The organism is uncultured Stenotrophomonas sp. (assembly GCF_945952405.1).
Lineage (GTDB): Bacteria > Pseudomonadota > Gammaproteobacteria > Xanthomonadales > Xanthomonadaceae > Stenotrophomonas.
The window spans coordinates 165786-501930 of sequence record NZ_CAMFIA010000001.1 but is presented as its reverse complement, the minus strand read 5'-3'; the positions used below and the strand labels follow the sequence as shown (position 1 = coordinate 501930).

Below are 336145 nucleotides of genomic sequence, written 5' to 3'. Positions count from 1 at the left end.
TGCCGTCCACGCAGGGCGTGGATCTACTGCCGTCCACGCAGGGCGTGGATCTACTGCCGTCCACGCAGGGCGTGGATCTACTCCGGTTGCGCTTCTGGTGGGTGCCGACCGTGGGTCGGCACGCTCTGGCCGGGCCAGCTGCCCATCCACGCGTGGCGTGGATCTACTGCCATCCACGCGTGGCGTGGATCTACTGCCATCCATGCAGGGCGTGGATCTACTCCGTGCCGACCGTGGGTCGGCATTGCCGGTCCCCGGCATGGAGGATCAACCGATGCTGGTACGGTCCCGCCCGTCGCTCTTGGCGCGGTACAGCGCGCGGTCGGCACGCTGGTACAGCAGCGCCGGGGTGCGGTCGTCGGCGTCCAGTTCGACCAGGCCAGCGCTGAAGGTCACCCGCAGGCCGTCCACGTCGGCCCAGTCGGGATGGTCATGGAACAACCCACGCAGGCGCGCGCACAGCTGCGCGGCTTCCTCCAGCCGGGTGTCGTTGAGCAGCAGCGCAAATTCTTCGCCGCCGGTTCGCGCCGGCAGGTCCGAGTCGCGGCACGCTGCGGCGATCAGCCTCGCCACCTGCACCAGCACCGCATCGCCGATGCTGTGGCTGTGACGGTCGTTGACGTCCTTGAAGTGGTCGATGTCCAGCACCACCAGGCACAGCGGATGGCCGCTGCGCTGCGAACGGGCGAAGTCGCGGGCCAGGGTTTCGTCGAAGCCACGACGGTTGGCCAGCCCGGTCAGCGCATCTTCGCGTGCCTGCCGCTCGAACGCCTCGGCCTGCCGCGCCAGGCGTTCGGCCAGCTCGGTCTTCTCCTGGTTCAGCGCCTGCAGGTGCACGGTCTTGGCCTGCAGGTCGAACGTCGCTTCGTCCACGCGCCGCGCCAGGCGCAGGTTGCTGGCCTTGAGCTGCTGCAGCAGCAGGCGGTACAGCGCCACCAGCCCGGCCAGCAGCAACAGGCCGCCAAGTACCTGCACGCTGCGGCGTTGCCACCAGAACGGCTGCACGGTGAAGCTCCACACCGCCTCCTGCTGGCCCCACGCGCCGCCGGGATGTGCCGCCGCCACATGCAGGGTGTAGTCACCCGGCGGCAGGCCGACGAACTCGACGCTGCGCTGCGGGCCACGCTCGACCCAGCCGGCGTCCAGGCCCTCCAGCCGCGTGCGGTAGCGGATCCGGTCGGACATCAGGTAGCTCAGGCCGACATAGCTCACCGCCAGCCGGCGGCCACCCGGAATGTAGTTGCGTTCCGGGCCTTCCCAGTGCACCGGCGCACCGTCCACCTGCACGCTCTCGATCGCGGCTGGCGGCGACGGGCGTTCGCGGAAGCGCTGCAGGCGCTGCGGGTCCACCGTGCTCAGGCCGCCGGCGGTCACCACCCAGAACGTGCCATCCTGGCGCAGGATCGCTGACGGCCCCGAGCTGCCATTGGCCTGCGCGTTGGCCATGCCGTCGATTTCGTTGTAGCGCTCCACCACCACCCGCGGCGCGCGGCCATCGGCCACGGCGTTGAGGGTGGCCATGTCGGTACGCAGCACGCCACGGTTGCTGCTGATCCACACATTGCCGAGCCGGTCCGGGACCAGCTGGAACACCGCATCCACCGGCATGCCCTGCTCCAGCCCCACCCGCGCCAGCCGGCCGTCACGCCAGCGGTACAGCCCACGGTCGCTGCTGATCCACATCGCGTCGCCGAGCTGGTGGAAGCCGAATACGCTGCGGCCACCGCCCATCGGCGCCAGGTCGATCGACTGCACGTGCTCGCCGCGCAACACGCGGATGCCTTCGATGGTGCCGATCCACAGGTTGCCCTGGTGGTCATGCTCGAGCGCCGTGATCAATCCGCCAGGCATGCCGGCCACGTTCGACACCTGCACGTGGTCGCCATCAATGCGCACCACGCCCTTCTGCGTGCCGGCCCAGACCACGCCCTGCGGGTCGACGCTGATCGCGCGGATGTTGCCGCCAGGCATGCCATCGGCGGCGGCATAGTTGTGGCGCAGGCTGCCATCGCGGCCGAGGCGGTAGACGCCATCACCGAAGGTGCCCACCCACAGGTCACCCTCCGGCCCCTGCGCCAGGCTCAGCACCGAGGGCGCCTTGCCGCCGCGGTTGTGCAGCGGCACCGCGCGGAAACGGCCGTCGGCGGTCTGCAGATCCAGGCCACTGGCGCTGCCAACCCAGAGCTGACGATCACGGTCCTCGAACACGGTGCGCACGTAGTCGCCACTGAGGCCATCGCGCTCGGTGTAGCTGCTGAACAGCGTCTCGCGCAGGCGGTACAGGCCGCCGTTGGCCCCCACCCAGATGCTGCCTTCGGCGTCCTCGCGCAGGCTGACCACGCGCCCGCCCGGCAGGTTCAGCCCGGCCGGCAGCCGCTCCAGCCCATGCGTGGAAATGCGCAGCAGGCCCTGGTTCTCGGTGCCCAGCCACAGGTCGCCATGCCGGTCCTGCAGCATCGCGGTCATGTGCAGCTGGCCGGGCAGCCGGTGCACCAGCACCAGCTGGTCGTCCTCCACCCGGTACAGGCGCTCGCCGGCGACAATCCACAGCGCGCCATCCGGCGCCCGGTACGGCCACGACAGGCCACTGCCGGCACCCAGCCCCCACGCCGCGGGTGCGCGCTTGAGCACGCCGTCGTTGTCGCGCAGCACCAGCCCGTCAAGCGTGCCGATCCAGACCCGGTCCTGCGCGTCGACCACCAGCTTGGTGAAGCTCATCGCCATCGGCAGGTCGGCCGCCGGCGGCTGGTAGACGATGCCCTTGTCCGGCACCAGGTAGCCGATGCCCTTGCCTTCGTACAGCAGCCACAGGCGGCCCTGGCTGTCCATCTGCATCGACTGGATCAGCACCTGCGGGGTACCGGCCTGGTGTTCCCAGACCCGCCACTGGCCGTCATTGCCCCGATGGCTGACATTGCCGCGCGAATCACTGATCCACAGCCCGCCCTGGCGATCGACCAGCAGCGCGCCGATGCCGTTGTCGCGCAGGCCGGGGCGGGTACTGCGGTCGAACACGGTGAAATCCAGCCCGTTGTAGCGCACCAGGCCTTCCCAGGTGGCGAACCACAGATGGCCTTCGGGCGTCTGTGCGATGTCGCGCAGCGAGTTGTGCGGCAGGCCGTTGCGCGAGGTCCAGACATCGATGGCGTAGTCGCGCAGCGGCGGTGCACCTTCCTGCGCGGCCAGCGGCAGCGCCAGCACCAGCACCAGCAGCAGCCCCAGCAGGCCCCGTTGCAGTGCCTGCCTGATGTTCGATACGCAGCGCCGCATCCGGCGGCCGTTGTCCCCCGTCCCGCCCATCAGCGCAGCGGCAGTGGCCAGCGGGGGCGGCAGGGCGTGGTCGCGTGCGGGAACGGCCGGTCAACGCGGGACGGCGTGCCGGCAGGAACAGGCTGGCTCATCGGGGAGAGGCTGGGGAGATGCGCAGATGATAGGGCAAACCCTGCCCCGGGCGTCACCGCCACCGTCCACGCGCGCTCAGCCGGCGCGGCCCGGCGGCACCACCTGGGCACTGGCCGGCCACTGCACCACCGCCTCCAGCCCGCCTTCGGCACGGTTGCGCAGCCACAGGCGCGCGCCGTCCTTTTCAGCCAGCGCCCGGGCGATGGTCAGGCCCAGCCCGGCACCGCCGGTTTCGCGCGAACGCGAGGTTTCCACCCGCACGAACGGGTCGAACACCGCTTCCAGCTGTTCCTCTGCCAGGCCGGGGCCGTCGTCGGCCACCCTTACGGTGATCGCGCCACCACTGCGCTCGACCCGCACCCGCACGCGGTGCGCGTACATCACCGCGTTGTCCACCAGGTTGGAGAACAGGCGATGCATGGCCAGCGGGCGCAGCATCAGCACCGCCCCGGTTCCGCCCTCGAAGACGACATCGGCACCGCCTTCGGCCGCGTCCTCGACGATGCTCTCCAGTAGTGAATCCAGATCCAGCGCGGCACGCTGTTCGGCACTCTCGGCGCTGCGTGCCAGTTCCAGGCCCTCGCGGACCAGGGCCTGCATCGCCGCCAGGTCACCGATCAGGCGCTCGCGCAGGGCCTCGTCGGTGACGTTCTCCAGGCGCAGGCGCAGGCGGGTCAGCGGCGTCTGCAGGTCATGGGTGATCGCCGCCAGCATCTGCGTGCGCTCGGCCAGATGGCGCTGCAGGCGATGCTGCATGGCGTTGAAGGCTTCGGCGGCGCGCTGCACTTCGCGCGGCCCGCGCAACGGCAGGGGATCGCGCTGCAGGTCATCGCCCAGGTCTTCGGCGGCCGCTGCCAGTTCCTGCAGCGGTGCGCTGGCCATGCGCGCGACGATGTAGGCCAGCACCGCGATCGCCAGCACCAGCAGGGTCAGGAACCACGGATCCACGGCGAGGATGCCGTTGTGCGCCACCGCCGGCGAATCCAGCGCCAGTTTCAGCAGCGTGCCATCGTTGAGGGTCACGTCGACCGCGCGGCACTTGGGCGGGATGAACGCCGGATCGCGCTCGCGCGGGTGGCGGCGGTGCCCGGGCGGTGGCGGCGGCAGCAGATCCTGCAGCTTCGGGATGCAGGAACGGAACGAGGTGAAGTGCACATGCGCGCGCGCCACCGGGCCGGGGCGGTCATCCAGCACTTCCATCAGCGCGGTATCGACCCGGCCCAGGCGCGCGCCGGGCTGCAGCGCGCGCACGCTGGGCCCGCCGATCTCGAGCAGGCGCTCGCGCAGTTCCGGGTTGCCGTCCAGCAGGTTGACGTAGCCCTGCAGGCGGTCGGCGATGCGGTTCAGGTTCTGCCGCTCGAACTCCTGCTGGCGCTTGGAGGTGGCCAGCATGGTCGCGCCGATCGCAGCCACGCTCATGCCCAGCAGCAGGATCACGAACAACCGCCCGACCATCGAGGACAGGAAATGGCGCAGGCGCTTCATCGCGGTTTACTCCAGGGTCACCGACGAGGCCAGCACGTAGCCTTCGTTGCGCACGGTCTTGATCAGGCCATCGGGACCACCGTCATCCCCCAGCTTGTTGCGCAGCCGGCTGACCTGCAGGTCGATCGCGCGGTCCTGCGCCTCGTAGTTGCGGCCACTGCTGAGCGCCACCAGCTGCTCGCGCGACAGCACCTTGTTGGCATGCGCGATGAATACCCGCAGCAGGCGGAATTCGGCGCCGGACAGCACCACCACGCGGTCGTCCGGGTCCACCAGGTGGCGATGCTCCAGGTCGAACACCCAGCGCGAGAAGCGCGCACGGCGCACCGCCAGCGGCTCCAGGTTGGCCGGCAGCGCCTCGGTCCGGCGCAGCACGTTGCGGATGCGCGCCAGCAGCTCGCGCGGCTCGAACGGCTTGGCCAGGTAATCGTCGGCGCCCATTTCCAGGCCCAGCACGCGGTCGATCGGCTCGGCGCGCGCGGTCAGCATGATCACCGGCGTGTTCGAGCGCGCACGCAGGTCACGGCACAGGGTCAGCCCGTCCTCGCGCGGCAGGTTGAGATCAAGCACGATCAGGTCCACATGCTCGCGGTCCAGCAGCTGGCGCATCGCAGTGCCGTCGGCGGCCGTGCTCACCTGGTAACCGGCGCGGCCGAGCTGTTCGGCCAGCAGGGTGCGGATGTCGTTGTCGTCGTCGACGATCAGCAGTCGATGCATCGGGTTTTCAGTCTCCATGTCGCGATCATCCCGTGTCGGCAGCTGAACCGCATCCGGGGCAATGCGTACCAGTGTATCCAGCCGGGGACGGGATACCTGTGGTTACGCGTATTCACCGACAGTGTTACATAGAGACATACCCCGAGGATTGAGCCCGCTGTCGCCCGATCTTCACAATGCCCACCAACGCCGCCCGCGCGGCCCCGAGAGTGAAGCCACGACGTGAAGTTCCGCCTGCTGCCCGCGACCCGGCGGGGTCGCCTGATACTGATCGCCCTGCTTGCCCTGATCGTTGCCGTGGCCGCCTGGTGGCTGCTGCGCAAGCCCGCCGCCCCTGCGGTGGCAACCACCCCGGTCAGCCGCGGCGACATCGAGCAGACGGTGGAGGCCACCGGCGTGATCGACGCCTACAAGCTGGTCAGCGTTGGCGCGCAGGCCTCGGGCCAGATCAAGTCGCTGAAGGTGCAGCTGGGCGACACGGTGAAGGAAGGCGACCTGATCGCCGAGATCGATGCGACCACCCAGCAGAACCAGGTGCTCAACGCACAGGCCTCGCTGGACCAGGTCACCGCCCAGCGCGCCGTGCAGCAGGCCACCCTGCGCCAGGCCGAGCTGGAATTCGCCCGCCAGCAGCAGATGCTGGCGGCCGAGGCCACCTCGCGCCAGGAATACGATGCGGCCGAGGCACAGCTGAAGACCGCCCGGGCCCAGCTGCAGTCCTACGAGGCGCAGATCAAGGGCCGCCAGACCGAGCTGGGCACCGCGCGCGCCAACCTGGCCTACACCCGGATCACCGCGCCGATGGACGGCACCGTGGTGGCGGTGGTGGCCGAGGAAGGCCGCACCGTGAACGCCAACCAGACCGCTCCGACCATCGTCATGCTGGCACGGCTGGACGTGGTCACGGTCAATGCCGAGATCTCCGAGGCCGACGTGGTCAAGATCAAGGCCGGCATGCCGGTGTACTTCACCACGCTGGGCGACCCGGACCGCAAGTACCACGCCCAGCTGCGCCAGATCAATCCGGCGCCGGCCTCGATCGTCAATGAGAACTCGTCCAGTTCCAGCAGTTCGTCCAGCTCCAGTTCCAGCAGCGCGGTCTACTACAACGCGCTGTTCGACGTGGAGAACCCGGACGGCACGCTGCGCATCGACATGACCGCGCAGGTCTCGGTACTGCTCAAACAGGCCAAGGGCGTGCTGATGGTGCCGGCGGTGTCGCTGGGGCCGAAGCGCCGTGGCGACGAGCGCATGGTGCGGGTGCTGGACGGGAACGGCCAGCCGCAGCCGCGCAAGGTCACCGTGGGCATCAACAATGGCGCCTCGGCCGAGATCCTGTCCGGGCTGAAGGAAGGCGAGCGCGTGGTGGTCGGCGAAGCCAGTGCGGCCGCGGCCGGTGCCGGCAGCGGCAACCGCGGCGGCATGCAGATGCGGGTCGGTGGCCCCGGCATGGGGCGCCGATGAGCACGACGGCGCCGCTGCTGCGCCTGCGTGACCTGCGACGCGAATTCCCGGCCGGCGACGATGTGATCGCCGTGCTGCGCGACGTCAACCTCGACATCCACGCCGGTGAGATGGTGGCCATCGTCGGCCAGTCCGGTTCCGGCAAGTCGACGCTGATGAACATCCTCGGCTGCCTCGACCGCCCGACCCGCGGCAGCTACCAGGTGGCCGGCCGCGAAACCGGGAAGATGGAACCGGACGAGCTGGCCGAACTGCGCCGCGAGCATTTCGGCTTCATCTTCCAGCGCTACCACCTGCTCGGTGACCTGGATGCACGTGGCAACGTGGAAGTGCCGGCGGTGTACGCCGGCAGCCCGGGGCCGGTGCGCAACGCACGTGCCGAGCAGCTGCTGCAACGGCTGGGCCTGGCTGACCGCATGCACCACAAGCCGGGCCAGCTGTCCGGCGGCCAGCAGCAACGCGTGTCCATCGCACGCGCACTGATGAACGGTGGCGAAGTGATCCTGGCCGATGAACCGACCGGCGCGCTCGACACCCGCTCCGGCGAGGAAGTGATGGCCATCCTCGGCGAGCTGCATGCCGAAGGCCACACCATCATCATCGTCACCCACGACATGAGCGTGGCCGAGCACGCGCAGCGCATCATCGAGATCCGCGATGGCGAGATCATCGCCGACCGCGCCAACCCGAACGCACCGACCTACCGTGCGCAGCGCGAGGCCAGCACCGGAGTGGCCCGCGGCAACAGCTGGCGGGCCGCCCGCGACCGCTTCACCGAAGCGTTCCGCATGGCCCTGCTGGCGATGAACGCGCATCGGCTGCGCACCTTCCTGACCATGCTCGGCATCATCATCGGCATCGCCTCGGTGGTCTCGGTGGTAGCGCTGGGCAACGGCTCGCAGCAGCAGATCCTGCAGAACATCAGCGCACTGGGCACCAACACCATCGATGTCTATCCCGGCCGTGGCTTCGGCGACATGCGCTCGGCACGCGTGCAGACGCTCAAGGCCAGCGATGCCGATGCACTGGCCAGCCAGAGCTATGTGGACAGCGCCACCCCCAGCGTGTCCAGCTCGGTCACCGCGCGCTACCGCAACCAGTCCTCCACCGCCCAGGTCAGCGGCGTTGGCGAGCAGTTCTTCCGGGTCAAGGGCGTGACCCTGCTCAGCGGCAGCTTCTTCGACCGCGATGCGGTGAAGGGACTGGGCCAGGTGGCGGTGATCGACGAGAACACCCAGGCCCAGTTCTTCCCCGATGTCGACCCGGTCGGCCAGGTCATCCTGCTCGGCAACGTGCCGGCACGCGTGGTCGGCGTGGCCAAGCGCCAGAGCTTCGGCTTCGGCGGCAGTACCAGCCTCAGCGTGTGGGTGCCGTACACCACGGTGATGTCGCGCATGCTTGGCCAGAGCCACGTGTCCAGCATCACCGTGCGCGTGGACGATGACACGCCGATGGATGCCGCGCAGGAGGCGATCACCCGCCTGCTGACCCTGCGTCACGGAACCGAGGATTTCTTCCTCAGCAACAGCGCCGAGATCCGCCAGACCATCGAGCAGACCACGCGCACGATGACCCTGCTGATCGGTGCGATCGCCGCCATTGCGCTGCTGGTCGGCGGCATCGGCGTGATGAACATCATGCTGGTGTCGGTGACCGAACGCACCCGTGAGATCGGCGTGCGCATGGCCGTGGGTGCACGGCAGAGTGATATCCGCCAGCAGTTCCTGATCGAAGCGGTGCTGGTGTGCCTGCTTGGCGGCGTGCTCGGCATCGGCCTGGCCTTGCTGCTGGGCTCGATGATCGGCCGCTTCGCCAGCGACTTCCAGGTGCTGTTCTCCACCGCCTCGATCGTCGCCGCCTTCGCCTGCTCGACCCTGATCGGCGTGGCATTCGGCTTCCTGCCCGCGCGCAACGCCGCGCAGCTCGATCCAGTGGAGGCCCTGGCCCGCGAATGAAGAAGATGACCCGACTGCCCTTCCCCACTCCCGTGCGCCTGCTGCTGGCGGGCGCCGTAGTACTCGCCCTGTCCGGCTGCGCGTCGGTCGGCCGCTATCCGGTACAGGACCCCAGCGTCGCCGCCACCTATGGGCGCGGCGACGCCGTGCTCAATGCACCGGCCGACGACCCGCGCAGCAGCCTGGATACGCCGGGCCGCGACATCCGCCAGGACACCTGGTGGACCGGCTTCGGCGATGAACGACTGGACCGGCTGGTGGCGCAGGCGCTGGTCGCCAACAGCGACCTGGCCGCCGCCGGGCTGGCCGTGCAGCGCTCGCGCCTGCAGGCCGGCATGGCCAGCAATGCGCTGTGGCCGCAGCCTTCGTCCTCCGGCGTAAGCGGCAGCGCCAGCCGCGCCACCGACCAGGCCGACGCTTGGCGGCGCAGTTATTCCACCGGCATCTCGCTGGGCTGGGAAGTGGACCTGTGGGGCCGCCTGCGGACGCAGCGCGACATCGCCCGCTGGGAAGCCGAGGCCAGCGAGGAAGACCGGCAGAACACCGCCCTGCTGGTGATCGGCGACACCATCACCCAGTACTGGACGCTGGCCTACCTCAACCAGTCGATCGCCACCGGCCAGGCCAACCTGGAACGGCTGGAGCGCACCCGTGAACTGGTGCAGGCGCGCTTCGATGCCGGTGCGGTATCGCGCCTGGAAGTCCGCCAGGCACTGCAGAACCTGCAGTCGCAGCGCTCATCGCAGAGCGCGCTGGAACAGCAGCGGGTGGAGGTGCGCAATGCGCTGACCGTGCTGCTGGACGGCACGCCCTGGCCGCAGCAGGACGAACCGCAGGATCTGCTGGGCGCACGCAGTCCCGCCATCGCCGAGGGCCTGCCGACCGACCTGCTCGGCCGTCGTCCCGACCTGCGCGCGGCCGAGCTGCGCCTGCGCAACAGCCTGAAGAACATCAAGGTCACCGCCACCCAGTACTATCCGGCGCTGAGCCTGACCGGCAGCCTGGGCTCCAGTGCAGGCTCGCTGGGCGATGTGCTGCGCAATCCGGTGGCCACGTTGGGCGCTGGCCTGTCACTGCCGTTCCTCAACCTGCAGCGCGCGCAGCTGGATACCGATATCGCCGGTACCGCCTACCAGATCGCAGCCACCAACTTCCGCAAGACGCTGTATACCGCGCTGTCCGAGGTGGACAACGCGCTGTCCGCACGCGAGCAGCTGGCCCGCCAGGTGGCGGCATCGCAGGCGTCCTACGACGAAGCGGTGGAAGTGGAGCGGGCGCAGGAGGTGCGTTACCGCGTCGGTGCTACCGATCTGCGGACCTGGCTGGAAGCGCAGCAGACCCGGCGCGATGCCGAGCTGTCGCTGGCGCGCGTGCGCCAGGGCCAGCTGAACAACGACGTCACCCTGTTCAAGGCCCTGGGCGGCAGCGCGGGGTAACGTCTTCTGTAGAGCCGAGCCCATGCTCGGCTCTACACGCAAAAAAAAGGGGGCAGATCCCTCCCCCTCGGGAAAAGGGATCTGACCCCGATCACGTCGTAACGGCCGATCAACCGCGCTGGCGCACGGCCTCGAACAGGCTGACGCCGGCAGCGACGGAGACGTTCAGGCTCTCGATCTCACCCGGCATCGGGATCTTGACCAGGCCATCGCAGTTCTCGCGGGTCAAGCGGCGCAGGCCATCGGCCTCACCGCCCAGCACCAGGGCGATGTTGCCCTTCAGGTCCAGGTCGTACAGCGACGCGGTGGCTTCACCGGCCAGGCCGTAGATCCACACGCCCTGCTTCTGCAGGTCCTTCAGGCAACGCGACAGGTTGGTCACCGCCACCACCGGAATGCGGTCGGCGGCACCGGCCGAGGTCTTGCGCACCGTGGCATTCACCGTGGCCGACTTGTCCTTGGGGATGATCACCGCGGTAGCGCCGGCCGCAGCTGCCGAGCGCAGGCAGGCGCCCAGATTGTGCGGATCCTGCACCTCGTCCAGTACCAGCAGCAGGGCCTTGCCCTCGGCCGCAGTGACCAGGCCTTCCAGCTCGTTCTCGCTGTAGGTACGGGCCGCGGCATAGCGCGCGGCCACGCCCTGGTGGCGTACCGCACCACCGACACCGTCCAGCGCCTGGGCGGTCACCCGGCGCACGTCGATGCCCTTGCGGCGGGCGTTTTCCTCGATTTCGGTCAGGCGCGGATTCTTCGCACCGGCCTCGACCAGCACTTCGCGGACGTTCTCGGCGTCGTTCTCGATGGAGGAGGCGACGGCGTTGACGCCGACGATCCACTGGCTGTTCTTGCTCATGCGGGCGGGGACCGGAAAGGGGGTGGCTATGGTAGAGCATCGGCGGGCCGGGTGCTGCGGCCTCTCTGCAGCGCCGGGCCCATGCGCGGCGGGCCCGACCCTGCGGACAGGCAGCCGAGCGTGGGCTCGGCGCTACAGATCGGTCAGCGGCTGCGCGGCGGCCAATGGGGCGTGTCGTGGTCCGGGTGCTGGTGCGACACGATCGTGGCCAGGAATTCCAGCGCCGCGACGTCTTCTTCGGTGCGCCGGGCCGGCAGGCTTGCCAGCGCGTCGACGAACGGCAGCTTGCGCTCGACGCCGTACTGGATCGTCGGCGGCAGCCGTTCAGGTTCATCGAAGGCACCGGCGGCGATCGCCACCCCGTCAGGCGCCTCGTAGGTCAGCGGCGTGCCGCAGTCGGCACAGAAGCCGCGGCGTACCACGTTGGACGACTGGAAATAGCGCGGCTGGCCACGGGTCCAGCTGAACTGCGCGTCGCGTACCGACACCAGCGGTGCGTAATAACCGCCGAAGGCCTTCTGGCACATCCGGCAATGGCAGATCGAGCTGTCGGTCAGCGCTCCGCGTGCCTGGAAGCGGATCGCGCCGCATTGGCAGCCGCCGCTGTATTCGGGTTGGCCCTGCATGGTGGGTTCCTCCGAAACGTCGTGCCAACCCACGGTTGGCACCTATCGGGTGAGGTGGGTGCCGACCGTGGGTCGGCACGCCTTTCAATATTGCTTCTTGGCGCGCTTGGCCGGCTTGCCACGTTCGGGCAGCGGCGGCAGGCCCTCGCCTTCCTCCTCGCCCTTGTGCTCGACCAGGCGGAAGTCGATCTTGCGCTCTTCCATGCTGGCCTTCAGCACCAGGATCCGCACGCGGTCGCCCAGCCGGTAGCTGCTGCCACGGCGTTCGCCGGTCAGCGTCTTGCGGGTGGCGTCGAACTTGTAATAGTCCTGCGGCAGCTGGGTTACGTGGACCAGGCCCTGCACCTTGGACTCGTCCAGTTCAACGAACAGGCCGAAGCTGGTCACGCCGCTGATCACGCCGCCGAACTGGCCGCCGACGTGCTTTTCCATCCACGCCGCACGGTAACGCTCGTCAACCTCGCGCTCGGCCTCATCGGCACGGCGCTCGCGCTCGGAGCACTGCAGCGCCAGCGCGGCCATCTCGCGCGCGTTGTAGGTGAACTTGTCCAGCGGCTTGCCGGACAACGCGTGCTTGATCGCACGATGCACCAGCAGGTCGGGGTAACGACGGATCGGCGAAGTGAAGTGCGCGTACGCCTCAAGCGCCAAACCGAAATGGCCGTTGTTGTCCGGGCTGTACACCGCCAGGCTCTGGCTGCGCAGCAGCACCGATTCCAGCAGCGTGGCATCGGGCCGATCGCGGATCTTCTTCAACAGCTTGGTGTAGTCACCCGGGCGCACCTTCGACCACGGCGGCAGGCTCAGCTTGAACTCCTTGAGGAATTCCAGCAGGTCAGCGTACTTGGTCTCCGGCGGCTTCTCATGCACGCGGTACGGGGCCGGCACATGGCGCGACAACAGGTACTTCGCCGCCTCCACGTTGGCCGCGATCATGCATTCCTCGATCAGCTTGTGCGCGTCGTTGCGCACCAGCATGCCGGCCTGGGTGACTTCGCCGCGATTGTCCAGCACGAAACGCACTTCGCTGCTTTCGAATTCAATCGCACCGCGCTTGGCACGCGCCTTGGCCAGCACCTTGTACAGCTGGTGCAGGCGCTGCACCTGCGGCAGCAGCGGGCCGATCACCGACTTCGCCTCGGCATCATCCTCACCCACCGCCTTCCACACCTGGGTGTAGGTCAGGCGCGCGTGCGAGTTCATCACCGCTTCGTAGAAGCGCGAGTGGGTGACCTGGCCGTCGCGGTCGATCTGCATGTCGCAGACGAAGCACATGCGGTCGACCTTCGGCATCAGCGAGCAGATGCCGTTGGACAGCGTCTCCGGCAGCATCGGCACCACGAAACCCGGGAAGTACACCGAGGTGGCGCGCTTCTGCGCTTCCTCGTCCAGCGGCGTGCCCGGGCGCACATAATTGGACACGTCGGCGATGGCCACCACCAGGCGGAAGCCCTCGGCGTTCGGCTCGCAGTACACCGCGTCGTCGAAGTCCTTGGCGTCTTCGCCATCGATGGTGACCAGCGGCGTGCTGCGCAGATCGACGCGGTCGCCGATCATCGCCGGCTCGACCACCAGCGGCACCGAAGCGGCCTCGTCCAGCACGTCCTGCGGGAACTCGAACGGCAGCTCGTGGCCGTGGATGGCGGTCTCCACCACCAGCGACGCGGTCAGCTTGTCGCCGAGCACGGCGATGATGCGGCCGATCGGCGGGCGGCGGCTGTCCGGCGCCTGGGTCAGTTCACAGACCACCAGCTGGCCATCACGCGCGCCACCGGTCTGGTCCGGCGGCACCTGCACGTTGCGCTGCACGCGCTTGTCGTCGGGCACCACATAGTTGATGCCCATCTCGATGCTGAAGCGGCCGATCAGGCGGGTCATGCCGCGTTCGAGCACGCGGGCGATGCTGCCCTCGCGACGGCCGCGATGATCGATGCCGGTGACGCGGGCCAGCACCTTGTCGCCGTGCATCACCTTGCGCATTTCATACGGCGGCAGGAACAGGTCGTCACCGCCCTCGACCGGGCGCAGGAAGCCGAACCCTTCCGGGTTGGCGATCACCACGCCGGTGACCAGGTTCAGGGTCTGGATCGGGGCGAAGCCGCCGCGCCGGTTCTGCACCAGCTGGCCGTCACGGACCATGGCACCAAGCCGGCGCGACAGCGCCTCGGCCCGATCCGGAGCGGTCAGGCCCAGGCGCGCACCGAGTTCCTCGGCGGTCTGCGGACCTTCGCAGCGCTCCAGCAGGGCCAGGATGGCCTCGCGGCTGGCAATCGGCTGCTCGTACTTTTCGGCTTCGCGGGCGGCATAGGGATCGTCGATCACCTTGCCGGTCGGCGGCAGCCGGCGGCCCGGTGCCGGGCCCGGCGCCTCAGCGGCGCGGCTCTTGCGGCCACGCGGCGGTGCGCCACCTTCATTCAATTCGGGGAACCAGCCCGGCAACGGCTTGCCCGGCTTGGTGGTGCGGGCTGCGCCCGCCTTGGCGCCCTTCTTCGGGGCCTGGCTGCGGGACTTGCTCCCGCCCTTGCTTGGTTTTTTGGTAGTCATCGCCCTACATGGTAGCCGCTGCAGGCGTGCAGAACGGGTCAGCGACGGCCTTGAAGGCAGTGCGTGAAAAAAATCCAGGAAGTCGTTGACAGCCTGCAGATTCATCTTCACAATTGCGCCTCTGGAACGCCCAGGTGGCGGAATTGGTAGACGCACTAGTTTCAGGTACTAGCGGGTAAAACCGTGGAGGTTCGAGTCCTCTCCTGGGCACCAACGAAAAAACTCCTCGCTTCGGCGGGGATTTTTTTTGCCTGCAATCCGGCACCGGGGACGAATCCCTTTCCGCCAGCAAGGGCCGCTGCCCCTGCAGCGCACGCGAAGCCGCACCCGGGCCGGACGCTGATGCAAAAGGTGTTGACACCCCCGTAACATCACCCCATAATCTCGCTCCTCGACGCCCAGGTGGCGGAATTGGTAGACGCACTAGTTTCAGGTACTAGCGGGTAAAACCGTGGAGGTTCGAGTCCTCTCCTGGGCACCACGTCGAGAATGAGAAAAACCCGCGAAAGCGGGTTTTTTCATGCCCGCACTCCGGGCATCAGAACAACGGCCGCAGCACCAGCTCCAACCCGAGCAGCAGCAGGAATCCCAGGAAGCAGGCGCGGAACACGCGCGCACTGATCCGCTGCCGGATCACCTGCCCCAGCCACATGCCCAGCAGTGCCGGCACCACCGCCAGTGCGCTCAACCCCAGCTGCTGGATGCCGAATGCCCCATGCAGCACCAGGCCGGTGGTCAGCGAAATCGTCGACACGGTGAACGCCAGGCCAAGCGCCTGTACCAGCTCTTCGCGCTGCAGCCCCAATGACTGCAGGTACGGCACCGCCGGCATCACGAACACCCCGGTGGCGCCGGTCACCACGCCGGACAGCGCACCCACCAGCGGACCCAGCCAGCGCTCGCGCTGCTGCGGCACGCGGAACACCGGTGCAAGCAATGCGTAGGCTGCGTAGACCACCAGCGCTACGCCCAGCGCGCTGCGCGACCAGCTGCGATCAACCCGCACCAGCAGCGCCGCTGCCGCCAGCGTGGCAACCACCACGGCCAGCATCATCGGCCACAGCCGGCGCACGATGTGGCCCAGCGATGGGCCGGACAGCAGCTGCCATGCATTGGTGACAAAGGTGGGAATGAACAGCATCGAGGCCGCCGCCACCGGCGACAGCGTGCTGCCCAGCAGGCCCATCGCCACCGTCGGCAGACCCATGCCGGTCACCCCTTTGACCACCCCGGCCAGTACGAACACCACCACCAGCAGGGCATAGAAATAGGTCGTTTCGTTCATGCCTGCATTGGATCGGGCAGGCCGCAGGCGCACAATGCGGTCTTACCGGCTCCGCCTTCGGCTGACCCGAAGGCTCTGGCCCCGCGAAGAGGGCATCACATGCGGATGGACATCGCCGACCTGCGCCTGTTCCTGGCGATTGCCGAGGCCGGCAGCATCACGGCTGGCGCGGCCCAGGCCAACCTGGCACTGGGCTCGGCCAGCGAGCGCCTGCGCACCATCGAAGCCGATGCCGGCACCACGCTGCTGAACCGCCATCCCCGCGGCGTCAGCCTGACCGAAGCCGGCGCCGCCCTCGCCCACCATGCACGGTTGATCCTGCAGCAGCAGGCGCAGCTGCGCGGCGAACTGCAGGCCTTCGCCCACGGCGCGCGCGGCACCCTGCACCTGTATGCCAACACCGCGGCACTGACCAGCTACCTGCCCCCACGGCTCGCACCCTGGCTGGCCGAACGGCCCCGCCTGCATGTCGAACTGCTGGAACGCACCAGCCCCGAAGTCGTGCGCGCGATCGGCGCCGGACAGGCCGAAGCCGGCATCATCAGCGATGCCGTTGACGCCGCCGGCCTGCAGCAACACGTGGTTGCCGAAGATCCACTGGTGATGCTGCTGCCCGCCGGCCACCGCCTCGCGTCCCAGCGCACGCTCACGTTCGCAGACATGGCGGGCGATACCTTCGTTGCCCTGGCCGATGGCAATGCACTGCAGACCTACATCGAAGACCAGGCCAGCGACATCGGTCGCCGCCTGGACGTGCGCATCCGCATGAAAACCTTCGAAGGTGTCTGCATCATGGTCGGCCACGGCATCGGTGTCGGCATCGTGCCGCGCAGCATCGCCCGCCAGCATCGGCGCAGCACGCATACGGTTGCCGTGCCGCTGGCCGATGCCTGGGCGCAACGTCGCCTGTGCGCCTGTTTCGCCGACTGGACCCGGCTGTCACCCGCCATGCGCAGCCTGCTGCGCCACCTGGGTGTCGATGCAGGAAAAAACACGTGAAATGTTGTTGACACATCCGCGATCGTCCTCCACAATTCATCTCCTGAGTCGCCCAGGTGGCGGAATTGGTAGACGCACTAGTTTCAGGTACTAGCGGGTAAAACCGTGGAGGTTCGAGTCCTCTCCTGGGCACCACGACTCAAGATGATCAAACCCGCGAAAGCGGGTTTTTTCGTTTCCGGGGTCTGCACCGCCAACCCAATGGCGACGCTCATCCACGCATGCCGTGGATGCAATCCGCGGGCATCGCACCGCAAACAAAAACAAAAACCCCGCCTTGCGGCGGGGTGAAGAACAGCACAGTGTTTCCAGGGAGTTTTCAGTGCCCGCCGCCGGCGGCGGCGCCTGCGCCTGCACCGAACGGCGGCTTGGCCAGCCACAGGAACGCGATGATCGCCAGGAAGATCCAGCCCAGCAGGAAGAAGATGTCGTTGAAGCCCATCTGCGACGCCTGGTGGTTGATCATGTTGTTCAGTACCGCCGCGCCATGTTGCAGGTCGCCCTGCCCCATCGCCGTGACCTGCTCCTGCATGCCCGGCTGGTAGGCCGAAACATGCTCGGTCAGGTCGGCGTGATGCACCTGGGTGCGCCGCGCCCACAGCCACGTGGTCAGCGACGCTGCGAAGCTGCCACCCAGCGTGCGCAGGAACGTGGCCAGGCCGGAGCCCGCCGCGATCTCGCGGCCATCCAGGTCCGAGAGCAGGATCTGCAGCACCGGCATGAAGAACAGCGCGACGCCGATGCCCATGATCAGCTGGACGCCGGCCACGTGCATGTAGTCCACCTGCAGGTTGAAGTTCGAACGCAGGAAGCTGGTCATCGACAATACGATGAAGGCCACCGTGGCCAGCATGCGCATGTCGAAGCGCGATGCGTACTTGCCCACGAACGGCGTCATGATCACCGGCAGGATGCCGATCGGCGCCGTCGCCAGGCCCGCCCAGATCGCGGTGTAGCCCATGTCGCGCTGCAGCCACTGCGGGATCAGCAGGGCCACGCTGAAGAACGCCGCATAGGCCACCACCATCGCCAACGTACCGGCACGGAAGTTGCGGTGACGGAACAGCTTCAGGTCGACGATCGGATCCTTGTCGGTCAGCTCCCAGATCAGGAACACGGTCAGCGTCACCACCGCGACGCAGGCCAGCACCACGATCTTCATCGACGAGAACCAGTCCTCGTCATTGCCGAGGTCGAGCACCAGCTGCAGTGCACCGACGCCGATCACCAGGGTGATCAGGCCGACGTAGTCCATCTTCGGCTTCTCGATCTGCTCCGGGCGCCCCTTCAACTGGTTGCCCACCACCAGCGCGGCGAAGATGCCCAGCGGCACGTTGATCAGGAAGATCCATTCCCAGCTGTAGTTGTCGGTGATCCAGCCACCCAGGATCGGGCCGCAGATCGGCGCCACCACGGTGATCATCGCCAGCAGTGCCAGCGCCTGCCCGCGTTTCTCGCGGGGATAGATCGAGACCAGCAGCGACTGCGTGATCGGGTACATCGGGCCGGCCACGAAGCCCTGCAGCGCACGCGACAGCACCAGCATGCCCATGCTCTGCGCCAGCCCGCACAGCAGCGAGGTGATGACGAAGGCCAGCGTGGCCCAGACGAACAGCTTGCGTTCACCGAAGCGACGGCTGAGCCAGCCGGTCAGCGGCAGCGCGATGGCCGTGCTGACCGCGAACGAGGTGATGACCCAGGTGGCCTGCTGCGAACTGGCACCGAGGTTGCCGGCGATGGTCGGCAGCGAAACGTTGGCGATGGTGGTGTCGAGCACCTGCATGAACGACGCCATCGCCAGGCCCACGGTGCACAGGGCGACGCTGGGCGGCAGGAACCCGGAGGCCGCACCCGGCGCCGCCGGTGCGCCCGGAGCGCCGGGCGCGGCTGGAGCTTGTGCGGACATGGCGACCTCAGCCCACCTTCGACTGCTGCGGCAGGTTGCCCTGGATGATCGTGTGGATCACCTCGTCGGCATCATGCAGCTGCTTGGCATACACGTCGGTGTCGAACACCGTGCCCTTGGCCGGCGCGCTCGGCAGCACTTCGCCCTTCTGGTCGCGCAGGCTCACTTCGGCCTTCATCGACAGGCCGATGCGCAGCGGGTGCTCGGCCAGCTGCTTGGCATCGATGGCGATGCGCACCGGCACGCGCTGCACGATCTTGATCCAGTTGCCGCTGGCGTTCTGCGCCGGCAGCAGCGAGAACGCCGAGCCGGTACCCAGACCCAGGCTCTGGATACGGCCCTTGTACTTCACGTCACCGGCGTACAGGTCCGACTTCAGTTCCACTTCCTGGCCCAGGCGCATGTGCCGCAGCTGGGTTTCCTTGAAGTTGGCCTCGACCCACATCTGCTCGGTCGGCACCACCGCCATCAGGGCATTGCCCGGCTGCACGCGCTGGCCGACCTGCACCGAACGGCGGGCGACGTAGCCGGCGACCGGCGCGACGATGCCGGCACGGGCGTTGTTGAGGAAGGCCTGGCGCAGCTGCGCCGCGGCGGCCTGCACGTCCGGCTGGGTGGCGATCACGGTGTCGTCGACCAGCGCGCGGTTGCGCTCGACGGTTTCGCGCGAACCGGCCACGGCCGCTTCGGCTGCCGCCAGCTCATCACGGGCGTGGGCCAGTTCTTCGTTGGAGATGGCGCCGGTGGCGGCCAGGTCCTTGCGGCGGGCGAAGTCTTCGCGCACGCGCTTCAGGGTCACCTGGCGGGCGTTCAGGTCAGCCTGCGCGCCTTCCACGCTGCGGTACAGGCCGCGGGTCTGGCGCACGGTCTTGGCCAGGTTGGCCTCGGCCTGCTGCAGCGCCACCGAAGTGTCGGACGGGTCCAGCTGCACCAGCAGCTGGCCGCGCTCCACGCGCATGCCGTCATCGGCATTGATGGCGACCACGGTACCGGCCACCAGCGGGGTGATCTGCACCTGGTTGCCCTGCACGTAGGCATCGTCGGTCTCTTCGAACCAACGGCCGAACATGAAGTACCACAGCGCCAGTGCGGCAAGCAGCAGCACGACGATCACGAACAGGCCGCGCAGCAGGTTGCCGCGGCGGTTGGGGGCGGCCGGGGCCGCGGTGTCTTGGGTCTGGCTCATGGCGGGGGTCTTCAGGAATGCGAGGAATCGGAAGGGGAGGCGATCGGTGCGCGGTCGGCGTCATTGGGCTGGAAACCACCGCCCAGCGCCTTGCTCAGGCGCACCGAGGTCTGCACCTGCTGCGACTGCAGGCCGGCCAGCTGCTGCTGCGACTGCAACAGGGTGGACTGCGCGGTCAGCACATCCAGGTAGCTGCCGATGCCGGCGCGGTAGCGCTGCTGGGCCAGGTCGAAGGCGGAACGTGCGGTGTCCACTGCCTGCTGCTGCGAGTGCGCCTGCTGCGCCAACGAGCGCACCGCGTTGACCTGGTCGGCAACGTCGCGCAGCGCGTCGAGCACGGCCTGGTTGTAGGTGGCCACCGCCAGGTCGTACTGCGCGTCGGTGTTGGCCAGGTTGGCGCGCAGCTTGCCGCCTTCAAAGATCGGCAGGCTCAGCGCCGGGCCGATGTAGGCGAAGGTGGAGCTGCTCTTCAGCAGGTCGCCCACGTTCGGTGCAACCACGCCGGCCAGCGCGGTCAGGTTGAAGCTCGGGTAGAACCTGGTCTTGGCGACCTTGATCTGCTTGCCGGCTGCTTCCACGCGCCAGCGCGCGGCCACGATGTCCGGGCGGCGGCCCAGCAGCTCGCTGGGCAGCACGCCCGGCAGCTGCAGTGCCATCGGGTTCAACGGCTGCGGGCGCTGGATCGACAGGCCACGGTCCGGGCCCTTGCCGACCAGTGCCGCCAGCGCGGTGCGGGCGGCATCGATGCGCTGCTGCGCGGCCTGCACCTGCTGCTGTGCGGCCGGCACCCGCGCTTCGGACTGGCGCACCTGCAGATCGCTGTCGATACCGGCGCGGCGGCGCTGGCGGGTCAGCTCCAGCGACTTCTGCGAGCGCGCCAGCTCTTCCTCGGCCACGTCATTGAGCTGCCACGCATAGGCCAGGTCGGCGTAGGCCTGGGTGATGCCGGTGGACAGGTTCAGGCGTGCGGCCTGGGCCTCGACGGTGGCGGCATGTGCGCCATCCACCGCGGCTTCCCAGGCGGCGCGCTTGCCGCCCCACAGGTCCACGCCGTAGCTGAAATCGAACGCGACCTGGCTGCTGCCGCCATAGCGGCCGCCCATCTCACTGCCGACCATTGATTCGGGCAGGCGCAGGCCGGTGTAGCCCCCGGACACCGACAGGCTGGGCAGCTCGTCGGCGCGCGCGGTACCGACCTGGGCCTGGGCCTGGCGCAACCGCGCATCGGCGGCATCCAGGCTCGGGTGACCGGCCAGCCCTTCGGCGACCAGCGCGTCCAGCTGCGTATCCCCCAGCGCCTTCCACCAATCCTGCGCCGGGAAGCCGGTGGCACTCAGGTCGGTATCGGCCAGGGTGCGTTCGCTGTGCAGGCTGTCCACGTCGAGCAGCTGGCCCTGCGGGTTGAGGCCGCGACTGCTGGCGCAGGCAGCCAGGGCCAGGGCCAGCGCTGACACCAGCAGCGCGCGCCCGGACCGGCGGAAAGTGGAATGCGGGATCGGGTTCATGGGGTCGTCAGGGAATCGCGGATTCGGGTAAGGAGGGACAGCAGCAGCGTGCGCTCGTCGGCGGAAAGATCACGTAGTGCGTAATCCATCACCGCGTCGCCACGCAGCTTCAGCCGCGCCCACAACGCGCGGCCTTCATCGGTCAGTACGATCTGCAGTGCACGGCGGTCCTGCGCATGCGGTTCGCGGCGCACGCACCCCAGCGCTTCCAGCTTGTCCAGCAGGCGGGTCACCGCGCTCGGCACCTGGTCGATGGCCTGGGCCAGCTCGTTGGCGGTGCATGGCGCCATGCTGGAAAGCACCTTCAGCCCGATGTAATGGGTGAAGCCGATACCCAGGTCTTCTTCGGCCATGGACGCGTCGAGTTGGCGGACCAGGCCGTCGCGCACCTGGCGCAGCAGCAGGCCGAAGCTGGGGGGAGTGGTTGCAGGACAGATCATGGGGGAGCATTCTCTTCCAAAAAAAATATTTCTCAATGGAAATATTCGATCTGGCATCGAATGCTGTGTTGCAGCAGCGGGCTCGATCAGTGAAGGCGCCTACCTTAATGATCTGGTCAGGTGGCCCGGTAGTACAATCCAGCCAATGGATGACACATTTCAGCCAGTGGATATGATGAACAAGGCAGAAATTCCGGTTCCCAAGCGACTGCTCAGGGATGAAGCACTGGACTGGTTCGAGCGCAACGATGGCCCGCCGGTCGTCGCCTTCCGCTTCGACAGCCCGTTGGGGCTGGTCCGTGAAGTGGACTGGCATCACCACCAGCGCGCGCAGCTGATCTGCGTGGAGCGCGGCCTGCTGACCACCCGCACCTCGCATGGCACCTGGTCGCTGGCACCGGGGTCGGCCGGCTGGATGCCACCGCTGGAGCCGCATACGGTCACCCTCGATGGGCCGCTGCGTGGCTGGGGCATGGCGCTGGCCGCACCGGACTGCACCACCCTGCCCTCCGACCCCTGCGTGCTGGGCCTGTCCAAGCTGGCGCAGGCGCTGGCCGACCGCATCTGCGAGTGGCCGTTGGGCTACGACACCACGCCCGAGCGCCAGCACATCATCGAAGTGCTGCTGGACGAGATCCGCACCGCACCGCGACAGCGCATGCACCTGCCGATGCCGCACGATCGGCGCCTGCTGAAGATCGCCTCGCAGCTGCTGGCCGACCCCTCCGACGAGCGCAGCCTGGCCGAATGGGCGCACTGGGCCGGACTGTCGCCGCGCAGCCTGACCCGCCACTTCCGCGACGAGACCACCCTCAGCTTCGCCCAGTGGCGGCAGCAGGCCCGCCTGTCCGAGGCCCTGCGCCAGCTGACCGACGGCCGCAGCGTGGCCGATATCGCCCATGCGCTGGGCTTCAGCAGCGCCAGCGCCTTCGTCACCGTGTTCCGCCGCCACTTCGGGTTGCCGCCGGGGCGCTACCTGGCGCGCGCCGGCCACGGCCTGGAAACCGCGCTCGACCCCGCGCGCGGCTTGGCATCCCCGGCCGCATCCGGATAATCACAGGATTGCGAGCGGCGACCGCCGTCGCCGCCTCCCGACATAGGTAACAACGCCGCATGACCGAACTTGCCCGCCCCGTGTTCCACGGATTCGAACAACTGCCGCTGCGCGAGTATGCCGAACGCGCGTACCTGGACTACTCGATGTACGTGGTCCTGGATCGTGCCCTGCCGTTCATCGGCGACGGCCTGAAGCCGGTGCAGCGCCGCATCATCTATTCGATGAGCGAGCTGGGCCTGAATGCCGCCTCCAAGCCGAAGAAGTCCGCGCGTACCGTCGGCGACGTCATCGGCAAGTACCACCCGCACGGCGACAGCGCGTGCTACGAGGCGCTGGTGCTGATGGCGCAGCCGTTCTCGTACCGCTATCCGCTGATCGAGGGCCAGGGCAACTTCGGCTCCAGCGATGATCCGAAGTCGTTCGCGGCGATGCGTTACACCGAATCCAAGCTGACCCCGATCGCCGAAGTGCTGCTGGGCGAACTGGGCCAGGGCACCACCGACTGGGCGCCGAACTTCGACGGCACCCTGCAGGAACCGACCTGGATGCCGGCGCGCCTGCCGCACCTGCTGCTCAACGGCACCACCGGCATCGCCGTGGGCATGGCCACCGACGTGCCGCCGCACAATCTCAACGAGATCGTCAGCGCGCTGCTGCACCTGCTGGACAATCCCGAAGCCAGCGTGCGCGACCTGTGCGAGCACGTGCAGGGCCCGGACTACCCGTCCAGCGCCGAGATCATCACCGCGGCCAGCGATCTGCGGAACATGTACGAGACCGGCAACGGCAGCGTGCGTGCGCGTGCGACCTTCACCAAGGAAGCCAACAACATCGTGGTCACCGCGCTGCCGTTCCAGGTGTCGCCGTCGAAGGTGATCGAGCAGATCGCCGCGCAGATGCGTGCCAAGAAGCTGCCGTGGCTGGAAGACGTCCGCGATGAATCCGACCACGCCAACCCGGTGCGCGTGGTGCTGGTGCCGCGCTCCAACCGCGTCGACGCCGAGCAGCTGATGGGCCACCTGTTCGCGACCACGGACATGGAGCGCAGCTACCGCGTCAACCTCAACGTGATCGGGCTGGACGGCCGTCCGCAGGTGAAGAACCTGAAGATGCTGCTCAGCGAATGGCTGACCTTCCGCAGCAACACCGTCACCCGCCGCCTGCAGCACCGCCTGCAGAAGGTCGAGCGCCGCCTGCACCTGCTGGAAGGCCTGCTGGTCGCCTTCCTCAACCTGGACGAGGTGATCGACATCATCCGTACCGAGGACGAACCGAAGGCCGCGCTGATCGCGCGCTTCGGCCTGTCCGAAGAGCAGGCCGACTACATCCTGGAAACCAAGCTGAAGCAGCTGGCGCGCCTGGAAGAGATGAAGATCCGCGGCGAGCAGGACGAACTGGCCAAGGAGCGCGAGAAGATCCTCGGCATCCTCGACAGCAAGGCCAAGCTGAAGAAGCTGATCCGCGACGAACTGACCGCCGATGCCAAGAAGTTCGGCGACGCCCGCCGTTCGCCGCTGGTGCAGCGCCAGGCCGCGCAGGCCATCGACGAGACCGAGCTGGTGCCCAGCGAGCCGATGACCGTGGTGTTGTCGGAGAAGGGCTGGATCCGCGCCGCCAAGGGCCACGACGTCGATGCCTCCGCCCTGTCCTACCGCGATGGCGACGCACTGCAGGGCGCGGTGCGCGCACGCAGCACCCAGCAGGTGGCGTTCCTCGACAGCGAAGGCCGCGCCTATTCGACGCCGGTGCACACCCTGCCGTCGGCGCGCGGCAACGGTGAGCCGCTCACCGGCCGCTTCTCGCCGGCGCCGGGCACCAGCTTCGTGACCCTGGCCAGTGCCGAACCGGAGACCCGCTTCGTGCTGGCCTCCAGCCACGGCTACGGCTTCGTGACCCGCTTCGAGAACCTGATCGGCCGCAACAAGGCCGGCAAGGCGATGCTGAACCTGTCGGCCGGCTCGTCGGTGCTGACCCCGTCGGTGGTCGCCAACGTGGCCACCGACCGCATCGTGGCGGTGACCAGTTCGGGCAACCTGCTGGCGATCGCCGCCAACGACCTGCCGGAACTGGACAAGGGCAAGGGCAACAAGATCATCGAGATCCCGAAGGCCAAGCTCGCCACCGAGCGCGTGGTCGCCATCGTGGCGATCAGCCCGGGACAGACCCTGCAGGTCCGCGCCGGCCAGCGCACCATGGGCCTGAAGTTCAACGAGCTGGACACCTACCTTGGCGCCCGCGCCACCCGCGGCCACCTGCTGCCGCGCGGCTGGCAGAAGGTGGAAGGGTTGTCGGTGGAATGACCCGGCGTGCCGGTCGCTGGCCGGCACCTGCGGACACGAAAAAGCCGGGGCATGCCCCGGCTTTTTCGTTGTCGGCTGGCGGGCGGTGGAGCAGCTGGCGGGCGAAGGCTGGCTGGCGGTGCTCCGGTGCTGGCTGGCGACGTGACGCTGTGCTTCTGGTAGCGCCGACCGTTGGTCGGTTGCTTCCTGTTTCTGGTAGCGCCGACCGTTGGTCGGCTGCCTTTAGAAGAGCAGCCGACCAACGGTCAGCCCTACCGAAGGCCGCCGCCCGGTCAGTGCGCCGGAGCGCCGTTGCCGTCGATCTTGCTCAGCTGGTACAGCTCCAGGCCGATGCGCTTGATCAGGCCCAGCTGCTGCTCCAGCCACCAGGCATGGTCTTCCTCGGTGTCCTTCAGCTGCGCGAGCAGGATGTCGCGGCTCACGTAGTCACCCTGCTCCTCGCACAGCTTCATGCCGGCGGCGAGATTGTTCCGGACCGCGTATTCAGTATCCAGGTCCTTCTGCAGCATCTCTTCCACGGTCTTGCCCGGCTCGGTGGCGTGCGGGCGCATGTCCGGGTCGCCGCCCAGGAACAGGATCCGGCGCAGCAGCGCATCGGCGTGCTGGGTTTCCTCTTCCATCTCGTGGTTCAGGCGTTCGTACAGCGCGAACAGGCCCTGGTCCTCGTAACGGCGGGAGTGGATGAAGTACTGGTCGCGGGCAGCAAGCTCGCCGCGCAGCAGTTCCTTCAGGCAGGCGATGACGTCCGGGTTGCCTTTCATGGGGGGGCTCCTGTGAATCGATGCTGCATAGGGTGACGCATTTCCGGCGACGGTGATCTAATCGGAATCAGTCGCAGTTGCGCCTGCGGCTACAATTCCCCCACGAGTGTGGAAAGGACGTGCGATGCGACGTACATGGCGTTGGGTACTGGGCGTGCTGATCGCCATCGTGCTGGTCACCACACTGGTGCTGTGGCTGCTGCTGCGCGGCAGCCTCGCCGATCTGGACGGCACGCATGCGCTGCCGGGGCTGGCCGGGCCGGTCACCGTCGAGCGTGACGCGCTGGGCGTGGTCACCATCACCGCCGGCAGCCAGGCCGACGCGATGCGGGCGCTGGGCCGGGTGCATGCGCAGGAACGCTATTTCGAGATGGACCTGATGCGCCGCAGCGCCGCCGGCGAGCTTTCCGCGCTGTTCGGGCCAAAGGCCATCGACGCCGACAAGCGCATGCGCGTGCACCGCCTGCGCGCACGTACCGAGGCGCACCTGGATAGCGCGCTGGGCGACAACGGCGATGCCGTGCGTGCGTATGTGGACGGCGTCAACCAGGGCCTGTCCGATCTCGCGGTGCGGCCGTGGGCGTATCTGCTGCTGCGGCAATCGCCGCGCCCCTGGCAGGCCAGCGACAGCGTGCTGACCGGCCTGGCCATGTATGCCGACCTGCAGGATCCGGGCAACCAGACCGAACTGGCCCTGAGCCGCATCCGTGCAGTGGTGCCTCCGGCGCTGTTCGCGCTGCTGGCACATGACGGCACCGAATGGGACGCACCGCTGTTCGGCGAACCCACCGGCAACGCCGCCCTGCCCGATGCCAGCCAGCTCGATCTGCGCAGCTTGAAGGGAAAGCCCGGCACCGAGCAGGAGGAGCCCGACGTCATCGGCAGCAACAACTTCGCGGTGGCCGGTGCGCTCACCGCCGACGGCCGCGCCATCGTCGCCGACGACATGCATCTGGGCCTGCGTGCCCCCGGCCTGTGGTTCCGCGTGCGCCTGCGCTATCCCGACCCGCAGGCCGCGGGCGGCCAGGTCGATGTCAGCGGCTTCTCGCTGCCCGGCCTGCCGGCGGTGATCGTCGGCAGCAACGGCCACGTTGCCTGGGGCTTCACCAACAGCTACATCGATACCGCCGACTTCCGCACTGAACCGGCTGACGCCGCCGTGACCGTGCACGAAGAACGCATCGCAGTCGCCGGCCACGCCGACGTGCTGTTCCCGGTACGCGAGACCGCCTGGGGACCGATCCTGCACCGCCACGCAGATGGCAGCGGCGATGCGCTGCGCTGGGTGGCACACCTGCCCGGCGCGGTGCGCCTGGACTTCGCGGACCTGGCCCGCGCCGGTGATCTGGACGGTGCACTGCGCTTCGCCGATCACGCGGGCATTCCTGCACAGAACCTGGTGGTCGGTGACCGCAGCGGGCGCATTGCCTGGCGCCTGATCGGCGCGCGTCCGGACCGCGGCCCCGGTTGTGCAGCGGCCGGTTTCAATGCCGCCAGCAACCAGCAGTGCGCGCCCTGGCCGATCCGCAGCGACGCGTCACCGGCCCTGATCGATCCGCCCGACCATCGCCTGTGGACCGCCAACGGCCGCGTCCTCGATGGCCCGGCCCTGGCCACCGCCGGCAACGGCGGCTATGACCTGGGCGCCCGTGCACGCCAGATCCGCGACCTGCTGGCGATCCAGGAACGCTTCGACGAGCGCGACCTGCTGGCGATCCAGCTTGATGATCGCGCGGTGTTCCTGCAGCGCTGGTGGGCGCTGCTGCACGATGTACTGGAACACAGCAACGACCCGGCGCTGAAGCGGCTGGAGGCGGCCAGCCACCAGTGGGGCGGGCGCGCGGCGGCCAGCTCGGTGAGCTACCGGGTGGTGCGCGAGTTCCGCTCGCAGGTGATGGACACCCTGTCCGATGCCCTGCTGGCCCCCGCCAACGCGCAACTGGGCGATGACTACCTGGACCCGCGCCTGGCGCAGCTGGAAGGCGTGGCCTGGCCGATGCTGCAACAGCGCCCGGCCAACCTGCTGCCGCCGGCCTTCGACAGCTGGGACGCCCTGCTGACCGACGCCGCGCGCCGCACCGAGCGCGAACTGTCCAGGCAGGGTCCGCTGGACAAGCGTACCTGGGGCGAACGCAACACCGCGGCGATCTGCCACCCCATCGCACGGGCGCTGCCGGATCTCGCCCAGCGCTGGCTGTGCATGCCCGCCGATCGCCTGCCCGGCGACCGCGACATGCCGCGGGTGCAGACGCCGAACTTCGGCGCCTCCGAGCGCATGGTGGTGTCGCCCGGCCACGAGGCCGACGGCATCGTGCACATGCCGGGTGGCCAGAGCGGGCATCCGTTGTCCCCGTACTGGGGTGCTGGCCACGAAGACTGGGTACAGGGTCGACCGACCCCGTTCCTGCCCGGCAAGGCCCAGCATGTGATGACGCTGGAACCTGCACGTTGACGACCGGGGTCAGATCCCTTTCCAACGGGAAAGGGCTCTGACCCCATCACTGCTGCATCAGGCCAGCGCCTGCTCGTGCACGCCGGCGATCGCGCGGCCGGACGGATCGGCCGCGGCCGCGAAACTGGCGTCCCAGGCGATCGCTGCCGGCGACGAACAGGCGATCGACTTGCCACCCGGCACGGTCTCCGCCGCCGCACGACTCGGGAAGAACTGCTCGAACAGGTGGCGGTAGTAGTACGCCTCCTTGGTCTGCGGCGGGTTGTGCGGGAACCGCTTGTCGGCGGCAGCCAGCACGCGATCACTGACCTGCGCCTCGGCGTGTGCCTTCAGACCATCGATCCAGCCATAGCCGACGCCATCGCTGAACTGCTCCTTCTGCCGCCACAGGATGCTGTCCGGCAGGTAGCCATCGAACGCCTCGCGCAGCACCGCCTTCTCGATGCGGCGGCCACCGAATCCGGCGCCGACCATCTTGTGCGCGGCATCGAAACGCATCGCCACATCAAGGAACTCGCGGTCGAGGAACGGCACGCGCGGCTCCACGCCCCAGGCCATCATCGACTTGTTGGCACGCAGGCAGTCGTAGTTGTGCAGGGCGTCGAGCTTGCGTACCAGCTCCTCATGGAACTCGCGCGCATCCGGCGCCTTGTGGAAGTACAGGTAGCCGCCGAAGATCTCGTCGCTGCCTTCGCCGGACAGCACCATCTTCACCCCCATTGCCTTGATCCGGCGCGCCAGCAGGAACATAGGCGTGGAGGCACGGATGGTGGTGACGTCATAGGTTTCGATATGGCGGATCACTTCCGGCAGCGCGTCCAGGCCCTCCTCGAAGGTGTACTCGAAGCCGTGGTGCACGGTGCCCAACGCTTCGGCGGCGATTGCCGCGGCGGCGAGATCGGGCGAACCCTTCAAGCCGATCGCGAACGAATGCAGGCGTGGCCACCAGGCTTCGGTCTGGCCACCGTCCTCGATGCGGCGACGCGCGTAGCGCGCGGCCACCGCGGCCACCAGTGACGAATCCAGGCCACCGGACAACAGCACGCCGTAAGGCACGTCACTCATCAGCTGGCGTTCCACCGCATGCTCGAAGGCCTGCCGCAGTTCGGCCAGGTCGGCCTGGCGGCCCTGCACGTCGGCGTAGTCGCGCCACGGCTGCTGGTAGTAGCGCACCAGCTCGCCGCTGGCGCTGTCGAAGTAGTGCCCCGGCGGGAACTGCGCGACGTCGGCACAGCTGTCCACCAGCGCCTTCATTTCCGACGCCACGCGCAGGCGTCCCTGGGCATCATGGCCCCAGTACAGCGGCACCACGCCGACCGGATCGCGGGCCACCAGCACGCGTCCGCTGTCACGGTCCCACAACGCGAAGGCGAAGATGCCGTTGAGCTGTTCCAGCCACTGCGCCGGCGATCCGCCCTGGCGATACAGCGCATTGATCACCTCGCAGTCCGAGCCGGTCTGGAAGTCGTAGGCGCTGCTCAGCGCGGCTTTCAGCGCCTGGTGGTTGTAGATCTCGCCGTTGACCGCGAGCGCCAGCTGGCCATCGGCCGACAACAACGGCTGCGAGCCACCGGCGGGATCGACGATGGCCAGGCGCTCATGGACCAGCAGGGCGCCTTCGTCGAGGTACACGCCGCTCCAGTCCGGGCCACGGTGGCGCTGGCGCTGCGACAGTTCCAGCGCGTGGCGGCGCAGGCCGGGAAGATCGTCACCGGCCTGCAGGCCGAAGATTCCGAAGATCGAACACATGGGGGAGCTCCTGTTGTGGGGATTTCACGGGTGGGAAGCGGTTCGACCGGCCATCCTGGCCCGGGTGGGGCTGCGCCCGGGCACAAAAAAACCCGCATCGACCGATGCGGGTTTTCTGGTGTCCGGGTGTGTGTTGCTGTCTATCTACCCAGGGCGCAGTCCCGCATCGGCCGCGCACGATTATTCGCGCGCAGATTATTGCGGTTGTTGTTGTTGACGGCGGTGGCCAGGCGGATCGACATGGCCACGACCCTACCCCGGTTCCGGGCACTGCGCAACAGTTGCGTCGGCAACCACGCGTGGACGGCATAATGGCCCGCCCTGAACCGTGTAACAGGAATGCAACACCGCACTGGACGCACCTGGGCACTGGCCGCCCTGCTCTGCCTTGGCCTGGCCGCATGCCAGAGCCTGCCCCGTCCCTCCACGCTGCCCGCCACGCTGCCCGCCGCCCAGCAGCAGGCCCTCGAACAACGCGGAAGCGACGGCAGCTTCGAGGGTGCCTGGAATACCGCGCACACCTTCGAACGCTTCAACGATCCACGCGCCATCCACTACTACGAGCGCGCCGCGGCGATCACACCGTGGACTTTCCACAACACCCAGGCCGAGCAGGCGTTGGGAAGGATCTGGGCCACCGGCACGCTGCAGCATGCCGATGGCCCTCACATCGATCCCGCACCGGTACTCCGCGCGTCCTGGCGCCGTGGCGAACGCGGCTACCTCGCCGCCGCCAACCACGGCAATCCCTATGCGTTCTTCGAGCTGGCCACGGCCTATCGCCAGCGTGGCGACGCGCAGCAGGCACTGCGTTGGGACCTGCGCGGAATGATCTACAAGCGCCATCCGAGTTCCGCCTCACGGCTGCCGGATGCGCTGGCCGCACAGGGCGGCAGCGTGCACCCGCTGGTGGCGCATATCCAGCGCCGTGCGGCGCGCGGCGATGCCGAAGCACAAGTGGACCTGGGTGCGCTGCTGGAAAAGGGCGTCGGCCTGCCGAGCGACCCGGCAGCGGCCCTGCTGCTGTACCAGCGCGCTGCAGAACAGGGCAATGTGTTCGGCCAGTACTTTGCCGGACTGCTGCTGGGGCGGAGTGCAGAGGGCGTGCCGAAGGACACCGATGCGGCAGCCCGCTGGTTCGCCCGGGCCGAAGCGCAGCGCTTCTACATGGCGGCGCCCAGCTACTGGGAAAAGGCGGTCAAGCCGCCGTTCTTCATTTTCTCGGAGTAGCGCCGGACGCTTCTGTAGAGCCGAGCCATGCTCGGCTGCCTCCACAATCAGCCGAGCATGGCTCGGCTCTACAGGGAAGCCGGAGCGGCCCCCGGCGGAGGGCGTGCCGACCAACGGTCGGCACCCACCACCACTCTCCGCCCGCGCGGGATCACGCTGGAATCACGCCAGCAGCCGTTCCAGCAAGCGCTGGTACAACCCGGGCAGCGCTTCCAGTTCGTCCACCCGCACGTTCTCATCCACCTGGTGGATGCTGGCGTTGACCGGCCCCACCTCGATGCACTGCGCTCCCAGCGGCGCGATGAAGCGTGCATCGGAGGTTCCACCGCCGGTGCTTTCTTCCGGCGCACGGCCGATGTGCTCGGCCAGCACCGCGCGCGCGGTGGCGCGCAGCGTGCCTTCCGGCGTGTAGAACGGCTCTCCGCTGCGGTGCCACTTCAGCGTGTACTGCAGGCCGTGCCGGTCCAGCAGCGCGGTGATCTCCGCTTCCAGCTTCGGCGCATTCCAGTGCGGGTTGTAGCGGAGGTTGAAATCCACCTCCAGTTCGCCGGGAATCACGTTGTTGGCGCCGGTGCCGGCGTGGATGTTGGAGATCTGCAGACTGGTCGCCGGGAAGCTCTCGTAGCCTTCATCCCAGCGCCGCGCGCTCAGCTCCGCCAACGCCGCGGCGGCCTGGTGGATCGGGTTGCGCGCCTTCTCCGGATACGCCACGTGGCCCTGCACACCCTGTACGCGCAGCTTGGCCGACAGGCTGCCACGACGCCCGACGCGCAGCAGGTCACCCAGCGTCGCGGTCGACGAGGGTTCGCCGGTGATGCACCAGTCGATGCGCTGGCCACGCGCTTCGAACAAGCGTGCGACATGGCGCACGCCATCGATGGCATCGCCCTCCTCGTCGCTGGTCAACAGCACCGCCAACGTGCCGGGATGATCCGGATGCGCGGCGACGAACTGCTCGGCGGCGACCACGAACGCGGCCACGCTGCCCTTCATGTCGGCGCTCCCCCGGCCGTACAGCACGCCGTCACGGATCTGCGGCGTGAACGGATCGCTGGTCCAGGCCTCGCGCGGGCCGGTCGGCACCACATCGGTGTGGCCGAGCAGGACCAGCACCGGTGCTCCCTGGCCGTGGGTCGCCCACAGGTTGTCGACCTCGCCCAGGCGCAGGTGATCACAATGGAACCCGGCCCGCTTCAGCCGCGCCGCCAGCAGCGCCTGGCAGCCGGCATCATCCGGCGTCACCGACGGGCGCGCGATCAGCTCGCAGGCCAGGTCGAGGACGGCACTCATGCGCCGCCCACGCCGAAGCGTGCCTTGAAGCCGTTGTCGCTGAAGCCCTGGCTGACCGCGCCGTCGGCGCTGACCACCAGCGGGCGCTTGATCAGCTGCGGGTACTCGCGCAGCAGCAGCTTCCACTCGGCGTCCGAAGCGGCGGCCTTGCGGCTGTCCGGCAGTTGCCGCCAGGTGGTGGAGGACTTGTTGACCATCGCCGCCAGGCCGCCCAGCTGCGCTGCCCAGGCCAGCAGGGTTTCCGGGCTGGGGGGAGTGTCGCGATAGTCGACGAAGGTATACGGCACGCCGAAGCGGTCCAGCCACTTGGTCGCCTTCTTGCAGGTGTCGCAGTTCTTCAAACCGTAGACGGTGGTGCTCATGGCCATCTGTAATGCTGGAAAACAGAGGGCCAGAATCTCACAACAGGCGCTCGGACACGACCCGGAACGACACCCGTGGCAGGCGGAAGGCCAGGCCGTCCTGCAGCGTCACGCCCATCGCCTGCAAGCGCGGGCAATGCAGTTCCCCCCGCAGCCGCAGGGGCTGCAGGCTGGCAACGTCCACCGGCAACGCGATCCGGGTCGCGGCCCAGCGCTGGTCGCAGGTGCGGGCGATCGCCTCGTCCTGGCAGGTCAGGAACCGCAGCAGGGCCGCAGGCTCGCCGGCCGCGGCCGGCCACGCCAGCGCCGTCCAGTCCGCGGCGCGCCGCCACTGCAGGCGCAGCACCGGTGCACTGCCCTGCCCACTGTCGATCCACGTGTGGCCGTCGCCGTCGGCATCCAGCACGTGCGCGAACCGCGCGGACAGATGCGGCTGCATGGCATCGCTGAAGGCACGCGCGCCGGCCACGAAGGCCAGCTGGTCCATCACGTTGCGGTCGAACAGCACCACCGGCGTCGCCTGCGGATCGTCGTCGCGACGCAGGTACCAGCGCCAGTTGCTCTGCCGCGGCGAGGGCATCAGCGCGCGCAGTGGCCCGGCCAGGCGCGGTCCGAAGTGGCCATGACGGTAGCTGAGGATGGTGTACGGGGTGCGCCCGGCGTGGACCACGTAGTGATGGCCCGGCGGCGGCGGCGGTGCGCAGCGCACGTCGACCCACCAGCTCACGTACACCACGTCGCGCACATCGCTGACCAGTGCCGGCATCGGCCAGCGCCGCGACAGTGCGCGGCGCAGCCGGGTCCATTGCGGGGCGTGCAGCAGGCGCGGCAGCATCCGCCCGAACAGGTGGTCGGACGGATGCCGGTAGATCGCGGACTGCGCCAGGTCCTCCGGCGCAGCCATCTTCAGTCGGCCAGGCCGCGCAGCAGGTCGTTGACGCTGGTCTTGCTGCGGGTCTTGGCGTCGACCTGCTTGACGATGACCGCGCAATACAGCGAGTGGGTCCCGTCCTTGCTCGGCAGCGAACCGGACACCACCACGCTGTACGGCGGAATGTAGCCGTAGCTGATCTCGCCGGTGGCACGGTTGTAGATGCGGGTGCTCTGGCTGAGGAACACGCCCATGCCGATCACGCTGTGGTGGCCGACCACCACGCCTTCCACCACTTCCGAACGCGCACCGATGAAGCAGTGGTCTTCGATGATGGTCGGGCTGGCCTGCAGCGGTTCCAGCACGCCGCCAATGCCGGCGCCGCCGGACAGGTGGCAGTGCTGGCCGATCTGCGCGCAGGAGCCGACGGTGGCCCAGGTGTCGACCATGGTGCCTTCGCCGACGTAGGCACCGATGTTGGTGAAGCTCGGCATCAGCACCACGTCCTTGCCGAAGTAGGTGCCGCGACGGGCGATCGCACCCGGCACCACGCGCACGCCGGCGCGGCGGAACCGGGCCTCGTCATAACCGGCAAAGCGCGATTCGACCTTGTCCCAGAACGGCGCCGGACGGGCGTCGACCACCGCCATGTCGTTGACCCGGAAATACAGCAGCACGGCCTTCTTCAGCCACTCGTTGACCTTCCAGCCACCGTGGCCATCCGGTTCAGCGACGCGGAATTCGCCACTCTCCAGGCCATCGATCACGCGATTGACCAGCGGCTTGGTCGACCCTTCCAGTTCATGCAGGGTCAGCGTGGCGCGGCGTTCGAAGGCGCTCTCGATGCCGAACTTCAGCTCCTCCACGCCCGGCGTGGCCGGCTTGCGCAGCGACTTGCGGGCGATGGTTTCGGCGCGGGCGGCTTCGGCGCTCTTGGTCGGGGCCTTCTTCACCGCAGCCACTTTCTTCGCCGGGGCCTTCACCGCAGCGGCCTTGTTCGGCGCGGTGGCTTTCTTCGCGGCCGGCGCGGCAGCGGTTTTCCTGGCCGCTGCGCTCTTGGTGGTCGCGGCGGTCTTCTTGGCGGGCTTGGTGGCCATCAGGCGGGGTCTCCGGCGTTTCGATCAGGGTCCAGGCAGGCCAGCATCGCGTCATGCAGCTGCTGCCGGGCAGGTTCAGTCAGGGGGAGGTCGTGTTCGTCACTGATCACGAAGGTGTCTTCGGCGCGTTCGCCAAAGGTGGCAATGCGCGCATCATGCACGCGCAGGCCCTGGTTGCGCAGCACGAACGCCACATCGGCCAGCAGGCCGGGGCGGTCGGGGGCGACCAGGGCGAAACGGGTCGCACCGGGTTCATCGCGGAACTCGATGCGTGGGGCGAAGCGGAAATGGCGCAGCTGGCGTGGCACCACCCGGCGCGACGGCCGCAGGCGGGTCAGGTCGCCGCTGAGGGCTTCGCGCAGCGCCGCCTCCAGGTTGGCGCTGCTGCCATCGGCGAAGGTATCGGCCGGGTTCACTTCGAAGGTATCGAAGATGGTATCGGCCGGGCCGTCGAGTACGCGCGCGCGGTGGATGCCATAGCCCTTGCGGTCCAGGGTCATCACGATCGCAGCGAACAGGCCGTCACGGTCCGGCGAATGCACGAACACTTCCAGCGCAGGATCATCGACGCTGATGCGGCGCACCTTCACCAGCGCCTGGCCCTGCTTGACCGGCACCAGCGCGGCAGCCTGCCAGGCCAGCTGCTCCGGGCGCAGCCGGATGAAGCCTTCGTCCGGCATCACCGCGAACTGGCGGTCGATGGTGGCATCGTCGTAGCCCTGCTCGCGTACCAGCGCGCGCACGCTGTCACGCGCCTCGGCCACGCGCTCGGCGGCCGGCACCGGATGCTCGAGCCCTTCGCGCAAGCCACGCCGGGTGGCGAAATACAGGTCGGCCAGCAGGCGGTCCTTCCATGCATTCCACAGCTTCGGGCTGGTCCCGGCGATGTCGGCGCAGGTCAGCAGGTACAGGTAATCCAGGCGGTCGCGGCTGCCGACCAGGGTGGCGAAGCGATGGATCACCGCCGGGTCGGCGATGTCCTGCTTCTGCGCGGTCACCGACATGCGCAGGTGCTGCTCGACCAGCCATGCCACCAGATCGGTATCGGAGCTGCTCAGCGCATGCGCCTGGCAGAACGCCCGCGCATCCACCGCGCCCAGTTCCGAATGGTCACCACCACGGCCCTTGGCGATGTCGTGGAACAGGCCGGCCAGCAACAGCAGCTCCGGCTTGCGCAGGCGCGGCCACACTTCGTGCGCGATCGAGAAACGCTCGTCGGCGCGGCTGCTGGCGAACTGCCCGATGTTGCGCAGGACCATCAGCGTGTGCTGATCGACGGTGTAGACATGGAACAGGTCGAACTGCATGCGCCCGCTGACCTGGGCGAAGGCGGGAATCCACTGCCCAAGCACGCCCAGCCGCGCCATGCGCGAGAGGGTGTCGACCGGGCGCTGGCCGCGCAGCAGGGCCAGGAACTGTTCGCGTGCATCGGTGTCGGCGCGGTCGTAGGCCGGCAGCAGCGGCAACGACTCGGCCAGCGCGCGCGCGGTCAGCGAATGCAGGCCGCGCACCTGCGGATTGTTGGCCCAGCTGGCAAACAATGCGAACACCTGGCCGATGTCACCGCGTGGCCAGTCGGCATCATTGGCCGCCAGGTACCCCCGGCGCAGCGAGAAGCCGACGGTCAGCGGCTCCGGCTGGGCCTCGCCGTCGAACTGTTCCTCGAAACGCTGCAGCAGGCGGTCGCTGATCCGGCGCACCACCAGGGCGGCGCGGTAGAAGCCCTGCATCATCTTCTCGACGCCGAGGTTCTCGGCATCGTCTTCGAAGCCCAGGCGTGCGGCCAGGGTCTTCTGGTAATCGAAACGCAGCCGCTCTTCCGGGCGCCGCGCCACCAGGTGCAGGCCGAAACGCAGCCGCGCCAGCACCGCGCGTTCGCGCTTCAGCGCGGCCGCTTCGTCGGCACCCAGGTGGCCGAGCCCGACCAGCGCCTCCAGGTCGCGCACGCCGAACGCGCGCAGCGCCATCCAGCCCAGCGTGTTGAGATCGCGCAGGCCGCCGGGGCCGTCCTTCAGGTCCGGCTCCAGGTTGTCGGCGGTATCGCCGAAGCGCTGGTGGCGGTTGCGCAGCTCCTCCAGCTTGGCCAGGAAGAAGGTGCGCGCCGGCCACAGTTCGCGATCGTCAATCGCCTCGCGCAGCGCGCGGCGGGCCGCATCCTCGGCCAGGATCGGGCGCGCCTCGATCAGCGCGGTCAGCACGGTCTGGTCGGCGGCGGCTTCGCGGCACTGCGCCGCAGAACGCACCGCATGGCTGACCGCCAGCCCACAATCCCAGAGCAGCGCGAACAGGCGCGCCAGCTCCGCCTCGTGGGCCAGCTGCGCAGCAGGTTCACCGAACACGAGCAGGTCGATGTCCGAACGCGGGAACAGCTCGCCGCGGCCGTAGCCTCCCACTGCGAACAGGGACAGGCCGCTGTCGGCGGCCAGGCAGCGCTGCCAGGCCAGGCGGATCAGGTGGTCGGCGGCGCGCGCGCGCAGCGCCAGCAGGCGCTCGATGTTGTCGCCCTGGTCGAAGCGGCGGTACAGGCGCGCGTCGGCCTGCTGCAGCGCCTGGCGCGCGGCAGCAGCCCAGTCCGGGTCGTTGAGCGACGCGGCCGGCGTGTCCAGCAGCGAACTCGCCGGCAGCATGCTCAGGAGACCTGCGACTCGCCCGGCGACAGGGTCAGCACGTCAACGCCGGTCTCGGTGACCGCGATCATGTGCTCCCACTGCGCCGACAGCTTGCGGTCCTTGGTCACCACGGTCCAGCCGTCCGGCAGCACCTTGTTGTAGCGGGTGCCCTCGTTGATCATCGGCTCGATGGTGAAGGTCATGCCCGGCTGCAGCACCAGGCCCTGGCCCGGGCGGCCGTAATGCACCACCTGCGGCTCGTCGTGGTAGACCTTGCCGATGCCGTGGCCGCAGTACTCGCGCACCACGCTGAAGCGCTCGCCTTCAGCATAGCTCTGGATGGCATGGCCGATGTCGCCGAGGGTCGCCCCCGGACGCACCGCGCGGATGCCGCGCCACATGGCTTCATAGGTGGCTTCCACCAGGCGCCGCGCCATCACCGACGGCGTGCCGACGAAGTACATCCGGCTGGTGTCACCGTGCCAGCCGTCCTTGATCACGGTGACGTCGATATTGATGATGTCGCCATCCTTGAGCACCTTCCCTTCGCTGGGGATGCCGTGGCAGATGACGTTGTTGACCGAGGTGCACACGGTCTTGGGGAAGCCGCGGTAGCCGACGTTGGCCGGAATGGCGCCCTGCACGTTCACGATGTGGTCGTGGCAGATGCGGTCCAGTTCCTCGGTGGTGACACCGGGCTTGACGTGGGGGGTGACGATGTCGAGCACCTCGCTGGCCAGACGGCCGGCGACACGCATCATCTCGATTTCCTGCGGGGTTTTCAGATTCACGCTCATGGCCCCCATTATCGCCGATCCGGCCGCAATCTGAACGAACGCCACCCAACTGGCGATCCGGGGCATGCGCGGTTCCGGCAAGGAAAGTGAAAGCGTGACGCCACTCACCCTTTCGAATCCCTGTTTATCACGGATTACAGACACTTGCGCCGCCTAAGCTGGCGCCGACCGTCGTCAAAGCGGCCGTGAACGTGCCGCCTTCGCCTTGTTCAACGGACCTTCGGGTCAGGGAGGTTGTCCATGCGATCCCCGCTTCGTTCCCCGCACGCATGGGGCCTGCTGGCGCTGCTGCTGGCCGCGCCGCTGGCCCAGGCCGCCGATACCACCACCTTCAACGTCACCCTGGTGGTCACCAAGGCCTGCACGATCACGGCTGCTGCGGCGACCAACGTCGATTTCGGCACCGCCGCCTCAACCACCGCCACGCCCACCCTGGGCCAGGGTACGGTCACCGCGCAGTGCTCGGCGCTGACCCCGTACACGATCTCGCTGAATGCGGGCGCCAATGCCAGCACCGCCAATGACGTCACCACCCGCCGGATGAAGAACACCAATGCCGCGGTGACCGCCAACAACTTTGTCGGCTACCAGCTCTACCAGGACGCCGCACACACCCTGGTCTGGGGCTCGACCTCCGGCACCAACACCCAGGCCGGCATCGGTACCGGCCTGGCCGTGCCCTACATCGTCTACGGCCAGATCCTGAACCTGAGCACCAACAACCCGGCCACCGGCAACTACCTGGATACGGTCACCGCCACGATCACCTATTGATGGAGCACGCCCGCATGGCCGGACCCCGCCCGTGGCGCGCCACCGGCGTGGCGCTGCTCGCCCTGTACCTGCTGGCGACCTCTGCGGCAGGCGCCACCAGCCTGCAGGTCGCCCCCACCAGCCTGCAGCTGGAAGCCCGCCAGCGCGCTGGCGAGCTGTGGCTGACCAACAGCGGTACCTCGCCAGTGAAACTGCAGGTCCGCGTATTCCGCTGGGTCCAGCAGGACGGCCAGGAACAGCTGCTGCCCACCGACCAGCTGATGGCCACCCCGCCGATGCAGGAGCTGGCCGCCGGCCAGCAGCAGCTGGTGCGGGTGATGCGACCGGACAAGGAGCCGCCGCCGGCGCAGCAGCACTATCGGCTGATCGTCGACGAGGTACCCGACCTGGCCACCCGCGCCGACGGCATGCAGTTCGTGTTGCGCTATTCGATCCCGGTGTTCGTGCAGCCGGCCTCCACCCGCCTGGCACCGCAGCTGCAGGCCCGCCTGCTGACGCTGGCCGATGGCCGCAACGGCGTCGAGGTTGCCAATGCCGGCAACAGCTACGCGCAGATCGCCGACCTGGCCCTGGGCAGCGCCCAGCGCCCGCGCATCGTCCACCCCGGGCTGCTGGGCTACGTGCTGCCCGGCCAGGTGATGCGCTGGCCGATCGAACGCACAGCGATCGACCGCGACAACGACCAGATCACGGCCAAGCTCAATGGCGAGTCGGAACAGACGCCGCTATCGCCACCACCGGCTCGCTGAGGCGTTGATGGGCGCGCTGCTCGCTGCCCTGGCTCCTGCGGCGTCCGCGGCCGCCCATGGGTCCGCCCTGGCGGCGACCGGGGGCGCCGATGCATCAGGCATCTCCGCGGACGCCATCCTGCCGCCGCCCACTCCGCTGACCGCCAGCCAGACGCTGTACCTGGACGTCTCGCTCAACAGCACCCCGCGCGGCCTGCTGCCGTTCACCGAGAACCGCGGGCGCCTGCAGGCCAGTCCCGAGGTACTGCGCCAGCTTGGCTTCAATGCCAGCGGCGACGCACCGGTGTACCTGGACCAGATCAGCGGCGCGGTGGTGCGCTATGACGCGCACATGCAGACCCTGGCGCTGGACGTACCGCTGGACCAGCTGACCCTGCCCACCACCGTGCTCAGCCGGCCGCAGACGCGCGCGCCGGTCGGCAACGCCTCGCCCGGCGTACTGCTCAACTACGATGTATACGGCAGCCGGGTGGATACGCTCGGCAACCTCAGCCTGAGTTCGGAGCTGCGGGTGTTCGGCATCGGTAACGGCACCTTCGAGAACACCGCGATCAGCCGCCGCTACCAGCAGTCCGGCGACCGCCGCTGGCGCAGCGAGAGCGTGCGCCTGGATACGCGCTGGAGCCTGGATTTCCCCGACCAGGCGATGACCCTGGAGGTCGGCGATTTCTACAGCGGTTTCGTCGACTGGACCCGGCCGGTGCGCCTGGGCGGCCTGCAGATTGGCCGCAACTACGGCCTGCAGCCCTATCGCGTGCTCACCCCCACGCCCAGCTTCCTTGGCCAGGCGGTGGTGCCGTCCACGGTCGAGCTGTATGTCGATGGCCTGCGCCAGTACAGCGGCCAGGTCCCGGTGGGCCCGTTCCAGCTGGCCGCGCAACCGGGGATCAGCGGCACCGGCAGCGCGCAGGTGGTGGTGACCGATGCGTTCGGCCGCATGCAGACCCTGGATTTCAGCTTCTATGGCACCCAGCAACTGCTGGCCAAGGGCCTGTCGGACTGGTCGGCCGGCGTCGGCCGGTTGCGCGAGGACTTCGGCCAACGTTCCTTCGCCTACGATGATCGCACCGTCGCCAGTGCCAGCTGGCGCGGGGGCCTCAGCGACACCTTCACCGGCGAGGCCCATGCCGAAGGCGGCGGCGGCCTGACCCAGGCCGGCATCGGCGGCTGGTGGCTGCTCGGCGGGGCCGGCGTGTTCAACGCAGCCTATGCGCACAGCAACTACCACGGCCTGCAGGGCGGCCAGTGGGCGCTGGGCTACAGCTGGAACAACCGCCGGCTCAATTTCAACCTGCGCAGCGTGCGCAGCCACGGCGACTACCGCGACCTGGGCGCGCTGCAGGGCAACCTGCCGCCCAGCATCAGCGAACAGGCCACCGTCGGCATGGACCTGCTGCGGCTGGGCACGCTCAGTGCCAGCTACCTGCGCCTGCGCTACCCGGATGGCGAGGACAACCGCTATGCCAGCCTGTTCTGGTCGCGGACCTGGAGCCAGCGCTGGTCGGCCTACCTGTCGGTGAACCAGAACCTGGACCAGAGTGACGACCGCAGCATCTACCTGTCGGTGACCGCCAGCCTCGGCAACAACCGCCAGGCCAGCCTGTCCAGCCAGCGCAACGGCGACAGCCAGAGCTGGGTGGCCGATGTCACCCAGCCGGTGCCCGGCGACGGCAGTGCCGGAGGGGTCGGCTGGCGCGCGCAGCTGCGCCACGGCGAGGACGGCAATGGCGGCCTGGCCGAGGTCGGCATCCTCAACGACATCGGGCGCTATTCGTTCGGGGCCTCGCGCCAGGGCGGACTCAACTACGCCTACGCCAGTGCCAGCGGCAGCCTGGTGTGGATGGGTGGGCATGCCTTCGCCACCCGCGAGGTCTCCGACGCGTTCGCGGTGATCAGCACCAACGGCGTCGGCGGCGTGCCGGTGCGGCTGGAAAACCGCCTGATCGGGGTCACCGACGATCGCGGCCTGCTGCTGGTCAGCCCACTGCTGTCCTGGCAACGCAACCGGGTCTCGATCGACACCCTCGACCTGCCCGAGGACATGCGCGCCGACCGCATCGAGGACTGGGTGACGCCACGCCAGCGCGCAGGCACCCGGGTAACGTTCCAGCTGCGCTCGCGGCCCTCGCTGAGCCTGACCCTGCTCGGCATGGATGGGCAGCCATTGGAGGTCGGCAGCGAGGTGCAGCTGCCCGATGGCCGCCAGGCCACGGTCGGCTATGACGGCCTGCTGTACCTGGAGGACGTGGCCGCCGGCAGCGTGCTGTACATCACCACCAGCCGCGGCCAGTGCCGGGTGAAGGTGCCGGACCTGCCGAAGGTGGTGGCACAGGGCGCGCGGCCGAAGCCGGCACCGCTGCAGTGCATTCCCGAGGTGGCGCCATGAAGGCGCTGCTGCTCGGCGTGTTGCTGATGCTGGGCCTGCTGGCAGGCGCGCCGGCCCACGCCACGGCCGTCTGCACTGCGGTCGCCGACCCGACCCTGCCGTTCGGCAACATCAACAGCAATGCCCCCGGCCCCAGCACGGCCAACCTGAACATCACGATCACCTGCACCACCGCCGCGCTGAGCCTGCTGGCCACCACCGGGGTAAGGGTCTGCGTGGGCATCGGTGCCGGCACCGGCGGTGGCAGCGCCACGACCACCCGGACCATGGCCACCGGCAGTGGCGACACCATGAACTTCCAGCTCTACAACAACGCCAGCTTCGGCCAGGTCACCGGCCTGCTGCCGCGCGGCACGCCACCGGCGCAGGAACTGTCGATGAGCTACAACGTGCCACTGCTCGGTGGCGGCAGTGGCGCACAGGCCGTGCAGCTGTTCGCGCAGATCCCGGCCAACCAGGTGCTGGCCTCGGGCAGCTACAGCAGCACGTTCAGTGGCGCGAGCGTAGTGCTGACGTGGGCCTGGAACGAAGTCCTGCTCGGCACCGCCACCGTGCCGGCCACCTGCAATGGCGGCGCCACCGGCACCAACAGCGCCAGCGCCGCCTTCAGTTTCACCGCCACCGCCAACGTGCTGCCGCAGTGTGGCAGCTACGTCACCACCAACATGAACTTCGGCAATGTCACCGGCGGCATTCCGGCCAACATCGACCAGACCGCCACGCTGACACTCACCTGCCTGAAGAACACCGCCTTCCAGGTCGGCCTCAACAACGGCCAGAACAATCCCACGGCCACCACCACCCGGCGCATGGCCACCACCATCACGCCCAACACCTATTACCTCAACTACGAGCTGTACCGCGATTCGGCGCGGACCCAGCGCTGGGGCAATGCGCTGACCGTGGATACCGTCAGCGGCATCGGCACCGGCAGCGCGCAGCAGCTGGTCATCTACGGCCGGGTGCCACCGGTCACCGGCCAGCCGCCGGCGGGTACCTACAACGATCTGGTGCAGGTGACGATCACTTATTGAAGCGCGTGCCGACCCACGGTCGGCACCCACCAGAGCAGGGTTCGCGTGCCGACCAACGGTCGGCCCCCACCAGGGCGGGGTCGCATGCAGGGACAGCTTCGCGCTACAGATCCGGTGGATCCTGCCGATACCGCGCAGCGAGTCCTACAGCACGGTGGTCGGCAGGTGGTTCGCGTATTTCTGATCGGGGCGATGCTGGTCGCCAGTACGCCCGCGTGGGCCGACCCCAGCAGCAGCAACCTGCAGATCCGGCTGACCGTGGTCGAAGCCTGCAGCGACGACACCACCCGCATGCACTGCCTGGCCCCCCATCAGCGCAGCGATGCACCGCAACTGCCACCGCAGATCCGCGACCTTGCCCCGCCGGCCGGCGACGAAGATGCGGCGCCCGCGGTAACCGTCATCTACTGATGCGCATGCTGCTGACCCTGCTGGCACTGCTGCTGGCGCTGCCCGCGGCGGCACTGGACCTGTTGCCGACCACCCTGCAGCTGCCCGCCGAAGGTGGCCGCAGCGAGCTGTGGCTGTACAACCCTGGCCCCGGCCGCTGGCAGGGGCAGGTGCGGATCCTGGCCTGGGAGCAGCAGGCGGACGCCGAAATCCTCCGCCCCAGCGACCGGATCGTGGCCAGCCCCACCCGCCTGGACCTCCCGCCCGGCACCCGCCAGCGCGTCTGGCTGCTGCCGCGCCAGCCAACCGCAGTGGCCGGCGAGCAGGCCTACCGGATCGTGCTCGCCCCCGCCACGCCCGACCTGCCACGCTACTCACTGCCGCTGTTCCGGGGCCAGTCCGCCCCCTCGGCGCAGCCGCGCCTGCAGGCCGGGATAGAGCGGAATCCGTCGCAGCCCTACCTGCGACTGAGCAATACCGGTAGCTTGCACGCACGCCTGCACGACCTCGCGTTCATCGCCAGCGATGGCCGCCGCACCCTCCTGCTGCCCGGGCTGGCCGGCTACCTGCTGGCCGGCCACGAACGCCGATGGGCCCTGCCCGCGCAGGCCGACGGCTACGCCAGCGGCCATTTCCAGGCACGCCTGCAGGACGGCCGCGTGGTCGAGCTGGCCTCGCCTGACCCGGCAATTGCGGCGAGCGCGGCGAGCGGGCTATAATCGACCGGATTCCTGCCGCCAGCGTGCGCGGGAACCCGTCCACACCGGACGTCACCGGTGAATCCACACCTGCTGCCCCCATCCGTGCCGGGGTGCTCCGCAAGGAGTTCGGCCACGGAGGCAACAGGGAAGCCCAACCCCGGAACCGATCGCGCTTCCACGCGTCCCGCACACCTATCCCGCGGGCGGAATCGCTGGTTCCCCATCAGGAGTATTGCAATGCCCCAGGTCACCATGCGTCAGATGCTGGAAGCCGGCGTCCACTTCGGCCACCAGACCCGCTACTGGAACCCGAAGATGGCTCCGTACATCTTCGGCGCCCGCGGCAAGATCCACATCATCAACCTGGAAAAGACCGTCCCGCTGTTCAACGACGCGATGAACTTCATCTCGTCGGTTGCCCAGAAGCGCGGCACCGTCCTGTTCCTGGGCACCAAGCGCAGCGCCCGCGAAACCATCAAGGAAGAAGCCGAGCGTTGCGGCATGCCGTTCATGAACCAGCGTTGGCTGGGCGGCACCCTGACCAACTTCCGTACCGTCAAGCAGTCGGTTGCCCGCCTGAAGGAACTGGAAGCCGGTGAAACCGACGGCACCTTCGAGAAGCTGGTCAAGCACGAAGTGCTGGGCCTGCGTCGCGAGCGCGACAAGCTGGAAGCCTCGCTGGGCGGCATCAAGGACATGAACCGTCTGCCGGACGCCATCTTCGTGATCGACATCGGCCACGAAGACATCGCGATCAAGGAAGCCAAGAAGCTGGGCATCCCGGTCATCGCCGTGGTCGACACCAACTACAACCCGGAACTGGTTGATTACGCCATCCCGGGCAACGACGACGCCATCCGCGCTGTGCAGCTGTACGCCCGCGCCGCTGCCGACGCCGTGCTGGAAGGCAAGGCTGCTGCTCCGCACGCCGCTTCGGTGCGTGAGGAAGAGTTCGCTGAAGCCGCTGCTGAAGGCGAAGACAAGCCGGCCCGCCGCGCTCCGGCCAAGAAGGCTGCCAAGAAGGGCGACGACGCCCAGGCCTGATCCAGGCCCCGGGGTGGACGCCCGGCATCCACCCTCCCTGCGCGCAGCCTTTGGCGCGTGACAGGACTGTGTCATACGGGCCGGCCACCATGCCGGCCCAACCCCTTTCTTTCGTGAGGTAATCCCGTGGAAATCACTGCTTCCCTGGTCAAGGAACTGCGCGAGCGCACCGGCGCCGGCATGATGGAATGCAAGAAGGCTCTCACCGAAGCCAACGGCGACATCGACGCTGCTGCTGAAGCCATGCGCAAGTCCGGCGCTGCCAAGGCCGACAAGAAGGCTGACCGCGTGGCCGCCGAAGGCCGTCTGGGCCTGGCCCAGGACGGCGGCAAGGCCGTGCTGGTCGAAGTCAACTCGGAAACCGACTTCGTCGCCAACGACGACAACTTCAAGTCCTTCGTCAACGCTGTCGCCGCTGCCGCCCTGGCATCGGGCGCCACCGACGTCGAAGCCGTGAAGGCTGCCAAGCTGGCCGATGGCCGCACCGTTGAAGAAGCCCGCGCCACCGCCGTGCAGACCCTGGGTGAGAACATCCAGATCCGTCGCATGGTCAAGGTTGACGGCAACAACACCGTCGGCGCCTACGTCCACACCAACGGCAAGGTTGGCGTGCTGGTCGACCTGGTCGGCGGCGACGTCGAGCTGGCCCGTGGCCTGGCCATGCACGTGGCTGCCCTGAAGCCGCCGCACAACAAGGCTGCGGACGTTCCGGCCGACTTCGTCGAGAAGGAAAAGGAAATCGAGCTGGCCAAGATGTCCGAAAAGGACAAGGCCAAGCCGGCCGAGATCCTGGAAAAGATCATCAGCGGCAAGATCAACAAGATCGTCAGCGACGTGACCCTGTACGGCCAGACCTATGTGCTGGGCGACACCACCGTCGAGCAGGTGGTCAAGGCCGCTGGCGCCGACGTGGCGGGCTTCCAGCTGCTGATCGTCGGCGAAGGCATCGAGAAGGTGGTGGAAGACTACGCCGCCGAAGTTGCCAAGGCGATGCAGGTCTGATTCCAGCCTTCCGGCTGTGAAGCAAACCCAGGGAGCCGCGGGAAACCGCGGCTCTTTTTTTATGCCGGTGGACCGGCGGTTTTTATGCCGGTGGGCCTGTGGGCTTCATGCCGGCGGGCCTGTGGGTGCGCACCGTTGGTGCGCACAGCCTCCGCAGCTGCGCACACCGACACCTTTGCGTTGCGCGCGAATCAAGCCGATACTCAGCCCAGGGAATACACAGTCATCTAGCAGGAACGAAAATCGCGGACTGTGATGCATTCCTAGGTATTCTTGTCCTAATGGAATTGAACGACCCGACATGCCTCCCGAGCTGACAGCTGCCCTGGCGCTCTGCCGCAACCTGCCTTCGCCACCCGGTATTGCCCTGCGCATCATCGAACTGGCCCAGGACCCGGAAGCGGATATCGCCACCGCCGCCGACATCATCGCCATCGACATGGCGTTGAGCGCTCGCATGCTGCGCATCGCCAATTCACCGCTGTACGCCAGCCGCCGCCGGATCGAGAACCTCGGCCAGGCGCTGACCATGCTCGGCCTGAACGCCACCATCAGCCTCGCCCTCGGCTTCACCGTCACCCAGGGCCTGACCGGTGGCGGCGGCGAAGGTCACGACCTGCGCCAGCGCGCCTGGAAGCGCAGCATCCTCAGTGCACTGGCCGCCAGCCAGCTGGGCCAGGCGCGCGGCCTGCGCCGGCTGGAGGAACTGATGCTGGCCGGCCTGCTGCAGGACCTGGGCGTGCTGTGCCTGGCGCAGGCCGAATCGGAACGCTACCTGCCGCTGCTGCGCGAAGCGCGCGACAACACCGACCTGGTCGCGCGCGAGCGCGACGAGCTGGGCTGCAGCCACGCCGAGGTCGGCGCCTGGGTGGCCGAGCAGTGGGGCCTGCCGCGCTACCTGGTGGAAAGCATCAGCCACAGCGAAGACCAGGACGCCGCGGAATCCCCGTTCCAGGCCTGCGTGCAGCTGTCCGGCGCGGTTGCCGACATCTGGCTCGACGGCGATGCCGACAGCGCACGCGAGCGCGCCCTGCAGCAGGTGCATGACCGCCTTGAACTGGACAGCGCCCGTTTCGACCAGGTGCTGGCCCGCATCAGCGAAGCCCTGCCGGACATCGCCAGCCTGTTCGAGGCCGGCCTGAACTCGCCGATGCGGGTGCGCGAGCTGATCGACCATGCGCAGGAGCTGGCGACCCTGCGCAACCTGCGCGAACTGCAGGATGCCGACCAGGCCCGCCGCCGCGCCGACGAATTCGAAGCCCGGGCCAAGCGCCTGGCCGACCAGGCCCATCGCGACGCGCTGACCGGCGTGCTCAACCGCCGCCAGCTGGAGGCGGTGCTGGAGCAGGAGTTCCTGCGCGCCGGCCGCCAGGGCTGGCCGCTGTCGGTGGCCTTCATCGACCTGGACGATTTCAAGAAGATCAACGACGCCCACGGCCACCTGACCGGCGACGAGGTGCTGCGCGCCTTCGCCGGCAAGCTGCAGGGCCAGCTGCGCAACAGCGACACCGTCGCCCGCTTCGGCGGCGAGGAGTTCGTCGCACTGCTGCCCAACACCAGCGAATCGGTGGCACTGGACGTGATCCGCCGGGTCCTCGCCAATATCGTGGCCACCCCGATGGCCGAACTGGAAGGCGGCCCGCTGTTCGTCACCTTCTCCGCCGGCGTGGCCACCCAGGGCGGCTATGAACGCTTCGCCGACGTACAGGACCTGCTGCGCGCCGCCGACGACGTGCTGTACCGATCCAAGAATCTCGGTCGCAACCGGGTGATCGCCCGCTCGCCCGGCGCGCTGGGCCACGACGAACTGTCGGCGACTGCTGGCGCCGAGCTGGGCTGAACGCGAGACCCCGGCCTGCCGGGGCCCACAGCGGATTTTTGCGCCGCAGTGCACAAAACACTTTGGCACGACGCCGCATGCGCGTAGAATCCCCCGCGATTTCCACGCACCCGAGGTCCCTATGTCCAAGCTCGCCTATCGCCGCATCCTTCTGAAACTGTCCGGGGAGGCGCTGATGGGAGATGAGGACTACGGCATCGACCCGAAGATCATCAACCGCCTGGCCCGTGAGGTCATCGAGGCCCAGCAGGCCGGCGCCGAAGTGGCCCTGGTCATCGGCGGCGGCAACATCTTCCGCGGCGCCGGCCTGGCCGCTGGCGGCATGGACCGGGTGACCGGCGACCAGATGGGCATGCTGGCCACGGTGATCAACGCCCTGGCGATGCAGGATGCCCTTGAGAAGCTGGGCGCCAAGGCCCGCGTGATGAGCGCGATCAAGATCAACGACGTGTGCGAGGACTACATCCGCCGCCGCGCCATCCGCCACCTGGAAAAGGGTCGCCTGGTGATCTTCGCCGCTGGCGTCGGCAGCCCGTTCTTCACCACCGACTCCGGCGCCGCCCTGCGTGCGATCGAGATCGGTGCCGATCTGCTGCTGAAGGCCACCAAGGTCGACGGTGTGTACGACAAGGACCCGAACAAGCACAGCGACGCGGTCCGTTTCGACAGCCTGAGCTACGACGAGGTGATCCGTCGCGGCCTGGAAGTGATGGATACCGCCGCCTTCGCGCTGGCCCGCGACAGCGACCTGCCGATGCGCGTGTTCGACATGGGCCAGCCGGGCGAGCTGCTGAAGATCCTCGGCGGCGAGAACATCGGCACCCTGGTCCAGGGCCGCGACCCGGCCTGAGCCTGAGCGCGAGGCGACAACCGGGCCGATTCAGGCCCGGCAGCGTCCCGTATTCGCCTATAATCGCCCGATTCCAGATACATCCAGGACCGGGCGATGCTCAACGACATCAAGAACAACGCGCAGACGCGCATGGCCAAGAGCATCGACGCTCTGAAGCACACCCTCACCTCCATCCGGACCGGGCGTGCCACGCCGGCCCTGCTGGACCGCGTGACGGTCAATGCCTACGGCAACGCCAGCACCCCGCTGAACCAGGTTGCGTCGATCTCCAACGCCGACGCGCACTCGCTGCTGGTCACCCCGTTCGACAAGAGCATGATCAAGGAGATCGAAAAGGGTCTCTACAACGCCGAGTTCACCCCGAACACGCTGGGCACCGCGATCCGCATCAACATGCCGCCGCCGACCGAGGAGCGCCGCAAGGAGCTGGCCAAGCAGGTGCAGAAGGAAGGTGAAGGCGCCAAGATCGCGATCCGCAACATCCGTCAGGACGCGAACAAGGAAATCGCCAAGCTGGTCAAGGACAAGGCGATCAGCGAAGACGAGAAGAAGCGCGGCGAAGACGACATCCAGAAGCTGACCGACGCCAACATCAAGGACGTCGACAAGGTCGTCGCCGACAAGGAAAAAGAACTGCTGTCGGTCTGAAGTCGATGCCTTCAGTCCCGCCTCCGTTGCCGGCCGCCCTGCCCCGCCACGTTGCCATCATCATGGATGGCAACGGGCGCTGGGCGCAGCAGCGCCGTCGCCCGCGCGTGATCGGCCATCGTGCCGGCGCGCGCGCGGTCAACCGCACCATCGAGCGTTGCCTTGAACTGGGCATTCCGGCGCTGACCCTGTTCGCGTTTTCCAGCGAGAACTGGGGTCGCCCGCAGGAAGAAGTCGATGCGTTGATGAAGCTGTTCCTCGGCGCGCTCGACCGCGAAGTGGACGAGCTGCACCGGCGTGGCGTGCGCGTGCGCTTCATCGGCGAACGCGAGCGCTTCGGCGCCGGCCTGGTCAGCCGCATGCAGCTGGCCGAACAGCGCACCGCCGACAACACCACCCTGACCCTGTCGATCGCCGCAAGTTACGGTGGCCGCCAGGATATCGCCCGCGCCGCACGTGCCCTGGCCGCTGAAGTCGCCGCCGGACGCCTGCTGCCCGAGCAGATCGACGAATCGCTGCTGGGCAGCCAGGTCGCCCTGGCCGACCTGCCGCCACCGGACCTGTTCATCCGCACCGGTGGCGACACCCGCATCAGCAACTTCCTGCTGTGGCAGCTGGCATACACCGAGCTGTGGTTCACCGAGGCCCTGTGGCCGGACTTCGATGCCGATCTGCTGCAGCAGGCGCTGGACGCCTATGGCAGCCGCGAGCGTCGTTTCGGCCTGACCAGCGCCCAGATCGCCGCACTGGCCACCGAGACCTCCAGCCCATGACCAAGACCCGAGTCCTCGCCGCGCTGATCATGGCGCCGGTCGCCATTGCCGCGATCCTGCTGCTGCCGACGCAGTGGCTGGCGGCTGCCGCCGCCGCCGTGCTGCTGATCGGCCTGTGGGAGTGGCTGAAGCTGGCAGGCATCGAAGACACCCTCGCGCGCACCGTGTTGCTGGTGCTGAACCTGCTGCTGATGGTGCTGCTGGTGTGGGCCGATGGCAGCACCCTGGTGCTGTTCCAGATCACCACCCTGGCCGGCGTTGCCTGGTGGCTGGCCGCGCTGGTCTGGCTGCGGTTCTTCAACTTCGGTGCGCAGCCCACGGCCCCCTCGCGGATCGTGAAGATGCTGGCCGGCACCCTGGCCATCGTCCCGGCCTGGGCCGCGCTGGTACTGATCCATGCCGGCGGCGATCCGCCGGGCAAGCAGGGCCACCTGTGGCTGCTGGCTGCGCTGGCCCTGGTCTGGGCCGCTGATTCGGGCGCCTATTTCGCCGGCCGTCACTTCGGCAAGCACAAGCTGGCGCCGCGGATCAGCCCCAACAAGACCTGGGAAGGCCTGTTCGGTGGCCTGCTGGCCGGCGTCGCCGTGGCCCTCGGACTGGGCTGGCTGGCCGGCATCGACATCGGCCACCTGCCTGGCCTGCTGATCACCTCGGTGGTCGCGGTATTCGCCTCGGTGCTGGGTGATCTGTTCGAAAGCCTGATCAAGCGCCACGCCGGTGCCAAGGACTCGGGCCACCTGATCCCGGGCCATGGCGGCGTGCTCGACCGTGTCGACGGCGTCCTGGCCGCGGTCCCGGTGTTCGCGCTGGGCAAGGAAATCTTCGGGTTCTGACCATGAATGCTGTCGCAGACCTGCGCCGGGTCGCCGTGTTCGGCGCCACCGGCTCGATTGGCGCCTCCACGCTGGACGTGATCGCCCGGCACCCGCAGCGCTACCAGGCCACCGTACTGGCGGCCGGCCGCCAGGTGCAGGCGCTGCTGGCGCTGTGCCGCCAGCACCGGCCGGCCCATGCGGTGATCGCCGACGAATCGCTGTTCACCGAACTGCGCGACGGCCTGCGCGAGGCGGGACTGTCCACCGAGGCCCACGCCGGCCATGCCGCACTGGACCAGCTGGCCGCCAGCGATGCCTGCGACACCGTGGTCGCGGCGATCGTCGGCGCCGCCGGGCTGTCCTCGACCCTGGCCGCCGCCGCCGCCGGCAAGCGCATCCTGCTGGCCAACAAGGAATCGCTGGTCCTGGCCGGCGAACTGCTGACCCGCACCGCCGAGGCGGCCGGCGCCGAGATCATCCCGATCGACAGCGAACACAGCGCGATCTTCCAGTGCCTGCGCTCGCGCGACGCCAGTACTGACGGCGCCGGCGTGCGCCGGATCCTGCTGACCGCTTCCGGCGGCCCGTTCCGCGGCCGCAGCCGCGCCGAACTGGCAGGGGTCACCCCGGCCCAGGCCGTCGCCCACCCGAAATGGTCGATGGGCCCGAAGATCTCCGTCGATTCGGCGACGTTGATGAACAAGGGCCTGGAAGTGATCGAGGCCCACCACCTGTTCGCCGTACCCGGCGAGCGCATCGAAGTGCTGGTGCACCCGCAGAGCCTGGTGCATTCGCTGGTCGAGTTCGTCGACGGCTCGACCCTGGCGCAGATGGGCCTGCCGGACATGCGCACCACCCTCGCGGTCGGCCTCGGCTGGCCGCAGCGGATCGAATCAGGCGTGGCCGGGCTGGACCTGCTGGCCCAGGGCCGGCTGGACTTCGAGGCGCCCGACACCGACGCCTTCCCCTGCCTGGCGCTGGCCTGGCAGGCGATGCAGGCCGGTGGCACCGCGCCGGCGGTGCTCAACGCCGCCAATGAAGAGGCCGTTTCAGCGTTTCTTCAGGGCCGGATCGGTTTCCTGACCATCCCGGAACTGGTTGCTAACGCTCTTTCAACACTGCCGACCCAAGCAGCCGATACACTGGAGGTCCTGTTGTCCGCCGACCAGCGGGCACGCCAGTTGACCCTGAACGCCATCGACGCCGCCTGAACGACCGCCTCGCCCAGCATGACGACGCCGCCCCTGCCCGCCAATGTGAGCCTGCATGACTGACTTCATCGGATCGGTCTGGTGGATGATTGTCAGCCTCGGGCTGCTGGTCACGTTCCACGAATTCGGGCACTACTGGGTCGGTCGCCTCTGCGGGGTCAAGATCCTGCGCTTCTCGGTCGGCTTCGGCCGTCCGCTGTGGTCACGCCGCGACAAGCACGGCACCGAGTTCGCCATCGCCGCCATCCCGCTCGGCGGCTACGTCAAGTTCCTCGACGAGCGCGAGGTCGAGGTCCACCCGCACGAGCGCGGCCAGGCCTTCAACCACAAGACCGTCTGGCAGCGCATCGCCATCGTCGCGGCCGGGCCGATCGCCAACCTGCTGCTGTGCATCCTGCTGCTGTGGGCGATGTTCGTGATCGGCAAGCAGGATTATTCGCCGACCATCGGCCGGGTCGACGGCATTGCCGCCAGCGCCGGCCTGGCCAGCGGTGACCGCGTGCTGCGCGTGGATGACCGCCAGGTCGCCACCCTCGGCGAGGCCAGCATGGCGCTGACCGCCGCCGCGATGGACCGCCGCGACGTCAAGCTGGAAGTGCTCGACCGCGCCGACCAGGTGCGCCTGCGCAGCCTGCCGCTGTCGCAGCTGCCGGCCGGCTTCGATGAACGGCGGGTGCCGATCCTGGCCGGCCTTTACTGGCAGTCCTGGCTGCAGCCGGCGCTGGTCGACTCGTTGACCGCCGACTCGGTGGTAGCCGGGCAGCTGCAGCCGGGCGACCTGATCGTGGCGATCGACGGCCAGCGCATCGACAGCGTTGACCAGGTGATCGGCGAGATCCAGGCGCTTGGCCGTGCCGGTGGCCCGGGCATGATCGAGGTCCTGCGGGGCGGCGAACGCCTTGCGCTGGAAGTGACACCCCGCCAGGGCAAGGACGGCAGGGGCAACCCGGTCTGGCAGATCGGCGTGGGCTTCCCCACCTCCTACAGCCCGGCCTACGACACCCTGCTGCGCTACGGCCCGCTGGACGCGGTGACCGTGGCGGTGCGCGAAACCGGCCGCCTGGCCGCCGATTCCCTCGGCATGATGGGCCGCATCGTCACCGGCAAGGCCTCGCTGCAGAACGTTTCCGGGCCGGTCACCATCGCCCGCGTCGCCAATGTTTCGGCCAAACGCGGCCTCGACTGGTTCCTGCAGTTCCTTGCCTTGCTGTCACTCAGCCTGTGCATCATCAACCTGCTGCCGATCCCGATCTTGGACGGCGGCCACCTGCTGTATTACCTTATCGAGTTGGTCAAGGGCAGCCCGCTGAGCGAGCGTGCCATCGCCGCCGGCCAATACATCGGCCTGGCGTTGCTGGCCGGGCTGATGGGGTTGGCGTTCTACAACGACATCCTCGGCCTGGTCCCGCGATGAACTTTTCCACGTTGTTGCCGTCTACAGCGTCGGCATCCCGCACCAATGAAATCGACCTTCCTACCGGACGTGACATGACGCGACTCCCCAATCGCCGCCTGCTGGCCCTCGCCCTCGCCGCCGTCACCGGCGCTCCCGCCCTGGCCCAGGCAGCCGAGCCCTTCACTGTCAGCGACATCCGCGTCGATGGCCTGCAGCGCATCAGCTCGGGCACGGTGTTCACCTACCTGCCGGTGGAACGTGGCGAGACCATCACCGACAACAAGGTCGGCGAAACCATCCGCGCCCTGTACAAGACCGGCTTCTTCGAAGACGTGCAGCTGGACCGCCAGGGCAACATCCTGGTGGTGACCGTCAAGGAACGCCCGGCGATCAACAAGCTGACCGTGACCGGCAACAAGGACATCAAGTCCGAGCAGCTGCTCAAGGGCCTGTCCGACATCGGCCTGACCGAGGGCGGCACCTTCGACCGCCTGAGCCTGGACCGCGTGACCCAGGAACTGCGCCGCCAGTACAACGACCGCGGCAAGTACACCGTCGAGATCACCCCGACCGTGAGCCCGCTGGACCGCAACCGCGTGGACATCGCGATCGCGATCAAGGAAGGCAAGGCGGCCAAGATCCGCCACGTCAACCTGGTCGGCACCGAGAAGTTCGCCAGCAAGGACATCCTGGAGACCTGGGAGTCCAAGGAGCACAACTGGGCGTCGTGGTACCGCCGTGACGACCAGTACTCCAAGGAAAAGCTGTCCGGCGACCTGGAAAAGCTCAACTCCTGGTACCTGGACCGCGGCTACGTCGACTTCAGCATCGATTCCACCCAGGTCTCGATCAGCCCCGACAAGCGCGACATGTTCCTCACCGCGGGCGTGACCGAGGGTGCGCAGTACAAGATCTCCGAGATCAAGGTCAGCGGCGACACCATCCTCCCGCAGGAGGACGTCGAGCGCATGGTGATCCAGAAGGCCGGCGACACGTTCTCGCGTGCGCTGCTGGAGTTCAGCTCGGACACCATCACCAACTCGCTGTCCAACATCGGCTACGCGTTCGCCAAGGTGAACCCGATCCCGACCACCAACCGCCCCGACCAGACCGTGGCGATCAACATGCAGGTCGTTCCGGGCCCGCGCGTGTCGGTGCGCCGGATCCTGTTCCGCGGCAACACCCGCACCTCCGACGAAGTGATGCGTCGCGAAATGCGCCAGTTCGAGAACAGCTGGTACTCGCAGGCCGCGATCGACCGCTCCAAGATCCGCCTGCAGCGCCTGGGCTACTTCGAGTCGGTGGACGTTGAGACCCCGGCGGTCAGCGGCAGCAACGACCAGGTCGACGTTGTCTACAACGTCAAGGAAACCACCTCCGGCAGCTTCGTGTTCGGCCTGGGCTACTCGCAGTCCTACGGCATGACCACCTCGGTGCAGCTGTCGCAGAACAACTTCCTCGGCGGCGGCAACCGCGTGTCGGTCGAAGCCTCGCGCAGCAGCTACCTGCAGCGCTACGGCTTCAGCTACACCAACCCGTACTTCACCGATGACGGCGTGTCGCTGGGCTACAACCTGTCCTGGCGCGAACTGGACTACTCCGACTTCAACACCGCGCAGTACAACAGCACCAACGGTTCGGCGCAGGTGGTGTTCGGCGTGCCGCTCACCGAGACCGATACCGTCTCGCTGATGTTCGGCATCGACAGCAACCAGATCACCACCTACCGCGGCTCGACCCCGGCATCGATCATCGATTACATCGATGCGGTCGGCTCGCGTACGTTCCATGCCTGGCGCACGGAGCTGGGCTGGGCGCGCGACTCGCGCAACGACTACTTCATGCCGACCCGCGGTACCTACCAGCGCATCGGCCTGGAAACCACGCTGCCGGGCTCGACCATCGAGTACTACAAGCTGAACTACCAGATCAGCAAGTACTGGCCGATCATGCCGTCGCTGGTGATCAACACCCGCGCCGAAGTCGGCTACGGCGACGCGTACGGCAAGGACTACACCCGCGTCATCACCGATGCCGACGGCAAGACCCGTACCGTCACCGCCAGCGGCCTGCCGTTCTTCGAGAACTTCTACGCCGGTGGTACCAACTCGGTGCGCGGCTTCGAAGACAACACCCTCGGCCCGCGCGAAGTGACCCAGGGCTATCCGGAGGGCCAGCCGCTGGGTGGTTCGCTGAAGACCGTCGGTTCGGTCGAAGCCTACTTCCCGCGCCTGTTCGACAGCCCGTCGGCGCGTGTTTCGGCCTTCGTCGACTTCGGCAACGTCTACAACGGCACCAAGAACTTCAAGGCCAACGAACTGCGCGTGTCTTCCGGTGTCGCCCTGCTGTGGCGCGCCCCGGTCGGCCCGATCTCGATCAGCTATGCCTTCCCGCTGAAGAAGGAAGACGGCGACAAGATCGAACGGCTGCAATTCACGTTCGGTGGCCAGTTCTGAGGAACATTGTTCCTCAGAACTGATCCACCTCCGGTGAATTGCCCGCGCATTTCACCTATCCCCCGCGCCAATGGCGCGCCCCCCTTAACAAAGGGGGGCTCTCCACCAGACGGGGTGCGAAGCGCCGGGCAGTGCCCGGCGTTTCCATGTGTAGAGCCGAGCCCATGCTCGGCTGCTGCTCAAGGCGTGTCCGGCGCGGACAACAACTTGAACTCACGGGTCGCTACGCGGGCCATCGAGGCCATCGCCTGCAAAGACGCCTCTGGATCGGTCGAGGTCGTCAGCACGAACATGACGCCGTTGGGTGATCCCGGAGCATTCACGCCCCAGGAGCGGGTTCGCGTGCCGTTACGGTTGGGGCCGCCGCTTTCCAGTTCGGCCACCTGTACCGGCGCCGGTATGTGCTTCAACAGTCGTTCGAACTCGGCGGTGACGGCCTCCGCCTGGGCCTGACGGGCAAACACCGAACAAAGGCCCTCATCGGTCTGCGCGACCGCATAGTTCGCTTCCCCCAGCACGATGGCCCAGGCCTTGCCTGAGTTGCCACGCAGGAAATTCCGGGCAATTCCGTCAGGCAGCGCTGCCAAGCCCCTCGCTTCCATGAATGCCTCGACCTTGCCGGGGTCGTTGAAAGCGGCCAGGCAGGTATCGGTAAACAGCCCGCCGAACACGGTGGCTGCATCGGCAGCCCTGGCCAGCCCGGCAGGGGCGAGCATGGCGAGGACAACCGCAGAGCAGAGCAGATGGCGCATCAAGGTTCCTTGTTCATGGCTCGCGCCTGCTGCGCGGGCCCCGGTCAGAGCAACTACCGTAGTCGGCACCCAGCAGGAATTACCAGATCTGGAAGCCGATGCGCCCCCACCCCCCGCCCCCCCGCATGACCGGAATGGCGCCACACGTTAAACTCCCGCCGTGAATACTCCCACCTACACCGCCCAGCAACTCGCCGAGCAGTTCGGCCTGCAGGTCCATGGCAACCCGGACACCGCCATTCATGGCGTGGCCGCCCTCGTCCATGCCGGTCCTGGCCAGCTGACCTTCCTTGCCAACCCGCGCTACCGCACCCAGCTGGCCGACAGCCAGGCCTCGCTGGTGGTCCTGCGTGCCGATGACGTCGAGGCCGCCCCCGGCGCCGCGCTGGTAAGCAAGGATCCGTACACCACGTTCGCCAAGATCGCCGCGCTGTTCGAGATCGCGCCGACGCGCCCGCCGGGCATCCATCCCAGTGCCGTCATCGATCCCAGTGCCCAGGTCGCGGCCAGCGCCCATATCGGCCCGTTCGTGTCGATCGGCGCGCGCAGCGTGGTCGGCGAGAACTGCATCATCGGCGCCGGCAGCGTGATCGGCGAAGACTGCAGCCTCGACACCGGCTGCGAGCTGATCGCGCGGGTCACCCTGGTCACTCGCGTCAGGCTCGGCAAGCGCGTGCGCGTGCATCCCGGTGCCGTGCTCGGCGCCGATGGCTTCGGCCTGGCGATGGACGCCGGCAAGTGGATCAAGGTGCCGCAGCTCGGTGGCGTGCGCATCGGCGACGATTGCGAGATCGGCGCCAATACCTGCGTTGACCGTGGTGCGCTGGACGACACCGTGCTGGACGAGGATGTGCGCCTGGACAACCTGGTGCAGATCGCACACAACGTGCAGATCGGCGCGCACTCGGCCATCGCCGGCTGCACCGGCATCGCCGGCAGCGCCAGGATCGGCCGCTACTGCCTGCTCGGCGGCCACGTCGGCGTGGTCGGCCACCTCGAGATCTGCGACAAGGTCGTGATCACCGGCAAGTCGGTGGTCCGCAACTCCATCCATGAGCCGGGCGAGTATTCGTCCGGCACCCCGTTGACCGACAACCGCACGTGGCGCAAGAACGCCGCGCGCTTCAAGCAGCTGGACGCATTGGCTCGCCGCGTCCTGGCCGCTGGCAAGGAGAAAGAATGAACGACACGCTGCAGCTTCCTATCGACGTCTGCCATATCCAGGAACTGCTCCCGCACCGTTACCCGTTCCTGCTGGTGGACCGGGTGCTTGAGCTCGACATCGAGGCCAAGCGCATCCTCGCGCAGAAGAACGTCAGCATCAACGAGCCGTTCTTCCAGGGCCATTTCCCGGGCCGCCCGATCATGCCCGGCGTGCTGATCATCGAAGCGCTGGCGCAGGCCGGTGGCGTGATGACCCAGCTCACCCTGGGCCGTGATGCGCAGTCCAAGCTGTTCTACATGGTCAAGGTGGAAAACGCGCGCTTCAACAAGCAGGTCGTCCCCGGCGACGTGCTGATGCTGGACGTGCAGATGAAGCGCCTGATCCGCAACATGGGCTGGTACTACGGCGAAGCCAAGGTCAACGGCGAAGTCGTTGCCTCGGCCGAAGTCATGTGCGCCGGCGCCAAGGGCTGATCCACTGGAGGCAGGAATGACAGACAACGCACCGCGGATCCACCCGACCGCCGTCATCGATCCGGCCGCGCGCCTGGCCGATGACGTCCAGGTGGGCGCCTTCACCCTGATCGGTGCCGATGTGGAAATCGGTGCCGGCACGGTGGTCGGCCCCCATTGCAGCATCCATGGCCCGACCCGGATCGGCCGCGACAACCGCTTCATCGGCCACGCGGCGATCGGCGGCGAGCCGCAGGACAAGAAGTACGCGGGTGAGCGCACCGAACTGGTGATCGGCGACCGCAACGTGTTCCGCGAGTTCGTCACCCTGAATCGCGGCACTGGCGGCGGCGGCGGCGTCACCACCATCGGCAACGACAACTGGATGCTGGCCTACACGCATGTGGCGCACGACTGCCATGTCGGTAACGCCTGCGTGTTCTCCAACAACACCACCCTGGCCGGGCACGTGACCGTGGGCGACTACGTGATCATCAGCGGCTTCGCCGGTGCCCACCAGTTCTGCCGCATCGGCGCGCATGCCTTCCTTGGCATGGGCGCGCTGACCAATGGCGACGTGCCTCCGTTCACCATGGTCGGTACCGATTCGCTGGGCCGCCCGCGCGGCATCAACAGCGAGGGCCTGAAGCGCCGGGGCTTCGATGCCGAGCGCATCTCCGCGATCAAGCGGGCCTACCGCACTCTGTACGTGGCAGGCCTGCCGCTGGCCGAAGCCAAGCAGCAGCTGACCGAACAGGCCCGCGACAGCGACGACGTGAAGGCCATGCTGGACTTCATCGAGCATGCCGAGAGGCCCCTGCTGCGATGAGCAGCAACATCGGCCAGGCGCCGGCCGGCGCCGCCGTCATCCCGCTGGCCTCGATGGCCGGCAGCGTCCCCGCGCAGCGCGTGCTCAGCGAGCGCCCGCTGCGGATCGCGCTGGTGGCCGGCGAGGCCTCCGGCGATCAGCTCGGGGCCGGCCTGATCCGCGAACTGAAGGCACGCTTCCCGAATGCCGAATTCGCCGGCATCGGCGGTGATGCCATGCGCAGCGCCGGCTGCCAGACCTGGCACGATGCCAGCGAACTGGCGGTGATGGGCCTGACCGAAGTGCTGCGCCACCTGCCACGCCTGCTGAAGCTGCGTTCGGCATTCCGCCAGCGTGCGCTGGAATGGCAGCCGGACGTGTTCATCGGCATCGATGCACCCGACTTCAACCTCGGCATCGAGCGCTGGCTGAAGCAGCGTGGTGTACGTACCGTGCACTACGTCAGCCCCTCGGTCTGGGCATGGCGCGAGAAGCGCGCCGAGAAGATCGGCAGCAGTGCCGACCTGGTGCTGTGCCTGTTCCCGATGGAACCACCGATCTACGCCCGGCATGGCATCGACGCGCGTTTTGTCGGCCACCCGATGGCCGATGACATTCCGCTGCAGGGCAATCGCGAGGAAGCGCGTGCCGCACTGGGCCTGCCGACCTCGGCCAAGGTGCTGGCGGTGCTGCCAGGCAGCCGCCTGGGCGAGATCTCGCGCCTGGGCGAACCGTTCTTCGAGGCGGCCTGGCAGGTCTCCGAACGAATTCCCGGCCTGCATGTGGTGGTGCCTGCCGCCAACCCGGCATGCAAGCGCCTGATTGAAGAACAGCTGTCACGATCGGCGCTGCCGGTGGCCTTCTCGCACGTGCTCGACGGCCAGGCACGCACCGCGATGATCGCCGCCGACGTGGTGGTGCTGGCGTCCGGCACCGCGACCCTGGAAGCGATGCTGGTCAAGCGACCGATGGTGGTCGGCTACCGGGTCAACGAACTGACCTACCGCCTGGTCAAGGCGCTGGGCCTGATCAAGGTCGACCGTTACGCCCTGCCCAACATCCTCGCCGGCCAGGACCTGGCGCCGGAACTGATGCAGCACGACTGCACCCCGGACAAGCTGGCCGCGGCGATCCAGCAGTGGTTCGACCACCCGCAGCGGATGACCGACCTGCAGGACATCTACGCCCGCCTGCATGAGCGCCTGCGGCGCAACGCCTCGGCCCGCGCCGCCGACGCGGTTGGCGAGCTGCTGGTGCGCGACCTGGCCCAGGCATGAGCCGCCGTCATGCCGCAGCCGCCAGCCTGGCCCTGTTCGACGGCGCCGCCGTGGTCGAACCGGAACGCCTGGTCGCCGGTGTCGACGAAGCCGGCCGTGGCCCGCTGGCCGGACCGGTGGCGGTGGCGGCAGTGGTGTTCGATCCGTCGCGGCCGCGCATCAACGGCCTGGACGACTCCAAGCAGCTCACCGCCGCACGCCGCGAGCAGCTGCACGACCGCATCATCGAGCGGGCCCTGGCCTGGCATGTCGTGCTGGTGGACGTGGACACCATCGACCGCCTGAACATCTACCAGGCAACCCTGCAGGGCATGCGCGACGTGGTTGCCGCAGTCGCCCATGTGGCCGGTTTCGCCCGCATCGATGGCAACGTGGTCCCCAAGGGCCTGGTGCTGCCAGCGCAGGCGCTGGTCGGCGGTGATGGCATCGACCGCGCGATCATGGCCGCATCGATCCTGGCCAAGGTCTCGCGCGACCGCTACATGCAGGAGGTGCACCTGCGCCATCCGCAGTACGGTTTCGAGCAGCACAAGGGCTATGGCACGCCCGCCCACCTGGCCGCCCTGCGCGAGCACGGTCCCTGCCAGGAACACCGGCGCAGCTTCGCCCCGGTACGTGAATGCCTGGACGCCGCGCAGGCCGTAGCCGTCGGCTGAACCCCGCTTCGCGTACAGCCCCCCGCTGTAGAGCCGAGCCCGCGCTCGGCTCCATGGGCAGCCCCCTGAGTCAGGGGGCGCGCCCCCGGCGCGGGGGTATGGATGCAAGGTAAGACGGGGCCCGCGGTTCGTACGCGAACCGTGGGGAGCGATAGCGCGCATGCGATATCGCATCCCGTCAAGAGCTTGTCGCCTCCCCCCGCCCTCGCTACCCTGACCGGGCACTCCAGCGCTTCCCGACCCCGGCGACGATTCCCCCGTCGGCACCCGGGGCCCGCGCGCTCCAACCTGGTCCGGCATGTCCAACTCCCGCTTCGTACATCTCCACGTCCACACCGAGTTCTCGCTGGCGGACTCCACCATCCGTGTGCCGGCCAAGCCGGACCAGGCGGACCCGAAGAAGGCCAAGCAGGCCAACCTGCTGTCGCGCTCGGTCGAGCTCGGCCTGCCCGCGCTGGCGGTAACCGACCTCAACAACCTGTTTGCCCTGGTCAAGTTCTACAAGGCCGCCGAAGGCGTGGGCATCAAGCCGATCGCCGGTGCCGATGTACTGATCGCCGAGGAAGGCCAGGACCCGTGGCGGATGACCCTGCTGTGCCGCGACCGCGAAGGCTACCTGAGCCTGTCACGGCTGCTGACCCGGGCCTGGATGGAAGGCCACCGCCCGGAAGGCGGCGTGGCCGTGCATCCGGACTGGCTGAAGGCGGGCAATGCCAACCTGTTCGCGCTGGCCGGGCGGCAGAGCCTGGCCGGGCGCCTGGCGCTGGACGGCAAGCACGAACTGGCCGAGCAGCAGCTGGCCGACTGGCAGCGCGTGTTCGGCGATGGCCTGCACCTGGAACTGACCCGTACCGGCCGCGAGGGCGAGGAAACCTTCAACCAGTTCGCGCTGATGGCCGCCGGCCAGCGTGGCCTGCCGGTGGTGGCCAGCAATGACGTGCGCTTCCTGTCGCCGTCGGATTTCAGCGCGCACGAAGCGCGTGTGTGCATTTCCACCGGCCGCGTGCTGGACGACCCCAAGCGCCCGCGTGAATACAGCGACCAGCAGTACCTGAAGTCGGCCGAGGAGATGTGCGCGCTGTTCGCCGACATCCCCGATGCGATCGACAATACGCTGGCCCTGGCCGAGCGCTGCAACATCGAGATGCGGTTGGGTACCTACTTCCTGCCCAACTATCCGGTGCCCGACGACGAGACCCTGGACACCTGGATCCAGAAAATGTCGCGTGATGGCCTGGAAGAGCGCTTGGAGAAGAATCCGCTGGCGCCGGGCAAGACCCGCGAGGAGTACTTCGAGCGCCTGGAATTCGAGCTCAACACCATCATCAAGATGGGCTTCCCCGGCTACTTCCTGATCGTGGCCGACTTCATCCAGTGGGGCAAGAACCAGGGCATTCCGATCGGCCCCGGCCGTGGTTCGGGTGCCGGTTCCCTGGTGGCCTGGGCGCTGAAGATCACCGATCTGGACCCGCTGCCGTACAACCTGCTGTTCGAGCGCTTCCTGAACCCGGAACGCGTGTCGATGCCCGACTTCGACATCGACTTCTGCATGGACCGCCGTGACGAAGTGATCGACTACGTCGCGCGCAAGTACGGGCGCGAACGGGTCAGCCAGATCATCACCTACGGCACCATGGCCGCCAAGGCGGTGGTGCGCGACTCCGGCCGCGTGCTGGGTTTCCCGTACGGCCTGGTCGACGGTGTTTCCAAGCTGATCCCGAACATCCTCGGTATCCACCTGAAGGATGCGCTGGGCAAGGGCAAGGAAGGCCCGGGCTCGGAAATGGCCTCGGCCGAACTGATCCAGCGCTACGAGAGCGAGGACGATGTCCGCGACCTGATCGACCTGGCGCTGCAGCTGGAGGACCTGACCCGCAACGCCGGCAAGCACGCCGGTGGCGTGGTGATCGGCCCCGAGCCGCTGAGCGAGTTCTGCCCGCTGTACGCCGAACACGACGAGAACGGCCTCGGCAAGAACCCGGTCACCCAGTTCGACAAGAACGACGTCGAAGAAGTGGGCCTGGTGAAGTTCGACTTCCTCGGCCTGCGCACGCTGACCATCATCGACTGGGCGGTGAAGGCGATCAACAAGCGCCACGAGCGCGCTGGCATTCCGCCGGTGGACATCGCTGCGATCCCGCTGGACGACACGCCCACCTACAAGGACATCTTCGCCAACGGCAATACCGGTGCGGTGTTCCAGTTCGAATCCTCGGGCATGCGGCGCCTGCTGAAGGACGCCCGGCCCGACCGTTTCGAAGACCTGATCGCGCTGGTATCGCTGTACCGCCCCGGCCCGATGGACCTGATTCCATCCTTCAACGCGCGAAAGCACGGCCAGGAAGAAATCATCTATCCCGATCCGCGCACCGAAGCCATCCTCAAGGACACCTACGGCATCATGGTGTACCAGGAGCAGGTGATGCAGATGGCGCAGATCGTCGGCGGCTACTCGCTGGGCGGCGCCGACCTGCTGCGCCGTGCGATGGGCAAGAAGGTGCCGGCGGAAATGGCCAAGCACCGCGAGATCTTCCGCGAAGGTGCGGCCAAGGACGGCGTGGATGAAGCCAAGGCCGATGCGATCTTCGACCTGATGGAGAAGTTCGCCGGCTACGGTTTCAACAAGTCGCACGCCGCCGCCTACGCGCTGGTCAGCTACCAGACCGCGTGGCTGAAGCGCCATTACCCGGCCGAATTCATGGCGGCCACGCTGTCTTCGGACATGGACAACACCGACAAGGTGGTCGGCTTCCTCGACGAGGTGCGCAACCTCGGCCTGACCGTGCTGCCGCCGAAGGTCAACCAGTCCGCCTTCATGTTCGAAGCGGCGACCCCGGACACCATCCAGTATGGCCTGGGTGCGATCAAGGGCGTCGGCCAGGGCGCATGCGAGGCCGTGGTCGATGAGCGCCTGAAGGGCGGCCCGTACAAGGACCTGCTCGACTTCTGCACCCGCATCGGCTCGGCCAAGCTCAACCGGCGCACGCTGGAAGCGATGATCAACTGCGGCGCGCTGGACGAGCTCGGCCACAACCGCGCCTCGCTGATGCTGCAGCTGCCGGAAGTGATCAAGGCCACCGACCAGATGGCACGCGAGCGCGCCTCCGGCCAGAACTCACTGTTCGGCGGCCCCGACCCGAGCGCGACCAGCATCCAGCTGGACCTGCCCGAAGCCGAGGAATGGCCGCTGCTGCAGCGCCTGAACGGCGAGCGCGACACCCTCGGCTTCTACCTCAGCGGGCATCCGTTCGACCCCTGGCGCGACGACGTGCGCGACCTGGTTGGCAACGACCTCGGCTCGGTCGAGAAGATCTGGAGCGCCAACAGCGGCGGTGGCGGCGGTGGCGAAAAGCGCTGGCGCCCGGAAGTACAGACGGTGCTGGCCGGCCAGGTGGTCGGGGTGCGCCGCAAGGGCGAGAGCCAGATCTTCATCCAGCTCGAGGACGGCCGCGGCCGCGTCGAGTGCAGCGCGTTCTCCGACGCGATGGCCGAGTTCGGCCACCTGATGACCAAGGACCGCATCCTGGTGGTCAAGGGCGGCCTGCGCGAGGATGAATTCAACGGCGGCTTCGCGCTGCGCATCCGCCAGTGCTGGGACTTCGACGAAGTCTGCGCCAACTACGCCACGCGGCTGTCGCTGCGCCTGGACCTGCGCCAGCAGCGCCCGGTCTGGGAACGCATCGATGCCCTGCTCGACCGCCATCGCCCGGGCCGCACCCCGCTGCGCCTGGACGTGCTGCTGAAGGGGCCGCACGGCGGCGTCGCCGGCATGCTTGATGTCTCCGGCCAGAGCGCGGTGCGCATCGATTCGAAACTGATGGAGGCGCTGCGCGCCGACCCGGCGGTGCGCACCTTGAAGGTGCGCTACAGCCCACCGTGGGCCAGCTGAGGCGCCCCCCCCGTTTGCCCTGCCTGCCCTGTTCTCCCGTTCCATGTATCAAGGACGATTGCCGATGAAGACCCTGCTGTTCCCGTTCGCCGCCGCCCTGGCCCTGGCCGCCTGTTCCCCGTCGAAGATCGAGTTCCAGATCGACAACCCGACCGACACGCCGCTGGCGCTGAGCATCGATGGCCAGGAGCTGCCGGTGGCCGCACAGGGCTCGCGCCCGATCGCCCTGGCCGTGGGTGAGCACCGCCTGCACACCGACACGCTCGGCGACGTCCGCTTCATCGTCTACATCGATGGCCGCGGCGGCCTGATCAATCCGACCCTGAGCGAGTACGTGATCGCCCGCGAGGTCTATGTCACCGACGAGAGCAAGCTGAAGAACTTCGGCGTCGGCAACCACGGAATCGAGCTGGGCGGGGTCAACTTCGAAGGCCCGTTCGAGAAGAGCCACGCGCTGTTCATCGACAAGACCTGGACCTACGGCGTGCGCGAACCGTTCCCCAAGGAAAAGGTGGTTGCCCACGTCGATGCCAGCGGCGGCCAGATCGTGGCCAAGGTCTTCACCGCGCCCGACTTCATCAGCTATGTGGAAGACGGCATGGGCGAGCCCGGCGCATTCAAGCGCGAACAGCCGGCCGGCTACGTGCCGCCGGTGTTCAGCCTGGAGCCGGCCCCGGCCAGCCTGCCGGCACTGGTACCGGCCTTCGAGGCGCATGCCGCGCCGCTGCGCGAGGTCTATGCCCGTTGGCTGAAGGCCACCACCGCCGATGAACAGAAGGCGCTGCGCAAGCAGGACTTCGCTGCGCAGATGGCCTTCACCTCGGCCACCGCCACCCTGGGCGCCAACCTGGGCCGGGACGCCAACGAGGCCTACAACGATTTCGTCTCCCAGCGCAGCCAGCTGATGGGCCGCAGCGCCCTGGTGCTGCCCTGAGCTGACTGGCGTGCCCTGCCCGGCTGCGCTACCGTCGCCTTCCAGACGAGGGCGTACGGGTGGTTTGCACGCATTCGGCTAGAATTCCCCCCTTCTTTACACGATGGCTTCCGATGAATCCGAACTACCTCGACTTCGAGCAACCCATCGCCGACCTGGAAGCCAAGATCCAGGAACTGCGCAACGCCAGTGCCGGGCCGGCGGTCAATGTCGAGGCGGAAGTGAACGCGCTGCAGGACAAGCTGCGCATGCGCACCGCGCAGATCTTCCGCAATCTGACCTCGTGGCAGGTGCTGCAGCTGGCGCGTCATCCTTCGCGCCCGTACACCGCCGACTACATCCGCATCATCTGCGATGAATTCCAGGAGCTGGCCGGCGACCGCGCCTTCGCCGACGACAAGGCCATCATGGGTGGCCTGGCCCGTATCAACGGCCGTTCGGTGATGGTGATCGGCCACCAGAAGGGCCGTGACACCAAGGAGAAGATCAAGCGCAACTTCGGCATGCCCAAGCCGGAGGGCTACCGCAAGGCGCTGCGCCTGATGAAGATGGCCGAGCGCTTCGGCCTGCCGGTGCTGACCCTGATCGACACCGCCGGCGCCTGGCCGGGCATCGACGCCGAATCGCGCGGCCAGTCCGAAGCGATCGCGCGCAACCTGATCGAGATGGCCGAACTGAAGGTGCCGATCCTGTGCACGGTGATCGGTGAAGGCGGCTCCGGCGGCGCACTGGCGCTGGGCGTGGGCGACCGCACCGTGATGCTGGAGTACTCGGTGTACTCGACCATCACCCCCGAAGGTTGCGCCTCGATCCTGTGGAAGGACGCCGGCAAGGCCAAGGATGCCGCCGAACAGCTGGGCCTGACCGCACCGCGCCTGAAGAACCTGGGCCTGGTCGACAAGGTGGTGCGCGAGCCCACCGGGGGTGCCCACCGCAACCCGACGCAGATGGCCAAGCGCCTCAAGGCCGTGCTGCTGAACGAACTGGATGCGCTGGAAAAGCTGTCCACCGAGCAGCTGCTGGAGCAGCGCTACACCCGCCTGCGCAGCTACGGCACCTACGAAGCTGCATGAGGGAGTGCCGGCCGCTGGCCGGCAACCGCCGGACGATTGCAGGAACAGGAGAGCCGGGCAGATGCCCGGCTCTTGTCGTTTGTGGCCCGCGTCGCATCCACACATGGCGTGGATCTACTGTAGAGCCGAGCCATGCTCGGCATGCATCTGCGCAAGAGCAGCCGAGCATGGGCTCGGCTCTCCAGGGGGCGGTGGCTCAGAACGGCTTGGCCAGCACCAGCCACACGATCGGAATGAAGGCCAGCAACGGAATCTCGTTGATCCAGCGCAGCGCGCGCGAGGACGGTAGCGACCGGCCCTTGGCCACCCCCTTCAGCAGCCGCCCGATCCAGATGAAATACGCCAGCAGCAGCACCACCAGCCCGAGCTTGGCATGCAGCCAACCGGCGCCGCCGGGCGCGACCATGGTCGGGAAATCCGGAATGACCTTGTAGCCCAGCCACAGCACCAGACCCAGCAGGAAGGCCAGGCCAAACATCGAGTGACCGAAGCGGTACAGGCGCAGGCCCATCAGCTGCAGGCGCTCGGTCACCGCCGGCTGGCCCGCGGTCTCGGCCAGGTTGACCAGGATGCGCGGCAGGTAGAACACCGTCGCCATCCATGCCACCACGAACACGATGTGGAAGGTTTTCACCCAGTAATAGCTCTGCATGCGCTCGCTCCGGCGGCTGGCGTAGGTTGGCCGTCATTCTCGCATGACGTGAACGGGCCACCCCACGCGCCAGCGCCGCGACACATCGACGCATGGCGCGCCGCAACACCGTACGATAGGCACCGCTTTCCCGATCCTGACCGCACGCCGCCCATGGACAAGACCTACGACGCCGCCTATTTCCAGCGCTGGTACCGCCGCGCCGACATCGGCGGCAGCGCCCGCCTGGCACGCAAGGTGGCGTTGGCCGTGGCCAGCGCCGAGTACTACCTGGAGCGACCGATCCGCAGCGTGCTGGATATCGGCTGTGGCGAAGGCGCCTGGCGCGCGCCGCTGTTGAAGCTGCGTCCGAAGGTCGAATACCTCGGCTTCGACAGCAGCGAGTACGCTGTGCGCCGCTACGGCCGCACCCGCAACCTGCACCTGGCCCGCTTCGGCGACTTCGCCTGGCTGCGGCCCTGCGCCCCGGTCGACCTGCTGGTGTGTTCGGACGTGATGCACTACGTGCCCGACCGTGAGCTGCGTGCCGGACTGGCCGGCGTGGCGGAGCTGACCGGCGGCGTGGCCTTCCTGGAGACCTTCGCCGCCGAGGACGCGTTCGAGGGCGACCACGACGGCTTCCAGGCCCGCCCGGCGCGCTGGTACCGGCGCACGCTGGCCCGGCACGGCCTGCAGCCGGTAGGGTCGCATTGCTGGCTCGGCCCCGCCCTGGCAGGCGATACGGCCGCGCTGGAGAGGATGTGAATCCGGATTCACTATTTTCAGCCAACTTAACCTGCGGGACACCCGGATGGGATATGCTGCGCGGCAACATATGACCATACATATTCGGTCGTCATGCTCTATCAACTGCACGAACTGACCCGCAACCTGCTCGCCCCCTGGGTGCATCAGGCCCAGGCCAACGCCAAGTTCTTCGCCAACCCGGGCCACTGGTGGTCGCAGATGCCGGGTGCCGATCGCCTGGCGGCGGTCAACGAGCTGTTCCATCGCATCGGCAAGGATTACGAGAAGCCCGAGTGGGGCATCAGCGAAATCGACGTCGATGGCGAACGCGTGCCGATCGTCGTGCACGAAGAAGTGAACAAGCCGTTCTGCAAGCTGCTGCGCTTCAAGCGCCACAGCAATGAAGCCGACCAGCTGCACACCATGCTCAACCAGCCGTTCGTGCTGGTGGTGGCACCGCTGTCCGGCCACCACGCCACGCTGCTGCGCGACACCGTGCGCACCCTGCTGCGCGACCACCGCGTGTACGTCACCGACTGGGTCGATGCGCGCATGGTGCCGGCCAGCGAAGGCGAGTTCGGCCTGGACGACTACATCGCCTACATCCAGGAGTTCATCCGCCATCTCGGCGTGGAGCGCCTGCACGTGGTCAGCGTCTGCCAGCCGACCGTACCGGTGCTGGCGGCGGTTTCGCTGATGGCCAGCCGTGGCGAGCCCACGCCGCGCACGCTGGTGATGATGGGTGGACCGATCGATGCACGCTGCAGCCCCACCGCAGTGAACAACCTGGCCACGCAGAACCCGCTGTCGTGGTTCGAGAACAACGTCATCCACACGGTGCCGGCCAGCTATCCCGGCGCCGGTCGCCGCGTGTACCCGGGCTTCCTGCAGCACGCCGGGTTCCTGTCGATGAACCCGAGCCGCCACTTCAGCTCGCACTGGGATTTCTACACCGACCTGGTCAAGGGCGACCTGGAAGACGCTGACGCGCACCGCCGTTTCTACGATGAGTACAACGCGGTGCTGGACATGCCGGCCAGGTACTACCTGGATACGATCCGCGTGGTGTTCCAGGACTTCCTGCTGCCGCGTGGCGAGTGGTGGGTCAATGGCGAGAAGGTCGACCCGTCGGCGATCCGCGATACCGCACTGCTGAGCATCGAAGGCGAGCTGGACGACATCGCCGGCCTCGGCCAGACCGAAGCGGCGCAGGCGCTGTGCACCGGCATCGGCGCCGACCGCCGCGAGCATTTCATCGTGGAGGGTGCCGGTCACTACGGCATCTTCAGCGGCCGCCGCTGGCGCGAAGTGGTGTACCCGAAGGTGCGCGATTTCTTCGCCGCGCATGCCGAAGCACCGGCGGCGAAGGCCACGAAGAAGAAGAGCAACGTCACTCCGCTGCGGCGCAAGGCGGGGTAACGCCTTGCCGGGGTCGGATCCCTTTCCCGCGGAAAGGGCTCTGACCCCAGCACGAGCGGATCCTGGGTCAGAGCCCTGTTCTGCGAACAGGGATCCGACCCCTTCCCGCTTACAACCGCACCAGCAGGTTCTTGGCGATCAGTCCATGCAGCTTGCCGATGCCGCGTGCCAGGTGCAGGGTCAGGATCAGCAGCAGCGCTCCCAGCGCGGCCACCGCGATCGCCACCAGCGGCGAGGCCGCCATCGGCAACACGTTCACGCCGTCGACATAGACGCCCGGAATGTCGCCACTGAAGATCGCCGCCACCGGTGCCCAGATCAACCCCAGCGACAGCGACAGCAGGGTCACCGCGATCGTGAAATAGACGATGCCCAGCGGCAGCATCAACACGAAGTACAGCAGGGTCAGCCAGGTGCGGCCATCGGTGAACATGTCGCCGATCCGCTGCAGCCAGGTACGGTTGCGATCGGTGTAGCGGGGCCGGCGCGGCATGCGCTCGCCCAGCAGCGCTTCCACCAGCCGCCCTTCCAGCAACGCCAGCCCGCGCACCGAGCCGAAGAACAGCACGGTCAGCGGAATGCCGATGATCACGATCAGCAAACCCAGCGACAGCGACAGGCCGGTCACCACCCAGCTGAAGAAGAACACACCGGTGGCCAGCGACAGCAGCATGTAGAACAACGCGCCGTAGGTATGCGGATCGGCCACCACGCCGAAGAAGCGCGCCAGCAGCGAACGCGGTACCGGTGCCGGCGGCGGTGCGGCCGGTTCGACACCGCTGGCTTCCGCCGCCGCACGCAGCACCGGCGCGGTATCCGCGCGCGGCGTGCGCAGCGCGCGGTTCACCGTCACTTCGGTTTCGCGGTAGATCTCGGCCACCTCGTCCGGGGCGCCGTAGCTGCCGGCGACGTCGGCAATCACCTCGGCTTCGCTGCGGCCCGGCTGCGCCGCCAGCTCCGAGCGCAGGTATTCCTCGGCGTCGTACAGCGCGTCCTGCACCATCGCCGGGTCGGCACCGTCCAGCGCCGCGCGCAGCTGCGCCAGGTACTGCGGAATGGTGGTCGGCAGGGCACGGCCTGCCAGGCTCGGGTCGTTCATTGCGGTACCCCCTCCAACACGGAATCGACGGAATCGCGGGTGGCCTGCCAGGCCTGGCGCCATTGCGCCAGCACCTCGCGGCCGCGTTCATTGATGCGGTAGTAGCGCCGAGGCGGCCCACTGCTGGACGGCTCCACGTGGCTTTCCAGCAGCCCCGCGCCCTCCAGGTTGCGCAGTACCGGGTACAGCGCGCTCTGCTTGCCGCTCAGCACGCCCTCGCCCACGCGCTCCAGCTCCTTGGCGATCAGGTAGCCGTACAGCGGCTCTCCGGCCCGGGCCAGCACCGCCAGCAGGGCCAGCGACACGGTTCCGGCGCTCAGCTCCTTCTGGAACTTCTTCAGGTGGACGTCGTCCTCGGACATGACCAGCCCTCCACTACGTTGAAGTCCACAGTAGTGCGAACTTCGGTATAGCGAATGTGTCGTTAGTCATCGTGACGGTCGGGGTCGCCTGTTCAGGTCTTGCGCAGGAGGGCGAGTACCTGGGTCGCCGCCGGGAGCGGCAAGTGATGCCGGCCTTGCTCAAGCGTGTCCAGCAGCGACTGCCGCCGCGAGGTGAACAGGGGCACGTAACCCAGGCTGGCCTGGAGCCAGTTGTCAGCCAGACGCTGCAGCCAGGCCCGCTCATCCGCCCCCTGCGGTACCGCAGCGAGCAGCAGCTCCAGGTGCTGCCAGCGCGGCAGTACCGGCAGCAGCCTGAGCAAACCGGCCTGCGCCACCGGCGACGGGCCGTCGTGGCAGAACGACATCAAACGCTCGGCATCCAGCTCGCCGGCCCAATGCGGCCGCGCGGTTGCGAGCAGCCGGTCCAACGCGTGCCCCTGCGATTCCAGCGCCACACGCAGCAGCGCCAGACTCGCGCCGCCCTCGCCACGCATCCAGCCGCGCACGCAGTTGCGCTGATGCCGCGCGCTCACCTCGGCATGCAATGTCCGCAGGCCCGCCACGTCTTCCGCTTCGGCGTGGTCTGCGAGCGCTTCAAGTGCCTGGCGCCACCGACCCGGCGCGCGTTGCGCCAACGCCGTGCGCCACAGTTCAATGGCTGGCGTGGCCTGGCGCTGCCGCAGCAGATAGGCGGCCAGGCGACGAACGGCGCGTGCGCGGTCGAAGGCGGCATTCTCTATCAATGCGCCGACATCGCCCGGCTCCCGTGCCACCAGCGCGCGCAGGGCCATCGTACGCACCCGCCCGGAGCATGCGGTCAGTGCCAACCTGCACTGTGCCTCCACATCGGCGTCATCGCCTCGTTCCACAAGAGACTGGAAGCCGATGCGCGCGATGCGTGGATCGCTGTCCCGCAACGCACGCGCGCGGATCTCCACGCGATCGGGGTGGGTCGCCAACGCGACTTCATATGCACCCAGGCGCAGGCGCGCGTCATCATGGTCCAGCATGGCATCCAGAATCCCCTGCTGTGCAGGTGCTGACAGCCATCCGCAGAACGTGTCCCTGAGCCACTGCGCATCGACACGCTTCGCATTGCCCAGTCGCACTACCAATGGCCAGGCGGCCAGCACCTCTGCGCTGCTGCAGCGTGGCAGCAATGATTCCGCCACACGCTGGGCCACAAGGCGCACCCGTGCGACCCAGTCATTGCAGCGAAGCAAGGCACTGACCAGCGTCAGATAGCCTGGCAAGGCCGGCATCCGCTCAAGGGCCCATTCGCGGTTATGACCATTTCCGTCTGCACCGGCAAAGAACAACGCCGCCCTCTGCACAGCCTCCGGCAATTGCCCACTGCCGCCCAGGCAGTCCAGCAGCTCATTCTGCGCAGGCGCCTGCCAGCTGCGCTTGTAGGCATCGAGGTCGACAAGGACAGCGATGCCCTGCGCATGCATCCAGCGCACACCGTTCTCACCAGGATGAAGACGACCGGTGAGATGCTTGTCGATCATCGATCGCAGCGTGGCTTCGGCCATCCGGGAATCCAGCGTCGGCATTTCATGCTTCCCAGCAAAGGGCCCCATCCTGCCCCACGCCCATGGCCTTCGCCAACCGTCCGGATTGGCGCTGCAGCGAAGACTCGCGCAGAATCGAAGCCTTGTTCATGTTCCGGGGATCCCATGCCGCACCGCCGCCTTGCCCTGACCACCCTCGCCCTGGCCTGCCTGCTGCCCGCGCTGGCCAGCGCAGCCTCGCCCTACCGCAACCCGCAGCAGATCCTCGACGCTGCGCCGAGCAGCGACTGGCGCACCCCGGACCCGGCCAACCTGCTGTACATGGACCTGCCGGCCGGCCGGGTGATCATCGAGCTGGCGCCGCAGTTTGCCCCGCGCCATGTCGCCAACATCCGCACCTTCGCCCACGAACACTTCTGGGACGGCACCAGCATCTACCGCTCGCAGGACAATTTCGTGGTGCAGTTCGGCGATGCCGACGCCGATGACGCGGCCAAAGCCAAACCGTTCGGCAGCGCCGAGCGCAAGCTGCCGGCCGAGTTCGAACGCGCCAGCACCGGACTGAAGGTGAGCGTGCTGCCGGACCGCGATGGCTGGGCGGCGCAGACCGGATTCGTCGACGGTTTCCCGGTCGGCCAGGACCCGCAGGCCGGCAAGGCCTGGCTGGCGCATTGCTACGGCATGCTCGGTGCCGGTCGCAGCAACGAGGAAGACAGCAGCATCGGCGCCGAGCTGTACGTGGTGACCGGTCAGTCGCCGCGCCAGCTGGACCGCAACATCACCCTGGTCGGTCGCGTGTTGAAGGGCATGGAACTGCTCAGTGCGATCCCGCGCGGCCCGGCGCCGATGGGCTTCTACACCGACCCGAAGCTGCGCACCCCGATCGTGTCGATCCGCCGGGCCAGCGACGTGCCCGCCGCCGAACGCACGCCGATCCAGGTGCTGCGCACCGATTCGAAGACCTTTGCCGAGACGGTGGAGGCGCGCCGCAATCGCGTGGATGATTTCTACAAGCGCCCGGCGGGTCATATCGACCTGTGCAATATTCCGGTGCCGGTGCGGTGATGGTTTCCGCACGTTACGCGTGCTGAAGGCGCTTCACCCTTCATGGGCGTTACTTTTCTTTGTACGCAAAGAAAAGTAACCAAAAGAAACGTTCCGCCAGCCGCGAGCCGATGCTGCGCATCGGTGCCCTGTGCTCCTCGGCTCGCTCAAGGCGGACTGGAAGGTCAAGATCAACCGCAAAGGCATCCACGCATGGCGTGGATCTACTGGGTGCAGCTGTGGCCTTTGATCTGGGTCCGCCTTGAGCGAGCCGAGCATCGCAGGGGAATCAGGGGCGAAGAGGTGCCGATGTCCTGTAGAGCCGACTGCTAGTCGGCTGACTTCTGTGCACCGTCCCCTGATTCACCGAGAAGCGCAGGGGACCGACATGCGAAGCACGGCGGCTCGCGACCTGGCGGCGCGTTTCTCTGGTTGCCTTCTTTGCACAAGCAAAGAAAGCGACACCTCTCCGCAGGCGTGGAAAAGACCTGCCGGGCAGCGCCCGGCACTACCAGCGCTTCGGCGCGCTCAACCCTTCTGGCTCACCGCCACGCTGCCCAGGATCAATGCGCCGGCAATCAGCATCTGCAGCGTCACCGGTTCGCCCAGGAACAACCACGCGAAGGCCGCACCGAACAACGGGATCAGGTAGGTCACCGTGGATGCACGCGACGGGCCGATACGCCCGATCAGGCGGTAGAACATCAGGAACGCCAGGCCGGTACAGGCCACACCCAGGGCAATCGCCGCGCCCCAGGCCTTGGCCGGAATCGCCGCCTGCGGCCAGTGGCTGACCGCCATCGGCAGCATCCACAGCGAAGCGCAGGACAGCGTCGCCGCAGCCGCGGCAGCCGATGGCAGGCCGGTCATATGCCGCTTCACCAGGTTCACGCCCAGCCCGTACAGCAGCGAAGCGGCCGCACCGGCCAGCACCGCGGTGCCGATGCTCAGGCCCGAGACCTTGGCCGTGGCCAGCACCACCACGCCGGCGAAGCCGACCAGCAATGCACCGGCACGGCGCATGCCGATCTTCTCGCCGAAGAACAGGAAGGCGATCAGCGCGGCGAACAGCACGGTCATCGCATTGCAGATGGCACCGATCGCGGCCGGCGCCTGCTCGGCCGCATAGGCGAACAGCACGAACGGCAGCGCCGAGTTGATCAGGCCGATCGGCGCCAGCCAGAGCCAGCGCCGCGGCGGGAACTGCGCCCGCGCGCGCCACAGGAACGGCAGCAGCACCAGTGCGCCCAGCAGCAGCCGCACCTCGACCAGCGCGAAGGGGCCGAACGACGGCACCGCCACCCGCATGAACAGGAACGAGCAACCCCAGATGGCGCCCAGCAGGGTCAGTTCCAGCGGCGTGCGCCAGTCGCGCTCGGCCACCTGTGGGACCGCATTCATGCCCTGCCTCCGTCCATCATCGAATCCTCGCCAAGGCAGAAAGGATCAGGCCAGGACGCCCGCCGCACAAGCGCGTAGTATCACGGCCAGCCACAAATATGGTTTGAGGCTGGACATGCAGCTACGCCCCTCCCTGCTCCCTGCGCTGGCCGTGTTCGCGGTGGCCGCGCGCCACCAGAACTTCGCCCAGGCCGCGCAGGAACTGCACCTGACCGCCAGCGCGGTCAGCCATCACGTGCGCCGCCTGGAGGACGTGCTGGAGACCCGGCTGTTCCTGCGCCATGCGCGCGGCGTGCGCCTGACCGCCGAGGGCCGGCAGCTGGCCGATGCGGCCAGCGCAGCCTTCACCGATGTCGCCGCCGTGGCCCACCACCTGCACCCGGATGCAGACAGCGTGCCGCTACGCATCACCACGCTGCGCTCGCTCTCGTACTGCTGGCTGCTGCCACGCCTGCCGCGCTTCACCCAGGCCTACCCGCACATCCGCATCGAACTGCACACCGGCAGCGGACTGGACCGCTACGACGACAGCGGACCGGAAGTCGGCATCCGCTATGGCCTGGGCCAATGGCCGGGCCTGCGCGCGCAGCACCTGATGGATGACTTCCTGTTCCCGGTGGCGTCGCCTGCACTGGCCGGCGTCGAATCGCTGGTCGATCCGGCGCGCATCGCCGAGCTGCCGTTGCTGACCGATCTGTCGCCGCAGGGCTGGCGTGACTGGTTCCGCCACGCCGGCGTGCGGCCACCGTCGCCGCTGCCGCCGATGCACACTTTCGCCGACAGCACCGATGCGATGCGCGCGGCGGTGTACGGCATGGGCGCGGTCCTGGCACGCACCCACATCGCGCAGCCCTACCTGCAACGCTACGAGGTGATCCGCCTGCCCGGCCCGGCGCTGAAGGCGCGCTACGCCTATCACGTCGTGCATGCCGAAGGTCAGCCGCCCAGCCATGCTGCACGCCTGTTCATCGACTGGTTGCTGGAGCAGGCGCAGGACGAGCGCACGCCGATTCCCGCGCTGCCGGAGAGCCTGCTCGGACGCCCGGCCACGCGCGACTGACCGCACCCTCACCCGTTCTTTGCTTCGCGCTGGCTAGGCTGCAGGCGAACCCTTCCACGTGCCCCAGACATGAGCCTGCTGCGACTGCGCATCACCGGAACCGAAGACGACGCCCGTGCCATCAGTGACCTGCTGCTCGGCCTGGAAGGCATCGAGCATGTCGAGGAGACCGACGACCTGATGCCGCACATGGATGACGACGACTCCAGCTCCGCCGGGCTGTCCGATGACATCGGCCCGGGCATTCACGAACTGGAAGTGGAAGTCGGCAACGAAAGCACCGCGCAGAAGGTGCGCGATGCGGTGCAGGAACTGGCACTGGAGCTGGACGTGTTCGTCGAGTACGAGACCGACGAGGGCTGATGCCGGCCCGGGCCGGCACCGGCCTTGCCATCAGGGGTTCGGCGGCAGCCTGCGACGGCGACGACGCCACAGCGCACGCACGCCCCAGGCCACGATCACGGCCAACACGCCCACCGGCAGCAACGCCGCGGCGGCACGGATCAGGAACGCGATGCTGGTGCTGAGGATGCTGCCCGACTCGCTCAGCGCCTCACCGATCTCGCTGCGGCTGCGCTGCCCGGAGGTGGTGTCGAAGTGGATCGTCAGCAACTGGGTGTCGATGCGCCGGCGCTGTTGTGCGGCCTCCTTGCTGGCCTGCTCGACGCCAGCCTCGATTTCCGACAGGCGCGTGGTGATCGCCATCAGGTCCTCGATCTTCAGGTCCTTGCGGTCCTGGTAGGACAGCAGCCGGGCATGCTCCTTCTCCAGCCGTGCCCTGGTCAGCGCGGTGTCGGCCACCTGCTGCGCCAGGTCCTCGGCGCGGGTGTTGCGTGACTGCAGCGTGCCGCCTGCGCCGGCCATCGCGATCAATGGCTCGGTGCCCTTCGGCGCGATGCGTACCTTGACCTCGCCACTGGGCTGATCGCCGCTGCTGCGCTGATCGACCTGCAGCACGGCACAGTCGCCGAACTTCGCGCTCTGGCAGGCCTGTGCAACCTGCTGGATGCGAGGTGCGATCTGCGCTGCTTCCAGCTGCACCTGCACGTCGTGCTCGTAGGCCAGGAACGCCCCCTCCGGCGAGGCCACCGCCGCTTCGGCGCTGCCCCCCGCATCGGCCGCACTGTCACCGTGCCTGGCGCAGGCCGCCAGCGCCAGCAGCAACACCGGCAGCGCCGCCGCGCGGGTCCACCTGGGCAGCGGCCTCACAGCGCCGCCCCGTCATAGGACATCACCGCCAGCGTGGCCAGGTCCACCTGCGGTACGCAGCGCACGTTCACCGCCACCATCGGCGTGCCGGTACGCGGATCCACCGCTTCGCTGTAGGGTGCCACCCCGCATTCGCGGCAGTGGTGGTGATCGATATGGCCCTTGTTGAAGTGGTAGGTGGCCACGTCCGCCGGATCGGTGGCCAGCTGGAACGCCTCGCGCGGGGCGAACCACAGCAGGCTGCCGCGACGGCGGCACATCGAGCAGTTGCAGTCGATGACGTCGCTGATCGGTGCTTCGGCCTCTACGCTGAATGCGATCCTGCCGCAATGGCAGCTTCCCTGGTATTGCATGTCCTGCGCTCCGCTGGAGGGTCCTTGTCGCCGCCCATGGTAATCCTATGGCACGGGGACAAAGCAGCCACAGGGCCCTATGCTCGGGGTTTGACCCTGTACAGGAACGCCGATGCGCCCGCATCTTCTTGCCCTCGCCCTGGTCGCCGCCCTGGCCGGTTGCCAGCCGGCCGACGCCCCGACCAACGCTTCCACCCCGGCCACCCGCCAGCAGGCCGGTGACGCGGCGGTCGATGCCGCCTTTGCCGATCTGTCCAAGCGCGCCCTGGATACCTGGATGCAGCTGTCGCCGGTCAGCGCCACCCAGATCGGCGACCACCGCTACGACAGCGAGCTCGACGACCTCAGCGCCGCCGGCCAGCAGAAGACCGTGGCCGCCTACAAGGCGCTGCTGGGCGAGCTGGACAAGATCGAGGTGGCCAAGCTGGGCCGCGAGAACCAGGTGGATGCGGCGATCCTGCGCAACCAGCTGCAATCGGAGATCTGGAATGCCGAAGTGCTGCAGTCCGGCAAGTGGGACCCGCAGCTGTACAACGGCATCGCCGGCAGTGCCATCTACGGCCTGATGGCGCGTGAGTTCGCGCCGCTGCCGGACCGCCTGAAGTCGGCCACCGCGCGCATGGAGAAGCTGCCGGCGATCTTCGCCCAGGCCCGCGAGAACCTGGATCCGGCACGCGTGCCGAAGATCCATGCCGAGACGGTGGCCAAGCAGAACAAGGGCATCCTCAGCATCGTCGATACCTTCATCACCCCGCACATCGGTGAGCTGCCGCAGGCCGACCAGCAGCGCCTGCAGGCTGCCATCGACGGCCTGAAGAAGGCGGTGGACGAGCAGCAGACCTGGCTGGACAAGACCCTGGTGCCGAACGCCAAGGGCGACTTCCGTATCGGCGCGGAAAAATACGACCAGAAGCTGAAGTTCGCACTCAGCTCCTCGCTGTCGCGCCAGGAGATCGGCGAGCGTGCGCGTGCCGAACTCAAGCGCGTGCGCCAGGACATGTACGGCATCGCGCAGACCGTGCTGAAGGACAAGCCGGGCGCGCCGGAAATGCCGGCCCAGCCGACCGACGAGCAGCAGCAGAAGGCGATCGAGGCCGCGCTGGAACTGGCCTACGCCGACAAGCCGGCGCGCGACAAGGTGGTTGACGATGCCAAGGCCGCGCTGGAGCAGTCCACCGCATTCGTGCGCGAGCACGACCTGGTGACCCTGCCCGACGCGCCGGTGGACATCATCCTGATGCCGGAGTTCCAGCGTGGCGTGGCGGTGGCCTACTGCGATTCGCCGGGCCCGCTCGACAAGAACCTGAAGACCTTCTACGCCGTGTCGCCGATTCCGGACGACTGGAGCGAGAAGCAGGTCGATTCGTTCCTGCGTGAATACAACTCGCGCATGATCCACCTGCTGAGCATCCACGAGGGTACGCCGGGCCACTACCTGGAAGGCTGGCACTCGGCCAAGTTCCCGTCCACCCTGCGTGCGGTGCTGCGTTCGGGCCTGTTCGCCGAAGGCTGGGCGGTCTATACCGAGCGCATGATGCAGGAGCAGGGTTACCTCAACAACGACCCGCTGTTCCATCTGGTGCAGCTGAAGTTCTACCTGCGCACCATCTCCAACGCGATCCTCGACCAGGGCGTGCACGTGGACAACTGGGATCGCGAAAAGGCGATGCACCTGATGACCCACGACGCCTTCCAGCAGGAAAGCGAAGCCGCAGGCAAGTGGGTGCGCGCACAGCTGACCTCGGCGCAGCTGCCGACCTACTTCGTCGGCGCGCAGGAGCACTTCGACACCCGCAAGGCCGTGCAGGAAAAGCTGGGCGACAAGTTCAACCTGAAGGCCTACCACGACCAGGTGCTGTCCTACGGCGCGCCGCCGGTGCGCTTCGCACGCCAGCTGATGCTGGACCAGCCGATCGAATGATCGGGCAGGCATGAAGTGCCGCAGAACGGCCCGGGCAGACCCGGGCCGTTCTGTTTTCCGTGCCTGCGTCGCATCACGTACCGGCAACATGCCTGGGCGCATCGTTCGGCAGCCTTCCGCTTCCGTCGATGTCCATGCCACTGCCCCTGCTTCGCCTCACCCTGCTGCCGCTGCTGCTGGCCAGCGCCTGCGCCAGTGCCGGCTGCCCTGCACCACCGGCGGGACAGCCCGACATCCGCGCCCTGGGCTACTACATCGACAAGGCCGGCTCGGTGATCGACCCGGCGCTGCACCAGCAGAACCATGACGCCACCGCAGCACTGGACCGCTATGCCGCCGACGTGGCGCGCATGAGTGATGACTACCTGCGCAACGGCGATGCAGCGGACGCGCAATGCACCTTGGCCTGGCTGGCGGCGTGGGCCGACGACGGGGCGATGCTGGGCCAGATGATCCGGGTCAACAACGACCAGTCGTTCTACATGCGGCAATGGATGCTCGATGCGGTGGCCCTGGCCTACCTGAAGGTACGTGACCAGGCCGATGCGCAGCAGCGCACGCGCATCGCCCCGTGGCTGCAGAAACTGGCGCGCGCCAACCTGGCGTACTGGGACAACCCGAAACGTCGCCGCAACAACCACTACTACTGGGGAGGGCTGGGCATACTGGCCACTGGCCTGGCCACCGATGACGATGCGCTGTGGCAGGCCGGCCATGCCGCCTTCCAGAAGGGCATCGATGACATCCAGGACGATGGCAGCCTGCCCCTGGAAATGGCACGTGGGCAACGGGCCCTGCACTACCACGACTATGCACTGGCGCCGCTGGTGATGATGGCCGAACTGGCGCGGCTGCGCGGGCAGGACTGGTATGCCAGCCGCGGCCACGCGATCGATCGCCTCGCGCGCCGGGTCATCGAAGGCAGCAAGGATCCCGCGTGGTTCAGCGCGCAGACCGGGGTGGCGCAGCTGCCACTGCAGGCCAGTGGCTGGGTGGAGTTCTACCGCCTGCGCTTTCCGGATGGCGGCCTGTTCGACGCCGCGCACGCGCGCGGCCCGTTCCATTCACCGCGGCTGGGCGGCGACCTGACCCTGATGGCCACGCAGGGCATCGTGCGCACGCCGCTGCGCTGAGCGCCGGCCTCAGTGCCGGGCGCGCTGCAGCAGCTGCTGGAACTGCGCAGGGCTGCAGCCCTGCTGCGCGCACCCCGGCAGTGGCAACGCGACCCGTCCCGGCGGCTGGGTGTCGGTCAACGGCAGCGCATCGCGCAGCTGTGCCAGGGTCGGGTAGACGTAGGCCAGTCGGATCCGCTCCTGGCCACTGCGGCGGTCGTGCCAGCGCTCGAACTGCAGCAGGCCGCCGATCGGTGTCTTTTCAAGCTGGCCCGGCAGGGTGTAGTCGTTGATGGCCAGCGCGGCCAGCACCGAACCGATGTTGGAATCGTGGCCGACCAGCAGGGTCACTCGCGCTGACGCCCGGTCCTCGAACAACGCCGCCACCCTGGCCAGCAGCGGTCCCGCGACATCCCGGGCCACCTCCGGTGTTCCGAACAGGATGTCCTGGTAGCGGTTGCGCAGCTGCGCCAGCGCCAGCCACTGGGCTTCACTGTTCAGCCGCCCCCAGCCTTCGCGGGGCAGTCCGCTGCCCTGGTAGTGCTCCATCAGCAGGGCATCGACCAGCCCGCTGGACAGCGCCAGCGATCCGGAAGCCCGCGGCTCCTTGCCCGGCTCCGCGCTGAAGGTGGTCGGCGACGCCGCCAGGTGGCAGTCGCGGTTTCCCGCGCATGCCGCCGACTGCGGATAGCGGGTGATCTGCTCCAGCACCGACAGTGCCGGGGCCAGGTCGGATGCGGCGTGCGCCCGTTGCATCGCCAACACCGCACGTGCGCGGAAGGCCGCGTTGCTGTTGTGGATCACCGGATTGAACAGTGGATCCATGCTGCCCAGCGGCATGCGCTGCTCGACCGTGACGTGGCAGCCCGGGAATGCACCGGCAACGAAGAACTGTGCGGTGGCCTGGGTACGCTGCAGGCTGTTGGCATGGGCATGGAAGTCATCCGGCTGCGGGCAGCCCGACACCGGCAGCACCTGTTGCTGGCGCAACCACTGGCCGATGTAGCGGCCCATGTAGACCTCGAGCACGCCGCCCTTGGTGGTCAGCTCGCCGGCGCCCACGTCCCAGGCTGGCCAGCGTTCCGGGGTAGCGCTGGCCAGCGCACCGGAGGCCACCACCGGCGCGCGCAGGTTGTGGCGACTGAGCAGGACCACCTGCCGTAGCTGTTCGTCCGCATCGGTTGAAGTGGCCGCACGGGCAGCCTGCAGGGGAGCGATGAAGACCAGCGCCAGGGCCAGCGCGCGCAAAGCAGGAATGAGCATGGACTGTCCAAGGATCGGGATCGGCGCCCTTTCCTGCGGAAAGGGATCCGACCCCGGGGGGTTCACTGGTCGGCAGCCACGAAGCCGCCGGTCTGCCGTGCCCACAGCCGCGCATACAGCCCACCGGCGGCGATCAGCTCGGCATGGGTGCCGGTTTCGACGATGCGCCCCTGGTCCATCACCACCAGCCGGTCCATGCGCGCGATGGTCGACAGCCGGTGCGCGATCGCGATCACCGTCTTGCCCCCCATCAGTTCATCCAGGCTGTCCTGGATCGCCGCTTCCACTTCCGAGTCCAGCGCGGAGGTGGCCTCGTCCAGCACCAGGATCGGCGCATCCTTCAGCAGCACGCGGGCAATCGCGATGCGCTGGCGCTGGCCACCGGACAGCTTCACGCCGCGCTCGCCGACATGCGCGTCGTAGCCACGACGGCCCTGCCCGTCCACCAGCGTGTCGATGAAGGCCTCCGCACGCGCCTTGGCCACCGCCGCACGCAACTGCTCGTCGCTGGCATCGGGCCGGCCGTACAGCAGGTTGTCGCGGATCGAGCGATGCAGCAGCGAGGTGTCCTGGGTGACCACGCCGATCTGCTGGCGCAGGCTTTCCTGGGTGACATGGGCAATGTCCTGATCGTCGATCAGGATGCGGCCGCTCTCCAGGTCGTACAGGCGCAGCAGCACATTGACCAGGGTCGACTTGCCGGCCCCGGAAGGACCGACCAGGCCGATCTTCTCGCCCGGCTTCACCACCAGGTCCAGGCCGGCGATCACCCCACCCTTCTTGCCATAGTGGAAATGGATGTCCTGGAAGTGCACGCCGCCCCTGCTCACCCGCAGCGGCACCGCATCCTCCCGGTCCTGCACGGTCAACGGCTGGGCGATGGTGGTGATGCCATCCTGCACCGTGCCGATGTCCTCGAAGATGCCGTTGATGGTCCACATGATCCAGCCGGACATGTTGTGGATGCGGATCACCAGGCCGGTGGCCAGCGTGATCGCACCCACGGTGATGTGGCCGCCATTCCACAACCACAGCGCCAGGCCACAGGTACCGGCAATCAGGAAGCCGTTGACGATGGCGATGGTCAGGTCCATGCCGGTGGTCACCCGGGTCTGCGCGCGATGCTTGACCGCCAGTTCCTGGATCGACTCGGCCACGTACGCCTGCTCGCGTCCACCGTGCGCGAACAGCTTCAGCGTGGGGATGTTGGTATAGCCATCGACGATGCGGCCCATCGCCTTGGAGCGCGCTTCCGAGGCGATCCAGGCACGCTCCTTCGCGCGTGGCACGAAGTAGGCCAGGATCACCGCATAGGCCAGCAGCCACAGGATCAGCGGCACCATCAGCCGCCAGTCCGCCTGCGCGAACAGGTACAGCGCGGTGCCGGTGTAGACCACGATGTACCAGAGTGAATCGACCATCTGCACGGCCGATTCGCGCAGCGAAGTGCCGGTCTGCATCACCCGGTTGGCGACGCTGCCGGCGAAGTCGTTCTGGAAGAAGCTCAGGCTCTGCCGCACCACGTAGTTGTGCATCAGCCAGCGCGAGCGGTTGCTCAGCCCCGGCACGATGGCCTGGTTGACCAGCAGGTTGTGCAGGCCGACCAGGATCGGCCGGGCAATGACCGTGATGAACAGCATCCAGCCCAGTTCATTGGCATGGCGGCTGAAGAAACCGGCACCGGGCTGCTCGGCGACCATGTCGACGATGCGGCCCAGGTAATCGAACATCGCCACTTCCACCAGGGCCAGCAGCAGGCCGGCGATCAGGGTCGCCAGCAGCACCGGCCACACCGGGCGCAGGTAATGCAGGTAGAACGGCAGCACCTTGCGCGGTGGCATCCGCCCATCCACAGGCGGGAACACCGGAATCAGGGATTCAAACCAACGGAACATCGCATTCCCTCGCCACTTGCAACCGGCGGAGTATCCCACGCCGGATGTGTACGCCAGCCGACGACCGCCACCCGGCGGTTGCCGGCCAAACGTCGCAGGGTTGCCGGCCAGCGGCCGGCACGACCGTCATTTCACCGGGGTGAACAACAGGTCCTGGAAATCGAAACTGAAATCGGTCAGGTCGGAGATCGACTGCATGCGGACTTCGCGCACCTTGCCATCCGGATCCAGGCTGAAATTCACGAACGCATCGGCGTTGAGCGAACGATCATCCCAGCGCACGATGAAGGTGTCGTGCTGCCAATGCTCAAGCCGCCCGCTCAGCTGCGCGGTCTTCATGAAGCGCAGGCGCAGGCCCTTGCCTTCGCTGCTGACCTGCATGTCGCCATACCAGCGGTCGCGGAAACTGCCGGTGTAGCCGGCCAGTGGCAGCGACGGCCGGCTGCCCTTGTCACGGGCGCCCTGGTGCTTGGCCCAGGCCTCGTCGGCCTTGTCCTGGCCCTTGGCCACGGCCTTGGCATAGGCATCCACCCAATCGTGTTTCTCACCGCCCAGGTAGGCATCAAGCACGCTCAGGGTGATCGCATTGAACGCGGCGCCCACTTCCTGGTTGGTCAGCACCACCACGCCCAGCTTCTCGCCCGGCACCAGGGTCAGCCGCGAGACCATGCCCGGCCAGCCACCGGTATGCCATACCAGCTTCTGCCCACGGTAGTCGCTCAGGCTCCAGCCTTCGCCATAGCCGGCGAAGTTGGCCCGTGCCGGTGCCAGCTCAGGCACGCTCGGTGCCGCGATCGACTGCGGCGTGATCATCCGCCACATCTGCTGCTGGCTCTTGCCGCTGAACAGCGCGGTGCCGTCGGCCAGCGTGCCCTCGGCCAGCTGCACCTGCATCCAGCGCGCCATGTCGTGTGCGCTGGAATAAATGCCACCGGCACCGGCATTGTTCGACCAGGTCAGCGGCGCAACGGTGCGCAGGTCCTTGAAATCGTACTTGGCGTGGCCGACCGCCGCCTTGTCACCCGGCTTGAGGTGGTCGGCGTTGTAGCGGGTTCCGGCCATGCCCACCTTGTCGAAGATGCGGGTCTGCAGGAACTGCTGGTAGCTCATGCCGGAGACGTGCTCGATCACCTGCTGGGCGACCGCGTACAGGATGTTGTCGTAGGCATAGCCCTCGCGGAATCCGCCCTTCAGCGGTACCCGGCCCAGCCGCTCCACCACCTCGGCGTTGCTGTAGGACGTGGTCGGCCAGAACAGCAGGTCGCCCGCACCCAGGCTCAGGCCACTGCGGTGCGACAGCAGGTCACGGATCGTCATCTGCCCGGTCACGAACGGATCGGACATGCGGAACGACGGCAGGTGATCGATCACCTTGTCGTCCATCTTCAGCTTGCCGTCTTCGGCCAGCAGGTTCAGCGAGGTGGCGGTGAACGCCTTGGTGTTGGAGGCGATCGCGAACAGCGTGTCGGCCTGCACCGGCTCCGGCTTGCCCTGTTCGCGCACGCCCCAGCCGCGTTCCAGCACCACCTGGCCATCCTTGACCACGGCTACCGCGATGCCAGGCACGTCGAACTGCATACGCACGCGCTCGACGGTCGCATCCAGGTCCTGCAGCTGCGCCGGGGTCGCCGCGCTCGCCATGGTCGTGCATGCCAGCAGCACGGCTCCTCCAATCCAGGTTTTCATCCAGCACGATCTCCGAACAGGGGTGGCGGCCGTGTGCAGGCCGTCACCGGGGTTTCGCAGGATGGTAACGGTCGCCGGCGCAGGCTGCCCTGTGCCATAGGAGGGGTGTCATGGGCGGGAACGGCCATCCAAGCAACGGCTCCACCATCATTCCGTGCCTGCGCTACCGCGATGCGCAGGCCGCCATCGACTGGCTGCAGCGCGCGTTCGGCTTTCACGCGCAGGCCGTGTACGCCGAAGGCGATACGGTATTCCATGCACAGCTGACCTTCGGCCAGGGCATGATCATGCTCGGTTCGGCCGACAAGCAGAGCGAGTGGAACCAGCATGCAGCCCTGCCTGACGAGGTCGGCGGGCGCCAGACCCAGAGCGCCTGCGTGATCGTCACCGACGCCGATGCGCATTACGCGCGGGCCAAGGCCGCCGGGGCCCGCATCGTCATCGACATCGCCGACCAGGATTACGGTGGCCGGGGCTATGCCTGTGCCGATCCGGAAGGCTACCTGTGGTGGTTCGGCAGCTACGACCCCTGGCGCGTGGACCACGGCCAGTGAAGGCCGCGCCGCGCCAGGCGGCGGCGATCCGCTGCGGTATCGGTGGCTGGGTATTTCCCGAATGGCGCGGCGGCATGTTCTATCCCGTGGGCCTGCCGCAGCGCGAGGAACTGGCGCATGCCAGCCGTGCGCTGCGCTGCATCGAGATCAACGGCACCTTCTATCGCACCCCTGGCGCGGCGCAGTGCGCGCAATGGGCCGCGCAGACGCCGGACGGCTTCCGTTTTGCGATGAAGGCACCGCGCCATCTGGTCCAGCGCCGCGACCTGTCCGGCATGGTGGAGGCGGCCACGCCCTTCCTGCAGGCTGCGCTGGCACTCGGCGACCGGCTCGGCCCGCTGCTGTGGCAGTTCGATCCACGCCATCCCGCCGATGCCGACGCACTCGCGATGCTGATGGCGCAACTGCCGGCGCAGCTGGACGGCATGCCGCTGCAGCACGCGCTGGAGGTTCGCAATGACGACGCGCATGGGCCGACGCTGGTCGCTGCCGCACGCCGCCACAACGTGGCGCTGGTGATCGAAGACAGTGACGAGGCGCTGCTGCACGGCGACGTCAGTGCCGGTTTCGTCTACGCACGGATCAAGCGCAGCCAGGCCCGCCTGCAGCAGGGCCTGCCGGCACCGCTGCTGCAGCGCTGGGCCGCGCGCGCGCAGCACTGGGCACGCGGCGAGCCGGTGCACGACCTGCCGTGCCTGGCCGCCCCTGCCGAGCCGATGCCCCGCGAGGTCTACCTGCTGTGCATCGGCGCAGGCAAGGCGCGCAACCCGGCGGCCGCCATGGCCCTGCAGCGCCGGGTCGATGACGGCGACGATCACGCATCCCGGTAGCGCCGCGGCCATCGCCTTGCCCCACAATAGGCGGATGAGCACACCCGATACCCGCAAAGCACTCTGGCAGATCCACTTCTGTGTCCTGCTATGGGGCGTCACCGCCATCCTCGGCAAGCTGATCACCCTGCCCGCGCTGCCGCTGGTGTGGTGGCGGATGCTGCTGGTGACGGCCATGCTGGCCCTGCTGCCGCGGGTCTGGCGCGGGTTGCGCACCCTGCCCCTGCGGCTGGTGGCCGGCTACGCCGGCATCGGCGCGCTGGTCGCCCTGCACTGGCTGACCTTCTATGGCGCGGTGAAGCTGGCCAATGCCTCGGTGGCGGCGACCTGCATCGCGCTGGCCCCGGTATTCACTTCGATCATCGAACCGTGGGTGGCCAAGCGACCGTTCCAGCTGCGGGAACTGGCTTTCGGGCTGGCCGTGCTGCCGGGCGTGGCGCTGGTGGTCGGTGGCGTACCCGACGGCATGCGCCTGGGCGTGCTGATCGGCGCGATCTCGGCGTTGCTGGTGGCGGTGTTCGGATCGCTCAACAAGCGCATGGTCAGCCATGCCGACCCGCTCACGGTCACGGCGCTGGAACTGGGCGCCGGCACCCTCACGCTGACCCTGCTCGCGCCGCTGCTGCCCTACCTGCTGCCGGCGCTGGCCAGCCCGTTGTGGATCGTGCCGGACCTGCACGACGGCATCCTGCTGCTGGTGCTGGCCGGCTTCTGCACACTGCTGCCGTTCGCCCTGGCGCTGGTCGCGCTGCGCCACCTCAGCGCCTACACCGTGCAGCTGGTGACCAACCTGGAGCCGGTCTACGCCGTGCTGCTGGCGGTGGTGCTGCTGCGCGAGCAGCACGAGGTCACTGCATGGTTCTACCTGGGCGTGGCGATCATCGTCGGCGCGGTGTTCCTGCACCCGCTGCTGAACCGGCGCAGGCCGGTACAGCACCCCGAGATTCTGGGTACCGCCGAGGCCCGCAACATCGCCGATTGAGCGTATCGCTGCCGGGCCAGCTGCGTATCAGCGCTGTGGCCAGTGCCAGGCGGGTGCATCCAGCAGGCCCTGCCCGCTGAGCAGGGTGCGGCCCTGTTCCTTGTACAGGTGCAGCGAATGGCACCCCGGCGCCTGTTCCAGCGCTGCGATCAGGCGGCTGGCATGCGAGACCACCCACACCTGGCTGCGTGCAGACGCAGCGATGATCAGCCGTGCCAGCGCCGGCAGCTGATCGGGATGCAGGCTGGTTTCCGGCTCGTTGAGTACCAGCAGCGGCGGCGGCCGCGGCGTGTGCAGCGCAGCGGCCAGCAGCAGGAAACGCAGGGTGCCATCGGACAACTCGGCCATCGACAACGGCCGCAGCAGGCCGGGCTGCCGGAAGCGCAGGCCCAGGCGCCCGTCGCGTTCCTCGAAGTCCACCGTGGCCCCGGGAAAGGCATCGTCCACGCTGCGCGCCAGCGCCACCGGGTCACCGATCTCGACGATGGTCACCCAGGCTGCCGCCAGGTCGCGCCCGTCGTGATGCAGCACCGGCGTGCGCGTGGCCATCGTCGGCTGCCGCGCCGGAGCATCGGCATCACTGCGGAAGTGGTCGTAGAAGCGCCAGCGGCGGATGTACTCGCGCAGCGCGATGGTCTCCGGCATGCGCTGTGGATCGCCGACCTGGGTGAACAGGCTGTCGAACAGCGACAGCCGGTCATCGACCTGGTCCCAGCCATGCCGGTGGCGCTGCCGCACCAGCGCACCGCGCCGATCGACCAGCAGGTTGGCACTGCGCAGGAACGGTCCCGCCCAGATCGCCTCGGCCTTGATCTGCGGGTCCAGTGCGAACGCCGAGCGGCTGGGAGGCGGATAGCCAAGGTCGATGGCATACCCGAATTCATCGGTGGCAAACCCCAGCTTCAAGCCCACCGATTGCTGCCGCGGCCCCCCTTGCAGGGGCATCTCACCCGCCATCACCCGGCGATCGATCTGCTCCGGCCCGGCCCACAGCGCCGAACCCAGGCCACCTTCGCGCGCAAGCACCGCCGCCACGCCTCCCTGCGCGGTCTCGGCCAGCAGCCGCAACGCGCGGTACAGGCTGGACTTGCCGCTGCCGTTGTCGCCGGTGACCACGTTCAACGGCTGCAGCGGCAGCACCAGCCCATGCAGCGAACGGTAGTGGGCGATGGCCAGGGTCTGCAGCATGGTCGCGTCCGCGGTAACAGGATCGCCATGCTGGCGGGTGCGGATCGCAGGAGCTGCGACGCGGCGGCATCCAGATCGGCGAACGCAGCCCCGCATGCGCATCCACGCAGGCTGCAACCACGCTGCCCCGCGCGCAGGGCGCGGGCGGCAGGCGTGTCAGTCTGCCAGTTCCACCCGGTTGCGGCCGTTCGCCTTGGCCCGGTACAGCGCCTTGTCGGCACGGGCCAGCATGTCATCCACGCTCTCGCCGGTACGGTGCCCGGCAACGCCAATGCTGATCGTGACCGGGAACCCGAGCGGCAGCGCGGCCACCGCCAGGCGCAGGAACTCGCATTGCAGTTCGGCGGTGTGCAGGTCGGTTCCCGGCAGCACCGCGACGAATTCCTCGCCGCCGTAGCGCGCGGCCAGGCCACGGCCGGCGAAGTGCGAGCGCAGCAGCACACCCAGCTCGGCCAGTACCCGGTCGCCGGTCGCATGGCCCTGGAAGTCGTTGATGTGCTTGAAATGGTCGATGTCCAGCAGCGCCACGCAGGCGCCGCCAGACGGGCCGTCGGCCGCTACCGCTTCCTGCAACGCCGCCGCCATCGCGCGGCGGTTGGGCAGGCCGGTCAGCGCATCGGTACGGCTCTGTTCGGTCAGGTCGGCGTTCTGTGCCAGCAACAGGTCCTGGTACTCCGACAGCAGGCGCTCGTAATCGTCGCGTTCCAGCATGTGCTTCTGGATATCGAGGGCGAAGCGGCGCAGCTCCATCACCAGCATCACCTGGCGAGACAGCGCCGACAGCGCCTCGGCCTTGTCGCTGGCCAGGTGCTGCGGATGCGCGTCGAACACGCACAACGTTCCCAGCGGCAGGCCATCGGAACTGATCAGCGGCGCGCCGGCATAGAAGCGGATATGCGGGTCGCCCGCCACCACCGGATTGTCATGGAAGCGGATGTCATGCAGCGCGTCCTCGACCACCATGATTTCCTGCGGCTGCAGGATGGCGTGGCCGCACATCGATTCGCTGCGCAGGTTCTCGGCCGCATCGATGCCCTGGATCGACTTGAACCACTGGCGCTCCACGTCGATCAGGGTCACCGCCGCCATCGACGTGCCGCAGACCGCCTTGGCGATCACCACCAGGTCGTCGAAGGATTTCTCACGTTCCGAATCCAGGATGCGGTAGCGGTACAGCGCCTCAAGCCGAAGGGCTTCATTGGCAGGCTTGTCGGGCTTGATCATGCAGCGTCACGTTCCGGCAGGTCACCGCGAAGTCTAGCCGATGTGGATGCACAAACCGTGTGCCGGTAATGCCGGCCACTGGCCGGCATCGCGCGCATCCCGAGCACCGGTAGTGCCGGCCGCTGGCCGGCATCCGTGCCCATTCCGCGTATCGGGTAGTGCCGGCCGCTGGCCGGCATCCGTGCTCATCCCGCGTACCAGGTAGTGCCGGCCGCTGGCCGGCATCGCGCGCATCCCGCGTACCAGGTAGTGCCGGCCGCTGGCCGGCATCGCGCGCATCCCGCATACCAGGTAGTGCCGGCCGCTGGCCGGCATCCGTGCTCATCCCGCGTACCAGGTAGTGCCGGCCGCTGGCCGGCATCCGCGCTCATCCCGCATACCAGGTAGTGCCGGCCGCTGGCCGGCATCCGCGCGCGTTACCAGTCCAGCTGCTTCGGCAGCAGGCCCTGCAGTTCCTGCCCGGTCAGGTTGCGCCACTGGCCCGGCTTCAACGCGCCGATCTTGATGTTGTCGATGCGCACGCGGCGCAGCTGGGTCACCCGATAGCCGAATTCAGCGGCCATCAGCCGGATCTGCCGGTTCAGGCCCTGCTCCAGGGTGATGCGGAAACCGAACTTGGCGATGCGCGAGGTCTTGCACGGCAGAGTCATCTGGTCGTGGATGCGCACGCCGCGGGCCATGCCACGCAGGAACTCATCGGTGACCGGCTTGTTCACCGCCACCAGGTACTCCTTCTGGTGACCGTTCTCGGCGCGCAGGATCTGGTTGACGATGTCGCCGTTGCTGGTCATCAGGATCAGCCCCTCCGACTCCTTGTCCAGGCGGCCGATCGGGAAGATGCGCTGCTGGTGGCCAACGAAGTCGACGATGTTGCCCTTCACCGAGGTTTCGGTGGTGCAGGTCACGCCCACCGGCTTGTTCAGCGCGATGTAGACGTGGCGGCGGGTGCCGGGCTTGCGGGCGACACGGGCGCGCAGCGGCTGGCCGTCGACCAGCACCTGGTCTTCCTCACCCACCACCGCGCCGGTGCCGGCCGGATGGCCGTTGACGGTGACGCGGCGGGCGGCGATCAGGCGATCGGCCTCGCGGCGGGAGCAGAAGCCGGTGTCGGCGATATGTTTGTTGAGTCGGGTGGTCATCGCCCTATTATCCGGCATCGCCGCCCGCAGCGCTTCATTCCGGGACCGGCGGATCGAGCTCTTCGCCATCAAACACCCGGTTGCGGCCCGCGCGCTTGGCCACGTACATGGCGTGGTCGGCACGCCGCAGCAGGCCGGCCAGGTCGTCCTCGCCCGGCCGCCACTGCGCCAGGCCGATGCTGGCGGTGACCTCCAGGCCCGGCACCTGCAGCACCCGGCAGGCCTCGGTGATGCGCTGGCGCAGGCGATCCAGCCGCGCCGATGCCGCCTCGCGCGGCATGCCCGGCATCAGCAGCAGGAACTCTTCACCGCCCATCCGCACGACCTGATCCTGGCTGCGCACCGCCGTACGCAGGGCCCGCGCCACCGCCACCAGCACCTGGTCGCCCACGGCATGGCCGTGGCGGTCGTTGATGTCCTTGAACAGGTCGATGTCGAGGAAGCCGATCACCAGCGGGCCGCGCTCGCGGTCCACCCGTTCCAGATGGCGTGCCAGCTGCTGCAGGCCGGCACGCCGGTTGGGCAGCCCGGTCAGGCCATCGGTCTCGGCCAGGTGGCGCAGTTCATCGCGCTGCTGGCGCAGGCGGCCCAGGCGCTGGTTCAGGGCATAGGCGGCCATCATCAACAGCCAGGTCACCGCCAGCTGCAGCGCCTCCACCCGATACTCCATCAACCACGCCGCGCTGCAGGCATCGGCAACGATCAGCACCAGCATCGGTGCCAGCGCCGCCAGGCCGGCCTGCGCCCAGCGGTCGCCTCGCCAGCGCGCCCACACGCCGGCCAGCAGCGCCAGCCCACAGCCCAGCAGATAGGACACCTGCAGGCCCTGTGCAACCCAGGCCAGCTGCTCCCAGCGCAACCAGGGCACCAGCGCGGCCAGCGCCAGCAGGCCCCACAGCACGACCTGCTGCAGCCGCCGTGAACGCGGCAGCAGACGGTCGCCGCCATTCAGCCGCCACAACGCTGGCAGTACCAGCGCCTGGGTGGCTGCGGTCAGTGACAGCAGCCACCAGGCCCCGCGCTCGCCCACCGGCAGCCACGGTTCCGGATAGCCACTGAGGCCGCCGAGAATGGCCTGCCACAGCACCAGTACCGCGGTTCCGGCGATGTAGGCCAGGAAGCTGCGGTCGCGCGTGGTCAGGAACGCCATCAAGGCCGACAGCGCCAGCGCGAGCGCCACCGCGATGCAGGCGGCGCGCACCAGCAGGCGGGCCGTGTCGTTCTGCTGGACCGGGCTGGGCGCACCCAGCCGCAGGGTCGGTACCCAGCGTGCCTTCAGCGGGGTCTGCCACGAGACCAGGAACGGTTCGTGGCTGCCGGCCGGCGGCACCGCCACCAGGCCGATACCTGCGCGGAAGCGCGAATCACGGGTGCGGGCATCGTGCATGTCGCCGCAGATCTCGCGGTCGCCATGCTGGACACGGACTTCGCCGGCAAAGACATTGAATACATCCAGCGCCTGCGGTTGCCCCGACCAGCCTGCCGGAGGCGCCGCTACCTGCGCCTGCTGGCGGGCGCCGGACAGCATCTGCGGCGTGCAGGCACGATGCGGGGTCGGCGCATCGGTGGCGCCGCCCACCAGCAGGTAATCGCGGCCCGACACGGCCGTAGCGGCCTGAAGCGGCCACGGCATCGCCAACCACACCAGCAGGACGGCCAGCACCGCTCCTGTTCCATACCGCCACTGCCTGCCGCCCACGCCACGTCCTGTTCCTGCTTACGTCCGCGCCCACTGCGCGTCGCCCCTGGCGCGCATTATCGCAGTCGTGCGCGGCCCGCATGTGTAGACCAAAGTCGCCGCCTTCCGTTCAGCCAGCGCCGGGGGGCCCCTTCACCGCCACCAGCCGGAACGGCCTCAGGTCGGTCAGGGTCATCCGCTCCAGCGGCTGCGGCCGCTCGATCGCGAAGCCCTGCAGGCCCTGGACGCCGAGTCGAGTCAGCGCGCCGGCCACCTCGGCGGTCTCCACCCATTCGGCCACCACTTCCATCTGCAACTCGCGCCCCAGTTCGCTGATCGCACGCACGGTGGCGTGGCTGACCGGGTCGGTGTCCATGTCGCGCACGAAGGCACCGTCGATCTTCAGGATGTCGGCCGGCAGCTGCCGCAGGTAGCCGAACGAAGACAGGCCGGAGCCGAAATCGTCCAGCGCCATCCGGCAGCCGCGCGCTTTCACGGCGTCGATGAAGGCGCGGGCCTGGGTCAGGTTGCTGATCGCCGCGGTTTCGGTGATCTCGAAGCACAGCTTGGAGGCCAGGGTGCGGTTGCGCTCGAGCAGGTCGCAGACGAAGGCGAGGAAGCCCGGTTCGGCGATCGACTGCGCGGACACGTTGACGTTGCACAGGCCGAGCTGGCGCACGTGCGCCGGGCAGACCTGCAGGTGGCGGAACAACAGCCCAAGCACGTGGCGATCGAGCGCCACCGCCATCCCGTAGCGCTCCACCGCCGGCATGAACTGGCCGGGCAGATGCAGGCTGCCATCGGTGCCGCGCATGCGAACGAGCACTTCATAGTGCAGGTAGGACGGATCACCGACACGGGCGATGCGCTGCGCGTACAGCAGCATGCGGTTCTCGGCCATCGCCAGGCTGACCCCCTGCAGGCGTTCCGCCTCCTGCCGGCGTTCCTCCAGCGCCATCCGGTTTTCGTTGAAGCAGTGAACGCGGTTGCGGCCGGCCTGCTTGGCGGCATAGCAGGCGCTGTCGGCCGCGCTCATCAGCCAGTTCACATCCGGCGCGTCGGCACTGACTTCGACCACGCCGATGCTGCAGCTCAGCTGCGGGCTGCCTTCGCTGATCGGGAAGGTGGCCTGGCCGAGATTGCGGATCACCCGCTGCAGCACGTGCTTGGCCTCGTCCTGGCCGGCATGGGCGAGGAACACCGCGAACTCGTCGGCACCGAGCCGGCCGACCCAGTCGCCATCACGCACCGCCGCCACCAGGTAGTCGGCGAAACTGCGCAGCATCTGGTCGCCGGCGGCGTGGCCGAAGCTGTCATTGACCAGCTTGAAATGATCCAGGTTGATATAGCACAGTGAATGCGTTCCGCCCTCGCTGCGCACCTGCAGCAGCGCGCGTTCCAGCAGCCGCTCGATCTCGCGGCGGTTGATCAGTCCGGTCAGCGGATCGTGGCTGGCGTGGTGTTCGATCTCGCGTGCCAGCGCGTGGTTCTGGCTGACGTCCTCGATGATCGCGAACACCGACAGTCCACCGTCCGAACTGTGCACGGCGGTCCCGCTCCAGCGTCCCCAGACCAGGCTGCCGTCGCGCCGGCAGAAGCGCAGCTCGCTCGGCCGCAGCTGCCGGTCCCAGTCGATCCGGCCGACCCCATCGATGACCAGCTCGCCTTCCATCAGCAGATCGTGCAATGACATCTGCAGCAGCACGTCACGCCGGTAATCGAGGATGTCGGCCATTGCCTGGTTGGCTTCGATCACCTTGCCCTCGGTGTCGAGCTTGAGCATGCCGACGTTGGCCTGGTAGAACGCCGCGCGGAAACGGCTCTCGTGTTCGGTCAGGTCCTTGCCGACGCGGCGCGCCAGCAGCACCGCCATCAGGCTGATCGCCAGCACCGACAGCCCTCCGACCATCAGCGTCGCGACCCGCACCAGCGTCGCCATCCGCAGCAGCGCCTGCGAGAACGCCTGCGCCTGCACCTGCAGGCGACGATCGAGGTCACGCAGCTGCTGCAGGTAGCGATCACGGACGGGAGGCGGCAGGGCGCCCTGGTCGTGCCGCAGCTGCAGCTCGTCGACCAGGCGCTGCACCGCCATCAGGTCGCCATCGGTCTGCCGCCACAACGCGGTCGCTTCGCGGAAGGCGCCGATGTCACGCGCATAGCGGAAGGAGAACACCAGACGTGGAATATCGGCGCGCGCGTTGCCACCCTGCAGGAATCCCTGCCGGGCTTTGCTTTCATCCGGCTCGGCCTGTTCCAGTGCCAGCCTGGCCTGCAGATCGCCCAGCGGCACCTGCAGGGCCTGGCGCGCGTCGTCCAGGTCCTGGGCTTCACCGCGCGCCAGATAACGACTGAGCGCGGCGGTGGCATCCTGTTGGCCACGCGACCAGTAACCCTGACCGGCAATCCAGGCGGTGGAGGCCGCCTGCAGTTCCTGGATCAAGGCGGACAGCGCGACCAATCCGATCGCCATGCCCGTCAGCAACGCAAATCGCAGTCCCAGGCCGCGGGTCATTGGTATCCGCCGGCTCTGCTGGTCCGTGCCACTCCTACCCATCCCGGATCCCCCCGAATGTGATGCGGTGACAACCTCCTTTGGAACCGGCTCAGCCTAGGACCGGGAATGTGTTGGCCATGCGAAAAAAAGGGGACGGAGGGGATTAAGTCGTTTCTGGCATAAGCGCGCGGCTTGCCAGAAACGACTTAATCCCCTCCGTCCCCTTTTTTGAACGCCAGCCCGGGGCTGGCGTTGCTGTGGACGGCTGTGCGGCTTAGTAGCTGCGCGGGCCGCGCGGCTTGAAGCCGTCACGACGCGGCGGGCGGCTGTCGCGGTCACCGCCGCGATCGCCACCGTGACCACCCGGACCACCCGGACCGCCACGACGCGGGCCACCCGGGCCGCCCGGACCGCGCTTGTCGAAGCGCGGCTTGAACGGACGCGGGGCCGGATTGATCTCTTCACCGGCCGCCAGCGGGCGCATCTGCAGCTGCTGGCCGGACACCCACACCTTCTGCAGGTGGGTCAGCACGTCCTGCGGCATCTGTGCCGGCAGGTCCAGCAGCGAGAAGTCGTCGTGGATGTCGATGCGGCCGATGTAGCGGCTTTCCAGGCCGGCTTCGTTGGCGATGGCGCCGACGATGTTGGCCGGCTTCACGCCATGCTGGTGGCCCACCGAGATGCGGTAGGTCTCCATGCCCTGCTCCGGCGCACCACGCGGCGGAACCTCGCGGCGCGGACGCTGCTCGAAGCCACCCTCGGCGTCGTCACGACGCGGGCCACGCTCGAAACGCGGACCCCGCTCGTTGCGGTCGAAACGATCGCCGCGCTCCGGGCGGTCGCCACGGTCGAAGCGCTCACGCGGCGCGCGCTCTTCACGCGGCGCACGCACCGGCGGCTGCAGCAGGAACGGCGTGTCACCCTGCAGCATCTTCGCCAGCGCCGCGGCGACTTCAATGGCCGGCACGTTCTGCTCGTTCTCGAAGCGTTCCAGCAGCTGGCGATAGAAGTCCAGGCCACCGGCACCCAGCGTTTCGCTGATGCGCGAAGTGAACTTGCTGATGCGCGTGTCGTTGACCGCTTCCACGCTCGGCAGCTGCATTTCCTCGATCGGCTGGCGGGTGGCGCGCTCGATCTGGCGCAGCATGCCCTTCTCGCGCGGGGTGGCGAACAGGATCGCCTCACCGCTGCGGCCAGCACGGCCGGTACGGCCAATGCGGTGCACGTAGCTTTCGGTGTCGTACGGGATGTCGTAGTTCAGCACGTGGCTGATGCGCTCCACGTCCAGGCCGCGGGCAGCCACGTCGGTGGCCACCAGGATGTCCAGCTTGCCTTCCTTCAGCATGGCGATGGTGCGCTCACGCTGGGCCTGCTGCATGTCACCGTTGATCGCCGCCGCCGCCAGGCCACGCGCCTGCAGCTTGCTGGCCAGTTCTTCGGTGCCGGCCTTGGTACGCGCGAAGATGATCATCGCGTCGAACGGCTCCACTTCCAGGATGCGGGTCAGCGCATCCAGCTTGTGCATGCCGCTCACCCACCAGTAGCGCTGGCGGATGTTGGCCGAGGTGGTGGTCTTGGCCGCGATGGTCACTTCCACCGGATCCTGCAGGTAGGTCTGCGCGATACGGCGGATCTGCGGCGGCATGGTGGCCGAGAACAGCGCCACCTGGCGCTGCTCCGGCAGCTTCTTCAGCACGGCTTCGACATCGTCGATGAAGCCCATGCGCAGCATTTCGTCGGCTTCGTCCAGCACCAGCGTCTTCAGCTCGGACAGGTCCAGGGTGCTGCGGTCCAGGTGGTCGATCACGCGGCCGGGGGTACCGACCACGATGTGCACGCCGCGGCGCAGGGCCGACAGCTGCTGGCCATACGGCTGGCCGCCGTACACCGGCAGCACGCGGAAGCCCGGAATCTTCGACGAATAGGACTGGAACGCCTCGGCGACCTGGATGGCCAGTTCGCGGGTCGGTGCCAGGATCAGGGCCTGGGGCTTGATCTGCTGCAGGTCGATGTTGGACAGTACCGGCAGTGCGAACGCGGCGGTCTTGCCGGTGCCGGTCTGGGCCTGGCCCAGCACGTCGCGGCCTTCCAGCATCGCCGGAATGGTGGCGGCCTGGATCGGCGACGGGGTTTCGTAGCCGATGGCGGTAACCGCCTGCATCACGGGCTCGGACAGGCCGAGCTGCGCAAACTGCAGCGGCGCTTGGGAATCTTGGGACATGGGGAACTCCGAAGGCACTGCCGTCTTCCTGGCAGTGCGATAAAAAAGGGATGGTCCGCGCTTTGGGCGCCCTTCTTATCGCGTGCCCTGGCGCTGCTCGGTCGGAGGAGATTTCACTCGCTCAGAGCGGAATGATACCGCATCGTTCCTGAACAAGGCGTACAGCTTGTCGTGCGCGTGCCGTCATGCCCGCGCTGGCGCACAATACGCGCCCTCTTCCCCGGCCCGGCCGCTGGCCCGCGCCCTTTCCCAGGAAACCCGTTCCATGCAGATTCTCGAATTCGACCTCGACGGCGACTACGTCGAACTCAAGCAGCTGCTCAAGCTGGCCGACCTGGTCACCAGCGGCGGCGAAGCCAAGATGGTCATCAGCGAAGGCCAGGTCCTGGTCGATGGCGAGGTCGAACTGCGCAAGGCCTGCAAGATCCGCGCAGGCCAGGTGGTCGAATTCGCCGACAGCCAGATCCGGGTCCTGGCTGCCGGCTGACCTGAACGGACTGATCTGAACCGGTTCAGGCCACGCGCTGGGTCAGGTGCGAGGCGATCAGCTGCCGGAACGGTGCCACGCCCTGCGCCACGCGCAGCCCGGCCGCACGCAGCAGGCGCGCCGGGCGGCGGTCGTCGGTGTACAGGCTGGCGATCGCATTGGTGGCCTCGTACAACGGCCGCGACGCCAGCCGATGGCCGCGCTGGTAGCTGGCCAGCATCGCGTCGGCGGCAATGTCGGCACCGCGGCGCTGCTGCGCGACGATGCCCTGCGCCAACCGCTGCGCGCTGGCCAGGCCCAGGTTGAAGCCATGCGCAGTGACCGGGTGCATGCCCACCGCCGCATCACCGACCAGCGCCGCACGCTCGCCGGCGAAACGGTGCGCGTACACCCCTACCAAGGGATACGCCTGCGGCGTGGCCACCGGCTGCATCCGTCCCAGGCGGTGTTCGAAGAAGCCGCTGATGGCCTCGCCGAAAACCACCTCGTCCATTGCCAGCAGTTCCTCGATCTGCCGCGGCGGCAGCGTGATCACCGCCGATGCCTGGCCCTCGTTGAGCGGCAGCAGCGCCATGGTGCGGCCGTAACCGAACCACTCCCACGCGGTGTGGTGGTGGTCGCGCTCGACCTGCATGCGGCACACCAGCATCGACTTGCCGAAGTCGCGCATCTGCGCACCGATGCCGAGCATGCGCCGGGTCGCGGAGAAGCGGCTGTCGGCCGCCACCAGCAGCCGTGCGTGCAACGTGCTGCCGTCATCCAGCGTCACCGCATGGCCCTGCGCGTCCGCCTGCACGCCCAGTACCTTGCGTCCATCGAACAGTTCCAGACCCTCCTGACCCTGCACAGCCTCCCATGCGGCGCGGCGGATCAGGTGATTCGGTACCAGCCAGCCCAGCGGTTGGCCATCGCGCTGGCTGCTGGCGAACGTCAACGCGAACGGCGAGCCGCCGTTCATCACCCTGGCATCGCGCAGCTCGGCCACTTCGGCCTGCGCCAGGCGCTGCCACAGGCCAAGGTGTTCCAGGCTCTGCCGCGAGGCATGGGTCAGCGCGATCTCACGGCCATCGAACGCGGCCTCGGCCAGGGCCTGGCGCGGCTGCACGTCCACCAGCCCGACCTGCAGACCACTGCCGGCCAGCGCGCGCGCAAAGCACAGGCCCGCCGGTCCGGCGCCGACCACCAGCACGTCCATCCTGCGCATGCGCGCCTCCTGCCGTTGATTCAGTCCGGGCCAGCATAGCGCTGCGCAACTGACTGGCCTTGATCTGGATCAGGCGCGGATCACAACAGGGCGAACACCAGCGCCAGGATCGACAGCAGCGACACCGCCCAGACCAGGCTGCGCACGTAGGGCACGCCTGCTGCATACAACGGCAGGTAGACCACGCGTGCCCAGAAATAGGCCTGCGCGGCCAGCGCGGTGGTGTCGTTGCTGCGCCCGGCCAGCACCACCGCAATCGCGGCGGCGGCGAAGAACGGGAAGGTCTCCAGGAAGTTGGCCTGGGCCCGCTGCAGGCGGCCCGCCAGCGGGCTCAGCGGCCGCGCTTCGCCATCGCGCGCCGAGGCGTTCCACTTCAGGCCACGCTCACGGGTAACCACGGTGGAGGTCGCGAAGATCGAGACGAAGCCCAGCAGCACCGACCAGGCCAGCATCGTCAGTTCAGTCGCCATCGCGGCTCTCCTCAGGGCGCCGATGCGCGCAGGCTGTAGCCGGCCAGGCGCCACACCTGGTCCTCGTCGAAACGGAACGAGACCAGTTCGCGCACCGGCTGCGCGCTGTTGGCGAAACGGGTCGGGAAGCTGACGTTGATGTACAGCCCTTCCGGCACGGCGGCACCCGCAGCGTACTTGACCCGGGTGATGGTCGGTTGGCCTCTGCCGGCCAGTGCGCCCAGGCGTCCACGTTCACTGGTCAGCTGGCTGACGAAGGCCGCCTTCGGTACGGCACGGCGCGCGACCGCCGAGGCGCCCTCCCACAGTTCACCGGCGCGGTTGGCATCGACCAGCTGCGCCACTTTCGCTGCGGCGGCGCCCATTTCCGCATCCTGTTTCTGCACCTGCGCCTGCTGCGCGGCGCTCAATGCCGGTGCGGCGGCCGTGGCCGGCTTCGCAGCCGCCGGCGAAGCCGGCGCCGGACGCGCCGGCGCCGGTGCGGGCGTGGCGGGCACAGGAACCTGCGCCAGCACGGTCAGGGGCATCAGGGACAGCAGCAGGAGCACGCGCTTCATGGACACCGCCGGTTCTCGGAAAGAACCGCAGTCTACGCCAGCTCGGTGAGCCATCCGTCAGCGTGCGTGGGCGCTGCCTTCCACTGTCGCCGCATCGGCCTGCGCGGCAGGCCTGGCGGCGTCTGCCGGCGCCTGCTCGGCCACCGGCGGCGGCGCGGACGGCGCCGGCGGCAGCGTCGCCACATCGATCTCCGACAGCGGGCTTTCTTCCGGGCACACCGCATCCGGGAAGCCGAAGCGCTGTTTCAGCGCCTGCCCGCAGCTGTTGATCGATTCCATGTCGGCGCCTTCGCGCTTGCACTGCTGATCGAAGGCGATCAGGAAGGCGTCCTTGCGCTGCACGAAATCATCGCCACAGGCGCGCATCTGCTTGATCCGCTCCAGGTCATCCTGCACCGCATTGGTACCATCCAGGCCGTACTGGCGCAGCTCGTCCGGTGTCAGCAGGCGCAGGCTGCGGTTGGGCACGGTCATCATCAGGTCGGCCACCCCCACCGCCACGCCGTTGCGCTGAAGGTAGTCCTTCACGTTGTCATAGACCTCGTGCAGCTCCCGGTTGAGCTCGGCGCGCGACGTGGCCTTGGAGCTGATCCGCATCATGCGGTGGATGCCGACCTTGCCCGACAGCAGCCGGTTGTCACCGGCGGCAAGCACGAACACGCAGGCACTGTGACAGATCGAGCCCTCGCGCACCCAGATGGTCCAGCCCGACTCACCGATGCTGTCACCGGCGACGATTGCCGACTCGACCTGGCCACCGCTGGAATCCAGATCGAGGATGCGCTTGTGGATCTTCTGTTCGTCGGCCACCACTGCCAGCCGCCACATCATTTCGGCGAAGCCCGGATTGATCTTGCCGGAATAGCGCACACGCATCAGGCCGCGCTCGGCACACGGTGCCAGCGCCTGCGTGACCTGTTCGCGCTGCAGGCCTTCCAGCTCGACGCCATCGCCGGCATCGCCGGCATATTCGGTACTGCAGCTGACCCACGCGCGGCCGTTCTCCAGCTGCGCCTGCGGCCACGGCCGATCGGCACGACTGTGCGGCGGCGCCGGCGGCGGGGGCGCATCGGCGGCATTGATCGACACCATGTTCTCGCCATCGCTGGCCGGCGCCCGTGCGGCCTTGTCGGCGGCGGTCACGTTGCCCGGGTTCTCCAGCTGACTGCAGCCCGCCAGGGCCAGGCACAACACGGGCAACCAGCGGAATTTGGCGGACATCGGGCAACCGGGATTCATGGGAGCAAGGGCCACAGTCTACCCGTCCGCGACCCGCATTCAGCGCGTGGCACTGAACCCCCTCTGACCCTGGAGAATGCGTGTCGACCGAGCTCGACGGCTATCCGTCGCCCACCACCCCAGCCACGCAGGGCGTGGATCTACCGCGTCGACCCAGGTCGACAGCCACCAACAGCAGCGCAGGCGCAGCCCTGCCGAACCCCCTTCAGCATCCATGTCCGAATCCGGCGAGTATTGCCCCCGGCAGAGGCCTAGACTGGCGCCATGGACACCGCCCTTGCCCTCGACACCGCCGCCTGCGACCGCGCCCGCCTGGCCCGCGACGCACGCTTCGACGGCGTGTTCTTCACCGCCGTGCGCAGCACCGGCATCTACTGCCGCCCGGTGTGCCCGGCACCGCCGCCGAAACCACGCAACATCACCTACTACCCGACCGCCGCTGCGGCCGCCGCGGCCGGTTACCGGCCCTGCCTGCGCTGCCGCCCCGAACTGGCACCGCAGGCGCAGCAGGCCCTCGCCGGGCAGGCCGTGCAACGCGCCCTGGCACTGATCCAGGGCGGCTTCCTGCAGGAACAAGCGGTTGCGGAGCTGGCGCAGAAGATCGGACTCAGCGCGCGCCAGCTGCAACGGCTGTTCGTCGAGCATCTGGGCGCGACGCCAGGGCAGATCCATGCCACCCACCGCCTGCTGCTGGCCAAGCAACTGCTGACCGAGACCACGCTGCCGGTAACCGACGTCGCACTGGCCGCCGGCTACAACAGCCTGCGTCGTTTCAACACGGCTTTCCTGCAGGGCTGCGGCATGGCGCCCACCGCGCTGCGCCGCCAGCATCAGCCACTGGCCGCCGACGAGGGCTGCCTGGTGCTGCGCCTGGCGTACCGACCGCCGCTGGATTTCCCGCGCATGCTGGCCTTCCTGCGCAAGCGCAGCCTGCCCGGCATCGAACTGGTCGGCGAAGACAGTTACCAGCGCGTGCTCGGTACGCCCGAACGGCCGACCCTGCTGCGGGTCACCGCCGATCCGAAGCGACCGGAGCTGCGCCTGCAGCTGGGCGCGGTCGATCCACGCCTGATCCCGGACATCGTGCGCCGCGTCCGCCGCGTGTTCGACCTGGACGCCGACCTGCAGCAGGTGCACGCGGCGCTGGGCGAAGAACCGCTGCTCGCGCGCGCTATCGCCGAGCGCCCCGGCCTGCGCGTCCCCGGTGGCTGGGATGGCTTCGAAGTGGGCGTGCGCGCGGTGCTTGGCCAGCAGGTCAGCGTCGCTGCGGCCACCACCTTCGCGCGGCGACTGGTGGATGCGCATGGCGCGCACCTGACCGGCATGCCGCCGGAATTCAATCGCCAGTTCCCGGCGCCCGAGGTGCTGGCCGAGGCACCACTGGAATCGATCGGCCTGCCGCGCAGCCGTGCCGCCACCGTACGTGCGCTGGCGGCAGCCTGCGCCAGCGGCCAGCTCGACTTCGGGCCCGGCCAGGCGCTGGAGGACTTCGTTGCCCGCTGCGTGGCGCTGCCGGGCATCGGCCCATGGACCGCGCAGTACATCGCCCTGCGCGGGCTCGGCCAGCCCGACGCCTTCCCGGCCGGCGACCTGGTGCTGCAGCAGGTGCTCGGCCATGCGCAGGGCCAACGCCTGAGCGAACGCGCGACCGAAGCGCGCTCGCAACCGTGGCGTCCGTGGCGCGCCTATGCCGTGCTGCACCTGTGGCACCTGTCCGGCACCTTCGTTGGAGAACCGACATGACGCTGTTGTTCGACCGTTTCGACAGCCCGATCGGCGTGCTGACCATCGCCGGTGACGAGCGCGGCCTGGCACATGTGCTGTTTCCGGAGAACCGCCATCCGGCACGCGGTCGCGACGACTGGCACCATGCGCCGGACGCACTGCCGGAAGCACGCGAACAGCTGCTGCAGTTCCTGCACGGCGAGCGCAGCCGGTTCGACCTTGTGCTGGCCCCCCGCGGCACGCCATTCCAGCTGCGCGTCTGGCAGGCGCTGGCGCTGATTCCGTTCGGCCAGACCTGGAGTTACCTGCAGCTGGCGCAGCATCTGGGCCAGCCCAGTGCAACCCGTGCGGTCGGCGCGGCCAATGGCCGCAATCCGCTGCCGATCATCCTGCCCTGCCATCGCGTGATCGGCAGCAATGGGGCGCTGACCGGCTTCGGTGGCGGCCTGGAAACCAAGGCCGCGCTGTTGCGCCTGGAACAGCGCCAGGCCCCGCTGTTCGCCTGAGCCGCAGCCCGACGGAGACCGGGGTCAGATCCCTTTTCCCGGGAAAAAGGATCCGACCCCACGACGGGAGGCACGGCACGCGATAGCGCACCGTGTCTTTGGTACGTCATTGCTCCGGCTTATCATGCGCGGATGACTTCCGTACGCCTGACCTGCGCGCTGGCGCTGCTGCTGCCGTTGGCTGCCTGCACCACCGCGCCCGCCCCCTTCGCCTCCGTGGCCACGCCGGTCGCTGCGGCCACGCCGCCGAAGCTGCTGCTCATTTCCATCGACGGCCTGCGCGCCGACGCACTGGACCGCGGCCTGACCCCGAACCTGCAGCGGCTGATCGACGGGGGCGTGCGCGCACGCTGGATGACACCCTCGTATCCATCGCTGACCTTCCCCAACCACTACACCCTCGTCACCGGCCTGCGTCCGGACCACCACGGCATCGTCAACAACAGCATGGACGATGCGGCGCTGGGGCGTTTCGAACTCAGCAACCGCGACGCGGTCACCAACAGTGGCTGGTGGGGCGGCGAACCGATCTGGGTAGGCGCCGAAAACGTCGGCGTGCGCACGGCGACCACGTCGTGGCCGGGCAGCGAGTCGGAGATCCGCGGTGTGCGCCCAAGCCAATGGCGCATGTATGACGGCAAGGAGCCGCTGGAGCAGCGCGCCGGCATCGTCCTCGACTGGCTGGCGCAGACCGATGCCGATGCGCCACGCCTGACCACCCTGTACATGGAGCACGTGGACAAGGCGGGACACCACTACGGTCCCGCCTCGCAGCAGTACGCGGACGCCATCGTGCGCGCCGACCAGATCATCGGCCAGGTGCTCGATGGCCTGCAGCAGCGCGGCCTGGCCGCGACCACCAATGTGATCGTGGTCTCCGACCATGGCATGGCCGCGGTCGCCGACGGCCACGTGATCGCGACCGAGTCGATGGTCGATCCGGCCATCGCGCGCAATGTCAGCCAGGGCCAATCGGTGGGTTTCGTGCCGGTAGCGGGCCGCGAAGCCGAGGCCGAACGCGCCCTGCTCGGCCGCCACCCGCATTACCAGTGCTGGAAGAAGGCGGACCTGCCGCCGCGCTGGCACTACGGCACGCATCCGCGGGTTCCGGCCATCGTCTGTGCCATGGATGAGGGCTGGGACGCGCTGCACCGGGACAGGATCGCCACTCGTTCCAAGCAGGACCGTGGCTCGCATGGCTACGACAACGCCCTGCCCTCCATGCGTGCGGTGTTCGTGGCCCGTGGCCCGTCATTCCGGCAGGGTCTGGTGATCGATGGCTTCGACAACGTCGATGTCTATCCGCTGCTGGCCCATCTGCTGCAGGTACCGGCAGCGCCGAACGACGGCAATCCGGAAACGTTGAAGAAAGCCCTGCGCTGATCCGGCTGTAGCGCCGGGCCTGCGCTCGGCTGCATCAGGCCGGGCGCGCATCGGCTCGGCGCTACAAGGACGCACGCCGGCCTGCGGACAGGCACAAAAAAAACGCGGCGCCAGGCGCCGCGTTTTTCTTTGGACCGGTCGGTCGGCCGGATCAGGCCTTGGCGACGGCCTTCTTCGCCACAGCCTTCTTCGCCGGAGCCTTGGCCACGGTCTTCTTGGCAACCGGGGCGGCGGCGCCTACGGCGACCTTGCTCGCGGTGTGCGAACGGGCGTTGCCGTAGCTGGCGTTGTAGCGCTTGCCCTTGGCGGTCTTGCGGTCACCCTTACCCATGTCTTCAACTCCTCAAGTGTGAAATCTGGTTACCCCGTACTGACACGGGTTCGGCGGGGCCGCCTTGCTGGGCGCCCCCGCGCACGATCGAAAATCCTATCACGGAGCGCCTAGTGCGCGCAGCTGGCGTCGTGCACGTGGCCGTGGTTGAGGCGCAGGTTGACCAGATGGGCGACACCCACCAGCAGGCCACCGACGGTCATCACCACCGCATGCGGCACCGCGTTGTGGTGCAGCGGGTCGTACAGCACGCCGGCCCACAGCGCGACCAGGCCGGGGATCAGGAAGCCCAGCGCACGCAGCGCACCGTGCCGGCGGTAGCCCCAGACCAGGCTGAACAGCCCGAGCAGGGTCACGAACACCACCAGCGCCTGCTCCACGCCATCGCTCAGCCAGAACGACAGGCCCAGCGAGGGTGCCGCCGCCAGCAGCACGGGGATCACCGCGCAATGCACCGCGCACAGCATCGAACCAGTGGCGCCGAAACGGTCGAGCAGGTGGCGCAGGCGTGAGGACAGGGACATGACTTCCAGCAGGGTCGGCGAATCGTTATGGAATAATATAACATCAGTTCCCGACCCGCACGGTTTCCCTCCCCCTGTCGCACCGACGGGATGCGTGCGCCCAGCGATTGATACATTGTAACAAAGGACCTGCCCATGCCCGCCCCAACCCCGCGGTTCAAGCCGCATTCCCTGGCCCTGGCCCTCGCCGCCCTGCTGCCCTCGGCCGCGTTCGCGGCCGCCGCCGACGACTCGCACCGTGACCGCCACCTGACCGAGTTGTCGTCGGTGCAGGTCACCGCCTCGCCGCTGCAGGGCGATGCCGAATCGCTGGCGCGCCCGGTGGACGTACTGGCCGGTGAGCGCCTGGACGAACAGAAGGCCGGCACCCTCGGTGACACCGTGGCCAAGCTGCCGGGCGTGCAGAGCACGTTCTTCGGCCCCGGCGTCGGCCGCCCGATCATCCGCGGCCAGGAAGGCCCGCGCGTGGCCGTGCTCTCCAACGGCATGGGCAACATGGACGCTTCCACCGTCAGCGCCGACCACGCCACCAGCATCGAGCCGTTCCTGGCCGACCAGATCGAAGTGCTGAAGGGGCCGGCCACGCTGCTGTTCGGCAGCGGCGCCATCGGTGGCGCGGTCAACGTGGTGGATGGCCGCATCGCCCGCGAGCTGCCGGAGCGTCCGCTCAGCGGCCGCGCCGAACTGCGCGGCAATTCGGTGAACAACGAGCGCAGCGGCATGTTCCGCCTGGATGGCGTCAGCGGCGATGTCGTGCTGCACGTGGACGGCCTGGTGCGCAATGGCGACGACTACCGCATTCCCGGCTACGCGGTGATCGACCGCCTTGAAGACCACCATGACCACGATCATGACCATGATGCGGCCGAAGGCGAGGAACCGCGCCGTGGCCGCCTGGACAACAGCTCGATCCGGACCCGCGCTGGCGGTGTCGGCGCAACCTGGCTGGGTGAAGGCGGCTACTTCGGCGTCTCGGCCAGCACCTACCGCACCAACTATGGCATTCCCAATGGCGCGCACGTGCACGCCGACGGCGATGATCATGGCCATGACCACGGTCACGACCATGGTGACGAAGAGGAAGGCGGTGACGAGCACGACGTGCGCATCGACATGGTGCAGAACCGCTTCGAGACCAAGGCCGGCATCTACAACCCGGTGTCGTTCCTGAAGAACATCAATGCACGCGTGGCCTACACCGACTACGAGCATGTGGAACTGGAAGCCGGCACGCCGTCCACCCGCTTCACCAACCGCGGCATCGAAGCACGCCTGGAAGCGGTACAGCAGCAGATCGGCGGCTGGGACGGCGCCTTCGGCCTGCAGTTCGGCAACAGCGATTTCGGTGCCAAGGGCGAAGAGGCCTTCGTTCCGGATACCGGCACCCGCAACATCGGCGTGTTCGTGCTGCAGGAAAAGCAGTTCGGCCCGTTCAAGCTGGAACTGGGTGGCCGCCACGACCAGGTCAAGCTGGATCCCAGCGGTGACTACCGCCGCCGCACCTTCGGCGCCACCAACCTGTCTGCCGCCGGTATCTGGAAGCTCAACGATGCGGTGGACCTGCGCATCGGCGTGGACAGCTCCGAGCGTGCGCCGACCAATGAAGAGCTGTATGCCGCTGGCGCGCACATCGCCACCCGTTCGCTGGAAATCGGCGATGCCAACCTGAAGACCGAGCGCGGCCAGCGCATCGAACTGGGCATCCACACCCACGGCGAACGCCTGGACTTCTCCGCCTCGGTCTACCAGACCAGGTTCAAGAACTTCATCTATCTAGCCGACACCGGGGTTACCGAAGGGCTGCCGGTGCGTGCCTGGACGCAGCAGGATGCAGTCTTCCGCGGTGCCGAAGCCGAAGCCCTGGTGCACCTGTTCGAAGGCGGCGCCGGTGACTGGGACCTGCGCCTGTTCGGTGACTACGTGAAGGCCAAGCTGGATGGCAGCGGCAGCCGCAACCTGGACATCGCCGTGCCGCATGGCGACCACAACCACAACTACTCGGTGGTGCTGGCCAACACCGGCTACCTGCCGCGCATCGCCCCGGCCCGCGTCGGCGCCGACCTGCGCTGGTCGAAGGACGGCTGGCGCGCCTCGGTCGGCGCGGTGCGCTACAGCCGGCAGAAGGATGTCGCCCAGAACGAAGCGCCGAGCGACGGCTACACCCTGGTCGATGCGCACCTGGCCTACCGCTGGGATCGCAACGCCAGCAACAGCTACGAGGTGTTCCTGGATGGCAGCAACCTGACCAACCGCGAAGTGCGCCCGCACACCTCGTTGCTGCGTGACTACTCGCCGCTGCCGGGCCGTGGCGTGGCGTTCGGCATCCGCGCGTTCTTCTGACCGCGCAACGGGGTCGGGACCCATTCCAGCGGAATGGGCTCTGCCCCCTCCCATCCACGCCGGGCGTGGATCCACTGACCATTTCGCGGGGGGCCTTCGGGCCCCCTTTTTTATTGCGACACCCATCACACGAACGTCACAAAGATGTGCGTACGACAACAAACGGACAATCCCGTCACTCAACGTCTCGCCAACCGGACATTAATGTCCGAAAATAAACCCATGACCGCTCAACGTGCCGATGCTGCTGCCCGCCGTGCCCTCATCCTCGACGCCGCCGATCATGTCTTCGGCCAACACGGCGTCACCGCCCCGCTGGACCTGGTGGTCGAACGTGCCCAGGTCGGCCGCGCCACCCTGTACCGCAACTTCCCCGATCGCACCGCGCTGATCCAGGCCCTGCTGCAACGGACCGTGGACCGCATCCGGCGCCAGGTCGAACAGCTTGGCGACCGCGACGACGCCCTGTTCGAGGTCTTCGACGGCATGGCCCAACGCATCATCGATTCGCCAGCGCTGGCCGATTACTGGCGCGCGGTCGATCCGGAAGTGCCGGCCATGCGCAGCGCGCGCGAGACCGTGCGCGACCTGCTGGAAGCACCGATTGCGCGGGCCAAGGCCGCCGGCCTGTGCCGTGCCGACCTGGAGAAGACGGATATTTCGCTGATCTCGGGCATGCTGGGGGCCGCCCTGCGCGGCAAGACCCGCGACGAGCGCGCCCAACTCGCCGGGCGCGCCCTGCAGCTGCTGCGCGGGGGTCTCCAGGGAGCAGCCAGCGAGGCCCGCTGATGGTCCAGCCGTATCTGAAGCCGGTTCCGGATTGGGAGGAGCACGAAAAGCCGACCATGCCCGGGTCGGCCTCGATGCCCTGGCATCCGCCCTATCGGCGCGTGGCCTACGCGCTGGTATCGCTGCTGGTGGCGATCACCGGCGGCCTCGGCAATGCGCTGGTCACTGCCAACCTGCCGTTCCTGCAGGGCCAGCTGGCGCTGACCCCGACCCAGGGCAGCTGGCTGGTGGCGGCCTACGCGATGGTCAACGTCACCGCCAACCTGCTGGCGTTCAAGTTCCGCCAGCAGTACGGCATCCGCCTGTTCGCCGAGATCGGCCTGGGCCTGTACGCGGCGCTGGCGGTGCTGCACCTGTTCGTCGGCAGCTTCGAGACCACCCTGCTGACGCGCGCCGCCAGCGGATTCGCCGGTGCCGCGTGTTCGACGCTGGGTACGCTGTACATGCTGCAGGCCCTGCCGCGGCGCTTCACCGGCAACCTGCTGGTGGTCGGCGTGGGCCTCTCGCAGCTGGCGGTGCCGATTGCCTGGATCGTCTCGCCGGGGCTGGTCGATACCGGCCAGTGGCACCAGTTGTACTCGTTCGAAGCCGGCCTCGCACTGTGTGCCTTTGCCGCGGTGGTGGTGCTGAAACTGCCGCCGGGCATCCAGGTGAAGGCGTTCGAACCGCTGGATTTCCTCACCTTCGCCCTGCTCGCGCCGGCCGTCGCCCTGCTGGTGGTGGTGCTGGCGCAGGGCTATACGCGCTGGTGGCTCGACACGCCGTGGCTGGGCTGGTCGCTGGTCGCTTCCATCGCGCTGTCCACCACCGCCTTCATCATCGAACACTACCGGCGTAATCCTCTTCTGCAGACGCGTTGGCTGGCCAGCCTGCCGGTACTGCACTTCATCGTCGGCGCGTTCCTGATCCGCTTCCTGACCACCGAGCAGTCCTACGGCGTGGTCAACCTGATGCGCACGCTGGGCATGGGCCCGGACCAGCTGCGTCCGCTGTTCGTGGTGATCCTGGCCGGCGTGGTCACCGGCATCGCGGCAGCATCGCTCACCTTCGGCCCGAAGCGGCTGATCGCGCAGCTGCTGATGGCGATCCTGCTGCTCGGTGCAGCCGCGTTCTTCGACCAGCACCGCACCAGCCTGGACCGGCCACACGACTTCTATGTCAGCCAGTTCCTGGCCTCGGTCGGTGCCGGCATGTTCATGGGCCCGCTGATCATGCTCGGCATTTCCGCCGCGCTGAAACAGGGCGTGGACCACATGATCACGTTCCTGGTGACGCTGTCGATCACCCAGACCCTGGGCGGCCTGGCCGGCTCGGCAGTACTCGGTACCTTCCAGCTGCATCGCGAACAGCTGTACTCCAGCGCGCTGACCAGCCAGCTCGACCCGGCCGACCCAGTGGTTGCGCAGCGCCTGCGCATCCAGCAGCAGCTGTACGCCGCGCAGGTCACCGACCCCGTGCTGCGCAGTGCACAGGGCAGCGCGCAGCTGGCGCAGACCACGCGCCGCGAAGCCAATGTGCGTGGCTTCAATGATGTGTTCACCCTGAGCGGCTGGCTGGCGATCGGCTTCCTGTGCTGGTTGCTGCTGCTGTCGCTGCGCACCGCCGTGCTCAAGCAATGGCGCAAGCGCCACCCCGCCTCCCCCGCTGCGGCCTCACCGGCCGCGCCCCGCTGAGTCCACCACCATGCCTCCCGTCCCGCCCCGCCCCGACGACACCGACGCCGACAACGTCACCCCGCCGCCGCCCACCGATGCGGCGCCGGCCGCCACTACGGCCGCACCGGCCGCCGCGCCCAAGTACCTCAAGCCCAGCGCACGCAGCGTGGTGGTGATGGTGGTCGTGGCACTGCTCGGCATCGCGCTGATCCTGCGCGCCTGGCACCTGTGGCCGTTCACCAGCAGTGTGATGGTCACTGACAACGCCTATGTGCGCGGCCAGATCACGGTGATGGCGCCGCAGGTGAATGGCTACGTCACCGAGGTGCTGGTGAAGGACTTCCAGCACGTGAAGAAGGGCGAACCGCTGCTGCGCATCGACGACCGCATCTACGCGCAACGCGTGTCGCAGGCACAGGCGACGCTGGACAGCGCCCGCGCCGCACTGGCCAACTCGGACCAGTCACAGGCGCAGAACCGTGCGCAGATCGCCTCGGCACACGCCACGCTGTCAGCCGGCCAGGCCGAGCTGCAGCGCTCGCGCAACGAGGCCCGGCGCTACGAGGAACTGGCCGCACAGCAGCTGGTCTCGGTCAACGACCGCGACAAGTTCCGCACCAGCCAGGCCTCGGCGCAGGCCAGCGTTCAACAGTCGCAGGCGCAGATCCGCATCGCCGAGGAAACGCTGGTCTCGACCCAGGTCGCGCGCAAGAGCCTCGAAGCACAGGTGGAAAGCGCGCAGGCACAGCTGGAGCTGGCCCGCATCGATCTGGCCAATACGGTGATCCATGCACCGCGCGATGGCCAGATCAGCGAAGCCAGCGTGCGCGTGGGCCAGTACGTGGCGGCCGGCTCGCAGCTGCTGTTCCTGGTACCGGACGCGCTGTGGGTAGTGGCCAACTACAAGGAAGGCCAGACCTGGCAGATGCGCATCGGGCAGCCGGCCACTTTCGCGGTGGATGCGTTCCAGGGCCAGGTGCTGCGCGGCCACGTGGAGCAGATCGCACCGGCCACCGGCTCCGAGTTCAGCGTGCTGCGCCCGGACAATGCCAGCGGCAACTTCACCAAGGTGGTGCAGCGGCTGCCGATCCGGATCTCGATCGATCCGGACCAGCCGCTGGCTGCGCGGCTGCGCCCGGGTATGTCGGTGATTGCGCGGGTGGATACCGCGGTGGAGCCGGCAGCGGCCCGGTAAGGTCAACGGGGTCAGATCCCTTTGCCCGTGGCAAACGGATCTGACCCCATTCCCGCCCGTTACTTCAGCCGGCGCAGCGGGCGCAGAGCCCGTGCACTTCCAGGGTCTGTGCCTGCGGCTGGAAGCCGAGTTCCTTGGCGCGCTTTTCCAGCTGGGTGACGATCTCGCGGTCTTCCAGCTCCACAGCACTGTGGCAGCTGTTGCAGATCAGGAACGGCACCGAATGCGCGGCGCTGCTGGGGTGATGGCAGGCCACGAAGGCATTCACCGATTCCAGCTTGTGCACGAAGCCGTTGGCCATCAGGAAGTCGAGCGCGCGGTACACGGTGGGCGGGGCATCAGCGCCCACGCCCTTGCCGTTGCGCACCCACTCCAGCAGCTCGTAGGCCTTGACCGGCTTGCCGGCCTCGGCGATCAGCTTCAGCACATTGGCGCGGATCGGGGTCAGGCGCAGCCCGCGTTCGCGCGAGACACGCTCGACCACCGCCACGAAATCCGATGCATCGTGGACGTGGTGGTGCGGGGCGGTGCAAGCAGTGGCGGTCTTGGCGGGCATGCGTGTTCTCCGGTTCGGGCCTGGCAAGGATGCCTCAGGCCGCTGCTACCTTGGTGATGGCCACATCAATGCGTTTCAAGGCCTGCTCACGGCCGGCCAGGTACACGGTGTGGGAAATGTCAGGGCTGACCTGGGTGCCGGTGATCGCCACGCGCAGCGGCTGGGCGACCTTGCCCATGCCGATCTCCAGCGCCGCGGCGGTATCGTGCAGGGCCACGCCGACGGCTTCCGCGGTCCATTCCGGCAGCGCCGCCAGCAGCTCACGGGCCTTGCCCAGCGCCACCTCGGCACCGGCCTTGAAGTGCTTGGCAACCGCCGCTTCGTCGTACTCGTTCAGCGGCTGGTACCAGACCACGGCCTTCTCGGCCATTTCCTTCAGAGTCTGCACGCGCTCGCGCAGGGCAATCACCACGTCCTCCGGGGCCGGGCCGGCGGCCAGGTCCAGGCCCAGCTTCTGCAGCTGGTAGACCAGGTGCGGCACGATGGCCGCCAGTTCCTCGGTCTTCAGGAAGTGCTGGTTGACCCAGCCCAGCTTGGCCATGTCCAGGCGCGAGGCCTTGGAATTGCAGTCCTTCACGTCGAACAGCTCGATCAGTTCCTGGCGGCTGAACAGCTCCTGGTCGCCGTGCGACCAGCCCAGGCGGGCCAGGTAGCTCAGCAGCGCGTCGGGCAGGTAGCCGGCGTCCTTGTACTGCATCACGTCGGCCGCGCCGGTGCGCTTGGACAGCTTCGCACCCTGCTCGTCCAGGATCATCGGCATGTGGCCGAACTTCGGCACCGGCGCGCCGATGCCCTCGTACAGGTTGATCTGGCGCGGGGTGTTGTTGATGTGGTCGTCACCGCGGATGACCTCGGTGATGCCCATGTCCCAGTCGTCCACCACCACCGCGAAGTTGTAGGTGGGGTAGCCATCCGGGCGGAAGATGACCATGTCATCCAGCTCGCTGTTGGCGATCTCGATGCGGCCCTTGATCAGGTCGTCGAACACCACCGTGCCCTGCAGCGGGTTCTTGAAGCGGATGACGCGGTTCGGGTCTTCCCGGTACGGCAGGCCCAGGTCGCGCGCAGCGCCGTTGTAGCGCGGCTTTTCCTGCTTGGCCATGGCGGCCTCGCGCATCGCGTCCAGTTCTTCGCGGGTCTCGTAGGCGTAGTACGCCTTGCCGTCGGCGATCAGCTGCTCGGCCACTTCGCGGTAACGGGCCACGCGCTCGGTCTGGTAGATCGGGCCTTCGTCGTAATCCAGGCCCAGCCAGTCCATCGCCTCCAGGATGGCGTCGATCGCCCCCTGGGTACTGCGCTCACGGTCGGTGTCCTCGATGCGCAGCACGAACTCGCCGCCACGGTGGCGGGCCTCCAGCCAGCAGTACAGCGCGGTGCGGGCACCACCGATGTGCAGGTAGCCGGTGGGACTGGGGGCGAAGCGGGTGCGGCAGGTCATGGAGGGCTCGAGGAACGGGAATCCCCCGATTTTACCAGCCCACCGCCCCCCACGGAAAAAGGGGACGGAGGGGATTAAGTCGCGATTGCCCCACCCGCGGGCCAGCGGGGGTCACGGAGGGGGAAAACGACTTAATCCCCTCCGTCCCCTTTTTCAGGGTTCGGGCTTGCGCGGGAAGGGTTGCTCGCGCATTGCGGCGTTGTAGGCGAACGCGGCGACGATCGCGGCGGCCTGCTTCAGGTCTTCCGGTTCGGCGTGGTCCCAGGTGTCCAGATGGCTGTGATGGACATTGGTGAAATAGTCCAGCCGGTCCTGGATGAACTGGAAGCCCGGCAGGCCGATGCGGTCGAAGCTGATGTGGTCGGTGCTGCCGGTGTTGCGCGTGGCCACGGTGGTCGCGCCGACGTCGTGGAACGGCGCCAGCCAGGCTTCGAAGATCGGCATCGCCGCCAGGTTTTCCTGCGCATAGATGCCACGGAAACGGCCGGAGCCATTGTCCATGTTGAAGTAGACCTGGAACTTGCTGTAATCGCGGGTCTTCTGCAGCGCACCGGTGGGCTCGCGCAACGATGCCGGCAGCGCCTTCTGCGCCGCGTCGGCAGGTTCCGGGAACTGGCCGAAATGCTTGGCCACATAGGCCTGTGAGCCAATCAGCCCCTGCTCTTCGCCACTCCACAGCGCCACGCGGATGGTGCGCCGCGGCTTGGCGCCGGTCGCCTTGAGGATGCGCATCGCCTCCATCATCACCGCCACGCCCGCGGCGTTGTCGGCCGCGCCGGTGCCGCTATGCCAGGAATCCAGGTGCGCGCCGATCATCACCACTTCGTCCGGCCGGCTGCTGCCGCGGATCTCGGCCAGCGTGTTGTAGCCGGGCTGGTTGGCCTCGTCGGTGAAGCGGGCGGCCACGTCCACGCGCAGGCGCACGCTCTGCTTGGCCTTCAGCGCACGCACCAGCGGATTGAAGTGCTCGCTGATCATCGCCAGTTCGGGGATGCCGACCGGTTCACCGGCCTTGCGCGAGCCGCCGCCGGCAACGCGGATGATGCCGTTGTCCCAGCTGCTGATGCTGATCGAAGCCAGTGCGCCTTCTTCGACGAAGAAGGCGTTGACCTTGGTCGCCAGCACCTGGCGCTCCTGGTACTCCTTGACCCGCTTGGCGCGCTCGGCGGCCGCATCCTGGTCCTTGGGCAGGGTGAACGCCTGCAGGCCTTCCAGCGAGGTCGCGTCATGCCGGTGCGAATCCGGCTCGGTGCCCCGCTTGTACTCGCGCGCCTCGCCCAGCAGCAGGATCTTGCCGCGCAGCTTGCCGCGATACTTCTCGATGTCTTCCGGCTTCTTGATCTCGACCTGCACCAGCTCGCCTTCGACCGGCCCCTGCGTACCCGGTGTCCACGCCTTCGGCAGCGCATGCAGCGGCTGGATGCGGTCCCCCAGCATTTCCACGCTGGCCGAAGTGAACTCCCAGCCACGGCCGAAGTCATCGAAGGCCTCGTCGTGGACGTTGTCCAGCTTCCATTCGTTGAACTTGCCGCGGGTCCACGCGTTGGCGCGCCCCATTGCCGGCGAGTTGGTCAGGCGCGGCCCGATGCGTTCGGTGAGGTAGCTGAAGGTGTCCATCACCTGCGAACGGTGGAAGGCCTCCTGGCGGATCCGGCTGACCATGTCCAGGTCCACCGTCTCGCGCTGCTGCGCGCCTGCATTGCCACCCATCGCCAGCGCTACCGCCAGCACGCCCCACTTCAGCACATCGCACCCCTGCCCTTCGGCTCGTTCATCCAGCCAACGAGTCTAGCCAGCAGGGGCGCTGCGATACCGTCCCATCGGTCATGGGCGCAGGAGCGTGATGGGTTCGCACCTGCCAGGCCACCTCACCCGCTCCAGCCCAGCCACAGCTGCGCCCGTTCCGGCAGCAGCAGCAACCAGTGCCGACGGTCGATGCTGCTGCAGCCGTACACCGCCGCATGCGCCGGCCAGTCATCCGGCAGCCCGGCGATGCCGATCTCGGCCAGCGCCTCGGCACCGGCCCTCCACCGTCGGTAGCGCGGCACCGTGCCGGCCAGCGCGCCGCGTCCCTGCCGCGCACCCTGCAACCAGGCCAGGCCCTGGCCGCGCAACCCCTCGCAGGTCACCGCGGCCAGCTGGAAGCGGACCAGGCCGGGGGCGATCCGTGCCCCCGGCAGGGCCGCCAGCACGCCATGTGCCTGCAGCAGTGCATCCACTTCCAGCAGGGCCGGAATGCCCTGCCGTGCCCGTTGCTGCAATCCCTGGCGCCAGCCCATGTCGTGCTCCTTACTTCAGGTCCGCGCCAAGCGCGTACCAGTCGACCCGGCGGGTCACCCACATCGCCAGCGCCAGGATCACGAACAGCAGCAGCGATCCCATCAGCAATGCGTTGTTCTCCGACACCAGCAGGCCATACAGCGCGCCATACAGCACGGTCAGCAGCGCGGCAAAGCCAAGGCCACGCTTCCAGTGCCCCAGCACGTTGGCCAGATACACCGCCTGCAGGCCGATGCAGGCCAGCGCCGAAACCAGATAGGCCTTCCAGAATGCGATGTGCTCGGACAGGCTGATCAGCAGCAGGAAGAAGATCGCCAGCGCCAGGCCCACCATCAGGTACTGCAGCGGATGGATGCGCAGCGACTTGATCAGCTCGAACAGGATGAAGCCGACGAAGGTGAGCAGTACGAACAGCACGCCGTACTTCGAAGCACGATCCGCCTGGGTGTAGGCATCAACCGGATCGACCAGCGACACCGTCACCGCCTGCGAATCGATGGCACCGTCGGCGCGCAGCTGGCGCTGGGCATCGGAGGCCAGCGAAGACACCGCCCAGCGTGCATCGAAGCCCTGCGCATCAACGCGACGCTCATTCGGCAGGAACGCGCCGCTGAACGAGGGGTGCGGCCAGCTCGAACGCAGCGCGATGTGGGTGTCATCGCCCACCGGCACTACCGACAGCATGCGGCTGCCGTCAAGGCGCAGCTCCAGCTCCACGGTGCTGGCGGCCAGGGCACCGCCGTGGTCCTCGGCGAAACCGGCCACCGGCGCATGCAGGCCACGGCCGACCTCGCTGGCCGCGCCCACGCCCGGCAGCAATCGCAGCTGCTTGCCATCCACGCGCAGGTTCGGGGTGCCGACCAGCCCGCGCACATCGGAAACGCCCAGCGCCACATACGGCTGGCCGTAGCTGCGGCCGGCCTTCACGGGATAGTCGTCCGCGGCGAAGGTCGCCTTCAGCTGGCCGTTCCAGCTGTATACCGGCACCTTGAACAGGCCGACCTCGCGCTGGCTCGGCAGCATCTCGCCGCCCACGTCCAGCGTTGCCGGCATCTGCAGCCAGTGGCCCTCGCTGACCTGCACCTCGGTCTTCTTGTTGCCCTTGGCGTCGACCACCTCGACCTGCTGGCGCTCCACCCAGGGCACCACCCGCACCGGACCGACCAGGCGCTGCGAGCCCGCACGGCTGTCGGCAACCCGCGAGAACGCCTCGTCGCGGTACGCACTGCGTTCGTTGATAACCCCGCGGATCATCGTCAACGGCACCAGCAGCAGCAGGATCAGCCCGCCGACAATGGCGAACCGCAGCAGCATCTTCAGGGATTTCATGGTCCATCCTCGTTGGAGAGGGCCGCAGGATGGACCGCTGCGGTGAGCAGGGTTTGTGGCGAATTTGAAGCGAGTGTGAAGTCAGCGCCGCGGGCGCTGGCCCGGCGTGCCCAGCGGCAGCCACAGACGGGCCACGGTGCCGCCTCCGTCGCGCGCTTCGACACTGGCCCGGCCATCATGCAGGCGCGCTACTTCCTGCACGAACGGCAGGCCCAACCCGGAGCTGCGCCGCCCGCTGCCCGGCCGGGCCAGGGAATAGAAGCGTTCGAATACCCGCTCGCGGGCGTAGTCCGGGATACCCGCACCGCGATCGGCGACCTGCAGGCACACGCCCTGCCCGTCGACCTCGGCCTGCAGCGCGATCTCCGCAGCGGCGGGCGAGAAGGCGATCGCATTGTCGATCAGGTTGTGCAGCGCCTGCCGCAACAGGTAGGCATCGCCCTGCACCGCCAGGTCCGGTACCGGGCCGATGCGGACCTGCACGCCGGCCGCCTGTGCACGCACCTGTGCGGCCGCCGCGGCATCGGCCAGCAGCACCGGCAGCGCGATCGGGTCGCGGGTCTGCAGCCAGCCGTGCTGTTCCACTTCGGCCAGCGCCAGCAGCTTGTCGATGGTCTCGGTCAGCCGTTCCTGCTGGTCGACGATGCTGCGCGCGAAATGCACGCGGTCGGCCTCGGGCAACGGTTCCTGCAGCAGCTCGGCGGCACCGCGGATGGCGGCCAGCGGGCTCTTCATCTCATGCGTCAGCGACTGCACGTACCGCTCGACGTAGGCCTTGCCTTCCAGCTTGCGGCGCATGGTTTCCAGCGCCTGGCCGAGATCGCCGATCTCGTCGCGGCGGCGCCGCGGCGGCGGCACCGGCTCACCGGCGGTGACCGCGCGTGCATAGCGGCTGAGCTGGCCAAGGCCGGTGGTCAGCCACATCGTCACCAGCACGCCGACCAGCGCCGACAGCCCGATCAGCCAGGCGCCGCGCTCGATGATGGCGCGCTGGCTGGCCGCGATGAACGGATCGATGCTGCGGTTGGGCTGGGCCAGGCTGAGCACGCCGATCAGGGTGCGACCATCGGCCGGGTCGTACACCGGTGCGGCCACGTGCATCACCGTGTCGCCTTCCTCACCCGGTATCTCCGGGCTGGAGCGTGCGCCGTACTGCCCGCGCAGGGTCCGGTAGACGTCGTTCCAGCGCGAGTTGTCGCGCCCCAGGTCGCGGCCCAGCGAATCGTAGATGACGATGCCCTTGGCATCGGTGATGGTCACCCGGTAGTCCAGCGAACGCTTCGGGAAGCGCCACACCATCGCCTTCAGGTCGCGCTGGCGCGCCTTGGCCAGGTTGCGGGTGAAACCGCCGCTGCCGATGGTGCCGGCCTTGACGTCGGCGGCGGCCATCTCGGCCAGCACATTGGCGGCATCGACCAGGGTCGACTCCATCGCCTGGCGCACGCCGGGCTTCACTTCGTTGACGAACACCCGCATCACGAAGAAGGCCGCGATGCCGGTGATCAGGAAGAAGCCGAGGAACAGCTTCAGCACCAGGCGCATCGGCTAGACCTCCAGCGCGTAGCCGAGGCCACGGTGGGTACGGATCGGGTCGTCGCTGGCACCGGCCGCACGCAGCTTGGCGCGCAGGGTCTTTACATGGGTGTCGACGGTACGGTCGGCACTGTCGGCGCTGCTGTCCCAGCCACGGTCCATCAGCTGGGCTCGGCTGAGGATCGCGCCCGGGCGCTGCAGCAGTGCTTCCAGCAGGGCGTACTCGTAGCGGGTCAGGTCCAGCATCTGGCCGCGGAAGCGGATGCGGCGGCCGTCACGGTCGATGGCGAAGGCACCGTGCTCGCGCCAGCCCGCGTCCGCGCCGGGCACCGTCACCGCCGGCAGCGCGCGGCGCAGGCGCGCACGCACCCGGGCCACCAGCTCGCGCGGCGAGAACGGCTTGGTCATGTAATCGTCGGCGCCCAGCTCCAGGCCGAGCACGCGATCCACCTCGTCGTTGCGGGCGGTCAGGAAGATGACCGGCAGCTGCGCCGTCGGGCCGGGCTGCGCCCGCAACCGCCGGCAGACCTCGAAGCCGCCCAGGTCGGGCAGGCCCACGTCCAGCACCACCACGTCGATATCCCCGGCCTGCAGGCGCTGCAGCGCCTCGCCGCCCAGCAGGCAGTGGCTGGCCGCGTAGCCTTCGCTGCGCAGCGCATAGAGTACGGTTTCGGCAATGGCGGCTTCGTCCTCGACCACCAGGACATGGGCAACGGGCGCTGTCATGGCGCGCAGCATAGCCGCTGCGGCCGCCGCCCCGTACACTGCCGCCCATGAACTATCGCCACGCCTTCCATGCCGGCAACCACGCCGATGTGCTCAAGCACATCGTGCAGCTGGCCCTGATCGACAGCTTCAAGCGCAAGGACAGCCCGTTCTTCGTGCTCGACACCCACGGCGGTGCCGGCCGCTACCTGCTGGCCAGCGAAGAGAGCCGCAAGACCCTGGAGGCCGAATCCGGGATCATGCGGCTGATGGCCCAGCCCAAGCTGCCGGAGGTGGTCGAGCGCTACCTGAAGGCAGTGCAGGCCGACAACCCGGTGGGCGCGATGACCACCTACCCGGGCTCGCCGCTGCTGAGCGCGCAGGCGATGCGCGCGCAGGACCGCATGGCCGTCTGCGAGCTGCAGGAAGCCGAAACGGCCACGCTGAAGGCCTTGTTCGCGCATGACAGCCGCGTAGGCGTGCATCCGGGCGATGGTTATGCGCTGCTGCGCTCGCTGCTGCCGCCAAAGTTCAACGGCAGCAAGATCGGCCGTGGCCTGGTGCTGATCGACCCACCGTACGAGGCCCAGGACGCCGAGTACCAGAACGTCCTGGCCGCGCTGGCCGAGACCCTGGCGCGCTGGCCGCAGGCGACCTGCGCGGTCTGGTTCCCGATCAAGCAGCGCCGCACCATCCTGCATTTCCTGCGCAAGGCCACCGCGCTGCCAGTGAAATCGGCGATGACGATCGAGTTCCTGGTACGCCCGGACGACTCGCCGCTGCGCCTCAACGGCAGCGGCATGCTGCTGCTCAACCCACCCTGGCAGTTCGACCGGGTGGTCGGCCCGGCCCTGCCGGCGCTGCGCCAGCACCTGGGCGAAGCCGGTGCCAGCACCCGCCTGGATTGGCTGAAAGCCCCCGAATAGCGGCCTTCACGAGGCTGTATCGCCGTGAGCCTTTCGTTCACGGAATGCAGCCCCGGTGATGCCACAATCGATGGACCACCAAGGAATCACCCGGTATGGCCACTCGCAACCGCATGCCGCCCTGGCATGAGATCTTCAAGGCTCCCAGCGGCCACGAGCTGCTGATCCGCCCCATCCGCCCGGAAGATGGCGCACCGCTGCAAGCGGCGTTCAGCCTGTTCGGGCCGGAAGAAATCCGTGATCGTTTCCTGCAGGCGGTGACCGAGCTTTCGCCGGAAACCACCCAGCGCCTGACCCATCCGAATCCGAAGACCGAGATCACCCTGGTCGCGGCCGAATCCCTCCCCGCCGGCGAGGCCGTGGTCGGCGCGGTCGCTCGCGCCTCGATCATCCCCGGTACCCGTGAAGCCGAGTACGCGATCCTGATCAGCCGCTTCCTGATCGGCCAGGGCCTTGGCCGCCAGCTGATGCGCAAGCTGGTGAAGTGGGGCCGCGGCAAGTACCTGGACCGCCTGTACGGCGATGTCGCCGCCGAGAACGAGCCGATGAAGCAGCTGGCCGCCTCGCTGGGCTTCAAGCCGGTCCCGCACCCCACCGGCGCCGAAGGCCTGGTGCGGATGGTGCTGGAACTGGACAACTGAAGGTAGCGCCGGCCACTGGCCGGCCTTCCGCTACCGCAACGGCGCATCAGGCTGCCGGCCGCCGGCCGGCGCGGTGCACCGGGCTTCAATCGGGCTTCTGCTAAAATCCGCGGTCCATGTCGCGTACTCCATACCCCGCCCCGCCGCTGCCGCGTGCCGGCCAGCTCCGCGCCTGGTGGCGCGCCCCCGCATCGCCGACCGCCCTGGCCTGGTATCTGGCCCAGGCCGCCCGCGCGCAGGATGCGCCGCTGCTGGTGATCACCCGTGACAACCACGGCGCCAACCAGCTCGAAGCCGACCTGCAGACCCTGCTCGGCGGCGACCCGGCCCTGCCGGTGGTCGCCTTCCCAGACTGGGAGACCCTGCCCTACGACCGCTTCAGCCCGCATCCGGACATCATCTCGCAGCGCCTGTCCGCCCTGCACCGCCTGCCCACGCTGAAGCGCGGCCTGGTGATCGTGCCGGTGCAGACCCTGCTCCAGCAGTTGGCCCCGCGCAGCTACGTGATCGGTGGCAGCTTCGACCTGAAGGTCGGCCAGCGCCTGGACCTGGAGGCCGAGAAGCGCCGCCTGGAAAGCGCCGGCTACCGCAACGTGCCGCAGGTGATGGACCCGGGTGATTTCGCCGTGCGCGGCGGCCTGCTCGACGTGTTCCCGATGGGCGCCGACGAGCCGCTGCGGGTTGAGCTGCTGGATGAGGACATCGATTCGATCCGCGCCTTCGACCCGGAAAGCCAGCGCTCGCTGGACAAGGTCGAGGCGGTGCACATGCTGCCGGGCCGCGAAGTGCCGATGGACGAGGCCAGCATCGCCCGCGTGCTGGCCACGCTGCGCGAGCGCTTCGACGTCGATACCCGGCGCAGTTCGCTGTACCAGGACCTGAAGTCCGGGCTGGCCCCGGCCGGCGTCGAGTATTACCTGCCACTGTTCTTCGAGCGCACCGCGACCCTGTTCGATTACCTGCCCAACGGCAGCCTGCCGGTGGTCTGTGCCGGTGCCGGCGAAGCCGCCGAGGCGTTCTGGACGCAGACCGGCGAACGCTACGAACAGCGCCGCCATGACGTGGAACGGCCGCTGCTGCCGCCGTCGGCGCTGTACCTGTCGCCGGAACTGCTGCGCGAACGCCTGAACGATACCGCGCGCATCGAGGTGTGGGCCGCCGACCATGCACGCATCGCCGATGCGCACGCGCTGGGCGACCAGCCGCTGCCGCCGTTGCCGGTGGCCGCACGTGAAGCGCCGGCCGGCGATGCCCTGAAATCCTTCCTCGGCCACTATCCGGGCCGGGTGCTGATCGCCGCCGATTCGCCTGGCCGCCGCGAGGCCCTGCTGGAAGTGCTGCAGGCGGCTGAGCTGAAGCCGCCGGTGGTAGCCGACCTGCCCTCCTTCCTCGCCAGCGATGTGCGCTTTGCCATCGCGGTGGCGCCGCTGGAGGATGGCTTCGCGCTGGATGAGCCGCGCATCGCGGTGCTGACCGAGCGCCAGCTGTTCCCCGAGCGCGCCGGCAACGCCCGCCGCACGCGCCGTGCCGGTCGCGAGCCGGAAGCGATCATCCGCGACCTCGGCGAACTGACCGAGGGCGCGCCGATCGTGCACGAGGACCACGGCGTCGGCCGATACCGTGGGCTGATCGCGATGGATGTCGGCGGCATGCCCGGCGAATTCCTCGAGATCGAATATGCCAAGGGCGACCGACTGTATGTCCCGGTCGCCCAGCTGCACCTGATCAGCCGCTACTCCGGTGCCTCGGCTGAAACCGCGCCGCTGCATTCGCTGGGTGGCGAGCAGTGGAGCAAGGCCAAGCGCAAGGCGGCCGAGAAGGTGCGCGACGTGGCCGCCGAGCTGCTGGAGATCCAGGCCCGCCGCCAGGCGCGTGCCGGCCTGGCGCTGCAGGTGGACCGCGCGATGTACGAGCCGTTCGCGGCCGGTTTTCCGTTCGAGGAAACCCCCGACCAGCTGGCCGCGATCGACGCCACCCTGCGCGACCTGGCCAGCAGCCAGCCGATGGACCGCGTGGTCTGCGGCGACGTCGGCTTCGGCAAGACGGAAGTGGCCGTGCGCGCCGCCTTCGCCGCGGCCAGTGCCGGCAAGCAGGTGGCGGTGCTGGTGCCGACCACGCTGCTGGCCGAGCAGCACTACCGCAACTTCCGCGACCGCTTCGCCGATTACCCGCTGAAGGTCGAGGTGCTGTCGCGCTTCAAGACCAGCAAGGAGATCAAGGCCGAACTGGAGAAGGTTGCCGCCGGCACCATCGACGTCATCGTCGGTACTCACCGCCTGCTGCAGCCGGACGTGAAGTTCAAGGATCTGGGCATGGTCATCGTCGACGAGGAGCAGCGCTTCGGCGTGCGTCAGAAGGAAGCACTGAAGGCGCTGCGCGCCAACGTGCACCTGCTGACCCTGACTGCCACGCCGATCCCGCGCACGCTCAACATGGCCATGGCCGGCCTGCGCGACCTGTCGATCATCGCCACGCCGCCGCCGAACCGGCTGGCGGTGCAGACCTTCATCACCCAGTGGGACAACGCCCTGCTGCGCGAAGCCTTCCAGCGCGAGCTCGCGCGCGGTGGCCAGCTGTACTTCCTGCACAACGACGTGGAGAGCATCGGCCGCATGCAGCGCGAGCTGTCCGAGCTGGTGCCCGAAGCACGCATCGGCATCGCCCACGGGCAGATGCCGGAACGCGAGCTGGAAAAGGTGATGCTGGACTTCCAGAAGCAGCGCTTCAACGTGCTGCTGTCGACCACGATCATCGAATCGGGCATCGACATCCCCAACGCCAACACCATCATCATCAACCGCGCCGACCGCTTCGGCCTGGCCCAGCTGCACCAGCTGCGTGGCCGTGTCGGCCGCTCGCACCACCGTGCCTACGCCTACCTGGTCGCCCCCGACCGCCGCTCGATCACGCCGGATGCGGAAAAGCGCCTGGAGGCGATCGCCTCGATGGACGAGCTGGGCGCCGGCTTCACCCTGGCCACCCACGATCTGGAGATCCGCGGTGCCGGTGAACTGCTGGGCGAAGACCAGAGCGGGCAGATGGCCGAGGTCGGCTTCAGCCTGTACACCGAACTGCTCGAGCGCGCGGTACGCAGCATCAAGCAGGGCAAGTTGCCCGACCTGGACGCCGGCGAGGAAATCCGCGGCGCCGAAGTCGAGCTGCATGTGCCGGCGCTGATTCCGGAAGACTACCTGCCCGACGTGCACACCCGCCTGACCCTGTACAAGCGCATTTCCAGCGCACGCGACAGCGACGCGCTGCGCGAACTGCAGGTGGAGATGATCGATCGCTTCGGCCTGCTGCCGGATCCGGCCAAGCATCTGTTCGCCATCGCCGAGCTGAAGCTGAAGGCCAACACGCTGGGGATCCGCAAGCTGGACCTGGGCGAGAACGGTGGCCGCATCGCGTTCGAGTCCAAGCCGAACATCGACCCGATGGCGGTGATCCAGCTGATCCAGAAGCAACCCAACCTGTACGCCATGGAAGGACCGGACAAGCTGCGCATCAAGCACCCTCTGCCGTTGCCGGAAGACCGCTTCAATGCGGCCCGCGCCCTTCTGACCACCCTCGCCCCGGGTTGATCGCCCCCGCACACCCCGCACCGGTCCCCACCCGGTGCGGGCGGATGACCATGTTTCCAGACGCCGTACCCGCCCCCGACCTGCTGCACGCGCAGGCCTGCCTGATCGATGTCCTCTCGATGTCGCTGCAGATGCGCGATGCCTATACCCGCTACCACTGCGACCGCGTCGGCCTGCTTGCGCAGCGCCTGGCCGCGCACTGCGACCTCGACGACGATGCCTGCGCGCAGATCGGCCTGGCCGCGCGCTTCCACGACATCGGCAAGATCGGCATCCCCGACGATGTGCTGCTCAGCCCGCGTCGGCATACCGACCAGGATCGCGCAATCATGCGCGAGCATCCCGCACGCGGTGAGCACATTTTCCTGGCTACCGGCCGCAGCGATGCCGCACCGGTGGCACGCTTGATCCGCGCCCATCACGAAGCGTTCGACGGCAGTGGTTATCCCGATGGCCTGCACGGCGAAGACATTCCGCTGGGCGCACGCATCGTCACCATTGCCGATGCCTACGACGCGATGACCAGCGTGCGTCCCTATCGCGCCGCGATGGAACGCGAGGCGGCCCTGCGCATCATCGACGAGCAGTCTGGCGGGCTGGTCGATCCTTACGTGCTGCAGCGCTTCCATCGCCTGCTGGCGCAGGAGCCGGCGCTGGCCATGTAGCGCCGGTTGATGGTCGAGCAACGGTCGACCCTACCGGTTTGCATCACCGGTTTGCATTCGGCGGATGGCGCCAGCGCCAACCCGCCAAGCAAAAGGCCCGGCATTCGCCGGGCCTTCTGCATCACGCATCAGCGGCGATCGATTACCAGATCACCACGCGCTTGTCGTCGGCACGCACCATCGCGTCGCCGGCCTTGCACTGGAAGGCCGCCGCGAACGACGGCATGTTCGACGGCGCACCGTTGGCACGGAAGTTGGCCGGCGCGTGCGGGTCGGTGTTCAGGCGGACGCGCAGCTCACCATCGGTGAAGTTGCGGCGCCACACGGTGGCCCAGTTCATGAAGAAGCGCTGGTCCTGGCTGTGGCCATCGACTTCGACATTCGCCTTCGGGTCTTCCTTCAGCGCCATCTGCAGCGCATCGTAAGCCACGGTCAGGCCGCCCAGGTCACCGATGTTCTCGCCCAGGGTCAGCTTGCCCTTCACGAACACGCCCGGCACCGATTCATAGCCGTCGAACTGCGCGACCAGCTGGTCGGTACGCTGGGTGAAGGCCTTGCGGTCGGCGTCGGTCCACCAGTTGTCGAAGTTGCCGTTGGCGGCGAACTGGCTGCCCGAGTCATCGTAGCCGTGCATCATCTCGTGGCCGATGACCGCGCCGATGCCGCCGTAGTTCAGTGCCGGATCGGCCTTGGCGTCGAAGAACGGTGCCTGCAGGATCGCCGCCGGGAACACGATCTCGTTCTTGGTGGCGTTGTAGTAGGCATTGACGGTCTGCGGGGTCATGCCCCACTCGGTCTTGTCCACCGGCTTGCCGATCTTGTCCAGCATGTAGCGGTAGTTGAACGCACGTGCCGCCTGCATGTTGCCCAGGTAGCTGTCGCCGTTGGTCTGCAGGCCCGCCCAGTCACGCCACTTGTCGGGGTAGCCGATCTTCGGGGTGAAGCTGGCCCACTTCTCCAGCGCCTTCTTCCTGGTTTCTTCGCCCATCCACGGCAGCTGCTCCAGGCGTGCCTTCAGGGCCTGCGACAGGTTTTCCACCAGGTGCTGCATGGCCACCTTGGACTCGGCCGGGAACACGGCGTCGACGTACAGCTGGCCCAGGGCTTCACCCATGCCGCCGTTGACCGACTCCAGCACGCGCTTCCAGCGCGGCTGCATTTCCTTCTGGCCACGCAGGGTGCTGCCATAGAACTCGAAGTTGGCCTTCTCGAACTGGCTGCTCAGGTACGGCGAGGCGTCGTCGATGGTGTGGAAGCGCAGGTAGGCCTGCCAGGTGCTGGCCGGCACGTCGGCCAGCATCTTGTCCATTTCACCGAAGAAGCCCGGCTGGGCCAGCGAGAACTTCTGCGCGGCCGGCACCTTCAGGGTGTCGAACAGCGCGGTCCAGCTGAAGTTCGGGGTCAGCTTGTCGGCGTCGGCCGCGCTGAGCGGGTTGTAGCGCTTGGCCGGGTCACGCATTTCGATGCGCGACATCGAGGCCTTGGCCAGGCGGGTTTCGAAGGCCATCACCGCCTTGGCCTGTTCGGCGGCCTGTGCGGCGTCCACGCCGGACAGGGTCAGCACCTGCGCGATGTAGGCCACGTAGGCGTCGCGGATCTTGGCCTGTGCATCGTCGAAGTAGTAGCCCTTCTCCGGCAGGCCGAGGCCGCCCTGGCCGACGTAGGCGATGACGTTGCCCGAATCCTTGTAGTCGGCGTTGGCGAACAGCGAGAACAGCACGCCCTTGCCCTCGGCCTGGCTGTCGCGCAGGTACTGGGTGATGGCGGCGGTGTCGTTCAGTGCGGTGATCTTGTCCAGCTGCGGCTGCAGCGGTGCCAGGCCGGCGGCTTCGATCTTCGCTTCGTCGTTGCCGGTCTTCCAGATGTCACCGATCTTGGCCTCCACCGAGCCGGCCTTGGCCTGGCTGGCGGCGGCCTGCTGCACCAGTGCGTGCTGCACTTCCAGCGAGCGCTCGCGCAGGATCTCGAAGCTGCCCCAGGTGGTCTGGTCGCCCGGCACCGGGTTGGCCTTCAGCCACTTGCTGTTGACGAAGCCATTGAGGTCGGTACAGGCCGAGATCGACGGGTCCAGATCGGCGCTGTTGAGCGAGATCAGCGGCGTCTTGATCTGCGACAGATCGAAGGCCGGCTTGGCGTCGGCACTGGCAGCCGGCGCGGTTTCATTCTTGCCACAGGCGGCCAGCGAGGCGGCAATGGCAAGGGTCAGGCCCAGCGGGGCCAGGTTGCGGAAGTTCATGAGGCGCTCCTGCGGGTAATTCCACAGGGTAGCCGGGCCGGCCCGCGACCGGGACCGCCAAAGGTCACAGGGGAAACGTTCATGGTCGAAACCGGGTGGGTGCAGACCGTTGGTCCGCACACACCCAGCAGAGGAATACCCACCAACGGTGGGTATCTACCGCGCTTTGCCCTGGTTGGCCACGGCTTCGGCCGCCTTGCGCGCCGCTTCCGGATCACCCAGGTAGCGGAACGACTTCACGGTGAGGTCGTCGTTCAACTCGAACAGCAGCGGGATGCCGGTCGGGATGTTCAGCTCGAGGATTTCCTCGCGCGAGACGTTGTTGAGGTACTTGTACAGCGCGCGCAGCGAGTTGCCGTGGGCGGTGACCAGCACGGTCTTGCCGTCCTTCAGCTGCGGCGCGATGGCGTCGTGCCAGTACGGCAGCACGCGGTCCAGGGTGGTGGCCAGCGATTCGGTACCCGGCAGCGCGTTGCGGTCCAGCCCGGCGTAGCGACGGTCATGGATCGGATGGCCCGGATCTTCCAGCTCCATCGGCGGCGGCGGGATGTCGTACGAACGGCGCCACACCTTGACCTGCTCCTCGCCGTGCTTGGCGGCAGTCTCGGCCTTGTCCAGGCCCTGCAGGCCACCGTAGTGGCGCTCGTTGAGGCGCCACGACTTGCTCACCGGCAGCCAGTCCTGCCCCAGCTCGGCCAGTGCGCCCTGCAGGGTGTGGATGGCGCGCTTGAGCACGGAGGTGTGGGCGACATCGAACTGCAGGCCTTCCTCGCGCATCAGCCGACCGGCGGTGGCCGCTTCCCGGCGCCCCTGCTCGGTCAGGTCGACATCGACCCAGCCGGTGAAGCGGTTGTCCAGGTTCCACTGGCTCTGGCCATGGCGCAACAGTACGAGTTTACGGGTCACTGCAGGGTCTCCAACGCGAGGAAAGGCAGGCCGCCATTGTAGCCCCGGGCGCCGCTCACCGGGCCGTGCCGCCGCGCATGCGATGCTGTGGCCAATGAACACGGTGATCGACCCCGGGCGCTGGGAAGGCAGCGTCGCCGCGGCTCGCGGGCAGCAGCTCGCGCTGGCCGCCCGCGTGGAGCGCCAGGACCGGCTGCCGCGCAGCGTGCGCTGGCTGGCCGGGCTGGATGTCGGCTTCGAGGACAACGGCGCCACCACCCGCGCGGCGGCGGTGCTGCTGGATGCCAGGACCTTGCAGCCGCTGGCACAGGAGGTCGCGCGCATTCCCACGGTGATGCCCTACATCCCCGGCCTGCTCAGCTTCCGCGAGCTGCCGGCACTGCTGGCGGCACTGGCGCGGCTGCCGCGCACGCCGGACCTGGTGTTCGTCGACGGCCATGGCATCAGCCATCCACGCCGGCTGGGCGTGGCTGCGCACCTGGGCGTGGTCACCGACCTGCCGAGCATCGGTGTCGCCAAGTCGAGACTGGTGGGCCGGTTCGTTGAACCAGGCGCCGATGCCGGCGCATGTACGCCGCTGCTGGACGGCAATGAGCAGCTGGGCTGGGTGCTGCGCAGCAAGCTGCGCTGCAAGCCGCTGTTCGTGGCCGGTGGCCATCGGGTCAGCGCCGATACCGCGCGGGACTGGGTGCTGCGCACGCTGCGCGGATACCGCTTGCCGGAGCCGACCCGGTTGGCGGATCGGCTGGCATCGCGCCGGGACGGATAACGGCTCCGGCGTCGGCGCGCCTCCCGATCAACGATGCACGTGGCCGCGATGGCCCTGGGCATCCTCGCCGTGGTCGTGGCCTTCATGGCCCTCGTGCTCACCGCCCTTGGCCGGCGCGGGTTCACCGCAGGCCTCGCCGCAATGGTCCGCCTCGATCTGCAGGGTCACGTGCTCGATGCCGAAGTCATCATGCAGGCGGCCACCCAGTTCGCGGCGCAGCGCATCGGCATCGGTGCCATCCCGCATCACGATGTGCGCGGTCAGCGCCGGAGTGCTGGAGGCCAGCGCCCACACATGCAGGTCATGCACGTCCAGCACCGCGGCATGGCCGGACAGGCTGTCGCGTACCTTGGCCACGTCCATGCCCTTGGGCACGCCTTCCAGCAGCACGTTGATCGCCTCGCGCATCAACACGTAGGTGCGCGGCAGCACCCACAGCCCGATCAGGACCGCCAGGATCGGGTCGATCGGCTTCCAGCCGGTCCACTGGATCAGCAACGCACCCGCAATCACGGCCACCGAGCCGAGCATGTCGGCCCACACTTCCAGGTAGGCGCCCTTCACGTTGAGGCTCTCGCCGCTGCCGGCCTGCAGCAGGCGCATCGAGATCAGGTTGATGACCAGGCCGGTCGCGGCGATCACCAGCATGCCGGTGGACGCGATCTCCTGTGGCTGGCGGAAGCGACCGACCGCCTCCCACAGGATGTAGGCCGCCACCACGAACAGCATGGCGCCGTTGATCATCGCGCCCAGTGCTTCCAGCCGTGCATAGCCGTAGGTACGGCGGGCATCCGGCGGGCGCCGGCTCAGCCGCACCGCAACCAGCGCGATCATCAGCGCCAGCGCGTCGGTGGCCATGTGCGCGGCATCGGACAGCAGCGCCAGGCTGTTGGTCCAGAACGCGCCCACCACTTCGACGACGAGGAAGGTGGAGGTCAGGCCGAGCGCCCACCACAGCGGCTTCTCGTGGCGGATCTCGGATGGCAGGTGATCGTGGTCGTGGCCCATGGCAACAGCTCCTTTGCGATGGACGCAGGCTACGCCGGTGGCCGTGGGGAAACTATCACGGTGTTTATAACATTGCAGGCCGAACTGGCCTCAGCAGCACCGGGCATGGCCGGCGCTGCACGGTAGCGCCAGGCCATGCCCGCAAGTGGCAGCGCAACACCCGCCTGCGATCAGAATCCGAAGCGCAGGCTGGCCCAGTACGCACGGCCCGGTTCGTTGTAGGTCGCCGCGCCGGCATCGCTGCTGTTGGCTTCGCGGAACAGGCGCTTGTCGGCCAGGTTGTTGACGCCGAAGCCGAAGCTGACCGTCTCGGTCACCCTGTAGCGCGCGCTCACGCCCCAGATGTTGTACGCACCACGGTCCTGCAGCGCCAGCGACGGATCACAGCTGCCGGTGCAGCGCGGATCGTTGTTGATGTTGGTGGTGGCCGGCTTCTGCTTGCCATAGAAGGTACCGGTGAGCAGCAGCGACAGCTTGTCGGTGGCCTGCCAGTCCAGCATCGTGTTGATCGTGTACTTGGGAATCACCGACAGCGGCTGGCCGGTGCTCTTGTTCTCGTTCTCCACCATGTAGGTGAAGTTGTTGCTCCACTTCAGGCGGTTGCCCTGCTCGCCCAGCAGCGGAACCACCAGGTTGCCTTCAAGCCCCTGCACGATCGCCTTCGGTGCGTTCTCCCAGCGGAAGATGCGGCCGCGGCCGTCGGCGGTCAGGCCGATCTGGTTGTAGCCGGCCTGGATCTTGTCCTTGTAATCGTTGTGGAAGTACGTCAACGACGCCTGCCAACCACTCTGCGGTGCCCACTCGATGCCCAGCTCCTTGTTCAGGCTGGTTTCGGCCTTCAGGTCCGCATTGCCGCGCATGTAGCAGCCGGCACCCAGGCTCGGCAGCGCATTCGGGCATCCATTGCCACGGGTGTAGTACAGGTAGTCCGGGTTGGACTGATACAGGTTCGGCGCCTTGAATGCGCGGGCGATGCCGCCCTTCACCACCCAGTCACCGTTGATCCGGAACTGCGCATTGAGGCTGGGGCTGGTGTTGTTGCCGAACTGGCTGTGGTGGTCGAAACGCACGCCGGGGGTAATGATCCAGCGCTCGCCCAGATAGATGTTGTCCTCGACGAACACCGCCGTGGTCTGCGCATCGGCCTTGCCGCGCGCACGCTCGGCCGAGAGGCCCGGCAGGCCGCCGCCACTGCTGCTGGACTGGCTCATCGAATAGGGATCGGTCAGGCGGCTGTCCAGGTACTCGAAGCCCAGCGTCCAGATGTTCTCGGCACCACCCAGCGTGGTCGGGAAGCTCACTTCGCCATCCAGCTGGTAGTTGCGCAGGCGCGAGGTCGACCAGTCGGTGCCATTGAAGCTGCCCTCCGGGCCGCCGGCCAGGCCTTCGTTGATGCGAGAATTGTTGACCGCCTCCACCGCTGCGGTCACCCGCGAGGTGACATCGCCCCAACGGCCGCGATGGGTGATCGCGCCGGTATTGCGGTACATGCGGTTGGTCTCCGCATGCCCGTCGGCCAGTTCGGCCAGGTCGATACCGGTCGAAGTGCCGGTGGTGCTGACCGCACGGTCGCCAGCATAGATGTTGCCCTGGCGGCTGGTGCCGGCTTCGAACTCGACCACCTGGCTGGCGGTCACGTCCCAGCGCAGCAGCGCGTTGACATCGCGGTTCTTGACGCCCTCACGGCCCGCCGGCGGCACCGCGTTCGGAGTGCTGACGTACTGGCGGTTGAGATCCAGTGAGTCGGCGTCGGTCTTGTTGAGGTTGCCGTACAGGCGGAACGACAGCGTATCGGTCATCGGGCCACTCAGCTGCAGGCCAACGCGCTCACTGCCACCTTCGGCGCTGTGCTCCGGCACCAGGCCGTACAGGTCCACCGCACCGGCCAGATCACCGGTCGGGCGCTTGGTGATGATGTTGACCACACCGCCGGAGGCACCGGAGCCATAACGGGCCGCGGCCGGACCGCGCAGGACTTCGATGCGCTCGATCATCTCGGCCGGCACCCAGTTGGTGTCGCCACGGGTATTGCGCTCACCGCTGCGGCCCATGCGCACCGCGTCGCGCGCGCCGATGCGCTTGCCATCGACCAGGATCAGGGTGTTCTCCGGCCCCATGCCACGCAGGTCGATCTGGCGATTGTTGCCGTACTGGCCCGAGGCGCTGTTGCCGGTCAGGTTGACGCCGGGCATGGTCCGCAGCAGCTCGGCGATGTCGTTGGCCGGCGGGCGCCTGGCGATGTCCTCGGCGGTGATGGTCGAGGTGCCCAGGGCCTGACGCGCGATCTGCGAGGCGGTGACATGCACCGTGTCGATATCGGTGGCGTCGGTCTCAGCCTGGGCGGTCAGGGCGCTGCCCGCCAGCAGGGCGGCAACGGCGAGCGCCAGCGGGCGCGGCGAAAGGACAACGGCAGGGGACATGATCTGGACCTTCTGGCAGGGCAACGGGGCCTCTGGCAAAGGGCTTGAGGCAGCGACGAGGGGGAGGCGGAGCGTTGCCGCAGGCGTCTGCAGCCCGATCCGTGCGCGCATTCTCCCATCAATGCGAGTGATTCTCAAATGCGTTCACTCATTGCCGCAGCGGCGACGATGTGCTTTGCGCACCGTGCAACCCTGCATCGCGCTTAAACTGGCCGGCTCACCCGCCATCAATCGCGCGCCGCCGCGGCCGATACCCGTGGTTTGCCGCACGCAGTCAGAGATCGACGTGGAAACACCCCAACTGGACGATGCCAGCCAGCCGCTGGCCGAAGCCTGGCAGCAGTGCCTGCAACAGGCCGGCTCCGCCGCCACCGCGCTGCTGCACGCCGCCGCCGCCGATGCCCCTCCGGCGCTGGCCCAGCGCTTCTATGAAGTGCTGCTGCAGGATGGACGCGCACGTCGCTTCCTGTCCCACGAGCAGGTCAAGCAACGCCTGCAACCGGCCATGCAACGCTGGCTGGTGCAGCTGCTGACCACCGGCGCCGATGGCATCGCCACCACCGTCGCCTCGCAGCGGGTGATCGGCGACGTGCATGCGCGGGTCGGCATTCCCGTGGACCTGGTGACCCGTGGCGCGCGCGTGCTCAAGCACGAACTGTTCATGCGCCTGCGCGACGATGCGCCGGACAGTGCGACCGCGTTCGCCGCGATCGACTGCCTCAGCGCCATCATGGACATCGCCATGGAAGGCATGACCCTGGCCTACACCCACGCGCGCGAGCGCTCCACCCGTGCCGATGCGGCCTACCGGCTGTTCTCGCTGGTGCAGAACGTCAGCACCGAACGCGAGCGCCAGCGCGCGCTGCTGCTGGACTGGGAAAACGCCCTGCTCTACGCGCTGGCCGGCCACGTGCAGGGCAGCGACAGTGCCAGCCTTGCCACCTCGGAGTTCGGCCTGTGGTTCACCCACAAGGGCATTCCCAGCTTCGGCGAGAGCAGCGAGACCCAGCAGGTCGGCCAGCTGATGGCGCGCATCGACGGCTGCCTGCAGCGCGCCACCGCCGACGCACCGGCACAGCGCCTGGCCGCGCTGCCTTCGATCCGCGAAGACCTGGCCAGCATCCGCACCCTGATGACGCTGCTGTTCGAGCGCATCGGCGAACTGGATGCCGGCAGCGACGCCCTGACCAACCTGCTCAACCGCCGCTTCCTGCCCACCGTGCTGCGCCGGGAGATCGAGCTGGCCACGCGCAACCGCACGCCGTTCTCGCTGCTGCTGCTCGACCTGGATCATTTCAAGGCGATCAACGACGGTCACGGCCACGATGCCGGCGACCGCGCGCTGCAGCATGTGGCCGGCCTGCTCGGCCAGCTCACCCGTGGCAGCGATTATCTGTTCCGCTATGGCGGCGAAGAGTTCGTGGTGGTGCTGGTGGCAGCCAGCGAATCACAGGCTGAAGTGATCGCCGAAAGCCTGCGCCGGCAGATCGCGCAATCGCCGGTGGCACTGGCCAACGGACAGGTGCTGGGGCTGACCGCCAGCATCGGCGTGGCCGGCCATGACGGCCACCCGGACTATGAGCGGCTGATGGCACGTGCCGACGCCGCGATGTACGAGGCCAAGCGCAGTGGACGCAACCGCGTGGTGGTGGCCAGCGACGCGCTGCAGGACGCTCCCGGGCGACGTGCCCTGCAGAGGTAACGCTGTGGGAACCGGGCGGGTGCTTTTCCGCATCGTGCAGGAAAGCAGTCGACTGACAGTCGACTCTACCGAGCGCGGGGCGACTCTACCGACCAGGGTTCGACTCTACCGACAGCCGGCGCTGCCGCCGGCGCATCCGCGGGCGGTCGCTGTCAGCGCCGCCCTTCGCCACGCTGCCCACCACAGCACGGCCAGCAACGCGATGCCGGCGCCGAGCAGGCAGACCGCAGGCCAGCCGTGGCGCGCCTGCATCCAGGGCCCCGCTGCCGCGCCAGCGCCACTGCCCACCGCGTAGAACAGCATGTACAGCGCCACCAGCCGTCCGTGCTGCTCGGCCGGCGCACCCAGCAGCAGGGCCTGGTTCGACACATGCAGTGCCTGCCCGCCGAGGTCGAGTACCACCACCCCGAGCAGCAGCAACGCCAGCGAGTGCGGCAGCCCCAGCAGCGGCGCCCAGGCGACCAGCATCAACAGCAGCGCCGCGAGGCTGACCCGGTTGGCGAAGCCACGGTCCATCCAGAGCCCGACCCGCGCCGCCAGCACTGCGCCGACCACACCGGCCATCCCCAGCGCACCGATGGCCGCGGTTGACCAGCCCATCGGCGGCGCCGACAACGGCAGCGGTACCGCCGCCCAGAACACATTGAGGCCGGCAAACAGCAGCAGCGCCAATGGCCCGCGCTCGCGCAACGTCCGGTTTCCGCGCAGCATGCCCCACATCGACCCCAGCAGTTCGCGCCAGCGCGGCGGCACTGCCGGTACCGGCACCGCGGGCAGGCGCCGCCACAGCAGCGCTGCCAACGCCGCCATCAGCAGCGCGGACAGCAGATAGACCGCACGCCAGCCGAAGGTCGCCGCCACCGCGCCTGACACCACGCGCGCCGACAGCAGCCCGATGAACACCCCGCCCTGCACGGCGCCCACCACGCGGCCGCGCTGCTCGGGCGGCGCCAGCGTCGCCGTGTACGCGATCAGGCCCTGGGTCAGTGCGGTTCCCAGCAGGCCGGCCAGCAGCATGCCCGACAGCAGCCAGGGGGCGCTGCGTGCCGCCGCCAGCCACAGCAGGGCCAGCATCAGGACCAGCAACTGCAGCCGCAGCAGGCGTCGCCGGTCTCCCCGGTCGGCCAGCGGCAACAGCCCCAGCAGGGCCAGCACGCTGCCGGCCTGGGTGGCCGCCAACACCGCACCGGCCGCCGCCCGGTCCAGTGCGAACGCCTGGGCAAGCTGGTCCAGCAGCGGCTGCGCGTAATAGACATTGGCGACGCTGGCGCCGGCGGCGCCGGCGAGCAGGACCCGCAGCGAACGGGGAATGGGTACGGCGCTCATTATGTAGTTGCACTTTGAAACTGGATGCAGGGTAACGACATTGGTTTTAAACTGCAACCACACTGGAGAACGCCACCATGCACGCTGACAGCCCCTGCCCCGTTGCCCGCAGCGCCGACCTGCTCGGCGATCGCTGGGCCCTGCTGGTCATCCGCGATGCGTTCGACGGCATCACCCGCTTCGGTGACTTCCAGCGCAGCCTCGGCGCTGCGCGCAACATCCTCAGCGATCGACTGCGCCGGCTGCTCGACGCCGGCATCCTGCAGCTGCAACCCGCCTCCGATGGCTCGGCCTACCAGGAGTACGTGCTCACCCGTGCCGGCCTGGAACTGTTTCCGCTGCTGGTCGCGTTGCGCCAATGGGGCGAACGCCACCGCTTCGCGGCCGGCGAAGCCCATTCGCAGCTGATCGAATCAGCCACGCGGCGACCACTGCCCTACATGCAGCCGCGCGGGCGCGACGGCCAACCGCTGCCGGCCGCCGCGACCCGTGTGCGCAAGCTCGGGGAGGACGCGCGCAGCGCCTGACCCGCCCGTTCGCGCACACCGGGACGCGGCCGCGCCGGTTAGCATCGGAGGTTTCCGCTGCTGGATGCTGCCGATGTCGCGCTATCGCCGTTCCCTGCTGACCGCCCTGCTGCTGCCGCTGCTGGCCTGCGCCGCAGGCGCCGCACAGGCCCGCGAGGTCGCTGCTCCGGCCGCCCATGTGGACGCCGATGGCCCGTACGTGTTCCGCCAGGGCGGCCAGCTGCAGGCCCGATGGATCTGCGCCGACAAGGTCGAATCGCGCACGTTCGCCGCCCATGCGGGTGGTACTGACATCGCCCCCCGCTGCGGCTACCCGCACACCGTGCATGTCGGCGCCGCGGCTGCACCTTCGGTGGCGGTACTGCCGGCCGTGCCGCGCATCGTTGCGCTGTCCGACATCCACGGACAGTACGGGCTGCTGGTACGCCTGCTGCGCGCCCACCAGATCATCGATGCACAGGACCGCTGGGCACTGGGCCGGGACACCCTGGTCGTCGCCGGCGACGTGTTCGATCGCGGCCCGCAGGTGACCGAAGCGTTCTGGCTGCTGTACGGCCTGCAGCAGCAGGCGGCCGCCGCCGGTGGCGCGGTGCATTTCGTGCTCGGCAACCACGAAACCATGGTGCTGTACGACGACCTGCGCTACGTCAATCCGAAGTACCTGCGCAGCGCCCAGCTGCTCGGCCGCAGCTACCCGCAGCTGTATGGTCCCGATTCGGTGATCGGGCAGTGGCTGCGCACCCGGCCGGTGCTGCTGAAGATCGGCGACACCCTGTTCCTGCATGGCGGCATCTCGCCCGAGGCGGTGGAGCTGGCGCTGGACCCGGTACGCACCAATGCGGCCTACCAGGCTTCGCTGGGCCTGCCCAAGGCCGAAGTGAAGGCCGACCCGGCCACCGCACCGCTGTATGACGGCAAGACCAGCCCGATCTGGTACCGCGGCTACTTCGACGGTCGCCTCGACAGCGCCGGCGTGCAGTCGGTGCTGGACCGCCTGCAGCTCAAGCGCATCGTGGTCGGCCACACCTCGATGCCGCATGTCAGCAGCTTCCATGGCGAGCGCGTGATCGCGATCGACAGCAGCATCAAGAACGGTGAGAACGGCGAGCTGTTGTTCATCGAGAACGGCGCGCTCAGCCGCGGCCTGCTGGATGGTTCGCGGGTGCCGCTGGCGCAGGGCGAGCCCGGCCTGCAGGACTGAATGAACGGACAGCGCGACCGCGACCGGCCACGCCGCCGCGCTCCACCTTCACCCGGTTTGCCGCTACCCTCGGCAGCCGAGAGGCCCCTCCCACTCCATCCGGCGGGCCAGACCGTTACAGGAGCCCCCGCGCATGCGCGTTCTGATAGCTGAAGACGACCCGGACATCGCCTCCGGCCTGTGCGCCTCGTTGCGCCGGCAAGGGCATGTGGTCGACCACGTCGACAACGGCGCGCACGCAGATGCCGCGCTGGGCTCGACCCAGTACGCGCTGCTGGTGCTGGACCTGGGCCTGCCGCAGCTGGATGGCCGTGACGTACTGCAGCGACTGCGCCAGCGCGGTGATGGGCTGGCGGTGCTGGTGGTGACCGCGCGCGATGGGCTGGCCGAGCGTGTGCGCGTGCTCGACCTTGGCGCCGACGACTACCTGGTCAAGCCGTTCGCGCTGGACGAATTCGAAGCGCGCGTGCGCGCACAGCTGCGCCGGGTAACCAGCAACGGCACCCCGGACCTGCGCATCGGCCGCCTGCGCCTGGACCTGGCCGGGCACCGCGTGTGGATCGACGACCAGTCGCTGGAACTGACCGCGCGCGAGTTCGGCCTGCTGTCGGCGCTGGCGGTACGCGCCGAACGCATCGTGTCACGCGCGCAGCTGGTGGAAGCACTGTGCGACTGGGGCCAGGACCTGACCGACAACGGCCTGGACATCGCCCTGCATCGCCTGCGCCGCAAGCTGCAACCCGGCGGCATGGGCATCCGCACCGTGCGCGGGCTGGGCTACATGCTGGAAGACTCCCAGGACGACAGCGCCTCGTGATCAGTGGACCGCCCAGCCTGCGCCGGCGCCTGCTCGCCTTCCTGGCGCTGCCGATGCTGGGCCTGCTTACCTTCAACACGATCCTGGCCTATTACGTTGCGCTGGACTATTCCAACCGCATCCACGATCGCAACCTGATCGACGACACGCATTCGTTCGCGCAGATGCTGAGCACCATGCCGGTGACCAGCGACCTGTCTCCGCAGGCGCGTTTCCTGATCGAGTACGACCCTGACGGCCACCGCTACTTCAACGTCGACAGCAGCCGCAAGGGTACCCTCAGCGGCAACGCCGACTTCAGCCCGTACGCGCCCTCGCAGGACTGCACCGGCGTGCATCCGGCCCTGTACGACGGCCATCTCAATGGCCAGCAGGTGCGCATGGCCACCGTCTGCACGCAGGCCATGAACGACCCGCAGGACCAGCTGGCGGTGACCGTGGCCGAGAGCATGGCCGACCGCCGCCAGCGCGCGCGCGAGATCCTGATGATCATCATCCCGCTGATGACCATGCTGGCGCTGGGCACCGCCGCGCTGGTCTGGTTCGGCGTGACCTACGGCCTGCGCATCCTGACCCCGTTGACCACCCGCCTGGCACAGCGCCGTGGCGAACTGGCACCGATCTCCGATGCCGACGTACCGGAAGAGATCCAGCCGCTGATCAGCACCATCGACGGCCTGTTCGCCCGCCAGGCGGAAATGATCACCCTGCAGAACCGCTTCATCGCCGACGCCGCCCACCAGCTGCGCTCGCCGTTGGCGGGTATGGCCCTGCACGTCGACCAGGCGCTGGCGCATGGCGATCCGGACACCGTGCGCGAAGCCCTGCAGCACATCCGCCGGCTCAACCAGCGTACCGCGCGGGTCAGTACCCAGCTGCTGGCGCTGAGCCGGGCGCAGACCGTGCCGGATACCGTGGAAGCCCTGGACCTGTGCGAGCGGGTCCCGCAGTGGGTCGGGATGCGCGTGCCGGAGGCGATCCGCGATGGCATCGACCTCGGCTACCGTGGCGCCAGCCAGCCGCTGCGCGTGCTCGGCAACGGCGCCATGCTGCAGGAGGCGCTGGACAACCTGATCGACAATGCGCTGCGCTACACCGGCCGCGGTGCCACCGTCACGGTGGGTGTGCACGCACTGGACGACAATGATCTGGAGCTGTACGTGGAGGACAACGGCCCAGGGGTGCCGGAGGACGTGATGCCGCGGCTGGGCGAGCGTTTCTTCCGCGCCCCCGGCACCAGCGCCAGTGGCACCGGGCTGGGCCTGGCCATCGCCCACGAGGCGGTGGAGCACTTCGGCGGGCGCCTGAGCTTCCTCAACCGTCCCGGCGGCGGGCTGAAGGTGGCCATCACGCTGCCGCTGCTGAAGGCGCCCTGACCCGGCCCCGGGCGCTGAAAGGCTGGTGAAAATCGCGCTTGCGATCCTGCCATCCCCACTGCCGTCCCGGAGCCGCCAGGTGACCGAATCGCACGACTTCTTCCTCCCCGGTGGCCCGCAGGGCGTGCTGCTGGTCCACGGCCTGACCGGCACCCCGGCGGAAATGCGCATGCTGGGCAAGGGGCTGAACAACGCCGGCTTCACGGTCCACGGCGTGCAGCTGCCCGGCCACTGCGGCACCGTGGACGACCTGCTGGCGACCACCTGGGAACAGTGGTACCAGGGCGTGGAAGACGCGGCAGCGGCACTGCGCGGCAAGGTGGACCAGCTGTTCGTCGGCGGCCTGTCGATGGGTGCGGTACTGTCGCTGGCACTGGCCGCGCGCCGCCCGGAATGGGTCTCCGGCGTCGGCGTGTACGGCGCCACCTTCCGCTACGACGGCTGGAACATCCCCGCCGTAGCCCGCCTGTCGTTCCTGCTGCCGTGGTTCAAGCGCTTCAACATCGGCCGCGACCGCATGTTCATGGAAGAACCGCCCTATGGCCTACGTGACGAGCGCCTGCGCGCGCAGGTCAGCGCTGCCATGCTGTCCGGCGACAGCGCCGCCGCCGGCCTGCCGGGCAACCCCTGGCACGCCCTGGCCGAAATGCGTGCGCTGAGCATCTGGACCCGCCGCCACCTGCACCAGGTCACCGCCCCCTGCCTGGTGATGCACGCCCGCGAAGACGACGTGGCCAGCATGGGCAACGCCGAGCTGGTGATGTCGCGGGTCAGTGGCCCGAAGGAACTGGTGGTGCTGGAAGACAGCTACCACATGATCACCATCGACCGCGAACGCCGCGACGTCATCCGCCGCAGCGCGCGCTTCTTCACCGAGATCGGTGAGCGCACCGGCGTGCTCAAGGCGGTGGCCTGAGATGGGGGCACTCGCCACGCTGCTGTGGCTGACCAACGTGATACTCGATACCGGTGGCCAGCTGGCATTCAAGGCGGCTGCCAGCGACCCGCAGCAGGGCGAAGGCCTGCAGCGCTGGAAGCACATGCTCAGCCGCCCCTGGCTGTGGATCGGCATCGCCTGCTACGTGCTTGAGTTCGTTGCCTGGATCGCGTTCCTGTCACTGGTGCCACTGTCCAAGGGCGTGCTGCTGGGCTCGATCAACATCGTCGCGCTGATGATCGCCGGCCGTATCCTGTTCCGCGAGAAGCTGACGCCGCTGCGGGTGACCGGCATGCTGCTGGTCACTGCCGGCGTGGCCGTGGTGGGGGCCGGCTCATGAGGCGCCTGTATGTGATCGGCTTCCCGCTGCTGATGGCCTTCGATACGCTGGCCCAGCTGTGCTTCAAGTACGCCGGCGATGCCGCACTGCCGGTGGAGGCCAACAGCGCCTGGCTGCTGCGCGTGCTGTCGCAGCCGTGGGTGTACGGCGCCATCCTCGGTTATGTTGGTGCGTTCTTCACCTGGATGAGCCTGCTGCGCCATGCGCCGATCGGCCCGGCGTTCGCCGCCTCGCACCTGGAAGTGATCAGCGTGCTGCTACTGTCGGCGTGGCTGTTGAACGAGCCGCTGACCCTGCACCACCTGGTCGGCGCGGTGCTGATCGTGGCCGGCATCGTCTGCCTCGGCCGCGCCGAAGCGGACGACCCGCACAGCCCCGCCGAAAGCACCTCGTGAGCGCGTTGCGATGAGCCTGTTCGCGCGCGAACTGCCACCCACTGCCGGCCTGCCGATGCAGGCCAGCGACTTCCTTCCCGGTGGCGGTGACCTGCGCGAGATCCTGGCCAGCCAGCTCGGCACGCCGCCGCTGCAGCTGACCTGCTCCGGCACCCATGCCCTGCTGATCGCCCTGCGCACCCTGCGCAAGCGGGCGCCCAGGCGCGACACCGTGATCATGCCGGCCTACACCTGCCCGCTGGTCCCGATCGCGGTGCACAGCCTGGGCCTGCGGGTGCAGCTGTGCGATACCCGTCACGGCCACTTCGACTTCGACCCCGGCCAGCTCAAGCGGCTGGCCGATACGCGTACGCTGGCGATCCTGCCGACCCACCTGGGCGGCCGCATCGCCGACGTCGAACTGGCCTGCGAGGTCGCCCGTGGCGCGGGTGCCTGGGTGATCGAGGATGCCGCGCAGGCGCTGGGCGCACGGGTCGGCAACAGCAGCGTCGGCCTGCGCGGCGACATCGGCTTCTTCAGCCTGGCCGCCGGCAAGGGGCTGAGCCTGCACGAAGGTGGCCTGCTGCTCAGCCGCGATGACGAACTGCGCGCGGCACTGGCCGAGCATGCCGCCGAACAGGTGCGTTTCAGCCTGCGCTGGGAGCTGCTGCGCAGCCTTCAGCTGCTCGGCCTGGCCGCCTGCTACCGCCCTTCGCTGCTGTCACTGGTCTATGGCAATCCGCTGCGCAGCGCACTGCAGCGCGGCGATCTGGAAGAAGCGGTCGGTGACATCTTCCCGCTGGACATCCCGCAGCACCGGGTCAGCCACTGGCGGCAGAACATCGGCGCCAACGCCGCGCGCCGGTTACCCGCCTTCCTGCAGGCTGGGCGCCTGCGTGCGCTGCAGCTGCGTGTGCAGCTGGCACAGCTGCCGGCGGTGGAGGTGGTCGATGGGCTGGCCGGCACCGGCGGCACCTGGCCGATGCTGATGCTGCTGCTGCCCAGCCAGCGCGCCCGCGATGCCGCCTTGAACGCCCTGTGGCCGGCGGGCCTCGGCGCCAGCCGCATGTTCATCCACGCCCTGCCCGACTATGCCTACCTGCGTGGCATCGTGCCGGCCGGCGACATGCCCAACGCGCGCGACTTCGCCGCCCGCATGCTGACCCTGGGCAACAGCGCCTGGCAGACCCGCGAAGAGACAGCGCGGATCCTGCAGGCGCTGGCTGATGCCCAGCCCTGACCCGGAATTCCACGGGCGCCCCGCCCATTCAGGATCGTCCTTTCCTGAACACTTTCGGTGCCTGCACATGCAGGCTTTCAGCAGGAAAGGAACGAGAAAGGCTGCCTGCCTACATTGAGCCTGCCCCGGCATCGTGCCGGACGTTCCTTTCATCGACGGACCTGCCCATGCACTGGAGCATCCTGTGTGACTTCGACGGCACCATCAGCCTCGAAGATGTCATCGACTCGCTGCTGGAGAAGTACGGCCAGCCGGGCTGGCAGGAACTGGAAGAGCAGTGGAAGGCGGGCAGGATCGGCTCGCGCGAGTGCATGCAGGGCCAGGTCCGTCTGCTGAAGCTGGATCCGGCCACGCTCGATGCGCACCTGGACCAGGTGCAGATCGATCCGGGCTTCGCCGCCTTCGTGACCCGCGCCGCGCAACTGGGCCTGCCGCTGCGCATCGTCAGCGACGGCCTGGACTATGCGATCCACCGCATCCTCGCCAACCACGGCCTGCCGCCGCTGCCGGTGGTGGCCAACCACCTGCGCTGGTGCGAAGACCACTGGGAACTGGAATCGCCCTACCAGGCCGAAGGTTGCCGCAGCGGTACCTGCAAGTGCACCTGCGCCGCGCAGGCGCGCGCCAACGAAGCACCGCGCGTGCTGATGATCGGCGACGGCAGCTCGGACTTCTGCGTCTCCGAAGACGCCGACTTCGTGTTCGCCAAGCGCCGCCTGATCACCCATTGCACGAAGGCCGGCATCGAGCATGCCGCCATCGATACCTTCCACGATGCAATCGCACTGTTGCCGCGCTTGCTCGATGGCAGCCTGCTGCAGCCACGTCGCCTCGACGCAGGCCCGCAGCCCGCCGCACTGCCGCTGCTGCTGGCCACCGCCTGAGCACGCTCCCCCTGTTGCCCCCTTTCGAACGTCCTTCACGGAACCGAACTGCATGAACATTTTTGACAAGAACGCCGATTCGGCTGCCTCCGACGCGCAGCTGCTGGCCGACGAAGCCCGCTACAGCTCCTTCGGCGACACCGTCCACTACGTCGACCCGCCGAAGATCTTCCAGCGCGGCGAAGGCAGCTACATGTTCGATGGTGCGGGCGTGCCCTACCTCGATCTGCAGATGTGGTACTCGGCCTGCAACTTCGGCTACAGCAACAAGCGCCTGAACGACGCGCTGAAGGACCAGATCGACACCCTGCCGCAGGTCGCCAGCCAGTACCTGCACCCGACCCGCGTGCAGCTGGCCAAGACCATTGCCGTCGACATGCACGAGAAGTTCGGCCTCGACGGTCGCGTGCATTTCAACGTCGGCGGCGCGCAGGCCATCGAAGACTCGCTGAAGATCGTGCGCAACGCGCGCGGCGGCAAGAGCCTGATGTTCGCCTTTGAAGGCGGCTACCACGGCCGTACCCTGGGCGCATCGTCAATCACCTCCAGCTACCGCTACCGCCGCCGCTACGGCCACTTCGGCGAGCGCGCGATGTTCATCCCGTTCCCGTACCCGTTCCGTCGCCCGAAGGGCATGACCCCGGACGAGTATTCCGACCACTGCGTGTGGCAGTTCGAGCGCCTGTTCGAAAGCGAATACAACGGCGTGTGGGATCCCAAGGTCGGCCAGGCCGAATACGCCGCGTTCTACGTCGAGCCGATCCAGGGCACCGGCGGCTACGTCATCCCGCCGCGCAACTTCTTCACCGGCCTCAAGCGCGTGCTGGACAAGTACGGCATCCTGATGGTCGTCGATGAAATCCAGATGGGCTTCTGGCGCACCGGCAAGCTGTGGTCGATCGAGCACTTCGGCGTGACCCCGGACGTTCTGGTGTTCGGCAAGGCGCTGACCAACGGCCTGAACCCGCTGTCGGGCCTGTGGGCGCGCGAAGAATTGATCAACCCGACCGTGTTCCCGCCGGGCTCCACCCACTCCACCTTCAACTCCAACCCGCTGGGCACCCGCCTGGGCCTGGAAGTGCTGAAGCTGGGCAAGGAAATGGATTACGAGCGCACCGTTCCGGAAAAGGGCGCGTACTTCCTCGATGGCCTGCGTGGCCTGCAGAAGCGCCACCCGGAAATCGGCGACGTCGACGGCCTGGGCCTGGCCCTGCGTGCCGAGATCTGCCAGACCGATGGCTACACCCCGAACAAGGAACTGCTGGACCGCATGGTGGACATCGGCCTGGCCGGTGACCTGCTGCACGACGGCAAGCGCATGGGCCTCGTGCTCGACGTGGGTGGCTGGTACAAGAACGTGATCACCTTCGCGCCGTCGCTGGACATCAGCTACGAAGAGATCGACCTGGCGATCACCCTGCTCGACCAGGCACTGACCAAGGCCAAGGGCTGAGGTCGGATGCGCTGCCGGTTCCCGTGCCGATGGAGATGACGTCACGCGCCTCCAGCACCGCGCTGGAACCGGCCGCGCTGCTGGAGGGCTTCCTGGCCCACCCGCCGCTCGGCTTCGAGGCGGGCCGCCTGCCCAGCGGCCTGCCGACCTTCCGTGCGCCGCTGGACCTGACCACCACGATGGACGACGAACTGCGCGGCAGGCTGCTCGGGCTGCCGCTGTCGCGCCTGTGGCGGCCGTGGATCACCTGGCGGACCCGCTTTGTGGGCGCCACCAGCACCGAGTACACGCCGCTGCCGGCGCACGTTGCGGCCGAGGCGCTGGCCGAGGACGTGACGCGTCACGCGATCGGCGATACGCGCCTGCTGGTGGTCAAGGATCTGGCGATCGATTCCCCCCTGCTGGATGACGCGGCCAACGCGCACAGCGCGGCCTTCCTGCAGGCGTTGCGGGCGCGCGGCTTCGTCGAACTGGAGGGCATGCCGCTGGCCTGGGTCGCGATCGATTTCGATTCGCTCGACGGCTATCTCGGCCGCCTGTCGTCCTCGCGCCGCAAGAACATCCGGCGCAAGCTGCGCTCGCGCGACGACCTGCAGATCGACTGTATCGCCACCGGCGATCCGGCCCTGGCCGACCCGCAGCTGCAGGCCGAACTGTATGCACTCTACCTGGCTGTGTACGCGCAGAGCGCGGTGCATTTCGACCAGCTCGGCCTGCCCTACCTGCAGCACCTGCTGGCCGACAGCCAGGGCCAGGGACGGATGTTCCTGTATCGCCACCAGGGCCAGCTGATCGGCTGGAACCTGTGCTATGTGCATGCCGGAAAGCTGGTGGACAAGTACATCGGTCTGGCCTACCCGCAGTCACGCGAGCACAACCTGTATGCGGTCAGCTGGATGCACAACCTCGAATACGCGCTGCAGCATGGCCTGAGCCACTACGTGGCGGGCTGGACCGATTCGCGGATCAAGGCCGAACTGGGTGCCCGCTTCACCTCCACCCGGCACGCGATCCACGCCCGTTCCCCGCTGCTGCGCGCCGCCCTGCGCAGACTGGCCCCGTACCTGCAGGGCGAACCTGATGGAGGCGGCTGAACGATGCCGTTGCGTTCCCCGTTGATCCTGGACCTGGACGGCGGCGTACTGCCGCTGCCCCAGGCGCAGACCGTCGCCTTGCCGGCATGGCACGATCCGCTGCGCTTCGCCTGCAGCAATGCCACCCTCGACCGTTTCGCCGCTGAAGTGCTGGCCCCGCTGCCGGCCCAGCTCGGCACGGTGATGCTCGGCAGTGGTGACTTCCATCATCTCAGCCTGCCGCTGCTGCGCCGCATGCGCGCGCAGGAGCCGTTCCAGCTGGTGGTGCTGGACAACCATCCGGACAACATGCGCTTCCCGTTCGGCATGCACTGCGGGTCGTGGGTGAACGCTGCCAGCAAGCTGCCGCAGATTTCCCACATCCACGTGCTCGGCATCACTTCCAGCGACATCGGCCTCGGCCATGCCTGGGAAAACCACTGGCGCCCGCTGCTGGGCGGCCGCCTGACGTACTGGTGCATGGACGTGGATGTCAGCTGGGGCCATCGCCTTGGCATGGGCCACGCGTTCCGCCGTTTCGAGCACCCCGAGGCGCTGGTGGCCGCCTTCGCCGCCGAGCAGGCCAAGTCACCACAGCCGACCTACCTGTCGATCGACAAGGACGTGTTCGCCGAGGACGTGGCCCGCAGCAACTGGGACCAGGGCCGCTTCCAGCTGGAGCATGCCCTGGTGGTGATCGAGGCGTTGCGCGCCGGCGGGCTGGTGGGCAGTGACATCACCGGCGAAGTGTCGCTGGCCAACTACCAGAGCCGTTTCAAGCGCTGGCTGTCGTCGCTGGATGGCCAGCCCGACATCAGTGCCGATGACCTGCCGGTGTGGCAGGCACGGCACCAGCAGGTGAACCGCGAGCTGCTGGCCGCCATGGCCGCGCTGCCAACCGCCTGCTGACCGCCGACCTGTAGCGCCGAGCCCATGGTCGGCTATCGCATTGCGACCTGTAGAGCCGAGCCCATGCTCGGCTGACCGGCTGTGGCCAACGGCAGCCCAGCATGGGCTCGGCTCTACAGCGTTGCTGCGGCACCCTTGAATTGAATATACGAAACATATACGCTTCGTATACCCCTTTTCCCAGGATTCCCCATGGGCATCGTCAACATCGATGACACCCTGCACGACCAGCTGCGCCGTGCCTGCACCGTTTCCAGCCGCTCGATCAACGCCCAGGCCAACTTCTGGATCCGGGTCGGCATGCTCTGTGAGATGAACCCCACGTTGAGCTTCCAGGACATCGTCGCCAGCGAACTGCGCGCCGCCGGGGTGCACCCGCAGGCGCTGGCGCCCGGGCAGGCCTGACATGGCGATCATCAAGCGGCCGGACGAAATCGAACGCATGGCCGAATCCGGGCGCCTGCTGGCGCAGGTGTTCGCCGCGCTCGACCGCTTGCCACTGCCAGGCCGCAGCACGATGGAGATCAACGATTTCGTTGAGCGCATGATCGTCGATGAGCTGCAGGCGCGGCCGGCCAGCAAGGGCCAGTATGGTTTCCCGTACGTCCTCAATACCTCGATCGACAACGTGATCTGTCACGGCGTTCCCAGCACCGCAGACGTGCTGTGCAGCGGCCAGATCGTCAACCTCGACATCACCCTGGAGAAGAACGGCTACATCGCCGATTCCAGCACCACCTACCTGGTTGGCGAGGTCGATTACGCCGCGCGCCGGCTGGTGCAGACCGCCTACCAGGCAATGTGGAAAGGCATCGCTGCGGTACGCCCCGGCGCGCGCCTGGGCGACATCGGCCATGCCATCGCCCGCCATGCGCGCAGCCACGGCTACAGCGTGGTGAAGGAGTACTGCGGGCATGGCATCGGCCAGGAGATGCACGAGGACCCGCAGATCCTGCACTACGGCCATCCCGGCACCGGCATGACGCTGGAGGAAGGCATGGTGTTCACCATCGAGCCGATGCTCAACCAGGGCAAGCCGGCCATTCGCCAGCAGCCGGACCAATGGCCGGTGTATACCCGTGATGGAAAGCTGTCGGCGCAGTTCGAGCACACCGTGGCGGTCACCGGCAGTGGCGTGCGCGTGCTCACCCTGCGCCCCGGCGAAACGCCGCTGTGCGCGGTACAGGCCGCCTAGAGCGGGCGCACCAGCAGCAACGCCGCAAGGCAGAACATGAAAAGCGCCACGCAGGCGTCCAGCAGCCGCCAGGCCGCCGGCCTGCGGAACACCGGCTGCAGCAGGCGCGCGCCATAGCCCAGCGTGCAGAACCAGGCCACGCTGGCGATGCAGGCGCCAGCGGCAAACGCCCAGCGCAGATCACCCGGGTAGCGCGTGGACAGGCTGCCGAGCAGCACTACCGTATCCAGGTACACGTGCGGATTGAGCAGGGTGAAGGCCAGGCAGGTCAGCAGCACCTGCCGCCCGCTGCCGCCGTGCGTCGCCGCCGCAGCCAGCGCACTGCCACCACGCCACGCGCGCAGCCCGGCCTGCAGGCCGTACCAGAGCAGGAATGCCGCGCCGCCGAAGCGCAGCACCTGCAGCAGCTGCGGCCACTCCAGCACCAGCGCGCCCATGCCACCGACGCCGGCCAGGATCAGCGCGATGTCCGCGCCGGCGCAGGCCAGCACCACCTTTCCGACATGGCGCAGCTGCAGGCCCTGGCGCAGCACGAAGGCGTTCTGCGCACCGATGGCGATGATCAGGCCGGCACCTGCGAACAGGCCGGCGGCGGTAGCGGCAATCCACATCGGAACGCGGCAGGCAGCGAGGGGACGCGCAGGGTGCGGCCAATCGCCCCGTTAAGACAATCTGTTTTTTCTTTATCCTGTGCAGAAAAACTGAAGAGGCGCCTGCATGGACCTGGTACATCCGCAACTGGCCGCGTTTGCCGCGGTACTGGAGGAAGGCAGCTTCGAGGCCGCCGCGCGCCGGCTGTCGATCAGCCCCTCGGCACTGTCGCAGCGGATCAAGGCACTGGAAGACCGGCTCGGCCAGGTCCTGCTGGTGCGCCAGGCACCGTGCCGCCCCACCACCGCCGGTGAAGCACTGCTGCGCCGGGTACGGCCAATGCAGGCCCTGGAGGTCGAGGCATTGGCCGAACTGCTGCCCGAACAAGGCAGCGGCAGCGCACGCACGCCGATCCCGCTGGCGGTCAACGACGATTCCCTGGATACCTGGTTCGTGCCGGCCATCGCCGACCTGCATCAGCGCCACGGCTACCTGTTCGACCTGCGCATGGACGACCAGGACCACACCTTGCACCTGCTGCGCGATGGCAGCGTGCTCGGCGCGGTCACCGCCGAAAGCCAGCCCGTGAAGGGCTGCAACGTGCATCCGCTCGGCGCCATGCGCTACCACGCCATCGCCGCCCCCGGGTTCGCGCAGCGCTACTTCAGCGACGGCATGCAGGCCGCTGCATTGGCGCGCGCGCCGATGCTGGTGTTCAACCGCAAAGATGAACTGCAATGGCGCTTCGTGCGACGCTTGACCCGCGCACGCCTGCAGCCACCGCTACACTACCTCCCCTCTTCCACCGGGTTTGTCGAAGCCGCCGCGTGCGGACTCGGCTGGGGCATGGCCCCGGAAACCCTGGTCGCACCGGCCGTACGTGCCGGCCGCGTGGTGGTACTGGAACCCCGCCGCTGGCTCGATGTGCCCCTGTACTGGCAGCATGCTGCCGTGCGCTCAAGCACGCTGCAGCACATCACCCAGGCGCTGCGCACTGCCGCCAGCGGCACGCTACGTTGAGGACGAGACGATGACCGCAGACCCCGGCTTCACACGCCGACCACTACCGTTTTCCCACTTCTTCACTACAGGAACGGCATGCGCGTGAGCCGCCGACGGACAAGGATGCGCAGCTCGGTGAGCGTCGCCGGCATGGCCCTGGCGGCCTGCCTGCCGTTCGCGGCGATGGCGCAGAGTACCGCCGATGCACCGGCGCTGGACTGGGAACAGGCGCGGCAACGGCTGGAGCAGGTCTCCGATGCGCTGGCCGCCGCCGATGCCGCCGTGCGCAACAAGCAGGACCTGCAGGAGGCGACCCGCCTGCTGCGCCTGCCGGAGATCACCGGTGAAGTGCGCCGCCTGCAGTTCCAGAAGACCCTCACCCTGCCGCTGGGTTCGCTGGCGCCGGTGGCCGAAGCGTTTGGCATCGACTCGCCGCTGTCATTCACCGAGCGCGATTGGCGTACGCGCCCGGTGGTGACCGCAGTGCTGCCGCTGTACACCGGCGGGGTGATTCCGGCCGCGCAACGTGCCGCCAGCGCCGCCCATGAACAGGCCAGCGCCGAGCGCGAAGCACAGCGCCAGTCACTGACCGTGCAGTTGGCGCAGGCCTATTTCGGCCAGCGCCTGGCCGAGCAGGCCGTGGACGTGCGCCGCGATGTACGCGACGGCCTCAACCGCCACCTGTCCGACGCGGAAAAGCTCGAGCGCGAGGGCTTCGCCACCCGCGCCCAGCGCCTGCAGGCCACCGTGGCCCGCGACAAGGCCGAGCGCGAATACCAGAAGACGGTCAACGACCTGGCCACGCTGAAGGCCGCGCTGGCTACGCTGCTGCGCAGCGGCGGCGAGGTGCAGCCGGTATCGCCGCTGTTCGTGCAGCGTGCGCCGCTGCAACCGGTCGCCAGCTTCGAGCGTACCGCGCAGGCGCGGCAACCGCAGATCGCGCGCCTGCGGGCGATGGTGGCGCAGGCCGAACAGGGTGTGCGCGTGCAGCAGGCCAAGCTGAAGCCGCAGATCTTCGCCTTCGGCCAGTACGACTTCCGCCGCCGCGATGAAATGCTGACCGATCCGGACTGGGCCTTCGGCATCGGCCTGAAGTACACCTTCCTGTCGCCGAACTCGCGACCGGCGCAGATCAGCGCCGCGCGTGCGCAGCAGGAGCAGGCCGAGGCCGGCCTGCGCGAAGCCGAGAACCAGGTGGCACTGGGCGTGCGCAAGGCCTGGAACGAACTGGAAAGCGCGCGCCAGCAGTTCGTGCTGCTCGACAGCAGCATCGCCCAGGCCCAGGAAAACCTGCGCCTGCAGGAACTGGCGTTCCGCGAAGGCCAGGCCACCTCGCTGGATGTGATCGACGCACGGCTCGGCCTCGGCGGTGCCCGCGTCGAGCGCGCGCAGGCCGCCTACCAATACGATGTTGCGCTGGCACAGTTGCTGGAGGTCAGTGGACAGATGGACCGTTTCGAAGAGTTCCGGCGGCGTGCGGATGAGGTGATCGACCATGAGTGATGTGCTGCACGACGAAGCGACAACGCCCCCCGGCAAGCGTCGGCTGGGACCGATCCTGGTGGTGGTCCTGCTGACCGTGGTGGTGCTGGGCCTGTGGCTGGCCTGGCGCAGCCCGGCTGACCAGATCCAGGGCATGGCCGATGCGGACACGATCAATGTGGCCGCCAAGATCACCGCACGCGTGGCCGAACTGAAGGTCCGCGAGGGCGATCGCGTACAGCCCGGACAGGTGCTGTTCCTGCTCGACAGCCCCGAGGTTGCCGCCAAGGAACAGCAGGCCCATGGCGCGCTGGCTGCGGCGCAGGCCGTCGCGGACAAGGCCGACGAAGGCGCGCGCAGCGAGGACATCCGCGCCGCCGAAGCCAACTGGAAGCGCGCCGAAGCCGGTGCAACGCTGGCCGAAGCCACCTACCAGCGCGTGCAGAACCTGTTCAACGAAGGCGTGATGACCCGGCAGAAGCGCGATGAAGCGCTGGCCCAGGCCACCAGTTCGCGCGAGCTGGCGCGGGCTGCGCGCGCGCAATACGACATGGCGTTGGCCGGCGCACGCGAGCAGGACAAGCGTGCCGCGCAGGGCCAGGTGCAGCAGGCGCAGGGCGCAGTGGCCGAGGTCAATGCCGCGCGCGCCGAGGTGGAAGGCCGCGCGCCGGTCGCCGGCGAGATCAACAAGCGCATGGCCGACCCGGGTGAACTGGTGCCGGCCGGCTACCCGGTGTTCACCCTGGTCGACATCGACCGCATGTGGGTGGCGATGAACCTGCGCGAATCGCAGATGCAGGGCCTGAAGGTCGGCAGCAAGCTCACGGGCAGCGTGCCGGCACTCGGCCAGGACGCCGAGTTCGAGGTCTACTTCATCAATCCGGCCGGTGACTACGCGACCTGGCGTACCACCCGCCAATCGTCCGGCTACGACGTCCGCAGCTTCGAGGTGCGGGTGCGCCCGGTACGCCGCATCGAGGGCTTCCGCCCCGGCATGAGCGTGCTGTTCGCATGGCCCCAGCACTGAACCCCGACCGCGGCGGCTTCGCCGCTTCGTGGCGGCGCGAGCTGGGCGCGCTGTGCAGCAACCGTGCCGACCTGATGCTGGTCAGCGTGCTGCCGCTGCTGATGCTGGGGGTGATGGCGTGGATGTTCACCCCTTCGGTGATGCGCGATATCCCGATCGCGGTGGTCGACCTCGACCACAGCAGCGACAGCCGACTGCTGCTGCGCATGCTCGATGCGAGCCCGGGCGTGCGCATCGCCCGGCAACCGGCCGACCTCGAGGAAGCGCGCTCGCAGCTGCGTAGCCTGGAGGTGTTCGCCATCGTGCTGGTGCCGCGCGACGTCACCCGGCAGGCATTGCGCGGCCGCCAGGGCACGGTGTTTGCCTATTACAACGCCACCTACATGACCACCGGCCAGTCCGCCGCGCGCGATATCGGTGATGCGGTCTCGGCCTGGAACGCGCGGCTGCTGCGCGAGCGCATCGGCCTGCAGGTCGGGCCGGCCAAGCTGCGTGCGGCGCCGATCGCGGTGCAGTCGGACATCCTCTACAACCCTGCGCGCAGCTACGAACTGTTCCTGCTGCCGCTGATCTTCCCGGCGGTACTGTCGCTGGTGCTGGCACTGGCGGTGGCCGGCAGCCTCGGCCGCGAAATCCGCGACGGCACCCTGCCCGCGTGGCTGGGCCGCACGCCGTGGGCCGCCATCGCCGGCAAGATCGCGCCGTACGTGCTGCTGTTCTCGCTGTACGGTGCGCTCGGCCTCGGCTACCTGGCCTGGCTGCGCGGTGATGGCGTGGCCGGCAGCGTACTCCTGCTGCTGCTTGCGCAGCCGCTGTTCTACCTCGCCACCGCCGCCTATGCCCTGTTCTTCGTCGGGGTGACCCGCGACATGGGTACCGCCCTGTCCGCGGTCGGCCTGAGCATCGGCACCGCGCTGGCGTTCTCCAGCGCCACCTTCCCGGTACTGGACGGCCCCCTGTTCACCCGCGTCTGGCATCAGCTGCTGCCGCTCAGCGCCTACATCAAGCTGCAGACCCAGCAGCAGTTCATCGGTTCGCCGCTGCTGGTCTCGTTGTGGCCGATGGGCACGCTGCTGCTGATGTCACTGCTGGCCGGCGGCATCGGTGGCCTGCGCCTGATCGCCTTCGCGCGCACGCCCGCGGCCGCGCAGCCCGCGGGAGCCGACGCATGAGCGCACTCTGGCGCAGCCTGCGGCAGACCCTGATGGCGGTGCTGTGCGACCGCTATGCGATCGTGGTGATGGTCGGCGCGGTGATCCTGTACTCGTTCTTCTACCCGGCCGCCTACCGCCACCAGGTGGCCGGCAACCTGCCGGTGCTGGTGGTGGATGAAGACCACAGCGCGACCAGCCGCGAACTGCTGCGAAAGCTTGATGCCCTCCGGGTTGCACGCGTGGTCGGGCAACCGGCGGACATCGACAGCGCGCGCCAGCAGCTGGAAGCCGGCCATGCCGAAGGTATCGTGCTGATCCCGGCAAACCTGGAGCGCGACATCCTGCGCGGTCATCCAGCCAAGCTGGTGCTGCTCGGCAACGGCGCCTACCTGGGCCGCGCCAGCTGGGTACTGGGCAGCGTGGCCGACGCGCTGGGTGCGTTCGGGCGCGAGGCGGTGGTCGGCCAGGCCGCTTTCATGGGCGCGCCGCAGGCACCGCCGGTCACCCTGGTGCAGCGTCCTCTGTACAACACCCAGGAAGGCTATGGCAGCGCGATCGTGCCTGGCGTGGCCGAGCTGATCGTGCACCAGACCCTGCTGATGGGCATCGGCGTCCTGCTCGGTGGCCGTCGCCTGGCTCTGGGCCGGCGCCTGCGCTTCGATCTGCCCACCCTTGCCGGCATGGCCCTGGGGTTCGGCCTGATCGGCCTGTTCGGCCTGTTCTATTACGCCGGGTTCACCGCCTGGGTGCAGGACTATCCGCGCGGCGGCAACCCACTGGGGCAGCTGCTGGGTGGCACCTTGTTCATTGCCGCTACGGTGGCGTTCGGCCTGTTCATCGGCAGCTTCTTCCGCACCCGCGAACGTGCCTTCCAGTACATCATCGCCACCTCCATCCCGCTGTTCTTCCTGGCCAACCTGTCGTGGCCGGCGGTGATGACCCCGCGTCCGCTGGTGTGGCTGGCGCAGCTGCTGCCGACCACCTCCGGCATCAACCTGATGGTGCGCCTGAACCAGATGGACGCCCGCCTGACCGAAGTCAGCCACGAACTGATCACCCTCACCGCCCTGCTGCTGCTCTACGGCAGCCTCGCCACCTGGCGCCTCCTCACTAAAAAGGGGACGGAGGGGATTAAGTCGTAAGCGGCCGTATTGGGGGATTGCGACTTAATCCCCTCCGTCCCCTTTTTTACACAACGACGAACGCCGGCATTGAGCCGGCGTTCGAGGTACTGCGATGCGGAAGGGGATTACGCGGGTGGCATCAGCTGTCAGCGATACACGCGCTCGCAACGGCGCTCGACCACGCGATCACCGTTCTTCTGCTGCTGGTTGCCCTGGATGTGTCGGCCCGCTGCACCGCCGGCCACGGCGCCCGCCACGGTCGCCAGCTTCTTGCCGTTGCCGCCGCCGACCTGGTTGCCGAGCAGGCCGCCAATCACCGCACCGGTAGCGGTACCGGCAATACGGTTGGGGTCGCGTGAGTTGCGCTGCACTTCCACGTTCTTGCAGACCACGCGGCTGCCGTCGTTGAACCTGCGTCCTTCATCACGCGGCCCATAGTTCTGCGCGCCTGCGACGGACGAGGCCGCCAGCAGCGTGCCCAGCACAATCAATCGGGTCGAGGTCTTCATGGCCATCTCCTAGGGTCCGGTATGGCACCAGTGTCCGCCCCCGGTTGGCAACCGGAAGTGAAATAGGCGTCGACGCAGCGGTATCGGCCATCGCCCGTTCAGGAAGAAAATCCGCGCCCATCGCGATGGGCGCCGTCTCCCTGCCGGCGTACTCGCTTGCTAGAACTCTTCCCAGCCACCGGCGTTGGCCGCCAGTGTCGGTTCGATGCGCGGCGACAGTGCTGCGGGCCGGCGCACCGGCGTGACCGTCGAGGCGACCGCTGCCAACGCCGGGCGCACCACCGCCGCAGCGGTGGCCGCTCCGGTACGGAACACCGAAACCGCCTCGGCCAGCAGGTTGGCCTGCTCTTCCATCGAACGTGCCGCAGCACTGGCCTCTTCCACCAGCGCCGCATTCTGCTGGGTGGTCTCGTCCATCTGCACCACCGCCTGGTTGACCTGCTCGATCCCCGAGCTCTGCTCCTGCGAGGCGGCGGAGATGTCGGCCATGATGTCGGTCACCCGCTGCACCGAAGCCACGATCTCGCCCATCGTGGTGCCTGCCTGGCGTACCAGCGCCGATCCGTCGGCAACCTTGCCAACCGAATCCTCGATCAGGCCCTTGATCTCCTTGGCCGCCCCCGCTGAACGCTGCGCCAGCGTGCGCACCTCGCTGGCCACCACCGCAAAGCCCCTGCCCTGCTCGCCGGCACGCGCGGCTTCCACCGCTGCGTTCAACGCCAGGATGTTGGTCTGGAAGGCGATGCCGTCGATGACCGAGATGATCTCGGCGATCTTCTTTGACGACGCCTCGATCCCCGACATCGTGGTCACCACCTGGCCGACCACTTCGCCGCCCTGTGAGGCGACCCCATGCGCGCCGATGGCGAGCTGGTTGGCTTGGCGGGCATGTTCGGCATTCTGCTTCACCGTGGAGGTCAGCTCCTCCATCGAGGCGGCGGTCTCTTCCAGGTTCGCCGCCTGCTGCTCGGTACGCCGCGACAGGTCGGTATTGCCCGAGGCGATCTCGCCCGCCGCCAGGTTGATGCTGGAGGCGCTGGCCTGGATACGACCGACGATCTGCTTGAGCTGGTCGACGGTGGCATTGCAGTCGTCGCGCATGCGGGCGAATACCCCGTGGAAATCACCGTGCATGCGTACCGTCAGGTCACCGCGCGAGATCGCCTGCAGCAGCGTCGATACCTGCACCAGATTGCCGTCGGTGGTCTGCATCAGGCCGTTGAGCCCGGCCACCATGTCGCGGAAATCGTTGGCGAAGCGATCTTCGTCGCCGCGCAGGCTGAAGTCACCCGCTGCCGCCGCCGTGGCCAGGCGGCGGATCTCGCTGTTGATCGCTGACAGGCTGGCCTTGGTCTCGTCCATGGCCTGGGTAATCGCCGCCTTCTCGCCGGGCAGCGGATCCATGTCCACCGACAGGTCGCCGCGGGCGTAGTGTTTCATCACCTCGATCAACCGGTTCTGCACCTGCACGTGCGAGCCGACCAGCGCATTCGTCTCATGCACCATGCGCCCGTAGTCGCCAGGGAAGGCGCTTTCATCCATGCGGTAACTGAGGCTGCCGGCGTCATGCTGGCGGGCCAGTTCGCCCTGCGCCGCCATCACCGACTGCAGCTGCGCCTGCATGCGTTGCATCGACCTGAGCAGCTGGGTCACCTCGTCATTGCCGGAGGCGTCGATGGCGCTGTCCAGGCGGCCACTGGCAATGCCGTCGGCCAGCTTCACCGCACCTTCCAGCGGACGGGTCAGGCTGCGGGTGATCGCCCACGCCGCCAGCGAGCCGAGCAGCAGGCTCATCACACCAAACACGATCGACAGGGTGCCGGTCCAGGATTCGGTCGATCGGTACTCTTCCCGGCTACGTGCGGTCAGCTCTTCCTGATGCCGCAGCAGGCTCGAGATCGCCTCATTCCATGCGGTGGCCAGGCCGTGTTCGGCCAGCAGCTCCTTGGCGGCACCATCGAAATCGCCCGCCTTCATCCGCTCATGCAGGTGCTGGGTGGATGCGTCGGTGGCCTTGCGTGCCGCCTCGATCCGCGCCACCAGGGTATCGCCGGTGGCATCGCGCGGAATCTTGATGTACTTGGCCCAGATACCGTCGTAGGTCTGCGACAGCTGCTGCGCCTTCTGATAATCCTTGTCGAAATCCTCGCCGCGCTTGATCACCATCAACCGCCGGTGCATCAGCACCGCATTATTGGTATCGAGCATGTCGTTCAACAGCCGCATCTTCACCATGTTGACGTCCACCACTTTCTCGAACTGGGCGGACTTCAGGTGGTTTCCGTACAGCACCAGGCCGACGATGGCCATGATGAAAAGCAGCAGCAGACCAAACCCGGCACCCAGCCGGGATCCCACTCGGAGGTTGCGTAAGGCGAGCATCTCAATTCCCTTGATCGTGGCCGTACGATCGGTGGCGGCGCGCGCCAGGGAAACTTTATGGACGGATATTATTATATCGATCCAAAAATATGGAACTGTGCATACAGGCGTGAAATACACCCGCAACAGGAAGCGCTATATCTTTCCGACATATCGATAAAGCGTAGAACCGGCGATTATCATCACATGCAGTTCACGAATCTGGCTGCGCGATCCGGACCCCGACGGGTGACCAGAAAGCGCATGCGTCAGCACTCACAGGATGGCTGGTGAAGCCTGCACCGAAGAGTTTCCAACGATCAGCCACAGAAACAATCAACCTCCGGCATTCAATACCGATCACGAGCGCGCCTGGAAAGCGGCAGCGACGTCAGGCATCTCAGGTCCAGACGTCGCCTTCAGGTGTCATCCACACCAACCCAAACGGCGCATCGGCAAGGAACCAGAATCCGTACTCATCGAGATCTGCCTGTTCTCTCACGGCCGGCCAGGCCCGGCGAAGCACACCCAACTGCGTATCGACATCCCCATCAGCAAAGACCCCTTGCGCAGCCAGCTTCACCTTGCCGTCCATCATCAGCATCTTCAGCATCGAAAAGAACCCTTCCGTCTGCAGCTCGAAGCTGATGTCACACCCCTCCAGCTCAACATTCATGTTGATCCACAGTGCTCCCATGGAATAGCCATAGGAGTAATGAAGAACATTCCTGATCACCTCAGACAGCACTCCATCACGTCTTTCCACGACGTCATCCCCATCAACAACCGGTTTCTTGCTATCAGCGGTTCGCAGCACACCTGCTGGCGCGGCGCCAAGGCGTTGCAGTGTGTTCGCTCTCGGCGTTCAGCCCAGCGCACGCAATGGGTCAACCGAATGGCGCAGCTATGGACTGAAGTGGCCACCGCCCTCCAGTCTCCAGACAAAGCCGCCGGGAACCCAGCCGTATCCCGGCTTGGCAATCCAGAACATATCCGGATCCCAGTCCGTCTCAGGCGGCCAAGCCGCCATGAACCGCTCAACCTGCTCATCTACAGCACCGGACCAGAGGCCATCAGCATCTTCGAGCCTGACCTCGCCGTCCTGCAGAACCGTGCTCAACCCTACATGAAAGAACTGCTTCCTTTCCTCGAACGAGAGATGGGGAAGATAGTCAAAGCTGTTCCACCAGATCACATCCACATCAAGGAGCCGGACCCTCTCAACGAAATCCCGGGCATCCGAACTATCCAACCAGGCATCAAGCATTGTTCACCATCACTTCCGAAAGCAACCCAATGATCTTCACATCGCGCATGCCCATCACCCGCTGCGCACATCCATTCAGTACTGACTCCGGAACTGATTCGAAAACCCTTCATTGCTCTTCTTCAGATACTTCTTGACCTGGCTCGAAAGGACGACGTTTCCTGTTTGGGAAACACCCAAGCAACCAGCACAAACCAGAGCCATCGCAGCGCTCCGGCTCTGGACAAGCGCACGTTCTGCCTACCTTTTTCAGATCAGGCACTGAAGCCGTCCTCGAGCCTTGCGACATCGCCGCCCGCATCCGCGAAGCGACGGATTGCATCGTCGCCCTCGGCCTCGAACTCGAACTCGAACGGCGCCGGCGGACGTTCCCTCCTCCGCGGATTGACACTTCGGAAAGACGCGTACAGGTCCAGAACGCTGACAATCTGCGTTTTGTTCAACAGAGCAACGTTGTTCCTGTTCCACCTGGAGAACACCAGGAACAGGTCTCGTACGCGGAGGACGACATGCCCTTCGCCAAAGTGGACGCAGCTCCCTCCTTTGGCATCAGACGCCACGGCGTCGAATGATCCTCGGGTGCGCTGCTCACTGCCTCTTCCAAGACAGCCAAAATCACCGTCCAACCAGGCGGCGATCTCCCCAGCACCGGATCCCTGACCGTATGCCACGGAGCCCGAATCGGCAACCCGCTCATCACATGAGACAACGTACCTGTCACCGTCCCAGCATGGAAAGAAGACCGCACTCATGACCATGCCATTCAACCCCGAAAAGAAAACAACCTCAACACTTCCGCTGCAAGCATCCAGTTCAAGCAGATCCAGAACAACTGCGCAGACTGCGACAATCAACAGCGGCGCAATCGCTCGAGAACGTCCTCCCGGGAAGGAAGACGTGAAATGTACTCGCCATCAATCTCATGAAGCCCATTACACCAGAGGAAAGCCCTATTGCCCGGACTAAGAACCGACACGAGACGGGCTAACAGAATTTCGTCAAGTTCACCGCCCCCCTCATCCATCTCGGCGATGAGCAAGACCCCACCCATCCCGGCCATCCATGCCAGGCCATGGGTCGCAAGCCATTCTGCAACCCGCGCCTCCCTCACTATCTCAATCCTGATCCACAGCTCGCCGTCCGGGTTCCGGCTCCACTCGGCATTGATCTCCCATTTGTTGACCTTCAGGTCAAGAAATTCGCTTTCAGCCATGCTTTCGTGGCCCTGAAAGTACGAGAACGGAACATCACCCCAGGCCTGATGGACCAGGGAATTCCTCTCGGGAATCGTCTCACCAGCGTTCAGCACGACCACATATCCAGTTCCCATTACACGCCTCCTGTTCTTTGAAGGCATCGCAGTCATTGCTGTCGCCTTGCACAGCCTGCTCGGACCCCATTGCGGCGATTCCCTGCCACTCGCCTGATGACTCTCCATTCAATTCAGCGCCGAGGCGACGTCAATCAGGGCCAAGATTCCGAGGAATAGTTGAAGAAGGACACATTGAGAAAAAGCCCAGCATCAAGCGTCAGCGCCGAAATAGAACAGCACGCACTTCCCTTCATCCTGCCCAACCAGGCTTATGGGCCGAACGGTATCACCGCCATCAACGGAGATCTCCACCTGCATGTCCAGATCATCGAAGGTCATGAGCTCATCAATCAAACCTCTGATCGTCTTGCCACGAACCACCCAGGAAGGCTCACTCAACATCCATCCCCCTCACTGTCAGATTCAGATCAAACACACCAGGCCGGGCATTCCGACTATCCAGCAGGTCAACGTTGGGAAATCGCGGCGCGCAGAACGCAAAGGATCGATCATTCAAAGAACTCAATAGCCCCCTCCACTTCATACCCAAATCTCAAACTCCCGTCCGGATAGCAGACAGCAAAGCGCCCCTCCAGATCAGGAGCATTACTGAAGTGATCCCCGACCAGAACCCCTGACTCGAACTTCGGCGCCATCCGAATGGCCAGACGCCCGAGCTCCTCATCGCTTAGATTCAAGCCGCTATAGGCATTGACGATGGTCTTGAACGGGCCGTCATCATGCATGACCCATATCCCCACCGCCCCCTCAATCTGCGCGTGATCCCAATACGCATCAGAATCGAACACAATTGATTGCGGCACACCCAGCGACTCCGACAGCACCGCGCGCACATCATCAACGCTCAGAAAGCGCTCAATCGAAAACTGGAAGGAATCCACATATCACCCAAATCCGTTTATCGGAGCCACGCGAGTCGCCCGCCGAAGTGCCCACTCCTGCTTGAGGTGAGCCTCAAGCACTTCACCTTGCTCACAACGTGGACAGATCAGCCAACACCCCACCGCGCAGGATCCGCACATAATACGATTTCCATGCGTAGCCCCATGCCATGGTCAAGCGCTTCCGGCCCACTCCCGGTCCTGATTGCTTCAATGACGGTCAGCAGACTGCCGCCGGCACCGCTACAGTGGGCGCATGACACTCATCCTGCAGATCGAAGGCAGCGCCATCCATGACATCCCCAGCCTGTACGCGGAGATCAACCGCGTGTTCATGGCCGGCGAGGACTGGCAGCTCGGACCGAGCCTGGACGCACTGGATGACCTGCTGCATGGCGCATATGGCGTGCTGAACGGCCACGCCCAGGCCACGGTGGTCTGGCGTGGCATCGCGCACAGCCGCAGCGCCTTGGGCACCGATGCCACCCGTCGCTGGCTGCAGGCCAAACTGCAGGCGCCCGCCGGCTTCAACCCGCAGGCCATTGCCCGCCAGCTGGACGCCCTGCAACGGGGCGAGGGCCAGACCTACTTCGAGATCGTGATGGAGATCTTCGCCAGCCACCGGCAGATCACCCTGGTCCCGGCCTGACGGCGCTCCCCGCGCCGGCGCCGTGCGCCTGGGGCTGCGGCGGCACACGGCCCCAGCAGTTACCATGGACGGCCCTGTACCTGCTCCGCTGCCGCTGCCTTCCGGCGCGGCCGGATGCCCTGATCCACGAGTGCCATGTCCAAAGACAAGTCCGCCGAACACACGCCGCTGATGAAGCAGTTCTTCGCAGCCAAGTCCGAGTATCCGGACCTGCTGCTGTTCTTCCGCATGGGCGACTTCTACGAGCTGTTCTACGACGATGCGCGCAAGGCCGCACGCCTGCTCGACATCACCCTGACCCAGCGCGGCAGTTCCGGCGGTGCGCCGATCCCGATGGCCGGCGTGCCGGTGCATGCCTACGAGGGCTACCTGGCGCGATTGGTCGCCCTGGGTGAATCGGTGGCGATCTGCGAGCAGATCGGCGACCCGGCACTGGCCAAGGGCCTGGTCGAACGCAAGGTGGTGCGCATTGTCACCCCCGGCACCGTCACCGATGAGGCGCTGCTGGACGAGCGCCGCGACACCCTGTTGATGGCGCTGTCGCGCAGCAAGCAGGGCTACGGCCTGGCCTGGGCCGACCTGGCCGGTGGCCGCTTCCTGGTCAACGAAGTGGAAACCGACGACGCACTGGAAGCCGAGCTGGCACGGCTGGAACCGGCCGAGCTGCTGGTCCCCGACGAGGAGAACTGGCCCGACTTCCTGCGCCAGCGCACCGGCGTGCGCCGCCGGGCGCCGTGGCTGTTCGACGCCGACAGCGGCCGCCGCCAGCTGCTGAACTTCTTCAAGCTGCATGACCTGAGCGGCTTCGGCATCGACGACAAGCCGCGCGCCACCGCTGCGGCCGGCGCCCTGCTCGGCTATGTCGAGGAAACCCAGAAGCAGCGCCTGCCGCACCTGACCTCGATCGCGATGGAAACCGCCGGCGAGGCCATCGCGATGAACGCCGCCACCCGCCGCCACCTGGAACTGGATACGCGCGTCGACGGCGATACCCGCAACACCCTGCTGGGCGTGCTCGACAGCACGGTGACGCCGATGGGCGGCCGCCTGCTGCGGCGCTGGCTGCACCGTCCCCTGCGCCTGCGCGAGGTGCTGGTGCAGCGTCACCATGCCGTGGAAACCCTGATCGACCGCGGCAGCGATGCCGACATCCGCGAGCAGTTCCGCCGCCTCGGCGACCTGGAACGCATCCTTACCCGCGTCGCGCTGCGCTCGGCGCGACCGCGTGATTTCTCGACCCTGCGCGATGGCCTGGGCCTGCTGCCAGCCGTGCGCGAGGTGCTGGCGCCGCTGGATTCGCCGCGCCTGCAGGCGCTGCATGCTGCGCTGGGTGAACATGACGCATGCGCGCAGCTGCTGGCCAGCGCAATCGCCGAGATGCCGCCACTGAAGCTGAGCGATGGCGGCGTGCTGGCCGACGGCTTCGATGAAGAGCTGGACGAACTGCGCCGCCTGTCCACCCACGCCGACCAGTTCCTGGTCGATCTGGAACTGCGCGAGCGCGAGAGCAGCGGCATTCCCACCCTGAAGGTGGGCTACAACCGCGTGCACGGCTACTACATCGAGATCAGCAAGGGCCAGTCCGACCGCGCACCGGTGCACTACACCCGCCGGCAGACGCTGACCAATGCCGAGCGCTACATCACCGAAGAACTGAAGGCATTCGAGGACAAGGTACTGTCCGCGCGCGACCGCTCGCTGTCGCGTGAGAAGTACCTCTACGAGCAACTGCTGGATACCCTCGGCGCGCAGCTGGAACCGCTGAAGCAGTGCGCCGCCGCGCTGAGCGAACTGGACGTGCTGGCGGCCTTCGCCGAACGCGCACAGGCGCTGGACTGGGCACGCCCGGAGCTGCAGGCCGAGCCCTGCCTGAAGATCGAGCGCGGCCGCCACCCGGTGGTCGAGGCGGTGCGCGAGCAGCCGTTCGAACCGAACGACCTGGACCTGCATCCGGACCGTCGCATGCTGGTCATCACCGGCCCGAACATGGGCGGCAAGTCGACCTACATGCGGCAGAACGCGCTGATCGTGCTGCTGGCCCACATCGGCAGCTTCGTGCCGGCCAGCCGTGCGCTGATCGGCCCGATCGACCGCATCCTGACCCGTATCGGCGCCGGCGACGACCTCGCCCGCGGGCAGTCGACCTTCATGGTCGAGATGGCCGAGACCAGCTACATCCTGCATCACGCCACCGCCCATTCGCTGGTGCTGATGGACGAGATCGGCCGCGGCACCTCCACCTATGACGGCCTGGCCCTGGCCGACGCGGTGGCGCGCCACCTTGCCTACCAGAACCGCTGCTACACGCTGTTCGCCACCCACTACTTCGAACTGACCGCGCTGGCCGACGAGCAGCACGAAGGCGGCCGCAGCGGCATCGCCAACGTGCACCTGGACGCGGTCGAGCATGGCGAAGCGCTGGTGTTCATGCACGCAGTGAAGGACGGGCCGGCCAACCGCAGCTTCGGCCTGCAGGTGGCTGCATTGGCCGGCCTGCCGCGCGCCACCGTGGCGCAGGCGCGCCGCCGCCTGGCCGAACTGGAACAGCGCGGCGGTGAAAGCCACGCCGCCGAGCTGGCGCCGCAGGCACTGGATGCGCCGCAGCAGTTCGGCCTGTTCAGTGCCCCCGCCAGCAAGGCACAGGAAGCGCTGGCGGCCATCGAGCCCGACGAGCTGACGCCGAAACAGGCGCTGGAAGCGCTGTACCGGCTGAAGGCGCTGCTGTAGGACCGCGCCCGGTGGGCCTCCCGACGCCCTGCAGGAGGCCCTGGCTGTCGGTTGCAGCGCCGCGCCAATCGAAAGGCCAGGCGAATGCGATCACGCCTTTCGATAGGCCCAAACTATCAACCTGAACGGATCATTCGATTATTCATTTCATCTGGCCATAGCTAAAGTCGAGTGAAGATGTTTCCCACGTCTTCACCGCCACCAGGAGCCAGCCAATGAGCCAGTCCGACAACAACAACGCCAAGTGCCCGTATCACAGCGCACCGTCGCCTGAGCAGGGCGCACAGCAGCAGCGCGAGCTCAGCACCACGCCGAAGCAGAAGCACGGCGACGATCCGGTCACGCCGATGACCACGGCCTTCGGCGCGCCGGTGGTGGACAACCAGAACAGCAAGACCGCCGGGCCGCGCGGCCCGCTGCTGATGGAAGATGTCTGGCTGCTGGAAAAGCTGGCCAACCTCAACCGCGAGATCATTCCCGAGCGCCGCATGCACGCCAAGGGCTCGGGCGCGTTCGGTACCTTCACCGTCACCCACGACATCAGCAAGTACACCCGTGCCAAGCTGTTCGAGAAGGTCGGCAAGCAGACCGAGATGTTCGCCCGCTTCACCACCGTGGCGGGTGAGCGTGGCGCCGCCGATGCCGAGCGTGACATCCGCGGCTTCGCGCTGAAGTTCTACACCGAAGAAGGCAACTGGGACCTGGTCGGCAACAACACGCCGGTGTTCTTCCTGCGCGACCCGCGCAAGTTCGCCGACCTCAACAAGGCGGTCAAGCGCGACCCGCATACCAACCTGCGCAGCGCGCGCAACAACTGGGACTTCTGGACCCTGCTGCCCGAGGCCCTGCTGCAGGTCACCGTGGTGATGAGCGACCGCGGCATCCCGCGCAGCTTCCGCCACATGCACGGCTTCGGCTCGCATACCTACAGCTTCACCAATGCCGATGGCGAACGCTTCTGGGTCAAGTTCCATTTCGTCAGCCAGCAGGGCATCGAATCGCTCACCGACGCACAGGCGCAGATCCTGGTCGGCCATGACCGCGAGAGCCACGGCCGCGATCTGTTCGCCGCGATCGAAAAGGGCGACTTCCCGAAGTGGAAGCTGTTCATCCAGGTCATGCCGGAACTGGACGCGGAAACCTACCGCGTGCATCCGTTCGACCTGACCAAGGTGTGGCCGAAGAGCGACTACCCGCTGATCGAAGTGGGCCAGTTCGAACTGAACCGCAACCCGGTCAACTGGTACCAGGACGTGGAGCAGTCGGCGTTCGCACCGAGCAACCTGGTGCCGGGTATCGGCCCGTCGCCGGACAAGATGCTGCAGGCACGCCTGTTCGCCTACTCCGATGCGCAGCGCTACCGCCTGGGCGTGAACCACCACCAGATTCCGGTCAACGCGGCGCGCTGCCCGGTGCACAGCAACCACCGCGATGGTGCGATGCGCGTGGATGGCAACTACGGCGGCCTGCCGCACTACGAGCCGAACAGCTACGGCCAGTGGCAGGAGCAGCCGGAGTACCGCGAACCGCCGATGAAGATCCGCGGCGATGCCGACTTCTGGAACTTCCGCGAGGATGACGCCGACTACTTCAGCCAGCCCGGCGCGCTGTTCCGCAGCTACAACCAGGCCCAGAAGGATCGCCTGTTCGCCAACACCGCCCGCGCCCTCGGCGACGCGCCGGACTTCATCAAGCAGCGCCACATCGACAACTGCAGCAAGGCCGACCCGGCCTACGGCGCCGGCGTCGCTGCCGCGCTGAAGGCACTGGCCAGCCAGCCGTCGGACCCGTTCAAGCCGGCACAGCCGGAAGCGGACTTCCCCACCGCAACCCCGGGCGCCGAAGACATCGAGCTCTGATCGCCCTCCCCCGTGTACGGCACGCCGCCTCCTGGTGAGGCGGCGTCGCCGTTTTAACGGCCGCCGTCGTACCTTCTGCACGCCCAACTCCAATCGAGGATTCCCCTGATGAGCCTGACCGATGAACTTCTCGCCAAGCTGCAAGGCGCCCCGCTGCAGCAGGTCTCGCAGCAGCTCGGCATCAGCGACACCCAGGCCTCCGGTGCGATCAGCGCCGCGCTGCCGGTACTGATGGGCGCGCTGGGCAACAACGCGTCGCAGCCGCAGGGCGCGCAGGCCCTGCTGGGTGCTCTGCAGACCAACCACAGCGGACTGGACCTGGGCAGCGTGCTCGGCTCGGTGCTGGGCGGCGGTGGCGGCGGTGCCGCCAGCGATGGCGCCGGCATCCTCGGCCATATCTTTGGTGGCAGCCAGCAGAAGGTGGAAACCGGCCTGGCGCAGGCCACCCAGCTCGACAGCGGCCGCACCAGCCAGTTGCTGCAGATCCTCGCGCCGATCGTGATGGCCTTCCTCGCCCAGCGCCTCGGCGGCGGCCAGGCCGATGCCGGCGCGCTCAGCCAGGCGCTCGGCCAGGAAAAGCAGCAGGTGCAGCAGCAGGGCGGCATTGCCGGCGGCCTGCTCGGCAGCGTGCTGGACCAGGACGGCGACGGCCAGTTCGGCATGAGCGACCTGCTCAAGCTGGGTGGCAACCTGCTGGGCAGCAAGCGCTGATCAAGCAGGCGGTCGCCGGGCCTGGTCCGGCGACCGGTTACAACGCGTCGATATCACCCAACGCGCGGATCAACCGCCGCGCGCGTTTGTCCGGCTTGTGCTCCGGCGGCTGGAAGCCATCGCGTGCGGCAATGCGCAGCGCCCTCTGTTCGGCACGGCGCGCCTTGGAAGCCTCGCTTTCGGCATACAGCTGCTGCGCTGCCGGTGCAGGCCCGCGCTGATCGCTCAGGCCCAGCACCTGGATCTCGAAATGCTCCTCGCCGCGGTCGACCTGCAGCTGCTCGCCGACGCGCACCGCGCGCGAGGATTTCGGACGCTGGCCGGCGACGCTGACCTTGCCGGTCTCGATGGCCTGCTTGGCCAGGCTGCGGGTCTTGAAGAAACGGGCCGCCCACAGCCAGATGTCCAGGCGGACACTGGGCGACAGCGCGGAAAGCTCGTGCATCGGGGCGTACTACTCCGTTGGCTTGTTCAGGGGGCGCGGGTGGTCGGGGTCGGTGCGGCAACCGCTGCCCCCGATCAGGGTCGGTACGCCGGCGGACAGGTCCTTGCGCTGACTGCCGACCAGGCACTCCGGACGGTCGGTCGGCCGCACCTGGGTATCGCCCAGCCGGTCACCCGTCGAACATGCGGCCAACAGGGCGCCGATCAAGGCCAGCGCCAGGTTCCGCTTCACCTGCAGTGGTTGATGCATTGCCACATCCTGCAAACCGGCTTGGTGCTAGTGTGCGCCTCCCGGGATTCGATCACCACTCCATGGCCAAAGCGCCGCTTGACCTGACCGCCGGCCCGATCGGCCGCAATCTCCTGCTGTTTTCCCTGCCGATCCTGGCCGGCAACATCGCGCAGTCGCTGAACGGTTCGGTGAATGCGGTATGGGTGGGGCGCTTCCTCGGCGAGGCGGCCCTGACCGCCACCGCGAACGCCAACAACATCATGTTCTTCCTGATCGGCTCGGTGTTCGGCTTCGGCATGGCCTCGACCATCCTGATCGGCCAGGCCATCGGCGCGCGCGACATCGCGCAGGCGCGGCGGGTGGTCGGCACCAGTGCCACCTTCTTCATCGGGCTGTCGGTGATCATCGCCATCGCCGGCTGGTTCATGGCGCATCCGCTGCTGGCGGCGATGGGTACGCCCGCGGCCTCGCTGCCGCTGGCCGAGGCCTATCTTCAGATCATCTTCCTGGCGATGCCGACGCTGTATGCCTTCGCCTTCCTCACCGCTGCGCTGCGCGGTGCCGGTGATTCGCGCACGCCCTTCCGTTTCCTGATGGTGTCGGTGGCACTGGATATCGTGCTGAACCCGGTGCTGATCTTCGGCATGGGGCCGTTCCCCGCGCTGCGCATCGCCGGTTCGGCCTGGGCCACACTCATCGCGCAGACACTGTCGCTGGCCGGCCTGCTGCTGTACATGCGGCACAAGCGCCACACGCTGTGGCTGGGCCGCGCCGACATGCGCCTGTTCAAGCTCGACTTCGCCATCCTCAAGGCGCTGGTGGTCAAGGGCGTGCCGATGGGCCTGCAGATGGTGCTGATCTCGCTGTCGGTGATCCTGCTGATGACCATGGTCAACCAGTACGGCACCGCTACCGGTGCCGGTTACGGTGCCGCGCTGCAGCTGTGGAACTACCTGCAGATGCCGGCGATGGCGATCGGTGCCGCATGCTCGTCGATGGCTGCGCAGAACGTCGGCGCGCAGCGCTGGGACCGCGTGCGCGGCACCGCCCGCCAGGGCGTGCTGTTCAACTTCCTGCTGACCGGCGCGCTGATCCTGCCGCTGGTGGTGTTCGATCGCCAGCTGCTGGCGCTGTTCCTGCCACCGGCCAGCCAGGCGCTGGATATTGCCCGCCACCTCAACCACGTGGTGATCGGCTCGTTCCTCTTCTTCGGCGTCAGCTTCGTGATCTCCGGCGTGGTGCGCTCCACCGGTGCGGTGATTCCGCCGCTGCTGATCCTGGCCGGCTCGCTGTGGGGCGTGCGCGTACCGTTCGCCGAACTGCTGCAGCCGTACTGGGGCGCCGATGCGATCTGGTGGAGTTTCCCGGTCAGCTCGCTGGTGTCGATGCTGCTGTCGCTGGCGTACTACCGCTGGGGCGGCTGGCGCAAGGCGAAGATGATGGACAAGCCTTCGCACGCCGAGGAACTGGCTACGCCCTCGGAGATTCCGGCGTGCCCGCCATCACCGGTCGCCGACCCGGATGCCGCGTTGGATACATCGCGGCCAGGGTGAACCTGCGGGTGGGTTCAGCCGAGCGTGTCTCGGCGCTACGGGAGAGGTGGTCAGCGCTTTTTTCTTGCCGCGTTGAACTTCGCGGCCTCGCGCAGCAATGCCTTGAATGCCGCAGCATTGGGCATCGTGCCCTCATGGATGTCGATCGCGCGCCGGGTGTTGCCTTCCAGGCTGGCATTGAACAACCCCTTCGGGTCAGGCAAAGCCGCGCCCTGGGCGAAGGTCAGCTTCACCGCCTGCCTGTAGGCCTCGCCGGTGCACAGGATGCCGTTGTGCTCCCACACCGGCGTACCGCGCCATTTCCAGGTTTCCTGCACGTCCGGCAGCGCGGCATGGATCAGTGCGCGCACCTGCGCGAGCGCTTCCCCACGCCAGTCCCCCAGCTCGACGATGCGTGCATCGATCAGTTCCGCTGCCGACGTTACGGCATCAGCAGGATTCGGCGCATGGCGGGTCATTACAAGCCCTCGTCAGAAAGAAACAGGAATGCCGGATTACATGATTAACTACATGCGTTCACCAGGCAGTGCCGCCGCCTGGCGCACCCAATCGAGGAACTGCCCCTCATCCAGCCCACCATCCTCATGGATGTGCAGGTAGCGCGTGTCAGCACTTTTGGACGGCTCCGGCGGTGTCGGCTTCAGCGCCGCGCCGCGGAAGAAGGCCACCTTGATGTAGCGGGTGAAGCAATGGAAGCTGAGGAACCAGCCTTTGCCCGGCGCGACTGCATACATCGGCGAGTTCCACTTCACCGCCTTGTGCACGCCCGGCACGGCCTGCCCGATCAGCGCATCCAGGCGTGCACCGAGTGGCCGCTTCCAGCCCGGCATCGCTGCGATATAGGCCTGCACCGTGGCGTCGCCCTCGCCCTTGGCGATCTGCGGGTTGCCGCCCGCCAGCAGCCGCGGCGCGGCGGAAGGTGCGGTTCGCTTGGCAGGCATCGCACGGCACCTCCATCGGCAGGAACGCGCAGCCTAGCGCGGCGCCCGGGGCCGGTCACGGCGCAGTGCGCCATCGACTCATCGCACCTGCCCGGCCAGGAACTGCTTCCAGTCCGGCAATCGGCGGTGGCGGCGCAGCGAGCGCATCAGGGCTGCCATCACGACGCCAAACAGGGCGCCGGCCAGCAGCCCGGCGACCAGCAGCAGGAACAGCGGGCGCTGACTGCCCTGCCACAGCATCAGCCACATCAGGCCGGTCCAGAACAGTCCGAACAGCAGGCCCTGCACCAGCGCATTGATGCCGAAGCCGGCCAGGATCGGTGGTGGCAGGGCGATGCCCATGCGCCACAGCAGGCGGTGCAGCAACGGCGCCGACTGCACGCGCGCCAGCCCCCTGCCATCGAGGAAGCGCAGCGCCGCCTGGATCTCGGCGGGATAGCGCGGATGGATGTCATTCATTGCCGAATCGTGGCCGATGCAATGACTGAAACGCAAACGGCCACCCGAAGGTGGCCGTCGCGGCAACAACCGAAGTTGTTTATCAGGCCTTTTCGGCCAGACGGGCAGCCTTGGCCTGCGCAGCGGCAGCCAGGTCTTCCTTGATGCGGGCAGCCTTGCCTTCCAGGCCACGCAGGTAGTACAGCTTGCCGGCGCGGACCTTACCGCGGCGCTTCACTTCGACCGAGTCGATGATGGCGCTGTGGGTCTGGAAAACGCGCTCGACGCCGTAGCCGTGCGAGATCTTGCGGACGGTGAACGAGGAGTTCAGGCCGGCATTCTTGGTGCCGATCACAACGCCTTCGTAGGCCTGCACGCGCTCACGGTTGCCTTCCTTCACCTTCACGTTGACGACAACGGTGTCGCCCTGGCTGAACTTCGGCAGTTCGCGGGTGATCTGGGCGGATTCGAATTCCGCGACGATGGACTTGTTCAGCTTGCTCATGGGTTACACCGATTCTTGTTCGGGTGGGCGTGTCGTTTCGACAACGTAGGCTCATGCAGTCACCGGACTGTGCTGCACGTTTGTTTTGGGTACTGCGCGCGCCGGCCGGAGCTGGCGGGAATTGGCCATGATAGCCGATAAAGCCAGCCCTGCGCTAGGGGCTGGCCTTCTGTGTGCGGGCCTGGCGGGCCAGGTCCAGCAAGGTGCGGTCGGCCTTGCCCAGCGCCTGTTCATCCAGCAGGTCCGGGCGCCGCTGCGCGGTACGCAGCAGCGACTGCTGGCGGCGCCAGGCGGCGATGGCCGCATGATTGCCTGAACGCAGCACGTCCGGCACGTCGCCCAGCGGGTGCTGGGCCGGCTGGCTGTAATGCGGGCAGTCGAGCAGGCCGAGGTCCCCTTCGAAGCTGTCCTGCGCTGCCGATTCAGCATCGTTCAGGGCACCGTCCTGCAGGCGGGCCACGGCGTCGATGATCACCGCCGCGCCCAGTTCACCACCGGACAGCACGTAATCGCCGAGCGAGATCTCCTCGTCCACATTGGCTTCCAGGAAGCGCTCGTCGATGCCCTCGTAGCGACCGCAGAGCAGGACCATGCGCGGCAGCGCCGCCAGTTCCCGCACCTTGGCCTGGGTCAACGGCGCGCCCTGCGGGCTGAGATAGGTCACCCGCGCCGGGGTCGGATCAGCATCGCGGATCGCCTGCAGGCAGGCCTGCAGTGGCTCGATCAGCATCACCATGCCCGGGCCGCCGCCAAACGGACGGTCGTCGACCCGGCGGTAGTTGCCCTCGGCGTAGTCACGGGGATTCCAGCCGTGCAGGCTGAACAACCCCTTCTCCTGCGCACGCCCGACCACGCCCAATCCAGCGGACTGGGCGAGGAACTCGGGGAACAGGGTGATGACGTCGAAACGCATGCTCACACTCAGAACTCGGGATCCCAGTCGACCACGACCAGGTTGGCCTCGAAATCGACGGACACCACGAAGTCCGGCTGCACGAACGGAATCATCCGCTCGCGGTCACCACGCACCACCACCACATCATTGGCGCCGGTGCTGAACAGGTGCGAGACCTGGCCCAGGGCAACGCCCTCGGTGGTCTTCACCTCCAGGCCTTCCAGGTCCACCCAGTAGTATTCGTCGGGTTTCGGCGGCGGCAGCGCGCTGCGGGCAACGTAGATCTCGGTGCCACGCATCGCCTCGACCGCATCGCGGTCTTCGACGCCGGGGAACCGGGCCACCAGGTGCTTGCCGCTGTCGCGGCCACGGACACCTTCAAGCGTGGTTTCCACGCCGGACGGGCTGCGCACGATCCACGGCTGGTAACGGAAAATGGCGGAACGTGGCTCGGTCCAGGACTCGAGCTTGATCTCGCCGCGCACACCAAAAGCGCCGACAACCCTGCCCAGCAGGATGCGGCGCTCGATATCTTTCATCTGCTTCAACCAAGAGGGCCACGCCGAAGCGTGGCCCGTCAGGATCAGGCCGCAGCGGCCTGGGACTTGGTCGCTTCCTTGATCAGGTTGCGGACCTTGTCGGTCGGCTGGGCGCCGTTCTTGACCCAATGGTCAACGCGGGCCAGGTCCAGCTCGATGCGCTTCTCGGCGCCCTGGGCGACCGGGTTGTAGAAGCCAACGCGCTCGATGTTGCGGCCGTCGCGCGCGCTGCGCACGTCGGTGACGATGATGTGGTAGAACGGACGCTTCTTGGCGCCGCCGCGGGTCAGTCGAATCTTGACCATGGTGTTTTTCCTATTGCCCAGTCGCCAGGATGGCGAGGTAAGCGGGCGATTATAGCGGCACAGTCCCGTCGAGCCAACCCCAGCGGCTCGCCCGGGGTCAGATCCCTCTTGCGGTACTAAGGGGATCCGCCTCCAATCCCTGCCAGGCCGCCGCCGCCAGCACCGCCCTGCCCTGTTCAGCCAATGCCTGCGAACCCGGCAGGACGTTCCCATCGATGGCGTCCAGCGCCCACAGGCCGCTGGCGTTGCAGGCAAAGGCCGCCTTCACACCGGCCAGTTCAGCCAGCGCCAGCGGCCGGGTCAGCTGCGGGCCGGGCCAGTGCTGCTTCAGCAGGGCCTCGGCGGTCCCGCGCAGGGCCGGCGCCTGCGGCCAGAGCAGCCGTTCACCATCGTGTACGGCCAGGTTCCAGGTACTGCCCTCGCTGACTTCGCCGCCTGTGGTCACAAACAGCACATCGTCGAACCCCGCTGCCAGCGCCGCGCGGCGTTCGGCAAACAGGCCGAACGTGCCCACATGCTTGATCTGCGGCAGTTCGCGCTGCCAGGCCACGCTGCGTACGCGTTTCGGCGCGCTCAGCGCCACCGGTGCGCTCAGCGCCACCAGCACATCCACCGGCACTGCCGCCAGCGGATTGCGGAAATCGAAGCGACGCGAGTACACCGTCACCCGCAGGGAAGCATCGGCCTGCCCGGCCTGCTGCAGGGCCTGCGCCATCCACGCCTGTACCTGCGCGACATCCAGCGCGCTGCCGAACAGTTCCTGCGTCGCCAGGGACAGCCGCTGCAGGTGCAATGACAGCCCCTGCACGGCGCCGCCGCGCACCTGCAGCGAAGTGAAATGGCCATAGTTGACCAGCGCCGGCAGCAGATCCTCGACCTGTGCCGGCCGGCCGTTGCAGGTGACCGTCATCGCAGCAGGGCCTGCGCCTGGCTCCACATGTCGCGCAGCAGGTCGGCGGCCGGTCGTGCCTGCGCCATCCAGGCCGACTGCCCGGCCCAGGCCTGCATCGCAGCCAGGCGGTTTTCCTGCACGGCCTGCCTGCGCATCGGCGCGGTCAAGCCACGCTGCACCGGGTACGGGCGCGGCAGCGGCGCACTTTCGGCCGCGGCGGCCCGCACATACGCGGTCGCCAGCCCACGGCCCAGGCGGCCACTGAAGGCCCGCGTCGGCCAGGTGTCTTCCGGTTCGCTGGCGGCCAGCCCATCGGCCCATGCCGAGGCGATCGCCGCTTCGGGGGTGCGCAGGAACGCGGTGCCAACCTGCACCGCGCTGGCGCCCAGGGTCAGTGCGGCGGCGATGCCACGGCCATCGGCGATTGCGCCTGCGGCAATGACCGGAATCCGCAGGTGGTCGGCCAGGCGTGGCAGCAGCGCGAACAGGCCGACCAGCTGGCGCTCGGCCATGGCCGGATCGAACGCGCCGCGATGCCCGCCGGCCTCCATGCCCTGCGCTACCACCGCGTCGGCACCGGCGTCCTGTGCCGCGCGGGCTTCGGACAGCGTGGTCGCACAGGCGATCCAGGCAATGCCGGCGTCCTTCAGTTGCTGCACGTGGCGCGGCAGCAGCACGCCCATGATGGTCGAGGCCACCGCCGGGCGCGCGGCCAGCAACGCGGCGAACTGTTCTTCGAAATCCGCCGGCGTGGCGTCGGCGGCGCTGGCCGGCACCTCCGGGCCCCACTGCGCCAGGAAGGTCCGGCTGGCGGCCTCGGCGGCAACATCGCGGGTCGGGACCGGGTCCGGCACCCAGAGGTTGACCTGCGCCGGACCGCTGCTGGCAGCGCGGAAATCCTGCATCCAGTGGCCGATGTCGGCCGACGACGACAGCACCGCGCCCATTGCCCCCATGCTGCCGGCATTGGCCAGTGCGGCCGACAACGGCACCGGGCAGGCACCGGCCATCGGCGCCAGCAGGATCGGAACGGAAACGTCAAAGCGCCGGCAGAACGCCTCGACGCGGGAAGTTACAGCGGAACTCTGCATGACGGCCCATCGTTGCGGACAGGCCCCCATGGTGCGCGCAGGACGGGTCTGGCGTCGAGCTTGCCCGGGCATGGGTCCGGGTGCCCGCAGAAGCCGAGCCCAGGCTCGGCCGATCGCATCAACGGAACGGCATGCCGCGGCCGCCCATCGCGCCCATCATGCCCTTCATGCTGCGCAACATGCCCTTCATGCCACCGCCGGCCATCTTGCTCATCATCTTTTCCATCTGCATGTACTGCTTCATCAGCTTGTTGACGTCGGCCGGGGTCACGCCCGAGCCCTTGGCGATGCGGGCGCGGCGCGAGCCGTTGAGCAGGTTCGGGTTGCGCCGTTCCTTCTTGGTCATCGAGCTGATGATGGCGATCATGCGCGGCACTTCCTTGCCCTGGCTGACCTGCTGCTTCAGATGGTCCGGGATGTTGCCCAGGCCCGGCAGCTTGTCCATCAGGCCGCCGATGCCGCCCATGTTCTGCATCTGCTCGAGCTGGTCACGCATGTCGTTCAGGTCGAACTTCTTGCCCTTGGCAACCTTCTCGGCCAGTTTGGCGGCCTTGTCCTTGTCGACCTGCTGCTCGACCTGCTCGACCAGCGACAGCACGTCGCCCATGTCGAGGATGCGGCTGGCGATACGGTCCGGGTGGAACACATCCAGGCCGTCCGGCTTTTCGCTGACACCGACGAACTTGATCGGCTTGCCGGTGATGTAGCGCACGCTCAGCGCGGCGCCGCCACGGGCGTCACCGTCGGTCTTGGTCAGCACCACGCCGGTCAGCGGCAGCGCGTCACCGAAGGCCTTGGCGGTGTTGGCCGCGTCCTGGCCGGTCATGGCGTCGACCACGAACAGCGTTTCGGCCGGGTTGACCGCCGCGTGCAGGGCCTTGATCTCGGCCATCATCGCTTCGTCGATGGCCAGGCGGCCGGCGGTATCGACCAGCAGCACGTCAACGAACGACTTGCGCGCATCGTCAATGGCGGCGCGGACGATGGCCTCCGGCTTCTGGTCGGCGCTGGACGGGAAGAACAGCACCCCGACCTGCTCGGCCAGGGTCTTCAGCTGCTCGATCGCGGCCGGACGGTAGACGTCGGCCGAGACCACCATCACCTTCTTCTTGCGCTTTTCCTTCAGGTGCTTGGCCAGCTTGCCCACGGTGGTGGTCTTGCCGGCGCCCTGCAGGCCCGCCATCAGGATGATCGCCGGGGCCGGAACGTTGAGGTTCAGGTCGCTGGCTTCGGCGCCCATCACCGCGGTCAGCTCGTCGCGTACGACCTTGATCAGGGCCTGGCCCGGGGTCAGCGACTTCAGCACTTCCTGGCCGACCGCGCGCACCTTGATGCGCTCGATCAGGGCCTGCACGACCGGCAGCGCGACGTCGGCCTCGAGCAGCGCGATGCGGACCTCACGGGTCGCCTCGCGGATGTTCTCCTCGGTCAGGCGGCCGCGGCCACGCAGGCGCTCGATGGTGCCGGAAAGGCGCTGGGTCAGGGACTCGAACATGCGGTACGACCTGTCTGAAATCGGGGGACAATAAGGCAGACAGTATAGCGGGTCCGTCCCGCCTGCCGGGCTGCGACGCTGCGGCCGTCGCCACCACCGCAGGGGTATGCGAAACTGCAACGATGACAATCGTTCTCATCGCCGTCCTGCTCTACCTGGCTGCCAGTGCCCTGCTGGTGCGCGCGCTCGGCCGCGATGAACCCATCGGCTCCCCCACCTGGCTGTGGCCGGCCCTGCCGGCGATGCTGCTGCACGGCGGCTATCACGTGATGGTGGCGATGCGCACCAACGGTGGGCCGGACATGCATTTCTTCGCCGCACTGTCGCTGGTCGGCCTGGGCATGGCCTGGCTGACCTCGCTGGTCGGCGCGCGCGGGCGCATGTCGGCGCTGGGCGTGGTGGTGTTCCCGCTGGCCGCCGTGCTGCTGCTGGCCTACCACGGCTACGGCCATGAACCGAGCAAGGTGCTGGGCTGGCGCCTGGCCAGCCATGCCTGGCTGGCGCTGCTGGCCTACGCCACGCTGAGCATCGCCGCACTGCTGGCGATCATGCTGTGGCTGCAGGAGCGCGCCCTGCGCCGCCGCGAGTTCCGGCCATGGCTGCGCGCGTTGCCGCCGCTGGCCGACCTCGAATCCCTGCTGTTCCGGGTCATTACCGTCGGCTTCGCACTGCTGACCCTGACCCTGGTCACCGGCGTGTTGTTCGTCGACGACCTGCTGGCGCAGAAGCTGGTGCACAAGACCGTGCTGAGCGTGCTGTCGTGGATCGTGTTCGGCGTGCTGCTGTTCGGCCGCCGCCGCTATGGCTGGCGCGGGGTCAAGGCGGTGCACTGGACGCTGACCGCGATGCTGTTGCTGCTGCTGGCGTTCTTCGGCAGCCAGTTCGTGATCGAGCTGGTGTTCGGGCATTCGCGCTAGCGGCGGTCGCCCCCCGGTAGTGCCGGCCGCTGGCCGGCAATCAGGACCCACCCGCTCGCCGGCATCAGGACCCGGCCGCCGCCGTCACCGCGTTCACGGCACCGGCTGGGCAAGGATCTTCCGCACCGAGCGACCACGGTGGGTGAGGATGTCGTCGACCTGCCAGCAGCCCTGGCCCTGGCGCACCATCGGCACGCGGGTCAGGCGGGCTTCGCCCCACACTGTGTAGTACATCTCGACCTGGCCCGCGGTCGCAGAGGCCTGCTTCCACTGGTAGCGCACCGCACTGTCGATATCGCCATCCTGGCCGTCCAGCCAGGGATCGGAATCGATCGTGCAGATACCCTCCTCGCGCACCTGGCAGGCACGCTCGCCACGCAGCGCCTTGCCGAAGGCCGCGCTGACCAGCGCCGGCGGCGGTTGCAGCAGGTCACCCTTGCCGGTACTTGCCTCGAAGAAGGCCCGCGCCACGTCAGCCGGTTCCTGGCAGGCAGGGGCCGCCTGCACGATGGGAGCCAGCAGCAGCCCGGCGATCACCCACATCCCTGTCTTTCTCATGTCCGCGTTCCTCAATGGTAGTGCCGGCCGCTGGCCGGCAACACAGGATCCCATGAAGTTGCCGGCCAGCGGCCGGCACAACCCGGTATCCATCAGAACAGTCGCTTACAGCCCGTAGCGCTCGATCACCGCCAGGTGCGGCTCGCGGTCCTGCTCGCAGGCCTCGGCCAGGCGCAGCCAGCATTGCGGATGCGGCCACTTCGCCGTCTCCTGCTGCAGGAAGCGGTGCAACGCCAGCGGCGCATGCTCGCGCGGCTGGGCGACGGTGAACAGCACGCCCGGCAGGGTTCCCTGCGCCACCTCCGGATCGGTCACGGTGTAGTCCGCGCGGCCGTGCGACCACACCCGCCAGCCCTGCGCCTCGGCCGCTTCGAGGAAGGCATTCCACGCGTCTTCGCCCGGGTGTGCGCCATCGACCAGCCAGCTGCCGGCAAAGCCCCCCCGCTCCAGCACATGCACCTGCGCATAGGTCGGAATGAACTGCTCACGCGCCTCCTCGTCCTCCGGCGCCGGATGCACCAGTGCTGCATCGAACACCACCCAGTCACCCACCCGCTGCTCGCGATTGGCCGCTGCGTTCTCGACGATGCGCGCCGTCACCGGGCCGCTGCGGCGGGCGTAGTACTCCATCGGCTCGCCGTGCTCTTCGCTGCGGATGATCATCCAGCCCCACGGCTCCTCGACCACGCCGTCCTGGCTGGACAGCTGCAGGCCGATCGCCGCCGCCGAACGCCGCACCGCATCCCAGTCGCGCGCCGCACTGGCCGCACTCATGTGGTCCCAGTGCGCGGCGCCCGGGTCGTCCAGTCGCTCCGCCAGCTCCGCATAACAGGCCTGTGCTTCGCTGAAGCGCCCGGTTTCCATGTACATCCGCGCCAGCGTGCTGCGCGCCCCGTGCGAGGCCGGCGACGCCACCAGCAATGCCTTCGCGGCCAGTTCCAGCGCCGGCCAGTCGGGCACGCTGCACCTCGCACCAGTGCGCGAATACCGGCACGCTGTGTCGATAGAGATCGGCCAGCTGGCGCAGGCCGTCCTGGTCGCCCTGCTCGGTCAGCCAACGCAGCAACGTGTTCGCGGCCGGCCCCTCGTCCTGCGCGTGGCTGCGCACGAACTGCCACAGCAGCGCCTGCGCCTCGGCGTGCGCAGCACAGGCCGCCAACGCGGAGGCCGCCATCTCGGCCAGGGCTTCGTCATCGGGCCGTTGCGCCTGCGCCTGCAGCAGCCACTGCGCCTCACGCTCGGGGTCGCGCGGCGGGCTCTGCTCGCCCTGCTCGCCCTGCGCGCTCAGCCACGCCAGCAGCGCGTCGGCCGGCACCGGCAACGGCGCCACGTCGGGCGCGGCATCGATGCGTGCCGCCAGCCCAGCCACCCGCGCCGCCGCGCCACGATCCTGGCGCAGCTGCGGCAGGTGGGACTGCGCCAGTTCCAGCTGGCGCTGCGCCACCCAGCGTGCGCCGCGCTGCAGTGCCAGTTCCACGCTCAGTGCCGCCACTTCGATCAGCAGGCGGTGCGAGCCTACCCGGGCGAAGTGTTCGATGATGGTGCTGTAGCGCGCGCCCAGATCCCAGGTGTTGCGCGAAGGATCACGCTGGCACAGCGCGGCGACGGCATTGGCCCACAACCGCCAGTAGGTGGGGGCCAGTTCGCGCCACGGCACCAGTTCCTGCAGCGCCTCCTCCTCGCGGCCCAGCTGGGCCAGCGCCCAGGCCTTGGACAGGCGACGCGGTACCGTACAGTTGGCCGGTTCGTACTCGCCGGACGCCGCCACTTCGGCCTCGCGCCGTTCGATCAGCGCCAGCGCCTGCTCGGCATTGCCCATGCCCAGCTGGATCTTGACCTGCATCTCCGGGAAGCTGTCGAAGACCTCCTTGCCGCAGCCCTCGATCGCATCGGACTGCACCTGCAGGTAATCCAGTGCCTCCTGGCCACGACCATCATCAAGCAGCGCGTCGGCCTTCTCGCAGCTCAGGCACTGGAAACAGGCCCAGCTCGGATCGATCCGCGCCAGCGTCTCGTCGCATACCTCGATGCGCTCGGGCACCCAGCCCGGGCCATCGATGTTGCCATAGCAGGCAGCCAGGTCCTGGGTCACGCAGATCGACTGCGGGCACTCCAGGGTGTCGTCGCGGTGCGCGCGCTCGAACAGCGTCACCGCATCGCCCAACGCACTTTCGCCCTCCACCAGGTTGCCGACGCGGTTGCGCAGCGCCCAGTGGCCGACATAGACATCAACCCATGGATTTTCCAGCGCCTTGCCCAGCGCACGCGCTTCGGGCAACAGCGCGTCGACGCGGTCGGTGCGCAGTTCACTCACCTCATCGGCGAGTCGGTTCAGCAGATGCGCGTTCTGCGCCTGGCCGGCCTGGCGCAGGTCGCCCTGCAGTTTTTCAACCCAGTTCCAGATGTCCATGAGGTACGTATTCCTGTCTAGCGAAGGCTGGAGGAGAGGCTGCGGTGCTCAGCGCAGCATCTGCTGCAGGGCACCGGCAATATCGGCGAAGGCACCGTTCAGATCCGGCCCCGGGGTGGCATTGGTGCGGGCCAGCGGGCGGCCCTGTGCGGCGACGATGATCTTCAGCGAGCGCAGCAGGCGGGCCGCGGCTTCAGCCTGTGGATGGCCATCGCGCTGGGCACGCAGCAGGGCCTGCACTGCCGGGTTGTCGAGGTTGAGGTACAGCCGCGACGGCGCGCGCGATTCGATGCGTGCGGTGAACTGCCGGGCCAGGCGCAGCGCCGCCATCGAGACACGCTTGTCGTTCTCGTCGTCTTCCAGCCGCTGCTTCAGCTCGGCTTCGCGGTCGGGCACCACCACCACCGGCAGCGATTCCGGGCTGAAGCGCGCCGGCAGCAGCTGCTCGCCGTCGCCCAGCCGTTCGCGCAGCCATGCCAGCTGCGCCTCGTCCAGGCTATCGTCGCTGCGGAACAGCGCGCGGTTGCCCTGCTCGGTGCCCAGCTCCACCAGGCGCAGGCCCTTGGCCTGGGCCCAGCGTCGCAGGAACGGCACCACCGCATAGCGATGGCCATGCGCGACCGGCACCCCCATCGCGCGGAACAGCATTTCCTCGAAGCCACCGCCATTGTCGAGAATGACGTGCACGGCACCGCGGGCCGGCAGCGCGCTGGCCGGCAGGTCACCCTGCGAGGTCGGCACGCGCACATGCTCCAGCAGCAGATCGAACAGGCGCTCATCGCACAGGGCGGCGCCCAACAGCGCCTCGTTGTGGCGCGACAGCACCCGTCGCCAGGCTTCCGGCTGCTGTCGCGCGACGTCGGCCAGGCCGTCGATCAGTGCTTCCAGCAGCGCATGCTGCACGGCACGGTACTGGTCATCGCGCTGCAGGTCCTCGCGGCTGGCGGTGGGCGTGAGCCGCGACGACTCGATCACCCCGCCGATGAAACCGGCCCACGGCGGCAGCAGGTCGCGCGCATCATCGTCCAGCAGCATGCCGCGCACGAACACTGACAGGTTGCGGTTGTCGCTGGTGCCATAGGTGGCACCGTCCTGCACCCACAGCAGGCCGGTCGCGTCACTGCTGCCATCGGCACGCAACGGCAGGGTGACGATCGGCTCGAAATCATGCTCGAAGCGCGCGGCGAACTGCAGCGCCTGGCGGCGTGCCTGCACCGGATGCAGGGCCACATCGCCCTGCCCGCGCCACGGCGGCGGCTCGGGATTCAGCGCGGTGGCCGACGCGCCGATGAAGATCGGCTCGGACAGCAACGCGCAGTAGCGGCCGAGCACCTCATGCAGGCGCGCCTCGCTGGCCAGCGGCAGGAACTCCGGATGCAGCTCCAGTTCCACCTCGGTACCGATCGCACGCGCCGGCACTTCACTGACGGTGTACTGCTCGGCGTTGCTGGACACGTACAGGTGGCCCAGCGCCGGCGCCTGGTAGGAGGTGGTGCGCACGCTGACCCGGCGCGCCAGCACGAATGCCGACAGGAAGCCGAGACCGAACATGCCGATCAGGCCATCCTGGTCCTCGCTGCCCTGGCGCAGGCCACGGGTGTAGCCGACGCCGACGGTGGCCAGGTAGTCATGGATCTCCTGGCGGGTCAGGCCGGCACCGCTATCGACAATACGCAGCACGCCGGCGGCGGCATCGACCTGTACCTGGATCTGCGAGGGCACTTCGACGCCGGGTTGTTCGATGCGGCGGCGGATGATCGAGTCGTGCGCGTTCTGCACCAGCTCACGCAGGGCCACCATCGGGGTGGAATACAGGTGCTTGCCCAGCACCGTCATCAGTCCGTTGAGATCGACCCCGGCGCGACGGATTTCGGCGTTGGGGATGGTGGGGGCTGTGTCCTGCATGTGATCGGTGACTCCTTGCCACGGAAAGGCGTCGGGGGGCGCCTTCGTCGAGCGGGAAAAACTAGCACAGGCGGGCCGTGGTGGGCGGCCGGTCGCTATGGAGCCGAGCATGGGCTCGGCGCTACACAGGGCCATGGCAGCCGGGCGTGGGTGATGCCGCTACCTGTGCCTCTGCATCATGCTGCGTCGATGGCCTCGGAGAGGCGCTCCACCGCGATCACTTCCATGCCCTTCACCGAACCGCCCTTGGGCGCGTTGGCCTTGGGCACGATGGCGCGCTTGAAGCCGTGGGTGGCGGCCTCGCGCAGGCGGTCCTCGCCATTGGGCACCGGGCGGATCTCGCCGGACAGGCCGACTTCGCCGAAGGCGATGGTCTTCTCCGCCAGCGGACGGTCCTGCAGCGAGGACAGCACTGCCAGCAGCACCGGCAGGTCGGCGGCGGTCTCCTGCACGCGGATGCCTCCGACCACGTTGACGAACACGTCCTGGTCACCCACCAGCACGCCGCCGTGCCGATGCAGGACCGCCAACAACATGGCCAGGCGGTTCTGCTCCAGGCCGACTGCGACACGACGGGGGTTCGACAGCGGCGATGCATCGACCAGCGCCTGCACCTCCACCAGCAACGGCCGGGTTCCCTCGCGGGTAACCATCACGCAGCTGCCCGGCTGGTGGGTACTGCCACCGGACAGGAAGATCGCCGACGGGTTGGAGACTTCCTTCAGGCCCTTGTCGCCCATCGCGAACACGCCCAGCTCGTTGACCGCGCCAAAGCGGTTCTTGAACGCACGCAGCAGGCGGAAACGGCTGCCACTCTCGCCCTCGAAGTACAGCACGGCATCGACCATGTGCTCGAGCACGCGCGGGCCGGCGATACCGCCTTCCTTGGTCACGTGACCGACCAGGAACACGGCGGTGCCGGTCTCCTTGGCGAAGCGCACCAGCCGTGCGGCACTCTCGCGCACCTGGCTGACCGAACCCGGTGCGGCGGTCAGGCTCTCGGTCCACAGGGTCTGCACCGAATCAGCGACGATCAGCCGCGGGCCGGCGCGCGAGGCATGCTGAAGGATCGATTCGACCCCGGTCTCGGCCAGCGCATTGACACCGTCCAGCGGCAGCTCCAGCCGATGCGCACGACCGGCCACCTGGGCCAGCGATTCCTCGCCGGTGACGTACAGCACCGGCAGTTCAGCCGCCATCTTCGCCACCGCCTGCAGCAGCAGGGTCGACTTGCCGATGCCCGGATCGCCACCGACCAGCACCACCGCGCCCTCGACCAGGCCGCCGCCCAGCACGCGGTCGAACTCGCCGATACCGGTACTGACCCGGCGATGCTCGGTCTGTTCCACGTCTTTCAGCGCGGTGATCTTCGGCGGGTCGATCTTGCCGGCCCAGCCTGCGCGGCGCGAGGCCGGCGCCTTGGCCGCCGCGGCACTCTCCAGCACGATTTCCGACAGCGAATTCCAGGCGTTGCACTCGGTGCACTGGCCCTGCCATTTGCTGAATTCGGCGCCGCATTCATTGCAGACGTAGGCGGTGCGGGCTTTTGCCATCGGATGATTTCCTGCAACGGGAATGGGCGTGGCAGGATAGCCGAGCTGGGTCGCAGCTGCTGCGACCGCTCAAGTCCCGCCGATCCGCGCCGATAGGGGTCGCGGGCGTGCGCCTTGCGGGCGCCCCTCCCTTCCCCACTGGATTCGACATGACTGGCAGTTACAGTCAGAGCCTGGTCGCCATCTCGCTGCTGGTGGCCATTCTTGCTTCGTACACGGCGCTGGACATGGCCGGCCGTCTGGCCACGGCCGAGGGCCGCGTTGCCCGCTGGTGGCTGGCCGGTGGCGCGGCGGCGATGGGCCTGGGCATCTGGTCGATGCACTTCATCGGCATGCTTGCCTTCGACCTGCCGATCCCGATCGGCTATGACCTCGGCATCACCCTGTACTCGCTGGCGGTCTCGATCGGCGCCTCGGCCTACGCGCTGTGGCTGGTGTCGCGGCCCAGCCTGCCGTGGCGACGGCTGCTGGCCGGCGCGGTGCTGATGGGGCTGGGCATCGCCACCATGCACTACCTGGGCATGGCCGCCATGCGCATGCAGCCGGGCATCGACTATCACCCGGGCTGGTTCGCCGCCTCCATCGCGGTCGCCATCGGCGCCGCCGGCGCGGCGCTGTGGATCGCCTTCCGGCTGCGTACCGAACAACGCAACACCCTGCGCCTGCGCGCACTGGCCTCACTGGTGATGGGCCTGGCCATCGTCGGCATGCACTACACCGGGATGGCCGCGGCACGTTTCCCGGAAGGCAGCATCTGCGGTGCGGTCGGCAGCGGCGGCATCGATACCCGCTGGCTGGCGGTGCTGGTGATCGTCACCACCGTGGCCACGCTGGGCATCGCCCTGGTCGCTTCGCTGTTCGACCGCCAGATGCGCGTGCGCACCGGGCTGCTGGCCGACTCGCTGGCGCACGCCAACGACAAGCTGATCCAGGCCGCGCTGCACGACCCACTGACCCAGCTGCCCAACCGCATGCTGCTGCAGGACCGCATCGAGCAGGCCATCGAGAAGGCGCGCCGGCGTGGTCGCGCGGTGGCGGTGATGTTCTGCGACCTGGATGGCTTCAAGGCCGTCAACGATGCCTATGGCCACCAGCTGGGCGATCGCCTGCTGGTCGCAGTGGCCGAGCGCATCGGCGGCCTGCTGCGCCCGCAGGACACCTTCGCGCGGCTGGGCGGCGACGAGTTCGTGATCGTGCTGGCCATCGATGCCCCGGACGACGCCGTGGTGGTGGCCGAGCGCATCATCGCCGCCGCCGGCGAACCGTTCACGCTGGACGCGGCCGAGCTGCAGGTGAGTGCCAGCCTCGGCATCGCGCTGTATCCGGACGATGCCAGCAACGAGCGCGAGCTGATGGCGCACGCCGACGCCGCGATGTACCACACCAAGGAAACCGGCCGTAACGGCTATACCTTCTTCACCGCATCGATGCAGCTGAGCGCCAACCGCCAGCTGCGCCTGCTGCAGGACCTGCGCAAGGCGATCGCGCGCGACGAGCTGGTGCTGCATTACCAGCCCAAGTTCCCGGCCACCGGCGCCCCCGCCACCGGCGCCGAGGCACTGCTGCGCTGGCAGCACCCGGAACTGGGGTTGCTGGCACCGGATGTGTTCATTCCCATCGCCGAACGCAGCGGCCTGATCCTGCCGATTGGCGACTGGGTGCTGGACCGCGCCTGTGCGCAGCTGCGCGCCTGGCACGATGCCGGCCACGCCGAATGGTCGATGGCGGTGAACCTGTCACCGCTGCAGTTCGCCTCGCCGGCGCTGCTGGACAGCGTGCGCGAGGTACTGCGGCGGCATCGGATCGAACCGGCGCGGCTGACCCTGGAGATCACCGAGACCACCGCGATGAAGGACGTCGACGCCAGCCTGGCGATCCTCAACGACCTGACCGCGATGGGCGTGCACATCGCCATCGATGATTTCGGCACCGGCTATTCCAGCCTGCTGTACCTCAAGCGCATGCCCGCCACCGAACTGAAGATCGACCGCGCGTTCGTGCACGACCTGGAATGCAATGCGGAGGACGCCGCGATCGTCTCCTCGATCATCGCACTGGGCCGCACCCTGCAGCTGCAGGTGGTGGCCGAGGGCGTGGAAACGCAGTCGCAGCGGGAATACCTGAGCGAACTGGGCTGTGACCAGCTGCAGGGCTACCACCTGGGGCGGCCGATGGAAGCCGAGGAATTCCTGCGCCGGGTCGGTTGAGGCGGCGGTTTCGGGGTCAGATCCATTGCCGCGGGCAAGAGCTCTGACCCCATCCACGCAACCCCATCCCCGCGGCCTGGATCTACCGGGCCCCGGGGTCAGAGCCCTGGCCTGCGGCCAGGGATCCGACCCGATTCGCAGGCAAACAAAAAGGCCGCCCTGGGGCGGCCTTTCTGCGTGGCAACGTCGCGGGGACGTCAGTGCATCATGTGCACGTTCATGTTGTGCATGACCCACAGGGTGCCGACAACGATGATGCCGATCACCACGACGGTGAAGGCCGCCGCATTGACGTTCCAGCGGCTTTCCGAAGAGCGGTCCAGGTGCAGGAAGAACACCAGGTGGACCAGCATCTGCAGCACCGCGGTGACCGCGATCACCACACCGTTGACGGTGCGGGAGAAATCACCCGACATCACCATCCAGAACGGGATGACGGTCAGCACCACCGCCAGCACGAAGCCGATCAGGTACGACTTCACGCTGCCGTGGCTTTCGCCGCCGGTGCCGTGGTCGTGTGCGTGGTTGTCATGTGCCATTACAGCGCTCCATTGAGGTAGACGACGGAGAACACGCCGATCCAGATCAGGTCCAGGAAGTGCCAGAACAGGCTCAGGCACGCCATGCGGGTCTTGTTGGTCGGGGTCAGGCCGTACTTCTTCAGCTGCACGAACATCACCAGCAGCCACAGCAGGCCGGCGCTGACGTGCAGGCCGTGGGTACCGACCAGGGCGAAGAACGCCGACAGGAAGGCACTGCGGTCCGGACCGTAGCCCTGATGGATCAGGTGCTGGAATTCATAGACTTCCATGCACATGAAGCCGAAGCCCAGCAGCCAGGTGACGGCCAGCCACAGGAACATCTGGCCGACCTGCTTGCGGTGCATGGCGATCATGCCCAGGCCGAAGGTCAGCGACGAGGTCAGCAGCAGCGCGGTTTCCCACGCCACGAACGGCAGCTCGAACAGATCCTTCGCGCCGGGGCCGCCATCGGTACCGCCGGACAGCACCACGTAGGTGGCAAACAGCGAGGCGAAGATGAGGCAGTCGCTCATCAGGTACACCCAGAAACCGAAGACGGTGTTGCCGCCGGTGTCGTGGTGCTCGTGGTCGTCATGGCCATGGGCCGCCGCATGCGCGGCGTGCCCGTGGCTCAGGGTCGAGATATTGGTGCTCATGCCTTCAGCTCCGACTTCACCAGGCCCTGGGATTCCAGGTGCTTGCGGTGTTCGTTCTCGATGCGTTCCACCTCGGCGGCCGGGACCCAGTAGTCCACGTCCTGGTCGAAGGTGCGGTAGATGAACGTGGCGATCATGCCGACGAAGCCAACGATGGCCAGCCACCAGATGTGCCAGATCATCGCGAAGCCGAACACCAGGCTGAAGGCACCGATGACAACGCCCGTGCCGGTGTTGCGCGGCATGTGGATGTCGGAGTACTTCGCCGGCTTCGGCCAGGCCTCACCGCGCTGCTTGCGCTCCCAGAAATCGTCCAGCTCGGTGACTTCCGGCAGCGTACCGAAGTTGTAGAAGGCCGGCGGCGAAGAGGTTTCCCACTCCAGCGTACGGGCATCCCACGGATCGCCGGTCAGGTCGGCGGTCTTCTTGCGGTCGCGGATCGACACGGCCACCTGGATGATCTGGCACAGGATGCCGGCGCCCACGATGAAGGCACCCGCAGCGGCGATCAGCAGCAGCGGCTCGTAGGCCGGGTTGACGGTGCTCTGCAGGCGACGGGTCATGCCCATGAAGCCCAGCACGTACATCGGCATGAAGGTCACGTAGAAGCCGATGAACCAGCACCAGAACGCGCACTTGCCCCAGAACTCGTTGAGGCGGAAGCCGAACATCTTCGGCCACCAGTAGGTGATGCCGGCGAACATGCCGAACACCACGCCGCCGATGATGACGTTGTGGAAGTGGGCGATCAGGAACAGGCTGTTGTGCAGCACGAAGTCGATGGCCGGGATCGCCAGCATCACGCCGGTCATGCCGCCGATGGTGAAGGTGACCATGAAGCCGATGGTCCACAGCACGGGCGTGGTGAACTGCACGCGACCGCGGAACATGGTGAACAGCCAGTTGAAGATCTTCACGCCGGTCGGGATCGAGATGATCATCGTCGTGATGCCGAAGAAGGCATTGACGTTGGCACCCGAGCCCATGGTGAAGAAGTGGTGCAGCCACACGATGAACGACAGCACGCCGATGCAGGCGGTGGCGTAGACCATGCCCTTGTAGCCGAACAGCGCCTTGCGCGAGAAGGTCGCGATGACTTCGGAGAACACACCGAACGCCGGCAGGACCAGGATGTACACCTCCGGGTGACCCCAGATCCAGATCAGGTTGATGTACAGCATGGCGTTGCCGCCACCGTCATTGGTGAAGAAGTGCGTACCCAGGTAACGGTCCAGGGTCAGCAGCACCAGGGTGATGGTCAGCACCGGGAAGGCAGCGACGATCAGCACGTTGGTCACCAGGGCAGTCCAGGTGAACACCGGCATCTGCATCAGCTTCATGCTCGGGGTGCGCATCTTGAGGATGGTGATGAAGAAGTTGATACCACTGAGCGTGGTACCCAGGCCCGCCACCTGTAGACCCCAGATGTAGTAGTCCATGCCTACGCTTGGACTGTATTGGATGCCCGACAGCGGCGGGAAGGCCAGCCAGCCGGTGGCAGCGAACTCACCGATCCACAGCGACAGCATGATCAGCACCGCGCCGGACACGAACAGCCAGAAGCTGAGCGAGTTGACGAACGGGAACGCGACGTCGCGCGCACCGATCTGCAGCGGCACGGCCAGGTTCATCAGGCCGGTGATCAGCGGCATCGCCACGAAGAAGATCATGATCACGCCGTGGGCGGTGAAGATCTGGTCGTAGTGGTGCGGCGGCAGGTAACCCTCGGAGCCACCGACAGCGATGGCCTGCTGGGTACGCATCATGATGGCGTCGGAGAAACCGCGCAGCAGCATGACGAAGGCGACGATGAGGTACATCACGCCGATCTTCTTGTGATCCACCGAGGTGAACCACTCCTTCCACAGATAGCCCCACAGCTTGAACTTGGTGATCAGGGCCATCACGCCCAGGCCACCCAGTACGGCGCCGATCAACGTCGTCAGGACGATCGGATCGTGGGGGATCGACTCAAGAGAGAGTTTTCCCAACATGTTCATTCTCCCGAACCCGCGTGGCCGGCGTGACCGGCGGCGGCGTGTTCGTCAGCAGTGTGTCCGGCGTGCTCGGCCGGAGCGGCAGCGGCATCAGCGTGGCCTTCGTGGCCCTCGTGACCCGCATGGGCGTCGTGGCCTTCGGCAGCGGCGCCATCGGCCGGGGCCTTGTGCTCGTGCTTCATGCCGTAATGCTTGTTGTCGCCCATGTGCTTGGCGATGACCCAGTTGAACAGGCCTTCTTCGGTCTTGCCGAAGTAGGTGACCGGGTACCACTCGGCATTGCGCGCTTCACCCAGGGCCTTGAACGATGCCTTGTCCAGGGTCTGCTCGCCGGCACGGACCTGGTCCAGCCACTGGCGGTATTCGGCATCGGTGACCGAGTAGGCGGTGAAGTGCATCTTGGCGAAGCCCGCGCCGCTGTAGTGCGAGGACATGCCCGGGAATTCACCGGTCTCGTTGGCGATCAGGTGGAGCTTGGTCTCCATCGCAGCCATCGAGTAGATCATGCTGCCCAGGTGCGGGATGAAGAACGCATTCATCACCGAATCGGACGTGATCTTGAAGTTCAGCGGCGTGTTGACCGGGAACTTGATTTCGTTGACGACCGCCACCTTCTCTTCCGGATAGATGAACAGCCACTTCCAGTCCAGCGAGATCGCCTCGATGGTGACCGGCTTGACGTCCGAATCCAGCGGACGGTACGGGTCCAGCGCGTGCGACGAGCGCCAGGTCAGGACCGCCAGCACCAGCACGATCATGCAGGGGATGGACCACACCACCACCTCGATCGCCGTCGAGTGGGACCACTTCGGCTCGTAACGGGCCTTGGTGTTGGAGGCGCGATACTTCCACGCGAAGGTCAGGGTCATGATGATGACCGGGATGACGACCAGCAGCATGAGCACGGTCGCCGTGATCAGCAGGGTCTTCTCATCCTGGCCGATCTGGCCCTTCGGACTGAGGATGGCCACGGCATCGCAGCCGGTGAGCATCACCAGCAACGACAGCAGCAGGCCCGGGCGCAACCAGCGCCCAAGGGTTTTCAACGGAATCATCGGTCGATCCAATTGCGAGGGAATGCCGTTCCCCGTCCTGCCTGTTCCGGCCAAAGCCGGTCCCACCGGTCCGGAGACAGGCAGGGAGGTGGGGTCGAGTCAGCCTTTCAATTTTAGGCCGTCACCCACCATTTAAGAAAGGCATTGACAATGATCGAGCGCAGCAAAGGCCCGTTTCTGGCTGCGACACGTTGTCGCACCGCGCAGGCAAAGCGGGCAGGACGCCCGGGGCTCGCTTCCTGGCATTGGCGATGATGACGGCTCCGCCCCCTGTTCGGCAAAGTCTCCTGAACGCATTCAGGTGAGCACCCGCGACCGGCGACGTGGGATGCTCGGCGCCGGAGGGAGGCACATGGACAGGATCGACTTCAAGAAGCGCGACCGGGCACTGTACCAGCCACCGGCAGGCCGGTTCGTTCCGGTGCAGGTGCCGCCCCTGCCCTACCTGATGATCGATGGCCGCGGCGACCCGAACAGCGCGCCGGCCTACACGCAGGCGGTGCAGTGGCTGTATGCGGCCAGCTATGCGCTGAAGTTCGCGTGCAAGGCCGAGGGCCAGGACTACGTGGTGCCGCCGCTGGAAGCGCTGTGGACCGCCGACGACCCCACCAGCTTCGTGGCACGGCGCAAGCATGAGTGGGTGTGGACGCTGATGATCCGCACCCCCGCGGACATCCCCACTGCGCAGGTGCAGGCCGCCTTCGCCAAGGCCGGCCGCAGGCTGGGCGACGCCCCGGCCAGCCTGCGACACCAGATTCTTGAGGAAGGCCTGTGCCTGCAGGCCCTGCATGTAGGCGCCTATGACGACGAGGGCCCGCTGTTGGCCCACCTGCACGGGGAACTGATGCCGGCACTGGGTTATACCTTTGCCGGCCCCCACCATGAGATCTACCTGAGCGACCCGCGCAGGACCGCTGCGGCGCGCCTGAAGACCGTAGTGCGGCAACCCGTGCGGGGGCTCGAGACCGATACCCCTTCCCGCTCCTGACACAAGGAACAGCATGCGCCTGGTCAACCGACTGCTGCACTGGACCACCCTGCCCGCCGGGCGCCGCGTGCTGGCGCTGCTCGGCACCCTGCTGGTGATCGTGCTGGCCTGCAATCCGGAGATGGTGCCATTGCTGACGATGGTCGATGCGCTGGGCCTGGATGTGCTGGCGCTGCTGCTGGGCGCCCAGCTGGTGGCCCTGCTGCCCTGGCTCCGGGAGCGCGGAAGGCAGACGGCGCGGATCCTGGGGCGGCTGCTTGCGGGCGGACTGGCCGGTGCGGCCGGAGGCTATCTGCGGCAGCTCGCACGCTGGTCACGCAGCACGCGATGAGGCCGGGCGGAGGAATCGCTGCCATCAGCGAGGCCGTAGACCTGCGATTACCCCGATGTGGAAACGGAAGGCCCCGCCCCAGGCCGGGGCGTTGCATTGCAGCGGGCATCGGGGAAAGCCGTCAGACCTGGCACCTGCGCAGCGGGCATCCCGCCCATAACACCTAGAATGCAGTCGGGCTGACCTGGATGACACCGTCATGGGCCAGCGCCAGGCGGATACGGGTCTGGCCACCCGCTGTAACCACCTGCGAAATTTCGCGCCGGTGCCCGGATTCATCGCCCCAGGAACAGCCCCCCTTGCCGGCAAAGGTCGCACTGACAATCCGATTCCCGGCGGGAACGGACAAGGTCACCGTCTCGCCCCTTCGCAGATGGGCTGCCAACGTACCGTCGATATACAGTGCCAACGGACACGCCCCGCCGACTGCACCGATGTCACGTGTCACGACCACCTGGCCGGTGCTGCTGTCACCCGCGCCATTGAAGGCGAACACGCGCTCGGACGGCACGGGCTATCGGCCGGCCTGGGAGTCGCGTCAGGAATGCACTCCGCAGCATCAGCGACTTGTTCAAGCATACCGGCCATAGCAAGCGTGCCTACACTAACCTTGCCCCAGAAAGCATGTCCTCTCACGCCCTCTGTCTGGTAATGCGGAAGCCACTTCCTTCCACCATCCGATTCATGGCCGACTTGCGACCCGCCCTCAGTCCGCGACCACGTTCTACTGCACCCATACCCGAATCATCCCGGCACGGATCCTTTAGCGTCATTGACAGCAGAAGACTGCACCTCGCTCGTGGAGCCAGCCCTGGCTCCCAGGGATGGATTCAACCTTATCGACTCAGTGCCAGTTACGCACCCGGATCTAAATCCCCCATCATCGAAACAGTGTAGATTCCCGAATATACTTCCGAGCTACCTTAGTTCCGCCACGACAAATCTCATCCAACCACCCCCTCCATTTTAGATTTAAGACTCCTAAATTCGGCCACACACTCCGGAACACCCTCCGACAGGTCGTCAAAGAAGAATTCCCTATGAAATAAATCGGGCCACATGAATACCCCATCGAACCGCTTCTCGATGCGCCATTCTTTCGGCATAGCTCCATCAACAACATCAAATATGTCGATTGGTGCAGAAATTAGATTCCCATAGTCATCGACCACCTTACAGACGAGCGTCCCGCCCCTGTAAATGCTCGACTCCCTATGGAGACTAAGTCCGTAGACCGTGTACTCATTCCCAGCACCCAGGAACAGCGTCAACTTCACCCTTCCTTCCGCGCCAAGGCCGGCAAGAATAGCAACCCAGTCGCTGACGACTCTTACTCGCATCAGTCTATTTCCCTTCTTCAATCAACTTTGTTTTTGGCTCAACGACTTGTCCGGTCGCCTGATTCTGATATGCATGGGTAGAGAACTGCTGCCCATCTGGCGCCTTGTGCGACGAGCTTGATACCTTGACCCAATCAGAGGCATCTCCTCCATGAACAGCACTGAGGCGGGGCGAATCCCGCAGAAGAACTCCACTCTGCCCGCCAGCGATGACCTCCCCCTTCCCTGACATCAGCTCGCCAAGCTGCTGCTCGCTACCAAGCTTTTTACTCAGGTTCACGCCACTTGCAGCTCGGTCAACTCCTTTTATCAGCTTTGCGGCGCCATCACCAAGCGGACCGGCCACGCCCAACGTAGCGGCCCCGATACTGACAAGCGAGGGATTATTATAGGCATCAACAAAACCCTTCGCATCGCCAAATATCGGCATAAAGTCAACCATCACTCCCACTTGCTTCTCAGTAAGAGCTGTGCCACTGGTCTTCATCCCATACTTCAGCTCGGCCCGGTACATTGCCGAGTAGGCTGCACCACTCTCTCGCCCATCCGGATCCGTGAACTTGTAAGGATTCCCGTTCGCATACCGGTAGCGATTGAACTGCCCTATAGGCTGCTCATACGCCGTCACCGGATCCACCGACAGAAACACACCCAGCTGCGGATCCATGTACCGCTGCTGCATGTAGCTCAGCCCGGTATCACCGTCCATCTTGTGCCCGGTGTAGCCGACACCATCCACCGTTCGATTGATCGGCTTGCCGTAGGGCTCGTAGTGCGTCCGCTCCAGCAGTTGCCCGGCGCTGCCGCTGCTGGCAACCGGACTGCCCAGTGCATCGGTGTGCAGATACCTGACGGTGGTGGTACCTGACGCCGTTTCCAACTGCGCAACAGCCCTGCTTTCCAGGTACAGGGTTTCAGTCTGCAGCCCGGAAGTGCGGTTGAACTGGTAGGCAAGCGGTCCACCACGCCGGTAGAAGGACTCTTCTACCGAGCCGTCATTCTTGGCGGCAAGGACGCGCAACCCATTTGCGTCATATCGATAGCTGGCCTTGCCCACGGCTTCCCGCAGGCGATTGCCGTAATCAAACCGATAGGCCTGGCCGTTCTTGTTCGCCAGATTCCCCTGCACGTCGTAGGCCAACCCAACCGTCGTTGCGCCGCTGTCGTTGCGGATATTGGTCAGTCGATTGCGGTCGTCATACCAGTATTGATCGGCCTTTATCCCATCAAGCGACCAGCTGCGGATATTGTCCAGGGCGTCATACCGGAAGCGGTGCCAACCCTCACCGCCGAATATCGGACTGCCCGCTGCAATCAGCCGGTCGCGATCGTCGTACTGCATCTGGCGACTGTAGTTGGCACCCAGCTGCAGATCTGCGATGGCAGTGACGTTGCCATTGGGATCAAACGACGTTTCCAGGGCAATGAGGTTGCTGTCCGCAATGCGCGCGGGAAGGCGTCGTGCGTTCTGGGTGGTCGTGTGAACCACCCCATTCCCATACGTGAACTGCTTGATTCCGCCGTTGGGGTAATAGCTGACGCTCGTTGCATAGTCACCAACGCGCGTCGCTTGCCCCATGGCATTCGGCGCATAGTCGACCTGGCGACCGCCCGGGTAGGCATGGCCCGCGAGATGACCGTTGGCGCTGTAGATGTACCCCAGGCTCCTGGGCACCGCGCCGGACTGCACAAGGGTCTCACTTACCAGCAGGCGTCGCTTGTTGTACTGGTACTGGGTGGTCGCCGTGGCATTGCCGCCATCGTTATAGGCGATCGCCTGCAGGATCAATCCATCGGGCGCATAGCTGTAGTCAACATCACCATTGCGATCCGGGAAACGCAGCGTGGCCAGTCGATTGCGTGCGTCGTAGCTGCGACGCACAACACGACCACTGGCTTCGGCAGCCGCCAGATCGCAGTTCGTGGCATTGGGCAGATCGAGGCCAGCCGCACTCCATGACAGATTGCCTGCGGCGTCGTAGCCCATCACCGTTGATCCGGTTTCAGGCTCGATGATCTTGCACAGGCGCTGCTGGCCGTCGTAGACATAGCGGCGCGTCAGCGTCACGCCAGGCACCGTGGATACAATGAAACTGACGGGCGCTGAACTGGTGGAAGTACCACGCGTATCAGTCGCAACTGCCACCACGCTGTGTGCCCCAGGCGCCAGGGTGGCAATACGGGTCGCGTACGGTGGCGATTGCAGTGTCGCAATGGTGTTGCCGTCCACCTTGAGCTCGACCCGGCTTATGCCATCATCGCTGTCGCTGGCGGACACACTGATGGGGACACTCGCCCCAGCCGGAAACATCGCGCCAGCGACAGGCGAGGCCACGCTCACCACCGGAGGCAGATTGATGGTCGGAACCCCCCGAGCTTCGGTCGTCCCGAACGTCGCCGAGCCGTTCTTCAGATGGAACCGCTGCCCCGCCGCAGTGACCCATCCTGTGACGGTTCCGGACTGCCCCTGGCCGATCACCTGCATGCCACTGTTGTCCAGCGCGGACATCAGCACGCGCGCGGCCGGGGCATTGGAGTTCCAGGTGATCGTCACCGGGCAGCTGGCCTGCCCCCACGGAATGGTGCAGGTTCCAGAGGACGTACTGATACCGCCATTTCCCGCAACGACCGTGATGGTCAATGTTGGAATCGGAGTAATCGCCTTGTAGCGCTCATTGCCGTTGAGCGGATCGTGATACATGGCACGACCTTCGAAGGTGTACTTGTACACGCCGGCAGGCAACTCGCCCTCGGAGTAAATCTGCGTAGGCAGCGCTTCCTCGAAATCGATACGAACGCCATTGCGCTTGAGCCAGTAGAACTCCACCACCTCCATGGTCTTTCCATTGCCACCGCTTCTGGCTTCGAGCTTGAGATCAAAGCCAGACGGTGCGGTGAAAGTGGTTCCACCGGGTGAAGTCAGGCGCAATGAAGCCTGCGCGCCGACGTCCCCGACCACCAGCAGCATCGCTGACAGTGCAAGGAGGAGGGAGAACCAGGTGGTGTGCCACCCTCTCAGCATCCACATGTGCCTCATTGGACACCTCCGCTGCGCGAAATTTCCATCGGTTTGCCGTAGACATCCCTCTCGATGGTCGTGATCACGCCACCCGGCTCCTCAACATGGACCGGCAGATCGGCTTCGGGTTGCTCCATCGCCATGTAGCGGAACAGGGTCTTCTGGCCCTTCGGTGAGGTCACTCGGGTCTGGAAGCCTGCGAGGTACTCGTTGTAGGTGCTCAACACCCCGAGTTCCGAGTCCTGCCTTACCGCAAGCGGACGTCCAAGCAGGTCGTAGGTGGTATGGACGCCCTGCAGACCGGCATCGGCGTAGTCCGCCCCGCCTTCCAGATAGGTATTCCGCGGGTAAGAGGTGAACGATGTCCGCCCCATCTCGTCATAGCGGGTTGCCACCCAGCGCTGAGTCGCCTGGGGGTTGCCGATGTCCTCTTCGATCGTCACCACCGGCCGCCACAGGGCATCGTGGAAGACCTGGCGACGCTGGTTTCCGGTTTGGCTTGTGGTACGCCAGTGTCCCGCAGGCAGGCCATACTCCGGGTACGGAATGGCTTCGAACACCGAGGACGTCGGATTCCATGCCACGCTGTCCCCTGTCGGCAGCTCCGTTCGTTTCAGGCGACCAAGGGGATCATAGGCGTAGTTCCGCGCATAGCCGTTGGCATCGGCATGCTGCACGATCCAGCCCTGATCATTGACTGTAGCCACCTCCACCGCACCGTCACCGTAGTGGACGGACTGGGGAATGCCGCGCTTCCAGTCAAGCAGTGACATGCGGGTATCAACGCCTTGGCCATTGCGGCCATCGGCGACCGTGGCGATGCTGCCATTGGGGTGATACGTCAAGGTCTGCCGAAGTGCCCCGAACTCCCGGAACTGAACGGGCACGGCGGTGCTGGCATCAAATGTGACCTGGGACATGACCTGCCCTGCACAACTGGCTGGTGCGAGGCAGGTGACGCTTTCCCGCTGCCCCATGACCCAGCGCGCGGGGTTGTCATGATAGTTGTGGCCTTCGGTCCTGCCGAAGCCAAGCGTGCTGAATTTCGCGACGCGGTGCGGACGCGCAAAGTAGTCAAGCTCACTGAGAACCGTCGAGAAGATCGCGCCCTGCTGTGCGATGTGCGTCTCCAACTGCGGGCGATGGTATTCGCCGGCCCAGCCCTCCCCAGAGAACTGCACGCTGGTTCCATATCGCGCCGGATAGTTCTGGCCAGTGGAAAGCAGGTCGTACCGGTAGGTTGTCGCACGTTTGATATCGGACGGGCCGGTACCCACCTCCACCGAGAGCAGCTTGCCTTCGTTGTAACGGTAGGTATTGCCATGTCGATAGCGGATCCATTCTCCCCCGGGTCCGCTCACGGTCGTGATACTGGATTGCGCGCAATCCTCGCTGGTACACGGCGGCGCGGCACAGGCGGTGGCACTCCCATATGGGCACACCTGATTTCCAGCCGGTTGCCCCGGGTATCGGTAGATGCTGATGTTCGGGGTGTAGTCGTACGTCCAACGCAGCACAGGGAGCCCCGGGCCGCTGATGGCCTTCTCGGTCAACGTGAAACTGAAGCCGGAGATCGCGTAGGTATTGATGTCGTCATTGGGGTTGTTGCCGAAGCCCGGGACATAATCGACACCGCGGCAATTGAGCGGCACATGGCTACGGCCATGCTCCAGCGACGTGACCGTGAACTGTCCGCTGGCGCCAGAGGGATGCACCATCCTGCCTGTAATGAATTCCGCAGGATATGCAATGGGGATCTCGTTCTCGATGCAGTTCCGGAACATTTCCCCGGGCTCGGGCGACATCACCTCGGCATACCGCAGTGCTGCGCGGGTGAAGTCTTCGAAGCTGATCGACCACTGGCTTCCGTCCGGGAGAAGAACGGCGGAGAGACCCCGGCGTGACGGTGTGCTGTTGTACTGGTACTGCCACTGTCGCGAACCGTCACTGACGCTGCTGACGTTGTTGCCCTGATAGGAAAGCGTAATCTGACGACCATCGCTGGCGGTAATGGCCGTCAGCCTGGGTGCCTCGTTCCAGGCATTGGCGTAGGTGTACTGAACGGTATTGCCGAATCTGTCCTGCACCCTGGTCGCAAGCAGCATGTTCTTGCGACGCTGCAGGAATCGCCAAGGCTGGGGCTTGGGCAACGACCCGTCGTCATAGAAATACTGGTACTTCTTGAGCGTCGGCTCGAAGGTCTGCGCCAACCAATCGAACCAGTAGCGGGTCCCGTCGGGCGTGATCGCGAGGAATCCTTCCCCACCTGCGTTCTGTATGGTCGGCAGGCAGGAGAAGAATATCTGGCCGGAGGTTGTCCAAGGGTATGTCGAACCATCCTGGGGCTGGCTCACGCCAGCAGCAGTGCGCAGGAGTTCTCCACCACCTCCCGGAATCTCAACCGAGAGGCCTCGCCAGAAATCGCGGGTACTGAAATGCGTGGCTTCGGGTGGCAACCAGCTCGATGAGCAGCGTCCTGGCGAACCGGCATCGGTTCCGGCGCCCCAATCGGGAGCGTAGCTGCCATTGATGTTGGGAACCTTGATCTGCCAGTCCGCCAGCATTGCTTCGGGAAAGTAGACTTTGCGGCTGACAACGTCGTACGTCCGCGTCAGCTTCACTTCCAGCGCATTGTTGCCCGGAAGGTCCACGTCGGTGATCTCGAAGCCGAGCTCGCCATTGGCCAAGCCGACCTTGTCACCAAACAGGTCCGGGCCCAGTGCAGAAACCTTCTCTGCCTTGGCGATGCGGTCGGGAAACTCTTCCCACACGAAGTTCCCGGTTGTGTTCTGCGCGCCTGCCGTGGTCGCCATGACCGGCAACAGCAGCGCTGCGACTACTCCGGTTCGACCTGCGGCTGTCCAACGCGTCCACTGCTGATCCTTGGAATTCTGCACTGCGCGGTTCCATTGCTGCTGCAGTTGATTTTCAATGGGCGCGACAAGCCGCCAGGCAGAACCCGCCTGTTGCACGAACTTGTTCTGACCCAGCCCGGTATTCCCCTACCGCGTTGCCCGCCTGCTTCGATACATTGCATATCGCACCCAAGGGCAACGGCTACAGCCTATACCAACCATGAACGCGTTTGGAATATGCCGCTGGCGGGAATGACGCCGGCGTTGAGTTCGCGCCTGCGAGCACAGGGCAGTGTCGTTGCCCGGCTTCGCGCCCAACCCCTCTGCGCCGCCGGCCAGCGACCGGCACTACCGGTGGGCGGGCTACGGAAACAAAAAAGCCCCGACCAGGGCCGGGGCTTTTCTACAACTGGTGCCGGAAACAGGAGTCGAACCTGCGACCTACGCATTACGAATGCGCCGCTCTACCAACTGAGCTATTCCGGCGGAGCCCGCGATTTTACGGGCTGGGCGCCCCGGCGGTCAATCCACCCGGCTCAGCCCGCCTGTACCTGGTTGGCGCAGGGCCGGCCGGCGGCGAAGTCCTGCAGGTTGCCCAGCGTGATCGCCGAGATCTCCTGCAGCGCCTCCACCGTGAAGAAGCCCTGGTGGCCGGTCACCAGCACGTTGGGGAAGGTCATCAGGCGCTGGAAGGCCTCGTCGTCGATGATCTCGCCGGACAGGTCCTGGAAGAACAGCGCGCTCTCCTGCTCGTAGACGTCGATGGCCAGATGGCCGAGCCGGCGCGACTTCAGCGCGCGGATCACGGCATGGGTATCGACCAGCGCACCACGCGAGGTATTGACCAGCATCGCGCCCGGCTTCATCCGCGCCAGTGAGGCGTCGTTGATCAGGTGCTGGGTTTCGGGCGTCAGCGGGCAATGCAGCGAAACGATGTCGGCACGCGCCAGCAGTTCGTCCAGCGCGGCCGCCTCACCCACCTGCGCAAACGCAGCCGAGGGATACGGGTCATGCCCCAGCACGGTGCAGCCCATGCCCTTGAAGATGCGGGCGGTGGCCAGGCCGATCTTGCCGGTGCCGACGATGCCGACCGTGCGCCCATGCAGGGTCCGGCCGAGCAGGCCATCCAGCGTGAAGTTGCCTTCGCGCACGCGGTTGTAGGCGCGATGGGTCTGCCGGTTGAGTGTCATCACCAGCGCCAGCGCATGCTCGGCCACGGCTTCCGGTGAATAGGCCGGAACGCGGGCGACGAACAGGCCCAGCGCCTTCGCCGCCACCCGGTCGACGTTGTTGAAGCCGGCGCAGCGCAGCAGCACGGCGCGCACGCCAAGCGCATGCAGCGCCTGCAGCACCGGTGCATCGAGCCGGTCGTTGACGAATACGCAGACGGCGGCGCAGTCCTGCGCCAGCGCGGCCGTGTGCACATCCAGCGCGGCATCGAAGTAGACGAACGCAAAGCCCTGGGCGGCGGCATCGCGCTGGTTGGCTTCCTCGAGGAAACGGCGGTCGTAGGGACGGGCGCTGAAGACGGCGATCTGCATGGAAGAGCCTGGATGGAATGCCATGCCGACCATACCGCAGCCACGCACCGGTGGGGATGGCAGCGGCGATGCAGGCATCGCCGCTGCCCTCTGCCACTCACTTAGAACCGGTAGCCCAGGCCCAGCATCACGCCATTCTGGATCTGCCCGTCGCGGCGCTCGCCCACATAGTCGGCCATGATCGACAGGCGCTCGCTGGCACGGCTGGTCACGCCCAGGCTCCAGGCCAGCACCTGCTCACCGACGGCCTGGCTGCTGGCGCCGAACACCAGGTCCGGGGCGGCGGCAAAACCGGTGCTGTAGCGGGCCTGCGAATCGCCCAGCTCCTTCTGCCAGACCACGCGCGCGCGCGGGGTGATGCGCTCGCCGTTGTTGCCCTCGAAGGTCCTGAACAGCTGCAGGCCCGCACCGACGCGGATGCTTTCCAGGTTTCCGCTGCGGCCCACCAGTGCCCCGGCGCCCTGCCCTTCGTTGAAGCGGGTGGCCGAGGTACGTGCATAGTCCACCACCGGCAGCAGCGGCTGGATCACCAGGCCCTTGCCAGTGGTGAACGAAAACGCGTGCTCGACCCGTGCGGAGATCGCATCATTGCTGTACCTGGCGCGCAACGGCTGCTGCAGGCCCTCGATGCCGCTGATGCTGCGGCGGGTGTCATGGCGCAGGTCGGTATAGCGCACCGCAGCCGACAGGTAGCCACGCGAATAGGTCGCGTCCAGGTAGCCGCCAACGTCCAGCGCGCGCACGTCGCCGCTGAAGTCGGAACCGTCGCTGGCTTTGCTCGACATGTCGGCCGCCGCCACGCTCACGCCGAGGGTGACGCGGTCATCCGCCACGCGGGTATCGGCACCGATCACGATGCCGCCCACGGTATGGCTCAGGCCGGCGACGCCGTCGTCGGCTTCGATGCGACCGTGGCTGGCAAAGCCACGCGCCCACAGGCCACGGTTGCGTCCAGCGTCACCGCTGCCAGCACCAGCGCCCGCCGGCTCGACCAGATGCAGGGCCAGCTGGTTGAACAGGCTGCCGTGGCGCATGCCCGGCTGCACCGACACCGACTGCGCGGCCTGCGAGGCCAGGCCATCGGCATCTCCACCACTGCGCAGGGCGGCCTGGTGCTGCTGCACCACGTTGCCGATGCTGCCGACCAGGGCGTTGTCGGCCAGGCGCAGGCTGGCGTGCGCGTCACCGCGCAGGGCACCGGCCTGCTGTGCGATCACGTCGCGGTCGGCGAACTGCAGTGCGCCCAGCAGCGATTTCAGGCCGCTGTCCTGGCGACCGGAAGCGCTGGCCAGCGCGCGACCGAGGCCATCACCCGAACTGCCGTTGGCGAACAGTCCCAGTTGGTCGAAGCCGGGGTTCGCGGTCAGCCACACGCCGTCCGCGGTCTGCTTGACGTTGAAGCTCAGCAGCGAATTGTGGCGTGGACGGAACACGTCACCGCCGGTGATGCTCGCGCTGTAGCCGGTGTCACCCAGGCGCACCGCCTGTTCGAAACCACCCTGGTAGATCGGGCCCTGCACCAGGTCACGGCGGAAATCCTGCGCGTAGTACCCCTGTGCGACATTCAGTTCAAGCAAGGCGCCCTTGGAGATCACCAATGCGCCGTCGGTCTGCTTGCTGTCGAAGAAGCTGCCCACGCGCAGGCGGCCGCCGGCGATCCCGCCGCTCTCGGTCACGTCGAACAGCAGCTTGCCGCCCGGCATGATGTTGACGTAGCCATGGGTCACCAGATCGCCGCCGCGCGGCATCAGCGTGCCGAACACGCGCAGGCGGTTGAAGCCATCCTCGCGCCACGACGGCCGGGTGCCGCTGGCCAGTGCGCTGAGATCCATCGCGGTACCGGCCACGTCACCATGGCCAACCAGCGTGGCCGTAGCCAGCACGCGCACTTCCGAGCTACGCAGCGCGCCGCCTTCCAGCGCAATGGTGCCGTTGTCCACCAGCATGAAATCGGCACCGGTGGTGGCGGAGGTGCGCCAGGTTGCGCCGTTGCTCACGCGGATCACGCCCATGGCGTTGTCCAGTGTGGACACATCCAGGTCGGACAGGCGCAGCTTGGACAGCAGCAGGGCCTGGATGCCCGGGTCCTTGAGATAGTCCTGCACCGAATCCGGACCAATGCCCTGCGGGCCGTTGCCCGAGAGATTGTAGATGCGCTGCGCCAGGTTGATGTAGGTGGTCGATGCGCTGGTGTTCCAGCGCGCGAAATCATCGTCGACGAAGGTCTGCAGCTGGCGCCCGGTGCGCAGGTAACCGGGGTTGATGTCACCGCTCACGTTGGCGGTGACGTTCAACGTATCACCCGGGTCGCGGTAGCCGCTCGCGGTGATGATCCTGTTGTTGTAGATGTCCTGCCCCGGGAACGACTGCAGCTTGCTGCCGCTGCCATCCGGATCGAAGCTGACCGAAGCACCGGTGGTGCGTGCAGGATCGCGGAACACCAGCAGGCCATTGGGCTGCACGACTTCATACATGGCCTTGTGCAGCAACCCGGCGTCCATGCCGCCACCGTAGTTGCCGGTATAGATCTGGGTCATGCGCGGCGACGGCGTGTAGATCACCTTGCCACTGTTGCTGGCGGCATGGATCTGCACCGAATCGACGATCGGCAGATCGCCGGCCAGATAGCGCTCCACGCCGCCGGACTGCATGATCGAGCAGGACGAAATGCAATGGCCGGACACGATGGTGTTGAGGCCGGAGGTGCGGATCACTCCTTGCAGCCACTCACCAGCGATCAACGCGCCACCGTTGGAGGTGCGCAGCACCACTTCGCGGATCGGCCGGCCCTCGGCCTGTGCCTTGGCCAGCAACGCCGGCAAGGACACCACGTCGGCATAGGTCACAGCGCCACTCAGGAAGATGCGATCCCCCTGCAGGTGATAACTCATCGCCATGACGTCATGCGGCGCTGCGGCAGCGCCCAAGCCGATCAGCCCGGCCAGGGCCAGGCTCAACTTCGAATGCTTCATACGTTCTCTCTCCACCCGCAACACGCGGGTAAGGAGCCAAACGGCGCAACAGCGCGATCTCCCCCAGCGCGCCCGCCCGGCAAAAATGAATGCATTCACACTGGGAGGGCGAACACCGCACACTCTTCCCCATCCGGTCATCGTCGCGTAAAACTCGATGACGCATCCGCCAAGTCCGCCGAGGCCAGCCCTGTCCGCCCCGTCCCCCCTGATCCATCACGTGCCGGAGCCGCCCGTGCCTGCGGACGCCTTCATCGCGTTCGTGCGCGAAGAACGCGCACCGTTGTGCGCGTTCCTGCGCACGCGGGGCGTCGGGCCGGAGGATGCGGAGGACATCGCGCAGGACTGCATGGAGCGGCTGATCCGCTATCGCGCGCACGGCGCCGACGAACTGCGCCTGCTGCTGTATCGTATCGCCCGCAACCGCCTGGCGGATCGCGGCCGCTCGCCGCAGTCGCGACCCCACCTGTCACTGGCCGAGCATGATGGCAGCGACGAGCCCACCAGCACGTCGCCGGATCCATTGCGCCAGGCCGAGTCCGGGCAGATGCTGACCCTGCTGCGGCAGGCCCTTTTCAAATTGCCCGAGCGCGCGCGCGAGGTGTACCTGCTCAACCGGATCACCGGCATGAGCTATACACAGATCGCGCGGCACTGTGGAATCACCGCCAAGACCGTGGAAAAACATATCGCCCGCGCCCTGCAGGGCCTGCGCCAGGAGTTGGGACCGGATCCGCTGCACAACGACAGGGATACCGAATGAGCAGCCCCCGGCACATGGAAGACGCCTCGCTGTTCGAACGCGCCAGCACCTGGGTAGCGCGACTGGAAGCCCCGGACTGCACCGCCGCCGAACGCGAATCGTTCGAGGACTGGCTGGCCGAAGACCCTGCCCATGTCAACGCCTGGGTGCAGGCCGAGAACCTGTTCCAGCAGGGCCAGGGGCTGGCGGCGGATCCGTGGCTGCGTACCGCGGCGGCCCGTGCGGCGCGGCCGCCCCGCCGCCGCTGGCTGCCCGCCCTGGCGACGGCGGCCGGCATCTGCCTGGCCATCGGCGTGGGCTGGATGCTGGCCGTGGATGGCAATCCCACGCCACAGCACTATGCCAACCACAGTCATCAGCCGCAGCGGCTGACCCTGGCCGACGGCAGCGTGGCCACGCTCGATGCCGGCACCACGCTGCATGCGCGGTTTGGCTGGCGCCATCGCGAACTGGATCTCGAACGTGGCCGCCTGCAGCTGCAGGTTGCAGCGTCCAGCAAGGCGCTGCAGCTGCGCGCCGGCAACAGCACGATCCGTGATATCGGCACCACTTTCCAGGTCGAGCGCCTGCACGATGGCCGAGTTGAAGTCGCATTGCTGGAGGGCGCGGTGGAGGTCAGCAATGGCGCGGCCCAGCACACCCTGGCACCGGGCCAGCAACTGCAGGTGCTGCCGTCCGGGCGCATCCAGCCGGGCCCAGCGCTGTCGTCTACTGCGGCGGCCGAGGGCTGGCTGCACGGGCAGCTGGTGTTCGATGCCACGCCGTTGTCGATCGTGGTCGAACGCATGAACCGCTATGGCCACGCACCGCTGGTGATCGTTGATCCGGAGATCAGCGATCTGGCGGTCAGTGGCACGTTCCGCGCAGGCGACGCACAGGAGTTGCTGTCCGCGCTGGAACTTGGCTGGTCCGTCGCTGGCCAGACGCGCCCGGATGGCGCGCTGGAACTGCGCCGCACGTACTGAGGGGCCCGCAGTGACGGCAGGACCGGGCGCGCTGCAGTGGGGGCTGCTCCGCCCCCTGCTGTGCCTGGCCCTGCTGCTGGCCACAGTGACGGCGGCCAGCGCCGCCGAAACCACCGCCACGCATGCCTATCGCATCGATGCCGGCCCCTTGCCATCGGCATTGCAGCAATGGGCCCGGCAGAGTGGCATCGCCCTGCTGTTCGACGCCCGCGAGCTGTCAGGACTGCACACCGACGGTGCACAGGGCACGAGCGATCCGGCCAGCGCACTGAAGCAGCTTGTGGCCGGCATGCCGGTGACCATCCTGCGGACGCCTTCGGGCGGGTTCGTCATCCGCCGCATCCGCGCCACCGTCGCCGCCACGGCCGCCCCGCCCGCTGCGGCGGCGGCACCGGCGCGCACCACCGCCGAACCGCCGCCACAGGTGGAACTGGCGCCGATCCATGTCACCGGCAGTCGCCTGCCACGCACCTCGGTGCAGACCACGCTGCCGGTCACCACGATCGATCGCGCCGACATCCTGCGCAGCGGCTACGGCAGCCTGTTCGACCTGCTGCGGCACCTGCCCGGCATGAACGGCCTGCCGGCGATGAGCACGGCCCGCAGCGGCGATTCGCAGTACCTGCCGGTCGGTGCGGCGGCCACCACCAGCCTGGATGGCATGGGGCCACGCGCCACCCTGTTCCTGGTCAATGGCCGGCGCCTGCCGCGCTACCCGATGGTATCGCTGGAACAGGGCGGCCTCACCGACCTCGGCGGCATTCCACTGAGCTTCGTCGAACGCATCGAACTGGTGCGTGGCGGCGCCTCGGCCATCTACGGCGCCGATGCGATGTCCGGCGTGGTCAACATCATCCTGCGCGACCAGGCCGATGGCCCGGAAGCGATGCTGCAGACCGGCCTGAGCAGCCGCGGCGACGCCGGCCAGTACCGGCTCCAGGCGGCGACCGGCGGGCAGCGTAGTAACGGCGACCGCTGGTTCGCGGGTGTCGACCTGCATCGCATCGAACACCTGGCCGGCGACAGCCGCGACTGGCATGCGGAAACCTCGCAGTACCTGATCGGCGCCTTCCGCGATGGCGATTACTGGCCGGCCAGGCGTTGCGACGGACCGCTGAAACGCCGCAATGGTGCCTGCTGGTTCGACAGCGCGCGCCCGCGCTCGCTGCAGCCCGCCTCGGATACCGCATCGGCCTACCTTCGCTACCGGCATGAGCGTGGCGAGGGCCGCTTCGCCTATGCGGAGGCGCGCGCCAGCCACAACCGGCAGCGCTTCGATCTCGGCCCGACCGCGGTGGCGCTCGGCCTGTACGGCTTCACCTTCAACAGCGTGCTGCGCGAGGCCGGCAACGTCCGCCCACGCGTGCGCGCCAGCGACGCCGACATCACCGTCGGCATCGGCCGCGACCAGGGCCGTCGCAGCTGGGATGCTGGTCTCAGCGCACAGCGCAGCGACGTCACCCTGTCCACGCCGGGCACCGTGCGCGCCACACCGCTGATCGAGGCCGCGCAGTCACTCAGGTTCCTGCCCGGGTTCGATGTGCTGCCCGCGGACGACGCGGCGTCATTGTTCCCGTCGATCCGCAACCGTGGACTCACCGAACAATGGCAGGGCTGGTGGGGCATGCAGCGCGCCCTGATGCCACTGCCGGGCGGCCCGGTACAGCTGGCCACCGGTCTCGACCTGCGCCATGAACGCTGGACCTCGCACCCGGACACGCTGCTCAGCCAGGGTGACCTGGCGCTGGGGCTGCCGCAGCAGCAGCGCAGCCTGTCGCGGCAGAGTGGTGGCGCCTACGCCGAACTCGGTCTGCCGCTCACGCCAGCACTGCGCATGGACCTGGCCGCACGCTGGGACCGCGATGGCGGCTATACGGCGTTCTCGCCGCGTGCCGGCCTGCGCTGGACGCCGACCCCGCAGTGGTCGTTCCTGCTGGCCAGTGGCCGTGGTTACCGTGCGCCCAGCCTGTTCGAGCAGCGGCGCCCTCCGGGCCAGTTCGACATCCTTACCCTGCCCGCCTCGGCTGCGCTTCCGCCCTGCGCAGAAAGCGCGCCCGATGGGCGCTGCAGGGTGACTGCGGATGTGGAAGAGAACACCACGCTGAAGGCGGAAAGCTCGCGCAGCCATTCGCTGGCGGCCACCTGGTCGCCCAGCGATGCGTTCTCGCTGTCGCTGACCCACAACATCGTCGAGCTGCGCAACGAGATCCTCGCGTTGCAGGCCAGTGATGCTGTATGGAACCGCGATACCTGGCAGCTGGATGAGGACGGCAAGCTGCGCAGCCTGCGCCTGTCGTTCGACAACATCGGCCGCACCACCTCGCGCAACTGGGTGCTGCGCGCCGAGTACCGCATCGACACCGGCAGCAACGGCCAGTGGATGTTCTCGCTTGATGCACTGGAACAACAGGAACTGCGCCGCCGCCGCGACCATGAACCCGCCATCGACCTGCGCGGGCATGTGACCCCGCAGAGGGCCGCCGTGTTGAACGTGCAATGGCAGAACAGCAGCTGGGATGTTGCCCTGCGCGGCAACCTGGTCGGCCGCACGCGCGCATGGCTGCCCGGCGCCGAATGCCCGCCGGACCAGATCGCACGCAACCACTGCATGAATCCGCGCCAGCTGCGCTGGAACCTGCACCTCGCGCGTCGGCTGGGCCCGCGCCTGGTGGCGGCGCTGGATGTGCACAACCTGCTGGACGCGCAACCGGTGAACTACCTGGTCGGCAATGGCGGGCAGATGCCCGGGCTGGACGATCCACTCGGCCGCTACTACCTGCTTACCCTGCAATTCCGCTGAGCGTAGTACGCTACGCGACCTGCTCCACCGGTCTGCGACATCCCCCCATGAAGGCCTATCTCTGGTTCTGGGGCGCGTTCCTGCTGTTCTTCGCGTTGCCCTTCCCCTGCATCCTCTATCTCGGCACCTCATGGCCGGTAGCGCTGGCCGACCGCAGCCCGCCGTGGCTGGCGTTGCTCCTGCTGGCGTTGTCGCTGGTCCTGTGGCTGGCCCTGCTGCTCGCGTTCCTGCACTACCTGCTGCTGGGCCCGCCGCGCGCGTTGCATCGAACGCGATCGATCCTCGCCGCCGGCGAACCGCGTACGGCGCTGATCGAGCAGGCCGAGCAGACCGGCGTGCAGGTGCGCGGTTTCGCGCAGTGGACGCTGCAGCTGTCGTTCCAGAACCTGTCGCGCACGCCGATCAGCGAACGACTGCTGGTGGTCGACAGCAAGCCGCAGCTGCAGCGCTTCGCCGCCGGCCGGGCGATCGATGTACGGCTGAGCCGCACGCCCGGCGCCTACCCCAACATCGTGCTCGACGGCGCCGAGCCCGAGCTGGATGTTGCCCGCCTGTGGCGGCGCGGCATCGGCGCGGTCATCGCCATCGTGGCGGTGGCTGCCGCGTACGTATGCGCCTATCGGTTGCAGAGCCAGGGCCTGGGTTGGACCTTCCTGTCCTTTGGCCACCCCTTGCTGGTCTGCCCGCTGGTGCTGTGCGGCTACGCGTTGGGCCTGCGCCTGCTCGGCCGCCTGCTGCAGGCCGATGCCCGCGGCGACGCCTTGAAGTACCGCGGCATCGGCGCGGACGCGAAGGTGCTGAATGTGCGCCAGACCGGCACCTATCTCAACGAACAGCCGCAGGTGGAATTCCAGCTGGAGTACATCGATCGCGAGGGCGTTGTCCGGCAGGCCCGCGTGCGTCGCTTCGTCCCGCTGATCGAACTGGCCAACATCCCGCGCGAGCAGGTGACCCTGCTGTATGACCCGGATGACCGCAGCCACGTGCGCCTGGAGGATGCATGAAGCGGCCCCCCTCGACGCGGCGGGTGTTCTCGCTGGTGCTGCTGGTACTGGCCGGCGCGGCCACTGCGGGCGGCGCGCTGCAGACGATCGGCGAAACGCTGGGTCATTCACCGCCCCTGGAGCGGTCACCCGCAGCGGACGCGGCACCGCCATCGCGCGAGAAGCCCACCTCGCTGGCAGCGTTCCCGGACCCACAGCCCATCGCGATGCCCGAACGCAACAACCGCCTGTTCGACGCGGACTACCTGCAGGCTGCGCGCCAGGCGCTGGAACAGCTGCCGGCGCTGGCCGGGCAGCGGCTGACCGTCTTCCACAGCATCCACTTCTACGACGATGGCCGCATCAACCTCGACCTGGTCGATCCGCAGCAGCCAGGCCATGTCGACAGCTACCACTTCGAACGCGGCCAATGGCGCAAGGGCAATCCGGTCAACCCGCAACGGTTCGCGCCCACCATCAGTCTGCAGCGCAGCAGCACGGCGCTGGCCAACATCGATTTCGATGCGGTACCACGCGTGGCGCAGGCACTGCAGGAGCAACGCAACGCGCTGCAGAATCCCGCGTCGGAAGTCGGCCACATCTACGTGATCGTACGCAAGGCGGGCAAGCTGGCATGGCTGCCGGACGAGGTCGCAGGCGACCGTCAATCAGCGCGCCTGCAGTTCGACGCCCAGGGCACCCTGCGCAAGGTGAGCACCCAATAAAAAGGGGACGGAGGGGATTAAGTCGCATATGGCACCGTGCGGTAAACGACTTAATCCCCTCCGTCCCCTTTTTCTATCTGACCGAACGGGCGATGGCGTACTGGGCGCTGTAGTAGGTGGACAGCACCAGCAGGCTGGCCAGCGGCAGGCCGCCGCCAAAGCGGTCCCAGGCCAGCAGTGAATCGCTGGCCACGAACAGCAGCGCACCTGCGGCGGCCCAGCGTGCACTGCCGGCTTCCAGCGCAGTGGGCGCTGGCCGCCGCCACTGCCGCGCGAGCGCCAGCACCGCCATCGATGCCAGTACCACCACGTAGGCCAGCACCGGGATGCGCATCGGCGCCGGCAGGTGTGGCCACAGGCCAAGCACGTTGAGCACGGCGAATGCGCCCAGCAGCACGCTGGCGGCGAACAGTCCACGACCCGCGCGCAGGCCGTCGCGGAAGGCCGCGATGTAGCAGAGATGCGCCAGCAGGAAGGCCACCAGGCCGGGCACGAACGCATCCAGCGGCAGCATCAGCGCGATGTCGCCCATGCATGACAGCAGCATGCCGGCCAGCACCGCGCGCCGGTAGAACGGCTGTGCGGGAGCACGTACCCGCCATGCAATAGCCGCGATCAACAGCGTGGCAGCGGGCTTGGCCAGCCAGTGCAGCCAGCGGCCGTCACCCTGCAGGTAGGCGCCGAGGATGGCGAGGACCGCCATCAACACGATCACACCATCGCGGATGCGCGGTTTCATCGTGCCTTCCACAGATCCGCCAGACGGTCGGGCCTGCCGGGGATGCGTTCCAGCACCGGATACTGCAGCCCGCCGTGGTAATCGATGTTCATGCTCTCGATGCGATCGAACTGCTTGACCAGCAACACGATCGGCGCCTTGTCCGTGGCGGCCGCCGCCACCGCATCCTTCAGCCGCTGGCTGCTGTACTCGCGGCCACCGACGGCGATGACCTTCATGCCCGGCGCCAGGCCGGCATTGAAGGCGGGGCTGTCCCAGATCACATCGCCGACCGTGCCGCTGTCGAGCACGGTGGCGCCCAGCGAATAGGCAAGCAGAGCGCTCTTGGCGCGCTTCTCCTGCGCCTTGTAGGCATCGTTCGGGGTATCACGGTAGACCAGTTTCCAGCCGGCCAGTTCGAGGCCTCCGGTCAACGCACCATGCCCGTCCAGGCGACCGCGCAGGAAGCGGGCCCAATCGTACGGCGCGATGCCGTTCAAGGTCGCCACCACGTCGTCGAAGGTGTACGGGTTGACGTCCCAGTCACCGTTGCCGACACCAAAGAACGCGCGCGCGAAGTCGTCCAGGCTGCGGCGATTGCCACTCAGCTCACGCAGCTTGCCCTCCACTTCCAGCCATAGCATCTGGCCACCGGAATAGTAGTCCTCGCTCATCTGGTAGTTGCGATACGGCAGGGTGCGGCGCTGGGCGATGGTCGGGTCGTTGGTGGTGTCCTGCAGCGGGCGCCAGGCCAGGCCCGGGCGGCCGCGATCATAGGTGGCGGCAACATTGGCCAGCATGTCACGCGCCTGCGCGACCGACCACAGCCCCGAGCGCGCCGCCAGCACCTGGCCCCAGAACTGGGTCTGCCCTTCGTACACCCACAGCAGGCTGTCGCCCATCGGCACGTTGAAGTTGGCGGTGGCCAGATCCGCGCCGCGGCGGTACTTGCCGTTCCAGGAATGGGTGTACTCGTGCGGCAGCAGGTCACGCATCCACGCGTTGCTGTCCCACTCGGTGAAATAGCCCGGATCCGCACTGTTCTCGCTGGAGCGGTGGTGCTCCAGGCCGATGCCTCCGAGGCGATCGGTCAACGCCAGCAGGAACTCGTAGTGATTGTAGTGGCGGGCGCCATAGAGCTTGTCGGCCTGCTGCACCAGCGCGCGGTGCATGCCGATCTGCTTCTCGCTCGGCTTCAGCGACTTCGCTTCGTCGGCGAATACATTGAGGTGCACCGGCACCTTCGCGCCAGGATCGAGATCGATGCGCTGGTAGTGCTCGCCGGCGAACAACGGTGAATCGACCAGGTGGTCATATGCAATCGGCTTGAACACCACGGTGTCGCCATCGCGGCGCGCAGTCTCCAGTGCGGTGGCGAACGACCAGCCCTTGGGCAGGGTCACACTGGCCTGTGCCTGCAACTGGCGCGCATCCACTCCGGCCGGATACAGCGAGTTGGCGTTCCACTGCAGGTTGAGCATCTCCGGGGTCATCACCACCCGGCCCTGGCTCCCGCCCTGCGAAGACAGGAAATTGAAATGGGCGACGATCTCGCTTGCGCCTTCAGGCACCACCACCTTGAACGCATAGACGTTGTACTGGTCGCGCTGCCACGCCAGCGGCGTGCCATTGGCGGTGATGCGCAGGCCGGCCAGCTTGTCGATCGGCCCGGTCGGCGAGTGATTGCCGGGAATCCACTGCGGGTACAGCAGGGTCATCGGGCCTGGCTTGGCCGGCACCGTGGCGGTGACCTTGAAGATGCGCCGGGCCAGGTCACGCGCATCCACGTCGATGCGCAGCACGCCGGCAGCCGCAACCGTGGCCGGCGGCGAGGTCTGCGCCAGTGCAGGCGTGGCCGCCAGCGCGAACAGCACGGACATCACCAGGGCTCGGGTCTTCATCGGGCAGCATCCAACATCGGAGAATCCTCCGATGCTAGGCCTGTCGGGAGCCCTTCCCCATGCCCAAAGGTCATGGGCCGCGCGAACCCCACCAGAAGCGGCAAACCCGGCAACAACGCGGTGAGCAGTAGATCCACGCCATGCGTGGAGGGCGTGCATCCAGAAGCAGGGCGAACCCGGGTTCGCACCCACCAGAGCGAGGCCCGGTCAATCGACCAGGCGCAGGCGCAGTTCCTTCGGCAGCGCGAACACCATCGATTCCGGCTCGCCATCCAGCTCGCCCACGCCGGTGGCTCCGAGTTCGGCCAGGCGCGCCAGCACGCCATCCACCAGCACCTGCGGCGCCGAGGCACCCGCGGTCACGCCGATGTGCTGCTTGCCCGCCACCCAGTCCGGGTCGATCTCGTGCGCGCCGTCGATCAGGTACGACTCGACGCCCTCGCGGCGGGCCAGCTCGCTCAGCCGGTTGGAGTTGGAGCTGTTCGGCGAACCGACCACCAGCACCAGGTCGCAGCGCTTGGCCAGGTCGCGCACGGCGTCCTGGCGGTTCTGCGTGGCATAGCAGATGTCGTCGTTCTTCGGGCCCTGCATGGCCGGGAAACGCTCGCGCAGCGCCTCGATGATGCCGCGCGTGTCATCCACCGACAGCGTGGTCTGGGTGGTGTAGGCGAAGTTTTCCGGCTGGTTGATCTGCAGCGTTGCAACCTGCTCGACATCCTCGACCAGGTAGATCTGGCCGGTCCCGGCTTCGCGGTTCCACTGGCCCATGGTGCCTTCCACTTCCGGATGCCCGGCGTGGCCGATCAGCACCACGTCACGGCCGGCACGGCAATGGCGGGCCACTTCGAAATGGACCTTGGTCACCAGCGGGCAGGTGGCGTCGAACACCTTCAGGCCGCGGCGCTCGGCTTCCTGGCGCACCGCCTGCGACACGCCGTGCGCGCTGAAGATCACCGTGTTGTTGTCGGGCACTTCGTCGAGTTCCTCGACGAAGATCGCACCGCGCTGCTTGAGGTCGTCGACCACGAAGCGGTTGTGCACCACTTCATGGCGGACATAGATGGGCGCGCCCAGCGTTTCGATCGCGCGCTTGACGATCTCGATCGCACGATCGACACCGGCACAGAAACCACGCGGGTTGGCGAGCAGCACATCCATCAGTTCAATCTCCCGGCAGCGGCCGGCTTACGGTTTCGGATTGGCATTATCCGCCTTTTTGGCGGACTTGCCGTCGAACAGGCCAAACAGTGCGATGCCGATGGCACCCACCACGATGGCCGAATCGGCGATGTTGAACGAGGGCCAGGTGTAGCTGCCCACGTACCACTGGATGAAATCGACCACGTGGCCATGCACCTGGCGGTCGATCACGTTGCCGATGGCACCGCCGATGATCAGCGCATACGGCACTGCCGCCTTCCAGTTGCCACGGGCGGTGCCGCGCAGCCACCAGGCCATCAGGCCGCTGATGGCGATCGCCAGCGCGGTGAAGAAGTACTTCTGCCAGCCACCGGCGTCGCTCAGGAAGCTGAACGCTGCGCCGGTGTTGTAGGTGCGGTACCAGTTCCAGAAGCCATCGATGACCACCACCGGCTGGAACTCCGGCAGGCTCGACAGGACCCAGGCCTTGGACCACTGGTCCAGGCCGATGATGGCGGCCGACAGCAGCAGCCAGACCAGCGCGTTCGGATGCGGACGTGCGGCGCTCATCAGAACCAGCTCCGCACTTCACCGGCACCGGCGACGTTGCTCACGCAACGGCCGCACAGTTCCGGATGATCGGCATGGCGGCCGACGTCGTCACGGTGGTGCCAGCACCGCACGCACTTGGCCTTGGTGGTCGGCTGGGCGCTGACGAACACTTCGTCGGTGGTCGCCGGGCGCACCTGCACGTCGCCGCTGATGAACAGGAAACGCAGTTCATCGGCCAGCGGCTGCCAGCGCGCGGCCTGCTCTTGGTTGGCGGCGATGGTGATCTCCGCTTCCAGCGCGGCACCGATCGCACCGTTGGAACGCATCGGCTCGAGCACCTTGGCAACCTGCTCGCGCACGGCCAGCAGCTGCTCGAAATCGGCGGCGCCGAGCTGGGCATCGGCCGGCAGCGGCGCCAGGCCGTCGTACCAGGTGGTGAACAGCACGTGGCCGGCATGCTCGCCCGGCAGGTAGCCCCACAGTTCGTCGGCAGTGAAGGTCAGGATCGGCGCGACCCAGCGGGTGAACGCTTCGGCGATGTGGTACATCGCGCTCTGCGCCGAACGGCGGCCGTGCGAATCGGCCTGCATCGTGTACAGGCGGTCCTTGGTCACGTCCAGGTACAGCGAGCCCAGGTCCACGCTGCAGAAGTTCAGCAGCAGCTGCACGATCTCGGCCATGTTGTAGCTGTCGTAGGCGGCCTTGATCTTCTCCTGCAGCTCCCACGCGCGATGCACGATCCAGCGGTCCAGCGCGACCATCTGGTCGAGCGGGCGCAGGTGCTGGGCCGGGTCGAAGCCGTCCAGGTTGCCCAGCAGGAAGCGGGCGGTGTTGCGCAGGCGGCGGTAGGCATCGGCATTGCGCTTGAGGATCTCCTGCGACAGCGACATCTCGTTGCTGTAGTCGGCCGAGGCGATCCACAGGCGCAGGATATCCGCGCCCAGCTTGTTCATGATGTCCTGCGGCTCGATGCCGTTGCCCAGCGACTTGGACATCTTGCGGCCCTGCTCGTCCACGGTGAAGCCGTGGGTCAGGCACTGCTTGTACGGGGCGCGCTGGTCGATCGCCACGCCGGTCAGCAGCGAGGACTGGAACCAGCCGCGATGCTGGTCGGAGCCTTCCAGGTACAGGTCGGCCGGCTTGCCGAAGCCGCGTGCGGCAAGCACGCCTTCGTGGGTCACGCCGGAATCGAACCAGACGTCGAGGATGTCGGTGACCTTCTCGTAGTCGGCCGCTTCGGCACCCAGCAGCTCGGCGGCATCCAGCGAGTACCACACGTCGATGCCCTCGGCTTCGACACGGTCGGCCACCTGCTGCATCAGTTCCACCGAACGCGGGTGGATCTCGCCGGTCTGGCGATGGGTGAACAGCGCGATCGGCACGCCCCAGGTGCGCTGGCGCGAGATGGTCCAGTCCGGGCGACCGTCAACCATGCTCTGGATGCGCGCCTTGCCCCAGGTCGGGAACCAGCCCACGGTGTCGATGGCGGCCAGCGCATCGCTGCGCAGGTTGGCCTTGTCCATCGAGATGAACCACTGCGGGGTGGCGCGGAACACCACCGGCTTCTTGTGGCGCCAGCAGTGCGGGTAGCTGTGGCGGATCGGATGGAACGCCAGCAGCGCGCCGCTGTCGCGCAGCACGCCGACGATGGCGTCCTGCGCCTTCCACAGGTGCTGGCCGGCCAGCACCACGTCACCGGCCGGCGGGGTCGATTCCAGATAGACACCCGCGCCGTCGATCGGGGTGATCTGGCCGGCGTTGTACCTGTCCATCAGGCCGTACTTCTGGCTGACCACGAAGTCTTCCTGGCCGTGGCCGGGCGCGGTGTGCACCGCACCGGTACCGTCCTCGTCGGACACGTGGTCGCCGTTGAGCACCAGGATCTCGCGCTGCGGATAGAACGGGTGCACCAGCAGCTGCCTGTCCAGCGCCGCACCGGTGGTTTCACCGTGCAGCACCACCTCGTCCACGCCGTAGCGCTGCAGCGCGCGCTCGGCCAGCGCAGCGGCCAGCACCAGCCAACGGCGCTTGCCGTTGTGGGCCGGGCCTTCGGCCAGCACATAGCGGATCTCGGCGCCCAGCGACACCGCCAGCGAGGCCGGCAGCGTCCACGGCGTGGTGGTCCAGATCGGCACCGCCACTTCAACATCGGCCGGCACGTTCACGCCGAATGCCTGGCCGAACGCCTGCGCATCGCGCGCGGCGTAGGCCACGTCGATCGCCGGCGATTCCTTTTCCTGGTATTCGATCTCGGCCTCGGCCAGAGCCGAGCCACAGTCGAAGCACCAGTACACCGGCTTGGCGCCACGCACCAGGTGGCCATTGGCCACGATCTTGGCCAGCGCACGGATCTCGTTGGCCTCGAAGTCGAAGCTCAGGGTCTTGTACGGGTTGTCCCAATCGCCGGTCACGCCCAGGCGCTTGAAGTCCACGCGCTGGATGTTGATCTGCTCTTCGGCGAATTCACGGCACTTCTGCCGGAAGGCCACCGCATCGAGCTTGGTACCGACCTTGCCCCACTTCTTTTCGACCGCGATCTCGATCGGCAGGCCGTGGCAGTCCCAGCCCGGCACGTAGGGCGCATCGAAGCCGGCCAGGTAGCGCGACTTGACGATGATGTCCTTCAGGATCTTGTTGACCGCATGGCCGAGGTGGATGCGGCCGTTGGCGTACGGCGGGCCGTCATGCAGCACGAACAGCGGGCGGCCGGCGGCGTTGTCGCGCAGCTGCTGGTAGAGCCCCTGCTCTTCCCACCGCGCCAGAATACCCGGCTCGCGCTTGGGCAGATCGCCGCGCATCGGGAATTCGGTGGCTGGCAGGTTCAGGGTGGTCTTGTAGTCCTGGCTCACGCAGTGGCTCGCAATCTATGTTCGGAAAGGATGGCGCGCGCCTGTTCGGCGTCGCGGTGCATCTGGTCGGTCAGCGCCGCCAGATCGTTGAATTTCTCTTCGTCGCGCAGCTTGGCGACGAACTCCACATCGATGTGGCGACCGTACAGGTCGCCCTGGAAATCGAACAGGTGGGCTTCCAGCAGCGGCTCCACGCCCTCCACCGTCGGCCGCGTGCCGAAGCTGGAGACCGAGGGCCAGGGCTGGTCGAACACGCCGTGCACCCAGGTCGCGTAGATGCCCGACAGCGCCGGCGTCTTCGGGAAGCGCAGGTTGGCGGTCGGGAAGCCCAGCGTACGGCCGAGCTGGCGTCCACGCACGACCCGGCCGCTGATCGCGTACGGGCGGCCCAGCAGGTCGCCGGCACGGGTGAAGTCGCCGTCCTGCAGCAGCTGGCGGATGCGGGTGCTGGAGATGCGTTCGCCATGCAGGTCCACCGCTTCGATCTCACCCGCGCTGAAGCCCAGCTCGGCGCCGAGCTGTTGCAGCAGGGCCAGGTCGCCACGACGGCGGTTGCCGAAGCAGAACTCCGGCCCGATCCAGACCTCACGCGCGCCCAGGCGATTGACCAGCAGCTGGCGCACGAAGGTCTCGGCCGGCATCGCCGCCATCGCCGCGTCGAAACGCAGCAGGCCGATCGCATCGACGCCCAGCTCGCGCAGGATCTCGACCTTGCTGCGCGCCAGGGTCAGCCGCGGCGGCGGCGTGCCCTGGGCGAAGAATTCACGTGGCAGCGGCTCGAACGCCACCGCCACTGCGGCCACGCCCAAGGCGCGCGCGCGGGCAACCGCGTGGCGGACCAGCGCACGATGGCCCAGGTGGAGGCCGTCGAATGCGCCGATACAGACCACGCTTCCGTTGGGGAACAGCTCCCCGCCCTCGACGCTTCTGAACAGCCTGCTCATCAACTCTCGTTCCGGCCCGACCGGGGCCGCCGCTTCAATGGTGTAACCCTGAAGTATAGCCGCCACAGGCTGCGATCAATGCCCGCGCAGGTCGCGCGGGCGGAAGCCCATCGCCACCATGGCCAGCGCATAGGTCGCGCCGCCGCCGCCGACCAGCAGCGCCAGGGCGCCGATCCGCTCCCACACGTGCATGGCCGAGAAGCCCGGCAGCCAGTGCAGCAGGGCCAGCAGCACGCCGACCATGGCCGCGCAGGCCAGCAGCAGGCGCAGCAGGTAGCCGCCCCAGCCTGGTCGCCGCTGGTACACATCAGTCTTGCCCAGCCAGTACCAGAGCAGGCCCAGGTTCAGGTAACTGGACAGCGCACTGGCGATGCCCAGCGCCAGGTGCAGGCCCGGCTGCTTGCCGATCGCCGCCATCACGCCCTGCGCCTTCAGCGCATCGGGCACCATCAGGTGGTACAGCACTGCCAGCAGGATGAAGTTGAACACCATGTTGGCCACCAGCGCGGCCACGCCGGCACGCACCGGGGTCCGGGTGTCCTGGCGGGCATAGAAGGCCGGAAGCACCACCTTCAGCAGGGCGAACGCCGGCAGGCCGAAGCTCAGCCCGTACACCGACAGCGCGGTCATGCGGGTATCGAACGCGCTGAACTGGCCGTGCTGGAAGATGGTCGCGATCAGCGGCTCGGCCAGCAGCAGCAGGCCCAGCATGGCCGGAACCGAGATCAGCAGGGTCATCCGCAGGCCCCAGTCCAGCGACCGCGAGAAGCCCTCGCGGTCGGTGCTGACGTGGTGGCGGGCCAGCGCCGGCAGGATCACCGTGCCCAGGGCCACGCCGAACACGCCCAGCGGCAGCTCCAGGAACCGATCGGCCAGCGACAGCCAGGACTGCGAGCCATCGGTCAGCTTGGCCGCGATGACGGTATCCAGCAGCAGGTTGATCTGCGCCACCGAGGAGCCGAACAGGGTCGGCACCATCAACGTCATGACCTTGCGCACGCCCGGGTGGCGCCAGCCCCAGCGCGGCAGGGTCAGCAGGTTGATGCCCTTCAGCGACGGCAGCTGGAACAGCAGCTGCAGGACGCCGGCGGCCAGCACCGCCCAGCCCAGCGCCAGGATCTGCTTTTCCGGGGTGCCGCCCAGCCGCGGCGCCAGCCACAGGGCGCCGGCGATCATGCACAGGTTGAGGATGACCGGGGTCAGTGCCGGCATCGCGAAACGCTGGAAACTGTTCAGCGCGCCACCGGCCAGTGCGGTGAGCGAGACGAACAGCAGGAACGGGAAGGTCAGCCGGAACAGGTCGACCAGCAGGCCCTGCTTGACCGGGTCGGTATCAACACCACTTGAGAAGACCGAGGCCAGCTGCGGCGCGAAGATCAGCGCCAGCGCGGTGACCAGCATCAGGATCCCGCCCAGGGTGCCCGCGGTGCGGGCCATCAGCTCGCGCAGTTCGGCATGGCTGCGGGTTTCCTTCACTTCCGTGAACACCGGCACGAAAGCAGTGGCGAAGGAGCCCTCGGCGAACAACCGGCGCAGGAAATTGGGTACCCTGAAGGCGACCCAGAAAGCATCAGTGATGGCGTTGGTGCCGAACGTGGTGGTCACCACGAAGTCCCGGACAAGTCCGAGTACGCGCGAGACCATGGTCATGCTGCTGAACGACAGCAGGCCCCGCAACAACTTGGGTGAACTCACTCAGCGTCCCTCTTGACAATCGACTTGACGTGCATTTCTTACGCCATCATACTAGCTAGCTTGCTGTTCCCATAACACCGATTTTTTCAGGAAACCACCACCGTGGCCAATATCAAGTCCGCCAAGAAGCGCGCCAAGCAGACCGTCGTGCGCAACGCGCGCAACGTGGCTCAGCGCTCGATGCTGCGCACCGCTGTCAAGAAAGTGATCAAGGCGCTGGACGCCAACGATGCCGCCGGCGCCGAAGCCGCCTTCGCCGTTGCCCAGCCGATCCTGGATCGCTTCAGCGCGCGTGGCCTGATCCACAAGAACAAGGCTGCTCGCCACAAGAGCCGCCTGAACGACCGCATCAAGGCCCTCAAGGCCGCCTGATCCGGCGTTGCCGCCCTGCCCCTCGGGGCCGGGCAGCAGACAAGAACCCGGCCCCGGCCGGGTTTTTTGTTGCCTGCACGCCCGGGGTCAGATCCCTTTTCCAGCGGAAAAGGGATCTGACCCCAACAACAAAAAAAACCCGGCCAAGGCCGGGTTTTTTGCGCAGACCGCGATGGCATTACTGCGCGTCGCGGGCTTCCTGCTCTTCTTCCTTCTGGCGATCGAAGAAGGCCATGATCCGGCTCATGATCGGGAAGGTACCTTCGCGGCCCAGCGCGGACACCAGGAACCACGGCTCCTTCCAGCCCAGCTCGGCAACGATCTGCTCGGCCGCAGCCTGGGCCTCATCCTCGAACATCAGGTCGGCCTTGTTCAGCACCAGCCAGCGCGGCTTGGCCAGCAGCTCCGGATCGTGCTTTTCCAGCTCGCGCTCGATCGCACGCACCTGCTCCACCGGCGAAACGCCTTCCACGCCACCTTCCATCGGCGAGATGTCCACCAGGTGCAGCAGCAGGCGGGTGCGCTGCAGGTGGCGCAGGAACTGCGCGCCCAGGCCGGCGCCATCGGCCGCCCCCTCGATCAGGCCGGGAATATCGGCGATCACGAAGCTGCGGTAGTTCTCCACCTTCACCACACCCAGGTTCGGGTACAGCGTGGTGAACGGGTAATCGGCCACCTTCGGCGTCGCTGCCGAAACGGCGCGGATCAGGGTGCTCTTGCCGGCATTGGGGAAGCCCAGCAGGCCGACGTCGGCCAGCAGCTTCAGCTCCAGCTTCAGCGTACGCTCTTCGCCCGGCTCGCCCGGCAGCGCCTGGCGCGGCGAACGGTTGGTCGAGCTCTTGAAATGCATGTTGCCCAGGCCGCCGCGGCCGCCCTTGGCCACCAGCAGGCGGTCGTTGTGCTGGGTCAGGTCGCCGATGACCTCATCGGTGGCGACGTTGATCACCACGGTGCCGACCGGCACGGTGATGGTCAGGTCTTCGCCGCCCTTGCCATAGGCCTGCCGGCCCATGCCGTTCTCGCCGCGCTGCGCCTTGAAGATGCGGTCATGGCGGAAGTCGACCAGGGTGTTCAGGTTTTCGTCGGCGCGGATGTACACGCTGCCGCCCGCACCGCCGTCGCCGCCGTCCGGGCCGCCGAGCGGAATGAACTTCTCGCGACGGAAGCCAATGCAGCCGTTGCCGCCGTTGCCGGCGAACACTTCGATTTCTGCTTCGTCTACCAGTTTCATTGTTTCGATGCCTGCGATGGGCGCGGCCTGCCTGCCGTCGCCTTGAATGTTATGCCAGCCGCTGGCCGGCAACCCGGCGCAGCCGGTCTTGCTTTCACTCTAACGAAAAGCCCCGCCGAAGCGGGGCTCTTCATGCAGCATTCCCATGCCGGGGCACGGGTGCCGGCGATGCCTGGATCAGGCGTCGGCCGAGACGATGCTGACGGTGCGACGCTTCTTGGCGCCCTTGACCGAGAACTCCACCTTGCCGTCCACGAGGGCGAACAGGGTGTGGTCACGGCCCAGGCCGACGCCGGAACCCGGGTGGAACTGGGTGCCGCGCTGACGCACGATGATGTTGCCGGCCTCGATGGCCTGGCCGCCGAAGATCTTGACGCCCAGGTACTTCGGGTTGGAGTCGCGACCGTTGCGCGAGGAGCCTACGCCCTTTTTATGTGCCATGACTGCTTCTCCTGATACTTAGCCGGCGATGCCGGTGATCTCGATTTCGGTGTAGTACTGACGGTGACCCTGACGCTTCATGTGGTGCTTGCGGCGACGGAACTTGATGATCCGGACCTTGTCAGCACGACCCTGGGACAGGACCTTGGCGGTGACGGCGGCGCCCTTCAGCGCATCGCCCAGCTTCACGCCATCGCTGTCACCCAGCATCAGGATGTTGTCGAACTTGATCTCGCTGCCGACTTCGACTTCGAGCTTTTCAATGCGGAGCTTTTCGCCCTGCGCCACGCGGTATTGCTTACCGCCGGTGACCAGTACTGCGTACATGACCAGGCCTTCCTCTGTAGTTATTGTGGTCTGAGCTGCCGCCATCGAGGGCGGACAGGAGCGGGATTGTACGCAGATCAACCGGCGCGGGTCAAGTCAACCCCTGAACGGCCAGGGGGCCCCGCAATGGGGGGCCGGGACGGGGTCAGATCCCTCTCACCGTGTGAGAGGGATCTGACCCCTGGCTGTCGGGCCGTCTCACAAGGTGAGACACCGGGCTGGCATTGTCGCCCATTGCCCCCATCTGGTCACCTCGGTAGGCTGACCGATTGCCGTTCCCCGCTGGCCCGGCACCCAGCCAACGCCCCCACAACCGGATCCCCCATGGCGATGGATTTCATCCGCATCCGCGGCGCGCGGACGCACAACCTGAAGAACCTCGACCTCGACCTGCCCCGCGACAAGCTGATCGTGATCACCGGCCTGTCCGGCTCGGGCAAGTCCTCGCTGGCGTTCGACACCATCTATGCTGAAGGCCAGCGCCGCTACGTCGAGTCACTGTCGGCCTATGCGCGCCAGTTCCTGAGCGTGATGGAAAAGCCGGACCTGGACCACATCGAAGGCCTGTCCCCGGCCATCTCGATCGAACAGAAGTCGACCTCGCACAACCCGCGCTCGACGGTCGGCACGATCACCGAGATCTACGACTACCTGCGCCTGCTGTATGCCCGCGTCGGTACCCCGCGCTGCCCGGACCACGGTTACCCGCTGGAAGCACAGACGGTCAGCCAGATGGTCGACCAGGTACTGACGCTGGACCCGGAACAGCGCTACATGCTGCTGGCGCCGGTCATCCGCGACCGCAAGGGCGAGCACGCCCAGGTGTTCGACCAGCTGCGTGCGCAGGGGTTCGTGCGCGTGCGGGTGGACGGCGAACTGCATGAGATCGACGCGGTGCCGCCGCTGGCCCTGCGCCAGAAACACACCATCGAGGCGGTGATCGACCGCTTCCGCCCGCGCGAGGACATCAAGCAGCGCCTGGCCGAGAGCTTCGAAACCGCGCTGAAGCTGGGCGACGGCATGGCCTCGGTGCAGAGCCTGGATACGGCCGACGCCGCGCCGACGCTGTTCTCCTCCAAGTATTCCTGCCCGGTGTGCGACTACTCGCTGCCGGAACTGGAGCCGCGCCTGTTCTCGTTCAACGCACCGATGGGCGCCTGCCCCGGCTGCGATGGCCTGGGCATGGCCGAGTTCTTCGATCCCTCGCGCGTGGTGGTGCACCCGGAGCTGTCGCTGGCCGCCGGTGCCGTGCGCGGCTGGGACCGCCGCAATGCCTACTACTTCCAGCTGATCGCCTCGCTGGCCAAGCACTACCGGTTCGACGTCGATGCGGCGTGGAACTCGCTGCCGGAGAACGTGCGGCAGGCCGTGCTGTACGGCAGTGGCGATGAGGCCATCACCTTCACCTACTTCACCGAAGCCGGCGGCCGCACCCAGCGCAAGCACCGCTTCGAGGGCATCATTCCCAACCTCGAGCGCCGCTACAAGGAAACCGAATCGCCGGCGGTGCGCGAGGAACTGTCCAAGTACATCAGCGAGCAGCCGTGCCCGGAATGCCACGGTGCCCGCCTCAACAAGGCCGCGCGCAACGTGTTCGTGGCCGATCGCCCGCTGCCGGACCTGGTGGTGCTGCCGATCGACGAGGCGCTGAAGTTCTTCAGCGAACTGAGCCTGCCGGGCTGGCGTGGCGAGATCGCCTCGAAGATCGTCAAGGAGATCGGCGAGCGCCTCGGCTTCCTGGTCGATGTCGGCCTGGATTACCTGACCCTGGAGCGCAAGGCCGACACCCTGTCCGGCGGCGAGGCGCAGCGCATCCGCCTGGCCAGCCAGATCGGTGCCGGCCTGGTCGGCGTGATGTACGTGCTCGACGAGCCGTCGATCGGCCTGCACCAGCGCGACAACGAGCGCCTGCTCGGCACCCTCACCCGCCTGCGCGACCTCGGCAACACGGTGATCGTGGTCGAGCATGACGAGGACGCGATCCGCCTGGCCGACTACGTACTGGACATCGGCCCGGGCGCCGGCGTGCATGGCGGCGAGATCGTCGGCCAGGGCACCCTGCAGGACATCCTGGAGGCACCGCGTTCGCTGACCGGCCAGTACCTGTCCGGCAAGCGTGCGATCGAGATTCCGGCACGCCGGCACAAGCCGAACCCGAAGATGACCCTGCACCTGCGCGGGGCCAGCGGCAACAACCTCAAGGGCGTCGACCTGGCGATTCCGTCGGGCCTGCTGACCTGCGTGACCGGCGTCTCCGGCTCGGGCAAGTCGACCCTGATCAATGACACCCTGTTCTCGCTGGCCGCCAACGAGATCAACGGGTCCTCGCATCCGATCGCCCCGTACAAGGAGATCGATGGCCTGGACCTGTTCGACAAGGTGGTGGACATCGACCAGTCGCCGATCGGCCGCACCCCGCGTTCCAACCCGGCCACCTACACCGGCCTGTTCACCCCCCTGCGCGAACTGTTCGCACAGGTGCCTGAAGCGCGTGCGCGCGGCTACTCGCCGGGCCGCTTCAGCTTCAACGTGCGCGGTGGACGCTGCGAAGCCTGCCAGGGCGACGGCCTGATCAAGGTCGAGATGCACTTCCTGCCGGACGTGTACGTGCCGTGCGATGTCTGCCATGGCAAGCGCTACAACCGCGAGACGCTGGAGATCCTGTACAAGGGCTTCAACATCAACGACGTGCTGGAAATGACCGTCGAGGATGCACTGAAGCTGTTCGAGCCGGTGCCGTCGATCGCACGCAAGCTGGAAACCCTGGTCGACGTCGGCCTGAGCTACATCAAGCTGGGCCAGAGCGCGACCACGCTGTCCGGCGGCGAAGCGCAGCGCGTGAAGCTGTCCAAGGAACTGTCGCGCCGCGATACCGGCCGCACCCTGTACATCCTCGACGAGCCGACCACCGGCCTGCACTTCCACGACATCGAAGCGCTGCTGGGCGTGCTGCACAAGCTGCGCGACGAAGGCAACACGGTGGTAGTGATCGAACACAACCTGGACGTGATCAAGACCGCCGACTGGATCGTCGACCTGGGCCCGGAGGGCGGCCATCGCGGTGGCACCATCCTGGTCACCGGCACGCCGGAAGACGTGGCCGCCTGCCCGCAGTCGTACACCGGCCAGTTCCTGGCCCGCATGCTGCCGTCCACCCGCGCACGGCCGGAGCAGCCGGCCGCAGTGGCCAACAAGCCCGACGCGCGCCCGCCGCGCAAGCTGAAGCCTGAAAAGGCCGAGAAGCCGGCGAAGAAGGCGGTGGCCGCCAAGAGCACCGGCAAGACCAGCAAGACCGCCACTGCCAGCAAGAAGAAGAAGGACGCCTGATGAGCAGCGAACACAAGATCCTGGCCCGCATCCCGATCAGCGTGCGCTGGCGTGACATGGACAGCATGGGCCACGTCAACAACGCCAAGTACATCTCCTACCTGGAGGAGGCGCGCGTGCGCTGGATGCTGGGCGTGGAGGGCGTGTCGATGACCGACCGCATCGCACCGGTGGTGGCCGCGACCAACGTCAACTACCGGCTGCCGATCGTGTGGCCCAACGACATCCTGGTCGAACTGTTCGTCGAGCGACTGGGCAACAGCAGCGTCACCATCGGCCATCGCATCGTCGACCAGCAGGACGAATCGAAGCTGTATTCCGACGGCAACGTGGTGGTGGTCTGGATGGACACCCAGACCGGCAAGAGCGCGCCACTGCCGGAAGCGATCCGCAGCGCCTCTACCTGAGGCACCCTGGTGGTGCCGGCCGCTGGCCGGCAACCTCCAGATGTATCACGGATGCCGGCCAGCGGCCGGCACGACCGACACGATTCAAAGGACTGAGATGATCCACCAGACTGAACTGCGCGACCTGCTGCCCGGCATGGTCCCCTTCCCCACCGAGGTCTTCCCCGCCGACCAGGCCTGGCTCGGCCAGCACCTGCTGCCGTTGCTGAAGATCGACCTCGGCGTGCTGCGCCCGGAACTGGCCGGCCAGGCGGCAACGATGCTGTGCCCGATCGAGCCGTACGACGGCTGCATCGGCGAGAGCACCGAAGACCACCACAACGATTTCACCGGTACCAACTGGATCGCCTTCGAACTGACCGCGGACAACCGGATGCGCTTCCTCGGCAACGAGGGCTATTTCATCGGCGATGCAGTGGCGGACAAGGACGCGCAGGAGCACATCGCGCAGATGCGCGACAGCTACGCCAAGGCCCGCGACTACCACGCGCAGCATGGACGCCTGGCCTGCTACTCGCGCTACGGCAAGGGTGAGGCCAGCGAGCGCGACTACCTGGATACGCTGGGTGGCCCGATCGGTTTCGGCAACTGGACCGAGACCGCGGAGATTCCCGCGGCCTTCGCGCTGGGCTTCACCGAGGCTGCCGACGACCCCAATGCTGCGGACGATGCCGAAACGGTGATCATCACCCGCGATGGCAACAAGTTCTTCGCTGTGGCCGACGTGGCCGGCTACAACTGGTGCGCCACCGGCGCCGATGCGATCGTGATGCTGTACGAGCCGGAAAGCCGCACGGTGCTGTTCTCGTACGACTGGTCGTAAGCCTGTTGGGTAGTGCCGGCCGCTGGCCGGCATTTCCCCGGTTGCCGGCCAGCGACCGGCACTACCCGATCGTCATTTCGCGGTCTTGCGCACGGTCAACGTCGCGCTTGCTTCGCCACCGCCCTCCAGTTGCAACCGCAGGGGGACCGCCTGGCCGTCCTTCAACGCACCCTTGCCCTGCATCAGCATCAGGTGCAGGCCACCGGGCTTGAGTTCGGCGCGCGCACCGGGTGCCAGCGGCAGGCGCTCGATCGCGCGCATCCGGCTGACCCCATCGACGATCGTGGTCTCGTGCAGCGACACATCACCGAAGCTGCTGCTGGCTGCGCCGGTGATCGCCACCGCCTTGCTGCAGCCGTTGTGGATGACGCCGTAGCCAGCGGTCATCGGCATCGCCGGATTCGGTGGCAACCGCGCCCAGCCCTGCTCCACCGTCACGCAGGCCGGTTCCGACGGCGAGGCCGATGCTGCAGCCGCACACAGAACCAACAGTACGCCAACGAATGGTTTGGTTATCATCGCCCAGGTTCCTTCTTCGCAACGAGACCGCAGCATGACGACGCTCATCGAGGTGATCAACCATGGCCCCATCCGCGAACTGCGCCTGGCGCGGCCGCCGGTCAACGCACTGGACACCGAACTGTGCCGGCAGTTGATCCACGCCATCGAGCTGGCCATGGCCGAAGACGCGCACGGCATCGTGCTGTCGGGCAGCGAGCGCATCTTCACCGGCGGCATGGACGTGCCGCACCTGCTCTCGCACGGCGATGACAAGCACAAGTTGTTGGACACCTGGAACGCCTTCTTTGGCGCCGTGCGCACGCTGGCCGAGAGCCGCATTCCGGTGGTCGCGGCGATCACCGGGCATGCGCCTGCCGGCGGCTGCGTGCTGGCCCTGTGCTGCGACTACCGGGTGATGGCGCGCAGTGCCGATCCGTCGCGCCCGTATGCCATCGGCCTGAACGAAGTGCAGGTCGGCCTGATCGCACCGGAAGGCATCCAGCGCCTGCTGCGCCGTGCGGTGGGCGTGCATCGCGCCGGGGTCCTGCTCACCACCGGCGCGCTGGTGCCGGCCGAACAGGCGCTGCAGATCGGCCTGGTCGATGAGCTGGCCGAGGGCGACCTGGTGGTGGCACGCGCCGTGGCCTGGCTGCAGACCCTGCTCAAGCAGCCGCGCCAGCCGATGCTGCTGACCCGCGCCATCGCCCGTGCCGACCTGCACGTCGCGCTGCAGCCGGACCTGATCCAGCTCGACCGCTTCGTCGAGGCCTGGTTCGCCCCGGATGCGCAGAACGCGCTGCAGGCACTGGTGGCCCGCCTGGGCAAATAGCGGCTCCCCCGCCCCGGGGTCAGATCCCTTTCGCCAGGCGAAAGGGATCTGACCCCTGACCGGTATAATCAGGGCCACTTTCACTGCTGTGGCCGCCCCCTTGAACGACACGCCCGAACCCGTCGTCTCCGAGCTGATCGACCTGCTCACCCTGGAGCGGCTGGAGGACAACCTGTTCCGCGGACAGAGCCGCGACATCGGCACCAAGTACGTGTTCGGTGGGCAGGTGCTGGGCCAGGCGCTGGCCGCGGCCCAGGCCACGGTCGACAACGGCCGCCACGTGCACTCGCTGCACGCCTATTTCCTGCGCGCCGGCAACATCGACCACCCGATTGTCTACGACGTGGACCGTACCCGCGATGGCGGCAGCTTCTCGGTGCGCCGGGTCACCGCGATCCAGCACGGCAAGGTGATCTTCTTCTGCGCAGCCTCGTTCCAGCAGGCCGAGAGCGGTGCCGAGCACCAGCACAAGATGCCGGAAGTGCCGCAGCCGGAAGACATCGAGCCGAATCGTCCGCTGCCGGCCGAAGTGCTGGAGCGGCTGCCGATCAAGGTGCAGCGCTGGCTGTCGCGCGGTGGCCCGTTCGAGTTCCGTCACGTCTACCCGCGTGACGAACTGAACCCGCCCAAGCGCCCGCCCTACCACCAGGTGTGGCTGCGCCTGAGCGAGCCGGTTGGTGATGCGCCCGAGCTGCACCAGGCGCTGCTGGCCTACGCCTCCGATTTCCACCTGCTGGGCACGGCGACCTTCCCGCACGGCATCAGTTACTACCACCCGCACGTGCAGATGGCCTCGCTCGACCACGCGATCTGGTTCCACCGCCCGTTCCGTGCCGACGACTGGCTGCTGTATTCGCTGGACAGCCCCAGCGCACAGGATTCGCGCGGCCTGGCCCGCGGCCAGTTCTTCACCCGCAACGGCGTGCTGGTGGCCAGCACCGCGCAGGAAGGCCTGATCCGCGTCGTTCCCGACCAGGCAGCGGCCGCCGCCGTGCCGGCCAAGGAGTGATCGGATGCGCCAGATCTTCAGCAGCCAGCGTGTGGAAACCGTCGAAGGCGTCGCCGAGCTCCTGCGCGAGCATGGCATCGACGTCAAGGTAACCAATGGGCGCTCCTACAAGACCCGCCGCCGCGGCCAGTTCAGCTATACCGATCTGGGCAATGCCAATGCCTACCCAGCGGTGTGGATCGTACGCGCCGATGACCAGCCGCGCGCACGCGAAATCCTGCGCGAGGCACGCCTGCTCGATACCACCCGTCGCGACCACCCGACCGCCGAGTTCGCCTTCCGCGACGCACCGGAAGCGGGCAGCGGCGGCCGCAGCTGGGCCTGGCGCATCCGCATCGCCCTGCTGGTGGTGATCGCCGGCGTGGCGCTGGTGATCGGCCTGCGCCATCGCGGCGCGCCGGCCCCGGCAGCACCTGCCCCGGCCCCGCAGGTGCAGCCACAACAGGCGCAACCGGCCCCGCAGGCGGCCCCGGAAGAGGAAGAAGTGCGGGTCCGCATCCAGCCCTCGACGTAAGCCCCGGCTAGCGCCGGCCACTGGCCAGCCCCCACAAAAAGGGGACGGAGGGAATTAAGTCGTTTGAGGCACAAACGACTTAATTCCCTCCGTCCCCTTTTTGTGGGTCACATCGGGCGCGCGGCTCCGTCATGGGACACAATCCCAGCAGGAGAGCCGCCGCCATGACGACGTTCGCCGCATCGATCGACCAGACCCTTGAACGCGAACTGCCAGCCGCCGCCAGCGGTTGCCAGCATGCCTATGGCCGCATCGTGCTGGCCTGCCAGAACACGGTCACCGCCATCGCGCTGGCCATCACCCGCGACCGCCAGGCCAGCGAGGACATCGCCCAGGAAGCCTTCGTGAAGGGCTGGCAGCAGCTGCACCAGCTGCGCAGCTCGACCAGCTTCCTGCCGTGGCTGCGGCAGATCACCCGCAACCTGGCCCGCGACTGGCTGCGCGCGCAACGCGGCCGACCGCTGACCGGCGAGGCGGCCGAGGTCGCGCTGGGCATGGCCGCCGACCCCGCCCCGGGCGCGGCCGACCGACTGCAACGGGTGGAAGAAGAGATTGCCGCCGAGGACATCATTTCCGCGCTGCCGGCCGACAGCCGCGAAGTACTGCTGCTGTACTACCGTGAGGGCCAGCGTTCGCAGCAGGTCGCCGACCTGCTCGGGCTCAGCGACGCCGCGGTGCGCAAGCGCCTGTCGCGCGCCCGCGCACTGGTGCGCGAGGGCCTGCTGCAGCGCTTCGGCGAGTTCGCCCGCAGCACCGCGCCGAGTGCGGCGTTCGCCACGGCGGTGGTCTCGATGGTGCTGGTGGCCGCGCCCGGTACCGCCAGTGCCGCGGTCCTGTTCGGCACCGGCGTCGGCATCGGTGGCAGCAAGCTCGGCCTCGGCGGCGCCAGTGCCGCCGGCGGCACCGCCATGGGTTCGCTGACCGCTACGCTGGGCCAGCTGCACGTCCTGCCGGCCGAGAGCTGGGGCGCGGTGATCGGTGGCGTGGTGGGGGGCGCGGTCGGCAGCTACCTGGGTGGCCGTTTCCTGATGTCGTACACCGAAACCGCGGCCGAGCGCGCCGATGTGCGCCGCTTCCTCTACCTCAACATCATCACCGGCATGTTCTGGTGCCTGGCGATCCTGCTGGCGGTCATGCTGCAGGCACCGGTGTGGGCGCAGCTGGCCGTGCTGGCGATGGGCCTGGGCGTGGTCAACTACCAGTGCCTGGTACCGCTGCAACGGGTGATGGCGCCGATGATCGCGCGCGATTCGGCACGCCGCGGGCGCAGCGGCACGAACTGGAAGTACGAATCGATGTACGGCCGTACCGGCATCATCGCCATGAACCTGATGGTCATCGCGCTGGTGGTGTACTCCCTGATGCGCAGCGGACGCCTGTAACCGACAACGCCGGCAGAGCGCCGGCGTTGTCGTCGATCACAGCATTGGCACTCAGCGCTGCGGCTGCGGCTTCGGCGCGCTGCCGTCTCGCGGTCCACCGTGGCGCGGGCCACCGTGCATCGGCCCCTTGGCCGCATCGAACTCGGCCTTGCTCAGCTGGCCGTCCTTGTTGGTATCGGCGGCGGCAAACCAGGCATCACGGCGCTGCTTGATGCGCAGTTCGCGGTCGGCCTTGTCCAGGTAACCGTCCTTGTTGAGGTCCAGCTGGTCGAAGCGCGCGGCCAGGCGCGGATCGGCCTTGGCTTCCTCGCGGCTGATGCGGCCATCCTTGTTGACGTCCAGCTTGGCCCAGCGCTCGCCGCCATGGCCGCGGCGGCCATGCTGCCAGCGCGGCATCTCATCGCGCGAGAGCTTGCCGTCCTTGTTCTTGTCCAGCTCATCGAACTTCGCGGCCAGGCGCGGGTTGGCAGCGGCCTCGCTGCGGTCGATGACGCCGTCGCCGTTGGTGTCCAGCTTGGCCGGGCGCTGTGCCGGCGCGGCCGGGGTGTCGGCCGCCAGCGCGATACCGGTAGCGGAGGTGCCGAGCAGCAGGGCCAGCAGCAGGGGGGTACGGATCATGGGTGACTCCTGGGGATGGGGTGCGTCGGGGTGATCACTTCACCCTCGGGGGACAACAACGCCTGGACGCTGCCTCGGTTGACGCCGGGGCCGGTTCCGTTCATCCGGCGGACAGTCGCCGCCAATGCGACGGGCTGGGGCTATGCTGTGTGCATGGCGATACATGGCGACAGAGACGACGAACTGCGGCTTTTCCAGACCGGCGAGCACCCCTGCGGGTACTGGTCGGACCGGGTTGCGCGCGACCTGGTACTGGACCCGCACGACCGTCGCCTCGGCGGCCTGTACCCGCTGGCGCTGAGCTGGGGCTTCCGTCGCAGCGGCGACCTGGTCTACCGGCCGCATTGCGCGCACTGCCAGGCCTGCGTGGCGGTACGCATCCCGGTGGCGCGCTTTGCCGCGGATCGCAGCCAGCGGCGCTGCGCGGCCCGCAACGCCGACCTGGAAGTGCGGATCACCGCCGCCACCGCCCGCGACGATCTGTTCGCGCTGTATCACCGCTATCTCACCCACCGCCATGCCAACGGCGGCATGGACGACCACGGCCCGCACGAGTTCGAGCAGTTCCTGATCGGCAGCTGGTCGCATACCCGCTTCATGGAAATGCGCCTGCCTGGCCACGATGGCCAGCCCAGCCAGCTGCTGGGGGTGGCGGTGACCGACGTTACCGAACATGGCCTGTCGGCGGTCTACACCTTCTTCGACCCGGACCATGCCGCGCGCGGCCTGGGCACCTTCGCGATCCTGCAGCAGATCGAGTGGGCGCGCCGCGAGGGTTTGCCCCATGTGTATCTGGGCTACTGGATCCGCGGCCACCAGAAGATGGACTACAAGCGCCGCTTCCATCCGCTGGAGGCCTATGACGGCCGCCGCTGGCACGATTTCGACAATGATCTGGACGGGCGCTGACAAACCGCTGACACCGGGCCGGGTGCACAATACGGCCATGAACATCCTCACTCCCGGCCGCAACCCCCTCATCCTCGCCCTGGCCCTGCTCTGCGCTGCCAGCGCCCCCGCCTTCGCCAAGTCTCCCGCGATGACCGAAAAGCCGTCCGCTGCGTTGCGCCTGGCCACCTACAACACCTCGCTGTATTCCGATGACACCGGCGGCCTGATCAAGGAGCTGGAAGGCGACAGCGAGCACGCGCGCAAGATCGCCGCAGTGCTGCAGCAGGTGCGCCCGGACCTGGTGCTGCTGAACGAATTCGACTTCGACGATGCGCACCGCGCCGCCGACCTGTTCCAGAAGCGTTACCTGGAAGTGGCCCAGCCCGGCGGTGGCAAGCCGCTGCACTTCGCCTACCGCTACCTGGCCCCGGTCAATACCGGCGTCCCCAGCGGCCTGGACCTGGACAACAACGGCGTGGTCGGCGGTGAAGGCCGCAGCCGCGGCAACGATGCCTGGGGCTACGGCCTGCACCCGGGCCAGTACGGCATGCTGGTGCTGTCGCGCTACCCGATCGACGAAGCCAAGGTCCGCAGTTTCCAGCTGCTGAAGTGGAGCGCGATGCCCGGCGCGATCCGCCCGGTCGATCCGCGCACCGGCCAGAGCTTCTACAACGACCACGTGTGGTCGCAGCTGCGCCTGTCGTCGAAGTCGCACTGGGACGTGCCGGTGAAGACCCCGGCCGGTGTGGTGCACGCCCTGGTCTCGCACCCGACCCCGCCGGTGTTCGATGGCCCGGAAAAGCGCAATGCGGCACGCAACCACGACGAACTGCGCCTGTGGCAGGAATACCTGTCCAAGGGTGACAAGCCGTGGCTGTGCGATGACAAGGGCCAGTGTGGCGGCCTGGCACAGGACGCACGCTTCGTCATCCTCGGCGACCTCAACAACGACCCGGTTGATGGCGATGGCCGCCATGAGGCGATCGTGGAACTGATCGAGAATGCCCGCGTGCTGCGCTACCCCACCCCGCGCAGCGTCGGTGGCGAGCAGACCAGCCTGGCCTATGCGGCCAAGGGCATCGAGCGCAAGGGCGCACCGTTCCATGCCACCGGCGATTTCGGCCCGAAGTCCGGCACCATGCGCCTGGACTACGTACTGCCGTCGACCGGCTTCGAGTACGTGGGCAGCGGCATTTTCTGGCCGGCCAACCAGAGCCCCGAGGCGAAGATCGCCGACGGCAGCGACCACCACCTGGTATGGGTGGACGTGCGGTAGGTCGACGGTCAGTCGACTGCACGGAAATCGGTACCGACCCACGGTCGGTACCCACCGCAAGAAAAAAGGGGACGGAGGGGATTAAGTCGTTTATGCATAAACGACTTAATCCCCTCCGTCCCCTTTTTTCAGGGGCGCAGTTCGACGCCGATGGCTTCGGCGGCGTCGCGGGCGATGGCGCGTGCCTGGTCGATGCTGTCCGCGCGTGCCAGGGTCACGCCCACGCGGCGATGTCCATGCACGCTCGGCTTGCCGAACAGGCGCACCGCGGTATCCGGCACCTGCAGCGCAGCGGCCACGTTGTTGAAATACGGCACGCCCTCACCGTGCGCCAGCAGCGCGCACGATGCCGATGGGCCACTCTGGCGGATCAGCGGGATCGGCAGGCCGAGGATGGCGCGTGCATGCAGCGCGAACTCGCTCAACTCCTGCGACACCAGGGTCACCAGACCGGTGTCGTGCGGGCGCGGCGACACTTCGCTGAACCACACCTCGTCGCCCTTCACGAACAGCTCGACACCGAACAGGCCCCAGCCACCAAGATCGTCGGTGATCGCACGCGAGATCTCTTCCGCACGCGCCAGCGCCTTGTCCGACATCGGCTGCGGCTGCCAGCTTTCACGGTAATCACCGTCCTTCTGCAGGTGGCCGATCGGCGCGCAGAACGAGGTGCCACCGGCATGGCGCACGGTCAGCAGGGTGATCTCGTAATCAAAATCGATGAAGCCTTCGACGATGCAGCGGCCGGCACCGGCGCGGCCGCCGGTCTGCGCGTACTCCCAGGCCGGGGCGATGTCGTTCTCGCTGCGCAGGGTGCTCTGGCCCTTGCCCGAGGACGACATCACCGGCTTGACCACGCACGGCAGGCCGATGGCGGCCACCGCGGCGCGGTACTCGGCCTCGGTATCAACGAAACGGTACGGCGACGTCGGCAGGCCCAGGGTTTCGGCGGCCAGGCGGCGGATGCCTTCGCGGTCCATGGTCAGGCGCGCGGCGCGCGCGGTCGGGATCACCCGCAGGCCCTGCTCCTGCTCCAGCTGGACCAGGGTTTCGGTATGGATGGCTTCGATTTCCGGCACCACCAGGTGCGGCTGCTCCTGCGCGATCAGCGCACGCAGCGCCATCGCGTCCAGCATGTCGATCACGTGCGCGCGATGTGCGACCTGCATCGCCGGCGCATCGGCATAGCGGTCGGCGGCAATCACTTCCACGCCCAGCCGCTGCAGCTCGATGGCCACCTCCTTGCCGAGTTCGCCGGACCCCAGCAGCAGCACGCGGGTGGCGGAGGGGGACAACGGAGTTCCAAGCTTGGCCATGGCGGTTCCAGCAGCGATGTGAAGGCGGGTGGGCATTCTAGCTGGCCGCGCGCTCCGGCCAGGGATTCCGACGAACGGTAGCCGGAAACTGATATCACTTTGATATCTTCATTTTGAACCCTCAAGGACGTACCGCCATGAAAGAGAAGTCGCTGTCCTCGCTCAACGGCCTCGGCACGCTGGCCGGCGCCCTGCTCGTCGCCCTCGCCGGCTGCGTCCTGTTCGTGCTCGGGGTCGCCGCCAAGGCCAGCACCGGCTCGCCCGACCTGCTGCTGATGCTGCTGGGCGCCCTGCTGGTGGTGGTGAGCCTGTTCGCCCTGTCCGGCCTGTACACCGTCCAGCCCAACCAGGCGACGGTGCTGAGCCTGTTCGGCAAGTACGTGGGCACCGTGAAGGACAACGGCCTGCGCTGGAACAACCCCTTCTATGCCAAGCGCCGGGTCAGCCAGCGCGTGCGCAACTTCGAGAGCGGCAAGCTGAAGGTCAACGAGCTGGACGGCAGCCCGATCGAGATCGCCGCGGTGATCGTCTGGCAGGTGGTGGATGCCTCCGAGGCGGTCTACAACGTGGACGACTACGAGAGCTTCGTGCACATCCAGTCCGAATCGGCGTTGCGTGCGATGGCGACCAGCTACCCCTACGACCAGCACGAGGATGGCCAGCTGGCCCTGCGCAGCCACGCCAGCGAGATCTCCCAGCACCTGAAGAACGAACTGGCCGAGCGCCTGGCCGATGCCGGCGTGCAGGTGATCGACGCGCGCATCAGCCACCTCGCCTACGCCGCCGAAATCGCCCAGGCGATGCTGCAGCGGCAGCAGGCCAACGCGGTGATCGCCGCACGCACGCGCATCGTTGCCGGTGCGGTCGGCATGGTCGAGATGGCCCTGGCCGAACTGCACAAGAACGGCGTGGTGCAGCTGGATGAGGAACGCAAGGCGCACATGGTCAGCAACCTGCTGACCGTGCTGTGTTCGGACCGTGGCACCCAGCCGATCGTCAACGCCGGCTCGCTGTACTGACCCACCTCGCAACGGGGCGCCCCACCGCCCCGCCAGGAGTTTTCATGAGTGAGAAGAAAGCCTATCCGCTGCGCATCAACGCCGAGGTCCTGGCCGCGGCACAGCGCTGGGCCGACGACGAACTGCGCAGCCTCAACGCGCAGATCGAATATGTACTGCGCGACGCCCTGCGCAAGGCCGGTCGCCTGCCGAAACCGCCACCATCATCAGAGGACAGGAAATGAGCAAGCGCTGGATGTACCAGACTCTGGAAGTCCCCTCCACCCTGCTCGGCAACATCAAGAGCGATGTGCTGCAGGAGACCCTCAACCGGGAGGGGCAGCGCGGCTGGGAACTTGCCAGCATCGTCTATACCGCGACGATGAGCTCGGCCCTGGTGGTCCTCAAGAAGGAGGCCTGAGCCATGAGCCGGCATCGTAAATGGCTTGCCTTGTGCCTGGCGATGCTGCCCGCTGCGGCCATCGCCGCAGAACCGGCACAGGTCGCGAACCGGCTGTTTGATCATCTGCAGGCGGGCCAGATCGCCGATGCCGAAGCGATGCTGACCCCGCAGATGGCCGAAGCCGTGCCCGCTGACAGGCTCGGCGCGCTGTGGACATCGCTGGGCACCCTGCAGCAGCGGGGTGCCACCGCGGTGAGCATGCAGCAAGGTGTCAGCCTGGTGGTGGTGCCGCTGCAGTTCAGCAGTGGCCGCGTGCTCGCGCAGGTGGCCGTGGACGCGCAGGACAAGGTTGCAGGCCTGATGCTGCGTCCCGCCGCGGCCGAAAAGGCGCCGCCACCGCCAGCCGATGCCCGCTACAGCGAAGTGGATTTCAGCGTGCGGCAGGCACGCGGTGCATTGCCGGGCACCCTGGCACTGCCCAAGGGCAAGGGGCCGTTCCCCGCGGTCGTGCTGGTGCACGGCTCCGGTCCGCAGGATCGCGACGAGACCATCGGCGGCAGTCGTCCGTTCCTGGACATCGCACGCGGCCTGGCGGCGCAGGGCATCGCCGTGCTGCGCTATGACAAGCGCACGCTGGCCCGCCCGCAGGATTTCGCCAACGATCATTTCAGCGTGGATGACGAAACCACGCTGGATGCAGTTGCGGCCCTCGCCGATGTCGCTGCCGATCACCGCATCGATCGCACCCGCGTGTTCCTGATGGGCCACAGCCAGGGCGGCATGCTCGCCCCGCGCATTGCCAGCCGCTGGCCACAGGCACGCGGCGCGATCCTGTGGGCCGCACCTGCGCGCACCCTGCTGGAGCTGCTGCCGGAACAGAACCGCTACCTGATGGCACTCGATGGCAGCATCAGCGCACCGGAGCAGGCCGCGCTTGATCGCCTTGATGCGCAGATTGCCGCGGCACGCAGTGATACCCGGGCGCCGGCCAGCGAACTGCCGCTGGGCGTGCCGCAGTCGTTCTGGAAGAGCATTGAAGCGGTGGATGCGCGAGCCGATGCACAGGCCCTGCGCAAGCCGCTGCTGATGCTGCACGGTGGCCGCGATTTCCAGGTGCCCGATACCGACTGGACACTGTGGAAGAAGGCCCTTGCTGGACGCACCAACGTGCAGTGGCGGGAGTACCCGGCGCTGAATCACATCGGCATCGCAGGCAGTGGCCCCAGCGCGTTGCAGGAGTACGCGCAACCGGGCCATGTCGACGCCAAGCTGATCGATGACGTGGCCGCCTGGGTGAAGGCACAACGATGAGCGGCAGCGATCCGAGACCCTTCGAGGTGACCACGTCCTCGCCACTGCGCGTGCTGTGGGTCGTGCTGCCGTTGCTGGCCGCCTTCGCGGCCTGCCTGTATGCGCAGCTGTACAAGGCACCGGCAACCGCCCCTTGGATCGAGGTGACCTTCTCGCCGCCCTGGTTCCGCATGGGCGGCAGTGCGGCATGGAGCCTGCTGGTGATCGCCGCGCTTGCGATCGGTCTGGGCGCGGCGTTCTTCCGCCGCCGGGTCGAGCTGGACGACGACATCCTGGACGTGCGCTCGACGATGTACCGGCGCCGCGTCGCGGTCGTGCAGCTGCGGCTCGAGCAGGCCGAGGTGGTCGATCTCGGCCACGATCGCCGCTACGGCATCCGCTTCAAGACCAACGGCTATGCGATGCCGGGGTTCTACTCGGGCCACTTCCGGCTGAAAGGCGGCGGCAAGGGCTTCGCCCTGGTCACCGACCGTGCACGCGTGCTCGCGCTGCCGGTCAGCGATGGCAGCACGCTACTGCTCAGCGTGGAGCGGCCGCAGATGCTGCTGGAGGCATTACGCAAGGTGGCCGCACCGGCGCCGCGGCAGTAAGCTGCGACGATGCAACGACGCCCTCCCCTGCTGATCAACACCGAGGCCATCGAACTGTGGCCCGCCAACCTGCTGCGTGCGCGCAGCAACCTGGACGCACGGCTGCTGTCGCATGCGCGTTGGGTGCTGCGACGCAAGCGCGACGGCCGTTACCTGGCGGCAGTGCTGGCGAACGGCGTGCATTCGCTGGTGCCGCACCTGCCGCGTGAGCCCGGGGTCGAGGACGCCCTGGCCCTGCTGGACACCGCGGCGGCACGTCCGTTCGGCGCCACGCTGGACACGCAGTGGCTGCCCCTGGCCGGGCTGCAGCAACGCCTGCAGCAGCTGGGCCTGGACGTGCAGGGCTATGCCGACCGCAGCGGCCTGCCACTGGAGCCCGAGCCCTGCCTGCTGCATTTCGCCGGCCGTGACCGCTTCGCCCGCCCGCTGTGGCTGCGCCGTGGTGCGGCGCAGGGATGGCGGCGGATGCGCCTGCACGCCGCGCAGGAAGGCATCGCGCTGGACGCAATCTCCGGGTTCCGCAGCCATGCCTACCAGCTGGGCATCTTCGAGCGGAAGCTGGCGCGCGGCCTGGGCATGGCGGAGATCCTCAAGGTCAACGCCGCACCGGGCTTCAGCGAGCACCACAGCGGCCACGCACTGGACATCGGCACGCCGGGCGATGCCCCCGCCGAGGAAAGCTTCGAAGCGACCGCAGCGTTTGCATGGCTGCAGGCGCATGCGGGTGGCCACGGCTTCCAGCTGAGCTACCCGCGCGACAACCCGCACGGAATCGTCTACGAACCCTGGCACTGGTGCTGGAAACCGGCCAACGGCTGAGCCCCTTGTGGCGGCCTCAAGGCGAAAGCCGAGCATGGCCCGGCTGCCTACCCGTCGCCGTCATCGCCTCAACGCATTGATCGCCAGCAGCACCCATCCGGCCATCATGCTGGTGCCGCCGATCGGCGCCATCCGGGTCGGCCACTGCCACAGTGCACCGCCGACCAGACTGCCGGAAAACAGCAGTACGCCCAGCAGCAGTACGTACAGCGCCAGGTGCGCGATCGCCCCCTGCGCGCGCGGGCCCAGCGCCACCAGTACCGCGCCATGCGCGAACGCATACAACGCCGCCATGTTCAGATGCTGCTGTGCCAGCGGATCGGCCACGCCGTGCGAGGCGTAGGCGGACAGGCCGATCGAGGCGGCGGCCAGCAGCGCACCCAGGCAGGCCAGCAGGGAAGGCTTACGTGCGCGACGTTCGAGATTGAACATGAGGGCTCCTTGCGCAGCGCCCCTTGCCGGGCGCCAGATGAAAAAAAACGCGCCGCAATGAGCGGCGCGTTTTCGTGTCCAACACTACATGGGTCAGCCGAGGCTTACTTGACGGCCCAGTAGATGTCGTAGGTACCTTCCGGGGTGAACGACTTGTCGATGCCATCCTTCCAGGATTCGTACGGACGGTCGATGACTTCGTTGCCGGACGTCACAGCCCAGGCACGCAGGCCGTTGCGGGCCACATCCAGGCCTGCCATGTGGCCGGTGTAGGCCGCATGCGCCGAACGGTGCGGAGCAACGTGCACGTACTTGACCGGAGCGCCACCGTCGATCTTGACGGTCAGCTGTTCGGCGGTAGCACCTTCAGCACCCTTCTTCTTCACCGGCTGGGCGATGTCGAAGGCGTACTTCTCCTGGCCGAAGTCGGTGGTGACGATGCGGAACGGACCGGCGGCTTCAAGGCCATTGGCCTCCATCACGCGCTTGATCCACTCCTGGTTGTCCTTGATCGACTTTGTGATCGTGTCCTGACCGCGGTCCACGTTACCGGCGTTGACGACCAGCAGGTCTTCAGCCGGCACCTCGACGATGGCCAGGTCGGTCAGCGGCGCTTCCGGGGTACGGTAGTCGACGTTCGGGACGCTGGCCAGCATGTTGGCCATGCGCGACAGACCCATCTTGATGTCGTCGCCGATCTGGCGGCTGACATACAGGCCTGCATAGCGACCGAACAGGTCGAAGCCGTACTTCACCGAGTAGTCCTGGGTGATCTTGACGTTGCGGCCACCCTTGCCGGTCGGCTCCAGGGTGAACGTGGTGATCTTGTCGTGACCCTTGGTGGCGTCATCGATGGCGATCGCCACGCGCTTGTTCTCTTCGGCTTCGGTGATCTTCCAGGAGCCGGTGCCCAGGTCCTTGGAGGTGAAGTCGAGGGTGGCACCGACGCCGGAGGCCGGGCCGGACAGCTTCAGTTCAACGGCGGGATCGCGCAGTACCAGCGGGTTCCAGTCCTTGAAGCGGCGCAGGCTGCTGACCGTGTCGTACACGATCGTCATCTTGCGGTTGGTCTCGATGCTTTCGGTGATGTGACGCTCGCCCGGCAGACATACGCCAATGATGACGAACAGGCCAGCCACGATCCCCAAGGCGATCAGGAACTCGATAATACGGGTCATTCAGAGAGTCTCCGGGGCCGATCCCACGGCCGGGTTGATTGAAGCGAAGCGCCAATCCTAGCAGGCTTCGCGGGCATTGTTTATCGGGATTGGCGCACCGGTTTCCCTGCCGGCTGCGTATTTGTATGGACAAAGAATTCGAAGGGTAACGCATACCGCTACCCGGCAAGTAGGGGGCAACCCTGGCGGGAACCCCCATCCACCACCCAAGTCTTTGTACTTTAAGGAATTTCCTCAGACCAACTGGAGTTCGAACGCCTTCAGTACGGCGCGCGTACGGTCGCGCACGCCCAGCTTGGAGAGGATGTTGGACACGTGGTTCTTGATGGTGCCCTCGGCCACGCCCAGCGAATTGGCGATCTCCTTGTTGGAGAAGCCGCTGGCCATCAGCCGCAGGATCTCGGTCTCGCGGTCGGTCAGCGGGTCCGGACGGTCCAGGCTGACGAACTCGTTGCGCATGTGTTCCAGCCCGGACAGCAGGCGCTGGGTCACCGCCGGCTGCACCAGCGAGCCGCCGTCGGCCACGGTGCGGATGGCACCGACCAGCTGCGCCAGGGTCACGTCCTTGAGCAGGTAGCCCTTGGCACCGGCCTTGAGCCCGGCCAGCACCAGCTGGTCGTCATCGAAGGTGGTGAGGATGATGGTCGGCGGCAGCTGTTCCTGCCGCGACAGCACCTGCAGCGCTTCCAGCCCGGACATCACCGGCATGCGCATATCCATCAGGACCACGTCCGGGCGCGCCTGGGGTATCAGCTCGACCGCCTGCCGGCCATCGCCGGCCTCGGCCACCACCTCGATACCGTCGTCGAGCGCCAACAGGGAGCGGATTCCCTGCCGCACCAGGGTTTGGTCGTCGACCAGGCAGACGCGAATCATCAACGTACTCCTTCAGGAACCTTGGTAAGGGCGGCCACCAGCACCGTTGCCGGCACCGTCGCCCGCAGCCGGAAGCCTTCGCCGGGACGGGTCTCGATCTGCAGCTGGCCACCACATTGTTGCAGGCGTTCACGCATCCCGCGCAAGCCATTGCCCACATTGACCATATCCGCGCCGACGCCGTCGTCGCGGGCCTCCACCACCACCCGGTCGGGGGCTTCACGGTACACCTTGATCCACAGGTGGCGGGCACCGGCGTGGCGCACCGCATTGGTGATGATCTCCTGGGTGCAGCGCAGCAGTACGTGCGCCCGCTGCGGATCCTCCACGTTCAACGGATCCTCGATCTCCAGCTGGATGTCCAGCGACGGCACGTTCTCGGTCAGCGGGCGCAGCGCCGCCGCCAGATCGATGGCGCCGGTCTCGCGCAGCTGGCTGACCACCTCGCGCACGTTGCCCAGCAGCAGCTTGGCCAGGGCATGCGAGCGTTTCACGTGGTCCAGCGCCTGGCCTTCGGCCAGGTGGCCGGCCACTTCCAGGTTCAGGGTCAGCGCGGTCAGCTGGTGGCCCAGCAGGTCGTGCAGCTCGCGCGAGATGCGGGTGCGCTCGTTGACCCGCGCGCTCTCGGCCAGCAGGGCCCGGGTCGCGCGCAGTTCCGAGTTGAGCCGGCGCTGCTCGTCGCGGGCCTCGGTCTGCTGGCGGGCAACCAGGCTGGTCACGAAGATGAACATGGAAAAGCCGCCGTACAGCAGTGACTGCATCACCGCTTCGAACAGTGGAAAGCGCAGCAGCATGTAATAGACCGGGGCCACCGCCAGCTGGCTGACCAGCAGCCACAGCACGCCCAGCCGCACCGACAGCATCCACGGGATGACCCCGGCGGCGACCATCATCAGGATGCTGCCCAGGCCGGACCCGCTGAGGAAGCTGACCCCGAGCGCGGAGATCGTCAGCAGCAGCAGCAGGCCACGGTCCAGCCAGCTGGTGTGGCTGTCGCTGCGCAGGATGCGGGTCAGCCAGTAATAGGCGGTGCCGAAGGACAGGTAGGCGACGAACAGCAGGATGGCCCAGCCGCCCATGTCACTGCGGCTGTGCAGGTTCTCGAACTGCGAGTACGCCAGTGGCAGGCCGACCATGACCCAGGTGAACAGGCCGGCCAGGCGGAGGACACGTGTATGGCTGAGGACTCCCAACATGCCAGCACTCTACGGGCCGCGCCTGCGTCCTGCACCCCACGGAAGTCATGCCTGCCCGGTCGCCTGTTCATGCCGCAGCCCACCCCGGGCATGCAATAATCGTGCGCAGGGTCCCTTGATGGACCAACCGCGTTACCCCACGGAGTCACAATGTCGATTGTCATCCGCGACGTGCGCGAGCACGAGCTCGATTCCGTCCTGGCTTTGAACAACAACGCTGGCCTGGCCATCCTTCCCCTGGATGCGGCCCGCCTGCGCCTGTTCTATGAAACCGCTGAGTATTTCCGCGTCGCCGAGCGCGACGGCAACCTGGCCGGTTTCCTGATCGGCTTCGGCAGCGACAGCCAGCACGACAGCAGCAACTTCGCCTGGTTCAAGCAGCAGCTGGACACCCCGTTCTTCTATATCGACCGCATCGTGGTCGCCAGCCGCCGTCGCGGCGGTGGCGTCGGCCGTGCGTTCTATGCCGATGCGCAGAGCTTCGCCGAGCTGCGCTACCCGCAGATGACCTGCGAGGTCTTCCTCGACCACGGCGCCGACGCCGCCCTGCTCTTCCACGGCAGCTTCGGCTTCCGCGAGCTGGGCCAGAACACCATGGCCCAGGTCGATGTGCGCGCCAGCATGCTGGCCAAGGAACTGTGCAGCTACCCGTGGGTCAAGGAGACCTACGGCGGCAAGCTGCCGGATGTGGCATGGACACGCGCCCGGCAGCTGCCGGCGCAGGCACAGCGGCCGACGGGGACCTGAGCGTGGCGGTGAATTTCGATTACGAACAGGCCGGTGAACTGAAGATCGGCCAGGTGGGCATCGCCAACCTGCGCATCCGTACCCTTGATGTCGAACGCCTGGTGCAGGAAATGCGCGAGCGCGTGACCCGCGCGCCGAAGCTGTTCGGCCGTGCTGCAGTGATCCTCGACTTCGGCGGCCTGAGCCAGGTACCGGACGTGGCCACCGCGCAGGCGCTGGTTGATGGCCTGCGCAGCGCCGGCGTGCTGCCGGTGGCGCTGGCCTATGGCACCAGTGCGGTCGACCTGCTGTCGCAGCAGCTCGGCCTGCCGCTGCTGGCCAAGTTCCGCGCGCAGTACGAGCGTGCCGAGGCCGAGCCGGCCCCGCCCGCACCGGAACCGCGCCGCGTGGCCCGCGCCGAACCGAAGCCGGCTCCCGCCGCGCCGGTGGCCAAGGTCGCCGACGCCGCTGCACCGCAGCCGGGCCGCATGCAGCTGGGCAACGTGCGTTCGGGCCAGCAGCTGTACGCGGAAAACTGCGACCTGACCGTAATGGCCACCGTCGGCGCCGGCGCCGAAGTCATCGCCGATGGCAGCATCCATATCTACGGCACCCTGCGCGGCCGCGCGCTGGCAGGGGCCCAGGGCAACACCGCGGCACGCATCTTCTGCCGTGATTTCCATGCGGAACTGGTCGCCATTGCAGGCCACTACAAGGTGCTGGACGATGTCCCGGACTCCCTGCGCGGCAAGGCCGTGCAGGTGTGGCTGGAACAGGACCAGATCAAGATCGCTGCGCTGGACTGACGCAGCACCCAAACAGAATCATCAGGAGAAGTCCTTTGGCTGAAATCATCGTAGTCACCTCCGGCAAGGGCGGCGTCGGCAAGACCACTTCCAGCGCAAGCCTGGCCTGCGGCCTGGCACGGCGCGGCAAGAAGGTGGCGGTGATCGACTTCGACGTCGGCCTGCGCAACCTCGATCTGATCATGGGCTGCGAACGCCGCGTGGTGTACGACTTCGTCAACGTCGTGCACGGCGAAGCCACCCTCAAGCAGGCCCTGATCAAGGACAAGCGCTTCGAGAACCTGTACGTGCTGGCCGCCTCGCAGACCCGCGACAAGGACGCACTGACCCAGGAAGGCGTGGGCAAGGTCCTGAAGGACCTGGCCGCCGACGGCTTCGACTACATCATCTGCGACTCCCCGGCCGGCATCGAGAAGGGTGCCTTCCTGGCGATGTACTTCGCCGACCGTGCCGTGGTGGTGGTGAACCCGGAAGTGTCGTCGGTACGCGACTCGGACCGCATCATCGGCCTGCTCGACTCGAAGACCCACAAGGCCGAATCCGGCCAGGACGTGCCGGCCTTCCTGCTGCTCACCCGCTACACCCCGCTGCGCGTGGAAAGCGGCGAGATGCTGAGCATCGCCGACGTTGAGGAAGTGCTGGGCCTGAAGGCGATCGGCGTGATCCCCGAGTCCGGTGACGTGCTCAATGCCTCCAACAAGGGCGAGCCGGTGATCCTGGATACCGAGTCCGCTGCCGGCCAGGCCTACGACGACGCCGTCGCGCGCATCCTCGGCGAAGAACGCCCGATGCGCTTCACCAACGTCGAGAAGAAGGGCTTCTTCAGCAAGCTGTTCGGAGGGTAAGCATGGGCCTGTTTGATTTCCTCAAAGCGAAGAAGACCACCGCCGAAACCGCCAAGAACCGCCTGCAGATCATCATCGCGCAGGAACGCAGCCACCGCGGTGGCCCGGACTACCTGCCGCTGCTGCAGCGCGAGCTGCTGGAAGTGATCAAGAAGTACGTGAACATCGACGTCGATGCGGTGAAGGTCGACCTGGTGAAGGATGGCCAGCACGATGTGCTGGACATCTCCGTGGCGCTGCCTGAAGGCCCGGACAAACCCTGATCCCCCGCCCCGCCCGTGCCTGCATGGGCGGGGCAGCGTGACCCGCATGACCGACACGACAACCGCCGTGGATATCACCTGCGTGGGCGACATCGCCTTCGCCGATGCGCAGTGCCTGCTCGCCGCGCATGGCCTGCGGCTGCACCACGTGGCCGCCGGCGAACCGATTCCCGGCAGCTACTGGGGCGAGCCGGAGGCCGGCATCATCGCCAGCAACGTGTACGTGCGCGACGACACCCCCGTGCACTCGATGCTGCACGAAGCCTGCCACCTGATCGTGCTGCCGCCGGACCGGCGTGCGCAGGTGCATACCGATGCCACCGACTCGGTGGCCGAGGAAGATGCCACCTGCTATCTGCAGATCGTGCTTGCCGGGCAGCTGCCCGGCGTTGGCAGCGAACGCCTGATGGCCGACATGGATGCCTGGGGATATACGTATCGGCTGGGGTCTACCAAGGCGTGGTTCGAGCAGGACGCCGAAGACGCGAAAGCGTGGTTGATCGAACGCGGGTTGCCGGTGGCGTAGAGCATCGGTAGTGCCGGCCGCTGGCCGGCAACCGCATGAACCCGTGCAGCATCACCTGGTTGCCGGCCAGCGGCCGGCACTACCCGATCAGCCCTGGCCTGCCAACGCGCGCAGGGTGATGCCGACGATGTAGGCCAGGTAGGTGCCGGTGGCGTAGCCCATCGTCCCCAGCAGCACGCCGACCGGCGCCAGCGCCGGATGGAACGCTGCGGCCACCACCGGTGCCGAAGCCGGGCCACCGATGTTCGACTGCGAACCGATGGCGAAGTAGAAGAACGGCACCTTCAGCAGCTTGCCCAGGCACCACAACAGCACGATGTGCACGCTGATCCAGATCAGGCCAAGCAGGAACAGCCACGGACGGTCCAGCAGCGCCAGCAGGTCCATCTGCATGCCGATGCAGGCGATCAGGAAATACAGCAGCAGCGACCCCAGCCGCGATGCACCGGCACCTTCCAGCGTGCGTGCACGGGTGAAGCTCAGGCTCAGGCCGAGCGTGGTCGACAGCACCACCACCCAGACGAAGGGGGCGTCCAGGCTGAACTGCGAGGCCCAGCCGACATTGGCCTTGAACCAGGCGGCCAGCGGCGTGCCGATCGCATGCGACAGGCCGACGCCGCCGAATGCCACCGCCACGATCAGCATCAGGTCGGTGAGGCTGGGAATGCGTTCATGCTCGGCCTGGAAGCGCGCGATGCGCTCCTTCAGTTCGTCGATGGCCGAGGTATCGGCGCCACTGCGCGCATCGATCTTCGCCGCGCGGCCGGCCAGGAAGATCAGCGCCGCCATCCACACGTACCCGACGCCGACATCGACCACCGCGAACTGGCCGAAGGTGGTGGCGTTGACGTCGAACACTTCGCGCATCGCCAGCATGTTGGCACCGCCGCCGATCCAGCTGCCAGCCAGCGCCGCCATGCCGGCCCAGGTATCGCCGGCCACGGTTTCCGGATGCAGCGCGCGCATCAGCAGGAACGCCACCACCGCGCCGAGCATGATGCTGGCCGAGGCGCCCAGGTACATCAGCACCAGCTTCGGGCCAAGCCGCAGGATGCCCTTGATGTCCACCGCCAGGGTCAGCAGGATCAACGCCGCCGGCAGCAGGATGTCACGCGCGATCGGGTTGTACAGCTTGGTGTTCTGGCCGTCGATCAGGCCGACGGTGTTGTAGATGCCGGGAATCAGGTAGCACAGCAGCAGTGCCGGCACGAACGTGTAGAAGCGCTTCCACAGCCCCTGCTCACGCGAGGCGGTCCAGAACACGGCGCCGAGGGTGGCGGCGATCAGGCCGAAGACGACGATGTCGTTCTGGATCAAGCGGGCGCTCCTGGTAGTGCCGGCCGCTGGCCGGCAATCCGGTATGGGTGGGAAGCAGCATGTGGCTGCCGACCAACGGTCGGCAGCCACCGGTCAAGCAGAGGGCCAAAACAGAGGCGCCGCCCCGGAGGGCGGCGCCGGCAACACTTACTCGCCGATGTGCTGCTTCAGCCAGGCGTTGACGGTGTCATGCCACAGGATGCTGTTGTTCGGCTTCAGTACCCAGTGGTTCTCGTCCGGGAAGTACAGGAACTTCGATTCGATGCCCTGGCGCTGCGCCGCGGTGAACGCGGCCAGGCCCTGCTCGACCGGAATGCGGAAGTCCTGCTGGCCGTGGATGACCAGGATCGGCTTCTTCCAGTCCGCAACGTGGTTGACCGGGTTGAACTTCTCGTAGTTGGCCGCCTTCTGGTACGGCGTACCGCCCTGCTCCCACTCGGTGAACCACAGCTCTTCGGTGGCGTACCCCATCATGCGCTGGTCGAACACGCCGTCGTGGTTGACCAGGCACTTGAACGGGCCGTTCCAGTTGCCGGCGATCCAGTTGACCATGAAGCCGCCATAGCTGGCGCCGAGGGCGCAGGCCTTGTCACCGTTGAGGAAGCGGTACTTCTTCAGCGCCGCGTCCCAGCCCTTCTGCAGGTCTTCCAGCGGGCGGTCGCCCCAGTGCTGGCTGATCGCATCGGTGAAGGCCTGGCCGTAACCGGTGGAACCGTGGAAGTCGATCATCACCACCGCGTAGCCCTGGCCGGCATAGGTCTGCGGGTTCCAGCGGTAGCTCCAGCCATTGCCGAAGCTGCCCTGCGGGCCGCCGTGGATCAGGAACGCGACCGGGTAGGACTTGCCTTCCTGGTAGTTGTGCGGCTTGACCACGTAGCCGTGCACGGTGTCGTTGTTCCAGCCCTTGAACTCGAACTGTTCGTAGTCGCCGAAGCGCACGTCCTTCAGCACGTCGCCGGCGGCCGGGGTCAGCGCGCGCAGCTCGCCCATCGCCTGGCCGGCGGCCGGCAGCTGGCCGACCAGCACCTGGTCGTTGCTCTTCAGGCTGTTGCGGGTGATCGCCACGCTGTTGCCGGCCACGTCCACCGAGGTGACGCTGCCGTCGCCGATCAGGCGGGTGGCCTTGCCGCTGGCCACGTCGATCTGGAACAGCGGATGCTCACCGAGGTCATCGGCGGTGGTGTAGATGCTGGCGCCATCGGCGGACAGGGTGATGCCACCGGCCGAACGATCCCATTCCGGGGCGATCTCGCGGGCCTTGCCGCTGGCCAGGTCCAGCGCCATCAGGCCGAAGCGGTCGGCTTCGAAGCCCGGACGCTTCATCGCGCGGTAGAACAGGGTCTTGCCGTCGGCGCTGAACACCGGGCCGGCATCCCAGGCCGGGTTGGAGGCGGTCAGGTTGACCGGCGCCTGCTTGCCGGCGGCATCGAAGCGGTACAGGTCGAAGTTGGTCGACCACGGCTCCTGCTTGCCGGCCACGCGGATGCTGGCGACCACGCTGGCGCCATCCGGCGACCACGCGAAGTCATCGTTGCCGCCGAACGGCTTGGACGGCGCATCGCCATCGATGGTCGCGCTCAGCGCCGAGGCCCCCTTGACCGGGCCGGCCTTGGCCGCCGGCAGCGGTGCCACGAACAGCGTATTGCGGCGGCCATCGTTCCAGGTATCCCAGTGGCGCACGAACAGCGAATCCCAGACCTGGCCGCTGGCCTTGGCGTCCTTCTTGTCCTTCAGCTTCTTCTCGGTGCAGGCCAGGTCCGAGGCACAGGCCTGGAATACGCCGGCACTGAACAGCACGCGGTCGTCCTGCGGCGATACGTGGTAGCTGTCGACATCGACCGCGAAATCGGTCAGCTGGCGCGGGGTGCCGCCACTGATCGGCTGTGCGTACAGCTGCTGGCTGCCGTTCTTGGCGCTGAGGAAGTACACGGTCTGGCCATCGGCCGACAGCGAAGCGGAGTTGACGTTCCAGCCGGCCGGGGTGATCTGCTTCGGCGGCGCCGCGTCACGGGTCAGCAGGTTGCGTGCGAACAGCGCGGTGGAGGCCTTGAGGTTGGCATCCACGCTGCGCTTGGCGAACACCACGGTGCCACCGTCAGCGGTCAGCACCGGCGCGGAGACGCGGTCCATGGCCACCATGTCGCGGATTTCCAGGCCACGGGCAGCGGCAACGCTGGGCAGGGCGGCCAGCAGGCTCAGTGGCAACAGGGCATGACGCAGTTTCATCGGGGTCTCCGCAGGACGGCAAAAAAACGATGTTAGGCCCGCACGGCCGGGGCTGCCAAGGCCATCGGTCATGGCTGCGGCCATGCCTTCCGCCAGAAAAGGCAAACCCCGCCCCGATGACTCAGGGCGCCGGTCCGGGGAGCGCATCGCAATGCGCACGGAGGCCGCCGCGCCGCTCGGGAAAGTGCTTTTGGCCCGAAGCGGGGTTTGTGGGGGACACCGGTAGTGCCGGCCGCTGGCCGGCAACCAGGGGTATCGCAGGATTCCGGGATTGCCGGCCAGCGGCCGGCACCACCCATCAAACCTGGGGTCAGAGCCCTTCCCTGCGGGAAGGGATCCGACCCCGTGCATCACGCCACCGCGCGCTTGCCGGTGCGGTAGATCAGCCAGCCGACCAGGAACAGCACGGCCAGGCCGATCCACTGTGCGCCCGGCAGGTGGAACGGCACGGCCAGCACATCGGCGCGGCTGCTGACCACGATCGGGATCGCGATGGCGATGCCCATCAGCGCCTCACCGGTGATCAGGCCGGCGGCGAACAGCACGCCCGGCTTGTGCACGCGGTCACGGCCTTCTTCGTCATCGGCGCGCACCTTGTGGAAGCGCTCGACGAGGTAGGCGATCAGGCCACCGAGGAAGATCGGCACCATCAGCTCCAGCGGCAGGTAGATGCCGATGGCGGCGGCCAGCACCGGCACGCGGAAGCGTGCGTTGCGCGACTTCAGCCAGCTGTCGAAGGCGATGATCGCGGCGCCGACCAGCGCACCGATGCCGATGAAGGTCCACGGCAGTTCGCCACCGAACAGGCCCTTGGCCACCGAGGCCATCAGGTTCGCCTGCGGCGCGGCCAGCGCGTTCGGGTGCAGCTCGGACTTCACGCCGATGCCATAGGCGGTGGCCAGCAGGTTCAGCACCGGGGCCATGATCAGTGCGCACGAGAACGCACCGATGCCCAGCATCAGCTGCTGCTTCCACGGGGTGGCGCCGACGATGTAACCGGCCTTGAGGTCCTGCAGGTTGTCGCCACCGACCGCCGCGGCACAGCACACCACCGCGCCGATCATGATCGCGGCCACCGCACCCAGCGGCGCACCGAAGGCGCCCACCGGCTGCAGGCCATCCTTGCCCAGCAGCACCACCAGCACGGCCGAGGCGAACAGGATGGTGGAGATGGTGATGCCCGAAACCGGGTTGTTGGACGAACCGATCAGGCCGGCCAGGTAGGCCGACACCGAAACGAACAGGAAGCCGGCGACGATCATGATGATGGTCATCGGGATCGACACGTGCCACTGGCCGACGATGGCCTGGTACAGGGCCAGCAACGGCAGCACGAACACCACCAGGGCGACCAGCATCCACTTCATCGGCAGGTCGCGTTCGGTATGCGCCAGCACCGGGCCACCGCTCTTGCGCGCGGCGGCAAAGCCGCTCTTGACGCCATTCAGCAGCGACTTGCGCAGCGAGATCAGGGTCCAGATGCCACCGATCAGCATCGCGCCGACGCCCAGGTAGCGCATCTTCGCGCCCCAGATGGCGAACGCGGCTTCGGTGGACGAGGCAGCGGCGACCGACGCGGCCAGTGCCGGATCGGTGTTCATGAAGAACGCCTGGTAGATCGGGATGGCGATGTGCCAGGTCAGGATCGAGCCGGACACCACCACGATGCCGACGTTGAGGCCGACGATGTAGCCCACGCCGAGCAGTGCCGGCGACAGGTTGGTGCCGATGAAGGCAGTGATCTTGGAGCTGCCGACATAGGCCGAGGTGGCCCAGGCATCGGGAATCAGGCGCATGCCGCTTTCCGCGGCGAGCTTGACGAAGGCACCGATCACCGCCGACAGGCCGAGGATCTTCAGGCCCGGGCCGGGGTTCTCACCCGCCTTGAGCACTTCGGCCGCCGCCTTGCCTTCCGGGAACGGCAGCGGATCCTCGACGATCATCGAGCGGCGCAGCGGCACCGAGAACAGCACGCCGAGCAGACCGCCGAGACCGGCGATGCCCAGCACCCACCAGTACTTGAAGTCCGGCCAGTAGCCCATGATCACCAGCGCGGGGATGGTGAAGATCACGCCGGCGGCGATCGACGAGCCGGCCGAAGCGCCGGTCTGGACGATGTTGTTTTCAAGAATGGAGCCACCGCCCAGCAGGCGCAGCACGCCCATGGAGATCACCGCGGCGGGAATGGCGGTGGCGATGGTCAGGCCTGCGAACAGACCGAGGTAGGCGTTTGCGGCCGACAGCACCACCGCCAGCACGATGGCCAGGGCCACTGCGCGGAAGGTGAGCTGCTTGGGCGCAGCGTCGTGGTTCATGGAAGCCCCTGCTGGCAAAAAATCCCCGTCACGCTAGCGTTCAGGGAGCGGCAAGTCCAGTGCGCATGGTCACCGCCGGCCCTCGCCCACCACCCCGCCCGGCCCGTGCGGCAAGGCCAACCGACCGATCCCGCAAACCCACCCCACCCCCACCGCAAAAAGGGGACGGAGGGGATTAAGTCGTATTTGGCATAAGCGCGGCGATCCCCTCCCGCCCCTTCTATAATCGCGCCCTTTCCGCTGTCCCCGCCGTCGATGACCGCTGCCGTTCCCGCTTCCGACGACTTCCTGGGCCACCCCAAGGGCGTCTACGTCTGCTTCTTCACCGAAATGTGGGAGCGCTTCTCCTTCTACGGCATGAAGGCGCTGCTGCTGCTGTACCTGACCAAGTACCACCTGTTCGGCGACAAGGCCGGCCTGGACCTGCTCGGCGCGTACGGCGGCCTGGTGTACTGCATCCCGGTGTTCGGCGGAATGCTGGCCGATCGCTGGCTGGGCATGCGCCGCGCGGTGCTGTTCGGCGGCATCCTGCTGGTGCTCGGCCACCTCGGCATGGCCTTCGAGGGCCACGCTGCCTACCGGGTGAACGGCGAAGTGGTGCGCGACACCTCGGCACTGGCGGTGACCTACCTGTCGCTGGCGCTGATCATCATGGGCGTCGGCTTCCTCAAGCCGAACATCTCCACCATCGTCGGCAAGCTGTACGCCAAGGACGACCCGCGCCGCGACTCGGGTTTCTCGCTGTTCTACGCCGGCATCAATCTCGGCGCGCTGTTCTCGTCGCTGGTGTGCGGCTTCCTCGGCGAGGCCTACGGCTGGAAGTACGGCTTCGGCGCGGCCGGCATCGGCATGCTGGCCGGTCTGGCGATGTTCCTGTGGGGCCAGAAGTACCTGCAGGGCCATGCCGAGCCGCCGCAGCCGGCAGCGCTGAAGCAGAAGGTGCTGGGCCTGCCCCGCGAATGGCTCATCTATCTGTGCGCGGTGCTCGCTGTGCTGCCGGTGGCCTGGCTGATGTGGGCTGCCGGCAACGGTGCGTTCGCGCTGGGCGGCGAAATCAGCCTGGCGCTGATGCTGATGCTGGTGGTGCTGGGCGGCGTGCTGGTCTGGTTCGCCTGGTTCACCGGCAGCAGGTGCACGCCGGTGCAGCGCCAGCAGATGATCGCGCTGATGGTGCTGATCTTCCTGGCGCTGGTGTTCTTCACCCTGTACGAGCAGTCCTATGGCTCGTGGGTGACCTTCACCGACCGCCTGCTGACCAAGGACATCGTGCCGGCGCTGGTGGTCACCGGCGGCACGCCGCTGCCGTGGTCGATCGTCTCGCTGCTGCTGGCTCCGCTCGGCTTCGTGGTCAGCGCGCGCTTGTCCGAACGGCGCCCGGATTCGGCCGCGCCGCGTGCCTTCTTCGCCGCCATCGTGCTGCTGATGCTGGTCCTGCTGGTGCGCGACTGCCTGGTGATTCCGCAGACCGCCGGCTCGCTGACCTACCTCGGCGGGCTGTTCCTGGTCCTGCTGGCACCGGCCTTCGCCGCGCTGTGGACGTGGATGGATCGCCGCGGCTGGGAGCCGGGCAAGCCGGTGAAGTCGGCCTGGGGCCTGGTCATCGGCGCATTGTCGTTCGTGCCGTTGGCGCTCGCCGCGCAGCAGGTCGGCGCCACCGGAGAAATGGCCAGCGTGTGGTGGCTGGTGCTCGCCTACTTCCTGCTGGCCAGCGGTGAAATGTGCCTGTCACCGGTCGGCCTGTCGGCGGTGACCCAGCTGGCGGTGCCGCGGGTGATGAGCCTGATGATGGGCACCTGGTTCCTGGCCACCGCCTTCTCGGAAACGCTGGCGGCGCTGTTCGGCAAGCTGGCCGCGATCGAGGTTCCGGAGGGCGAGGCGCTGGACATGGCCGCGGCCGCGGGTGCGTACGCGCACCTGTTCTGGCTGCTGATGTGGATCGGTCTGGGATGTGCGCTGCTGGCCTTCATCGCGGCGCCGCTGCTGAAGCGGATGATGCACGGGGTGAAGTAAGCCGCCGGGCACCGGTCAACCCACGGCGGCGGATCCCGTATCCGCCGCCGCGTTGCATCACGGCGCCTTGCCCTTGCCGGCGACGGGCTCGATGGCCGCGGTCCTGCCGCCCAGGCTGCGGGCCAGGAAGGCCAGCAGCCTGCCGTAGTACTCGCTGCGATGGGCTTCGGTGTAGAAACCGTGGCCTTCGGTCTTGTAGTACAGGCTTTCCACCGGTGTGCCGGCGCGCTTGAGCGCCGCTTCCATGCGCTCGGTATGCTGGATCGGCGCGCGGCGGTCTTCGCCACCGGCGGCGAGGAACACCGGCACCTTGATCCGCGCGGCCAGGTTCACCGGCGAGACCGCGCCCAGCGTGGCCGGATCACCGAGCCATTCGCGCAGGTAGCTCAGCCCCGAATCGCGGTCCTGGACGTCACCCCGGGTGTACATCATCGGCAAGTCGTAGACGCCGACATATCCGGCCGCGCACTGGTACAGACCCGGCTCGCGGGCGGCCCCCATCATCGCCGAGTAGGCACCATAGCTGGCGCCATAGATACACATGCGCCGCTCATCGGCGATGCCTTCGCTGATCGCCCAGCGCGTGGCATCGGTGACATCGTCCTGCATCGCGACTCCCCATTGCTGGGCACCGGCCTGTGCGTGGGCGCGACCGTAATTGCCGGAACCGCGGAAATTGACCTGCAGCACGGCGTAGCCCGCGGCGGCCAGCAACTGTGTCTCACGGCTGTACTGACCGGAATCGAAGACGTCGAACGGCCCGCCATGCGGCATCACCACCATGGGCAGGTTGCGCCCGTCGCTGGCGGCAGGCAGGGTCAGGAAGCCATGCAGCTGCAGCCCGTCGCGCGCCTTCAGCGTGATCGGCCGTACGCTGGCGCTGCGATCCACGCTGATCCATTCGCTGCGGCTGATCAGGTGCTCGGCCTTGCGCGCCACCGTGTCATACACGTAGAAATCGCCAGGATTCACGCCCGACCAGGCTTCAACCAGCACGAGGCGGCCATCGCGGGTGCTGGAGGTGATGTAGACCGGTCCGCCCAGGGCCGCCTCCAGGCTGCGGTACAGGCGTGCGTCAGCCGAGCCTTCATCGAAGAAGCGGGTCCGTGGCGTGTCCCCCAGGTACAGCGCGCCCACCGGCTCGCGGCTGCCCGGGCGATGGATGATCCGGTACGGATCGACCACCTCGTCACGCAGTACGGTACGCCGTTCGCTGGTCTGCGGGTTCCAGCTGACGATGGCATCGGGCCCCTGCGCCTGCTGTACCTGCAGGTAGGCCAGGTTGCCGTCCGCGGCGAACCCCACCGCGGTCTCGATGCGCTTGCTCACCTGCTCATCGTTGACCAGCTTCCAGCTCTCGCCCTTGCGCTCGCGGTAGTACAGCTTGTTGATGTTGTCGCTGCCGGCGCCGTGCACGAAACGCACTTCACCCTGCGCGTCAGTGGTGAACTCGCCACGCCGGACCGGCGACCCGACCACCCGCCAGCGTCGCCCGCTGGTGACATCCATGCGCTCGACGCGGGTGTACGGATCCTCCGAGAATGGCCAGACCGTCACCAGCACCTCGCGTTCGTCGCCGGGCAGGTCATCGGCCAGGAACGCAGCCACCGCCTCCACCTTCTTCGGCTGGATGCGGGTTCCCGGGCCATTGCCCTCCACCCGATACCCCACCAGCAGTTCACCGCGGCCGCCGTTGGCATCGATCGCGTAGAGCTCGCCGGTAAGCTGGGGCTGGTCCAGCGAGCCCCACTTCTGGGCCAGGCCGATCAGCAGGCGCTCGTTGCTGACCCAGTCGAATGCATGCGCGTGGTTGCGCCGGGGAGGCCGGAAGCTGCCGACCATCTGCTTGTCCTTCAGCCGCAGCACCGCGATGGCGGTGAAGTCCTCCATCGGCACGGTCGCCGCCACGTATTCGCCTGAGGGTGAAATCTTGATATCGGTGAAGGTCTCGCGACGCAGGTACTGCGTCAGGTCCACTTCACCCGCGCTGGCTGTGGCAACGCCCCCGAAGACGGCCAGCACGGCCGCCAGAATCATCCTCCGCATCCTTCCCCCGATTCGCACGGACACCCTGTCCTGGCCGCCGATTCTAGGCAGGCCGCGCGCCGCCCGCCAGCGCCGGAAAAAACGACGGCACCGTTGCCGGTGCCGTCGTTACCACTACCTTGGAGAGAGAGTCAGGACGTGGGTTCGGGGGGCGTGAGCCGGGTCAGTGGACCCCGCGCACCGCCAACATGAGGGCCAGGATGCTGAGGATCACGGCGATGGTGCCGTCGAGCACACGCCAGGTGCTGGGCTTGGTGAACAGCGGCGCCAGCAGGCGCGCACCGAGCCCCTGCGCGGTCAGCCACAGGCAGCTGGCGGTAACCACGCCGGCCGCGAAGGCCATGCGCGCGTTGCCGAAGTTCTCGGCGATCGAACCGATCACCATCATGTCCAGCCAGAAGTGCGGGTTGATCAGCGAGAAGCCGACCGCGGCCATCAGCACCGCACGGCGGCTGCCGTCATCGCTGTCGGCCTCGCCCATGCCACCGCCACCGGCAATCGCGCGGCGTGCCGACTTCATCGCATACCAGGCCAGGAAGGCGACGCCGGTCCACAGCACGGCCGTGGTCAGCCACGGCAGCGCCGACGTGAGCGTGCGCAGGCCGGCCACGCTGGCGAAGATGAAGATCGCATCGATGGCCGCACAGGTGGCCACCACCGGCACGATGTGCTTGCGCAGGATGCCCTGGCGCAGAATGAAGGCGCTCTGGGCCCCGACCACGGCGAACAGGCCGATGCCGGTAGCTGCACCAGAGAACCAGGCACCGAGGCCGGTGCTGGCGGAGATGACCGAGAACATGGGATTCACTGCCTTGTCTTGCTGGGGGGACGGTGCCTCGCGAAGGCGGACAGCACCGGAACGAGCGCCATTGTCGCGCCGCAACATGAAAAAGACGAGCTAAACTTCCTAAACCAACATTAGCGGAACTTAATTCGATGCGTATCGACCATGCCCAGCTGCGCGCCCTGGCGGCGGTGATCCGCGAAGGCAGCTTCGACCGCGCCGCGCAATCGCTGAATGTCACCCCTTCGGCCATCTCGCAGCGGGTCAAGGCGCTGGAGGACCGGGTCGGCCGCCTGCTGGTCAAGCGCGGCACGCCGGCCACGGCCACCGCCGAGGGCCAGGTGCTGGTGCAGCTGGCCGAGCAGACCGCGCTGCTCGAGCACGACGCACTGCACCGGATGGGCCTGGCCGACGAAGACCTGCCGCAGGCCAGCATCCCGGTCGCGGTGAACCACGACAGCCTGGAAACATGGTTTCCGCAGGCCGCCTCGCAGTTCGCGCAGAGCACCGGCACCACCCTGGACCTGCGCGTGGAGGACCAGGACCACACCGTGGAACTGCTGCGCCAGGGCACGGTGCTGGGCGCGGTGACCACGCTGGACGAGCCGGTGCAGGGCTGCCAGATCCATGCACTGGGCAGCATCCGCTACGCGGCGACCTGCACGCCCGAGTTCCGCGAACGCCATTTTGCCAAGGGCGTGACCGCGCAGGCGCTGGCGCAGGCCCCCGTGCTGGTGTTCAACCGCAAGGACGAGATGCAGTCGCGCTTCGCCCGGCGCATGGCCGGCGACGACCTGCCCAGCACCGCACCGACCTGGTGGATTCCGTCCACCCGCGCCTTCGTGCAGGCCAACCTGGGCGGCATGGGCTGGACCATGAACCCGTTGCCGCTGGTCAAGCGCCACCTGGACGCCGGCCGCCTGGTCTACGTACGGCAGCGCGCCTGGGAGGATGTACCGCTGTACTGGCAGCACTGGAAGGGCGACGTGCAGACGATGGCCCTGTTGACCCGCGCGGTACTGGACGCCTCCTCGTCGCTGGTGCGGCGCAAACGCTGAGCCGCAAGCGGTGCAGATAACGACTTAATCCCCTCCGTCCCCTTTTTTCGGGATACTGGGTGGCCAATGACTGCAAGGATGTCCCGCATGCCCGTAGCCGTTCGCGATGCCCGCCCCGCCGATGCCGAGGCCTGCATCGACCTGCGCGGGCGTACCCGCGAGAATGCCTTCAGCGCCGCGCAGCTGGCGGAGCTGGGCATCACCGGGGAAAGCTGGGCGGCCGGCATTGCCCAGGGGGATTCGATCGGCCGCATCGCCTGGGAAGGCGAGCGCATGGTGGGGTACTGCTTCGCCGACCGCGACAGCGGCGAAGTACTGGTGCTGGCCCTGCTGCCGGACTACGAAGGCCGCGGCATCGGCCGCCAGCTGCTGCAGGAAGTGGTCAGCCTGACCCGCGATGCCGGCCACCAGCGCCTGTTCCTGGCCTGCTCGGCCGATCCCCGCTCGCGTTCGCATGGCTTCTACCGGCGCCTGGGCTGGCGCCCGACCGGTGAGATCGACCCGGCCGGTGACGAGATCCTTGAACTGGTCTGATTGAAGGCGGCGCCGGGCGCATTCGCCTGGCGTTCCCCGCAGCGGCGGTGGCCGGGCCGGGCTCGGCCGCCGACGGCACCGCGATGGCCGGATGCTGCGTTGCATCAAAAACGGACCGGATCCGGTTAGAATCGCGGATGGATGTTGCAAGGCGTTGTTTCTTCACGCCCTTTCCCTGCCCCATGCGCATCCTGAACTCCTCCCCTCCGCCAACGATCCCGCCCCCATGAAGAAATTTGGCAAGGCCCTGCTCGCCCTGCTCGTGCTGCTGTTGCTGGCCGCCGCGCTGTTCCTGTACTGGCCGCTGACCCAGCGCTCGGTGCCCGCCGCCAGCAACGACAAGCCCGTCGATGTTGTCCTGGTCGGCGCCGGCATCATGAGCATCACCCTGGCCACCTACCTGCAGGAACTGCAGCCGGACTGGAACATCCAGGTCTACGAACGCCTCGATGGCGTCGCCGGTGAAAGCTCCGATGGCTGGAACAACGCCGGTACCGGCCACTCGGCATTCGCCGAACTGAACTACACCCCGGAACTGCCCGACGGCAGCATCGAGACCAAGCGCGCGGTCGGCATCGCCGAATCGTTCGAGGTCTCGCGCCAGTTCTGGTCGCACCAGGTGAAGGAAGGCCGGCTGAGCCAGCCGAGCGACTTCATCAACCCGACCCCGCATATGAGCTTCGTCTGGGGCGATGACAACATCGCCTACCTGCACAAGCGCCAGCAGGCGCTGGTGAAGAATCCGCTGTTCTATGGCATGCAGTACTCCGAGGATCCCAAGCAGATCCAGCAGTGGGCACCGTTGCTGATGGAAGGCCGTGACCCGAAGCAGAAGGTCGCTGCCACCTGGATGCCGCTCGGCACCGACGTCAACTTCGGTGTGATCACCCGCCAGCTGACCACCGGCCTGCAGCGCAGCCCGAACTTCAGCCTGCACCTCAACCATGAAGTGAGCGCGCTGCGGCAGAACGCCGACAAGAGCTGGAACGTCACCGTGAAGGACCTCAAGTCCGGCACCGAGACCACCACCCACACCCGCTTCGTGTTCATCGGCGCCGGTGGCGCCGCGCTGAAGCTGCTGCAGATGTCGGGCATTCCGGAATCGAAGGACTACGCCGGCTTCCCGGTGGGCGGCCAGTTCCTCGCCTTCCAGGGCCAGGACGTGACCTCGCGGCATGGCGTGAAGGCGTATGGCATGGCCGAGACCGGTTCGCCGCCGATGTCGGTGCCGCACCTGGATGCGCGCAAGCTGGATGGCAAGCCGGTGGTCCTGTTCGGGCCGTTCGCGCTGTACAGCACCAAATTCCTCAAGCATGGCTCGTGGTGGGACCTGTATTCCTCGGTCACCCACAACAACGTCGGCCCGATGCTGGAAGTGGGCAAGGACAACCTGGACCTGGTGCAGTACCTGATGGGCCAGGCGCGCCTGAACGATGCCGATCGCCAGGCCGAACTGGTCAAGTACTTCCCCAATGCCAAGCCGGGCGACTGGAAGCTGGTCACCGCCGGCCAGCGCGTGCAGATCATCAAGCGTGACCCGCTGAAGGGCCCGGTGCTGCAGTTCGGTACCGAGATCGTGACCGACAAGGACCACACCATCGCCGCCCTGCTTGGCGCCTCGCCGGGTGCATCGACCTCGCCGCCGATCATGCTGGACCTGATGGCCAAGGCGTTCCCGGAGCAGATGAAGGCCGGCTGGGAAACCCGCCTGCGTGAGATCGTGCCGTCGTATGGGCGCAAGCTCAACGACAGCGCCGCGCTGGTGAACGAGATCCGTACGCTGACCAGCCAGACCCTGCACCTGCCCTACCTGGAAGTGCCGGTGGCTGCGGATGCCGCGGCGTCGGCACCGGCGACGGCTCCGGCACCGGTCAAGCCGCCGGCCAAGGAAAAGCGCAACGCCAACGAGGAACTGCAGGCGCTGTAAGCCCGCCGGGTCCTTTCGATGCAGACGGACGGCCACCTTCGGGTGGCCGTTCGCGTTCAGGGCCCAGCATGGCCGCGGCCGCACGCCTCCTGTAGAGCCGAGCCTGCGCTCGGCTGCACGCCCCCCTGTAGAGCCGAGCCTGCGCTCGGCTGATTCTGCCGACCGCCGAGCATGGGCTCGGCTCCACAACGGAGCCGCCGCGCAGGAGGGCGGCTCCACGAGGCGTCCCGGAGACGCGAATTGTAATGTTGTTAAGAATTATTTACATTTGCGCACTTCGCAGTGATCGCGCCGCTCCCAGATGGACCTGATGTGCCCGAAGCCGCCGCCCCGGGTGCTGGACGACTGTTGCCGCCCTTCCCCGCCTTCCCGCTTCGAGCCCACCATGTCCCCGACCCTGCCCAACCGCCTGCCCCGCCGTGCGCTGCTGCCGGCTGCCCTGCTCTCTTCCCTTGCCCTGGTCGTGCCTTCGGCATTCGCCGAAGCCGCCGCCGATGCCTCCGATGCCAAGACCCTGGACCGGGTCAGCGTGCGTGCCGGACAGTCCGCCGCACCGGCCAGCACCACCCGCCTGCCCATTACCCTGCAGGAAACCCCGCAGTCGGCCACGGCGATCAGCCTGCAGCGGCTGCAGGACGAATCGTTGTTCAGCATCAACGACGTGATGCGCAACGTGACCGGCGTCAGTGTCTCCTTCTATGACACCCAGCGCCCGCTGTACTACGCACGCGGCTTCGCCATCACCGACTTCCAGGTCGATGGCATCCCCACCTACAGCGGCTCGACCAACCAGGAATACGACACCGCCTTCTATGACCGCATCGAAGTGATCCGCGGTGCCAACGGCCTGCTCAGTGGCGCTGGCGTACCGTCGGCCACGGTGAACCTGCTGCGCAAGCGCCCGGGCAAGGAGTTCGATGCATCGTTCGCGGTCAGCGCCGGCAGCTGGGACTACCGCCGCATGGAAGCCGACGTGACCGCACCGCTGACCGCCGATGGCCGCTTCCGCAGCCGCGTGGTCGCCGCCTACACCGATCGTGGCCTGTACTACGACCACTACGACGAGAACAAGATGGCCGGCATGGCGGTGCTGGAAGGCGATGTCACCGACAGCACCACCATCACCCTCGGTTACCAGAGCCAGGACAACAATCCGACCGGTTCGACCTGGGGCACGGTGCCGTTCTTCGACAGCCAGGGCAACTTCGCGCACCTGCCGCGCTCGACCAACCTGTCGCCGAAGTGGAGTTACTGGAAGCGCGAGAGCAACACCGCATTCGCCAACCTGGAACAGCGCTTCGGCGACAACTGGCTGTTGAAGATCAACACCGCCTACACCCGTGGCAACGTGCAGAACGTTCGCCTCTACGGCACCGGCAATCCGGACCCGGCCACCGGTGCGGGCATCTTCCTGCGCGCCGCGGCCGGTGATTCCAAGGACACCCGGCGCAACGTCGATGCCTACCTGAGCGGCAGCTTCGACCTGTTCGGCCGCGATCATGACGTGACCCTTGGCGCGCAGTGGTCGGACCTGGAAGGCACCACCAATACCCTGGCGCTGAACTTCCCCACCGACTGGGCGCGTTGCGGCAGCGAGCGCTGCTACTACATCCCCAACGTGTACACCTGGAACGGCGACATCTCCGAGGTGAGCTACCGCCGCACCGGCGCACGCCGGGTGGCCAAGACCACGCAGAGCGGCGTCTACCTGGCCACCCGCCTGCGCCTGGCCGACCCGCTGTCGCTGATTGCCGGTGCGCGCCTGAGCCGCTGGCAGACCCTCAGCCGCTCGTACAATGCAGCCGGCGCCTACACCGGCACCAGCGGTGCGTACAAGGTGAGCGATGAAGTGACCCCCTATGTGGGCCTGGTCTACGACATCACCCCGAACGTGTCGGCCTATGCCAGCTACACCGAGATCTTCAACCCGCAGAACTACAAGGACCGCAACGAGAACCTGCTGGCACCGGTGCAGGGCTCGAACCTGGAAGCCGGCATCAAGACGCAGTGGCTCGACGGCCGCCTGACCGCCAATGCTGCGCTGTTCGAGGCCAAGCAGGACAACTACGCCGTGCGTGACATGGGCGTGCCGGACGGCTCGCTGAGCGATGGTAGCTCCGCCTACATCGGCGTCAACGGCACCAAGGCGCGCGGCTGGGAAATGGACGTCAACGGCGAGATCCTGCCGGGCTGGACGGTCAATGCCGGCTACACCCACGTCAAGGTCACCCGCGCCGCCACCGATCTGCTGTATGCCAACCCGCCCAAGGACCTGCTGCAGCTCAATACCCAGCTGCAGCTGCGCGGCGCGCTGGAGCGGCTGAGCATCGGCGGTGGCGTGCAGTGGCAGAGCAAGGTGCAGGGCTACAACATCGTCTACCCGCTGGGTGGCACGGTGACGGTGAACCAGCCGGCGTACACCCTGGTGCAGTTCAACGCCAACTACCGCATCAGCGACAACTGGACCGCGACGCTGAGCGTGCGCAACGCGCTGGACAAGACCTACTGGGCGAACCTGGACTACAACAACTACGGCGAACCGCGTTTCGTCTCGGCCAGCCTGCGCTGGAAATTCTGAGCCCCCCGGGGGCCGGGCACATCCCGGCTCCCGCTGATGCGCTCGGCGCAGCAGGAGCTGCGGTTCTCAAATGTAGAGCCGAGCCTGCGCTCGGCTCACGACTTCCGGGATCTGGCCGGCGCTACAAAAGGCACGCTGCCCGTCTTCAACGGCCGGAACCGTCCGCCGTGGCCAGCGCCATGCACAGGATCGCCCCAACCAGCGGCAGCAGCCAGACCAGCAGCAGCTGCACGCTACGGCCAGCGGCGGACAGTCCATCGCGCCTGACGACGACCACGGTGGCCGCCAGGTTCAGACCCAGCACCAGCAGGACCAGCAGCAGAGCGATGATCAGCATGGGGGTACTCCCTCCCTGGGTGCCGCTGACCATAGCACCACCGCGCCGGTTCGCCCTGGCTGTCATGAAGATGGGACAATGTAGGGCGCGCCGGCCTGCCTCCGGGCCGCCGGCGCCCCCTGCACCACACGGAAGAAGAAGAACAACAACATGCTGAAAGTCATTTTCGATACCGACCCGGGCGTCGACGACGCCCTGGCCCTGCTGTACCTGCACAAGCACGCGCAGATCGACCTGATCGGCGTCACCACCACCTTTGGCAATGCCTCGGTGGAATCGACCACGCACAACGCCCTGTACCTGAAGCAGGCCTGGGGCTTTGCCGCACCGGTCGCACGTGGTGCCGGCGGCCCGCTGCAACCTGAAGCAACCCCGGAAGCGTGGCCGGTGCATATCCACGGCCACAACGGACTGGGCAACCACCCGGTGCCAGCCCAGCTGGACGTGGCCGCCGATGCGCGCCCGGCCCATCAGCTGATCATCGACCTGGTCCGTGCCCATCCGGGCGACGTGACCCTGGTCGCAGTCGGCCGCATGACCAACCTGGCCCTGGCCCTGCAGCAGGCGCCGGACATTGCCGGCCTGGTGCGTGGCGTGGTGATCATGGGCGGCGCCTTCCACGTCAATGGCAACATCACCCCGGCCGCCGAGGCCAACATCTGGGGCGATGCCGAAGCTGCCGACGTGGTGTTCACCGCCAACTGGCCAGTCACCGCGATCGGCCTGGACGTGACCACCCGCGTGGAAATGGACCGTGACGGCCTGGACAAGCTGGCCGCCATCGGCGGTGCCGACGCCGAGCTGGTCCGTGCGCTGTCGCAGGACTACGTGGACTTCTACCTGCAGGCCGGGCACAAGGGCATGGTGGTGCACGACTGCTGTGCCTGCATTGCGCTGACCCGCCCGGAACTGTTCCAGTTCGAACGCGCCAGCGTGCGCGTGGCCACCGACGGCGTTGCCCGCGGCATGACCATTCCCAAGCCGGAAGGCCTGGCGTTCGGTCCCAGCGTGTGGGACGGCCACGTGCTGCAGTCGATTGCCATGGGCGTGGATGCGGCCGCGGTACTGGCCGACATCGAGCAGACCCTGAAGGTCTGATCGGTCACCGCTTGGCCCTGCCCGGGACCGTCTCGGGCAGGGTCCACAGCACCGGCAGCACCAGCACCGCCACCAGCGCGATCATCGCGCCCGGCGCTGCCGCCCAGCCACTGCGCTCCACCCACCATTGCGCCAGCCAGGGTGTCGCACCGCCGAACACTGCCGTCGCCATGGTCACCCCCAGCGCCAGCCCACTGACCCGGCCTTCGCCCGGGAACTGTTCGGCCGTGGCCGGCGCAGCGACTGCACTCACGCCACCGGCCACGCAGGCCAGCAGCACCGCGGCCAGCGCGATGCCCAGCGGAGGTGCCTGTGCCATCCAGGCGAACAGCGACAGCGGCAGCAGCGCCGCCAGCACGGTCAGGCCCAGCAGCATCGGTCGCCGCCCGACCCGGTCGGACAATGCACCACACAGCGGCGTGATCGCGATCACCGCCACCGCTGCAATCGTCGACAGCCACAGCGCGTCACCTTCGTCATGCCCCTGCGCATGCAGGAAGGCCGGCACATAGGTGATGCCGACGTAGTAGGTGATCGAGCCCAGCGCCGAAATCGCGAAGGTGCGGGCCACCGCCAGCGGATGATTGCGCAGTACGTGGCGAAGCGGTGTCGCCGGAATGCTGCCCTCGTGGCGCTGGCGCTCGAACTCTGGTGATTCATGCATGCCCGAGCGCGCGACCAGGATCACCAGCGCGAGTGCAGCACCAACGAAGAACGGAATGCGCCAGCCCCAACTGTCCAGCTGCGGGGTGGGCAGCAGCGCCACGGTGAGCGCCGAGATCGCCACCGCCAGCAGCGCACCCACTTCACTGGCCGCCGAAGCGAGCGAGGTGACCAGCCCGCGCCGCCGCACCGGCGCGCTTTCCAGCAGATACGCCACCACGCCGGTGTATTCACCGCCCACCGAGAATGCCATCACGCAGCGCAGCGCCAGCAGCAGTATGCCCGCCGTGGTGCCTGCGCTGGCCGCAGTCGGCAGCAGGGCGGTGGCCAGCATCGCCGCTGCCATCAAGGCCATCGACGCCAGCAGCATCCAGCGCCGGCCGAGCCGGTCGCCGAGGTGGCCGAAGCACAGCGCGCCCAGCGGGCGCATCAGGTAGGAGACCGCGAAGCCGGCCAGGGTGACCAGCAGTGCCTGCTCGCCACCGCCGAAGAACACCCGCGACAGCACCGTGGCGAAGTACAGGTACAGGGTGAAGTCGTACCACTCCACCACCGTGGACAGGCCGGCCACCCACATCGAGCGCTGCCGCGCCGCGGTCATTGCGTGTTCGCCTTCAACAGCCCGGGTCCCGTTCGTGCAGGTCAGCAGCAGGGTGTCATGGGCGGGGTGAAACGTGGGTCAGGGCCATGCCTACATGGCGCGGAACGCGCCCAGGTAGCGGCGGCTGACCGGCAGCACCTCATCGCGCCCGCGCAGGTGCCATTTCGCCCGGACGAACTTCATCGCCGTGCACTCCTTCCTGCGCTCCCTCTAGGGCGCCTCGGCGGCCTGCATGTACTGGGTCTGATGGCCGCTGAAGCGTTCACCGTCAAAGCCGAAGCAGAAGCGCCCCTGCTCGAACACGCGGTAGACCAGCAACGCACCCTCGAGGCAGAACTGCTGCTGGTCCACGCCCGTTTCCAGGGTCCCGTAGCCGGTGGCCTCTCCGCCCTTCCCCGCCGGCCCGGTGAAGGCATCGATCGGCAGCGGGGTCGCCCTGCCGGTGCGGGTATCAACCAGCACCAGCGTGCGCTGGAAGTACTCCGGGCGATCATCGACCTGGACCAACAGGTAGTGCTGGTTGAAATCGGGCGTGCGGGTGCGGAGTGCTTCCTCGATGCGGGCACGGTGCTGCGCATCGCAGAAATCGACCGGGCTGTAGCGGTAGCTGCAACCGCTGTGGTCGTAAGGCAGATTCATGCCGGAATAGCCGGCGCGTGCCTGCCCCTCCACGTCGTCGCCCGGTTCCGGTGTGCTGCACAGCAGCCACGAGCGCTGCGCATCCTCGGGATCGGCCATCAGCTTCGGCTCGCGGCCGGCCTCGTAAGCCGCGCCCCCCGGGAACACCTGCCCGAAGCGCTGGCGGACGATGGGACGTGCCTTCTCCAGCGGCAGGCCGATCCTGGCCCCGCGGAATGAAACGAAGGTCATCGTCGGCAGGATCACCTGCTCCACCGGCAGCCCCTTCCACTGCCCCTGCACGCAGAACGTGGCGATCTCGTTCTCCAGGTCCACCCTGCAGGGCTGCGGCGCATTCGCAGCCAGCCAGGGATGGGCCGGGCGCTCGGTCTGCTGATCGATGTACCAGCCCTCCAGCGCACAGGTCGGCAGGGCATCCAGCAGCGGCGAGAGATCGGTGGCGGCCGTTGGCGCGACAACCGGAGTGTCTGCAACGGGTACCTGGGCCGGCAGTTCAGGCGTGCGCTGGCAGGCCGCCAGCAGCAGCGCGGCGATCAACAGTGCGGCATGGCGTGGACGTCGGATTGAATGATGCATTCCCTGCACTGCGTCTTCCCTGGTTTTGATACTTCATGATCCGGGTCAGATCCCTTTCCCTTGGAAAGGGATCTGACCCCGGCGTCTGCATCACGGTGCGCGGCGCAACGTGACCAGGGTGATCTCCGAGGGCACGCCGATGCGCGCCGGAAAACCCGCCCAGAGGCCGGCACCATTGCTCACGTACAGCGTCATGCCATCCACGTCGTAGCGACCGGAGACATAGCCACCGTTGGCCCGCTTCACCAGCTGGTCCATGCCGATGATCTGGCCGCCATGGGTGTGCCCGGACAACTGCAGCTTCACCCCGCGCGCGGCCGCTTCGCGCGCATTGCGCGGGCGGTGGTCGAGCAGGATCACCGGAGCCGATGGATCGGCACCGGCCAGCGCGGCTTCCAGGTCCGGCAGCGGCAGGCCGTAGCGGGCGGCCACCGGATCGGTGACCCCGGCGATGGTCAGCGCCGCGTCACCGCGGCGTACCTGCAGGTGGCTGTTCTCCAGCACCTGCATGTGCAGCGCGCGGAACGCCTGCATCCACGCCTGGTACTGCGCGTAATACTCGTGGTTGCCGGTGATGGCGATGACACCGTCCGGCGCCCGCAGGTCCGCGAGTGGGCGCGCGTCGTCACGGCGGGCCTCGACACTGCCGTCGATGAGGTCGCCGGTGATCACGATCAGGTCCGGCTTCAGTGCGTTGCTCTCATCCACGACCCTGCGCACCCAGTCGCCGGTCAGCAGGCGGCTGGCGTGGATGTCGGTCAGCTGCAACACCCGGTAGCCGTCGAACGCGGCCGGCAGCCCGGCAATGTCCACTTCGACCTGCCGCGGCTTGGGCACGGCCATGCCCTGGCTGACGCCGTAGCCGCTGAGCAGCAGTGCGAGCACAGCACACACCGGCCGCAGCTTCGGCGCCCGCAACACTGACAGCGCACGCGGCCAGCGCAGCAGGCGCGAGGCGAGCAGGGCTGCATCCAGCAGCAGCAGGACCAGTGCCAGCAGCAGGACCGCGGTGGAGCCGGTGGCCAGCGTGGCGATGGCCAGCTTCGGGATCTCAGGCGACGCCATCGTGCCCCAGAAGGTGGCAACGATGCGCAGCTGCACGGCAACGCCGACCAGCAGCAATGACAGCACGACCTTCAACGTGGTGGGCATGCGCAGCGGCCAGAACAGGCGCCAGGCCACATACAGGCCCATCAACAAACCGATCGTACTCAGCACTGCAACCATCCTGGAAAGAAAGCGGGCCCACCATGGTGACCGCAGGACGCCCTGGTGGGTAGAGCCGAGCCTCCGCTCGGCGCTACAAGATACGCGGAGCAGCCGAGCATGGGCTCGGCTCTACAAGGGGCTACGGTGCCGGGTCGAGGCGTTCCACGCGCAGGCGGGCGATGCGGCGCTTCTCCATCGCCAGGACGGTGATGCGCACCCCCTCCACCTCCACCGCGTTGCCGATGTCCGGCAGGCGGCCCAGCTGTTCCAGCACCAGGCCGGAAATGGTCATGTAGTCGGCACTGCGCGGCAGCGACACGCCCGCCAGGCGCTGCAGGTCGTCCAGGGTCAGCGCACCGTCCGCCTCCCATTGCGCCTCGCCCTGCGCAACCACGCCATAGCGCTCGTCCTGGGTATCGACCAGGTCGCCGGCAATGGCGGCCAGCAGGTCGTTGGCGGTCACCAGGCCCTCCACGCTGCCGTACTCGTCCACCGCCACCGCCAGCGGCACCGGATGCTGGCGGATCAGTTCCAGCGCCTGCAGTGCACTGGCACTGGACAGCACGTACTGCGGCTCACGCAGGTTGCCTTCCAGCTGCAGCGGCCTGCCCTGCAGCAGGTCGGCCAGCACGTCCCGGCTCTGCACCACGCCACGCAGGCTGTCCAGGTCACCGTCGCCCACCAGCAGGCGGGTATGCGGCGACGCCACCAGGCGTGCCACCACATCCTCCTGCCCGCGTGCCAGGTCGATCCACTGCACGTCCGCGCGCACGGTCATCACGCTCGACACCGGCCGGTCGGCCAGGCCCAGCACGCTGCGGATCATCTCGTGTTCGGCCGGCTGCAGGCGTTCCGCGGCGTCCTCGTTGCCGTCCACGTCCTCGTCGTCGTGGCCATTGGCCGGGCGCGCACCGAGCATCCTCAGCACCGCGTCGGCGGTGCGCTGGCGGAACGGCTGGCGGCGCTCGTTGCGTTCGCGGTTGAAGCGGACCCACTGGTTGAAGGCTTCAACCAGGATCGAGAAAGCGATGGCCGCGTACAGATAGCCCTTCGGGATCTTGTAGCCCAGGCCCTCGGCGACCAGGCTGAAACCGATCATCAGCAGGAAGCCCAGGCACAGCACCACCACCGTGGGATGCTTGTTGACGAAGCGGGTCAGCGGCTTGCTGGCCACCAGCATCAACGCCATCGCGATGGTCACCGCGGCGTACATCACGCCCAGGTTGTCGACCATGCCGACCGCGGTGATCACCGAGTCCAGCGAGAACACCGCGTCGAGCACCACGATCTGCGCAACCACCATCGCGAAGCTGGCATAGACCTTCTTGCCGTCCTCGTGGTGCTCGCGGCCTTCCAGCCGCTCGTGCAGCTCCATCGTGCCCTTGAACAGCAGGAACAGGCCGCCGCCCAGCAGGATCAGGTCGCGGCCGGAGAAGCTGTGATCGAACAGCGTCAGCAGCGGCTCGGTCAGTTTCATGATCCAGGCCAGCGCCGCCAGCAGCACCAGGCGCATCAGCAGCGCCAGCGCCAGGCCGATCACCCGCGCACGGTCGCGCTGGTGCGGCGGCAGTTTGTCGGCCAAAATCGCGATGAACACCAGGTTGTCGATGCCGAGCACGATCTCCAGCACGACCAGGGTTGCAAGGCCCATCCATATCGAGGGGTCAGCCAACCATTCCATTTCAGTTCCGTTTCGTCAGTAGGTAGGGGAAAAAGGCGGCCACTCAGTCAGCATCCTGCGCCAGCGCCGGGTCATGCCCAAGCAGGTCACCGGGCGTGCACTGCAGCTCCCGGCAGATCGCATCGAGGGTGGAAAAGCGGATGGCGCGCGCCTTGCCGGTCTTCAGGATCGACAGGTTCGCCAGGGTGATGTCGATACGCCCGGCCAGCTCGGACAGGGTCATGCCGCGTTCCTGCAGCACGCGGTCCAGGGTGATGACGATCGCCATCAGATGACGCCGTCGAGGTCGTCGCGCATCGCGGCGCCCACCGCGAACACCCGCGCCAGCACGAACAGCATCAGCACCGCGACCAGGCCGGTGATCGACATGCCACCGCCCACCTCCATCCAGGTGAAGTCGGGGCCCATCCAGGCCGCATAGGCACCGATCAGGATCGACAGCAGCTCCATCGCCAGCATCAGCCAGGCCATGCGTTGCAGGCGCTGCGCATTGGCGTGGGTGAACGGCCGTTCGCGCGCCGCCGAGTCCAGCAGCCGCAGCAAGTGGCGCAGGAACAGCAGGCACAGCACCAGCAACACGACGATCGCGCCGAGGCCCAGGCAGAAATGCAGGAACAGGTCGTTGCCATGCGCGGCGGCAGCGGCGGCATCGTGGACGCTGTCGAGCAGCCAGCGGCGGTCGTGGGCGACCAGGGGCACGGCCAGCAGTGCGGCCAGGATGCCCAGCCAGCACATCGCCCGGACGGCCTGTACGGCGGCCTGGGCCAGGGTGAACAAGCCTCGCGCGGATCGGGCGCGGGCGGGTCGAGCGGTCAAGCGGCCTCCGGCATTGGGGTGGCGCTGCCGCCCCGGGATGGATTTATCGATAAACGATATACCACACGGAGCGTGAAAAGCTGAACCACCGGCGTCGCCCCGGTCAGGGAGCGGGCGCCTTCTGCTCCCGCATCGCTTGACCCGGGGTTACCGAGGCCATGGCCTGCACACCGGCATCGGCGGCCTGCCGGGTCACCAGTCGGAAGCGCACCTGCAGCGCGCCCTGCCCCGGTGTGGCCCAGCCATACTGGATCGCGACCTGGTCGGCCGAGAGTGGCCCGCGCCCCGGCAGCGAGCGCACCTGCAGCGGCTTCGGCGCGGCCTGGACCAGCCGTGCGAACCCCTTCTGCACCACCGCTGCGTCGGCCTTTTCCGCGTACACCGTGCAGGTGCCATCATCCGCCCAGCTGACCGCATAGCGGCCACTGGCCAACGGCACCATCCAGGCCACGCCCGATTGCCCCTGCAGCAGGGTCGCGGCTTCGGCGGGCGGCAGCGGCGCCAGTCCATTGGCGTCCATCAACGCCTGCAACCGCGCCGGCGCGCCAACGTGCCGCATGCAGGCGGTATCGAACAGCTCGCTGAAGGCATCCTGCGCCGGCGCTGGGGTGCTGGCGGCACGCGCAGACTGCGCCAACGCCAGGGTGGGCAACACGGCCAGGGCCAGCAGGAACGCAGGACGCATCGGAACTCCACGCTACGGAAACCAGCGGCGAGGATGGCAAAGCGCATGCAGGGGGCGCAACCGGCGCGCTTGACAGCCGCCAGCGGCGGCAGGACTATCAATTAACGAATTAGTTAATTAGCTCGCCATGGACCGTATCTTCGAAGCCCTCGCCTCCACCGCCCGCCGGCAGATCCTGGCCTATCTCAGCGCCGGCGAGCTCAGCGCGGGGGAACTGGCCGAGCGCTTCGATTTCAGCAAGCCGGCGCTGTCCAGCCACCTGCGCATCCTCGAGGAGGCCGGCCTGATCGAACGCGAGAAGCGCGGCCAGTTCGTGTACTTCCGCCAGGTGCCGGACCGCCTGGCCAATACGTTGTTTTCCTGGGCCGCCGAGGTCTGTCCGGTCGGTGGCCCGCTCAAGCGCGAAGCCCGCGCCCGCCGCAAGTCCGCTGCCCGCTGATTTGCCCTGCCAAGGAGCATGCCGATGCCTGGTTCGACCCGCGACCGCCGTTCGTTTCCAGGAATCCAGCTGCCGGCGCAGGAAGGCGGCAGCCCGACCGAAGTCACCCTGATCGCCCAGCTCGGGATCGGCGCCGGTGATGCACTGGTGAGCGACGCCAGCCAGCGCCAGCGCCACCACCCGGCCTTCATCGATGCGCTGGACGAGCCTTCGGCGCGGCTCGGTGGCATGCACCTGCAGCAGGATGATGCCTCGTCGTTGTACAGCTTCACTGTCGGTGCCGGCGGCCACCCCTTCCACCGCCATGCCGGTCCACGCATGTTCACCGCCATCGCCGGCAGCGCGGGCGCCGAGCTGCGCTTCGCCAGCGCTTCGGATGCACAGCTGGCTGCTGACCCCGGTGCCTTCGCCCGCACGCTGCGGCGCGTCCGCATTCCACCCGATTGCCTGTTCACCGTGCGCTTCGGCGGCGGAACCTGGCACCAGTTCGCATCGAACCATCGCGCGCATCCAGCGCTGTTCGCGTTGTCCTGCCACAGCAACGAGCTGGCCGGCGCAATGAGCGAACAGACCCGCGTGCAGGTTCAGCGCGATGCCGCCGACATCCCCAGCCTGACCGAGGTGCTGCCGGAAGCGCATTGGCCTGCCGCCACGACCCTGGCGGCAGCGCCCCTGCTGCAGTTGTCGCTGCAGGCCGCGCCGCCCAGCCTGAGCGCCCACCTGTGCGCAGCGACCCGTTCCCTGCTCGGCCCGCTGCGGCGGCTGTCAGTGCGGCCGCTACGCGGCTTCGTCGAGCGCGCCACACCGGCCTATCCGATCCATGCCGGGGCCGCCGCCCAGGACGGCCTGCTGCCCGCTGCGTTGCCGCACAGCCACTACCAGGACCTGACCACGCTGCGGCTGCAGCGGACCCAGCTCGATCCCCGCTCCGCGTCGGCACTGCTGGCCGATGTACTGGAAGGCTTCCTGCGCAATCCGCCAGCCGGGGTGGGCCACCTGATGGCGTTGCGCAACCGGCTGGTCGCACCGCTGCGGCTGCGCACGTCGCCACTGGGCTGCCCGGTCTCGTCGCTGCTGTCGACCGATCGCAGCCGCCTGTTCGCGGGCCGCTATCCGGTGCTGGATTCGCAGGTGGATGCCGAGGACAGCTGCGCCGAAGTGCTGCTCGGCGCCGATGATCGCCACCTGCGCTTCCGCAGCAGCGTGCGCGTGCAGCTGCGCGCCGAAGGCTGCATCGAGATCAGCCTCGGTTCGCGCGTGCAGACCCGCAACGCATTTGGACGCCTTTACATGGCGCTGATCGATGCCGCGCACCGGCACTATGTCGCACCGGCCCTGCTGCGCCGCGCGGTGGAACATGCGCTGGCACCGGAACTGGCCGATCTCGACGACTGGGCCGCGCATCCCGCGCCTCGATGAGGGCGGTCGGTGGCCGGGGTTATCCCGCGCTGTAGCGGTACACCAGGTCGTCGGCATCGCTGCGCGCCGCCTGCGCATCAAGCACACCGCCCAGGCGCTGCGCCACCGCCTGCGATGCCAGGTTGTCCGCCGCCATGTAGCTGACCAGGGTCGGCAGCTGCGCAACCACGAAGGCCCAATCACGCAGGGCCGCAGCCGCCTCGGTGGCGAAACCCTGCCCTTCGTGGCCGTGGTACAGCAGCCAGCCCAGCTCCTTCTCCGGGAACAGCGGGCCGTGGTTGATGCCGACCTGGCCGATGCAGGCGCCGGTGTCGGCACGCTCGATCATCAATGCACCATGGCCGAACAGATGCCAGCTGGCCAGGTCATGGCAGAACTGGCCCCATGCGGCGACTTCGCCGAACGGCCCGCCCATGCCGCGTGCGCGCGGCGATGCCAGGAAGGCCGCATACGGCGTGAAGTCGTCCATCCGTTGCGGACGCAGGCGCAGGCGCGCGGTATGCAGGGTGGGAATCTCGAGCATGCGGCGCTTCAGTACACCGCCAGGTGACCACAACCGCGTCGCTGCGGCTGCCCTTCCATCGTCACCTGCACGCTGGCGCGGGTGTCGATGCCCTCGGCATTGCGGCACGACTCGCGCTTGATCTCGACGATGGCCGGCTGCCCGCCCAGCTCGCCATTGAGCACGATCAGCGAACCGGGGGCATCGGCCGGCTGCCCGAGGTAGCGCAGGGTGCCCTTGTGGCTGCGCCCCGCGGTGTCGAGGCTGGCATCGTGGTTGCCGGCACCGGTGGAGGCGATCTCGATGCTCCAGCCGGCGCCGCCCCCGGAGAACGCCGGTACCGGGCTCATGCCGGCGGCGATGGAAGCGGGCCGCACTGCACCGGTCGTCGTCTTCGATGCAGGGCTGCTGCAACCGGCAAGCAGGCCGGCCAGCAGCGCGGCAATGGCAAGGGGATGCAGGGTCATGGCCGGCTCCAGCGGCGGTCGGGGGTCCAGTCTAGGTCGCGCCACGTGCGCCGCTGATGAACATTGCGGGTCAGCGCGCGCTGCGGCCGCCACCGGCCACCCGCACCCGATCGCGTCCCTGGGCCTTGGCCTGGTACATCGCCGCATCGGCGGCACGCAGCAGGGTGCGCCAGCCCAGCGCGTCGGTCGCGCCCTCGGCGACGCCGAAACTGGCCGTCACCCGCAGCACCTGGCCGCCGGCCAGCACGATGTCCAGCTGCTGCAGCGCCAGCCGCAGCGACTCGGCCAGCTGGCGGCCACCGGCCAGGTCGCCATCGGCCAGCAGCACCAGGAACTCCTCGCCACCGTAGCGGGCGATGCGGTCGCTGCGCCGCAGGTGCTGTTGCAGCAGCTGCGCCACCTGTACCAGCACTTCGTCACCGGCGTCGTGGCCATGGCCATCGTTGATGGCCTTGAAGCGGTCCACGTCCAGCAGGATCACCACTGCGCGGTTGCCGCCGTCGGCATGCCGGCGCTGCACGGCCTGGTCCAGCGCGCGCCGGTTCAACAGCCCGGTCAGTTCATCGGTGCCCGCCAACTGGCGCAGTTCACTGGTCAACGCCGAGCGCTCGCGCGAGGTCTCGCGCAGCACTTCGATGGCATCGAACAGGCGCTGCATCTCGGCCAGCGGGTGGGTGACATGCTGCTCCGGGCCCGGTGCATCCGAGGCGATCTGGATCACCTGCTTCTGCGCCTGCAGCAGCGGCCGCAGGATCTGCAGGTGGGCAATGCGCAGGGCCACGCCCAGCACCACCAGCGTACCCAGCGCGGTCGCCAGCAGAACCGCCAGGCGCATGGCTTCGCGGTTGCGGGCCTGCTCGAAGCGGGTGATGGCAACACTCAGGTACCCATCGCGGAGCGCCTCCAGCGAGCGCAGGGTCGGCACGAAACGTTCGGTGAACTCGGCCGCGGTCCACGGTGGTGGCACGCCGCGCCGCCCATCCTCGATCAGCTGTTCGATCATCGGCAGCGATTCGCCGAAGAACTGCCGGCGCGCCATGTCCCAGTGCCAGGACAGCGTCGGGTCGCTGCGGAACACCGATTCATGGCTGCCGGCCAACCGCCACAGCTCCAGCAGGCGGCCCTCGGTCTGCAGCGCGGCGCGCACCTGTTCGTCACGCCACGCTCCCGGTACCGCCACCGGTGCCATCACATTCGAGGCCAGGCGTCCCCCATGTTCGCGCAGGTCGATCAGTACCTGTCCCTGCATCGCCGGAATGGCCGCTTCGCGGTCGGCGCTGACCAGCACGTTGATCTGCGCCGAGGTCAACAGGTGCAGGCGGTCAACCACCGCGAACATGCTGCTGATCGCGCGCTCCACCTCTTCCACCCGGCGCGCGTCGCGCGGCTGTGCCGCGACCCGGTCGACCGCCGCCCGCGCCGAATGCAGGCGGCGTTGTGCATCGGCGAGCAGGCGCTGCTCGTCCACGATGCCCGGCTCGGCCTTGAACACGGCGTCCAGCTGCAGCAGTGCGCTGTCGACCCGCTGCCGCGCCACCGCCAGCTGCGCGGCCAGCCGCGCCTGCCCCGCGGCATCGGCCGGGCTGGCGCCGAGCAGGCTGTTGGCCGGGCCGCGCTCGGCCGAGACCAGGTTGGCCAGCTCGAAGGTCTGCCGCAGCTGGCGCAGGCTGACCAGGTTGTCTTCGGCGCCGGTGTAGCGCAGCGTGCCCTGGACCAGCGCAATGGCCATCAGCGGCAACGTGCAGACGACGAACAGCCCGGTCAGCAGCCATACCCAGGACCGCAAGCCGATGGGCGATGCCTTGCCGGCCATTCAAACTCCCCTGATCAGCGCATCACTGTAATGAACGGTGGCGACGGTCGCGTGCCGCGCCAGTCCTGCCGGTGGATATAGCGCAACGACCGCGAACGCGCCGACAAGGTCGGGCCCGGAGCCCAACCTGTCGATTGCGTCACATCACGCGGCGTCAGATCCAGCGCTGATCGACCAGTTCGCGCTTCACATAGGCGTAGAACACCGGCGCGGCCACCAGGCCGGGAAGCCCGAACGCCGCCTCCATCACCAGCATCGCCAGCAGCAGTTCCCAGGCGCGGGCCTGGATCTCACCGCCGACGATGCGCGCGTTGAGGAAATACTCCAGCTTGTGGATCACGATCAGGTACAGCAGCGCGGCCACCGCCACATAGAACGAGACCGACAGCGCGACGATGGTGATGATGGTGTTGGAGATGATGTTGCCCACCACCGGCAGCAGGCCGGCGATGAAGGTGATCAGCACCAGGGTCTTGGACAGCGGCAGGTGCACGCCGAACAGCGGCAGCACGCCCAACAGGAAGATCGCGGTGAACACGGTGTTGAGCAGCGAGATCTTCACCTGGGCGAACACCACCTGGCGGAACGCGGTGGCCAGGCGGCTGGTACGGCCGATCAGTTCCTGGGCCAGCGGCCCCATCTTCGGCAGCGGCAGCTCGTCGTACAGCGCGATCATCGCGCCCAGCACCATGCCGATCAGCACGCGCACGCCTACCTGCACCACCGAGGTGCCCGCCACGCCCAGCTGGCGCTGGTGTTCGGCGGCCCAGTCGTTCAATGCCGCGCGCAACGCCGGCATGTCCTCCGGAATGTACGGCTGGAGCAATGCCGGCACCTGGTGCCGCGACGAATTGAGGATGTCCATCAACCGCGCCAGCAGCGCATCCGGCCCACCGGTCTCGTTGCGGAAGAAGGACGCCACGCCGATGCCGGCCAGCACCAGCGCACTGATGATGATCGCCGACAGCACGATCACCGCGATCGCGCGCGCCCGGCCCGGTGGCAGTTTGCCCTCCACGGTAGAGGCCAGCACGTGGGTCAGCTGGAACACCAGCAGGCCCGACAGCAGGGTCACCACCAGGCCCAGCTTCAGGGCCAGCCACATGCCCAGCAGCATCATCAGCCAGGCCGCGATCCTCGGCACGGGGGGCTTGGTCTGGGCAACGAGGGCGTCTTGCATGGGCGGCGCGTCCGGGCGGGGTGGCCCATGGTAGAGGATTGGCAGCGACGATTCCGCGCGCAGGATGAACGGTTCTTACGCCAGGATTGCGGCGGCGCTGGCCCGGCCCGCAACGGTCCCTGCCCGGCGCTGGCTCAGGCCCGGTCCAGCGCCAGGTAGCGGGCCGTACCCACGATCTCCTCGCGCTCGCCGAAGCTTGCCAGCTCGCCGGCGATGCCACCGCTGTCACCGTGTGCGGCGATCTCCCGCAGGGTGTGCTGCATGGCCCGGATCGCGGCGCGTTGCAGGTCCGAGGGGATGATCACCAGCCGGTAGTCGAGTTCGGCCAGCCGTTCCACCGGTACCAGCGGCGTCCTGCCACTGTGGAACATGTTGATCAGCTTCGGCCCCGGCACCTGCTGCGAGATCGCCTCGATCTGTTCCAGGGTTTCCGGCGCCTCGACGAAGATCATGTCCGCACCGGCCTGCACATATGCCCGTGCACGATCGATCGCTGCATCCAGCCCTTCGCTGGCGATGGCATCGGTGCGTGCGATGATCATCAGCGCCGGATCACGCCGCGACTGGCAGGCGATGCGAATCTTCGTGCACATCTGCGACGCCTCGACCAGCCTCTTGTCATCCAGGTGCCCGCAGCGCTTGGGGAACGCCTGGTCCTCGATATGCAGCGCGGCCACCCCGGCACGCTCGAAGGCGCGCACCGTACGCTCCACGTTGGCGCTGCCACCAAAGCCGGTGTCGGCGTCGGCGATCACCGGCAGGTCACAGGCGTCGACGATCCGTTCGAGCTGCGCCAGTACCTCCGTCAGGCCGAGCAGCCCGATGTCCGGCACACCCGCCGAGCGGGCGATGGCGCCGCCGCTGGCATACACCGCATCGAAGCCGGCCCGCTCGACCAGCCGCGCCGACAGCCCATCGAATACGCCCGGTGCGATCACGCTATGGCCCTGCCCGAGCAGATCGCGCAGCCGACGTGCCTTGTTCATGGGGTCTCCCTTGTCCAGGTCTATGGACATCCGTGATGGGAGACCGATGATGTTGTCGCCACCGGCGACCGTCCAATACCGTGTTCGTACAGCATCAGAACGTCTGAGGTTTCAATGGAACTGCGTCACCTGCGCTATTTCGTCATGACCGCCCAGCTGCAGAGCTTCACCCGCGCCGCCGAGGCGCTGCACATCGCCCAGCCCCCGCTGGGCCAGCAGATCCGTGCGCTGGAGGAAGAGATCGGCACGCCGCTGTTCCTTCGCCAGGGACGCGGCATCGTGCTCAGTGACGCCGGCCGGGTGTTCTGGGCCGCCGCGGTGGACATCCTCGCGCGCGTCGACCTGGCCAAGGAAGACGCCCTGCGCGCGGCACGCGGCGAGGTCGGCCGGCTGACCCTGGGGCTGACCGAATCGGCCTCGTTCAATGAAGCCGTGACCGCCCTGCTGCGCCGGTTCCAGCACGCGCATCCGATGGTGCAGCTGCAACTGGTCGAGGACGGCAGCGAGTCGCTGGTGCGGCGCCTGGATGACGGCGAGCTGGACGCGGTGATCGTACGCCCGCCCTACGCGACACCCGGCGAGCGGGTGGTCCAGCCCCTCAGCGCCGAGCCGCTGGTGGCCGTGCTGCCGGCCGGCCACCGGCTTGCGGGCCGACCGAGCATTGCCCTGAGCGAGCTGCGCGATGAGCGCTTCATCCTGTTCTCGCGCAGATCAGGCTATGGCCTGAGCGCAGACGTTGTCGCTGCCTGCCGCAGCCAGGGCTTCACGCCCACCATCCAGCAGGAAGCCCCGCAGGTGGCGTCTGCGATCAATCTGGCGGCTGCCGGGCTGGGCATCGCCATCGTGCCGGCGTCGATGCAGAACATGCACCGCTCCGGGCTGTGCTTCGTTGCGCTGGAACTGGGCATGCCGACCACCGCACTGCAGCTGGTGCTGCGCGGCGATGCCCCGGCCGTGGCCGCGCAGCTGCTGGCCTGTGCACAGCAGGCCGCAGCTGCTCACTCGCCGTAACTGGCGGTGTTCTTGCCCTGCCGCTTGGCGTGGTAGAGCGCGCGGTCGGCCAGCGCCAGCCAGTCCTCGACACTGCCGCCACGCGGCGTGGCGGCAATCCCGATGCTGACGCTGAACTCGATGCCGGGCGTGGCCTGGCGTGCGGCCTCGAGCAGGTGCAGGCGCACGCGCTCGGCCACATGCATCGCATCCACCGGCGCGCAGTCGTGCAGCAGCACCACGAATTCATCGCCCCCCAGTCGCGCGGGGGTGTCGCCCGGGCGGGCGAAGGTGCGCAGGGTCGAGGCGATATGCCGCAGCACTTCGTCACCGGCGCGGTGCCCATGCGAATCGTTGATGTGCTTGAAGTCGTCCACATCAAGCATCAGCAGGCAGGCGAATCCACCCTGCCCCTGCGCCTTGTCCAGCGCCTGCTGCGCACGCTGGATCAGGAAGCCACGGTTGGCCAGCTCGACCAGCGGGTCCATCCGGCTCAACCGCTGCAGCTGGCGGTTCTGCGACTTCACCCGCCGCGCCAGCTGCCAGCTGAGGATGCTCAGCCCGATGCCGTAGACGAACAGGAACGGCACGCTGAGCACGATGGTGCGCTGCGAACTCACTGGCTGGTAAGGGAAGCCGAGCATCCACCAGGTGATCGCAAAGCCGGCAAGCAGTGCCAGCGTGGACCGCATCGCCAGGCGGACGCCGCCGGCGGCGATCTTGTCGGCCACCAGCAATGCGGCAAACAGGGCACTGGGCACCGCGCTCAAGGCCATGAAGGCGATCCAGCCGCCGCCGAACAGGGAATCGGCCACCATGCAGCGGAACTGCGCCTGCGCAGGCTGCCGGGAACGCTGGGTCATCAGCAGCGCCAGCGCCGGCCAGGCCAGCGCATTGAGCAGCAGCAGCGTCCACGCCAGCGCGCCATCCTGCCGTTCCAGAATGATCGAGGCGATCGGGATCGCGCCCAGCCCATTGCCGACGAAGCGCATCCAGCCGATCCGCCGTGCCGCGCCGATCCCCTCGACCGCGACCTCTTTCGAGTCAGTCAAGAACGGCATTGCCGACTCCGTTGCGCGATCGCACGATCCACTCCCGCCCTTGCCGGCCCCATGCCGCAAGTCTGACAGCTTTGCGTCAATTCGGGATCAAGGAATCACCGGCTGCGCCACTCCCCCCTGCCCTGCCGTGCCGTCCTCATCCGCGCCCGGGCGACGCCGTCGAGCCGCGCAGCATGAAGCTGAACTCCAGCGTCTGCTGGAGCGGCACATCGACCTGTTCGATGATCGCGAGCAGCAGGTTGACCGCGCGCTCGCCGATTTCGCGCATGGGTTGCCTGATGGTGGTCAGCGGCGGCGTGAGATAGCGGGAAGATGCCAGGTCGTCGAAACCGACGACGGACAGGTCATCGGGTACGCGGATGCCCCGTTCGCGGCAGGCGGCCAGGGTGCCCAGCGCCATCTGGTCGCTGAAACAGAAGATCGCGGTCGGTGCCGGCGCGGCGGCCATCAATGCCATCGTCGCCGCATGGCCGGATTCCACGGAAAAATCGCCCGGCACGATGCGCAGCTGGCGCAGGCGCCCGCGCGCCCGGCCGGCGGCGCGGACGCCTTCCAGCCGCTGCTGGTGCAGCGGGTTGTCGGGTGGCCCGCCGACCACGGCGATCCGCTCGTGGCCAAGCCCGTACAGGTGTTCCATCACCACGCGTGCCGCGGCGGCGTTGTCGATGTGGACGCTGGGGATGCCCAGCGCAGGATCGAACTCGCATCCATTGACCACCGGCGCGGCGCTGCCCCGCTGCTCGACGATGTCACGCGCGGTCGGCGGCAGGCGATGCCCCAGCACGATCATGCCGTCGGCCTCGTTGCGCCGGAGCATCTGCGCGTAGCGTTCCTCACGGTCGGGTTGATGCTGTGTATCGCCCAGCAGCACCGCATAGCCAACGGCCTGCGCGGCCTCCTCGGCACCCTGCAGGATCTGGGCGAAGAACGGATTGGCGATGTCCGGAACGGTGACCAGGATCTTGCCGCTGCGCTGGGTCTTGAGCGTGCGGGCCACCGTGTTCGGCACATAGCCGAGTGCGGCGGCGGCCTGCTCGATGCGCGCGCGCGTGGCCGGCAGCACCTTGTCCGGCCGCGAAAGCGCACGCGATACCGTTCCTGCGGAGACGCCGACGTGCTTTGCGATGTCGTAGATGGTGGCCATTGGGCTCAGTCCCTGTTCCCGCTGTGCAGTGCACAACAGCTCTTGCAGAAGGCCCTGCTAGGATAATGCAATCGATTGCATCGAGGGCGAATCATCTTGAAGACGCTCAAGGGTCCGGCGCTGTTCCTGGCGCAGTTCATCGGCGACACAGCTCCCTTCGATCGGCTGGACACGCTGGCCGGGTGGGCCGCGCGACTGGGCTATTCTGGCGTACAAGTACCGACCAGCGCGCCCCACCTGTTCGATCTGGCCGAAGCCGCACGCAGCCAGGCCTACTGTGATGACATCGCCGCCCTGCTGGCCGGGCACGGCGTGCAGATCACCGAACTGTCGACCCACCTGCAGGGCCAGCTGGTCGCTGTCCATCCCGCCTACGACAGCCTGTTCGACGGCTTCGCGCCGGCGGACAAGCGCGGCGATCCGGCCGCGCGCCAGGCCTGGGCCGTTGAGCAGCTGCTGCTGGCCGCCCGGGCCAGCCAACGCCTGGGCCTGACCGCGCATGCCACCTTCTCCGGTGCGCTGGCGTGGCCCTACTTCTATCCCTGGCCGCAACGCCCGCCGGGGCTGGTGGAAGAGGCGTTTGCCGAACTCGGCCGCCGCTGGCGCCCGATCCTGGACGCCTTCGATGCGTGCGGCGTGGACCTGTGCTTCGAGATCCACCCGGGCGAAGACCTGCACGACGGCGCCACCTTCGAGCGCTTCCTCGAGGTGGTCGATCACCACCCGCGGGCCAGGATCCTGTATGACCCCAGCCATCTGCTGCTGCAGCAGATGGACTACCTGGGCTTCATCGACCGTTACCACGACCGCATCGGCATCTTCCACGTCAAGGATGCCGAGTATCGTCCCAGCGCGCGCAGTGGCGTCTACGGCGGCTACCAGGACTGGATCGATCGTCCCGGCCGGTTCCGCTCGCCAGGCGACGGCCAGATCGACTTCAAGGCGATCTTCTCCAAGCTCGCTCAATACGATTTCCCGGGCTGGGCGGTGCTGGAGTGGGAGTGCTGCCTGAAGCACCCGGAAGACGGTGCGCGCGAGGGCGCCGCCTTCATCCGCGACCACCTCATCCGCGTGACCGAACGCGCATTCGATGATTTTGCCGACAGCGGCAGCGACCCAGGATCACTGCGCCGCATGCTGGGGATCTGAGCCAACACCGCCCCGGGAGGGCAAGCCATGACGCACGCGATGTCGCGCCTGGGCGCGATGATGTTCCTGCAGTTCTTCATCTGGGGCGCCTGGTTCGTCACCCTGGGCACCTACCTGGTCCAGGGCCCGCTGCAGGCCAGCGCGAGCCAGGTCGCCACCGCCTTCCTCAGCCAGTCCATCGGCGCCATCGTGGCGCCCTTCCTGGTCGGCCTGATCGCGGATCGCTACTTCGCCGCGCAGCGCATCCTCGCGGTGCTGCACCTGGCCGGCGCGGTGCTGATGTGGCTGGCCTCCAGCGCGACCAGCTTCGGCACCTTCTCGGTTTGCATCATGGGCTACATGCTGCTGTTCATGCCGACCCTGGCGCTGGCCAACAGCGTGGCGATGCGGCACATGCAGTCGCCTGAAAAACAGTTCCCGCTGGTGCGGGTGGCGGGCAGCGTCGGCTGGATCGTCGCCGGCGTGCTGATCGGCTGGCTGGGCTGGGAGCATGCGCATCGGCTTGAGCTGACCTTCCGCATGGCGGCGTTGGCATCGCTGGCGCTGGGGCTGTATGCGTTCACCCTGCCGCACACGCCGCCGCTGGCGCAGCAACGCGACGCCGGGCTGGGGCAGATCCTGGGGCTGGATTCACTGCGGCTGCTGAAATCGCGCTCGTACCTGGTGTTCTTCCTGGCTTCCATCGCCATCTGCATCCCGCTGGCGTTCTACTACAACTTCACCAACCCGTATCTCAACGATCTGGGCGTGCGCGGCGCCGCCGGCCTGCAATCGCTGGGCCAGGTGTCCGAAGTGCTGCTGATGCTGGCCATGCCGTTCCTGTTCGTGCGGCTGGGGGTGAAGACGATGCTGGCGGTGGGCATGGCAGCGTGGGTACTGCGTTATGCGCTATTCGCCTTTGGCGATGCCGGCAGCGGCTTCACGCTGCTGGTGATCGGCATCGTGCTGCACGGCATCTGCTACGACTTCTTCTTCGTCACCGGCCAGATCTACACCGATGCGCATGCCGGCGCCGCCGCTCGCAGCAGTGCGCAGGGCTTCATCACCCTGGCCACGTATGGCGTCGGCATGTTGATCGGCACCTTCCTGTCCGGCGCGGTGGTCGAACACTTCACCACGGCGGCGGGACCGGACTGGCAGCAGATCTGGCTGTTCCCGGCCGGCGTCGCACTGGCCGTGCTGATCGCCTTCCTGTTGCTGTTCCGCGACCGCCCGCCGGTCGCGGCCGCCGCTGCCACTCCCTGAGGACTCCCGCCGATGCGCCAACCTGGAATCGCCATCGTCGGCACCGGCATGATCGGCGCCGTGCACCGTCGCGCGGCCCTGCTGGCCGGCGCCAGCATCCGCGGCGTGGCCGCGTCCTCCCCGCACCGCGCGCGCGAGGTCGCGCAGGCCTGGGGCGTCCCCCGTGCCTATCGGGACATCGATGAAGTGGTTGCCGACCCGCAGGTGCAGGTCGTGCACGTATGCACGCCCAACCACCTGCACCGCGCGATGGCACAGGCCGCGCTGGAAGCCGGCAAGCACGTGGTCTGCGAGAAGCCACTGGCCACCACGCTGGACGATGCGCAGGCCCTGGCCGCACTGGCCGCCTCGACCGGGTTGATCGCCACGGTGCCCTTCGTCTACCGCTACCACCCGGTGGTCCGCGAAGCGCGCGCACGCATCGCGCAGGGCGAGCTGGGGCCGCTGCACCTGATCCACGGCAGCTACCTGCAGGACTGGCTGCTGGACCCGGCCAGCAACAACTGGCGCGTGGACCCGGCACTGGGTGGCGCCTCACGCGTGTTCGCCGATATCGGTTCGCACTGGTGCGATCTGGTGGAATGGGTCAGCGGCGAACGTTTCGCCGAGGTCAGCGCGGCGTTCGATACCGTGATCGCCGAACGCGGCAGCAGCGGCGGGCAGAGCTTCAGCACACCGGCGGCCGCCGGCCCGATGCAGGCGGTGGCAAGCGAGGACGTGGCGGCGGCGATGTTCAGGACCGGCGCTGGCACATTGGCAGCGTTGACGGTCAGCCAGGTCTCGGCCGGCCGCCGCAACCGCCTGTGGTTCGAAATCGATGGCGCCCGGGCCAGCGTGGCCTTCAACCAGGAAGACGCCGAACGGCTGTGGATCGGCCTGCCCGACCAGCGCGAGGAAATCTTCGTGCGCGGGCCGGGCGCCGGCAGCGCCGAGCAGCGCCGCCTGTCGGTGCTGCCGGCCGGGCATGCGCAGGGCTATGCGCAGTGCTTCGAGGCGTTTGTCGCCGATACCTACCGCGCCATCCAAGGCGAACAGCCGGATGGCCTGCCCAGCTTCGCCGACGGCCTGCGCTCGGCGCAGATCGTCGATCGTGTCATCGCATCGGCCAGGACACGTGCCTGGACCACCATCGAATGAGTTCCGGGAGGAGTCCCTGATGAAGAGCCGCGCCTGCAGGACCACAACCCTCGTACTGTTGCTGCTCGCCGCCCTGCCCGCCTTCGCCGGCGAGCCCACGGCCGCGCAGAAACCGATCGCGGTGCAGATGTACACCCTGCGCAATGCCGGGACGCTCGAGCAGCAGCTGAAGATCGTCCACGACGCAGGCGTGCATGCGGTGGAGACGGTTGGCATGCAGGGCACCAGCGCGGCCGAGCTCAAGCAGCTGCTGGACCGCTATTCGATCAAGGCGATTTCGTCGCACGTCCCCTTGGCCGAGCTGCGCAACAATCTGGACGCCGTGGTCACCTTCAACCGCGCGATCGGCAACACCACGCTGGTGGTGCCTTACCTGGACCCCAAGGACCGGCCGACCGACGCCACGGGCTGGGCCACCCTCGGCCAGGAACTGGGCCGCATCGCACAGCAGGTGCGCGGCAAGGGCATGCGCCTGGCCTACCACAACCACGACTTCGAGCTGGCCGAGGTCCAGGGCAGAACCGGCCTGGAACGGCTGTTCGCAGCCGCCGGACCCGACCTGCAGACCGAGCTGGACCTGGCCTGGGTCGCACGCGCCGGGCTGGACCCGGCGCTGACCCTGGCGAAATTCCGCGGCCGCCTGTTCGCGGTGCATGCCAAGGACAACGCCGCCAAGGGCCAGGCCGAAGACGAAGGCGGGTTTGCCGCCGTGGGCCAGGGGGTGCTGGACTGGAATGCGATCCTGCCGGCGGCGGCGGCAGCCGGCGTGCAGTGGTACATCGTCGAGCATGACCAACCGCGTGATCCGGCCAAGGTCATCCAGACCGGCGCGGAGTACCTGCGTGAACACCTGACCGTCAGCCTGCCCGCCAGCGCACAGCGCTAGCGGACGAAGGAGCCCTGCGTGGACACTTCCCCGAAACTGATCCTCACCGTAGCGCTGGCACTGTCCGCTTCGACGCTCGCGCCGACCGCCTGGTGCAAGGACGACCCGGCTGCCGGAGCCAAGCTCTATAGCGCGAACTGCACGGCCTGCCACGGGGCGGACCGCGCCGGCATGCCGGGGGCTTTCCCCGCACTGACCGACATCGGCAAGCGGCTGAAGCCGGCGCAGATCAAGGACAAGATCAGGAACGGTGGCGGCCTGATGCCGCCGTTTTCGCAGCTGTCGCAGCAGGAGATCGATGACCTCGCCAGCTACCTGGCGAAGTAGCGCGCTGCGACTACAGCTCGCGCACCCAGATGTTGCGGTAGCTGACCCGGGAGTCATGCTCCTGCAGGTAAAGCGGCGCGCAGCCGTGCGGCGAGTACGAGGGTGCGCCGATGTATTCGGTCCGGCCCGCCAGCACGGTATCGTCCTGCACCAGCACCCCGTTGTGCAGGACCGTGATGCGTGCGGGCGAGGTGAGCCCGCCGCCCTGCGAGAAGCGGGGAGCCTTCCAGATGATGTCGTAGGCCTGCCACTCGCCCGGTGCCCGCGACGCATTCACCTTCGGCATCGCCTGCTTGTAGATCGAACCGGCCTGGCCGTTGGCGTAGGTCGGGTTGTGGTAACTGTCGAGCACCTGCAGTTCATAAAGCTCCTGCAGGAAGATGCCGCTGTTGCCGCGGTTCTGCCCCTCGAAACCCTCGGTGACCCGCGGCGTGCGCCATTCGACGTGCAGCTGGATGTCGCAGAAATGCTGGCGGGTGCGGATGCCCTTGCTGCCGGGGACGACCGTCAGCGCCCCATCGGCGATGTTCCAGGGCACGCGTCCACCCTGCTCCGATTCCCATGCCGAGACATCTTTGCCGTCGAACAGCACGATCGCATCGGACGGTGCCTTGCCTGCGGGTGTCGCCACCACGGCGGGCACCGGGGTCCACACCTCGGTCCGCTTCGGATCGCGCGCAGCATCGGCGGCGGACTGCGCGAAGGCCGGTGCCGCGGCCAGCAGGCCGGCGGCGATCAACAGAGGGCGGATCACCAGGGTACTGTGCATCAGCTGGTCCCCCATGCCGGCGTGCCGGGAACATAGGCAAGGTCGCCCTCGTAGCGCCCCGGCACGGCGACGTACTGCAGCACCCCGGTCGCGCCGACCTTGGAGGTGAAGAAGCCGAAGATGGCCAACTGCTTGAGCATGGTGAAGTAATGCGGCATCGCCTCGTCCTCTTCGGGTGTGCCGGTCTCGGTCACGTCGGCGTGGCGCGCCCTGGCCTCTGCATCCAGCGCACGCAGCAGTTCGCTGCGGGCCTCCGACGTGAGCGACACGAAGCGGCCACCGGCACGGGTGTCGATGTCGGCCAGTCCGGCGCGGAACGTCGCCTGCTGCCGGGCGGTGTAACAGTCACTGACGAACGTCGCCATGAACAGTCCGGCACCCGCATCCTTGGCGCCCGGCGTCCGGGTCCGCGGCAGGATGGTCTCGGCGATCTCGTCCAGCGTGCCGATATCGGCCTCGGAGAAAGCCATCCTTGCAGCGGCCGCCGGCATCTGCCCGTGGACCAGCGCCGGCAGCCCGACCATGGCGGCGCCGGTGGCGGCGACAATCATCTTCAGCAGTTCACGGCGATCCATCAGAGGTTCCCCGCTTTCAGTTCGCGCACCGCATGGTCGGCCGCGCGAGCGGTCAGCGCCATGTAGGTCAGCGAGGGATTCACGCAAGCGCTGGAGGTCATGCAGGCACCATCGGTCACATAGACGTTGGGCGCATCCCAGACCTGGTTGTGCGGGTTCAGTACCGAGGTCCTGCGATCGCGGCCCATGCGTGCGGTTCCCATTTCGTGGATGCCCTTGCCCGGGGCGTAATCGTTGTCGTGCATCTTCACGTCCTTGACCCCTGCCGCCTCCAGCATCTCGGCGGCGTCGGCGGCCATGTCCTTGCGCATCGCCAGCTCGTTGGCGCGCATCGACACGTCCATCGCCAGCACCGGCAGCCCCCACTTGTCCTTGCGTTCCCGGTCCAGGCGGATCGCATTGTCGTGGTGCGGCAGCATCTCGCCGAAGCCGGTCATGCCGATGCGCCAGTCACCCGGCAGGGTCAGCGCCTCCTTCAGGTCGGCGCCGATGTTCAGCTCGGCGATTTCGCGCGACCAACCGCTGCGGCTGGCGCCGCCCTGGTAGCCGAACCCGCGCAGGTAGCCACGCCGTTCCGCAGCCAGGTTGCGGAAACGTGGAATGTAGAAGCCGCAGGGACGACGGCCGAAGTAGTACTTGTCCTCGTAGCCCTCGACCCGGCCGGAGGCGCCGGCACCGAAATGATGGTCCATCACGTTGCGCCCCAGCTCGCCCGACGCGGAACCGAGCCCGCCCTCCCAAACGTCAGTGGCCGAGTTCATCAGCAGCCAGGTCGAGTTGAAGGAAGACGCGTTGAGGAAGATCACCTTGGCCGTGTACTGGTAGGTCTGCCCGGTCTCGGCATCGATCACCTCGACGCCGCGTGCGCGCTTGCGGTCCTTGTCATACAGCACTTCCTTGACGATCGAGAACGGCCGCAAGGTCAGGTTGCCGGTCTTCATCGCCGCAGGCAGCGTTGCTGACTGAGTCGAGAAGTAGGCACCGAAGGGACAACCGAGGATGCACTTGTTGCGGTACTGGCAGTTGACGCGGCCCTGCTCTGGCATCGGCCGGGTGATGTTCGCAGTGCGCGAGTGGATCAGGTGCCGGGTGCCGCCGAACGCCTTGCTGATGCGCGCGGCCACGTCCTTCTCGACGATGTTCAGCGGCACCGGCGGCAGGAACTCGCCATCCGGCAGCACGTCCAGCCCTTCGCGGGTGCCGGCGATGCCGGCGAACTTCTCCACATGGTCGTACCAGGGCGCGATGTCGGCATAGCGGATCGGCCAGTCGGTGGCGATGCCATCCTTGAGGTTCGCTTCGAAGTCCAGGTCGGAGAAGCGATAGCTCTGCCGGCCCCACAGCAACGAGCGGCCGCCGACGTGATAGCCACGGAACCAATCGAACCGCTTGGTTTCAATGTAGGGCGAGTCCTGCTCGTTGGCCCACATACCCTGCAGATTCTCGGCCAGGCCATAGTCGCGCATCAGCACCGGGTGGTCGGCCTTCATCGCCTGCGTCGGCCGGTTGCGATGCGGAAAATCCCACGCCTCCTTCATCGCGTTGACGTAGTCCTTCACGTGCTCGATGTTGCGCCCGCGTTCCAGCATCAGGACCTTGAGGCCCTTCTCGGTCAGCTCCTTTGCCGCCCAACCGCCACTGATTCCCGAGCCAACAACGATGGCGTCGTAATGATTATCTGCCATGGGTCTCTCACCTGGGTGGATATCGTTTCAGACGTCGCAGAGGCGGATCGCCTCGCGCAGCGAGCCGACGGGATCCGGTGCCACAGGCATGAATTCCTGTGCCAGATACCCCTCGAAGCCGGTGTCGCGGATCGCGCGGCAGATGGCCGGATAGTTCAGCTCCTGCTGGTCTCCCAGCTCGTTCCGGCCGGGCACGCCCGCGGTGTGGTAGTGCTTGAAACAAGCGTGATGCCTGCCGATGGTGGCGATGATGTCGCCCTCCATGATCTGCATGTGGTAGATGTCATAGAGCAGCCCGAAGTTGTCCGAGCCCAGCCGCTGGCACAGCTCCACGCCCCATGCGGAGTGGTCGCACAAATAGTCGCGATGATCGACCCTGGAGTTGAGCAGCTCCATCACCAGCACCACGCCGCGCTTCTCGGCATGCCCGAGGATGCGCTTGAGGCCGGCCTCGGCATGGGCCATGCCCTCGCCGGGGTCCATGCCGTTGCGGTTGCCGGAAAAGCAGATCAGGTTGCGATAACCGGCATCGGCCACCAGATCGATGTGCCGGGTGTAGCGCTGCACCAGCTGGTCATGGAACTGGCGGCCGGCGAAGCCCTTGGTGAGGCCCAGCTCCGCGCCATTGCACATCGAACTGTAGACGCCATGCGCCTTCAGCGTGGGCCAGTCTTCCGGCCCGACCAGATCGATGGCAGCAAAGCCGATGTCCTTCACCGTGCTGCAGAGCTGTGCGACCGACAGCTGCGGGAAGGTCCAGCGCGCCACGGAGTGCTTCAGGTTGCCCTTCAGCGCTGCAGTGGCGGCGAACGCCGGCAACGCGCCCGCCGCCCCCAGGCCGATGCCACCGGCAACCGCGAGGCGCAGCGCATCGCGCCGCGTGAGGCCCGTCGCCGGGGCCGGTCTGATCGAATGGATGGACATCCACCTCCCGGCCTCCCAACCGGCATCAAACACTGACGATTCGCTGCAATGCAATCGATTGCACCATAGAGGAGGAAATTGTTCATTTGCAAGACGCGGTGCACGAAAGACCATGCTGCGCAGCACAACCCGGGGGCGATGGGACAAAAAGGAAAGCCCCGCATCGGCGGGGCTTTCTGTTTGGGGTGCGGGGAGGCCGCCGGCAGCTCGGAGGCACGCCACCAGGGCCCGGCTACGTCCCCCTACAGGAAGCGGGATTCAGTCAGCTGCCTGCACGCTGAGTCGCAGTGCGTCGAGTGCGGCACGGTGCAGCTGCGAAATGCGTCCCTTGCTCAGACCCCACTCCTGGGCAAGCTCAATGAACGGTGTGAACTCGAAGTAGTGGCGGACGATGATCGCCTTCAACCTTGGCGGTAGCTGCTCCACTCCGGCCAGCAACTGGCCTACGACTTGCTGATCCTCGGCGAAGCGAAGCGCATCGTGACTGTCGATGGCCAGCGGATTGGCCGCATCGTCCAGCATGTAGCCCAGGCCCAACCCGACGATCGAAGCGACCAGCTCATTGAAGGGGTCATCAGACGCGCCCTGCAGGGTGTCCAGCCGCTCCTGATAGCGCTCGCTCGATGCGCCCCCAAGGATCACGCGAAGCCCATTGAAAACAGAGCCGCGTACCCGGGTCATTGCATAGGCCTGGAAGGCAATGCCGCGTGCCGGATCAAAACGATCAATCGCCTCCAGCAATCCAATACTGGCGTTCTGGATGAAGTCGTCCCGGTCCGCGCCCAGCCGTGGGAAGCGGCGGTGTACCCGCCGCGCGATCGCAGTCGCCCATGGCCTGTAGCGCAGATAGAGCGCATCACGCGCCTGCGAGCAGCGCTGCTCCCTGAGCTGGGACCAGAGTGCCGCCTCGCCATCCGTGGCATGCGTGTCCATGTCAGTTCCAGTAGCTGCCCAGCAACGCCTTGGACAGCAACACCCAGCCATCGATCAGTACAAACAGCAGTATCTTCAAGGGCAGACTGATGGTGGTCGGCGGCAGCATGATCATGCCCAGCGCCATCAGTGCCGCAGCGACCACCAGGTCGATGAGCACGAAAGGCAGGAAGATCACGAAGCCGATCTGGAAGGCGGTCTTCAGCTCACTCAGCAGGAACGCAGTGACCAGATGGCCGAAGCGGATGTCGTCCATGGTCTTGGGCGCCGGCGCCTTGGCCATCTCGATCACCGTGCGCAGGTCCGATTCGCGCGTCTGCGACACCATGAACTCACGCAGCGGGCGGCTGCCCAGTTCGATGGCCTGCTGCGCGGTGATCTGCTCACTCATGTAGGGTGCGATCGCATCATGGTTCATGCGATCGAGCACCGGCGACATGGTGAAGTAGGTCATGCAGATCGCCAGGGTGATCACCACGCTGTTGGGCGGTGTCTGCGGAATACCCAGCGCATGCCGTAGCAGGGACAGCACGATGATGATCCTGGTGAAGGCGGTCATACCGATCATCAGTACCGGAATCAGCGACAACATCGTGAGGATCACGAAGTTGCGCAGTGCGGGCGAGTAATCCTGCTTCAGTGCCTCGGCCACGGCGTCCTCGGTCGGGCCCGCCCACGCCTGCCCGGCCACCAGCATCAGCACAGCGACCAGCGGTAGTACGCGCCAGCGGCGGTCAGCGTGCATCGGTAGCCTCCGGCTCAGCGCGTCCCGTCCCGGGCACGATCTGCGCATGCGCGGTGGACTCCACCACCGTGAAGACCGCTACACCGTCGCTGACCCGGTAAAGCCGCGTGCGCGGGCTGAGCCGCAGCACCTGCTCCACCCTCAGGCCCAGTGGCATGTCCGCTGCGGCCGGCACCACGCTCCAACGCCGCAACCATCCTCTCCGGCGCGCGACGTAGAGCGCCGCGATGGCGAGCGCAAGCAGCAGGCTTGCAATGATCAGCGGTCCCATCAGCGTCGTGCCAACGCTGCCCGCTTCGCTCTTGAAGCGGATGGGCGCCGCGGCCAGAACGAACAGCACAGCGGTCATGCGATCTCCAGGATCCGCACGCCGAAGTGGTCATCAATCGCCACCAGCTCCGCGCGTGCGACCGCCTTGCCATTGAGCAGCAGTGTCACCGGTGCTTCCAGCTGCTCGTTCAACACCACCTCGTCCCCTGCCTTCAGGCCGAACAGCCGGTCCACGCTCATATCGACCGTGCCGATCTGCGCGCTCAGCGCCACCTGCACATGCCGGATCAGCGCGATGCTGCGCTCAGCCGCATCGCCCTGTTCCGCCTGCGCCGGCTCGGCGCGCACCGCTTCCAACACCGATGTACGTTCCATTACTTCATTCCTGGCTGGGTTGTGTCATTGATACAGCGAAGTGCCTTGCGGCCCTCGGACGAATGCAGGCTCGCGCTGAACACGGTGTGGCCGTTGGCCGACTGCAGCTTGACCACGGCGTCAGCGATACGCGAAGTGCGCAGGGTTTCACCGGGCCTGAGGGTGCTGGCAACATCCAGATCGGCACTGCCCAGCTCCAGGGTGGCGTACAGGCTCACGGTGGACGCCAGCAACGCGCTGCGACGCGATGCCAGCACGGGCCGGGAGACACCGGCCGGGATCGGCACGAGTGCATCGCAGGCAGCCAGCGGCAGATACAACAGGGCCTCTGCGCCTGGCAGCGATACGCTGAAGCACAGCACGCCATGACGCGCATCGCACAAAGCCGCCATCGGCGCAGCGCCGGCAATCACCTCTGCAGTCGCTGGCACCAGCTCACGCAACAGATCGACAAAGGCACGGCGACCTATTCCTGCCGAGATGGGGCTGGACTCCCGGCCAGGGACTGCGGCCAGAGCGCCAGCAATCCGCTCCAGGCCATTGTTGCCAAGGTGCGCGAAGGCACTGGTTCCCATGCAGTGCCACCACTGCCCCGGTGATGCTGGCAGCGCAACGTCCGCCACCTCCACCTCGCAATGGCCGGGCTCGGCGGCCCACTGGGCGCGCCAATGGTCCAGCCGCTGCTGCAATGCTGCTCCGATCTGCGCAACGCGCCTCACGCCATGCCGCCGGAACGGAAGGACCGTCATCATCCGCCCCGCGTGCTGTTGTACAGCTGTTCAATCATTTCATTGCTGACCGTCATCACCCGCGAGCTGGCCTGGTAGCCGCGCTGGATCACGATCATGTCGGCGAACTCCCGGGTCAGGTCCACATTGGACATCTCCAGGCTGAAGCCGCGGATACGGCCAAAGCCGGTATCGCCCGGGCGCCCGATATCGCGTTCCTGCACACTGGCGCCTGCGATCAGGCGCCCGCCCTCCAGGTGCAATGCGCTTTCGTTCGGGAACAACGCCAGTGCGACCTGCGGACCACTGCGCTTTTCCGTTTCGGAGTAGGTCAACTGCATCACGCCCTTGTCATCGAAGGTGATGCCGTTGACGGCCAGAATGCCGTGGCCATCGGTCACCTTGGCCGACAGGCTGCTGGTGGTTCCGCTCAGCGAGGTCATGCCGGTCAATGTTCCGGGGGTACCGAAATCCAGCCGGATCGCCTGCGCGCCCCCCGGCCCCTGCAGTACCACGTCCATCCCGGCGTACCCGGTCAATGGCGTGCCATCGGTGCGGAAGCGCACTTCGCCGCTGCCCACGGACTTGCCCGAGGAGTCGGTCACGGTCACCAGGAAGCTGCCCGGCGTGTTGGCGGTGTTGTTGGTGAACTTGACCGACAGCACGCGTGACGCACCGGAGGCGTCGAACACAGTCACCGCATTGATGTTGGTGGTGGTCGAGGACGGCGCGATGTTGCCGGTGACGCGCACCTGGCTGGTCCCCACAGCCGGAATGTTGCGATAGCTGTCCAGGTCGATTGCGACCATGTTGCCGCTGCCATCCAGGCCCATCACCTGGTAGCCATTGACGCTGTCCACCAGAAGACTGTGCTCGTCGAAGCGGAACTGGCCGGCGCGGGTGTAATGCAGGTCGCCAGCGGGGTCGCGCAGCACGAAGTAGCCGTTGCCGTTCACTGCCAGGTCGGTGGCATTCTCGGTCTGGCGGAGGTCGCCGGGGTTGGTTCGCATGTCGTCACCGGTGATGCGCGAGCCAAAGCCACCTTCCACGTTGGTGAAGAACGCATCACTGCCACGAAACCCAGGTGTGTTCATGTTGGATACGTTGTTGGACACCGTATCCAGGCTTCGCGAAAAGCTGAACATGCCGGAAAGACTGTTGAACAGGGCTTGGAACATGGAGGTCCGCCTGGGTCAGGGTTTGACGAGGGAGATCTGCGACAGGCGGATGCCTGTGCTGACTGATCCGGTGGCATCGCGCACGCTCAGCTCCGGACCGGCGCTGCCAAACTGCACCGCCACCACCGTGCCCGAGCGGGTCACCCCCAGATTGGTCAGGTCCACCTGGCGATTGAGCAGGCCCACGGCCTGGTCGGAGGCACTCATCGCCAGCATCGACGCGGTGTTCTCGCTGAGTTGGCGGGATTGTTCCAGTGCTGAGAACTGCGCCAGCTGGGCCAGGAACTCGCGGTTGTCGACCGGCTCCAGCGGGTCCTGGAACTGCAGCTGTGCAAGGAACAGGCGGATGAAATCTTCCTGGTCGATCGTACTGCTCTGTGCCAGTGCGGAGTTCTGCTGGGTGCCCAGTGAGCTTCCGATTGCATCAACGGCCATGCATATCTCCGGTCGGTTGAGGATAGGTGGGGGTTGCACGCCAAAGCTCGCGTGCATTGATGACGATCCGCTGCAGCTGCAGACCGTGTTGTCCTGCGAATGCCAGCAACCGCTCTGCAAGCACCTGCGCATCCTGCGCATCCAGGCGGTAATCGCGGATGCGAATGCTCAGCCCCTCGCCTGCGGTCCTGCCCCAGCGCAGCAGGCGCGCCTGCCATCGCTCGCCCAGGGCAGACAGCGCAGCGCTGGCGTCCACGGCATCGGCAGCGGTAGAGGCTGCAGTGAGCCGCGCGTTCGGAGCGGCGACGGCAGCGAACGCGCTCTTGCCGGACATGGCAGCCACCGCCGGCGCGGGGTTGGCAGCGGCCATGCCCTGGGTACCTGCGGAGGAACCGGTGTATGCCGCGAGAGGCATGCGCGAGGGCTGCATCGCTTCTGCAGCCACTCGTGTGCCGGCAAGCATCTGCGACAACGCGTTGTTGGGCAGCAGCTGCCACGCCAGCAGCATGGCCTGGCCAGCGCCATGCTCGTCGGAAGCCGCGATGTCGCACGCGATGGGCCCAGCGTCCCCAGGGGTTTCAGGATCTGGACGCGGTGGACTGGCGTCCACGGACTCGCGGAAATCACGCGCAGGGCTGGCCGCGGAGGGGCGGGCGGGGCGCGGCACCGCATCGGGCTCGCGTGCCCCCATGCCCGCTGGCATGCGTTCAATCATGCGGGCCTCCGCGCAGGCGGCCACGCAACTCCACCAGCGAATCGAAGACATGCTTCTCGGCCGCGTCACGTTCGATCGCAACCACACGCGTTGCGCGGTGCGCTACCGCGCGGGCCATGCGGTGCGCCGTTTCGTGCTGCTCGCGCGCGACCTGGGCATCATCCTCGGCGTGCTGCAGGCGCTGTTGGCACACCTGCACGTCCCGCCATGCGGCGTCCTCCATGCCCGCACTCGCGGTCAAGCGCGCCAGATCCAGCAGTGGACTCTGCAGTAGCCCCCGGCGCTGCTCGCTGGCCGCCTGCGCACGGTCCTGAACGGTCGCGACCGCAGCTGTCGCCTCCGCAACCACGCGCAACGCCAACTGGCGGGCCAGCGCAGCGCGGTCTTCACCGAAACTGCGCCAGCGCTGCAGCGCATGCAGGCCCTTGCTGCGCGGGACGCTCATGCCGCCCCCTGCAATGCGGCTGCCAGGCGGCGGTAGGCCGCTTCGCGCGGGGTCGCCTCGCTGGGCGGCTGTTGCAGCACGGCTTCAAGATGCGGCCGCTGCTCGATGACCCGGTCCAGCGCCGGATTGGCGCCCTTCTGGTGTGCCCCCAGCTCGATCAGGTCGCGCGACGCTTCATACAGCGCCAGGTGGCGTCGCGCTTCACGTGCCAGTGCCAGCTCATCACTGCTGGCCACCGCATCCATCACCCGGCTGGCACTGTGCAGCACATCGATGGCCGGATGGTGTCCGCGCGCGGCCAGGTCCCGCGACAGCACGACGTGGCCGTCGAGAATGGCGCGCATATGGTCGGTCACCGGCTCATTCATGTCATCGCCCTCCACCAGCACGCTATAGATGCCTGTGATCGAGCCACCCGTCTGCAGCTTTCCGCAGCGCTCGAGCATTCGTGGCAGCTGCGCGAACACCGATGGCGTATACCCACGGAACGTGGGTGGCTCGCCGACCGCCAGGCCGATCTCGCGCTGCGCCATCGCAAAGCGGGTCATCGAATCGACCACCAGCAGCACCGAACGACCGCTGTCGCGGAAGTACTCGGCCACGGCGTGGGCAGCGTGGGCCGCATGCACGCGGGTCACGGCCGTCTCATCGGCGGTCGCCACCATCACCACCGACCGGCGCAGTCCGGTATCGCCCAGGGAGTGGCGCAGGAAGTCGCCCACCTCGCGCCCGCGCTCGCCGATCAGGGCAAGCACGGTCACGTCGGCCTGTACCTCCCGTGCAAGTGCCCCCAGCAACGTGCTTTTGCCAACACCGCTGCCGGCGAAGACGCCGATCCGCTGGCCTTCGCCCAGGGTCAACAGGGTGTCGACCGCACGGATGCCCGTGGCCAACGGCGTGTCGATCGGCGCACGGTGCAGGGGATTGATCGGCGTCCGGCGCAACGCGTAGCGTTGCGCGCACTGCAGCGGCCGGCCGTCGATCGGCTCGCAGAGTGCGTTCACCACGCGGCCAAGCAGGGCGTCGCCGACCGGCACTTCCAGGGTACGCTCGCAGGCACGGATTTCCTGCCCCGGAGCCAGGCCGTCGATCTCGCCGAACGGCATCAGCTGGGTGCGCCCCTGGCGAAACCCGACCACCTCGGCCAGGATCGGTGCACGCCCATCGCGGTCGATATGGCACAACTCGCCTACACCGACCTCGGGGCCATGCGCCTCGATCACCAAGCCGTTATAGGACACCACCTGGCCGAGGCGACGCACCATCGGCGCCGCGGCAATGGCCTCAAGCAGGGGGTCCCAGGCAACCGTCATTGCGCGTCCCCTGCGCTGGCCAGTCCCTGCAGGAAGGCGGTACGCAACGCATCCAGACGCACATCCAGCCCCGCATCGTCGATCCCCAGCGGACTTTCGATCCGGCACTGGCCCGGCTGCAGGCGCGCGTCCGCTTCGATGAGGATCTCCGCGCTGGCCAACGCCTGCGCGTACGGCACGTCCAGCGGAGGCAGCCGCAGCCGCAACGGGCGCTGCTTCTGCTCGGCCAGTGCCTGCCGGCAGGCCTGCGCGATACGCTCTTCGGCAGGCAGCGTATCCAGTACGCGAAGCATGGCGGCATAAGCCAGTTGTGCCGCCGTTGCCAGCGTGGCGCGTTCCAGTTCAGCGAGCTGCGTGGGGAGCTGCAGCGACCACTGCGCCAGTCGTGCACGCTCATCCTGCAGTTCCGCCAGGGCCTGGGCGTGACGCTGCTGGCAAGCCAGTTCCGCAGCAGCCACCGCATCACGGATCTGCGCATCGGCCTGGCGCATGCCTTCGGCATGGCCGGCTTCGCGTGCTTCCTGCAACCGCTGCAGGCGCTCCTGCTCCGGATCGATACCGATCACAGGCGACGCCATCGCTTCGGCGGGCGCGAACAACGTCCCCAGCCTTACCACCCTGGGCTCATCGGCAGGCAGTCGCTGGATCATGCGGCGCGCTCCACCGCGGCCAACTGCATCGCCTCTGCCTTGAGTGCATGGGCCAGGCGCGGCGGCAGCGCGGGCACCCTGCCCAGCTCGCGCGCCACCGCCGCACCGCGTGACGGCTCCAGCAGCGACACGCAGAACGATCGATCCAGCTCCCCCCAGGCCGCCAGTACGCGTGCGTACCAGGCATCCGGCAGGTGCGCCGCCAGTCCCATCAACTGCTCTACATCCAGCGACGTTTCGCTGGTGAGTCCAACCACTTCGTCGGCCAGCAGCGCCTGGGCAAGCTCGGCGATGGGCAGGCGCAACGCCTGCAGCTCACCCACCAGTCGCTTGATCCGGGATGCTGCGGCCGGTGGCAGCTGGGCAAGCAGCTGGCGCCGGTCAGACGCCGCCAGCGTGGCCAGCATCAGGGCGCACTTGCGTTCGCCGCGCGAACTGTTCATGGCGCGCCCCCCTCGGCCAACCAGCCACGCATCCTGGCCAGAACGGCGTCCCGTTCGGTGCGGCTCAATCGCTTCGGGCGTCGTTGCGTAGCCAGGATCGCAATCCCGCCCAGCAAGGCACCGGCAACGGCGATCAGGGCCCAACGGATCCAGGGGGTCGATGCCACCGTCTTCTTCACCGGCGATGCCGGCTGGGAGGATGGCGGGGTCTGCGTTGCACCCAGCGCAGTGACGGCACGGGCCGCGCCGGGTGAGGCATCCCAGCGCTGGCCGCGGCCAAGCCGCGATACCGCAAGTCGGTCTCCCCGCACCTCGTTGATGCCGGCTGCGGCGGCGACCAGCGCGCGGATCCGCTCGACCTCGCTGTCGTCCAGGTTCGGCGGCAGGATGACCGCCACGGACAGCGTCTCGATCCGGCCCGGCGCGCGGGCGATCTCCTGGCGCGCGGTACCGTGCACGAAGGTGGACTCCTCCTCGTTCTGGTTCTGCCCGCCCTCGCTGCCGCCTGAGTGGCTGACCCGCTTGTTGGCAAGCAGGCCGTTGCCATCGCCCCCCTGCGCCAGCGGCCGTTCGCTCACTTCACGAACCGCGTCGAAGTTGAGGGTGGCCTCCACCGACACACGGAATTCTTCGTCATGCAGGACCTGCCCCAGCAGATCCACGATGCGTGCCTGCAGGCGGTTCTCCAGCCGCTGGTCTTCTTCGGCATGTCCCTGCAGATCGGCATCGTTGGCGCCATCCGCGCTTGCGGCTGCAAGCAGACCACCATCGGAATCCAGCACCGAGACCTGGGTCGGCGCCAGGCCCTCCACCGATGCGGCCACCAGGCTGCGTACACCATTGATCTGCTTGCGGGTCAGGCGCTGGCCCGGCTCCAGTGCCAGTGCGACAGACGCCTTCGAGTCATCATGCTGATCGGCGAACAGGCCAGGACGGCGGATGGTGAGGTGCACGCGCGCACTGGTGACACCGGGAAGCGCGGCGATGGTACGTTCGATCTCGCCCTGCAGGGCGCGTTGGTAATTGACCCGCTGCGCGAACTCGGTGACACCGAAGTCCGAATCGTCGAACAGCTCGAAGCCGACGTGCCCCCCACGCGGCACTCCGGCCGAAACCAACCGCATGCGGGTGTCATACACCTGATCGGCCGCTACGGTGATGCCGGCGCCGCCGTCCGTGATGGTGTGTGGCACCTTCCATTCGTTGAGCGACGCCACCACCTCGGCAGCATCGCGTTCATTCATGTTGCCGAACAGCAGCTGCTGCCGGGGCGTCATCACCCACCACAGGGTCGCAATGGTCAGCGCCAGCAGCGCGACGATGCCGATGATCAGGCCAATCCGCGCCGGGCGCTGCAACGAAAGATAGAAATTCCTGGGATCCATGGACTCGGCTTGATAGATGGGAGTGAGCAGTGGCTTACAGCTGGATCCGCGCCAGTTCCTGGTAGGCCTCTACCAGGCGGTTGCGCACTTCGGTGGCCAGGCTGAGATCCAGGCGTGCCTGTTCCAGTGCGATCATCACTTCGTGCACCGGCACGTCACGTCCGGCGGCGAGTGCGCGGACCCCGGTCTCGGCTACATCCAGGCTGTGCTCGACATGCCCAACGCCACTGGCAAGCCATCCGGAGAAGTCCGCCGCAGGTGTGGTCGGCGCCGATATGGCCAGACTCTGTCCCTGTTCCAGCCCGATTGGGCCGATTGCCTCGATGCTCATCACTTGGCCCCGATTTCAAGCGAGCGCAGCATCATGCTGCGCAGCAGGTTGAACGAACGTACGTTGGCCTCATAGCCTCGGCTGGCAGTCATCAGCGTGGTCATTTCCTGTACCAGGTCGACCTGCGGAAAACGTACCTGGCCGTTGCTGTCGGCCAACGGATTACCGGGGTCATGGACCACCCGGGTAGCCGCCGGTGCCTGCTGCAGCGTGCCGCCCTGCCCCAACCAGTGGCCGAACGAGCTGCCATTGCCGACCTGCCACAGCGTCACCTCCTGGCCAGCAGGCACCGCGACGTTGGCGGCCGCGATATTGCGGCTGGCGGCATCCAGGCGCAGCCGCTCGTAGTTCAGGCCGTCGCGGGCCACATCCAGTAATGAATCGATCGGCATGCTCAGTTCCTCCCGACCACAGCCAGGCGCATCAAGCCGAACTGCCGGTTCAGCGCTTCGGTCAGCGACTGGAAGCCCACGCCCACCCCCACCAGCTCGCCAACCTGCGCATCCAGGTTCAACGGTGTTTCCAGCGGACGAATGTCCGGCTCACGCACCTGCGCAATCGCCTGCCGCAGGCCATCACTCCGGCCCTCCACGGCTGCATCAAGCATCAGCTGGTACTGCGAGAAATCGGCGCGCAGTGCCAATGCACCGGGCATCGAAGCGTTGGCGATGTTGGAATTGGCGATCTCGGCCCGGCTCTGGTACATGCCCAGCGCCAGCCGGATCGCGTCGATGGTGGTCTCACTGCTGGACATCATCAGCGCTCCTGAGTGCAGTTACTGGATGACAAGCTCGCCGTCGAGCGAACCGGCGGCCTTGATCGATTGAAGGACGGCAATGACGTCGCGCGTGCTCAGATGCACCGCGCGCAGCGCCGAGATCAGGTCGGCGACGGTGGCACCTTCAGGGATGCGTACCAGCGGTGCCTCAGGATCTTCGGCCTTGATCGTGGTGCTGGGCACCACCGCCGTGGCAATGCTGTGCCCAGGGCGGTAGTAGATGCCGTCCGGCTGGGACACCTGGTACTCGGTACGGATCTCCACGCGCAGGCCGGCATGCGAGATGCCAACCTGGCCCAGGCGCACGTCGCCACCGGCGACAACGGTGCCGGTGCGCTCGTTGACCACCACCCGCGCCGGCCTGTCCTGGACCACGGAAAGGTTCTCCAGATGCGCGATGCGCTCCACCAGATCGGCCGGCGGCGAGGCAAATGACACCGTGACCTTGCCCGCATGCGCCGCACGTACCGTCGATGACGGTTCGGCACTGCGGATCACACTGGCGATGCGGCTGGCGTTGGTGAAGTCGGGTTCGTTGAGCAGGATGCTCAGCTCACGTCCTTCTCCGGCTACCGGCAATGGCGATGCCCGTTCGATGCTGGCTCCGGATGGAATCCAGCCCACCGTCGGGTGGTTCTTCTGCAGCGATGCGGTAACCCCCTGGAACTGGTAGCCGCCCACCGAAATCGCTCCCTGCGCCATTGCATACAGTCGGCCATCGGCGGCCATCAACGGCGTCAGCATCAGCGTGCCGCCGGTCAAACTGCGCGCATCGCCGGACGAGGCGACCTGCACATCCACCATCTGCCCAGGTTCGGCAAACGGCGGCAGTTTGGCGGTGACGATCACCGCAGCCACATTGCGGCTGGCGATATCGTCCTCGGCCACGTTGACGCCGAAGTTGCGCAGGGTATTGGCCACCGACTGCACGGTGGCGCGGTTGCGCTGGGAGTCACCGGATCCCGACAGGCCAAACACCAGGCCGTAGCCGGTCAGCTGGTTCTCGCGAACGCCGGCCACGCGGGCGATATCCTTCACCTTCACTGCGCCGGCGTGGGCCCACCCGGCCTGGCACAAGGCGGCCACCAGTACTGCTGCGATCGTGATCCTCACATCAACCTCAGCCACTTGAAGAGTCGGTAGATCGCACTCTGGCGCTGGGATTCGCTGACGATGCCCACGCCATCCAGTTCCAGTTCGGCATTGGCGATGCGGTTGGACCACACCGTGTTCTGCGCTGACACGTCCTGCGGGCGCACCAGGCCTTTCAGCCGGATGCGCTGGTTCTCGCCGTTGACGGTCAATGTCTGCATACCCTCGATGCGCAGGCTGCCATCGGGCTCCAGCGCAACCACCTGCACCGAAACCTGGGTCCGCAGCTCCCCCACTCGCGTGGTTTGGGCGCCACCGGAATTGCTGCCGCCCACGCCGGCATCGGCGTTGAAATCGGTGCTGGGCGAACGCAATCCCGCACTGAGCTCAAGCCTGCTGGACGCGTCGGTGGCCGCTTGCGATTTGGCCCGGGTCGCTTCGGCAACGTACACGGTAATGACATCACCCAGGCGATAGGCCCGATGGTCTGCCGCCAGCGCGCGGTACCGTTCGGGCTCAACCAGGCTCTGTGCCTGTGCGGCCTGGGTCGCCAGCAAAGCGCCCAGCAGGGCGGCAACAGCCTGTCTATTCATCGATCACCACCTCTGCCGGAGCGCTGACCCGTGCCTGCACTGCCCGCTGCGATCCCTGCGGACGCACCTGGATGCGCTCACCCAGCCGTCCACTGGCCAGTGCCGTTCCTGCCACTACGATGCGGACGGCACCCCGCTCCACTGCCAGAGTCACCTGCTGCTGTGCCGCAACCTCGGGTGCAGCCGTAAGATCCTCGGCCAGCACCGGACGACCGGCATGCACCGCGCGCCGCAGTCGCTTGCCCCGCACATCGGCCAGCGTGGCAATCGCGGGCCCTTCGCAACAGGCCATATCGATGCGGACGGGCGTTGCCTGCAGCTTCTCCGCCGGAACCATCGCCGGATAGTCGTTGCTGTAGGCCAGCACTTCGCGCAGGTCGCTCGCTGCAAGCCATACGGTGACAAGGCGGCGCGTGCCCCTCGAATCGGTAAGGCGCACCGGGACCGAGGCGCGCGCACGTGGCCAGCGCCCGGCAACCGTACCCACCTCGACCTCGGGATCGGCACCAACACCGGTAACGTCCGCCACGCGGCCCAGCACCGACACGATCGCGCTACTGCCCTGTGCCTGCAGGCGTGCCTGCACTGTCTCCACCACGCGGGCAGCCAGGTACTGGCCTGACAATGGCGCAGGCGTGGAGTGGGCGGCGGTCGGCGACGCCAGGGCAAGCATCAGGATCAAGGAGTGCATGATCAGCGGCGCAGGTTGTTGATGGTTTCCAGGACCTGATCTGCGGCCTGCAGCACACGCGCATTGAGCTGATAGGCGCGCTGTGCCATCACCAGGCTGGACATCTCTTCGATCATCTGGACGTTGGCCATTTCCACGTAGCCCTGCTGCAGCTTGCCGCTGCCGGCCTCACCGGGTACCGCGTAGCTGGGCGAGCCGGCGGCAACGGTGGCGGTAAAGCGGTTGTCGCCCACCGACTGCAGGGCATCGGTGGCACCGAATACTGCCACCTCAATCGCGCCCAGCACGGTGCGCTGGGTCTCGCCCGGCATCAGCACCGAGACCTCGCCAGCGCTGGATACCTCCAGCTTGGTCGCATCGAGCGGGATCTGCGGGGCATTTGCCAGGCGGGCGCCCTGCAGGGTGCGCAGGCTGCCTTCGGCGTCAAGCCTGAACTGGCCGTCGCGGGTGTAGGCAACGCTGCCGTCGTCAAGCTCCAGCTCGAACAGCCCGGAGCCGTTGATCGCCAGATCCAGCGGATTACCGGTCGCGCGGATATCGCCGGTCTCGAACTCGGCCAGGGTGGCACTGATCCGGGTGCCACCCGGCATCGCCTGCGCGGGTGCTGCCGGCAACGTGGCATCGAGGGCCGGTGGCATCGCGGCACCGGCCACGTCGGCGAAGTTGACCCGGCTGCGCTTGAAGCCCGGAGTCTGCATGTTGGCGACGTTGTTGGAGATCACGTCGATCTGTTTCTGCTCGCTGCGCAAGCCGCTGGCGGCGATGTAGAGGGCATCGATCATCTGGGTCGCTCCGTACTCAGTTGTTGCCAAGGTTGTTGATGCCCCGATCCAGCATCTGGTCGTAGGTGCTGATGGCGCGGCGAACCGAATCGATGTGGCGGGTGGTTTCCATCAGGCGCAGCATTTCGTCGGCCGCCTCGACGTTGGCGCGCTCAAGAGCCCCCTGCACCACCTTGCCTTCCCACGGATGCAGTTCGCCGCTGTAGTCATAGGTTCCTGCGCCCAGCGGCGACACCGCGGCCGGATCGGCTGTCGCCACCAGGCGCAGCTGGTCCACTTCCTGCTCTTCCACCCACAGGCGCCCGTCACCGTCCACGCGGACGCTGGCGGCCTGCCCCCCCGGAATCACGATCGGTCCGGCGCTGCCGACCACGGCTTCCCCGTTGGCTGTCATCAGCTGCCCGGCCTCGCCGATGCGCAGGGCACCCGAGCGCGCCAGCATGGCCCGCCCCTCGCGCTCCACCACGAAAAAGCCCTCGCCACGCAAGGCAAGGTCAAGCGCCCGGCCGGTCTGTGCAAGCCCACCATCACGCTGATCGGCCACGGTGCGCAGCCCGGCCTGGGCGGCGAAATCCGGAGCGGTGCGCAAGGCGCGGTAGCCGGGTGTATGCGCGTTGGCCACGTTCTGGCTGATGGTGGCCAGGGTCCTGACTTCGGCAGCAAGGCTGCGGCTGATCGCTTCAAGCGTGTCGGTCATACGGGCCTCAGTGGGACTGGATCGCGGCGAAGGAGCGGACCGGCAGCGTGGCCGGCACTTCGTTCAGGCCCAGCACCGCCAGATACGGCATCGAACGCACCAGCAACGCCCGTAGCGAGCGTCGCGCCGGCGAGGGGCACAACAGCACCGGCACCAGGCTGCGGCCCATCATCGATTCGGCCTGGCTGGCCAGGTTCTTCATGAAGCCGTCCAGCTGCGCCATATCACCGAACAGCGAGCCGGCGCGACCGTCAACCGGGCGCAGGTTGGCCAGCAGGGTGCGCTCGAGTTCCGGCGACAGGGTCATCACATGCAGATCGCCCTGCGCATCGCGCAGGCTCTGGCAGATCGCCGCACCGAGCCGCTCACGCACCCGCTCGGCCAGCTCATCGGGTTGCTTGGTGGTGCGGCCGGCATCAACCAGCACTTCCAGGATCGCTTCCAGATGGCGGATGCTGACCTGCTCGCGCAGCAGGTGCTGCAGTACCTTCTGGATCTCCGAATAGGTCAGGACGCCGGGTACCAGCTCCTCGACCAGCGAGCCCTGCTGCTCGCGCAAGCGGTTGACCATGCGTTCGGCCTCGGCGCGGGTCAGCAGATCTGCGCAATGGCGCTTGATCAGCTCACTCAGATGGGTGATCACCACCGTATCGGCATCCACCAGGGTATAGCCGACGCTGCGCGCGTGCTGACGCTGCTCCTTGCTGATCCACTGCGCGGGCAGTCCATACGCCGGATCCCGGGTCTCCGCCCCCTCCAGGCGCGCACGGTTGCCGCCCGGGTTGATGGCCAGCACACGATCGATCGTCAGCTCACCCTGCCCCGCCCGGGTGCCCTGGAAGTGGATCTCATAGGCGTTGCCGCGCAGCTCCGATCGCCGGCTGGTCTGCACGCGCGGCACCAAGAAGCCCATGTCCTGCGCGAACTGCCGACGCACATGCGCGATGCGATCGGCCAGGTCGCCATCATCCCCCAGGAAAGCATCGGCGAGCTCGGCACCGAGGCGGATCTCGATCGGTTCGATGCGCATCCAGTCGCTGCCGTCTTCGCCGGCCTTGGCCGCTGCCGTGGCTTCCACCTGCTCCTGCGCCATCTCCGCGACATCGCCTGCACGCGCCCGTATCGCCGCCCAGCCCAGGCCACCCAGCACCAGCAGGACCGCAATCACTGGCAGCTTGGGGAAGCCCGGCAGCAGCAAGACCAGGAGCAGCACGACGGCCACGATCGCCAGCGCCTTCGGGTTGGCCATCACCTGCCTGGGAATCTCGGTGCCCAGCTGCGCGTCGGCGGCAGCGCGGGTGATGATGATGCCGGTGGCCACCGCGATGACCAGCGACGGAATCTGGGTGACGATACCGTCGCCGATGGTCATCAACGTGAAGTGCTGCACCGCCTCGCCCCAGGGCAGGCCCAGCTGCGCGATGCCGATGGCAAGGCCGCCGATGATGTTGGTGAGGATGATGATGATGCCGGCGATCGCATCGCCCTTGACGAACTTGGTGGCGCCGTCCATCGCGCCGTAGAAGTTGGCTTCCTTCTCGATCTGTGCGCGGCGCTGACGTGCCTCGTGCTCATCGATCAGCCCCATGTTCATGTCGGCATCGATGCTCATCTGCTTGCCGGGCATCGAATCCAGGGTAAAACGGGCGGCGACTTCCGCCACGCGCTGCGCACCGGAGGTGACCACCACGTATTGCACGACCACCAGGATCAGGAACACCACGATGCCGACGATGTAATTGCCGCCAATCACGAACTCGCCGATCGCGTTGATCACCCGGCCCGCATCGCCACCTTCCAGGATCAGGCGCGTGGCCGAGACGTTCAGCGACAACCGGAACAGCGTGGACAACAGCAGGATGGTCGGGAACGTGGAAAATTTCAGCGGCGTGTCGGTGAAGAACGTCACCAGCAGGATCAGCATGGCCATGCTGATGTTCACCACCAGCAGGAAATCCAGCAGCACCGGCGGAATCGGCACGAACAGCACCACCAGCACACCGATCACCAGCGCCACCAGCGCCAGGTCACGGCGGCCGCCCCACATCTGGCTGAGCAGCAGCTTCATGCGGATGCTCCCTTTCGCTTCCACAGCGTCCGGTACACCGGCGCCAGCTCGCCGTACAGTGCCTCGGGCACGGTGTGGTCGATGTCGCACTCCTTGTAGAGTGCGCGTGCCAACACGGGCAGGCGCATCACCGGGACCTGATGGCGGCCGGCCAGGCGGCGGATGATGGCCGCCAGCGAACCAGCGCCCTTGGCAATGACCACCGGCCCCAGCATCTTGCCCGGGCGATAGCGGAGTGCCACCGCCACATGGGTCGGGTTGGTCAGTACCACGTCGGCCTCGTGCACGCGCGCCAGTGCACGGGTCTTGCGCAGCAGCTCGCGCGATTGCTGGCGGCGCTTGGACTTGATGGCGGGATCGCCGTCGCGGCGGCGCACTTCGTCGCGCACCTCGCGCCGGCTCATGCGCATCTTGCGCATGTACTCGCGCCGGGTGAACAGCAGGTCGGCAACCGCCACCAGGCCCAACACCAGCAGCACGTACAGCGATGTCTGCACGAACATGTCGCGGAACAGTGCGCCCACGCGCTGCGGCAGCACCTGGATCACGGCTTCCGCCAGGCCCCGCGCCTTCCAGGCGAATACCGCGCATACGGCGCCCAGCAACAGGAACTTGGCGGTCATCTTGCCAAGCTCCCACAGGGTCCGCATCGAAAAGATGCGGCGCAGCGCATTGGCTGGGTTCATCCGCTTGAAGTCGGGCTTCAACGGCTGGGTGGTGAACATCGGGCCGGTCTGCAGCAGGTTGCCAAGCACGCCGGTGACCAGCAGCGCCAGCACCAGCGGCAGCACGGCCTGCCCGACCGGGCCATAGGCACGCACGGTCCAGTGCACAAACGCCGCATTGAGCTCCGGCGCGTTGCCTGCCAGGGCCAGCAGGCGCCGGGTCGCGTCGGCCAACGCAATCGCGATGCCTCCCACGGTCATGGCCAGCGCCGCCGCGAACACGACCAGCACCAGGCTGCCCGACACGTCCGCGCTCTTGGCGACCTCGCCGCGCTGTCGCGCCTGCTCAAGGTGGTGCGGGGTCGGCTGCTCGGTCTTGTCCTGATCGGGCTGGCTCATGCGCCCCCCAGCAACGACGGGATGCGCTGGAAGGCATCGCGATACAGGCGCTCGAACAACGCCGGCACGAACGGCAGCGTTGCCATCAGCATCAGCAGCGCCACGATCATCTTCACCGGCAGCACCAGAAAGTACACGTTGGCCTGCGGCATCGAGCGCGTGGCATACGCCGCACCGATGTCCACGGCAAGCAATGCCAGCACCACCGGCGCCACCATCACCAGGCCCAGCAGGAAGCTGCTGCCCAGCATGCCGAAAAGTCCGTCGGCATGCAGGCGGCCGCCCTGCCCGAGCGGAAGTACCTGCGCACTGGATACCAGCATGCGGTACAGGTCCAGGTGCAGATCCAGAGTGAAGAACAGCACCGTACCGACCAGCATCAGCAACGTGCCCAGCAGTGACTGGGTCTCGCCCTGTGCGGCCGGATTGAACAGCACCGCTGCGCTGGCACCGGCCTGGATGTCGATCAGCCAGCCGCCCATGTGCAACGCGGTCTGCGGCAACATCACCGCCAGGCCGAACGCCAGGCCCAGCATCAGCTCACCCACCGCCGCCACCACCCAGCCGAACGCTCCGCCCTGCGGCAGGGTTGCCTGCAGCGGCTGCGCCTGCACGGTCAGCCACGCCAGCACCATTGCCAGCACGATGCGCACCATCGGCGGCGCCCAGCGCAGCGGCGTCAACGATGTCATCGCTGTGGCAGGCAGGTAGCGGATCATTGCCAGCAGGAAGCTGCCGGCAAACTGGTGCAGGGCATCCATGGGCTACATTCCCGCCGCCGCTTCGAACATGCGCTTGGCAAGTTCGACCGCGATCGACAGCATCCAGCCCCCCATGGCCACGCAAACCACGCCGACGACGATGATCTTGGGGACGAAGGTGAGGGTCATTTCCTGCACCTGGGTGACCACCTGCACGATCGAGATCAACAAGCCGATGACCAGCGTGGACAGCAGCACGGGCGCCGACATTTTCAGTGCGGCGATAAGGGTGTCGATCAGCAGGCGCATGGCGAAATCAGAATCCATCTGAATGTTTCGCCCTGGTCAGTGGGGAACGAGTGTGCGGTGCAGGCGCCGCGAGAACTCGGCGACGGGCAGCGTTGTCACGCCTGAGCCTTCGAGCAGCTCAGACAGCAATGCCTGCGCGCCCTGGGCATCGCCCTGCGCCTCCAGCAGCAGGCTGCGCGCGTAGCGCGCGGTGATCGAGCCAGGTGCAAGCCGCAATGCCTTCTGGATCGACTGCTCCGCCTCGTCGTGCTCGCCCGCAAGCACCGCGACCAGTGCCAGCCCACCGTGGGTATCGCCAAAATTGCGGTCGATCGCATAGGCCTGCTGGTAGCTGCCTCGCGCGGCCTCACGCTGGCCCTGCAGCAACTGGGTCCAGGCCAATGCGTGCCACGTACCGATATGTCCCGGCATGGTCTGCACAGCATGCTCCAGGATGCTACGGGCACGCGGCAGGTCGTTTGCCATCATCGCGCACTGGCCTTGACCGGACAGGGCACGCCCGGAGTTGGGGTGGCGCTGCAGTGCGCGCTCATACATCCGCTCGGCAGCAGCCGCGTCGCGGCGCCACAACGCAAGCGTGGCCGCCACCAGCAGCGACTCATGCTGGTCCGGATCGCGGCGAAGGCCTGCATCGGCAGCCACTGCGGCCGGCTCCAGATGGTTGCCATCGAACAGTGCCAGTGCCCGCACCCCCAACGCCTGCGCGTCCTCGGGATCAAGGATCAAGGCGCCGTCAGCGTGGGCCAATGCCTGGTCATGGTCGGCCTGCATCAGGGCGATCCGGGCCGCAAGAATCAGCAACGATGCCGACGCGCCATGCGTGGTGATCGCCTGCGACACGGTCGCCTGGGCGCGCTCTGGTTGGCGCAGGCACAGCTGGCAGAAGGCGAGATCGTGGGCGATACCCGGCGCATCCGCCCCGGCTTCGATCAGGCCCTGCAACTGCTGCGCAGCCTGTGCGTAACGGCCACTGGCCAGTGCGCAGCGTGCCTGTCGGAAGGCTACCGCCGGGTGCCCGAGCGTGCTGGCGGGCAGCTCTGAAAGCACGCGATCAGCTTCGCCGACCGCGCCTTCGGCCAGCAGCAGATCCAGCAGTTCACACGCAAGTTCCGAGTTACCTGAATCCGCTGCGAGATACCCTCGCAGGCGCGCCACACGCACACCGTTGCCTTCCATGAGTGGCACGATTCCTGACGTGACTGATTGCATCTCCAGCGCACGAACGTACGCCAGCCCCTATGCTCGACATTCCCTTCTGCACCCCGGTCGTTCCCCCCGAGCCGTGAGCGCTGGGTGAAACTACAGCTGTGCAATCGCGGGTGTCAATAGGGCGTCAAGGGATTGTTGAAATCCTGAGATCAGGTCACAGAACGGATGAGCGCCTGGAACGCTTCGCGGTGTTCCTCGTTCGCCTCAAGGCTGTCCACCAGGGTGTCCAGCATCGGCTGCCATTGGCTGTACTCACGCAGCTCCGAACCCAGTTCGGCGAGCAGGACCGCGCGTATCACCCGGCGGCGTGCGGCGCGCATCGCCACCGGGTCCTGGGTATCCACGCCGCGCACCAGGCCGGCCACTTCAGCACGCAGCGAGCGGGGCGACGACGACGGCGGCGCCGAAGCAGGGGCGCCGGAATTCCCCGCACGCGCCCGCTCGCCGCGCCGGCTGAGCTCGGCGCGCATCACGGCGATCAACGGCGTTGGTAGGGAGGTCCGATCAATCGGCATGCAGCACCCGCGGCCAGCAGCTAGTTGGTGCGACCATACCCGGTCAGGAAGATCGGTGCAGGCGTGTCGATGCGCGTTGCCACCTCGGACAACGACGCAGGCGCCGAACCCGCCAGCTGGTCACGCAGACGGCGCATGTCGATGGCCAGCGCCGGCAGTGCCTGTGGCTGGGCCAGACCCTCATCCAGTTCACGCAGGGCGTCGTCCATGCGCTGGTCAGCCGCGGCATCGAGGGCCCGGGCATACGCCCCCAGCGCGTCGACCTGGGCCCGCACCGGCGCCAACATCTGTCGCGCCTCTTCGGCCCTGCCCTGCCCCATCAGCAACTGCGCGTACTGGAAGCGCGCGATGGCCAGGTCAGGGGCGGCCGCGACCACCTTGCGGAAACCCACCTCGGCCCGGTCCACCAGGCCCAGCTGGGCGTGCTGGGCCGCCAGCAGGTAGGTCGCGTTGACGTGCTCCGGTTCGCGTTCAAGCGCGGTCTTGAGCAGCACCAGCGCGTCGGCCTGGCGGTTGCCCGCGATCGCATCGATCGACAGGCGGAGTAGCTCTTCCATGTCCAGCTTTACAAAATCCATCTGCGGCTCCTGCACCAGCCAAGCTTGCGCCAAGTTCAATTCAATGAAAATCCGCGTCCGCCGATTCCAAACTCAGGAAACTCAATCCAGCCCAACTCTGTACCCAGGCCCAATCGAATCGACCAGGCCTCGATTCCGAGCCAGCTCAGGCAAGGAGTAAGCACATCATTCTTCGATGGCAATCTCTAAAACGAAGTCAAGGTACTGAGGGCGCCCATCCGGCAACGGACACTTAAGCTCATCGTAAGCATACTTAATTCGCACTCGCCGCCCGGGAACATACTCGGAAATCAAACCAGGATCATCAACCAGTATTCCTTCCGATCTTACGCCACCGTCATCCAGAGTGAGTTCGAACTCATTCGGGTGATCGAGGCGCTCCTGTCCAGCAACATAAAGCTCCTTGATTACACCCGTGACGTACGCAACATCAATAACTCCGGATTCGACATTCGACCACCACTCAGCGCTTCCAAAAAGCCCTCTGCTCCCCTTCAGTCCCAGCATGGGCCTCGCGTCATTCAACGTTAGGGCTTGCGTCTCCAAAACTCTGGCAGGATCCTTCTCAAGATCACTGCGAAGGCTGTATACGACCTTCATCTATTGCCCCTGACAGTGTGTACCTGTGGCCGAACCACATCATACTTGAGGACGCTCTCATTGAAAATGTCGAGCGCAGCGCCTTTTCCAAGGCCGGTGTTCATGACTCCACGCTCCTTCTTGAACATGGCATTGGATGTCGCCCAGCCGGCAGGCGCTTTGGTTAAACCAGGCATCGCTGCAGCGCTTCCTTCATTGCCATACACGCCGATACCGGCCAGTCGCTCCGACGTTCCCGGCACCGTGGTAAAACGAACGGTGACACCTCGATATTTTTCCGCATAACTCTGAGAAGGCGAAATAAAGGTCTCGGAAGTGGCCGGCATCTTGCCGGTACTCATGAGAGAGCGATAGTCATTCGTACTCATTGTTCTGTAATGAATCTCATTGCCATGCACATCTCTTTCGATCACCGGATCAAGACGGGCAGCCGACCTTGTAGCGGGTACTCCTACTGAGGGATCCAGCACGGGTCTTGAGCCCCGCCCGTCTATGGACGATGCCGTAGCGACTGAGCTCGCCGGCAAGTTCCTATTTCGCGGAGCGGCAGACACCTTGCCAGACCGGCCTCGTTGAGCAGCCGGCAGGACTGAGCCTGCAATGTAGCCAAGATCACTAGCCATAGCGACAGTTCGCTCGTCGCCGCCCACCGACCTTGCCACCAGGCCCATCCCCGCCGAGAGAGCGCTCTCTCGATATTGATCGATCTGCCTGTTACTCGCTTCCCAGTTTGCCTCGATGCTTGGATCCCTGTACGTCATCTGCGGCATCGTCCGCCCTGCCGCGTCAAAGCGACTGGAAAGCGGAGTCGCGTCCAAGCTAGACAGCAGCGAACTCATCCCACCGTCCCAGGAAGCTTGTACGCCGCCCACAACGGTAGAAGCATCGGGGCGCACGTCGATGCGGGCGGCCTCCCAAATGTCTTCTGCTGTTCCCGGGAAATCTTGCGCAAGGAGTAGGGGCTGCCCGTCAAGAGCCTTCAAAGGAGCCGTGTACCCCGCCTCCTTCCAGAGCGCATCATATATATCCGGCGGAGCGGAGTTTCCGGCGCCGCCGCCTTGCCCAGCGAGCAGATATGTCGGACTTCCATCCGAGTAGATGACATCATCCTTGCCGCCCGCGGCTCCATACAACCAAGTTGCGCGATACTCAGCATCTGAGAGGGTTTCGCCATACTTAGCATTGCTTGCCTCCGGCAGCACAGCATCAACTCGTTTCCCGGTCGACGAGTACTGAGCAAGTGCAGTTCCAAGCGCATTCCCAAACGCATCAGCCGCAATCGCGCCATAGTTGATGTCATCAGCCACGCCAAAGGTCCGGCGTGCGTGCAGGCTCACCACACCCCCCACCATGCCGCCGATGGTGTCATTGACGATGCCATTGCCGATGTAGGGTGAGACCGAGGTGCCAAGCTTCTGGTTGATCTTTCCGCCCACCACCGAACTCACCGCATTCGCTGCGATGGCACGCCAGCTGAAGTGCGTGTCAGCGACGCCGGCGATCTTGCCTGCTGCATAGCCGGCGGCTGCGTTTGCTGCGCCAATCGCGGCAACCCGGCCGTAGCTTCCGGCCTGGATCAGCTCACTCACCTGCGCACCACCACCGATGGCACCGGCAATACCGGCGCCGGCCGCAGCGCCCAGGCCGCTGCCGACCGCACTTCTCAGGCTGAAGCTGTCGACCACGCCCATCGCCTTGCCGACCGCCTGGCTGGCAATGCTGCCCGCCATTCCTCCAACGAAGGCCGCGCCGGCGACCGCAGCGGTCGCGGCAAAGCCGGTTGCCGCGGCCATGGCCGTTCCGGTCAACACCGCGGTACCCGCTGCGAAGGCGCCGGTACCCGCTGCAACCGCGCCGAATGCCAGCGCGGCGGCACCCGCGGTGAACACGGTTGCGACGACGGCCACAATGACCATCAGCACCATGGCGATGCCGTTGCAATGCTCCTTCGGCGGCGGTTCGATGTAAGGCAGCGACGGTGATGTATTGCCGATCGCTTCCTGCGGGTTGAATGGCTTGAACGTGCTCGCGTCGTTGGCGGTGACCTTCACCTCCGGCACCACCAGGGTGGTACCGGCGGTCAGGCCACTGTCATCGGCGATGGCGTTGGCCTCTGCCAACACGTACCAGAGATTGGCATTGCCGTAGACGCGCTGCGCGATACCCCGCAGGGTCTCGCCCGCCTGCACCGTGGTCCGCGAACTGCCGGCAGCGTTGTTGCTTTGGTAAGCCGTCAGCCGGCCAACCACATCGACCTCGCCGTTGCGTTTGCCCGAGGCCACAAGTTGGCCACCAACATAGGCGTACAGCTGGGTCTGGGTCTTCTGCGCGGCGCTCTGGGTGAACACACCGCCGGCCAACGACCCCTCGCGGCGACGCAGGATGCTGCCGGTACCGTCATAGCTGAAATAGCGGATACGGTCGTCCAGCTTGCCCAGGTCGCTGCTCAGCGGCGTCTGTTCGCGTACTGCGACACGACGCCCCCAGGCATCGTAGCTGCTGTAGCTGGTGGAGGCGCGGAAGTTCTGGTTGCTGCTCTGCCCGTAGATGCGCGACTCCAGGTAGCTGTCACGCGCCTCGTAGGAATAGGTGTAACGGTGGGTATAGCCCTTGGGATCGCCTGGCAGCGCACCACTGCTCTCTTCATGCAGGGAGTACTGGTACGTATAGCCACGCAGGCGCCCCGCGGCGTCATAGCCATAGGCGGAATAATCGATCCACGCCAGGTTCTGCAGTACACCCAGCTGGGTTACCTGTGCGGCGCCACCATCGTTCTGGGCAGTGGCGGTCCAGCCGAGCTCCCGCCCCAGGATGCTCTGCCGCAGAATGCGGCCGTCGGCATCGTAGCTGAAGGTCTCGGCATGCTTGAGCCAACCACCGATGTCGATGCCATTGCGGGTGCTTCCGGCATCGAAGTAGGTACGCTGTTCGATCACCCGGCCCATCGCGTCGTAGCTGTAGCTGTCCTTCAGCGATACCGGTGCGGTGCTGTCCAGGCCAACGGCCTGGAACACCTTCAGGCGCTGGCCGCGGTCATCGTACTGGGTGGTTTCGGAAACCTCGGTAAGCCCGGACAGGTAACGGCGGCGTACGGCGCGGCCAGCTTCGTCGTAGTCCAGCGCATAGCTGACGTCGGCGTTGCCCAGCACGATCTGGTTGTTGACCAGGCGGCCATTGGCCACCTTGACCCGATTCTGCGCGTCATAGTCGTACCAGTAGACCTTGAAGGGCTCGGCCATGTTGTACGGATCGCTGGGATCGGGATCGACATAGTTCCCGGTCGAATCGAGTTCGCCATCGCGCTCGTAGTTCCAGCTGAAGTCGTCCACCCAAAGCGGATCCGATCCTCCATTACGCCCGGCGACAGCGCCGATGGTCATGCTCACCGCACCCGGCGGCACCTTCGTACTGAGCACCGACTCATGCCATTCACCGCCTGACCCACTGTCAACGCGATTCCCTTCGACATCCGCGATGATGCTGCCATTGGCATCAAAGAAGCGCAGGAACACCGCGCCCCACGCCTCCCCCGCACTGGACGCGCCCTGCTGCACATTGACGCGAGCGCTGACCTGGCTGCCTGGGCGCACATCCAGGCGGCTGTAGCTGACCATGCGACCTTCGCCGGTCCGGTCAAACTGTGCCGATCCGCCGTACTCGCTGCTCCATGACCAGCCTGTTGGCGACCAGCGATCTCCGAAGTTCCAGGAATATCCGCGATCCAGCGTACCGTCCTCGGGCATCGAGCCCCAGCTGAAGTTGTCGACGAAAAGCTCGTCATTGTCGCCGTCGCGGAAAGCACGGGCACCGATTGACATGAACACCGCGTTCCACGGAACACGAGCGGTCACGCGTGATTCGTAGATGGCGCCACCGGAGGCCGAATCGACCATGTTGCCTTCGGAGGTCGAGATCAGCGCACCGGAGGCGTCGTACCACTCGATGATGACCGCCGCACCTGCCTTGCCCGCGCTCGATGCGCCCTGGTCGACGCGGACTGCAGCAGTGATTGTCTCGTTCGGCAGCACCTGCACGCGCTGGATGTTCATCAGCTTCGACGTGCCGTCCATGTGGAACTGGGCGCGCTGCGTGCTGCCATTCTCTCCGCCCGGCACGATGGTCCAGCCATCCCCCCGCTTCCAGCCGAAGTCACCATCTTCGAAATCGGGATTGGTGATGCCGTTGATATCGATGCCCGGCGAGTCCGCGTCATACGCAGAGCGGGCCAGTACGCGACGACGGTTGCCGACCGCGTCATAGTCGTAGTTGAGCTCGAGCAGGCGGCGACCCGCACTTACGTCCTGCTGGCTGACCTTGGTGATCCGGCCATGTGCGTCGTAGGTGACCTTGGTCAGCACGTGCAGCAGCTGACCGTCCGCATCGTAGGTATACGCCTCCTCGGAGGTACGGTTCCCGGCGGCATCGTACTGGTAACGGAACCAGTTGTTGCCCTCGCGCAGTTCCTTGAGCGCGCCGGATTTGTAGTAGCTGTAGCTGCGCGCGGGGTCGTTCAGCAAGACCGGATCAGGCAGGTCCAGGCCAACCAGCTCCGAATCCAGGCCGTACTGCCGCCAGTCCCGGTCGTACCAGTAATCGGTGGCCGGCGTCGAGTACTGGCGACCCTGCTCGGTCCACTTGCTGTTCTCGCCGAGCAGCTGACCGGTCACGGCATCGTAGTTGTAGTTGTAGTCGGCGCCACTGAGATCGTTGTGGTCGATCAATCGGCCAAAGTAGTCATATTTCCAGGTGTTTTCGTCCAGATACAGGACGTCGCCCTCGGCATCGGTCACAGTACGGCGGCCGTCTGCCTGCCGCGCCTCAACGGTCAATCCAAGCGCGGAACTGCGGCCATTGGCCCCGGTGGCTACGATCTGCACCTGCCACGTCCCACGCGTTGCCGGTGTTCCCGACAGGGTTGCGGTGGCAGCGTCGAAGCTGAATCCGGAATCATCCTCGGCCGATCCCAGGGTCACCCACTGGTACTCACGCACGTGCTGGCGTGTTTCGTAGTCGAAGGTTTCGACCAGCGCGTAGACCTGCGCCGAATAGGAGATACCCTGCCCCGCCGCGGCAGTGAACGTACCGGGTGGAACCTGGTAGCTGAAGGCCTGGTTCACCCCGACCGAGCGATTGAACAATCCCGTATTGGCTTTCGGCGCTCCTGCGTAGTAGCTGTCATACGCCGCCTGGGTGACCGAGTACAGGCTGGCGGTGATGCTGGCGGATTTTCCGTTGCTGCTGGTAGCTGTGTAGGTAATGCGATACGGCCCGGTCTGTGCCGGCGTGCCGCTCAGCACGCGGGTCTGCGGGTCGTAGCTGAAGCCCGGAGCGTCCCGGTAAACATTCAAGGTGGCATCCCAGTACTCCACCCGCACCGACAGGCTGGGAATCTCGCCACCTACGATGCTGAAGGCGCCGGCGCCGAGGGTGTGGCTGAAGGCCTGGCCCACCACGCCATACTGGTTCTCGACCAGTCCACCATTGAAGACCGGCTGGCCATCCGCCGCGAGGCTGGGATCGGACAGCGCATTGGTCTCGCGGATCTTGTTGCCCTGCGCGTCGTAGGCATAGGACATGCCCACTCCGGCCGCAGTGTGGCTGCGTATGACCAGCCCACGACTGTCATAGTCGTAGGTGCTGGCGTAGCCGAGCGCGTCATTGACGCGAATACGGTTGCCATTCTGGTTGAGGGTGTAGCGCTCGCGGGTGGCGCGCTGCCGGGTCGCCCCATCGGCTTCGCGAAGGAAGTCACCCTGCGCAACCACGCGCCCACCCCGGTCATACTCCAGGAAGGTCACGTAACCCAGCGGATCCTGGGTGTAGCGCTTCTGGCCGAACGCGTCGTAGGCGATCAACGTGCGGTTGCCGGTGGCGGTCTCGGTGTAGATCTGCCGGCCGGCTCCGTCGTAGCCGGTGCGCTGCCAGTTGCCATTGGCGTCACGCACCCCGGTATTGCGCCCCATCACGTCATATTCCCACAACGTTTCCGGGCGAACCGATCGCGCCGTGCCGTTGGCATCCAGAACGCGGACTTCGGGCTTGATCTCGCGCACCAGCTGGTTGTGCTGGTTGTACTCGTAGGTGGTGGTGCCGCCTCGCGGATCGGTCATCGACAGGACATTGCCCCAGCGGTCATAGGTCCGGATGATCTTGGCCTGATCAAACGGATCGTCGTTGCTGGCTGGCAGGTGCTGGACCAGAACATTGCCCCGTTGGTCCACTTCCATCCGGGATTCGACATTGATGAGGTTGCCGGTGGAGTCACGAACCGAATGCCATTCGGCAATCACATGCCCGGACAGGTCATAGGCGAAGTTGCGCCAGACACCACCTTCGGCATTGGTGGAACTCACCCGCCCGTTCTGGTCGTAGACATAACGCACCGCAAAGCTGTCGGTGGCCAGCGACGCATCGAGCCGGCTGTCCTTGGCGATGATCTCGCCGAATGCGTTGTAGCGGACCTGGGAGGTGCTATCTACCTCGGTACGCAAGGGCGCGGCGCTACCGGTCTGGTACAGCTCGCGGGACACCACGTTGGTCAGTTGGCGCCCCACCTTGTCGTAGGTGGCCTGATTGACCACCAGGGACCATCGTCCTGCATTGCCGTCAAGACGCGACCGCGTGGCAAGCAACCGGTCGGCAGCATCGTAGGTGCGGGCAGTGACGGAACCCAGCGCATCGCGCTCGAGTACGCCACGGCCCTGCCAGTCGTAGACGGTGCTCTGTACCTGGTCCTGCGAAGACGCCGACGGCGCCTGGCCCGGCTCGGCCCCTTCGGCATAGCGCCGCACCTGCACGACGTTCCCGAAAGCGTCGTAGGCCATGCTGCTGTAGGGCGATGCACGCCGATACAGTGACCCCGAACCCAGGCCAACCCCGGTCGAGGCCAGCTGGATGTCCGCATTGCCATTGACCACATCGCGCTCGCTTTCGCGAATCGCCGTGACCCTGCCGAGGGCATCGTAGAAGGTCTTGCTGGCCTGGCCATCGACGGTGGTCTGGATCACGCGTCCAGATGCATCATAGGCCGTCAGTGACTCGACGAAGTTCCCATCATACGGATTTCCGCGGCTTGCGCGCTCGGAGATCTTCCGTCCCAGAGCGTCGTACTGCCACTCGGTGACACGATCAAAGCCCAGCAGCGCAGTGCCGCCATCGGGCTGCATCTCCTCCCAAGCGGTTCCGTCCATCCAGTTCGATCTTGCAAACGTGGGTGGCGGCGGATCCCACACCGAACGGGCGATCTGCCACTCCTGCACCACTTCACCATTGGCGTTGTACTTCCAGGTCGTCAAGAATCCCCGATCGTCGCGACTGGCGATTCGTCGTCCGGCAATGTCGTATTGATACTCGACCTGGTTCCACTCGACGTACTCCGAGCCGGCGGGAACCCACTCGTTCGCGCTGACCATCCGGCCTTCTCTGACCATGTTGCCAAGCAGGTCGTATTCCGCCTTGGTGCCGCCACCGAGCTCTTCATGAGGCTGGGCATCCCACTCGTTCTTCACGAATCGCGTTTCGTAGGTTCGCAGCAGCCTGCCAGCTACGTCGTACTCTTTGCGCTGGATACGGTCCTGGAATGTGGCGGGCACCAGCAATGCGGCAACATCCGAGCCCCTTGCCACCTGGCCCGGAGGAAGCGCAATGGCGTTGGCGTAACGCTGAAGCCGGGTCTGCATGCCGAATACATCGTATCCGTACGCGCTGACATAGCCCTCCGCGTCGACCTCGAACTGAAGCCTGCCGGCCGCGTCGTAGGTGTTGTAGCTGTAGTAGCCCAGCACGTCCTTCTGCATCACGGCCTGGCCAAGCGCGTTGTAGGTCACTTCGACCGTTGGGCGCTCGCCGCTGGCAACCAGTTGCCCATCGGCGTTCATGCGCCCCGCGTCAGGGAAGCGCGTGCGGATCTGCAGTCCGCGGCTGTCATACTCGTACTCGGTCGCCCGCGCCGTCGGCGCGCCCGCGTCCTCGATACGGCGGGTCACGTTGCCCAGCGCATCGTACTCGGTCAGTGTCGAGATCGAGCGGACCACCGTGGACAGGGTCCCGTCCGCGGCGGCGATCGAGACGATGACCACCGGGCTGGTTTCCAGCGTCCTGCGACCGGCAGCATCGTACTGATAGGTCCAGATCGCCTGGTTCTTGTCGGTATAGGCAAGCAGCTGACCCGCACCGTCATATTGGTAGCGCTCCACCGCCATCAACGGATCGGTCCTGGAGATGACGCGGCCAGCGGCATCGTAGTCCTGACGGCTGATCCGAACGGAGCCGATTCCGGCCACTACCGCGGCCAGTTCCGCCTCGCCCCAACGACGGGGCTCGACCGCCTCGCCGTAGTGCCGGGTTTCGATGCGCTGCCCCACGGCGTCATAGCGATACTCGGCCACCGCCCCGTCCGGACCTACGGAGAAGCGTTCGCGCCCGGCCTGATCGTAGACGTGATGGGTACTCCGCTGCCCAACCATCTGCGGGCCTTGCGGTCCGCCGCGGTCACCAAACAACGCAGCAATGACAGCCGCCTCGCTGTCGTAGGCAGCCGTGTCCCGAGTCGCTTCCAATCCAAACGTGTAGGTAACGTTGGATGCGATATTCCCGGAGCCATCGTAGATATTGCGCTGGACCAGGATGGCGTTCACCCCATCCCGGTACCACCACTGTGTTGCGTCATGCACTCGGGTGAGCGTGAACGAAAGCCTGCCAGCGCCATCGTAAATATAGTGCACGCCACGCATGAGATCCCAGGCGGTCTCGGTCAGGTCCGACGTGATGTTGTCCGCCCTCACCATCCCGGCAGCAATTTCCGCATGCGTGATCGTCGGCGGGAGGTCGGCGTATTCGCGCCGATCGATCACCCTGCCGGCAAGGTCGTAGTTCGTCTCGACCGCTGCGCGGTCACTGTTCAGATGGAAGCGCACGCGTCCTGCGGCGTCATACACATAGGAGTCGACACGGTCGGCATCGCTGGCCACAAGCTCCGCCAGCACGATGTCCTGCTGGCCCTGCCCCGCGGCCAGAAGACCGCGCCGCCCTGCGTCCAGCGGATAGGCAGTCGCATAGCGACGCGTCTGCACGACATTGCCAGCCCGATCAAACAATTGCTGGGTCACCGCACCTGCGGCATCAATGCTGAGCGTCTGCCGTCCATCGCGGTCATACAGCAGATAGGTCTGCAGGTCCTTGTCATCGTTGGTCTGCAGGCGCTGCTGCACCTCGGCGAGGGTGGCCTGCTCCGGCAACCCCGCCAGGTTGATCTGGCCGGCATACTGCCGCACGGATACGCGCTGGCCGGCCGCATCGTAACGCTGCTCGGTCACGCCACCTTGCGGATTGACGGTGAAGCGCAGGCGATTGGCCTCGTCGTACACGTAGCGGGTGATGCGGTTTTCGGGGTCCTGGCTGGCCACCAGGTTGTCGTTGGCGTCGTAGCTGAAGCGGGTCAGCAGATTGAGCGCACCCGCCGCCACGACCTGGGCTGTACGACGCCCCAATCCGTCATAGCTGTATGTGGTGCTCCGCGCATCAGCGGTGCCTGCGCCCTCCGTTACCGAAAGCCGTCGACCCAGCGCATCCCAGCTGAACGTGGTGCGCAACGACAGGCCATCGGGATCAACGATGGACGCAAGCAGGCGCCCCTCACGGTCGTATTCCATGACCGTGCGGCGTCCACTGGCGTCGGTGATGCTGAGCTGCCGCCCCTGTCCATCGTAGGCGTATCGGGTGACCACCGCATCCTGCAGGGCGTACTGCAGTTCCTGGCGACGCTCGAGGATCCGGCCCCGTGCGTCGTACTGGAAGGTCACCTCGCTTCCTGTACCATCCGACTGCCCGGCCAGCTTGCCACGCACGTCATAGCGGTAAGTGGTCTGTGAGGCCGTGTAGTCTGCGCTGATGGACTCTTCGACAAGCCGCCCATCGGCGTCATAGGCGAAGACCTGTGATGAGCCATCACCACGCAGGATCTCAACGGTCTGCCCATGCAGGTTGTACCGCGTGATCACCTGCACGCCCTCCGGCGTGATCATCGTCAGCGTCCTGTCGGCGTCATCGTGCAGGAACTGCGTGGTGCGTCCGAGGGCATCGGTCTGGCTGAGTTTACGGCCGTAGGCGTCGTAGCTCGTCTGCACGCTCTCCAGCTGACCGCCGACCATCCGGGTGACCGCGACCTGGCGCCCCAGCCGGTCATACTCGTAGCCGGTGGTGTTGCCACGGCCGTCGCTACTTCGGATGATGCGACCGAAGGCATCGAACGCGTTTGAGGTTGCACGCTGCCACCCATCGGCGTCCTCCAGCAGTTCGGTGCGCTGGCCGAGCCTGTCGTAGCTGCTGCGCGTGACCCGCCACTGGCTGCCGTCAATCTGGTCGCGCTGCTCGACCAGGTCACCAAAGGCGTTGTGCGTGTACAGCGTCCTGTATCCCTCCGCACGGGTCAGTTCTGCAAGGAGGCCCCGGCGGTCATAGCGATACTGCTGCCTGCTGTCGATGGCGGCAACGTACTGCAGCACCCTTATCGCTGCCGAGGCCTGCTCCCAACCGAATGGCACGTCGATCTGGATGCGCCCGGTATAGCGAATCGTCTCCCGGGCCTGGCCGAAGGCGTCGTACCGGGTTTCCTCGACTTCACCTTCCGCATTGAGCCGCCCGTTGGCATCCTGCGTGCCATACACGGTGTGGGTGACCCGACCAGCAGCATCATGGAAGTACCAGGTCTGGTATCCCGCTGCATCGGTGCTCTGGATCCGCCGGCCCAGCAGGTCATAGCTGTGCCGGACTCCATACTGCGCGTACAGCGCGTCCAGCTCGGAGGCGCTCATCGACGAGGTGTACAGCGCCGAACCTTCCGCGTTCAGTTCACCGATCAGGTTGCCGAACGCATCGTAGCGGCGCACGCTCTGACGCTGATCATCGGTCCCGGCGGCCGAGGTGGTACCCAGCAACCGGCCCTGTGCGTCGTAGCTGAAACGCGTCACCCTGCCTTCCGGGGTGACTTCCACCACCAGCCGCCCAGCCGCGTCGTAGCTGCGCTGGGTGGTCCGCGCGGCGCCGGCCTGCGCCAACGTGCGCAGGCCATTGAACCCCAGGGCCGGGTCGGCCGCATCAAGGCGCAGGGCGTAGACCTTCACCGCACGCTGGTTGCGCGCTTCGTCGTAGACATACTCGGTGAGGTAGCCCTCCGCATCGAGCTGGCCAACCAGATTGCCGCGCCCATCGTGGAAGTACCGGGTGACCGCATCAGCCGCAGCCGATGCCGGTCGCAACGCGTCCAGATCGTCAGCGCCACGCAGTGCCATCGGAACCACCGTGGCATAGGCGGAGGTTCGAACCAGTCGGCCACCCGCGTCACGCTGGAACTCGGTCAGGTAGCCATTGGCGTCGAGCCTGGCGCGTTCACGGCCAGCCGCGTCGTAGAAATAGCGCTGCACCCGCGCCGTTTCGGCAGTGCCGGCGGCGTCGGTTGCTGTGGTCTGCAGCAGGCGCCCAGCACCGTCGTACAGGTAGGTGACAATGCCGCCTTCGGCATCGGTCTCGCTGAGCTTGTGCCCGAGCGCGTCGTACGTGACGTACGTGCGGCGATCATCACTGCCAGTGGACGGCCGTACATTGGCCAGTTCACCCGGGACCACGGCACCGCCGGCCAACCAGTTGCCGGTATCCACGCGGGTGGCGTAGGCGATGGTACTGATGGCGCGCCCCAGCGGGTCGCGCACGTACTCCACGACTGCACCGGTCGCATCGACCTGGCCTACCAGCAGTCCTTCGGCATCGTAGAAGAAGTAGGTCCGTCCGCCGTTTGCGTCCTGGACTGCACGCAGCTGGCCCAGTGCATCGTAGATGTTCTGAGTGCTGCGCACGCCGCCGGTCCCGGCCGCTGCCGATTCGGTCACCACCAGCAGGCGTCCGGCCGCATCACGCACTTCGGTGCGCAGCAGATCGCCGGCATCGCCGCCGCCTTGCAGCACCGTGCGCACGGTGCTTCCGGAGTCCTGGTAGATCCAGGTACTGGTGCGCAGGATCAGTACATCCGATGCCCCGTCCAGTGCGTGCTGCTGGACGATCTCGCTCAACAGCCGGCCCATGCCATCGTAGGTGTAGCTTGCCACCTCACGCTGGCTGGCAACGCCGCCGTCCCTGCCACCGGCATAGCGGGTCACCGCCTTCTCACGCAGCAGTCCCTGCGCGTCGTGCACGTAGTCGATGATCTCGAGACCATCGTCCTGCACGCCATTGCCAGCGCCATCCACCTGGGCATACGCGCGGGTCTGGCTCAGGCGACCCCGGAGGTCATAGGCGTATTCGGTGAGACCACTCTGCGCGAGCTGCCCGGCCGCCCAGGTCTCCAGATCGGTGGTGGTGAACGTACCGCTGAAGGTAGCGCCGAGGTAGCGACGCGTGGACGCCAGCTGCCCGATCCCATTGCCTGCACCAGCATAGCGGGACTCGCTTACCTCGCCAGCGGGGTTGATGGTGAAGCGCAGGCGATTCTGCGCGTCATACAGATAGTGGGTGGTGGCACCGCCGCTGGGAGCCGCGGCACTGCCTGCGCCATCCGCATCCAGCCCGGCGAACACGGTTTCCGACGCCAGCTGATTGCCTGCCGTGTAGGTTCGGTGGATCGCCGAGGCAGCAGCGGATGCACCGCCCTCGATCCGGTTCCACTGCCAGGTGAGGTTGCCCTGCGCGTCGTACTCGAAGTCGGCCTGGGCCAGTACCTGTCCCGCACGACGGGTCACGCTCTGCACCAGGTTGCCATCGGCGTCGTAGGTGTACTGGCTGACGTCGCGCAGGCCGTCGCTGGCCGGCCCCTGCACTTCGATCAGCTGGCCGGCCGCGTCGTAGCCGTAGGTCCAGGTCCGGCCGCTGGCATCGCTGATGTCGGTGCGGCGGTTGTTGGTGTCATAGCTGTAGAACAGGGTCTGCCCCACGCCATCGCTGTCGTCGGCGTTGGCATCGCCACTGGTTACCGAGCGGATCCGGCCGGCAGTATCGTAGGTATAGCTGACCAGCAAGCCATCACTCTGGCGCACCTGACTGATCTGCAGGCTGGTCGCATCAACATAGCTGTAGGTGGTACGGAACAGGTAGCCATCGTTCGCGGCAGCGTTCCCCGCATCCCAGCTGTCGCGGTCGTTCACCCCGTCGCGCGGCGTCAGGTCGACCAGTACGGACGTGAGGCGGCCAACGCTGTCATACCCGTAGCCGACCTGGCCGAGCAGCACGCCGTTCTCGCGGGTCGATACGCCCGAGAGCCGTCCCGCAGCGTCATAGCTGAACACCATTCCGTCCGGCGTTGCGCCAGCCGCGATGTCCTTGCTGCGGATCTGCGTGATGCGCCCTGCACCATCGTAGAGAACGTCCCAGGTGGTCGGATTGGCTGCGTCGCCGCGCAGATCGCGCAGGCGCGTCAGCCGCCCCTTCAAGGTCGCATTGGCGTGATCCGCGTAGGTTTCCTCGCGCCGCGTACTGCCTTCCACATACGTCCACGAACGCGTTGCAGAGGCGTATGTCAGCGAATCATGCGCGCCATCGCCGGAGGTGGACTGGTAGCTGCCATTCCCGGCGTAGGCAAAGTCCTGGAAGGCGCCATCCCCTGTGTGCAGGCGCATGATGCTGCCTGCGCTGTTCACCGTTCCGGCAAGGAGCTCGACCCGGCGCTCGAAGCCGGTCAGCCAACCGTCCGCGCCCACCTGGCTGGACAGTCCCTGGCTGTTGTAGGTACGCAGCTGCCCGATCGACATGCCGCGGAACAGGAGCTGTTCATCCTGGCCCTGCAGCACGAGATTGCCGTTGGCGATATTCACATACTGGCGAGTGCTGCCCTGCGCGCCGAGGCGTGCGTCGCTGCCCAGCCCCAGGCCGGCCTGCAAAGAACTGTTGAACAGACCCAGACCATTCCCTGAAATCACTGCGGCCATCACTCGCCCTCGAATTGGTGAACAGCCGCGGCTCTCCGTCGGCTCCTTCTCCAGTTATCCAGGGGTGCGCAGAACAGTTTAGGGCGCGGCGCGATCCTGCCTCTGCCGTCCAAGCCCGGACAGCAGGCCATCAATTCTTTCGCAGACCGCATCTGCCCGCAGCGACGCCATGTCCGGTGCACTCGCACAGAAATCGCGTTGCCAGTACGGACCATACTCGGCAGCAGAGGTCGGGCCATACAACCCCACCACCGGCACGCCCAGGGCATCGGCCATATGCACGCAGCCCGTATCCGGACTGACCACGATGTCGGCACGGGTCAGCAGTGCCGGCCAGGTTGTCGGCGAATCCATGCCGACCAGCACGCGATCTGCGGCTGCGCCAATCTGTGAGACAAGCGCCGCCGAAGACCTGGGGCCAATCAGGGCGATCCGGTATCCACGCCCGCGCAGGTGCGCCGCCACCTGCTGCCAACCCTGCGCGTGCCAGCGCTTGGGCGGATGGTCCGCCCAAGGGCTGAGCAATGCCCAGCCCGGTCCCGGCAAGGCGCCGTGTGCCTGCGCCAGGCCACGCACCGGGATCGCCATCCGCTCAGGCTCCACGCCAGCACCGAGCGTGGCCAGCCAGCCATCGGTTCGGTGCTCGCCGCTCCGCCACACCGGCAACAGCGTGCGTGCCGCCGGCGGACCGTTGTGCCGGAACAGCAGGGGCAGCGCCGACACCGCGGCAAAGTGCCGCGGCTGCAGCCCCGATATAACCGGCGTGGCGAAGCGTCGCACTGCGGCAATCGCCGGCAGCGCCATCAGCAGGTCACCGAGGTGCAGTCCTCCCAACGGGAACACCACCGACTCCGGGGTCGCCGACACGGGCGGCGGGCTCATCGCAGCAGCGTGTGCACGGCGAACAGCTGCGTACCTGCTTCGGAGCGGTCCGCATGTGGCTGCAGGAAACGGCCGCTGTCGGCAGCCGACGTTGCCATCGCAGCGACCAGCTGACCGACCTCGGCGCCCTGCGCGGAAGCCTGCACCGGCAATGCCGAAACGATGCCGGGAGCATCCCATACCGTGCCATCGGCAAACCAGATTTCATCCAGTGCGGTGGGCCAGTCACCTTCCACGGCAGGCAGGAAGTCAACCAGGGTTACGCTGTCGTTGCCACCGTCGAGGGTGAGCACCACATCCCTGCCACTCCTGCTGAGCGTGACGTCGCTTGCGGCAATGCCTGTCCCCATCTGCAGGACATCCCAGAAGGCACCGTCCGGATCCTGGCTGATGATGCGGTCATGCCCGCTGCCACGCGCGAATACAAAGATGTCGTTGCCTTCGCCGCCATCCAGGATGTCGTTGCCGGTACCGCCATCCAGCACGTCATCTCCGGCACCGCCCTCCAGGGTGTCAGCACCGGCATTGCCGTACAACTGGTCGTTGCCGTCCAGTCCCTGGATCAGATCATTGAGTGCGGTGCCGTACAGATACTGATCGCTGGCGTCGCCGGGCAGCTGCATCTGCAGCAGATCAGACTGCATCCAGCGCGTCCCATCGGCAAACACCACCTCCTGGACCTGATTACCCGGGCCGAAGAAGTTCTGCAATGTTACCGAGTCGCCGTTGGCATGCTGGAGCACCAGATCATCCAGGCGGCTCGACACGCGGATATCCTGGACCGCCACACTGGTGCCGAAGACAACCCGGTCGATATCCGACGCGGTATCACCTGCCGCACTGTTGTCGATGATGTCGGAGCCCCAGCCGAGGTCGAAGCGGTAGGTATCGCTGCCGCGGCCCCCCACCAGCACATCATGACCGGCTCCGCCGACCAGCGTATCGTCGCCATCGTGCCCATACAGCCAGTCGTTCCCGCCACCGGCATCGAGCAGGTCGGCGAGCGCTCCGCCATGCATCGTCTGGGCTGCAGATGTCCCGACCTGCTGAGCCTGGTAGAGATCGGCCAGCGTCCAGATGCTGCCATCACTGAACTGCACTTCATCGATCTGGCGATCCTGTCCCACCGCATCGACGAAGAAGCCACTCACCGTCACCCGGTCCGCCGTGGCCTTGTGCCGAAGCACCAGGTCATGCCCGGAACTGGATACCTCCACGTCTTCCGCGCGGATACCGCCAACGAACACGATACGATCCGTATCCAGTCCATCGGCATGCACGTCAAGGTTGAGGATGACATCCTGCCCCCATCCGGGCGCGAACACGTAGGTGTCGTTGCCGGTTCCACCGTCAAGGGTATCGTTGCCACGGCCGCCTTCCAGGAGGTCATCGCCGGCGCCGCCGTTCAAGATGTCATTGCCATCCAGGCCAAGGAGATAGTCATTCGCAAGGCCCCCAGCCAGCGTGTCCGCTAGGCCACTGCCGCGATGCTCGAGCAGGGCCAGCTCGCGCATCTGCGCGACTTCCAGCACGCTGCCATCAGCGAAGCGCAAGCGCGACAGGGCCCCGCCATTGAACGCATTCTCGACGAAGATGCTGTCCGCGCTGCCGATCACATCGATTCGCAGCGCGTCGTCCTGCCGCACGAAGGCGAGTTCGGCGCGCCCCAGTCCCACGCCCAGCTCGAGCACATCCAGCCCCTCCGAGCCGGCAGCGCTGATGGTGTCTGCCCCGTCTCCACGCGCAAAGACATAGGTATTGGTGCCCGCCCCGCCTGACAGGCGATCATTGCCTGTACCACCAACCAGTCGGTCATCACCGTCACCACCGTCAAGTTCGTCGTCGCCGCTGCCCCCCTTCAGGAGGTCGTTGCCGGTCCCGCCGCGCAGGACATCGTGGCCGGACCCGCCAATGAGTTCGTCATCGCCACCGCCTCCCTCCAGCGTGTCATTTCCACCGCCACCATCCAGCACATCGGCGAGCTCGGTGCCGATCATCAGCTGGGCCGTATCATTGGGTGTCAGCACACGCTGGCGAAGCTCGGCTGCGTTCCAGTAGGTGCCATCGGCAAACCTCACACCGTCGATGCCTTCCACGCCCGGCTCGGATGCGACGTAGAAATTCCGGACGCGGATGCTGTCCGTTGTATTGCCCGCCAGCTTCAGCAGAAGGTCGTCAGCTTCGCGGAACAGCAGAACGCTGGAGGCCAGGATTCCATTGCCGAACTCGATGAAATCAAGGTCGGCCGCGTTGCCCGATGCAGGCTCATCGATCTCGTCGGCACCGAAGCCGGTTTCGAAACGATAGGTATCGCTGCCATCCCCCCCCGAAAGGCGATCGGCGCCACTACCACCGATGAGAACGTCGTCTCCGCTGTCCCCATAGAGGTCGTCGTCGCCAGAGCCTCCATGAAGGACGTCATTGCCGTCGCGTCCTTGGAGTAAGTCGTTGCCATCATCCCCCCAGAGGCTGTCGTCGCCTCCATTTCCGATCAACCAATCATTGCCACCGCCGCCATGTATCACATCGTCGCCTTCAGTGCCGTGAAGCACCTGATCGGCTGCCGTTGGCCTCATTGCCCAATCGTAAAGCTGACTCGCCGTCAACACGATGCCGTCAGCAAAACGAAACTCTTGTATCGGATATGCAGCATCAAGAGAAAAGTCCGACAGAAGAAGGCTGTTGCCAAATGCTTCAAGCATCAGGCCTCCGTCCTCGAACCTGAAGCTGAAGGCGGACAGCACCAGGGTGCCGGTGAACTCAACCACATCGCTGCCAGACTGCCCCCGTGATTCGATCACGTCGTTGCCGAAGCCGTTATCGAAACGATAGACATCGTCCCCCTCATCGCCACTCAGAAAGTCGTCGCCTGGACCACCTATCAGTAGATCGTTTCCCGTACCACCAAAGAGATGATCCCCGGCGTAGCCGCCCAGCAGAACGTCGTTACCTCCCCGTCCATACAGAAGGTCGTAACCATCCAGTCCCTCGAGAACATCGTCATCTTCTGTTCCGTAAAGATTGTCAAAGCTGTCGGTTCCGACGATGTGGTTCGGTTCGCTCATGACTCAGTTCCTGGAGGGGATACAGAAGGGGTAGCGACCAGGATCATCCCGGCGGCACATAGGGTCCGGGACCCTGCTCCAACGTCAGGGTTCCCACTACCCGTATCCCGGCAAGCGTCACAGGGTTTAGCCCTCGCCTCAGCCCAGCCGCAGCAGACCTCGCGCTTGTTGCGTGACCGGCCCTGGCCTGCCAATCGGAGCCGGCGTGCAGAGATCGCCCGCTGCCGACATTTACCTCGTCGGTGCCGCCATATGAACGAGACTACCGCTCACGCATCGCTTCGCCCGCATGCTGGCGCAACGGGCTCAACAGGTAGTCGATCACCCGTCGCCTGCCGGTCTTGATCTCGGCATTCAGGTTCATGCCAGCGGTCATCCGCACGCGGATGCCATCAATCTCCAGCGTTGCGCTGTCCAGACGTATCCGCACCGGAAACACCAGGCCCAGCTTTTCGTCCTGCAAGGCATCATGCGACACGCTCACCACCCTGCCCGTCAGGTATCCATAGCGTGTGTACGGGAAGCTCTCGACTTTCACAGTCACCGGCTGGCCATTGCGGACAAAGCCGACATCCTTGTTGAGGATGCTGGCCTCCACTTCCAGCGCTTCCCCGCTGGGCACCACGGCCAACAGCGGCTGCGCCGGAGTGACAACACCGCCCACGGTATGCACGGCCAACTGCTGTACGGTGCCATCGACCGGGGCGCGCAGGATCTTCTGCTGGTCACGCTGGCCCGTGCGCGAGACTTCGGGCGTCATCTGGCCGACCTGCTCCTGCGCGGCGCGCAGGCCGTCCAGCGTCTGTTGGCGGAAATCCGCCATCAGTACGCGCAGCTCTTCCTCGGCAGCCTGCTGGGCGGACCGGATCTCCCGCAGGCGGTTGCGTTGCGCCAGCAGGTCACGCTCGCCCGCGATGCGCTCCTGCTCACGAAGCAGATAGTCATGGCGGCCGACATAGTTGCCTTCCAGCAGGCGGCGATAGTCATCCGCCCGCAACGTGGAGATCCGTGCCGACTCCGCCAATGGCTTGACTGCGGCCTGGACGGTTTCCCATTCGGCGCGACGCTGTGAGATCACAGCCTGCAGATTATGCCGCTTGGCCTGCAATGCCTCGTACTGGCTGCGTGCCAGCATCTGCTCGGCCAGGACGCGGTCGGCCGGCAGGTCCGGCTCCGCACGGATCACTGGCACTTCACCCGCCTGCACGGCCATGTCCAGTGCCCGCAGGCGCATCGCGGTCATCCGTGCATTCAGCAAGGCGTCGCCGGATTTGACCACATCGGCCGCCGTTGCGGTCGGGTCAAGCTCGATCAGCACCTGCCCGGCCTTCACCACCTGCCCGTCGCGCACCAGGATTCGCCGCACCACGCCGGTTTCCACCGGCTGCACCACCTTGGTACGCGAGTCGATGACGGTCCTGCCGGGTGCTACCGCGACGATATCGAGCTTGCCGAGGGTGGCCCAGAGCAACGCCACGCAGAACAGCGCCATGATGATGCGCAGGGTCCAGCGTGCGGCCGGCGAGGTCGGCGTTTCGACCAGCTCCAGGTGCGCAGGCAGAAACGCACGCTCATCGGCATCGCGCGGCAGCGGATCCAGTGCGTGGCGATTGCGCCAGGCCGCCTTGAATACAGCAATGTAACGTGAGGCGAAATCACGCAGTCCGTCGCGGATGTGCTTCATGCGGCCCCCTGCTGCAGGCGGTGCAGCTGGGCATAGTGGCCACCGGCCCCGGCCAGCAGCTCATCATGGGTTCCACTTTCGACAATGCGGCCGCGATCGACCACGACGATGCGGTTGGCCCTGCGCACGGTGGACAGGCGATGGGCGATGATGATGACGGTGCGACCCTTGCAGATCTCGCGCATGTTGGCCATCACCGCATGTTCGGACTCGTAGTCGAGCGCGCTGGTCGCTTCGTCCAGGATCAGGATGCGCGGATCGGTGATGAGCGCACGCGCGATCGCCACCCGCTGCCGCTGTCCGCCCGACAGGCCGGCGCCGTGCTCGCCCACCCGGGTGTCATAGCCTTCGGGCAGGGCCGAGATGAACTCGTGCGCGCCGGCCAGGGTTGCCGCCTGGATCACCCGATCCAGCGGCATGCCGGGATCGCTCAGCGCGATGTTGTCGCGCACGCTGCGGTTGAACAGGAAATTCTCCTGCAGCACCACGCCCAGCTGCCGTCGCAGCCAGGCAGGGTCGGCCAGGGCCAGGTCATGCCCATCCACCAGCACACGGCCGCGCTCGGGCGTGTACAGGCGCTGGACCAGCTTGGTCAATGTGCTCTTGCCTGAGCCGGAACGCCCGACGATGCCGATGACCTGCCCGGCCGGGATGTGCAGGTCAATGCCAGCCAGGATCTCGGGTGTATCCGTTCGATAGCGGAATCCGACCTGTTCAAACGTGATGTCACCCCGGATCGGCGGCAGTGCCATGCGGCTGCCCGGCAGTTCGGTACGCGTGTTGAGAATGTCGCCCAGACGCTGGACCGAGATGCCGACCTGCTGGAACTCCTGCCACAACTGTGCCAGCCGGATGATCGGTGCAGCCACCTGCCCGGACAGCATGTTGAACGCGATCAGCTGGCCCAGTGACAGCCTGCCGTCGATCACCAGCTTCGCGCCCCAGAACAGGATGGCGACACTGACCAGCTTCTGCACCAGCTGCACGCTCTGTTGGCCAACAGTGGCAATCCGGGTGACCGCGAAACCGGCATTCACATAGCCGGCCAACTGGTTGTCCCAGGTGCGCGTCACCCGCGGATCGACCGCGCTGGCCTTGACCGTACCGATACCGCTGATCGTCTCGACAAGGAAGGACTGGTTGTCGGCGCCGCGTGCGAACTTCTCGTCCAGCCGCTTGCGCAGCACCGGCGTGATGCCGGCGGAAATCAGCGCGTAGACCGGCAGTGACATCACCACGATCAGTGTCAGCAAACCGCTGTAGTAGAACATCACGGCGAGGAAGACCATGGTAAAGAACAGGTCGAGTACCGATGTCAGGGCCTGCCCGGTCAGGAAACTGCGTATGTTCTCCAGTTCGCGCACGCGGGCGATGGTGTCACCCACGCGGCGGGACTCGAAATAGGCCAGCGGCAATGCCAGCACATGGCGGAACAGGCGCGCACCAAGTTCGACATCGATCTTGCTGGTGGTATGGGCGAACACATAGGTACGCAGTCCGCTCAGGACGACGTCGAATACGGCGATCGACACCAGGCCGATCGCGATCACGTCCAGCGTGGTCAGGCCTTGATGCACCAGCACCTTGTCCATCACCACCTGGTAGAACAGGGGCGTTACCAGGGCAAACAGCTGGATGAAGAAGGAGACGACAAAGACCTCCAGAAGCATCTTCCGGTACTTGATGACTGCAGGAATGAACCAGCTGAAATCAAAGCGGGCCAGTTCGCCAAGCACCGACGCCCGCGAGGCCACCTGCAGAAGTCGCCCCCGATAGCGCTGCTGCAGCGCGGGCATGTCGATGGTGCGTGGACGCCGCTGGGTGAGGTCATGGATCAGCACCTGGTCGCCGGTGATCCGGGCAATGATGAAGGCGTCGCCGTTGTCACCCAGTGCCAGCGCCGGAAGACTGGTCAGCGCCAGGCGAGCCAGCGCTGTCGAACTCACTCTGGCCTTCAGGCCCAGCTTGCGCGCGGCGAGGACCAGCGTCGTCTCGTCCATTGCCGCACTGCCCACTCCAGCATCATGCGCCAGCTGACCCGCGTCAGCGGCGATGCCATGGAATTGAGCAAGCAGCACCAGCCCCCGCAGTGCAAGGTCCTGGTGTTCGTGCGCCCCTTCGTCCCCCGGCACCGAAGGTGCCGCGTCTCCCTGTGGCATAACGTTCCCGTGCGCTGCTTCCGTTGAGCGCATCCCCGGAGCGGGAGATTGGGGGGGGCCAATGCCCTTGTCAAGAGTGTTCAGGAGGGCGGAATCCAGCTGCTGCCGAAGCCACCGTTGAAGCGGGATCGAGCATCCTGCGGAAGGCCGTCAAGCGATACGCGCGAGTGCCCAACGGGTTTCCATCAACGCACTGCGGGCACAAAAATGGCAGGGAACCGGAGTTCCCTGCCATCGGGTAGATCTACAAGCAGAACCGGATCGTGGTTTAGAACGGAATATCGTCGTCAGCAAAATCGTCCATCGGCGGCGCCGACTGCTGCGGCTGCGGGCGCTGGTTGCCACCCTGGTTGCCGTAGCCACCGCCCTGGTTGCCGCCCTGGTTGCCATAGCCACCGCCCTGGCCACCACGCTGGCCGCCGCCACCGCCGCCGTACTCCTGGCGCGGAGCCTGCTGGCGCTGCGGGCGATCGCCGCCGTAGTTGCCGCCACCGCCACCGCCACCGCCTTCACCGCGGCCGCCCAGCATCTGCATCTCATCGGCGACGATGTCAGTGGAGTACTTCTCCACGCCGTCCTGGCCGGTGTACTTGTCGTAGCGCAGGCTGCCTTCGACGTAGACCGAGCTACCCTTGCGCAGGTACTCGCCGGCAATCTCGCCGAGCTTGCCGAAGAACACCACGCGGTGCCATTCGGTACGTTCCTGCTGGTTGCCATCCTTGTCCTTGCGGACGCTGGTGGTGGCCAGGCTGATGCGGGTGATCGCCATGCCGCTCTGGGTGTACTTCACGTCCGGGTCGTTGCCGAGGTTGCCGACCAGGATGACTTTGTTGATGCCGCGCGCCATAGGTACCTTCGTTCGTTGTCCAGGGGCAGACCAGCAGTGATAGCACAGCCCCGGGCGGGGGTGCAGCACGCTGGGGCGCCCCTGTTGAAATTTGGGGGAATGCGAGAACGAAACATCTTAGCATTGCGGCCGCCATCCGCCCGATCAGAACAGCCCTGCCCGGCCGAAGGATCGGACTCATTTCCTTTGCAGGCAATGACTTACCTTCGCCCTGGCGCAGGCCTGGCGGGGCATTGGCGTCAGCCCGTGGCATCATGCCCGAGCCCCCTCCTCGCTGCCCACTCGCGTTCCCATGACGATCAAAGGCAAAGCCACCTCCCTGGACATCGCCCACCTGGCCGGGGTCTCCCAGCCGACGGTGTCGCGGGCGCTGCGAGGCAGCCCGATGGTCAATGCCGAGACCCGTGAGCGGATCCTGCGCATCGCCCGCGAGCTGAACTACAAGGTCGACAAGAACGCCTCCAGCCTGCGCCTGCGCAACGCCGGCACCCTGGCCCTGCTGTTCTTCGAAGACCCGACCAACGACGACTCGCTGATCAACCCGTTCTTCCACTCGATGCTGGGCTCGATCACCCGGGCCTGCGCGCTGCATGGGCAGGACCTGCTGGTTTCGTTCCAGCAGCTGTCGACCGACTGGCAGGCCGATTACGAGGACAGCAACAAGGCCGACGGCATCATCCTGCTCGGTTATGGCGACTACCACGAATCGCGCGACCGCCTGCAGCGGCTGGTCGAACAGGGCACGCACTTCGTGCGCTGGGGCGCCGCCCTGCCCGGCCAGCCCGGCGTGTCGATCGGCAGCGACAACTTCCAGGGCGGGCATGACATCACCACCCACCTGCTGCACCAGGGCTGCCGTCGCATCGCCTTCCTTGGCCATGCCTCCAGCCATTACCCCGAGTTCCAGGAGCGCTACCGTGGCCATGTCGCCGCCCTGCACGACCACGGCGTGGCCGCACTGCCGGCGCTGCAGCACGATGCGATCACCACCGAAGCCTCCGGGCAGGAGGCCTGCCAGGCCCTGCTGGCACGTGGCGAACCGATCGATGCGATCTGCGCGGCCAGCGACCTGATCGCGATCGGCGCGATGCGTGCGCTGCGCGAAGCCGGGCTGCGGGTGCCCCAGGACGTGGCGGTGACCGGCTTCGACGACATCCCGCTGGCGGCCTCGGTGTCACCTGCATTGACCACCGTGCAGCAGGACACCAAGCAGGCTGGGCAGCTGCTGGTGGAACGCCTGCTGGCCTTGATCGGCAGGCAGCCGGTGCAGAGCCAGAGCATTCCAGTGAAGCTGGTGGCGCGCGAGTCATCGCTGCGCGGCTAGGGGCCAACACGCGCCTGCCAACGTGCAAGGGCGGCCGTCCCCCACCATGACCAACGGCGGATGCGGACCGGCACCGATGCGCGGATAACGCGCAGACACGTCCATGGAAAGGTGTACGTCGCATGCTGAAGATCGATTCGCTGTCCAAGACATACGCCAACGGCGTGCACGCTCTCAACAACGTCAGCCTGGATGTTCCGCGCGGCATGTTCGGCCTGCTCGGCCCGAACGGTGCCGGCAAATCTTCGCTGATGCGCACGCTGTCGACCCTGCAGGAGGCCGACAGTGGCTCGGCCACGCTCAGCATTCCCGGCGAGGCGCCGATCGACGTGCTGCGCGATAAGGATGCGGTGCGCCGCCGGCTGGGCTACCTGCCGCAGGATTTCGGAGTCTATCCGAAGGTCAGCGCGCTGGACCTGCTGGAGCACTTCGCCGTGCTGAAGGGCCTGACCCAGCGCGCGCAGCGCCGCGAGGTGGTCGATGGGCTGCTGCAGCAGG

289 protein-coding genes, 4 tRNA genes and 2 pseudogenes (1 of these 295 running past the window's edge) are annotated in these 336145 nt (G+C 67.2%); 130 read left to right on the top strand and 165 right to left on the bottom strand.

All coding sequences use genetic code 11. The features are described 5' to 3' along the window. Positions 1-267: 267 nt before the first annotated feature. The 3 genes from Q0P60_RS02310 to Q0P60_RS02300 form a co-directional block, all read right to left on the bottom strand. A complete protein-coding gene (locus Q0P60_RS02310; RefSeq protein WP_294987810.1) occupies positions 268-3300 on the bottom strand; it encodes a ligand-binding sensor domain-containing diguanylate cyclase in 3033 nt (1010 codons plus the stop codon). Between the two features lie 177 nt (positions 3301-3477). Then, entirely contained in the window at positions 3478-4887 is a 1410-nt protein-coding gene (locus tag Q0P60_RS02305; RefSeq protein WP_294987808.1) for an ATP-binding protein, read from the bottom strand. 6 nt (positions 4888-4893) lie between these two features. After that, positions 4894-5622, bottom strand: coding sequence for a response regulator (locus tag Q0P60_RS02300; protein ID WP_294987806.1), 729 nt, complete (start codon positions 5620-5622; stop codon positions 4894-4896). Between the two features lie 204 nt (positions 5623-5826). Between Q0P60_RS02300 and Q0P60_RS02295 the strand changes: the two genes are divergently transcribed. Genes Q0P60_RS02295 through Q0P60_RS02285 form a run of 3 tightly spaced genes read left to right on the top strand, consistent with a single transcriptional unit; the run spans position 5827 to position 10459 of the window. Beyond that, complete coding sequence (locus Q0P60_RS02295) at positions 5827-7068, top strand: efflux RND transporter periplasmic adaptor subunit (RefSeq protein WP_294987804.1); 1242 nt, start codon at positions 5827-5829, stop codon at positions 7066-7068. Further along, on the top strand, positions 7065-9023 hold the full coding sequence (locus Q0P60_RS02290) for a MacB family efflux pump subunit (RefSeq protein WP_294987802.1): 1959 nt from the start codon (positions 7065-7067) through the stop codon (positions 9021-9023). Before Q0P60_RS02295 ends, Q0P60_RS02290 begins: the two co-directional genes overlap by 4 nt. Further along, on the top strand, positions 9020-10459 hold the full coding sequence (locus tag Q0P60_RS02285) for an efflux transporter outer membrane subunit (RefSeq protein ID WP_294987800.1): 1440 nt from the start codon (positions 9020-9022) through the stop codon (positions 10457-10459). The genes Q0P60_RS02290 and Q0P60_RS02285 overlap by 4 nt, the downstream gene beginning before the upstream one ends. 109 nt (positions 10460-10568) lie before the next feature. Here the strand turns inward: Q0P60_RS02285 and rlmB are convergent, their stop codons facing one another. From rlmB to rnr, 3 genes are all read right to left on the bottom strand, one after another. Further along, positions 10569-11312, bottom strand: a complete 744-nt coding sequence (gene rlmB / locus Q0P60_RS02280; RefSeq protein ID WP_294987798.1) for a 23S rRNA (guanosine(2251)-2'-O)-methyltransferase RlmB — start codon at positions 11310-11312, stop codon at positions 10569-10571. 143 nt (positions 11313-11455) lie between these two features. After that, the gene (locus Q0P60_RS02275) at positions 11456-11938 is read right to left on the bottom strand and encodes a GFA family protein (protein WP_294987796.1); all 483 of its coding nucleotides are present in this window, start codon (positions 11936-11938) and stop codon (positions 11456-11458) included. 84 nt (positions 11939-12022) lie between these two features. Beyond that, entirely contained in the window at positions 12023-14482 is a 2460-nt protein-coding gene (gene rnr / locus Q0P60_RS02270; protein WP_294987794.1) for a ribonuclease R, read from the bottom strand. Positions 14483-14610: 128 nt separating this feature from the next. Here rnr and Q0P60_RS02265 point away from each other — a divergent pair. Both Q0P60_RS02265 and Q0P60_RS02260 read left to right on the top strand, forming a co-directional pair. After that, positions 14611-14695: transfer RNA gene (locus Q0P60_RS02265), tRNA-Leu, on the top strand. A 183-nt stretch (positions 14696-14878) separates the two neighbouring features. Next, a tRNA-Leu gene (locus Q0P60_RS02260) sits at positions 14879-14963 on the top strand. A 57-nt stretch (positions 14964-15020) separates the two neighbouring features. Here the strand turns inward: Q0P60_RS02260 and Q0P60_RS02255 are convergent. After that, the gene (locus tag Q0P60_RS02255) at positions 15021-15767 is read right to left on the bottom strand and encodes a sulfite exporter TauE/SafE family protein (protein WP_294987792.1); all 747 of its coding nucleotides are present in this window, start codon (positions 15765-15767) and stop codon (positions 15021-15023) included. Positions 15768-15866: 99 nt separating this feature from the next. Between Q0P60_RS02255 and Q0P60_RS02250 the strand changes: the two genes are divergently transcribed. Together Q0P60_RS02250 and Q0P60_RS02245 are read left to right on the top strand one after the other, a co-directional pair. After that, a complete protein-coding gene (locus Q0P60_RS02250; protein ID WP_294987790.1) occupies positions 15867-16766 on the top strand; it encodes a LysR family transcriptional regulator in 900 nt (299 codons plus the stop codon). A 50-nt stretch (positions 16767-16816) separates the two neighbouring features. Next, a tRNA-Leu gene (locus Q0P60_RS02245) sits at positions 16817-16901 on the top strand. Positions 16902-17085: 184 nt separating this feature from the next. Here the strand turns inward: Q0P60_RS02245 and emrB are convergent. The 4 genes from emrB to emrR are packed head-to-tail and all read right to left on the bottom strand — an operon-like array spanning position 17086 to position 21803. Then, positions 17086-18672: a multidrug efflux MFS transporter permease subunit EmrB gene (emrB, locus tag Q0P60_RS02240; RefSeq protein WP_294987788.1), complete on the bottom strand. Its 1587-nt coding sequence runs from the start codon at positions 18670-18672 to the stop codon at positions 17086-17088. 7 nt (positions 18673-18679) lie between these two features. Further along, positions 18680-19858, bottom strand: a complete 1179-nt coding sequence (gene emrA, locus Q0P60_RS02235; RefSeq protein WP_294987786.1) for a multidrug efflux MFS transporter periplasmic adaptor subunit EmrA — start codon at positions 19856-19858, stop codon at positions 18680-18682. A gap of 11 nt (positions 19859-19869) precedes the next feature. Continuing rightward, positions 19870-21363, bottom strand: coding sequence for a multidrug efflux transporter outer membrane subunit EmrC (emrC, locus tag Q0P60_RS02230; RefSeq protein WP_294987784.1), 1494 nt, complete (start codon positions 21361-21363; stop codon positions 19870-19872). Next, positions 21360-21803, bottom strand: coding sequence for a multidrug efflux system transcriptional regulator EmrR (emrR, locus tag Q0P60_RS02225; RefSeq protein ID WP_014036527.1), 444 nt, complete (start codon positions 21801-21803; stop codon positions 21360-21362). The genes emrC and emrR overlap by 4 nt, the downstream gene beginning before the upstream one ends. Before the next feature lie 172 nt (positions 21804-21975). Here emrR and Q0P60_RS02220 point away from each other — a divergent pair, with 172 nt between their 5' ends. Both Q0P60_RS02220 and parC read left to right on the top strand, forming a co-directional pair. Next, positions 21976-22857, top strand: a complete 882-nt coding sequence (locus Q0P60_RS02220) for a helix-turn-helix transcriptional regulator (RefSeq protein WP_294987781.1) — start codon at positions 21976-21978, stop codon at positions 22855-22857. A gap of 59 nt (positions 22858-22916) precedes the next feature. Next, on the top strand, positions 22917-25160 hold the full coding sequence (gene parC / locus Q0P60_RS02215; RefSeq protein WP_294987779.1) for a DNA topoisomerase IV subunit A: 2244 nt from the start codon (positions 22917-22919) through the stop codon (positions 25158-25160). Between the two features lie 272 nt (positions 25161-25432). Here the strand turns inward: parC and bfr are convergent, their stop codons facing one another. Beyond that, entirely contained in the window at positions 25433-25921 is a 489-nt protein-coding gene (bfr, locus tag Q0P60_RS02210; RefSeq protein ID WP_294987777.1) for a bacterioferritin, read from the bottom strand. Positions 25922-26045: 124 nt separating this feature from the next. Between bfr and Q0P60_RS02205 the strand changes: the two genes are divergently transcribed. Continuing rightward, a complete protein-coding gene (locus Q0P60_RS02205; RefSeq protein WP_294987775.1) occupies positions 26046-28373 on the top strand; it encodes a penicillin acylase family protein in 2328 nt (775 codons plus the stop codon). A 57-nt stretch (positions 28374-28430) separates the two neighbouring features. On the opposite strand, the gene asnB is transcribed toward Q0P60_RS02205, so the two are convergent. After that, positions 28431-30122 (bottom strand): asparagine synthase B, encoded by a 1692-nt coding sequence (gene asnB, locus Q0P60_RS02200; protein WP_294987773.1) that lies wholly within the window; start codon positions 30120-30122, stop codon positions 28431-28433. Between the two features lie 339 nt (positions 30123-30461). On the opposite strand from asnB, the gene Q0P60_RS02195 reads away from it, so the two are divergent. Beyond that, a complete protein-coding gene (locus tag Q0P60_RS02195) occupies positions 30462-31352 on the top strand; it encodes a tetratricopeptide repeat protein (RefSeq protein WP_294987771.1) in 891 nt (296 codons plus the stop codon). A 162-nt stretch (positions 31353-31514) separates the two neighbouring features. On the opposite strand, the gene dapE is transcribed toward Q0P60_RS02195, so the two are convergent. The 6 genes from dapE to map (Q0P60_RS02165) are packed head-to-tail and all read right to left on the bottom strand — an operon-like array spanning position 31515 to position 38444. Then, positions 31515-32642: a succinyl-diaminopimelate desuccinylase gene (gene dapE, locus Q0P60_RS02190; protein ID WP_294987769.1), complete on the bottom strand. Its 1128-nt coding sequence runs from the start codon at positions 32640-32642 to the stop codon at positions 31515-31517. Beyond that, positions 32639-33010 carry an arsenate reductase gene (locus tag Q0P60_RS02185; RefSeq protein ID WP_294987767.1) on the bottom strand — a complete coding sequence of 124 codons (372 nt, stop codon included), beginning with the start codon at positions 33008-33010 and terminating at the stop codon, positions 32639-32641. The genes dapE and Q0P60_RS02185 overlap by 4 nt, the downstream gene beginning before the upstream one ends. A gap of 31 nt (positions 33011-33041) precedes the next feature. Further along, positions 33042-33908 carry a hypothetical protein gene (locus Q0P60_RS02180; RefSeq protein ID WP_294987765.1) on the bottom strand — a complete coding sequence of 289 codons (867 nt, stop codon included), beginning with the start codon at positions 33906-33908 and terminating at the stop codon, positions 33042-33044. Between the two features lie 2 nt (positions 33909-33910). Then, positions 33911-34972 (bottom strand): 2,3,4,5-tetrahydropyridine-2,6-dicarboxylate N-succinyltransferase, encoded by a 1062-nt coding sequence (dapD, locus tag Q0P60_RS02175; RefSeq protein ID WP_294987764.1) that lies wholly within the window; start codon positions 34970-34972, stop codon positions 33911-33913. After that, positions 34972-37599: a [protein-PII] uridylyltransferase gene (locus tag Q0P60_RS02170; protein ID WP_294987761.1), complete on the bottom strand. Its 2628-nt coding sequence runs from the start codon at positions 37597-37599 to the stop codon at positions 34972-34974. The genes dapD and Q0P60_RS02170 overlap by 1 nt, the downstream gene beginning before the upstream one ends. Before the next feature lie 2 nt (positions 37600-37601). Beyond that, positions 37602-38444, bottom strand: coding sequence for a type I methionyl aminopeptidase (gene map / locus Q0P60_RS02165; protein ID WP_294987759.1), 843 nt, complete (start codon positions 38442-38444; stop codon positions 37602-37604). 174 nt (positions 38445-38618) lie between these two features. On the opposite strand from map (Q0P60_RS02165), the gene Q0P60_RS02160 reads away from it, so the two are divergent. The 16 genes from Q0P60_RS02160 (at position 38619) to bamA (ending at position 56450) form a co-directional block, all read left to right on the top strand. Next, the gene (locus Q0P60_RS02160) at positions 38619-39152 is read left to right on the top strand and encodes a spore coat U domain-containing protein (protein ID WP_294987757.1); all 534 of its coding nucleotides are present in this window, start codon (positions 38619-38621) and stop codon (positions 39150-39152) included. Next, complete coding sequence (locus Q0P60_RS02155) at positions 39152-39901, top strand: molecular chaperone (protein ID WP_294987755.1); 750 nt, start codon at positions 39152-39154, stop codon at positions 39899-39901. Before Q0P60_RS02160 ends, Q0P60_RS02155 begins: the two co-directional genes overlap by 1 nt. 7 nt (positions 39902-39908) lie before the next feature. Then, entirely contained in the window at positions 39909-42287 is a 2379-nt protein-coding gene (locus tag Q0P60_RS02150; protein WP_294987753.1) for a fimbria/pilus outer membrane usher protein, read from the top strand. After that, on the top strand, positions 42284-43321 hold the full coding sequence (locus Q0P60_RS02145; RefSeq protein WP_294987751.1) for a spore coat U domain-containing protein: 1038 nt from the start codon (positions 42284-42286) through the stop codon (positions 43319-43321). The genes Q0P60_RS02150 and Q0P60_RS02145 overlap by 4 nt, the downstream gene beginning before the upstream one ends. Positions 43322-43513: 192 nt before the next feature. Beyond that, positions 43514-43732 carry a hypothetical protein gene (locus Q0P60_RS02140; RefSeq protein WP_294987831.1) on the top strand — a complete coding sequence of 73 codons (219 nt, stop codon included), beginning with the start codon at positions 43514-43516 and terminating at the stop codon, positions 43730-43732. Beyond that, complete coding sequence (locus tag Q0P60_RS02135; RefSeq protein ID WP_294987749.1) at positions 43732-44430, top strand: molecular chaperone; 699 nt, start codon at positions 43732-43734, stop codon at positions 44428-44430. The genes Q0P60_RS02140 and Q0P60_RS02135 overlap by 1 nt, the downstream gene beginning before the upstream one ends. Before the next feature lie 219 nt (positions 44431-44649). Beyond that, on the top strand, positions 44650-45456 hold the full coding sequence (gene rpsB / locus Q0P60_RS02130) for a 30S ribosomal protein S2 (RefSeq protein ID WP_006427162.1): 807 nt from the start codon (positions 44650-44652) through the stop codon (positions 45454-45456). Between the two features lie 126 nt (positions 45457-45582). After that, a complete protein-coding gene (gene tsf / locus Q0P60_RS02125; RefSeq protein ID WP_294987745.1) occupies positions 45583-46458 on the top strand; it encodes a translation elongation factor Ts in 876 nt (291 codons plus the stop codon). Between the two features lie 301 nt (positions 46459-46759). Continuing rightward, on the top strand, positions 46760-48298 hold the full coding sequence (locus Q0P60_RS02120; protein ID WP_294987744.1) for a GGDEF domain-containing protein: 1539 nt from the start codon (positions 46760-46762) through the stop codon (positions 48296-48298). Between the two features lie 121 nt (positions 48299-48419). Further along, positions 48420-49148, top strand: a complete 729-nt coding sequence (gene pyrH / locus Q0P60_RS02115) for a UMP kinase (RefSeq protein WP_294987742.1) — start codon at positions 48420-48422, stop codon at positions 49146-49148. Positions 49149-49244: 96 nt separating this feature from the next. Then, on the top strand, positions 49245-49799 hold the full coding sequence (gene frr / locus Q0P60_RS02110; protein ID WP_294987739.1) for a ribosome recycling factor: 555 nt from the start codon (positions 49245-49247) through the stop codon (positions 49797-49799). A 5-nt stretch (positions 49800-49804) separates the two neighbouring features. Continuing rightward, on the top strand, positions 49805-50572 hold the full coding sequence (gene uppS, locus Q0P60_RS02105) for a polyprenyl diphosphate synthase (RefSeq protein WP_099551343.1): 768 nt from the start codon (positions 49805-49807) through the stop codon (positions 50570-50572). Continuing rightward, positions 50569-51405 (top strand): phosphatidate cytidylyltransferase, encoded by an 837-nt coding sequence (locus tag Q0P60_RS02100; RefSeq protein WP_294987736.1) that lies wholly within the window; start codon positions 50569-50571, stop codon positions 51403-51405. Before uppS ends, Q0P60_RS02100 begins: the two co-directional genes overlap by 4 nt. Positions 51406-51407: 2 nt before the next feature. Then, positions 51408-52598: a 1-deoxy-D-xylulose-5-phosphate reductoisomerase gene (locus tag Q0P60_RS02095; protein ID WP_294987734.1), complete on the top strand. Its 1191-nt coding sequence runs from the start codon at positions 51408-51410 to the stop codon at positions 52596-52598. Between the two features lie 55 nt (positions 52599-52653). Next, on the top strand, positions 52654-54012 hold the full coding sequence (rseP, locus tag Q0P60_RS02090; protein ID WP_294987732.1) for an RIP metalloprotease RseP: 1359 nt from the start codon (positions 52654-52656) through the stop codon (positions 54010-54012). Positions 54013-54086: 74 nt separating this feature from the next. Then, the gene (gene bamA / locus Q0P60_RS02085; protein ID WP_294987730.1) at positions 54087-56450 is read left to right on the top strand and encodes an outer membrane protein assembly factor BamA; all 2364 of its coding nucleotides are present in this window, start codon (positions 54087-54089) and stop codon (positions 56448-56450) included. A 179-nt stretch (positions 56451-56629) separates the two neighbouring features. On the opposite strand, the gene Q0P60_RS02080 is transcribed toward bamA, so the two are convergent. Beyond that, positions 56630-57202, bottom strand: a complete 573-nt coding sequence (locus Q0P60_RS02080) for a hypothetical protein (RefSeq protein ID WP_294987728.1) — start codon at positions 57200-57202, stop codon at positions 56630-56632. Positions 57203-57362: 160 nt separating this feature from the next. Here Q0P60_RS02080 and lpxD point away from each other — a divergent pair, with 160 nt between their 5' ends. The 8 genes from lpxD to Q0P60_RS02040 all read left to right on the top strand — a co-directional run bounded on the left by lpxD (position 57363) and on the right by Q0P60_RS02040 (position 67456). After that, positions 57363-58385, top strand: a complete 1023-nt coding sequence (gene lpxD / locus Q0P60_RS02075; protein WP_294987726.1) for a UDP-3-O-(3-hydroxymyristoyl)glucosamine N-acyltransferase — start codon at positions 57363-57365, stop codon at positions 58383-58385. Next, positions 58382-58840: a 3-hydroxyacyl-ACP dehydratase FabZ gene (gene fabZ, locus Q0P60_RS02070; protein WP_294987724.1), complete on the top strand. Its 459-nt coding sequence runs from the start codon at positions 58382-58384 to the stop codon at positions 58838-58840. The genes lpxD and fabZ overlap by 4 nt, the downstream gene beginning before the upstream one ends. A 16-nt stretch (positions 58841-58856) precedes the next feature. Then, positions 58857-59648 carry an acyl-ACP--UDP-N-acetylglucosamine O-acyltransferase gene (gene lpxA / locus Q0P60_RS02065; protein WP_294987722.1) on the top strand — a complete coding sequence of 264 codons (792 nt, stop codon included), beginning with the start codon at positions 58857-58859 and terminating at the stop codon, positions 59646-59648. Further along, positions 59645-60904, top strand: coding sequence for a lipid-A-disaccharide synthase (gene lpxB / locus Q0P60_RS02060; RefSeq protein ID WP_294987720.1), 1260 nt, complete (start codon positions 59645-59647; stop codon positions 60902-60904). Before lpxA ends, lpxB begins: the two co-directional genes overlap by 4 nt. Beyond that, positions 60901-61560: a ribonuclease HII gene (locus Q0P60_RS02055; RefSeq protein ID WP_294987718.1), complete on the top strand. Its 660-nt coding sequence runs from the start codon at positions 60901-60903 to the stop codon at positions 61558-61560. The genes lpxB and Q0P60_RS02055 overlap by 4 nt, the downstream gene beginning before the upstream one ends. Positions 61561-61858: 298 nt before the next feature. After that, positions 61859-65449 carry a DNA polymerase III subunit alpha gene (gene dnaE, locus Q0P60_RS02050; RefSeq protein WP_294987716.1) on the top strand — a complete coding sequence of 1197 codons (3591 nt, stop codon included), beginning with the start codon at positions 61859-61861 and terminating at the stop codon, positions 65447-65449. A 64-nt stretch (positions 65450-65513) separates the two neighbouring features. Then, complete coding sequence (locus tag Q0P60_RS02045) at positions 65514-66383, top strand: hypothetical protein (protein ID WP_294987714.1); 870 nt, start codon at positions 65514-65516, stop codon at positions 66381-66383. A gap of 113 nt (positions 66384-66496) precedes the next feature. Next, entirely contained in the window at positions 66497-67456 is a 960-nt protein-coding gene (locus Q0P60_RS02040; RefSeq protein ID WP_294987712.1) for an acetyl-CoA carboxylase carboxyltransferase subunit alpha, read from the top strand. Positions 67457-67652: 196 nt separating this feature from the next. Here the strand turns inward: Q0P60_RS02040 and Q0P60_RS02035 are convergent, their stop codons facing one another. Then, positions 67653-68108: a CopD family protein gene (locus tag Q0P60_RS02035; RefSeq protein WP_294987710.1), complete on the bottom strand. Its 456-nt coding sequence runs from the start codon at positions 68106-68108 to the stop codon at positions 67653-67655. Positions 68109-68261: 153 nt separating this feature from the next. On the opposite strand from Q0P60_RS02035, the gene Q0P60_RS02030 reads away from it, so the two are divergent. Next, complete coding sequence (locus tag Q0P60_RS02030) at positions 68262-68852, top strand: class I SAM-dependent methyltransferase (protein WP_294987708.1); 591 nt, start codon at positions 68262-68264, stop codon at positions 68850-68852. A gap of 93 nt (positions 68853-68945) precedes the next feature. Beyond that, positions 68946-70253, top strand: a complete 1308-nt coding sequence (gene phaZ / locus Q0P60_RS02025; protein WP_294987706.1) for a polyhydroxyalkanoate depolymerase — start codon at positions 68946-68948, stop codon at positions 70251-70253. Between the two features lie 109 nt (positions 70254-70362). On the opposite strand, the gene Q0P60_RS02020 is transcribed toward phaZ, so the two are convergent. The 3 genes from Q0P60_RS02020 to Q0P60_RS02010 all read right to left on the bottom strand — a co-directional run bounded on the left by Q0P60_RS02020 (position 70363) and on the right by Q0P60_RS02010 (position 73270). After that, positions 70363-71352: a sensor domain-containing protein gene (locus tag Q0P60_RS02020; RefSeq protein WP_294987704.1), complete on the bottom strand. Its 990-nt coding sequence runs from the start codon at positions 71350-71352 to the stop codon at positions 70363-70365. Continuing rightward, positions 71349-71714, bottom strand: a complete 366-nt coding sequence (locus Q0P60_RS02015) for a PadR family transcriptional regulator (protein ID WP_004150914.1) — start codon at positions 71712-71714, stop codon at positions 71349-71351. The genes Q0P60_RS02020 and Q0P60_RS02015 overlap by 4 nt, the downstream gene beginning before the upstream one ends. A 92-nt stretch (positions 71715-71806) precedes the next feature. Further along, entirely contained in the window at positions 71807-73270 is a 1464-nt protein-coding gene (locus tag Q0P60_RS02010; protein WP_294987702.1) for a hypothetical protein, read from the bottom strand. 144 nt (positions 73271-73414) lie between these two features. Here Q0P60_RS02010 and Q0P60_RS02005 point away from each other — a divergent pair, with 144 nt between their 5' ends. Next, positions 73415-74314: a peptidylprolyl isomerase gene (locus Q0P60_RS02005; protein WP_294987700.1), complete on the top strand. Its 900-nt coding sequence runs from the start codon at positions 73415-73417 to the stop codon at positions 74312-74314. 507 nt (positions 74315-74821) lie between these two features. Here Q0P60_RS02005 and Q0P60_RS02000 read toward each other — a convergent pair. Continuing rightward, positions 74822-75694: a DMT family transporter gene (locus Q0P60_RS02000; RefSeq protein WP_294987698.1), complete on the bottom strand. Its 873-nt coding sequence runs from the start codon at positions 75692-75694 to the stop codon at positions 74822-74824. A gap of 115 nt (positions 75695-75809) precedes the next feature. Between Q0P60_RS02000 and Q0P60_RS01995 the strand changes: the two genes are divergently transcribed. Together Q0P60_RS01995 and Q0P60_RS01990 are read left to right on the top strand one after the other, a co-directional pair. Then, on the top strand, positions 75810-76754 hold the full coding sequence (locus Q0P60_RS01995; RefSeq protein WP_294987696.1) for a LysR substrate-binding domain-containing protein: 945 nt from the start codon (positions 75810-75812) through the stop codon (positions 76752-76754). Positions 76755-76823: 69 nt separating this feature from the next. Beyond that, positions 76824-77117, top strand: a complete 294-nt coding sequence (locus Q0P60_RS01990; protein ID WP_107230313.1) for a hypothetical protein — start codon at positions 76824-76826, stop codon at positions 77115-77117. 30 nt (positions 77118-77147) lie between these two features. Here Q0P60_RS01990 and Q0P60_RS01985 read toward each other — a convergent pair whose 3' ends face one another. Both Q0P60_RS01985 and Q0P60_RS01980 read right to left on the bottom strand, forming a co-directional pair. After that, the gene (locus Q0P60_RS01985) at positions 77148-77963 is read right to left on the bottom strand and encodes a DUF4349 domain-containing protein (RefSeq protein ID WP_294987693.1); all 816 of its coding nucleotides are present in this window, start codon (positions 77961-77963) and stop codon (positions 77148-77150) included. Further along, positions 77960-78316: a GFA family protein gene (locus Q0P60_RS01980; RefSeq protein ID WP_294987691.1), complete on the bottom strand. Its 357-nt coding sequence runs from the start codon at positions 78314-78316 to the stop codon at positions 77960-77962. Before Q0P60_RS01980 ends, Q0P60_RS01985 begins: the two co-directional genes overlap by 4 nt. Positions 78317-78428: 112 nt before the next feature. On the opposite strand from Q0P60_RS01980, the gene Q0P60_RS01975 reads away from it, so the two are divergent. Continuing rightward, positions 78429-80237 carry a DUF885 domain-containing protein gene (locus Q0P60_RS01975; protein ID WP_294987689.1) on the top strand — a complete coding sequence of 603 codons (1809 nt, stop codon included), beginning with the start codon at positions 78429-78431 and terminating at the stop codon, positions 80235-80237. 128 nt (positions 80238-80365) lie between these two features. After that, positions 80366-81370: a polysaccharide lyase gene (locus Q0P60_RS01970; protein ID WP_345780301.1), complete on the top strand. Its 1005-nt coding sequence runs from the start codon at positions 80366-80368 to the stop codon at positions 81368-81370. 9 nt (positions 81371-81379) lie between these two features. Here the strand turns inward: Q0P60_RS01970 and agp are convergent, their stop codons facing one another. The 3 genes from agp to Q0P60_RS01955 form a co-directional block, all read right to left on the bottom strand. Next, a complete protein-coding gene (gene agp, locus Q0P60_RS01965) occupies positions 81380-82612 on the bottom strand; it encodes a bifunctional glucose-1-phosphatase/inositol phosphatase (protein WP_294987685.1) in 1233 nt (410 codons plus the stop codon). A gap of 62 nt (positions 82613-82674) precedes the next feature. Then, the gene (smrA, locus tag Q0P60_RS01960; protein WP_294987683.1) at positions 82675-84507 is read right to left on the bottom strand and encodes a multidrug efflux ABC transporter SmrA; all 1833 of its coding nucleotides are present in this window, start codon (positions 84505-84507) and stop codon (positions 82675-82677) included. A 126-nt stretch (positions 84508-84633) separates the two neighbouring features. Then, positions 84634-86193, bottom strand: coding sequence for a serine hydrolase (locus Q0P60_RS01955; protein WP_294987681.1), 1560 nt, complete (start codon positions 86191-86193; stop codon positions 84634-84636). Positions 86194-86303: 110 nt separating this feature from the next. Here Q0P60_RS01955 and Q0P60_RS01950 point away from each other — a divergent pair, with 110 nt between their 5' ends. From Q0P60_RS01950 to Q0P60_RS01940, 3 genes are read left to right on the top strand one after another with little or no spacing between them, the layout of a single operon-like run. Continuing rightward, positions 86304-86747 carry a VOC family protein gene (locus tag Q0P60_RS01950; RefSeq protein WP_294987679.1) on the top strand — a complete coding sequence of 148 codons (444 nt, stop codon included), beginning with the start codon at positions 86304-86306 and terminating at the stop codon, positions 86745-86747. After that, the gene (locus Q0P60_RS01945; protein WP_294987677.1) at positions 86744-87577 is read left to right on the top strand and encodes a DUF72 domain-containing protein; all 834 of its coding nucleotides are present in this window, start codon (positions 86744-86746) and stop codon (positions 87575-87577) included. The genes Q0P60_RS01950 and Q0P60_RS01945 overlap by 4 nt, the downstream gene beginning before the upstream one ends. A gap of 34 nt (positions 87578-87611) precedes the next feature. After that, positions 87612-88559, top strand: a complete 948-nt coding sequence (locus tag Q0P60_RS01940) for a DMT family transporter (protein ID WP_294987675.1) — start codon at positions 87612-87614, stop codon at positions 88557-88559. A 27-nt stretch (positions 88560-88586) separates the two neighbouring features. Here the strand turns inward: Q0P60_RS01940 and Q0P60_RS01935 are convergent, their stop codons facing one another. The 6 genes from Q0P60_RS01935 to Q0P60_RS01910 all read right to left on the bottom strand — a co-directional run bounded on the left by Q0P60_RS01935 (position 88587) and on the right by Q0P60_RS01910 (position 98503). Next, positions 88587-89747 (bottom strand): AAA family ATPase, encoded by a 1161-nt coding sequence (locus Q0P60_RS01935; RefSeq protein ID WP_294987673.1) that lies wholly within the window; start codon positions 89745-89747, stop codon positions 88587-88589. A gap of 156 nt (positions 89748-89903) precedes the next feature. Further along, positions 89904-90971 carry a sensor domain-containing diguanylate cyclase gene (locus Q0P60_RS01930; RefSeq protein ID WP_294987671.1) on the bottom strand — a complete coding sequence of 356 codons (1068 nt, stop codon included), beginning with the start codon at positions 90969-90971 and terminating at the stop codon, positions 89904-89906. A 416-nt stretch (positions 90972-91387) separates the two neighbouring features. Then, positions 91388-92110: a pseudouridine synthase gene (locus Q0P60_RS01925; RefSeq protein WP_294987669.1), complete on the bottom strand. Its 723-nt coding sequence runs from the start codon at positions 92108-92110 to the stop codon at positions 91388-91390. Positions 92111-92144: 34 nt separating this feature from the next. Beyond that, positions 92145-93809, bottom strand: a complete 1665-nt coding sequence (locus Q0P60_RS01920; protein WP_294987667.1) for a GGDEF domain-containing protein — start codon at positions 93807-93809, stop codon at positions 92145-92147. Between the two features lie 109 nt (positions 93810-93918). Beyond that, positions 93919-96342 carry an EAL domain-containing protein gene (locus tag Q0P60_RS01915; RefSeq protein ID WP_294987665.1) on the bottom strand — a complete coding sequence of 808 codons (2424 nt, stop codon included), beginning with the start codon at positions 96340-96342 and terminating at the stop codon, positions 93919-93921. A gap of 214 nt (positions 96343-96556) precedes the next feature. Then, complete coding sequence (locus tag Q0P60_RS01910; RefSeq protein WP_294987663.1) at positions 96557-98503, bottom strand: DEAD/DEAH box helicase; 1947 nt, start codon at positions 98501-98503, stop codon at positions 96557-96559. 265 nt (positions 98504-98768) lie between these two features. Between Q0P60_RS01910 and Q0P60_RS01905 the strand changes: the two genes are divergently transcribed. Then, entirely contained in the window at positions 98769-98990 is a 222-nt protein-coding gene (locus Q0P60_RS01905; RefSeq protein ID WP_006426190.1) for an RNA-binding S4 domain-containing protein, read from the top strand. A 25-nt stretch (positions 98991-99015) separates the two neighbouring features. Here Q0P60_RS01905 and ubiM read toward each other — a convergent pair whose 3' ends face one another. From ubiM to Q0P60_RS01885, 4 genes are all read right to left on the bottom strand, one after another. Continuing rightward, positions 99016-100194: a 5-demethoxyubiquinol-8 5-hydroxylase UbiM gene (gene ubiM, locus Q0P60_RS01900; RefSeq protein WP_294987661.1), complete on the bottom strand. Its 1179-nt coding sequence runs from the start codon at positions 100192-100194 to the stop codon at positions 99016-99018. Positions 100195-100274: 80 nt separating this feature from the next. After that, on the bottom strand, positions 100275-100664 hold the full coding sequence (locus Q0P60_RS01895) for an MAPEG family protein (RefSeq protein ID WP_294987660.1): 390 nt from the start codon (positions 100662-100664) through the stop codon (positions 100275-100277). 11 nt (positions 100665-100675) lie between these two features. Next, a complete protein-coding gene (locus tag Q0P60_RS01890) occupies positions 100676-101221 on the bottom strand; it encodes a DUF4019 domain-containing protein (RefSeq protein ID WP_294987658.1) in 546 nt (181 codons plus the stop codon). 57 nt (positions 101222-101278) lie between these two features. Continuing rightward, a complete protein-coding gene (locus tag Q0P60_RS01885; RefSeq protein WP_294987656.1) occupies positions 101279-102442 on the bottom strand; it encodes a hypothetical protein in 1164 nt (387 codons plus the stop codon). A 282-nt stretch (positions 102443-102724) separates the two neighbouring features. Between Q0P60_RS01885 and Q0P60_RS01880 the strand changes: the two genes are divergently transcribed. The 3 genes from Q0P60_RS01880 (at position 102725) to Q0P60_RS01870 (ending at position 106074) form a co-directional block, all read left to right on the top strand. Next, entirely contained in the window at positions 102725-104203 is a 1479-nt protein-coding gene (locus Q0P60_RS01880; protein ID WP_294987655.1) for a DNA-3-methyladenine glycosylase 2, read from the top strand. After that, positions 104200-104691: a methylated-DNA--[protein]-cysteine S-methyltransferase gene (locus Q0P60_RS01875; RefSeq protein ID WP_294987653.1), complete on the top strand. Its 492-nt coding sequence runs from the start codon at positions 104200-104202 to the stop codon at positions 104689-104691. The genes Q0P60_RS01880 and Q0P60_RS01875 overlap by 4 nt, the downstream gene beginning before the upstream one ends. 132 nt (positions 104692-104823) lie before the next feature. After that, positions 104824-106074: an ectonucleotide pyrophosphatase/phosphodiesterase gene (locus tag Q0P60_RS01870; RefSeq protein ID WP_294987651.1), complete on the top strand. Its 1251-nt coding sequence runs from the start codon at positions 104824-104826 to the stop codon at positions 106072-106074. A 151-nt stretch (positions 106075-106225) separates the two neighbouring features. On the opposite strand, the gene Q0P60_RS01865 is transcribed toward Q0P60_RS01870, so the two are convergent. After that, positions 106226-106405: a 30S ribosomal protein THX gene (locus Q0P60_RS01865; RefSeq protein ID WP_004150462.1), complete on the bottom strand. Its 180-nt coding sequence runs from the start codon at positions 106403-106405 to the stop codon at positions 106226-106228. Between the two features lie 110 nt (positions 106406-106515). Continuing rightward, a complete protein-coding gene (locus Q0P60_RS01860; RefSeq protein ID WP_019338435.1) occupies positions 106516-106929 on the bottom strand; it encodes a MerC domain-containing protein in 414 nt (137 codons plus the stop codon). Between the two features lie 135 nt (positions 106930-107064). On the opposite strand from Q0P60_RS01860, the gene Q0P60_RS01855 reads away from it, so the two are divergent. The 4 genes from Q0P60_RS01855 to Q0P60_RS01840 all read left to right on the top strand — a co-directional run bounded on the left by Q0P60_RS01855 (position 107065) and on the right by Q0P60_RS01840 (position 112908). Further along, complete coding sequence (locus Q0P60_RS01855; protein ID WP_294987647.1) at positions 107065-109269, top strand: TonB-dependent receptor; 2205 nt, start codon at positions 107065-107067, stop codon at positions 109267-109269. A 222-nt stretch (positions 109270-109491) separates the two neighbouring features. Next, positions 109492-110058, top strand: coding sequence for a TetR/AcrR family transcriptional regulator (locus Q0P60_RS01850; protein WP_294987645.1), 567 nt, complete (start codon positions 109492-109494; stop codon positions 110056-110058). Then, the gene (locus Q0P60_RS01845; RefSeq protein WP_294987643.1) at positions 110058-111731 is read left to right on the top strand and encodes an MFS transporter; all 1674 of its coding nucleotides are present in this window, start codon (positions 110058-110060) and stop codon (positions 111729-111731) included. The genes Q0P60_RS01850 and Q0P60_RS01845 overlap by 1 nt, the downstream gene beginning before the upstream one ends. A 10-nt stretch (positions 111732-111741) precedes the next feature. Continuing rightward, on the top strand, positions 111742-112908 hold the full coding sequence (locus tag Q0P60_RS01840; RefSeq protein ID WP_294987641.1) for an HlyD family secretion protein: 1167 nt from the start codon (positions 111742-111744) through the stop codon (positions 112906-112908). A 64-nt stretch (positions 112909-112972) separates the two neighbouring features. On the opposite strand, the gene Q0P60_RS01835 is transcribed toward Q0P60_RS01840, so the two are convergent. From Q0P60_RS01835 to creB, 7 genes are all read right to left on the bottom strand, one after another. Beyond that, the gene (locus tag Q0P60_RS01835) at positions 112973-113464 is read right to left on the bottom strand and encodes a Fur family transcriptional regulator (RefSeq protein WP_004150412.1); all 492 of its coding nucleotides are present in this window, start codon (positions 113462-113464) and stop codon (positions 112973-112975) included. 34 nt (positions 113465-113498) lie between these two features. Further along, complete coding sequence (gene gltX / locus Q0P60_RS01830) at positions 113499-114902, bottom strand: glutamate--tRNA ligase (RefSeq protein WP_294987638.1); 1404 nt, start codon at positions 114900-114902, stop codon at positions 113499-113501. Between the two features lie 153 nt (positions 114903-115055). Beyond that, the gene (locus tag Q0P60_RS01825) at positions 115056-116648 is read right to left on the bottom strand and encodes a M20/M25/M40 family metallo-hydrolase (RefSeq protein WP_294987636.1); all 1593 of its coding nucleotides are present in this window, start codon (positions 116646-116648) and stop codon (positions 115056-115058) included. A gap of 122 nt (positions 116649-116770) precedes the next feature. After that, positions 116771-117181 carry a hypothetical protein gene (locus Q0P60_RS01820; RefSeq protein WP_294987634.1) on the bottom strand — a complete coding sequence of 137 codons (411 nt, stop codon included), beginning with the start codon at positions 117179-117181 and terminating at the stop codon, positions 116771-116773. Positions 117182-117191: 10 nt separating this feature from the next. Further along, on the bottom strand, positions 117192-118511 hold the full coding sequence (gene creD, locus Q0P60_RS01815; RefSeq protein WP_294987632.1) for a cell envelope integrity protein CreD: 1320 nt from the start codon (positions 118509-118511) through the stop codon (positions 117192-117194). Positions 118512-118592: 81 nt separating this feature from the next. Next, positions 118593-120053, bottom strand: coding sequence for a two-component system sensor histidine kinase CreC (gene creC, locus Q0P60_RS01810; RefSeq protein WP_294987630.1), 1461 nt, complete (start codon positions 120051-120053; stop codon positions 118593-118595). 3 nt (positions 120054-120056) lie between these two features. Beyond that, positions 120057-120782: a two-component system response regulator CreB gene (creB, locus tag Q0P60_RS01805; protein WP_294987628.1), complete on the bottom strand. Its 726-nt coding sequence runs from the start codon at positions 120780-120782 to the stop codon at positions 120057-120059. Positions 120783-120817: 35 nt separating this feature from the next. On the opposite strand from creB, the gene rlmJ reads away from it, so the two are divergent. From rlmJ to Q0P60_RS01785, 4 genes are all read left to right on the top strand, one after another. Further along, a complete protein-coding gene (gene rlmJ, locus Q0P60_RS01800) occupies positions 120818-121675 on the top strand; it encodes a 23S rRNA (adenine(2030)-N(6))-methyltransferase RlmJ (protein ID WP_294987626.1) in 858 nt (285 codons plus the stop codon). A gap of 95 nt (positions 121676-121770) precedes the next feature. Then, positions 121771-122316 (top strand): GNAT family N-acetyltransferase, encoded by a 546-nt coding sequence (locus Q0P60_RS01795; protein ID WP_004150340.1) that lies wholly within the window; start codon positions 121771-121773, stop codon positions 122314-122316. Positions 122317-122432: 116 nt separating this feature from the next. Beyond that, positions 122433-125897 carry a transcription-repair coupling factor gene (mfd, locus tag Q0P60_RS01790; RefSeq protein ID WP_294987623.1) on the top strand — a complete coding sequence of 1155 codons (3465 nt, stop codon included), beginning with the start codon at positions 122433-122435 and terminating at the stop codon, positions 125895-125897. Between the two features lie 44 nt (positions 125898-125941). After that, positions 125942-126562 carry an HD domain-containing phosphohydrolase gene (locus Q0P60_RS01785; RefSeq protein ID WP_294987621.1) on the top strand — a complete coding sequence of 207 codons (621 nt, stop codon included), beginning with the start codon at positions 125942-125944 and terminating at the stop codon, positions 126560-126562. A gap of 142 nt (positions 126563-126704) precedes the next feature. On the opposite strand, the gene Q0P60_RS01780 is transcribed toward Q0P60_RS01785, so the two are convergent. After that, the gene (locus Q0P60_RS01780; RefSeq protein ID WP_294987619.1) at positions 126705-128798 is read right to left on the bottom strand and encodes a M13 family metallopeptidase; all 2094 of its coding nucleotides are present in this window, start codon (positions 128796-128798) and stop codon (positions 126705-126707) included. Positions 128799-128954: 156 nt separating this feature from the next. Further along, entirely contained in the window at positions 128955-129704 is a 750-nt protein-coding gene (gene gpmA, locus Q0P60_RS01775; protein ID WP_294987617.1) for a 2,3-diphosphoglycerate-dependent phosphoglycerate mutase, read from the bottom strand. 94 nt (positions 129705-129798) lie between these two features. On the opposite strand from gpmA, the gene nfi reads away from it, so the two are divergent. Next, positions 129799-130473, top strand: a complete 675-nt coding sequence (gene nfi / locus Q0P60_RS01770) for a deoxyribonuclease V (protein WP_294987615.1) — start codon at positions 129799-129801, stop codon at positions 130471-130473. A 27-nt stretch (positions 130474-130500) separates the two neighbouring features. Here the strand turns inward: nfi and Q0P60_RS01765 are convergent, their stop codons facing one another. Both Q0P60_RS01765 and Q0P60_RS01760 read right to left on the bottom strand, forming a co-directional pair. Continuing rightward, positions 130501-131481: a cation diffusion facilitator family transporter gene (locus Q0P60_RS01765; protein WP_294987614.1), complete on the bottom strand. Its 981-nt coding sequence runs from the start codon at positions 131479-131481 to the stop codon at positions 130501-130503. A 170-nt stretch (positions 131482-131651) separates the two neighbouring features. After that, on the bottom strand, positions 131652-133901 hold the full coding sequence (locus Q0P60_RS01760) for a TonB-dependent siderophore receptor (RefSeq protein ID WP_294987612.1): 2250 nt from the start codon (positions 133899-133901) through the stop codon (positions 131652-131654). Positions 133902-134187: 286 nt separating this feature from the next. Here Q0P60_RS01760 and Q0P60_RS01755 point away from each other — a divergent pair, with 286 nt between their 5' ends. Beyond that, positions 134188-135603, top strand: coding sequence for a GGDEF domain-containing protein (locus Q0P60_RS01755; RefSeq protein WP_294987610.1), 1416 nt, complete (start codon positions 134188-134190; stop codon positions 135601-135603). Between the two features lie 105 nt (positions 135604-135708). Here the strand turns inward: Q0P60_RS01755 and Q0P60_RS01750 are convergent, their stop codons facing one another. Then, positions 135709-136929 carry an MFS transporter gene (locus tag Q0P60_RS01750; RefSeq protein WP_294987608.1) on the bottom strand — a complete coding sequence of 407 codons (1221 nt, stop codon included), beginning with the start codon at positions 136927-136929 and terminating at the stop codon, positions 135709-135711. Between the two features lie 77 nt (positions 136930-137006). On the opposite strand from Q0P60_RS01750, the gene Q0P60_RS01745 reads away from it, so the two are divergent. The 14 genes from Q0P60_RS01745 to map (Q0P60_RS01680) all read left to right on the top strand — a co-directional run bounded on the left by Q0P60_RS01745 (position 137007) and on the right by map (Q0P60_RS01680) (position 149255). Continuing rightward, positions 137007-137456, top strand: coding sequence for a helix-turn-helix domain-containing protein (locus tag Q0P60_RS01745; protein WP_294987606.1), 450 nt, complete (start codon positions 137007-137009; stop codon positions 137454-137456). 73 nt (positions 137457-137529) lie between these two features. Next, a complete protein-coding gene (locus Q0P60_RS01740; RefSeq protein WP_294987604.1) occupies positions 137530-138657 on the top strand; it encodes a metallophosphoesterase in 1128 nt (375 codons plus the stop codon). 133 nt (positions 138658-138790) lie between these two features. Next, positions 138791-139474, top strand: a complete 684-nt coding sequence (locus tag Q0P60_RS01735; RefSeq protein WP_294987602.1) for a response regulator — start codon at positions 138791-138793, stop codon at positions 139472-139474. Then, positions 139471-140850 carry an ATP-binding protein gene (locus tag Q0P60_RS01730; protein ID WP_294987600.1) on the top strand — a complete coding sequence of 460 codons (1380 nt, stop codon included), beginning with the start codon at positions 139471-139473 and terminating at the stop codon, positions 140848-140850. The genes Q0P60_RS01735 and Q0P60_RS01730 overlap by 4 nt, the downstream gene beginning before the upstream one ends. A 79-nt stretch (positions 140851-140929) precedes the next feature. Continuing rightward, entirely contained in the window at positions 140930-141766 is an 837-nt protein-coding gene (locus Q0P60_RS01725; protein ID WP_294987599.1) for an alpha/beta fold hydrolase, read from the top strand. Between the two features lies 1 nt (position 141767). Continuing rightward, positions 141768-142127: an EamA family transporter gene (locus Q0P60_RS01720; protein WP_294987597.1), complete on the top strand. Its 360-nt coding sequence runs from the start codon at positions 141768-141770 to the stop codon at positions 142125-142127. After that, positions 142124-142522 carry a DMT family transporter gene (locus Q0P60_RS01715; RefSeq protein WP_294987595.1) on the top strand — a complete coding sequence of 133 codons (399 nt, stop codon included), beginning with the start codon at positions 142124-142126 and terminating at the stop codon, positions 142520-142522. The genes Q0P60_RS01720 and Q0P60_RS01715 overlap by 4 nt, the downstream gene beginning before the upstream one ends. Positions 142523-142532: 10 nt before the next feature. Next, complete coding sequence (locus Q0P60_RS01710) at positions 142533-143741, top strand: DegT/DnrJ/EryC1/StrS family aminotransferase (RefSeq protein WP_294987593.1); 1209 nt, start codon at positions 142533-142535, stop codon at positions 143739-143741. 167 nt (positions 143742-143908) lie between these two features. Next, the gene (locus tag Q0P60_RS01705) at positions 143909-144625 is read left to right on the top strand and encodes an MtnX-like HAD-IB family phosphatase (RefSeq protein ID WP_294987591.1); all 717 of its coding nucleotides are present in this window, start codon (positions 143909-143911) and stop codon (positions 144623-144625) included. Between the two features lie 52 nt (positions 144626-144677). Beyond that, positions 144678-146078 (top strand): aminotransferase class III-fold pyridoxal phosphate-dependent enzyme, encoded by a 1401-nt coding sequence (locus tag Q0P60_RS01700; RefSeq protein WP_014036434.1) that lies wholly within the window; start codon positions 144678-144680, stop codon positions 146076-146078. Between the two features lie 29 nt (positions 146079-146107). Further along, positions 146108-147172, top strand: coding sequence for a GNAT family N-acetyltransferase (locus Q0P60_RS01695; RefSeq protein WP_294987588.1), 1065 nt, complete (start codon positions 146108-146110; stop codon positions 147170-147172). Between the two features lie 3 nt (positions 147173-147175). Next, entirely contained in the window at positions 147176-148060 is an 885-nt protein-coding gene (locus tag Q0P60_RS01690; protein ID WP_294987586.1) for an arginase family protein, read from the top strand. 192 nt (positions 148061-148252) lie between these two features. Beyond that, positions 148253-148465, top strand: coding sequence for a ParD-like family protein (locus tag Q0P60_RS01685; protein WP_294987584.1), 213 nt, complete (start codon positions 148253-148255; stop codon positions 148463-148465). A 7-nt stretch (positions 148466-148472) separates the two neighbouring features. Next, positions 148473-149255, top strand: coding sequence for a type I methionyl aminopeptidase (gene map, locus Q0P60_RS01680; RefSeq protein ID WP_294987829.1), 783 nt, complete (start codon positions 148473-148475; stop codon positions 149253-149255). Here the strand turns inward: map (Q0P60_RS01680) and Q0P60_RS01675 are convergent. Further along, positions 149252-149866 (bottom strand): LysE/ArgO family amino acid transporter, encoded by a 615-nt coding sequence (locus tag Q0P60_RS01675; RefSeq protein WP_294987582.1) that lies wholly within the window; start codon positions 149864-149866, stop codon positions 149252-149254. The two genes, map (Q0P60_RS01680) and Q0P60_RS01675, sit on opposite strands and share 4 nt — an antisense overlap. A gap of 106 nt (positions 149867-149972) precedes the next feature. Between Q0P60_RS01675 and Q0P60_RS01670 the strand changes: the two genes are divergently transcribed. The 5 genes from Q0P60_RS01670 (at position 149973) to Q0P60_RS01650 (ending at position 155653) form a co-directional block, all read left to right on the top strand. Continuing rightward, on the top strand, positions 149973-150866 hold the full coding sequence (locus tag Q0P60_RS01670) for a LysR family transcriptional regulator ArgP (protein WP_294987580.1): 894 nt from the start codon (positions 149973-149975) through the stop codon (positions 150864-150866). Positions 150867-150944: 78 nt separating this feature from the next. Further along, positions 150945-152351 (top strand): TolC family protein, encoded by a 1407-nt coding sequence (locus Q0P60_RS01665; protein WP_294987578.1) that lies wholly within the window; start codon positions 150945-150947, stop codon positions 152349-152351. Next, on the top strand, positions 152344-153357 hold the full coding sequence (locus tag Q0P60_RS01660; protein WP_294987576.1) for an efflux RND transporter periplasmic adaptor subunit: 1014 nt from the start codon (positions 152344-152346) through the stop codon (positions 153355-153357). Before Q0P60_RS01665 ends, Q0P60_RS01660 begins: the two co-directional genes overlap by 8 nt. Continuing rightward, positions 153342-154529 (top strand): ABC transporter permease, encoded by a 1188-nt coding sequence (locus Q0P60_RS01655; protein ID WP_294987574.1) that lies wholly within the window; start codon positions 153342-153344, stop codon positions 154527-154529. The genes Q0P60_RS01660 and Q0P60_RS01655 overlap by 16 nt, the downstream gene beginning before the upstream one ends. Then, positions 154526-155653 (top strand): ABC transporter permease, encoded by a 1128-nt coding sequence (locus Q0P60_RS01650; RefSeq protein WP_294987572.1) that lies wholly within the window; start codon positions 154526-154528, stop codon positions 155651-155653. The genes Q0P60_RS01655 and Q0P60_RS01650 overlap by 4 nt, the downstream gene beginning before the upstream one ends. A 128-nt stretch (positions 155654-155781) precedes the next feature. Here Q0P60_RS01650 and Q0P60_RS01645 read toward each other — a convergent pair whose 3' ends face one another. The 3 genes from Q0P60_RS01645 to Q0P60_RS01635 form a co-directional block, all read right to left on the bottom strand. After that, entirely contained in the window at positions 155782-156150 is a 369-nt protein-coding gene (locus Q0P60_RS01645; protein ID WP_294987570.1) for a glycine zipper 2TM domain-containing protein, read from the bottom strand. Positions 156151-156303: 153 nt separating this feature from the next. After that, positions 156304-158526 carry a methyl-accepting chemotaxis protein gene (locus Q0P60_RS01640; RefSeq protein ID WP_294987568.1) on the bottom strand — a complete coding sequence of 741 codons (2223 nt, stop codon included), beginning with the start codon at positions 158524-158526 and terminating at the stop codon, positions 156304-156306. A 379-nt stretch (positions 158527-158905) separates the two neighbouring features. Then, entirely contained in the window at positions 158906-159181 is a 276-nt protein-coding gene (locus Q0P60_RS01635) for a DUF596 domain-containing protein (RefSeq protein ID WP_294987566.1), read from the bottom strand. A 39-nt stretch (positions 159182-159220) separates the two neighbouring features. Between Q0P60_RS01635 and Q0P60_RS01630 the strand changes: the two genes are divergently transcribed. Then, a complete protein-coding gene (locus Q0P60_RS01630; RefSeq protein WP_294987564.1) occupies positions 159221-159805 on the top strand; it encodes a hypothetical protein in 585 nt (194 codons plus the stop codon). Between the two features lie 221 nt (positions 159806-160026). On the opposite strand, the gene Q0P60_RS01625 is transcribed toward Q0P60_RS01630, so the two are convergent. The 4 genes from Q0P60_RS01625 to Q0P60_RS01610 form a co-directional block, all read right to left on the bottom strand. After that, positions 160027-160626 carry a hypothetical protein gene (locus Q0P60_RS01625; protein ID WP_294987562.1) on the bottom strand — a complete coding sequence of 200 codons (600 nt, stop codon included), beginning with the start codon at positions 160624-160626 and terminating at the stop codon, positions 160027-160029. Beyond that, positions 160623-161138, bottom strand: coding sequence for a hypothetical protein (locus Q0P60_RS01620; protein WP_294987560.1), 516 nt, complete (start codon positions 161136-161138; stop codon positions 160623-160625). Before Q0P60_RS01620 ends, Q0P60_RS01625 begins: the two co-directional genes overlap by 4 nt. Positions 161139-161294: 156 nt before the next feature. Then, a complete protein-coding gene (locus Q0P60_RS01615; protein ID WP_294987558.1) occupies positions 161295-161483 on the bottom strand; it encodes a hypothetical protein in 189 nt (62 codons plus the stop codon). A 110-nt stretch (positions 161484-161593) separates the two neighbouring features. After that, positions 161594-161986: a hypothetical protein gene (locus Q0P60_RS01610; protein WP_294987556.1), complete on the bottom strand. Its 393-nt coding sequence runs from the start codon at positions 161984-161986 to the stop codon at positions 161594-161596. A gap of 256 nt (positions 161987-162242) precedes the next feature. On the opposite strand from Q0P60_RS01610, the gene Q0P60_RS01605 reads away from it, so the two are divergent. From Q0P60_RS01605 to Q0P60_RS01590, 4 genes are all read left to right on the top strand, one after another. Then, positions 162243-162635, top strand: a complete 393-nt coding sequence (locus tag Q0P60_RS01605) for a barstar family protein (protein WP_294987554.1) — start codon at positions 162243-162245, stop codon at positions 162633-162635. Positions 162636-162770: 135 nt separating this feature from the next. Beyond that, positions 162771-165362, top strand: a complete 2592-nt coding sequence (gene mutS / locus Q0P60_RS01600; protein WP_294987552.1) for a DNA mismatch repair protein MutS — start codon at positions 162771-162773, stop codon at positions 165360-165362. 347 nt (positions 165363-165709) lie between these two features. Beyond that, positions 165710-167221 (top strand): catalase, encoded by a 1512-nt coding sequence (locus Q0P60_RS01595; protein ID WP_294987827.1) that lies wholly within the window; start codon positions 165710-165712, stop codon positions 167219-167221. Between the two features lie 108 nt (positions 167222-167329). After that, positions 167330-167932 (top strand): DUF937 domain-containing protein, encoded by a 603-nt coding sequence (locus Q0P60_RS01590; protein WP_294987550.1) that lies wholly within the window; start codon positions 167330-167332, stop codon positions 167930-167932. A gap of 37 nt (positions 167933-167969) precedes the next feature. On the opposite strand, the gene Q0P60_RS01585 is transcribed toward Q0P60_RS01590, so the two are convergent. Both Q0P60_RS01585 and Q0P60_RS01580 read right to left on the bottom strand, forming a co-directional pair. Then, positions 167970-168377: an RNA-binding S4 domain-containing protein gene (locus tag Q0P60_RS01585; RefSeq protein ID WP_294987548.1), complete on the bottom strand. Its 408-nt coding sequence runs from the start codon at positions 168375-168377 to the stop codon at positions 167970-167972. 9 nt (positions 168378-168386) lie between these two features. Beyond that, complete coding sequence (locus Q0P60_RS01580) at positions 168387-168626, bottom strand: hypothetical protein (RefSeq protein ID WP_294987546.1); 240 nt, start codon at positions 168624-168626, stop codon at positions 168387-168389. A 62-nt stretch (positions 168627-168688) separates the two neighbouring features. On the opposite strand from Q0P60_RS01580, the gene Q0P60_RS01575 reads away from it, so the two are divergent. Then, on the top strand, positions 168689-170161 hold the full coding sequence (locus Q0P60_RS01575; protein WP_294987544.1) for an MATE family efflux transporter: 1473 nt from the start codon (positions 168689-168691) through the stop codon (positions 170159-170161). A 50-nt stretch (positions 170162-170211) separates the two neighbouring features. Here Q0P60_RS01575 and Q0P60_RS01570 read toward each other — a convergent pair whose 3' ends face one another. The 10 genes from Q0P60_RS01570 to ffh form a co-directional block, all read right to left on the bottom strand. Then, positions 170212-170619: a DUF1801 domain-containing protein gene (locus tag Q0P60_RS01570; RefSeq protein ID WP_294987542.1), complete on the bottom strand. Its 408-nt coding sequence runs from the start codon at positions 170617-170619 to the stop codon at positions 170212-170214. A 48-nt stretch (positions 170620-170667) separates the two neighbouring features. Further along, on the bottom strand, positions 170668-171102 hold the full coding sequence (locus Q0P60_RS01565; RefSeq protein ID WP_294987540.1) for a DUF1801 domain-containing protein: 435 nt from the start codon (positions 171100-171102) through the stop codon (positions 170668-170670). Positions 171103-171180: 78 nt separating this feature from the next. Continuing rightward, positions 171181-171561 carry a DUF6404 family protein gene (locus tag Q0P60_RS01560; protein ID WP_294987538.1) on the bottom strand — a complete coding sequence of 127 codons (381 nt, stop codon included), beginning with the start codon at positions 171559-171561 and terminating at the stop codon, positions 171181-171183. 82 nt (positions 171562-171643) lie between these two features. Then, positions 171644-172045, bottom strand: a complete 402-nt coding sequence (rplS, locus tag Q0P60_RS01555) for a 50S ribosomal protein L19 (RefSeq protein ID WP_053518963.1) — start codon at positions 172043-172045, stop codon at positions 171644-171646. 154 nt (positions 172046-172199) lie between these two features. Continuing rightward, the gene (gene trmD, locus Q0P60_RS01550; RefSeq protein ID WP_294987535.1) at positions 172200-172958 is read right to left on the bottom strand and encodes a tRNA (guanosine(37)-N1)-methyltransferase TrmD; all 759 of its coding nucleotides are present in this window, start codon (positions 172956-172958) and stop codon (positions 172200-172202) included. 8 nt (positions 172959-172966) lie between these two features. Next, positions 172967-173479 carry a ribosome maturation factor RimM gene (gene rimM, locus Q0P60_RS01545; RefSeq protein WP_294987533.1) on the bottom strand — a complete coding sequence of 171 codons (513 nt, stop codon included), beginning with the start codon at positions 173477-173479 and terminating at the stop codon, positions 172967-172969. A 44-nt stretch (positions 173480-173523) separates the two neighbouring features. Further along, positions 173524-173784, bottom strand: coding sequence for a 30S ribosomal protein S16 (gene rpsP, locus Q0P60_RS01540; RefSeq protein ID WP_005415733.1), 261 nt, complete (start codon positions 173782-173784; stop codon positions 173524-173526). A gap of 97 nt (positions 173785-173881) precedes the next feature. Then, a complete protein-coding gene (locus tag Q0P60_RS01535; RefSeq protein ID WP_294987530.1) occupies positions 173882-174694 on the bottom strand; it encodes an aminotransferase class IV family protein in 813 nt (270 codons plus the stop codon). Beyond that, complete coding sequence (locus Q0P60_RS01530; RefSeq protein WP_294987528.1) at positions 174691-175767, bottom strand: nitronate monooxygenase; 1077 nt, start codon at positions 175765-175767, stop codon at positions 174691-174693. Before Q0P60_RS01530 ends, Q0P60_RS01535 begins: the two co-directional genes overlap by 4 nt. A 118-nt stretch (positions 175768-175885) precedes the next feature. Further along, the gene (gene ffh / locus Q0P60_RS01525; protein ID WP_197595386.1) at positions 175886-177262 is read right to left on the bottom strand and encodes a signal recognition particle protein; all 1377 of its coding nucleotides are present in this window, start codon (positions 177260-177262) and stop codon (positions 175886-175888) included. A gap of 122 nt (positions 177263-177384) precedes the next feature. Between ffh and ccsA the strand changes: the two genes are divergently transcribed. Continuing rightward, positions 177385-178179 carry a cytochrome c biogenesis protein CcsA gene (gene ccsA / locus Q0P60_RS01520; protein WP_294987525.1) on the top strand — a complete coding sequence of 265 codons (795 nt, stop codon included), beginning with the start codon at positions 177385-177387 and terminating at the stop codon, positions 178177-178179. A gap of 93 nt (positions 178180-178272) precedes the next feature. Here ccsA and Q0P60_RS01515 read toward each other — a convergent pair whose 3' ends face one another. From Q0P60_RS01515 to radA, 4 genes and pseudogenes are all read right to left on the bottom strand, one after another. Next, positions 178273-178737, bottom strand: coding sequence for a hypothetical protein (locus Q0P60_RS01515; RefSeq protein ID WP_294987523.1), 465 nt, complete (start codon positions 178735-178737; stop codon positions 178273-178275). A gap of 105 nt (positions 178738-178842) precedes the next feature. Continuing rightward, positions 178843-181147, bottom strand: a pseudogene (locus tag Q0P60_RS01510) (hypothetical protein). A 48-nt stretch (positions 181148-181195) separates the two neighbouring features. Next, positions 181196-183052 carry an ATP-binding protein gene (locus tag Q0P60_RS01505; protein WP_294987521.1) on the bottom strand — a complete coding sequence of 619 codons (1857 nt, stop codon included), beginning with the start codon at positions 183050-183052 and terminating at the stop codon, positions 181196-181198. A gap of 176 nt (positions 183053-183228) precedes the next feature. Next, positions 183229-184605: a DNA repair protein RadA gene (gene radA / locus Q0P60_RS01500; protein WP_005408586.1), complete on the bottom strand. Its 1377-nt coding sequence runs from the start codon at positions 184603-184605 to the stop codon at positions 183229-183231. A gap of 149 nt (positions 184606-184754) precedes the next feature. Here radA and Q0P60_RS01495 point away from each other — a divergent pair, with 149 nt between their 5' ends. Beyond that, entirely contained in the window at positions 184755-186812 is a 2058-nt protein-coding gene (locus Q0P60_RS01495; protein WP_294987518.1) for a bifunctional diguanylate cyclase/phosphodiesterase, read from the top strand. Between the two features lie 197 nt (positions 186813-187009). Here Q0P60_RS01495 and cyoD read toward each other — a convergent pair whose 3' ends face one another. The 4 genes from cyoD to cyoA are packed head-to-tail and all read right to left on the bottom strand — an operon-like array spanning position 187010 to position 191041. Continuing rightward, on the bottom strand, positions 187010-187351 hold the full coding sequence (cyoD, locus tag Q0P60_RS01490) for a cytochrome o ubiquinol oxidase subunit IV (protein ID WP_065197973.1): 342 nt from the start codon (positions 187349-187351) through the stop codon (positions 187010-187012). Then, a complete protein-coding gene (gene cyoC / locus Q0P60_RS01485) occupies positions 187351-187989 on the bottom strand; it encodes a cytochrome o ubiquinol oxidase subunit III (protein ID WP_294987515.1) in 639 nt (212 codons plus the stop codon). Before cyoC ends, cyoD begins: the two co-directional genes overlap by 1 nt. Continuing rightward, a complete protein-coding gene (gene cyoB / locus Q0P60_RS01480; protein WP_294987513.1) occupies positions 187986-189983 on the bottom strand; it encodes a cytochrome o ubiquinol oxidase subunit I in 1998 nt (665 codons plus the stop codon). Before cyoB ends, cyoC begins: the two co-directional genes overlap by 4 nt. Before the next feature lie 2 nt (positions 189984-189985). Then, entirely contained in the window at positions 189986-191041 is a 1056-nt protein-coding gene (gene cyoA, locus Q0P60_RS01475) for a ubiquinol oxidase subunit II (protein WP_294987511.1), read from the bottom strand. A gap of 352 nt (positions 191042-191393) precedes the next feature. On the opposite strand from cyoA, the gene Q0P60_RS01470 reads away from it, so the two are divergent. Both Q0P60_RS01470 and Q0P60_RS01465 read left to right on the top strand, forming a co-directional pair. Further along, a complete protein-coding gene (locus Q0P60_RS01470) occupies positions 191394-192029 on the top strand; it encodes a GyrI-like domain-containing protein (protein ID WP_294987509.1) in 636 nt (211 codons plus the stop codon). Positions 192030-192042: 13 nt separating this feature from the next. Further along, positions 192043-192360 carry a hypothetical protein gene (locus tag Q0P60_RS01465; protein WP_294987508.1) on the top strand — a complete coding sequence of 106 codons (318 nt, stop codon included), beginning with the start codon at positions 192043-192045 and terminating at the stop codon, positions 192358-192360. A gap of 163 nt (positions 192361-192523) precedes the next feature. On the opposite strand, the gene Q0P60_RS01460 is transcribed toward Q0P60_RS01465, so the two are convergent. The 7 genes from Q0P60_RS01460 to Q0P60_RS01425 all read right to left on the bottom strand — a co-directional run bounded on the left by Q0P60_RS01460 (position 192524) and on the right by Q0P60_RS01425 (position 204087). Next, the gene (locus Q0P60_RS01460) at positions 192524-192871 is read right to left on the bottom strand and encodes a hypothetical protein (protein ID WP_294987506.1); all 348 of its coding nucleotides are present in this window, start codon (positions 192869-192871) and stop codon (positions 192524-192526) included. 433 nt (positions 192872-193304) lie between these two features. Then, complete coding sequence (locus Q0P60_RS01455) at positions 193305-193700, bottom strand: hypothetical protein (RefSeq protein ID WP_294987504.1); 396 nt, start codon at positions 193698-193700, stop codon at positions 193305-193307. A gap of 4 nt (positions 193701-193704) precedes the next feature. Continuing rightward, complete coding sequence (locus tag Q0P60_RS20600) at positions 193705-196728, bottom strand: RHS repeat-associated core domain-containing protein (RefSeq protein ID WP_345780300.1); 3024 nt, start codon at positions 196726-196728, stop codon at positions 193705-193707. A gap of 5 nt (positions 196729-196733) precedes the next feature. After that, positions 196734-199616 (bottom strand): wall associated protein, encoded by a 2883-nt coding sequence (locus Q0P60_RS01440; RefSeq protein ID WP_294987502.1) that lies wholly within the window; start codon positions 199614-199616, stop codon positions 196734-196736. A gap of 368 nt (positions 199617-199984) precedes the next feature. Then, a tRNA-Thr gene (locus tag Q0P60_RS01435) sits at positions 199985-200060 on the bottom strand. A 50-nt stretch (positions 200061-200110) separates the two neighbouring features. Further along, on the bottom strand, positions 200111-201115 hold the full coding sequence (locus tag Q0P60_RS01430) for a 2-hydroxyacid dehydrogenase (RefSeq protein WP_294987500.1): 1005 nt from the start codon (positions 201113-201115) through the stop codon (positions 200111-200113). A gap of 101 nt (positions 201116-201216) precedes the next feature. Continuing rightward, positions 201217-204087 carry an autotransporter outer membrane beta-barrel domain-containing protein gene (locus Q0P60_RS01425; protein WP_294987498.1) on the bottom strand — a complete coding sequence of 957 codons (2871 nt, stop codon included), beginning with the start codon at positions 204085-204087 and terminating at the stop codon, positions 201217-201219. 235 nt (positions 204088-204322) lie between these two features. Between Q0P60_RS01425 and Q0P60_RS01420 the strand changes: the two genes are divergently transcribed. Genes Q0P60_RS01420 through Q0P60_RS01400 form a run of 5 tightly spaced genes read left to right on the top strand, consistent with a single transcriptional unit; the run spans position 204323 to position 210323 of the window. Further along, positions 204323-204850 (top strand): RNA polymerase sigma factor, encoded by a 528-nt coding sequence (locus Q0P60_RS01420; protein ID WP_294987496.1) that lies wholly within the window; start codon positions 204323-204325, stop codon positions 204848-204850. After that, on the top strand, positions 204847-205815 hold the full coding sequence (locus Q0P60_RS01415) for a FecR domain-containing protein (RefSeq protein ID WP_294987494.1): 969 nt from the start codon (positions 204847-204849) through the stop codon (positions 205813-205815). Before Q0P60_RS01420 ends, Q0P60_RS01415 begins: the two co-directional genes overlap by 4 nt. A gap of 10 nt (positions 205816-205825) precedes the next feature. Beyond that, positions 205826-208615, top strand: a complete 2790-nt coding sequence (locus tag Q0P60_RS01410; RefSeq protein ID WP_294987492.1) for a TonB-dependent receptor — start codon at positions 205826-205828, stop codon at positions 208613-208615. 47 nt (positions 208616-208662) lie between these two features. Next, positions 208663-209619 carry a hypothetical protein gene (locus tag Q0P60_RS01405; protein WP_294987490.1) on the top strand — a complete coding sequence of 319 codons (957 nt, stop codon included), beginning with the start codon at positions 208663-208665 and terminating at the stop codon, positions 209617-209619. After that, entirely contained in the window at positions 209616-210323 is a 708-nt protein-coding gene (locus Q0P60_RS01400) for a hypothetical protein (RefSeq protein ID WP_294987488.1), read from the top strand. Before Q0P60_RS01405 ends, Q0P60_RS01400 begins: the two co-directional genes overlap by 4 nt. A 73-nt stretch (positions 210324-210396) precedes the next feature. On the opposite strand, the gene Q0P60_RS01395 is transcribed toward Q0P60_RS01400, so the two are convergent. The 7 genes from Q0P60_RS01395 to murJ all read right to left on the bottom strand — a co-directional run bounded on the left by Q0P60_RS01395 (position 210397) and on the right by murJ (position 220107). After that, the gene (locus Q0P60_RS01395; RefSeq protein ID WP_294987486.1) at positions 210397-211062 is read right to left on the bottom strand and encodes a lysoplasmalogenase; all 666 of its coding nucleotides are present in this window, start codon (positions 211060-211062) and stop codon (positions 210397-210399) included. Continuing rightward, on the bottom strand, positions 211059-212942 hold the full coding sequence (locus Q0P60_RS01390) for a peptidase M61 (RefSeq protein WP_294987484.1): 1884 nt from the start codon (positions 212940-212942) through the stop codon (positions 211059-211061). Before Q0P60_RS01390 ends, Q0P60_RS01395 begins: the two co-directional genes overlap by 4 nt. 207 nt (positions 212943-213149) lie before the next feature. After that, positions 213150-214100, bottom strand: a complete 951-nt coding sequence (gene ispH / locus Q0P60_RS01385) for a 4-hydroxy-3-methylbut-2-enyl diphosphate reductase (protein WP_294987482.1) — start codon at positions 214098-214100, stop codon at positions 213150-213152. 27 nt (positions 214101-214127) lie between these two features. After that, positions 214128-214652, bottom strand: a complete 525-nt coding sequence (lspA, locus tag Q0P60_RS01380) for a signal peptidase II (protein ID WP_075675042.1) — start codon at positions 214650-214652, stop codon at positions 214128-214130. After that, complete coding sequence (gene ileS / locus Q0P60_RS01375) at positions 214652-217483, bottom strand: isoleucine--tRNA ligase (protein WP_294987479.1); 2832 nt, start codon at positions 217481-217483, stop codon at positions 214652-214654. Before ileS ends, lspA begins: the two co-directional genes overlap by 1 nt. Next, a complete protein-coding gene (locus Q0P60_RS01370) occupies positions 217480-218427 on the bottom strand; it encodes a bifunctional riboflavin kinase/FAD synthetase (protein ID WP_294987477.1) in 948 nt (315 codons plus the stop codon). Before Q0P60_RS01370 ends, ileS begins: the two co-directional genes overlap by 4 nt. A 75-nt stretch (positions 218428-218502) precedes the next feature. Next, positions 218503-220107, bottom strand: coding sequence for a murein biosynthesis integral membrane protein MurJ (gene murJ / locus Q0P60_RS01365; RefSeq protein WP_294987825.1), 1605 nt, complete (start codon positions 220105-220107; stop codon positions 218503-218505). Positions 220108-220224: 117 nt separating this feature from the next. On the opposite strand from murJ, the gene rpsT reads away from it, so the two are divergent. After that, on the top strand, positions 220225-220494 hold the full coding sequence (gene rpsT, locus Q0P60_RS01360; protein WP_005408560.1) for a 30S ribosomal protein S20: 270 nt from the start codon (positions 220225-220227) through the stop codon (positions 220492-220494). Between the two features lie 178 nt (positions 220495-220672). On the opposite strand, the gene cgtA is transcribed toward rpsT, so the two are convergent. From cgtA to rplU, 3 genes are all read right to left on the bottom strand, one after another. Next, complete coding sequence (gene cgtA, locus Q0P60_RS01355; protein ID WP_294987475.1) at positions 220673-221725, bottom strand: Obg family GTPase CgtA; 1053 nt, start codon at positions 221723-221725, stop codon at positions 220673-220675. Positions 221726-221902: 177 nt separating this feature from the next. After that, positions 221903-222166: a 50S ribosomal protein L27 gene (gene rpmA, locus Q0P60_RS01350; protein WP_005415704.1), complete on the bottom strand. Its 264-nt coding sequence runs from the start codon at positions 222164-222166 to the stop codon at positions 221903-221905. A gap of 18 nt (positions 222167-222184) precedes the next feature. After that, positions 222185-222493 carry a 50S ribosomal protein L21 gene (gene rplU, locus Q0P60_RS01345; protein WP_005408557.1) on the bottom strand — a complete coding sequence of 103 codons (309 nt, stop codon included), beginning with the start codon at positions 222491-222493 and terminating at the stop codon, positions 222185-222187. Positions 222494-222817: 324 nt separating this feature from the next. Here rplU and uvrA point away from each other — a divergent pair, with 324 nt between their 5' ends. The 3 genes from uvrA (at position 222818) to Q0P60_RS01330 (ending at position 227050) form a co-directional block, all read left to right on the top strand. Further along, positions 222818-225820 (top strand): excinuclease ABC subunit UvrA, encoded by a 3003-nt coding sequence (gene uvrA / locus Q0P60_RS01340; protein WP_294987472.1) that lies wholly within the window; start codon positions 222818-222820, stop codon positions 225818-225820. Next, positions 225820-226227, top strand: a complete 408-nt coding sequence (locus Q0P60_RS01335; protein ID WP_125895430.1) for a thioesterase family protein — start codon at positions 225820-225822, stop codon at positions 226225-226227. Before uvrA ends, Q0P60_RS01335 begins: the two co-directional genes overlap by 1 nt. A 97-nt stretch (positions 226228-226324) precedes the next feature. Next, complete coding sequence (locus Q0P60_RS01330) at positions 226325-227050, top strand: enolase (protein ID WP_294987469.1); 726 nt, start codon at positions 226325-226327, stop codon at positions 227048-227050. A gap of 72 nt (positions 227051-227122) precedes the next feature. On the opposite strand, the gene Q0P60_RS01325 is transcribed toward Q0P60_RS01330, so the two are convergent. Next, the gene (locus tag Q0P60_RS01325; RefSeq protein WP_294987467.1) at positions 227123-227569 is read right to left on the bottom strand and encodes a copper chaperone PCu(A)C; all 447 of its coding nucleotides are present in this window, start codon (positions 227567-227569) and stop codon (positions 227123-227125) included. A 34-nt stretch (positions 227570-227603) separates the two neighbouring features. Here Q0P60_RS01325 and Q0P60_RS01320 point away from each other — a divergent pair, with 34 nt between their 5' ends. The 4 genes from Q0P60_RS01320 to Q0P60_RS01305 all read left to right on the top strand — a co-directional run bounded on the left by Q0P60_RS01320 (position 227604) and on the right by Q0P60_RS01305 (position 231285). Beyond that, entirely contained in the window at positions 227604-228380 is a 777-nt protein-coding gene (locus tag Q0P60_RS01320) for an enoyl-CoA hydratase/isomerase family protein (protein WP_294987465.1), read from the top strand. 100 nt (positions 228381-228480) lie between these two features. Next, positions 228481-229389: an acyl-CoA thioesterase II gene (tesB, locus tag Q0P60_RS01315; RefSeq protein WP_294987463.1), complete on the top strand. Its 909-nt coding sequence runs from the start codon at positions 228481-228483 to the stop codon at positions 229387-229389. A gap of 4 nt (positions 229390-229393) precedes the next feature. Then, complete coding sequence (locus tag Q0P60_RS01310; RefSeq protein ID WP_294987461.1) at positions 229394-229903, top strand: pathogenicity-like protein; 510 nt, start codon at positions 229394-229396, stop codon at positions 229901-229903. Positions 229904-230067: 164 nt separating this feature from the next. Continuing rightward, positions 230068-231285 (top strand): sigma-70 family RNA polymerase sigma factor, encoded by a 1218-nt coding sequence (locus Q0P60_RS01305; protein ID WP_294987459.1) that lies wholly within the window; start codon positions 230068-230070, stop codon positions 231283-231285. Between the two features lie 51 nt (positions 231286-231336). Here Q0P60_RS01305 and Q0P60_RS01300 read toward each other — a convergent pair whose 3' ends face one another. Further along, entirely contained in the window at positions 231337-231903 is a 567-nt protein-coding gene (locus tag Q0P60_RS01300; RefSeq protein WP_294987457.1) for an EF-hand domain-containing protein, read from the bottom strand. A gap of 153 nt (positions 231904-232056) precedes the next feature. Between Q0P60_RS01300 and Q0P60_RS01295 the strand changes: the two genes are divergently transcribed. Together Q0P60_RS01295 and Q0P60_RS01290 are read left to right on the top strand one after the other, a co-directional pair. Then, complete coding sequence (locus Q0P60_RS01295) at positions 232057-232812, top strand: arginyltransferase (protein ID WP_294987455.1); 756 nt, start codon at positions 232057-232059, stop codon at positions 232810-232812. A 37-nt stretch (positions 232813-232849) separates the two neighbouring features. Further along, complete coding sequence (locus Q0P60_RS01290; protein WP_294987453.1) at positions 232850-234070, top strand: endonuclease/exonuclease/phosphatase family protein; 1221 nt, start codon at positions 232850-232852, stop codon at positions 234068-234070. 128 nt (positions 234071-234198) lie between these two features. Here Q0P60_RS01290 and purT read toward each other — a convergent pair whose 3' ends face one another. Further along, entirely contained in the window at positions 234199-235386 is a 1188-nt protein-coding gene (gene purT / locus Q0P60_RS01285) for a formate-dependent phosphoribosylglycinamide formyltransferase (RefSeq protein WP_294987451.1), read from the bottom strand. 137 nt (positions 235387-235523) lie between these two features. Between purT and Q0P60_RS01280 the strand changes: the two genes are divergently transcribed. From Q0P60_RS01280 to Q0P60_RS01255, 6 genes are read left to right on the top strand one after another with little or no spacing between them, the layout of a single operon-like run. Beyond that, positions 235524-236405 carry an SPFH domain-containing protein gene (locus Q0P60_RS01280; protein ID WP_294987449.1) on the top strand — a complete coding sequence of 294 codons (882 nt, stop codon included), beginning with the start codon at positions 235524-235526 and terminating at the stop codon, positions 236403-236405. A 44-nt stretch (positions 236406-236449) separates the two neighbouring features. Further along, positions 236450-236629 (top strand): Arc family DNA binding domain-containing protein, encoded by a 180-nt coding sequence (locus tag Q0P60_RS01275; protein WP_294987447.1) that lies wholly within the window; start codon positions 236450-236452, stop codon positions 236627-236629. After that, the gene (locus Q0P60_RS01270) at positions 236626-236805 is read left to right on the top strand and encodes a DUF4177 domain-containing protein (protein ID WP_294987445.1); all 180 of its coding nucleotides are present in this window, start codon (positions 236626-236628) and stop codon (positions 236803-236805) included. Before Q0P60_RS01275 ends, Q0P60_RS01270 begins: the two co-directional genes overlap by 4 nt. 3 nt (positions 236806-236808) lie before the next feature. Beyond that, the gene (locus tag Q0P60_RS01265) at positions 236809-238098 is read left to right on the top strand and encodes an alpha/beta fold hydrolase (RefSeq protein WP_294987443.1); all 1290 of its coding nucleotides are present in this window, start codon (positions 236809-236811) and stop codon (positions 238096-238098) included. After that, positions 238095-238688: a PH domain-containing protein gene (locus tag Q0P60_RS01260; RefSeq protein ID WP_294987442.1), complete on the top strand. Its 594-nt coding sequence runs from the start codon at positions 238095-238097 to the stop codon at positions 238686-238688. The genes Q0P60_RS01265 and Q0P60_RS01260 overlap by 4 nt, the downstream gene beginning before the upstream one ends. A 9-nt stretch (positions 238689-238697) precedes the next feature. Then, positions 238698-239507 carry a M15 family metallopeptidase gene (locus Q0P60_RS01255; protein WP_294987441.1) on the top strand — a complete coding sequence of 270 codons (810 nt, stop codon included), beginning with the start codon at positions 238698-238700 and terminating at the stop codon, positions 239505-239507. Positions 239508-239567: 60 nt separating this feature from the next. Here Q0P60_RS01255 and Q0P60_RS01250 read toward each other — a convergent pair whose 3' ends face one another. The 4 genes from Q0P60_RS01250 to Q0P60_RS01235 form a co-directional block, all read right to left on the bottom strand. After that, the gene (locus Q0P60_RS01250) at positions 239568-239939 is read right to left on the bottom strand and encodes a DUF423 domain-containing protein (RefSeq protein WP_019659313.1); all 372 of its coding nucleotides are present in this window, start codon (positions 239937-239939) and stop codon (positions 239568-239570) included. Positions 239940-240043: 104 nt separating this feature from the next. Further along, the gene (locus Q0P60_RS01245) at positions 240044-241117 is read right to left on the bottom strand and encodes an SRPBCC family protein (protein ID WP_294987440.1); all 1074 of its coding nucleotides are present in this window, start codon (positions 241115-241117) and stop codon (positions 240044-240046) included. A 234-nt stretch (positions 241118-241351) separates the two neighbouring features. Further along, entirely contained in the window at positions 241352-241993 is a 642-nt protein-coding gene (locus Q0P60_RS01240) for a response regulator transcription factor (RefSeq protein ID WP_294987439.1), read from the bottom strand. Continuing rightward, positions 241993-243189, bottom strand: a complete 1197-nt coding sequence (locus Q0P60_RS01235; RefSeq protein ID WP_294987438.1) for a sensor histidine kinase — start codon at positions 243187-243189, stop codon at positions 241993-241995. The genes Q0P60_RS01240 and Q0P60_RS01235 overlap by 1 nt, the downstream gene beginning before the upstream one ends. A gap of 150 nt (positions 243190-243339) precedes the next feature. On the opposite strand from Q0P60_RS01235, the gene Q0P60_RS01230 reads away from it, so the two are divergent. The 5 genes from Q0P60_RS01230 to Q0P60_RS01210 are packed head-to-tail and all read left to right on the top strand — an operon-like array spanning position 243340 to position 246355. Continuing rightward, on the top strand, positions 243340-243936 hold the full coding sequence (locus tag Q0P60_RS01230; RefSeq protein WP_294987437.1) for a GNAT family N-acetyltransferase: 597 nt from the start codon (positions 243340-243342) through the stop codon (positions 243934-243936). Further along, entirely contained in the window at positions 243882-244721 is an 840-nt protein-coding gene (gene minC, locus Q0P60_RS01225; RefSeq protein ID WP_294987436.1) for a septum site-determining protein MinC, read from the top strand. The genes Q0P60_RS01230 and minC overlap by 55 nt, the downstream gene beginning before the upstream one ends. A 35-nt stretch (positions 244722-244756) precedes the next feature. Then, the gene (minD, locus tag Q0P60_RS01220) at positions 244757-245566 is read left to right on the top strand and encodes a septum site-determining protein MinD (RefSeq protein WP_294987435.1); all 810 of its coding nucleotides are present in this window, start codon (positions 244757-244759) and stop codon (positions 245564-245566) included. Positions 245567-245568: 2 nt separating this feature from the next. Then, on the top strand, positions 245569-245829 hold the full coding sequence (minE, locus tag Q0P60_RS01215) for a cell division topological specificity factor MinE (protein WP_005408532.1): 261 nt from the start codon (positions 245569-245571) through the stop codon (positions 245827-245829). A gap of 46 nt (positions 245830-245875) precedes the next feature. Next, positions 245876-246355 (top strand): hypothetical protein, encoded by a 480-nt coding sequence (locus Q0P60_RS01210; RefSeq protein ID WP_294987434.1) that lies wholly within the window; start codon positions 245876-245878, stop codon positions 246353-246355. Positions 246356-246442: 87 nt separating this feature from the next. Here Q0P60_RS01210 and Q0P60_RS01205 read toward each other — a convergent pair whose 3' ends face one another. From Q0P60_RS01205 to Q0P60_RS01195, 3 genes are all read right to left on the bottom strand, one after another. Beyond that, positions 246443-247672: a DUF819 family protein gene (locus tag Q0P60_RS01205; RefSeq protein WP_294987432.1), complete on the bottom strand. Its 1230-nt coding sequence runs from the start codon at positions 247670-247672 to the stop codon at positions 246443-246445. 147 nt (positions 247673-247819) lie between these two features. After that, positions 247820-249898: a S9 family peptidase gene (locus tag Q0P60_RS01200; protein WP_294987430.1), complete on the bottom strand. Its 2079-nt coding sequence runs from the start codon at positions 249896-249898 to the stop codon at positions 247820-247822. A gap of 350 nt (positions 249899-250248) precedes the next feature. Continuing rightward, on the bottom strand, positions 250249-252213 hold the full coding sequence (locus tag Q0P60_RS01195; RefSeq protein ID WP_294987428.1) for an oligopeptide transporter, OPT family: 1965 nt from the start codon (positions 252211-252213) through the stop codon (positions 250249-250251). 255 nt (positions 252214-252468) lie between these two features. On the opposite strand from Q0P60_RS01195, the gene Q0P60_RS01190 reads away from it, so the two are divergent. Further along, positions 252469-254223 carry an oligopeptide:H+ symporter gene (locus Q0P60_RS01190; protein ID WP_294987426.1) on the top strand — a complete coding sequence of 585 codons (1755 nt, stop codon included), beginning with the start codon at positions 252469-252471 and terminating at the stop codon, positions 254221-254223. 57 nt (positions 254224-254280) lie between these two features. On the opposite strand, the gene Q0P60_RS01185 is transcribed toward Q0P60_RS01190, so the two are convergent. Together Q0P60_RS01185 and Q0P60_RS01180 are read right to left on the bottom strand one after the other, a co-directional pair. Continuing rightward, positions 254281-256269 carry a S9 family peptidase gene (locus tag Q0P60_RS01185; protein ID WP_294987424.1) on the bottom strand — a complete coding sequence of 663 codons (1989 nt, stop codon included), beginning with the start codon at positions 256267-256269 and terminating at the stop codon, positions 254281-254283. A 163-nt stretch (positions 256270-256432) separates the two neighbouring features. Then, positions 256433-257068, bottom strand: a complete 636-nt coding sequence (locus tag Q0P60_RS01180; protein ID WP_005415673.1) for a LysE family transporter — start codon at positions 257066-257068, stop codon at positions 256433-256435. Positions 257069-257205: 137 nt separating this feature from the next. Between Q0P60_RS01180 and Q0P60_RS01175 the strand changes: the two genes are divergently transcribed. From Q0P60_RS01175 to Q0P60_RS01160, 4 genes are all read left to right on the top strand, one after another. Beyond that, complete coding sequence (locus tag Q0P60_RS01175) at positions 257206-258111, top strand: LysR family transcriptional regulator ArgP (RefSeq protein ID WP_294987422.1); 906 nt, start codon at positions 257206-257208, stop codon at positions 258109-258111. Between the two features lie 87 nt (positions 258112-258198). Further along, entirely contained in the window at positions 258199-258645 is a 447-nt protein-coding gene (locus tag Q0P60_RS01170) for a GNAT family N-acetyltransferase (protein WP_294987420.1), read from the top strand. Positions 258646-258871: 226 nt separating this feature from the next. Then, positions 258872-260572 (top strand): malate dehydrogenase (quinone), encoded by a 1701-nt coding sequence (gene mqo, locus Q0P60_RS01165; RefSeq protein WP_294987418.1) that lies wholly within the window; start codon positions 258872-258874, stop codon positions 260570-260572. A 385-nt stretch (positions 260573-260957) separates the two neighbouring features. Next, positions 260958-263150 (top strand): TonB-dependent siderophore receptor, encoded by a 2193-nt coding sequence (locus tag Q0P60_RS01160; RefSeq protein WP_294987417.1) that lies wholly within the window; start codon positions 260958-260960, stop codon positions 263148-263150. Positions 263151-263301: 151 nt separating this feature from the next. Here the strand turns inward: Q0P60_RS01160 and Q0P60_RS01155 are convergent. After that, positions 263302-263487: pseudogene (locus tag Q0P60_RS01155) on the bottom strand (hypothetical protein); the annotation flags it as partial. A gap of 150 nt (positions 263488-263637) precedes the next feature. Here Q0P60_RS01155 and Q0P60_RS01150 point away from each other — a divergent pair. Continuing rightward, complete coding sequence (locus Q0P60_RS01150) at positions 263638-264585, top strand: nucleoside hydrolase (protein WP_294987415.1); 948 nt, start codon at positions 263638-263640, stop codon at positions 264583-264585. Between the two features lie 4 nt (positions 264586-264589). Here the strand turns inward: Q0P60_RS01150 and Q0P60_RS01145 are convergent, their stop codons facing one another. From Q0P60_RS01145 to Q0P60_RS01115, 7 genes are all read right to left on the bottom strand, one after another. Next, positions 264590-265849, bottom strand: coding sequence for an MFS transporter (locus Q0P60_RS01145; protein WP_294987413.1), 1260 nt, complete (start codon positions 265847-265849; stop codon positions 264590-264592). 210 nt (positions 265850-266059) lie between these two features. Beyond that, positions 266060-267073, bottom strand: a complete 1014-nt coding sequence (locus Q0P60_RS01140; RefSeq protein WP_294987411.1) for a hypothetical protein — start codon at positions 267071-267073, stop codon at positions 266060-266062. A gap of 81 nt (positions 267074-267154) precedes the next feature. Further along, complete coding sequence (locus Q0P60_RS01135) at positions 267155-268291, bottom strand: metallophosphoesterase (protein WP_294987409.1); 1137 nt, start codon at positions 268289-268291, stop codon at positions 267155-267157. A 121-nt stretch (positions 268292-268412) separates the two neighbouring features. Beyond that, positions 268413-269954 carry a TerC family protein gene (locus tag Q0P60_RS01130; RefSeq protein WP_294987407.1) on the bottom strand — a complete coding sequence of 514 codons (1542 nt, stop codon included), beginning with the start codon at positions 269952-269954 and terminating at the stop codon, positions 268413-268415. Positions 269955-269997: 43 nt separating this feature from the next. Continuing rightward, positions 269998-270222 carry a helix-turn-helix transcriptional regulator gene (locus Q0P60_RS01125; RefSeq protein ID WP_294987405.1) on the bottom strand — a complete coding sequence of 75 codons (225 nt, stop codon included), beginning with the start codon at positions 270220-270222 and terminating at the stop codon, positions 269998-270000. Next, positions 270222-270689, bottom strand: coding sequence for a DUF2975 domain-containing protein (locus Q0P60_RS01120; protein WP_294987822.1), 468 nt, complete (start codon positions 270687-270689; stop codon positions 270222-270224). The genes Q0P60_RS01125 and Q0P60_RS01120 overlap by 1 nt, the downstream gene beginning before the upstream one ends. Before the next feature lie 184 nt (positions 270690-270873). Then, positions 270874-271455: a hypothetical protein gene (locus Q0P60_RS01115; RefSeq protein WP_294987403.1), complete on the bottom strand. Its 582-nt coding sequence runs from the start codon at positions 271453-271455 to the stop codon at positions 270874-270876. Between the two features lie 127 nt (positions 271456-271582). Between Q0P60_RS01115 and Q0P60_RS01110 the strand changes: the two genes are divergently transcribed. Both Q0P60_RS01110 and Q0P60_RS01105 read left to right on the top strand, forming a co-directional pair. Beyond that, a complete protein-coding gene (locus tag Q0P60_RS01110) occupies positions 271583-271894 on the top strand; it encodes a metalloregulator ArsR/SmtB family transcription factor (protein ID WP_294987401.1) in 312 nt (103 codons plus the stop codon). A gap of 24 nt (positions 271895-271918) precedes the next feature. After that, positions 271919-273313, top strand: a complete 1395-nt coding sequence (locus Q0P60_RS01105; RefSeq protein WP_294987399.1) for a DUF2867 domain-containing protein — start codon at positions 271919-271921, stop codon at positions 273311-273313. A gap of 19 nt (positions 273314-273332) precedes the next feature. Here Q0P60_RS01105 and Q0P60_RS01100 read toward each other — a convergent pair whose 3' ends face one another. The 5 genes from Q0P60_RS01100 to Q0P60_RS01080 form a co-directional block, all read right to left on the bottom strand. Continuing rightward, on the bottom strand, positions 273333-273836 hold the full coding sequence (locus Q0P60_RS01100; RefSeq protein WP_294987397.1) for a GNAT family N-acetyltransferase: 504 nt from the start codon (positions 273834-273836) through the stop codon (positions 273333-273335). Between the two features lie 8 nt (positions 273837-273844). Next, entirely contained in the window at positions 273845-274282 is a 438-nt protein-coding gene (locus Q0P60_RS01095) for a hypothetical protein (protein WP_294987395.1), read from the bottom strand. Positions 274283-274352: 70 nt separating this feature from the next. Further along, on the bottom strand, positions 274353-276095 hold the full coding sequence (locus Q0P60_RS01090) for a GGDEF domain-containing protein (protein ID WP_294987393.1): 1743 nt from the start codon (positions 276093-276095) through the stop codon (positions 274353-274355). 154 nt (positions 276096-276249) lie between these two features. Then, entirely contained in the window at positions 276250-277275 is a 1026-nt protein-coding gene (locus Q0P60_RS01085; RefSeq protein WP_294987391.1) for an AI-2E family transporter, read from the bottom strand. 134 nt (positions 277276-277409) lie between these two features. Next, on the bottom strand, positions 277410-278261 hold the full coding sequence (locus Q0P60_RS01080; protein ID WP_294987389.1) for an isocitrate lyase/phosphoenolpyruvate mutase family protein: 852 nt from the start codon (positions 278259-278261) through the stop codon (positions 277410-277412). Positions 278262-278375: 114 nt separating this feature from the next. Here Q0P60_RS01080 and Q0P60_RS01075 point away from each other — a divergent pair, with 114 nt between their 5' ends. Beyond that, complete coding sequence (locus tag Q0P60_RS01075) at positions 278376-279272, top strand: LysR family transcriptional regulator (protein ID WP_294987387.1); 897 nt, start codon at positions 278376-278378, stop codon at positions 279270-279272. Here Q0P60_RS01075 and Q0P60_RS01070 read toward each other — a convergent pair. Both Q0P60_RS01070 and Q0P60_RS01065 read right to left on the bottom strand, forming a co-directional pair. Next, entirely contained in the window at positions 279260-280312 is a 1053-nt protein-coding gene (locus Q0P60_RS01070; protein ID WP_294987385.1) for a sensor domain-containing diguanylate cyclase, read from the bottom strand. The two genes, Q0P60_RS01075 and Q0P60_RS01070, sit on opposite strands and share 13 nt — an antisense overlap. Positions 280313-280448: 136 nt before the next feature. Beyond that, on the bottom strand, positions 280449-281456 hold the full coding sequence (locus Q0P60_RS01065; protein ID WP_294987383.1) for a LacI family DNA-binding transcriptional regulator: 1008 nt from the start codon (positions 281454-281456) through the stop codon (positions 280449-280451). Between the two features lie 96 nt (positions 281457-281552). Between Q0P60_RS01065 and Q0P60_RS01060 the strand changes: the two genes are divergently transcribed. Genes Q0P60_RS01060 through Q0P60_RS01040 form a run of 5 tightly spaced genes read left to right on the top strand, consistent with a single transcriptional unit; the run spans position 281553 to position 286200 of the window. Then, positions 281553-282605 carry a sugar phosphate isomerase/epimerase family protein gene (locus tag Q0P60_RS01060; RefSeq protein ID WP_294987381.1) on the top strand — a complete coding sequence of 351 codons (1053 nt, stop codon included), beginning with the start codon at positions 281553-281555 and terminating at the stop codon, positions 282603-282605. Between the two features lie 27 nt (positions 282606-282632). Next, entirely contained in the window at positions 282633-283850 is a 1218-nt protein-coding gene (locus Q0P60_RS01055) for a nucleoside permease (protein WP_294987379.1), read from the top strand. 12 nt (positions 283851-283862) lie between these two features. Beyond that, on the top strand, positions 283863-284987 hold the full coding sequence (locus Q0P60_RS01050) for a Gfo/Idh/MocA family oxidoreductase (protein WP_294987377.1): 1125 nt from the start codon (positions 283863-283865) through the stop codon (positions 284985-284987). Positions 284988-285006: 19 nt separating this feature from the next. Then, on the top strand, positions 285007-285873 hold the full coding sequence (locus Q0P60_RS01045; RefSeq protein WP_294987375.1) for a sugar phosphate isomerase/epimerase: 867 nt from the start codon (positions 285007-285009) through the stop codon (positions 285871-285873). Positions 285874-285891: 18 nt separating this feature from the next. After that, positions 285892-286200, top strand: coding sequence for a cytochrome c (locus Q0P60_RS01040; RefSeq protein WP_294987373.1), 309 nt, complete (start codon positions 285892-285894; stop codon positions 286198-286200). Positions 286201-286210: 10 nt separating this feature from the next. On the opposite strand, the gene Q0P60_RS01035 is transcribed toward Q0P60_RS01040, so the two are convergent. The 39 genes from Q0P60_RS01035 to Q0P60_RS00845 all read right to left on the bottom strand — a co-directional run bounded on the left by Q0P60_RS01035 (position 286211) and on the right by Q0P60_RS00845 (position 334323). Next, entirely contained in the window at positions 286211-286969 is a 759-nt protein-coding gene (locus Q0P60_RS01035; protein ID WP_294987371.1) for a DUF1080 domain-containing protein, read from the bottom strand. Next, entirely contained in the window at positions 286969-287544 is a 576-nt protein-coding gene (locus tag Q0P60_RS01030; protein ID WP_294987369.1) for a gluconate 2-dehydrogenase subunit 3 family protein, read from the bottom strand. The genes Q0P60_RS01035 and Q0P60_RS01030 overlap by 1 nt, the downstream gene beginning before the upstream one ends. Then, positions 287544-289229: a GMC family oxidoreductase gene (locus tag Q0P60_RS01025; protein ID WP_294987367.1), complete on the bottom strand. Its 1686-nt coding sequence runs from the start codon at positions 289227-289229 to the stop codon at positions 287544-287546. The genes Q0P60_RS01030 and Q0P60_RS01025 overlap by 1 nt, the downstream gene beginning before the upstream one ends. A gap of 27 nt (positions 289230-289256) precedes the next feature. Then, complete coding sequence (locus Q0P60_RS01020; RefSeq protein WP_294987820.1) at positions 289257-290153, bottom strand: TIM barrel protein; 897 nt, start codon at positions 290151-290153, stop codon at positions 289257-289259. 258 nt (positions 290154-290411) lie between these two features. After that, on the bottom strand, positions 290412-291086 hold the full coding sequence (locus Q0P60_RS01015; RefSeq protein ID WP_294987365.1) for a sigma-70 family RNA polymerase sigma factor: 675 nt from the start codon (positions 291084-291086) through the stop codon (positions 290412-290414). 1 nt (position 291087) lies between these two features. Further along, positions 291088-291831 carry a flagellar type III secretion system pore protein FliP gene (gene fliP / locus Q0P60_RS01010; protein ID WP_294987363.1) on the bottom strand — a complete coding sequence of 248 codons (744 nt, stop codon included), beginning with the start codon at positions 291829-291831 and terminating at the stop codon, positions 291088-291090. Continuing rightward, positions 291821-292180, bottom strand: coding sequence for a hypothetical protein (locus tag Q0P60_RS01005; RefSeq protein ID WP_294987361.1), 360 nt, complete (start codon positions 292178-292180; stop codon positions 291821-291823). The genes fliP and Q0P60_RS01005 overlap by 11 nt, the downstream gene beginning before the upstream one ends. Continuing rightward, positions 292177-292476, bottom strand: coding sequence for a FliM/FliN family flagellar motor C-terminal domain-containing protein (locus tag Q0P60_RS01000; RefSeq protein ID WP_154262694.1), 300 nt, complete (start codon positions 292474-292476; stop codon positions 292177-292179). The genes Q0P60_RS01005 and Q0P60_RS01000 overlap by 4 nt, the downstream gene beginning before the upstream one ends. Next, positions 292476-293051: a hypothetical protein gene (locus Q0P60_RS00995; RefSeq protein ID WP_294987358.1), complete on the bottom strand. Its 576-nt coding sequence runs from the start codon at positions 293049-293051 to the stop codon at positions 292476-292478. The genes Q0P60_RS01000 and Q0P60_RS00995 overlap by 1 nt, the downstream gene beginning before the upstream one ends. 173 nt (positions 293052-293224) lie before the next feature. Then, complete coding sequence (flgF, locus tag Q0P60_RS00990; RefSeq protein WP_294987356.1) at positions 293225-294382, bottom strand: flagellar basal-body rod protein FlgF; 1158 nt, start codon at positions 294380-294382, stop codon at positions 293225-293227. Between the two features lie 15 nt (positions 294383-294397). Continuing rightward, positions 294398-294817, bottom strand: coding sequence for a flagellar hook capping FlgD N-terminal domain-containing protein (locus Q0P60_RS00985; protein WP_057499756.1), 420 nt, complete (start codon positions 294815-294817; stop codon positions 294398-294400). Beyond that, complete coding sequence (locus tag Q0P60_RS00980) at positions 294807-295232, bottom strand: hypothetical protein (protein WP_294987352.1); 426 nt, start codon at positions 295230-295232, stop codon at positions 294807-294809. The genes Q0P60_RS00985 and Q0P60_RS00980 overlap by 11 nt, the downstream gene beginning before the upstream one ends. 292 nt (positions 295233-295524) lie before the next feature. Beyond that, positions 295525-295977 carry a hypothetical protein gene (locus Q0P60_RS00975; protein WP_294987350.1) on the bottom strand — a complete coding sequence of 151 codons (453 nt, stop codon included), beginning with the start codon at positions 295975-295977 and terminating at the stop codon, positions 295525-295527. Continuing rightward, positions 295974-297290, bottom strand: coding sequence for a FliI/YscN family ATPase (locus Q0P60_RS00970; RefSeq protein ID WP_294987348.1), 1317 nt, complete (start codon positions 297288-297290; stop codon positions 295974-295976). The genes Q0P60_RS00975 and Q0P60_RS00970 overlap by 4 nt, the downstream gene beginning before the upstream one ends. Beyond that, positions 297287-297940: a FliH/SctL family protein gene (locus tag Q0P60_RS00965; RefSeq protein WP_294987346.1), complete on the bottom strand. Its 654-nt coding sequence runs from the start codon at positions 297938-297940 to the stop codon at positions 297287-297289. Before Q0P60_RS00965 ends, Q0P60_RS00970 begins: the two co-directional genes overlap by 4 nt. Continuing rightward, positions 297937-298383, bottom strand: a complete 447-nt coding sequence (locus tag Q0P60_RS00960; protein WP_294987345.1) for a hypothetical protein — start codon at positions 298381-298383, stop codon at positions 297937-297939. The genes Q0P60_RS00965 and Q0P60_RS00960 overlap by 4 nt, the downstream gene beginning before the upstream one ends. Continuing rightward, positions 298380-299768, bottom strand: a complete 1389-nt coding sequence (fliF, locus tag Q0P60_RS00955; protein WP_294987343.1) for a flagellar basal-body MS-ring/collar protein FliF — start codon at positions 299766-299768, stop codon at positions 298380-298382. Before fliF ends, Q0P60_RS00960 begins: the two co-directional genes overlap by 4 nt. 34 nt (positions 299769-299802) lie before the next feature. Beyond that, positions 299803-300099: a flagellar hook-basal body complex protein FliE gene (fliE, locus tag Q0P60_RS00950; RefSeq protein ID WP_294987341.1), complete on the bottom strand. Its 297-nt coding sequence runs from the start codon at positions 300097-300099 to the stop codon at positions 299803-299805. Then, the gene (locus Q0P60_RS00945; RefSeq protein ID WP_294987339.1) at positions 300099-300491 is read right to left on the bottom strand and encodes a flagellar basal body rod C-terminal domain-containing protein; all 393 of its coding nucleotides are present in this window, start codon (positions 300489-300491) and stop codon (positions 300099-300101) included. The genes fliE and Q0P60_RS00945 overlap by 1 nt, the downstream gene beginning before the upstream one ends. A 2-nt stretch (positions 300492-300493) precedes the next feature. Then, positions 300494-300856, bottom strand: a complete 363-nt coding sequence (locus Q0P60_RS00940) for a hypothetical protein (RefSeq protein ID WP_294987337.1) — start codon at positions 300854-300856, stop codon at positions 300494-300496. Between the two features lie 18 nt (positions 300857-300874). Beyond that, positions 300875-301990 carry a flagellar basal body P-ring protein FlgI gene (locus Q0P60_RS00935; protein WP_294987335.1) on the bottom strand — a complete coding sequence of 372 codons (1116 nt, stop codon included), beginning with the start codon at positions 301988-301990 and terminating at the stop codon, positions 300875-300877. Beyond that, positions 301987-302562 carry a flagellar basal body L-ring protein FlgH gene (locus Q0P60_RS00930; protein WP_294987333.1) on the bottom strand — a complete coding sequence of 192 codons (576 nt, stop codon included), beginning with the start codon at positions 302560-302562 and terminating at the stop codon, positions 301987-301989. Before Q0P60_RS00930 ends, Q0P60_RS00935 begins: the two co-directional genes overlap by 4 nt. Beyond that, the gene (flgA, locus tag Q0P60_RS00925) at positions 302555-303253 is read right to left on the bottom strand and encodes a flagellar basal body P-ring formation chaperone FlgA (protein ID WP_294987331.1); all 699 of its coding nucleotides are present in this window, start codon (positions 303251-303253) and stop codon (positions 302555-302557) included. The genes Q0P60_RS00930 and flgA overlap by 8 nt, the downstream gene beginning before the upstream one ends. 2 nt (positions 303254-303255) lie before the next feature. Continuing rightward, complete coding sequence (locus Q0P60_RS00920; protein WP_294987329.1) at positions 303256-304035, bottom strand: flagellar hook-basal body complex protein; 780 nt, start codon at positions 304033-304035, stop codon at positions 303256-303258. Positions 304036-304051: 16 nt separating this feature from the next. Next, complete coding sequence (locus tag Q0P60_RS00915) at positions 304052-304732, bottom strand: flagellar hook basal-body protein (RefSeq protein WP_117309226.1); 681 nt, start codon at positions 304730-304732, stop codon at positions 304052-304054. A 7-nt stretch (positions 304733-304739) separates the two neighbouring features. Next, on the bottom strand, positions 304740-306800 hold the full coding sequence (flhA, locus tag Q0P60_RS00910) for a flagellar biosynthesis protein FlhA (RefSeq protein ID WP_294987325.1): 2061 nt from the start codon (positions 306798-306800) through the stop codon (positions 304740-304742). Continuing rightward, complete coding sequence (locus Q0P60_RS00905; protein ID WP_294987323.1) at positions 306797-307864, bottom strand: EscU/YscU/HrcU family type III secretion system export apparatus switch protein; 1068 nt, start codon at positions 307862-307864, stop codon at positions 306797-306799. The genes flhA and Q0P60_RS00905 overlap by 4 nt, the downstream gene beginning before the upstream one ends. Beyond that, positions 307861-308625 carry a flagellar biosynthetic protein FliR gene (locus Q0P60_RS00900; protein ID WP_294987321.1) on the bottom strand — a complete coding sequence of 255 codons (765 nt, stop codon included), beginning with the start codon at positions 308623-308625 and terminating at the stop codon, positions 307861-307863. Before Q0P60_RS00900 ends, Q0P60_RS00905 begins: the two co-directional genes overlap by 4 nt. Before the next feature lie 3 nt (positions 308626-308628). Then, entirely contained in the window at positions 308629-308874 is a 246-nt protein-coding gene (locus Q0P60_RS00895; RefSeq protein ID WP_223224811.1) for a flagellar biosynthetic protein FliQ, read from the bottom strand. Between the two features lie 36 nt (positions 308875-308910). Beyond that, positions 308911-310050 carry a tetratricopeptide repeat protein gene (locus tag Q0P60_RS00890; RefSeq protein WP_294987318.1) on the bottom strand — a complete coding sequence of 380 codons (1140 nt, stop codon included), beginning with the start codon at positions 310048-310050 and terminating at the stop codon, positions 308911-308913. Between the two features lie 182 nt (positions 310051-310232). Beyond that, a complete protein-coding gene (locus tag Q0P60_RS00885) occupies positions 310233-310553 on the bottom strand; it encodes a hypothetical protein (protein WP_294987316.1) in 321 nt (106 codons plus the stop codon). Positions 310554-310618: 65 nt separating this feature from the next. Beyond that, a complete protein-coding gene (locus tag Q0P60_RS00880) occupies positions 310619-311176 on the bottom strand; it encodes a tetratricopeptide repeat protein (protein ID WP_294987314.1) in 558 nt (185 codons plus the stop codon). A gap of 165 nt (positions 311177-311341) precedes the next feature. Beyond that, positions 311342-311776: a hypothetical protein gene (locus Q0P60_RS00875; RefSeq protein ID WP_294987312.1), complete on the bottom strand. Its 435-nt coding sequence runs from the start codon at positions 311774-311776 to the stop codon at positions 311342-311344. Continuing rightward, positions 311773-325686, bottom strand: a complete 13914-nt coding sequence (locus Q0P60_RS00870) for a LysM peptidoglycan-binding domain-containing protein (RefSeq protein ID WP_294987310.1) — start codon at positions 325684-325686, stop codon at positions 311773-311775. Before Q0P60_RS00870 ends, Q0P60_RS00875 begins: the two co-directional genes overlap by 4 nt. A gap of 78 nt (positions 325687-325764) precedes the next feature. Further along, positions 325765-326568 carry a glycosyltransferase family 9 protein gene (locus Q0P60_RS00865; RefSeq protein WP_294987308.1) on the bottom strand — a complete coding sequence of 268 codons (804 nt, stop codon included), beginning with the start codon at positions 326566-326568 and terminating at the stop codon, positions 325765-325767. After that, positions 326565-329633 carry a calcium-binding protein gene (locus Q0P60_RS00860; RefSeq protein WP_294987306.1) on the bottom strand — a complete coding sequence of 1023 codons (3069 nt, stop codon included), beginning with the start codon at positions 329631-329633 and terminating at the stop codon, positions 326565-326567. The genes Q0P60_RS00865 and Q0P60_RS00860 overlap by 4 nt, the downstream gene beginning before the upstream one ends. 262 nt (positions 329634-329895) lie before the next feature. Further along, a complete protein-coding gene (locus Q0P60_RS00855) occupies positions 329896-331317 on the bottom strand; it encodes an HlyD family type I secretion periplasmic adaptor subunit (RefSeq protein WP_294987305.1) in 1422 nt (473 codons plus the stop codon). Then, positions 331314-333476, bottom strand: a complete 2163-nt coding sequence (locus Q0P60_RS00850) for a type I secretion system permease/ATPase (protein ID WP_294987303.1) — start codon at positions 333474-333476, stop codon at positions 331314-331316. Before Q0P60_RS00850 ends, Q0P60_RS00855 begins: the two co-directional genes overlap by 4 nt. A 268-nt stretch (positions 333477-333744) precedes the next feature. Continuing rightward, on the bottom strand, positions 333745-334323 hold the full coding sequence (locus Q0P60_RS00845) for a single-stranded DNA-binding protein (RefSeq protein ID WP_294987302.1): 579 nt from the start codon (positions 334321-334323) through the stop codon (positions 333745-333747). Between the two features lie 292 nt (positions 334324-334615). Here Q0P60_RS00845 and Q0P60_RS00840 point away from each other — a divergent pair, with 292 nt between their 5' ends. Together Q0P60_RS00840 and Q0P60_RS00835 are read left to right on the top strand one after the other, a co-directional pair. After that, positions 334616-335647 carry a LacI family DNA-binding transcriptional regulator gene (locus tag Q0P60_RS00840; protein ID WP_294987300.1) on the top strand — a complete coding sequence of 344 codons (1032 nt, stop codon included), beginning with the start codon at positions 334616-334618 and terminating at the stop codon, positions 335645-335647. A gap of 122 nt (positions 335648-335769) precedes the next feature. Continuing rightward, positions 335770-336145, top strand: the 5' portion of a protein-coding gene (locus Q0P60_RS00835; RefSeq protein ID WP_294987298.1) for an ABC transporter ATP-binding protein. It continues 527 nt past the right edge of the window; only the first 376 of its 903 coding nucleotides appear in the window; the start codon lies at positions 335770-335772; its stop codon lies off the right edge, out of view.

What these genes read in the sequence shown, in the direction of transcription:
- Q0P60_RS02310 (WP_294987810.1), bottom strand. Translation starts at nt 3,300, where the DNA reads ATGGGCGGGACGGGGGACAACGGCCGCCGGATGCGGCGCTGCGTATCG.
- Q0P60_RS02305 (WP_294987808.1), bottom strand. Translation starts at nt 4,887, where the DNA reads ATGAAGCGCCTGCGCCATTTCCTGTCCTCGATGGTCGGGCGGTTGTTC.
- Q0P60_RS02300 (WP_294987806.1), bottom strand. Translation starts at nt 5,622, where the DNA reads ATGGAGACTGAAAACCCGATGCATCGACTGCTGATCGTCGACGACGAC.
- Q0P60_RS02290 (WP_294987802.1), top strand. Translation starts at nt 7,065, where the DNA reads ATGAGCACGACGGCGCCGCTGCTGCGCCTGCGTGACCTGCGACGCGAA.
- Q0P60_RS02285 (WP_294987800.1), top strand. Translation starts at nt 9,020, where the DNA reads ATGAAGAAGATGACCCGACTGCCCTTCCCCACTCCCGTGCGCCTGCTG.
- rlmB (WP_294987798.1), bottom strand. Translation starts at nt 11,312, where the DNA reads ATGAGCAAGAACAGCCAGTGGATCGTCGGCGTCAACGCCGTCGCCTCC.
- Q0P60_RS02275 (WP_294987796.1), bottom strand. Translation starts at nt 11,938, where the DNA reads ATGCAGGGCCAACCCGAATACAGCGGCGGCTGCCAATGCGGCGCGATC.
- rnr (WP_294987794.1), bottom strand. Translation starts at nt 14,482, where the DNA reads ATGACTACCAAAAAACCAAGCAAGGGCGGGAGCAAGTCCCGCAGCCAG.
- Q0P60_RS02255 (WP_294987792.1), bottom strand. Translation starts at nt 15,767, where the DNA reads ATGAACGAAACGACCTATTTCTATGCCCTGCTGGTGGTGGTGTTCGTA.
- Q0P60_RS02250 (WP_294987790.1), top strand. Translation starts at nt 15,867, where the DNA reads ATGCGGATGGACATCGCCGACCTGCGCCTGTTCCTGGCGATTGCCGAG.
- emrB (WP_294987788.1), bottom strand. Translation starts at nt 18,672, where the DNA reads ATGTCCGCACAAGCTCCAGCCGCGCCCGGCGCTCCGGGCGCACCGGCG.
- emrA (WP_294987786.1), bottom strand. Translation starts at nt 19,858, where the DNA reads ATGAGCCAGACCCAAGACACCGCGGCCCCGGCCGCCCCCAACCGCCGC.
- emrC (WP_294987784.1), bottom strand. Translation starts at nt 21,363, where the DNA reads ATGAACCCGATCCCGCATTCCACTTTCCGCCGGTCCGGGCGCGCGCTG.
- emrR (WP_014036527.1), bottom strand. Translation starts at nt 21,803, where the DNA reads ATGATCTGTCCTGCAACCACTCCCCCCAGCTTCGGCCTGCTGCTGCGC.
- Q0P60_RS02220 (WP_294987781.1), top strand. Translation starts at nt 21,976, where the DNA reads ATGATGAACAAGGCAGAAATTCCGGTTCCCAAGCGACTGCTCAGGGAT.
- parC (WP_294987779.1), top strand. Translation starts at nt 22,917, where the DNA reads ATGACCGAACTTGCCCGCCCCGTGTTCCACGGATTCGAACAACTGCCG.
- bfr (WP_294987777.1), bottom strand. Translation starts at nt 25,921, where the DNA reads ATGAAAGGCAACCCGGACGTCATCGCCTGCCTGAAGGAACTGCTGCGC.
- Q0P60_RS02205 (WP_294987775.1), top strand. Translation starts at nt 26,046, where the DNA reads ATGCGACGTACATGGCGTTGGGTACTGGGCGTGCTGATCGCCATCGTG.
- asnB (WP_294987773.1), bottom strand. Translation starts at nt 30,122, where the DNA reads ATGTGTTCGATCTTCGGAATCTTCGGCCTGCAGGCCGGTGACGATCTT.
- Q0P60_RS02195 (WP_294987771.1), top strand. Translation starts at nt 30,462, where the DNA reads ATGCAACACCGCACTGGACGCACCTGGGCACTGGCCGCCCTGCTCTGC.
- dapE (WP_294987769.1), bottom strand. Translation starts at nt 32,642, where the DNA reads ATGAGTGCCGTCCTCGACCTGGCCTGCGAGCTGATCGCGCGCCCGTCG.
- Q0P60_RS02185 (WP_294987767.1), bottom strand. Translation starts at nt 33,010, where the DNA reads ATGGCCATGAGCACCACCGTCTACGGTTTGAAGAACTGCGACACCTGC.
- Q0P60_RS02180 (WP_294987765.1), bottom strand. Translation starts at nt 33,908, where the DNA reads ATGGCTGCGCCGGAGGACCTGGCGCAGTCCGCGATCTACCGGCATCCG.
- dapD (WP_294987764.1), bottom strand. Translation starts at nt 34,972, where the DNA reads ATGGCCACCAAGCCCGCCAAGAAGACCGCCGCGACCACCAAGAGCGCA.
- Q0P60_RS02170 (WP_294987761.1), bottom strand. Translation starts at nt 37,599, where the DNA reads ATGCTGCCGGCGAGTTCGCTGCTGGACACGCCGGCCGCGTCGCTCAAC.
- map (WP_294987759.1), bottom strand. Translation starts at nt 38,444, where the DNA reads ATGCCCCGGATCGCCAGTTGGGTGGCGTTCGTTCAGATTGCGGCCGGA.
- Q0P60_RS02160 (WP_294987757.1), top strand. Translation starts at nt 38,619, where the DNA reads ATGCGATCCCCGCTTCGTTCCCCGCACGCATGGGGCCTGCTGGCGCTG.
- Q0P60_RS02155 (WP_294987755.1), top strand. Translation starts at nt 39,152, where the DNA reads ATGGAGCACGCCCGCATGGCCGGACCCCGCCCGTGGCGCGCCACCGGC.
- Q0P60_RS02150 (WP_294987753.1), top strand. Translation starts at nt 39,909, where the DNA reads ATGGGCGCGCTGCTCGCTGCCCTGGCTCCTGCGGCGTCCGCGGCCGCC.
- Q0P60_RS02145 (WP_294987751.1), top strand. Translation starts at nt 42,284, where the DNA reads ATGAAGGCGCTGCTGCTCGGCGTGTTGCTGATGCTGGGCCTGCTGGCA.
- Q0P60_RS02140 (WP_294987831.1), top strand. Translation starts at nt 43,514, where the DNA reads ATGCTGGTCGCCAGTACGCCCGCGTGGGCCGACCCCAGCAGCAGCAAC.
- Q0P60_RS02135 (WP_294987749.1), top strand. Translation starts at nt 43,732, where the DNA reads ATGCGCATGCTGCTGACCCTGCTGGCACTGCTGCTGGCGCTGCCCGCG.
- rpsB (WP_006427162.1), top strand. Translation starts at nt 44,650, where the DNA reads ATGCCCCAGGTCACCATGCGTCAGATGCTGGAAGCCGGCGTCCACTTC.
- Q0P60_RS02120 (WP_294987744.1), top strand. Translation starts at nt 46,760, where the DNA reads ATGCCTCCCGAGCTGACAGCTGCCCTGGCGCTCTGCCGCAACCTGCCT.
- pyrH (WP_294987742.1), top strand. Translation starts at nt 48,420, where the DNA reads ATGTCCAAGCTCGCCTATCGCCGCATCCTTCTGAAACTGTCCGGGGAG.
- frr (WP_294987739.1), top strand. Translation starts at nt 49,245, where the DNA reads ATGCTCAACGACATCAAGAACAACGCGCAGACGCGCATGGCCAAGAGC.
- uppS (WP_099551343.1), top strand. Translation starts at nt 49,805, where the DNA reads ATGCCTTCAGTCCCGCCTCCGTTGCCGGCCGCCCTGCCCCGCCACGTT.
- Q0P60_RS02100 (WP_294987736.1), top strand. Translation starts at nt 50,569, where the DNA reads ATGACCAAGACCCGAGTCCTCGCCGCGCTGATCATGGCGCCGGTCGCC.
- Q0P60_RS02095 (WP_294987734.1), top strand. Translation starts at nt 51,408, where the DNA reads ATGAATGCTGTCGCAGACCTGCGCCGGGTCGCCGTGTTCGGCGCCACC.
- rseP (WP_294987732.1), top strand. Translation starts at nt 52,654, where the DNA reads ATGACTGACTTCATCGGATCGGTCTGGTGGATGATTGTCAGCCTCGGG.
- bamA (WP_294987730.1), top strand. Translation starts at nt 54,087, where the DNA reads ATGACGCGACTCCCCAATCGCCGCCTGCTGGCCCTCGCCCTCGCCGCC.
- Q0P60_RS02080 (WP_294987728.1), bottom strand. Translation starts at nt 57,202, where the DNA reads ATGCGCCATCTGCTCTGCTCTGCGGTTGTCCTCGCCATGCTCGCCCCT.
- fabZ (WP_294987724.1), top strand. Translation starts at nt 58,382, where the DNA reads ATGAACGACACGCTGCAGCTTCCTATCGACGTCTGCCATATCCAGGAA.
- lpxA (WP_294987722.1), top strand. Translation starts at nt 58,857, where the DNA reads ATGACAGACAACGCACCGCGGATCCACCCGACCGCCGTCATCGATCCG.
- lpxB (WP_294987720.1), top strand. Translation starts at nt 59,645, where the DNA reads ATGAGCAGCAACATCGGCCAGGCGCCGGCCGGCGCCGCCGTCATCCCG.
- Q0P60_RS02055 (WP_294987718.1), top strand. Translation starts at nt 60,901, where the DNA reads ATGAGCCGCCGTCATGCCGCAGCCGCCAGCCTGGCCCTGTTCGACGGC.
- dnaE (WP_294987716.1), top strand. Translation starts at nt 61,859, where the DNA reads ATGTCCAACTCCCGCTTCGTACATCTCCACGTCCACACCGAGTTCTCG.
- Q0P60_RS02045 (WP_294987714.1), top strand. Translation starts at nt 65,514, where the DNA reads ATGAAGACCCTGCTGTTCCCGTTCGCCGCCGCCCTGGCCCTGGCCGCC.
- Q0P60_RS02040 (WP_294987712.1), top strand. Translation starts at nt 66,497, where the DNA reads ATGAATCCGAACTACCTCGACTTCGAGCAACCCATCGCCGACCTGGAA.
- Q0P60_RS02035 (WP_294987710.1), bottom strand. Translation starts at nt 68,108, where the DNA reads ATGCAGAGCTATTACTGGGTGAAAACCTTCCACATCGTGTTCGTGGTG.
- Q0P60_RS02030 (WP_294987708.1), top strand. Translation starts at nt 68,262, where the DNA reads ATGGACAAGACCTACGACGCCGCCTATTTCCAGCGCTGGTACCGCCGC.
- phaZ (WP_294987706.1), top strand. Translation starts at nt 68,946, where the DNA reads ATGCTCTATCAACTGCACGAACTGACCCGCAACCTGCTCGCCCCCTGG.
- Q0P60_RS02020 (WP_294987704.1), bottom strand. Translation starts at nt 71,352, where the DNA reads ATGAACGACCCGAGCCTGGCAGGCCGTGCCCTGCCGACCACCATTCCG.
- Q0P60_RS02015 (WP_004150914.1), bottom strand. Translation starts at nt 71,714, where the DNA reads ATGTCCGAGGACGACGTCCACCTGAAGAAGTTCCAGAAGGAGCTGAGC.
- Q0P60_RS02010 (WP_294987702.1), bottom strand. Translation starts at nt 73,270, where the DNA reads ATGGCCGAAGCCACGCTGCGATCGATGATCGACAAGCATCTCACCGGT.
- Q0P60_RS02005 (WP_294987700.1), top strand. Translation starts at nt 73,415, where the DNA reads ATGCCGCACCGCCGCCTTGCCCTGACCACCCTCGCCCTGGCCTGCCTG.
- Q0P60_RS02000 (WP_294987698.1), bottom strand. Translation starts at nt 75,694, where the DNA reads ATGAATGCGGTCCCACAGGTGGCCGAGCGCGACTGGCGCACGCCGCTG.
- Q0P60_RS01995 (WP_294987696.1), top strand. Translation starts at nt 75,810, where the DNA reads ATGCAGCTACGCCCCTCCCTGCTCCCTGCGCTGGCCGTGTTCGCGGTG.
- Q0P60_RS01990 (WP_107230313.1), top strand. Translation starts at nt 76,824, where the DNA reads ATGAGCCTGCTGCGACTGCGCATCACCGGAACCGAAGACGACGCCCGT.
- Q0P60_RS01980 (WP_294987691.1), bottom strand. Translation starts at nt 78,316, where the DNA reads ATGCAATACCAGGGAAGCTGCCATTGCGGCAGGATCGCATTCAGCGTA.
- Q0P60_RS01975 (WP_294987689.1), top strand. Translation starts at nt 78,429, where the DNA reads ATGCGCCCGCATCTTCTTGCCCTCGCCCTGGTCGCCGCCCTGGCCGGT.
- Q0P60_RS01970 (WP_345780301.1), top strand. Translation starts at nt 80,366, where the DNA reads ATGTCCATGCCACTGCCCCTGCTTCGCCTCACCCTGCTGCCGCTGCTG.
- agp (WP_294987685.1), bottom strand. Translation starts at nt 82,612, where the DNA reads ATGCTCATTCCTGCTTTGCGCGCGCTGGCCCTGGCGCTGGTCTTCATC.
- smrA (WP_294987683.1), bottom strand. Translation starts at nt 84,507, where the DNA reads ATGTTCCGTTGGTTTGAATCCCTGATTCCGGTGTTCCCGCCTGTGGAT.
- Q0P60_RS01955 (WP_294987681.1), bottom strand. Translation starts at nt 86,193, where the DNA reads ATGAAAACCTGGATTGGAGGAGCCGTGCTGCTGGCATGCACGACCATG.
- Q0P60_RS01950 (WP_294987679.1), top strand. Translation starts at nt 86,304, where the DNA reads ATGGGCGGGAACGGCCATCCAAGCAACGGCTCCACCATCATTCCGTGC.
- Q0P60_RS01940 (WP_294987675.1), top strand. Translation starts at nt 87,612, where the DNA reads ATGAGCACACCCGATACCCGCAAAGCACTCTGGCAGATCCACTTCTGT.
- Q0P60_RS01935 (WP_294987673.1), bottom strand. Translation starts at nt 89,747, where the DNA reads ATGCTGCAGACCCTGGCCATCGCCCACTACCGTTCGCTGCATGGGCTG.
- Q0P60_RS01930 (WP_294987671.1), bottom strand. Translation starts at nt 90,971, where the DNA reads ATGATCAAGCCCGACAAGCCTGCCAATGAAGCCCTTCGGCTTGAGGCG.
- Q0P60_RS01925 (WP_294987669.1), bottom strand. Translation starts at nt 92,110, where the DNA reads ATGACCACCCGACTCAACAAACATATCGCCGACACCGGCTTCTGCTCC.
- Q0P60_RS01915 (WP_294987665.1), bottom strand. Translation starts at nt 96,342, where the DNA reads ATGGGTAGGAGTGGCACGGACCAGCAGAGCCGGCGGATACCAATGACC.
- Q0P60_RS01910 (WP_294987663.1), bottom strand. Translation starts at nt 98,503, where the DNA reads ATGTCCCAAGATTCCCAAGCGCCGCTGCAGTTTGCGCAGCTCGGCCTG.
- Q0P60_RS01905 (WP_006426190.1), top strand. Translation starts at nt 98,769, where the DNA reads ATGCAGATTCTCGAATTCGACCTCGACGGCGACTACGTCGAACTCAAG.
- ubiM (WP_294987661.1), bottom strand. Translation starts at nt 100,194, where the DNA reads ATGCGCAGGATGGACGTGCTGGTGGTCGGCGCCGGACCGGCGGGCCTG.
- Q0P60_RS01895 (WP_294987660.1), bottom strand. Translation starts at nt 100,664, where the DNA reads ATGGCGACTGAACTGACGATGCTGGCCTGGTCGGTGCTGCTGGGCTTC.
- Q0P60_RS01890 (WP_294987658.1), bottom strand. Translation starts at nt 101,221, where the DNA reads ATGAAGCGCGTGCTCCTGCTGCTGTCCCTGATGCCCCTGACCGTGCTG.
- Q0P60_RS01885 (WP_294987656.1), bottom strand. Translation starts at nt 102,442, where the DNA reads ATGTCCGCCAAATTCCGCTGGTTGCCCGTGTTGTGCCTGGCCCTGGCG.
- Q0P60_RS01880 (WP_294987655.1), top strand. Translation starts at nt 102,725, where the DNA reads ATGGACACCGCCCTTGCCCTCGACACCGCCGCCTGCGACCGCGCCCGC.
- Q0P60_RS01875 (WP_294987653.1), top strand. Translation starts at nt 104,200, where the DNA reads ATGACGCTGTTGTTCGACCGTTTCGACAGCCCGATCGGCGTGCTGACC.
- Q0P60_RS01870 (WP_294987651.1), top strand. Translation starts at nt 104,824, where the DNA reads ATGACTTCCGTACGCCTGACCTGCGCGCTGGCGCTGCTGCTGCCGTTG.
- Q0P60_RS01865 (WP_004150462.1), bottom strand. Translation starts at nt 106,405, where the DNA reads ATGGGTAAGGGTGACCGCAAGACCGCCAAGGGCAAGCGCTACAACGCC.
- Q0P60_RS01860 (WP_019338435.1), bottom strand. Translation starts at nt 106,929, where the DNA reads ATGTCCCTGTCCTCACGCCTGCGCCACCTGCTCGACCGTTTCGGCGCC.
- Q0P60_RS01855 (WP_294987647.1), top strand. Translation starts at nt 107,065, where the DNA reads ATGCCCGCCCCAACCCCGCGGTTCAAGCCGCATTCCCTGGCCCTGGCC.
- Q0P60_RS01850 (WP_294987645.1), top strand. Translation starts at nt 109,492, where the DNA reads ATGACCGCTCAACGTGCCGATGCTGCTGCCCGCCGTGCCCTCATCCTC.
- Q0P60_RS01845 (WP_294987643.1), top strand. Translation starts at nt 110,058, where the DNA reads ATGGTCCAGCCGTATCTGAAGCCGGTTCCGGATTGGGAGGAGCACGAA.
- Q0P60_RS01840 (WP_294987641.1), top strand. Translation starts at nt 111,742, where the DNA reads ATGCCTCCCGTCCCGCCCCGCCCCGACGACACCGACGCCGACAACGTC.
- Q0P60_RS01835 (WP_004150412.1), bottom strand. Translation starts at nt 113,464, where the DNA reads ATGCCCGCCAAGACCGCCACTGCTTGCACCGCCCCGCACCACCACGTC.
- gltX (WP_294987638.1), bottom strand. Translation starts at nt 114,902, where the DNA reads ATGACCTGCCGCACCCGCTTCGCCCCCAGTCCCACCGGCTACCTGCAC.
- Q0P60_RS01820 (WP_294987634.1), bottom strand. Translation starts at nt 117,181, where the DNA reads ATGGGCTGGCGCCAGGGATTGCAGCAACGGGCACGGCAGGGCATTCCG.
- creD (WP_294987632.1), bottom strand. Translation starts at nt 118,511, where the DNA reads ATGAAATCCCTGAAGATGCTGCTGCGGTTCGCCATTGTCGGCGGGCTG.
- creC (WP_294987630.1), bottom strand. Translation starts at nt 120,053, where the DNA reads ATGCGCCTGGTGCTGAAGCTGTTCCTCGGCTTCTTCCTGATCACCGGC.
- creB (WP_294987628.1), bottom strand. Translation starts at nt 120,782, where the DNA reads ATGCTGCGCGCCATGACAGCGCCCGTTGCCCATGTCCTGGTGGTCGAG.
- rlmJ (WP_294987626.1), top strand. Translation starts at nt 120,818, where the DNA reads ATGAACTATCGCCACGCCTTCCATGCCGGCAACCACGCCGATGTGCTC.
- Q0P60_RS01795 (WP_004150340.1), top strand. Translation starts at nt 121,771, where the DNA reads ATGGCCACTCGCAACCGCATGCCGCCCTGGCATGAGATCTTCAAGGCT.
- mfd (WP_294987623.1), top strand. Translation starts at nt 122,433, where the DNA reads ATGTCGCGTACTCCATACCCCGCCCCGCCGCTGCCGCGTGCCGGCCAG.
- Q0P60_RS01785 (WP_294987621.1), top strand. Translation starts at nt 125,942, where the DNA reads ATGACCATGTTTCCAGACGCCGTACCCGCCCCCGACCTGCTGCACGCG.
- Q0P60_RS01780 (WP_294987619.1), bottom strand. Translation starts at nt 128,798, where the DNA reads ATGAACTTCCGCAACCTGGCCCCGCTGGGCCTGACCCTTGCCATTGCC.
- nfi (WP_294987615.1), top strand. Translation starts at nt 129,799, where the DNA reads ATGAACACGGTGATCGACCCCGGGCGCTGGGAAGGCAGCGTCGCCGCG.
- Q0P60_RS01765 (WP_294987614.1), bottom strand. Translation starts at nt 131,481, where the DNA reads ATGGGCCACGACCACGATCACCTGCCATCCGAGATCCGCCACGAGAAG.
- Q0P60_RS01760 (WP_294987612.1), bottom strand. Translation starts at nt 133,901, where the DNA reads ATGTCCCCTGCCGTTGTCCTTTCGCCGCGCCCGCTGGCGCTCGCCGTT.
- Q0P60_RS01750 (WP_294987608.1), bottom strand. Translation starts at nt 136,929, where the DNA reads ATGAGCGCCGTACCCATTCCCCGTTCGCTGCGGGTCCTGCTCGCCGGC.
- Q0P60_RS01745 (WP_294987606.1), top strand. Translation starts at nt 137,007, where the DNA reads ATGCACGCTGACAGCCCCTGCCCCGTTGCCCGCAGCGCCGACCTGCTC.
- Q0P60_RS01740 (WP_294987604.1), top strand. Translation starts at nt 137,530, where the DNA reads ATGTCGCGCTATCGCCGTTCCCTGCTGACCGCCCTGCTGCTGCCGCTG.
- Q0P60_RS01735 (WP_294987602.1), top strand. Translation starts at nt 138,791, where the DNA reads ATGCGCGTTCTGATAGCTGAAGACGACCCGGACATCGCCTCCGGCCTG.
- Q0P60_RS01720 (WP_294987597.1), top strand. Translation starts at nt 141,768, where the DNA reads ATGGGGGCACTCGCCACGCTGCTGTGGCTGACCAACGTGATACTCGAT.
- Q0P60_RS01715 (WP_294987595.1), top strand. Translation starts at nt 142,124, where the DNA reads ATGAGGCGCCTGTATGTGATCGGCTTCCCGCTGCTGATGGCCTTCGAT.
- Q0P60_RS01710 (WP_294987593.1), top strand. Translation starts at nt 142,533, where the DNA reads ATGAGCCTGTTCGCGCGCGAACTGCCACCCACTGCCGGCCTGCCGATG.
- Q0P60_RS01705 (WP_294987591.1), top strand. Translation starts at nt 143,909, where the DNA reads ATGCACTGGAGCATCCTGTGTGACTTCGACGGCACCATCAGCCTCGAA.
- Q0P60_RS01700 (WP_014036434.1), top strand. Translation starts at nt 144,678, where the DNA reads ATGAACATTTTTGACAAGAACGCCGATTCGGCTGCCTCCGACGCGCAG.
- Q0P60_RS01695 (WP_294987588.1), top strand. Translation starts at nt 146,108, where the DNA reads ATGGAGATGACGTCACGCGCCTCCAGCACCGCGCTGGAACCGGCCGCG.
- Q0P60_RS01690 (WP_294987586.1), top strand. Translation starts at nt 147,176, where the DNA reads ATGCCGTTGCGTTCCCCGTTGATCCTGGACCTGGACGGCGGCGTACTG.
- Q0P60_RS01685 (WP_294987584.1), top strand. Translation starts at nt 148,253, where the DNA reads ATGGGCATCGTCAACATCGATGACACCCTGCACGACCAGCTGCGCCGT.
- Q0P60_RS01675 (WP_294987582.1), bottom strand. Translation starts at nt 149,866, where the DNA reads ATGTGGATTGCCGCTACCGCCGCCGGCCTGTTCGCAGGTGCCGGCCTG.
- Q0P60_RS01670 (WP_294987580.1), top strand. Translation starts at nt 149,973, where the DNA reads ATGGACCTGGTACATCCGCAACTGGCCGCGTTTGCCGCGGTACTGGAG.
- Q0P60_RS01665 (WP_294987578.1), top strand. Translation starts at nt 150,945, where the DNA reads ATGCGCGTGAGCCGCCGACGGACAAGGATGCGCAGCTCGGTGAGCGTC.
- Q0P60_RS01660 (WP_294987576.1), top strand. Translation starts at nt 152,344, where the DNA reads ATGAGTGATGTGCTGCACGACGAAGCGACAACGCCCCCCGGCAAGCGT.
- Q0P60_RS01655 (WP_294987574.1), top strand. Translation starts at nt 153,342, where the DNA reads ATGGCCCCAGCACTGAACCCCGACCGCGGCGGCTTCGCCGCTTCGTGG.
- Q0P60_RS01650 (WP_294987572.1), top strand. Translation starts at nt 154,526, where the DNA reads ATGAGCGCACTCTGGCGCAGCCTGCGGCAGACCCTGATGGCGGTGCTG.
- Q0P60_RS01645 (WP_294987570.1), bottom strand. Translation starts at nt 156,150, where the DNA reads ATGGCCATGAAGACCTCGACCCGATTGATTGTGCTGGGCACGCTGCTG.
- Q0P60_RS01640 (WP_294987568.1), bottom strand. Translation starts at nt 158,526, where the DNA reads ATGCTCGCCTTACGCAACCTCCGAGTGGGATCCCGGCTGGGTGCCGGG.
- Q0P60_RS01635 (WP_294987566.1), bottom strand. Translation starts at nt 159,181, where the DNA reads ATGAATGTTGAGCTGGAGGGGTGTGACATCAGCTTCGAGCTGCAGACG.
- Q0P60_RS01630 (WP_294987564.1), top strand. Translation starts at nt 159,221, where the DNA reads ATGAAGAACATTCCTGATCACCTCAGACAGCACTCCATCACGTCTTTC.
- Q0P60_RS01620 (WP_294987560.1), bottom strand. Translation starts at nt 161,138, where the DNA reads ATGACTGCGATGCCTTCAAAGAACAGGAGGCGTGTAATGGGAACTGGA.
- Q0P60_RS01605 (WP_294987554.1), top strand. Translation starts at nt 162,243, where the DNA reads ATGACACTCATCCTGCAGATCGAAGGCAGCGCCATCCATGACATCCCC.
- mutS (WP_294987552.1), top strand. Translation starts at nt 162,771, where the DNA reads ATGTCCAAAGACAAGTCCGCCGAACACACGCCGCTGATGAAGCAGTTC.
- Q0P60_RS01595 (WP_294987827.1), top strand. Translation starts at nt 165,710, where the DNA reads ATGACCACGGCCTTCGGCGCGCCGGTGGTGGACAACCAGAACAGCAAG.
- Q0P60_RS01590 (WP_294987550.1), top strand. Translation starts at nt 167,330, where the DNA reads ATGAGCCTGACCGATGAACTTCTCGCCAAGCTGCAAGGCGCCCCGCTG.
- Q0P60_RS01585 (WP_294987548.1), bottom strand. Translation starts at nt 168,377, where the DNA reads ATGCACGAGCTTTCCGCGCTGTCGCCCAGTGTCCGCCTGGACATCTGG.
- Q0P60_RS01580 (WP_294987546.1), bottom strand. Translation starts at nt 168,626, where the DNA reads ATGCATCAACCACTGCAGGTGAAGCGGAACCTGGCGCTGGCCTTGATC.
- Q0P60_RS01575 (WP_294987544.1), top strand. Translation starts at nt 168,689, where the DNA reads ATGGCCAAAGCGCCGCTTGACCTGACCGCCGGCCCGATCGGCCGCAAT.
- Q0P60_RS01570 (WP_294987542.1), bottom strand. Translation starts at nt 170,619, where the DNA reads ATGACCCGCCATGCGCCGAATCCTGCTGATGCCGTAACGTCGGCAGCG.
- Q0P60_RS01565 (WP_294987540.1), bottom strand. Translation starts at nt 171,102, where the DNA reads ATGCCTGCCAAGCGAACCGCACCTTCCGCCGCGCCGCGGCTGCTGGCG.
- Q0P60_RS01560 (WP_294987538.1), bottom strand. Translation starts at nt 171,561, where the DNA reads ATGAATGACATCCATCCGCGCTATCCCGCCGAGATCCAGGCGGCGCTG.
- rplS (WP_053518963.1), bottom strand. Translation starts at nt 172,045, where the DNA reads ATGAGCAAGCTGAACAAGTCCATCGTCGCGGAATTCGAATCCGCCCAG.
- trmD (WP_294987535.1), bottom strand. Translation starts at nt 172,958, where the DNA reads ATGCGTTTCGACGTCATCACCCTGTTCCCCGAGTTCCTCGCCCAGTCC.
- rimM (WP_294987533.1), bottom strand. Translation starts at nt 173,479, where the DNA reads ATGAAAGATATCGAGCGCCGCATCCTGCTGGGCAGGGTTGTCGGCGCT.
- rpsP (WP_005415733.1), bottom strand. Translation starts at nt 173,784, where the DNA reads ATGGTCAAGATTCGACTGACCCGCGGCGGCGCCAAGAAGCGTCCGTTC.
- Q0P60_RS01535 (WP_294987530.1), bottom strand. Translation starts at nt 174,694, where the DNA reads ATGACGGTCACCTGCAACGGCCGGCCGGCACAGGTCGAGGATCTGCTG.
- Q0P60_RS01530 (WP_294987528.1), bottom strand. Translation starts at nt 175,767, where the DNA reads ATGCAGAGTTCCGCTGTAACTTCCCGCGTCGAGGCGTTCTGCCGGCGC.
- ffh (WP_197595386.1), bottom strand. Translation starts at nt 177,262, where the DNA reads ATGTTCGAGTCCCTGACCCAGCGCCTTTCCGGCACCATCGAGCGCCTG.
- ccsA (WP_294987525.1), top strand. Translation starts at nt 177,385, where the DNA reads ATGACAATCGTTCTCATCGCCGTCCTGCTCTACCTGGCTGCCAGTGCC.
- Q0P60_RS01515 (WP_294987523.1), bottom strand. Translation starts at nt 178,737, where the DNA reads ATGAGAAAGACAGGGATGTGGGTGATCGCCGGGCTGCTGCTGGCTCCC.
- Q0P60_RS01505 (WP_294987521.1), bottom strand. Translation starts at nt 183,052, where the DNA reads ATGCAGGACACAGCCCCCACCATCCCCAACGCCGAAATCCGTCGCGCC.
- radA (WP_005408586.1), bottom strand. Translation starts at nt 184,605, where the DNA reads ATGGCAAAAGCCCGCACCGCCTACGTCTGCAATGAATGCGGCGCCGAA.
- Q0P60_RS01495 (WP_294987518.1), top strand. Translation starts at nt 184,755, where the DNA reads ATGACTGGCAGTTACAGTCAGAGCCTGGTCGCCATCTCGCTGCTGGTG.
- cyoD (WP_065197973.1), bottom strand. Translation starts at nt 187,351, where the DNA reads ATGGCACATGACAACCACGCACACGACCACGGCACCGGCGGCGAAAGC.
- cyoC (WP_294987515.1), bottom strand. Translation starts at nt 187,989, where the DNA reads ATGAGCACCAATATCTCGACCCTGAGCCACGGGCACGCCGCGCATGCG.
- cyoB (WP_294987513.1), bottom strand. Translation starts at nt 189,983, where the DNA reads ATGTTGGGAAAACTCTCTCTTGAGTCGATCCCCCACGATCCGATCGTC.
- cyoA (WP_294987511.1), bottom strand. Translation starts at nt 191,041, where the DNA reads ATGATTCCGTTGAAAACCCTTGGGCGCTGGTTGCGCCCGGGCCTGCTG.
- Q0P60_RS01470 (WP_294987509.1), top strand. Translation starts at nt 191,394, where the DNA reads ATGGACAGGATCGACTTCAAGAAGCGCGACCGGGCACTGTACCAGCCA.
- Q0P60_RS01465 (WP_294987508.1), top strand. Translation starts at nt 192,043, where the DNA reads ATGCGCCTGGTCAACCGACTGCTGCACTGGACCACCCTGCCCGCCGGG.
- Q0P60_RS01455 (WP_294987504.1), bottom strand. Translation starts at nt 193,700, where the DNA reads ATGCGAGTAAGAGTCGTCAGCGACTGGGTTGCTATTCTTGCCGGCCTT.
- Q0P60_RS20600 (WP_345780300.1), bottom strand. Translation starts at nt 196,728, where the DNA reads ATGTGGATGCTGAGAGGGTGGCACACCACCTGGTTCTCCCTCCTCCTT.
- Q0P60_RS01430 (WP_294987500.1), bottom strand. Translation starts at nt 201,115, where the DNA reads ATGCAGATCGCCGTCTTCAGCGCCCGTCCCTACGACCGCCGTTTCCTC.
- Q0P60_RS01425 (WP_294987498.1), bottom strand. Translation starts at nt 204,087, where the DNA reads ATGAAGCATTCGAAGTTGAGCCTGGCCCTGGCCGGGCTGATCGGCTTG.
- Q0P60_RS01415 (WP_294987494.1), top strand. Translation starts at nt 204,847, where the DNA reads ATGAGCAGCCCCCGGCACATGGAAGACGCCTCGCTGTTCGAACGCGCC.
- Q0P60_RS01405 (WP_294987490.1), top strand. Translation starts at nt 208,663, where the DNA reads ATGAAGGCCTATCTCTGGTTCTGGGGCGCGTTCCTGCTGTTCTTCGCG.
- Q0P60_RS01400 (WP_294987488.1), top strand. Translation starts at nt 209,616, where the DNA reads ATGAAGCGGCCCCCCTCGACGCGGCGGGTGTTCTCGCTGGTGCTGCTG.
- Q0P60_RS01395 (WP_294987486.1), bottom strand. Translation starts at nt 211,062, where the DNA reads ATGAAACCGCGCATCCGCGATGGTGTGATCGTGTTGATGGCGGTCCTC.
- Q0P60_RS01390 (WP_294987484.1), bottom strand. Translation starts at nt 212,942, where the DNA reads ATGAAGACCCGAGCCCTGGTGATGTCCGTGCTGTTCGCGCTGGCGGCC.
- ispH (WP_294987482.1), bottom strand. Translation starts at nt 214,100, where the DNA reads ATGGATGTGCTGCTCGCCAACCCGCGTGGTTTCTGTGCCGGTGTCGAT.
- lspA (WP_075675042.1), bottom strand. Translation starts at nt 214,652, where the DNA reads ATGAGCGCCGCACGTCCGCATCCGAACGCGCTGGTCTGGCTGCTGCTG.
- Q0P60_RS01370 (WP_294987477.1), bottom strand. Translation starts at nt 218,427, where the DNA reads ATGAGCAGGCTGTTCAGAAGCGTCGAGGGCGGGGAGCTGTTCCCCAAC.
- cgtA (WP_294987475.1), bottom strand. Translation starts at nt 221,725, where the DNA reads ATGAAACTGGTAGACGAAGCAGAAATCGAAGTGTTCGCCGGCAACGGC.
- rpmA (WP_005415704.1), bottom strand. Translation starts at nt 222,166, where the DNA reads ATGGCACATAAAAAGGGCGTAGGCTCCTCGCGCAACGGTCGCGACTCC.
- rplU (WP_005408557.1), bottom strand. Translation starts at nt 222,493, where the DNA reads ATGTACGCAGTACTGGTCACCGGCGGTAAGCAATACCGCGTGGCGCAG.
- uvrA (WP_294987472.1), top strand. Translation starts at nt 222,818, where the DNA reads ATGGCGATGGATTTCATCCGCATCCGCGGCGCGCGGACGCACAACCTG.
- Q0P60_RS01335 (WP_125895430.1), top strand. Translation starts at nt 225,820, where the DNA reads ATGAGCAGCGAACACAAGATCCTGGCCCGCATCCCGATCAGCGTGCGC.
- Q0P60_RS01330 (WP_294987469.1), top strand. Translation starts at nt 226,325, where the DNA reads ATGATCCACCAGACTGAACTGCGCGACCTGCTGCCCGGCATGGTCCCC.
- Q0P60_RS01325 (WP_294987467.1), bottom strand. Translation starts at nt 227,569, where the DNA reads ATGATAACCAAACCATTCGTTGGCGTACTGTTGGTTCTGTGTGCGGCT.
- Q0P60_RS01320 (WP_294987465.1), top strand. Translation starts at nt 227,604, where the DNA reads ATGACGACGCTCATCGAGGTGATCAACCATGGCCCCATCCGCGAACTG.
- Q0P60_RS01310 (WP_294987461.1), top strand. Translation starts at nt 229,394, where the DNA reads ATGCGCCAGATCTTCAGCAGCCAGCGTGTGGAAACCGTCGAAGGCGTC.
- Q0P60_RS01305 (WP_294987459.1), top strand. Translation starts at nt 230,068, where the DNA reads ATGACGACGTTCGCCGCATCGATCGACCAGACCCTTGAACGCGAACTG.
- Q0P60_RS01300 (WP_294987457.1), bottom strand. Translation starts at nt 231,903, where the DNA reads ATGATCCGTACCCCCCTGCTGCTGGCCCTGCTGCTCGGCACCTCCGCT.
- Q0P60_RS01295 (WP_294987455.1), top strand. Translation starts at nt 232,057, where the DNA reads ATGGCGATACATGGCGACAGAGACGACGAACTGCGGCTTTTCCAGACC.
- Q0P60_RS01290 (WP_294987453.1), top strand. Translation starts at nt 232,850, where the DNA reads ATGAACATCCTCACTCCCGGCCGCAACCCCCTCATCCTCGCCCTGGCC.
- purT (WP_294987451.1), bottom strand. Translation starts at nt 235,386, where the DNA reads ATGGCCAAGCTTGGAACTCCGTTGTCCCCCTCCGCCACCCGCGTGCTG.
- Q0P60_RS01280 (WP_294987449.1), top strand. Translation starts at nt 235,524, where the DNA reads ATGAAAGAGAAGTCGCTGTCCTCGCTCAACGGCCTCGGCACGCTGGCC.
- Q0P60_RS01275 (WP_294987447.1), top strand. Translation starts at nt 236,450, where the DNA reads ATGAGTGAGAAGAAAGCCTATCCGCTGCGCATCAACGCCGAGGTCCTG.
- Q0P60_RS01270 (WP_294987445.1), top strand. Translation starts at nt 236,626, where the DNA reads ATGAGCAAGCGCTGGATGTACCAGACTCTGGAAGTCCCCTCCACCCTG.
- Q0P60_RS01265 (WP_294987443.1), top strand. Translation starts at nt 236,809, where the DNA reads ATGAGCCGGCATCGTAAATGGCTTGCCTTGTGCCTGGCGATGCTGCCC.
- Q0P60_RS01260 (WP_294987442.1), top strand. Translation starts at nt 238,095, where the DNA reads ATGAGCGGCAGCGATCCGAGACCCTTCGAGGTGACCACGTCCTCGCCA.
- Q0P60_RS01255 (WP_294987441.1), top strand. Translation starts at nt 238,698, where the DNA reads ATGCAACGACGCCCTCCCCTGCTGATCAACACCGAGGCCATCGAACTG.
- Q0P60_RS01250 (WP_019659313.1), bottom strand. Translation starts at nt 239,939, where the DNA reads ATGTTCAATCTCGAACGTCGCGCACGTAAGCCTTCCCTGCTGGCCTGC.
- Q0P60_RS01245 (WP_294987440.1), bottom strand. Translation starts at nt 241,117, where the DNA reads ATGACCCGTATTATCGAGTTCCTGATCGCCTTGGGGATCGTGGCTGGC.
- Q0P60_RS01240 (WP_294987439.1), bottom strand. Translation starts at nt 241,993, where the DNA reads ATGATTCGCGTCTGCCTGGTCGACGACCAAACCCTGGTGCGGCAGGGA.
- Q0P60_RS01235 (WP_294987438.1), bottom strand. Translation starts at nt 243,189, where the DNA reads ATGTTGGGAGTCCTCAGCCATACACGTGTCCTCCGCCTGGCCGGCCTG.
- Q0P60_RS01230 (WP_294987437.1), top strand. Translation starts at nt 243,340, where the DNA reads ATGTCGATTGTCATCCGCGACGTGCGCGAGCACGAGCTCGATTCCGTC.
- minC (WP_294987436.1), top strand. Translation starts at nt 243,882, where the DNA reads ATGGACACGCGCCCGGCAGCTGCCGGCGCAGGCACAGCGGCCGACGGG.
- minE (WP_005408532.1), top strand. Translation starts at nt 245,569, where the DNA reads ATGGGCCTGTTTGATTTCCTCAAAGCGAAGAAGACCACCGCCGAAACC.
- Q0P60_RS01210 (WP_294987434.1), top strand. Translation starts at nt 245,876, where the DNA reads ATGACCGACACGACAACCGCCGTGGATATCACCTGCGTGGGCGACATC.
- Q0P60_RS01200 (WP_294987430.1), bottom strand. Translation starts at nt 249,898, where the DNA reads ATGAAACTGCGTCATGCCCTGTTGCCACTGAGCCTGCTGGCCGCCCTG.
- Q0P60_RS01195 (WP_294987428.1), bottom strand. Translation starts at nt 252,213, where the DNA reads ATGAACCACGACGCTGCGCCCAAGCAGCTCACCTTCCGCGCAGTGGCC.
- Q0P60_RS01190 (WP_294987426.1), top strand. Translation starts at nt 252,469, where the DNA reads ATGACCGCTGCCGTTCCCGCTTCCGACGACTTCCTGGGCCACCCCAAG.
- Q0P60_RS01185 (WP_294987424.1), bottom strand. Translation starts at nt 256,269, where the DNA reads ATGCGGAGGATGATTCTGGCGGCCGTGCTGGCCGTCTTCGGGGGCGTT.
- Q0P60_RS01180 (WP_005415673.1), bottom strand. Translation starts at nt 257,068, where the DNA reads ATGTTCTCGGTCATCTCCGCCAGCACCGGCCTCGGTGCCTGGTTCTCT.
- Q0P60_RS01175 (WP_294987422.1), top strand. Translation starts at nt 257,206, where the DNA reads ATGCGTATCGACCATGCCCAGCTGCGCGCCCTGGCGGCGGTGATCCGC.
- Q0P60_RS01170 (WP_294987420.1), top strand. Translation starts at nt 258,199, where the DNA reads ATGCCCGTAGCCGTTCGCGATGCCCGCCCCGCCGATGCCGAGGCCTGC.
- mqo (WP_294987418.1), top strand. Translation starts at nt 258,872, where the DNA reads ATGAAGAAATTTGGCAAGGCCCTGCTCGCCCTGCTCGTGCTGCTGTTG.
- Q0P60_RS01160 (WP_294987417.1), top strand. Translation starts at nt 260,958, where the DNA reads ATGTCCCCGACCCTGCCCAACCGCCTGCCCCGCCGTGCGCTGCTGCCG.
- Q0P60_RS01150 (WP_294987415.1), top strand. Translation starts at nt 263,638, where the DNA reads ATGCTGAAAGTCATTTTCGATACCGACCCGGGCGTCGACGACGCCCTG.
- Q0P60_RS01145 (WP_294987413.1), bottom strand. Translation starts at nt 265,849, where the DNA reads ATGACCGCGGCGCGGCAGCGCTCGATGTGGGTGGCCGGCCTGTCCACG.
- Q0P60_RS01135 (WP_294987409.1), bottom strand. Translation starts at nt 268,291, where the DNA reads ATGGTTGCAGTGCTGAGTACGATCGGTTTGTTGATGGGCCTGTATGTG.
- Q0P60_RS01130 (WP_294987407.1), bottom strand. Translation starts at nt 269,954, where the DNA reads ATGGAATGGTTGGCTGACCCCTCGATATGGATGGGCCTTGCAACCCTG.
- Q0P60_RS01125 (WP_294987405.1), bottom strand. Translation starts at nt 270,222, where the DNA reads ATGGCGATCGTCATCACCCTGGACCGCGTGCTGCAGGAACGCGGCATG.
- Q0P60_RS01120 (WP_294987822.1), bottom strand. Translation starts at nt 270,689, where the DNA reads ATGTGCTGGCTGGGCATCCTGGCCGCACTGCTGGCCGTGCCCCTGGTC.
- Q0P60_RS01115 (WP_294987403.1), bottom strand. Translation starts at nt 271,455, where the DNA reads ATGCGTCCTGCGTTCCTGCTGGCCCTGGCCGTGTTGCCCACCCTGGCG.
- Q0P60_RS01110 (WP_294987401.1), top strand. Translation starts at nt 271,583, where the DNA reads ATGGACCGTATCTTCGAAGCCCTCGCCTCCACCGCCCGCCGGCAGATC.
- Q0P60_RS01105 (WP_294987399.1), top strand. Translation starts at nt 271,919, where the DNA reads ATGCCTGGTTCGACCCGCGACCGCCGTTCGTTTCCAGGAATCCAGCTG.
- Q0P60_RS01100 (WP_294987397.1), bottom strand. Translation starts at nt 273,836, where the DNA reads ATGCTCGAGATTCCCACCCTGCATACCGCGCGCCTGCGCCTGCGTCCG.
- Q0P60_RS01095 (WP_294987395.1), bottom strand. Translation starts at nt 274,282, where the DNA reads ATGACCCTGCATCCCCTTGCCATTGCCGCGCTGCTGGCCGGCCTGCTT.
- Q0P60_RS01090 (WP_294987393.1), bottom strand. Translation starts at nt 276,095, where the DNA reads ATGGCCGGCAAGGCATCGCCCATCGGCTTGCGGTCCTGGGTATGGCTG.
- Q0P60_RS01085 (WP_294987391.1), bottom strand. Translation starts at nt 277,275, where the DNA reads ATGCAAGACGCCCTCGTTGCCCAGACCAAGCCCCCCGTGCCGAGGATC.
- Q0P60_RS01080 (WP_294987389.1), bottom strand. Translation starts at nt 278,261, where the DNA reads ATGAACAAGGCACGTCGGCTGCGCGATCTGCTCGGGCAGGGCCATAGC.
- Q0P60_RS01075 (WP_294987387.1), top strand. Translation starts at nt 278,376, where the DNA reads ATGGAACTGCGTCACCTGCGCTATTTCGTCATGACCGCCCAGCTGCAG.
- Q0P60_RS01070 (WP_294987385.1), bottom strand. Translation starts at nt 280,312, where the DNA reads ATGCCGTTCTTGACTGACTCGAAAGAGGTCGCGGTCGAGGGGATCGGC.
- Q0P60_RS01065 (WP_294987383.1), bottom strand. Translation starts at nt 281,456, where the DNA reads ATGGCCACCATCTACGACATCGCAAAGCACGTCGGCGTCTCCGCAGGA.
- Q0P60_RS01055 (WP_294987379.1), top strand. Translation starts at nt 282,633, where the DNA reads ATGACGCACGCGATGTCGCGCCTGGGCGCGATGATGTTCCTGCAGTTC.
- Q0P60_RS01050 (WP_294987377.1), top strand. Translation starts at nt 283,863, where the DNA reads ATGCGCCAACCTGGAATCGCCATCGTCGGCACCGGCATGATCGGCGCC.
- Q0P60_RS01045 (WP_294987375.1), top strand. Translation starts at nt 285,007, where the DNA reads ATGAAGAGCCGCGCCTGCAGGACCACAACCCTCGTACTGTTGCTGCTC.
- Q0P60_RS01035 (WP_294987371.1), bottom strand. Translation starts at nt 286,969, where the DNA reads ATGCACAGTACCCTGGTGATCCGCCCTCTGTTGATCGCCGCCGGCCTG.
- Q0P60_RS01030 (WP_294987369.1), bottom strand. Translation starts at nt 287,544, where the DNA reads ATGGATCGCCGTGAACTGCTGAAGATGATTGTCGCCGCCACCGGCGCC.
- Q0P60_RS01025 (WP_294987367.1), bottom strand. Translation starts at nt 289,229, where the DNA reads ATGGCAGATAATCATTACGACGCCATCGTTGTTGGCTCGGGAATCAGT.
- Q0P60_RS01020 (WP_294987820.1), bottom strand. Translation starts at nt 290,153, where the DNA reads ATGTCCATCCATTCGATCAGACCGGCCCCGGCGACGGGCCTCACGCGG.
- Q0P60_RS01015 (WP_294987365.1), bottom strand. Translation starts at nt 291,086, where the DNA reads ATGGACACGCATGCCACGGATGGCGAGGCGGCACTCTGGTCCCAGCTC.
- fliP (WP_294987363.1), bottom strand. Translation starts at nt 291,831, where the DNA reads ATGCACGCTGACCGCCGCTGGCGCGTACTACCGCTGGTCGCTGTGCTG.
- Q0P60_RS01005 (WP_294987361.1), bottom strand. Translation starts at nt 292,180, where the DNA reads ATGACCGCTGTGCTGTTCGTTCTGGCCGCGGCGCCCATCCGCTTCAAG.
- Q0P60_RS01000 (WP_154262694.1), bottom strand. Translation starts at nt 292,476, where the DNA reads ATGGAACGTACATCGGTGTTGGAAGCGGTGCGCGCCGAGCCGGCGCAG.
- Q0P60_RS00995 (WP_294987358.1), bottom strand. Translation starts at nt 293,051, where the DNA reads ATGGGAACCAGTGCCTTCGCGCACCTTGGCAACAATGGCCTGGAGCGG.
- flgF (WP_294987356.1), bottom strand. Translation starts at nt 294,382, where the DNA reads ATGTTCCAAGCCCTGTTCAACAGTCTTTCCGGCATGTTCAGCTTTTCG.
- Q0P60_RS00985 (WP_057499756.1), bottom strand. Translation starts at nt 294,817, where the DNA reads ATGGCCGTTGATGCAATCGGAAGCTCACTGGGCACCCAGCAGAACTCC.
- Q0P60_RS00980 (WP_294987352.1), bottom strand. Translation starts at nt 295,232, where the DNA reads ATGCCTCTCGCGGCATACACCGGTTCCTCCGCAGGTACCCAGGGCATG.
- Q0P60_RS00975 (WP_294987350.1), bottom strand. Translation starts at nt 295,977, where the DNA reads ATGAGCGTCCCGCGCAGCAAGGGCCTGCATGCGCTGCAGCGCTGGCGC.
- Q0P60_RS00970 (WP_294987348.1), bottom strand. Translation starts at nt 297,290, where the DNA reads ATGACGGTTGCCTGGGACCCCCTGCTTGAGGCCATTGCCGCGGCGCCG.
- Q0P60_RS00965 (WP_294987346.1), bottom strand. Translation starts at nt 297,940, where the DNA reads ATGATCCAGCGACTGCCTGCCGATGAGCCCAGGGTGGTAAGGCTGGGG.
- Q0P60_RS00960 (WP_294987345.1), bottom strand. Translation starts at nt 298,383, where the DNA reads ATGAACAGTTCGCGCGGCGAACGCAAGTGCGCCCTGATGCTGGCCACG.
- fliF (WP_294987343.1), bottom strand. Translation starts at nt 299,768, where the DNA reads ATGGATCCCAGGAATTTCTATCTTTCGTTGCAGCGCCCGGCGCGGATT.
- fliE (WP_294987341.1), bottom strand. Translation starts at nt 300,099, where the DNA reads ATGAGCATCGAGGCAATCGGCCCAATCGGGCTGGAACAGGGACAGAGT.
- Q0P60_RS00945 (WP_294987339.1), bottom strand. Translation starts at nt 300,491, where the DNA reads ATGCCGATCGATTCATTACTGGATGTGGCCCGCGACGGCCTGAACTAC.
- Q0P60_RS00940 (WP_294987337.1), bottom strand. Translation starts at nt 300,856, where the DNA reads ATGATGTCCAGCAGTGAGACCACCATCGACGCGATCCGGCTGGCGCTG.
- Q0P60_RS00930 (WP_294987333.1), bottom strand. Translation starts at nt 302,562, where the DNA reads ATGAATAGACAGGCTGTTGCCGCCCTGCTGGGCGCTTTGCTGGCGACC.
- flgA (WP_294987331.1), bottom strand. Translation starts at nt 303,253, where the DNA reads ATGCACTCCTTGATCCTGATGCTTGCCCTGGCGTCGCCGACCGCCGCC.
- Q0P60_RS00920 (WP_294987329.1), bottom strand. Translation starts at nt 304,035, where the DNA reads ATGATCGATGCCCTCTACATCGCCGCCAGCGGCTTGCGCAGCGAGCAG.
- Q0P60_RS00915 (WP_117309226.1), bottom strand. Translation starts at nt 304,732, where the DNA reads ATGACCGACACGCTTGAAGCGATCAGCCGCAGCCTTGCTGCCGAAGTC.
- flhA (WP_294987325.1), bottom strand. Translation starts at nt 306,800, where the DNA reads ATGAAGCTGCTGCTCAGCCAGATGTGGGGCGGCCGCCGTGACCTGGCG.
- Q0P60_RS00905 (WP_294987323.1), bottom strand. Translation starts at nt 307,864, where the DNA reads ATGAGCCAGCCCGATCAGGACAAGACCGAGCAGCCGACCCCGCACCAC.
- Q0P60_RS00900 (WP_294987321.1), bottom strand. Translation starts at nt 308,625, where the DNA reads ATGGATGCCCTGCACCAGTTTGCCGGCAGCTTCCTGCTGGCAATGATC.
- Q0P60_RS00895 (WP_223224811.1), bottom strand. Translation starts at nt 308,874, where the DNA reads ATGCGCCTGCTGATCGACACCCTTATCGCCGCACTGAAAATGTCGGCG.
- Q0P60_RS00890 (WP_294987318.1), bottom strand. Translation starts at nt 310,050, where the DNA reads ATGGAAGGCAACGGTGTGCGTGTGGCGCGCCTGCGAGGGTATCTCGCA.
- Q0P60_RS00885 (WP_294987316.1), bottom strand. Translation starts at nt 310,553, where the DNA reads ATGCGCGCCGAGCTCAGCCGGCGCGGCGAGCGGGCGCGTGCGGGGAAT.
- Q0P60_RS00880 (WP_294987314.1), bottom strand. Translation starts at nt 311,176, where the DNA reads ATGGATTTTGTAAAGCTGGACATGGAAGAGCTACTCCGCCTGTCGATC.
- Q0P60_RS00875 (WP_294987312.1), bottom strand. Translation starts at nt 311,776, where the DNA reads ATGAAGGTCGTATACAGCCTTCGCAGTGATCTTGAGAAGGATCCTGCC.
- Q0P60_RS00870 (WP_294987310.1), bottom strand. Translation starts at nt 325,686, where the DNA reads ATGGCCGCAGTGATTTCAGGGAATGGTCTGGGTCTGTTCAACAGTTCT.
- Q0P60_RS00865 (WP_294987308.1), bottom strand. Translation starts at nt 326,568, where the DNA reads ATGAGCCCGCCGCCCGTGTCGGCGACCCCGGAGTCGGTGGTGTTCCCG.
- Q0P60_RS00860 (WP_294987306.1), bottom strand. Translation starts at nt 329,633, where the DNA reads ATGAGCGAACCGAACCACATCGTCGGAACCGACAGCTTTGACAATCTT.
- Q0P60_RS00855 (WP_294987305.1), bottom strand. Translation starts at nt 331,317, where the DNA reads ATGAAGCACATCCGCGACGGACTGCGTGATTTCGCCTCACGTTACATT.
- Q0P60_RS00850 (WP_294987303.1), bottom strand. Translation starts at nt 333,476, where the DNA reads ATGCCACAGGGAGACGCGGCACCTTCGGTGCCGGGGGACGAAGGGGCG.
- Q0P60_RS00845 (WP_294987302.1), bottom strand. Translation starts at nt 334,323, where the DNA reads ATGGCGCGCGGCATCAACAAAGTCATCCTGGTCGGCAACCTCGGCAAC.
- Q0P60_RS00840 (WP_294987300.1), top strand. Translation starts at nt 334,616, where the DNA reads ATGACGATCAAAGGCAAAGCCACCTCCCTGGACATCGCCCACCTGGCC.